The sequence below is a fragment of the Paenibacillus sp. NPDC058898 genome (genome assembly GCF_049316025.1).
Classification (GTDB): domain Bacteria; phylum Bacillota; class Bacilli; order Paenibacillales; family Paenibacillaceae; genus Paenibacillus_AQ.
Window position 1 is genome coordinate 115,343 of record NZ_JBMOSM010000001.1, and the last position, 461,373, is coordinate 576,715.

A 461,373-nucleotide genomic window follows, 5' to 3' on the forward strand; every position below is an offset into this window, starting at 1 on the left:
GCTCCGGGGTTACGTTTAGCGACGTGGGTCTGCATTTCATGCATGGACTGGGCGTGGTTGGACAGTTCAGCGCCAACCTGACCTTTGAACGCTTGGATCTGACGCCGCGTCCGGAGACCGGCCGCACGGTGGCGGGCTTTGCGGATTTCATCCACTTGTCGGGCTGCAGGGGAAAGGTCTCGATTCGGAATAGTCGGTTTGCAGGGGCCCATGATGATGGGATCAATGTCCACGGCACCTATCTTCGGATCGTCGGTAGACCAGCCTCCAATCAATTGCTTGTCAGGTTTATGCATCCGCAGACTTACGGATTTTCTGCTTATCTGCCGGAAGATGAGGTTGCGTTCGTAAACGCGGATACGCTGAACCCCTACGCTTTCGGGCGAGTCGCCGCTGTCGCCATGAAGTCGCCGCGCGAATGGCTGCTCACGTTGGAAAACGCGGTTCCCGCTGACATCGGAGAACGGGACGTCCTGGAAAATATGACCTGGACGCCAGAAGTCGAAATTGTCCGCAATGCATTCGCCCGGATTCCCACGCGCGGAATTCTGGCGACGACGCCGCGGCGGATCGTGATTCGGGATAACACCTTTTTGAACATGCAGATGAGCGCGATACTGGTCGCAGCGGATGCATCATCCTGGTACGAATCCGGCGCCGTAACGGATATGAGCATCGTGGATAACCGGTTTGTGAATTGCGGCGGTCCCGGACATGCCGTGATACGGATTGCGCCGGAGAATAAACATCATCTTGCAGCCGTTCACCGCAACATTCGGATCACGTGCAACCGCTTTGAAACGACCGGGGAAGCTTGGTTAATGGCTAGAAGCACGGAGGGACTGATATTCAAAAATAACGTGATACGGATGCAGGAAAAACACGGCCTTGCAGGGAATACCCGTACGGACGAACGCGTCCTTTTGGAAGACTGCATGGGAACGGATATTTCCTGTAATGACTTGGAGCATGACGAATTGAAATAAAGGAGGCAAGGCAAGTGAGAGCAAACATGAAATTGCAGTATGTGAAACCGGCGACGGTCTGGACGGAGGCGCTGCCGATCGGCAACGGACGTCTTGGAGGCATGGTCTACGGCGGCGTGGAGCGTGAAACGATCAGCTTGAACGAGGATACGCTCTGGTCCGGTTATCCTAGGGATTGGAACAACCCGTCTGCCCTGGAAGCGCTGCCGGAGATCCGGGAACTGGTAAGCCAGGGACGTTATATGGAGGCTGATGAGCTAGGGCGCAAGATGATGGGGCCCTATACGGAATCCTACCTGCCGTTAGGAGACCTATGCCTCAGGTTTGATCATGGAGGCGAGTTTCATTCTTACCGAAGAACGCTGGATATCGCCAATGCCGTTCAACGAACGGAATACCGCATCGGCGAGGTGACTTACACAAGGGAATGCTTCGCGTCCAACCCGGATCAGATGATTGCATTGCGGTTAACCTCGAGCGCTGCTTGCGCCCTGAACTTTCATGCCTATCTGGAAAGCCCGCTGCGGTATACCGTAAAGACCGAAGCAGATATGTACGCCATGTCGGGATTTGCGCCGGAACGCGTCGAGCCCAGCTACGTTTCCTCTGATCGTCCTATCCGTTACGGCGATCCTGAACATACCGCTGCAATGGCTTTCGACGGTCGGCTGGCGGTGGCCGAAACGGATGGCCGCGTTACCATGGACGCAGCTGGCATTCATGTACTGGAGGCGAGCGAAGCGGTCATTTACTTCACCGCGGCCACCAGCTTCAACGGATTTGACCAAATTCCCGGTCACCGCGATGGCGGAGATCACCCGGCGGCTGTCGCCGCGGCTATAGCTGAGGGGACCATGAAAGCCGCATGCAGCCAGTCCTGGACAGAGCTGCGCGATCGGCACATCAACGATTATCGCAGCCTGTTTGACCGCATCAGCCTCCGATTAGGCGAGACGCTGGCTGCAGGAGATATGGACACGGAGAAGAGAATCGAGCGATTCGGTGCCGGGGATCCAGGCTTGGTCGAGCTGCTGTTCCACTATGGCCGCTATCTCCTGATTTCAAGCTCCAGGCCCGGAACGCAAGCCGCCAATCTTCAGGGGATATGGAATGCCTCAACCCGGCCGCCGTGGAGCAGCAATTGGACCTTGAACATCAATGCGCAAATGAATTATTGGCCCGCGGAGGTATGCAATTTGGCGGAATGCCATCAGCCTCTGCTGGAGCTGATCAGAAGCCTGTCGGTAAACGGTGCGGAAACCGCCGCCGTCCATTACGGCACCCGGGGCTGGACCGTTCATCACAATACGGATATCTGGGCCCATACCGCACCGGTCGGCAATTACGGGGACGGCGATCCTTCCTGGGCGCTTTGGCAAATGGGAGGAATCTGGTTAACGCAGCACTTATGGGAGCATTACGCATACAGCGGCGATGAAGCTTATTTACGATCGTTCGCTTATCCCCTGATGAAGGAAGCCTCTTTGTTTGCTTTGGACTGGCTTATAGAAAACGACGCAGGACATCTCGTGACCTCGCCGTCGACCTCGCCTGAGCATAAATTCCGCACGTCTGAAGGGATGGCGGCCGTCAGCGAAGGGGCGACCATGGATATTTCCCTCATATGGGAGCTGTTCACCAATTGCATGGAAGCCGCCAGCATTCTCGGCGTGGATGAGGAATTCCGGGAGGAATGGAGCAGCAAACGGGAACGTTTGCTGCCTCTGCAGGTCGGCCGATACGGCCAGCTGCAGGAATGGTCCCATGACTCTGAGGATGAGGATGTATTTCATCGGCACACGTCCCACCTGGTCGGGGTTTATCCTGGACGGCAGCTATCCGCGGAAGAAAACCCGGATCTGTTTGCAGCTGCCCAAACCTCTTTGGAGCGTCGCGGAGAGGAAAGCACGGGCTGGAGTCTGGGCTGGCGGGTGGCGCTATGGAGCCGGTTCGGTGACGGCAACCGTGCGCTCCGGCTGTTAACCAATATGCTGAGATTGGTGCGGGACGGGGACTCGGAGCGTTACGATCACGGAGGTGTGTATGCGAGTTTATTAGGAGCACATCCTCCTTTTCAGATCGACGGCAACTTCGCAGCTACAGCGGGAATTGCGGAAATGCTGCTGCAGTCGCATCGCTCCTTACTCATGCTGCTGCCGGCTCTGCCGGATGAATGGCCGGAAGGCGAGGTACGTGGATTGCGGGCACGAGGCGGTTTTGAAGTCGGTATTCGCTGGAAGAATGGAAGACTGACGGAGGCAGAGATCATGTCTCGTTTGGGGAATGTATGTAGCGTAAGCATAAGTAATGGACTTGGAAATGGGATTGTGGTTTACCAAGGCGATACCAGCATTCCCGTACAGGACTCCGCCAAAGGCGTAGTTTCATTTGAAACAGAACAGGGCTTAACCTATCGACTGGTCACGGATCACGCAGGGGAGCCCGGAGCTTGATCGGCAGAGCACCTTTACGATGGTATCCATTCAATACTATGTTAAAAAAGACTCCTTCAAGGAGTCTTTTTTACGTGAAATCGGAAGAAAACCCCAATTCAATTGTTATTTTTGTAGTCGAAACGTCCTGGAAGTGGGTATTAATTGTTAAACGGTTGACAACCTGTATATACATGTATAGAATTTTCCTATATGCAACCTGTATATACAAGATGACGAGGAGGACCCAGTTACATGCAGAACCCAGGAACCCAATCTCAAGATTGGTGGAGAACTTCGACGGTTTATCAAGTATATCCGAAGAGCTTCAACGATACGACCGGCCGGGGAACCGGCGATATACGCGGGCTCATGGAGAAGCTTGATTATATAAAGGGACTTGGCATCGACATAGTGTGGCTCCAGCCGGTGTATGTTTCTCCGCAAAATGATAACGGTTACGACGTTGCGGATTATTGCAGCATCGATCCCGCTTACGGGACGATGGACGATTTCGATGAACTTGTTACCGAATTAAAAAAAAGAGGCATGCATCTGATGATCGACATTGTCGTGAATCATTCTTCGACCGAGCATCGATGGTTTAAAGAAGCGGTGTCTTCTCGCAATAACCCGTATCGAGACTATTACATCTGGCGGGATCCCGCGGAAGATGGCGGTCCGCCCAACAACTGGCAATCCAAGTTTGGAGGACCGGCATGGCAATATGACGAAGGGAGCGGGCAGTATTACTTGACCCTTTTTGACAAGACGCAGGCCGATCTGAATTGGGAGAACGAGAAGGTCCGGGCGGAGGTCGTGGACATTCTCACGTTCTGGGCGGAGAAGGGCGTCAGCGGATTCCGGATGGATGTCATCAATCTCATATCGAAGGATCCCGCTTATCCCGATGATGACGGTTCCGTAGCGCCGGGCGACGGGCGCAGGTTTTATACGGACGGTCCCCGCGTGCATGAATACATTAAGGAATTGAACGAAAAAGTGTTCAAGCCTTACAATCTCGTCACGGTAGGAGAAATGTCCTCCACAACCTTGGAGCATTGCATTCGTTACTCGAACCCGAAGGAGAACGAATTCTCCATGACGTTCAACTTCCACCACTTGAAGGTGGATTACCCGAACGGGCAAAAGTGGGAGCTCAAGCCTTACGATTTCGAAGAATTGAAGCGGGTGCTTTCCGATTGGCAAATCGGCATGCAGAAGGGCGGAGGCTGGAATGCCCTTTTCTGGAACAACCATGATCAACCGCGGGCGCTGACCCGGTTCACCAATGATGGCGAATACCGCTCGGAAAGCGCAAAAATGCTGGCTACGACGCTGCACGGATTGCAGGGCACGCCATATGTGTATCAGGGGGAAGAGATCGGCATGCCCGATCCGAAATGGAATGACATATCCGAGTTTAGGGATGTTGAATCTCTAAACATGTATACCATCCTCCAAGAGCAAGGAAAAACGCCGGAGGAGGCTGCCCATATCGTCAGGGTGCGCTCGCGCGACAACTCCAGATTGCCCATGCCTTGGCATGACGGCGATCAAGCGGGATTTACGACGGGGACGCCTTGGATCAAGCTCGATGAGCGGTATCCGCTGATCAATGCGCAATCCGAAATGGATAATCCGCAATCGATCTATCATCATTACCGGAAACTGATTGAATTGCGTAAGAACCTTCCGGTGATGACGAACGGTGAATATGTTCGCCTGGATGAAGGGCATCCCGAAATTTATGCATATGCAAGAACAAATAAAGAGCAGACGCTTGTTGTCATTTCGAATTTCTACGACCGCGGCGTATCGTTCGAGCTTCCCGAGAAGATGCATGATCATCTAACCGAAAGTCGATCGGTTCAACTGTTAATCGGCAACACAACGGAAGAACCCAAGCTCACGCCAACAGTTGCCCTACGACCGTATGCTTCCTATATGTGGCTTATTCACAACAACTAAATTCATAATGTCAGGAGCGTAGAGCTATGGCCATTGATCGCAAAAACGTGGAACGCATTGTCGAAGCAGTCGGCGGAAAAGACAATATCGAAGCCGCTACGCATTGCGTTACCCGATTAAGATTCGCCCTCGTGGACGACAGCAAGGTGGATTCCCGGGCACTTGACGATAACGACCTGGTGAAGGGGCAGTTCTCTTCCCAGGGACAATTTCAGGTCGTGATCGGACCGGGTCTAGTAGACCAGGTTTACAACGAAATGATGGATATCACCGGCGGTTCGAGAGTATCCAAGGATGAAGTGAAGAACATTGCGAGCAAGAAGCAAAATCCGCTTCAGCGTGCAATTAAAACGCTTGCGGATATTTTCATACCGATTCTGCCGGCGATCGTCATGGCAGGTTTATTGTTAGGGATTAACAATCTGCTTACGGGACCGGGCATATTCTATGAAGGACAATCGTTGATTCAGGTCCATCCCGAATGGGCGGACGTAGCCTCGATCATCAATCTGATTGCAAGCACCGCCTTTACCTTCCTGCCTGTCCTGATCGGCTGGTCGGCGGTACGTCAGTTCGGAGGCAATCCGCTGCTTGGAATCGTGCTGGGCCTGATCCTGGTAAACCCGGATCTGCTCAGCGCCTACCAGTATGCGGATGCCAAACTTGAAGGCACGGTTCCGGTTTGGAACCTGTTCGGCTTTGAAGTGGAGAAAATCGGTTATCAAGGCCAGGTGCTGCCGGTCCTTGTCTCGGCTTATATTTTGGCCAAAATCGAGAAGTTCCTGAACAAACGGGTGCATGATTCCATTAAGCTGCTTGTCGTGGCGCCAGTAGCTCTGCTCGTGACCGGGTTCCTCGCGTTCGTTCTGGTGGGGCCGATCACGTTTGCCATCGGCAACGTCCTCACTTCAGGTCTTGTCAGCATTTTTGATTCCTTTGCAGCCTTGGGTGGCCTGATCTACGGCGGACTGTATGCACTCCTTGTCATTACGGGGATGCATCATACGTTCCTTGCGGTGGACATTCAGCTCATCGGCAGTGAAGGGGGAACGTTCTTGTGGCCGATGCTGGCGTTATCTAATATTGCGCAAGGGGCCGCAGCGCTAGCCATGATGTTTATCATGAAGGAACAGAAGGCCAAAGGACTTGCCGTTACATCTTCTATCTCTGCCTTCTTGGGGGTAACGGAGCCAGCCATCTTCGGGGTCAACATTCGTCATAAGTATCCGTTTATCTTCGGTATGATTGGATCCGGGATTGCCGGCGTGCTGCTGGCCGTGAACAACGTTCTGGCTTCGTCGATCGGCGTGGGGGGCATTCCGGGATTCCTGTCCATATTCCCTAACCAGTGGGGCGTCTTCTTCATTGGCATGGCGATTGTATTGGTCATTCCGTTCACGGGGACATTGTTGTTCGGGCGTTACCATTTGTCCAAGCAGCATCGACATACAGCGAAAGAGAACGCTGCCGGCAACGTCGCAAGTGATCAAGCAGTAATGACGGAATCGAACGACAGTCGTCAATCTGAGTCATTCGAGTCATCGGAAACAGAGAATAGTTCAATTACGGAAGCTGCCCAAAAAGCCGCAGTAGATATCATGGCACCAATCAAAGGGAAGGTGGTTTCCTTGTCTGAGGTACCCGACCCTGCTTTCGCCGAGAATCAGATGGGTCAAGGTGTTGCCATTATCCCGTCGGAAGGGAAAGTGTACGCTCCATTTGACGGTCAAGTCGCGCATCTGATCAAGAAGAGTAAACATGCGATTATTTTGACGGATACGAACGGGGTTCAGATCCTGATTCACGTCGGAATCAACACGGTTTCCTTAAAAGGAGAGGGGTTCACGGCTCACGTGGAAACAGGTGCCGACATAAGCAAAGGGCAGCTGCTGCTTGAATTCGATATGAATCGGATTCAGGAAGCCGGTTTACCCGTCATTACGCCGATCATTATTCCAGACGGCCAAGAACAGGTTCAGAAGGTTACGGAGTATGAAGGCGAAGCGTTGCCAGGTGAAACGCGAGTGCTTCAAGTGACTCTTGGTAATGGAATTTGACAGGTTCTTATGTAACATGTAATGGCTGCTGGAAAATGGTACAATAGCTGATGGTGATAAAGGGATGACGAACAACATTTATTGGACGCTATACAAAGATTATGCTGACCAAATTGAAACCGGCGCTCTTCAACCCGGCAGCAAGCTGCCCTCGGAAAACGAGCTTGCGGCCACCTATCAAATTACAAGGGAAACGGTACGTAAGGGACTCAATTTGCTGGCTCAAAACGGTTATATTCACAAGGTAAAAGGCAAAGGTTCATTTGTGCTGGATACAGGAAGAATGAACTTCCCGGTAACGGGGCTCGTCAGTTATAAAGAGCTTGCGGAACGGTTAGGCCGAAAGAGCCGAACGCTTGTATATGAGACGGAATGTGTTCCGGCCGGAGAGCGTATAGCGAAAGAGCTTCAAATTCGACCGGACCGACTTGTATGGAGGGTGATACGTGCCAGGGAAATCGAAGGGGAGCGCATCATTCTCGATATCGATTATTTGCTTGCCGACATCGTAACGGGTCTAACGAGAGATATTACCGGGGATTCGATCTATCAATACCTGGAGCAGGAGCTCCATCTGAAAATCAGCTACTCGAAAAAAATAATTTCCGTTGAACGAGCTACAACGATGGACCAGTCCTATATGGATCTTGGAAACGATACCCATGTTGTCGTAGTCCGGGGATACGTTCATTTGGAAGATACCACACTCTTCCAGTATACGGAATCGAGGCATCGATTGGATAAGTTTCAGTTCGTTGATTTTGCAAGAAGAGAATCCAATCATGATTTTGGAGACCAATAAAGAAGTGATCATTAAGCCGCGAATTTATCGCGGCTTTTTTGATGTCCTGACAGGAAAGAGGAAAACTCCTTCTCGATGTTGAAGCTATTTTAGTAGTAATTGTCTGATAAAGCATGGTAAAGGAGCCGATAGATCATGGATTTGGGACTGACAGGAAAGGTCGTGTTGATTACCGGAGGAAGCAGGGGCATCGGGCTTGAAACCGCGGTAACGTTTGCGCTTGAAGGTGCCAAGGTTGCTATTTGTGCACGGGACGAGGAGCAGTTAAAGACTGCGGCAGACCATATCCGGCAAGCAGCGGATTTCGAAGTGCTAACCATAGCAGCGGATGTCACGAAAGCTGAGGACTGCATGCGAGCGGTGAACGATACGGTTCAGCATTATGGACAGCTTAATATTCTGGTAAACAATGCCGGAACCGCCGCTGCGAAATCATTTGAGCTGATCGATGACGAACAATGGGCATCCGATCTGGATCTCAAGCTGTTTGGCGCGATTCGATTTGCACGTGCAGCCGTCCCTCACATGCGAGAGTCCGGGGGAGGTGCGATTATTAATGTCACGACATCCTGGGCCAAAACACCGCCTGCTGGGTCCATGCCCAGCAGTGTCAGCCGTGCGGCGGGACAGGCCATGACCAAGGCCATGAGTCGCGATCTGGCACCTGACCATATCAGAGTAAACACCGTGTGTATCGGAATGATCCGCAGCGCACAGCTTGAAGAGCGATGGAAACGGGAAGAACCCGAACTGACATGGGAACAGTACGCAAGGGACAAGCGGCACAATATTCCGCTAGGACGTATTGGAAATACAGAAGAAGCGGCAAAAGTTATCGTATTTATGGCATCCGATGCTGCCTCATATGTTACTGGAACTTCCATCAATATTGATGGAGGGTCAGCTCCGGCTTTATAAGCCGTTAGCAATGAAAAACCCAGGAGGTTTTGGATAATGAAGCATGAAGTTGTGATTGGAATTGATGGAGGCGGGTCGCAAACGCGCGTCATGGTCAGCGATTTGAATGGAAATGTTCTCTCCTATGCCGTTGGCGGAGCCTCCTCGATCCATAAAGACAGCCATGCGCACGAGAATGTTCAACAAACCATACGATCGTCACTTGCCCTGGCGAGCTGCGGCGTAGATCAAGTCAAGGGTCTATATGCGGGAATAGCGGGTTACGAGTCGGATCAAGACATGGAGTGGGTAACTCGTTTAACCGCTATTGAAGGACTCGATTGTCCGAAATGGTACGTGAACGATTCTCTTGTCGCGCATGCAGGTGCATTCATGGGCAATCCAGGAATCGTTGTTGTGTCGGGGACGGGGTCCATGATTCTGGGAATAACCGAACAAGAGGTTCCTATTAGAAATGTGGATTTCCATCATTATGCCGCCAGCGCTGCGAGATTTCTGTCTTATGATGCTGTGTATCAAATATTGGCCGGGAAAATCCATCCATCCGATGAATCGTTGGTCCGCGAAATACAATCCTTTTGGGGAGTCGAAAATAGGGATCAACTTCGAATGTTGGCGTCTTTGGGTTTTATAAAAGATCGACAAGAGCGAGACAAGAAGTTCGGGGAGATGGCTCCTCTTATCACGACTGCAGCTGAAGTCGGAAGCCGATTAGCTCGGAGCGTGTGCGATGAAGCCATGAAGCAAATCATGGTAGGTGTTGAGATTCTAGGTTCATTCTTTGAGTCGGATCATGTATCGGTAACCGGGATCGGCAGTGTCATAAACTGCGCTTATATGAAATCAAAACTAATGAGCAGCTTGCAATCGGGCATAAACAAACATTATGAATACCGGAACCCCCAATTATCGGCCGCTGCCGGCGCTGTGCTTATGGCACTTCGGAGTTTGGGGTTGCAGGTTGATTCCCATAGGGTTGAATCCATGCGCAGGCACCCCAATGCTACATGGTAGAGTATCTTTGAATGACTAAAAGTATTTGATCACTGATCAAATACTTTTTTTATTTCTCACTGGAATACAGGATATGATCTAAATTGATTAATTAAATCCATGTTCACCAAATGAATTCACTAGTATCATGACGCTTGGTTGTTAACTTTTAGTTCATTGGTTGTTATATATCATGGAATTAATCTAAATAAACCCTAAACATAACATAGTAAAAATAGAAAAATTTTCTTGTCTAACCCAAAAAAATGATGTAAAGTAACATATCAAACAAGCTATATTTGGTTTTGTGTCAGAAATTATGACATATTAATTGACCGCAGATCAATTAATATGTTGATTTCAGTCGAAAGGTTAGAGACTGTGGTTAGATAAGTCGAATCGACTGGAACAACTCACTCAAAGTTTCATAGGATTGTCTTCTGTATTAGGTGCTTCCGCGCATGTCTTATCTATCGGAGGGCTGCTAAATCTATCTTTTTACAGAAAAGAGGCTGTGATATGAGTCAACCCATTTTGCAGATTCAAGATTTGCACACACACTTTTTTACAGACCGAGGTGAAATTCCCGCTGTCGATGGTGTGAGCCTTTATGTTAGACCTGGAGAAGTGCTTGGCGTCGTTGGTGAATCTGGCTGTGGCAAAAGCGTGACATCGCTGTCGGTTTTGAAACTGATTCCACAGCCTCCAGGCAAAATTACCGGTGGTTCGATCTTATTCAAGGGACAGGATATCGTCCCGTTAAAAGAACGCGAGTTGCGTCAGATTCGGGGAAATGCGATCTCCATGATTTTTCAGGAGCCGATGACGTCGCTAAATCCGCTATTTACCGTGGGCCAGCAAATCGGGGAAACGGTCCGCCTGCACCGGGGGGTTAGTAAGAAAAACGCGAGGGTGCATACTGTGGAAATGCTGAGAAAGGTTGGCATCGCTAGGCCAGAGTCCATCATTGATGAGTACCCCCATCAGTTGTCGGGAGGAATGCGTCAGCGGGTCATGATCGCGATGGCGATTTCCTGTAATCCGGAACTGCTTATCGCCGATGAACCGACGACCGCATTGGATGTAACGATCCAGGCTCAGATCCTCGATCTGATCCGATGCTTGAATGAGGAGTATAAAACAGCGGTCATGTTGATCACGCATGATCTTGGCGTCGTCGCAGAAATGTGTCATCGCGTTACAGTCATGTACGCTGGGAAGGTTGTAGAGGAAGGCAGTGTGCACGATATATTCAAAAAACCGCTCCATCCCTATACCCGGGGTCTTATCCAGTCGGTTCCGCGAATGAAAGAGCAGCGCAGACGGCTGTTCTCCATACCAGGCAATGTGCCGATATTGAATACCCGGATGAAGGGCTGCCGCTTTGCCGAGCGATGCTCGGATGTCATGCCGCTGTGTCTCGAACAGCTTCCTGAACTGAAAGAATACGAAGCGGCACACAGCTGCCGATGCTGGCTGCATGAAACTCCGAAGGAGGAAGTCATATGAGTGAAACATTGCTGCAGGTGGAGCATCTGAAAAAGTACTATTCCTTGGGAAAGCGGTGGTTCGGAAAATCCGAGCAGCAAGTGATCAAAGCAGTCGATGACGTTTCCTTTTCCGTGTTGAAAGGAGAGACGTTTGGTTTGGTGGGGGAGAGCGGATGCGGTAAATCGACAGCAGGCCGTTCGATCCTGCGGCTGATCGAACCGACGGCCGGCAGAGTCCAGTTTAATGGACAGGATCTTACTTCATTATCTCCCAAAGAGCTTCGCTTACAGCGCAAAGATATGCAAATCGTCTTTCAGGACCCATTTTCTTCCCTGAACCCACGGCATACCGTCCAACGGATATTGGAGGAACCGCTCATCGTGCATGGAGTAGGGAACGCAAAAGAACGGCGTAACCTTATCAGTCGCTTGATCGAAGTCGTCGGTTTGTCGCACAGCCATCTCCAGCGTTACCCGCACCAATTCTCGGGCGGTCAGCGGCAGCGGATCGGCATCGCCAGGGCCTTGTCGCTGCAGCCGAAGCTGATCGTTGCGGATGAACCCGTGTCGGCACTCGATGTGTCCATTCAGTCGCAGGTTATCAATTTGCTGCAGGATCTGCAGGAGGAGTTTGGACTTACCTATATTTTTATCGCACATGATCTAAGCGTGGTGAAGCATATTTGCGATCGTATCGCCGTTATGTATCTTGGCCGAATCGTGGAGATTTCCGAGAAGAACAGGCTTTGCGAAACACCGCAGCACCCATATACGAAAGCGCTTTTTTCTGCAGTCCCTGAGCCTGACCCCGATATCAAAACCGAGAGGATTATTTTGCAGGGTGAAGTGCCGAGTCCGGCAAACGCGCCGGTCGGCTGCGCTTTTCACACCCGTTGTCCGATGGTGATGGATATTTGCCAAACGGTGCGCCCCGAGCTTACGGAAACGGAGCCTGGCCATCTGACGGCCTGCCATTTGTTCACAGGATCGGATGCTACCGGAAGAGCCGTATAATTCGACCGACTGGTACCCATTAACTAACAATTGTTGCAGCACTTTTCTTCTTTCTGGTTTATAGCCGGGACAAGTCGTCCGGGCCTTATATAAACAAAGATACTTTTGTAATAAGAAGGGAGCCACAATATGAGAGTGAAAAGTTGGAGCAGTGTCGTGTTGGCATTGATGTTGTGCGGAGTTGTTATCCTTGCCGGATGCAGCGGAAGTAAGGGCAGCAGCAATAACGGTGCAACAGGAACGGATACGGGGGGAAAAACAGAAACGGCAAACCCGCCACAGTCCACACAGGATACATTAATTGTCGGGCGGGGTGGCGATTCCGCATCCCTGGATCCCGCAATCGTTACAGACGGCGAATCTCTTAAAATCACGCATCAGGTATTTGACTCTTTGCTGGAATATAAGGAAGGAACGACCGAAGTTCAAGGCTCACTAGCTGAGAGCTGGACGGTTTCTGAAGACGGCCTGAAGTACACCTTCAAGCTTCGTCAAGGCGTGAAATTCCATGACGGAACCGATTTTAACGCCGATGCTGTCGTCTTTAACTTTACCCGCTGGTCGGATCCAAAAAGTGAGTATAAATTTGAGGGTGACTCTTTCGACTACTACGACTCCATGTTCGGCCCCGACGGAAAACGCATCATCAAAGAAGCGAAAGCAGTCGATACGAATACCGTTGAATTTACGCTGACTCAACCGCAAGCACCGTTTCTGCAAAATCTGGCGATGACCTCCTTCGGCATAGCCAGCCCTGCGGCCATTCAAGAGAAGAAGGAGAACTTCAAAAACGAACCGGTTGGCACCGGACCTTTTGTCTTTAAGGAATGGAAGCGCAACGATTCAATTACTCTGGAGAAAAATCCAAGCTATTGGAGAGAAGGGCTTCCAAAATTAAACAGAGTGATTGTACGCTCTATTCCCGACAACTCTGCACGCTTCAATGCGCTGCAAAGCGGGGAAATCGATCTGATGGAAGATTTGAGCCCGGATGACTTGGCTACGCTCGAAGGTAATCCGAATCTGCAAAAAATCGAACGCCCTTCTAATAATGTAGGTTATATCGGCTTCAATCTTAAGCAAAAACCCTTTGATGACGTGAAAGTAAGGCAGGCATTAAGCCATGCCGTCAACAAACAGGCGATTATTGAGGCCTTCTTCGCTGGTCAAGCCATCCCGGCTGTAAATCCATTGCCGCCTTCCCTGTGGGGGTATAACGACAGCATTCAGGATTATGAATACGATTTAGAAAAGGCGAAGCAGTTACTGGCCGAAGCGGGGTACCCGAACGGTTTACCCGATGAGTACACGTTCTATGCCATGCCAGTTCCCCGTCCGTACATGCCGGATGGCAAAAAGGTAGCCGAGGTTATTCAAGCCGATTTTGAGAAAATTGGGGTAAAGGTCAAGATCGAATCTCCAGAATGGGCTACTTATCTGGACGATGCAAAAGCCGGGGAGAAAGACGACATCTTTATGCTCGGCTGGACGGGCGATAACGGCGACCCGGATAACTTTCTGTACACGCTGCTTGATAAAGACGCCATTCCGTCTAACAACTACAGCTATTATGCCAATGATAAGCTGCACGAGATTTTGATTGCCGCTCAAAAAGAAACCGAACAGTCCAAACGAGAAGAGCTGTATAAACAAGCACAAGACATCATAAAAGTCGATGCTCCGTGGGTTCCGCTTGTGCATACGACACCTCTCCTGGCGGCCAAAGCAAATGTGAAGGGATACGTACCGGCACCAACCGGCACAGAGTATTACTATAACGTCCACTTTGAATAACGGGTTGTACCACATTGTCTTTGGCAGGTGAATTATTTTGAAATCCTATATTTTAAAGCGATTATTCATCATGGTTCCTGTTTTGATCGGTATGACGATGATTGTATTTTCCATTATTCATGCAATCCCTGGTGACCCGGCGGAAACCATTCTGGGACAGAAGGCGACGGAACAGTCCAAGGAAGCTCTCCGTGAACAATTGGGACTTCATAATCCGTGGTACCAGCAATATTTCACGTACATCGAAGATTTGCTCCATGGTGATCTTGGACAATCCATCCGTACCAAAGTGCCGATTGCCGAGGAAATCACCCCTTACTTGGCAGCGACTGCCGAGTTGACGTTTGCCGCTATGGCGTTTGCCATCATTTTCGGCGTTAATGCCGGAATTATAAGCGCCTGGAAACAAAACTCATGGTTTGATTACATTAGTATGCTGGTTGCGCTCATCGGAGTATCGATGCCCATCTTTTGGCTTGGGTTAATGGAACAGTGGATTTTCTCTCTCGAGCTGCAATGGTTGCCTTCGATCGGTCGGATGAATCAACGGGATCCGGTTGAAGCCGTTACGAATTTATATTTGCTTGATAGCATTCTCGCCGGACGATTCGATCAATTGTGGACGGTGATCAAACACCTGATCCTGCCAAGCGTGGCGTTGGGTACGATTCCAATGGCGGTCATCGCCAGAATGACGCGTTCGAGCATGCTGGAGGTCATGAACTCTGATTATGTCCGCACGGCAAAAGCCAAAGGGCTGTCCCAATTTTTTGTCGTCTACAAGCATGCACTTAAAAATGCGTTTATTCCGGTGCTTACCGTCATCGGTTTACAAACCGGGGCGCTGTTGGGAGGAGCTGTATTGACGGAGACGATTTTTGCCTGGCCAGGCGTAGGACGGTACATTTATGAAGCGATCAGCTCACGCGATTACCCGGTGATTCAATCCGGCATTCTGATCATCGCTTTTATATTCGTTTTCATTAATTTGATTGTGGATTTGCTGTATGCAGCAGTGGATCCGCGCATTCGCTACCGGTAAGGAGGGGTGACCATGCCACAGATTACGGCGCACACTAGCGACAGCCCTGCCGTCTCCATCGAGAAGGTTTCCGAACCTTGGAGGGATGCGTGGGGAGCTTTCCGCAAGAATAAAATGGCGATGCTCGGACTGTTCATGATTGTAGCCTTCATTGTTATTGCACTGGTTGCGCCGCTTATTGCACCCTATGATTATAAAGCCCAAGAGCTGACCGATCGGTTAAAGCCCCCATCTGTGGAGCATTGGTTCGGGACAGATGATCTGGGGCGTGACATACTCAGCAGGGTGCTGCACGGGGCTCGTATTTCATTGTGGGTCGGTACTTTTTCCGTGATTGGCTCCATCATCCTGGGAACGTTTTTTGGGTTGCTCGCGGGTTTCTACGGGAAATGGATGGATATGTTGATCTCGCGTATTTTCGATATTTTGTTGGCGTTTCCGAGTATCCTGCTGGCAATTGCGATTGTAGCCATACTGGGGCCCTCGCTGCAAAATGCGCTATACGCGATCGCGATAGTCAACATACCGACCTATGGCCGATTGGTTCGGGCCAAGGTGCTTAGCTTGAAGAACGAGGAATACATCACTGCTGCGCAGGCGATTGGGATGAAGAACCGCGGTATATTATGGCATCACATACTGCCAAACAGTCTGACGCCGATTATCGTGCAAGGCACGCTGGGCATTGCAACAGCCATCATCGAAGCCGCAGCACTCGGGTTTCTGGGGATGGGCGCCCAGCCCCCCGCTCCGGAATGGGGGAAGATGCTGTCCGATTCGCGGCAGTTTATAGCGACGGCCCCGTGGACGGTCGTATTTCCCGGTGTCTCAATCATGCTGACGGTACTCGCCTTTAACCTGATGGGAGACGGACTGCGCGATGCATTGGATCCCCGAATGAAAAGTTAATATACCCTAAGATAAGTAGGCTGCCGGGAGACCCCCGGCAGCTTACTATGTCAATACATCTATACGGGAACGTTAAACATTCCGGCTTGTCGCATAGACCAGTACAAGTTCGGGAAGTGCCGACTCGTTTCTCCAGCATGGGAATTCCAGCTGCGTGATACGTACTTCTTTATTAAACTGCAGAGTAAATTCTCTGCGGTTCTTTGCAATTCAGATTAATGTCGTAATTTTATATATGATTTGTCGCATAGTTGGACTAAAAAAATTAGTAAGATGTGATACCTTATATGTGGATGTCATGGCAGCTAAGTTCATATCCAGAGACCCAAGAGATGTTGTGGCAGAATTACATACATATAAGCCCGCCTGCTCTTTATGGCGTTATGGATAGGCAGGACTTTATATTTGAAGTTATAAAAAATTAATGAAAAGTGATGGTGATGATTTATGTCTAAAGTGTATCGTATTGGAATTATCGGCTGTGGCGGAATCGCAAACGGGAAGCATCTGCCGAGCTTAAGCAGATTAAACAACGTGGAGCTCGTGGCATTCTGCGATATCGTCCTAGAAAAGGCAGAAGCCGCGGCTAGCAAGTACGGTATTGAGGAAGCTAAAGTGTACGGCGACTATAAGGAGTTGCTGCAGGATCAAAGCATCGATATCATCCATGTTCTGACGCCTAATGACTCACATGCCGAGATTTCCATTGCTTCGCTTGAAGCAGGCAAACATGTTATGTGTGAAAAACCGATGGCAAAAACGGCTGCGGATGCCAAGCGGATGATGGAAACCGCGAAACGCACCGGCAAGAAATTGACAATCGGATACAATAACCGTTTCCGCCAAGACAGTCTTTACCTGAAACAAGTATGCGAAGCCGGTGAACTCGGAAATATTTATTTTGCCAAAGCTCATGCTGTACGAAGAAGAGCTGTTCCGACTTGGGGCGTATTTTTGGATGAGGAAAAACAAGGCGGTGGTCCGCTTATCGATATCGGTACGCATGCTCTCGATTTGACCCTCTGGATGATGGATAATTACAAACCGAAGATTGTTCTCGGTACCACATACCATGAGTTGTCCCGCAAGGAGAACGCGGCAAACGCTTGGGGACCATGGGATCCGGAAAAATTCACTGTCGAAGATTCCGCTTTCGGCATGATTGTGATGGAGAATGGCGCGACCATTATGCTGGAGTCCAGCTGGGCGCTCAATACGCTGGATATCGATGAAGCCAAATGTACGCTGAGTGGTTCAGAAGGTGGAGCCGATATGAAGAACGGTCTTCGCATCAACGGCGAGAAGTTCAGTCGTCTGTACACCAACGAAATCGAATTGAATTCCGGCGGAGTGGCGTTCTATGACGGGAAGCAGGAGCAGGCTCCGGATGTTGAGATGAGAAGATGGATCGAGGCGATTGATCAGGATAAGGATCCTGTCGTAACCCCAGAACAAGCTTATGTTGTGTCTCGGATTTTGGAAGCTCTATACGAATCCGCCAAACTCGGCAAAGCCGTTTACTTGGACTAAGTTTATATCCATATGATAATTCATAATGCAAAAAAGCCCTGATGATCAGGGCTTTTTTTTATTTTCGGTACATGCTTAATCTAGCAAAATATGCGATGGGGAGGAATGGATATAGATTAATGGGGAATAATAAGCTCATTACATAATGAAGGCGGGTTGATGAAATGATATTTATTTATAATGATTACGGTGGGACGCATACGACCTCACTGGCAGCAGCGTATCATCTCAATAAATTACCTACGAATCGGCAGCTTACAACCGAGGAAATTCTGGCCGTTGACTATTTCAATAAACTAAATAGGTCCGACATGGGCAAACTCGTTTTCCACGGACTGGATGAGAATGGAAATCCGGTGTACACCATTGGACGGGGCTCATCCAAGATAGTCATTCCAGCTTTAAAAAATTTAAGCCTCATTCTTCAAGACAAATATCAGAACACGGAGCCTATTGTGTTTTCCAACACTTCACCTACCGTTCCATTGGTCATGACAATCGGGGGATTTTTGTCCAGAGGATTAAAATTGGGTTTTCTCGGCGATCCGCTATTAGTCGCAGGTGCAAAGAAATGCTGCGGTATTATCCGTGAACTTGTTCTGCATACCAAACAAACCGCAGCCGCGAGGTCCGGTACGGAGTCCGTAATCGTGATTGAGAACAAAAATTATTCCTCATAGTTATTCGAAGTCTATAATCCATAGAGAAGATAATCCCGGATTTCACAGGTTTATCTTCTTTTTTGATGAGCCAAATAGGCCTCAGCGTTTTCTGGTATAAAGAGCTGAAGTGTCTGTTAGTTTACAGCTGGTTTTCTTCGGTAATAATGTGGGAATAGCATCTGTGAGAGGAAGGATATTCCCATGCGGTATCGAAGAAGAAGCGGCCATTCCATCAAAAATAGAACCAAAGATACCCTACCAGCTAATACTTCGACAACAGATCCCGATGCTTTAAGTCCGGATATAAAAAGTAGTCTAAACCATATCAGAGCAGCCCTCGGAAACAGTACTGATATCGTGATCAGGGAAATTCCGCTGGATGAAGAGGAGAAACACTATATCGCTATCCTCTATACGGACGGCTTGGCCGACCAAAAGATCATTTCGGAATCCATCATGATGGTCGTAGCTGACACTGCTAAATCCCTGGTGAGGGAAGATACGGAACATCCGAAGCCTTTCGATGGGCAAAAGATATTAGAAAATATTTCCTTTATTAATAATGAGATTCAGTCCATTTATGATTATAAAAAGTTGTTCCATTCCTTATTGTCGGGGGACACCATTTTTCTGGTAGATGGATTGGACCGAGGCATCGCAGCAGGTACACGTGGATGGAAGGACCGCGGGGTCATGGAAACGTCGGCGGAAAATGTCGTCCGCGGTCCGCGCGAATCCTTTACGGAGTCGCTTCGAACGAATACGGCTTTGATTCGTCGAAAGATCAAGGATCCTCATCTGTGGATGGAAACGAAGCAGATCGGCCGAATTACGCAAACGGACGTCGCCATGATGTACATCGATGGCATTGCCAACGAGAAGATCGTCGGGGAAGTCCGAACCCGGCTTGAACGAATCGATGTGGACAGCATTTTAGAGAGCGGATATATCGAGGAATTGGTGCAGGATAAGACCTTGACTCCATTTCCCACGATTTATAATACCGAACGTCCCGATGTGGTCGCGGCCGAGCTGCTTGAAGGCAAAATCGCTATTATCGTAGATGGCACCCCATTTGTTCTGATCGTTCCGGCCCTATTTGTGTCTTTCTTGCATGCTGCGGAAGATTACTATCAGCGCGCGGATATCAGTTCATTCCTGCGGATACTGCGCTACCTGAGCATATTCATTTCATTGCTTGGGCCTTCCCTCTATGTAGCCATAACCACCTTTCATCACGAAATGCTGCCGACCCGGCTCCTGTTCGGGCTGGCTGGACAACGTGAGCAAATCCCGTTTCCCGCTTTCGTCGAGGCCGTCCTCATGGAGGTCACCTTCGAAATTCTGCGGGAAGCAGGCGTGCGGCTGCCCAAAAATATCGGATCCGCTATTTCCATCGTAGGAACGTTAGTCATAGGGCAAGCCGCCGTCGAAGCGGGGATCATTTCTCCAGCCATGGTCATCGTGGTTGCCATTACGGCGATATCCAGCTTTGTCGTTCCATCCTTTAACATGTCCATTGCTTTTCGGATGCTCCGGTTTCCGTTAATGGCGCTTGCCGGATCATTCGGCCTGTTTGGCATTCTTGTCGGGATCATCGCTCTTATTCTGCATTTGTGCAGCCTCCGCTCGTTCGGAACCCCGTATATGTCGCCTTTCGCGCCGTTAATTCCGGAAGGGCAAAAAGATACGATATTGCGGCTGCCACATTGGATGCTGATGAACCGTCCCCGACTGATCAATCAGAACAACGAAAAGCGCAGAACAAGCACACCTCCCCAAAAATCGCGGGAATAGATGAATGCAGACCAGCAGGAAAGCGAGTGAACATTGGATGAAACGGATATTGGCGTTGATTCTCCTACATTTCGTCATCACTCTTCTTTTAAGCGGTTGCTGGAACCGCAGAGAATTGAACGAATTGGCCATAGCGGTAGCCGCAGGGGTTGATTGGGTGGACGGCCGCTACCGTTTATCGGTCCAAGTCGCTATTCCCGGGCAGATTACCGCCAAAAGAAGCGGAAGTCCCCAAGCGCCTGCTACACTTTTTACGGCTGAAGGCGATACCATATTTGAGGCGGCCCGGAGAATAACCCAGATTAGCCCGCGAAAAATTTATTTTTCCCATTTACGGATGTTTCTGATGGATGAGGCGATGGCAAGGGAAGGGATAGCCAAAGTTCTGGACCTTCTGTCCAGGGATCACGAATTCAGACCCGATTTCTATCTGGTTGTTACCAAAGGAGCAACGGCGGAGGAAACTTTGAAAATCATGACGCCCATGGAAACGATCCCTGCAAATAAACTTTACGATTCCTTGCAAATCTCAGAAAAGGTATGGTCACCCAGCATGGCTGTGACACTGGATCAATTGATAAGTGATATTACCAGCAGCGGAAAACACCCCGTGCTTTCAGGACTGGTGATAACAGGGAATCGGGATCTTGGAAAAACGAAGAAAAACGTAGAAAATATCGATACACCGAGCCAATTGAAATATTCGGGGCTTGCCGTTTTCAAATTTGACAAACTGATTGGCTGGTTAAACGAGAAGGATAGCAGGGGATATCGACTCATAACGGGGCACGTGAAAAGCTCTGTAGCGTTTATTCCCTGCCGGAACGATGGAAAGGTTATCGTGGAAACGCTAAGGACCGATGCCAAGTTGAAGGGAAGAATCCTTCAATCCCGACCAGAAATGGATATCAAGATTCGTATGGAGGGAAATATTGGTGCAGTGGAATGCAGCGGCTTGGATCTATCTCAACCTGCGACCGTGAGGGATCTCGAAGTCGAAATGGAAGAAAAAATAACCCAAGGTTTGGAGTCCGTTATCAATAAAGTGCAGACTGAGTTTAAAGTCGACATATTCGGATTCGGGGAGGCTTTTCACCGTTCGCATCCGAAGGCATGGAAAGAAATGAAGGACGCGTGGAACGACCGATATTTTCCGAACCTCGAGACCCGTATTCAAGTGGATTACAAAATTCGGCGAACCGGAACAACCAATGATTCTTTTCTAAATGATCTAAAGGAATGAGGCGAATTGATGCTGAATATCGCGATTATTGCAATATCAGCCACCATCTTAACCTGGCTGGAGCTGCCGAGGATGCTCCGAGAAAAAGAAATTAGGGAAATCTGGGGGTTTACGGCATTCATGATCGTTGGCATTGGAATTAGCGTGGCCCAAACGGTCATGAACGATATTCCAACTCCTCTGGTTATGTTAACGATCGTATTCAAGCCGTTCAGTGATTGGCTTTCTGTCATCGGTTTGACCCACTAAGAAAAGGAGCAGGAAAGATGCCCGTAGTCAAAATTTCATTGCGCCAGGTCAGCATATTAACCGCCATGTATACGACCGGAAGCGCTATTCTTATCGTTCCTTCGGGTACGGCTAACATTGCTAAGCAAGATGCTTGGATAGCCGCTTTGGTTGGGATCGGTCTCGGATTCATCATCTTGGCGGTGCAGCTGCAATTGTCTAAAAAGTATCCGGAAACCAATTTGATGCAATTGTCCGAGAAACTTTTAGGAAAATGGATAGGCAAAACGGTAAACTTTCTGTTTTTAATTACATTGCTCCTAAGTGGTCCAGCTTCGGTGTTACACGAAATTAGCGACTTCATGACCATCCAAATGCTGCCCGAAACCCCGGTTCAGGCGATCATTTTCCTCTACGGGGCCCTTGTTGTCCTGGGGGTGCGTTTAGGGCTGGAAGTGCTGGCCAGATCAGCGGAGATGCTGTTTCCATGGTTTCTTCTTCTGTTTCTGTCCATGAGCATTTTATTATTGTCGGAGATTAAATGGGAGAATGCACTTCCCGTTTTCGAATCGGGGGCCCACCCTATCCTCCAGGCCGCAATCTCTTTTGTTAGTACTGCGTTTCTGCCGCACATCGTGTTGATGATCATCTATCCGGGGGCTGTTAACCGACCGGCAGAGGCTTACAAGGCCGTATATATCGGAAGCCTATTCGGTGCGGGGGTGCTTTTTACGATTATTGGATTAGCGATATTGGTCTTGGGTCCGGACATTACGGCACGAAATCTGTATCCCAGTTATATGCTGGCCAAAAAAATCAATATCGGCAATTTTCTTCAGCGTATTGAAGCAGTCATGGCGGTGATGTGGTTTATCACTTTATTTTTCCGTATCTCCTTGTACTTTTACGCCATTGCGATCGGCGTCAGCCAGATATTTAATATCAAAAATTATCAGCCGCTGGTCGTGCCGCTGGGCTGGATACTTGCCGCGGTTTCCGTCTTCATATATCCCAATGTTCCATACAAGTTGGAATGGGACGCAAAGACTTGGATTCCGTATACGATCACCGTCGGAGTTATATTTCCATTGGTATTGCTCGGGATGCATGGACTCCGTAAATGGCGGTCCAAAAAAACAAAAAAGTCCTCGAAATCCGCCTGAACGATTGGAGGACAAAGTGAGTTGTTTGATAATCCAATGTAACGGCTATTGTCCTTTATGCCAATCTTCAGGCTTATCACCGATCAGGCCCAACAAAAACATTTGAGAATAAGCGTAACCAGTGTTCATACGAACAACAACGCATGCTTGACCGTATTCGGATTAATGATCGGAGGGACGGATGTGTCCAAGGTCATTTCCGAGACAGTTGCGATGGGGCTGGACAATGATTGCACGGCCGCTACAGCAGGCAGCATCGTCGGAGCGATCGTTGGCAAGGAGGGCGTGCCTGTCCATTGGCATGCGCCATTTCATGATACGGTAACGACTTATATGATCGGTGCGGAGAAGTTCAAGATCAGCGATCTGGTCGAGCGATTTACCGCCGTAGCGGAGCAAACATATATCGGTTCTAAGCTAGATATATAAACGGAGAGAATGGACCAACCTGAATTTGCAGAGTGGCTCAGATGTATGCCAAGCACTTCGATTCGAAGAAAAGAACATAGGGCGACCAGCGCTTGAACATGTACGCTGGCCGCCTTTATTTCAATGGGGGTAAGCCGTTTCGAATTCGATGCCGCACGGACCGCCATTCGGATTGATATCGAGATTGATCTCCGTACCGTCTTCCCGGAACAGCGGCCGATAGAATGCACCGATCTTGGCAGCCGACGCGTTCGCGTAGTGGCAGATGAAGGCCCTACGGAAACGGTTGGATTTGTTGCGGTAAGAACCGTGGATCAGGTTGCCGTTAAAGAACAGCACATCGCCTTTGTCCATGATGGCGGGAAGGACCTTTTTATCCTTGGGCGGCTTCACGAAGTGAGTGGTAAACGACTCGTTCGAATCGGCTTTCTCCGGGCACACCAGTTCATAATCGCTTGTTTTCGGAACAACGAGCAACCCGCCGTTCTGCTCATCAGCCGGATCGATTGCGGTCCATGCCGCGATACAGTTGCCCGGCTCGACCTGCAGGTAGAAGTTGTCCTGGTGCAGCGCCTGACCGCGGGAACCCGGGGGTTTGTAATAGAACATACTTTGAGCCGCGAGTGCCGGTTCGCCATACAAATCAGCTAGCACCTCCATAACGTGCTTATGCAGCATGTATTTTTTGGCGGTTGCATTAAAGCGGTGCGGATGCATCACACGAGGATAACGCTTCAGCGGTTCGACATCTTCATCATCTAACACCGGCTCAAAGTGGCCGGGAATAGTAGTGTGGCTGATCACCTCGAACGTCGCTTCGATTTCCGACAGCTCTTCCTGGCGGAAGAGCCCTTTTACAATTAAATACCCCTCCGTTTCGAACTTGTGCAGCTGCTCTTCCGTCAATACCTTTAACTTCTCTCGCATACGAATTCCTCCCGTAAGATTATTGTTTTTTCCTGTTGACAATAGAATAAGGTCTGCTTAACTTGAGAGGAAGTATGATATCTGCTTATAATTACCGGGATTCTGCTATTCGAGGTACAGAGGAGGAGAGGTTTGTGCGAACGCCTAACGGACGGGAAGGCATATCCTTAGAAAGTACCGGCACCATATTCGGCGACCATTTCGATCAAGGCGATGCTTATCGGCTGCGTCGTCCTCATGGGATGCAGGATTGGCTGCTTGTCTACACGCTGCATGGAGAGGGCTATGTCCGGACGCCTGCCGGGGAGAAACGCTGCGGGCCGGGGGAGCTCGGCCTGCTGCAAGCCAACATTGCTCACGAATACGGGACTGTGCAGGGGAAACGCTGGAACTTCCTGTGGATCCATTATCCCGGGCTTCCGGAAAACAGGCTGCTGCGAAACGAGGAGTTCCTGGTTGAAGCCCTGCCCGATGAACATGTCCGAAGACGTGTCGAGCTAGCATTTCGGAATGTGCTGCAAGATTCGCTGGACCGGTTAGAACTGTGGGAGGCACTGTGTCAGAACGCCCTGCGTGAGATTTTGCTTCTGCTTGCACAGCGCACGCACAAAAGACTCGATCCCAGAGTCGAGCAGACCCTCGGCCTGTTGTCCCGTTCGTTAAAAGAAGATATTCGAATTGACGCCATATCGCGAGAGATCGGAATATCGGGGTCAAGGCTGGCCCACTTGTTTAAGCAAGAAACGGGGTACACCATCGTGGAGCATCTGAATCAAATGAGGGTTCGCCATGCCGCCTTATTGATGATCCACTCCGGCCGTACGGCGAACGAAGCCGCGCAGGATGTCGGGTTTAACAGTTACAATCATTTTGCCGATCAGTTTCGCAAACAGTACGGGGTTTCACCGAGGCAGTATCGCCAGGCGTGTAAGCCTACATGAATGCTGCCAGGCTTTTTATGTATTATGCATGGAATCATGCTAAGAGAAGAAGCTGCCTGCAAGGGCGCCGTGTAGTATGGCTCTGTACAACTTCCCTGATGAGATGTTAAATTATAAGGATGTCCCTCATATAGAAAGAAGGTATTAAGTTGGCACGATCCTTATATATTGCACTCATCCTCCTAAGTCTCATATGGGGAGGTTCGTTCTTTTTCATTAAAAATCTGCTGCACGATTTCGGCCCTTGGGGGATCGCCTTCCTGCGGTCGACCTTTGGATTTCTCTTCATTACGATTGTCATGCTCATCATGCGGAAGCCGTTTGCCCTGCGTGAAATTCGTTGGCTGCCGACCGTCGTGATTGCGATGATCAATATGGCCCTGCCATGGACTTTGATCGGGTTTAGCGAAACCAGGCTGGCCAGCAGCATGGCTTCGGTATTGAATGCAACAACGCCGATATGGACCATGCTCGTTGGTTTAGTGTTCTTCGGCTCCGTGTTTAGGCGGATTCAATGGATGGGCATGGGCGTCGCGCTTGTCGGTCTGGTCATTCTGCTTGGCATTCGCCCCGGATCATTTATTACTGTCGATTTCATTGGCTTCGCAGCGATGATAGGTGCTACCTTGTGTTATGCCGTGGGTTCACAATTATCCAAGCGTTTACTGGGCGGGCTGACGATGTATCAGCTAACATTCGGAACGCTGCTTGGGGCGATGGTAGGGAGCGGTATCATTGCTTTTACTACGGAAAAGATTGATCTTTCGAAGATCGTAGAGCCAGCCAATATAGGTTCTCTTGTTGGCCTTGGCATCTTTGGTTCTGGCGTGGCGTATATTCTGTTCAATTATATGGTTTTAAAAGGGAGCCCGGAGTTTGCCACATCCGTCACCTATCTCGTTCCTGCGACGGCGATGATCTGGGGATATACGCTGCTGGATGAACCGATTGGATGGAGCCTGATTATCGGCTTGATTCTCATTTTATCGGGGGTATTTATCACAAATCGTGGCGGACGAACATCAAAAGAGAGTTTGGCTGCTGTACCTAAGTAGCATTCATTAGTAACAAGAAGGACTGCTGAGAGGCAGTCTTTTATTTTTTTATCCCCTTGCTGTACTTTATATGAAGCAATCAAGTTATTCAGGAATTTCGCTATGCACGCAAATTGAGGAAATTCATAAAGTGCTTCCAAAAGAGGGAATGATGCCGCGAGTGATACGAATCTTTATTTACGCCGGGCCGCTTAAATTGCGGCTTTTTTTGTCGTTAACCCGTTTTTTTTTGTTATTTTCCTATTGGTTTTAAAACTTGAAAATACAATGAAGACTTTGTGATTATTCTACTTCTTTTGCAAAATCCACTTTGGCATATAGCAGGACAAATGTAAGGAAGCGTGATAAATATCGATTGACACCATCTTGGTATTTGCCTAATATACGGGCCAGACGGCCCCCATCCATGTTATATATTCTACTTACAAGGGGCTTATCAATCCATCGGTAAAGGAGGTTCGTATACAAAGACAGTGACTAAACGCTCGCATGCGATGCGATCTGCCTGCATGTGGAACGATCCTTCGGGAGACAACGATTGAATCTAAGGAGGTTATTTATGAGAATTAGAAAGGGTGGCAAGTACCAAGTCTTGATGCTTGCAATTTGTTTTATATTCGCATGCTCGGGAGGCGGTAGTGTCGCAGCTGCTTCCGGGGAGAGCAGGCTGGCTCAAAAAACGTATGGGACACCGGAAGAAATTCTAGTCCCTAACAACTATACGGTGGCCGTGTTCAACGGTACCACCGGCAAGGAAGAAGGCCGCAACGTGCTTTACGCGACCAGTAAAGGGAAGCCGGGGCATCTTAACGTCATTGATCTGGAGGACTATAAACTGCTGCGGAGCATTCCGATCGGACCTTCCGAAAGCTCGTGGGCACATACCACGGCACCGGACGGAACATTGTTCCTTGCGGCTGACGGCGGCGGAGCAAGGTTGTGGAGTTACTCCCCGGTTACTCATGTCCCTGTGCAGGTGGCGCAGTTCGACGGACAGTCGGTCCCGAACAGCATCACCACGGATGAACACGGCCGCGTGTATGTCGGAACCTATCCCGGCGGCAAAGTGTACCAGTACGACCCGGTTACAAAGCAGACAAAAGATTATGGCCGCGTCATCGGCTTGCTTGATCAGGAATATGTGCGCTCCATTGCTTACCAGGGCGGCAATATATATGCCGGTACCGCACATAAGCAGATCGTACGCGTGAATTTAACGACAGGTGAGAAAACGAATATCGCGGCTTCCTTGCCGGTTAAAGAAGACACCGTGTATGACTTGAGCACGATTGATAACCGTTATTTGTTTGCCAGATATACGGACGGAAGCGGCATTCCTGGAGAGGCGTTTATCTACGATACGCAGACGGAAAGCTGGCTGGATGTCGTGCTGGAGAACGTAACGGGACTGCACGCAACGGACTCGCTTGACGGAAAACTGTATTATATGTCCGACAAGAAGCTGAAAACGTTTGATCTTGCCACGCATGAGGTCGGGTTGACCGGCATGGAGTACAACAGCGGATTTCGGGGAGTAGATTGGGTGGAATTTCCGAACAATCCGGAATACCCGGGCAAAAATCTGGTTACCGTTCGATATGACGGCGGTGTTACGATCATGAACATCGAAACCAAACAGGTACACCTAATGCCGCCGGTCATTCCGGGTCTGCCCGGCGTTGTCAACCGGTTGAAGAGCGTATCCGATACGGAGTTGATCACCACCGGCTCACAGGCCCGTTCTTCACTCGTTGATCTTACGGATAAAACGGCGACGCCGTTCAGCATCGGTCAGGCCGATAGCGTTCATGCCGTAGGAAATAAGGTCTATATGGGCGTGTATCCGGAGGGCGGACTCTACGAGTTCGATCTATCGACGGAGCCTGGCATGAACAATCCGAAGAGATTGGCCGTGCTGGGCAACGATCAGGAGAGGCTGGTGGATATCTCCAGTTCTAAAGGCAAATTGTACATTTCGACTATATCGGGTTACGGTACTTTGGGCGGCTCACTGACCGTTTATGATACCGCTACCGGGGAAATAAACGTTCATCGCAACGTCGTCCAGAATCAGAGCGTGCTTAGCACGACGGTTCATGACGGCAAGGTATTCGGCTCCACGACGATACGGGGCGGACTGGGCTCCGAGCCGACCGAGGCGGAAGCGAAGATTTTTGTATGGGATGAGGAAAAACAGCAAAAAATCACCGAGTTCCCGCTCAGAGTTCCGGGATTGGATAAACCGATATTCATCGGTGATCTTTCCGCCGGTCCGGACGGTTTGATCTGGGGGGCATCCTATGAATACATTTTCGCAATTGATCCTGATACCTATGAAGTCGTGAAAAGCAAAAAAGTGTATCCAAGCTTAAACTTCAGCCAATGGGCGCATCACCCGCTGCGCTGGTCGGAGGATGGGCTGCTCTATGTGCTGTTTAACAACAAACTGACGGTCATTGACCCAGAAACGCTGGAGCATCGGACATTGGCCGACACCTCCAGATTTGATTTACATGCGGATGGGAACCTGTATTTCACGGATATGCAGACCAATACGATCCTGTATCGGATGGAAGTTGACGGAGAGGTTGTTGAAGAACCGCCGCATACAGCAGTACCTGTTAACAATCCGGGCTTCGAAGAGGAATTAAAGGGATGGAGTCCGTTATTCGCTCCCGGTAACGGTTACCGCTATGATCTCAGCACAGAACGCAGTTTCACGGGAACGCACAGCCTGAAGATTACGGACACGCTGAGAACGGCATCCGTTGCCATTCAGAGTGATCCGATTCCCGTTGTCCCGGGAGAGGAATATACGGCGGGCATGAATCTTTATATTGAATCCGGCCAGCCGGGCTTTATGTTCCGATTCTTTGATAGCAATAACGCGACCATCTCCACCTTGGAAACCCATTTGGATGAATCGCGATTGGCCCAGTGGCAGAAAGTGACGCTCAGAGGCAAAGCTCCAGCCAATGCTGCATACGCTAAACTGATTGCGGTAACCTCCAGATACAATGTGGCAACTTCATATTATGATGACTTCTTTGTTACGGTAAAAGACAGTGCGCCACCAGTCTCAACGGTAAGTCAATCGCCTTCTCCCAACGAGAACGGCTGGGTGAATTCCGATGTGTCGTTGTCTATCTCTGCGGACCGTGCCTATTCTATCGAATATTTCGCGGAAGGGGCACAGCCGATAGAAAAGACCACAGTAAAAGGGAATACGGCTCAGCTTGAAATCACGAAGGAGGGCGTAACGACCGTCACCTATTCCGCTACCAACTTCTCAGGCGTACTTGAGGTTCCCGGGACACTGAAGGTGCAAATCGACAAGACAGCTCCGGACGTTGAATTCACCGGTGAGCGTACGTACACGGTAACCGACTCCGTATACGTATCGTGCAGCGCCGACGATAGCTTGTCCGGGTTAGCTGAGAATCCATGCCTTCGTCCACTGATTGAACGTCCTGCCTATTTCTTCGAGCCGGGATCCCATGATATTTCCGTAACGGCAATCGATCTGGCGGGAAATAAAACGGAAGCGGTCTTTAGTTTCGAGGTGTCCGTCACTTATGATAGCCTGTCCGCGCTTGCAGAGCATTTTGCCGCAAGTCATCCGGGACTCGCACAATCTCTGTCAAGTAAACTCCTCAATGCCAAAGAGGCCGAGAATAGAGGTAACACCTCTGCTAAGGCAGGCATGCTGAACGCCTTTTCCAATGAAGTCATCGCACAATCCGGCAAAATATTGACGGGTGAACAAGCAGAATTGCTTGTCAAACTGGCAGGTTATCTGTAAGCAGGCGAAAGCGTTAGTCAAAAACACGATACTTTGCTTTTATATCGTCGTCTATATTTTAGAAACAGCCGCGTGAATCTCGCGGCTGTTTTTGTTTTTCGCAAAGACAAGATTCTCATCGCGAGTGGAATGGACTATTTCATAAAGAAATGATGCACCGTCGAAATTTGTCATAACAAATGAACGGTTTATACATCTAAAGTAGCAATTTTTCGATGTCATATTGACTGGAAAATAAAACCTAACTAAAATGTGTTATAACAAATAAATGAATACATCAAAAATGTTAATACAATTAGTTGAGAAGGAGGTGGTGCGTTGCCAAAGCAAGCAGATATTAGTCGCCTAACATAGCTAATATTTGCTTACGCAATTTGATCGAGAAAAAGGAGGTCATGACAAAGCATGGACGCCCGATTAAACTCGGCACCCCCACAGCCCGCTCCAAAGTCCAACAAATGGACGCACATTAAAAGGCAGCTTAAGCGAAATATCGGGCTGTACATCATTATCTCGCCGGCGGTGCTTTATTTTTTGATCTGGCATTATTGGCCGATGTACGGCGTTCAGATCGCGTTCAAAGATTTTATGCCTGGCCTTGGCATTTGGAACAGTCCATGGGTCGGGTTCGAGCACTTCGAGCGGCTTTTTGACGCTTATTATTTTTGGACGATTCTGAAGAATACCATCGGGATCAGTTTATACGGACTGCTGGTTGGCATTCCCGCTCCAATCTTGCTTGCGCTTTTGTTCAACGAGATTCGAAATCGTAAATTCCGCTCATTCGCCCAAAGCATCTCCTACGCCCCGCACTTCATTTCGGTTGTGGTCGCGGTCGGTATTTTGTTCTTCTTCATCTCGCCAACGAATGGCGTTTTCAACTCCATCCTTGTTTCCCTGGGGAGAGAACCGGTCGATTATCTGGCAGAGCCATCGAAATTCTGGCACCTGTACGTCTGGTCGGGCGTATGGCAAGGAGTTGGCTGGTCTTCACTTATCTATAGCGCTGCCATCTCGGGCATCTCGCCTGACCTGTACGAGGCGGCTTATATGGACGGGGCCAGCAAATTTCGGCGAATTTGGCATATTACGATTCCCGGTATCGTTCCAACCATCGTGATCCTGTCCATTCTGAGCGCTGGCGGCATCATGAGTGTCGGCTTTGAGAAAATACTGTTGATGCAAAACCCGATGAACTTGGAAACATCCGAGGTGATCTCCACTTACATGTACAAGAGCGGGCTGCTTAACACCCAGTACAGCTTTTCCGCGGCCGTGGGCTTGTTCAACAATGTGATCAACTTTATCATCCTGATCATCGTCAATGCGGTTGCACGCAAGGCGGGGGAGACCAGCTTATGGTAAAGGCTCGTCCATGCAGGATTAAGGAGGGAACGTAAGAAGTGCTGCTGAACATCAAACGAACGCCTGGAGAAAAGCTGGCCGATATCATCCTTTTAGTGCTGTCCGTCCTCGTGATCATCGCCATTTTGTACCCGCTTCTCTTTGTCTTGTTTGCTTCATTTTCCGATCCGCGCCAAATATGGGACAAGCCTCTGCTGCTGTTCCCGGCTGGCTTCAACCTGGACAGTTATGCCAAAGTGTTCGAGAACAGCGAGATCTGGAGAGGGTATGCCAATACGCTCCTGTACGCATTCATCGGGACGGCGATCAATATTATGATGACGGTATTTGGCGCTTATCCGCTCTCCAGAAAGCGCTTTTACGGCAAGGGACTGTTTACGCTGCTGTTTGCTTTTACAATGTTTTTCGGCGGTGGGCTGATCCCTCTTTATTTGGTAAACAAGGAGCTTGGTTTGCTGAATACGATGTGGGCCTTGGTACTGCCTGGTGCGATCAGCGCCTACAACATGATTATTATGCGAACCTACTTCCAGACCCGGATTCCGGTGGAGCTCGAAGAGAGCGCCTACGTTGACGGCTGCAATGATTTTCATATGCTGTACCGAATTGTCCTGCCTTTGTCCATGCCGATCATTGCCGTCATGATCCTGTTTTACGGTGTCGGCCACTGGAACTCTTATTTTGACGCTATGATTTATTTGACGGATCGGCATAAATTTCCGCTGCAGCTGATTTTAAGGGAAATACTGGTTCAGAACGACTTCAAGGAAATGGCCGGAATTTCGGTCGGTGCCGAATATGCGGATCAGATGATGGTCAAGGAAGGCCTGAAATATGCGATCGTCGTATTATCCGCACTGCCGCTGCTCCTGTTGTATCCGCTGCTGTCGCGTTTCTTTGAGAAAGGCATCATGGTGGGAGCTATCAAAGGGTAAAGCCGATATGGGAGCGGACATTACCGCTTGGAACTCATAATCATGGAAAGAGGGGATATGGATATGAGAAAAGGAATGAATCTTCTGCTTGCCTTAACGATGACATTCTCGCTTACGCTTTCCGCCTGCAGCGGTTCGGGGGGAAAGGTGGAGCCGGAACCAGCAGGAACGGACGGAGATCCCGGCAGTATCAAGTTAAGGATCGTCAAGCGCGGGTATACCGATGTGCATCCTCCGGCGGATCAATTATGGATGTGGCGAAAATACGAAGAAATGTCCGGCATTCAAGTCGAATTTGAAGAGTTGGCGGGCTCCGCCGTGACCGAAAGGAAAAATGTCATGCTCGGCTCCAACGACCTGCCAGATGCATTCTATCGCATTGCTTTCGGCACCGACGAGCTGATGAAATACGGCAAACAGGGCTTGTTTGTTCCGCTCGAGGACCTGATTGAACAGCATGCGCCGAATTTGAACAAACTCTTAAAGGACAACCCGGATATTAAGGGAGCTATCACGATGTCGGACGGACATATTTATGCCCTGCCTTACGTCGATTTCTCTAAAGCGTTCAATTCCGTTCGTCTGTATATCCACAAGGGTTGGCTCGATGAAGCGGGGCTTGATGTTCCGAAGACGACCGAAGAGTTTCGCCAGGCGCTGAAAAAGGTGCGGGAGAAGGACAGCTCGCGTCTGGGCTGGGTGCTCGAGTCTTCCTATTGGACCTTCCTGGAGAGCTTCCTGGCTGGCAGCTTCGGTATGGGAGAAGGCGGTGCCAAGGCATTCGGTCAATATCTATATAAAGACGCGGACGGACAGGTCAAGACGACGTTTAATGATCCGAAGTACAGAGAGCTGCTCCGCTACATGAGCGATCTGTATAAGGACGGGTCGCTGGCCCAGCAAAATTTCACGACAGGCTACGATTATGCGAAGTGGTCTACGGACGGTTCCAACAATCTGATTGGTTCGTTTGTATGGGAAGGTCCAGGATATATCGGGAAGGATGCAGCTGAAAACTATGTGGGCATTCATGCCCTGGAAGGGCCGAACGGGGACAAGGTCGCAGGGGTGTTGGGGCCGCCGGCTAAAGGAATCTTCGGTTTCGTGATAACTAACAAAAACAAATACCCGGTTGAAACCATCAAGTGGATCGATTATTTCTATGGGGAGGAAGGGATTAACTTTGCCACCTTTGGACTTGAGGGCGAAACCTACGAATTGGTCGACGGCAAACCGAAATACAAGGACGAGATTTTAAACTACAAGGGCGGTGTACAGCTGGGCGCTTTCCAGTATGTCGATAACGTGTATGGTGCTTATTATCCATATGTTGAGCCTGACGACGATTTGCGGATGGCGGCGCGCGGGACGACGGTGGCTGACGAAATCAAAGCGGATCCTGCAGAGCTTGATAAGCTTGCGCCCAAAGAGCTTTGGCCGGATTTTGTTCCCACGGATGACGAAGCCAATCAAACCAGCGCGATCCTGACCGACATTAATAAGTATATCGAGGAGATGCGGGTGAAATTCGTTACGGGGAAAGCGAACCTGGACACCGACTGGGATAACTACGTAAAGACCCTGGACAAAATGGGTGCCCAGCGCTATCTGGAAATCAAAAAAGCGCAGTATGAACGTTATTCAAATGTAAAGTAATCGAAATGGTGCAAAGAACGGATGAAAGGAGCGGTTTACATGCCAATGATGCAAACGCTATAATTTTAGTACGACAAGATTAACACTGGAAAATAGATAAAGATGGGATGAGAACCAAGTTGACCAAAGACAATAAACCTCCGCTGTACCGCGTGATTATGGACGAGCTGAAATCGCAAATTTCTTCGGGCCACTATCCTCCGGAAGCCCAGCTTCCCACGGAGGCCGAGCTGAGCTCCACCTTCGGCGTGAGCCGTATTACAACACGAAGAGCACTCGAGGAGCTGGAGCGGGACGGGTTTATCTACCGCATCAAGGGAAGCGGCAGCTTTGTCAAACCCCGGCAACGTGGACAGGAGCAGCGGTCGGTTGGAACGGAAAAAATGATATCGCTTATCCTGCCTTCCGAAGACGACCGCGGTACGATGGGATATATTCGCGGAGCTTCGGACTGGCTCAACGCGAACGGCTACTATTTAAGCATTCACCAAAGTGATTATGATTCCCAGAAAGAACGGGATTTGCTGGAAATGCTGACCCGAAAGGGCATCGCGGCCATCATATTGTATCCGCGGAACGATCAGACGAACTACGACATTCTGCATCGACTATGCCTTGAAGATTATCCGATCGTAACCATCGATAAATATTTTGACAGTCTGCCGCTAGGGGCGGTGGTTTCCGACAATTTCAATGGGTCCTATCAAGCCGTATCAAGATTGATTGAGCTTGGTCATCGAAAGATTGCGTTTCTAACAGCGGTCAGCATTGAATCGACCTCTTCGGTGCGCAACCGTTATTTCGGATACTGCCAAGCGCTGAAGGACCATGGGCTTCCCGTCGATAGCCGTTATATCAGGCTGAATATGAAGGATTATCGAGAGAAGGTTGGCTTTGAGCGATTTTATAATGAACTGCTGGACTCTTACCGTGCGGAAGAGGTAACGGCTGTTCAGACGGAGAATGATCTGATCGCGGCCAACTTGCTGAACCGCTGTTTGGAACGAGGGATCCGCATTCCGGAGGATATTTCGATCATAGGCTTTGATAATAACCCTGTCACAGAGCATGTCATGATCCCGCTGACCACCGTTGAGCAGAATTTTTACGAGATTGGACGCCAAGCAGCCGAACATGTTGTAAACTGGTTGGAGAGAGGGAAACAGACACCGGACCGGACACTGATCCCCGTCAAGTTAGTAGAGCGTGATACGACCGCACCTGCTCCGAAAGGAAAAGTCACAGAGTAGATATGATATGAAAGCATCATATGAAGGCTGATTGCCATGCAGGACTTCTTACCTGCGGCAATCAGCCTTTTTATAGACATGTAAAAGTTGAGTATAAAAATTCTCTACTTACTCAAACACTCCGCAAGGATGGTACATTGTTTAGAGGAAGGTTTTCGATAAGTGATGTCCATTAGAAGGGTGAGTCGTTTATCCCTCCGAACACGTAAACATGACACCAAGCGAACCAAGACCTGAAGGGAGGTGAATTACATGTGTACGATTCATATGCTGGTCGGGATACCCGGCAGCGGAAAAAGCTATCATGCCAAACAATTATGCAAAAGCCAGCGGGCCGTCATCGTTGCGACGGACTCGATCCGTGAAAGATTGTTCGGCAGCGAATCCAAACAGAAAAATACGTATCTGGTATTTGACGAAGCTTTCGCCGAGATCGAACAGGCGCTTGCGTTCGGACGAAATGTCGTTTTTGATGCCACCAATGTCAGCCGGGAGCGGAGACAGAAGTTCCTGAAGCGATTTGGCGATAGATCAGTGGAGTGCCATATCTGCACAACCCCATATGAAGTGGCTCTGGAACGAGTCAAGGGACGAAAACGCCGGCTCGATGAGAAGGTCATGACGAAATTTGCCAAAAATCTTGAATTCCCTGTAAGGGGAGAAGGATTCAGTGAACTGCATCTCGTTCATGAGCAGGGCGAAACTCAGCTTACAAGAGAAGAACTGGAAGCGCTGCTAACACGCAAACCGGGTCATGATGAGTTATTTGGCTATTTGTCCCAATCCCCCTATTTCAACGTGATGCTGGGATATGATCAGGAGAATCCGTTTCATTCCAAAACGTTGTCGGAGCACACGTTTTCCGTGCTGGAATATATCAATGCTTTCTATGAAGGCGAGTATTTGCTTGCTATGCAATTAGCAGCGCTGTTCCATGACGCGGGTAAGCCGTTTTGCAAAGTATGGAAGCAAGCAAGAGGTTATTATTCCTATTATGGGCATGAGCATGTATCGGCAAGCATAACCTGCCATACATTGAAGGACCTCGGATATGATGATGCATTTATTCAGCACGTCGTTCAACTTGTAAGCTTTCATATGGAAATTTTGCATGGAGGGGATGGCGGGGCATCCAAGATCTATCATTTGTTAGGCGAAGATATGCTGGCCGAGCTATATTTCTTCGCAGAAGCCGACACTTTCGGCAAATAAGGAGGTGAACAACGATGAAAATGAAATATCCCAAAACGATGCATTTGCCCTGGTCCAGAGGTTATACGGATGACGATAAGATTTTACGGAGTACTGATCATTTTACGGGGCAGGAAGTTGTCATTACCGAGAAAATGGACGGGGAGAACACCACGATGTACCCCAATTTCATCCATGCCAGATCTCTGGACAGCAAGGATCATCCTTCGCGTCATTATGTGAAGACGCTGCATGGTGGCATCCAGTTTTTGATTCCGGAAGGATATCGTCTCTGCGGGGAAAACGTATACGCCAAGCATTCACTTTCGTATTCGGCGCTGCCTGCCTATTACATGCTGTTTTCGGTGTGGAATGAGTATAATGTTTGCCTGTCATGGGACGAGACGGAGGCTTGGGCGGAACGTCTGGGACTTCTAACGGTTCCTGTCTTGTACCGGGGGATCTGGGACGAGGCTGCTGCCAAAGCTTGTTATACGAAGCAGTCAAACTGCGGAGGGGAGCAGGAAGGTTATGTAGTTCGGCTGGCTTCCTCATTCGTTTATGGCGATTTTAAGCGCAGCGTTGCCAAGTTTGTGCGCAAGAATCACGTACAAACCGATGAGCATTGGCTAAGCAAACCGATCGAACCGAATCGCTTGGCTTCTGGGGAATAAACAGAAAGAATGAATAATTACCGATGATTTTTAGAAAACGAGGTGTTGATCATGTAATTCTAAGTTGCTATTTATATGAGATGATGTGAATACTTTAGACACGAGCTGCCGCTGAAATCGGGGCTTTTTTTATTGCTTTTGTACATACTGGTTACCACATTTTGTTAGTTCAAGTATAATGAACCTATACATAAGGATGAAAAACAGAACCATCTTGATTCCAAGATAGGAGATATAAGATGAATAAGAAAAGGATGTTTCAAGTTTCTGCTCCGTCAGGGGGCAGATTAATGATTTCGATGTTGATTTTAATCGCTATTCTTCTTGGCAACATAATAAGAGGCCATGAACAAAAAGGACATCTTTTATTATGTATGGATTGTATGGTTGGTTCTTTGCTCCGCCGTATTTGTCATCATCGTATATAGAACGTATGTGATGAAACCGGGCTTGATGGAAATGGATCAAGACGGAATTGTTATAAACGGTACAGTAATTAACGCTGAAGCTGTGAAATGTTTACTAATCAATCATGACAGGAAACCGGTGATAGGGATCAAGCCGAAAGGTCGTAAAATAGTTCCCTTGAAGTTTTGTTTTCAGTTAGCGGAGGACCAGGCGGAGGGAATTAGGCAGCTGGAGACCTGGGCACAAGAAAGACAGGTGAAGGTTTCAAAAGGATTTTTTATGAGATGGTTGTAGAAATAACTTACATTTTATTCTATTTAAAGGAGGGTGATAATGGAGGGGTTATACTCATTTATTATCCTTGTTATTTGTGTCGGTCAATGGGTCCTGAGCAAGATCATTGATATAGGCGAGGAAGAAATGCGTGACACGCCGGTGTATAAATGGTATCTTCTGGGCTCATGGGCTTTATTACTTCCGATACTCATCCTTGTATGGACTATGGATAGAAGCAGGCCCTATCCCATATGGCCATTCTTATTATCCGTCATCTTTTGCTTTCGCGGCTATATGGAGTGGAAATACATACGCGAAACCAGGCAACATCAAGTTTCAATTCTATTGGCTGCAGTTTCACTTTGCTTCACAGGTTTGATGATATTAATTCTCCTATTAAAATATTAAAACAAGAAAGCAATCAAGAAGAAATGTCCCGAAGATGGGTCGGCTATAATGTAATCAGGAGTTTAGACGTGGATTTTATTACAGGGAGAGGCAATCAATCATGAATAGTATGTTCAATCAATTGGATATGACCCAAATATTAAACCGAATCGACTCATTAAACTCTCAATCACAACCGTTATGGGGAAAAATGGATGTTGCCCAAATGCTGGCTCACTGCTCTGCATTCCAAGACATAGCCATGGGCATCACAAACCCGCCAAGAGGCTGGTTAGGTAGGTTGGTAGGGAATTTCGCGAAGCCCGTTTTTTATAATGACAAACCGTTACCCCGCAATATGTCTACCATTCCGGATATTATGATTGTGGATGCAAGAGAATTTGAAACGGAAAGAGCACGATTGAAAGAAAAAATCATAGCGTTCCAAAAGAACGGACCTGAGAGATGTACCACGAAACCCCATTCATTCTTCGGTAAACTGACCCCGGAGCAATGGGGAAAAGGGTTATACAAGCATCTGGACCATCATCTAAAACAGTTTGGCGCTTAAGTCTCAAGAAACCGCAGACTCGCGGTATCTTTAATTCCTTACGGTTCTATTCATATCCTACAGCTTTATATGAAGGCATGCGACTTAAGATGGTATATACTATCTAATTGAGGTGAGTGGAGTGTATTCATACAAAGAGATCAGCTTACAGAGAGATGGGAACCGTAATTCCGTAACACATAAAGACGAAACTTATTCGATCGGACAAGTTGCTGCATTGTTGGGGTCTACTGTAAAAACGGTCCGTTACTATGACAAGATCGGGTTGCTTAAGCCCTCAAATTACACCGAGGGAGGGCACCGGCTGTATGCGAAGGATGATATTTGGCGTTTACAACTCATTACAACGCTGCGCTTTCTAGATTTCGAAATTGATGATATACGCAGGCTCATAGCTGGCGAAATCGAAATTGCTTCAGCCTTGGATTGGCAGATTGAGTCCTTGGAGGCGCAAGTTAGCACTCTGACGAGTATGATCTCGATTTTGCGTCAAGCGAAGACACACGACGAGGATTCGTTAGATTATATTCAAGACTTGGTCAAGACACGGACAACCAATAGTGAGAAGCGGAATCAATTTATGATGGATAAATTGGAGGATTCCAAATTTCTGGATGGAGTCCCTCAGGAATGGAGAAGATCATTTCTCTATTTCTTTAATAAATGTATTGTTAATCAAGTCAAAATAACGGCTAAACAAGCGTTTGTCTGGGATGAATTACAGGCGTTAATTAACGATCCCCAGTTTATTCCGGACCTGGTCCAAGATGAATTTCTTTTTTTCAACATGGTCAACCAGCCAAGATGGGGTGCCTCCGTATGGCCCAAGAAGATTGAGGATATCCAAAACCGGCTGAATACAGCCTTGGAGCGCAACCTGCCAGCTGGTAGTCCTTTCGTGCAATCCATCGTCGAGAATGCGGCCATGCTGTATGCAAACGCCGAACAGTCGATGAACCAAGAGGATGTTTTCCGTTACTTTGCGGAATATGCGAAGAGCCCTAGAACTGAACGTATTAAACGGTTCAATACATTGTGCGCAATATTAAGCCCGGAATACCGCTTGTTCTCAAAAGGGAACAATTTACTGCTTCAAGGCATCGAATGGAGGCTCGGACATATGTGACCACGCATTACTGAAAAAATAACCGGGGCGATAACGCCCCGGCTAAGAAGTTAGATGCATCCTTGGAATTCAGTCTGCGCCTTTCTGCAGTGAAAACGAAGAATGCTCTCCAATATTTTGTTCCATTAATTTAAACGGCTGCTGCTTTAAATAATGGTTAAAGAAATCTAGACTGAATTCGTTTATCAGGCGATGTGCATTTCGCACATCAACACCTTCTATCCATGCTAGCACAGGTGAAAGCAAGTACGTATCAGAGAAGCCCATGTGCTTCATATTTTTTATCTTCATCCAATAGTTCTCACCTGATGCCACGGAATTGTATCGTGATAACACTTCATCAAAGAACTTGTCCAGCTCCTCTCTTGTTGTTCCTTGGGAAGCGATATTCTCATCGCTCATATTGGCAGTTCCTGCTAGTGTGTCGTCAGCGCTCATCATCAGGAACGGTCCATTCACTCCATCCTCTGGAAGCCGTTGTTCTCCGAATAATCCACCGTCCATGTTGATGGCAGCTTTCAGTCTGGGATCCTTCAACAGGGTTTGAACGGCAGTCGCCCCACCATAGGAGTGACCAAACATGCCCATGTTGTCCGTATCCATACGGCCTGTAAACCGATGATCCGGATCATTCTCCGCGATCTTCTCAACCTGATCGATTACAAACATCGTATCTTCCACCCAGACCTTATTTAATTGATCTAAGTATTCGTACCCGCTATCCTCCAGAGGAGAAAAATTTACAACACGACCATCAGGGAATACGGAAGTGGTGCTATAGTACGTGTGATCAATGCCGATTACGATATATCCATGACTGGCCAACTCTTCAATCTGAAAGGTGTTTTGGTTCTTAACTCCATTGAATCCATGCGAGAATAGGAGAACCGGGTAGGTAGTTTCCTTATTCGATAGTTCTGCACCTATGATCGCATGCGTTTTAATCAGTCCAAGGTTTTTAAACAACTGCTTAGGCATATTGAGCGCTTGGCTGTATCCATCTTCGAAAATATCGGGGTGTGCGACATATGGCGCTTGTTTGCCTTTCGTCGAAGGATTGGCCGGGTACCAGATTTGTACCATTAACTCACGTTTATCGTCAGGTGTCGGCGTATTTGCTTCCTCACGCAGCTCATCTTTCCAATCATAAGTCACCGTTCCTATTTTATAGGGCCCCGTCGGCTTTTCAAACTTAAATACTGGAAGCAGGAGAGGCAGTGTCACCGCAATAGTAGAATACAGCACGGCCAGTGCAGCAATCAACGTGGTTTTAAATGGGAAGGCCTTCTTTTTGACTTTCTTTGATTTGGGAATGTACCTTAAGGCCAACACCATGATCGGGATAAACGTCATTGCATAGGCGGGGATCATTTGCCAACGCATTCCTTCGATAAGAATGTGCGCTAGCAGGAGTACAGCAGATATACCGAAACCAAAGATCAGATGTCGCTGTGGCTTGTTCCGAGCAAAGGTCAACCAACCTAGCATAATCAGATTAAAGATGACAAACCACATTTCCAAAGTTCTCATAACAATGAAACCTCCTCAATTTCTGTTCTTGCTGTTTTTACAATGTAAGTATAAAACCTCCCCTAAGGGTACATTCAACAACAAAAAAATGAGCGTATGTATACGGTGCATTTAAGGAGTAAGAAGGAGGTAGGTTTTGTTAATACTTTGATATGATTGAACTAGAAAGCAGTGGGGGGTTCGTGTTTTCGGTTTTAGCTAACCGCTGATACCGAATGAGAAATGAGATATGCAGTAATGATGCGTAAAAAAACCGTAGAGCCAGCACACAACGAAGTGGTTGGCTCTACGGGGGTGGAAGGTGTTGCTGCAGATTATGTATTTTTCGTTATAACCAATCCTCGTATTTCTCCATCGTAAATTCGCCTTCCAGCTCCAACCGGGTATCCGGTTTACTGCCGTCATAATAGTCGACGTCCATCGTTGATCCGGTCCAATATATGTAAAATACGCCATTTCCTCTATACTCGATACGCCCTCGGTTATCATTCACCTCCTGGTGCTCAAAATAATACAGTCTTGCATCCAGGCTTCTGGAGTTCTCGTTATAACCATGGGCTATCGCAAATTCCAGCGGTGCAAACTCATCTAGTTTTAACGTATCTAGATAAATCGTAAGCTCCGCGTCCGGATTGTTCAGTAATTCATCCGAATCCGGTAAATACTGGAGCGGCTCGGGATCCGTCTCCGTCTCAAACCAGAGCATGATTTGCGGCCGTTCATTGACTTGGGTTCGGGTGGCATAGGCTTTGGATTCAGCCAAAGCGTGTTTTTCGGTTCCGTTATAACGGATTAAAGTTAAAGTCCCTGTCATGCGAATCTCCTTATCTATTTTTCCTTAAGCACATGGAACCCTTGCTCCTACCGGTTTCATGCCTTGTATCGTTACGGTCTAATTGGCCGTCCAGACATCTTTACTGAAGCGATAAATATTCCAGCAGGGCATCCATTTGCTCGCTTCCCAAAAGATCAGTCAGTGATGGCATCACATGGGCGAGAAAATCCGGTTTAGTCTCATAGGTTTCTTCGTCGCTGGTTTCACCCTGGAAAAGCCGAGCCCCTTCAATGAGAATGGACAGCGCGTGAAAGCAATCCGCAAGCGAATTCGCGACCAGTTTAGGCTCGCCACCTTCGAATGCGGCGTATACGGGTGAACCACTCGCTTGGACGTCAACGATTAGCGGATCATCGTTTACATTGGCAATGACGACGTGATGGGCCGGCCAAAGGCTCGATTCTGCCGTTTCACCGCCGACGTAAATCCAGCGATAGCCCATTTGCTGCCGGACCAGATGCTCAGGAGATACAAAGTAGATGACGGCCGATTCACCGATCTCAACCGCCGCGTTCTTCATTTTGTGGGTTCCTTCGGCCATAGCGTCAATCATCTCATAATGGCTGTATAGATAACTAAGCTCAGGAGACAGTGTTATGCGCTCATCTACAGTCGGCAGTTGAACTTCGGACCGCTGTCGTATTTCATGATCGGTGAAGAGCCCGAAATCTCGATTATATAAATCCTGTTGTTCTATGAATCTACTTAAAGTCGCTTCCAGTTCCAGCATTTATTTCATCCCTTCCAGCATATTAACCGAATTATAACATGCCAAGTCACCGGGGTTAAGCATGGGGAATTCAAACTCAGGAGGTACACCCGAAATCAAAGCGGTGATGGATTGGCTTGTCATAACGGTTCCCGTAGGAAATATCTATGAGCGGTAACATTGGTCCGAGAGATCATTCCTGATGATCCGCCTCTAAGGCCCATTTCGCTCGATAAGCGGCAGGGGGAATACCTTTGAACTTGGTGAACAGCCTTGTGAAGTAATGAACGGATGAGAACCCGGTTCGCTCTGCAATCACCTTGATGGGATTACGGGTATGCTGGAGCATTAACTCGGCTGCCCGGATGCGTTCGGTGCGAACCATGGAGGAAAAGGATTCATGAATGCTTTCCGCAAACAATCGGGATAAGTGCCGTTCGGACACATTCAGGTAAGCCGCCAGTTCGGGTAGTGACATAGGCCTGCTGAGGTTGTCTCTTATGTACAATTTGGCCTTTTGAATGAGTTGTAACGCGGATGAAAAGAGAGGCGCGCTTTCGAAGCTGCCGGAAGCCCCGAGCAGGACAGGTAAGGACTGGAGGAGTACATGTGCTAGCTTGGGCAAGAGCGATGCAGGCAGCGATGCCTCGGGTTCTGAGCGCATCAGCATGGATTTCCATATTTGGATGGCAGGCGAATCGCCAGCATGCTCGGTCCAAACGGCACATCGATGAAGAGCCTCTACGTATTTCACTGTTACTTCTTGGGCAAACGGTCTCTCCATCGCTTCAAACGCGACGAATAACAGATTCAGTCTGTCTACGTCTTTGATCTGATGTAACCGACCTGGGCGCGTACAGAAGGCGACCCCCTCATATAAGGGATAAGTCTGATCTCCGTCCATATATACACCGGTTCCACCGTCCACATAACAAATCTCATAGAATGAATGGCGGTGTAAGGAATTGGCCGTCAAATGCCGGACACTCCCCCAGTAATAGACGAGGAACGAGAGGCTTTCACTTTCAAGCCGTCCAGCATAACGATTAAGACGGTCCTCGCTTTTGCTCCATTGATACAAGGCATTAGCAGCTCCTTTGGCGTGATATTGCAAAACGTCGTCATTCCCGTGCAAATACGATTTCGCTCGCCCTTACTATAATGAACTTAGATAAACCATAACATATTGAGAGGGTGCATGGTGATGATGGACGAAAAGGATGTGCAATTTTACAAAGACAATGGGTACCTGCTGGTTCGAGGCGTTTATAATCAACAGGAAGTAGCGGATATGAGAGCGGCGGTTGATGGGATCATCCAAAGGGCGGCACGAGCCAAATCGGATCAAAACCATGCCTGGCAAGGCGACTTCCTGCCGCCTGAGCAGCTTAAGAAGCTGGTTCTGAAAGGCTTTCACGATGTGCACTACCATGATGCCGCGTTCATGAGAGCCGCAATCCATCCCCGAATGACAGAAGTGTTGAACGGAATCATCGGTCCGAACGTGCAACTGCATCACTCGAAAATGCTGGTGAAGCCTCCTGCTAACGGGGCCGCTTTTCCCATGCATCAAGATTATCCATATTTCCCTCATCGCGATCACACCATGTTAGCCGCCAGCGTTCATCTGGACGATGCCGATATGAAGAACGGCTGCCTATGCGTTGTGCCAGGATCCCATAAACAGGGCGTTTTGCCGCATATCGGCGCTTATTATTTGAACCACAAGGAGTATCCCTTATCCTCGGGAACCCCGTGCCCGGCCAAGGCGGGCGATGTGCTTTTCTTTAATTACCTGACCATTCATGGCTCGGACGTGAACAGGAGCGACCTTACGCGGAGAAACATCCTGTTCCAATATCGTGACGCTGCGGATGTGCCTACCGCGGATGTTCATTTCGATTGGGGAATGGGCTTAATGGTGAGCGGAACGAATCCGGATTTCAACAACGTGAAACCAAAATATGAAATTATCCGTTCGAAATGATCACGCAGTCGGATCCCTATGCTGAATTATAAGCCTGACTAAGCCCCTCAGCGGGGCTTTTTTCTATGCCTGGAACTTGTGCCTAGTCATGTTCACACCTAACAATGTAAAAATAATTCGTTGTAATGTCGGCTGGCCCCCCTATACTAAATGATAATAGATTGGTTGATAGCAATTGGGGGGAAAGCATGAAACTTCAAGCTCCGGGCAAAGCATCGAAATGGTTTGTGTATCAGAAAATCGTCATTGTTTTTATTCTATTATTACTTCCTCTCATCTCGATGAGTATTTGGTTGAATTATAAGGGGATGTCCGTTACGAAGCAGTCCCTCTTGAACTCCGCTACGGCTGGTGCATCCTTCTATTCCAAGCAGCTCGATAAGGAGATGTATTTTATTCGGAATTTGCAGCTGCAGCTGCTGAATGACAAGGATCTGCAGAAGCTGAGCTTTCGGGGCAGTATGCTTGAGGACTATGGCGAGGTGGAGCTGATTGATCAGGTCAGAGATCGGCTAGCAACCCTCATGGTTTCCAGCGAGTACATCGTGAACGCCGGGGTTTACGTGAAGGATATCGGGAAAACGATCTCGACCACAACGGGCGTGACCAATACGCCGAATAAGGAAATGGAACTGATCTCCTCCATGATGACGGTTATGCCCAAGCCTTCTTTTTATAGAAGCGGCGACCGGATTTTTCTGATTGAAACCGAAAACAACGGCGGCATCTGGTCCTACATCGAAATTTCCCGATCCAAGCTGCTGGGGGCTTTAAGCGAAATCGCCAAGCTGTATCCGGAATCCGAAGTATTACTCGGGAGTAAAGAAGGGGGGACCATATTAACGACAGCTCTGCGGGCCGATGAGTCATCCGAGATTTTGAGCCATATTCTGGACAATCCCAGCCCGGAGCAAAGTGTGCCGGGGACGGGGAAGCTGAATGGTGTAGACTATTTTATCATCGAGAATGAAGTTAGCGCGCTGGATCTGTCCTTGGTCATGTATGTGAACCAGAATGAAATCACGCGGCCTTTAAGCCAATTCATTACATGGTTTTATACGTTGTTTATTCTGGCGGTGATCGTCATGGTGCTTTATTCGTTCTCGGTCAATCTGATGATCCACAGGCCGCTGTCAAAGCTTGTTAAAGCCTTTCATATGATCGAAACCGATAATTTGAACATCATGATCGAGTCCAGAAGCAAAGATGAGTTTCATTACGTATTTAACGGGTTCAACAGGATGGCGTTTAAGCTCAAACATTCGATTGAGGAAAACTATGAGCAAAAAATAGCACTTCAGCACTCGCAGCTGAAGCAGCTGCAGTCTCAGATCAATCCGCATTTTCTATATAACAGCTTTTTTAATATTTATATGATGTGCAAGGTTGGAGACTCGGATAGCGCGGCGGAGCTCTCGCAAAAGCTGGGAAGCTACTATCAATACATCACGAGAAGCGGCTCCGACGAGGTGCCTTTCTATAAGGAATACAAGCATGCACTGGATTACTGCGACATTCAAGGTATCCGCTTCTCGAACCGGATTGCATATGAGCATAAGGAAATTTCGGACATTCCGCCGTCCATAACCGTTCCGAGACTCATCATACAGCCTATCGTGGAGAATGCGTTTGAGCACGCGTTCGAAGACGGTATGGAGGAGGGGAAATTATATATCAGCAGCGATTACCGGGAAGGCAAATTGCGTGTCACGGTGGAGGATAACGGGAAGCTGCTAACGAATGAGATGCTGCAGTGTTTGCAGGACAGGCTGGCTATGGATTCGAAGCATATTGAAAAAACAGGATTGATCAACGTGAACAACCGGCTTCAGCTTAAATATGGGCTTGGAAGCGGATTATTCATCTCACGCAGCGCCTATGGCGGATTAAAGGTGGATCTGATCATTATCATCGATGGGATAAAGGAGGCATCATCATGTACAGACTGTTGATCGTGGACGACGAACCTGTCATCGTTAACGGCTTGGTTCAGCTTTTTCAGGAGCAAACGCAATTGGAACTGGATGTATGCAAAGCTTATTCCGCCAAAGAAGCGCTAGAGATTGCCAGGAGAGTGAAGCTGGACATCCTGGTCAGCGATATACGAATGCCCCAAAAGAGCGGGCTGCAGCTGATTGATGAAATTACATACTATTGGCCGCATTGCCGAATCATTTTCCTGACCGGCTATAGTGAATTTGATTATGTGCATGAAGCACTGCGGAAAAACGTCGATAACTACATCCTGAAGACCGAAGGAATCGATCCGATTTTCCAAGCTGTCCAAGTGGCTTCTTCTAAACTTGATGAGGAAAACCGTCGCAGAATCCAGGCGGAAAAGGCAAAGGTGCATTTTCAAATCGCCGAACCTCTGCTGAAACGGGAGCTGATACGAAAGGTATTGAATGGAGAAGCCGCCCGTTCTCTGCTGTCCGAGTCCCGTTATGAAGAAGTGGAGTTCTGCATCGATGTAGACCAGCCGGCATTCTTTATCTTGGGAAGGATCGACGGTGCGTCGGAGACGAAAACAAAGGATGTGGCGCAAGCTGTTCAGATGACGTTTATCAACGATTTGCCCAATTCATTTGCATGTGAGCATGCTATTCTGGACGATGCCTTACAGGTATGGCTGCTGCAGCCGGACGTGGAGCTTCGGGATCGTTTTCGCAGTGATGCGCAGGAAAATGAGCTTCATTGGCATGGGGTTATGTCTTATATGAGAGGCATCCTGGAGCTGGTTCAGAATGAATGCGAAGAACTGCTCGGCGTTCATGTTTCTTTCGGGATCTCGGGCAATCTGCATGATAAGTGGTATACCTCGGGGCAGCAGCTTGATATTTTACGATCCATGCTGCAGAGCAGGGCTGCGCTTGGTCAAAATATGGTTATTGTGAACATCGAAAAGGCTAAAGAGTTTGAGGAAACGAACCAAGATTATGACCGCTTCAAGCAGGATGACATGAAATTCGACGTGATCGACCGGATCCATAAATATATCATGGAGCATTTATCCGGGGATGTCTCCTTGACCGCCATTGCGGAGGAGGTCCATTTTAACCCTTCCTATCTTTCGCGCTACTACAAGCAGCTGACAGGACACAACCTGCTGGAGTATATCCAGGCGAAGAAGCTGGAGGGGGCGCTCCATCTGATGTTGCATACGAATATGAAATTGCAGGAGATTGCCACTCGGCTCGGATTCGAATCTCCTTCGTATTTCACTACATTTTTCAAGAAAAAGATGGGGGTTTCCCCTCAGGAATACCGAAATACCCAATAAGTAAAAAAAGTGAAAGCGATGTAAAAAACTTAAAATTGATAGCGCTTTCGGGCGGAATCTATAATGAGACGTAAGCAGCACAGATATGAAGATTACGCCAGATAAAGGGGGACGCAATCATGAGATGGATCAAGCTAGCGAAGATGATGTTGATTAGCACGATGACGCTTTCGGTAATGGCTGCATGCTCGAATCAGGTAAAAGAATCTGAAGGGACGCCGGCCAAATCCTCTACCGAGGATGCAAAAACCAATACCGCACCACCCGAACCTCTCGGCAAATATCCTGAAACGGTGACGGTCACGCAAGTGCTCGGCTACAATCCGCCGGAGGACCCGCGGACGCCTCAAGGGATTACACCTGAACAGAATGCTTACTTTAAAGATCTCAAAGACATGCTGAACATTGAGGTTCAGTACAAATGGACGGTGCCTTCGAGCCAGTTCGAACAGAAGTTTTCGTTAGCCATGGCTTCGGCGGATCTGCCGGATATTATGGAACTGGACCAGAAGAACTTCGAGAAGTTGAAGAAACAGGGGATGCTAGCCGATCTTACCCAGGCTTACAACGACTATGCTTCACCGGCACTGAAAAAATACATGGAGTCTGACGGAGGCTTTGCGATGAAGACGTTTACGTCGGAAGGAAAACTGCTCGCGATTCCCGGATTTGAGGATCCTTTCCTGTCTACCCAGCTGCTCTGGATCCGCAAAGACTGGCTCGACAACCTGAATTTGCAGCCGCCGCAAACCATGGATGAGCTGGAACAGGTTGCAAGGGCCTTCGTGCAGCAGGATCCGGACCAAAACGGTAAAAATGACACATACGGTATCGCGATGCAGAAGAATCTGTTCTTCTGGGGATTTGACCTTAGAGGTTTCTTCAATGGATTTGGCGCATATCCGTCCATCGGGGACAACCAGTCGGCCTGGATTAAGGATGACAGCGGCAAGCTTGTACCTGGACTCATTCAGCCGGAAGTAAAGACCGCGCTGGGCAAGCTGCAGTCCTGGTACAAGGAGGGGATTCTGGATAAGGAATTTGCCTTGAAGGACGAGAACAAGTCCGTTGAAGATATTACCGCGGGCAAGGTCGGCATTTCCTACGGCGAATGGTGGTATCCGAACTGGCCATTGAATCTCAATGTCGATAAAGATCCAAAGGCAGAATGGATTGCCCTTCAAATTCCTGGGCTGGATGGACCCGGGAAATCCATGGTACCTAAGATTCGCAGTAACAAACTCGTGGTCGTGAATAAAAAAATGAAGAATCCGGAAGCCGCGATTAAGATGATCAACTTCTACATCGAGGTGGGCAACAAAAAGTACATGGATCAGAATAAAGCGGAAAAAGGATATGTATACAATTGGTTCAACCCACGGATTTATAATCCGGCCCAAATTGACACGATCTATACGGAAGTTAACAAGGCGCTTGACGCGAACCAACCGGAAATTACGCTGGATGACGAGAACTACAAAAATGTGGCGGATGTCTTCAAAGCAACGAAGGATTACCTTGCAGGCAATACCGCAGATGCCTCGAAAGGCGTAAATTGGGGCCAATATTTCAGCCGGGCTGCAAAAGACGGCGGCTGGGGAACGACGCGGCAAATCAAAGAGAGTCAGGCTTATGTGAATAATGAATACTATGGCCTTCCCACGGCAACTCAAGTGGAGAAGGGATCCCAGCTCGATAAACTGATGCAGGAAACCTTCACTAAGATCGTCATGGGGGCTTCGCTGGATGAATTCGATAAATTCGTTCAGAGCTGGAAGTCGCTTGGCGGCGATCAGATTACGCAAGAGGTCAACGATTGGTACGGCCAGCAGAGTGCCAAATAATCTTTGAATGATAGAACGGGAGGATGAGCCTTGATGAAGTCGGCAGAATCCTCCCGTTTTAAATGGACGGGGAGGTTCATCTGTGAGAACGCTAAAAAAAGAATATCTGCTGCATTTGATGTTGCTGCCTGGTGTTATCGTCACGTTGATTTATGCTTATGGGCCTATGGCCGGCCTAGTGATGGCTTTTCAACAGTTTGAGCCGCTGGCCGGGTTCTTCCACTCGGATTTCGTTGGCTTTGATAATTTTCGGTATGTATTTGAACTGCCTGATTTCAAGCAAGTACTGTGGAACACCATTGTCATTTCCGTATTTAAAATGATTTTGTTTTTACTTGTGCCTCTAATTCTGGCACTGCTACTCAACGAAGTCACCCGAAGATGGTTCTCGCGTTTTATCCAATCCGCTATCTTCCTGCCATTCTTTCTGTCCTGGACGGTGCTTGGCGGTGTCATCATCGAATTATTCTCTTTGAATGGTCCGGTGAACGGCTTGCTGGGCGCACTGGATATGGAACCGATCATGTTTATGCTGGATAACCACTGGTTCCGTGGGATCATCATCGGTTCAGATGTATGGAAAGGGATGGGCTATAACATGATTGTTATGCTCGCAGCCATAACAGGAATCCATGCAACGCTGTATGAAGCTGCAGAAGTAGACGGAGCGGGAAGATGGAAACAGATGATTCACATTACGCTCCCGGGCATGGCACCGATTCTCATCCTGCTGGGTGTATTAAGTCTTGGCGGCATTCTCAATGCCGGTTTCGAACAGATTCTGATTATGTACAACCCGACGGTTTATGAGGGGGCGGATATTATCGATACCTTCGTCTATAGGCTCGGAATGTTCAGTCAGCAATTCGGACCTGCCGCCGCGGTTGGCTTCTTTAAATCCGTCATCTCTCTGGCTCTCGTGGCTGTGACATACTATGCGGCTTATAAATATAACAATTATCGGATCTTTTAGGCTGGAGTGGAGGTAGGAAAATGCACAAACCAACGATCAGCAGAAGGCTGTTTGTAATCATGAATACGCTGGTTCTAACCGCAATCACCTTGCTCGGTATCATTCCGTTTATTCATTTGCTCTCGATTTCGTTAAGTTCGAATACAGCGGCGATGGCGGGGGAAGTGAGACTCTGGCCTGTAGGCTTTAACCTGGATGCTTACCGATACTTGGGCGAAAAGGTCGAGTTTTTTCGATCGTTCCGGGTTTCGCTAACGCGGGTCGTGCTAGGGACGGCAGTGAATATGTTTTTGGTATTTATCACCGCGTATCCCTTATCGAAATCAAATCATCAATTTAAGTTCCGAACACCGTATGTGTGGTTTTTTGCCATTACGATGTTTTTCGGCGGGGGCTTGATTCCCACTTACATGATCGTGAAGAATACCGGCTTGATTGACTCCGTATGGGCTCTGATTCTGCCTGGGGCACTCAATGTATGGAACATGGTCCTGATGTTGAACTTCTTCAGAACGATTCCGAAGGAGCTGGAGGAGGCGGCAACGATTGACGGCGCCGGACACTGGCGAATATTATGGCGTATCTACCTGCCGGTTTCGCTGCCGTCCATTGCAACGATCGGCCTGTTTACCATCGTGGGACACTGGAATGCTTGGTTCGACGGCATTCTATACTTGAATTCGCCGGATAAATATCCGCTGCAAACCTATTTGTCTACACTCATCATGTCAATCAACTCCCAAATGACTTCGATATCGATCGAGCAGATCAAGGCGATGGAGAATTTGAGTGAGAAAACGCTCCGGACTGCCCAAATATTCATGGGCGCGCTGCCGATCATGGTCGTGTATCCGTTCCTGCAGAAGTACTTTGTCAAAGGGATGACGGTCGGAAGCGTCAAAGAATAAGTGCTTACAAAAAAAGGAGAAGAGTTGGATGAATAAGGTTAAGGTTGCCCTTATCGGAGCAGGACTGCGAGGCATCAATTATATGGAATATGCCCTGATGCACCCTCATGAGCTTGAGGTGGTTGCCGTCACGGAACCGAATCAGCAGCGGAGGGAACAGTTTAAAGCTAGGCATGGCCTTGAAGATGCATCGTGCTTCGAGCATTGGAATGATTTCTTTGCAGGGCCCAAACTCGCGGACGCGGTACTGATATGCACCCAGGATAAGCAGCACTTTGAGCCGACGATGCGGGCGCTTGAAGCCGGTTACCATGTGCTGCTGGAGAAGCCGATGTCACCGGATCCCGAAGAGTGCATCAAGATGGGTGAGATGGCTTCGCAGGCCGGACTGGTGTTTTCGATCTGTCACGTGCTGCGGTATACGCCGTTTTTCACAACTTTAAAGGAACTGCTGGAGCGTGAGACCATTGGCCAATTGATGTCGATCCAGCATAACGAGAACGTGGGCTATTGGCATCAGGCGCACAGTTTTGTGCGGGGGAATTGGCGTCGTAAGGAAGATTCCAGTCCGATGATTCTCGCCAAGTCCTGTCATGATCTCGATATTTTGCTCTGGCTTGCCGATTCCGATTGCCTTCGGGTATCCTCTTTCGGCTCGCTGAGCCATTTTACGGCTGAACAAGCACCGGAAGGCGCACCTAAACGCTGTTTGGACGGATGCCCGGTCTCGGATCAGTGCCTCTATTATGCGCCTGATCTATATTTGACAGAGGATATGAATTGGCCAACGTCGGCGATCAGTGATGATATGAGTTATGAAGCCCGTTATAAGGCATTGCTGGAGGGGCCATATGGCCGCTGCGTATATCATTGCGATAATGATGTTGTGGACCATCAGGTCGTCAATTTGGAATTTGCCAATAACGTAACGGTTGCGTTTACGATGAGTGCGTTTACGCGAGATGTCAGCCGCACGATCAAGCTGATGGGAACCCGCGGGGAAATCCGCGGAGCCATGGAGAAGAATGAAATTGAGATCATTCACTTTGGCAGCGGCAAGATCGAGCGAATATCTTTTGCAGATAGGGGCGGGCATGTCGGGCACGGAGGCGGTGATATGGGCCTGATCAAGGATTTTCTGAGGCTGGTGCAGACAGGAGGAAACCATCAAGGACTTACTTCGGCTAGTCGTTCCGTTCAAAGTCATCTCATGGCGTTTGCCGCTGAGCAGTCGAGAGTGGATGGAAAGGTCATCTCGATAAAGGAATTTGAGCAGCAGTTCAGCGCGCAAGTAAAAACGATGCCCGGAAAATAATGTGTAGATCGCAAGCCTGATTGCTGTTGCAATCGGGCTTGTTTTGTATTCTAAGGCACAACACCAAGTGGCTGTCTATGGTAAAATAAACCTAGCGCTTGATAATGGAACAAATAGATCGGCAGGAATTTGAATCATGAAGGAGCACTCCGTAAAGGACACAACGCGAGCCGCTTCCGAAATGTAGGAGTTGACGATTATAAAATATCTAAAAGATGTTCAGGAGCCGGGGATGGGAACCTGGTACTTTGAAATTGATAACAATGGCACGGCTTATAGGCAGATCGTGGTTAATGAGAACGGCAGCTGCATTACATCCAATCGGAAGCACGATTCCTCTCATTTCATGCTTGCGGAGCACCCTCTTAATCCAGAGGAACCTTATTATACCGAAATCAGTCAAGCGGAATTCGAGGAGCTTTGGATGGAACAACTGGAGGCTGATATGGAGGTATGGCATCGGACTCAACTTTTATTTCCAGTCGGCGCTAAAGTGGAAGGATTCATCGAGGCCTTTTTTCCGCAAGGCACATTAATTAACTTGTTGGAACCGGGGGCCGTAGGCTTGACGGACACGACCGCTCTGAAATTGCGGGCCCCTGCTGAATGGATGTACCCTCGTTATCGGGTCATTGCCGAGGTATCCGGTTACGATGAAGTAAACCAATGGGTCCTTCTTGCCGATGCAGAAATTCCGGGAAGTCAGTTTAATGAAGGTGAACTTGGCGAGTAGGAAGGAGTATAGGATGATCGAAAGGAGTGTTTGAATGATGTGCAGCAGCAGTTGGACTGCAGGTGAGCTTGTTGTTAATGGAGAACGGGCCATCCACCCCGGTTTAACCGAAGATTCATTATGTGCATCCAAACTTTATACCCTGTATTTTCACTCTGCCCGCTCCATGGGGAATGGCTATGAGTGGTTTTATTTTAACGAGGTTCCGTTGATGGATGAATCGGTATTTGTGTCCATATGCTTTCATGCAGGTAAGCTATATGCGGTAGAATTGTCCGTTCAGGGGGAGCAATTTCCGACTTCGTGGGATAACTGGACCGTGGAAGGCGAGCGGAGAAGGTACGAGAAGCATAGGAACATGCTTGAGAGGGCTTTATGTTTAATGCCTAACTATGAGCAGGAACGTCCTTATCCATATGTGGAATACCAGATGGAATGGGGGAATATCACATCCTCTCAGGATCCGCGTTCAGGATCAACGGCCATCGCGTTTTCTTTTACGTGATGTGATAATAATAGTTAGCCCAGGAAACCACGTTCATCGTGGTTTTTTTGCGACTACGGACATGCGGATTAAGTCTTCGGTGTGAATTGGATATAATTTGCTAAGTTTGGGTTATCCTAATCTCAAAAGTAAGTCTTAGGACGAATTCAAAATACCCAGGAAAGGGTAATCATGTATAATTCCAAGACGATACAGGAGGTTAGCATGAAACATACAAACGGTATGTCCGATGTTGCGATTCTCGGGATGGGGACGGCATTGCCGGCACATTCGATGGCACAGTCGGATATCGCGGCATTAATTGCCTCTACGCTGCAGGATAAACCTGATCTGGCCCGTTTTGCTCGAAGAGTATTTAGATCCTGCGGTGTCGAAACTCGTTATACCTGCGAACCCAATTACGTTGGTCCATTGGAAGAGTGCCGCTATTTGCCTTCTCATGACGAGTCAGAGATCCCTACAACCAAGGAACGAATGGATACATACAAACGAGAGGGCCTCCCGCTTGGCATAGAAGCAGCCGAGCAGGCCTTGAAGGATGCAGGTATGTCGCCGGATCGAATCACGCATCTCATTACGGTCAGCTGCACAGGTCAATACCAGCCCGGTATGGATGTACTGTTGATCCGTCATTTGGGGCTTTCTCGACGGGTTAATCGCCTGCCATTGATATTCCAGGGATGTGCTGCCGGCCTTAAAGCGATTCAAATGGCGCGGGATGTTGTCATAGGGGCGCCGGGGTCGCAAGTATTGATTGTGTGCGTGGAGCTTTGCACTCTTCATTTTCAACCGGTCAAGGAGAGGGAGGCACTGTTTGCAGCCTCGTTTTTCGGTGATGGAGCCTCATCTTGTGTCATCGGTCATCCGGCAACGGATCATCGGCATTATTTGGAGCTTGGCTCGGGTTATTCGGTCCTGCTGCCGGATTCCACGGAGGATATGACATGGGAGGTAGGCAACACAGGCTTTGATCTTTTTTTATCACCGCGTATTCCCAAGCTTCTCGGTATTCACCTGGAGGAAGAACTGCGTGTTCTGCTGAAGGGCGATAAGCTGCCGGAATTGTGGGCCATCCATCCTGGCGGACGGGGCATCGTGGATTCGGTGCAGGAAGTTATGGGCCTGACCGATGAACAAACCAAATACAGCCGGGACATCTTAAGAACGGCAGGGAATCTCTCCTCCGTGACCATTTTGTTTGTGCTGAGTGCGATGCGCAAGAAGATGCAAGAGATGAATAAAGCTTCCACGGAAGGGGTCGCCATGGCCTTCGGGCCGGGCCTGACAGCGGAGCTTATGCGCTTTACCTATGTGAAGGCTCATGCGTCATCGGTTAAGGAGCAGGACCATGTCCTTCTTTAGAACCCTGTCCATCCGGGCGGAGGAAGATGAGCTTATGGATGACTTCTCCATGGGAGGAGAAGAGCTGAGCGAAGCGCTAAAGCATTTAAGGCGGCTGAATCGAATCTTTGCTGCACCGGGACCTACCCTGGACGGCGTGGAGAAGCTTTGGAAATCGATGGGCAGCCCGAGGACCCTTAGCATCATGGACGTAGGGGCCGGTTCAGGCGATGTAAACCAGAAGCTGCTGCAATGGTCGAATCAAAGAGGCATCCAGCTGAATATTACCTTGGTCGATATGACGGAAGAAGCATGCGATGAGGCTAGACGACTGTTTCGAAACGAGCCGAGGGTTCAAGTTCGACGTGCCGATGTTAAAGAGTTACCCGATGCATCGGCAGATATTGTGACTGGTTCCCAGTTCATCCATCATTTCCAGGGCGAGCAGCTGGTGGACATGGTGACGCATATGCTGCGGACCTCTATTTACGGGGTCGTGATCAATGATATTCATCGGCATCCGGTACCCTACACGGCAGTCTGGCTTACGACGCGCATCATTTCCCGCAATCGTTATATTCGCCATGATGGTCCGTTATCGGTTGCTAAGGGATTTAAAGGGAGAGATTGGAGAGAGCTGAAAAAGCAGCTCAATCACGACACCATGACCTATGAATGGAAGCCGCTGTTCCGCTATTCCGTTGTTATCCCGAACCATCGGGCTCCTTAGTCCTCTACTTGTTAACAAGCCAATGTTCTTCAGGCAAGCTATAAGGCAGGTGGTCATATATGTCAAAGCAAGCGGATGTTATTGTTATCGGAGCGGGTGTTGCCGGTACCAGCTGTGCACTACAGCTTGCAAAGCAAGGGTATCGTACGATATTGCTGGATCGGCAATCATTTCCACGCCACAAAACCTGCGGTGAATTCATGTCTCCGGAGACCAAAGAGATGCTGGATTATTTGGGGGTCCATCTATTGGGCGAAGAGATTGAGCCTAGTTCCATGGATCATGCCAAAATTGTGATGTCACACGGCGGTGAAATTACCGCTCCGTTACCGGGACAGGCCACAGGCATCAGCCGCTATGAGCTGGATCGCCTCCTACATGAGAATGCACTGGCCGCGGGAGCGGAAGTTGTCACGGGAACAACCGTGACCGATATTCAGAAGCTCGGTGATCATCGGTATGAAGTCGATGTAAGGCAAGGGAAAGAGCGCGTTCGATATGAGGCAAGGGCCGTCATTGGTGCATACGGTACGAAAAGGCCGCGCGGCGTTTCCCCTGCCGAGGAGTATCGGGATGATACCGTATATGTTGGTGTGAAATCGCATTTTAGCGGCATTACGATACCTTCCCGGGTTGAGCTGTATTTTTGCGAAGGGGGTTATGTCGGAATCTCGCCGATTGAAAATGGGACGGTTAATGTGGCTGCGTTGCTGACCTTGAATTCAGTGCAGGGCAGCGGCAAATCGGTGCCTGAAATTCTCCGAGCCGCTTCACGCACAAACAAAAGGTTGGCCGAACGGATGGCTGAAGGGGAGCCTGTTTCGGGAACGCAGGTATCGATTGCCCCTCTTCGTTTATCCCATACACCGCATCCATGGTCGGAATATCCTCACATCGGCGATGCCATGCTGATGCTCCCACCGCTGTGCGGGGACGGGATGTCGGTTGCTCTTCGGTCCTCGCTGATATGCGCTCGTTGGACCGACTCCTATTTAAAGGGAGAAATAAACTTCGAACATTGGCGAAATCAGTATACACTCGAAGCCAATCGTACGTTTACGGAGCTTCTCAGAAGAGCAAGGAGAATTCAGAACATGGCTTTCGCCAAAACCAATCGCTTCTATCCAGGTATCGCCCGGATGATTCCAGGATTGGCTTCCTATATCGTAAAAGCTACCCGGTTATCCGCATCGGGTATAGGTTCTAGATAAAAGCCGCAGGATTGCGGCTTTTTTGTATTGTTATTTTACTATCCACGGACAATACGTCGCTTAATGATATCCGGATGAGTGCCTTTCATAACGATGAAAAATGAAGGGCTGCTAAGTTGCTTGGTGCAACGTGGCAGCCCTTATATGTAGATTAATTAAGAATGAGCCACTTCGTTATCAATGACGATGCGATTTAGCTTCACATTTACTGGCGCCGCTATCGTATCGCCCACAGGGCATTTACTCTCCAGAAATTCAACAAACTGCTCAACCTTCTCGGGGGACGAAGGGGTCTTGATGTAGAACGTGTACCGAATATCGGAGTATCCAGGGCGTACGTCAGAGCGATTAAAGAATCCATCCAGGTCAAGGTCGCCTTCTACATCAACTCTGAAATCTTCAAGGATCACATCGAATTTTGGAGCATAAACACGGGCCACTATCGATTGGCATGCCCCCAGGGAGGCCAGCAGAGCTTCAACGGGGTTCATTCCGGTATCCGTACCTCCAAGGCTTTTTGGCTCATCAATAACTAACTCGAACTGCCTTACATTAGTAACAACTTTTACCCCTTCTTGCAAATGGGCCGTTGCTTTGAACGTTTGAACACTTGGCATATAGCACATCTCCCTTTTTCTGGACAGCCCATACGGCGTGGGTGCTCTGTCTCTATATTATAAACTATACTATTTTACTAGGTTTAGTGTGAATTATAATTCTATTTAGCATGATCTGTCAATAGAACATAAATAGAACGATATGACGGGCGTTTGTTATTCCCATGCAAGGACCAGGAGGAAGGCAAAAAAAGAGAGCGTGTTCTCGTTGCGAAAACACGCTCTCTGGATCAGTTCCATATTATTATTCGGAAGCCTTATTTTGTTGTTTCAGCAAATCGCGAATTTCAGTCAACAACAGTTCTTCCTTCGATGGAGCCGGTGGTTCTTCAGCTTTAGTATCTTCTTTGCGTTTAAAGCGGTTAAGCGTACGGATGAACATGAAGATCGAGAAGGAGACGATAAGGAAATCTACGACCGTCTGCAGAAAAACTCCATACGTCAGCGTTGCATCTCCGATTGTCGCATCGAGTCCTGATAAATTGACTCCGCCAAGGAGCAAGCCAATTACCGGCATAATGATATCGCTCACCAAGGAGGATACGATTTTGCCGAAAGCAGCACCAATGATAACCCCAATGGCTAAATCGAGCACATTACCCTTAAGCGCAAAGGTTTTAAACTCTTTTAATAAATTCATAATAAGTCACCTGCTTTTCAACCAAAATGTAGGCGGCATTTCATCTACCACTCGAAATATCCTATCAGCAACTAGTGAAATGCGCAAGATCGTTAAGTTGTATCTTTTTTACGGAAACGTAGGCGAGCCGCCGCTTGCCCTATACAGGTTGACCAATAGGTGGCATTCATGTTAAGTTTATAATATTCGCACAATAACGGGATTGAATGAAGGAGGGATAAAGCGATGACTGAATTAGATGTTGTAGATGTTCATGTGAACCTGTCGATACTAGGAAGCATTAGACAAGGTTCACACCATAATCAATCAGATACCGGAACTTTATCCTTCTATACTTATATGCAGGCAAGTTTAGCGATAGCTTGATCGTCGCTTGTTTCTTTATGGTATAGTTGGCAAAGATAAGCGTAGAAAGCACCGGGTTCTGGTGTTTTTGCGCTTTTTTTCGTTCTGAAATTTTACCGTAGAGGAATGAAGAAAATGTCATTAATCCAAGTTTCAAACCTTTCGTTTGCTTATGAGAGCAGTTTTGATCCGATATTCGAACAAGTGAGCTTTCAAATCGATACCGATTGGAAATTAGGATTTACCGGAAGAAACGGCAGGGGGAAAACCACGTTTCTCAATCTGCTGCTAGGCAAGTATGAATACAGCGGGAATATCTCGGCCTCCGTGAGCTTCGAATATTTCCCTTACCATGTCGAGAACAAGGAGTATCTCACTCTGGACATCATCGAGGAGATCTATCCGGAGTATGTTCATTGGCAAATCGTGCGCGAACTTAACTTGTTAAAGGTTTCGGAGGATGTCCTGTACAGGCCTTTTGACTCATTATCAAGCGGAGAACAGACCAAAGTGATGCTGGCTGCGTTGTTTATCAAGGAAAATCGCTTCCTCTTGATTGACGAACCGACCAATCACCTGGATATGCATGCGAGAAAATTAGTCAGCGACTACCTCAGCAAGAAAAGCGGATTTATTCTGGTGTCGCACGATCGATCATTCTTGGATCATTGCGTAGACCACATCCTGTCCATCAATAAAACCAATATCGAGATCCAAAAAGGCAATTTTTCCGCATGGTGGGAAAATAAAAAGAGACAGGATCAATTTGAGCTTGCGAGTGACGAGAAGCTGAGGAAAGATATTAAACGTTTAACCGATTCTGCAAGAAGGACGGGGAATTGGTCGGATCAGGTGGAGAAATCGAAGAACGGTACCAGAAATTCAGGCTCCAAAGTAGATAAAGGCTATATTGGCCACAAGGCAGCTAAGATGATGAAGCGCTCCAAAAACCTAGAGCAGCGACAGCAGTCCGCCATAGAGGAAAAATCGAAGCTCCTTAAAAATATCGAGAGCTCCGAGAATTTGCAGATGTTCCAACTGGATTATCACAAAAAACAACTGGTCCAGCTGGAGGATGTCTCCATTTCATACGGCTCCAAGACGGTGTGTGAAAACTTGAGTTTTACGATTGAAAAAGGGGACCGAGTTGCCCTCTCGGGCAAAAACGGTTCTGGAAAATCCAGTATCCTTAAGCTGATATGCGGAGAAGAGATGCAATACACAGGCCAGTTCAACAGGGATAACCAGCTTAAGATATCCTATGTATCTCAGGACACGTCCTACCTGCAAGGCAGCTTGACGGATTATGCCATAAGCAGCGGGATTGATGAAAGCCTGTTTAAATCCATATTGCGAAAGCTCGATTTCTCGAGGCTTCAATTCGAAAAGGATATTTCGACTTATAGCGGGGGACAGAAGAAGAAGGTCCTGATCGCCAAAAGTCTTAGTGAGGAGGCACATTTGCATATTTGGGATGAACCGCTTAATTTTATCGATGTGATCTCTCGCATGCAGATCGAAGAGTTATTGCTCGAGTATGCACCGACGCTTCTGTTCGTGGAGCATGATCGTGCATTTTGCGAGAATGTGGCAACGAAGTTCGTTGAGCTTGATGGCCATCAAGAAACATAAGAAACAATAAGATCGTTATCCCAAAGAAGGAATGGGAGTATCAATTAGCTAGAATATGTTCCTTAATAGGAAATTACAAAAAAAGCTGTCCGCTAATTAGTTAGCGGCAGCTTTTTTACATTTCGTTGTGATATCAACTAAGACGTTCATCCAGTAAACCTAACCCTTCCAGTAGCCGGTCAAAACGGCGTGGCGATTCCATCCTCCAAAAGAGCTGAAGTGCCTTCAACCTTTCGCATATGCCGCAGTTCCATAAATCCGCTGAAGCGGTTGCTCAATAATCGGGTTACATCCGAAATCGAGCTCGATATCATCCAATCAAGCGGAAAAGAAAAGCGTCTCAGCTGACGCTCCCGCAAATTGATCGATGGCCCGCACCAACTGCCCAAGCTAATGATAAGTGGCGTATAGTAAAAAAATAAACCGTAATTTAATATAAATTAGCAATTGATAAGAAATATAAGTGCATCTGGCATGTTAAGATCTGAAGAGAAAAGACAATCATAGAAACAAGCTGGTTTTAACAGTCAATTAGGCGAGGAGTGTAACAATCGATGATTAGTAAAGTTGGTCAAATTATGGTGTATGTGAATAATCAGGATCAAGCCGTGAAGTTTTGGACTGAATTGGTAGGATTTCAAGTCATAGCTGAAGAGAATAACGGTGAAATGAGATGGATTGAAATTGCTCCAACGAAGGAAGCCGAAACGAGCATCATTCTGCATGACAAGGAGCTCGTAGCCAAAATGTCGCCTGGAATGAATTTGGGCACACCTTCTGTAATGTTTTTCACGGAAAATTTCGATGCGTTGCACAGCCATTTAACCAGCCATAATATCACCGTCGGCGAAGTGGTGAATTTGCCTTCCGGCAGAGTTTTCAACTTTGCGGATTATGAAGAAAACTATTTTGCTGTCATGGAAAAATAATAACCGATCAGATCAACCATAGATCGGATAGATGTGAAGTCGCCTATTTGGCGGCTTTTTTGTGTATTCTTTGGTATAACGCTTAGATGGTGGGCGTTATACTTTTTTCCTGCATTCGCTATAATGGATACAGTGATTGAAGGAAAGGGATGTCATGCATGAAGAAAGTGATCGTCATTGGATCGGGAATACTGGGGGCATCGACTGCTTATCAGTTAGCAAAAATGGGAGCGGAAGTTCTTATTATAGACCGCAAAGATAAAGGACAGGCTACGGATGCCGCGGCAGGCATTATCTGCCCCTGGCTATCGCAAAGGCGGAATCAAGCGTGGTACCAATTAGCCAAGGCGGGCGCGCGTTTTTATCCTAAGTTAGTGAAAGAACTCATCAGCGAAGGCGAGACAGAAACAGGCTACGCCCAAGTCGGCGCTCTTAGCATTCATGAGGATTTGGATAAAATCCGCAAGATGGAGGAACGGGCTCATATTCGAAAAACAGATGCTCCGGAAATCGGTGAGATTACCCGGCTGAATGAGGAAGAAACCCATGAGCATTTTCCTTTGCTCGGTAAAGGCTATCATTCCGTTCATATTAGCGGTGCCGCACGTATTGACGGTCGTGCTCTGCGCGATGCGCTGATCCGGTCTGCGCAGAGGAACGGGGCCCAGCTTATAAACGGGGATGCCGCATTGGTATATCAAACAAATCGTGTAACCGGAGCAGCTGTCGGAGCTGATAGCTTCGAGGCTGATGAAGTCATTGTTTGTGCCGGTGCATGGGCTAATCAACTGCTTCAGCCATTAGGCATTCATTTTCAGGTTCGTTTTCAAAAAGCGCAAATCATGCATGTGCAGGCGGCTGACCAGCAAGATACAGGTGCCTGGCCGGTCGTCATGCCGCCTTCGGATCAATATTTGCTCTCTTTTGATAACCAGAAGATTGTGATCGGAGCGACTCACGAAAATGAAGTCAAGGGCTACGATACGAGAGTAACACCCGGCGGTATGCAGGAAATCCTGAATAAAGGATTGGCCTTAGCGCCTGGTTTGGCTGACAGCACATTTGAGGAAGTACGAGTCGGGTTTCGTCCGTTCACACCCGGATTTCTCCCGGTTATAGGTGCTGTCCCTGGCTGGGAAGGCCTTATTACGGCAAACGGGCTGGGCGCGTCGGGACTAACGATGGGGCCATTTATCGGAAGCCAACTTGCAAAGATGGCGCTTGGAATGCCGCTGGATATCGACATTTATCAATATGATGTTTGTACAGCGATCGAAGAGAGTTGAGGCAAGGCGGTTAATCTGATCGGAGCACGCATTTCGCGGGGTGTATCTCCTGTTAAGTGGATCATGTGAACATATGTGGACGGAGTGAAAAGCCCAATTGAATATTGGATATATTGAAAGCCGCGAAATTCGCGGCTTTTTCTCAATACATTGCTTTTGTCGGAGGGTGATATTTTATTTGGTTTTATAGTCCTAAAGGACCTACGGCTGATATGCTGGAGATACATATCGTGATAGGGTATAGGCTAGGATAAGACAGCCATGTTAAGTAGAAACTAACGATACAGCCGTCAATCCTCCTTTTTTATGTTGAAATGACCGTATTACGATATTGGTCATTGAGTACTGCATGGGGATTCACCCGTCCAACAAAGGGACGCATTCTAAAGAAAACAATGGATCATGGAGGGAGATCGAATGTCAGATACGAAGCAAGTACCTCAACCTAAAACTTACGGACCGCTGGGCAATCTGCCTCTGCTCGATTCCGCAGCTCCGGTCCAATCGCTTGTGAAGGTCGCCTCGGAACTCGGACCGATATTTCAATTTCAGTATCCGGGCGGACGCAGGGAGTTGTATGTCTCCGGCCATGAATATGTCAAGGACGCGTGTGACGAGAAGCGTTTTGACAAACGTATCTGGGCGCCGCTTCAGAATGTCCGTACTTTTGCAGGTGACGGATTGTTTACGAGCGCTACACATGAGCCCAACTGGAAAAAAGCACATAACATCCTGCTCTCCAGCTTTAGCCAGCGTGCGATGCAAGGCTACCATACGAAAATGGTCGATATCGCCATGCAGCTTATCCAGAAATGGGCTCGGCTCAACCCCGACGAAACCGTGGACGTTCCTGCCGACATGACGCGCCTGACGCTGGATACCATCGGCCTGTGCGGATTTAATTACCGGTTTAACAGCTTCTACCGGGAAGACAATCATCCGTTCATCGACAGCATGGTGCGGGCTCTCGATGAAGGCATGAACCAGCTGCACCGTCTGGGCATACAAGACATGTTTATGATTAAAAAGAAGCGGCAGTTTCAGGAAGATGTTCAGGACATGTTCTCGCTCGTTGATGAGCTTATTCAAGATCGCAAAAAGTATGGCGGGGAAGAAGGGGACTTGCTTGCGCATATGCTGGAAGGTGTTGATCCGGATACAGGCGAGCGCCTGGATTCGGAGAATATCCGATATCAGATGATTACGTTTCTTATCGCGGGGCATGAGACGACAAGCGGATTGCTATCCTTTGCCATTTATTTTTTGCTGAAAAATCCGGATACATTGCAAAAAGCGGTAAGCGAGGTAGACCGCGTTCTGAAAGATCCCGTGCCGACTTACAATCAAGTTCGGGAGCTCAAATACGTCCGCATGGTTCTCAGCGAGTCGCTGCGCTTATGGCCAACGGCACCTGCTTTTTCGTTATATGCCAAGGAAGATACGGAGATCGGAGGAACCTATCCGATCAAGAAGGGGGATAGCGTAACAGTCCTGATTCCGGGACTGCATCGAGACTCCCGCGTGTGGGGAGACGACGTGGAGACGTTCAGACCGGAGCGTTTCGAAGATCCCAGCAAGGTGCCGCATGACGCTTACAAACCGTTTGGCAACGGACAACGCGCATGTATCGGGCAGCAGTTTGCGCTGCAGGAGGCAACCTTGGTGCTTGGTTTGGTGCTCAAATATTTTAAATTGATCGAAAACCAGTCGTATGAGTTGAAGGTTAAGGAAACCCTAACTTTGAAGCCGGAAGGGTTTCATATTCAAGTTCGAAGCCGTCAAGAGGGGGCCGCACTCTTGGTTCCTGGAGCAGGTAAGGCGGTGTCACCCGAGTTGGAGAAGCGGGAATTCCCCAAGTCGCCAGATAAAACGGCGACCAATGCCCATCATACACCGCTGCTCGCTTTATACGGGTCTAACTTGGGCACGGCAGAGGGAATTGCCCGAGAGGTGGCGGATGCTGCGAAGCACCTAGGGTTCGACAGCCAGGTAGGTACGTTGGACGATTATGCCGGAAGGCTTCCGAAGGAAGGTGCCGTCATCATTGTAACCGCCTCGTACAACGGACAGCCGCCTTCCAATGCAAAAGCATTTACGGAATGGCTGGAGAATGCCGCTGAATCAGAAATCCAGGGTGTGCGATATGCCGTATTCGGCTGCGGGGATCACAACTGGGCAAGCACCTATCAGCGGATTCCTCGTTTGATAGACGAACAGCTTGCTGTCAAAGGGGCTCAGCGATTGCTCACGCGCGGCGAGAGTGATGCCAGCGGCGACTTTGAGCGCGAAGTCGATGAATGGACAGAACATTTATGGCCGGATCTGATGCAATCGCTAGGTCTACCTCTGATGTCCGTCAATGAGCTGAAGCGCAGTACCTTGTCTGTCCAGTTCGTGCAGGGAGCGGCCGCCGTGCCTCTGGCAGAAACCTACCAGGCTGTAACCGGGCGCGTTGCTCACACCCGCAATCTGCAGCATGCGGACAGCGGAAGGATCACGCAGCATATCGAAATCTCGCTGCCGGCCGGAACGGATTATCGTGAAGGAGATCATCTGGGAGTGCTTCCGGTCAATCCGAAGACGCTGGTTCAGCGAGTTCTCCGAAGATTCAAACTGGACGCGGGGGCACACCTTATCTTGTCTGCTGAAGGAAGAAGCGGTGCGCATTTGCCGACAGGCATTCCTGTCCGTCTGGACGACCTGCTGTCCCGCAGCGTGGAGCTGCAGGAGCCGGCCACAAGAGCGCAGATTCGGGAGATGGCCGCTAGTACGGTATGTCCGCCGCATGTGAAAGAGCTTCAAGAGCTGCTTTCGGAAGATACCTATCAGGCTGAAGTGCGGGCCAAACGGATCACCATGCTCGATCTGCTGGAGCGGTATGAAGCCTGCGAGCTGTCGTTTGAACGGTTTCTTGAGCTCTTGCCTCCATTGAAGCCGAGATATTATTCGATTTCCAGCTCTCCGAAGGTTAGCCGGAATACGGCAAGCATTACGGTCAGTGTCGTTCGGGGCAGTGCTTTGAGCGGCCAAGGGGAATACAGGGGCGTGGCTTCCAACTATCTGGAACAATTAGAGACGGGCTCGGAGGTTCTGATGTTCATTCGTTCTCCGGAGTCGGGCTTTGCGCTGCCGGAGGATCCGGCAACGCCAATCATCATGATCGGACCGGGCACGGGTGTGGCTCCGTTCAGGGGATTCATCCAGGCAAGACAAGCGCTTCGAGAGGCTGGGCAGAAGCTGGGTGCTGCGCATCTGTACTTCGGCTGTCGGAATCCGGAGCAAGACTATCTTTACCGCGAGGAGTTTGAGCAGGCAGAGAGAGAAGGTCTGGTCACCCTGCATACGGCTTTTTCGAGGGTAGACGGTGTGGAGAAATGCTATGTCCAGCATTTAATGACACAAGACGGAGCGTTCTTGCTGTCACTGCTAGAGGCAGGAGCGCAAATGTACATTTGCGGCGACGGCTCCCGGATGGCGCCGGAGGTGGAACAAACGCTGACCCGTTCCTATCAGGACCGACATGGCGTGAATGCAGAAGAAGCTGCCGCCTGGCTATCCGGGCTGGAAGCGTCGGGACAATACGTAAAAGACGTTTGGGCCGGATAATCACCATGACAGCGGGATTCGTCGTTCTATACATCTCCTTGCGATCCAGTACTGTTTTTATGTTAAGATGAACAGTACATGATAAATGGAACAGATTAGAAGGAGAGTGTGACTTATGCGCGAAACTGAAACCTGTGTTCCGACTGGCGTGAAACCCCAAGACACCGGCTTTGGTTATACGTTATCCTTGATCGGCGGTAAATATAAAATGATCATCTTGTATTGGCTGTCTGAAAATAAGGTTATGCGGCATAATGAGCTGAAGCGAAGCATTGGTTCCATATCCTTTAAGACGTTAAGCGTCATGTTAAAGGAGCTGGAGGCAGATGGGCTAATCGTTCGCACGGAATATCCCCAGGTCCCTCCCAAAGTCGAATACACCTTGTCGGAACGCGGAATCTCCCTCATTCCTGTGTTACATATGATGTGCGAGTGGGGAGAGCAAAACAGTCCGCCGGCGCTGGAAGCTGTGCAGCTGGAAGCGTGAGGCTTTGTTATATTCAAAGAAGTATTTCCTGAACAAGGAAATACTTCTTTTTTTAACGGCTTCATTTAGTTAACGCATCACAGGTTATCTATGAACTTTAAGTAATCCTGTGCACTTGTATCCAATGCGCCATAAGGAGGCGAAAGGTCCATGTCAGGCGCATTACCGCCAGGAGCAGCCTCTTGTCCGTAAAACGCAAAGAACGAACGATAATCTGCCTCGCAGTAGTGGAAGGTCGTTTCAAAAGGGGTTAATATCTGTGCAAGCGTGTAGCGATACCTTCCGTCTTCCCGATAATCTTCTTTTTTTATGCCAGCCGAAACCGCTAATCCAACTTTGCGCTTCTTTAACTTATCGCCTCCATTAGAACCGTAAGCCCACCCGTAAGCGAAAACCTCGTCAAGCCATTTTTTGAGGAGGGGCGGGCAATTAAACCAATAGATTGGAAATTGTAAAATAAGATTGCTATGCGATTCAATGAGCTGCTGTTCTTTTTGTACATCCATGTTTTCATCAGGGTAAACTTTATGCAATTCGTGAACCGTATACCGCTCCGGATATTTTTGGAGTTCTTCGACCCAGCGTTTATTTATGACCGAGGTTTCCAGACTTGGGTGTGTAACGATAACAAGAATTTTCAAAGATTTGTCCTCCTTAAGAGCATGATTTATGTTCTTGAGTATAGATTGATTACTGCGATGATGTAAGTATGCACTTTTAGTACAGGTACTTACCAAAAGGTGAGTGTTGCGGAGGAAATAGTAGATTGTAAATTGTAGAGTTGCAGAAAATAAATAACAACCATAATTGCACTTTATGATATATAATAATTTGCACTGACTGCATTAGAACGATCTCCCGCGGGTACATAAACTCTAGATCACTCTCTGGATAATCGCTAAATGTATGTAAGGTCTATATTAGGAGATATTATCTGTATCATATTATTTTCATAAAAGGAGTCCTTGTTTAATGGTAGATTTTTTTATGAATTTTAATCCCATTATCCAAGCATTACTAGCCACCTTGTTTACTTGGGGAATGACGGCGTTAGGGGCGGCTGTTGTTTTTTTTACAAAAACATTGAACCAGCGCCTGCTGGATAGTATGTTGGGTTTTGCTGGGGGTGTCATGATTGCGGCCAGTTACTGGTCCTTATTGGCTCCAGCCATCGAGATGTCAGAAGGCAATGCGATCGGGAACTGGTTTCCGGCTGCCTTCGGATTTTTATTAGGCGGAATCTTTATATGGGGAATCGATAAGGTATTACCCCATCTACATCCCAATTCTCCGATCGGAGGAGCGGAAGGATATAATCCAAAAGTCAGAAAACGGAGTACTCTACTGGTACTCGCCATTACCCTTCACAACATTCCGGAAGGGTTAGCGGTCGGGATCGCATTTGGCGCACTTGCTAATGGAGGGACTGAAGCATCACTGGTAGGCGCTCTGACGCTGGCTCTGGGAATCGGCATTCAAAACTTCCCGGAGGGCGTTGCAGTTTCCATGCCCCTACGAGGCGACGGAATGTCTCAGCGAAAGAGCTTTTTCTATGGACAGTTCTCGGGTATGGTGGAACCGGTTGCCGCGGTAATCGGCGCAGTAGCCGTCGCCTTTATAGAACCCATGCTGCCTTATGCATTGAGTTTTGCGGCCGGTGCTATGATTTTCGTTGTAGCCGAAGAGGTCATTCCAAGCTCGCAAGAAAAAGGTAACAAGGATTTAGCGTCTATGAGTTTAATGTTCGGTTTCGTATTGATGATGATTCTTGATGTGGCGTTGGGGTAGAGACGAGAACAGCCAGCCGGGTACGGATTGGCTGTTTTTGCGTTCCAATCCGCAGGTGAGCGATACTGGACTTAGGTCGAGGTTCCCATCTCATTCGCGGGACCAATCCTCAAGTCTCTAAATGGATGCTATACTGAATAAGACATCAGGATTCGGCGAAGAGAGAGACAAAAAGGGACGACGGAAGGAATGGGAACACATTATGCAAAAGAAAACAGGTATATTGATCGTAGTGGCCGGCGTACTGCTGTTGCTCTTTACGATGAACCCGATGAACATTTTTTCGGATGTTCAATTCGGATTTTCCTTTGACACCAAGAAAATTAATGAAGAGAAAATAGTGGCCGCTAATGATTTTCGGGATTTGACCCTACAGACTGGGAGCACTGACATTGAAGTCACTAAGGGAAATTCAGACGAGATTAAGGTTCGACTGAACGGAAAGGTAAGCTCGAAAAATGTAGACCAAGTGAAATTGAAGGTCGAGCCAAACGGCGATACGCTGGTGATCGGGGTCGATGTTCCTGACGGTATTCAGTTTGGCATACGTATACTGGATATCGATTTATCGGTGGAGCTTCCGGAAAAGCAATGGGCAACTGCAAACATTGAAAGTGGAAGCGGCAATCTCGAGATCGGTAGTATGCATGGAGATGAGGTCACGATCAAGGCAAGCAGCGGAAATGTTAATGTTCAGGATGTGAAGGCAGGCTCGCTGACGGTGCATACGAGCAGCGGTAATCTCAAGGCTAAAGAGATTGAAGCCGAGTCGTTAGCGTTAGAGTCAGGATCTGGCAATATATCGGCGGAACGCTATCATGCCACAACGCTGAATTTCAAAAATGGAAGCGGCTATGTTGAACTGAAGGACGGGGAGTCGGCTGTCCAAGGAAAGGCGGGCTCTGGAAACATACGCCTGGAGTCGGAGCGGTTAATCTATGATACCGACCTGCAAGCTGGAAGCGGGAACGTGACCATCGATCTGGTTCAAGAACCTTCCTCTCTGGAAGTTGATTATCAAGGAAAGTACGGTAATGGGAACATACAGTGGGACGGAATACGATATGAGGTAAAAGACGAAGGCAGGCTGAAGGGAACGTTTGGCAGCGGCGACGCAGTGCTGAAGGTTCGCACAGGCTCTGGAAACTTCAAGCTGGAATAAATCAGATCACAATAGATTTAATGAAATGACGAGAAGGGGCCGTCCCAAAAGATCTTAGATCTTGCGGGAGGCCCCCTTCTTGCTGTTAGAAGACGGTCCATGTACGAATCGTTCCTCCCGTCGCTGTTGTCCCCGCATTTCTTGGAATGGTTCTGGGCAAGAAACCGTTCTTTGGTAAATCATGTTCATGTGGATTGCCGGGAGACAACGTCCGGATTTCCGCACCATCAATCGCTTTCGTTCCGAGGGTATGAAAGACGTACTGGAGAAAAAGAAAGCGGCCAATGGTCAATACAGAAGCCATAGCGGTGTGGGAATAACATCCTGAGCACCGCCATGGCTTTATTTGACACATTTTTGTTTATGAGAGCTGTACGTCAAGCAACTAAATCTACTTTTGGGACGGCTCCTTCTTCATTAAAAACCAAAAGCTTGTTGAATCAGCCTCGCATAGATGGCGGCAGCTTCCTTGCGCAGAAGTTTGTCGGACGGCCGGTAATCCGCGGCCCCGTTTGCGTCTTTTGTCACCTCGGGTCCATGCATCCCGGATCCGACCATGAACTGTACGGCTTCATCTGCCCAGGCAGCCGGTTTTGAGCTGAGTTTAGCTGGAACCGCCTTGGCGCCAAGCGCGTTGTGTGCCACACGCCATATTATAGCAGCAGCCTCTTGGCGCGTGATTGGCTGATCGGGTTCAAAGTTCTGGGTCGGCGTGCCGGTGACGCCCCCCATGTCCGCGACATTCTGCACATAACCAGCGAGTGGGTGCCCTTGCATATCCTTAAATGAATTCGTGCCTTCGCTAGGCTTCATCCCGGCCAGTCGGCTGATCGCGCTGACAAACTCTGCCCGCGTGATCGGTTCATTCGGTCGGAAGCTGGATTGCTCATTCTCGTCAAAAGCCTTGAGGGACTGAACAAAGTAGATATCCTTGGCATAAGGACTCCCTTCCGGGACGTCGTTGTAAGCAGCAGGCTCCTCGAGCTTCTCGGACATACTGTCTATCGCCGTGTAATACATATACGCCACATTGCCGTTATCATCTTCCTTGAAGGCGGCCGGCGTACCGTTCTCATCCACGAAACGCAGCGGACCCACCGGCGTGAGTTTATGTTCGCCCAATGCATCCAAGACCAATAACTCACCTTGGCCAGCCTTCACCTGTGTGGCGATAATCGGTGTTCTTAAGCTCCTGAATATGCCCTCGAATTTCTTGAGCTGCTCCTGATTGAGCAGGAAGTCATTCTCCTGAACCTGTTTCTTCGGATAAAAATGATCCATGAATGCGGTGAAAAATTCGGCTCGGATCGATGTGCTCGCGTCACTGTTAACAACAATCATGGCTCCGACATTCTGGTCGGGAAGGAGCCAAAGCCAGGAATGATAGCCATCCAAATCGCCACCTTTGCCAATCAGGGTTTGGCCGTTGTGGCTGCTGTGCATAAACGACTCGAAACCGTATGACATCAACGGAAGGCCGGCTGCATCATAATGCGTCTGATGCATCAAGCGCATCGTTTCTTCCTTCAGGATGCGGGAAGATCCAAACTGGCCTTTGTTTAGGTGGGCGGTAATGAAATTGGCCATATCGGTACCGCTGGCAAACATGCCGCCTTCCGGCGCGATAGTAGGTATGTTCGGATATGGTTTATACGGATGACGTTCGGCATTGTAGCCTGTGGCAAGGTTCGCGATGATTTCATCATCCATCCGAAATGCAGCGTGTTCCATTTTTAGCGGGGTGAAAATATGCTTTTTTACATAATCCTCAAACGGTTCCCCTGATACCCGCTCGATAATGTAGCCCTGCATGGAGGAGGCCAGATTATCATACCGGTAAACCTCCCCGGGCGTGCGAACCACAGCTGGCGCATTGAACCGGATAAAGTCGGCGAGCGGAACCTCGCCCTTCTGAACGATATGCGGCGGAACCGAGGAGCTGTCCGTATAGTCAAAGCCTGTCGTATGGGTCAATAAATGCTCAACGGTGACAGGCTTCCCGGTGTTGTTGGTGATTTTAACATCTGGCATATAATCGGTTATGTCTTGCTTCAGGTCGATTTTTCCCTCCTCTACCAGTTGCATGATCGCCGTCGCGGTTATCGATTTGGATATCGAGGCCATGCGGAACAAGGTTCGATCAGGATCAATCTTTTTCTTGGATTCAAGGTCGGCATAGCCGTAGCCCGTATTCAGCAGCACCTTGCCGTCTTTTACAATCACAACAAGCGCACCAGCCAGCATGTCCGAAACATGAGGCTTGGCAAAATAGGCATCGGTGAACGCCTTGACTTCTTTGGAGCTCAGTATCGGTGTTCCCGCATGCTGTGTTGCGATTGTACCTGAGGCGGTTTTTGCCGTATCGGCAAAGATATCGGCAGGGAAAGCCAGCAGGCTAGCGGACAGCACGGAGGCTGTTAGTACACGAATGGTTCTAGATTTGCTTTGTTTATTTGGCTTCATGGGTTCCTCTCCTTGTCAATCATATTACATTTCCACTTAATGGTAGTCGATGGAGGTAGAAGGAAGAACGGTCCGCAGAATGAGTTTCAGCTGGCTCTTTGGAAGGAGCCTGGCCTCGACTTTGGTCTAGGGAGATTGAATATCTGAGAAGAAATCACATTATCTTATACTTTAGATTAAATTAAAGTATAATTATTGTAATTATATCAGACATAAATCTATCATTATATATACTTCTTATTTCATAATGGTATAAACATATATGTGACAGGGGATGAGGAGACTGAATCTATACATCAAGGAGAGCGGAAACAAAAAGGCAGCAAGAATGATCGTTTTTTTGCATGGCGGAGGTGTGAGCGGCTGGATGTGGAACAAGCAGCTTACCTATTTTGAAGACAGCTTCTGCCTGATTCCTGACTTGCCTGGACATGGGCGCAGCCCCGGCAATTCGCCTTTTTCCATAAGCCGCACCGCGGAGCATCTTAACGAGGTCATTTCGACTAAGGCTGACGGACGGGAGGTTGTTGTTTTCGGATTTTCACTAGGGGCGCAAATTCTCGTGGAGATGATATGTCAACGACCGAGCCTTATTGATTACGCAATCGTAAACAGCGCATTGCTGAGGCCGATGCCGGCAGCGCTTAAGCTGATTGAACCTTCTGTTCGATTAAGCTTCCCGTTAACAAGATACAGATGGTTTTCCAGATGGCAGGCAAGCGTGCTGTACGTGAATGAGGTTGATTTTGAACAGTATTACACGGAAACTCTATGTATGAAGCGGGAGATGCTGGTTTCGGTGCTGAAGGAGAATATGTCCTATTCCATCTCTCCAAGGATTCAAGAATCAACAACGAAGCTATTGGTTACGGTTGGGGAGAAGGAGAGAGGCAGTGTTAAGAAATCGGCTGAGGATCTCGTGCAGATGAGCGAAAGCGCTGACGGGATTATCTTTCTCGGAGTTGGGCATGGCATACCGCTTGCCGATCCGGCGCTGTTTAATCGGGTAGTGGAACATTGGCTTAACACCGGTACAATTCCGGAAGGTACTCCTCATTTATAGTGGGACTGGCAGACCCAACCCCTCCTCATAATTTGCTGTAGACTTTGCCCTTAGGGCAAGGTATATAGTGATCTTGAACCAAGATCCGAAACCAGAAAAGAGGTGCACCTTTGCTGTCGATCGGAGAATTCTCCAAAATATGCGAAGTATCTACAAAGACGCTTCGATATTACGATGAAATCGGGTTAATTCATCCGGATCAGATCAATCTGGAAAACGGTTATCGCTATTATTCCATCAGTCAATTAAAGACAATGCTCTATATCAACCGTTTGAAGTCCTATCATTTTTCGCTTGAAGAAATCAAAGAGATTCTAGAAGGTGAAGCGGATCAATCCGAAGAGAAGCTTCGCCTAGCCCTTAATCGCAAACGTCGGGAAATTCATGAGAAGTTAAACGCATATGAATATACCCTAAAGCAAATGAACCAGGATATCTTGAATCTGGAGCAGGGTATACACCTGATGTCATACCTGGATGATATTGAAGTACAGCTTGTTGAAACGGGGTCTATGAATATACTTTACATGCGTCAGATGATGAGCAGTGATGACTATGCTGTAGGATACGGCAGGTATTACAGCAGGTTATATGAAAAGATTGCTAGGGAGAAACTCACCTTGGTTGGAACGCCCATGACGATATATCACAGCCCGGAATTTAATCCTGCAGGCAATGACACAGAGTTTGCTCTCCCGATCAAGGAGGCTGTAAAGGGAACGAGAGATTTGTGCGGGGGCCTTTGTGCGAGATCTGTTTTAAAGGGGGCTTATTCTAATTTGACATCGGTATATGCCAAGCTGAGAGAATGGGTAGAGAATGAAGGATATGCATTGACTCAATCACCCTATGAAGTCTATGTAACCGACCCGTATCAGGCCTTGACTGCCGAGGAAATGGTTACCGAGGTGTATTTTCCCGTGGCGAAGAAATAAGGATGTACGTATACCATACGGCTTGAATAACGAATTCTGCGAGGTATTTATAATGAAAAGAAACTACTGGCCGACAACAGCGTGGCATACCCTAGCCCCGGCGACCATGGGAATGGACGCTGACAAGCTATCTGGGCTGGATTCATTGATCAAAACCGAATATCCCGAAATGAATGGTATTGTCATGGTTAGAAATGGAGCTATCGTGTATGAAAAATATGATCATGGATATGGTCCGGAGGATAGGCACCACGTTGCATCGGTTACGAAAAGTATCATTTCCGCACTTATAGGCATTGCTATAGATGCAGGTTATATTCAACATGTAGATCAGAAGGTGCTGGATTTTTTTCCTGAATATGAACAAGAGACTGCCCATCGACTAAAACAAGAAATTACGATACGCCATCTTCTCACGATGACCGCTCCTTATCCATTTGAGGACTGGCACGAACCCTTGGACAAACTGTGCATGCAATCAGATTGGGTACATTATACGCTGGATATGCTGGGCATCGGTGGAAGCCTGGGAGCATTTAAGTATTCTACTGCAGGGGTGCATCTCCTTTCAGCGATCATAACTCGGAGCACGGGAACAAGCGCCCGCGCGTTTGCTAACGAACACTTGTTTAAACCAATCGGCATGAACGAAATTCCAGATTATGACATGAGCTCATTCGGATTTGATGATTTATTCGGAAAAGACGTCAGGGGATGGGTCAAAGACCCGGCCGGTAACTCTACTGGAGGGTGGGGGCTTACGTTAAGTCCTCGAGATATGGCTCGTTTTGGCTTTCTTTATCTGAACTGCGGCACATGGGACAATCAACCGATTATATCGGGGGCATGGATTGACCAATCAACGGCAATGAATTCTAACCATTATGGATATCTGTGGTGGCTGCGGGACGAGGATGGGGTATCTGCATTCTCGGCAGTAGGCGATGGCGGCAATATCATTTGCTGCATTCCCCAAAAAGACTTGGTTGTCGCCATTGCATCGGCATTTACCGTCAATCCTCAGGATCGATGGACTCTAATTAAAGAACACATCATCCCGGCGATCTTCGACTAAATATAATCAAGAATATCTACGCGTATGAAGGGGCTGTTCTAAAAGATCTTAGATCTTACGGAAGGCCCCCTTCTTGCTGTTAGAAGACGCTCCATGTACGAATCGTTCCTCCCATCGCTGTCGCTTGTCCGGAATCGATTCGTCCTCTCCGCTACGGAGCTTTTATGATTACTGAAGGCAAAAACCGCGATAGATGGCTCTTCTTAACCATTCTGATGTTACGTGTATTTTCATACAATGTATGGACAAGCGAAAGCAGAAATAAGCAGAGAGTGGGGAGGAACCGTTGTGAAGCTGCATCAAATCCATGTGACGGGCATGACTTGCACAGCTTGTGCAGCCCGGATCGAAAAAGTTCTTCGGAAAGTGGAAGGCGTTCAATCTGCCCGTGTCAGCCTCGCCTTGTCTCAAGCCACGATTCATTATGAACCGGCGCAGATTGGATTAGACACGATCTTGGAGAAAATCGAAAAGCTTGGCTATGGAGCGATCGACAGGCTGTCGCATCCGCAGGCAGGGATCGAGGCGGAGACGGGGGCTTATCGCATTCGGTTCATCATCGCCGCTGGTTTATCAGTCCCACTCCTATGGGCGATGATGGCCCATGTTGCCGATTGGTCTGCACAATGGACGCCGGATTTGCTGATGGAGCCTGTATTTCAATGGGTGCTCGCTACGTTGCTTCAGTTTGGCGTCGGATTTCCTTTCTATTACGGAGCTTACCAGGCTATGATCCATCGTACAGCAAACATGGATACCCTTGTTGCGTTAAGCACTTCGGTGGCTTATTTCTACAGCCACTATGTCATGTTTGAATCCAGGCACAGTCTAGCGCATCCAACGCTTTATTTTGATACGATTGCGATGGTGATGACAGCGGTACTCCTGGGCAAGTGGCTTGAGACCATGGCCAAGGGTAGAGCGTTGAAACAACTTAGTGCATTATATGAGCTTCAGGTTAAACGGGTTCGAGTCGTCCGCAGTCATGGGGAAGAATGGATTTCTGCGGATCAAGTGCAGATCGGGGACCGGATCCGAGTGAACCATGGAGAATGGATTTCCATTGACGGCTTTGTTCAGTCGGGATCGGCGGATGCCGATGAATCTATGCTGACAGGTGAAAGCACAGCGGTGGCCAAAGGCATGAGGGATCGAGTTTACGCCGGAACGCGTTGTCTGGTCGGACGTTTGGACATCGTGGTTGATAAGAATCATGGAGAAACCCGTCTATCTCAAATGATTGGGCTTATCGAGTCTGCACAACAGGGGAAACCGGCCATTCAGTTAGCCGTTGACCGTATAGCGGGGATATTTGTTCCAGTGATGATCGGTTGTGCTGCACTTACTTATGCGGGATGGTTCTGGTTTTCCCAGGCTCCCGAGGCATCCGAAACGGCGATGCGCCACGCGCTGTCTGTTTTACTGATCGCCTGTCCCTGTGCGCTTGGTTTGGCTACGCCGGTATCCATCCTGATCGCAACCGGATCGTCTGCCCAAAGAGGCGTTCTATTCAAAGACGGCCGGTCTCTAGAGGGGTTGCGTAGAACCGATGTTGTATTGTTGGATAAGACAGGCACGTTGACGGAAGGAAGACCTCAACTCGAAGCGATTCACACTGCGAACGGCAGCAACGCTGCCTACGCGCTATCCATGTCGGCAGCGCTGGCTTCTCGGTCCACTCACCCGTTAGCACAAGCCATCGTACGAGCCGCCCAAGACAAACATTCCCCACTTTTGGAAGCACAAAAATTCCAAGAGCGGGTTGGGAAAGGGATGGAAGGCTATGTCAAAGGAGAGCACATATGCGTGGGAAATCGGAAATGGCTGCTTGAGCAGGGCATACAACTGGAAATTCCACCAGATCAACCTGGCTTTACAAGGCTTTATGTCGCCGTGAACGGGAAGTGCATCGGATCGCTTGTATTGATTGACAAGCTAAGAAAAGATGCCCGGAAGATTGTACAGGAGTTAAAGCGCAGAGCCGATGTGTGGATGGTAACCGGAGATGAGGAACAGGCCGCTGTGGCGGTGGCGGCCGCGGCAGGGATCGATCAGATGCGTGCAGGCATGCTTCCTGAAGACAAGCTGGCGTTCATTCGCGAGCTTCAACATCAAGGACGTTCCGTTGCCATGATTGGCGATGGCATAAACGATGCAGCTGCGCTGGCTGTGGCAGATGTCGGCATGGCGATGGGCGGGGGAGCGGATGCGGCTAAACAGGCCGGCGACATCGTGCTGATCGGAAACAAGCTTTTCAACATAATCGATGCGTATACATGGAGCCGCCAAACGATGCGGAATGTTCATCAGAATTTGCTATTTGCTCTACTGTATAACGCCATTACCGTGCCATTGGCTGCATGTGGTTATTTGGATCCACGCATCGCTTGCATCGGCATGGCGGCAAGCTCCGTGCTTGTTGTTGCGAATGCGCTTAGATTGCAGCTTAAGGTGCAGAGATTAGATAAGAACCGCATAACCGTGAATGGTTGAATGAATAAACCGTGACGCTATGGTCACATTCACGAGGATGAATTGTATTATTTCGATCCATGTAAAAGCAGAAGGAATGATATCGATCAACAAAGTCGCGTAATCGCGGCTTTTTTTCTTTTAACTTCATAAGCCAATTCAATAGGTTTATCCAGAATCGTAAAAAAAGAGCACATGCGAACCGAGCTCTAAATGATAAAATATGAAAATGCCGCAGTCCAAGGAATGCGGCTATTTCTCAATGCAGAGTTAGTTTGCCATCGCTCCGATGTAGCAAGCAGAATATCTACGCCAACTCCAGCACAACCATCTGGTGATTATCCAAATAAGGAACCGTATAGCTGATTTCGCCTTGGTTACGAATCTGATATGGAAGATCCTCCATCGAGGGGGCCAGGTAGACCCGCTTGATCGAAGCGGCAGATGGGAGACGCAAGCTGGCGGATATATTCTGCAGCGGAACGATGTCCTCGATGACCTCCACGCGGCCCTTCATTACGGGGGAAGCATACAGGAGATGATGAATATAGCGATTTTCCACAGTCTGATACTGCAGCGTCGCTATGCCCCGTGCAGGCAAATCGCAGTGCAGAGTAGGCTGCGGCAGGAGCCGGTCAATCGCGTGCAATACCATCTCTTTCAGAATGAGATGGCCGTTGTCCGCATAGTCGCCGAACACATTCCAAGCGATGTAGATACCGTTTGTGCTTTCAATCATGCCCGGGCCGTCGTCTTCTCCAGCGCTTGGCGTGTGCTGATGCGAGCAGAACGTGAATACGTCCCGGTTGAAATACGGATTTTCCCGACTGCCAAGCGCCTGGCCGCCATTCAATTCAACCTGCTGTCCCTCGCCGTACATGACAAACGAAGCGGGCAGAAGGGAGCCTGGAGTAAAGTTCGGACGGAAATATGATGGGTGGTAAGGGCTGGCGCCTTTCCAGTTCAGTCCAAGATCGAGCGCAAACACGTTGCCGGCTGGATCCAAACCCGAGCGGCCCGTGGCCAGAACCTTGCCGCCGCTTGCGGTAAATGCGCGGATGGCTTCTCCCAATGCCGGCCATACCGGCACCTCGTCCGGCAATATCAGCACCTTGTAACGACCGAAATCCGCATCGGCATCCACGATGTCGTACAAGTAATGCCCTTCGGTCAGGATGCGCACCGCTCCGGCATCCGCCAGATTGTTCCGGTCTTCTGATTTCCGCGCTTCCGGACAAGCCTCCCAAGCAGCCTCCAGCGACAAGACGGCAATGTCCGCCACGGATGTCGTCTCGCTGCACCATGGCTCCTTTGCTTCCACCTCCGCGTAGGCGGTGCCGATCAAGGCGTAGGTCGCTTCATCCATCAGACCTGATGGGTGAAGCTGGTCGCCGATCGAGCACTTGGCGCCGTGCGCGAGGCTGAGCGCCGTTTCGAATCGCAGCGCGTTCGGATGCTTATACCCGCCGAATTCACCCCAAGAGGTGTGGAATTTGCCCGTCATGCCGAGAAAATCCATGCCCAGCGTCTGCGCGTAGCGCGCTGAGAGCGGAAAATGATCGTAGCCCCAGCCCCCGGTTGGCAGGGATTCCAGCTCCAAATGGCTGTTGACATGGGCGAGGTCGCGGCGGCCGCGACGTTGATGCCCGCTGTTATGAAAGACCGGCAGACCGGGCTTGATCTCGTCCACCGTTTCCCGTACGCGGCGGGCATAGTTCAGGTAGGTCGCCTCGCCCAAGGCGGCAATGGCCGCTGCATCCCGAGGATCTTGGCCGGCTGATCGCAGCGCTGCCACGCAATGCTGGCAATGACATTTTCGGATTCCGACGATATCAAGGAAAATGCCGTCCGCATCATAGCGGGAAACAACCTCGCGGATTTGAGCCAGCAAGAGGTCCAGGTAAGGCGTGTTGAAGCAAAACTCATGGTACCCGGGCGTCATGAAATCTTTGGCCCATCGCGTACGATCTTCCGCATCTCGGATCAGCCATTCGGGATGGCGACGCGCCAGCTTTTCGTCAAGGCCGGCGGACAGGTACACAGGCGTTTTGACGCCGATTTCGTGGGCGGCTGCAATCATTTCACCTAGCAGATCGAACGAAAGATGCGGGTGCGTTTCATTGGCTTTGCTCGGGTGGTAAGCCCAGCCGTGATGACATTTAGAAAAAACGGTAATGGAATCGACATGCCCGGCTCGCAGCATGTTCTGAAACTGGTTTTTTGAAAACTGGCTTCCGATGCCCGGGATGGCCTCGGATGTATGAAAGTCGAGATGAACCTGACGAAATCGCATGTGTGAACAGCCTCCTTTGCCGCCTGATGAGAACGGTTTCTTTTGTTGAATGTACCTCTTTTATACGCGGGTAACCAGTGATATTATAGACTTTGATTAGCACAAAATGGACTTGCGAAAAGGAGAGAACCGCCGTGCTGTGCTTAGAATTCGCCATTCCGCCGCTGCCGCAATTCGTAACGGCCGGACATGCCGTCTGGAAGCCGGGAGACCGGCATTTCGCCCGCACCTTCGGCGTCTACGACCTGCTGCTGGTAACTAGGGGAACGCTTTATATGACGGAAGAACAGACCGAATATGAAGTCTGTGCCGGAAAGCTGCTCGTGCTGGAAGCGGGACTCCGGCATTTCGGGCATCGTGCATGCTTGGAGCATACGGAGATTTATTGGGTGCATTTCGTCCATGGGCATCCTGCAGTGCACATTCGGCGGGAGGATATTCCCTGGTCGAACCTGCTGTCCAAGGGCACGGTCGAAGACGTTGAGCCATCCTCGCAGCAGCGCATGTACTTGCCGAAGTTCGCATCCGTCGAGGTGCAAACCGTGGAGCCGATGCTGCGCGGATTGAACGATACCCACAACATACTGAACGGGGAGAATGCGCTCCAGCTTCATCTTTTGCTGACCGAGCTGTTTGCCGCGCTGCAGGCAGACTGCGCACGGATGATCGAACCGGAGCCTTCCATCCGACTGGCACAAGCCGCCGCTGCTTTTTTAAACGAACACTGGAGGGAGCCGTTTGAACGGGCGTCATTGGAGGAGAAGCTGCATTTCCAGGCGAGTTATATCGCGAGATGCATGAAGAAGCATATCGGCAAAACGCCGCTACAGTACGTACTTCATCTGCGCCTGGAGGAAGCAAAAAAACTCCTCGGCGGCACGGTGCTTGGCATTTCCGAGATCGCTGAAAGGGTGGGAATCCGCGATTCGAACTACATGACACGCTTGTTTACCGCCAAGCTTGGCATGACGCCCGGCGCGTATCGGCAGATGCTGCGGCAGATGAAGGAAGAAGCGGGGGAAGGGACGGTTATTTTTTCGAAAATGCCGATTGACAACGAAAAACCCGCAGGATTATAGTAAAGCCACCTAACTTTGCAGGAGAGTGGTCCCATGAAGTTGCTGCAAACCCTCCGCTCTCGCAAATATTTGCAGCGGATTATCCTGAGCTTTATGCTCGTCGTCGCCATGCTCGCCATCGCCTCCCTCTTCCTGAACGCCGCTGCCCGTGATAAAGTCCTGAGCCTCCAACACGAAGCCGATCGCAAGCTGCTCACCCAAATCAACTACAATATCGAGAACATGAACGGGATCGTGAAGGATTTGGCGGTGTCGTTGTACAATGACGAAGAGCTGATCGCGCTGAAGTCCGGGGCGGATTATAAGCAGAGCATTCTGAAAATCGAACGTTTGAACCGGACGGTAGCCGCTTCGCCGTACTTGCACGCCGCCGTTTTTTACAACGGCAAGCAGAACCGTTTTTTCTCGTCGCTGAGCCATGATATGGACACGCGCGCCCTGTACGGTGCGCTTGAAGATTATATGGCTTCCCGAGCCGATCTGCCGAAGCTGCAGCTCATTCCGCTCGATCTTGACGGGGAGAATGAGGGCATCGACGTATTCGCTTTTTTCATTTATGACGGGCCGACCCTCGGTTCCGTTAACCGGAACGCCCTCATTTTGACAGTGAAGCCAGGCTGGATGCTCGACAATGTGAAAGCGCTTAATCGAGTGGCCGAACGGGAAAACGACGTCCTGTTCGTCACCGACGGCGATGGACAGGTGCTAATGGCAGGCGAGCGCAAGCTGCCGCCCGGGCTTGACATCAAGAAGGATTTACTGGGACGAATGGGCTCGACGGACAATGCACCGGACTCTTTCATCCATAAACAAGGAGAGAAGGATTATAAGGTAACCTATTTGAACAAAGGCTTGAACAACTGGCAGATCATCAGCCTGCAGGATTACGATGACGTGCTGGGCAGCGTACGCCAGATGAGATGGACCGAAATGGCCGTGACGCTGTCCGTTGCCCTGCTGGCCTTGCTCTTGTCCGTATTAATCTCGCTGAGGCTGTATAAACCGGTAGGCCGTCTGCTTATGCTGGTTCCCCATGACGGGCGCGGTGATAGCAGGGCAAAAGATGAGTTGTCCCTCATCGCGGAGAATGTGACGGAGATGATAGGCAAACTCAAAGGCTTGGAGCAGGAACGGGCGACGCAATGGAATATCGCCAAGGTTTATCATTTGCGGAGCCTGATTAGCCTCAGCGATAGTATGGACGAAGATGCATTTCTACGGATTAAGGAGCAGTATGCGATTGATATAACGCATCCATCGCCGCTCCGGCTTGCGGTTGTACAGCTTGACGATCTGCAGAGCCTTCTCCTGCAGCCGGATTCCCAGACGGAGGCCCTGTATTACTTTGCTATCGCGAACATCGGCCAAGAGCTGCTGCAACGTGGCGGTTCGTGCGAAGCCGCGGACATGAAGAGCGGCCATCTTGTCTTTATCGCCAGCGGCAATCCCAGTTACCTCGAGATGCTGGATGAACGGTTCCGGGAGCTTCAGGAGACCATACTCCGCTTTTATCGAGTTACGTTCACCATAACGCTTAGCGATGCGTTCGAAGATTACCGCAGGCTAACGAAACATTACAATCTGGCGATGCGTCATTCCAACTATCGCATGATTTTCGGCAAGGGGGCCGTGATCCAGCCTGACATGATCCGCCGTAACGAGGGGAACGAGTCGCTTACCATTCCGAAAGAGCTGGAGCGCCGGCTGACGGAGGGGTTGAAAAGCGGAGACTCGGAGGAGACAGAGCAAGCGATTCGAAGCTGGAGAGGACTCCTGGGCGAGTTCAGCTTCGATAACATGTTCTCGGCGCTGCTGCATTTGACCATGACACTGAGCCATACGCTGGGCGAGATGAATAACAATAATCTGAATCCGGTATCGGTTAATCTGCAGGCTATCAATCGGCGCATTCTCGAAAAAGAGACGCTGGATGAGATCGAGGGCGTGCTCCTGGACGTCGTGCGCGATGTATTCCAGCAGCGCAGGAGCGGAAGGGAGGACAAAAACCGGCTGCTTGTGGACACGGTCAAAGAAATGATCGAGAAGCATTACGCCGACCCGGACCTGAACGTCCAGAAGATCGCCGAAATGCTGAAGAGGAGCGCCGTCTATTTGGGCCAAGTGTTCAAAGCACAGGAAGGGACAACGGTGGTCGACCAGATCAATGCGACTCGACTTGCCCGAGCCCAGCAGTATCTGGAGCAGCAGCATTTGACCGTGGCCGAAATCATGGAGAAGGTGGGCTTCGGCAATGAAAGCTATTTCTATCGGCTGTTCAAGCGCCGCTACGGAGCGACACCGAAAGAGTACCGTCTGAAATCAGCCATCGACCGCAGTACCTAAAATTAGAAATGTTTCATAAGACCCGCAGATGAAATTTACCGTTTGCGGGTCTTTGGCATGCCGTGGTTATGAAGTGGTGATTCGGTGGCTTTTTTGAGTTGCGCTGGTTCCGATTGACCCAGGTACAGTAATCCTGCTTCTATACAGCCGGCTGTACAGCATTCCGAAATCCTTACAGCCTGCCCGTACAGCAATCCTGAAATTGTACAGTAACGCAGAGCCCCGAGTTTGAGCTATCGTTAATCATGCAAAGCCTGGGATGCAGGCGAGGAGTGCATAAGAAAAGGAAGGGGCTTTCGCTATGTTGAAGAAGGTAACACTATCGGGTTCTCTTGATGCAGACCCGGCTAACCGTTCGGGACCCGAATTGGGACCGAATCCTGGACCTGCCGGCGCACGCCAAAAAAAATCGGCGCTTCGCAGAGAGCTTCGCCATTTTCGTAACAACCGGGAGCTGTTTCTGCTATCACTGCCCGGAATTCTGTACAAGCTGATTTTTGCCTATATCCCGTTAGTGGGATTGATCATTGCCTTCAAGCATTACCGCTACGATCTTGGTATATTCGGCAGCGAATGGGTTGGACTGGAAAACTTCCGTTACTTGTTCTCGACCGATACGGCTTGGCGGATCACGCGCAATACGGTGCTGTACAATGCCGCTTACATTGTAGCTACCACCGCTGCAGCGCTGCTACTGGCGATCCTAATGAACGAACTCAGGGCGAAATGGAGCAAATTTTATCAGACTGCGCTGTTCTTGCCCCATTTTTTATCATGGGTGTTGGTCGGATACGTCGCCTATGCCTTCCTGAACCATTCCGACGGGTTCATCAACCGCACCTTACAGATGTTCGGGATGGAGCCGGTCAGTTGGTACCAGACGGCCGAGGCATGGCCAGCCATTCTCATCCTTGTTCATTTATGGAAGGCGGTCGGATTTAATACGCTCATCTATTTTGCTGGCATACTCGGCATTAACAGCGAGTATTACGAGGCAGCGCGGATCGACGGAGCGACGAAATGGCAGATGGCGATGAAAATTACAGTTCCGCTGCTGGCTCCGCTGGTCATTATTCTGCTGATTTTGTCCATCGGCAACATGTTCCGCGGCGATTTCGGACTGCATTATTTCATTCCGAACAACTCCGGCTTTCTGTACGGCTCCACGGATATTATCGATACGTACGTATACCGTGCGCTCCGCGAAATCGGCAACGTCAGCATGTCGGCGGCTACGGGCTTTTACCAGTCGGTTGTCGGCTTCGTCTTGGTACTGGTGGCGAACGGGGTCGTGCGCAAAATCAATCCCGAGCATTCCCTGTGGTAAGAAGGAGGACATCCGATGCCTAAGAAGTTCGAACTACCAAAACTGTTGATCCATCTGCTGTTCATCCTGCTCTCGCTGGCGGTCGTCCTGCCGTTTCTGCTCGTCGTCGCCGTGTCGTTGACGGATGAAGCGTCGCTATCCGACAACGGGTATCAGTTTCTGCCCGAATCATTCAGTCTGGAGGCGTATCGCTACCTTCTGGATGCTCCTGACATTCTGCTGCGGGCTTACGGGGTTACGATTACGGTGACCGTCATCGGAGCGCTGGCAGGATTGCTGCTCACCGCGATGACCGCGTACGTCATCTCAAGGCCGGATTACCGCTACAACCGGGCAACAACATTCTACGTATTTTTCACGATGCTGTTCAGCGGAGGACTCGTTCCTTCCTATATCCTCATCACGCAGTACCTGCATTTGAAAGACAGCTTACTGGCACTCATCCTGCCGGTGCTGCTCTCGCCATTCAACATTATGGTCATGAAAGGATTCATGTCCAAAATTCCGCTCGAAATCGTGGAATCCGCCAAAATTGACGGGGCGAGGGAGCTGCGGATATTTTTCAGGATCATATTACCACTGTCTACACCGGCTTTGGCTACGCTTGGCTTGCTAATCTCGTTTACGTATTGGAACGAATGGTTCAATGCCATGCTGTACATCGACGATCCGAACAAGGTCCCCTTGCAGCTGCTGCTCGTGCGGACGCTTGGCAGCATTGAGTTCATTACTTCCAATTCGGAATTTGCGCAGCAACTGGGTGTTGATTTATCCAGTTTTCCAAACAATTCGGCAAGAATGGCAATCGCGGTGCTTGCGGGTGGGCCGATGCTGATCATCTTTCCATTCTTCCAGCGATTTTTCGTGAAAGGGCTTACGGTTGGCTCCCTCAAGGGTTAACATACAACAACCAATTAAACATTCAGGAGGTCATGGTATGAAAAAAAGACTGCTAGGACTTTTGGCGATCGTCTTGATCGCGATGTCCACTCTTGCCGGCTGCGGGGGCAGCGGCGGAAACGGCGAGACGAATAGCGGAACGCCGGACACGCAAGGGGCGTCACCGGATACAGGCGGATCGAGCAAGCTTGATCCCGTCGAGTTGACTTGGTATTATCCGCTGCTGCAGCTGCAGCCGGACCAGAAGAAGGTCGAAGAGGAGATCAACAAAATCGTGAAGGAGAAGCTGAACGCCACGGTCAAGCTGATGCCCGTCGCAATCGGGGATTACGTGCAGAAGATGAATACCGTACTGGCGGCAGGCGAGAAATTCGACATTCTCTGGACCGGTTACATGCTGAAACCGGAAGAGCTTGTACGGAAAGGAGCCATTCAGCCGCTGAACGGGCTCTTGGATGAGTACGCGCCGCAGCTAAAGACGGATGTCCCTCAGGTGATGTGGGATGGCCTCTCGGTGGACGGGGAAATTTACGGCATTCCGAACCAGCAGATCAATGGTTCGAGATACGGCTTCATCGTGCAGAAGCGGTTTGCCGACAAATACGGCTTGGACCCTACCACGATCAAAACGATAGCGGATATCGAGCCGTTCCTTGAGCAAATCAAGCAGAACGAGCCGGGCATCATCCCGATCGGACTGTTCGGCGGCTCGTTTGTCAACCCGCAGGCGCATGACGATCAATACTGGGTCGTTCCGGGGCTTGACGATCATTTCTACATCAAGACCGATGACCCGTCCTATACGCTTCATCGCTACCCCGAAGAGGAGCTGGACAATTTCAGACTGGCCAGCAAATGGTATAAAGCCGGGTACATCCACAAGGACGCGGCTACGGAAAAAATGACCGACTACCAATCCAAAGGCCAGATCGCGGTCGAGTTCGACGTCACGCTGAAGCCGGGGGTCGAGGCGGAGGTCAAGCCGAAGAACGGCGGCAACGATGTCATCATCATTCCGCTCAGCGATTGGTTCTCCAACGGCTATTCAGCAACAACCAACCAGTCGATCAGCCGAACTTCCCCGAATCCGGAACGGGCCCTGATGCTGCTCAATCTGATCAACACCGACAAGGAGCTCTACAATTTGTTGATCAACGGTTTAGAGGGAGTGCATTACGAGAAACTGAGCGGCGATTATATCAAAGCGATGCCGGATTCCAGGTATCGTCCGAACATGGATTGGGTGTTCGGCAGCGTATTCAATTCCTACCTGAAGGAAGGGCAACCCGAAAATATCTGGGAGGAAACGAAAAAAATCAACACGAGCTCCGAAATCAATCCGGTCGGCGCATTCAAGTTCAATTCCGAGCCAGTCAGCACGGAAATCGCCAACCTGAACGCCGTATGGGGCGAGTACAAACGCGGACTCGTGACCGGAACGCTTGATTTTGAGGAAACCTGGCCGGTTCTTTACGGCAAGCTGAAGGAGGCGGGCGAAGATAAATACGTCGAGGAGGTGACGCGTCAGTTCGAGCAATTTCTAAAAGAGAAGGGCTTAAAATAATCGGGCCGTAGGCTTGTAGACGGATGGAGACGAAACGGGAGAAACCTGCTGCCTGGGTGGGCTTTGACGACACTGCGCACTGCGTAGGCAAAGCTGACCGGATTCCACGCTGGAGGAAGGGGAGCGATTTATGAAGAAGCTTGTGCTTGCGGCGCTGGCGGCAAGCCTGTTGTTCGCGCTGTATCCATTTCTGCCGGCCGCCGAGACGGCGTCGGCTTATGGAAATCCGCACGGGACGGCTTATTACGTGGCCTTAGACGGAAATGACTCGAACAAAGGGACGATCAACAAACCGTTTCGAACGTTGGAAAAAGCGCGAGACGCCATTCGGGCGTTGAAAGCGAAGAAGGGACTGCCTCGGGGCGGCGTCACGGTCTATCTTCGGGAAGGCCGGTATGAGCGGGCAACCAGCTTCGAGCTGGGTTTGCAGGATTCGGGGGAAGCGGGTAAGCCGGTTACCTATACGGCCTATCCAGGTGAAACGGTTATCTTGTCCGGTTCTAAGAAGTTGGAGAAATCCGCATTCGTTCCGGTAACCGATTCTGCCGTACTGAACCGCATTATCAGCGAAGAGGCACGAAACGAAGTGCTGGTAGCCGATCTGGCTGCCCTCGGCATTACCGATTACGGCGAAATGAGCCGGCATGGTTATTATCTGGCCAACGATTTGAGCAAGGTACCGCCGATGGAGTTGTACGTGGGCGGGGAAGGCATGACGCTGGCCCGCTGGCCGAACGAGGGAACCGTTCAAATGGACGAAATCCTCGATCCGGGACCGACGCGGAAAGATCCGAACGGGGAGGTTCATACGAGAGGCGGGACCTTTACCTACACGTATGACAGACCGCAATACTGGACGCAGGCGGACGACATCTGGCTGGATGGCATTTTCGGCTACAGCTGGGAATGGTCCTACAACAAGATCGCTTCCATCGACACCCAGGCCAAGAGCATTACGCTCCGGTATGGAGAAATGAGCGGCATTTTCAAGAACTGGTACCCGGATTTCCATTTCGCTCAAAACCTGCTGGAGGAGATCGATATGCCCGGCGAGTATTACATCGACCGCCAGGCCGGAAAGCTCTATTTTCTGCCGAATGCCGAATTCATGACCGCGAATCCATCCATCGAAGTGACGATGCTGAAGACGCCGATGATCAATGCGCTGGACGCATCTTATAACGAATTCTCGGAGCTGATCCTGGAGAACGGGCGCGATTCAGCGGTCGTCTTTATGGGCGGCAGCCATATGCGTGTCCTAAATAGCGAAATCCGCAATTTCACTAATAGCGGCGTGCTGGTCAACACTCAGAGCCGCTTCCATTACAACGATTTTACCGGAGTTCCGGGAACGGACCATAAGATCGAATTTACCCACATCCACCATATCGGGGGTACCGCCGTCACGCTTACCGGAGGCGATAAGACGACGCTCGCGCCGGGCAACAATGCGGTGGAGAACTCGCACATTCATGATTTTGCTTATTATCATAAGGCCTACAATCCCGGTGTTCTCTTGTCCGGGGTGGGTAACCGCATGTCGCATAACGAGCTGCACGATGCTCCCCATCCCGGCGTGCTGATCTTCGGCAACGATCATCTCGTGGAGTACAACGATATTTACGACGTATGCAAGACCTTCTCGGATCTCGGCGCCATCTACATGAATGCGGGCGAAACTCCCCAGCAGCGCGGCACCATTATCCGTCGCAATTACTTCCACAACATCGGAGAAAGCAAACCCGGCGTTGAAGGGGTCTATCCTGATAATTTCACGATGGGGCTTCAGATCGATGAGAATATCTTCTATCGTATGGGGAATTCAGCAATCAAAAACAACGGGGGCGCGCATATTTTGGCCCGCAACAATATCTTTGTGGACAGCAAGGTTCCATATGACTACGCGGATTTGTTTCTAGGCGATGAGCCGGACGATCAAGTTCCGCTGAATTACATGCCGAAGTGGGAGGCGCTGTTCGAGGCCAACAACGACTTCGTCGGCACGCCGTACCTGGCCAAATATCCGGAGCTGGCGAACTTTTTCACGGAAAATCGTTATTATCCGGATACGAATACGTTTCACGGCAACGTTGTCTACAATCCGACGCTTCCACGCAGCACGACAACGAACGAGCAGGGGGCGTACGACAAATTCAATCTTGTCCAATACGCCGATAACTGGGTAACCGACGAGGATCCCGGGTTCGTCGATTTGGCAGGAGGCGATCTGTCGCTGCGTCCGGATGCTGAAGTATTTCAGGCCATCCCCGGCTTCCCTGATGTCCCATTTCACGAGATCGGCATTAACGGGAAAGCAGGTACCACGAGCAGCCCGGACAGCTACCCGGTGCAAAGCGTTGTGGTCTACGACAACGAAATCACGGTGGATCGGTGGAAAACGGTAAAGCTGCGCACGGCGGTCCTCCCATGGAACGCGGAGAATCCGAAGCTGGTCTTCACGTCGGCCGATCCCGGCATCGCCACGGTTGACAATAACGGTAACGTCACGGGTCAGGAGGTGGGCCAGACGGTCATCACGGTGGCATCGGCGGAGAATCCGCAGCTCACGGCAATGGTGGACGTCACAGTCGAAGCCGGAGACGGGGTCATGGATTTCACCGATTTCGAGTCAGGTGCAAACGGCTGGCCGCAGGACGCGAACCGCAGCATCGCAAAAGAAGGCGACAACCGCTGGTATAAAATACTGAACGGCGCTACCGCTCTCAGCGACAAAACCTTCACCGATTATGAGCTGACCTTCAAACTGAAGACGCCTGAGTCGATCGGAGAAAATGCAACGCTGTACGTGTTCGATCGCCAGGCGGGCAGCGGCTCGACCCGCGTCGGCTACAAAACACGTCCGGACGGCTCTTCCTCCTGGCTGCTGTATAACGCAGCCTGGACCGTGCTGCATGAAGAGAAACTCCCAGGACATGACCTGCAGCCGAATACGGAATACGAGATCAAGATGCGGGTCAAGGGCGGCGATATCAGCGTGTACGTGGACGGCCATTTCCGCCTGAAGGCCGCCGATCCCGGCCATAACGCGGCAGGCAAGGTCGGATTCTACGTCAACAACGTCAGCCACATGCTGTTTGACGACATCCGGTTCAAGGCACTGAGCACGGAGCTGGCCGGCATCATACCGTCCGAGCGCGAAATACGGCTTGCCGCCGGCGAGCAGCATCAGCTGCAGGTGACGTTCGATCCCGCGGATACCCCGGATACCGGCGTTACTTGGCATTCCGCCGATCCGACCGTGGCTGAGGTGAGCGCTACAGGCGTTGTTAACGCCGTTTATGAAGGCCAGACAGTTATCACAGCCGTGTCCGTGGTCAACCCGCTCATCAAAGCGGATATCGCCGTGAGCGTTTCGAACATCATGCACGAGACCGACTTCGAATCGGGCAGCAACGGCTGGCCGGTAGACCCGAACCGCAGCATCGCGGCCGATCCGGACGGTAATCGCCGCTACAAAATTTTGAACAGGGCAACAGGTCTGCTGGACCGTGTCTTCGAATCGTATGAGCTGGAGTTCACGCTGAAGACCCCGGCCGTCATGCCGGACGACGGTACAATGTACGTCTTTGATCGGCAGGATGCCAGCGGCTCTACCCGAATCGGCTATCGGACTCGCGTGGATGGGACATCCGCCTGGATTCTCTACGACACGGCCTGGCAGAAGATCGCCGAGTCCGTCTTGCCGAATCGAGACCTGCAGCCGGAAACGGAATATACAGTCAAGATTAGCGTAAAGGACGGGGACGTCTCCATTTATGTGGACGGCGAGCTGAGGCTTGCCGGTACCGATCCGAATCACCGGCCATCCGGCAAAGTCGGCTTCTACGTGAGCGGATTCGACTACATGCTGTTTGACAACATCCGTTTCACGGTGGTGCCTTAAGGAAATGAGGCGCTTCCTCCCGGTAAATGGAGGGAGCGTCTTTTACGATCGGCAAATAAAACGGATACGGATTTTGATCTCCAGGAGCATCAAAATTCACGATGGGAGGTTCATCATGCAGCGATGTCTATTTAGGGGCGAAGGAATCGAGGAAGATGCCCTTACACTGTTACGGGGCGAAAGTGTTTCACAAGAGATCCACACGGCGATGGAACGGGAACGCGTGGCCCGATTAAGCTTGTTTACAGACGGAAGCCGGTTGTTTCTTTATTATGAATGTCTCGGGGAGAAGGTGCTTCCGGAAAGTTTGCTGCCGCGAGCTGAGGCATGGCTGGCCGTTTGGCCGGGAGGAGATCCGGGACGCAGATGGGCGTCGATGGCCGACATTTTTCATTATCAAGCGCCCGTTTCGGAGCAGCATTGGGTACGGACGAATGATCACAGCGTGCCGTATGGAAGGATTGCCCGGCTAAAGCCCGAAGAGGTCTCAAGCTACGTGTACTATCATTACCAGTACCAGGAAGAACGGCCGGGCGATGGAGATAAATTCGGCATCATCGGCATGCATGAGAATCTGCTCTTTTTTTACTCAGAGCTCCCTGCCACACTTGAGTCAGCCCCCTATGAAGGAAAGTTGAAAACAACGCTCCGTCCGGACGATTGGGCAGCGGTGATGGAGCCGCATTTCATGAAGTGGGAGGGTGCGCCAGACTGTCAGGAGATTTGGCGAGAGCTGAAGCTTGTCCTTGAGGCACGTTCTTTCATCGAAAGGCAGGGAACAAACCATGCGTAACCGATTATGCCTGAACGGGGACTGGGATTTCATGCCGCTGTATGGTCAGCCTCAGTGCCGCCGGCTTCCGGATGAAATTGTCTACGAGCCCCAGCAAATCCAAGTCCCTTCCAGCTGGAGAGCGTCCTACGAACAGGCCAACGGCAAATCGTTCGGCGAAATTCGCGAGCATGGGTATGCCCCGATGGATCTCTACGGCTATCCGAAAGAATGGGACGGTGCAGAAGCGGGCGTATTGCATAGAAGTTTTCATATTCCCGAATCCATGTCGGGGGAGCGGATCGTGCTGCGGATGGACGGCATCATGCAAAAGGCCGTCATTTTTCTTGATGGAGAAGAAGTCGCCGTATGGGAAGATGGCTACCTACCGCTGCGTCTCGATATCACGCCTCGGGCCAAGCAGGGGCATGAGCATCATCTCCATGTCGTATGCGGCAGCTTCGACAAAGTAACGTTGGCAAACGGCGTGGAGAAGGTGACCGGGCTGATGGGCTCCTGGTTCGGAAATGTTGCCCGGGGAATATGGCAGGACGTTTACCTGGAAAGCTATCCGGTCCTGTCTATAGAGGATGTAACCATCCGCACCTCCGTTCGGAGAGGGCGGCTTGAACTGGACGTCACCGCTGGGGCGGCGGAAATAGGAGGGGATCACGGTCCCCTTCACGTCAGGTTGAGCGTGCGAGAGATTGGCGTGCTAAGGCAAGGGGAAGAAAAGTCAGATACGAGGGAAAATGCAGATTCGATAAGCAGTAGCAACAACCGGTATGCGGCTAATGAAAAGAAGTCATTGCGAAGCCAAAAGCTTGGAATCGAAACGGAGGGATTTTCTGCGGAGAAAGGGGAAGGCGGCGGGCTGCGATTCGGAGATGGAGGGCGGTCCGTGCCTGTCCTACAGGCAGAGCAGACGGCACAGCGCATCGATCCGGTGGATGTGATGAAGATTAGACTGTGCGAAAACATACCCGGCGAGACGGTCTACCGTGCTTCCTTTAATTTGGAGTGGAGCGATGCCATCCTATGGGATCCCGATACGCCGTATTTGTATATGGCGGAGCTTGAGCTTATAGAAGGTGAGCAGGTGCTAGACCGTCACGAGGAAGTGTTTGGTTTCCGTGAATTTTGGTGCGAAGGTCCGCAATTCATGTTGAATGGCATCCCGATCCGTTTGCGCGGCGATTCGTGGCATTTTCAAGGCGGACTGCAGCAGACGGAAGCGTACATCCGGAACTGGTACCGGATGTGCCGCTCCGTCGGAATCAACAGCATCCGGCTGCATGCTGAGCCTTATCCGGAGGATTATGTCCGAATCGCCAACGAAGAGGGCATGCTGATCATCGACGAAACAGCGATATACGGATCGGGCAAATCCATGCTCGCCGACCATCCCGATTACTTGGACAACTGCCGCAAGCATGTACAGCGGCTCGTTAAGCGTGACAAGAATCATCCTTCCGTCATCATGTGGAGCCTGCAGAACGAAATGCGCTGGGTGGACGGCCGGGACGGCTATAAGGTGCATATTCCCGGCCTTATGGAGGCGATCCGGGAACTGGACGCCACTCGTCCGATCGTCGCCGAAGGAGACAACCGACTGGTGTCCAAAGCCCATACGGAGGTGGAAAGCCGCCATTACAATATTGACGGCACCATCGCTCAATGGGACCGTTCGGTCCCATTGACCTTCGGTGAACACGGTGGCTGGTGGTACATATGCCCTCAAAACGCCAGCATGTATGCGGGGCTGCAGGCATATCGCAGTACGGACGAAAGCACGGCCGGGCTGGCGCAGAAGGAACGCTTATTCGTAGAGTATGCGCGGCGGCAAGGCGTCTCGGGCATAGCTACGTTCAATTTTGCTCATTATTTCATGAGGTCGATGCCGGAGAACGACGTCGCTGTCCCACCGTCCGAACCAGGCCTGCCCGGGGTGAAGCCCAAGGTGATACCAGCCTATTCGCTTACGATCAATAACGACCTGCTGCCTGATGATCCGATGTATGTTCCTAATCCGGCTTTTGCCACCATGGCGGAGGCGTTTAAGCCGGTCACGATGTTCGCGGCCGAATACAACCACTGTTTCTACGACGACGCAACCATCACCCGCAGCTTTGACGTCTTCAACGACACGTTGTCCGCACAGGATGTTCGGATCGAGTGCGTGATTAGGCAAGGGGAAACGATCGTTCATGAACGCAGTTTCATATTCCGACAGGAGCCGACCGAGCAGAAAACCATTGCGATGTCGTGGACTCCGATCCACGTTGAGACTGAAGGAATAATAGTGCTGACGGCAGTGCTGTTCCATGGCGATCGGATTATGCATGAGCTTCGGAAGGAATACCGGCTTGTGTCGGGAAGCCTCCTTCGCCATCCGGTTGAAGTTGGGCGCCCGACAGCTTACTGGGGATCTGAAACAGATTACTTCAAGATCCGAAATCTTGTTCCCGACTGCAAGCGGGTAGCCCGGGATAGGCTTGCTCTGCTGTCATGCGATCATTTGCTTATCATCGGCAGTAAGGCAGAGGACCCGGATGGCGGGTTGGAGGCGGAGTTAAAAGGCTTCGTCGCACGCGGCGGTCGCCTGCTGATGCTGGAGCAGTGCGGGTTGTCGCTAGGCGGCCGGCTCAGGCTGTCGCGGAGACCGTTTCTTCGGGCCCATGCCGGCGATTACCAACATCCGGTGCTTAAGGGTTTAAGCGACTCGGATCTAATGTTCTGGCACGAGGAGCTTCGCGAAGAGGGCCCGCTGCCTATCATTTACGCCGCATTCGAAAAGCCGCTCCAAGGCGATTTCACCCTGCTGCTGGAGTGCAGCGCTGGGGATTTCGGCGACGGTGGGGATTTATGGTCGCCGCTCTTGGAGTACCGGAGCGGAAGCGGCATGTTTGTGGCCAATCAGTTGGAGCTGATGGCTAATCTTGGGCGCGTTCCGCAAGCCTGCCTGCTGCTGCGCAACCTGCTGGCTTACACCGGTCGCAACGAAATCGCTGACGGTGCGACTGTGCGGCTGGTGGGGGCGCTGGTCCGTCCCGGCGGGGAAGCGGCTGCGTTCCTCGACCGGCTGTACCTGCGCTACACGGTGCTGGATGCAGCTGCGCTGATAAATGAGGGTGCGACCCATGACGAAAATGGACGGGGCGATCTTCCCGCATTCTTCGCGCAATCATTCGGCCTGCTCGTAGCAGAAGCAAGCCTGCTTGCGGCTCCTGGCTCAGCCGAGGCCGTCCGGCGCTATGCCGAAGCAGGCGGACATGTGCTTGTCCTGCCTGCGGAGCGTGAACAGCAGGACACGCTAGCCCGCTTGTTGGATCGGCCGGTGCGCGTGGAGCCTCACGAGGCGTACCATCTAGCGGTGGATTACACCAACAAGGCCGTAAGCGGCTTCAGTCCGGTCGACCTGTTCGGCTATGACAAAGTATTCCTGTCCCCTCGGGATACCTTGAACCGTTTGCATGCCGCCTACCGGCTTGAGGTGCAGGGTACGGACGCTTTGTGCGTTAGCGTCGAGGGAACGGCTTGGAAGGACTATTTTGTGAATGGTTACACATCCGAATACAGCCGTCTCGCCCTGGTCGAACTGAACCGCAGGAAAGCCCGTTCCTCCGGAGCGTTTCTAGTCCAAGAGAGGACGGGGGCAGGCTCCATCCTGTGCTCCCAGCTTCTGCTAGACCCCAACAATGAGAAGGTACTCAGACTCTATACCCGTTTGCTCGCCAATCAGGGTGCCGTCTTTGATGATGGCTTGCTGGTAAGCGAGAAAGACGACGGGACATGGGCCGTGGAAGCGGTTATGGTACTGCCTTGCCCGACTCATGTGGATTACGAGGCGATGAAGACATACTATACCGATCCTGAATTTTCGTTGAACAATTTGGGTGAAGGCCTATACGGCTGGATGCAGAAAAAAGAGCGGCAATCCGAGGATGGAATGATGCGGATTGCCTGCACCGGATATGATCCATGGTTTATGAGCTGTTTTGTGCAGGTACCTGGAGGAGGAGCTAAGCCAGTCCGCAAGGGACGTTTGCGAGTTCATGCTAATGTGCCGTATGCCATTTACCTGAACGGTGAGCATGTGCGTGAACCGGAGCGCGAGCTTGTCTTGAAGGGCGGACTCAACCGGCTGATCGCGATCGTCCGCGGAACCGGCGGGGATATTGCCTTCGGCATGACCTTTCTGCACGCGGACGGGACGTACATGAAGGATCTGGAATACCGTATGACCCTGGATGAAGTCGAACCGAAATAGTCGAACGTATAGACGGTAGCGATACCGGTATGGAGCCAGATCAGATGAAACAAAATGGATATGGGGAGGACATTATGGACTGGAACGCTGTCATCGAACGAACCTTACACACAACGAAAGCGAATATCGCCCGGTTTGAACATCGGTTTCCGCATGTCGGAAACGGGGACGGCAAGTATCAGCTGGTGAATCATACGGATTGGACGGAGGGATTTTGGCCTGGCATTCTGTGGCTGAGTTACGAGTACGGCAAGGATCCCTGCTTTCGTGAGGCAGCTATCCGATCTGTGCGTTCGTTTCAAGAGAGATTAGCGCAAAACCAAAAGCTGGAGCATCATGATATCGGCTTTTTGTATTCATTATCCGCTTTGGCGGAATGGTTCGTGGAACGAGACGAGACTGCCAAGAACACGGCGCTGCAAGCCGCAGATGCGCTCATGAGACGATGGAGGCCCTCGCTTCAGCTTATCCAGGCATGGGGTCCTGAACATGATCCCCAAAACGGCGGCAGGATCATCATCGACTGCCTGATGAATCTGCCCTTGTTATGCTGGGCCACCGAACAGACTGGAAATGCTGTATATGCCGATGTCGCACGCATTCACGCTGACAAAAGCTTAAAATTCCTGGTGCGTGGAGACGGCTCTTCCTACCATACTTTTTATTTTGATCTGGAATCTGGCGATTCCGTGCGAGGCGGGACGCACCAAGGATACAGGGATGGGTCTACGTGGTCGCGGGGGCAGGCTTGGGGCATTTACGGATTCGCGCTGGCTTACCGTTATTTCCAAGAGCCGCAATATTTGGACGCTGCCATTCGAATGGCGCGTTATTACATCGACCACCTTCCGGATGACCATGTCGTCTATTGGGATTTCGACGTCCCGGCATCGGCGCTAAAGCCGAGGGACAGCTCTGCCTCTGCCATTGCAGCATGCGGGATGCTGGAAATCGCGGATCAGCTGCCAGGCGATGATCCCCGCAGGGAACTTTTCATAAATGCCGTTCGGCGTTCGATGGTCTCGATGGTTAACGGTTATTTTACGGACGGTAATCCGGATGAAGAAGGTTTTCTGCGGCATGGTTCGTATTTTGTCAGGGGAGGGATCGCGCCGGATGATTTTGTTATATGGGGTGACTATTTTTTTCTGGAAGCGCTCATCCGATTAAACAACGGGCGTCCCGGTTATTGGTATGTAAGCGAAAGATAGCTGGACTTAAAAAAATGAGAACCCCTGTGCTTTCTAGGTAAAGCACAGGGGTTCTTGATACGGCTTGGGCCCTTGCGTGTGAAGGGCTTTTTTGCTTGAAGAATATGAACTTTAATAGGCTATTATGATCGATGAACGCGGATTGGAAGCTGCGTCAACATTTGTCCTGCTGCAGACGGACTCAGGTTATCCTCCAGTTTAAAATCGGCCATCGGCTCCATTCGCGGGAAGTAATCCATAAATCTGCTGATCGCAATGTTTGCTTCAAGTCGTGCTAGTGGGGCTCCCAGGCAGAAGTGTGCGCCGTTACCAAAAGTTAAATGCTTTTTGTTATTGGCTCGGTGGATGTTCAAAGTGAAGGGATCCTCGAATACCTCCTCATCCATATTGGCAGCGCTCATCCATGCGACGACGACGTCGCCCTGCTTCAAATCCACGCCGAGTATATTGTTATCCTGTTTTACGGTCCGGTCCATTTTGGCAATGTTAAACCGATAGCGGAGCATTTCCTCTATGGCATTGGGAAGAAGCTCGCGATCGTCCCGAATTTCGCCATAAATTTGGTTGTTATCATATTAAGAAGGAATAGAACGTATTGGCTAGCAGATGCGTCGTCGTTTCAATACCCGCACCGAGGATGAACATCGTCGTTCTGACAATCTCGTCATCCGATAATCGATCTCCATCCACCTCGGCTTGAATGAGGTCGGAGATGATATCGTCAGATAGATTTGCTCTTTTTTGCACGATATGGGGGTAGAGATAGTTGTAATATTCCTTGGCTGCATGACGTTTCAGTTCCTGTATATCTTCCGAATGGTCTTTGGGCAAGGGGAGGAATAAATGGTTGACCCATTCCTTAAACAACAAGCGGTCTTCCGAAGGGACGCCGAGCAGATCGGCTATGACGATGGTAGGCAGCGCACTCGCGTAATTTTGAACGATATCAATGACATCGGCATCTCCCATTTCGTTCAAAAGCTGGTCCGCAATCTCCTGAATGCGCGGTTCCCAGAGTTTTAAACTGCGAGGGGTAAAAGCGGCGGAAATCAATGCTCGACTTTTTTGGTGCTCCGGCGGGTCGGATTGAAGGTTGATTTTACTCATCTTCTGACCTTCGGCATTGTCGGCGCCAACGCTAATTGTCGTTCGAGTTCTTGCACTAGAGAAATATTCATGATCCTTGAGAACCCTCTTTACGTCATTGTAACGGAAGACGTTCCATGTATGGGTTGCCTGGTTATAAACGATGGGCTCATGCTGCAATTTGTGCTTGTACCAATCATAAGGATTGAATTCTTCAGTCGGTGAATGGAATTGTGTGATTTCCTCTAAAGAGATGATATCAATTACATTCCCTCCAATGCTAGTGTAATATACCATATGTTAATTTAACATAATATCACAGCTGGTCATAGTTTCCAATGACCCATGTCCAAAGTTCCGTTTATATTCTGCCTTGTCGGATTTTAGTAGAACATATACTCTAGAGGTGTGCTGCTTCGATGCAGCGATTTTGCCAAATCCGTTAACGAAAGGCCTGAGCCATCATGTATCTTGAACTTCTCATTCTGATCCAAATCGAAAAATCCCCGAAACACGGTTATGAAATAAAAAAAGAAATACAAAAGGATCTCGGTTATTTAATGGACGTCAATCACAATATGTTATACCCGACATTGCGAAAGTTTACGGATGAGGGGTTTGTACGCAAACATCGAAATGAGCAGGAAGGCAGACCGAATCAGTATATATATGAAATTACAGAAGCAGGCAGGGGGAAAATCGCAAACCTCATTAATGAATTCACCGAAAAAGATGCAAAACATCAAATCGAATTCATGGTAAGAGTGTCCCTGTTCGAGCGTATTTCTCAGGAGGACCGGATTCGAATATTACATAGGAGAAAGAAGGACTTGGAAGAGCTGCTGTCCGATATCGAGAGAAGACTGGATGAAGGTGGAGACGAGTTATTCCGGGACGAGGTTCTGCAGTATTCGATCTCCCAGGTTAATGGAGAATTGACGTGGATTGATAAATTGATGCATAGCGTAACCTGATGGTGAGTACAGCATCCACCAGTTCTTTGATGAACTTGGCATCAAGCATGACGATTGTTATAGGGCAAGTAAAGAAGCCGTGATCTTGCGGCTTCTTTACTTTTTTGTACCTTGCTTTTGCCGAGCGGCATGGCGTTAGTGCCGAAACGATGCCAACCTTAATCAAGTGTATGCTGCACAGCACAGATTCGATGAAGCTGAAGATTCAATCCGCATGGAAGAAGATAGCCGCCAAAGTTGAAGGGTAGCAGACGCAATGGCTCAACGCGTTGGCTGACGCAGCCCGTCGCGGTTGACCAGGAACTAACGAGTATCCGCCTTTTTAAGGCGTTTTTTTATTAGTTCTGGGGTTAGAAGTCATCACCAACTGCTTTCATCACATAAAAATCTCCAAATCGTCCGTATATTCTGGACAAAAGAACCCACAATATGAAGGGCGTATAATAACTTTAGGAGGTACATGAATGGAATTCGAACAATCACAAAATCATCAAAACATGGAAACAGGCATGATTCCACCGCAAATGAACCATGGCGGTCATGAAATGTTTGATGTCCACGAAGTATTGGCAGGGGCAATCAACACCATGAACACGTATACCATACTGAGCGGGCATGTACAGGATCCGGAGCTTCGAGATATCCTGCAGCGCCAGAAGCAATTTATGACAGATGAGTACAACATCACCTTAGAGTGCTTTAAATCAGGACAAGATCCATCAAAGCCAACGCAAAGCTATAAAATGAAGCAGGGCAATGACTTTATTTACGGCATGAAGCCAGGCCAACCGAAAAAACCGATGCAGTCCACAGCCGAGATCAACGATGAAACCATCGCACTCAGCATGTTAAACGCAGTGAAATCGGGTGCTACGATGAAAACCAATGCTGCCATGGAATCTACGAATCCGGTCGTGCGCCGCGTGCTTGCCGATTCCCTTCCCAACTGCATAGAAATGGCTTATGAGATTTCGCTATATCAAAATAAGCATGGCTATTACCAAGTACCACAGCTGCCTCAGCAAGATATGCAGTACATGCAGAATAGTTACGGCACTGCCCCGATGCAGTCGCAAATGCCTGGCAAAATGGCCCCTCACTAATTACCAAAGCGCTTTGTCCGTATGGACATGGCGCTTTTTTAATTCTTCCCAAGGGGAGAGTAATACATAAACCTCCATACATTGAATATCAATACATAAGAAGTCGCGATTCTTGCGGCTTTTTTTTGTGGAGGATCTTCTCACTATGTTAACAACTTTAAATAGTTTATAATGATTAGATAATAGTAGATATTTTAATCTATCAATATTTATAATAGACTATAATAATATGGTGATAAATGACACAGAAAAGGTGTGTTTTCAGGGGACGCCTTGCTTTTTAATGACCTTTTTAGCAGGGACGCCTACTTTTTTTTTCAAATATATGGGATAAGGAAGGTTTATAATGAGCAACATGGAGAAAAAAACAGATGTAATCTTAATTGGTGCCGGCGTCATGAGCGCAACATTGGGAGCCCTACTGAAAGAGTTAGTACCTGAATGGGAGATCAAAGTGTTTGAGAAACTTGCAAGCGCGGGGGAAGAAAGCTCCAATGAATGGAATAACGCGGGGACCGGCCACTCCGCATTGTGCGAGCTTAACTATACATCCGAAAAACCTGACGGATCTATCGACATCAGCAAAGCGATCAATATTAACGAACAGTTTCAGGTTTCACGACAGTTCTGGTCTTATCTGGTAAACAGCAATCTGATTCGCAATCCGCAGGACTTTATCATGCCTATTCCTCATATGAGTTTAGTGCAAGGTGAACAAGACGTGGCTTTTTTGAAAAAACGTTTTGAAGCGCTGTCAAACAACCCGCTTTTTCAAGGGATGGAATATTCCGAGGATCCGGATCAGCTGAAGGAATGGATTCCGCTTATTATGGAAGGGCGTACAACGAATGAGCCGTTTGCGGCAACCAAAATCGACTCCGGGACGGACATAAACTTTGGCGCTTTAACGCGCATGCTGTTTGACTACTTGAAGAGCAAAGGCACCGAGATTAACTACAAGCATAGCGTCAAAGGTATTAAACGTACGCAAGATGGTTCGTGGAAAGTGAAAGTGCATGATATCCAGCAGGGTAAAACCGAATATCATACGGCCAAGTTCGTCTTTATCGGCGGAGGAGGCGGAAGTCTGCATTTGTTGCAAAAAACCGGTATTCCTGAGTCAAAACATATCGGAGGATTCCCGGTAAGCGGACTATTCATGGTGTGTAAGAATCCGGAAGTGGTAGCGCAGCATCATGCCAAAGTATACGGAAAAGCCAAGGTTGGCGCCCCTCCGATGTCGGTTCCCCACCTGGATACAAGATATATTGACAACCAAAAAGCATTGCTCTTTGGTCCGTTTGCCGGCTTCTCGCCCAAGTTCTTAAAAACGGGATCGAATTTTGATTTGATAAGCTCCGTCAAACCGAATAATCTTGTTACCATGCTTGCCGCTGGAGTAAAAGAGATGGCATTGACCAAATACTTGATCCAGCAAGTTATGCTTTCGAATGAAAAACGCATGGAAGAATTACGCGAGTTTATTCCTAACGCCAAAAGCGAGGATTGGGAAATCGTCGTGGCGGGCCAACGCGTACAAGTGATTAAAGATACTCCTAAGGGGAAAGGAACGCTTCAATTTGGGACGGAAGTGGTTAGTGCCGCAGATGGCTCGGTCGCTGCCTTGCTCGGTGCTTCCCCTGGCGCTTCGACAGCCGTTTACGTTATGCTTGAAGTATTAGAGAAATGCTTCCCGCAGCAGATGAAAGAGTGGGAGCCGAAAATAAAAGAAATGATTCCTTCTTACGGCATATCCCTTGCGAACAACCCAGCCCTATTCGAGGAAATTCAAGAATCAACTGCGCAAGCGCTAGGTTTAAGCTTAAAAGAACTCGTGTATAGCTAATACTAGACAGGTAAAAGCGGCAATTAAAAGACACATCGCGCTGTTACTGGATAATGCACTAATAAGGATAATTCCATATACGTATTGGCCAAATGGCCAAAGATCCAAGCGGTTCATTCATTGAACCGCTTTTTTATGTTATTTAACTGCCAGGACATCACAGATAACAATATTTCGGATAATATTGAAAGTTTGCAGGATATTATGAATTGGCTAAGCCTCTTATAATAAAGTAAAGAAATTGATAACACTTACATAACGATCATAGGAGGCTTATCCATGAAAATTACCCGGCATCCGGAAAATCCGATCGTAGTGCCTGGACTCTACGACTGGAGAAAGGTGACGGTATTCAATCCGGCGGTCATTATCGATAACGGAAAATTCTATATGATTGAACGGACGGCAGGCTCCCTGACTCCCTGTAAAAACTACCTGGGTCTCCTGGAGAGCACGGACGGTGTGCATTTCACCCATGTGTTGGACGAGCCCGTCGTAACGCCGGACCAGCTGGGATTCCCCTACGGCAGCATTCAGGACCCGCGGATCGTCAAGATCGACGACACCTTTTATTTGAACTATGCTTTGCGCCCATGCGCCATGAACTATTACCCGACGGGAGCCGGCATCCCTGAACGCTCGATTCCCAAGTATCCGGACGGCTGGGGAGATGAGGAAGGCCACTGGCTGACGCGCTCCGGGATATTGATCTCCAAGGACCTCATTCATTGGGAATACCTATGCGATACGACGCCGCTTGATATCAAATTTCATTGAGAGAACGAATTGTCGAAGCGGCAAGCAAGGAAATTAGGAGAAGTGGATTGCGATTTACGATGGGTGAGCTGGCCAAACAGCTGGGGATGAGCACAAAGACGCTGTACGGATACTTCCCTTCGAAGGATGTACTTATTGCAATGATTCTTCATGAGGCCATTGTCGAACTTCAAGAAAAAGAAAAGGACATCATGGGTAATCCTGACCTGACTACACTCGATAAACTTAAGCAATGTCTCATCCTCATCCCGACTGATTTTCAGTTTATCGGATTGAACCTCATAACCGAGCTCCAGCGTTATTATCCTGATCAATGGAAGACGCTGGATCAATTTCTAAATAAACAATGGGACAGTATCACGGAACTATTTCATGAAGGAATCAATCAAGGATGGTTACGCCCTTTTAATACCAAAATATTTATTGATTTGTATGTAGGAGGTCTTTATCGATTAATTGAGGATTCGACTGAGAATAAGAGCAGCATTACGCTTCATGAGGGTCTGCAGGATATGGGTGAGATCCTTTTATCCGGTATTATCAAGAAGGAAGGCTGATCAATCATTAGTTCATTAAGGAGAAGAGAGGGTATTAATTGAGTAAAACATTAAAAGGTTTGTTTTTATTTACGGATATCGGATTTATCTTTTATTGGGTCGTCACCGCACTAGCGTTAATTCCCAAGGAATATTTATATCAGGATTATACCAATGAGCTGCTAGTGGCCTGGAATTGGTCGTTCTTCCCGCTGGATATACTCATTTCCATCACCGGGATGTACAGTATTTACTTACATAAACACACGAATATAAAATGGAGAAGCTTTGCCTTAATCTCGCTCATCCTGACGTTTTGTTCCGGGCTGCAAGCGATCGTTTTTTGGATCATGAAATCCGATTTCGATATCATGTGGTGGGCGCCTAACCTGTACCTCATGTTATATCCTTTGTTCTTCATCCCAAAACTGCTTGATACCAAGGAGCCGCGGTAATTCGTGGCTTTTTTTTGTTTTACTGAATCGGATGAACATTTGATAAAAGTCACTGCCGACATTTTCTGAGCTCCAACGAAAAAAAGGGCTAAAGGACCATACGGTTCGTCTAACTTTAAGTATTTTATACACGGGAAATTCTTGAGGTACATGGTAAACTCAATAGTGGATCCCCCATTTTCTGTAATAAAGCAGAAACTTGATTGGAATGAAACGATGTTTCTGTATAAAGAGAGGAGGAAGATATCCCATATCATGGCAAAAATGCCCGCATGAACCTTATTATTAGTACGTATTCGGAGGCAGTCCAATTTGATTCCTACTATTAGTGGAGGTGTATTGATGGTTGACGTTCAAGGGTTGAGGCATATGAAAAGGCACTTAAAAATTCTCACGTCCGCAATACTTGCAGCTCTCGTGTTTTGTATGTCCGGATTGCCCGCATTCGCGGCAACTCCTGAGAAAACGCTCAACGCTTCGGCAACGCTTGCCTACAATTTAAAGGGACTTAATCATAACGTGGCAGTTCAAAAGGCTTATATCGCGGATAAATATCTCTATGTCACGCAGCGGTCGAAGGGAAATTGCTATCTTTCAAGACTGCTCATTAACGGGAAAGACGCTGCTTATGTTGATGAAATGACCGTTACGAATACCGGCCACTGTCAAACGCTGGATATGTATACGTACAACGGCATCAATTACTTTTATTTCAGTTCGAAGGCAGATCCTTCAACGGACTATTACTGGTCGCTGCAGGTAGCAAGACTTCAATATTCGGCTGGCAAAACCGTAGATTATACGGATTTGCATCGTTTCACCTACATGAATTACGCCAATAAAACGGGAGCAAGGCTAGGCGAGACCTACCGTGTGGATGGCGGCGGCAACAGTACTCATACGGTGTTCCGCGTACAGACAAAAGAAGGGACTGTAACTTGGTCCATTTATGACACGGTCGCACTCAATAAGCTTCTGGACAGCAATGAACAGGTGCGGATGGACAGTGCAGCTGCAGTTAACGCCGCTGTTGGCAGCTTTACACAGTCGGGCAGTGCGATCGTAAGGCCGAACGGATCCTTCCAGGGGGCCGATATGCTCGGTCAGACGAAAATCTATACATCAGGCGGTGCGGAAGGCGACATCCCGCAGATTGCCATGATGACCAACGCAGGGACATACAAAACCCTCGTGAAAATCACCAATGTGGGGAACCATGAAATCGAGGGAGTGCAGACAAAGAACAGCAATGTTTATTTTACGATCGTTACGGACCCGGTAAACAAAAAAGATACGCAAAAAGTGTATTACGTTCCGGACAGCATATTTAATTAACTTCCACGCAGGTCAGGCGCTGAGAATGGTAGCAACAGTAAAAGTAGCTTAGTTCGGCATTCGACAATGAAAGGGAGATTCCGTCCATGAAAAAGAGCGTCATCTCATTTATCGCTTGCCTGTTGTTTGTTCCCATGTTTACAACGGGGGTGCTGGCGGCTGAAAAAGGACAAGGCAAAGAAGTAAGCATAACGGTGATGTCTTACAACATCCATCACGGGGTTGGATTGGATGAGCAGTTAAGCCTGCAAAGAATTGCCGATGTCATCCGTGATTCCGGCGCAGAGATTGTCGGCCTTCAAGAAGTGGACCGGTATTACGGGGAACGAAGCGACTTTCAAGACCAGGCGAAGGAACTGACGGGTTTGCTCGGATATCACTATGCTTATGGTGCCAATCTTGATTTGGAGCCGGAGGAAGGACAGACGAACAACCGTCAGTACGGAACTGCCATTGTTAGCAAGTATCCGATCCTTCGATCCGAGAATGTTTTGTTAAGCAGCTTCGGGAAGGAGCAGCGCGGTGTACTGCACGCTGTCGTAAATCTGAAGGGAATCCACGTGGATGTGTACAATACGCATCTTGGACTGGATGTCACCAGCAGAACGGCACAGGCGCAGGAAATCATTGACCTAGCTTCTGCCTCTGAGGGACCAGCGCTGCTGATGGGCGATTTCAACGCAGAACCAGACAGTTCAGAGTTTAAATTGCTGCTCGACAGCGGTTTATTCGTGAACAGCTTTCAGGGAATTGAAGATGCCTTTACATTTCCTGTAATCAATCCATCGGCAACGATCGATTACATTCTGACCTCTCCAACTGTTCAGCATTCGAATCAGCGCGTGATCCATACGGAAGCTTCGGATCATTTGCCCATCGCAGCCGATGTGTCATTCCAGCGTTAAGACCATAGGATAGGCATAAGATGAGGTCCAAACATGATTTAAGCAGGACATAACAATGATCAAGAGGCTACCGCCAGGCATTTGCTTGGGGTAGCCTTTTTCGTATGGGGAGATGAATCGATATTCTTCCCTTTACAGTTTTTTTACCGTTCTGTCTATATCCACAAAATAGGTTATGCTACGATACAAGCACAAGGAGGGAGCGTGCATGATCACTTGGAGATTACCGCTGGTTGCATTGATGTGCTTGAGCATAACCGTAGCAGGGTGCATGCAGGGTGGCAAAGGGCAGGGCTCTGATCGTCTATTTTCGCACTCAACGGCATCGGATATGTCTGGTGCCGAAGAAAAGACAAAGCTGAGATTCTGGTCAACGGGGCGCCATGACGCGAATTATATCAAAGAGGTCATTCATCGATATAACCAAGAGAATTCCGATCTTATTGAGGTTGAGATGACGGTTATGGCAGATGATTTTGCCCAATCGCTTGATTTGTCATTTGCCAGTGAGTTATCCCCTGATATCTTCACCCCGATCGATCTTGCTGAAATGACCCAAAAAGGCTATGTAGAGCCTTTGAATGAATATTTAACGCCCGAGATCAGAAACAGGTTCGGGAAGCAAGCCTTCATCGAAGGATATAATGTGTTTGATCCATACATATACAGTCTTCCTAACAGCGGATCAACCTTGCGGCTTATTTATAATGTGGAGCTGTTTGAGCGGGCCGGCATAACCTCACCTCCGAAATCGATTGACGAGTTGGTGGAAGCGGCGAGCCGGATTACCGAAATTGGAAAAGCGGATGGCGTTTACGGTTTTGCGCTACCCTATAAAATTCCTGCCAGCGCTCTCGGCCGCTCAGCCGTTCCGATTGCCGAAATAAGCGGAATCAGCGGCGATGGTTATGACTTTTCAACAGGCAACTATGATTTTACGGGCTTTATACCGATTATTAGCGCATTCCGGACCATGATGGAGAACGGCAGTACGCTGCCGGGATCGGAATCCCTGGACATCGATCCGCTTCGAGCACAGTTTGCCGACGGGAAGATCGGGATGTATTTGTCTTATTCATCGGAACCCAGCATTTATAAGTTTCAGTTTCCGGCTAAGATCAAGTGGGGAGCTGCGCTTCCCCCATCAATTGACGGAACCTATAAAGGAGTGATCAATCAGGGAGTTGGAGCGACAAGGTGGTTATCGATTAGCAGCCAGTCGAAGCACAAGGAGGAAGCTTGGAAATTTCTCCGTTATATGTACAGCGATGAAGTGCTGATCGGGTATCAGGAAGCCGGACTTGGCATTTTATCTGTGGATGCGGTAGCCGCTAAAGCCAGGAAACCCGATATCGACGGTATCACCGGCTTTTTTCCAGGTGATTATGACGGGATATGGCCTGCATCGCCGCAAGGATTCAAACCAAAAGGAAAGGAGTGGGAGGACGAATTCGTCAAGTACATCATGATCGGCGGAGATCTCGATCGGTTGGTTGAGGATCTGAACGCGCGTTACAACGCAGCATTAGATCAGGAACGGGCCGCCGACAGAGTGAATACGCAAGCTATACCGTCATTTGATCCGCTGCATCCTCAGGATGTCTCATGGCAAAGTGATTGATCTACTATTACGGACAACTGCAGCCACAGCCGAAACTTAGAGACGGAGGATGTTGATCTATGCTCTACCGATTATCGTTCAGACGCCGAATTTGGATCGCGTTTATGCTCATTGTCATCTTTGCGGTTACTACCGCAGGCGCGTTAAGCTACATGATCGCGGAGGAAGTTGTGAAGGACAATGCTTATCAGCTAAGTCAGGAAACGATTCATCAAACTTCGAAGGTGTTAGATGAGAAGCTGAATCATATCACACAAGCGGTTTACTCGATGATGGTCAATACCGCATACCGAAGAGCCTTAGGAATGGACAGCAGTTACTCGGAGGCGGAGAATTATTATACACATCTGTCCGGGCTGCAATCGACTTTTGTGCAGACCAAGCTGTATGAACCTGTTATCGATTCTATTCTTATCGCCACGCGTGAGGGTGACTATTACCAGACAAGTCAGCAGCGTAACTTCTCCCATTCGTTCTATGACTCGGAGCTGTATACGCTTATCAAAAGCGAGAAGCGCAAATTATGGGTGGCCGGTCATGAGGACAATTTCTTTTCCAGCAGGGAGAACGTTATTTCCTTTGTGATGGAGGGCATACCCTCCCATTACATCGAGGATATTTTCGTTGTAGCGAATATCAAAATCGACTCGATCCGATCCTTAATTGCCTCGGAGGATAAAAATCGCAAACAGTTCCATCTCTTGGCCTCATCCGATGGGAGTGATGTGCTGTTAAACGATTCTATCATTGCGGATACGCTAAAACATGAGCCTAAATATAGGGAGGCCTTAACAGCTGAGCAGGGAAGCTTTGAGTATTCGGATCAAGGTTATGAGTACCTGGTTAACTTTACCAAGCTAGGTGGAGTGAAGGAGTGGACGTTATTCAGCTTCCTGCCTAAATCGGAGTTGATGAAGCAGATGGACAGCATCAAGCTGACCATTCTCGGAGTTATTACGGGATGCTTGCTCGTGTCATTTGCTTTTGCCAATATGCTAACCCGTTTGCTTATAAGACCGTTAAGCCACTTGCAATCACTAATGAAACGGGTGGAGATGAACGATCTTAACGTACGTTATGAAAGCGAATACAATGATGAGATTACGCAGGTCGGTTATCGCTTTAACCGGATGCTGGAAGAGCTTAATGAAATGTTTGACGTTGTGAAGCAGGCAGAGAAGGATAAACGCCAGTCCGAGATGAAAGCCCTGCAAGCTCAAATTGATCCTCATTTTCTATATAACACACTTAACACGGTTTACTGGAAGTGCCAGTTGAATCAATTGGAGGATGTGCAGGAAATGGTGCTGTCCTTATCACAGCTGTTTCAGCTCGGCCTCAATCGCGGCAATGAGATGACGACGCTTGAACATGAGCTGCTCCACGTGGAGCAGTATTTAAACATTCAACAGAAATGCTATGAAACGCTGTTTACCTACAATATCGAGGTTGATCCCTTAGTGGATATGCAGCACCCGATCTTAAAAATCATGCTGCAGCCGCTGGTTGAAAATTCAATCCTGCACGGCTTTAACGATCGTAATGAGGGCGGGGTCATTCGAATTCAGGTGAAACAGGATAGCACCTATCTGTATTTCAACGTGGAAGATAACGGTATGGGGTTGAACGAAAAGAATCCAGCTGATCCACTTCTTCGACAACCGGCATCCTCTCCTACATCGGGTTATGCGTTAAATAATGTCCGATTGCGATTACAGCTTCAGTATGGAAGCATAGCTGATTTGCACATGGAAAGCGAACCTAATGTATGTACCCGAGTTTCGATTATCATCCCCCGTTACCCACGACTTGAAGGGAGTTGACTAAAAGCAGATGAGCGCAATAACGACAACGATTTGCTTTATAGATGACATTCAGAGTGTCGTCGATGGCGTATCCAAGCAAATCAACTGGGAACGTCATGGGATAACCGTAAGCGGAACGGCAATCAATGGAGAAGACGGACTCATGTTGATCACCTCGTGCAGACCGGATATCATCGTGACCGATATTCGAATGCCGAAGCTCGATGGTCTGGAATTGACCCGACGCGTCAAAGAGCTGCTGCCTCGCAGCAAAGTCATATTGATGACAGGTTTCAGCGATTTTGAATATGCCAGGCAAGCGGTTCAGCTTGGGGCGTTTGACTTCATAACAAAGCCCTTTTCGCTGGCTCATATCGAGGAAATTGTTGTAAAGGCCAAAAAAGAAATTGCAGCGATACGAAATCAAGAGGATCATATCGCTGAATTAGAGCAGCGGGTTCAGGAGAGTATGCCGTTCCTGCGTCAGGAATTGTTCACGTTATTGTTACATCATAAGGTGGACGAACAGGAGGCGGAGCAGCGGTGGGAATATGTAAAGCCGGATTTAGAGTCCAGGGATCTGCTCGTCATGATTCTTGAAATCGATGGATTTGATGACAAGCATCGAGATTCACCGATGAATGAACTGGAGCTTGCTCGGTTTGCATTGAAGAATATTACGGAGGAGACCATCGCTTTGTATATAAGGGGGATGGTATTCCGGGATTCGGCTAACCGCCTGGTCGCGGTGTTGAATACACCGTTATCAGCTTCAGCAGCAGCCATAGCAGAAGCGTGCTGTCAGCATGTTAGATTATATACTTCATTAACGATATCCATCGGAATTGGCAGACCCGTAACGTATATCCATGAGCTGTACTCATCGTATGATCAGGCTTTGCATGCCCTGTCATACCATTTCTATACCGGAGGCAACGCGGTGATTTCATATGAAGATATAGCTAATACAGAAATGTCCTTGCCGCGCAGTATACGGACCGCAGAGCAGGAAATGGTATATGCCTTACAATCCGGAAACGTCGACCAAGCCTTACTGACGCTCGATCATATCCTGAATGAGTTTACGGACAGGTCGCCGCTTCCCAAGCCGGAATACTTCATCAGCCTCTACTACGAGCTGGCGTACATGATGCTCAGGGCGATTCAAGATAAGGTACCGATGAATGAACTGTCCGATTTGAACATGATCGTTCGGGAAGGGCGGGTCAGCTCGGAGAGGTCCTTAACGGACATGAAGAAGATTCTGCATAGCATCGTGACGCTAGGCTGTGAACGCATCGAGAATCAGAATCGCTCCGCCGCCGCAAAAATCATCCAGGAAGCCATTCACTATGTGAAATCCAATCTGGATCAGGACCTCAGCTTAAGTGCTTGCGCGAAGGCAGTTCACTTGAGCCCGAGTTATTTTGCCGGCTTATTCAAGAAAGTGGCGGGAATGGCATTTAGCCAATTTGTTACTCAAGAACGGATGGAGCTGGCCAAGCGGCTGCTCTTGGAGGATCGGCAAATCCAGGAGATTGCGGATTCGCTAGGTTATGTAGAGCGGCGGTATTTTACCGACGTGTTCAAAAAATATACGCAGATGACACCATCGGAATTCAAGCAGGCACACATAAGAAACAATATTTCATTGTAATAGGAGGGATATCGTGATTACCCGCATTGAGAATGCTATTGACTGGCCAGTGTTTATGTCAAGACACGATATGTTGTGGACAACGCGTCCGATCAGCTGGGATGAAGGGGCTTTTCTTGGAAACGGCCTGCTCGGAGCGATGATCTACAGCGAAGAACATCGGGATAAACGGAATGTGCTGCGTTTTGTGCTTGGACGATCCGATATAACTGCATCACGTCCGGGTGAACAGGCTTTCCCGGTCCGCGTGCCAATTGGCGAGCTCGCATTGGAGCTGGAGGGTTGGATTTATCAGCCCTTTGAAATGCGGCTGGAATTATGGAACGCGGAATTGAGGGCGGTTATACCAACAACGAAGGGAGAAGTCAGAATTCGTGCGTTTGTGCATGCATTAGCTCCCGTACTTGTCGTGGAGTTGGATGCAGATGAAGGTGAACGCGATGCGAAGCTGAATTGGTACGCCTATTCGGAGGTTGATCCTATTTTGAAGAATGCGGACGGGATAAATCTCAACCAATACATTCCCGAAACCATCGTTCAGCTTATGGAATTCGGTGAGGTTTCAGTCGGCGTTCAGGAATATGGAAGCGGAGAAGGCTGCACTACAGCTTGGCTAACTCGTCGCTCTGACCAGACTGAACAGGAATCGGGAAGCTGGCATCGGCAAAGCGTTATCTTAACCGTGATGAATGGCACGGAAGATGCCGTTTGTGATCAAGCGGTACGGGAGCTTCGGTCTGTGCCGAGCTCAACCTCAGGATGGGAAGCCTGGATTCATGCCCATCGCAGGTGGTGGCATCATTACTATCCGGAAAGCTTCATTTCGATACCGGATACGCAGTTGGAAAGCTTTTACTGGATACAGATGTATAAGTTGGCTTCTGCGACCCGTGGGGACTCATACCCTATCGATAATCAAGGTCCGTGGCTCACATCTACGCCATGGCCTGGATTATGGTTCAATATGAACGTGCAGATGAGCTACTCTCCGATTTATACGGCGAACCGCCTCCATCTGGGCATGTCGCTGATTCGTTCCCTGCAGGAGCATCAGGACCAACTGATCCGTAATGTTCCCGAAGCTTACCGTGCGGACTCGGCAGGCCTCGGTCGAAGCTCAAGCTATGATCTGGACAGTCCGGTCACGGATGAGGTGGGGAATTTAACTTGGGTCATGCATAACGCTTGGCGTCATTACCGTTATGCCATGGATGATCATCTGCTGCGAAGCTTGGTATATCCTCTCCTCCGGCGCAGTGTAGGTTTATATTTGCACCTTCTTGAGGAAGGGCAGGACGGCCGCCTTCATTTACCTCCTACAATCTCACCCGAATACGGGTCCTTTAAGCAGGTGAAGACCGCAGATTCTCATTATGATTTAGCGCTGCTGCGCTGGGGATGTGAAACCTTAATCCGCATGGCGGATCAGCTTGGTGTTTATGATCCGCTGCACGATGGCTGGCGTGAAGTCCTTGAGCGATTGGTACCATTCCCTGTCGATTCATCCGGTTATATGATCGGCGAGGGTCAGCGTATGGAATTCGGACACCGCCATTTCAGCCATATGCTGGCCGCATTTCCACTGCATATCGTCGGCGATACCGAAGAGGAGAAGGAGTTGATTCTTCGCTCGCTCCGGCATTGGATCGGCCTCGAAGGAGATTTGCGCGGATTCAGCTTTACCGGAGCCGCTTCCATCGCAGCTAAGTTAGGTTTAGGAGATGAAGCTCTCGCATATTTGCGAAGTTTGATGCATCTTATTAAGCCGAACACCATGTATAAAGAAGCGGGACCGGTTATCGAAACGCCGCTGGCCGGAGCGGAATCGATCCATGATATGCTGCTTCAGAGCAGAGGCGGGCGGATCTATATTTTCCCTGCAGTCCCTAAAGAGTGGACGGAGTCGGTATTCCATCAGCTGCGGGCAGAAGGAGGCTTTCTTGTTAGCGCTGTTCGGAAGGAGGGGCGAACGGCTTGGATACATATTTGCAGTCTTGCCGGAGAGCCCTGTCGGATCGTAGCCGATATGGCCAAATCTGCGGACGATGGCCTGTTTATTGACATCGGGGGAATCTCCAGGAAGTGTCCAATCCAGGCAAATGGGACGATCGATCTGGCTCTGAAGCCTGGTGAGGAAGCTTACATTTACAGGGCCCGTTGGAGCGGATCCACTCGATTCCGCATCTCGCCTGTCCCTGCTGAGAAGGGCAAATGCAATCTGTTTGGCAGTCGTAAACCATGGAGATTGTATGGGATTCCCCAATAATTCGTAGTTATTCGTAAAACCTGCAACCGTTCTTGTTTTTAGAGCAGCCTTATCCCTATGAAGGCTGCTCTTGTTATCAAAAAAGGCTATAAGGAGGAAAATCACATGTTCAGCATCCTTCGTAAATATAACCGCAGCGTCATTGTGGCATGGCTGTTCTCTTATGTCACCGTATTAATGGTGCCGATTCTGATCAGCTTCGTACTGTATTCATTCTCATACCATCAAGTGAAGAGCGAGACCAATCGGGCAAACGAATTGCTTCTTCAGCAGATGGAAATATCCATTGACAGCAAGCTGAAGAGTCTGGAGCGTTTAAGCCTGGAAATTGCGTTAAATAAGGGGATATCGGCATTTTCCAGCGTGGAGTTACCGATTCGTGATCATCAGTATTACGATGTGTTCAGCATATCGGAAAGCCTGCGAACTTATAAAAATGCAAACGATTCGATTGAGGATATTTACGTGATGTATTTGAACAGTGATACGGTGATTTCGACGTATGGTCATACAAGCGGCAGGGGGCTCTATCAAAAGCTGCGGCAGAATGACGATACCTCCTATGAGAGGTGGATGGAACTGTTCGAGCAAAGATATGTAAACGGTTACAAATGGATGAAGTTTCAAGATGGTCTTCAAAGCTTCCCGGTAGTCGTATTTGCACATTCCCTCGTATTTAATTCCCCGGCCCAGCCCCCGGCTGTTGTCCTGTTCTTGATCAAGGATTCGAAACTAATCGAGAGCGCTCCTCGGCAAAAGGATGCCAGTATGTTCATTATAGATACGGATAGCCGGTATATCGCTGCATCACAACAGGATCCGGCCGTACCAGCTGGTCTAAGTTATGAGCAGCTGCAAGGCGATAGCGGAATGATCTATATAGGCTCGGACGCGGAGCAGTTCGCGGTTTCCTATATCACGTCGCAAGTAACCGGATGGAAATATGTATCCATACTGCCAGCGGCATTATTCAATGAGAAAATGAAAGACTTACGCCAACTGACATGGATCAGCATCGCCCTGAGCTTATTAATTGGAGGTATTGTTACGGTTTTGTTTTTACGCAGAAACTATATGCCGGTTCAAGTGATGCTGCAAAGTTTATCCAAAAAATTCGGACTGAGGTTTGACGGGGGAGCCAATGAATACACGTTCCTGCAGGGAACGATTCAGCAATATTTTCATGACAAGGCAGATATGCAAACGGCGCTTCACAAGCATCGCAATACAATACGGGCGCATTTGTTGCGGCGACTCTTAAAGGGATACGCCGATCATGATCAGTCTCTCCATACAACGTTGCCTGCACATGATATACAGTTTCAATCCGACCGATCTGTTGTCCTACTGATATCGATCGATCATTATGGCAAGTTTGAGCAGTTTGGCATTCGCGGGCTCCCGGATCAGAAGCAGCAAATGCTTTATTTCATACTAACGAATGTGCTTGAGGATACGGCTTCCGATGAAGCGCTTGTGTTTACAACAGAAATGAACGATGCGCTTGCTTGTGTCGTTAATTTCGAAGCAAGCCTGCCAGCGGAGCAGGAGCAAACCGTATTGAATCGAATACTGGCCCAGGTTCAAGATTTCATGCGAAAGCATATCGAAGCAGAGCTTACAGTAGCTGTGGGTCAGGTTCATTCGGATTTGCACGGCATCGCGCTTTCTTATCAAGAGGCGCAGGCCGCCCTTGAATATCGGATTGTGATGGGGAGCGGGCAGTTCATCCCGTATACGGACACTCTTATGGACAGGAGCAAGCAATTCCGTCAATTTTATTATCCTTTAAGTGTCGAGCAGCAGTTTATAGGCTTGGTGAAGAGCGGGAACTACGACAAAGCGGAAGCCATTTTGGATGATATATTCCAAGCCAACTTTTCCAAGCACCCGGTTTCGGTTCCACTCGCCAAATGCCTGATGTACAACCTGGCAAGCACGATGCTGAATACGCTTGAGGAAGTGAGAGCGGGCAGCAAGCGAACCTATGAAGATCATATCATCGATGCGGATCTATTGCTCGAATGTGATCATGTGCCGGAGATGAAGGAACGGATGAAACAGATGCTTGCGCAGGTCTGTGAATGGATCCTGGCCGAGAAACGGAATCACCACCGTTATTTAATCGAAGATGTCTCGCAGTATGTCCAAGAGCATCTGTATGACCCGAAATTGAATATTTCAATGATTGGCGACGCTTTTCAGATGACCCCCTCATACGTATCGAGACTGTACAAGGAGTTTACAGGAGAAGCCTTACTGGATACCATTAACCGCCTCCGTCTGTCCAAAGCGAAAGAACTGCTTGTTCTGCAAAAGCTTACTGTCAATGAAATCGCTAGCCGCGTCGGCTATGCGGATGTCAGTACGTTTTTGCGAATCTTTAAAAAATTCGAAGGTGTGACCCCCGGGAAATATCAGAAAGCCGCACTGTAAACCGGATTTTTCATGAAAAACCATCGATTTTTAAGGAATTGCCTGCGATTTTAGATTTTGTCTATGGTAAGGGATACGGGTTTTATTGAACAATGACAACGGATAGGGCAACATGCTGGCCTATCCGACACCTTATCTTACAATCGGGGGAATGATGATGGTTCAACGTTTGCTGGTCAAAGACAGCTTGTTGCGAAATTTGAAGTCAGGACTGACCGCCATATTGTTAACAAGTCTGATGCTTGCGGGATGTTCGTCAGGCAGTAAGGATAACACGCCTGGCGCTAAGCCGAACGAGGCCGGAAAGGGTACATCCACTGCAATCGGTTCATCGTATCCGCTAAACACAACCGAATCGATCACGTCGTGGGAAATCTTGAACATGAATGCGGTAACCTTCTATTCTAACCTTGCAGAAACGCCGTTCGGGAAAGCGCTTGCCGATAAAACAGGAGTTCAGGTGGAGTATATCCATCCGAATGATCAGCAGACGGCCGAGCAATTCAATCTGATGATTGCGTCCGATGAGCTACCAGATGTCATTGAATACGATTGGACCGGACGAAGTGCGGGCTCTTATCCGGGCGGACCGGAGAAAGCCATTCAGGACGGCGTCATTCTGGAGCTCAATGAGCTGATTGATCAGTACGCGCCGAACCTGAAGAAGAAACTCGAAGCGGATCCGACGCTTGACCAAATGGTCAAGACAGACAGCGGCAAATATTATGTATTTCCCATGATTCGCAATCCGTCCGGGCTCGTCTTCCGGGGTCCCATGATCCGTCAGGATTGGCTGGATGAGCTTGGTCTTCCAGTTCCAACGACTATAGAGGAGTGGGAGAAGACGTTAATCGCCTTTCGTGATAAGAAGGGTGCCAAAGCACCGCTCAGCGTGACTTACACCGGAGGGAATTTTGAGATCCGCGATGCCTTTATCGGAGCTTACCGCACCTCAAACTCCTTCTATGTGGACGATGAAGGCAAGGTGAAGTATGGACCCATAGATCCACAGTATAAAGATTTTCTGACTTTATTCCGCAAGTGGTTTGCGGAAGGATTGTTTGACAAGGATTTTGCGCTCACCGATACCAAGGCGTTGGATAACAAGATTTTGACGGGGCAGACCGGCGCTACAGTGCATCTTCTCAGCGGCGGCATGGGAAAATGGATGGATGCCATGAAGGAGCAGGATCCGAAATTCAAGCTGGTTGGCGCTCCATATCCAACTCTTCTTAAAGACGAAGTTCCTTTTATTGGACAACGGGATTTCAAGTACAATCCGGGACCAAGCAAAGCCATTACAACCGCCGCGAAAAATCCGGAACTGATCGTACGCTGGCTTGATTATGCCTACAGCGATGAGGGCGCGATGCTCTACAACTTCGGCATTGAAGGAGAGAGCTACGTGATGGAGAACGGTGCTCCGGTGTATACCGATTTGATTAAAAATAATGAAAAGTACAGTCTGCAGCAGATGGTATCGCAGTATTCCAAGCCGAATGGACCATACGAAGCGGATGAACGCCGGAACTGGAATACGTACACTGAGCAGGATGAGGCCGTGAAAGTATGGGCGAAAACGGATGCCGAGAAGCATGTACTGCCTGGCTTCCTGACGCCAACCGCTGAAGAAAGTAAGGAGCTTGGCAAGATTCTAACCGAAGTAAGTAACTATAAAGAGGAAATGTTTGTGAAGTTCATTGTCGGCAAGGAGCCGATGGAGAGTTATGACAAGTACGTGGAGCAAATTAAGAAGCTGGGGATTGAACGCGCAGTTGAAATCTATCAAAGCGCTCTGGATCGATACAACAGCCGATAATGAATTCTTAAAGCCGAGGGGAGCGGAGCGGGTTCATCCCCGCTCGATAACCTGAACCTTCAATAGACAGAACATAAGGAGTGAGCACGGTATGGCGAAACTTCCGCCTCCGACACGCACGTCAATTCCTTCGAACTCGGCAGGACTGAATCCTCGAAATTGGGGCTTGCTGAAGGACATTAGTAAAAATCGTTTCCTGTACATCATGTTAATTCCGGTACTTCTGTACTTTGCGGTTTTTCATTATTTCCCCATGTACGGGGCGTCCATCGCCTTTAAGGAGTTCTCTCCACGGCTTGGCATTATGGGAAGCCCATGGGCTGGCTGGGAGCACTTCGAATCGTTTTTTAACGGCATTTATTTCTGGCGGGTCGTCAAAAACACGCTGTTAATCAGCTTTTATGAACTGCTCTTTGGCTTTCCGGCACCCATTATATTGGCCCTCCTGCTGAACGAGGTGAGAAAAGCCGCATTCAAACGCACGGTTCAAACCATAACGTATATGCCGCATTTTATTTCGCTGGTCGTTGTTTGCGGCATCATTAAGGAATTTACGATGAGTGACGGGTTAATCAACGATATTTTGGCTTTTTTCGGATGGGAACGGGTCTCTCTTCTACTGGAGTCTGAATATTTCCGGACCCTCTTCGTAACCTCAGGAATTTGGCAGAACATCGGCTGGGGGACCATTATCTACCTTGCCGCCCTGGCCGGTATCGACCAGGAACAATACGAGGCCGCGAAGATCGATGGAGCCAACCGGTGGAGGCAGATGTTGAATGTGACTTTGCCGGGGATCATGCCTACGATTATCATCCTGTTCATTCTTGAGATCGGCAGGCTGATGAACGTCGGCAGCGAGAAAGTCATCTTGCTCTACAACCCCTCAATCTACGATACCGCAGACGTCATAAGCTCCTATGTGTACCGGGTCGGGCTGCAGGAATTCAATTACAGCTTCAGTTCGGCAGTAGGGCTGTTCAATTCCGTCATCAATTTCACGCTTGTCATCGGCTCAAACTGGCTGAGCCGCAGAATGAACAAAACCAGCTTGTGGTAGGAGGTGAAAGGAATGGAATGGAGAGCTGGCAATCGATCGGTCGGTGAAAAGCTGTTTGATGTTTTTAATTACATCTTGTTGACCGTAATCACGTTATGTACGTTATACCCATTGATTTACGTGCTGTTTGCTTCCTTGAGTGATCCTACTCGTTACATGCAGCATTCAGGGATTCTATGGAAGCCGCTGGATACAACATTTAACGCGTATCGGCTCGTGTTTGACAATCCGATGATTATACAGGGGTATCTGAATACGTTTTTAATCGTTTCGGGCGGTTTGGTGCTCAATATCACGTTGACCGCTTTCGGAGCGTATGCGCTGTCCCGTAAAGGTTTGCGATATCGCAAGCAGCTGATGCTGTTTATCGTATTCACCATGTTCTTCAGCGGCGGCTTGATTCCGCTGTATTTTACAGTAAAAGGCCTGGAGCTCACAAATACGCTGTGGTCCTTAATTATCCCACAGGCCATATCTGCTTTTAATCTGATTATCATGAGAACGTCTTTTGAAGCGGTGCCTGATAGTCTGGAGGAATCGGCCAAGATCGATGGGGCCAATGAATTCGTCATCCTATTTCGGATTATGATGCCGCTGTGTATGCCGGTCATTGCTGTCATGCTGCTGTATTACGGTGTCAGCCACTGGAACTCGTGGTTCCAGGCCATGATCTATTTGCAGGATCGTTCCTTGTATCCGCTTCAGCTTGTCCTGCGGGAGCTGCTGCTTCTGAATGATGCAAGCTCCATGGCAAGCGGAGCGAGCGGAGGAGAGGTGGCCGTTATTGGTGAAACGTTGAAGCATGCGACCATTATCGTTGCGACGGTACCGATTCTGCTGGTCTATCCGTTTTTGCAGAAGTATTTTGTGAAAGGTGCTTTAATTGGTGCCATTAAAGGATAACGACAGGAGGAATATGATGAGTAAATTAAAGATTCAACATGAACTCGATTTGGATATGTGGTGGAATGGTGCTCAGTTGAAGGTGGACCGGATGTTGGGTAGAAAGCCTGAGCTTGCTCCGCATGCGGCCAAGGACGGGGAATACGACGGCTTGACCCTGGACAACTGGATTTCAGGGTTTTGGCCGGGAATGTTGTGGATTTTTTACGATATGACTGGAGATGCGAAGTACAAGGAAGCGGCGTGGGAGTGGGATATACGGATGGAACGATTGACTCTGGAAGAGAGTCGCTTTCATCATGATGTCGGGTTTCAGTATTTGCCGACAGCCGTACTGAAATATAAGTTAACCGGCGATGCAGATGGTAGAAGACGAGGGCTTGCGGCAGCTAACTTTCTGGCCGGACGATTTAATTTGGCAGGCCAGTACATCAGGGCATGGAACAAGGATCTCCCGGGCTGGGCTATTATCGATTGCCTGATGAACCTGTCCCTCTTGTACTGGGCTGCCGAGGAAGGAGGAGACCCAAGATTTCGCCACGTTGCGAATGCCCATGCGAATATGGCTTTGCAGCATATGATCCGTGCTGATGGATCCACCTGTCATGTTGCTTCGTTTGATCCGGAAAGCGGCGAATTGCTGGAGTATATGGGCTGGCAGGGTCATGGCCCGGACTCCTGCTGGTCAAGAGGGAATGCGTGGGCGCTGTATGGAATGGCTAACGCTTACCGTTACACGAACAATAAGGATTATTTGTACGCCGCCGAGCGGGTAGCTCATCATTTTATAACTTCCTTACAAGGGCAGGGGGTACCCCTATGGGACTTCCGGGTACCGAATCCCGATACCGAGCCTCGTGACACCTCCGCTGCGGCCATTGCAGCTTCCGGTTTGTTGGAGCTCGCTGCCTTGACAACTCCGGAAGTTGGGGCTGTTTACCAGAAAGCCGCTGAGCGAATCGTCCTGGCATTGTCGACGGAGTATGCAGCATTCCAGGCTCCTGAGCATGAGGGAATCCTGCTTGGCGGAACCGGCCATAAGCCGGCGGATACGAATATCAATGTGTCGCTAATTTATGGGGATTATTATTACATCGAGGCTCTGGCGAAGCTTCGCGGTTGGGTCCATCGCGTATTCTGATTGGTTATGGGACGTTAATATTCGAAGAGAGGTGAACGGATATGAAAACGTTATTGAACGCTTTAAACCAACGGTATCACAGATCTATAAGTATGGGTCTCGTCTTGATCCTTTTGATCGGAACACTGATGATGTCGCCTTCAGAAGCCCAAGGGGCTTCGAGTGATGCAGGAGGGAGCAGCAGGATGAATCGAATCGAAAGCACGGTAACGGCAAGCAGCTACCAACCGGGCACGAATTACGTACCGGGGAATGTATTGGATGGGATATGGGGCGAGGACGCGGAGAGCCAGCAAAGCCGCTGGTCCGCATCGGGTCAAGGTCAATGGCTGCAATTTGATCTAGACACGGAACAAAACGTCACTTATGTGAACATCGCCTTTTTGAATGCCAGAGAGCGTCAGTCCAGCTTTGAAATATTAGCTTCGAATACTGAAGATTTCAAATCCGTCACCGTTGTTTTGGAACAACAGTTCAGCCGGCAGCTGAAACCGGAAGATAGTATCATGCAAACATATGTATTACAGAAACCGGTGAAGGCCAGGTATTTGCGGTTGATCGGATATGGCAATAACGCCAGCGGAAGCTCGGGAAACTGGAACAGTATCATGGAAGTAGAGCTTTACGCAGGGAAAGTGCCGGGTGAATCACCGGAAGAGCCACAACCACCAGTTCCTCCAAACGCTGGCGAAGAGAAGGAGGAAGATGTGAAGCTTCCGGAGATGAAGCGCGTCTCGGTCAGCACGGCGGAACAATTGCAGCAGGCACTGGATCAGGCTGTGGCCGGTACGCTGATTGAACTGAAGGATGGGAACTATGAGCAGAACGGTCCGTTTGTTGTGAAGGATAAACACGGCTCCGCGGCCTATCCGATTCGGATTACCGGGAAGCCCGGCAAGGCAATCATTAGTAAGAATAGTTATATACACATTGAAAATTCAAGTTATGTGGAAGTCAGCGGTCTCACGTTCCGGAACGGGATCGGCGATGAGAATGGAACGCAGACCTTGAATGACCGTGGATTGGCGCATCGGGCGCTTACCGGGGTTCATCCAGGGATTCAGCTGGAAAGCTCCAGCCGAATCTCTATTTTGGGCAACACCTTTGCTTTGGATGAAACAGGTCAGCCCTACCGATTTAAAGCTCAAAACCGATATGTATGGTGTCTCCTTAATGTGGAGAACAGCTGCCGGTACAGTGAGGATCGGTATGACCCTAACGGAGAAGTTTATAAGGGGTTAACGCCCTTTGAAGATCCGAAGCTCATTACGGATAATGGCACTCACAGACATTATATTCGAGTCGAAGGAACGAGCAGCCATAACCGGATCGCTTATAATGATATTGGTCCGAAGAAGGGCTTTGGCGCAGTCCTGATTTATGATGGTGAAGGGCATAGTGGACAGCATATATCGCAATACGACGTCATTGAGTATAACTATTTTCACGGGATTGGTCCCCGGGTAACCAACGGGTTGGAAGCCATCAGGCTTGGACTTTCCAGTACCTCGCTCTCTTCCGGTTATATTACGATTCAGTACAATTTGTTTGACGGGTTTAACGGTGAAGATGAAGTGATATCGGTGAAGAGCAGTGACAATATCATACGGTACAACACGATTCGTGATTCATACGGCGGTATTGTGTCGCGACATGGAAACCGCAACAGCTTCTACGGCAACCATCTGATTGGCGATGGAGTGACACCAGGCAGCAGCGGGTTCCGGATATACGGCAACGATCACAAAATCTATAACAATTACATGGAAGGTCTTACGGACAAAGTGATTCGTCTTGATGGCGGAACACATGATGGCGGACCGGAAGGCAGTACGAATCCAATCGTTCGTTGGGGTGGAAACCAAGAGCAAACGGCAAGGCTTGGCGATCTGCCTGCCGAACAAAGAACGGAACTTTTGCGCGGACATTGGCGGCAGTATAACGTTCAGATTTACAACAATACAATCGTGAATGTCGGCAACCAAACGACAACTTTCAATCTGGGCGGCAGAACCTATCAGCCGGTAGGGACTAAGATTTATAACAATCTGATATTTAGTCATGCAGGGACGATATTTCAGGAAACTGATGCGGTGATACAGGCACCCGAACAGGAACGGGCTGAGTACATGGGAAATATGCTCTCGGGGAATGCACCGATTTCTAACAACCCCATCGTGGACAGAGCGATGACCAAACAAGAGCTTCATTTGGTGCGCAGTAAGGACGGTCTCATTCGATTATCCGTCTATAGTCCAGCCGTAGACGCTGCCCTGACTCCATTCGTTGCAGCGGACGACATGGATGGCCAGATTCGCTATATACCTGACGTGGGTGCAGACGAATATGCGCCAGGCAAGCAGCGATCCAATCCTCCGCTTACCGTCCATGATGTCGGCCCGGAAGCCTGGATGAAATGAAGGTGAATACCATGACCGGCACCATCATTCTGCCTTCATCCCGATTCTTCGAACTTTGGACGTCACACGATAATCAAAGGTTACGCTTTTATAGATTTCACCCCATTGCTCTGCAGATTTAACATGGCTTTTCCAATACGATGATTCTTTGGCTCTTACCAATTCGCCGAATCCGAATATATCGGATTCTTTTTTTTGCGTCTTTTGGATTAATCCGATTAATAATTCTGTAATGGAACGTTCATTCTCGCGAGCAATTTCCTCCAGAATTTTCGAGTTATCTACCGGGATGGTATCAGAGTTTTTTTCTTCGATATTAATCTCCACGTCTCAATGTAGATAATCGCCTCGTCCAGCCCTTCAATGGCTACGACGGATTTCCCCCTTAGCAGGTTGTCGGTCAGAACGGAGATTTTCCTTTCCGAATACCCCTCGCTAGAAAGAAGAAGTCTAAAAAAGATGTTGCCTTGGCTCCCGTAGTTTTCCGATCCTGATCGTTCACATAGTGTTAGATTTTGGTATGACTGCAATCACATATACGAAGATAGGAGTTTCATATACTTGGGTTGTAAGAGTGAAAAAGTTCACAAAGACGCATTTAGTCTAAGGAGGTTTGAACATGAGTTCATTCACGCTTCAGAGTCAGGTATCCGATATCGTTACATCCATTCCGCAAACCGCGGATTTATTCCGATCACTTCGCATTGATTTTTGTTGTGGAGGGCAGGTGCCTTTAGAAGAGGCGGCTAAACAGCGCAATTTGGAACCCGCCGCCGTTTTGGAGCAGGTTCGGTCCGTGGAGAGCAAGTTTGCAGATTATCAAGAAAGCCGTCCGGCTTCACTGAAGGAATCCGAACTGATTGAATACATCCAGCAGAAACATCATGCCTTCTTGCGGGATGAATTACCTGCTTTAACGCCGTATGTGACGAAATTAGCCCGCGTTCATGGGGGGCATCATCCCGAACTTCTTCGGGTGCAGGAGCTTTTCTCCGATCTGAAAAAAGAACTGCTGGATCATACGAAGGATGAAGACGAGCATGTATTTCCGCTCATTTTGAAATTTGTTGCAGAGCCTAACCACCAGGCTGCAGCGGAGCTTAAGCCGCATGTGTCTGAACTGGAACATGAACATGCTCAAGCAGGCAAACTGCTTCAGGAGCTCCGGGAAGTAACCGCTGATTTCGAACTTCCGTCGGATGCCTGCGGTACGTATCGGTTGGTCTATCAACGGTTGGCGATGCTTGAAAAGGACACCTTCGAGCATATCCATCTGGAAAACAACATCTTGTTCGAACGGATTCGTCAAGCGGTATAACCTTGATGACCGTGTGAAAGTGAATTAACGTATGCTGGATGAATATTAAATACAAAATAACGTGGCGTCCCAAAAGTAGATTTAGTTGCTTGACGTACGGCTCTCATAAACAGAAAGTGTGTCAAATAAAGCCATGGCGGTGCTCAGGATGTTATTCCCACACCGCTATGGCTTCTGTTTTGATCATTGGCCGCCTTCTTGAGCAAATTATGGGCAAGCGAAAGCCGAGGGAGACCTCCAGGCTCACGGTCTCCCTCGGCTTTCGTACATGTTTTTTTGAGCGGACAACCTTCGCAGCTTTCGCTTCGATAGATCCGCTTCCGTAAGAAACCGTTCCTTTCGTAAATGGTTTGGGTAGCACCTCCATTTTACCAAAGAACGGTTTCTCTGCGTCTAAAAAAGTAAGCAATCTGCACGGCGTAGCGGAGAGGACGAAACGATTCCGGACAAGCGTCAGCGCTCGCCTTTGCTCCCACATTTCATCCTTGCTCAGAACCATTCCAAGAAATGTGGGGGCAACAGCGATGGTAGGAACGATTCGTACATGGAGCGTCTTCTAGCAGCAAGAAGGGGGGGCTCTCGCAAGATCTAAGATCTTTTGGGACACCCCCGTTATTATTCTGCACTTATTTAACGTATAGACTCCCTTGCCCTAGGAGAGAGAAGAGGTCAAAGAAAATTCACTTAACAATTACCTGTATTTAGTCGATAATTATATTGATCAGTTGGAATTATTCTACACAGGAGGGTTCATATGGATTACTCGAAATTAGGAAAACAATTCATAGCTGGGGAATGGCGAGACGGTAAGAGCGGTAAAACGCTGCCTGACATCAATCCATACAATGATGAGGTCATTACTGCTTTTCAAATCGCAAACGTTGCAGACATTGATGACGCATATCAGGCTGCCTATCAAGCTAAGCTGGAATGGGACAAGGTTAATGCTTACCAGAAACGAGACATTCTTGAAAATGCCGTTAAATATATTGAATCGCATGAGGAAGACATTTCCTCCATTATTGTTCAAGAGCTGGGCGGAACGCGTCTGAAGGCGGCGTTCGAGATCGGTCTTGTGAAGAATATGATTAAGGAAGCGGCTACGTTCCCCCTTAGAATGGAGGGAAAGATTTTACCTTCCACAGAGGATGGCAAGGAGAACCGCTTGTATCGGATCCCGGCTGGCGTGGTTGGGGTTATCAGTCCATTTAACTTTCCTTTCTTCTTGTCCATGAAGTCTGTCGCCCCAGCATTGGGTGCTGGCAATGGCGTCGTGCTGAAGCCACATGAGGATTCGCCGATTACGGGCGGAACCCTGATCGGGAAGATTTTCGAAGAAGCGGGCGTACCGAAGGGTTTGTTGAATGTTGTGGTGACAGATATTAAGGAAATTGGCGATGCGTTCGTTGAGCATCCGATTCCGAGAATCATTTCTTTCACAGGTTCGACTAAGGTCGGAAGCCATATTGGTCAACTGGCCGTCAAGCACTTCAAGAAGCCGCTGCTTGAGCTCGGCGGGAACAGCGCGTTCATTATCCTGGAAGACGCTGATATCGATTACGCGGTACAAGCGGCGACATTCAGCAGATTCACACATCAAGGCCAGATCTGTATGTCGGCCAACCGGATTCTTGTACAGAAGTCGATCTATCAGGAGTTTGTAGATAAATACAAAGAGAAGGTTTCTACCCTGACAACAGGTGATCCGAGCGATCCGCAGACCATTATCGGACCCGTCATCAACCATCGGCAGGCAGAGACACTGCAGAAGCTGATTGAGAAGGGCATTGAGCAAGGTGCAGTTCCATTGATGCGAGGGAATATCACCGGTAGAATGGTGGAGCCTACCGTCCTTGTCAATGTTAAACCGGATATGGAGGTAGCACAAGAGGAGTTGTTCGGCCCGGTTGTGTGCATCATCCCATTCGAAACGGAAGAGGAAGGCATTGCCATTGCCAACGATACACGTTTTGGCCTTAGCGGGGCTATTCACACCTCCAATCTTGAACGTGGTGTAGAAATGGCGAAGAAGGTCCACACAGGCATGATCCATGTGAATGATGTAACAATTAACGACGAACCCATTGTAGCATTTGGCGGAGAGAAGCAGTCGGGGTTGGGGCGTCTGAATGGGCAATGGAGCCTGGATGAATTTACGACCATGAAGTGGATATCGGTTCATTACGGGCAAAGGAAATTCCCGTATTAAGGGTTGGGGGAGACACGCATGAATAATGTGACTGAAGAGCAAACACAGCATGAGCTGATTAGTGCCTTTGTAAAGGTAGCTCCATTGCTGAAAAGTCTAACGAATGATGATATCACGATTGGCATTTATGATACGGAGAAACTTATCATTAATATTCCGGGCAAAACCTTCTCGCTGAATGTGAGCTCGGGGGACCCGCTTGTTGAGGGTGATATTGTCACCAATGCGATTCGGAATAATACAGCTTTATCGGCTGTCGTTCCGAAAGAGCTCTTTGGATTTCCGCTGGCTGCGCGCGCGATCCCACTGCACGACGAACAGGGCAGGGTTATCGGCGGTGTAGGCATGGGGACAAGTCTCGAAAAAGCGAATGCGCTGTTTGAGATGGCCGAGAGTTTTTCGGCAATTGTCGAACAGACCACCGCATCCATTGGAGATATCAGTCAATCGATTGCTCACCTTACCGAACGTGTGACCGACGTAACGAACCAAATGACGGACGTCAGCTCCAGTGCGCAGCAGATTGGGAAGATTTCCAGCGTTGTTAAGGAGATTTCGGATCAGAGCAACATGTTAGGCCTTAATGCTTCTATCGAAGCGGCGAGAGCGGGGGAAGTCGGAAGGGGCTTCTCGGTTGTTGCCGATGAGATTCGGAAGCTGGCGACAAGCTCCAAAGAGAATGTGGACCAGATTAATGGTATCACGAAGAATATTCAGGAATTTTTGCAGCGGTTGAATCATGCTTTTTCCGATATCCACACCCTAACCGATACCCAGTCAAGGGCGATTCAGGAATTCTCTACAACGATCCATGAGATTAGTATCAAAGCTGAGGAGCTAGCGCAGGTTGCTGAAGAAAGCCTACACGCAAAAGAAAATAAGCAATAGAAAATCACGATGCTTACGTACATATAGACATGGATGGCCGCATATCTTTTGCGGCTTTTTTTTTGACGGCAATTATTTTGTAGAAAAGTGACTTTAGACCAATTTTTCGATTCGTAGCGTATTTCATAGGCTCGATCGATAGAATCAAGCTCTAAAAACCTACCTAACCGGCAGGTTTTTTTCGTTGATCGGGGAAATGGCAATAGCTTGCATGGTGTAGGGTACCTTGAAAGCAAACATATGAAGCGAATTAATATATCACTGATATATAATTTTTGATTCAGGACCGCAGCGTTGAGATTTAACATAGAATTTACAAGACTTTTACAAATATATCATTGAATATGTCAGTGACATTAATTAAGTTTAAATTAGATCCCTTGCGGATTACGAGTCGACTCAACGATTAGAGGGATAATTTGATGAAAGATGTACGTTTGATTAAACAGAATCAATTATATCACCGGGTGGCTGATCAGGTAATCGAAATTATTCAGAGCCGTAGGCTGCGGCCACATGATCCTGTTCCATCCGAAGGAGAGCTTGCCAAGCTGTTCGGCGTGAGTCGAATGACGAGCAAGCTGGCGCTTCAAAAGCTGGCAGAGCAGGGACTGGTGTACCGCCTGCCCCGAAGAGGGACCTTTCTTGCCCAGCCGCTAGAAGGATTGATGGCCGAGGGAGGAACTTCTCCCCAGGTCATCGAGGCGGCGCCGAGTGTGGACAGGCCGTTCGGACTGATCGCACTCATTATGCCCCATCTATCTGATTACACTTCCAGAATCATCGCCGCCGCCGAGGCTGAAGTGCGAAAGCACGGGTGCGACCTCATTTTAAAAATGACGAAGGACTGCGACGATGAGGATCTTTGTCTGGAAAGGCTGGCCGAAGGAGGGATCACCGGTATCATTCTGTTTCCTCAGGGGCGGAAGACCTGCAGCGATCAGGTGCTGCGACTAAAGCTTTGCAAACTGCCGCTGGTGATCATCGATCGTATTTTCCATGAAGTGGAGATCGATTGCGTGTATCACGACCACTATATGGGCTCTTATCAAATGACGAAGTATTTGATCGAGAAGGGGCACCGGGAAGTCGGATACACTTCGAATCCGATCGACAATATCACAAGCCGGAAGGAACGGTATCAAGGCTATATCCAAGCGCTGCTCGACCATAAAATTCCGGTGAAGATCCAGAACATTCATTTTCGAAGCGTCGCTTGCGATACCAGCCGTATTAATGAGTGCGATCCGGAACAGGAGCGGTTTATTCAGGACAACCCCCGGATGACGGCCATCATGTGCGGGGATGACCATGTCGCCATCTCGACCATTCACACCGCACTGCAAATGGGTATTCCGGTTCCTGAAAAGCTGTCCATCGTCGGGTTCTCCGATATCCAGTTAGCGGCATATATTCCGACCCCGCTTACGACGGTTCGACAAGATACCGAGAAACTTGCCCGATCGGCCGTTGATTTGCTGATGAAGCGCGTTGGCAACTCCAACGAGAATCCAATCACCATTAAAATTCAAACATCGATTGTAGAACGACAATCCGTTCAGTCCAGGACGTAAAATGGATCACTACAGTGGCAAGGAGACATGACTTTGAAAATTCACTTTCTAGGAACTGCAGCCGCAGAGGGCTTTCCCAATGCCTTTTGCCGCTGCGAGCATTGTAACAAAGCGCGGGAGCTTGGGGGAAAAAATATCCGCACGCGAACTTCCGCCATCCTGGACGATGTCATCAAGTTTGACTATTCCCCGGATTCCTATATGCAGGCGCTACGGGACAATATCGATCTGGGAGCAATCGAGCACCTGTTGGTCACGCATTCGCATTCGGACCATTACAATGCCGTTGATCTAGAATGCCGCAGGGAAGGAATTGCGCACGGCCTTCAGCATCCGATGCACATTTATGGGAATGGTACGGTGATGCATCACACGCGTGCCGCCATCGGCCGCTTTGAAGGACAAAGGTATCAATTCCATCTGTTGCGCCCGTTTGAGACCTTCGCTATGGGCAATGCAAGGGTAACGCCATTGTTGGCGGATCATGACCGCATGGAAACCTGTCTGTTATACGTGATCGAAAAGGAAGGAAAAAAACTGCTGTACGGGCACGATTCGGGCTGGTTCCCGGATGCGACATGGGCATGGTTAAAGGGCAAAAATCTGGATTGCGCCATCCTCGACTGCACGCATGGATATACGGGGAACTCCCGCGACCGCAATCATATGTGCGTGGAAACGGTGCTGGAAGTCCAGCGCGAGTTCCAAAAAGAAAATATCCTTAAGCCTGAAGGCCAAATCGTCGTCACACATTTTAGCCATAATTCCAAGCTGCTTCATGAGGATTTTGTCCGCATCTTCAGCCCCGTCGGAATTTTGCCGGCATATGACGGGTTGATTATCAACATTTAAACCAAATAAAATGACACGATCAAAGGAGAGTTAAGGGATCATGAGAAAACTTTCAATGGCGCTACTTCTCATTATGTGTGTGATTGTATCGGCTTGCGGAGGCGGCAACAATGCCGGCAATGCAAACTCGGGCACTTCGGAGTCCGGGGCTCCGGCCGGAACACCGGCTGCGTCGGAATCGTCGTCTACCGAACCGGTCCAGAATGAAAAGCTGATCGTGTACACGAATGCAAACTCTGACGGCCGCGGCGAATGGCTGATTGAGAAAGCGAAAGGTGCGGGCTTTGACATCGAAATTGTCGGAGCGGGCGGCGCCGACTTGACGAACCGGTTGATTGCCGAGAAGAACAACCCGATCGCGGACGTCGTTTACGGCTTGAACAATATGCTTTATGAGAACTTGAAAAAGGAAGACGCTCTGGCTAAGTTTGTTCCAAGCTGGGCCGGAGATGTGGAGCAGGGCTTGAACGATCCGGAGGGCTACTATCATGGCCTTGTGAAGCAAGCGATTCTGCTGGGGTATAACCCGAACGAATTCACGGCCGAAACCGCGCCAAAGGACTGGACCGACCTTTATAAGAACGATGCGTACAAAGGGAAGTACGAAGCCCCTACCCTGCTTGGACAAAATACGCCTCGTCTTATTGTAGCGGGCATTCTGACCCGTTTCCAAGATCCGAATGGTGATCTCGGTATATCCGAGGAAGGCTGGAATGAAATTCAGCAATTGTATGACAACGGCGTCAGCGCAGTCGAGGGCGAAGACTTCTATGCCAATTTGGCCAGCGGCAAAACGCCGCTAGGGGCGCTCGTTTCCGGAACCCTGCAGCAGAAGGAAGAGCAATATAAAGTGAAAGCAGGCATTGTCAGTCCCGAAGTCGGCGTACCGATGGTCGTGGAACATGCAGCGCTCGTGAACGGAACGAAGAAACAGGCAACGGCGGAGCGGTTCGTGGAATGGCTCGGATCTAGCGAAATTCAAGGAGAATTTGCGGCTGAGTTCAATGCCATGCCGGCAAATACAAAAGCGGTCGAGCAAGCCAATGATTCCGTCAAGGAGCTGTTTACTTCGTTAAAACCACAAGATTTCGATTGGGCCTTTATTGCCGAAAACATGGATCTGTGGGCGGAGAAAATCGAGTTGGAGATTATGCAATAAATATGATTACATTCCAGAACGTTGACATTAAATTCGGAGAATTTCATGCGGTCAAAAACCTTAATTTGCATATTCGGGAAGGGGAATTCTTCACGTTCCTCGGTCCCTCGGGTTGCGGGAAGACGACGACCCTCCGCAGTCTGGTCGGGTTTATTATGCCTACGAGCGGACAGATCCTGCTGAAAGACACCGACATTACCCGTTTGCCGATCGAAAAAAGAGAGATCGGGATGGTATTTCAAAGCTATGCGCTGTTTCCGACGATGAATGTGTACGAGAATATCGCTTTTGGCTTGCGTGTCAAGAAGTTTTCCAAAGCGGAAGTGGACCAGAAGGTAAAGGACATTGCTCGGAAGGTTGATCTGAAAGATGATCAGCTGTTCAAGAAAGTATCGGAACTATCCGGCGGCCAGCAGCAGCGCGTTGCGATTGCCAGGGCGCTGGTTTTGAAGCCAAGCATCTTGGTACTGGACGAGCCTTTATCCAACTTGGACGCCAAGCTGCGGGTACAGCTGCGCAATGAGCTGAAACAATTGCAGAAGAAATTCGGGATCACAACGATTTATGTCACGCACGACCAGGAAGAAGCGTTAACGCTGTCCGATCGGATTGGCGTATTCAATCATGGGGTCCTGGAGCAAGTGGGCACGCCCATGGAAGTTTACAATCAATCTCAAACCGAGTTTGTATGCAATTTCATAGGAGATATTAATCGGATCGATCCGCGGATGGTAGAGAACAGCCGGTTGAAGGATATTGTTCAGCCAGGGAATATCGCCTATATCCGCAATGAGAAGGTAAGCCTGCTGCCCCTGCAGGGGATCGATACGGTCCAACTGAAAGGCAATATTGCAGACCGGGAATTTTACGGTTTATACAGCAAATACCTATTGGAGATTGCCGGCGGCGGACGGTTAAAAATCATCGAAATAGAAAGCCCGCTCGTCCATCATGAGGTCGGTGACGATGTAGACATCTACCTCCCGGCCCGCGATATTTTGCAGTATCCGATGAAGGAGGGGGAAGCATGAATGCCCGGAACCTGAGCACCCGGCTGGCTTCCATAAACCCTTTCTCGATCCTTTTATACGGGTTGATTGTCTGGTTTGTCATTGCCTTCCTGATTTATCCGAACTTGAATATTTACGGCGAAATATTCTTTAAAGACGGCAAATTTACGCTGGAAGCGGCAGAGAAGCTGCTGTCGTCCGAACGCGCGATGAGAAGTTTATACAACAGCTTTATTCTCGCTTTTTCGCTTGTCATTACGGTAAATGTGGTGGGCATTACGCTGGTTTTGATTTCGGAATATTTCGATATCAAAGGCGCGAAGATTTTGCGGTTGGGTTACTTTACGACCCTGATTTACAGCGGGGTCGTGCTGGTGTCCGGCTATAAATTCGTCTATGGCGAAGAGGGGTTTATGACCAAGCTCTTAGTTCAATTGTTCCCTTCTTTTGATACGACATGGTTTCATGGCTATTGGGCGGTTCTATTCGTCATGACGTTCGCCTGCACGTCCAATCACTTTCTGTTCCTGAGCAATGCGATTCGCAAAATCGACTTCCAAACGGTGGAAGCCGCGAGAAATATGGGAGCGTCTACTGGGTATATCCTATGGCGGGTCGTACTTCCCGTCCTGAAGCCTACGATCTACGCGCTAACGATCCTGACTTTTCTCACCGGCCTGGCTGCGACGTCCGCGCCGCTTATCCTCGGGGGCAAGGAATTCCAGACGATTACGCCGATGATTCTGACATTCTCGAGAAGCATGACGTCAAGAGACTTGGCTGCGCTGCTGGCTCTAATTCTCGGAGTGGCCACACTGGTGTTGTTGACCGTGATGATCCGGTTCGAACGTAAGGGCAACTTCATGTCGGTCTCCAAAGTCAAATCGGAGCTGGTCAAACAAAAAATCCGCAGCAAATCCGGTAACATAGCCGCTCATATTCTGGCTTACGGCCTGTTTGTTCTCTACATCGTTCCGGTTGTGCTGATCATCATCTTTTCGTTCACCGATGCGGCCAGTATCTCGACCGCCACGTTGAATTTGAACAGCTTCACCTTGGATAATTACATTCAAGTGTTTTCATCCATGTCGGCATTCAGGCCTTATCTCGTAAGTATTCTATATGCCGCGGCAGCCTCGGTCATTGTCGTCGCATTGGCGCTGGCCGCGTCAAGGATCTTACATAAATATAAGAACAAGTGGGCGCTTGCCCTCGAATACGCATTGCTGATTCCGTGGATTCTTCCCTCCACGCTGATTGCAATCGGACTGATCGTAACCTTTAACACGCCAAAGCTGATGATCGGGAATACGGTGCTGGTTGGCACGGTCTGGATGCTTCTGATTGCCTATGTCATCGTCCATATTCCTTTCACCCTGCGAATGGTCAAGGCCTCCTTCTTCAGCTTGGACAGCAATTTGGAAGACGCTGCAAGGAATTTGGGTGCCAAACCGTTCTATACGTTCAGAAAAGTATTGCTGCCGATCATTCTACCGTCGACGCTAGCTGTTCTTGCCTTGAATTTCAACGGAATTTTGGCCGATTATGACGTTACCGTGTTCCTCTATCATCCTTTGTACCAGCCGTTAGGAATCGTCATCAAGAACAGTACGGATGCGCAGGCGCTAGCAGATACCAAAGCGTTGACATTGGTTTATTCAGTGATATTAATGATCATGTCCTCCGTTACTTTATATTTCGTTTATGGAAGAAACAGCAGATCCTGAGGGCACCGGGTTTACTTGTCACACAGGGACATGCTCGGTACAACTAGATAACACCAGCGATCCGTAAAGAGGTTTTTCCACTATGAAAAAGACAACGGTTAGGGAAACAACCGATTCCACTCATAAAATATCGAAGATTGAAGCTTCAGTTAAGGCCCGCCGGAAGGTTCATAAAATCTCTGCTCGTGGGTTGAGCAGAGATTTTTTTGCGAACATATTTCTTACCAGGCTAAGCTATAGATCAATAAAGCCACCATCTATGATCCCTGTATGGGTGGGGAGTAATGTTGAAGATCATCCCAATGAGGTGTCGCTACGTTCGCTCGAATCTTCAAATGATCAAAAGCTTGCTGTAAAGCAGTCATCTCGTTTGCTGACACCGCCTTATCACTTAACAGGATTCTGCCAATCGGGGTTGATAGCATTATCTTCAACAGGATGTAGAACAGCTTCCTTTTTTTGCGGGCGAATTGCTTTTGAGCAGCAGGCGTAACCGTAAATCCGTTTTTCTCCAACACTTGATGCCCTTCATCTACAGCATGGATAACAAGCTTGAGAAGCTTTTTGTCTTTTGCGGCTCTGCGCAAATTACCGTGATATGTAGAAGCAATGGAATTCAATGCCAAGATCATGACAAAATGACTTTTCAGCCACTCATCCATATTTGTAAGGTAAGTCCATTTATATTTGGTGTTAACTAAAGCCTGATCGATTACCGAGCGCCATGAAAGATCCTCTCCTAAACCTCCGATCGTTATTTGGGTTCTTGGGCTGCGCACGCTAATGACACGGGCATCCTCTCTCCAGCCAGCGATCGTCTGAAAAGCGAAAGCAACCTTTTTCGCTACCGGGCTATGGGTTTGCAAATACTCCTCCATTTCCCCAGGACTCGCATTGTTGCCCATTATAACGATGTGGCTGCTATGATTCGCTGCAAGGGTAGGCAGCACAGCCTCGAAATCCGGATATTTCATCACAACAAAAATAAGGTCATAAACATCGTTTGGCTGAAGTTCTCGGATTACACTTACATGACTAACCGTGGTTTGGAGCTGAAAATAATGTCGAATGACATTGCCGTTCTTCTCTAACTCCTCTGCTCGTCGTCCTCTGGCCAGCATCGTGACGTTGTGACCTCCACGCACCAGCTCGTGGGCTAAATAACTGCCCAGAACCCCAGCGCCATAAACCAATATTTTCATAGTAACTCCTCCATTAGGGTTAAACGATTTGATCAAACCGTGTTTTCTCAAACACTTATTTTTGTTTTCAGTATAGTTTTTAAATAATTGATGCAATATTTAAAAATTACAGCTTGATTCTATATGGATATCGACCGGACTGTCAAGAAGTTTTTAAATATCGACCCCGAAATTTAAAAACCACTCTTTTTATGGTAAACTACTTGTAGCGACGAATACGGGAAGTGAGTGAAAACGGATGAATAAATTCGAGATAAGAACGCAGCAAAAGAAGGATGCGATCATTCATGCCGCATTAAAGCTTTTTAAAGAAAAAGGCTTCATCCATGTCAGCATCAAGGACATTGCCGAAGAATCCGGTGTATCGTCTGTATCGCTGTATAACTACTTCGGCAGCAAAGAAGGGGTGGTTACTGAATGTGCGAACGTTCTGATGCAAAATACCATCCATATGGCCAAGGAGCTGTTGAAGCAAAATATCGAGTTTAAAGACAAGCTATCCCAAGTACTGGAGATCTGTGCTGAGCATGACTATCAATTGCTTTCTACACCGGGTGCAGTTGAGGATCAGGTGCTGGCGAGCTTATATAGTGAAAACACCAATAAAATTAGAACTGAGCTTATTCAGGAATTTATTGAGCGGGGGAGGAAGGAAGGGGCGATTCATTCTTCTGTTTCTATGGAGACCCTTTTGGAATTATTAAGTGTTGTCGGGACGCTCCAAGCTTCCTGGGCAAGATCCGGGAATTATAAAAATAAGATGGCTGAACTTAACCAGCTTCTCTTGTATGGTTTCGTTGGACGCCACTAAAATCAATCATAAAATGACCTCCGACGATCCAGGTAGGAGGTTATTTGCGCTTAACGATGCTTACGGAAACAACGCAAAAAAAGGAAATTAGCCTCCCAAGGAGAACCATATACTACTTGAAGGAGGATGCTTTTTATGCCTAAAACCATACTTGTGGTCGATGATGATCCGGATATTATAGGTATGCTTAAACTTTATCTGGAGGCAGAAGGATATAGGACTTTGGAGGCTTTTGACGGGAAAGCAGCCCTAGAGCATCTGCGAAGCAAGCACGTGGATCTCGCACTCTTTGATATCATGATGCCGTTCATCGACGGATTCCAGCTGCTCCGCATGATGCGGCAGGATTATAAAATCCCGGTTATTCTCATTTCGGCCAAAAATCAGGAACTTGATAAAATAACCGGTCTCAAGCTGGGGGCAGACGATTATGTGTCCAAACCGTTCAGCCCGCTCGAAGTGATGGCGAGAATTCAGGCCCAGTTAAGACGTTCTTATGAGTTTAATGAGCCGTCGGAGTCGGAAGCTCCCACGTTATCCGAAACCTGCGTCGGAGACCTGAAACTGGATCACCGCGAATGCATGTTATATATCAAGGGAACACCGATTACACTCAGCGCAATTGAGTATAAATTGTTGAAATTGTTTATGGGGGAACCGGGGCGCGTATTTACGAAAAAGATAATTTTTGAACAAGCCTGGGACGAGCATTATCTGGCTGACGATAACGCCGTCATGGTCCAAATCAGCAGGCTGCGCGATAAAATCGAAGCTTGTCCGAGGAATCCTGTTTATATCAAAACCATTCGCGGGCTCGGATACCGATTTGCGAAGAAAGATGAGTTACAGCCATGAAATCTCCTAATCGTCTGCAGCGTTCGCTGATTCGCCAATATATTTTTTTCTTTGTTACGATTGCACTTATTGCCGTGTTTTCGCTATTTGTATTAAATGCGTTGATCATGGATTATTTTATGGAGGCTACCGGACCGGTCAAGACGGAGGCTGGAGTCATGGGCAGTCCAACAGCCGTGCCAGGCATGGACAGCGATCAGCATGAGAGAGTATTTTATAAAATGGCCTTCCAAGCCCTGCTGCTCTTTCTCGCATTGTTTGCAATTACCGTTTATGTCTTCGGAAGATGGACGGCTTCCCGGCTCACCACCCCGCTTAGCTCCATAGCGGACGGCATACGGAACATCGCCAGCGGACACTACCACAAAAGACTGAATTTTAAAGCGAGTTATGAGCTTGCGCAAATTCAGGACGATTTCAATGCTATGGCGGAGCGGCTTGAACGGATGGAGAGGGAAAAGCGAGAGCTTGCGGAGAGCAAGCAGCGAATGCTGATCGACATTTCCCATGACCTGAAGACACCGATGACGACCATTCAGGGTTATATCGAAGCGATGGAAGTAGGGCTCGTCGATTCGGAAGAGAAAAGGCAAAAAATCCTGCGTTTGATTTCCGACAAAGCCAGTCTGATGTCAGAGCTGATCGACGGTATCTTCGAGCTGTCCAAGCTGGATAGTCCCGACTATCCTCTTGCTGTTGAGGCATCCGACATTTCAGAATTCACAAGGGAAATTGCAGCCGAGTATTACGAGGTGTTCGAAGAACAGAAGTTTCATTTTCAGTACGATATTCCCGATTGTGAGATCATCGTCCCATTCGACGCGACCTGGTTATACAGGGCGGTTTCTAATATCTTGTCCAACGCAATCCAATACAACCCGCCCGGTACAACTGTTGAATTGAAATTGGCAGCGACGGGAAAAGGAGTCGAAATCCATGTTTCGGACGATGGCATCGGAATCCCGGATGTTATGAAGGAAACGATTTTTGATGCCTTTGTCCGCGGAGACCAAGCCCGAAAAAGCGATGGGGGTACGGGTCTGGGACTTGCCATTGCCAAACAAGTGGTAGAAAAACATGGGGGTAACATCACGCTGACCACGAACGGGCAAACGAAATTCGTTCTTTTTCTTCCTAACGAATTGTAAGATTACTGAAAGATTCGAGAAAGTGCAGAGAAAGAATGATCCGGTAACCTAAGGAGTAGAAACATCACTATATTGGTATGCAGGAGGACTGGAGAGATTGGAAATACAAAGAGAGAAAGAAAAAGAGAAGGGTGGCCCTTATTTTCGAAGAATAATTGTAAACCGGAAGCGCCGGGGGAGGTTATCCCCTGGATGGAAGGGTGCGTCGCTTGGGCTTGGCGCCATCGCCTTTATCCTGATTCTGATACAGGCCAATTATCTATTGACGGGGCATGGTTTCGGTAAATTCATCGTCGGCACATTCCTGTTTGTCTTAGCGGCAGCGCTTATAAGCGGCCTGGCTGCATTATTGCTGCACGGAGTCAAGAAACTGCCAAGCCGTTATATGTGGATATTGCTGTGCTCCCTTATCATGCTTTTATTCTCTTTCATAGGGCCGCTGGAAGTCTCGGTGGTTTTCATCGTGTTGTTTGCCGTAGTTTTTTCTTTGTTTGGTGCATTGGCTTATAAATTTGCAACGGGAAGCTACAAGCAAGCGTCCAACACTAGGAAGATCGGCGCCCTGGCCTGTTTATCCCTGATCACTGTCGTGATCGGAGCCGGCAGCTTCTGGTTGATTCGGGCTGGGGATGAAGCCCCTCCGAACGTAACTTTGAAACAGCTGAGAAGCTCAACCCGATATGATGACACGGCGATGAGCAACCCTGCCGAACAAGGTGCATTTCCCGTCAAAAGCCTGTTATACGGAAGTCCTGACAACTACAGGAAAGAGTTTAACCAAAGCGGTTCCCTAACCACTCAAACGGTGGATGCGTCCGAGTTTGTTGAGAAATGGTCACCCGGGCGCACAAAGTCGCTTGGGTTCGGACCCGAGGCCATGCCGTTAAACGGTAAAGTGTGGTATCCCGAAGGGGAAGGCACCTTTCAGCTTGTTTTGATCGTACATGGTAATCACTTAATGAATGATTATTCCGATCCGGGTTATGAATATCTCGGCAGGCTGCTGGCTAGTAAAGGGTATATTTTTGTCTCCGTGGATGAAAATTTTCTTAATGTCTCTCCATACGAGGATATGTTCCTGATCAGCCCGCTGCTGAGTGAAAATCCGGCAAGAGGCTTGCTGCTGTTGGAGCATTTGCAAACCTGGAAGGGATGGAACCGTGATCCGGACCACCCGTTTTATCAAAAGGTCGATATGGAACGAATCGCCCTCATCGGGCATTCCCGAGGCGGCGAAGCGGTCGCGATCGCGGCAGCCTATAACAAGCTCAGCCGTCATCCGGACCATGGCCACATCAAGTTTGATTATAACTTCTCGATCCGCTCGCTCATATCCATTGCGGGCACGGACGGGCAGTATAAACCTCAAGGCAAACCGCTGCCGCTGCAGGACGTGAATTATCTGGCTTTGCATGGAGCTCATGATATGGATGTCATCAGCCTGGACAGCGTGAAGCAATATCACCGGATTAGTTATACTAAGGGCACAAATTACATGAAATCGCTGGTCTATATTTATGGAGCTAACCACGGCCAGTTTAACGGAGGCTGGGGCAGAGGGGATGTGGCAGGTTTGGGGAACCAACTGTTTAACCTACGTCAAATTATGCCGCGGGATGAACAGGAAACCATCGCAAAAGTGTTCATATCTTCGTTTCTGGATGCCACGCTGAAGGACCAACGGCAATACCGGGAGGTTTTCAGAGATTTGGGTTATGCCAAGGAATGGCTCCCCGATACCCTGTACATCGGCAATTATTACGATTCGCAAACGATCTTACTGGCGGATTATGAGGAAGACGTTGATTTGCAGAGCACCACAATTCCCGGCGGCAGCCTGATGGGCGAGAACCTCCAGCAATGGAAGGAGGAAAAGGTGAAGGTCAAAATGGGTGAAGCGGCTTACAGCGCGGCTCGCTTAGGCTGGAATTCGAACGGATCTGTCAAACCGGCATCCTATACGGTTACTTTGCCGGATCACGGAGTCAAAACAGGAATGGAAAGCTCCATCGTATTTTCGCTAGCGGATGCCCGTGGGAAAGAGGAAATCAGCGACCCGAAAGAGCTAATCAATTTTACGATTACCGTCGAAGACAAGAAGGGCCATCAGGCAAGTCTTCCCCTTAGCCATATATCCAAATTGCCACCTGTCATTGAAGGTAAACTGCTGAAATGGCCATTTTCTAAAGCAGGGAATACCTCGGAACCCGTATTTCAAAGCTATGATTTCCGTCTAGATGATTTCAATAAAATGAATCCGGAATTCAATCCAGAGCAGCTAAACAAGATTCGTATGGAGTTCAACCGGACCGAGCGGGGAACCGTGCTGCTTAGTGATGTGGGCATCCGATTATAAACGATAAAAAGTCGCCTGAAATGGCGACTTTTCGTATTAGTACGCCAATCATGAACTTCTTGGAGCAGAACTGGTGGTACGAATCCTAATTTTCTACTTGTTATGTTTTTGCCACAATTATTCTCGAATATCAATAGAAAAAACAGTATAATAAAAACAAACAAAACTAAACAAACACATTCGGATAAGGCGGTGGTAAGAATGAATCTGGAATTTTTGCATCCGGCAGATCAGCTTCTTCAATTTATCAATCGTATTTACAATCATGGCATGACGACCACGTCCGGGGGCAATCTGTCGATCAAGGACCAGAACGGAGATATTTGGATCACACCGGCCGGGGTGGATAAAGGCTCATTAACCCGGATGGATATGGTATGCGTGAAGGAGAACGGCACGGTCCTGGGCATTCACAAGCCGTCCAGCGAGTTTCCGTTTCACAGGCTTATCTATCAAGCTCGTCCGGACTTGAAAGCGATCATTCACGCCCATCCGCCCGCACTGGTTTCGTTCAGCATTGTCCGGCGCATCCCGGATACCAGGCTGCTTCCGAACGAACGGCAGATTTGTGGCGAGATCGGGATCGCGCCTTACGCCCTGCCTGGAAGCGAGCAGCTCGGGGAGAATATTGCGGCTGTTTTCAAGCGCGGGATCGACACAGTTATGCTGGAGAACCATGGCGTTGTGGTCGGAGCTGGGGACCTTTCTCAAGCGTTTAACCGGTTTGAAACCCTGGACTTCTGTGCGCGGCTGGAGATCGAGGCGAGTCGACTCGGAAATCCCGTCCTGCTGACCGATGAGGATTACGATACCGTCCGTAATAAGAGCACGCAGCAGTTGGATACGTATATCTATGATACCTGCACGTCGGAGGAAAAAGAAATCCGCCGCGATATGTGCGCACTAATGCGGCGTGCGTATAAACAAGGTTTGTTCACCAGCACGCAGGGCACCTTTTCCCATCGATTGATTGGAAATGATTTTGTTATCACACCCTACGGTAAAGACCGCACCGATCTGGAACCGGGTGACCTTGTCCGTATAGAGAACGGCAAAGCTGAGGCTGGCAAACAGCCAAGCAAGTCTGTCTTTCTGCATGAAGCGATCTACAATATGCAGCCGCATGTCCATTCGGTCATTATCGCGCATCCTCCCAACATTATGGCATTTGCCGTAACCGATACCGTTTTCGATTCAAGAACGATTCCAGAGAGTTATATCTTGCTTCGCGGAATGCCAAAGCTTCCCTTTCATGCGGTTTACAACGAGCCTGAGCGTACCGCTTCGCTGTTTAAAGCGAATACGCCGATTGCCATCGTGAATAATAATTGTGTAATTGTTGCCGGTCAGAGTCTGCTTAACGCGTTTGACCGATTAGAAGTTGCTGAGTACAGCGCCAAGTCCATTCTGTCGGCAAGAACGCTCGGCAATGTCATCCACATCGATGACGACCGGATTCGCGAGCTTGAAGCAGCGTTTAATCTGGAGTAGGAAGTTCATTGGAATACCTCAGCTGTACAAAGGCTGTCGCGGTAATAGAGCGGCAGCCTTTCGTTTGTTCTGGCATCGACCAACGACGCAAAACCCTCCACGGATTTTTTGTGAATACAATCCTTTCCAGAGAGTAATTCAATTGAAGCATGGAAGTTGGTATTTACAATAATGGCGAATATGTCTATTATATATATAGACAAAACATAATTACGTTTATAAATATTTAGAAATGAGGAGGAACCATGAAAATACCTGCTTCAACAAATCATAAACCCGTGATTGTGTCGGATAACTATGGGAAAGTGGATGGACGATTTGCATCTAAGACAGACGTAGGAGCTCTATCTTTGGGATTGACCGAGCAGAACGAGGATGGTAGGGCGCATATTGCCGCCAAGATATGGAGAGATGAAGAGGAACAAGGGACCAGTTCATCTGATGAGATCCCCATCCATCGAATTCTGGATTTATCTATTCTCATTTGCAGTGCCCTGACCCATTTTAGCGAAGCCTATAGATTTGAACATTTATATGACCCACAACATCCTATGATCGACCGGATCGGATTGCAGGGGAACGCCATGACGGTGGCTGTTTGCACGGATAATGAACAGATTCAGGAGGATATCAAGCTGTTCAACGAGGCATTGAGCGATAACGGTGAGATGATTGGAGAACGTCTGCGCACTTTAACGAGAATGTTAGAAGAATTGGGATATGCGCGATGAGAAAGTCGCCGAACGTGGAGTTACGAAACTTTTCTTGCGTTTAGTGTTAACGAGAGTTTGGAGGTGAGCGGTCATGAAAGACCAGAATGACTTTGCATCTAACGTGCTGTCTCCTGAGAGAGTATTAACTGAGGAGGAACAGAGTCTTGTCTGGAAAAAACCATTAACGCATAAAGTAAGCGAGGAAGAACGGCGAATCACGAGTGAGATCAAGCGTAATTGGCATCGCGGCGAGATGAAGATCGCCAATATTCTATTGGAGGGAGATGCCGGCTCCGGAAAAACGCAGCTCGCCAAGGCGTTATCCGCAAACTTCAGGCTACCCTATACCAAAGTAACTTGTTTTGCCGATATGGATAAATCGGATATCCTTGGCGCCATTTTACCGGTTATTTCATCGGATCGAATGAAGCAGTTGGAAGCTGCGGACCAAGCGGCCTTGAGAGCATTATACGAAAGCGACGGCTTTCGAAGCTCAACGGAGATTTTAATGGAGGCGCTGGGGATTCCACAAGAGATGGCTTCCGCGAAGATGAAGCAATTATTGAAGCTGGCCGCGAATAACGCTCAGGATGGAGCTGTAGAGTATCGATTTTACGCTTCCGAGATCGTCAGATCTTTTCAAAAGGGCTATCTGCTGGAAATACAGGAACCGAACGTGATTCGGGATGCTGGCGTATTGATGGCATTGAATTCAGCATTGGAGCCGAGCGGCAGCCTTAATCTCCCAACGGAGATCGTGCACCGGCATCCGGATTTCATAGCGGTGATCACGGCAAACCGCAGTTATGCGGGATCGAGACCGCTTAACGAGGCATTGCGTGACCGGGTTCAGCATACGGAGAAGATGGACCTGCCGACCAAAGAGATCATGATGGAGCGGGCAATGGCCAAAACCGGTTATCGAAACGATGAAATGCTGGACGTACTGGCAAGAGTCATTATCCTATTGGATAAAACAGCACGAGCTAATGCCATAAAAGGCGTGGCCGGCATGCGTTCCTATTTCTATTGGGTGGATGCCGTTGCTCAAGGTGCTTCTGCGAGGGAATCCCTTTATCATAAAGTAATCTACAAGATAACAACCGATTCGGAAGAGATCAAACTGCTGGAAGAAGCGCTGGTAGGCGAAGGCTTATTGGATATGTTGGAGGAAGTTCCGCTTGAAATGAATAATAAACGAAATGCAGAGGCAGTGGAGATCACGACCTGGGACAGCGATATCGACCCGGATTCCACTTCTGATGGGCAAGCTGGGGAAGAAGGTATCCGGTTAAAAAAGTCCGCTGAAAGCGAAGGTAGCACATCCATTCCTTCGGATGAATCAACGGATATGGAGAGTGCGGATTCGGGTGAAGACGGATCACCGCAATATCACCAGGCCAATCCCGAACCCATGACGGAAGAGGAGAAACAGAAGGAGCGGAACTTCCGCAAAAAGCTGAATCAAGTTTCCAGATCCATCGTGTCCGATTCGATTCATCAGTCTGTTAAGCTGATCGTTCACCGTCCTGAATATGACCCGATCCAGCAGGAGGAATATTGGAGTCTGAGTAAGGGGCTTATGCCCATCGTGCGGGAAATCGCCAGACAGACGCTGCCGCTATTGGAGCATGAGATCACCGCGGAATATGCCAAAAACCATTACTATGGTTCTAAATTTCAGGCTGACAGCGTGGCCTATCGCGATTTCAAGTATTTTGCCAAGAAGCGTCCTCCGACGGAATCCCCTGGTCTTGTGGTCGGTTTGAGGGTGGATGAATCCGCATCGATGGCTGCTTTCGGTAGACTGGAGGCGGCCAAGCGGGCGGTCATTGCTGTCTATGAATTCTGTCAAATTTGCCATATTCCTGTTTTAATTTACGGGGATACTGCGGATGTTTCCCGTTTGGAACAAATGTCCATCTTCGCATATGCCGATTACAATCAACCGGATGTTCGCGATCGGTTCAGGTTGATGGGGATCCGTGCCAGAAGTAATAATCGGGATGGGTTGGCTTTAAGAATTATGGCGGAACGGTTAGCAGCTTCACCGAAGCAAACCAAGCTGTTGATCAGCATCAGCGACGGGCAGCCAAAAGCCATGGAAGACTATACCGGAAGTCTGGCCATTCAGGACATGCAGCAGACTCTATCTGAATACGAAAGAAAAGGAGTCAAATTTCTGGCGGCAGCCATCGGTCAAGACAAGGATGTCATTAGTCAGATCTATGGTGTCGAGAGGTTTTTGGATATTACTAACCTGAATGAGCTGCCAGCAAAATTGGTGCGCATTATTTCTCGGTACTTGTAATATATCAACACTGAACAGCTTCAGCCTGCGTGTCTTTATGACATGCGGGCTTGTTCTATTAATATTCGTGAATACCTGAACATATCTTCTAGTTCGTACTTGGTAAACTGGACATGTGCCCCGTTCAAACATTATAGTTAAAAGAATGAGGATGGCGTCATTTTGGCGGATTTTTTTCGGTGTCGTGAATCGATGCTCAGCTTTAAATCTTGAATATGTATACATAAGTAAGGGAGGACATGTATGGAGCAACCCCGTATTTGGCCGGATCGGTTCAAGCGCTTTTTCCTGAACAATAAGTTTGTGCTTTTTTTGCTTGTTCTGTTGCTGGTTGGACTCAACGTGTTGGTTATCAGCAAGATTTCGTTTGTGCTTCATCCGCTCGCCGTGTTAGTCAAGACAATCGTTTTGCCGATCATTTTATCAGGGATCCTCTATTATTTGCTGAACCCCCTGGTGGATTTCATGGAGAAAAGGAAAATCAAGCGCGGATGGTCCATCCTGATCCTATATCTGGTTATTGCCGGTATTCTAACGATTGTGGTGCTCGCGGTCATTCCGGTGCTGCGCAACCAGATTATGGGACTGATTGACAATTTCCCGACATATAGCGAGAAGGTTAGACAGCAGTTTGAAGATCTAACGGGCAGCGAGTTGTATAATCAGATCCAAGAAACAATGAACATTAATTCCCAAGAGTGGTGGACAACCGTCACGCAGAAAGCTACGGAAATTCTGAACCATACGTGGAGCAGAGTGGGCGGGTTCCTGGGTGCTTTTACGGAGATTGTGTTATCGATCGTGACCGTACCTTTTGTGCTGTTTTATATGCTGAAAGATGGCAAAAAGCTCCCTCAGAAAATATTGTCTTTTCTGCCGACGAAGAGTCGTTCCGGAATTTTGCATGTACTTCAGGATATCAATCATCAGATCAGTTCCTTTATCCGCGGGCAGATTATAGTGAGCTTCTGTATTGGGATTCTGCTCTATATCGGTTATATGATCATCGGTCTGGATTACGCGTTGATTCTGGCGATTATTGCATCGTTCACCAGCGTGGTGCCCTATCTGGGACCCGCAATTGCGATCACGCCAGCGCTGATTGTGGCTCTGGTCACTTCTCCGGTCATGCTGCTGAAGATGGTTGCGGTATGGACGATCGTGCAATTAATCGAAGGGAAATTCATCTCACCGCAAATCATGGGCAAAACGCTTAAGATTCACCCCATTACGATTATCTTCGTCATACTGACGGCCGGTAATCTGTTCGGTGTGGTTGGCATTCTGTTAGCTGTTCCTGGCTATGCGGTACTCAAGGTTTGCGTGTCCCATATTTTCGAATGGTTCAAGGACACATCGGGCATGTATGAGCCTCCGAATAGCAACACGCTGAAATAGTTTTTTGGACTGTCTCATCAATAGAATCAGGAGGTGTTCACTTGATATACAACATCCAAGATTTACAAAAGGCCTATTTGGCCGGGGGAAAGCGAAAGTTTCTGTTCTTCTGGGGTCATACGCCTCCAGCCGACGGCAGCGTTAGTAACAGCTGCTTCAGTCAGTGGTGGAAATGCACCTTCCTGATAGATGGCGTATCTTATAACTGTACTGAGCAATACATGATGGCGGAAAAAGCACGGTTGTTCGGCGATCATAAGATGCTGGAAGCGATTATGAAGGCTAAACATCCCAAAGAGATGAAAGCATTCGGTCGTGCTGTCCAATCCTTTGATAACGAGGTTTGGGAGCACCATTGCTATGACATTGTGAAGCGCGGGAATTTGGCCAAGTTCGAGCAGAATCAGGAATTAAGGTTGTATATAAGCACAACGAAAAATCGGATTTTGGTTGAAGCCAGTCCTGTAGATCGGATATGGGGAATCGGCTTGGCGAAGGACGATCCGAACGCTGACAATCCCATGAAATGGCGTGGAAAGAATCTGCTTGGTTTTGCACTGACAGAAGTTCGTGATCAATTACAAGAACAAGGAAGTCATACTGACTGATTCATGAAGGATGTAATCTTTGAAGGCTATAATATAATTTGTTTGCGAAGTCGCCATTTCGGCGGCTTTTTTTAAAAAATAAAAAAGGTAGGTTCTTCACAAAGCAATTGTAGGTAAATTCAACCATGCTTCATCCTGAAACGTGGATTCATTGCAAAAAAGAATCCGAATTAATATAATGGATATCACAGGTCCATGTGATTCGAATTAAAGGAGGAAACCGTCATACAGTTTTCCAAAAGCGTTGATTACGCTCTGCACGCCTTAATCCATTTGGCTCATTCGGAGCGTGACCAGAACATCGGAATCAAGGAGTTATCTGCGACGCTGGGCGTTTCGGAAAGCTATTTATCCAAAATCATGTCCAAGCTGAGACAGGATGGAATCGTGCGAGCAGTGCCGGGAGTGAACGGAGGCTACGAGCTGGCCAAGCAGGCCGAGCAGATTACATTCCTTGAAGTGATACAGGTAATTGAAGGAAGACAGCAGCTCTTTGAATGCTCAAATATGAATTCGCGGCAGCACCGCTTGCTGACCGAGGAGAAGGCTGCCGAGAAACAAGAGGACCATCCCCGTGAATGCGTATGCCTGGTCAAACAGGTGATGGACGGTGCCGAACGGCAATTGAATCGATACTTGGAGGAGCAAACGATCCAGTCGGTATTGGACGCGGCATCGAAGCGTGGCAGCTGTGATGAAAACAAGAAGTGATGAGCTGCTTGTTTTTTTTAATATGGATAAGCTGAAAGTTTGGGAGGGATCTTGGAAAACGGGAGGAATCTCGGGTAGTCGCATTTAATGATTGGTTTTCAGTCGGTCCCATCACGGAGTTGAGGGTTATCACATGTTTAAGAAGTCGCCATTGGCGGCTTTTTTTGTTTTGATGTTGTTTCATTATGATTTTCTATTGACCGGATGTTCAGTCTTAAATTATATTAGAATCATAATCTGGATAATCATTCATTGGAGAGAGGAGTTTTCAAATGGATTTAGCTTATCAAACTCAAGGCATTGGGACACCTGTTGTGTTGGTACACAGTCCAGGTGTAGACTCAAGAGAATGGAGGTATATTGCCCCGCATTTAGCTCGGAGCCATCAAGTCATCACGTATGATGGTCGGGGAACGGGAAAATCTCCAGCGCCGCAAAAACCAACCAGCTTGGTTGAAGACCTGCGAGCATTGCTTGATCATCTGGAAATTGACAGCGCTTCGCTTGTCGGTCATTCCATGGGAGGGCAGGCAGTTACGGATTTTGCCTTGACTTACCCTTCCAGGGTTGACCATTTAGTATTAATCGCACCATCGCTAACCGGATTCGAGCACTCTCAGCCATTCATCGATTGGATGGCCCAAGTAAATGCATGCGCACCAGATGTTAACCGTCTGGTTGAACAATCGTTGAGCGGTCCAAATTATCGTGTGACGATGTCCAGCGCTGAACGGGATTTTTTGCGCGAGATGCACACGCTGTATATGACCAGAGTGTTTAGTGAGTGGAAGAGCTTTGAGGTTGTATGGCCGATGCCGCCAGCCATCGAGCGGTTGGAGGAGCTTGTTGCAAGGACGCTGTTTATTCAGGGAACGGTCGAATGGGAGGATATGCAGCGAATTGCGGAACAGTTCAAGCGTGTTCAAGACATCCGTTTCGAAGTAATTGAGGGGGCTGACCATATGGTTACGCTGACACATGCAGAAGAACTTGCTGGTTTGATTCTTACATTTTTAGAAGGTACCTTATCTTCAAAAGAGTAAAGGTATTCAGCGTGGTAATGATAAGTATCAGCATGTGTTCGCGATAGGAACATGATGGATTTATGCAATATGGGGGAAATCACAATGAATGAGCAGTTGCTTGCGCGTAAGCTGGAACTTGTGAAAGCTGAAATAGGAGAAATGACTTATCAAACCATTGAAATAATCAACACTGGATGCGAGAAAGATGTTGTCATCTTAGACAAAACAAACGTGATCTCTTTCTATCGCGATGGTTGAAACTCTCCAGAATAATCATCGCAAGCCGGATTTTCAAAAAGAGTATAGTAGATTTTTTGATAGAGAATAACATACACGCAAAAAGCCGCATAATTGCGGCTTTTTTGATGAATTCATGCAATTTCTTTAAGCGAGTAAATGAAACGACATGTAATCATTGTGACTAGATATCTCTAATAAACGGCAGGTGGGGGCGACGAGGTTCCATGCTCCCCGATTGCCTCGATTCCTCACTTTTCAGCTTTCTTCCCCGGTACAGCCGGTTGTACTTTTTTAGACGTCTCCTGGCTCGTCTCAAAGCTAATCGGCGTGATGCCTTTTGCTTGCCACACCGTGCCTCTACGCTCGTATTCAAATAACTTTTCGATGGCATTCGCAATCTGTGGCCCGACTTCACGCTCAACCAAATACAAGGCCACATCAAGTCCGGAAGTAACACCTCCGCCAGTCACCAAGCGAGGACCATCTTCCACGATTCTTGCATCAACTGGAATTGCACCGAGAGCTCCTAATGCACCCATGCCTATCTGATTGGTGACAGCATATCTATCCTTCAATAAACCATCCATAGCCAGCAGTAATGAACCTCCACACACGGTAGCCACCGTAACTTCCTTATTATTCATAGCTTGTTTCACCATACTGGTTAAGCCCGTATCCTTAGCCTGCCTTAATATGTTGGGGATTGCATCTGCGGTATTCCCCGCTGGCTTTCCCGAAGCTCCAGGAACTACAATAATCCCGGGACGATTAGGGTCAAATACGGCTTGTGCTTCAAGCGTGGGTCCATACAGCCCGCTCGGAACCGAACGCTTACCTTCTGCAGATACCAATTCTACCGTAACTTTTCCTCCAGTGTACATTCCAGCTGCAGCAAATACTTCATAAGGCGCTAATGCGTCCAGCAGATCAAATCCATCGAATAATACGATTTGTACATGCACGCTTTTGTCTTTGGATGGATCCTGATTCTTTTTTGTTTCCGCGCTTGCTGCGGGGGCTAACAGACTTAGAACGAGCGTAAACGACATGAGTAAGCTAAGTATTCTTTTCATTCTTATACCAATTCCTTTCGATTCGTTCTGATGATAATTTCAGGAATAACTAGCAGCAGCGCAATTGAGCCGTAAACGCCGATGGTGTAGCTGGTAGCGTAAACATACCCGAATCCCTGATGAAAAAGGGAAGTAATGAGATGAATCAACATGTTTGTGAAGCAAAAGGCATAACTACGAATCATCCAATTTCGATGACAGATGATCCGTTTCCTCTTGATTTGGACGAGCGCCGTAATGGTGATAAACAGCCAGATCATATTCAGCAGATTGAATCCCATACTGCTTAATTTTCCGCCAGTGGCATAGGGGGCCATATATCCGGAAGTCAGCACAACTAGCAGTACGGATACGATATATACATAGCCGTTTATGCGATGGAGCCGGCGGCTTCTTTCAAATATTCGATTCGAAAAGTTAACCAGTCCCGATGCCATGGCCATACATGCGAATGCAACATGAACGTACATAACATTTAGCCAAACCGGGAGATTGAGCACGCGCTTCAGCCCGGTCTTATGACTTAAAAACCCCGAAGCAGCGGGATCGATCCAATAGTTTTTCACCAAGGCGTGTACTATAAATAGAATGCTGATACAGGCCAGCAATAGATATAACGATTTTCGTTTCTTCATCCGCTCGCAACTCCCGAAACTCTAGATTTGATACACACCATTCCTGGTAAAGAAAAACTCGATCGACATACATCCTTGGAAGCCATTATCGCGTGTATGCCGCGGTTTTTCTTTTTACGATCAGGAAACCCGATTTCCTGTTAATTTGGATGCAGGCAGAAGGCCAGCTTTGGCTATACCGACCATGTGATCTCCATCGACGACAACTTCAAATTTGAGATTCAAGCGCATGGGTTTCGTGATTCGTAGTGACCAGGCCAGCTTGTTATCCTGAAGCACAGGGTTCATAAACTCAATGGTTTCATCCCCCTGCGTTGCCGTGCCCTGGATCATATCGTTCCTTGTCAATATGGAGAGCTTGACCTCCATCTTCCCGACGGGCGTAGCGATAGTGGTCTCCCAATCCCCGTCGAAGACCGATGCCTGTATGCTTTTGCTATGCTGGGAGCTGGGCGTGGGTGTCATCGCTGTTATGTTCACCGCGACATTTGGTGCGTCACTCGTCACTGATTTATTAACGTTAGGCTTTATCCCTGTATCCTTCCAGACCGTGCCTCTTCGTTCATATTCGAATAACTGTTCGACCGCGTGAGCGATACGAGGCCCAAGTTCACGTTCGACCAGATATAGCGCTACATCGAGTCCTGAAGTTACACCGCCGCCAGTGACCAGATTACCGTCGTCCACGACGCGAGCCGAGACGGGAACTGCTCCAGTTGCACCAAGTAAGTCCATGCCCAGGTGGTTCGTTACCGCCGGCCGGCCTTCTAAGAGGCCTCCCATAGCAAGAATCAGGGAACCGCCACAGACCGTAGCGACTGTAATGTCTTTTTGCTGGAGAGCCTGCTTGATCAACCTGGTCAATTCGGTACTCATGGCCCGGCCCAGAATAGCCGGAATCGAATCTGGCCTATCACCTTCGACGTGGCCGGACGCGCCCGGAACGAGAATGATGCCCTCATGTTCCGGGTCCAGTCTGCCATTTGCTTCAATCTTCAACCCGTTGATGCCGCTAGGCACGGATCTTGGTCCTTCGGCCGTGACCAATTCTACGTTTAACTCGTTTTCAGCATTCATGGCTGCGGCGCAGAAGACCTCATAAGGAGCTAACGCATCCAGAAGATCGAAGCCATCAAACAACACGATTTGAACGTTTAGCATCAATAAATTCTCCTTGTCTCTATTTGGTTAGAAGATCTTTCAGCATGCGATATTCCTTCTCATCAATTTCACCTTTGGCCATTCGGTTCTTCAGAATCATAGCGATATCATCCTTTTGATCGTTTTTGTAACGATGACGAATCGTGTATACTCGAACCGCCAGGAAAGAGAAGAGCGTGAGACAAAACAAAGCGCCAAAAGGAAAGAACGAGAAAGCGTTATTTTCCAAACCCATATGTAAACCTCCTTTATCGATGAGTGCGCGGGAAGATCACCCGAAATATTGGCTGTCTGTGTGCGCAAATAGAAGCATAACAAACGAATATCTCAAACGAAGATGTAGAAAGGTCACAAAAGTATAAACAAATCATCACAATACATAAGCTCGCGTTAGTTCTAGCTAAAAAAATGATAAACTAGGAAAGCAAAGGTGGGATAAACATGAGTGTTTTCAAGACGATACTGGTTGTAGACGATGACCAAAGCATCGTTGAGTTATTAAGAGATTTTCTAGAGAATGACAACTTTCAAGTGAAAACTGCTTGCGATACCGCTCAAGCGTGGGACATATTTAAGCAGAACTCCATTCATTGTATTGTTCTGGACATTATGATGCCGGGACAAAACGGATTTGAGTTTTGCCGCCGGATTCGCGGGGAGAGCCATGTTCCGATCCTGTTCTTGAGTGCTCGCAGCGATGATGTGGATAAGATTCGAGGCCTGACTCTCGGAGGCGATGATTATATTGTTAAAACCGCTTCACCTGGTGAAATCGTTGCCAGAGTGAAAGCGGTATTGCGGCGTTCCGCTTCCCCGCAGCAACTGGATAGCAGGGTCTTGGATTACGGGCGAATCAAGTTAAATCTGTCCACAAGAGAAGTACTAGTGGATGGAAATAATGTCGTGCTCACACCCAGGGAATATGAGTTGCTGAGATTATTTGCCGAACACCCGAGACATGTTTTCTCCTATGAACAATTACTAGCGAAATTTTGGGATGGGGTGGGCGACAGGCACACGATTCGGGTCCATCTCAGCCGACTTCGTGAGAAAATCGAAGCTGATCCGAACCAACCGATATTCCTGGTCAACGTATGGGGAGTAGGGTATCGCTTTGAGGGAGGGTAACATGAGGTCACTCCGCATTCGTACGTTTACTATGCTCTGCTTCGTCTTTATTCTCACTTTGCCGTGGATCTTCTTTGTTGCTGCTCACTTTATGGAGACGAAGACGCTCAGCTTCGAAAAAGGTCGGCTGCAAAATGAGACGCTGCAACGAAATATATCGGAAATGACTCAGCGAATTGAATCGGGCACAGACCAATGGACGGATTCCGACTGGCAAAACCAATTGTATTCATCACTGCGCGAAGCGAAGATGGATGTTCTCATTCAATCCGCAGCAGATCAGGATATTTATCGTTCCAATCCAGATCGACGAGGCACTAAGTTATCAACCGAGCGATTCTCTGTCATCGAGGACGGCCAGCTGCTGGGAAGGGTTATTCTGTATCTGCCTCAGTCCAATCAATTTCAAGTGATGTCGGCTTTTGTCGGGCTGCTGCTTGCGATCTTTGTTGTTGGAATGGAAATGAGGCGATTCGTTCTTAAACCACTTGAGAAGATGGGAATCGCAGCTAGACAAATTGCAACAGGAGATTGGGATGTTCGGTTACCCATGTCGAGGATCATTGAAATCGCTGAAGTCCGCGACGGTTTCAATGTTATGGTCAAGGGGCTTGAGCAATCCTATCGAAAACAGGCCGAATTGGAGGAGGAACGCCGATTCGTCATTGCGGCAGTTGCGCATGATTTGCGGACACCTTTGTTCGCTTTGCGGGGCTATTTGGATGGTCTGGAGCAAGGGATCGCTCAATCTCCGGAAAAAATGGCCCAATATGTGGCGGTTTGCAAGGATAAATCGGCACAATTGGATCGGTTGGTAGAGGATCTGTTCACCTTTACAAAAATGGAGTATGTGGAGTCGGAACTGAACACTAAAACGGTTGATTTCAACCAGGTAATCCGGAATTCGATGGACAGTCTGAGTCCGCTGGCTCGGCAAAAAGGCATCTCGATCTCATTCCGTGTAACAGATGGCTGCATCATCAATGGAGATATGCATTTATTGGAGCGAGCCATGAACAATCTTCTGGATAATGCCGTCAGACACACACCTACAGATGGTAACATCGAAGTCCTGTGCAACAAAGATGGCAATAAGGTTATGTTTGCGATACGCGATACCGGGTCGGGCTTCTCTCTGGAAGAACTTGAGCGTGTATTTGAACCGCTGTATCGCGGGGAAGCCTCCAGAAGCCGCTCTACTGGAGGAAGCGGATTAGGCTTAACCATCTCACAAAGAATTGTTAGGCAGCACGGAGGCGAGCTTGCCGCAAGCAATCATCCGGAAGGGGGAGCGCTGCTGGAAGGATGGTTACCTGCAGCAGCTTCAGAGCAGATGGATTCGGAAAGCCACGAAAAATGATGGGAATCACTGACCGGTTTCACAACCGTGATTCCGGAACTGCTCCCAGGTCAGAGCGCCTCTTGGGGCAGGCCAGACGATTGTGCTGCAATATGTTGTTCATGAAACTGCCGAGGAAGGCATTGTCATCAGTCGGGTTATCGCATTTTCAGATAATGGTCAAAGCCTGGAAGTGGCGACACCATTAAGAATTACTGGTGAGGATGAAGAATAAGGACGTATCTCAATAAAAAGCGTAGAACCTCGGTTCTGCGCTTTTTTTAATTGATGTTGATTCATCTCCACTTGATCTTGATGTCACCCTTGTACACACGTTTAAAGAAGGGGGAGAAAACGGATGAAAAAGGGTGCAACGATCATACCGCTTATATTGTCAGCAATATTCATTATTTTGCTGTATAATAATCTTTCGAATGAAGGTTCAGCAAGCTATCGTATGGCGAATATAACCAGTTCGAATGATCGCTCGCATGGCAAACAAACAGAGCACGATCCAGTATCGACCTATAAGTAGTTATCGATCCTGCAGATTTATTTATATCCATTCACGGCAATACGTACGAGGATTCCAGCGTTTCAGGCATCGAAACTTATTATTACAACGAATCAAGGAATATCTAACATTACAATAAACAGTATATAAAGGAGCCCTATAAATGAAGCATTATGCATCTGGCCGTATTAAAATCCCGCCGGGATTTTGGGAAGGATTACATCAATTAGGGATTGCCGCTCATGACATAGCACGCAAAGCACAATTACCGCTCACCATCATAACGGAATCTATAGTCACCACCGCCCAATATTTCGCGATCTGGAAGGCTTATTCCGATCTCATTGGTGACACGGCCCAAGCCATCATCAAGCTTGCGACCGTTTTTGAAACGGCGCAGTACCCACCGACCGTCTTAGCGCCTTACCACGCTCGTGACTACCGCGATGCTCTAAACCGAATGGCTCGGTATAAACAACTATGTCCACCTGAAGGCTTGCTGATTACCGAGGAAGGCGAGTACTGTACCATCGAGCTGGAATGGCTGAATCCAGGCGAACAGCCCGGTCCTCCGCTGCTTGTGGGTATCACATTAGCATGTCTTTTGGAGCTTGGACGCCGGGGCACAGGTCAACCATTGACCGCACACTTGGTTGAATTTTCGCAGCCTATGGGCGATGTCCAAGCTCTTGAAGCTTATTTCGGCTGTCGTATCCGGATGGGTGCTACGCGTAACCGGTTGACGCTCTATCGAAGAGATCTGGACCGCACTTTTATCTCGTATAACGAAGAATTGCTAGAGATCCTGACTCCCGCTCTGGACCGTTCGCTTGATGAACTACAGAGCAACCAATCCATTACCGACCTGGTTAAGTGGATCATGAAACGCAGTCTTACAGGAGGGCGACCTGACATTCAGTCTGTGGCGAAGGAGTTCAATATGAGTGATCGTACGTTACAGCGCAGGTTAACGGAAGAAAATACGAGCTTCAAGCAATTGCTGATGCAAGCTAGACACGAGCAGGCCATTGAGTACTTGGCAGACCCCTCGCTCGATCTCAAAGAAGTTGCTTTTTTGATTGGATATGAAGATCAGAACTCGTTCTACCGTGCCTTCCGTCTTTGGGAAGGAGATACTCCATCAAATTGGCGTACTGAGCATCTCAGTACCTATTCGCCTTCAGAACAACGGCAGGGAATGCTGACCATGAATTCATAGCGTTCTCAACTAAACGGTTTCTATAGAGAGGTTGCAGGTTACTTCAGTGTGTTGCTTTAGTATTATCAATTGGCGTGTTATACAAGTACTTTGGCGCTATGTGCTAGTTACTCAACATTCCTGACAAAGTAATATAATCACTATCCGGATCACAAAGGAGAAATGATTATATTATGGATATGGGATTAAACAATAAAACGGCTCTAGTTACCGGTTCAACAAAAGGCATAGGTAAGGCCATTGCCATTGAACTTGCAAGAGAAGGTGTTCATGTACTCATTAATGGACGAAATCATGAAGAGGTCGAGCAAACCGTGAATGACATCAAGTCCCAATTCCCGGCGACGTCTCCTCAAAATGCTGCAGCCGATATCGTGGATGCAAAGCAAAGAGAAGCTTTGTTTGGAAAATATCCCCATGTGGATATTTTAGTTAACAACATGGGTATTTATGAAATTATGCAGTATGAGGATGTTGATGATGAGGTATGGGAGAAATATTTCCGTACGAATGTGCTTGCAGCTAATGGATTAACTAAATTTTACTTGCCACATATGTTAAAACGTGATGATGGGCGCATTATTTTTATAGCCAGCGAAGAAGCCGTAATGCCTTCAGGACAAATGCCTCAATACTGCATGACAAAATCAATGCTCTTATCCTTGTCTAAGAGCTTGTCCAAATTAACCAGGGGAACGGAAGTGACCGTTAATACGATTATGCCAGGACCAACCCTCTCAGAGAATGTGTACCAAATCATAGAAGGAATGTACCCTGATAAAAATATGACTTTTTCTGAAAAAGAGAAGGAATTTATGGTTACGAACCTACCTCAATCCGAAATACAGCGATTTATCAAGCCTATCGAAATAGGTAGACTGGCTGCATTCCTGTGCAGTCCTTACGCATCCGCGTTTAAAGGTTCTCCAATCCGTATGGATGGCGGAATGGTGCCTACGATTTTCTAAGGTTATTATAATATTCTTACTCATATTAAAAGCTTGGGATCTAAAAGAGATCTCCAAGCTTTTTTAGTATCTATTCGCAATGTCCCTGATTCGAACCGGGTTTTTATTCGCTTATCAATTCCAGCTTGGTCAGCCTTTTGTGGTATACAATGCGAGACAGTCCAACGCTAATTTCATATAGAAGCAACAGGGGTACAATGACGAGAATGTCCGACACGATATCCGGCGGTGTAATGGTAACAGCTGCTATCGTCAGCAGCAAGTAGGCAATTTTCCGCATTTTAGCTAAGCGGAGCGGATTCAGGATGCCAATCGAGGTCAAGAACATGATAACGACGGGCATTTCGAACAGCACACCGAACGGTACGGTCATATGCACCATAAAACGGAAGTATCTCTCAGCTGTATAAGCTGTTATGAAATGATGCGACAGCGAATCCAGAAAGGACAGGACCATGGGGTAAATGACAAAGTAACCAAAAGCCAACCCCAATAAAAAAAGGGCTCCGATCGCGGGGATATACGCCAGAGAAGCACGCCGCTCAATGGTGCTTAAGCCGGGTACGACGAAACGCCATACCTGAAATCCGGCAACAGGCATCGTCACCGCCAGAGCTATAACGCCTGCAATCATGAAGTATACCCAAATCACGTCCGTTGGTCCCAATACTTGAAGCTGACCCTCCACGTCTCGAGTCAACATTTCATATAGGGGTTCAACATACAGAAAAGCGGCACAAAGGGCTACCAAAAAGGTGCCCAATGTGATGAGAATCCGCTTGCGGAGCTCTGTTAAGTGCTCCAATATATGCTGCTCCTGTTCTTGTGCCTGCTCGTGCTCGGTCATTTCAATTTATCTCCATCATGGATATCTTCGCTCGAAACCAGTTCACGCGTTGAGTTTTTGAACTCGCTCAGTGTACGACCGAAGGCACGGCCCAGTTCAGGCAGCTTCGAAGGACCGAAAATAATTAAGGCGATCAACAGAATGAGGATCAGCCCTGTCACACCGATATTTCCTAGAGGCATATGATCAACTCCTTTACCTATTTTTTATCCGATGTCATTTGCAGCAGCTTTGTAATATCTCTGGCGATCGACTCGTCGCGCGGCGCACCATGCAGCTTCGAGGCAATTCGGTCGATCAGCTCAGGAGCTTGAGGATTCGTTACCGTTAGAATTTGCACTTCTTCGTTAAACATGCTTTTCACTTGCTCTTTGGCTTGCGACATATTATCGTTGTCCGCAGGCTTGGCCCCGATCACACCTTGGTTTGGTTCACCTTTACCCGACATTCCTTGCGTCTGACTTAAAACCTTTTGCTGCATGTTGTCATATTGGTTAGAAGAAACGCGTGATTCTGCACGTGCCAGAATAATCGTGTCATTCAGGACAAAGGCTTTGACTCCTTCAATGCCTGAACTTGCGAGTCTTGACTGGACATGGGAAGAGACACCGCCTTCATGCAGGCTGGAAGAGCCGATCATGCTGTACACGGACATGCCCATACCGCTTGTGGTTTTCCCGTGGACATTGGTCGTTTCGGTCTTGGGCCCATGATAGCTTGGGATCACATCGGTACTGTGCAAGTGTACGGCATCCGCATTACGCTGTTCCATGGATTGCGCATTTTGTTGATTGTCGTTTTGATTTAAGCAGGCTGTTAAAGAAAGAAGCAGTGCTGAGCCCAATATTGGACCTCTCCACTTGCTCCACAATTGATTCATGAGCATTCGCCTCCATATCATTAGTGTTTTTATCATGCCCGGATGGAGAATAATGTATGAATGAAATTTTGATGGGGACAATACCCATTATTCCAAATGATAAAGAGTAGGGGGGCTGAGAGTTTGAGCGAACAAGACGAACAACAAACCAAACCATCGAAGTCTGGCAGCTCACAGACGATGTCACGGCGAAAGTTTCTGAGAAACTCCGGGTATGCCGTGGGAGGTGTTGTGCTGGGCGGGGTACTCGGTTATCTGCTGCCGAAGCGGGCAACTCAGCCTGCAGTGCCAGCTCCTGAGACGAATGAAAACAACTACAATCAAGCATTAATGTTCTTCAACCAGGAACAATACCGGATCACGGAAGCAGCCGTAGAGCGTATATTTCCTGCGGATGACAATGGTCCTGGCGCCAAAGAACTTGGCGCTGCATTCTTCATCGACCACCAGTTGGCCGGTGATTGGGGTTTTAATGCAAGAGACTACATGCAGCCGCCTTTTTATGTTGGAGAGAAAACGCAAGGTTATCAGGGACGATTAAGAAGACGAGAGATTTTCTACATTGGGCTGCGCGAAATTCAGAACTACAGCCAAAAAAATTATCAGAAAGATTTCCCGAGCCTGTCGCCAGAGGAACAGGATGCCGTGTTAACAGCCTTTCAGAACGATGAGGTCAAATTGACAACGATCTCAGCCAGCGGGTTCTTCAACCTGCTCCGCAGCAGCACATTAGAAGGTGTTTACAGTGATCCGCTATATGGTGGCAATAAAAATATGCAGGGTTGGGCGATGCGGCAATATCCGGGTAACCAAATGGCTTACACGAATATTATTGAGAAGAATTTTACCGTCATCCCGCCTAAGAGTTTAAAAGATCACCTATAACGGCTCACGATTAGCGAGAGGAGTATAGATATGGCTAAAAAATTACCTAAAACGGATGTTGTCATCATTGGCGTCGGTTGGGCTGGCGGCATTATCGCTTCGGAACTGACCAAGAACGGTTTATCCGTTGTCGGATTGGAGCGCGGTAAAGAAAGAGTGACGGAAGACTATTACATGGCTCACGATGAACTCCGTTATGCGCTTCGGTACGATTTAATGCAGGACCTCTCCAAAGAAACGATTACATTTCGAAGCACTGAAAAAATACGTGCGCTTCCAATGAGGCAATATGGCTCGTTCTTGTTAGGCGAGGGATTGGGAGGAGCCGGGGTGCACTGGAACGGGCAAACATTCCGTTTCTTGCCTTACGATTTTAAAATTCGGAGCATGACGGAAGAACGATATGGGAAAGATAAAATACCGCCGGAAATGATGATCCAGGACTGGGGTATAACCTATGATCAGCTTGAGCCGTTCTTTGATAAGTTTGAGAAGACGACCGGCATCTCCGGCGAGGAAAATCCCTTGGCAGGGAAACGTTCGAATCCTTACCCAACACCGCCTATGCTTCACACGCCATCCATGAAGATGTTCACAGAAGCGGCGAAAAAACTGAAGCTCAATCCCTATACGGTGCCTTCAGCCAATCTGTCGGAAAGCTATACGAATCCGGATGGCATTGCCCGTGCAGGTTGTCAGTATTGTGGGTATTGCGAGCGGTTTGGGTGTGAATACGGGGCGAAAGCGGATCCGGTCGTTACCGTGATTCCTGTTGCCAAAAAAACCGGAAAGTTCGAAATCCGGACGCATTCCTATGTAAGACGAATCCTGCATACGGGAGGTAAGGCAACGGGTGTCATGTACACGGATCTAACGACGGGAGAGGAAATCGAACAGCCAGCGGATATCGTCGTTTCAACGGGGTATGTATTTAATAATACTCGTTTGATGCTTCTCTCTAAGATCGGTAAACCGTACGACTCGTCCAGCGGAACAGGTGTGATTGGCAAAAACTATGCTTATCAGGTCATCAAGGGGAACGCCGCCGGATTTTTTGAGGATCAATTCAATCTGTTTGCCGGAGCGGGAAGCTTAGGAATGGGCTTGGACGATTATAACGGCGACAATTTTGATCACTCGGATCTGAAGTTCATACATGGGGGGAACATCGCCCATACGGTAACAGGACAAAGACCCATTCAGAACAATCCTGTTCCGGAGGATACACCGCGTTGGGGAAAAGAGTTTAAGGCGAATTCCTTGAAGTATGCAAACAGCGTGCTGTCCGTGGGCTCCCAAGGATCTTCTATGCCTTATCGGCATCACTACCTAGACTTGGATCCCACTTACAAGGATGCATACGGAGATCCGTTGATTCGAATCACGTTCGATTTCGAAGAGCAGGACCGTCAGTTGGCGAGGTATCTCTCTGATCGCTGCGCGGAGATCCTGCAGGAGATGGGGGCCCAGAATATTATGAAGTTGAAGGAACTGGGACCTTACGAAATAACGACATACCAATCGACTCATAATACCGGTGGGGTTATTATGGGTGAGAATCCTGGCAATTCAGCCATCAACAACTACATGCAAATGTGGGATATGGAAAATTTGTTTGTCGTGGGTGCATCCGCTTTCCCGCATAATAGCGGCTATAATCCGACAGGTACGGTCGGCGCTCTTGCGTATCGCGCAGCGGACGGAATCCTCGAATACAGCAAAAAGGGCGGGTTGCTCGTATAACTTGCATTTTACAAAAGGAGGTAGTTTCAAACATGTTCAAAAAAGGGTTGCTGTTTGTCATGCTTTTGTCAGCTTTTGCTTTTGGTGTGGTGGCATGTGGAGGTAAAAACACATCAGAGCCTGCCCCAACAGAAAACGGCGGACAAGCTCCACAGGAAGGTACAACCGGCGGGGATGCGACGAATGCAGAAGCAACCTCGCTCTACAATGCAAACTGCATGGCTTGCCACGCGACGGACTTAAGCGGAGGTGGGAATTTTCCAAACCTGCAAAATGTAGGGGCCAAATACGATGCCAGCCAAATCTCAGCCATCATCACGAATGGCCGAAATGGAATGCCGGCATTCCAAGGCAAGCTCTCCGCTGACGAAATTAATGTGTTATCTGAATGGTTGTCCGCCAAAAAGTAAGGTGAATAGAATATGAAATAATGAGGACCCTCATGCTACAATGCAGATATCGCATTGTTATCATGGGGGTTCTTCATATGTACGGAAGATTGGGAACACTTTTTAAGAGGGGGACTGTGAAGCCATGACAGAGACGTTCGTATCCTCCTATAGCACTTGTTCGCTAAAGTGCCAAACGGTGGTTTTCTTTTTTGCCGGTGTCCTGACCTATCGAAATAATTTTGAAGACGCTGCAAGCGAGATTGCTCTTAGATATCCAAATGCCAAAATTGTAGTGATCTTTCCGTATGGGATGGCAAACGGCATAGCGGGTTCCTCGTTAATCCATCTGCTAGCCCGGCAGCTTACTCAAGTTGGCTATGACTTGGTTCGCGAGCAGTCTCGCCGGGTAGTGAACGCTGGGCAGATCATCCGCAAGCATGCAGCAGATACGGATCAGCTGATCCTGATCGGGTACAGCGCTGGAGGCGTGGTCGCCTACAAGGCAGGGCTTTATTTGGAGGAGAAGTACGACTTTCGGGGTATCCATGTATTTGCTGTGGGGTGTCCAAAGTTTTATTTGAAGGACATCCCTTACAATGAACGGTTTACATATATTACGGGCCAGAATCCGGACAGGATCACTAGAATTGGCGGTTGGCGCAAGCCGGGTTCCAGGGTGTACCGGGGAAGTCCGGGGCGCGAGATTCAACTGGATTTTAATCCGGACCATCAGGGATGGCGGTTTCATGCTTCTTATTTTCTGAAATCGGTATGGATGGATTCAAACGAAGCGTTCCATACCAATTCAGTAGATCTGGTTTCCAAAATCCACGAGTTGTACCCTGGAAACTAAATATTACATAAAAAATATTATGTAAACTATTAGAATTCTTGTGAAATATAAAACTAGTAGCTAACAGTATTGGCAACGTCATATAAGGTTATACTTGACTCTTTGGTTTATAATCTCTCAAACGGTTGATATTGGAATAGTTCGATGATACTATAGAACTATATTTCATAAGCCTTAAGGGGGAAAAATGTAACAGTGGAGAAAAAAAAGTCGAAGTTTAAAAAGATTTTGCTAATAATTGTGGGGGTTCTTGTCGTTCTTTTTGTCATTGGCAGATTATCCGACAATTCCTCATCCGATCCAGGTAACGGCACAACAGCGAAGAGTGCAAGTGCTGGCAAGACTGATGATCATGAAGCCAAATTTGACGAAGCACAGGATTTATTCAAAAATGGAAACTATGTTCAAGCCAATGTAGTAGTCGACGAAGCTATTAAAGCTGAAAAAAAGGATGAATATACGAAACTGAAAACCGACATAGAGTCTAAGATCAAGAATCGGAAAACGGAACTGGAGTCCAAATTTGAAATTAAAGAAGATAAAGTCGAAAATATTACCTTTATCTCACCATCCGCGGGTGTTACCAAAGGCTTGAGCTTCTATCCTTACATCGGCGTAAAGGATTCCAAAAAATACATGATCTTACGAGTTGGGTATCAGGAGGACGCAAAAAAAGCCTTATTTGTTTTTACCAAAGTGAAGGTCCGTGCAGGAGACAAATTGCAGGAGCTTGATTTCAACCCGATGGATAAAGTGAATGATGTGGATCTTTTTGGTTCCGGAATGACAGAAATAGTGGATATAAATGTAGATAAAAAAATGGAAGACCTACTTGGTAACGTGATTCCAGCAAATGATGAAATCATTGTACGATTTGAGGATATATCCAATAAATCGACAGACTACACTTTAACCAAGAATCAGAAGCAAACGATAGCGGATATTATCGAATATTACAATTACTTGGATTAGTTTGCACTACTAACTGTTGTCTGTGTACTCATAACATACGTTCCAAAGAGCCGAATTCCCTTAAAGGAATTCGGCTCTTTGTTGTTTACGGCCGTATATCCGCCTGATGATTTTTACGGAATTTCAGGGGAGAGAGACCGATTATGCTTTTAAACGTGCGGCCGAAATGGGTGGAGTTGTCGAAGCCGACGCTTTCGGCGATTTCGGAAACTTGTAAATGGGATTCTTTCAACAAATGACACGCTTGCTTGATCCGTACGTGATTCACATACTCGATCAGGGTAAACCCTGTTGATTCCTTGAAGGTTCGACTAAGATGGGAGGGACTTACATGGAATCGGCTGGTGAGTTCCTCTAATGTCAGGCGCTGATCGTAGTGGTGATTGATAAAGTGGGCAATATGGGAAATACGCTGATGAACTTGGTTGGTTGAGGCATTTATGTATTGACGGCCGCTGTTTAGAATGCGGTGGATGAACACCAAAAGCTCGGACAACAGGATTTTGAGATAGAAATTCGACTCCGGAAATCCGTTTGCCGATTCGGCGGCCATCTTCGCAAAAATCCCTTCGACATACCCCTGCTCCTGACCCTTTAACCGGATGGAGCCGGAACCTGTTTGGAAAGGGGAGAGAGGATGAAAAGACGAATCCTCGGTCAACAACCCACCTAAGAAATCTTCTTGGAAGAGCAGGGTCACCCTTTCAAATGGCGCACCGTTAGGATTGATCAGACGATGTCCGTCATTCTTACGAATGAGCAGCATGGAACCGCCCACAAGCTGAAACGGCTGACTTCCAATACAATAATGCAGCTCGCCAGAGACAATATACAGAATTTCATAAGCGTCGTGATAGTGGAATGAAGGAATACTCGATCGGGATTTGCTCTCTCGACTGATATAAAAGGGATCGGAGCAAAAAAAGTTGATGTCAAATCACCTCTCACGAAAATCCAGCTATGTCATGATGTCCTCATTGTACCCGAAGCCGATTGAATTGTTAATCAAAATAACAGCAATATATGTTGAAAAGGGCCATTTTTAAATAAGATTCCGCGAGAATCCTGAGAAAACATCGGATATATTCAAGAAGGCGGGATTCATATCGAATCCTCAAGCCAAACCGTTCATGTTGAACGGGAAAGGGGTGCAAAGCATGCGAATCAAGAAGAAAAGAGGAAGGAATCCGCAAAAAATGTTCTTATTGTTTTTAGCATTATTGTTGATCCCCTGGACATTGCCGGCAAATTCATATGCCGACTCCGTGACGGGTAAGCCCGAGCTAGCCTCCGGTGGGTCGGGGAAAGCGGCCGAGGCCTTAATCGCCGAATGGGTCTTCAAGAACAAGGGAGAAGGAGGCATCCATCCTGCAACCGGAGGGCTCAACAAGTCTTCCTCCAATCTGCAACAGGTCGGAGGATATTTTGAATACTACGACAGTAAAGCCCAAGATATTAGCTACCAGGGCTGGGATAACGGCCAGGGCAAGAAATATTGGTTGGCCATGGTTTCTACCTCAGCCTACAAGAATATCAAATTATCTTCGGAGCAAAGCTCTTCGGGTTCCGCTCCTAACGATTTCAAAGTACAGGTAAGTACCGACCGAACGGTATGGACAGACGTCCCGGGAGGCACGGTTCAGATGAATATCGTTTCAAGTTACAATTGTCCGAATCAATCCTGCATACTTAATAACGTCTCCCTGCCGAATGCAGACGATAAGCAAATGCTGTATATTCGCTGGGTGGTTAACTCTAATAAGCCAACCAACCCTAAAGATAATCCGAAAGGCATTGGATCGGGAGGTTCCAGTAAAATCCGGAACATTCGCGTAACCGGAGAACCGATTTCCGGAACAACGCCTGAACAGCCTACCATCGACGTATCCTATGTACCGGAGCAAGGTGCGGAAAAGGTTGCCGTGACCACGCCGATTGAGGTTAAGTTTAATAAACCGATCACGGTAACGGCCAAACAGGACATCACGGTTCGGGATGGCGAGAATCAGCCTGTTCCAAGCCTTGCCGTCGAAGTTATAAACCAAACGACCTTGCGCATGGGGCATGGCGGATTAGGTCAAGGGAAAAGCTACAGGGTTACCATTCCCCAAACCGCGGTCCAAGGAAAAGACGGCTCTCCCCTGATTCGAAATATCGAATGGAGCTTTACGACTGTAGGAGCAGTCTCTCAGCCGAAACTCATTAACATGACCTTGAACGGCGATCCTAAAACAAGCATGGCTTTCGCTTGGTACACGGATACCTCGGCCGGAACGAAAGTCCAGGTAGCCGAATCAACGGGAACCGGTAACGTGTTTCCGAAAGAGGGTGTTCTTGAATTCACCGGAACTTCCGAGGAGATTTCGACTTATATGACTAAGAGTGACAGAACGACGGGTAAGAAGAAAAAGTTTTTCAGCCATAAAGCAAGCGCGAATGGATTAAAGCCGGGAACCGATTATGTATTCAGAGTAGGCGACGGTTCGATTTGGAGCTCCGTGGGATCGTTTAAAACCGATACAGCGACACCGCAGCCATATCGCTTTATCGTGGGAGCCGATTCTCAGGCCTCGAGCAAATCAGGCTTTGAACCATGGGCAGATACCTTCAAGAAAGCTTACGAACATATTGGTAACCCCAAATTTCTGATCAATGCCGGCGATCTGGTTGATAATGGCGACCTGGAAGAGCAGTGGCAGTGGATGCTCGGGCTCGCGCAGGAGCATCTGATGAAAGTGCCATTTGTACCCGTACTGGGCGGACACGAAGTATCGGATTGGGACGGGGATGCCACAACGCCGAATAATAACTTTTACAACCATTTCAATCTGCCACGGAAAGTGGTGGATGCGACACATGATGGCTCGGTCTATTCTTTTGAATACGGCGACGCGCTTTACATGGTGTACAACTCGCAGTTTGACGGCAAGCTGAACGAAGACGGCTCCGTCGACTGGGATGATGATCAGCACGAACAGTTTTGGAACCAGATTGATTGGATGCGGAATACGGTGGCGAAGACCGACAAGAAGTGGAAATTCGTGACGCTTCACAAAGCGCCTTATGCAGCTGGCGATAATTCCGCGCAATGGGAAGGAGATCGCGTTAAATTTTACAGGAAAAATCTGATTCCTGTTTTTGACGAGCTCGGCATCGATATGGTGTTTGAGGCTCACGATCATATGTATATGCGTTCCTTCCAAATGTACGGGGACAAGGTCATCGATCCAAAAAAACTGGAAAAAGACGAAGCAGGCAACGTCGTCAATCCTCAAGGAACGGTGTATCTGATGTCCAATGCGTTTGGAAACAAATTTTATTACAAGAATGAACCGTATGACGACTATTTCGCAGCGATTAATAACCAGCCAAAGAAAAAAATGTTTACGGATGTGTCGGTTGCAGATCAAATTCTGAAATTCGATGCCTATACGGCCGCTGTTGAAGATGAAGGAAAGAGCGGATACGGGAAAAATGGGCTGAAGGTGTACGATCATTACGGTATTAAACGAACAGACACCAAACCGGATCCGGTGGAGGGAGCACAGGTTAAACTCCAAGGTACCAAAGCTACGTTGACCTGGAAGGCGCCGTCCTCAAGTAAAGAGCAGGTAAGAGGATTTCGTATTTACGAAAAGGATGACAAGATCAGCAAGCATTGGAGCCTCTATGTGCCAGTGAAGTCGGGAACGTCGCAGTACAGTGTTGTTATCGACAAATTGAATCCGGATATCCAATATAATCTGGTGATCAAGTCTGTTGGCAGAAGAGACAATTCCAGCCCAGTCACGGTAAGCACCTCGAATCAGACCGAGGGGAATGAGCCTCCATCCGCTTTGGATGGTTTGGCGGGCAAAGGCGTGTCTCCTTTCCAAATTGACCTGACCTGGAGAGCGCCATCCGGCAAGGCGCCGGATCGTTATCATGTTTACCGCAACGATAGTCACGTTGGAACAACCAAGGAAATAACATATACCGATACCGGGCTGACGCCTGACACGGAATATCGGTACAAGGTGACGGCCGTTACCGCGGAAGGAGTCGAATCGCTGCCGTCTGAAGAAATCCGCTTGAAAACGATGTCTTCTTCACAAGGCACCGGGCCTTACAAGCCGTTTCCGCAGCATACGGCCTACACCTCCGGCTCGATCAAGCCAAATCATATGCAACAAGCGCAACTGGATGCAACCGTTGCCCGGCTGTATGATGAGTGGAAGCAGAAATACTTGAAAAAGAAGCCGTATCTTCAATCTACGGAGCCGGATCAGTACTACGTCTGGTATGCCGACGGGGACTGGTTCCAAGAAGAGTTTGACAAGGAGCTTAATGTCAAGTATCAAGCGATGACCGTTTCGGAAGCGCACGGATACGGGATGCTGATCACCGCACATATGGCGGGCCATGATCCTAAAGCTAAGGCTTATTTTGACGGACTATATCGATATTTCAGAGCACATCCAAGTAAGATCAACCCGGACCTTATGGCTTGGAAGCAGGGCGATACAGGTCAGGCCGTCGTGGATGTCAGCGGCGTGGATTCGGCCACGGACGGTGATATGGATATCGCATATGCGTTGCTCCTTGCGGATCGCCAGTGGGGAAGCGATGGTGAGATCAATTACTTGGCCGAAGCCAAAAAAGTAATTGACGCGATCATGAAGAGTGATGTTAATCATGCTGAGTGGACATTGAAGCTTGCAGATTGGGTAAGCGACGACGATGCTAAATATGGCAGTGCTACGCGTCCTTCCGATTTTATGCTTCAGCATTTGAAAGACTTCAAAAACGCGAGCGGAGACGCCAATTGGGACCGCGTCATCGACAAAACCTATTCAATCAGTGAGGGATTATACAAAAAGTACAGTCCGAATGCGGGGCTGCTGCCTGACTTTGTGGTGAAGAAAAACGGCAGCTATGCTCCGGCAGATTCAACATTCCTGGAGTCTGAAACGGACGGGGACTATAGTTATAACTCTTCACGTATTCCTTGGCGGATCGGTACGGACGCTCTCATGACAGGGGAAACTCGTGCCAAGGAGCAGCTAAATAAAATGACGTCATGGATTCGCCAAGTGACCGGGGATGATCCAAGTAAAATATATGGTGGTTACAAGCTGGATGGATCAAAAGCGCTCGTGGATTATACGGATACTTCATTTTCTGCGCCGATGATGGTCAGCGCCATGATAAATCCGGCGAATCAGGAGTGGCTCAACCGATTATGGGACCACAATGCCTCCATCTCCACGAATGATGATGTGTACTTTGGGAATACGCTGCGTCTCCTAAGCATGATTGTCGTTTCGGGTAACTGGTGGTCACCGACCATCGCGGATACCGAAGCGCCGATGCAGCCAACCATCGAAGAAGCGGTAGCCGTATCCGATTCATCGGTGGAATTGAAGTGGACTCCTTCATTCGATAATGCGGGCATTGCAGAGTATAAGGTTTATCGGAATAATACCGTCATTGGAACGTCGAATACGACGGATTATAAGGATAGCGGCTTGACGCCAAATACAATGTATCAATATTTTATCGTTGCGTACGATACTTCCGGTAACATGTCCAAAATCAGCAATGTCAGAATCGTCTCAACTGGGAAGCAATAAATGTAATGCGATGATGATCAAACAATGAAGTACTGTCCGTCACTGAAGCAGTGATGGTATGAGCTAGCAATAATCATAACGAATGAATAAAGAGCCCGGGACCTCCCCGGGCTCTTTATGATCCGCTCCAGGAACAACCTATTTACCGTTTATTAAAGAATATGAGGCATTAGAGCTCTCGTACTTCCTCATTCACTTTGCGAATTTCTTAAGTTGTTTCCTTAGCAGAAAAGGTTATACTTATCAATAGGTTTATTTGAAAGTCATCAGGGGGATATGTGAATGGCAAAACAGGATGAAGTTTCATTACAGAAGAAATTGAGGCCAAGGCATATCAGCTTTATGGCGATGGGCGGTGTAATCGGCACCGGGATATTTAAAGGAAGTGCCGAGACGATCAGTCTCGCCGGTCCGGGCGTTATTTTCTCTTATATCTTTGCGGGACTGCTTCTTCTGGTCGTTATGGGAGCGATGACGGAAATGGCTACGGTGTATCCGGGCCGCAATATGAAGGATTTTGTTCGCGAAGCCTTTGGTAAGCGGGTTTCTTTTGTCATGGGCTGGATGTATTGTTTCATGTGGCTGTCGGTATGCGTGATTGAAGTGATTGCGGCAGGCAGCTTTCTGCAATACTGGTTTCCGGAGGTTCCGCTGTGGCTGCTGAGCCTAGCAAGTGCGGCACTCATTATTTTAATCAATATGATGAGTGTTGGAAGTTTTGGCGAAGTGGAATTCTGGCTTGCCGGAATAAAAATCGCCATGATTATTAGTTTTATTGTGCTGGGAAGTTTTCTGATGTTTGGCATTATTCCGAGTTCGGACACCCCGTACCTTCAAAATTTCACTGCTCACGGCGGGTTTTTGCCAAACGGATGGTTTGCCATATTCTCAGCTCTGCTTGTCGTCACCTTTTCGTATGGAGGCTCCGAGCTGATAGGTCTCACATTAACCGAGACCGAGAATGCGGAGAAAATCCTGCCTAAAGTTGTACGCAACTTTATTTTAAGGGTGATTTTGTTCTTTACGCTGCCGCTCCTGATTATTTGCGGATTGATTCCATGGAACCAGCTGGGGGGAGAGTCAAGTCCTTTCGTGCAAGTGTTGTCCGCTACGGGATTGCAGGGAGCCGCCCACATCATGAATTTCATATTGGTAACGGCCGTACTGTCTGCAGCTAACTCCGGCATTTATGGTGCGACGCGCATGATCTATTCCATGGCTGCTGCCGGGGAGGCTCCAAGGAGCCTGGCTAAGACCACGAGCAAAGGCATTCCGCTCAATACGTTGAAACTCTGCGCAATCATACTATTAGCGGGTTCCTTGCTTGGATTGATCGCGCAGGACCAACTGTTTCGGGTTCTGATGGCGGTTCCGGGCTTCGTTGTGGTGCTGGTATGGATCTGTATTTGTTTCTCCCAGCTGAAGCTTCGCAAAGCTTATCCGGTGCAGCCTAGCTTTAAGGTATGGGGCTTCCCCTATGTAACTGCGTTTACTGCGCTTTGTCTATCGGTGATCACGATCCTCTTCCTCATCGATGGACAGAATCGGGTCAGCATCAGCGTATGTCTGTCCGTTCTTCTGTTATTGGTTGTCTGGTCCATCATGAAATTCAAAAAAGAGGCAGAAACGCATAACTGAGTGGATGTCGGGCTTTAACTTAACGGAAATCGGACAAGCCGGAAAATGTGTCGTGATCCGGTTGTGAGCCGCAGTACCGCAATCAAGAAAAACTGAATGTACGAAAGACAAGGCGGCAGAGGAATCAATCCTCTGTCGCCTTTTATATTCGAAGTGGCAGACATTCTGTCAGGTGTCGACCAAGCAAAAACCGAAGTCATGTTGGATGGAAAAGCACTCACCGCTTTAACAGATATTCCTTTATGCAAACTTGAGCTGGGTACACATACGTTTACGGTAAAAGCTATTGATTTAGCAGGGAATACATCTACAAAATCTGTAGATTTTCAAGTGAAAACAAGTTATGCCGCTCTAGAGGAACTGGTTCAACGTTTCGCAGACGAGGGCACAATTAACAACAAAGGGATTGCTAACAGTCTGCTGAAAAAATTGCAAAATCAAAATCTACGCAGCTTCATTTCAGAAGTCCATGCACAAACAAGAAATCATATCTCCGCCGAAGTTGCTGAATATTTGTTGCGTGATGCGGCGATGCTCCTTAACCCAGGGCAGATTGTTAATTAACTGAAACGAAATGGAATCAGCGGCTGTTTCTACGGAATCAGCCGCTGATTTGTGCAGGGAAGAAAGCATTCGAGGTGCATTCCATGATAATTCCGGGTATGATGATTAGGTAGTATGGGAGTGATTCATTATACTTATAGTAAAATGGTTACTTCAATATGAGATGGGAAAGAGGGAACGGATGCCTACTATACTGGTTGCTGACGATGATGCGAACATTCGCGAACTCGTCTGTTTATTTCTAAGGAACGACGGATTCACAACGGCGGAGGCCGCGGACGGCAAGGAAGCAATGAACGTCTATGCCTCAACGCATGTTGATCTTGTCGTGCTCGATATTATGATGCCGAATATGGATGGCTGGACGTTGTGCAAAGAGCTCCGAAGAGTTAATCCTGATCTTCCGATACTTATGCTGACAGCGAGAGGCGAAACATGGGAGAAGGTAAAAGGATTCGAACTTGGAACAGACGATTACCTGACCAAACCTTTCGATCCATTGGAGTTAACGGTGCGTGTGAGAGCATTACTTAAACGATACCGGATCGGCTCTACACAGACGATTCAGTTAGGAAGCGTTACACTTGATCGGCAAACCTATAAGGTGATGAGAGGAACAGAGGCGCTCACGCTGCCGCTCAAGGAGTTCGAATTGCTGTATAAGCTTGCTGGTACACCCGGACAAGTCTATACGCGCGAACAATTGATCGATCAAATTTGGGGGATTGATTATGCTGGAGATGATCGAACCGTAGATGTACATATCAAACGCTTGCGCGAACGGTTTGCGGCTACATCTGATTTTCGGATCGAAACGGTTCGTGGACTTGGCTACCGGCTTGAGGTTTACGAATGATTAAGTCTTTATATATCCGTGTGGTCCTGACATTTCTAGTCTCCGTCATTGCGGGCACGATCATTTCTTTTTTTATGTCCACTTGGATATTCGAAGATAAATTGAACCAAAACGCTCAAATCAACTTGCGCAACTTTGGACAAGACATCGTGCAGATTTACAAGACCCTGCCGTTAAGTGAAGCGGACTCGTTCGTAAGTGGAATGAAGCAGCTCGATTCTTATCATATTCGGATTTACGAAGCAACGGGAGAGTTCCAGTCTTACGGTAAACTTAACGGACACAAACCTGCTACGGTGACGATGGAGCAGTTAAAGAAAGTCATCGATGGAGGCGTTGTTCAAGACACGCCGAATGGTATTGCTACGGTTCTCTTAGGGTTGCCTTTAAAAACGGAAACGGGAACGAAAGCGATGTTTTTGGAAACGCTCGCCCCCCCTTCTTCCTCTTTTGTCGCTAAGTGGGGATTGATCTTTGCAACCTGCTCGTTGATTGCAGGAAGCTTATTGATTCTCATTGCCTCTGTATTCCTGGTCAGACCGATCAAAAAGCTAACAAAAGCCACTAAGCGTATTGCAGCTGGAGATTTCAACGTCAAGCTGAATATTAAGCAAACGAGTGAGTTGGGTACGTTGGCTCGCAGTTTCGAAGACATGATGCATGATCTGCAGCAACTTGAGCAGATGCGCAGGGAGTTCGTAACGAACGTGTCGCACGAGGTACAGTCCCCGCTCACCTCGATATCCGGTTATGCTCAAGCGCTCAAGCAAGTGGACCTGTCCGATCAAGAACGAAGCCGGTATCTCGATATTATCATCGCTGAAGCGAAGCGGATGTCCACCATGAGTGATAGCCTACTCAAGCTGAGTATGCTTGAATCGCAGTCACAGCAGCTGCGGCTCGTCACAGTCAGTCTTGATGAACAGATTAGGCGAGTCATCGTCGCGCTCCAACCGCAATGGTCAGCTCGCAACATTCATTTTGAGCTTGATTTACAGAACGTTAAAGTAACGGCTGATCATGACCAGTTGAATCAGGTATGGACGAATATCCTCGGCAATAGCATCAAATTCTCCAAGAATGGCGGCTTGATTAACGTCAGCATCAACCAAGATATCAAAAACGTGACCGTCCGAATATCCGACACGGGCATCGGTATTCCCCTGGAAGATCAGAAGCGTATATTCGAGCGTTTTTTCAAGGCCGATCGTTCCCATAGTCGTAAGTATGGCGGCAGCGGTATGGGTCTTGCCATCGTGAAGAAGATCGTATCGCTGCATCAAGGTGACGTCCGAGTGGAAAGTGAACCCGGTCAAGGAACGACCTTTATTGTTACGTTACCAATCACTACACCAACCGATAGTTAGATTCACAGAAAGTCTATCCAATTATTGAAGATTAAAATTTTCGGAATTAACCTTCTCCATGCTGCGGCTCACGTACAAGCTCTCTTGTATGTGACCGTAGCATTTTTTTGCTTGTTCATACTCCGTTCATATTGACGTCACGGGGAGTACATTTTCATTGGTTAAGATTTCATTAGTAGCAAAGAAGAAAACTCAACAAACAGTTCAAGACAGGAGAAGATGAGAGTGACAAAACCAGAGGAAAAGAAAGCGAAGAATGGATCGAGGGCCAAAAAAGTACGAAACATGATACTTAAAATACTAGGAGCAATCGTAATTGCCATTGTTCTGTTTCTAGGTATTGTTTATATCACGAATGTGATCAGTAGTAATTCAGAGGCGAAAAAGATAGAGTCCTACGGCCAGCACGTATCTGTAGACGGGAAAAATATGAATGTGTTCATTCAAGGCGAAGGTAAGGAAACGGTCGTGCTTCTGCCAGGTTATGGAACAGCTGCACCAGCGCTTGATTTCAAGATGCTCATCGATGAGCTATCTCCATATTACAAAGTTGTGGCGGTCGAGCCTTTTGGTTATGGATTAAGTGATGGAACTGAAAAAGAACGAACCACAGAGAATATCGTAAGTGAAGTTCATGAAGCTCTACAGCAGCTTAACATTAATAAATACATCCTCATGGGCCACTCAATTACAGGGATTTACGGAATTGATTATGTGAACAAATTTCCGGATGAGGTAACTGCATTCGTCGGAATTGACAGCAGTGTTCCAACACAACCAGGCATGGATGTTAAATTCCCATTAAAGACGTTTGCATTTCTCAAAAAATCAGGTCTCCAAAGATTGGCTGTCAAATTTGGCAGTGACCCTTATACCGGACTCCCATTTGATGATCACACCGTTGAGCAGATGAAAATGCTGTCGAATAAAAACTCAAATAGTTCCACGATGTTGAATGAGATGGACCATATTTCTTCCAATTTCAAAGGGGCTCAAGGTTTAACCTTCCCTGAAGATCTTCCACTTCTACTCTTTGTACAAGCGGATAATCAAGATATAGAAGGATGGATACCTCTGCATGAAGGGCAGATCGAAGATTCGGTACATGGAAAAGTAATAACCATGGATGGATCCCATTATTTGCACCATACCAAATTCAAAGAAATCGCTGAGGACGTTAGAGCATTTATGAACGAAGAGAAGTAAATATCCTGTAAAAGTCTACTCGTGTGTATTAATGAATATGAAAAGCCGTCCTGGGGGACGGTTTTTCCATAGTATGTCCAATTCGGCCGATGTCCGTGATGAGAGAGAGGAATTCAAATGAGATTATTTGAAATACTTTTAGTTCTATCCTGTTTCGCTTTACTCGTAGATCTATTGTTTATGAAAAGAAGTGCAAAGAAAACAGGATGGGGTTTGTGTATAGGAAGTGGCGTTATATTCGTAGTTCAATTGTTTGTTGAGGGATACAGATGGCAGTTGCTTTTGGTATATATCATGACGGTACTATTCATACTCATCGTTTCATTAAGGCATTCAGGTAAGATGGTGAATCTAAAAATAGGAAAGCTGTTGAAATATAGTTTATCTTCCTTGATCGTCATTTTACTTGTTGTATCTACGGGCTTGTCTGTATACTTGCCAGTCTTTAATTTGCCGAAGCTTGATGGTCCAGAGAAAGTAGGTACTCAAACTCTTCACTTTACAGATCAGAACAGAGAGGAAGTCTTAACTGAAGATCAAAGTGATAAGAGGGAACTAATGGTTCAAGTTTGGTACCCTACTGAAAACAGCAATAACAACAAGCGTGACACGCTGTTTCCAAAAGATAAAGAGAGGTTCAAAAAGTATATTCAGAGCTTCTCTACTTCTTTAAAACTGCCTGAATTTGTGCTCGACTACTGGAAGTATAGTCAAACCAACTCTTATGAAAATGTAGAAATATTACCTTCTGCAAGTCCTTATCCCGTGGTACTACTATCTCATGGTATGGGAACCAGTAGAGTTCTACATGCATCACAGGCCGAGAATCTGGCCAGTCATGGTTTTATCGTGGTCACAATTGATCATACGTATAGCACCTTTGCTACCATTTTTCCGGATGGCCGTGTAACGGATTATAAAACAAAGATGACCACCGTAGAAGATCGCAGGGAAGTAGGAAATATATGGACGCAAGACGTAGAGTTTGTAATCAATCAAATTGAAAAGCTGAATTCAGGTGCAATTGAAAGTCAATTCAAAGGGAAAATCGATTTAAATAACATAGGCGTGATGGGGCATTCTTTTGGGGGTGCAACAGCGTTTAATACAACTTATTTGGATCATCGAATCAAGGCCGGGGTTAATATGGATGGGTCGTTATATGAAGTGGAAAATAGAGATGATATCAACAAGCCGTTTATGTTCATCAGATCGGGAAATTTTAAAGACTGGTTAGCCAATTTTGATAATGATAGAAATTCGGATGACGAAGTAACTAAATCTCTTTCAGATGAGCTGCACATTATGAAAAATGTTATCAATCAGGGGGGGGATGTGATTTATGTAGAAGGAACACAACACTTCAATTTCACGGACCTTCAATTCTATTCTCCGTTGATTAAACTGACTGGGATAACAGGAGATATAGATGGTAAAAGAGGTTCAAGCATAGTAAATCAATATGTACTCGATTTCTTTAACAAGCAATTGAAAGGAACGGGTGGAAATCTGATTCAGGGTCCGAGCGACAAGTATCCAGAGGTGAAATTTATAAAGCCGGAAGACCTCTAACCGAGGGCAGATCAAAGGCTCGGTACATGGAAAAGTAATAACCATGGATGGATCCCATTACTTACACCATACCCAATTCAAAGAAATTGCTGAAAACGTTCATTGGTTACACTTTCTTTCGCAGGCCTCTTTTAGGCTAACCCAATAAACAGATGTAAGAACAGGAGAAGATGCGAATGGTACACCAAGCGGAAATGAAAACGAGGAATCGAACGAGGACCAGTAAAGCACGAAACATGATTCTTAAAGTCATCGGAGCAATAATGATAGCTATCGTGCTTTTTCTAGGCATTGTTTATATCGTTAATATTTTATGCAATCAATCGGAATCAAAAAGATTAGAGCCCTACGGCCAGCACGTAGCAGTAGACGGAAAAAATATGAATGTTCTGATCCAAGGAACAGGCGAAGAAACCGTCGTACTCCTATCTGGTCTTGCAACAGCGGCACCCGCACTGGATTTTAAGCCGCTAATCGAAGAGCTATCACCTTTCTACAAAGTCGTCGTTGTTGAGCCTTTTGGTTATGGATTAAGTGATGTAACCGAAAAGGAACGGACCACAGAGAATATTGTCAGTGAAATTCATGATGCCTTACAAGGTCTTAACTTTGAACGTTATATTCTCATGGGGCACTCCATTTCAGGCGTTTACGGACTCGATTATGTAAATAAATACGAAAACGAGGTTATTGCATTTGTCGGGCTCGATAGCAGTGTTCCGACGCTTACGGAGAAGATTGAATCCTCCCAACTAAAAATGGTTAAATGGCTCAAAAAATCAGGTCTCTCCAGATTGGTTATGAAATTGGGTACGGACCCATTGGCTGCACTGCCCTATGATGATGGAACGAAAGAACAAATGAGAATTCTTATGCACAAAAACATGTTTAATCCTAACATAATAAATGAAGTTGAACGTATGCATTCTAACTTTAAAGCAGCTGAAAGCGTCTCATTCCCCACAAATCTTCCTATTATTTTCTTTATCCAAGCGAATCATCCTGTAACGGATCGATGGGTACCCGAGCATGAAGCGCAAGTTAAAAATTCGGTGCATGGGAAAGTGATGCTGTTCGAGGCAGATCATTACATCCATCGTACCAAAGCCAAAGAAATCGTAGAGAACTTTAGAGAATTTATGGAAGGAATAAAATAGGTAATGAGCCACTGGACATGACCCATACCAAAACTCCGCAGGATCTGGTGGATCCAGCGAAAATGGCCGGGATCTATTCGTCACTGTATGAGGGACAACTTCCAAAAGAAAATTATAACATCATTGCCACGAGAGGCATCTACTCCACAGCGGAAGATCTCGCCAAATTCTCGCAAATCTTCACGGGACAAGGCCATGGGATTCTGTCATAGAAATCGGTAGAAGCGATGACACAAGAAGAGTACAAAAGAGGCATCTGGCCAGAGGATAGCGATTCGTCTCTCTCTTACGGGTTAGGATGGGATAGTGTGAACTTATTTCCATTCAACGAATACGGCATCCAGGCCGTAACGAAAGGTGGAGACACCATACTGTATCATTCATCATTAGTCGTGCTCCCGGAATACAACATGGCTGCAGCAGTTACTTCTTCAGGCGGTTCAAGCGCAACAGATCAATTCATTGCGAGTGAACTGTTGCTTAGCGCCCTTGAGGAAAAGGATATCATTAAGGAACGGAAGCCGGAGAAATCGTTTGGTGTGCCTGTAAAAGCAACTATACCGAAGGAAATATCCCAGTATGCAGGTATTTACGGTGGTAATAATGTGGTCATGAAGGTAGAAATGAATCCTACCTGACAAATGTCTTTATCCACGCTCACAGCTCCAAATAGTCCTGCTCAACAATACACGTATACGGCTGATGGTACTTTTGTAAACGATGAAGGTACTGAAAAGGTGAAATTCGTTGTGGAGAAAAAACGGGCGTACCTACTTGTGGTCCCGATCCTATATATCGGATCCCTGGCATGGCTGGTCGTGACACGATGGAAATCCATTTATTCACAAAGGACGGAATCGAGTATCTTACAGCAGTGGGTAGTATATACGCTAGTGAAGAACTTGTAAAACCACTCTATGCCGGTAAAGGTTCTTCGGCTACGATCGAAGCGGACGGCTATGCCAAATGGTAATCCGTTCCCGCAGCTGCCAGTGGGAAGGTCATGACCGTTCAAATGCCTTCAAATGGCGCCTTTGCTGTCTACGACCAAGCGGGTATTGCATCAACCACACCGTGGTTAGCGGTAAGAATCAGGTCGTGTTACCAGAGAACGGCAGCATTGTATTTGCAGGTGAGGTCGGTTCCAAATTTGAAATTTCATTGAATAAGTAAAATTAATGGATTTCCGAACGGCTGCACAACATCCTTAACAGGAGAGATGAAATTATGAAAGAAGTAAAAGGAGTACGGCCAACCATTTAACGAAAATTTACGCTCAGGATGGATCCATAGTTAAAAAGCCGGATTTTCCTACTTTAAGGAATCCGGCTTTTGTTTGATAAATGAGTTACGATTTATGAATCTCTTTCGTAGTATTATTCAACGCTTTTGAAGCCCCATCAACTCGTTATTTCTTCGATGGTGTTACCGTTTTGTATTCAATAACTTGTAATACTTTTGGTTCAATAGCTTTTAACATTTGTTCATTTGAAAGGTTGTTGTTAGGAACTTCGCCATTAGCTTCAGCTTGGATTTGCAAATCAACCTGTGTTTTTGCAATGACATCCACAACTTGTTGCTTCGAGATATTTTTAGATGCTGCAATCTCCACCACAGATTTACCTTTTGCTAATTCTTGTTTTAATTCGGTTGGACTCATATTAAGTAAAGAAAAGAGTTTATCATCATTTAAATAGGCATCTGCAAAATAATCAGGCTTACCATTAGTAGAGAAGAAACCTTCTACTTTACTGTTTGAAGATGAGGTCACACCTCCAATCCGTGAAACACTGATTGAATTGCCCTGAACGAATACCTGGTAGAAGGGAGTTGTTGACCCCTTTTGGGAGTAGTTTAGCATCAACGTTTTCTGATCCGGGTTCTCCATTTGCTCCATAGCAAATTCATACTCTTCGATATTGCCATACATTTTATTTATGAGAAGATCAACCTTCGACTTGATGTCCTGGTCGGTTAAAGCAGTGAGTGGCTTCTCCTTAGGCTCCCAATTCTCTTGAATCACGTGTTCAACCTCACCTGTCGTACTGTTTGTATGAAGGGTAATTTTTTTGCCGATTCCCCCTTTTTCCTGGAGGATGATGCTGGTTTGAACACCTTGAACGTTGCTTGCCTCGATAATCTCAAACGATTTTGTTTCAGGGAATGCGCGATACAGCTTCTCAAGTGTTGCTTTGCCAACCTCATCCGTCTTGACTTGTTCAGCCGTCATCGGTGTTCTGGTCAGCATTTCAATCAGAGTAGGGGCAGCAAATGCTGCGGTTGGAATCAAAATGGCAGTTGTAACGATTCCAGCAATTAGTCGTTTTTTCATAGGTTTCTCGCTCCTTTTTTGTTGCAAATATTGTGAATAGGATCGTGCTATTCGGTTGGAAATTGCCGGTGGGCAATCCATCGTTTCTGCTTCTTTGTGCAGATGTTCACGGATATTGCGTTCAATAGTCATTGATCTCTTCCATCCTTTCTGGGGGGAGACTCCATATGTTTTTTCGAAGCGCCCGGATGCCTGCATGATATCTGGACTTGACTGTACCCACTGGAATTTCGAGCAATGTCGCGATTTCCTCCAGCGTATAGTCGTGAAAAAATCGGAGGATCATCACCGTTCGCTGTTTATCAGTCAATTTTTGCATTGCCTGCGATATCATTTGGTTCGTGCCGTCCATCAACACAGAAGGTTGATCCCAGTGCGACTCTTCCCGAGAGAAGGAACGGATGCGTTCAAATATTCGGAATCTCCGCCAGCGCTTGACCCGAAATCTCTGCACTTGACGGATGACCAAGCCGTGCAGCCAGAAATGGAAAGGTCGATTCGTATCATAATTGGCAAGTGACGTCCACATTTGCATATAAATCTCATTCATGACATCTTCCCGATCCTGCTGATGATCCACCAGAAAGGAGACGGTTCGGTAGACGTCCTGATAGGTGGCATCATACATCGTATGAAACGCTTGTTGATCACCGTCTTTCATTTGCTTGAGTAATTCGTACATATATTCACTTTGCATTCAGAGGGCCCTCCTGGGTAAGCAGCTTACACACTATATTGTCTCTATATCAAAAAAAAGTTCGGGTTTTTTATTTATTTTTTTCGAGAACGAGTAGGTGAATCCAGCTACCTAACTATTATACAGTCCGTTTACATTCGACTATTTAGCTAGGTGTCAATGTCACAAAAGTCTTGTTCGGTATTGTTATATACATTGAAAAAAGAAACCACAAGGAGAAATGACCTATGAACAAAAGTATGAAAATAACAGTTGCTGCGCTAAGCGGCGTATTGATGCTGGGCGCCATGAATATTGCCGCGGAGGGAGCACCAGGGAAACCTGCAAGCACGGCAGCCGCTGTGAGCAAAGTGGCACAATTGGAAAAGGAGGAAATAGCCAAAATTAGTAAATTGCTTAAGGAGAATCCGGATGACTCTTATATGGTATACGTAAGCAATGAACAGACCAATAGAAAAGGTCTGGAGACGTTCGCTATGGGGAACATTCATCCAGAGTACACTACCTATGATGATTATTGGAAGAAAGCCTCTACTTTAAAAGAACCGGTACTGAAAGAGCCGAATAAACTGCCAGAGAATTATCGCTTTGTATCGGGGGAAATACTCGGTCCATACAGCAGTGAATATCATAATGAATTGAAGGCAGAAGCTAAAAAGCTGAAAAAGCAGGTCCATTCCAAAAAAGTGAATTGGACGAAATCAAGCATGATTTCATTACAATATAAGAACGGAACCGATTATGTTACATTTCAAAGCACACGGCTTGATCCGAAAGAAAAGAAGCAGAAAGGGTATACCTATACAACCGCTGAGGAAGTGAAAAAGAAGCATCCCAAGCTTGGTAAGGAATTTATAACCAACACGCTTTCCTGGATCGAAAATGGCAAGTCATTCAGCATCTCAACCAATCCGGGTAATCCGTTGACAGAAGTAGACCTGATTAAAATGGCTAAAACGGCGGTCAAAAAGTGAAAAAATAACCATATTAAGTTTTAAATTGATATAGAAGACAAATATAAAAGGTTTTGAGTGAAATAGGGTGCAAGTAGGAAATAAAATCCTTCCTACTTGCACCTTTTTGTAATATTATAGAAATGTTCATATAAAGTAAGCGTTTACTTTGGAGGTTGCGCATTTGAAAAGGAGTGGTGAATTCAAAATTAATACGTGTATTTCAATACTGAATAATATGGAGGGAACTGATGAAGAAAACCATTTATATGAAGATCGTTTGTCTACTGTTGAGTTTGGTTGTAGGGATGACTTTTGCATTTGTGGCAGTTCAACCTGCAAGCGCACAGGCGAAGACGAAACAAGAGAGCGGGAATGTTGAAAGCAGCGATACTGGCGCAATAATAACCTTTCCTGACAACAAGAATGACACACCACCAAGCGTTACAGATGTCGTGTATGACAAGGACGGCAATATAATGCCCAATGGACAATCGGATGATGAAGCGGCTCGCCTCCTTGCAGAGGCAACATTCAGCGGGACGAATCTTGCCCTGAATGCTCCAGCTTTTTCATCGGGTAATGAAGTGGATTATTTGACGCCTGACTTGGCGGTTGACGGCAAGGGCAATACAAGATGGTCCTCGGCTATAGAAGACGATCAGTGGTTCTATGTTGATCTGGGCGAGAAGAAATCGTTCGACCGAGTGGTCATTCGCTGGCAAACTCCAGCCGATACATACAAGATTCTTGTGTCGGATGACGCTCAGACCTGGGTCAATGTCAAGGACAATGACGGAATTATCGAATGCAAGGGAGGCGTGGAAACCGTCGATTTCCCTTCGCTTGAGGCTCGTTACGTGAAATTCCAGGGCGTTAAGCGAGCGCCTGTCGAAGGAACGCTGTACGGCTATTCCTTTTATGAATTTGAAGTGTATCAGTTGAATGATTTGCAATCTGTGATCGATAGGGTTGCTGATGTTCTGAACGTGCAAGCCGGACAAACCAAGCTGGATTGGTCTGCAGCAGAGGTGCCGGATGGATACAGCGTGAGTGTATTTGGAAGCGACAGGCTCCCTGTCATTGACCTTGAAGGAAATATCCGTACCCCGCTTGTAGACGCCAAGGTGAATCTGATCATCCAAGTGGAGGATCTGAACCAACCGGATCGGAAACTGCTGTCGGACAATATGACTGTCATCGTTCCGGGCTTGCATGAGCAAACACCGGATCGCAATGCCGAGCCGGATGTCATCCCTTCGCTGCGTGAGTGGTATGGAGACTCAGGCAATTACACATTAACCGAATCCTCGCGCATAGTGGTGGACCCGAAGGATGAGTCGGTATTGCGCAAGGCAGCGGAGATCACGCGCGATGATCTGTTGGATCTCACAGGATATGAGCTGGAAGTGACAGCAGGGCAGCCGCAATCCGGCGATCTCTACTTAGCTATTGATCCGTCCTTGTCCTGGCTTGGGGATGAAGGGAACGTGTTCAAGGTGAGTGAGTACGTTTCAATTACCTCGTCTTCGGCGACAGGGGCCTTCTTCGGCACGAGAACGGCGCTCCAAATCATCAAGCAGAACGAGGATCGCACGATTCCGCGCGGGGAAGCGAGGGATTACCCGAAGTATGAGAAGCGGGGACTTATGATCGACGTTGCCCGCAAATATTTTACGATCGATTTCCTGCGGGACTATGTAAAGCAGTTGTCTTGGTACAAAATGAATATGTTTCAAATCCACTTGAACGATGATGTAGGGACTCCGTTCGCGGATGGAACGACGGCAGCATATCGCTTGGAGAGCACCATGTATCCCGGACTTGCAAGCGGGAACGGGCACTACACGAAGCAAGAATTCAAGGAGCTGCAATTGTTGGCTATGGATTATGGCATCAACGTGGTTCCAGAAATTGATACGCCTGGACATTCCCGCGCATTCACTTCCTATAATCCGGCACTCGGGGATGAGCGGGGATTGGATATTTCCAAGCCCGAAACGGTGGAATTTGTCAAAAGCTTGTTCAATGAATACTTGGATGGAAGCGATCCGACCTTTGTCGGGCCTGAAGTGCACATCGGCACGGATGAATACTGGGGACCGGATATCGAGCGATTCCGTTGGTACATGGACACCCTTGTGAAGCATATCAATAGCAAGGGCAAGCATCCGATCATGTGGGGAGGCTTGACCATGTACAACGGGACCACACCGATCAGTAATGATGCGACGATGGGAATCTGGTATGAACCGTATGGTGCACCGCAGCAGGCCGTGGATCTCGGTTATGACGTCATCAACTCCCAAAATGTCTTTTTGTATATCGTGCCTACGCTCTATGGGAATTACTTGAACTCGCAATTCCTATATAACGAGTGGGAGCCGAACAAATGGGAGAACACAACGCTGCCGCTTGGCCATCCGCGCGTGAAGGGCGGCATGTTCTCGATGTGGAACGACGTGTCCGATGCGAACAGCGTATCCATGGACGATGCGCATATCCGTTTAATGCCTGGAATCCAGGTGGTCGCAGAGAAGATGTGGACCGGGACGAGAGACGACAAGTCCTTCTCCCAATTTGAACAGCGGACGAAGATTCTTGGCGATGCGCCGAATGCTGACCGTTCTCACAAAATTACAGTGAACAATCAAGATCATCTGGTCATGAAATATTTGTTCGAGCAAGGCTTCAAAGATGATTCAGGCAACGGCTTTGACGGAAAAGGCGTCAATGTCGATATAACGGACGGCAAGTACCAGCAGGGTGTTCGCTTCAATGGAGGAAAGAGTTATATCGAAACGCCGGTGGATGCGATTGGGTTCGGGTGGACCGCTTCCATGTGGATTAAGCCCGACAAGAACAATCCCGATGATGCCGTATTGATGGAATCGCCTGCAGGAACTTTGAAGCTGAAGCAAGGCAAGACTGGAAAGCTCGGATTTACCAAGGAGCATTATGACAGTACCTTTAACTATGTTGTCCCGGAAGATAAGTGGACGCATATTTTGCTGAAGGGCGATGACAAAGGCGTATCGCTGTTCGTCAATCTTGACGAATATGTGGAACGGCTGGAAATGCAATATCCAAAAATGCACACGCTCGTCCTGCCTACGCTGCGAATCGGCAGCGAGACGAACGCGTTTAAGGGTGTACTGGATAATGTTGTCATCCACAACAAAGCGATCGAGCTGTTGAGCACGGAAAATCTTGCGCTTCACAAGTCGGCGGAGTCCTCGGAAACGGAATTTCCGTATTATTCTCCTGATATGGCCGTGGATGGCAATGAATCCACCCGCTGGTCCAGTGCGTACGTGGATGATGCCTGGTTCCTTGTGGATCTGGGAGAGAAAAAGGAAATAAATAAAGTCACTATAAAGTGGCAGGGCGCTTACGCGGAGAAGTATCAGATTCTGGTGTCGGATGACAAGACGAACTGGGAGAATATTTCCGGCGAAGGCGGCGTCATAGAGTCTAAGGGAACACTGGACATTCTGGAGTTCGACACGAAGCAAGCCCGATATGTGAAGTTCCAAGGCGTGAAGAGGGCAACCGTCTTCGGCAACTCGTTCTTTGAGTTTGAGGTGTATTCACCGGGGAACATCCCTGAATATAAGGAGCTGATTGCCAAGATGGAGTTCCTTCTCACGAAGGTGAACGAAAACGCAAAGCTGCATCAATTACTGCTTCAGGTATTAAATCGCTATCCATACGACGCGAATCGTCCGATTGATCCTATGAAGACATTAATCAAGCAGATTGGGGAGTAATAGCGAAATTAAAAAAACTCGTATCCTTCACGGATACGGTTTTTTTTAATCATGGAGGGATCTCTAAGAAGAGGTTGGATTGAACGTTAATGGTTAATATCGCACTTGTTCATAATGAAGGAGATTTGATTCTCCAATCGGTTGAGTTGTTCCTGTGTTTCTTGGTCTTTAGCACCCTGTTCCCGCAGAGCGGCAAGTTCTTGCTTTAGCTGGTGGAGATCGTCGCTGGCTTTCGCGCAGTTATAGTCGCTTTCCAAATTGTCGATCATCATGGTTCCTCCTTGATTGTATGATGTGGTTCTTCACTAGTATGGAGGATACTTCCAAAGTTATTCACGGCCTCGGTTAAACGAGCTTTTTTCGAATCGCCCCTGATATCAAATCAATCAAGGTAATCATGACGATAATCCCCAGCAAAATAATGCCGACGCGGTCCCAATTCCGTGAGCTCAGCGCGAATATAAGCGGTGTCCCGATTCCGCCTGCGCCGATAATGCCGAGGATGGTGGCGGATCGGAGGTTGATTTCAAAGCGGTAGAGGATATACGACAGAAACCCGGGCAGTACCTGAGGCACAACGGCGAACCGGACAATTTGCAGCCTAGTCGCACCAGCAGTGATCAGCGCTTCGGTCGGGCCCGTATCGATCTGCTCCACCTCTTCGGAGAACAGTTTGCCGAGCATGCCTACTGAATGCAGACCGAGTGCCAGCACGCCTGCAAAAGAGCCGGGGCCCACCGCCTTGATGAACAATAGCGCCATTACGATTTCAGGAAAGACGCGGATGAGGCTGAGCAGCACTTTGCCTGATCCGGAGGCGAATATGGACCCGGTCATGTTGGCAGCGGCCCAGAAAGCGAATGGGATGCAGATGCCAGCCGAGATGATCGTCCCTAGAATGGAAATCGCCAACGTATCCAGCAAACCGCGCAGCAAATCCTCTCCGTCTGGTAAATAGACAAAATCCCAATCGGGTGAAAACAGACCGGAGAATATAGCTTTTGTCACCTGACCTGCCGTTTCTTTAATGCCAGAGTACGGGATCCCCGAGAAAGCCCAGACATAAACGATCGCCAGCACGACGTAGATAAGCCAGCGGAGACGGCTTTTTTTCGGTTGGGGAACGATGTCGTTCCATGATTTGCTCATAACAATTTCTCCCGCAGTTTTGTACTAAGATAGTCGATCATCAGGACGACAATCAGGGTGAAAATGATGATCATGCATGTCTTGTCGTACTCAAAAAATCCGAGTGTCACTTCATAATAATGACCGATCCCGCCAGCTCCCACCAGACCGAGCACGGCAGCGGCACGAACATTGATTTCGAAGGTGTACAGCGTATAAGAAGCGAAATGTGCCCGAATCTGCGGGACTGCACCGTATACGATCAACTGCACGAGATTTGCCCCGGCAGCGGTCATCGCTTCCAGCGGGCCAGGGTCTATCGCTTCCAGTGCTTCATAGGTGAGCTTAGCAATCAGTCCCAGTGAAAAGACGGATAGGGCAAAAATCCCTGGTAACGGGCCTAGCCCCAATATCGCGACAAAAAAAGCGGCAAGCAAAAGGTCTGGAATGGTCCGGATCAAGTTCAGCAGGAAGCGAACAGGATAGGTGATCCACCGGCTTTTGACCAAATTGCCTGCACACAGCAGCGCAACCGGAACCGCCAGGATGGCGCCGAGCGTCGTCCCGATCAGCGCCATGCGTATCGTCTCCAGCATCGCCTCCCAAATGTTGTCGAGATAGCTCCATTTCGGCGGGAACATTTCCCGCAGCAGGTCAAGCATGTTCGGCAGTCCTTCCACAAGCTCCTTGAAGGTAGCGTCCGTCTGCAGCGCACTACCCCAGACGAGAAGCAGTAATAAAGCCGCTGTCATGTAATGCTTCAGTTTACCCGGCGGTTTCGGGCGAGGAGGGGGAGCCTGAGCTGATTGCTTGAATGGCGCCGTTTCCAGTTCCATCTTCATACAGCCGTTTCCTCCAATAGCTCATCCTTGCCGAATGGCCGCCCGTATATTTCCGTAAACTGTTCGTCCGTCGCTTCCGATACCGGTCCATCAAAGACAACCTCCCCGGCGCGTAATCCGATAATCCGTGTAGCATACTGCCGGGCCAGATCGATCGAATGCAGATTCACGATCGTCGTAATTTCGGATTCCGTGTTAATCCGTTTGAGATCATCCATGACCTGCTTCGTGGTCAAAGGATCGAGGGAAGCAACCGGCTCGTCCGCCAGTATGATCTTGGCCTCCTGCGCGAGCACTCGGGCAATCGCGACCCGCTGCTGCTGTCCGCCGGACAGCTCATCGGCACGGGCATACGCCTTCTGGACAATGCCTACCCGGTCCAGCGCCTGAAAGGCCAGATCCACATCGGCCTTCGGAAATCGGCCAAGCAGGGTGAGCAGGGTGGAGTGGTATCCGACGCGTCCGGCGAGCACATTGCGGAGTACGGAAGAGCGCTTCACAAGATTGAAGCTCTGAAAAATCATGCCGATATCCCTTCGGATGCGGCGCAGTTCTTTGCCCTTGGCCGCTGTAATCGATTTACCGTCGATCACGATTTCGCCTTCGGTAATGTCGTGAAGCCGGTTCATCGACCGCAGCAGGGTCGACTTCCCGGCGCCGGACAGCCCGACGATCGCCACGAATTCGCCGCGGCCGATCGTCAGATTGATATGGTTCAGTCCTTTGGTTCCATTAGCGTAATTTTTCGAAACATTGCGAATTTCAATCATGGCACCCAGTCCCTTATCCTTTACTCAGTCTTTACCTTTTCGCCGTATTCACGGACAATCTCAAATTGAGTGTCATCCGATTTTACATATCCTTCATGGGTGTAAATTTCGGAAATGATTTTGTGGCCTTCTTCGTCCTGGCCGATCTCGATAAATGCATTCTGCAGCTTCTGGGTCCATTCTGCGCTCATATCGGAGCGCACGCTGATTGTATCGTTTGGAATTTTCTCCGTATAGGTCAGTACGCGCGTATCTTCAAACACGGTTGGATAATCGGTCTTAACGACATTGCGGGCATCCTGGAAGATGGCTGCTGCATCGACATCGCCGTTCAACACAGCAAGGACAGCTTGGTCATGACCTTTAACCGTAATCGGCTCGACGTCCTTCAACGGGTCGATTCCGTTATCCATCAGAACTGCGGCCGGCCATACATAACCGGCAGAGGAAGACACGTTTTGGTAGGCGATTTTTTTGCCCTTCAGGTCGGCAACGGATTGGATGGCGGAATCCTTTTTCACGATCATCATCGCCTTGTAGAAATCCACAAGTGCATCCGTAGGCTCCCCAGTTTCATCCTTTACGCCAAAGCGCTGGGCCTGCAGAATAACCTCGGCAGCGCCTTTCTCCTTGGCAAGAACATACGCGGTTGGCGGCAGGAAGCCGACGTCTACTTTTTTGGAAGCCATCGCTTCTACAATCGTGTTATAGTCAGTTGATACGCTGACCTGAACGGGGATCCCGATTTTGTCGGACAGCAGCTTTTCAAGCGGCTTGGCTTTGGCTTCAAGCGTGTCGGCATTCTGGGAAGGAACAAATTGGACGGTCAGTTTTTCAGGGACATACCCGGTTGATTCTGTAGCCGTGCTGCTGCCTGTGCTTGTGCCTTGCGAGTTCTCCTGGCCTGCGTTCGCCGCGGCTTTGCCGCCGGTGTCGGTATTACCGCCGCATCCGCTGATGACAGCGAAGGACAATAACAGGGGCATCGTGAATTTCATCCATTTTTTCAAAGCAATGACCTCCATTTTATAAGTTAAATGATATGTCTTACCTGCTTCACTATACGGAGGGAGTGTTAATGGCCTGTCAATGAAATGATAACTTTTTGTAAAGACATGGAATTTTAATATAAAACTGCATTTCGGTTGATAGAATGGCTTGAAGACGATACGAACAGGAGAGATGGTATGAATTCGACGAATAAAATGACGATTGCCGTGCTGGCTACCAGCGACATACACGGGCATCTGTTCCCAACGGATTACCGGACTCAAGACGAACGGAATCTAGGGCTCGGCAAGCTGGCGTCCCTGATCCGTGAAGAGCGGCATATACATCCGGACCTGCTTCTGATCGATAACGGAGATTTGATTCAAGGCTCTCCGCTGGCTTCCTATGCAGTAAAAAGAGGAACCGATATCCACCCTATGATTAGTGCGCTGAATGAAATGGGTTATGATGCAGTCGTTCCGGGTAACCATGAGTTTAATTATGGTATGGAGACGCTCGGACAAGCAGTGCGGGATTCCCGGTTTCCTTGGCTCTCTGCTGGTATCCGGTTGCAGGATAGCAGGGAGCCCGCCCTCGGAAAGCCCTATCTAATCAAGCACATCGGTGGCATCCGGGTGGCGGTGTTGGGTGTGACGACGCACTACATTCCATGCTGGGAGAATCCGTCCCATATTCAGGCTCTCGAATTCCATGATGCCTTGGAAACCGTGAAGGAATGGGTGCCGCGCATCCGTGTGGAGGAGCAGCCTGATGTGATGATCGTGGCGTACCACGGCGGATTTGAGCGCGATATAGAAACCGGAGAACCAGCGGAAAACATCACCGGGGAAAACCAGGCTTACGCCATGTGTGCTGAGGTGGATGGCATTGATGTGCTCATCACCGGACATCAGCATCGGCTGCTGGCCGGGCAGGTGCATGGAGTAACGGTGGTCCAACCCGGCTTCAACGGACAGGCCATTGGCAAGCTCAGCTTGGATCTGATCAGGGAGCAGGATCGCTGGATTATCGCGGAGAAGCGGGCCGAGTTATTGCGACCGGAGACAGGGACGACGGCCGACACGGTGTTGCTCGCTTCCAGCCGGGATATAGAAGACCGGACCCAGGCATGGCTCGACGAGCCGATCGGACGGGTAGAGGGTGATATGAGCATGAACGATTCATTCGCCTGTCGGCTAGAGGAACATCCCTTTATTGAGTTCATCCATCGCGTGCAAATGGAATATGCGGGAGTCAATGTATCCTGCGCGGCATTGCTAAGTGAAGATTCCAAGGGCTTTGGAGAGATTATTACAAGGCGGGATATCCTTACGAATTTCATGTATCCGAATACGCTGGTCGTTCTGCGTCTGACCGGGCGCGACATTCGGGATGCGCTGGAACAGACAGCCTGTTATTTTACGGTCGGCCCAAAAGGGACCCCTGCCGTGAACCCGGCATATGTGAAGCCGAAAGCGCAGCACTATAATTACGACATGTGGGAAGGCATTGAATATACAATAAACCTTGCAGAGCCCCCAGGATCTAGGGTCAGCAGGCTGAAATATAACGGCGCCGACTTGCCGGGCGAGATGGAGCTGGATGTGGTCATGAACAGCTACCGGGCAAGGGGCGGAGGGGATTACAGCATGTTTCAGGGGAAAGAAGTGATTCGGGAGATTCTGATCGACAGCGCGGAGTTAGTGGAACGGTATATCTCGAAGCGCGGAAACATTGCGTCTGCATGTAATCACAATTGGGAAATCGTCATAGCGAGGAATTAGCTTGGTGGACAATTGTTATATGTAAAGAGAGGCTTTAAATCTATCAACATGTTTAACGGAACTGTCCTTACCATCACGGCTTGCGTACTAATTTATTGAGCCCTCTTGAGGGGGGATTGCGGATGCGAAGGGGTCCAAGTTCACGATCTACGCCGGACTGTCCATCCAAGCCGGAACATTACTGCTCCTAACTTGGTTCAACGGTTCGATCTATGGTGTTATTCCATTAATCATGATATGGATGGCCGCCACATGGGCGACATCCCCGGCACAGCAGTTGTATTTAGTTACCTTGGTGGCACAGTCGCCGGATATAGCCTTAAGTGTCAACACTTCGTTTATCCAATTTGGCTTTGCCCTCGGCTCAGGAATCGGGGGATTGGTGATCAGCAGCTCCTCCATTGGCAACCTGGGCTGGTCCGGGTTGGTCATGGTTTTGATAGCGCTCTTGCTAGCAGTCCGATTGTTTGCTTACGATAAAGTCGCTGAACATGCAATGAGGCTATAGGGGATGGAATCATTATGGAGGCGGATCAGATTTTGCAAAGCAGCTAGAAAGAGGATGAAAAAATATAACTATGACAATCCTTGTCACTATTAGCAGATATGATTGAGCTAAGGATGATCATCTTACATTCTTTTTCATAGTGGTGGGAAGAGAAGTAACGATTTTCATCAAATATTGAATGATAAGAAGGGATGAACCAATCATGTATATAACCGTTTCAGATTTTATTACAGAATGGAAGAGAGAAGCAGAATTAACGCAAAAGGTGTTAGACAGTTTGACGGATGAATCATTACGGCAGCAAGTCTATCCTGAAGGCAGGACTCTGGGGAGAATTGCATGGCATTTCGTAACGAATACCCCTGAATACTTGACTGAATTCGGGCTTGTTCTCGATCAGGTAGAAGATTCTGATGAAGTACCCTCCGCGAACGAAATCGCCGAGACCTTTAGAAAAATAAGTTCTGAAGTAGCAATAGCTCTTGAAGCACAATGGACGAATGATACTCTAAAACAAATTCAGAATGCCTTTGGACGTGAGGAATCAAATGCTACTATCTTTATGGGATTGATAAAGCACATTGCTCATCATAGAGGACAGGTTACTGTTCTTATGCGTCAGGCGGGGTTAAATATTCCTGCGGTATATGGACCTTCAAAAGAAGGGTGGATACAAATGGGAGTAGAAAATCCGCCACTTTAAACATGAATAAAGCTCGGGGAACAAAAACATACACGCATTCAAAGTCGCGAACAATCGCGGCTTTTTTGTTTTGACGATGTAAGTTCATGAACAAATTTCATCCCCGCATTGCAGTTTTTATAGTACAATGGAATTTGTGGGTTTTCTTATAGATTAGTATCGTGATTTTAGTGGAAGAGGAGTTTTTGAGCAAGTGAAAAAGTTATATTCAACATGGTTCGGAAGTTATTGGAGTCCTTATCTGGTTATGGCTCTGGCCGGCATTCTCAGCGCGGTCTACTTCGGAATCACCCATACGGTATGGGCTGTAACCGGTGAATTCACCCGTCTCGGAGGGCATATTCTGGAATTCATCGGGGTGGATATATCGGATTGGGCGTATTTCGACCTCGTCCATATGGACGGAACGACATGGACGCGGACCGACGGCTGGATCGTATGGGGCATGTTTATCGGAGCCCTGATTACGATTCTGCTGAGCAGCAATTTCAAGATCCGAATGCCGAGACAGAAACGGCGGTACGTTCAGGGATTTGTCGGCGGAATCATCGCGGGCTTCGGAGCCCGGCTGGCTCTGGGCTGCAATCTCGCAGCCTTTTTTACTGGCGTGCCTCAATTCTCCCTTCATTCCTGGATCTTCATCGTTGCTACTGGCGCAGGCACATTCTTGGGTGCTCGGCTGGTGAACACAAGGTGGTGGAAAGGGAAGCCCGTTCTGAAAATGGGCGGTACCGTGCCGTCCGTTAAATCGGGTAAGAACAGGCAACCTTTACTGGGGGCAGTGCTAGGTCTTGCGTACATCGCGCTGATCGTATACTTTTATGTAACTGGCCGCACGATGTTAGGGACAGCCGCCCTTTTCGGAGCGGCATTCGGCATCCTGATTGAGCGGGGGCAGATTTGCTTTACTTCGGCTTTCCGCGATCTGTGGATCAGCGGCCGAGCCACGATGACAAAAGCGATTGCTGTCGGCATGGCAGTCAGCTCCGTCGCTACGCTGATCGTGATTCTTGTATACGGTCTGGACCCGATTACAAAAATTGCCGCGCCCAGCACCTTTATCGGTGGATTGCTCTTCGGCCTGGGTATTGTTATGGCCGGTGGTTGCGAAACCGGCATGATGTACCGGCTGATGGAGGGACAAGTTGTCTTTTTACCCGTGTTTATCGGTAACATTATAGGTGCAACCGCTTTGGCATATGCATGGGATCATATGGGGGTATTTAACCTTCTCGTGAAGAGCGGCTCGCCTATCAATCTGATCACCGTCATGGGTCCGGCTGCTGCATTGATTGTTACGCTGCTCGTACTCGGTGGCGGATTTGCTATCGCCGCATACTGGCAAAAAAACTACCGCTTCGGCGTAGGATTCAAGAAAGGGGATGCAACCCATGTCCGTTGATTTCACACTGGACCTCCGGGGGGAATCTTGTCCATACCCGGTCATCTACACACTCGAAACGCTCCGTGATATGAAAAAAGGACAAACGCTTCAGGTCATTTCGGACTGTCCGTCCGCATTTCGCAACGTGCCGGAGGAAGTCGTAAAACACGGCTACACCATGGCACAGGAGCCAGTCAAAAACGGCCAGGAATTCAGCTTGTTTATCCAGGCGTAATGCTATTATCATAATTGCGTAAAAAGCCTCCCTTCCGACAGGGGGGCTTTTTATGTGAGCTGTTCTGCGGCAACTGAAAGCAACATGGAATGTTATCCTTGATTGGTGGTTTGCTCGGAAAGTGGCTTTATAATGGGAAAAAAGGATGTGATCCATATGATTCATATGAATTTGAAGAAATTGCGAAAAAAACACCGATTTACCCAAGAAGAAGTTGCCGAGAAGATCGGCGTGTCAAGACAAGCTGTTGCGAAGTGGGAAAATGGAGAGACTGTACCGGATATTCAGCATTGTACAGCTCTCGCGGATCTGTATGGCGTAGTACTGGATGATCTGGTCCATTACTCCGATAAGCATTCAGAAATCGGCCTGCGGCCCAAGGGAAAACATATTTTTGGAATGGTACGGGTTGGGGAACGAGGACAGATCGTGATTCCCAAAAAAGCCAGAGATATATTCGATATACGCCCCGGTGATCGTCTGGTGGTTCTAGGTGATGAGGAGCAGAAGGGAATTGCCATTATGAAAAGCGATGGCTTGCTGCAGTTTGCAGAGGATATATTAAATGCGCAGACATTCGAGGAGGAAGATGAGTGATTGCCATACAAACGATGAATTTAACTAAAAGTTACAAGACCAAAACCGCGGTTGATTCACTAAACCTTCAGATCGAGCATGGGGAACTGTTTGCTCTGCTTGGCGTGAATGGTGCAGGAAAAACAACGACGATTAAGATGCTAACCTGTCTCAGTAAGCCAAGTAGCGGCGACGCGGCACTGTTAGGAGACAGTATCGTTGCCAATCCATATGCAGTGAAAGAAAAAATTAATGTGTCTCCTCAGGAAACGGCTGTTGCTCGGAATTTGTCCGTGAAAGAGAATCTTGAGTTTATTGCTAAAGTTTATGGATTTGAGTGTCCATCTATTGCCGTTAAGGTGGAGGAAATGCTGGATACTTTTAGTCTTCGAGAGGTAGCTCAAGATAAAGCAAAAACGTTATCGGGAGGCATGCAAAGACGACTTAGTATTGCGATGGCCCTCATTTCGAACCCTGCGATCCTTTTCCTGGATGAACCCACACTGGGACTGGATGTCATCGCAAGAAGGCAGCTTTGGACAGCTATTAAAAAGCTCAAAGGAAAAATCACCATCATTCTGACAACTCACCATATGGAGGAGGCAGAAGCGCTTTCGGATCGAATCGGGATTATGGCGAAAGGGAGATTAAAGGCAGTTGGAACTGCTGCCGAATTAACAGAAAAGACAAACACTCCAACACTTGAGGATGCTTTTGTATCTTTAGCTGCATTAGAGGAGGCAACAGGATGAGAGCTACAGCATTTGCCACACGAAACCACAAAGAAATGGTTAGAGATCCTCTGAATTTGGCCTTTGGCATCGGCTTCCCATTGGTTATACTGTTGCTGCTATCTGCCCTGCAACAGAACATTGAAACTGAACTCTTTGTCATTGATCAGCTTGTTCCGGGCGTTGCCGTGTTCGGGTTCTCCTTCATTTCACTTTTCTCTGGGATGCTTATAGCCAAAGATCGGAGCTCCTCATTTTTAATGAGATTGTATACGGGTCCGCTAACTGCACCGGATTATATCGTGGGATATACATTACCTTTAGTTCCGATGGCGTTTCTCCAGGTTGCCATAACCTTTGTTGCGGCTTCCTTCTTGGGATTACAAGTAACTTTGAATGTTCTGCTCTCCGTTATTGTGCTCCTTCCAACAGCTGTTTTGTTCATAGGAATCGGGTTGCTGGCAGGCAGTATATTTAATGATAAGCAGGTAAGTGGTATATGTGGTGCGTTATTGACGAATCTTAGCGCATGGCTTAGCGGCACTTGGTTTGATCTGAATCTTGTCGGCGGTTGGTTTAAAGAGATTGCGTATGTTCTCCCCTTCGCCCATGCGGTTGACGCGGGAAGAGCGGCGATTTCAGGAGATTACGCTTCGATCTTACCTCACCTGTGGTGGGTGATTGGATATACCGTGGTTATCATGGTTGTCGCCATTTTCGCGTTTAGGAAGAAAATGAGTGGAGACAACGATTAGTGAATGGACTCATGAAGAGGGGACGATTATATGTTACAACCAGAACAATTATTGGATCTCTTGACAAGCTGCGAGCTGGAAAGTGTGAAAAGCTCTCCAAGTTAATTGAATGACTTGGAGAGCCACTTTATTGGAGAAGATTACATTGAATCAGAACTTGATTTTAAGCGTGTCACCATCAAGATAGACACCCTCGGAACGCATAATCGGCAGCTTCTGCTCCGCCGAAAAGCCAATGGTTTCCCCGTCTCTTAGTGTGACGTTCTGTTCAACGATATATAAAGAAATATCCATCAGGAATTCACGGAGCTCGGCAGGTGTCACCTGGCTGTCCAGCACTTCGATCTCGTCTTTACCAAAGGCTCTGAGCCCATATGTATATCCATTGACTCCGGTTTCCGTACGAACTAGCCCGAAGTATACCAGATTTAACAGTGGAAAAAGATCGTCGGATTTCATAGTTTCAGCCATTTCCACAAAGAGCTCAGGCTGAAATACCGTGCCGGATGAATAGAGGCCGACGGCATTAGGCAGCTTCAAACAGCTCGCCGCCAGCTTGGTGTACACCCTGCCGCTATCAAGCGGGGAGGCAGCACGCGAAAACACCGCCAGAATAAGCTGGCTGACATGGGTTTTGGTTACCTCCACAGCCTCTGGCCACAGGTAGTTGCCTTGCGCGTAATGCTCAGCCTCGCCATCCGGTACCGGAGCGTCAACGAAGCTGACCGCGATCATGCAGCCGTCTGCCTCAAAGACCAGAATTTCTTCTTTTTCCTCGCCGGAGCTGCCATCCTCCGGAGAAGAGGAAATATTCCAATCGCGCAGAAGATTTGCTTTGATCTGTTCCAGGTCGCATTCCGGGGAGTTCAATAGAACGAAGCCATTAAATATCCCGGATGATTCATTGGAACCCAGCGCGTTATCCTCTGAAGTTTCCCCTGCCTCATATAGTGCCGCCTGCTTCATCCAATACTCACGAATCATGTTAACCATGGCTACAGCTTCCTGTTCCGCGGTGGAAGGATGATAGGGCTGCATCTCACTAAATACATGTCCACAATGCTCGGTGTCTGACGGACTTTCATAACCGCCACAGACGCCGACCAGCCATTTGCCAAACAGGGTCTTCTTATATTTGAAAATATAATAATGCATGTCGTGGAAATCAAATTCTCCTGCTAATTCGATTTTGCTGGGTTTATGGCCGAGCTCTTGTTCATTGGCCAGCCATTCGATCATGGAATCCTTAGCTGCTTGTTGTTGAACTGTCATTGTGTTCCTCTCCTTATATATTTGCGATTGTGCAACTGTTATATTCTACCAACCTTTATTGTGTTGGGCAATACTAGAAAAACGTAAATGATTGGCCGATGTGGGAACGTTTTTTGACTGAGGTGTTCTCAAAAATAGGTAGGATTGATCCATAACCATATTGAATATTTTCACATACATACGGAGGAGGATTGGAGGTGGGTAGGTGGAACTTCTAAGGGTTTCATATGAGTAGAAATTAATACTAGAGGAATAATCCCCACTTGACAGGTGGTATTAATTGGTTTAATCTAGCCACAGGCATTACGCTTCAGTCATCATTAAATGATCATTCATTATCTTAGTATTGAACGATAAGGTCAGCCGATTGGTCCACCAAAGGCTCCTTTTTACTCGTTTTGTCGTTAATACGACAAAGGGTAGATGGGGGTCTTTCTGTATTTTCGAGAGTTAGCAGTGGCAGATAAGGACCGGCATACGGAGGTCATGACCCGAGAGAGGAGCGACATGGAAGAGAAGGATTGGGATTTATTGGAGGAGGCCGATTGGCATTTTCGCAAAGTGGTTCGCAGGTTTGTCAAAGAGCGTGACAAAATTTCGGTAGAAGGCATCTCACTGCCAGGTTTGTTGATACTCAACACGATATTCCGGGATGGTGAACAGAGGCTTGGTGAACTGGCGGAACAGCTCGATTTCACATCCGGAGCCGTAACGGCGATATGCGACAAGCTGGAGACTTCCGGGTTCGCGATCAGAAGGCGAAGCAAAACAGACCGGAGAGCGATTGCCTTAGACATTACGGAAGCAGGAAGAGAGATGCTGCGGCGTAACGAAAATGTTGGCGGGTACATGATTGAGCTTATCTTCGGCGCATTCTCGCATGATGAACTGAGAGAACAGATTCATTATTTTAAACGGCTGAATGAACATCTTGAAGGTTTCTCCGATTCCGTGCTTCGACAGTCTGCATTATCCGCCAAACCCAATGAAGAAAATGTTCAAGATAATCGCGGTTCCATGAAACGTTCAAGCTCATTTATTTCTTACTAAAATTCAAATGTGAAAGGAAGTTGTGTACGATGGGACATCCGACGATTTATCCAACAGGTACAACGGTATATAACCCTGAGAAGACTTGGAGCGGTTATACGATATATCAAGCAGCGGATACAGGAGCTCTCCTCATAGACATGAATGGAAGAGAGGTTCACTTGTGGAAAGGGCTTCGAGGATTTCCCAACAAGCTGTTTCCGGGTGGTTACGTGCTTGGCAGCACATCAGAGCGCGATCCGAAATACGGGTTTCAGGATGAGACCAATCTGGTGCAGGTTGACTGGGACGGCAATATCGTCTGGAAATTTGACCGTTATGAATACATAGAGGATCCGGGGCATCCGCCGCAGTGGATGGCACGCCAGCATCATGACTATCAGCGTGAGGGCAATCCCGTCGGTTATTATGTTCCGGGGCAAGATCCGAAGGTGGATTCGGGCAATACGCTCATTCTGGCCCACAAGAATGTGAAGCGTCCCGAGATATCCGACATCGAGCTGTTGGATGACACGATTATCGAAGTGGATTGGGAAGGAAATGTGGTGTGGGAATGGGCTGTTAGCGATCACTTTGATGAACTCGGATTTGATGAGGATGCGAAGCTCGCATTATCCCGTGATCCGAATACTCGCGGTTTTGGAGCTCATGCGGGGGATTGGATGCACATTAATTCGGCATCGGTGCTCGGGCCCAACAGATTTTATGATGCAGGGGACGATCGCTTCCACCCCGATAATATTATCTGGGATGCTAGGGAAACGAATATTATTGCCATCATTGATAAAAAAACCGGGGACATCGTCTGGAAGCTTGGGCCCGATTATTCCACGGAGGAAACGAAGCATATCGGCTGGATTATCGGCCAGCATCATGCTCATCTCATTCCGAAGGGCCTGCCGGGCGAAGGCAACATTCTGATCTTTGATAACGGTGGCTGGGGCGGTTACGGAAAGCCGAATCCGGAAGCGGGGGATGGTTTGAAAATAGCTCGGCGTGACCATTCCCGCATTTTGGAGATCAACCCCGTTACTTTAGAGATTGAATGGCAATATACGCCGACGGAAGCCGGATTCCAGGCGCCGCTTGACTCTTACCGTTTTTACAGCCCATATATCAGTTCGGCTCAGCGGCTTACCAATGGCAACACCTTGATCACCGAAGGGGCGGATGGGCGAATATTCGAAGTGACACGAGAATTCGAGCTGGTGTGGGAATATATCTCACCTTATAAAAACAGCCGCAACTCCAACATGGTCTATCGCGCATACCGGGTTCCTTATGAATGGGTGCCCCAGCTTGAATTGCCCATTGAGACAGAGATTGCACCGCTGGATGTTGCTGATTACCGTCTGCCGGGGGCTGCGCCGAGAGGTGCCGTTACGAGCGTGGAAGTTGAAGGTACAATCTCATATGGTGAGGGTGCGCTTTGCGTAGCTAGAACGGATGAAGTTGTGCACAAAGAGAGGGATCACGATGAGTAGAACCCCATCTCTGAAGCTATGGAGTTTTTGGTTTCTGTCGGTGATTCTTATCATGAGTATGCTAAGCGGGTGTGGCAATGGTTCGGGAGAGCAGCAGGGGAGTCAGCTCAAGCTGAAAATCGCGGACATATCTACCAATACCGTGTTTCGCGTGGCGAAAGACAAGGGTTTCTTCGACAAACACGGAATTGATGCCCAATTGGTAAACTTCGCTACGCCAGCTGAAGGCGTGAACTCCTTATTCATTAAACAGGCAGACGTTGCATTCGGAGCGGACTTTCCGCTCCTGAACGCTGTCAGTAAAGGCGATTACTCTATCTTCGCTTCATCTGGAACGGCAACGGATTTAAGCGCGAGCGAATGGAAGCTGTTCGTTCGTAAAGAGATCGGGGGTGCTGCCGATCTCAAGGGTAAAAAGTTAAGTTTCTCAAGAGGCACGTTCATCCCCTATCTATGGGATGTTTATTTGGCTGATAACGGAGTTGCGTTGTCGGATGTGGAGTTGATCGGACAGGGAGGTTTCGACGAGGCATATGTGGCGCTCAAAAAAGGCGACATCGACGCCGCCTGGGTATATGGGGCAGTGCTGAACGAGAAATTCGGCGCCCTTACCGAAGCCAAAGAATTGTCGGATATGTCTAAGACACCGGTAAGGCTTGGAACGGGATTAATCGCTTCGAATGAATTGATCAACAGCAACAAGAAAGGTTTCGTAGCGCTTCTGAAAGCGCTGGATGAAGCATCAGCTTATGCCCAGTCGCATCCGGAAGAAACCGCGGACCTGATGTATGAAGAAGTCAAGCAGCCGAGAGAAGCGACCCTAAAGGATCTGCCGAAGAATCCATGGAATATTGGTTTTACGGAGAAAGCCTATGAAGGACTGCAGGGACAGAAGGAATATATGGTGGATACCGGCATCATCGAGAAGGATTTCGAACTGAACGAGAAATTGAATCTGGAATTGGTGAGAGAAGCATTCCCGGATCGAGTCATTGAAACAAAGTGAGGAGATGAAGACGATGAGAGCAGCGTCAAGGCAGAATGAAATCCATATTGAACAGTTGAACAAAAGCTACATACAGCAACCCTCGGCAGGTGACTTGCACTATATTATCCAGGACGTCAATCTGGTGGTAAAAGGCGGCGAGTTCTTTGTTCTTCTGGGTCCGAGCGGTTGCGGTAAGTCGACGCTGCTTAGTCTGATTGCCGGTTTTGTATCCAAGACATCGGGCCAGGTGAGAGTGGGCGAGAAGGAGGTAGAGCGCCCGGGCCAGGATCGCGCCGTGGTATTCCAGCAAGCGGATTCCTCCTTGTTCCCATGGCTGACAGTAAGAGAAAATGTGGAATTTGGACTTCGCATGAAACGTATACCTGCCGCGAAGCGAAAGGACATATCTAACCAGTTTATTTCGCTAGTAGGTCTTGCGGGGCATGAGAGCAAATATCCACGCGAACTGTCAGGCGGTATGAAACAGCGGGTACAGCTGGCAAGGGTATTGTCCAATGATCCGGCGATTCTGCTCATGGATGAACCGTTCGGCGCATTGGATGCGATGACAAGGCGGACCATGCAGAGGGAACTGGTACGCATATGGCAGGACACCGACAAAACCGTCATCTTCGTGACGCACGATATTCAGGAAGCCCTCCTATTGGGAGGACGTATCGGCATCATGTCAGCGGGACCCTCCTCGAAAATAACGGATACCTACGAGGTGCCCCTGGCTTACCCGAGAGATTTATTAGATCCAGCTTTCCATGCGCTGTATAACCAAATTCAATCGCACTTTGACGAGTAGAGAGGAAGGAAGACCCATGAGCAAAAAACTTAACAAATGGTCGCTTCATATCCTGCTTTGGATCGCTGCCCTTGGCGTCTGGCAGTTGCTTTCCCTTGCGTATGGGCCTGAAATTCTACCGGGCCCTATCTATACCGCCAAGGGCGGATACGAATTGTTGACGGACGGCACCCTGATTCAGTATATCGGGATTAGTTCGTACCGGGTGCTTCTCGGCTGGTCCCTCGGTAGTCTGATTGCGATTCCCATCGGACTCATCATCGGAAAGGTCGGGCCAATCCGCGCTTTCGCCGAGCCTTTCCTTAATTTCATCCGGTTCATCCCGCCGATTGCCTTCATCACCTTGTTTCTGGTCTGGTTTGGCATCGGGGAAACATCGAAAGTTATGCTTATTCTGTATGCCACCTTCTTCATTGTAGTATTAAATACGTTGACGGGCGTCTTAGCCGTGGAAGAGGATAAGATTCGCTCCGCCCGCAGCATGGGGGCATCCGAATGGCAGATTGTGCAACATGTCATCATTCCTGCGACGGTCCCTTATATGTTCACCGGCATCCGGCTTGCCATGGGTACCTCGTTCATGGCGATTATCGGGGCAGAGATGATCGCGTCCAATGAAGGCGTGGGATATCTGATCTGGAATTCACGTTTGTTCTTCCGTACAGATTGGATTTTTGTCGGATTGATTTGTCTGGGTTTGATGGGGTTTATAACGGATCGTGCCGTGGGTCTGCTCGGGCGTAAGTTGTTGTCTCGTTACGGGGTAGTCAGTACAAATTCACTGCGTCGTTGAACGTGGTGCAATATATGAAGCAGCAGTTCCCTCTTATGGAGGGGGCTGCTGCTTTTTCAAATCTCCTGGTTATTTGGAATAATGGATCACCATGCTTAACCGGTTCATGGAGGTGCCGGAATTATGGTAAACATGAGGTTTATCGGCCTTAAACCGAATGGATTTACCTGGAGTCACCGTATATTCCTCGTTATTGACACGAATGGTAAGCTCTCCTTCGAAAACAGTAATAAACTCTTCCGTCCCCTCAATGTGAGCCTCTGCACTTAAATAACCGCCATGCTCCATTTCTAATGAATACATCTCGAAGCGTCGTCCGTCCTCATATGGAAAATATGGATAAATCCGAACTTTTCCGTTATCCTCTACCAGCGCTTGTACCTCTTCTTGAGATACCACGACCGTTTCGGAATGAGGCTCATTGATCAATGATGTAAAAGAAAGCTTTAATCCGTTCGCGATTTTCCATACGGTTGTTATGGAGGGGCTCGATTCTCCGCGTTCGATCTGACCCAGCATCGTCTTGCTGATTCCGGTCATCTCCGCGACTTTATCCAGGCTTAGCTTCCTTTGCTCCCTTAGCAGCTTCAAGTTATTCGCCAATATTAAATGAATGGGCTTCAACATCATACACCGCCTTTTTTATAGGTTGTGCGTTATAGCATACATAATGTATAATCATAACGTACGGACGCTATAACGCACAATTATAACTACTATAACATATGTGAAAGGAGGGAGCGCGTGTTCATCATTCCGCTGTTGACTTATGCCATTGTCGCGTCATTTACGCCCGGCCCCAACAATATCATTTCGATGACGAATGCACGGAGCCACGGATTTAAAAGAACAATACGCTTTATCGGAGGGGTAGCGGCTGGATGCTTGGTCATTATGTTGTTGTCCAGCTATTTCAATCTGGTATTATATCCATTCATCCCGAAGATTAGGTTTGTTATGAATATCATCGGATGCCTGTACCTGATCTATCTTGCTATTAAAATCATGCAGAGCAAGCCGCAAGATGCAGATGATAAGGCGCGTGGATTCAATACCTTTTACTTCGGATTCATCTTTCAGTTCATGAATCCGAAGGTTATTTTATACGGGATTACGGCCATATCGACTTTCGTCATGCCCATCTCCACATCCCATGCGCAGTTGTTATCATACTCGTTCTTGCTCACGATCGTCGGCATTTGTGCCAACATGACCTGGGCGTTGTTCGGTTCGCTGTTCCAGCATCTGTTAACCCGATATGAGCGCCCGTTTAATATATCGATGGGATTGCTTCTGCTTTACAGCGCATTTTCTATTTATGCCGCCAACTGATACGCTCGCTTCATCGTGTGTTATCGACGCTTTAACTAAAAAAACAAGGCTTCCCGGATTACTCATTCGGAAAGCCTTGCCTTGTTTTATTCGAAAATGTTGGAGATTTGCTCTTTCAGTTTGTTAGCGGATGCATGGAACTGGTTTAGTTCCTCGTCATTTAACTCAAGATTCAGAATTTCCCGAACCCCTGTCCGATCAACCACACATGGTACACCTAAGTATACATCGGATACACCGTGGTAGTCCGTGAGCAGCGTGGATACATTGAGAACGGAACCTTCGTTTTGCAAAATGGAGACGATGATCCGATCGAGCGCCAAGGCGATCGCATAGGAAGTGGAGCCCTTGGCGTTAATGATTTCATAAGCCGCATTCTTGGTGCGGTCGAAAATATCCTCTTTTTCCCCGTCTGTCAGATCGATCCCGATCCCCGCGATGTTGGCAATGCTCCAGAGCGGCAGCTCCGAATCACCGTGTTCCCCGACGATATGGGCGTGTATGCTGCGCGGATTAATGCCTTTGTTTTGTCCGATCAAATACCGGAAACGGGCGCTATCCAGCAAGGTACCGGAACCGATTACGCGATTGACCGGGAAGCCGCTCTTCTTCAACGTGACGTAAGACAGAATGTCAACCGGATTTGTAGCCACAAGAATGATGCCATGATCATTGTATTTCACGATATTTTGGATAATATCGTCAAATATCGCCGTATTGCGCTTCAATAAATCAATTCGCGTCTCGCCAGGTCTTTGGTTGGAACCTGCGGCAATGACAATGATGTCTGCATCCTTGCAATCGCTGTAATCTCCAGCCCAAAGCTTCACGCCTCCGGCAAAGGGGAGACCATGATTCATATCCAAGGCTTCGCCAAGAGCTTTGTCATGGTTCGCATCGATTAATACCAGTTCAGATACTCTCTCCCGCAAGAATAAGGTGTACGCAGTCGTTGCTCCTACAGCTCCTGTACCGATGATCACCACGCGGGACGGGCGCTGAGCTTCATTTTTTGTCATAAGTGTTTCTCTCCCTTGTACTGAGTTAATGAAATTTGGTGAATGGTTGTACTTCTAATGACTTACCCCATTTGGCTGGCGAACTGTGACTGCCTAAGGCATCGTCGATAGTAATGATAACATATTCAGGAAGATTTAAGCAGCGGGAATGTGATTTATTTCATCCTGCATGTTCATTATGTAACTTTGAACAATGTCAGAAACCACACTCTTTCATCACTCAGTGAATCAAGGGGAGGGGATCACGCTTTCGCCAAAGGTGGTCGTCAGTGCTTATCGGCAATCCTCTCACGTATAAACGAAGTGAATCGTTGCTTTATTTCCTGAATCATGACCTTCTGATATTCATTACCGTCATGGTAGAGCTCGCCGATCTTCTTGTACGTTTGGTCCAGTTGTTCTTGATAGGCTGAGGCTTGTTTATCGGGATAGTTCCTTTTGAACTCGTCCATGACGTTCTGGATGTATGCCGGTCGAGCGCCCCAAGTTCCGAATACCTCTCCGGTGCTTGCATGGAGAAAAACTGCAATCGGCTGGGCGCGTCCGCCATCCGTGAGAAACAGATCCATAGTCTCCATATAATGATCTTCCATGATGAGCACTTCAGACGGGATACGGCTATATTCCAATATTCTAAACCAGTACAGGAACATTCCATATGACATCCGGACACCAATCCGTACAGTGAATCAGGCAGTGCAGTTGGTTGAATGGGTTTCGCTCAGAAGTGAAGAATTGTTCACTCTCTTTATTCTCCCACTGGAAGCGATCATATACCTGTCTAAATAATTCCTTCGTATTAGGGATGCTGCTCAATTTCATTTCCCGAATCTTCATATTCTCCATAAATTGTAGAGGCGTTAAACCCTGGCCGATTTTGTGTTGGAGATGGATGGGATGAGTCATAGGATCATACGTCCTTTCATAACGTAATAGATTCATATTGATATACATCCAAGCTAGCATTAACTTAAAACAAAACTGACCACATAAAAATGGTCAGTTTTTATCTGTTTAAGAAAGTCAGATGTTAATGAATGTTGTATGATCGATTGAAGAGCTTCGTGACGGGGGACGAGCAACTTGGACTGGATTTAATGCTTATGGAGAATGAGCGAGTATAGAAGACGTCGAATGCTACTCCTTAATTCGGTTCTTGAGGTGTCTCTTGCGGCATAGAACACACTAAACCAATCTGTCACTTGAATACCCAGAAACACAGGTGGTAAGATGGTACATAAAATTCGGGTTGTGAAGCCTCATTCGCCTCATAACCCTAGCTGTAAGGAGATTTAATCATGGCAACCATCGATGATTTCACCAAACTGGATATTCGGATCGGGACGATCGTGGAAGCAGAGCCTTTCCCGGAAGCACGCGTTCCGGCCATCAAAATGAAGATTGATTTCGGCCCGCTCGGGATCAAACGCACAAGTGCCCAGATTACGAATCGATATGATGCGGACACCATCATAGGTAATCAAGTGGTAGCTATCGTCAATTTTCCGCCTAGACGCATAGCGGGCTATCAATCCGAAGTGCTCGTCCTCGGCGGGGTACCGGAACTGGGAGACGTCGTGCTTCTGAAGCCGGATGTCGATCTGCCGAATGGAACTCCCATCGTTTAAACCTATTTCATCTGTCGGTCCGGTCGCTTGCGGCTTGGTCCGACTAGATGAACCTCACCTCGCTGCGCCTTTTCAACAACTCCGCGGCTTCTTCTGCAATTTTCTGAACACCGATTTCGATTAGTTCCTCCTTCACCTGAGATACGCTCAGTCGTATCATGTATTCGTTCTTAAACTCAGGCAAGAACATGTTGCTGGCATCCTGAACATAAACGTTCTCATTCTCCAGATGGTTAACCAACTGATATGCTTTCAATGGCTCCGGCAGCCGGATCGTGGAATAAAATCCGGATGGCGAACCCGTAAAGGATAAGAAGGGCGGCAGATGAGTTTGGTAAGCCTGCTGGAGCAAAGCCCCTTTTTTACTATAGTTCTGCCTCATCTTCTGAATATGTGCACGGAACATCCCGTTCTTCAGATAAATTTCGAGTGCGCCTTGCATGAGCACGGGACTATGTATGTCCGCAGCGTGCTTCGCTCGCTGGAATATTTCACTCATCTCTTCGGGGATCACGACCAGGCCCAGCCTTAGTCCGGGGAGCATGACTTTGGAAAAGCTCTTCGTGTAGATCACCCTACCGGACGGATCGTAGGCAAACATCGGATCATGTTTAGAATCCGGATCCAAATCTCCCATATAGTCATCCTCAATGATATAGACATCATACTTCTGCGCCAGCTCAACAATCCGCTTCTTCTCCTCATTGGAATAGCTGTAGCCTGTAGGGTTATGGAACCTGGAGACCGTATAGAAAAACTTGATATCCCGAGTTTTAAAAATGTCCTCCAGCCGCCCAAGGTCAATTCCGTCCTTCGTAACCTCAATCCCGTATGTCACGGCTTGATGAATCTTGAGGGAGTCCATCATGCTAAAATGCGTGGGCTGTTCCACGCAGATATGGTTCTTTCCGTTAGGAAAAGGGAGGGAGACGAGCAGATGGAGCGCTTGCTGCGAACCAGACACCACATAGATCCTCTCAGGAACCGTGAAGACCTGTAAGTCGAGTAAATGCCGTGCTAACTCAACACGGAGCGACTGCAAACCCGCAATCTGGGAATAGGTGAACAACTCTTCTTTATATATTTCAATCGCTTGGTTCATGCAATGCTGAAAGTCTCGGTAGGGCATGATCGTTTTGTCAGGTCCCGCAGATCGGAAATCGATCACTTGATCCATGGAATTCGAGCGGTTTATGTTTACTCTGCCCTCAACGATATAGTAACCACTCTTGGGTACAGCATAGATGATATGTCTCTTTTCCAATTCAGCATAGGCCCGTATGGCTGTGTTTTTGCTGCATGAATAGGATTCTGTCAAAGCGCGGATGGATGGCAGCTTGCTGCCGGGTTTCAATAGTCCACCCTGTATTTGACGTTCAATTGACTTTATAATGTCGGTGTATTTCATATCTCGTAATTCCTCCAATCGTTCTGTACGGGTACAGAGCCGGAAAACATGCATTCTCACAACAATACACTATAAGTATACTGTACAATACAGCATGCTTTGGTTAGAGATTGTTGTTAATTGAGAAGGCAGGGATCAGAATGGACTCTTTTTTACGTTATGAATATGTATTGACACTTATGGGGATGGGATTGTTTCAACTGTGGGCATATCGCGCGAAGAAATCGACAAGGGTGAAATTGCTCCCTCCGATCATTGCCATCATTTTATGTTTATTATTGATGGTGAGCAACACTGCCATCATCTGGGTTATCCTCCTTATTCCGATTATGGAGGTCTCTCTGTGGGGCTTGCTTGCTGTTGCATTAATAGAAACCGGGATAACGTTTCATCGGAAACAGCATGCCAAGTTGTTGATGTTGATTGGGATGGATTGTGTCCTGATCATGATCATTTTTATCGTTTGGAGAACGATGTAATGACGATTAATTATGGGATCTGAGGAGTGGAAGCGATGTATTTTAAATGGATAGGGGTCTTCTTGTGCCTGAGTTTAGTGCTAATACATACGGGTTGTGATCGCAACAAGGAATCGGATCCAGAAGAGATTGCGAAACAGTATGTGGAATGGTGGGAAGAAGACAGCTATGAATCGATGTATGATCTGCTGTCACAGGAGTCCAGACAGGAGATGACAAAGGAAGAATTTGCAACACGATTACAGACCATCTATGAAGGGATTGGAGCAGAAGACCTCACCATAAAGCCTGACTTTACGCCTAAGGAAGGAAGCGAAACAACGGATGAGCGAGTGTTCTATCCCTACCAAATCCAATTGGAAACATCGGCAGGTCGGGTGCAGGCAGAAGGTTCGTTTGAGCTTTTAAAAGAGGACAATCAAACCAGGGCTAAGAACCTGTCTTGGCGAATAGTATGGCATCCTTCCTTGATTTTGCCGGCCATGGATGCTTTGGATAAAGTGAATGTGCAGACGTTACCATCCAGCAGGGGCGAGATCTTGGATCGTAATGGTCACGGTTTGGCCATAAATGGCACGATTGAGGTCATCGGTATTATTCCAGGGAAGCTGGGTGACGATGGAGAACAGACCTTGGATATGTTGGCTGAACGGTTGGGAATTTCGACCGAGATTATAAAGCAAAAGCTGGACGCGGCGTGGGTGAAAGACGATCTGTTCGTACCCATCTTGAACCTGAATGCGCAGCAGGGCAGAATGGATTATAGTGATTTGGAAGGCGTTATAAAAAAGAATGAGCGTGCTCGAGTCTACCCTTACGGTGCGGCGGCAGCACATCTAACAGGTTATATTCGCCAAGTGACAAAGGAGGAATTGACCAATGCACCTGAGGCACATTATGGACCGAATGAACTTATCGGTAAATCAGGATCCGAGCAAGTATATAATGAGGTTCTGCGCGGGCGGGATGGTAAGCGGATATCGATCGTGGATTCCTCGGGTCAGGTCAAAGAAATCTTAGCCGAGAAGAAAGCGGTAAATGGTCAGGATATCCATTTAACCATTGATGCTGAACTTCAACAATCCATATATGCTTCATTTCGTGAGGATGCAGGTACCGCAGCGGCCATTAACCCCAAGACCGGAGAAATTTTGGCGTTGGTCAACAGCCCGTCCTATGATCCCAATGCTTTCATTGTTGGATTATCGTCAGAGCAGTGGGATGAATGGAATCACAATCCGGATAAGCCGCTAATGAATCGTTTTACTAAGCTGTATGCCCCGGGCTCGGTATTTAAACCGATCACGGCTGCGGTTGGTCTGAAGCTTGGGGTCACTACACCTGGAAAGGTCAGGGAGATCCACGGCCTGCGTTGGTCTAAAGACCCGAGCTGGGGAAATTATTACGTGACTCGCGTGAAGGAAGTTCCCGTCCTGAACCTGAGAGATGCTCTTGTGTATTCAGATAACATCTATCTGGCGCAGGAAGCATTGGAGATCGGTGCGGATGCTTTTTTGAAGGAAGCTGTAAAGTTCGGCTTCGAAGAGGCATTGCCGCTTCAATTCCCTTTTCCGAAAGCAAGCTTGGCTAATAAGGGGATAAAAAACGAAATTCAGCTCGCCGATTCCGGATATGGTCAAGGGGAAGTGCTCATGAGTCCTTTACATTTGGCACTGGCTTATACTCCCTTCACTAATGGCGGGAAGCTAATTCAGCCTGTGCTGGATTCATCAGAGCAAGAGAAAGGGCCTAAGGAAACAAGAGAGGTGTTGGATTCGCACACTGCCCAGATCATCAAGAGTATGCTCGTCGATGTGGTTCAGGATCCAAAAGGTAGCGGACATAGTGCTGATATTTCGGGTATTGAAATTGCAGGCAAGACGGGAACCGCCGAACTCAAAATCAGTAAAGCCGAAAAAGGACAGGAGAACGGATGGTTCGTTGCGTTTGACACGACAGAGTCCAAGCTCCTGCTTGCGATGATGGTAGAGCATGTTGAAGGACGGGGAGGCAGCGGGTATGTCGTGAACAAAGTCGCGCCGATCTTGCGAAAATATTACGAAAAAAAATAGCTTGATAATAAGCTAACGAAAAGCTCTTGTTAAGCGAACTGGACGGTTGTAATATGGAATAAAAAATAGTCGGAGATGATCTTATGAGCAAGATTCAATTTGCAGTCCAAGTTCGATTGGTATCAGATCTTACCCGTTCCAAACAGTTCTATGAAGAAGTGCTGGGTTGCGAGGTGAATGACGTTTGGGCGGTCAGGGATGATTTTGCGCTCGGATTCAAGCTGATCCAGGCGAAATCGAGTACAGATGTCACACCCAATCCAACAGGCAAGGACCAAGAGACACCATGGGATACATACGCATACGTGGATACTCACCACGAATTGGATGAATTGTATGAGGAACTGACCTCCAGAGGTGCAGAAGTGGTACAGGAGCCTGTATTAATGGAAGCAGCCTGGGGTGTGTGGAAGGATTTTGCGATTCAAGATCCGGACGGCTATGTGATTGCATTTGGCTCCGGGAAGAGAGACTAGGTGATGGAATGAGGAAAATTGACATGAAGCAGGTCCTTATTAGCAGCGACCCTTCCTTGTTGGATTTGGACGTCATTGTACATTTCTTGCGGCAAAGCTATTGGGCTAACGAGCGCTCCGACGAGAAAATCAAGAAATCGCTAGAAGGTTCTACATGCTTTGGAGCATATTTCGGCAACCAACAGATCGGCTTTGCTCGCGTGGTGACGGATGGCGCAACCGTCTATTGGTTGTGTGATGTGTTTGTGGAAGAGGCATATCGGGGGCAGGGTGTGGGGAAGAAATTACTCGAAACGATTACGACCCACGAGGATTACCGAAATTTGTTCGGTATATTGTCTACGCGGGATGCCCATGGTCTGTACGAACAATATGGTTTTGTCCGCGATCATGGCAAAACGTTGACTCGAATGCCGGACTTTCGTAGGGAAGACTAGTTTAATTTATTCGTATTCAGTGTTTACCGAGGCAAAGGGATCGGTAAAATTCTATCAATCCTTCGGATATGAGGACGGTATCATTAAGGGTTTTACAAAAGTTCGTCCTGTTAAGAAGGGGGATTCATCTATGATTATATGGGTTAACGGTGCATTCGGTTCGGGCAAGACCCAGGCTGCGCATGAGCTTCAGCGAAGAATCCCGAACTCGTACGTGTACGATCCGGAGAATGCAGGTTATTTCATTCGCGATAATGTGCCGAAGGATGCCAAACGCGATGACTTTCAACATTATCCGATGTGGAGGGAGTTTAATTACTCCATGTTTAAGTATTTGGACCAGGAATCCGATCAATTGATCATAACTCCGATGACGATAACGAACGCGGAATATTTCGATGAAATCGTTGGTAATTTGAGACGTGATGGCGTGGTCGTACAGCATTTTACATTGTGCGCTTCCAAGGAAGTACTCCTTAGACGACTGCGCAGCAGAGGGGAAGGTTCGAATTCATGGGCCGCACAACAAATTGACCGGTGTGTCAGCGGATTCTCGAATGATGTGTTCCAGCAACATATCGACACAGATCATTTATCGATCGACCAGGTTGTAGAGACGATTGGTGCTTTGGCAAATGTGAAGTTATTGCCTGATCATCGCAGCTCAGCCAAGAAGAAACTCGATCGAATCAAAACCAAATTTGCGCATATCCGATTTTTTGGATAACGAGTGGATGGACAGGAGATGGACGGTATGAACACACCCATGGAAACAAATCCAATCTTATTGTCCTTTCCAGACAGATTTGAGACGGAACGGCTTATTATCCGTGCACCGGAGTGGGGTGACGGAGAGCGTATCAATGAAGCCATACTTGAAAGTGTAGAGGAGCTTAAACCCTGGCTTCCGTTTGCAAGAAACATTCCCGCTGTGTCTGAATCTGAGGCTTATGTGCGTAAGGCTCGTCTGCAGTTTATGGAGCGTAGCGATCTAGTCATGCATCTTCTGGACAAAGACTCGCTACAATTGGTTGGCAGCAGCGGATTACATCGAATGAATTGGGAGGCCAGAACCTTCGAAATCGGTTATTGGCTCAGAAGCTCCCGAACCGGGCAAGGTCTCATGAAGGAAGCAGTTGATGGAATCACGGACTTTGCTATTCAGCATCTGGGCGCTAATCGAATCGAGATACGCTGCGATACTTTGAATGAACGAAGCATTAAGGTTGCGGAACGCTGCGGGTTTACATTAGAAGGTACGCTGAGAAACGTGATGCCAAGGGATCGTGGCGGATTTTCACATTTGAAGGTATATTCAAAAGTGCGTGGTGTAGAGTTTTAGCGATACCCGGAATATAACAAAAAAAGACGATTTCTCTAATGGAGAAGTCGTCTTTTTGTATTATTAAGTTCACTCAAAATCAAATCACTAAAATATTTTATATATAACTAAATATTTTGCCTCGACGAAAAATAAACTCTGTATGTACGGAAAATTCAATAAAATCAAGAGGGGATGGACTGATCCAAACAGAATGAGATGTACGAATTTGTAAAATTGCATTGACAAAAACCTAAGGATGGATTATTTTTTGTACATAGGAATTAAAGTTGCATTAGGGAAAAATAATTGTATCGTTGCAGGACTAGGCTTGAGATGTCCAAGATCGTCTAAGGATTAAGCAAACTCATTATTGATGTGGAGTGGAGGAGAAGAAGATGAAGAACAAGAGGACTAGTAGAAGCAGGATATTTATAGGGGCGGCCGCCATTCTGAGTTTGCTGCTGGTGTTATCCGCGTGCGCTTCGGGAGAAGTGAAGCAGGACGGAGCAGCGGGTGAACAGGGAGATAAGAACATTCGCGTGGTTACAACCATTGGACAGATTGCGGAACCCATCTCCGTTATCGGGGGAGATCGGGTCGAGGTACTGAGCTTGATGGGGCCTGGCGTCGATCCGCATTTATATAATGCAACCCAAGGCGATATCAAGAAATTAGATAGCGGTGATGTTATTTTCTATAGCGGGCTTCATCTCGAAGGCAACATGACGGAAATATTCGAGCAGATTGGTAAGAACAAACCTGTACTGGCGATTGCGGATGCCATCCCGAAGGATCAATTGCTGCAGGATGATACGCAGGCCATCGATCCCCATGTGTGGTTTGACATCGATCTGTGGAAAGCGTCGCTCGATTCCGCGGTAGAGAAGCTGAAGTCGCTGTCCCCGGATGACGCCGATTATTTTGAAGAGAACAAGCAGAAGTATTTTGCCCAGTTGGATGAATTGAAAGCCGAGGCCAAGGATAAGTTGAGTCAGATTCCGGAAGAGCAGCGGGTCATGGTAACCGCTCATGATGCCTTTGGATATTTCGGCCGCTTGCATGGTCTGGAGGTAGTCGGACTACAAGGCTTGAGTACGGAGGATGAAATCGGCCTCTCGGATATTAACGGAACGATCGATATTCTGCTGCAGCACAAGGTGCCTGCCGTATTCGTCGAGAGCAGCGTCAATCCGGCTTCGATTAATGCCGTCATTGAAGGTGCTGCCAAGAAAGGGTTGGATTTAAAGCTTGGAGGAGAGCTCTTCTCCGATGCCATGGGCGAAGCGGGAACAACGGAAGGAACTTATATCGGAATGTATCGTCATAACGTTGAAACAATCTATCATGCATTAACAGGAAGTGGTGAATAAAATGTCTGTACTTCAAGTTCAAGACCTCAATGCATCCTATCGTAAAAACAAAGTGCTCCACCATGTCTCCTTTAAAGTGGAACAAGGCTCTTTAACCAGCATTGTCGGGCCAAACGGCGCCGGTAAATCAACGCTGTTAAAGGTCATGCTGGAGCTTCATCCCAAGCTGTCCGGTAAGGTCTCATTTTTTGGATCAAGCTTAAGCAAAACCAAGACTCGTGTCGGTTATGTGCCGCAGCGCGGATCCGTGGACTGGGATTTCCCGACCGATGCACTGGATGTTGTCATGATGGGTTTATACGGCCGGGTGGGCTGGCTGAAGCGACCGAATAAGAGCCATAAGGAAAAAGCGATGGCATCGCTGGATCAAATGGGCATGGCGGACTTTGCCGACCGGCAGATCAGCCAGCTCTCCGGTGGACAGCAGCAGCGCGTATTCCTCGCTAGGGCGCTTGTCCAGGATGCCGACCTCTATTTCATGGATGAGCCGTTAGCCGGAGTTGATGCTGCAACCGAGCGGGCTATTATGACCACGCTGAAGGATCTGAAAATGGCCGGTAAAACCGTAATGGTGGTCCATCATGATCTCCAGACGGTTGAGGATTATTTCGACCATGTGCTGCTCCTGAACCGTACGGTCATTGCGCATGGGAAGACGGAAGACGTATTCACGAAGGAACATGTATACCGCGCCTACGGCGGTTCGCTTCGCTGGATGAAGGAGGCGTAACGCATGCTAAATTCATTATTGTCTCCAAACACGCAGTGGGTGCTATTGAGCACGTTAATCCTGGGCATGGCAGCCGGCATGATTGGCTGTCTCGCCTATTGGAAGCGGCAAAGCTTGATGAGTGACGCGTTGTCTCATGCGGCTCTTCCCGGTGTGGTGGTAGCTTTTGCATTGACGGGAAGCAAGAATCTGCTGGTGATGATACTCGGGGCTGCTGCCAGCGCATTAATCGGGGCCTGGATGATCCAGTGGATCCGTACCTCCAGCCGCATTAAGGAAGATACGGCCATGGGCATGATTCTATCTGTATTTTTCGGATTGGGCATTATGCTGCTTACGATTGTGAACCGTACAGCGGGCGGAAATCAGAGCGGACTGGATAACTTTATTTTCGGCCAGGCTGCGTCCATGGTTCGTAAGGATGTTTTTACGATGCTCATCCTGGCAGCTTTAGTTATTCTGGTCGTCTCGATTGGCTTTAAGGAATGGAAGCTGTTTCTGTTTGATCCTGATTTTGCCCGGGGATTAGGGTTGAATAGCCGTCTGATGAATACCCTCTATATGGGTGTGCTCGTTCTTGTCATCGTCATTGGTATTCAGGCTGTCGGCGTCATTCTGATGGCGGCCATGCTAATCATACCTTCCGTCAGCGCAAGATATTGGACACAATCCTTCAAAATGATGGTCATTTTGTCGGCTATATTTGGAGGCGGCTCCGGGTTTGTCGGTACCCTGGTCAGCACAATGGGGAAAGGATGGCCTACAGGGCCGTTTATCGTTGTAGCCTCTTCCGTATTGTTCACGGTTTCCCTGATTTTCGGTGCTGAGAAGGGGTTGCTGATCCAAGCGCTGCAGCTCCGCTCTCAGAAAAAAGAGCATATGGACTCCCATAACCAACCTGTTTTAAGTCCCCGGCTGTCCGAAAGGGGGAGCAATCAATGACCTACACAGGATGGATATTGCTTACGGCCTCTCTCGTCGGATTGTCTTGCGGTATCGTTGGCGTGTTCCTGATATTGCGCAGAATGGCGATGATGGCTGATGCTATCAGCCATACGGTGCTGCTTGGGATCGTAACGGCGTTTATCGTCACAAGAGAACTAAGCGGGCCTCATATGCTGATCGGTGCGATTATTGCCGGATTGCTGACAGCGGTCCTCGTTCAATGGTTCCATTCCCGGGGCGTTCAGCAGGATGCATCCATCGGTGTTGTATTTACAACCTTGTTTGCGATTGGCGTTATCCTGATTGCAACTCAGGTTGGCAATGCGCATCTGGATACCAAGCATGCCCTCATGGGCGAGATTACGTTTGTGCCTTGGGAATTAATGCACGTTCCTCTGTTAGGGGAGGTGCCAAAGGCTACCTTTATGCTGGCAGCCGTGCTCCTCGTCGTACTTATTGTCATCCTGGCTTTCTACAAGGAATGGAAGATTACGTCCTTTGATCCGGCTTTGGCGGCCAGTATTGGCATTCCTGTCGTACTCTTGCACTATGTATTTATGTCGCTGGTCTCCATCACGACGGTTGCATCGTTTGATGCCGTGGGAGCGATCATGGTGGTGGCTATGCTTATAACACCTGCCGCCGCGGCCTATCTATGGACGGATAAACTCTCCATCATGCTGGTGTTAAGCGGAGCATTCGGCGTCATTTCTGCAATCATGGGTTACTATGTCGCGTTATGGCTGGATACCTCCATCTCAGGATCTATGGCGTTTGCCACCGGAATCGTATTTATTATCAGCTTCCTGTTCTCTCCGAGACATGGCGTGCTTTCCCGTTATCTTCATAAATTTAATACGCACGGAAGCGAAGAGAAACTGGATGGTGTATCCTAAAAAATGATGCTGTATGAAGCTTGGGCGATTAGATGCCCAGGCTTCTTTTTTTCTTCCAACACTCTTAGAGCATGGTATAATCAGGAAAAAACGCCGCGATTGTGATGAAGATTATTTCAAGGAGTGAGTACATATGCACATGGAGTCAACAAGACTGGTGATCCGGGATTTTCAGGAGGAGGATTTTGCAAGTATTCATGCCTACGCCTCTGACCCATTAGTGACCGAGTATACAATGTGGGGACCGAATACGGAAGAGGATACCTTAGAATATTTAACGGAAATCCGCCAAATGAAGGAGCAGAGCCCTCGTGAGAGCTATGAACTGGCAATCGTGCTGAAAGATAGCGGCCGTTTAATCGGGGGTGTGGGTCTTCACCGATCGAAGACGAACGCAGAGCTTGGATACTGCTTGAATTCCGCCTATTGGCGACAGGGTTATGCTACGGAAGCTGCTAGCGTTATGTGCCGTTTTGGTTTTAAGGAGCTGGGAGTTCATCGGATCTACGCCACCTGCAGGCCGGGAAACATCGGGTCAGCTGCGGTCATGCGCCATATCGGAATGAAGCAGGAAGGGCATCTTCGGCAGCACCTATGGTTTAAAGGTGCTTACCATGATTCCTATTTATTCTCCGTGCTCAAAGAGGAATTCGAAATCTAAAATCTATCATAATGCTAAGGAGTTTCTGCCTCCATGGATAACACTGAATTGTTAATCCGTAATAACGGAATTTCGATTTACGAGCAAGCGTCAGGTAAAGTGTATTATACGAAAGAGGATCATATGTCCGTTGTTATTCTGGCTAAGGATGGCGATCAGCTGCTGCTGATCCGTCAATATCGCGCCGCCGTGGATGACTACGTCATTCAGTTACCTGGCGGTGGCGTAGGTGAGGGGGAGGATCTGGAATCGGCAGCACGCCGTGAGATGCTGGAAGAAACGGGCTGCACATGCGGCAAACTTCATTATCTCGGAAAGCTGTATCCGGCGTCCTGGAGATGCAATGAAATCGCCCATGTTTATTATACCGATGAGGTGATAAGTCAAGCAGATCAACAGCTCGAGGGATACGAGCGCATTGACGTAGTAAGAATGAGCGTAACGGAATGCCTGCACCGGATTAAGGAGAACGAGCTGCAGGACTCCGAGCTGGTCTTTGCGATGATGCAGGGTTTGCTCAAGGGTTTCATTCAGCAATATAAGCATATCGTGGATAAAAGAGTATAGATTCAACACACGAAGAGTCGCGCCGATACAGAACTTATCTGTAAGGTGCGGCTCTTTTTATGCGTGAAATATGGACCAATTCATCATTTATCTCGCGGTGACAAACTTGGCGGCCCCGAAACGAATATAATCCATTATGAGCATAAAGGAGTGTTCGACTCATGGGAAGGCATCTGCTGATCTATGATGTGGAGTGGTGGATCTTAGGAAAGCATGCAAAGCTTATTCAGCAATATCATCCTTCGCTGGACCTCATGTCCGTCGGGGAATTGGGCCGGTATCTGGAGCGTCACAGCAGTGTGGATCTTAATCAGGCCTATGACCGAATAGGTGCAATGTGTTTGGGAATCGCAGCCTTATTGTATTTTCAAGCATATTCGTATCGATGCCTCGGCTGCGGTCTCTTATTATTATTTTAGTCAGAATTACGAAACCTTTCGTGAATGGAACCGTGATGAACTGATCCCCTATCCGGAGTTTCTCAGGCTGGTCATTCCCCGAATCGGCATATTTCGTGCGATGAACCAATAGCTGGGCCAAACGCTTAGACAGGTGGCTCCGGAGGCTAACGTAGAATACATCGGGCATTTTGTAGACCATCGGCTATTCCAGACATCCATGATAGTGCGCAGGGGCAGCACCCCTTTTGTAATAGGGTGGGCCGGTGATCCTGCGAAACGATCCAAAAATTACGTTACATTCATATTCGACTGGAAGGGGAAATGGTTCATTTATGGCATCCATTCGTAGGACCTGATGGGAATCCCAATTACGATTTCAATTATGCACTGTATCTATATCTACAGGCACGCGGCAATCAGAAAGAGATGCAGCTATTGATTCAGGAACCTCATCTTCTCAATAAGGAGGAGTGAATAGCTTATGAAGCTGTCAGTCATTGTACCGGTATTAAATTGCGTTAGGATCAACAGAATAATCAAGAAGCAGCCCCTTCATGATGACTGATTCTACAATCAGATCATGGAGGGGCTGCTTTATTTTAATTGGTTGTCATTTCTGTTACAGCTTGGACAGACGAGCATAAGTGGCTGACTACTTGAGATGCACTGATCAGGCCTAATACCTGCAGCCTGGATATTTGAGTTAGCAAGGAGTTGAGCTGCTGTTCATGGTAGCTTAGGGAATCGACACAATAATGATCGGAGTGGACCTGCGAGTGAACATCCGTAGAGCCGCAATAAACGACTTGATCAAACCTAACCTCCGAGAACAGATCAATCCGATTTGTAAAATACAGCCGAGGACCTATTTTTCGGGTTCCTACGATGAGATTGCCATGATATACATGAGTATACACAATCACAAGCAGATTCTCGTCCTCGCTTAAACCATTTACTATCTGCTGCCAGCGCCTGGAATTGGTTTCCCATACAGTAAGACTGAGCACCAGCACGACCTTCTTCCCGGATTGCTTGACTCTGGACGCGATTTCGTCCGGCTGATCTACCATATGAAAAAGGCTATCCGGTCCTTTTGGCGTTCTCCACGGTTTGTTCCATTTTTGTTCATAGTAAGCTTTGTTCTTGTTCCATAACGCATTATAGACATGATTCTTAAGCTTCTTGATCGTAACGCTCCCGTGATGATAGACAAAGGCGTCTTCCACGATGGCCAGGCGGTACCCTGCATTCCGGACACGTTCGCAATAATCATCGTCCTCAAACATGCCAAGGCCATAAGCGGGATCCAATGCCCCCACACGTTCCCACACACTTCGTCTAATGGCTACGCAGAAAAATCCAAGCAGATCGGTATACCGGTATCTTCGCCGGTAACGTTCGTAGAATTCACTAAGCCAATGGGGGTGAGCGCCTTGAACAGCATCCCCAATGAAATGATCCAGCGCTTGATCATTCCCCACGTGATTAGACATCGGACCCGTCATTGCCAGCATTTCGTCTTTCTGAAAAGGTCTCAGTAGACGGGAGATCCAGCTTCCATCCGGAACAAGCGTATCATTATTGAGCAGAATGATAAATTCTCCGCTTGATTGCGCGCATCCCAGCGTGTTGCCAGCGGCAAATCCGAGATTCGTAGGCGAGGTGATCACCTTGATCAGTGGATGATTCTGACTCTTAAGATTGGAGGATGTCTGATCTTTTGAGGCGTTATCTACGACGATAACCTCCAAATTCGGATAATGACCCGATTGAAGGAGCCGATGAAGACATTGCTGTGTATAAGACCAGTTATTATGAACGACCAGGATCACACTGACCTTGGGAAACAGGTGCTGGACAATATCTGCATGAAGTGATTCATATCGATGATCCCAATTGTTGAGCTTGGCGAACTGCCGCCGCTGTTCAATAACGTTTTGCTCGGACTGTAGAAGGGCAGCTTCAATCGCCTCTTCAAATTGCGCGGGAGTATCCGCAATCATGACCAGGTGATCTGCAACAGTCTTCACTTCAGGAAGTTCTGTAGAGATGACCGGCTTGCCGGCAGCCAAATATTCATACAGCTTCACTGGATTGGTGGCTTGTGTTAGCTCGTTCTTCTTGAACGGAATTAACGCGACATGGAAGCGATGCAGATAAGCAGGGAGTTCATGATACGGCTTCTCTCCTAGCAATAATACGTTACTCAGTTCCTCGATCCCCGAGATGTCACAGCCGAAAGTGTGTCCAATGAGAACAAACGTCCAATCTGGCCGACTTCTGGCGAGTGACTCCATGAGCTGAATGTCAAACCAGTCAGATATAGCTCCGTAGTAACCAATTATCGGCTGATGAATGGACTCAAGCTCCGGCAGTACCTCTTCAGGCTGCTTCGAGAAGTGAGCGGTATCTGCTGCATTGCGGATAAGTACAGTAGAAGGATTGTATGGGGCAGCCCAGTCGTATAGATGCTGAGAGGTTGTTACCACGAGCTCCGCTTCCCGCAGCAGCTGTTCTTCAAGCAGGAGCATCGTTTTGTCGTTTGTTGAGAAGCCGGCATGATGGTCCATGCAGTCGTAGACGATATGATGCTGATCCATAGCGATTACGAGTGGAGTCCAGAATGGAAGATCCACAATGGAGACCAGTTGGGATAGCCCGAATTTATCCCTTACATGCTCAACCGACCACTTTAAATATTGGATATCCCAATCATCCATTTGATCCTGGTACAAATTCAATGGCTGATTGGCGCATAAGGTGACCAGCCATATATTACGATCAATATTTTTAACCTTAACCTGACGGTTGATTTCTTCTCTTGTCGCTTCTTCTTCTCCTAATCCAATAATCCCCGGATTTACGTAGAACACTCGGTGCCCCTGCTGAGCAAATTGTTCTGACATCTGCTGGGGGCGCTGCCATCGGAACTGCCAATCAATGACGGGAAACCGAATGATATCGTATAACGGCATCGTTCCGGGCCCAGGCTCCTCGTCAGTGGGCATCCATACGTCAACAGACTGGACAGGAACCTGCTTCATTTGTTGTGTGGATCGCAAGGAGGTCAATGGCAATGTGACAACGGGAGTTGGAGGGGGAGCGGATCGCTTCCTCCGAATGTATTTCAGGGCTAGCTGGCGCTGTTTCCAATGATGCACGGCCGAGCGATGGGTTGAAGATTTGCGGCGGCGGTAAGACTTGATTTTATTCAAGGTTAGCCTCCTCTCTAGTGCAAGGGTCTATTTAACAAAATATGTATCATTCCAAATATCTGTATGGGTAAAACACCAGATGAGGCGGAAATACCCGAAATGATTGGAGGGCGTACCACTGATGACTGGCTTTCGGTGTTAAGGAAATTAGGCCATTTCCTTATCATTGACATTACGAGTTGCCACTGTCCCGGCATTCACATAAGGTACCAATGACTATACAAAGGGAGGGGCACTTGTGAGGAGATATTGGAACAGGAGTCTTGATGGGGGAAGCAAAGAAATTACAGTACGAAAAAAGAAAAAGCGTAAAAAAACCTCACATTCGGTGTGGAGTAAATTTTTATCTCTGCGTCGAAAGCTCATTCGCAGTATTGCAGTAATCCGATTGCAGATTGTTCGATTGAATGAACGGATCCATGCGCTTCAAGAGCAGGTGAACGGTTTACAAGGTGGAGCAAGTCCAGGAGCAAGTCCAGGGAGCAGTGTCTCTGCTTTTTTAAGAGGAAGACTGAACAGCCGAATTACAGTGGAAACAACGGCAGGTACCATATTCGGGACGCTGATCGCGATTGGAGAAGATAATGTACAAATTGCAGAGCCGAACGGCAGTATCGTCATAATCCCGCTCCGCAGCTTCTTATCTATCGCTTGATAAAAGATGGGAGGAATTAGATAGTATGGACTTTTCAGAAATTCTGGCTGCATTCGTGGGCAGAACGGTAGAAGTTGTACAGGTGAATCAATTTCTGCAAGGTCAGTTACGATCCTCAGTAGACGGGTTAATTACAGTGGAAGTGGTAAGCTCGAATTATATTCCTACCTCTCAAGTAGTCACTGTACTTAATGAGAGCATTTCATTCGTACGCATTCTGCCTCTCTGAATGATGGTCATGTTTCCATGTTTCAGACTCGCCTATAATGGAATTTTTCCATTCCAAGTATTGGTGGGGATGCCGATGCGTCAAGCTGGACGTTCTTAATCTTCGGTGGTACAGCGCCTCTGGTACATGATAAAGCTTGTGTGTATTGGATAGCTTCATTAATTGTCCGATATCCTCATACAGTCTCCCTTCAAAGAGAGTATGATGATCCCAGCCATCAACCTGCTTAAGTATAGAGACATTGAACATGCGCGGAGCGACGGCAGGGGCATTTTGCAGCAGCACATAGGGAGACAAGGAAGAGGGGGCAACTTTAACTCCTTGATACACCAGCTGTTTATTCGCACGTTCCAGCCATTCCATATGATTAGCATACACGACGGCAGTATTCTGTTGGCCACCAGCCTCCCTCATGAGGATCTCCAGCGCGTCGGGTGCCAGCCAATCATCGGCATCCAGCTCCAATAACCAGGGAGCTTTCGCTAGGTTCAATATTCTGTTCAGAGCTCGTGATTTACCTGTATTAACTTCTTGTCGAATCAGCTTAATGCGATTATCCTGAGGCACCCTCATCAGATAATGTGCAGTCTCTGCATCGGTTGATCCGTCATCAAGAATCACAAGCTCCCATCCCCCGAAGGTCTGCGCTAATACGGACCGCACAGCCCAGGGAAGATATGAGCCATCATTATAGGTGCACAAAGCAATGGTAACCAGAGGAGGACATGAGACCACTGGTGGCTGTGATTGTTCTTGGGATCCAGCTTGGAGAAGAGGTAATACGGCTTGCCATTCCTCTGTTTCTTTCATCCAAGCGGGAGCCGCGCGTTGATGGTATAAGATTCCGGCGGAATCAACTTCCATCCATTCATATCGCGTGGACAACTCGAATTTTTATCGTTCAATACGTATTTCTGAAATGGCAGCTGCTCTCTGGTTCTAAAGCCCGGTGTTTGTCCGCTCATGACAGTCTTCGTGCGCCATAACAGCGGTCCACGGGGAATGCGCAAGTATGGGACGTGTCTGTTCTTGGAGGGAGCCAACTGATCCGTAATCGAAACCGGATTTATGATATATCCGGCTGAATGGTCGCTGCAGGTCCTCAGCCATTGTTCAATCTCCACCTTGGCATGAGGCTGGACAGAATCTCCCGCATAAAGCGTCATGAACCACGGGCCAAACTCCCGGGCAAGTGTTTCATTTAGGATCGTTGCGGTCACTTCTTCGCTAGGGATTATCACTTGACGGGCATCGGAGAAAACGCTTTGAACCGATGCTGCAGTATTCTCGCTTAAATGGGGATTTAAACCTGGAAGAATAAACACCAGCATAACCGTTCAGTTCCTTTCTGTATCCTTATCTTAGCTGTTACCAAGCTGAATCTAAATGGAATTAACCCAATCCTGGTTATCTTATGCCCACATGCGCATGGGGGATACAACTGGCCAATAACATACTCTAAGTTGCGACACTCTGGTAAATCGGGAATAATAGAGCCTAGAAGCAAAGCCGAATCAGGGATGGGGGAAATTGAATCAGATGAAATCGACTTATAGTCAAATTATTCAGCAAGCTCAAGGATTTGCACGCTCCGTGCACGATCGGGATGCAAGCGGTCATGATTGGTGGCATGTGCAGCGTGTCACCCGCATCGCCCGACTCTTGGCGTATCTTGAAGGCGCGAATCCATACATATGTGAATTGTCAGCCTATCTCCATGACGTAGCTGATGAGAAGTTGAACGAATCGAAGGAAGCAGGTTATGAGCGGGTTCAGCATTGGTTGAAGCAAGCTGGTGTGGAAGCATCTGACCAGGAAACCGTGTTGGAGATTATCAGCACGATGTCATTCTCTGGTGGAACGGGGAGCGCCATGCGTACATTGGAAGGGCAAATTGTACAGGATGCAGATCGTCTGGATGCGATTGGCACGATCGGAATTGCCCGTACATTTGCTTATTCTGGTTGGAAGGGACAAAGCATGTACGATCCATACATTCCCCTTCGGGAGCACATGACACGAGAGGAGTATCGAAAAGGTAAGAGTACAGCCATTAACCATTTTTATGAAAAGCTGCTAAAACTAAAGGACAAGATGAATACGGAATCGGCAAGACTGCTGGCAGATGGCAAGCATCAGAGTCTCGAGCTTTTTCTCCAGTTCTTTGATAAAGAGTGGTCGATGGGGAATGAAGCCTACCTGAACGAATCCCCGATTCATCGCGGAAATGTATCGCGTGTCCATATCGCCTTCGATGATTCAACGGCAGGGTCGTTAAGGATGATGCTGCGCTCGAAACCGGGGGAAATCGTAGTTACATTGGGCGATGATCTTATGGTTGGGCCGCTCCCAAAGGACGATGATTACTCCCATTGGTTCTCTACCCGAAATGAGTGGTTTCAGGAACGATATAGCATTGCGCATATGGATGACAGGAAATTAACGATGTTGCAAGCCGCCTTCGATTGGCTGACCTGGACCCGGCAGCTGAGGGAAGTGCCGTGCATGATATGGGCAGGAGATTCTGCCTCGGAACAACTAGGCTTACGCAGGTTGTTGTCTTTGATACCAGATCATCCTGATGCCATATTGGTGAATGCGACAAGTGTGCTTCACAAGCAGAACCCGAACATTTGGTATCGTGGGACATTCGAGATGGCTATAGATAAACTTCAAACGGTGCTGGACACAGCCGAGCATGTTCCATTGTCGCCGCAAGCTCAGGCTGGCTATCGTGCGGATTGGCAGCGTCTCGTAAACGATGATGGGTTCCTGCGCGTGCTTCAAGGTGAGGAGCTACGCATCGTTCCTGAATCTTACTATGATGCAGATATACTGCAAGCCGCTTATCGTCTTGAGGCTAGACATGGGTTCTTCAAGAAATCAGCCCGCATTATTGGCGAGGTGATCGGAATGGGTGAATTAACCGTTTCCGACTCTTTTATCGAGTATCGGGTTCGTCATCTGATTCAGGAAGGGGCTCTAACCTATAACGGCGAGCTGACAGCGATGCGAAACTACAGCATCTCTCTTGTAGATGCATCGACTCCCGAGGAGCGGTGGACCCATGCACAGCGCCTGGCCAAGGTCGTGAAGCTGAAGTCGCTGATGAGTGAGATGATGGAAATTAATCATTCGGAGAGAGGTCTCATGGAAGAACTACGCCAGTTGGATGCAGAGGGACTGGGATCATCTGTTTCCACCAACCCGAAAGCTTTTAGGAGCAGCATACAAACTCAAATCGATAGCCTATTGAGCACGTATCAACAGCATCAAGAACAACGCGTGTCTTTCTTGGGTTCTCTGGAGAAGGTGTTAACTCAGATCGATGAAAGGGCACCGAAAGAATAAATTAAGCACATTCGTATAATGTTGGAAACTTAATATTATTAGACAGAGAAAAGATAGTGGAAAGCGGTGGAGTTATGTTATTTACGGATCAGCAGATTCAAACCATAAAAGAACAAGCGCTTGGGATGGACAAGCATCGACAAGTAACGCCCGAAGTGCTGGCAGCTATATACGATCATCGTTTATTTCATTTGTTTGTGCCCGATGAGCTTGAAGGAAGAATGACCTCACTGCCGGAGGCTGCACGCATTTTTCAGGAGAGTGCCAGGATCGACGGTAACCTGGGATGGCTGGTTACGATTGGAGCAGGTGGAGGATTCTTCGCGGCACTGATGAGCCAGGAGGTGAGTCGCCGCGTATTCGCACACCGAGAAGCGGTGATTGCGGGCAGCGGGATGCCGACAGCTACGGCAAGACAGGTGGACGGCGGATATATTGTGAACGGCAGCTGGAAGTATTGCAGCGGCTCTACCTATGCAACGACCTTTACAGCCAATGCGGTTATCGAACCAGATTCTACGATACCAGATGCAGCTGACGTACCGACTGCGGATCAGGACGAGCCTCATATTCGATCCTTTATCCTGTACCCTGATCAAATCGAGATTCTGGAGGATTGGAATGCCTTCGGACTGCGGGCAACGGCGAGTCATACGATATCCGCTGTGGATGCGTTCGTGCCGGTGGAGATGACGTTCTCCCTTACAGAAACCCAAGGGTATGAGAACGAAACAATCTATCAATATCCCTTCCTTCCGTTTGCCCAAGTATCTTTTGCTGGAGTCGCCGTTGGCATCGCCGAGCATTTCCTTGAAGCAGCAGAATCACTTGCGGCACAGAAAGGGAGCTCTCCTCATGTGATCGGCAAGCTGGAGGAGCGTAAAGCAATGTTGGAGCAATCCGTTTCGGATTTTTATGAGACGGTGGAGGGCTCATGGGAGGAGCTGCTGAGTAACGGTGGATTATCGAATGCAACAGAAGCAGAGGTAACCACCCGAAGCGTAGCAGCAGCCCAAACAGCATTATCCTGCGGCCAGCAGGTGTTCCCGCTGTTGGGTTTATCCGCTGCGATGGAAGACACCGAAATCAATCGCTGCTGGAGGGATCTTCAGACGGCATGCTCGCATGCGCTGCTAAGAAACTTCTGATGGAGAAGTAAACCATTGAGATGTATAACCGTTTAGAAGCAAAACCATGAGCCGCATACCAAGCAGCTCATGGTTTTTATGTTGATTTGCTGCTAATTCCATACCCCGAAAAGCACAATTATTCAGTATTCACGTAGGAGGCCCGGTCCTCACCCAACAAAGGTAGTGACACTGCCCATTCCCATATTATCGAAACTTGCCGTAATCTTTAATATGCACTTCAATCGAGCATTCCACCGGCAGCTTTTGAAGCTCTTGTCGCCAGTTCATCTTTTTCCACTGCTCATAGCCCACCCGATTACGGACAAACCTACCGATTCCAAGGTTGTCTACCTGATGTTGTTTCATGAGCTTGATGATGTTATCGCCCTTTTTTGAAATATATTGACTGATTCGCTGCTCTAGCTCATGCCGCTGCCGATCGTTGCTTAACCTAGCATCGCCGATGTATTCCAGAACAGTACCGGAAACTTTGACATAATACGTCACTTTGTCAATGCCTTGAGCCCCGCGGGTGACTTTGACTTTACGTGAGCTGATTAATGAACTGAACATGATGTTTTCCTTCTTGCCGTTAATCTCTGTCAGATCAATATTAATTTGGCCATCTCTGAATTTGTCCTTCAAAAAAGCGAAGACCAATGCGTCCTGAGGTTCGATCCTCGCAACATATCGATCATCTCTAAATAATGCGATTCCATTCGTTGTAATGAAATTATCTCCATGCTTCTTAAGAATCGGAGCAACCGGATCTACACCCTGATCGAAAAAGTCCCTGGCAAAGTTGAATAATGTTACCTTTGGAATGGCCTGGCCCAGCGATTCTTTTTCAAGCAGCATTTCGATATATCGACCTGTTCGCGGATGGTTCTTATAATCATCGATCAACAGTTCGCCCGCATTACCATCAACGACACTCACTTTTACCTGTGATGAAATGGAGGGATCCCTGAATAAGGTGTCCAGATGTCCGTGCAGTCCATTCTCCGCCAGTGAAAGACCGAACAGCACGTTGCGGATTTGCCCGCTTACCAGCAGCATACCCGTTCTCCGGGACATGATCATTTTCGCCTCTTTGCTGCTTGAGGCGTTCGCCGTTAATACCTCCCGTTTAGAGGTGGCTTCCGGGTCTGCCTGCGGGATGGAAACTGAGATGGCTAACTTGCCATCCGGCAGTAAATCATAACTGGTTGTCTGGATGAAACCCAGATCTTCCAGAATGCGTTGATCTCCACAGCCTGATATAAGGAATATACATAGCAGGAGGAGCAGGCATGTACATTTTTTTAACATGATCACATCACGCTGCCTTTTTTCGCCGCTGCCATAGCAGCAGAATGATTAAAACTAAGGGCATTATGTAGGCGAATCCGATCTGAATATACCCCAGAAACAAAATCCACTCCCGTATTCTATTTAAAACCGTTGGAATGTAGGAGATGAGCAAGGCGACCAAAATAATAAAAAAATAGTGGACGTTGAGTTTGATCTTCGGAAAGACTCTTTGGGTACTCTCACCGGCTGCCCAGAAATAGAGGACGAGCGTGATGAGGGTTGTGAACAAGAAAAAGCCATAGAAGAGATTCTCGACACGCTCAATAAACGGAAGTTTGATGTAAGCAAGCAAATCCAGTAACGGAAACAGCATGACCTTAAGCATATCGCTGCCAATGACTCCAAATGACACAAAGCCCAGAATAACGTAGGATATCGTACGTACAAGATGACCATAGATAACCGCTCTGAACAATTTGGTCTTCTTATCGGTATACGGAAACAATAATAAACACAGCTCATAACCCATAAATGCCAAATAAATATGGAAAAAACCTTGCGTCATGTTGTAGCTGTCTTTAAAAAGATAGGGGGTCAATCTTTCGAACCTGAATTCTCCCAGATAGTACAACAGAAGGAGATTCATCCAGATAGTGCACCAGAAGAATACGGTCGAAGCCTTGGAAATGTTATAGAGCCCTTTGGTCAGCAGAATAAAAGCTAGAACATCGATCGCAATCTTGAACACCATCGGATCGGTGGTCGGGAACGCGAACATCTGAAAGATCAGCACATATTGCTTGCCTACGAGACAGCCGATAAGCGCCCATACCAAGCTGATGGCCAGATAGAAGGGGCTCAAAATGAACTTGGGAATGCTTTTTTCTAATATTTCGAAGATGGACTGTCCATTGCTCAGCTGGTACACCCCATACATCATGTAAATATTCAGACAGATCAGAATGGCTATGGGGATCACGATAAGCCAGCCGTTTGTTCCGAAATACTGGGCCTCGATCTGCGTGATACTGAATACGTATACACCCGTTTGGATCATGTAGATGAGGATCGCGGTATGAAATTGGGATAGTTTTTCTTTCAATTGTCCTCACCTCTTCATTTTTAACTTCACTTTGTTTCTGGCTTTGACTTGGGTCGGCCGTTTGGCCAATGTGGAAAAAGGCAGTCTCAGAAACACGTCTTTCCAATCATAAGGCTCAAATGGAGCTATCGGCGATAAATAGGAGGCGCCGATACTTGTCAATCCGCTCAGGTGAATGACGATAAATGCGAGTCCAATGGCCAATCCCAGATTGCCCCAAAACCCTGCCAGGATAATAAGTCCGAAACGGAACAGGCGAAAGGATGCACTCATCACATAGTTGGGAATAACAAAGGAGGCAATCGCCGAAGAGGCGACCGCAATGATTAGAATGTTACTTGTTAATCCTGCTTGCACAGCAGCTTGTCCTATAACGATACCGCCTACGATACCAATGGTTTGCCCGATCTTGGTTGGCAGTCTAGCCCCGGCCTCCCGCAGCAGCTCAATGGTTGTCTCCATCAGCAGTGCTTCAAAAATCGGGGGAAAAGGCACTCTGCTTCTGGACTCCGTTAGTGTCAGCAGTAAATTCTGTGGAATCATTTCATAGTGAAAGGAGGTCACCGATACGTAAAGGGCTGTCAACGTCACCGTGATCAGGAGCGCTGCAAACCTCAAGAACAAGGATGCCGTGCCTATGCTCCACCGTTGGTAATAATCATCGGAGGATGAGAAGAATTCAAAAAAGTTGACCGGGGCGCTGAAGGCAGTGGGGCTCCCGTCCATAATTCCGACGATACGACCCGAAACCAGCTTCGATGCGATCGTATCCGGCCGCTCGGTGGTCAGAAATTGGGCAAAGATCGAATACGGATCATCATCAATGCACTGAATCAGCATATTCGCATCATGGATAGCATCGATTTCGATATCCTTAATTCGCTTTATCACTTCTTTTACGTAGTTCTCATTTGCGATGTCTTGGATGTAAAGAACATAGACATCAGATTTGGTCACTTCACCAACGGACAATTTAATGACTTTGAGATGAGAACTCTGAACTCGCTTCCGGATCAACGACAGATTTGTATAAGCTTGTTCGGTAAAAGCCTCGTGCGGCCCGATAATGATGGATTCCGTTTCGGACTCAGCAACCGTACGTGATATTGGGAAAATAACATCGATCAGGTATGCTTTGTCCTCATAAAAGAATAGAGCCATGCCGTCAAGAATGCTCTCCACGCATTTTTTAGTATCCGTCACATGCTCATACTGGGATTGCTGCGTCAACGGTTCTAGCGGTGTATCGGAATTCAAGAGTGGAGGGAGCAGGTCACGCGCCAGTCGATCCTCATTGACTAAATGACTGAAATACAGTACATGCAAACGTTCATTATGATAGGTTTTATGGACAAAATCGGCGGCATGATCAAATTGGTCGATGATATGCTGCAGCGTCAGCCTATCATCTTCCTGGGGGTTAGGATCTTGCTGATTTTCGTGAGTTTGGCCTTTTTCAGAATGCTCATGGCTAACCAGAAATATGGATTTTAACTTCTGTTTCATTCCCACGTCTTTACACCTCGGATTTCTGCATAGTCTGTCACAGTGTGTGTACTTTGCCCTGGTTTTATCCAACGAATCCCAAGTTGAATTAGGAAGAATATAAGCGGGAATCTTAGGCTTGAGTGACGAACGCTAGATCAACTAGAGGTGTAACGAGGAGGTTTAATATGCTGGGCAGCATCGTATTAGCCGGTGTTTTATCGTTTGGGTTAAGTCCTGGTTATGAACAAGGTATAAAAAAACTTTCGGATTCCTATGATCAGCAAGCCATATTTGAATCCGGCGGTGAGCTTGTAGAGGAAGCTTTAAGGTCCTGTGGGAAACATTTCGGTACAGCCATCTTCTTGCCACCGCAATTGCCGTCCGTAGCTTTCACGCATCAGTATGGCCGCTGTTATGACATGGAAGGCGGATTGGACGAGCATCTGGAGGTTCATTATTGGAACCGATATAAACCTGAACATGACTACAAGATCGCGTTATATCCGCTGGAGAATAAACAGCAGCTAAAGCATCTATCATTTCAAGAATCGGAGCTGGCAGATCATACGACTGCAAAGTTTTACAAGGGACCGATCAATACACTTCAACTGTTAGTATTCGAAAAGGGGAACTGGCAATACCTTTTAACTGCTGCAAATCGCGCTTCGTCGAAAATCAGTCAGCAGGAATTGACAGAAATTGCAGAGTCCCTGACCCAAGCCATGAACAGTAAGGACCCTGTTTACGCCATGTGGGGAACGCTCGCCGTGACGGAAACGAAGCGTAAATACAATATGGATGTCGTCGACTACCTCTATATGGGAAAAACCACGATATCCAATGAGATGGCGGAGGAGAAATTTAAGCTATGGCTTAAGAAAGGCGCTCGTGAATTCGGCGTATACGTAACCGTTGCGTTTCACCCGACAACCCATCAGTTCATATCGATTCGATACGAGGAATTCTAGCTGGTTAGCAGGCACAAACACGATTTTCAGAAAGAGATTCATGTTTGCTGTTTTTGAAAGTGGTGTTTTCCTGCTGTTCAGACGCTTATATATGGTGTACCATATTTGGTGAAACTTGCCTCCGTGATTTCTACATTTTGCGCCAGTAATAGTGATTTAGGAGTGATTCGCTTTGTCGTTTATAGTACTTAAGCTCCTATTTGTTCCCTTGATATCGGTTTTTATCATGGTGTCGTCGGTTTATCTTGGATATCAAACGTCAATCCCTTTGATGCTGCTCACGGCATCGTTACTGTATGCATCCGTCATATGGGATCGAAAGTTCGAATGGCTTCGCATTCTTCAATTTCTCTTTCTCGGGGCGTTTCATTATGTTAGCCAATTGAATTGGTGTATCTTGCTGTATTACATACTTATCATCAATCTCATTCATAAAAAGGAGCGTTTCATAGAAACGATGCCGCTATGCCTCCTTATGGTACTTCAATATTCTATTATTCGTCTGACTTACGTGCCTTTTACAAAGTACAATATTCTGGTTTCGGTGTTTGATTGCTTAGCATCCTTTGTCGTCGTGATGTCCTTTCATTTTGTTAACTTTCTCGAATCGGAAAAGAAGAAATTATATAAGCAAAACGATTACCTGACCTATCATGATCCCTTGACGGGACTTCTGAATTATGATGGATATTTGAATAAAGTTCAGCATCTCATTGAGGTGAATAAGCCCTTTCAGTTGGTGTTACTGGACATCAACAACTTCAAATCGTTAAATGCCAAGGACATCTCCACAGCCAATGAGATTCTGATCAGTTTCTCACGGGCAGTGCGCAAACTGTTCCGAAACGATATGCTGGCAGCCTCCCGATATGCGGGAGACCGCTTTGCCATACTGCTGCCCGAGCATGTCAACATCGACAGCAGCATGTTCAAATTTGAAAATATCGGCGTACAGGTGACCTATAGCATCACTTGTTACCCGCATGAAGCCTTAACTTATCAAGAGATGATCAGCACGGCAGAAGACCGGATATTTCAAATGCGGCGCAATTCCTGGATGAGAAGCCAGGAGGAGATGATCCGGACGGAAAAGATGAAGATGGTGGGGGAGTTGGCAGCCGGGATGGCCCATGAGATTCGAAATCCCCTTACCTCCATTAAAGGGTTTATTCAACTCTCCAAAAATCAAAGTTATAACATTAAGCCCTGGTATGAAGTCATAATGGGGGAGATTACGCGGGTAGGGGAGCTGACGGCAGAATTTCTACACTTCTCAAAACCCCATGCCAGCAATATGAGGGTAGAATCCCTTAGGGACTGTATGACTCGAGTCTACTCGTTGTGTGAATCCGAAGCCGCTTCGCATGGACATTTATTTATGCTGGATGTAAGCGATGAACCGATTCAGATCGTCATGGACCGTGATAAGATCATCCAGGTACTGATTAACCTGATCCGTAATTCCTTTCAAGCGATGGAGCACACCGGCTCCGTCCGAATCTCGCTCAGAGCGGAAGAACGAATGGCTGTCGTGGAAATTGAGGATACCGGAAAAGGCATTGCCGATGAAAATCTGGCCAAGATATTTGATCCGTTCTACACAACCAAAGAAGAAGGAACCGGACTTGGGCTGTCCTTGTGTCAAAAAATTGTAGAGGACCATGGGGGCAGAATAACGGTGCACAGTGAGCTAGGGATTGGTACGACATTTACCCTGCGGATTCCACTCGCTTAGAAAAAATGGATGGCAATCTACCGAAATATATCCTATGATAGGATAGTTATTTAGCAATCCAAGATGGTTTGCTTTATTACTCATGCATCAATGTGTTGCAGGAAAGGAAGTAACAGATCGTATGTCGATGTCCACAAATGAAGCCGGTTCAGCCATGGTTCTAACTCGCAGGAAGAGGCTTCAGTTTGCCTTGATTCTCGGATCTCTTTCGGCTTTCGGGCCACTTTCCGTTGATATGTATTTACCTGCACTGCCGAAGCTCTCCGAAAGTTTGGGATCACCAGCATCGTTGGCCCAATTAAGCCTGACGGCTTTTTTACTTGGTCTTGCTCTGGGACAGCTTGTAGCAGGCCCGCTCAGCGATATCCGGGGGAGAAAAGCACCGCTTATTATATCCTTGATTATTTATTCGATTACCTCCTTGCTGTGCGCGTTTGCTCCAACGATATGGGTTCTGGTTGCGCTTCGATTCGTGCAGGGAGCAAGTGGAGCAGCCGGTATCGTCATATCCAGGGCTGTCGTCCGGGATTTATATACCGGTTCGGAGCTGACCAAATTTTTTACTTTGCTGATGCTGATTAATGGATTGGCACCTATTATCGCTCCTGTATTCGGGGCGTTTATCCTTAATTTCGTCTCTTGGCGCGGAGTTTTTGTCGTCCTGTTCCTAATTGGATTGCTGATGCTGCTTGCTGTATGGTTTGGTCTTCCAGAAACGCTCACTCGGGAGAAAAGGGCAAGCGGAGGGATTAAACAAACATTCCGTACCTTCGGCACGCTGGTTCGGGACCGCGTATTTGTCGGCTATGCGCTTTCTCAAGCGTTCGTATCCGCCGCGATGTTTGCGTATATCTCGGGGTCACCTTTCGTGCTGCAGGATATCTTTGGCGTATCCCCTCAAATGTACAGTCTGTTCTTTGCCGTTAATGGGGTTGGCATTGTCCTGTTCTCTCAAATTACGGGCAGATTGGCCTCCCGCACAGGGGAAACCAAATTGTTGACAACGGGTCTTGTCATTGCGGCCTTTGGCGGCACTTCACTGTTCGCGATCACATGGCTTGGCGGCGGATTGCTGCTGATTGCACCGATGCTGTTCCTGATTGTTTCTGCCGTCGGCATGGTCAGTGCAACGACTACGTCACTGGCGATGCAGAAGCAAGCAGCCCACACTTCAGGCAGTGCGTCCGCACTTCTTGGATTACTGCCATTGTTATTAGGTGCAGCCGCAAGTCCACTTGTAGGCCTGGGAGACGGAACTACTGCTGTCCCAATGGGAACGGTCATCGGGATTGCAGAATTGCTGGCCGTAAGCTCGTTTTTGTTCCTTGTTATGCCCTTTAGTCATAGGAAAGAGACGCCAGTGTCCTTGTAAAATAAGTCATAACATACAAAAGAAACCCACACTTCATGGTGAGGGTTTCTTTTGTTTATAAAACAATTTGAATGAATTACCTGTAATGCAATCATAATACCAGAGAGTAAACGAAACCGGACATATCACGTAAACGCCACTAGAGAAAAACACAACGATAAAGCAGGTGAACCAGCTTGAGATGGATGTCAGCCCTTGGTCTATTGTTTATGCTCCTGCAAGGGGATGAACCGGATAACAGCGATTTAATGATAACGCAAGAAGGCAAAGTCATGGCAAGCGTGAGCCGAAGTGACCATGCGCTTGATGTTTTCCCACTGCTGGATATGGATAAATACAATCAATGGGTAGATGCGCTTGATCGGAAAACCTATATGGAAGCCCGGAACGCCCGGATTGGCAGCAATGGTCAAATCATTCCCGGGCAGAATGGTCATAGACTGGATCGACGCAAACTGCTGGAGCAATATTATTCCTATTGGTACGGCACTGGGGGCGCTACCGTCGAAGCCCCGAGGTATCCGATTTATCCGAAGGTGGATACGGAACTTTTGGCCTCCCTTCGGGTGAAGCCGATAGGTTACTATGTCACCTATTTTAATTCCAACAACAAAAATCGTTCCCATAATATCGCGTTAGCCGCTCAGGCGATTGACAGTGCAGTCGTGTTTCCCGGAGAAACCTTCTCTTTTAATCAGGTGGTTGGCATTAGAACGGTGGACAGAGGGTACAAACGTGCTGGCGTTATTGTCAGAGGCGAATTATCGGAGGGGGTGGGGGGAGGGATCTGTCAGGTCTCTTCCACACTGTATAATGCTATTGACCGTGCAGGCTTGCAGATTGTAAAGCGATACTCTCACAGCCGGAACGTACCTTATGTGCTGCCGGGGCGCGATGCTACGGTGAGCTGGGGAGGACCTGATTTTGTTTTTCAGAACGCATATAATCAGCCCATCCTCATCCGCGCATTCGGTAATGGGGGAAGAATGACCGTTGCCATCTACTCTTCTGAACTCATTGAATATAAGCCGCGTAATGTACCGAGCATATCCAACGTGCTGCCGCAGGAGACGAGTGACACCAATCATAATCCGGTTAACGGTGATTAATCCAAGGTTTGGAGCATGGATGCAGCAGGTCGCGGGCGTACTGACTTATACCATTGCATACACAGCCAATACACTAGAAAGAGATCAATCGCTTCGCCGCCGTAATACATCAGCATTCCGCCCAGCTCGGCCTGTTCCGAAGAGACGCCGTCTGGCGGATAGGCATATATGTATTTGGAGAGTATCCCATGCCCGGCCATGGCGATCATCAGGATGATCGCACGAGTCTCAAAGCTGAGACGATGCGGAGCCACATCCACATAGAGCAAAGAAACCGGTACCGCAGCCGATGATACCAATACGTCTCATAACATAAGTCCTCCTCGAAATGGGCTTTTAAATAGAATACAGTGATGCCGTTTGGATAAAAAGGGTGGAATTAACTATTATTCACTCCGGCATATGAACTAAGGGATTCATGTTAATATAATGAAGTTTAGTTTACATAATATTTAATATGTAACCAATAAGGCTGCAACATAGTCAAAAGGCGAATCCTGTTAGGGATTCGCCTTTTTCATGGAAGAAGTCATTCATGTTGTTGCACATTAGGCATGAAGTGAAATCGGAATTTCCTTCACACCGCGGACAATCATACCGGGTCTCCATTCAAGCTCATCGATGTCCCGCTGCAGCTCAAAGTTGGGGTAGCGGTGGAGCAGCGTGTTGATTGCGATTTCACCCTCCAGTCTGGCAAGGGGAGCTCCCAGGCAGAGATGAATCCCTTTGCCAAAGGCTAAATGCTGGCTCTTCTCCCGGGTAATATCAAAGATATCCGGGTCCTTAAATTGTGAGGCATCCCGATTAGCGGAGTTCAAAGCGATGACAACCAAGTCGCCTTTCTTCATATGAACACCATGAAAATCCATATCCTCCGCCGCGAAGCGGGAGGTGCTGAATTCAACGGGACCGTTGTAGCGAAGCATTTCCTCAATCGCACCATGAATGAGTTCGGGTTGTTCCTGCAGAAGCTTGCGTTGTTCGGGATGCTCCAATAAGGCAAGCACACCATTACCGATCAGGTTTACCGTCGTTTCATGACCAGCTATGATCATCAGGGTGACGACGCCATATAACTCCTGTTCGGATAAGCGATCACCCTGATTCTCGGCAATGACAAGCTGACTGATCATATCATCGCCCGGCTGCTCGCGAACCTTGGCAAACCAATCCTTCAAATAAGCGATAAATTCATTCATATGCTGGACGACTTGCTCGTTCATTTCCTGGTTGGAAGCGCCGATGATGGAGTTGGACCATATCCGAAACTTTTCTTGGTCCTCCGTAGGCACGCCAAGGATTTCACTTATCACGATAATAGGAAGTTTGAACGCATATTCATCAATGAGATTTATGGTTTCTTTGGAGGAGACAGCATCCAGCAGGTTGTCCGCGATCTCTTGAATATGGTCCCGCATATCCGCAATTCGCTGCGGAGTAAAGCCCTTTTGGACTAATCCGCGAAGCCGTTTGTGATCCGGCGGATCGGAGAACAGCATATTAGTGCTGAACACGCTGGTCTGTTCCTGCCCCATTGCTTTAGCGACGTCTTTACTAAATCGGACATCCTTGAGCGCTTCAATAGCTTCCTCGTAATTGCTGATCAGCCAGCCGAAACGTCCATCAGGAAATTGCAGATTCAGTATGGGATCGCTTTGCCTCAATTTCTCGTATACAGGATAAGGGTTATGGGTAAATTCCTTCGTAAACAATGCATTTTTCAGAGATTCGTTCACATTTGTCATATAGGGTCTCCTCTCGAAAATGATAGTTTCCTATCCAGTATAAGGGAAGGAGAAGGAGATAACCAATTTACGGATGAAATGCCGACAGTCTCCAAATGATTGTTTTTATCAAACTTGTGATGGAAATGGTGTTCAAGATTGACTCTAAAGAGTGCCTTTTGGTCTACTGACTATATGTCGTTTTCTTTGTTATATTGGATCATATCTGAAGGGATGAAAGGGGGATTAAAGCGGTGAAATCCGTTTCCGGGGAGAAGGCAGCGCTGCTGGTTCGATTTTTTATACCGTATGCTGTCATTTTGGTGGGCTCTCTATTGGTTGGATGGTTTGCTTATGGGAAGACTGCAGGTCTTATCGAAAGCGAGACGGTAAGAAGCACCTCCGCCGCTCTGCAGCAAATCCAGGAAGCGCTGGATCAGAGATTTGCTGAAATCGAGAACATGGCACGGCAGATGTCGAGCGAATCGAAGGTGCTGTCTTTTCAATTTGAGAAAGAACCGTTTGTCGGAACAGGTCCTTACCGTCTATGGGATTTGGAAAAGAGTTTGTTTAATTACAAATTGTTCAATCATTTCATATTGGATTATTACATTGCTTACAGGAACAGCAACATGATCGTCTCACCTCGTAAGGTGTATACGGCGGACCAGTATTATCGTTTGCAACTGCACTATGACGACCAGTCATTAAGCGAGTGGAAGCAAGCTCTGTTTGGGCAGTATCATTATAAAACGTATGCCCCGGGCCGTTCGGTCGTATATGAAGGCAAACCTTACTCGGTTGTCAGCTATATGCAATCCTTCGGGAATAAAATGAGCAGCGGGGTTGTTACTGTACTGATTAACAACATGCAGATTCAGGACATGCTTCGCAAAGTCGATCCGGAACAAGAGGGTTTTGCCTACATAGCGGATCAGAACGGCAACTTGATCAGTTCCATAGGTTTGAAAGAACCGGATATTGTGAAAGCGCTTCCCAAACGAGGGGGCTACTCCCATATCCAATTGGGCGGACAGGAAATGCTGGTGACGCAATCCACGTCCAAATACAATGGCTGGAGCTATGTATCCGCTCAACCGAAATCCGTGGTGCTGCAAAAGGTGAATTATATTAAACAGCTGACATTGACGATCTTTATGACAGCTCTTCTGCTGGGGTTTGGGATCGCCGGCTATTTTGCATATCGAAGCAGCAGACCACTCCTTAAGATCCTCCAGCTTCTGCCGTCATCCTCACGGGATGCAAAACATGTGGTTTCTCGTAACGCGGTTGATTATATCGGACATTCCGTGTCCGAGCTGATTGAAAGTCATGATACGCTGAAGGAACGGTTGGAAGAGCAGATTCCGATGCTGCGAAATGTCGTGGTTGACAGGCTTCTGAAGGGTAGCTTCACGTCGATGCAGGAGATAGAGGCTGCCATGGAACACGCACAAGTCCAGCTTCGGGGATCTCATCATGCGGTTGCGCTTCTTCATATTCGGGGATATCAGGAGCCGTTTATGGAAGAGATGCTGATGGAGCTCGATATTGTAAAAATCAACCTCCGCGACCGGCTTCAAGCATTATGCGGGGAGGAGGTGCTGCTGCATGATTTTGGTGAAAACCAATTGGTCCTGATCCTGTCGGGAACGGCAGTAGACAATGCGGATTTTATGACACAGATGCGAGCGAATATACGGGTAATTTACGAGCAATTGAGCGGAATCTCAGATACAGGCCTGTATATGGCTGTAGGCGAGTGCCAGTCCAGCATTGCTGAGTTATACCGTTCCTACGGGGAGGCCAGGTTTGTGCTTCATCATGCAGGATGGAGCGAGAAGGCTCCTATCTTATATCATGCTGAGATGGAAACGCCGGCCTTCTCCTATTATTACCCGGCCGATGAAGAGATGAGGTTGATCCAGCTTGTGAAGGCAGGCAATGTGGATCAGACGCAGCAGTTGCTGCTGCAGATCAAGGAGAAGAACAGGTCGGAGCGGCAATTGCCGATGGCCGTGGAGAAGCTCCTTGCCCAGGAACTTAGCGGTACCTTAATGAAATGCTGCGAACCCACAGAGAAAGATGGAAGCGGCAGAAAGGAGGAAATGGAAGCCGTCATCCGAGCATTAAATCCGGTTCTGCCCCCAGCCGAAGCCATGAACATACTCTATGCTGCTTTTATTCGGCTCTGTCGGAAAAACGAGGAGAGGAAGAAGAGCCATAATGACCATTTAACGAGCCGACTGCTTACCTATATCGAGAGGCACTATGGGGAAAGTGATTTGAGTTTAACCGCGCTCGCCCGGGAAACACGCACCTCTGAGGCTTATGTATCTTACTTCTTTAAGGAGCAAACAGGCTTGAATTTCTCGGACTATCTGGAGCAACTCCGAATGGATGAGGCGAAGCGGGAATTGGCGTCAAGCGACAGACCGGTAAGTGACATTGCTGCTTCTGTTGGCTATCTCTCACTCAACACCTTCAGCCGTGCGTTTAAACGGGTAAACGGCATTAGCGCGACCGAGTATAGACGTCTTCAACGCGCAGAAGAACATGCTTAATCTAAAGAAATGCACAGTGCATGATTGATGAATAACAGCCCATTCTAAAATTCTGAATAATCGACCGGAAACATGAAGATTTACGCTGATCCACGCAGCTGTATATACTCCAATCACGGACCGCACCCGGGACGAATCCATTGAAGATTGGAGTGGTAGCCGCTGAGTGGCTGGAAGAGCATCATCCGTAGCTGGCAGTTGTATGCGCTTTTTTTTCTTCCGCTGCTGTACATCATTATTTTCAAGTATGTGCCGATGTACGGCGCGCAAATTGCGTTTAAAGAGTTCAACGTCACGAAGGGGATCAACGGAAGTCCATGGGTAGGATTTGCCCAGTTCGAACGCTTCTTTGAATCGCATGAATTCTGGCGATTGCTGAAGAATACGTTCTCCATCAGCTTGTACACACTGATAGCCAGTTTCCCGTTTCCCATTATGCTTGCACTTGGACTGAATTATGTAAGGAACCGGCGCTTCAAGAACACCGTCCAAATGGTTACATACGCGCCTTATTTCATCTCTCTGGTCGTGCTGGTGGGCTTGATGCTGCAGTTTATGGATCCAAGAACGGGACTCATCAATACGATGCTCGGCTGGATCGGCCTGGGTCCGTTTCATTTCATGGCGGAGGCCTCCTGGTTTCAGTCGATCTATGTATGGTCCCATATTTGGCAGAATGTCGGGTTTTCCTGCATCATTTTTTTGGCAACGCTTTCAGGGATTGATCCGGCTCTCCATGAAGCAGCCGTCATGGATGGAGCCACGAAGATGCAGCGGATGCGCCACATTGATCTCCCGGGCATCATGCCCATCGCCATGATTTTACTCATTCTGAGTACGGGGCAAATGCTCGAGACCGGCTTCGAAAAAATTCTGTTAATGCAGAATGCACTGAATTTGCGTTCATCCGAAGTCATTGACACGTACGTGTACAAGGTGGGATTGGTATCCCAAGCAATGAATTTTTCATATGCCACGGCGATTGGGTTGTTTAAAGCGATCATCGGTTTCGTGCTGCTGTTGATCGTGAACCAAACGGCCAAAAAGCTGAAGCAGGAGAGTCTATGGTAAGGAAGGGGGGACTTGTATGCAATCACCTGCCATGAAGGAATCCGGCTCGGATCGCGTTTTTACGGTGGTCAACTACGCGATGTTATCCGTTTTCCTAATCATTGTGTTGTATCCGCTGATATATGTAGTCAGCGCCTCATTCAGTTCCAGCAGCGCGGTCTTGTCGGGAAAGGTATGGCTGTGGCCCGTCGAACCGACCCTCGAAGGCTACCGTGCGGTATTCAAAAATACGATGGTTGCCAAAGGCTTTATGAACACGCTGTTCTATACGCTGGCAGGCACGATGATCAATCTCATTCTGTCCGTCATGGCAGCATACCCGTTGTCACGCAAAGATTTTCGGGGTAGAAACATGTTCATGCTGCTGTTCGTGTTCACGATGCTATTTAATGGAGGGTTGATCCCGACCTACCTGCTGGTGAAGGATCTCGGCATGATTGACACGATATGGTCGATGCTGATTCCGGGGGCGCTGTCGGTGTGGAATGTCATCATCATGCGCACGTATTTCCAGACGACCATCCCGCAGGAACTGCTGGAGGCTTCACAGCTGGACGGCTGTACGGATTTTCGCTTCCTGTGGCGCATCGTGCTGCCTCTTTCGGGTCCGATCTTGGCTGTCATTGCCTTGTTCTATGCCGTTGGACACTGGAATCAATATTTCAACGCGATGATTTATTTGAAGAGCGCGGATTTGTACCCGCTCCAGCTCGTGCTTCGTGATATTCTGGTGCAGAACGAGGTGAATATCGAAATGCTCGGCGATGCCAAAACCGCTGCGGCCCGGCAAGGGCTGCGGGAGCTGCTGAAATATTCGCTGATCGTGGTGACCTCGGTACCGCTGTTGATCGTATATCCGTTTTTGCAGAAATTTTTTGTCAAAGGGGTCATGATCGGATCATTAAAGGGATAAAACATCCATATTTCAGGAGGGCGGGACGTTATGAGAAAAAGAACACGGGTGATCATGGGGGCATTCACCGCATTCAGTATCCTTCTTGCAGGTTGTACGGGTTCACAGAGCCCGAAGGGCTCGGATGAGACGCCAAATGTGGGTACCGAGCCTATCGCCTTATCCGCACCGTGGACCTATCCGCTGGTTCAAGAGAAAACCACGTTAAAGGTGATGGTGCGGGGAAATCCGCTGGTCGAGAATTTCGAAACGAATGAATTCACCAAATGGTATGAAGAAAAAACGAATGTGCACATCGAGTGGGAGGTCGTTCCGGAGCAGAGCATGCAGGAGAAGCTGAATCTCGTTCTTGCCAGCGAGGATTATCCAGACGTCATTATGGGTTTAAATATTTCGCCGGCGCAGCAGATGATATACGGCTCGCAAGGCGCCTTTCTTCCGTTGAATGATTTGATTGAGAAGCAGGGGCCGAATACGAAGAAAATATTCCAGGATAACCCGGAGATCCAATCCACAATAACGGCGCTGGACGGCAATATTTATGCGCTTCCGGAAGTGAATGAATGCTACCACTGTTCCATGAGCCAGAAAATGTGGATATACGAGCCTTGGCTGAAGAAACTCAATCTTGAGATGCCGGAAACCACGGATGAGTTGTACGAGGTGCTGAAAGCTTTTAAAGAACAAGACCCGAACGGGAATGGCGTCCAGGATGAAATTCCGTTGTCGATTTCACCGAAATCCTGGAGCTCTTCCATTGATGCGTTCCTGTTGAACTCCTTCATCTATAATCCGGTTTACGGCTCAAGTTACAAGCATATATTCATAAAAGACGATAAGCTTGACGTCGCCTTCAACAAACCGGAGTGGAGGGAAGGCTTGCGGTACATGAATAAGCTGTACGCTGAGGGGCTGCTCGCTCCGGAGTCATTCACGCAGGATGACAATCAGCTGATCCAGATCGGCGAGAACCCCGATAACGTACTTCTTGGCGCTTCAACCGGCGGGCACCAGGGTATATTTACCCAACTCCTCGGCGAAAGCGGAAGATGGTTGGAATATAAGACGGTACCGCCGCTCAAAGGACCGAACGGAGTTCGCTATGCTGCTCTGGATTCCACCGGATTGAATCCGGGTGCCTTTGTCATCACGAAGAAGGCCAAGCATCCTGAGCTTGCCCTGCGATGGGCGGATGGGTTGTACGAACGGGAGCATACGCTGCGAAGCGTGTATGGTCGCCCGGACGAGGAATGGCGGGAAGCAAAGGACGGAGAGATCGGCATCAACGGAGAGCCCGCGGTCTGGTCAGAGCTGAAGTCTTACGGCACGGTACAGAATATAGCCTGGATTCAAACCGGTCCGAGTCTGCGGACGAATGATTTCCGCCTGAGCGCCGTTGCCAAAGGAGACGACGATCTGGAAGTCATTCTGTACAATGAAACGAAAAATAAATACGAACCTTACAAACCAACGGATGTCAGCACCGTGCCGCCGTTATTTCTAACGAACGAGCAGGCGTCCGAGGTAGCGGATCTGTCCAAGACAATCAATGATTATGTTGACGAAATGATGGCCCGCTTCGTGATCGGCGATGCCGATCTGGATAAGGACTGGGATGGTTACGTTAAGCAATTGGAAGCAATGAACGTAGCCCGCTATCTGGAAATTTATCAGGAAGCGTATGATGGAAGAAGCAAATAAAGGAGGGATTGCAGGATGAGAGTTGGCGTAAGCACCTACAGTTTGCTGCCCGCTATCCGTGCAGGAGAGATGACGGTGCTGGATGTGGTGGATTGGATAGCGGAGAACGGCGGGCAGCACATGGAGATCGTGCCCTACGGATTTACGCTGGAGGACAATCCCGGGCTTGCCGATGAGGTCCGTGAGCGGGCGGCGAAAGTCGGCATCGCGTTATCCAACTATTCGATGCCCGCTAATTTTGTCCAGGAGAGCCGGGACGCCTTCGAGACGGAGGTCGAGCGGATCAAGCGCCATGTGGATACGGTGAATCGGTTAGGAATGAAGCATATGCGTCATGACGTGACGGCGTTCACGCTGCCGCCGGAGAAGATGGGCATTGATTATGTGGAAACCCATCTGGATATGATTGTGGAAGGATGTCGGCTCATAGCAGATTACGCAGACTTTTATGGTATTACGACAACAATCGAGAACCATGGCGTGAGCGTACAGGCGAGCGATCGTGTACAGCGTGTGCTTCAGGCGGTCGACCGCCCGAACTTCAAGACGACACTGGATATCGGGAACTTTCTATGCGTTGACGAGCAGCCGCTTGTTGGTGTGAAACGAAATTTACCGTTTGCCTCGCTCATCCATGTGAAAGACTTCTATTATCGTCCGTTTGATCAGGACCCGGGCGGGGGAAAGTGGTTCAGAACATCCCATGGCAATTACCTCCGAGGCTCGATCTTTGGCCAAGGAGATCTCGATGTGCGCAGGATTTTGCGTCTCATTAAGACTGAAGGTTATGACGGAGATATTACGCTGGAATTCGAAGGTATGGAAGAATGCCGGGAAGGAACCCGGCTGGGTCTGGACAATCTGAAGCGGTTGTGGGACGAAGCATAGGTGGTTGCGTTACGGAAATTATATGCTCATAGCGAAATATACATGGAATAACAGAACAGCCTGAAAGTCGCGCTAAGCGCGACTTTTTTGTTTTATGAGACCTTGAGTTAGAGGCGTTTATTTCATCATATGAACTAATGACTTGGCACTTGGATATAGATTGGTTGTTTTCCTCATTGCATCAGATTGGCAATGATTTTACATTCGGTTCGAATTCATATAAGATATAACGTGGATATTGATTATCCGCTTTAATCGTGAATGGATAGATGCGTATGTAGTTTAGATTACGAACGAACCGATATTTTCGTGAATTGAGGTGCTGTTAGATGCATATGAAAACCGGCGTGGAACAGTCGGTGTATGCCCTGGTTCTATTGAATATGTTGCCGGACAAGGCGGTACTGCCCGGGGAAGCGATTAGCCAGCAGTTGGGTACATCGGCAACCTATTTTCAGAAACTGTTAAGGAAGCTGGTAACAGCAGACATCATCACATCAGTACCCGGTATCAAGGGCGGTTTTAGATTAAAAAAGAAACCGGAGGATATCCGTGTATACGACGTATACCTCGCGGTGGAAGGACAGCAGTCCCTCTATTCATGCAACGGAATTCTGGTAGACATGCTGGATTTGGAAAAAGAAGAGAGTTGCTGTCTGTTATCCGATTTAATGGAGGAAGCGGAATCTTCCTGGAAGGCTGTATTAAAGCGGGAGACCATTGCTTCGCTGTCAGAGGAGATGTGCGGTGAACGCTTTAAGGATAAGGTTGCGGCTTTAGAGGAATGGATCAACAACAAAATGGTCATCTAACCGAGGAAGGGATGAAATTTCATGAGACTAAGCGTATTGGATCAGGCACCCGTAACAAGCGGCAACACAGCGGAAGGCGCCTTGAAAAAAGCGGAAGAACTGGCTATTCTGGCAGATGAATTGGGATACAGCCGAATGTGGATGGCCGAGCATCATGGGGGAAATACCTTTGCCAGCTCCGCACCCGAAGTGACGGCAGCCCGGCTTGCGGCAAAAACCGATCGGATTCGCATCGGTACCGGCGGCGTCATGATGATGCATTATTCTCCCCTAAAACTCGCGGAAGTGTTTAAGACGTTAAGCGCTTTTACTCCGGGCAGGATTGATTTCGGTGTAGGACGAGCGCCAGGCGGTGATACAAGTGCGATGTACGCTTTGTCTGAAGGGCGGCAGCTGATGCTTCATAACATGTATGATAAGCTGGCCGTAACCATGCAGCTCCTTCGTGATGAGGTCCCGGAAGATGAGCTGTATGCTAAAAACGCCGCTGCTCCAACCGAAGTTGCCCTGCCGGAAGTGTGGCTGCTCGGTTCCAGCGGCAACAGTGCCTTAAAAGCGGCTCAGATGGGGGTCGGGTACTCCTTCGCGCAATTCTTTAACGGAGCGATGAGCAACGAGATATTAGATCATTACCGCGATAACTACCAGCCATCCATATTCATGAAAAAGCCGGAGATTAACGTATCCTATATGGTGACAACGGCCGAAACGAAGGAAGAAGCCGAGTATGAAGCGCTGCCGCAGGATATTTTCCGATTGATGATGAGCAAGGGCCGGATTACGCAGGTGCTGACGCCCGAAGAAGCTCAGAATGTGTCCTTAACGGAAATCGACCGGATGGCTATTCAGGAAGGCCGCAAGATTCATCTTGTGGGAGCGGTAAAGGATATCGCGGCACGCTTACAGGAAGAGCAAGCGCACTACGGATTCCAGGAAGCGATGATATGCAGCATTCCGCATTCGCAGGAAAAGCGGCTGGAGGTTTATCGCCTGCTTGCACGCGAGCTGCTTTAATTCAATAAAGTAGGTGAAGGGATAGGCAAATGCCTGTCCCTTTTTATAAAGGTGAAATTATCTTCATCCCTTACGAGAGCGAATCTGTTAGAATAGTAAAAAACTAGCTATTGCCATCGTTCGCAGCAGTTAGGAGATCTTATGCCGTTTACATTCGCTCATCCCGTCATCACGATGCCTTGGTGGAAGAAGAAATCGCTGCTCAATCAGATTCCCTTCCTCACCCAATTGATACATATCGGCCCCGTACAAATTCCGGTGTATAAATTATGTCAGCATGGCAGTAGTCTGTTGGGGTTGATCCTGATCTTATGCAGGATTCATCGCCACTTGTATGTAGCATCAACGCAAAGAGATCATTCGTATCCGGTTCTACCTTTTTGGTGTGTATATATGGTGATCTACATTCTGGTTATGCTCATGGCCATGATGACGGTTGTTGATGGTGAAGGGATGACGTTTGTATTACAGCTTGTCGTTCCGGCCATCAGCAGATTCATGCTTGCAATACTTGTAACGTGTCTTGTCTTTTGGCAGGCTGCAAGGGGCAGATAGCAAATCTAGTAAATCGAATAGGAATCGACAGGAGGATCGTTATGTTAACCGTTGAGCAATTCACGCATAGGGGAATCCACTTTTTAAATGAAGATGCACTTGTCATAAATGAGCGGGCCTCATTGTATGGCGTGTTAGATGGGGTTTCATCTATCGTCCCATACCTCAGCGACAAGAAGGAAACCGGAGGATACATCGCTGCTCAAACCGTGAAGAACTACTTCGAATCACTGGACCGAGTTGAACAGCTTACGGAGCATATTGCGGCAGCAAACCAAAAGCTAAGAGAACTTATGCTGCAAGCGAATATTAATATGAAGAAAAAAGATGGCCTCTGGGGTACTGCCCTTGCTCTTGTTCAAATTCAAGAGGACCGAGTGGAATTTATTCAGACAGGCGACTGCATGATTCTTGCCGTATACCAAGATGGGGAGGTTCGCCCGTTAACCTGGAGGCAAGTCGCTCATTTAGAATCTCCGGCGATCGCAAAATGGGAGGAGGGCGTGAAAAAGGGATTGTCCAATCAAAAAGACCTCCACGGGACGGTGATTGATATCATCAGGGAGAATCGCTTTCAGAGTAACACGAATGGAGGCTATGGCGTATTAAACGGGGAAGCCCACGCCGCCCATTTTCTCGAATACGGAAAGATCAACAGGTCACGATTGAAGCACGTAATCATATTATCGGATGGTTTGTTTTGGCCTACCAAGGATGTGCCGAGTCATCGTTCTTACTGGGAACATGTCGCACAGCGTATACTCGAAACGGGCGTTGAGCAGTATGCGCGCGAATTAATAGAGATCGAAGAGGCTGACCCTGAGTGCTTAAAACATGCAAGATTCAAAAAATCCGATGACAAAACAGGCATGGTGCTTCACTTTAACAACCCATAGATGGTCAATCGATAAAAACATTAATTACCTACCAGAACCCGTGTATATCACGGGTTGTTTTTTTATTGCGGGATAATGGGGCACCCTCACCATATGAGAGATCTTTTTAGGAAACACTGACACATTGTCGTCAGTGTTTTGCTTTTATCATGAAATAAAACTCGAGAGCGAGGTAAATCTATGACTCATGATCAAGCTGATATCAAGTACCAGGGTTCTGAAACTTCCGTGCGTCCCTTCCACATTCACGTACCTCAAAAGGACATTGACGATTTGCAGACTCGTATTGCCCAAACTCGGTGGCCTTCCCAATTACCTGGAGGTGGTTGGAGTCGGGGCATTCCTGCCCTATACCTTAAAGAGCTGGTGGAATACTGGCAGAATGAATATGACTGGCGTGAGCATGAGCGAAAACTCAATGCATTTCCGCAGTTTATAACGGACATTGAGGGTCAGCAGATCCACTTTCTTCATGTACGATCTCCCGAGCCTCATGCCCTACCGTTGATCATGACGCATAGTTGGCCAAATTCCATTGTTGAATTCATGAATATCATTGGACCATTATCCAATCCAAGAGCATACGGTGGAGATCCAAGCATGGCGTTCCATATCGTGGCACCTTCACTTCCAGGGTTCGCCTTTTCCACTTTTCCGGAGCCGGCAGATGAGACACCGTGGAGCATCCAACGCGTTGCCCGAGTTTGGGCCGAATTGATGCGCAGGCTCGGTTATGATCGTTACGGTGCCCATGGCAATGATGCTGGTGCACTAGTTTCCCCCGAGTTGGCTATCCTTGACGCTGAGCATGTGATTGGTGTTCATATTACAGGAGGGCTAGGTATCCCAATGGGAGATCCGAGCGAATTGGACGGGCTCCGTGAGGAGGAAATGGCCGAAATCTCCCATCTAACCGAGCTGTTTGCGGGAGGGAGTGGTTATGCACCTTATCTGACCAACCGGCCGCAAACACTAAGTTATGGGCTTCTTGACTCACCGGTGGCAGGACTTGCTTACCTTGTTGAGCGGTTTAAAGAATTTGACGGATGGCCCAACAACACGGAAGAGATTCCTCAAGAACCGATCCATAAAGATCTGCTGCTCACTAACGCAGGCGTTTATTGGTTCACGCAGACAGCTGCTTCCTCGTCCTGGACCTATTATGAAGGAGCAGCTGGGATGCCAACAAATCAGATGAAAGTACCGACAGGGGTTTCCCATGGGGGAGGTTCTGTATTCCGGCGTATTGCTGAAACCAAGAACAACATTATCCACTGGTCGAATCGAGAGAGTGGCAGTCATATGGTTGCCATGGCAGACCCGAAATCACTTATAGAGGATATAAGAGCATTTTTCAGCAAACTTTGCTGATCTTCTGTGATCGACTAAAGATAGTAGTCGAACCACTGGGAGCAAACTTACCGTGACCACCGGTATCACGAAAACGATATAAGCATGCTTTGCCTAACAACATTTTCATGTCCATTTCATATTTTATGGTGATGGCATGGAAGCGGGAGGTATGTAGTATGGGCCAAGGAACGCAAAGAAAACGCAGACAAGGAAATTCCAAAAAAGCGACGGTTAAACAATTGGCGTTTATTGCAGCCATTTTAATATTAATTGCCTCGGCTATAGGCCTCTACGTTGCTTATGATGATTTGTTCGAGGATGAAGGCGTTGAAGTTGTCGTATAACCAAGTGGGTTTTGATAAACCAACCTCCATAAACGTTTAACATATATGACATATCGAAGTTCTGCTTCAATATGAAGGCAGCCGTTCTGATCATTAGAACAGGCTGCCTTTGTCATGGATTCTTTTATGGCAGAGAGTTAGGAGTCTACTTCGTTTTTGGTCGTAGGCGTAATCGGACCATAATGATGAGGGAGCAATTTCATGCCGGCGTGATCCAGATGGACTTCAACATGAACGGTTTCCAGTGCGCCTGCTTCAATCGGTTGGGCAGAGGACTGATTGATTTTTTTCCAAAGCTTGGAGTCCTTCCTGAACAATACGTGCTCCAAGCTGAATAGGTCCGTTTTTGAAGCAACCCCGTTTTTAAACGTAGTTAGAATTTCCTCCCGCACTTCCGCTGCTGCCTGTATTTCGATTTCAGTCTTGGTCATGTCATCGAGAGCTTCATCCACGCTTCCATTTAACTTCAGATGAACGCGGTATTTGGGCATTCCGTTAACAACAACTAATTCTTTGCGAACTTTGGGATTTGTTAATACCACGACCCCTGCATATTCGCCGCGCTTATTCGTGATCTGGATGTGAGATCGTTTCGTATCGGTTTCCAGCCAACGCAAGCCTGTGAGTTTATCATTGGTGAATAAGCCATTCGATACCCCTTTAGATATAGCAAATACTCCGTTAATCACCAATTTCGGATTATCTTTTTGGTTTAAGCTCCAGGTCTTTTTATCAACCGACAGATTAGGAAGCAACACCGTGCTGGCTGGTTCTGTAATCAGCGCCATGAAATCGAAATATCGAATCGGTACGATATAGGATCTTTGTTTAAACTCCTCAGTAGGTTCATGAGCTAACGTATTCAATTGGGAGAGGTTGAAGAACGCAGGGACAGTAAACAATTGGTCGATGGAGTCTTTTGTACCATATACCCAAGGTGTCATACGAACCTCCTGATACCGGCCGATGGTATCCAGTTTGGTTAGGACATTTGATTTCAGAATGTTCTCACTAAGTAGAATACAGGAAATATGGCTCCAACTGGTTCGTTCCTGTAAGGTATCGTACAGGGCGTTTATCGCCATGTCCAATGTTTTACCCCTTGTTTTGGAAGTCCACACCTGGGATGGCTTTTCCGCCTTTCCGGTTTCGGTTTTGGCTACGGATGTAAAATCCATCATTTGGGTATATACAACGAAGTCACCGTCCTCCTGATCGATGCCGATGGCTGTGATGTAATTCATGTCTTGTATTTCCTTGATGTCCCAGCAACCCGTTAACAGGTTTAGAATTACCATTAACAACATTAATTTTATGATTCTGACGCAAATTGTCATCTCATGTAGGTTCCCTTTCTTCAGATGTGTCATCTATCGTCTGAAGCATTTCCGGTCGGTTTTTGTTGAAAGCCCATGGTTTTTTTAAGAGGGAGCTCAACAGATCCTTGTAGGTTAATGGTGATAGAGGAGCTAGATACGGAAGACCGAAGGATTCCAATACAGAGAGGTAGGCAATGAGACTTAATATTCCGATGAAGAATCCGAGCATGCCTAGCAAGGAAGACCATACCAGCACATATAGACGAATAATGCTGACCGTCCCGCTTAGTGTTTGATTGACTAATGTAAAAGTCGCAACTGCGGTTGTTGCAGATACAACCAGCATGGTGGGTGACGTAAGTCCCGCGCGGATGGCAGCATCGCCGATAATCAGACCGCCCAGGACAGCAATGGTTTGACCGACTGCTTTGGGCAGCCTGATCCCAGCCTCCCTGAATAATTCGAACATGCCCAGCATTAATAAGATCTCCATTGGCGCGGAGAGCGGAAGCCCGAATCTGGAGACGGTGACGGTCGCAAGAAGGAGAAAGGGAAGCTGATCCATGTTGTAGCATGTCAAGGCAACCCAAAATCCCGGGAGCATAATGGCAAGAGATAGACCTAACAACCTGAGAAGTCGCTCAAAGATTACAAAGTGGTAAGGGAAATAAGAATCTTCTGGTGTTTTTAATAATTCCAGTAAGTTGCATGGTGCAATCAATGCCATTGGCGATCCATCCACAAGAATGGCAAAACGCCCTTTAAGCAAGCACTCCACGACAAAATCCGGCCTGCCAATGTAGTCCATAAGTGGAAACAGGGACAGGGTAGAATCGGAAAGCGCCTCCTCCAGCTGACCGCTGGTTACCAGAGCATCGACTTTGATCCCTTTTAAACGCTCTTTAGCCTCATTGACAATCTCCGGGCGTATAATATCGGAAACATACAGAAGCGCTACTCTGGTCTGACTGCGATCGCCGATGATCATTTGTTCATTGTGGAGTGTGGCCGTGCGAAGTCGTTTTCGGACAAGTGCCACGTTCATGTTTAAATCCTCCGTAAAAGCGTCTCGCGCCCCTTTGATAGCCACCTCCGTATTGGATTCCTCAGGTTGTCTATTCGGACGCGCGGCGAGATCGATGGAATAAAAGCATTTTTCTGTTAAAAAAAATAGTATCATTCGTCCTGCAAACAGAAACTTTACGACATCGGCAGGCTGTTTAATTTTGCTCCATTCCATCGATTTATCCAGTTCTCTGGCTAACGGCTCCCAATCATTGAAGTGTTTCAGTTTTTCTTCCAGATCTGGCAGCACATATTGGGTCATCACCTTGGAATCAACCATGCCTTCGCTGTACAGCAGCAATACGGGAATAGCATCTTCATGCTTTCCCGGGAAAGATTTGATGACGACATCCGCGGAATTGGCAAACATGGAACGCAGGGATTCCTCATCCAACGTGTCGGATGCGGGCTCACGGTCCACATTAAACCTGGTTTGTTTCGATTTTCGGCGGAACATACCGTTTCGAGGTCTGTGATTTGTCATCTTTTATCCTCCGTTTGTTTTAGGTTTAAATGCTACTGCAATCGCAATGAAAAGCGTCAGCACGGAAAGAAAGCCTAAGAATGCCAGCGAGTATTTGCCCAGAACGAATAACTCGATTTGTCTATCGATTACCGGAATTAAGGAGAAGACAGACAATGCGACACCCACTCCTAATAAATACCAAAAGCGCTGTTTTGGTTTTTTAAAGGAAATACCGTCCGCCATGATAAACAGGAACAGAGAAATACGAATTAATGTCCCCGATATCCATTGGTACAAAGCGAGAAAATCGACATGCGTTATATATTTGGTAATGGTGACCAGCATCCACTGTTCGTATGCGGGATAGCGGGATTCCATGGCGGGAACAGGTCCGAATGCGGCGATAGCTCCCATCAATGGTCCCAACGTGAGTCCGCCCAGAAGAATAGATAATATGACAATCGAGAGGTAGTTCATCTTTCGTTTCATGTGATGCTGAAGAAAGATCAGTACGATCATCTCCATAAACCCGCCGCCGGCTACGATCATGCTCTTGAGCATAGGGGTGTAACCTTCCACGAATAGCGGTGTCAGCAATGAATAGTCCTTGTATTGAAGATTCGACACGGCTACAAAGTGGCCCAATACCCACACAATGGGGAGTAAGATGCCGGATATGATCGCTATCGAGCGAATCCCGTTATTTGCCACATAGACGCATAGCAAAATAATGGTTAGCGAGACGACCGTTTTGGGTGTTTGCGGCAGGTAGCTGACCTGAATCCATGTCGTAGTTTCTCTTAATATGACCATGGACATCCAAAAGAAATAGAGTGTCATGATACTCAAAAATATCCAGCCGATGACCGGACCAAAGCCATCTTTGAACCAGGAGAATATGGATTGTTGCTTTGTTCGCTTCATGATAAAGAACAAAATGTAGACCCAGCCAATATGCAGGATCATGGTCAGCAGGGTGCCCATCCATGCGTCGCGGCCCGCGTGCTGCAGAAGAAGCGGGATCAGGATAACATGATTGGTGATACCCAAGGATAACAGCATGATGAAGTAGATCTCGATCAATGATATCTTTTTGCTAGTCCGCATTATACTAATCTCCATGTGAGGGAATACATGCTAATCGATATAGTGAGTATTCACCGATTGCCGCATTTTATGTATAAGGGGAAGAAGTACAGCCATCGAGTTGCCGGATTAGTGTAGGACGGAGGGGGCGATGCCGAGAAATGGATCACCACTTGGAATGGAACATGAGAGTATCCTTCACATTCATAACTTGTTGGAGTATCTGTCGAATGGATGTGGTTTTTGCGATTACCCAAGAAATAATCCGGGGAAATCATCGGGCTGCTAATTAGCGAAACATCGAAAATCGGGTTGCTCTAAGAAATAAGGATTTCTAACCAGTAATCATACCGTTGACCTCAATTATTTAATGTGATTAATTAAAATGATTAATGACATTAAATAATTGCGATGAATGGTGAATGTGCAATCGATTAATGACATTAACAAATTGGATTTAATGTGATTAATTATCGCCTCTAAAGATTGTAACCAAGGGGCGGGGCAGGTTTTCTATTGCATAACAAAAGCATCGCAGATCCAATTATAATCGGACCTGCGATGCCCTTAAATATCTGTCACTTGTTTAACGGGAATGATCATTTCTTGATTGGCAAGTTGTAGCTTTCCCGAATAAAAGAGAAATAATGATCGGCGCGAACGACTTTGAAATCTGCCCCAAGCTGTTCGGTCAGCGCCAGCGCATCGGATGGAGTCATACTCCATGCTAACATACCGAGCGAGACGAACAACGGTGACTTACCATCCCAATTCGCTTTGGCTTCATTGAGCACCTGCAATCCGTCTTGAACGGTGCTGATCCCGCGGATCGTAGACACGGGCAGGCTGTCGCCGATAATTTCAACTCCATATTTGTCTTCATAACTAATAAATAACCCAGGTACGTTATATTCCTCCTCATAAGCTTCTGCTTTATCCGGTGACAACGGCACATTCTCGCTATCAACTCGGTTCAGTACATAAGGGATTGTCATTCCTGTCTTTCTCATATACTTTTCGGTTTGCTGCAAAAACGCCCGGAAGCTTGCATCAGGCCATGGACTCGGATAGAAGTAACCGGCACCGGAAGGCCCGGCAATAAGCAAATCATTCTCCGTTGCCGTGTTTTGATAGTAATTCAATATGGCAGGGGCACCTTCATAGAGCAGTGGGCTTGAAGTCCAGTTTATCGGAACCTTGCCTCTTGCCGGGTCATCCCACATGACGCGCATGCGATGCTGGTTATATTGAAAGTTGTCGCCTTCCGTAAAGGTGTATGTTACGTAAATTTTGTTCTCAAGCGCCGGCCGAGGAGGCGTTTTCGCCAGCTTGAAATCCGGCTTGGTTCCCGAGAAGACCGTCAGATTGCTGAACCAATCGGCTGCCAGCACATAGACGCCGTAACGGGAGGCAATCTCGACCGAGCTGAACTCGCCTTCCACATCATTGCTGAACCAGCCGAGGTAAGGGGTGCCCGGCTTCACATCGGACATAATTTTCTCGAAGAGCGCCTTTTGCTCAGGTACATTGGAATCGAGCCAGAATACCATCGCTTTATTGGCGACGGCGTAATCTCTTAAATAGCCATAGGGTTCCTGCTGCTCGGCAGAGGGAGGACGGATATTCCCTGCCGAAACCTTGTACTGGTTCCACATGTCGACTTCAGCGGTCAGTTCCTGAGTTCCCGAGGGCGGAGTGAATTCATACACAAAATAACTGCCGTTATCGGCAAAGCGGTGACCGCCTTGGCCTTCACTGAACTTCGAGTTTTGCCGATCATAGAGATAAGACTCTTCTTCAGGGGTTCCTGCAATGAATCTCGCTATCTCTTTGTCGTCAGCCTTGACCGTAACTTCATGTACTGCGGGTCCCCAACCATCCTGGGTGAAAGCATCATCAAAGCGCAGATAAACCGCTGATTCTCCCAAGAGCGAGGAGAGGTCGAGGTTATAAGTATCACGGTTGCTTGCATCCCGGACCTGCTGCTTCTCTTCGGCAATCGTGACGAACGATTCAGGCATTCCGGAAGGAATACGAATCGCTGTATCCGGATCCAGCCCGATCAGCATCTGATGAGTCGTCTGTTTCCACAGATGCTCATATTGCCAGGTGTAAGCATCAAGCCGGTTATTGAATTTGCCGCGAAGATCGTCTAGGATTTTCAAATTATGCGGGGCTTTGGACAATTGGGCGGCCAGTTCCGGACTGGCAACGACCGCATTCTTCAAACCTGCGAGCGTGGTGGCGACATTAATCGTATCAGGAACTTCTGGATCATATACAATCATGCCTTTAACCTCGCTGCGATAAGCGGAGAACACGTCCCAATAATCTTCATGAAGCGTGTAAGGCACCTTTATATCCGTAAGCCAGGTTAATTTCCCTTCTTCCTGGGATTCAATCAAATAGATTCGGGGCTCTTCCCTGTTAACGATTCCCTGCAAGGTCCCTAAAAACAATTTAATGTCACCTGGTTCATCATAAATATCTGCGACATCCAGATGCTTAGGCTTCTTGAAGCTTGGCAGTTCGCGGTTCTTGGAGCCGTTAGGTTGCGCTGACTGTGCATCCGTTCCCGAAGCGTAAGCTGCACCGGTCGTTAATGAAAAAGCACATAGGATAGCTAAACAGAGAATCGTGAATCTACGAGCCATGGCGAATTCACTCCTTGTTATGGTCTATGGTCAGAAATGGAAGCGTGTGTTCATCCGTAAACATCGTTCCTCCTTTTGCGGCCCAATAGCCGTCAACACTACGCTTATCAACACATATTTAATATATTCAAGTATGGTTTTACAAGTAGTTCGACAAAACTTCCTATAATTCTTGAAAATCAGGCAATTTAAACGCAGATATATCAAGGGTTTGTCGTAATGGGCTGTTGATCGACTCATGCTTGTTTATTGCGCTTGTATGTGTAAGGATATATTATATATTTCAAATATCATGAATGAATTGGTGATGTGATTAGAATGAGTACAAACGATCGAATTCCGTTGTATCAGCAAATCCAGGACTATATCCGACACGTCATAGCAGCAGAAAATATGAAGCCAGGTGACCGCATTCCGACAGAGAAGGAGCTGATGGATCAGTTTCATGTCAGTAAAATAACGGTTGCCAATGCCCTAACCGGATTAGCGAATGAGAAATTGATTGCCCGTGTGCCGGGTAAAGGCAGTTTTGTAGCAGAGGAGGCCGACTTCTCATCTGCGGGCCAGTCATCGACAATGCCGCTTAAGAGAAGAGACGGGATGCTGGCCACGGGCATGATTGGCGTGATTATGCCCACCATCCATGATTATTTCGCCATCAGACTCATTGAGGGAATCCAAGAGGCACTGAATCATGAAGGTTATCGCAGCATGATCATGTTGACCGATGGCAAGCTGGAAAAAGAAAAGGACGCCATCAAAGAGCTGAAGGCTCTTGGAGCCGAAGGTTTATTGATTTTCCCGGTCGACGAGGAGAACTACAACGAGGAAATACTGGGTATGAAGCTATCCGGTTTTCCTTTTGTGCTGATCGATCGGTATTTACCTGGGGTCGAGACCCACTATATTGCCGCCGATGGAAGGCGGGGCACGAGACTTGCCGTTGAACATCTTTGGGAGCTTGGACACCGGGACATCGCCATATGCTCGGATTCTCCCCTTCAAACCGTCACGGTTCAGGAGCGGATCGAAGGTTACATTGATGCTTTAAAAGACAAGGGCGCGTTAATCAATCCGGCGCATATGATTACGGATTTCAAACCGCTCAGCGTGCTCAAGGATGCCGAAGCTCATCCACTGTACCGGTATATCCGAAATCGCATGGTTACCGCCTATATTTCGCTGAACGGGAGATTGGGTGTGCAAATCTATCAAATGGCCAAGCAAGCGGGGCTTAACGTGCCGGAAGACGTTTCGATCGTCAGCTTCGACGATCCGACTTCCATCGTGGAGGAATTCAGCATATTTACCCATGTGAAGCAGTTTGAATCGGATATGGGGTATCAGGCAGCCGGAAAATTGCTCGAAGTATTGCGCGGTCATGGAGAAGTGAAGAGCTATAGCAAATTGCTGATTGAGCCTGAGCTTGTGATCCGCCAAACGTCGAGTCGTGTTCCACAAACGTAATATTTACGCTAAAAGCCTTTTCCGTTAACTAACGGAGAAGGCTTTTTTTAATTCTCTCTAAAAAACATATTGAATATATTGATATTATATATTATATTCTAGAAAATGATGGCTAACCAAGAAGCAAAAGTACATCTAACCTGAGCAGGGAGGTTTAGAACGTGCCAAAAGACCGCAGAGAAGAGCGAACCGGGTTTCAGGAATCGGCTCCATATCATCCCGACTATGATCTTCAGACTGACTTTGTGATGGTCTACGGAATTGATGAAACGATGCCGGAGCGCATTCAGAAATGGAAGGAAAAAGGATATATCGTCCATTTGATGACAGGAGTCGCATGGGGGACATACAACAACTACCTGGACGGAGAGGTTGACGGCTTATCACATTGGGATGAAGCGCAGACCGATCGTCATGGTGAGATGATCCTGCATGGGAAACGACCGGTTATTCCATACATGGTGCCAACGATTTCCTTTGGCCGATATCTAGCGGATCGAATACGCATTGCGGTTGATGCGGGTGTAGAGGCCATCCATCTGGAGGAGCCCGAATTCTGGGTGAATGGCGGATATTCGGAAGCGTTTAAGCGGGAATGGCTTCTATATTACAAAGAGCCATGGACTCCGCCACACGCTTCACCTGACGCACAATACCGAGCTTCTAAATTGAAAGCGCATTTATACACACGCGTGCTGGACCGGTTATGTGCAGAGATGAAGGAATACGCGCTAACTCGTTACGGCCGAGTCCTTCGCTTTTACGTTCCGACCCATAGTTTGATCAATTATACGCAGTGGCGAATTGTCAGCCCGCAATCCGGCCTCGTTGAGCTTCCATCCATTGACGGGTACATTGCACAGATCTGGACGGGGACATCAAGGACGCCGAACGTGTATGAAGGGCAACGCAAGGAACGGACGTTTGAAACCGCTTACCTCGAATATGGCGTGATGCAGGAGCTGGTTCGCGGAACCGACAGACGCATGTGGTTTTTGCATGATCCGATCGAGGATAACCCGAACCACACTTGGGCGGATTACAAACAGAACTACTTAAAGACCGTTGTCGCCTCACTGCTGCATCCCGGAGTTGCCCATTACGAAGTTTCACCCTGGCCGCGAAGAGTCTTTCAAGGAACTTATCCATCCGAAGATGGCTCCGGTAAGGAGTCCATCCCGTCTGACTATGCAACGACGCTGCTCCAGGTCATGCACACGCTGGGAAACATGGACCAGGAAGTGATCGAATCGGCAGAAGATGACTTGCAAGTTGGCGTTCTGATTGCCGACTCCGCGATGTTTCAGCGGATGAAGCCGGAACCACAAGCGCCCGATGCCGGTAAATACGACGGTACGGACCCTGAAGGATTTCAGGCGGAAGGGGATACAGAGCTTCTTGATTTCTCCCCTTTTTACGGTCTGTCGCTCCCGCTGCTGAAGCATGGATTACCGGTTCGTCCGCTTCAGCTGGATAATGTAAGGCGGTATCCGGGTTATTTGGATCCTTACCGCGTGCTGGTTCTAAGCTATGAATTCATCAAACCGGAGTATCCGGACATTCATAATGCTCTTGCCCAGTGGGTGCAGGATGGCGGGGCGTTGATTTATGTTGGCGATGATAGCGACCCGTATCATGGCATTCGTTCATGGTGGAACAATGACCACAAGGATAACCTGTTTGGCCCGAAGTATAACTCGCCGCGGGAGCATCTGTTTGAGCAGCTTGGTCTGATGGAGAAAGCGGACGGTATCCATCAGGCAGGAAAAGGCGTCGTGTGCTGGTTAGATCAACATCCAACTGACCTCACTCTATCCAAAGCAGGGGCAGACCAGCTGCGGCACGCCGTTCAAGCCACGCTGGAAGCACTTCACGGCGCAGAACGACTGTTGAATTCCAAACATTATTTCAAGCTCAAGCGGGGCCCTTATCTGATCGCTTCGGTTCTGGAGGAATCGATTACCGATGAGCCGTTGAACATCTCAGGCCCGATCGTGAACTTGTTCGATTCGAAGCTATCCGTTCTGGATCAGGTTACGTTAAGTCCAGGGCAACAAGCGCTGCTCTATGATGTTGAGGCTGGACGTCCTTCGGACGGCAAGGTATCTGTCATTGCTGCTTCCTCCCGAATCGAGGAGCTTGCCCAGACGGAATCAGGCTTCCGATTCATTGCTAGAGGGCCGTCCAATCTGCAGGCAAGCGCGAGATTGTATTGCCCAATAGAACCGATATCTGTCCAGTACGTTATTCAGGATCAAGTCGTAACTGCTGGGTGGGTATGGGATCCGCAGTCGCTAACCGTGCTGCTGCAGTATGAACATGGGGGCGCGAACCATGCAGAGATCCAGGTGGATTGGAAGCCAGCGAAATTCATACCTGAACCTGCAGCCGATTGATGCAATTGAGAGGAGCAAATCATCATGCCATACGAACCGATAAGGCCGGAACGATTAAAACAAATGTTAAACCATCTTCGGGGAGCGATATATGAGCCGGTTGCCGAGTTGGAAGTGACGGCATGGGTTACGCCCGAGCCCGTATCGTTCATGGATCGAATGAAGGGCACGCAAATGACGCTTGTCCATGGCAAGCGATGGGGGAGCCTGTGGGACTGTGCCTGGTTTCGATTTACCGGCAGCCTTCCGGAAAATAGACGTAAGGAAGACCTCGTTCTCTTACTCGACATCAACGGCGAGTTGTGTCTGGTAGATCCGGAAGGGTCTCCGGTCCAGGGATTGACTACCGTGAACTCGGAATTCGATTTCTCATTAGGACTCCCTGGCAAACGTGTTGTCCGGCTTCATGACATGTACCTGAGCGGATCTGATATTGAAGTATGGGCAGATGCAGGCAATAACGATCTCTTCGGCAAATATCGGGGCGGAACCTTGAAAGAGGCTGTCATCGCGAACTGCCGGGAAGATATTCGAGGCCTTTATTACGATGTCGAAGTGCTCTTGGAAGCTGCCGAGCAGCTCCATGCTGGAACCGCGCGCAAAGAAAGAATCTATCAGGCGCTCTATGACGTTTCATTGCAGCTTACGGATTTCTCGCCGGAACTGGTGAATCAAGTGAAGAAGCAATTGGATAAACAATTAAGCTTGCAGGGGGGCGATCCGGTCTTAACGATCAGCGCGGTGGGTCATGCGCATATCGATTTGGCTTGGTTGTGGCCGATCCGCGAAACGATCCGGAAAGGCGCCAGAACGTTCTCTACCGCGCTTCGCATGATGGAACGCTATCCGGAGTATGTATTCGGCGCAAGCCAGCCCCAGCTATACGACTGGATGAAGTTGCATTATCCCGCGTTATATGAACAGATCAAGGAGCGGGTACGTGAGGGCAGATGGGAACCGCAAGGTGCCATGTGGGTGGAGTCGGATACCAATGTGCCGGGCGGTGAATCCCTGGTACGCCAGATCCTGTACGGTAAGCGATATTTTCAGCAGGAATTCGGCTTGGAGATGAAATCGCTCTGGATGCCGGACGTATTCGGTTACTCCGCAAGCCTGCCACAGCTGCTCAAGAAGTCGGGCGTGGATTATATGATGACCCAGAAGCTTTCCTGGAGCGAGTATAACCGGCACCCTCACCATTCCTTTCTGTGGGAAGGGATTGATGGCTCCGCTGTATTAACGCATATGCCGCCTGAAGATACATACAACAGCCCGGCAGCCCCTCGTTCCATCGCCAAAGCGGAGCGGGAATATTTAGATAAAAATGTATCCAGCCATGCCCTGATGCTCTTCGGCATTGGAGACGGCGGTGGGGGTCCTGGTGAAGAGCATTTGGAGCGGCTTGCACGCGCGAAGAACCTGCTCGGTCTGTCCCCTGTCATACAGGAGCCCTCGTGGAAGTTCTTTGAGCGATTGAATGAGGAACGCGAGTCATTCCAGACATGGCGCGGTGAGCTTTATCTGGAAAAGCATCAAGGCACCTTGACCAGCCAGGCGCGAAGCAAGCGGTACAACCGGAAGATGGAGAAAGCGTTGCGTGAGTTGGAGTTTGCTTCCGTGCTGGCTGCCCAGTTAGGCAGGACATACCCGTCCGAGACGCTGGAGACGATCTGGAAAGAAGTCCTGCTGTATCAGTTCCACGACATTCTTCCGGGATCTTCAATAAAGCGGGTATACGATGAGTCGTTAGTGCGGTATGAAGAGCTGCTATCACAAACGGAAGCGATGATTGCCGATACCTATCGCTATTTGGCAGGACACATTTCACACGATGCCGAAGCTTCTCCCGGGACGGTCGTTTTCAATTCGCTGCCTTGGGAACGCCGGGAGTGGCTGCACGCGAATGGACAATGGCATAACGTGTTGGTTCCATCGATGGGCTACGTCATCATATCAGATGTCGCCGATCCTGGAACCAAAGATGAAGTGGCATCTGGCATTGAAATGCTTCTAGAAAAACCGGAAGCGGAATTAGACATTACAGTTTCGGAACGAACCCTGGAGAACGATAAATTGATCGTGAAATTTGATCAAAACGGAGGCATTCTATCGATCTTGGATAAGGCGGTAGCTCGTGAAGTCATTCAGCAAGGCCAATCGGGTAACGATCTTCGTGTGTATCATGACGAAGGAGATGCATGGGATTTCCGTCATGACTATTCAGCGAATCCGGGCAAGCCGTTAAATCTCCTTCATATTCAGGAGCTGCGGGACGGACCGCGAAACGGGCTGGTTTTCGAATACGCTTACGGTGAATCTACGCTGACGCAGACCGTTGTACTGACGGAGGGAAGCCGGCGCATCGATTTCGAGACGGCCGTCGATTGGAGAGAGAATGGCAAGATGCTAAGAACCTCGTTCCCGGTCAATATACGCACGGATCAGGTTCAATGCGAGATTCAGTTCGGCAGCTTGAGCAGGCCGACTCACCGCAATACGATGTGGGATTTTGCGAAGGACGAGATTTGTGCTCATCAATGGGTTGACTTATCGGAGCCGGATTATGGTGTCGCGCTGCTCAATGATTGCAAATATGGCCATCGGGCGATCCATAACGTGCTGGATCTGCATTTGCTCCGCAGCAGCTCTTATCCGGATCCGGATGCGGACCGAGCGGCGCACCGATTCACATATTCGTTATATCCGCATCAAGGGAACCATGTGCAAGCCGAAATCTATCGACGAGGCAATGAGCTGAATATCCCGCTTCGTACGGTGTCCTTTCCTTCCATGCCTAATCAAGAGACAGGAGAGCTACCGTCATCTCAAGCATTTCTGAGACCGGATCATGCGAACATTATGGTGGAATCCGTCAAGAAAGCCGAGGATGGCGACGACATCATGGTTCGTCTGTACGAAACTTCGGGAACACATGCGGGCACGACACTCCATTTCGGATTTGAGGTGGTCGAAGCCTGGACTACGGATCTGATGGAAAACATCCTTACCGCACTGCCGATTGACATAACATCCAACACAATTGCGCTTTCCTTCACGCCGTTTGAAATCATCACACTGCGTTTGAGATTCCGTTAATGTAACCGGGGCGGTCAATCCGCCCCACTGAAAGGAGAGGTGGGAATGTGAGCAAGTCACGATTAACAAACAACCGATTCATGAAACGAATCTGGCAGCACAAGCTCTTTTACTTGTTCATGCTGCCAGGCATCGTCTGGTTTTTTCTGTTCTCTTACGTGCCCTTATACGGAATTCAAGTTGCTTTCAGGGACTATACCTTCGTTGGCGGATTTACCGGGAGTCCGTGGGCAGGATTTAAGTATTTTGAACAATTCTTCAATTACTATCAGTCTGGTGACATCATTCGCAACACAGTCATCATCAGTCTCATGAAGCTGCTGATCGGATTTCCGATGCCGATCGTTCTTGCGCTCCTGTTAAATGAAGTGCGGAAGATGAAATTCAAGAAGACGATTCAGACTCTTTCTTATTTACCCTATTTCGTATCCTGGATTGTGGTTGTCACGCTCATGCAGCGTTTACTGACTCCATATGGCGGTCCGGTCAATGACTTGCTGGGGTCATTTGGGGCTGAATCGATTCAGTTCCTGAACAATCCTACCTGGTTCTATCAGATGATTGTCGGGTCTGACATCTGGAAGAATATCGGCTGGAATTCGATTATCTTCATGGCCGCCATTGCGGGTATCGATCAGCAGCTTTACGAAGCTGCCAAGATAGATGGCGCAGGACGTTTCAAGCAGATGTGGCATGTGACACTTCCAGGTATCCGCAATGTCGCCATCATCTTATTTATTCTCGCCGTAGGGAATCTGATGAGCGCCGGGTATGAACAGCTGCTTCTCCTGAATGGACCTGCAACTGCCAGCATGGGCAGCGTACTGGACGTGCATGCCATCAATTCAGGTATCCGGGAAGGTCGTCTCAGTTACGCCGCTGCGGTCGGGCTATTCCAAAGCATCATCGGGCTCATCCTGGTTCTGACCGTTAATCGCATCGCCCGCAAAGTCAGTGATGTATCCCTGTTCTAAGGAGGTGACGTTATGAAACGTAAATGGTCTTTATTCTCGGTGTTCAATTATACCGTTCTCGCTATCATCGGATTTTCCATGATCTATCCGTTTATTTACATTTTGGCGTATTCCCTTAACGACGGAAAGGATTCGATGATGGGGGCGATTTATTTTTTGCCCCGTAAATTCACGCTGGAGAACTACGCGCAGGTATTCGATAATGCCCGCATCTGGAAGGCGTACCAAATTACGCTCATGCGCACCGTGCTGGGGACATTCCTTCATGTTGTGCTGAGTACGCTCATGGCCTATGCACTTTCCAAAAAGACATTGCCGGGCCGCTCTTTTTTCACCTTTTACATCTTTTTGCCGACGATTTTCAGTGCCGGGTTCATTCCGTTCTTCATCACGCTGCAAAAACTGCATCTGATCAACAGCTTTTGGGTGTATGTTCTGCCGATGCTTTTCAATTTCATGCACATCGTCATTATCCGAACCTTTCTGCAAGGCATACCCGAAGAACTGGAAGAGTCTGCTCGCATTGACGGGTATGGCGATTTTCAAATCTTCGTGCGGATTATACTGCCGCTTTCGGGACCGGTGCTTGCCACCATCTCCCTGTTCATCGGGGTGGCCCATTGGAATGATTGGTTCTCAGGTGCTTACTACGTATCCAACAAAGACTTGATCCCGGTGCAGACCCTCTTGCAAGAAATGCTGACGGAAGCTGAGGCACTGTCCAATTCGATGCAGCGAGCCGCGCAGCAGGGCGGGCAGACGATTGGCGGAACCAGCGGCGCCGGCGCAACTCCGGAATCACTCCGGATGGCCTTGCTTGTCATTACGGTCTTTCCGATCTTGTGCATTTATCCGTTCTTACAACGATATTTCGTAAAGGGGGTTATGATCGGTTCGGTTAAAGGTTAGGTCATCCTGACCCGGAATTTGTCTAAAGCTTTACCAAGATCATTGATATCCATATTCCAGGAGGCGATAGGTTTGAAGAGGATTTGGTCGAAAGGCGTATCCGCATTGCTCGTGTCCATCATGGTTGGAGGTTTGCTGATCAGCTGCACGAATTCATCAGGGAACGGAGATAACGGAGAAGGGGCAGAAGGAGAGAATTCATACAAACTCAAAATACTACACAATTGGAATGGTTCAAACGGTTCCGATGCCATAACGCCCGTAGAGGAAGTCATCAAGGAGAAAACCGGCGTTACTCTCGAATGGGAATATACGAAAGGCAGTGAGACGGAGAAGGTAAACCAGATCTTCGCCACGCAGGATTTGCCGGATATTTATACAGGGCCAGCCTGGGGCGGAGAATTGGATGGCATCATTAAGGCTGCCAAAGAGGGACAATTGGTGGATATATCGGACAAGCTGAAGGATTACCCGAACTTGTCCAAATCCATCGCGGAAGAAAATGTGCCGCCAGCATTATATGAGAAAGCGATTGATGCTTACGACGGCAATAAATATTTGCTGCTGCAAAATCAGCCGGCCACAAACGAAGACGGCATGGATTGGCTTTATGGCTTCTACGTGCGCAAAGACATCGCCGAGAAAGTTGGCGTTGATCCGCAATCCGTTGTGACGAAGGACGATTTCTACAACTTCCTCAAAAAAATCAAGGATGCCAACCTACAGGAGAACGGCCAGCCGGTCTTTCCGCTAGGCGGTTTCAGTAACGGCTGGGCCGTTGGCATCGGCAACACCATGTTCTACTCGGGAGCAAGCTATGTAGACAAGGGCGATGGCACGGTTGAGCGTGACTTTTTTACTAAAGGCTATGAAGAATACACCCTGTTCTATCGGAAGCTGGTTGAAGAAGGGCTGCTGGACCCGGAAGCCTTTACCCAGACAGACCCGATCGCCAAGGAAAAAATCAACCAAGGCCGCATCGCCATCCTCGCCGCACACTATCCGGCCATTCTGGATGCCTCCAAGGAGTATGCCACTTCGCATCCTGGAAGCGAGTACATTCCTCTAGGCCCATTGGAGCGCGCTGACGTCGAGCCGGACAGGCCGGTTGATCTCGGAATCCAAGGCAACAACGTGACGGCGATCACGAAGAACTGTAAAGGCGCTTGCGTTGACGCAGCGCTGAAGTTTCTTGATTTCATGGCCTCGGACGAAGGCTTCATGCTGGCTAGATATGGAGTTCAGGGCGTTCACTGGGACATGAAAGATGGCAAGCCGGTTGCCAACCAGGAATGGTTTGACAAATTCAGCACAGACACCAACATGAAGCTGCGCAAGAACGAAGGCATCAGCATCGGTCTGGAATCACTAACGGGTCTTGATCGCATCAATTCGGTAGCTGGGGGAGACATTTGGGCCGAACAGGAACGGCTTGACGCCATGGAGAATGCCCGCAAAATCCTCCGACCGAACGGCATTCACGTGATTACCGCCTATAACCCGGGCGATGTTATCACGAAGGCGCCGGAATGGGAAATGCTGAAGCCATCGATGGATCGAATGGGGGATGCCTGGAAGGAAGCGGTATTCGCCAAATCGGATGAAGCGGCGATGAGCATCATTAACGAACTACGAGAACAGCTCCGCAAGACCGGATATGAGAAAGCGATGCAGTTCACGAACGAAAATCTGAAGGGGAAAGACGTGGTAACCGTTCAGATGCCGAACTGATGACTTCCATCATCAAGGGAGCCCTGTAATACGAAAGGTTTCGCAGCCCCTTGGCAACCAAGGGGGCGGAGCCTTTTGTGCTCTCCTTGCCTTAGTTTCTAAAGTTTCCAAACCGCAAGGAGATGGAAGGGATTATCAAGAATTAACAAAACATGAAGGAGTTGAAGTTAAATGACAACAAAATTCAGACCTCCATCCGTTCCGCTGGTGACCGTAGATCCTTATTTCAGCGTATGGTCGGCTGCGGATCATCTCTACGATGATCATACCCGTCATTGGACGAACAAGATCCAAGGCATGGTCGGCCTTGCGATCATCGATGGCATGCCTAGACGATTTATGGGGAAGGCAGCAACAGCGGATTCAACAGACCGTCCCGAGCTCGAAATTCTTCAACAAACCGATCTGACAGTTGAACCGGTAACCACCCGTTATACGTTTCAAGGGGAAGGCATTGAGCTTCAGGTTAAGTTCACCACGCCTTTATTACTGGATGATCTTGATCTGTTATCCCGGCCTGTAACCTATGTGACTGTTCAGGTTCGTTCGATGGATGGACGTGAACATGATGTAAAGATCTACTTCGATGTCACAGGCGAGTGGTGCGTGCATACACCGGATCAGCAAGTGACCTGGGAGCATCGCGTAATCGATGGACAATTGAATATGATGTCGATGGGTACTGTCGAACAGCCCATCCTGCAGCGTGCCGGAGATGATACTCGAATCGATTGGGGGTATATGGTTCTGGCGGTTCCCCGTACGGAACGGATTCAGACGGTGATTCATTCTGTAACGAGCCGGGAGTCGTATGTCGGATCCGGTCTGTTACCGTCCGAAGACGATCCGCAGAAGCCGAGGGCCGTATCCGATCATACTCCTGTTATGGCAGTCGAAATCGATCTAGGCCAGGTACGAGAAGAATGGGTATCCGAGTATCTGATGCTTTCGTATGACGATATTCATGCCATCGAATATTTTAACCAGCCGCTGGATGCTTACTGGAAGCGAAACGGATTGACGTTCCACGACATGCTGTTACAGTCCGCCGCCCAATATGAAGACATCATGCAGTTATGCGAGAGCTTCAATCGCGAGCTGATGGCGGAGAGCCTTGCCGCAGGCGGCGAACAATACCGGGATATCTTGGCATTGACGTATCGACAGGCGATAGCCGCGCATAAATTAGTTGCAGATGAAGCGGGGCATGTGTTGTTTTTTTCCAAGGAGAATTTCAGTAACGGATGCATCGCTACGGTCGATGTCAGTTACCCGTCGATTCCGCTGTTCTTAAGATACAATCCTGAACTGGTCAAGGGTATGATGCGCCCGATTTATAAGTATGCCAAGAGTCCTGATTGGCCGTTCGATTTTGCGCCTCATGACGTGGGAACGTACCCTAAAGCTAACGGTCAGGTGTATGGCGAGAATAAGCTGGAATACCAGATGCCGATTGAGGAATGCGGGAATATGCTCTTGATGGCTGCCGCGGTGTGCAAGTATGAAGGGAATACGGATTTTGCCCGGGAACACTGGGAGCCTCTTACCGCATGGGCGGGGTATTTACTGCAGCATGGACTCGATCCGGAAAATCAGTTGTGCACGGATGATTTCGCCGGACATTTGGCGCATAATGCGAATTTGTCTATTAAAGCGATCCTGGGCATTGCCGCGTATTCGTACATGTGTGACCAGCTGGGCTTGCAGGAAGGAGCCTCTTATCTTGCAGCCGCACGAAATATGGCGAATGAGTGGATGTCCATGGCCGATGCAGGAGACCATTATAAACTTACGTTTGACAGTGCCAACAATTCCTGGAGCATGAAATACAATCTGGTATGGGATCGTCTGCTGGAATTAAACCTGTTTCCAAAAGAAGTTGCAGCTCAAGAGCTGGAATATTATAAGCGGAAACAAAATCGTTACGGTCTTCCGCTGGATAGCCGTGATACGTATACAAAAGCGGATTGGCTCGTATGGTGTGCCTCCATGAGTGCTACCCAATCCCAGTTTGAAGCCATGATTGCGCCCTTATGGGATTTCATGAATGAAACCGCTGCTCGCGTTCCGGTGACCGATTGGTATGACACGATGAGCGGCAAGCAGATGAATTTCCAGAATCGCTCCGTTGTCGGTGGGTTTTTCATCCAATTGCTGATGTCCCGGTCTGGATTAAATTCGTGATAAGACAGGTGATGCCTTGTGAATAATATTAATGTTCAGGAAGAAGTCGTCCATAAAGAATTAACACAGCTGAAGCAACAATTCGAGAATCCAGATGCCACGTATCGCCCGCAGCCGTTCTGGTTCCTGAATCATGAGCTCACGAAGCCGGAGCTGGAAAGCCAGATACAATCGATGTATGAAGCGGGTGTCGGCGGTGTTGTTTTGCATGCGCGTCATGGGATGCAGACCACTTATCTGTCGCCGGCATTTATGGAAGCGTTGGAGTTCTGTACCCTGGAGTGCGAGAAGCGCAACATGGTCGTCTGGCTGTACGATGAGGACAATTGGCCAAGCGGAACGTTGGGCGGCAAGCTGACCCGTCAGCATCCGGAATATCGCATGCGATACTTAAGGGTCGAAGAGAAAAGATATACGCACGACGGACAGCAGGAAGGCTTGAAGCTGGACTTTGCACGCTATGATCATAATGAGCTTATAGCCATTCTGGCTTATCGCGCTGTGGAGCAGGACGGGGAATGGCTGCTCTGTGATGATCCCGAGGATCTGACGCATGCATGGGGAGGAGATTGGACGCCGACAACGGAGGATTCTTATATCGTGCTGGCCTGCTGGTCCTGTGAGATCGCGGAAGGCATCACGTTTGCCCAAGGGTACTACTTGGATACGTTGAATCCGGAAGCCGTTGAGGCTTTCATCCGAATGTCCTATGATCCGTTTCAGTCCTTGCAGAAATACTTTGGCGCAACGATTCAAGGTGTTTTCACCGACGAACCCGGGCTAATGATCCACGATGGTTTCTTCGGGGTGGAAGCGATCCGCACGACCGTTCACGATGTGGACGCTACCCTGCCGGGCATGGTCTTCGCTTGGACAGAAGGGATGGCGGAGCGATATCAGCAAGAGAATGGGTATGATCTCATCCCGCGGTTAGGCGCCTTGTTATATAACATGGTTGATGGCAGCCGGTCAACGAAACAGCAATATTATGATACGATTACGCGCTGGTATGTTGAGGGCTATCATCATGCGATTCGTACATGGTGTGAGCGGCATGGACTGCTGTACATCGGTCATACGCTCGAAGAGCCGGTCTGGGGACAGGCGAGATCGCAAGGCAATCAGACCCGGGTACTGCAGCAGTTTCACTACGCAGGCGTGGATTATTTAACGCCTGGCATCGGTACGAAGGAGAATCCGCATCGGATTGTGTCCGTGAAGACGGCAGCTTCTGTCGCGCAGTTGAACAGCAAGGCACGGGTGATCTGCGAATCGTTTGGCGCAAGCGGTCACGGCTACTCCATGCGTCAACGGCGACTCGATGCGAATTTCATGGCATTTCTGGGCGTTAATCTGTTCATCCCGCATGCGTTTTATTACTCGTTTACCGGGTATCGGAAGACCGATTTCCCGCCGACGGAATTCAAACACGCGCCTCATTGGCCGCATTATCGTGCTTTTGCTGATTATCTCGGACGACTGAGTCTGCTCGGCGCGAGCGGTAAACGTACACCGGAGGTTCTTCTGCTGTCGCCCATCCATACGGTATACGAAAATATGTTCGTATCCGGTCAATCGAATAAACATCCGGCTTCCGATGTTCTGTTCTCGCTCCTGTCGGATCATATGCTTCGGAGATCCATTGATTACGACTATGTAGACGAATGTCAGCTTCGCGAAGCCACCCTTATTGATGGGGAAGGGGTGCGATTTAACCAGGGCGGGAACATATATTCGGTTTTGGTTATGCCTGAGATTGAGGTCATGTCGAAGGACATTGCCGCACTTCTTGTTGCCTATGTTAAGCAAGGGGGTACTCTCGTTGCTGTAGGAGCGATACCGCGACATAGCGAGTGCTTGCATCATGATCCGGAATTGGCGAAGCATGTGCATGCGCTGTTTGGTTCGACTCCGCAGCACGGGGCATTACGCCCCGTTGGCAAAGGGTATAGTCTGTTTTATTCCCTAGAGAATACGCCTCTTGATGATCCATTGGACTCGTTGTGTGAACGTATAAGCGGGTTATTAAGGAACCCCCCTGTTTTACGATGGAAGTTGATCGAAGGACAACATGAGGATTTGATCAGTGTAGAACGTGTGTCCGGAGATCGGGTATATGTGTGGCTGATGAACTGGTCAGAGAAGCCCGTTTCCATGAAGCTTGATGCAAGTGGGGCGAAGTACCGAATCGAAGAATGGGACTTGGAATGCGGGAACATACGCCGGTTAGCCAGCAATTCCGTTCTTATCTATGCACCAGGAGAGCTGCGAGTTCTCTCGGTTGTACCCGAGGAGTGCCCAATCGGCACAACGGAACAAGTGTTCGATATGACACGGGATTCCACGGATGTCATCGTTCTTGAAGAGCTGTGGCGTTTCCGGACACTTGAACCCAACGTTTGTTTACTGGACCAATGGCAGGTCACGCTGAATGACCGAAAGTCTAGGATGAATGCAACGATGCCTGGGCAAGTGAATACGTATCGTACAACGTTTACCTTGACCCAGGAATTGATGGAACGATTGCAATCTCCGAGTTATCGAGTTCATTCAGATCCATCGCATGACGACGAATCCCGTAAGATGTTGTTAATTCTGGACGATGTGGAGCAGAAAATTCCATCCCATATCGGCTTCCTGCAGCGCAGGCGCAATCTTGAAATCTTCGTGAATGGCGTAAGGCTGAATGCGCTGCAGCCCTCTAACTGGCAGGATCAACACTATAGTAGCGTGGATATCACACCTCATTTGTTAGCAGGCGAGAACGAACTTGAGATTTTGACGGTTTCATTGCTGGAGCCGATGCCGGCGATTTCATTCCCTGCATTTTTGATTGGACCCTTTGTTATAGAAGATCGAGAAGATCGGATGAAGCTAAACGTGAGTTCGGAACATATGTTTGGTTATTGGTCTTCTGCCGGCTATCCTTATTATGCGGGAGCGGGAGAATACTCGCAGCAAGTGGATCTGACCCAAGTTACCTTGGCTCCAGATGAGGAATTATGGCTGGAAGCAGAAGATATCAGGGAGACGGCTTGTTTATTCATGAATGATATGCAGGCAGGAATCCGATTGTGGCCGCCTTATCACTGGAACATCACGCCATATGTTGAGCAGGGGAATAATCACATTACCATCCGTGCCGCCAATACGCTGGAGAATTTATATGGTAAGTCTGCTTTACCTTCAGGGGTGAATGGAAGGGTAAAGTTGGTTCATCGAACTTTATCAAAAAGAATGTAATATTATACGATACCTACGAAAATGACTACAGCCGAGTTCAGGTCGTAGTCATTCTTTTAATATAGTTTACATAATATATAATATGTAATCTATATTTGCGGAATTTGTGTATTCCGAGTTTCAAAGGTGGAATTTTTTCATAGGGACATACAGGATCAGAAGCTCCATTCTTACAAACTCATCGATTTACGATAACATTCTCTTAATCCTGAAGACTTACACTTAAGAAGTTTTACGAACGATAACAACTCGGAGGTGCCATGAAATGCAGCTAAAGAAGAAAACCATCATGGTTTTGGCGCTCAGCTTGTCCATTCTTTCGCAAGGCATGATCGTTCATGCCAAGGAAGATGGCGCTAGGTTTAAGCCGGAAGGAAACGGCAAATGGATGACAGGAGAGTATCACGCGCATACGTATCAATCCGATGATGCCAGTCAATCCTTACAGGAATTGCTGGATAACGGTTTCCAAAAGTATGGTCTGGATTGGATCGCGGTCTCCGACCATCTTAGAGTTTCTAAACGGGACGATGAGGGAAATCCCCTTACCGGCGGATCTATTCCGTTCTCCAAAGGAATGGCTCAGTATCAGATTCCCAAAATCCAGCAGCTTCAGAAAGCAGGGAAATACAAGAACAACATTATCTTCTCAGGTTTTGAGTGGGACATGCCTACATATGAACATGTGGGAATTGGCATTATAGCAGGCAAATTCGGTTCAGAATCGAGCCTGAAGGCAGCTCGTCAGTTCGAGTATCTGTTCACCGATCGCGATGAAGCGATGTTCGATCCCAAAGATGTCGCGGATTGGAACAAACAAGACAGCCGGGCCTATACTACACCCGAAGATGCCAGAACAGCGCTGGCTTGGCTCCAGGATAAGTACGGAAACAGCAGTTATGCATTGCTTAATCATCCTTCTAGAAAAACGGTGTACACAATAGCGGATATACGGGATTTCAATAATATTGCGCCGAATGTTGTATTTGGAATGGAAGGCATGCCCGGGAATCAGATGGAACCGGATCGCGGTGGACTTAACTTAACCACACCGGAGAACAGAACCTACGGCGGTGCTGATTTCATGATTGCCAAGGTTGGCGGCGTATGGGATGCGCTGCTTGGCGAAGGACGCGAATTTTGGAACTTTGCGAACTCGGATTCTCATTTTGAGATTAGTGAAAACCGTTTATACTCCAGCGGGTATTGGCCGGGACAATATGCCAAAAACTACACTTGGGTGAATGGAAAAGATATGCAAAGCGTATTGGACGGGATGCGTTCGGGTAAATCGTTCTCCGTCTACGGCGATTTGATTAACGCGCTGGATTATCGCGTTCGTCACGGGAACAAGCAGGCCGAGATGGGGAGTAACTTGCAAGTGAAAAAAGGGAGCCCGATCGAAATTACGATCCGATTCAAAAGCCCAAATAAAAACAACAACGGTGATTCTGTAACCGTAGATCATGTCGATTTGATCTCAGGTGACGTAACGGATAAAGCGCAACCAGGTACGGTGGCTTACAGCAAAAGCACCAACGATTCGACCAAAGTGGTGAAACGGTTTACGAGCAAGGATTGGAAAACCGATCGGGATGGTTACAGCGTCATTACTTATCGAACGAAAGCGACGAAGGATCAATATTTCCGATTAAGAGGGACTAATCTTGGCGTAAATGTTGCCGGAGAAACCAGTAATGGCGATCCGCTCATTGATCCAAAAACGGACATCGAAGACAACGAAAAGCGTTTTGAGGAAATAAACAAGCGGAATTATAGTGACCTGTGGTTTTATTCTAATCCGATCTTTGTCAGCGTTGACGACAAGCCAGTTAAAGACTCTAACAAACAGGGGAAGCATCAGTAGGATGCGGCTCGCGCTCTATTCAAAAGACTGCCGATTATTCGGCAGTCTTTTTGTTTTTTTCACACGTAGTATAATGATGCATGCATGTCATATAGCTGATCACATGGATTGTATTTTGCTGCATATCCTATCATTTTATTGTACAAATTGAACGAAGGGTATAGTCTGTTAAGGAGAGGAGAGATGATATGTTTACGATCGGTGAAATATCCAAGCTGTTTCAGATCGATATCCGCACCCTCCGGTATTACGATGATATTGATTTATTTAAACCGGCATCCGTCGATCATCTGACAAATTACCGTTATTATTCGGTCGATCAATTCGAGCAGTTGAACACCATTCTGTACCTCAAGGCGCTTGGCATCCCTTTAAAAGACATTAAGCTTTTTCTGGATGATCGGGAGATTGAACATATACTAACCCTGCTCAAGGAGCAGCAGCGCAGAACGGAGGAGAAAATTGAGGAATATCAAAGAATCCAGGCGAAGATCAAAAGTCGAATTGATCAGATCGAAGATGCCTCAAATAAGGAAGAACTCTATAAAATTCGGGAAGTGGAGCTTCCCGAGAGAGTGATGGTTTTGCTGAAACAGAAAATACATAAAAGCGACAATCTGGATATGCCGATCCGTTTATTGGAGAATAGCACGAAGATGAAGTCCACCATTTTTCTGGGTAAAGTAGGATTATCGATCTCGATCGATCGTTTAATACAACGCAAATTTGATGAATACGACTCCATTTTTGTTATTGTGGAGCAGGAGAGTGAGCATAGCAGCTCCGAAGTCGAAGAGAAGATCTGGCGGAAAGGTACCTATACTTCGATTCGGTTTGCCGGGACACACGAAGATGCAGCGCCTTATTACAGAAAGCTCCTGGATTATATCGAGGAAAAAGGTTACACCCTGATCGAAGATGCGTTAGAGATTACGTACATTGACTATGGGCTTACCGGTGATCCTTCTCAATTCGTAACCGAAATTCAAATGCTTGCTAAATAAACGATTGACCCTCCAGCTGCTGGAGGGTTTATTCTTTGTATCAAAACATATTAGTAGGAGAGAACGACTGTGATAGGAACCATTGTAAACGTAACAACCATTGTTGTAGGCAGCACGATTGGAAATGTATTTAAAAAGGGGATGAGCGAAACCTATCAGGACATCCTGATGCAGGCGATGGGTTTGGCCGTCATGGCACTTGGTGTGCATTCGATCATGAAGTATATGCCGGAGAGCCATTATCCCGTCTTATTCATCGTAAGTCTTGCCATAGGCGGGCTGATCGGGGAGAAGCTGAATCTGGAGCAGGGATTTAAAAAGGCGGTGTCGAGGTTTACCAAGGGAAATTTGGCTGAAGGACTAACTACGGCAATTCTGTTGTTCTGTATTGGAACACTTTCTATTATCGGACCGATCGAGAGTGCTTTGAACAATAATCATACCTATCTGTTCACCAATGCCATCCTGGATGGCGTGACGTCGATCGTACTGGCTTCAACCTTTGGCATTGGGATCGTTCTATCAGCCGTGGCCACATTTTGTTGGCAAGGGTTATTGTACGTTATGGCCGGTGCAGCCTCTAGCTTTATCACGACGGAGCTGTTAACTGAAATATCCATTATTGGCGCCATTTTAATTTTTGCTTCAGGCTTAAACATTTTGGGCATTCGGAACTTCAAAACCATGAATCTTACGCCAGCGCTGTTGGTCCCAGTTGTATTCATTACGGTTAAAAATCTGCTCGGTTTTTAACATGAAGCAGGGATTCATACTTATCTCGATTTCAAGGATAACCCGCCTACGGAAGGCGGGTTTTTTGCTGTTATTCTATACCTTGCACGTTGAATAATCCATTGTTTACCTTGGTGCATAAGTTTTGTGACAATTTCAATAATATAGGAGACCGACAGCATCAAGGAATTGGACTAGGTGGATAGAGAGAAGGAGGCTTCATCATTATGAATATAGCTGAACATAAACTGCTAGTCGCAGCGCTAGGCGGCGTTAATGAAATTGGAAAAAACATGTACTTCATTCAGTACGATCAAGATATCGTGGTCATTGATTGCGGCTCCAAATTTCCTGACGAAAACCTGCCCGGCATCGATTTGATTGTTCCTGACTTCACCTATTTGCTGGACCATGCGGATAAAGTCAGAGCTCTTATCGTCACCCATGGACATGAGGACCATATCGGAGGGATACCTTATTTACTGAAGCAGCTCCCGATCCCTGTGTATGGGACGAAGCTCACGATTGAGCTCATTAAAATCAAGCTGAAAGAGCATCGCATTCTGCGTGAATCCGAGCTTCACACGATCGATGCGAATTCTACCATTCAAGCGGGTGCCATCCACGCCTCTTTTTTTTCGACCAGCCACAGCATCCCGGACTGCGTGGGCATCGTTTTTCAGACCCCGGAAGGCAATGTTGTCCACACGGGGGACTTTAAATTTGACATGTCTCCTGTGAAGGGGCCTTATCCGGATCTGCATCGAATGGCTGATATCGGCAAGCAGGGGGTTAAGGTGTTATTGTCCGAAAGCACAAACGCCGAGAGACCGGGATTTACGCCTTCGGAACGTCTGGTTGGCGGACATATCCTGGAAGCATTCGCGCAGGCCAAACAGCAGGTATTCATCTCTACGTTTGCTTCCAACGTGAACCGCGTTCAGCAGATCATCGATGCCGCCGCGGAAACAGGGCGAAAACTGATTCTGCTCGGCCGCAGCATGGTCAATGTCGTTACCGTTTCCAAGGAGCATGGCTATTTAAACATCCCCGATGACTTACTGATTGATGCAGGCGACAGCGAGCGGTATCCACCGGACAAAATCGCCGTGTTATGCACGGGGAGTCAAGGCGAGCCTATGGCAGCATTATCACGATTAGCTAACTCCAAGCATTCCCATATCGAGATTTTGCCTGGCGATACCGTCATCATTGCTGCAGGAGCCATACCGGGAAATGAACGGAACCTTGCTCATGTGATCGATAATTTGTATGTGTTGGGTGCCCAGGTTATCTATGGGTCCGGTTCAGCTTCAGGGATGCACGTATCCGGACATGGCAGCCAAGAAGAATTGAAATTAATGCTCACCTTGATGAAACCGGACTATTTGATTCCGGTTCATGGTGAATTCCGAATGCTGTATCAGCATCGGCAGCTGGCGGATTCCGTGGGGATCCCCAATGAAAATGTATTCATTATTCAGAATGGTGATACGATACAAATCCAGCAGGGTATGGCATCCTTGGGGCCAAAAATCCCTTCAGGCAACAGCCTGGTGGACGGATTGATGATCGGAAACGTAGGCAATATCGTTTTGCGGGACCGCAGGCAGCTGTCCTCCGACGGGATGCTCATTATCGTAACCACGCTCAGCAAAACGGAGAAGCAGATGGTGGCCAAACCCGAGCTCATATCCAGAGGTTTCATCTTCGTGAAAGATTCGGAGGAATTCATGAATCAAATCCACGATATCGTTACGTCTTCCATGAAGGATTTAACGGAAACCGGGTCCACCCAATGGAATCTGATCAAGCAGACCTTGAAAGATCATGTCGGCAAATTCATATACAGCGAGACAAAGAGAAGGCCGATGATTCTGCCCATCATTATCGAAGTATAAGCCTTTCAAAATACAAAAAAAGCACAGCCTAAAATAGGTTGTGCTTTTTTCGGTACAGTTTCAAAACGGTCCTGGATCTTCGAAGCAAGGTTCGATCTAGGCATACACCCGGATGCGGGCAGCTGCATACACTGCCGATAAGCAATCGCAGAAGATGTTGTTCTTCCATTCACGTCTGTGAAAAAAAGAATAACACATAATCCGGATTCGTCCACATAACCATTTACAGAATGGACATGAACGTCTTGTCCGATTACCGGAATGGGTCCGGTTATTAACGAAAGGAGGAGGATCGGTTTGTCATCCACCCCAGAAGGGAAATGGACTGCGGAGCATGGGAAATGGGCCAAACGAAAGTTCAGATTTACGCGTAATGACTGGATGGGTTATCTATTCAGCGCCCCTCTGATTATCGGTGTCATCGTATTCGCCATCTATCCCATGTTCGCCGCACTGTTTATGAGTTTTCATCAGACATCCGGGCTCAATTTATCCGGCGCTTGGGTGGGCCTGAGCAACTACCGTTACGCATTAGAAGATTCCTTATTTTGGCAAGCGCTTACAAATACGTTTGTCATGGGGATTTGGTCTGTACTGCTTGGAATTGCACTGTCGTTTATTCTGGCGAGCCTGATTAATAATCTGAAATGGCATCTGGGACGCAATTTTTTCAAAGCGGTATATTTTCTGCCCAATGTCGTGTCCGGCGTTGCTACAAGCCTGTTGTTCTCCTTCTTGTTTTTTCCGTCCAAGGAAGGGCTGATCAACTTTGTAATTGGTTTGTTTGGTATCGATCCTGTCGGCTGGTTCACGAACCCTGAAGTCGCGCGTTACAGTATTGTGCTCATGAGCTTGTGGGGTGCGCTTGGGTACAACACGATTATTTTTCTGGCTGGTTTGCAAAGCGTCCCTCGGGATCTCTATGAAGCTGCAGAGGTGGATGGGGCTGGCACCTACCGGAAATGGTGGTACATTACAATCCCATACTTGCGTCCGATCTTTGTGTTCATGCTCATCATGGGTACCATCGGCGGAATGAAACGGTTTACGGATGTATGGTTAATCGGCGGAACCGCAGGTAATCCTGGGGGAAGCTTGATGACCGTAGTGCTGTATATTTACCGAAATGCGTTTCTCTCTTCGCAGATGGGGCTGGCTACGGCTGTATCCTATCTGTTATTCGTCATCATACTCATCCTAACCGTGTTCCTCATGCTGCTCAACCGCCGCAAAGACAGTTTGGACTAATGCCATTATCCATTTTTCGGGTCCGTAGGGGAACCTTATTCCAGAAGACAGGAGGGTAACTATGAGCAGTTCAGCCTTGCCCAAGGAGCCTGTGCGCCGTAAACGAATCACACTTCAACAGCTGATACTAACGCTGGTTCTGTTGGTAGGTTCATTCATCATGATTGTGCCATTCTTATGGATGCTGGTAACGAGCTTCGATTGGGCTGCACGATTAAATATTTCATTCCCGCCGAAAATATGGCCGGAAGAGCCTTCGATCCGAACATATGAAGCCGCTTTCACCAACATTAATATGTTTCGATACATCGGCAACTCCACGCTTGTAAGTGCAGGGGTCATTATCATCAGCTCATTGTCCGCACTATTATCCGGTTATGCCTTATCCAAGCTCCGCTTCAAAGGAGCAAACTTCGTCTTGCTGCTAGCGCTAAGCACGATGATGATTCCGTTCGAAATGACGATGATTCCGCAGTATCTTTTGTTCAGTAAACTCGGACTGGTCGACAACTATTTGGCTTTTTATTTGCCGGCCATGAACTATGCGTTCGGTACTTTTTTAGCCAAAGCCTTCTTTGATCAATTACCCAGCAGTTTAAGGGAAGCTGCCGTTCTGGATGGCGCCAAGGAAATCACCGTATTCAGCCGGGTATATCTGCCGCTGTGTACGCCCATTATCGCCACCATGGTCATTCTGCTGTTCTTAGGCGTATGGAATGATATGCTGTGGCCGCTGCTGATCTTAAAATCGGCTGCCAAGTACACGATCCAGATTGGATTGGCCATGTTTACGTATAACAACGGAATCAATCAGCAGCCATCGATCATTATGGCAGCAACGACTACGAGCCTCATTCCGGTTATCGTCGTTTATATGTTCCTGCAGCGTTATATCATCGAGAGCATTGCGCTATCCGGTATCAAGCAGTAATTCAGAATGGAAGCTAAATTTATGTGGGGGTGTTCGCGTATGAAAAAAGCTGTGCTGCTTATTCTGTCATTCGTGCTTGTGTTTACATTGGCCGCTTGTTCAGGCAGTTCGGGAAAAGATGTGACAGGCGGCGTGAAGATTGAAAAAGTATCGGACATGGAAGGTACGGTTCGCGTTGCACTGGCAGGCTGGCAGCTGGATAACGGGATCGATGCACTGACAGGCAACCCGACCATCGGACTCAACGAGTATTTAGATAAAACGTTCAAAAAAATGTATCCGAACATCAAACTGGAGGTTTATCAAATCCCCTGGGAGAACGTAAAAGCCAAACAAACGGCCATGCTGCTCTCTGGCGATGCGGATATCTTGTATACCGGTGGAGCCTTTGCATCACAATGGTACCAGGAAGGGCTGCTGCGTGACCTGGACGACTTGATCGAAAAGGACACTACGTTTGACAAGGGCATCTACCTGGAAGGCATTATGAATAACTCCTATAGCACCAAGTCGCCCGACGGAAGCAAGCAGTTTGGGATTCCTGCCGTTCTTGGCCGCCGGATGACGATTTATGATAAGAAGCTGTTTGAAGACTGGGGCGTTGAAACCCTCTCGGCACAGCCGGGACCGGATGAAATTCTGGAGAAAGCCAAGCAAATGACCGGCAAAAACCCGAAAACCGGTGAAGACAATTTCGGTCTGTATTGGAGCGGCAACTCATTAAACGGATCTACCTTTGTTGCGTTAACCCTTGCTTATGGCGCCAAAGGAGCGGAAGGATCGTTGAAGGATATCAAAAGCATTAAATGGCACCTGAATTCACCGGAGATGGTCAAAGTGCTGGAATGGCTGAAAGAAGCCGCACAGCTGCCGCCAGCTGGTTTCGTGAATGCCCAGGGAGCCGAGAATTTCGGACTGGAGAAGAACAATATCGCCATTGCCCTCGATTCTACCGGCGGCTCAACGATGAGTGAATACCGGTCGAAGCAAAACAAAGAGCTGCTGGACCGTTATGAGCCTGTGCTGAACATGGGGCCTAAAGGCGAAGGCTGGGTTGCGGTTGACCCGTTCATCATGGCGAAGAATGCTAAAGATGTGGATGCATCATGGGAAGTATTAAAATTCTTGACCAGCTACATGACGCAAAAATATATGTATGAGAACTTCTCCAGTACCCCGACACTTAAAAACGCTGATTTTGTAACACCGGAAGATAAGTTTGTGAAAAAAGCACTCGAAATCGCAGATGTTGGCCACTCGGAGCTCATGGATGAAGCCAATCCGTTTTATATGAGCGATATCGCTCCAGCTATTAACGGATTCATTAGCCAGGCTGCATCCGGAAATGCTCCGGATATTCAGAAGTTTCTGGATGATCTGCAGGCACGTGCTGAGAAATGGTCGGCAAATCTGAAGTAAATCAGGAGGGGACTACACTAGAGACGGGCTTAATCATGATGATTATATGAGTCAAACAACTCAATATATTCCAATATTATGTAAAATGTGCATTGTCCCGATGATACCTGGATAAAAAGCAGCTTTTATGGTGGCATTATCCCCTCAAAGTAGACACTCGAAAAAACTCATGTTTTCATGAGAAGCGAGTGAACTTGGAGGGGATATTTTTATGGCTAAAAAAGGGACAGTTTTTTCAATCGTATAAAAATCTCATTATCATTAGATAATAGCAAGGATATTGAAATCCATTGGAGCGTGATATTTTGGGAAAATACGTGAAATCAATTACATCGCCAAAGAGATTTATCGTGGGGCACTATTTACTGAAGGAATTAGCTACCTATACGAGTACTTATGGTGACCATGCGTATGTTATTTGCGATGAATTTATTTTGGATCGTGCGCGTAGGGAAGCCGGTAAATCTTTTGAAGAGGCCGGACATCAAAGTGAATTTGTAAAATTCAACTATCAAATCACTCAAGATGAAATCGACAGACACCGCCAAGCGGTACAAAAATCAGGTGCCAATATCATAGTCGGTATTGGCGGCGGGAAAACATTGGATACAGCTAAGGCTACCGCATATTACACACATCTGCCTGTTGCGATTTTCCCGACAATTGCTTCAACAGATGCGCCGTGTACTGCACTTTCCGTCATTTACAATGCAGACGGTTCATTTGACCGTTACCTGTTTCTGCCGACAAATCCTGACATCGTACTGGCAGATCCCAATATTCTGGTAAGCGCACCGACACGGTTTTTTGTGGCGGGGATAGGGGATGCTCTTGCGACTTATTTTGAAGCGCGGGCATGTTATCAGAAAAATGGAGATAATTTAGTGAATTTAAAGCCATCCCTAGCCGGCTTAGGGATTGCAAAAATGTGCTATGACACCATTCTAGAATATGGCCTGCAGGCTAAAATCGCCGTGGATCAGAACGTCTCGACCCCGGCCGTTGAAAAAACAATTGAAGCCACGATTTATTTAAGCGGTGTTGGCGCTGAATCCGGCGGCTTGGCCGCTGCCCACGCAATCCATAATGGAATGACGGCCGTTCCATCGCTGCATCATGCGCAGCATGGCGAAAAAGTGGTCTTTGGTTTATTAACGCAGCTTGTTCTCGAAAGTGCTCCACGAGAGGAAATCGAAACGGTTATCCGTTTTATCAAGGAAGTAGGGCTGCCGCTAACCTTAAAAGACCTGGGTCTGGATGAATTCATAGAGGAGGAATGGCGAAAAGTAGCAGAAGATGCGTGTGCCGAAGGAGACACGATGGGCAATATGCCGCACCCGGTAACGCCTGAAGATGTGTACCAGGCCATCATTGCTGCAAATGCATTGGCAGAACATTATTATAACTAACAAGGCAGGAAATCAGAGACAGTAAGCTAAAATCATAACAGCCAGACAGCCGGAAAGAATCGGATGACTGGCTGTTTTATATTTACAATGTAAACTATGAATATTAAGGTGGAGAGCCAAGTAGAGTCTACAGAATTGGATGGAGTTGATGTCGGGTGACTAAAACATAGTAACATTAGAAGCCGCTGATTACGCGGCTTTTTATATTTATGTTATCAAGTTCTGTATAGTGGGGATTGTCGCAGGCATTAGACCCGGTTCGTTTTCCGGTAAGCGGAAGGACTGACTTTCATCAGCTTCGTTAACACGCGGCTGAGGTAGAACCCATTGTTGAAGCCGCAAGCTAATGCGATCTGCTCTAAATTCAGATGGGTATCGACGAGCAAGGACTTTGCTTGCTCCAGCCTAATATGGCTTAAATAGCGCGAAGGAGTCATCCCCACGCTTCGGGTGAATCTGCGGGTGAGCTGAACGGGACTGATGCCCAGCTCGTCCGCAAGCACCAGCATGCTCATGTCCTTATAGGCGTTCTGCTGGATATAGAGCCGTGCCTGTTCCATCAGAGGATCGGCAGGTTCTTTGTCTTCGCCAACCACGCCGGCCGCTATCGACTGCAAACAAAAGAGCCAAATATCGTTCAGCGCATGGTTTTGCCAATAGCTTCGCTGATCGATCTCCGCGGCAGCTTCGTCCTGCCTCTTGAAATATCTCAAATTATCGGCAAACCTCTCCTTATGCGTGACGGCGGGCTTGTAGGCAGAAGCCGCCAAACGAAGGTGGACGTTTTGCTCTGCCTCTTGCCCTGCAACATCCTCTCCCGAAATAGAGCCTAACGAAAATCCGATGAAATGAAAGGACGGCGCATGGATAACGTCGCGATGAAAATCGACGCCCGGCGGGCAAACGATGACGTCGCCCATCTGCGCCATTCCCTCGCTATCGCCGATCCCATAACGGAAGCTGCCGCCCTCCACCGCAAATAGAACCCAATGTCCGTAGGTGTCCACGCTGTATTGAAATTGTTTCTTATGATTCCAAAAGACATGATGCATTAGGCTAGGATATAGGATGGGGCTTCGATTCAACATCATCACCGCAATCAGCCTCCCAAATGAAATAAAGTATATGCCAATATGATAGCGCAGTGCATGTTAAATAACGACCCCCTCGATTAAGATGATAGTAATTCTAGGCATGGGGGGGATTCGATTGAAGTTTGAATTAGTAAAATCCGACATTACCGTTATTGGCGGAGGCCTGGCCGGCGTATGCGCTGCCGTTGCAGCGGCACGTCTTGGCCAAACCGTGTCGCTCGTGAACAACAGACCTGTACTCGGAGGCAATTCTAGCAGCGAGGTACGGGTGTGGGTATGCGGTGCTACGGCGCATGGTACGCAGCGTTACGCGAGAGAAAGCGGCATCATGGGAGAAATGTTCGTCGAGAATCAATTCCGGAACCCGGATGGAAATCCGTATTTATGGGATCTCGTCGTACTCGAGACGGTTCGAGCAGAGCCGAACATTGCCTTGTTTCTCAATACGGATGTGCACGAGGTCGAAGCGGAGGGCGCAGAGGAGGAGCGCATCATTAAGTCGGTCACAGGCTGGATGATGGGCTCCGAGCGGAAAATCCGGTTTGAAAGCGATATGTACATAGATTGTACAGGAGATGGCCTTGCGGGTTTTCTGGCAGGCGCTAAATACCGGATCGGCCGCGAGGCCGCAGAGGAATACAACGAGGACTGGGCACCGGAGACGGCGGACGATATTACGCTTGGCAGCACGCTCCTGTTCTATACGAAGGAAGCCGATCGGGCGGTCAAGTACATTCCGCCGAGCTTTGCGAAGGACATTACGCAAACGGCGATCCCAATGAAGCGGGTCATTCGCAGCGGCGACTCAGGCTGCCACTATTGGTGGATCGAATGGGGCGGCGAGCTGGATACGGTGCATGATAATGAACGAATACGCGATGAGCTCTGGTCGGTCATTTACGGGGTATGGGATTATATCAAAAACTCCGGCAATTTCGATGCCGATCGCATGACGCTGGAATGGGTCGGATCGATCCCTGGCAAACGGGAGTATCGCCGATTCACAGGAGATTATATGTTGAACCAAAACGATATTATCGCGCAGGTGCCCTTCACCGATCGCATCGCCTTCGGAGGCTGGTCGATAGATCTTCATCCGCCGCAAGGCATGTATTCGACAGAGAGCGGTTCAAAGCATTTATTTTCGGACGGCATCTATCATATTCCATTTCGGTGTCTGTACTCCAGCAACGTCACCAATCTGATGTTTGCAGGCCGCGATATCAGCGCAACTCACGTCGCATTCGGTACGACGAGGGTAATGGCAACCTGTGCCGTCATCGGCGAAGCAGCCGGAAGCGGTGCCGCACTGTGCGTGCAGAAAGGGATATCGCCGCGTGTGTTGCACCGTGACCATATGAACGACCTGCAGCAGACGATGCTCAGGCAGGATGCGTCGATTATCGGGATCGCGGCAGACGACCCTTACGATCTCGCCAAATCGGCCCGAATTACGGCATCCAGCACAATGACCAAAGTGTCGCTGACGGACTCAACCTATACACACCCGTTGGACAAAGAACTGGGCATCCTGTTTCCCGTGAATCCCTCGCTTGAATCAGTGGCGCTGCTGATCGATGCGGCAAAGGCTGCTACTCTTGAAGTGGAGCTGTGGCATACGGAAAAAGGTGAAAACTACGTGCCAAAGCAGATGGTGGCTGAAGCATCGGTGTCAGTAGCCGAAGGTACCAGGCAGTGGGCTAAGCTGGATTTAGTTTGGCAGCCCAATGCAGCCTGCAATGCATTCCTTATTATTAAAGCAAACGAAGCGATTCAACTTCACGGATCGGATCGTCCGATGACCGGCGTGCTGTGCTTTGAGAAAGGGCCAAAGCCGATCATCTCGACTCTTTTAGAGGATCGTCAGCCGGATCAGCCGGTCGTACAGTGGAGCATGCGCCGTTGGAACCGCAAGCCGCTATGTCTGCAGGTTACGCCAAATACGGAAGCGTACGCTGCCGCAGCGGTGACGGACGGGTATATTCGGCCGTTCGCCGGTCCGCATTTATGGATGTCCGAGCCGATGTCTCCAGGCAAACCGGAATGGCTGCAGTTGGAGTGGGCTGAAGTGCAATCGATCGCCGAGATCCACGTCACCTTTAACGACGATGTTAATGAAGACTTAATAAATTTGCACCATCACCGCACCGCTTTCGAAGCGATTCCCGAGCTCATCCGAGCTTATCGGATAGAAGCGCTCATCGGTGAGGAATGGGTCACACTGGCTGAAGAGAAGCACAACCATAAGCGCAAAAAAGTGCATAAGCTCAGCCGTTCCATCTCGTCGCATACGATTAGACTATGGATCGACGAAACGAACGGAGGACCACGCGCGGAGGTTGCCGAAATAAGAGTCTATGCTCTATAATGGAATAAATAAAATGACAGCGCTTTCATTTTGTGCTAAAGGAGAGGATATCATGATCATAAAGCCGCTTGGCGTATTGATCGTCGAAGATGAAATTCCTCTGCGCCAAGAGCTTCGGATCTTTCCATGGGAGGCGTGTGGAGCCGAATGGATAGGGGAAGCGAGCAACGGGTCGGAAGCGATGCAGCTATGTGCTGAACGCACGCCAGATGTCGTGATAACGGATATTACGATGCCGGTTATGGACGGCATTGCTCTCATACGGGAACTCCGGAAGCGCCACCCGAGCGTTCAGATCATATTGTTAACCTGTCACAGCGATTTTCATTACGTACAAGAAGCGCTCCGTCTTGGAGCGCTTGAGTATATCTTGAAGGTGTCATTGGAGGAAGAAGAGCTTAAACAGGCGATGGACAAAGCGAGAGCTGCGGTCGTCAAGGAGCGCATGGTGCACGAGCATGCGAGAAGGGAACAGAGGCAGCTGCAAGCCGCCTTATTCGGCAAGCTGCTTCACGGGCAAGAGCCAGCCGGCTCCGATTGGCAATCGATGACGCTAAGTGTAGATCGTCCGATTCGACTGGTACGGCTTATGCTAGACATTCCTCCATTAGCCTATCTAGCTGTGAAGGAAACGGTTCAGCAGAGGCTGACCGAGCAGGAAAAAAGGGATTCAAACTGGCTGACTTGGTTGACGGTAAGGGAGCGGGAATATTTTGTTCTGCTTGAAGGCAGAACTCCTCCCAATGCTGTTATTGAGTCACTCCGCACGGTTGTTCAACATTTGACGGAGCTGTTGAATCGGGAAGAGACCAAGCAGGAGCGGTGGGCGACAGCATATGCCCTTTTTAGCAAACCGGTCACATCGAAGGAAGAAGTTGCATCAGCGCTCGCCTATTCGAACGAGTGGAAAGATGCGCTGTTTTACGACCGATGTCCCGAGGAAAGCGCTGTGTACGCTCAGCATTCGTTGCCTCTATCGGATCTGACGGAAAAGAAAACGAAGGAATTAAACGAGCTGCTGAGAAAAGCATCATTGTCTCCTGCGAGCTTGAAGGAATGCTTGCTTGGCGAGTTCAGAGACTGGTGCATCGCAGAGCGAGTGAAGCCAAGTCAACTAAAGGAGCGGATACTCAATTGGCAGGTTAATTGGCACAGGCAGCAAGAGGGCGATGAGCTGAGCGCAGCCCGTATGGGGCTATTAATGGACGCAGGAACGTTAGCTGAGATGATCGTCAATATTGTTCAGGATATGGAAGCTGCCGAGCTTGGGAAGTCGCGTTCGCGCTTTGAGATCCGCTTGGCCGTGCAATGGATCAAAGACCATCTCAAGGAGCCGATCTCGCTGCCCGTTATTGCGGAGCAGGTAGGGCTGAGCCCACATTATATCAGCAAATTGTTTCGCGAGGAAACGGGGAGTACGGTCAATCAGTATATTACCCGTCTTCGTATGGAGAAGGCGATTGAGCTTCTTAGGCATTCGAATAAGAAGGTATATGAGATCGCGGAAGAGGTCGGCATTCCGAGCTACCGCTATTTTACCGTTACGTTTCGAAATTGGACCGGGGTATCGCCGACGGACTATAAACGGAATGGCTGAAAGCACAGGTGAGAGAGAACGAGCGCGAAGGAAGGGTGGAAATGAGGAAACTGTTTCATTGGTATGCCAGCCTTGGTCTCGCTTCCAAGCAGTTTATTTATTTGTTCATCGTGACGCTGCTGCTCGTTCAAGTGCTTGCATGGCGCAACCTCCACGAGGCGGAGAATCTGCTTCAGAATCAAGTCATTCGCGATGCCATGCTGCTCGTCAGCCGGACGAATCAATATATCGATGCAAGTTTGGACAATGTGGAAAATATGCTGCTGCTACTCTCGACCCGCGCCGATTTGCTGGAGGAAGGGGATGAGGAGGCAGCCGTCGAGACGCTTCGCAAGTTCGCGGGGATTAACAATTCCATTACCAGAACTTTGTACATGATTCGAGCTGACGGCCAAGTATTTGCAAGCTCGCAGGTCGTTTATGACATCATCGGTAATCCAAAACTGAAACAGCTCTATGAGCTAGCGCTTATTAACTATGGGGCTATTAACGTGAGCGAACCTTATGATTCGCCGATGTCGGGGCGAACGCTTGCTTACGTATTGCCTATTGCGGATGCAGACAATAAGGTGAAGGGTGTCGTTGTCGCTGAACTTAATCTCGATTTGCTCACAGAGCGTATTGCGCCGATGATCTATCAATCTTACATACTGTTCACGAAGGAAGGCAGCGTCATTAATCGGCTGGATTCCCGCGATAAGCTGCTCCCCTTCCAAGCGGCCTCGTATCCGCCGAAGCTGGAGGAGAGCTTTCGCGGGCAGCTCGCCTTGCTCAAAGTCGGCGTCAGCGGCATAGAAGGGGATTCCTTGAATCCGCTCGTTGCCGTGAAGTCGACCAAAAACCGTCTAGGCTGGTCGCTTGCGGCGTTCATCGAAGAGGATTATTTCTATCAGGACCTGCAGAAGCTGAACAGCAACTACCGGACCGCGAGTATCGTATGGATCATTATGCTATTGATCAGCGCATATCTGCTTAGCCGATCGTTCACGCATCCGATTCGCCGATTTGTCGAGAAGATGGACCGTCTTAACAACTTTCAGGTCGTGGCGAAGCTGCCTGTCACGAGAATGGACGAAATCGGCAGGCTAACGCAGAGCTATAACGCTATGCTCGAGAGGATTCAGAGCCTGCTCCAGAAGACGAAACATGCGGAGGAGCAGAAGAAGGAATACGAGCTGAAGATGCTGCGAAGCCAAATTGCGCCCCATTTTCTGTATAATACCCTTGCCTGCATAAGCAGCTTGGCAAAGCAGCAGCGTATCGACGAGCTGCGCGATACGATTCGTTCGCTGGTCAAGCTGTTAAGCTTCAGCTTCGACAAGCAATCGGAATACGTATCGCTTGAGGAGGAGCTGGAAGGGCTGCGAATGTACATGCATATTCAGCAGGTGCGCTTTGGGGAACAATATCAGTTTATGATTGATATCAATCCTAATCTTTTGCAGTATCGCATACTTAAGCTTACGCTGCAGCCACTTGTAGAAAATGCACTCTTCCATGGACTAACGCCGAATCACGGCGGGCTTATCGTCGTGAAAGGCGGGCTGAGGAAGGGTGTTCTGAGACTCTATGTGCGCGATAACGGAATAGGCATCAGGCGGGAGAAGCGAAGCAGGCTGCTGTTGGAAAATCAGGACGGTGGGCAGGGCTCCATGTACCGGTTTACGGGCATCGGGCTGCGGAACGTGCATGAGCGAATTCGGATCCATCACGGCGAGACGTACGGCTTGCGGATCGGAAGCGCGGAGGGGGCAGGAACTGTTGTCCGCGTCGATATGCCCATCCTGACGGAAAGCGACGAACGATTAGGTGTTTGGCGTTAACCAAAAACGATACCAAGGCTGTCACGTGGTTTCTTCAGACCATTCGTGACAGCCTTTACTCATTAATCGTTGATATTGATGTAGATGGATCCATATTCGATGTTAATGATTATGAAGGAAATGCGTACATTTTTTACGTTTTTGTGTATATCGAGAAGATGTCAGGACCTTTATACTTGCCTTATTGGAAGCGCATTCAAACTATGGAGGGATACGATGGAAGCCAATCAAAGCCTAATGCCAGCCCCTCGGATACGGCCTTCTCCGCGGACAAAGCTGCTCATGATTTTAAAATTGGCATGGCGGTTTAAAGCCTTTTACGTCATGCTGCTGCCCGGCATTATTTATTTTGTCATATTTCGGTACTTCCCGATGTACGGAGTCATTATCGCCTTCAAAGATTTTGCAATCCTGGACGGCATAACGGGCAGCTCGTGGGTTGATCCGTGGTATAAGCATTTTCAGAGCTTTTACGAGTCGCCTTACTTCAGTCAACTGCTGACCAATACGCTTTTGATCAGCCTCTACAAGCTGTTATGGGGGACGCTGCCGCCGATCATGCTGGCCGTACTGCTGAACGAATGCCGCATTCGCTGGCTGAAGTCGATTGTACAAACGCTGACCTACATGCCGCACTTCTTGTCTTGGGTCATTATTTTCGGTATTCTTTTGACGCTCTTCTCCCAGAACGGCGGTCTCATAAACCGCTGGATTGTAGAAGCGGGGGGAAGCTCGATCCCGTTTCTGACCTCGACGGAATATTTCCGCAGCATACTGGTCGGATCGGAGGTATGGCAAAATCTCGGCTGGGGAGCGATTATCTATTTAGCCGCGATGGCAGGCATCGATCCGACCCTCTACGAAGCGGCGAAGGTGGACGGTGCGAGCCGAATGCGAATGATCTGGCATATTACGCTTCCTGGCATTAGAAGCATTATCGTCCTGCTGTTCGTTCTGAAGCTTGGCCATCTGCTTGACGCAGGCTTTGATCAAATTTACATTCTGTACAATATTCAGGTGTACCCGGTTGCGGACATCATCGACACATGGGTTTATCGAACCGGTCTGCAGCAGCTTAATTTCAGCTTGGCGTCGGCAGTCGGATTGTTCAAATCGGTCATCGGACTCATCCTTGTGCTTGGTGCTAACCGCGTGGCGAAGAAATGGGGTGAGGGCATATGGTAAGAGGCCTCGATGATAAAATTTTTAACACAATCATATACGTTATTCTCGGACTATGCGGACTTATCGCCATTCTGCCGATCCTTTATGTTGTATCCGTATCCATCACTCCGTTCGGAGAAGTGCTGCGTAACGGCGGATTCATATTGTTTCCGAAGGAAATTACGTTTTCCGCTTACCGCACGCTGCTGACGGAGTCCAATATTCCGAAGGCGTTCCAAATAACCGTTCTCATTACGGTGATCGGAACAGCGGTCAATCTCGTCTTGACGGGACTGATGGCGTACCCGCTCAGCCGTCGGAATTTGCCGGGAAGAAACTTTTTTCTGCTCATGATCGTGTTCACCTTGTTGTTCAGCGGAGGGCTTATTCCGACCTATCTGGTCGTTAAGTCGATGGGGCTGCTCGATTCTATCTGGGCGATGATTCTGCCAAATGCAGTCTGGAGCTTTAACGTTCTTATTATGAAAAGCTTTTTTGAAGGACTGCCGGAGGAGCTGTTCGAGTCGGCCCGAATGGATGGAGCCAAAGAGTTCCGCATCCTGCTGCAAATCGTTACGCCGCTTTCCCTTCCTGTATTGCTGACGGTTGGATTGTTTTACCTGGTCGGCCATTGGAACGAGTTTTTTCAAGCGATTTTTTATGTGACCGATCGCACACTCTATCCGCTTCAGGTCGTCGTCCGGGAAATTCTGATGCAAAGCCAACAGCCGCTTGAGAACGCGGAAAATATGATGCCGACGCAGACGATGCAGATGGCATCCGTCATGATTGCGAGCTTGCCGGTCATCGTGATCTATCCGTTTCTTCAAAAGCATTTTACAAAAGGGATGCTGCTTGGTTCGATTAAAGGTTAACCGATGAAACCATTCAGAGAGGGGTTAAGATCATGAAGAAATTAGGGACTTTGCTAGTAGCCGTTTCATTAGCGGGGGCTTTGCTTACGGCATGTTCGGGGGGAAATGGCAATGATAACCCGGAAAATAATTCGGGCGCTACCGCCAAGCCCGGAGCGGAAACGACGGAGCAGCCTAGCGGCAAACCGGTTAAGCTCGACATTATCGAGACGGGGAACAATCTTCCATCGCCCGATAAAGACATGATTAAGCAGGAATTGGATAAGGCGCTGAATATCGACCTGAACTTGACAGTGTATCCAGCAGCGGACGATTACAACAATCAACTAAACGTTCGGATGTCCTCGGGGAACTTTCCCGACCTGTTCATGGTCGACCGGCAGCAGCTAATTCAATTTTCCAAGCAAGGGCTGCTGCTTGATCTGACGCCGTATATGGATAAGCTGGAGCAAACGGTAGCGTTCATCGGCGAGGACAGCGTCAAGAAGGGGATGGTCGACGGGAAAGTATATGGCATCTCCAAATCTCCGCAAATCCCTTACAACACCTTATGGATCCGCAAGGATTGGCTCGACAAGCTGAAGCTGGAAGTGCCGACGACCGTGGAGCAGTTGGCTTCCGTAGCGGAAGCGTTCACTAAGAACGATCCGGATGGAAATGGCAAGCCGGACACCTTTGGTCTAACGGGCGGCAAGCTAAGCGCATTCTCGACCGTTTTCGGAGCCTTCGGCGTCGGAATGCCAGGCAACTTCTACGAGAAGGACGGCAAAGTCGTCAATGCGCTGCATGAACCGGCAATGAAGGATGCTTTGGTCTTTATTAAGGACATGATTGGATCAGGATCGGTTGATCCGGAGCTGCTCGCCAATAGCGGATTGCAGCATCAAGAGAAGGCGATCAAAGGGCAGGCCGGCATCGTCTATATTGATTGGCCGAACATGACGAAGGAGCAGTTCGTGGAACAAATCAAAACCGTTAATCCGAATGCGGAATGGCTGCAAATCGCCGCTCCTTCGGGTACAGGAGGACAATTCGACGGTTCATGGGATATCGGCGCGGCGCCTGGGAGATATGCCATTCCGAAAGCGCTTGAGAAAGACCCGGAGAAACTGCAGCGGGTGTTCGATCTGCTCAACTATATTTCGAATCCGGACGGAGGCTCGCTGCTCGTGCAGTTTGGGGTGAAGGATACGCACTTCACACTTGAGGACGGCAAGCCGAAGATGACGGACAAAGCGGGCGAGGTCGGCCATTCCTGGCTGTATCAATTCACCGGCAGACCGGAAATGGAGTATTTGCAAGCGAAGTTCGCCGGACAATCGGCTGCAATCGAATTCGCGAACGATCAACCCCGTATTGAAGCATTGAACGGATTTATCGATAATCCAGAGGGATATAACCCAGCCGATGCGAACCGATACATGGAAGAGGAGATCGCGAAGTTTATTTACGATAAACGTCCATTGACCGAATATGATGACTTTATCAAGACGCTGGAAACGTCTATGAACTACAAATCGTTAGTGGACAGCGCCATGGAACAGCTTAAGACGCTCGGTTACGGGAACTAAATAACGGGAACGAAAGGCCGACCTCATTCGATGCAGGTCGGCTTGTTCTATCATACGTTATGTGTTTTTCGGTACGACGAAGGATTGACGCCGCACAGTTTTTTGAAGCTTTTGCTTAAATGATGTTCGTCGGTAAATCCGCAATGCTCGGCGATTTGGGCAAGGGTAAGCGAAGAATATACAAGGAGTTGCTTCACCTTGTCCATTCTAAGATTAGTCGCGTAGGCGCTTGGCGTTATGCGGAGCTCGCGTGTAAACAGTCTTGTCAGTTGCACCTGGGTTAGACCAAGCTCCACAGCGATCGACTTCAACGATAGGCCGAATTCTGCTTGCTGCTGAAGCAGATGCAGGGCTCGCCCAAGGGTCGGATCCTCACTGAACAAGGTCATTGTATGCTGCTCGGATTGCTCGATCTGAAGCAAATAGAGCAGATCCCTGAGAAGATGTTTCTTGTACATATGACCAATCCCTGCATGCAAGTATTGGGCGTCGCGAAATTGAGAGAGGGTGGATTGGAAGCGTTTGTTGTTCAATAGCCGAAGCTTGCCGAAAGTCGGGAAATTCGCCGCATGCGGCGGCTCCTCTAGGGAATTGATCCATTGAAACCCCATGAGATGGAACGATAAACCGTCCGTTTGCCGGTAGAAGGTTAGATCGGGCGGGCATAATACGATGTCATCCTTGACCGCTCTTCCGCTTTGGCTGCCCATTCTGTAATTAAAAGCGCCTTCTTCGACGATGAACAACGCCCAATGATCATACGTATCATGCGTTTTCTGAAATTGAGGGGTATCCTTCACGTAGACATGGTATTGCAGATCGGGATCCAGAAATCGGCTGAACTCCATTGCATGACAACACCTTTTCATAGAATGAAATTATTTACAAGGGAAATCGATTTTTCTTACATTATAACATGATGGTTCGCCAAATATAATTAAATTAAATACAAGTAGGAGGTATAAAGGATGAAGACAGCCAATTTGGAAATACCGAAATTAATGGAGCAATTTCATGAACAGGGGTATTTGGTTATACCAGATATTTTGTCGCAGAAACAGGTGAGCCGGCTGAATGCCGCGATCGACGAAATTGTTTTGACGGAACCAGAAGCGCTTTCGCATAATATTTATAACAGCGTAGAACGCCATGCCGAGATCGCTGCATTAATCGATCAGCCTGCCATTCTTCCGTTAATCGTTAATTTGCTTGGTCACAACATTCAGCTTCACATCTCCCACCTCACGATCAGACAACCGAATCTAAGCGAAGCCCAAACGGCCACGCACAGCTTTATCGATTGGCATCAAGACGGTCCGCATCCGCAGTTTCCTGTCATTAACGGCTTGACGGCAACCTATTATATTAAAGTTTGCTATATTTTGAGCGATATGTCGGAGCCGGATCGCGGCAATACGAAAGTGATTCCGGGCAGTCACAAGCAGCCGTACAATCCGAATCACAAGGATGTGCGCCAGCAGCTTGATGGAGAGGTACAAGTGTGTGGAAAGCCAGGTGACGTCTTCGTGTTCGCCCAAAACTTGTGGCATGCTGGCTCGCCGAATCGCTCCGCATTCACAAGAAGGCAGCTGTTCCTCGGCTACAGCCCGATCTGGATGCGTCCTATCGACTACCATTCGGCGTCTGTGAGCCTGCTGAAGGACGCCGATCCGATACGCCGCCAGTTGCTTGGGCAGATCAGCGACAACAAATTCAATTATTACGTTCCGGAGGATTCGATGGTGCCTCTCAAATCCATGCTGATCCATCCATCCTCGCAGTAGCTATCACTATCCATTCGAATGGGAAGGATGAACGAGGAGGCATTGGCGGAGGAGGAGATAATGTCACCGTTGTTATCAAGTTCTTGTCAAAACACAATGACAAGAACTTGATAACATTCCCGACTGATGACAAGAACATGGTTACATTCCCGATATGATTTCATCGACGGCGGCAGACGCCCTTTTATTAAACTAACGGGCAGGATAGTTCAATAAATTCACGAATACTCTACATATCGAAGTTCGTAGATAAGACGTTAGCCGAAAGAAGTTCTTAGTTTAGGAGGAGTCTATATGATATTAGAAAAAGTTATAAATAGAATTGTAATACAAAGTGAATATAAGGATTTTGTTGATAAGTATATAGATAATATACTTACCGAATTTAAAGGTAAGATTCATAGCATTTATATGTGTGGCTCGATTCCAAAAGGAACTGCTAAACCTTTTAAGTCAGATGCAGACTTTACTATTGTATGTGTAAATCCGAAAGATATTGATTACGAAAGATTGTCAAATATTAAAGACAGGCTTTTGGAAGAATATCCAGTAGTAACTAAGATTGATACGATAATTTGCTCGATTGACAATGTATTAAGTAAACCAAATGAGTGGGGTTTTTGGGTTAAGATAATTTGTGTTTGCATATATGGTCATGACGTTGGTGAAAAAGTACCACCGATAATTATTTCTCCAGAGTTCATTATAGACTTAAATACAGAGACCAAGGAGGAAGTAGATCGTATACATAGTTTACTTTCTAATGTTAGTGATAGCACAATGAAAACTAGATATATTAAAGGTTACTCTAAGAGATTAATTCGTGCATTATACTCTTTGGTTTTAGAAGATACAGGTGTATGGCAAGATGACATTATTAAGATGAAGAATGCCATATTAAACTATTGTGAGATTGACTCCGCTTTAGTTGATTATCTGTATGCTTGTTACTTGGATAGTAATGTACTTGTTGAAGAGTTTCTGGAAATTGCAGATGAAGTATATAGCTATTTTGAGAACGCCTTAAATGCAATGGCTGCTTCCAGAACTTCCCTCGGCTAACACCATATTGACGCTCCGGGTCACTCTGAGAAGCGAGTGGCCACATCCAGCCCCCTAAGCCCGTCGAGACGTCACTGCATTAGGTGTTCGGCAAGCCTCACAACTATAAGCAGCGACTCTAAGGGGCCAGGACGTCGTCAATACAAAACGTTATCTGAAATCGCCAAGAGAATTTAGAGGGACAAGTATGACAGAAGAATATTGTCTATTTAAACCGACGTCAGATTTTATCATGAACATAACGAAAGAAAAGTACCTTCGAATAATTGAGGTAAAGCAATATCTGCCGTTCAACTAAAGGGCAGTAGAACTCAATAATCGTACTTATTGTCGGCTCTTTGATTCAGTGTAAAACGAGCTACAATGGGATTTAAAGGCATGGAGGTGCGATCATGGCGATAATATTCGTTACAGGCTTGTCAGGAACAGGCAAGTCAACCGTGTTAGAGGAATTGAAAATACTGGGATACAATGTAGTCGATACAGACTATGGCTACATAAAGGAAGCAGAGAACGGAGAAGTCGTTTTGGATGAAGAAAAAATAATGCAATTGTTGGAAGAGCATAGAAATTCCCATTTGTTTATTTCGGGAATTTATTCGAATCAAGGGAAATTCTACGAACATTTCGATCATGTGGTTCTGCTGAAGGTCGATCTGAACGTGATGCTCGAAAGAATAAACATAAGGACCTCGATTAATTATGGCAAGAGTCCAGATGAAATGGCAAAGGTAATAGATAGTTACAAAAACGTGCTGCCTTTTTTGGAAGAAGGCTCGGATATCGTGATTGACACCGCGACAAACGGGATCGATTCGGTTTGCAAAAGGCTTGTAGGGTTACTGTAATCTATTGAACAAACGGGAGACTTTAGTTCAACGATTCGGGAGCAGTTTGCCACACGCGGCAGCTGCTTCTTTTCGTTTACTAGGAGTTGTTTATAGTGGGGAAAATAATTTAGCAAGCCTACAGGGCTAAAACGTAGCTGGAGGACGAACGAACTTATAAACTGCAGGTTTGAGAAATTCATATATAATGTATGACATTATTGTCGAGGGACAAGATCATGGTCCCATTGATAGTCGCTATTTTAGCGTCTTTTTTGTTTTATCGGTACAAGTTCTTGTCCCGAGTCAAGGACAAGAACTTGTACCGATTGCCGAATATGGACAAGAACTAGAACATGGTACTATTGCCGATTTGATAAATATCTACCTGGGAAAGGTGGGGCTCTTTTGAGTGATAAACTAGACTGGATTAGGATCAATAAAACTTCAGTCCTCGGAAGTATTTCAACTGGCTGTAAACCCGTTTGAAAATGTAAATATTAATTTAATTTCAAAACTTTTATGCAGGTATCACACTTCAAATTTAATACGTTTACCATAGCTGCAGCCTTGCTTCCAAAATTCTAGCCATCTGTTCAACCATCTCTTCTGGCGTATATGGCATAGATTGGACGACCCACCACTCAATCAACCCCGTAATGGAAACGGATAAGAATTGCGCCAATACATCCTTGTGGATACCGGTTTCTAGCTTCATTTGGTTCACCACCAAGGTGATATTCGCTTCAATCATCTGTGTCATACGGTGTCTGAATGTCGGAATACCTTTATTGGTAATCAAAACGCCATAGATTTCTGCATGCTCTTTCAGATACGTGAACGCACGAATCAGCAGGTCCCGGGACAGTTCATTGGTTGGCCCATCCTCCGGAACACAACTCTCAGCAAGCATCATCAGATACGTTTCCACGCTCTGTTCCAGCAGGTCATATTTGTCTGTAAAATGCAAATAGATCGTTCCGCGGTTGACATTGGCCCGATCCGCAATCCCTTGAATGGTGACCCTCTCAAATTCCTGCTCTCCCAACAGCCCAATAAACGCTTGCATAATCATTTGTCTTGATCGCACGATGCGCCGATCCATGGTTTTCCCCTCTTTCCTGAACACATCCAGCATTCGTTGTTCATTTCTCAACAGAAATGAAAGCAATTAGCCATTGCTCCTGCATCCGTTCCAATGATATCTTGATTGTAATACACAGATGTTATATATTCAACAACTGTTAATTATAAAAGGAGGGACAATATTGAATATACTTGTGTACGGTGCAGGTGTGCAGGGAAGCTATCTGGCACATGTCCTAGTAAAGGGCGGTCATGACGTGACTGTGTTGGCAAGAGGAAAGCGAGCGGAGGAACTGGAAAAGGAGGGACTGGTCATTCGGCATTACCTTCAGCGCAAGACAACAGTTGATCGGGTTCGTGTAATTCGCAGACTAGATTCAGGTGACGCGTATGACTTGATCTTCGTCATGATGAAATATTCGGATTTCGAGGCTGTGCTACCAATCCTCGCAGAAAACGTTAGCCGTCATATCGTATTGGTCGGCAACAATATGAATACCTACGCCATGCAGGACCATTTGAGTAAACATGGAAAGTCGCCTAAACAGGTTGCTTTTGGCTTCCAAGCTACCGCAGGTACACGTACCGACGGGCGAGTCATTTGCATACGTGGCGGCCATGGGGAGATGGTCATCGGGGGTCTGAACGGTCCCGTTCCGTTTCGCTCCTTGCTGGAGCAGGCATTCATGCCAACTAAGTACAAGCTCAGTTACCATGATCAGATCGATGCCTGGCTGAAAAACCACATGGTGCTGGTCGTGCCCATGAACATGGTCATTCTGTTCCATAGCTTCCAGATGAAACAGGTTGTCCGTGACGACAGGCGAATGCGTCAATTAGTGGCGGCGATGGGAGAGGGCTTCCGTGTACTTGAATCATTGGGGTACCCGTTAACCCCTGTGAAGCAAGCGTCTTGGATTACCGGCTATCCAAATTTAATCCGCTGGGCGTTGAGGATTTTCTTCATGCTTCCGGTTAGCGGGTTGATTGATGGGACAGCTGTTGAGCTCAGAGCCTTGAATGAGGACTTTGCCGAATGGAGGGCAAGGTCGGATGTGCCTACGCCAAACTGGAATGCGTTAGAAACAGATTGGCTTATTCAATCATAGTCACTGCTGCAAGCCGTGTGATATATCGTGAAGAGTGATTTCGGGAAGTGTTGAAGCACTTACAGGGCCGTCCTTACGGCCTGTCTTTCCGGTAGAAGTTCTTGTCCTTTGCTTCATGTCTAATGACACAATTGTGACCCCATTACGAAAAGTACAAAAGCCTGATTCTCGGGGCTTTTTTTTGTGTTTTTTTTGTGTCATTATTATAATTGTCGGGTTACAAAAACATAGTAACATTAGAAGCCGCAAATTACGCGGCTTTTTGTATTTATGTTATCAAGTTCTTGTCATAACCCATTGACAAGAACTTGATAACATTCCCGACAGATGACAAGAATATTGTTACATTCCGGTTATGATATCATTGACGGCGTCAAATAAAGATGATTAGACGCCTTTTTATTAAACTAACGGGCAGGATAGTTTAAGATCAAGCGCAGGAAACCGTATCATAAATAAGGGCAAGTTTTTTTGCGGAATTCCTTGAAAAGGTACATAGGGTTATCATTTTTTGAGTGAAACATCCCCGTCACATCCCACGGAAGGAAGAGGGCTTCGTGGACGCAGGAGGGTCCCCGAGGCTGGGAAAGAAAAGTGTCAGAAGTGTCGATGCTGGCACTGAACGAAGTCGGCCGTCTGTTGCTGCTCGTCGACCGAGAGGAAGAAGTCGGAGCCGTCAACGTAAGGATTCGTACCTGTTTGGGCGTCAATGGTTCGCAGGACAACTCGGACGCGGTGAGTGGGCTTTCGGCCAGACAGTGGGTACGGAAGGTGCTCTTCAAGTTGGTCGGAGAACGGCTTCAGCGCGGCAAGCATGACCCAGATGTTCGTTTCGTCGCTGTCGGCAGTGACGTTTCCGTTCCGATCGAACGTCTCTTTCAGCTTCCGGAGAACCAATTCGTTTGCCGTCAGTTTCTTTCCGCTTGGTCTTTCAGCCATTGTTCCACCTCCTCGTCGTGCGCTCCGTCCTGCGTGAAGAACGTCATCATGTAGTCGTTGTCGTACAGCACCGCGATTTTGTACACCTGGAGTACTTCGCCTACGTCGAGCAGTTCGACGTACTCGGAGCAACTTCCCAGGAGTCCGCCTTCTTCGTGGTTCAGCCCGACGCTGCCGAGGTCGCGGACGTTGTCTCCCGCTTCGAGAAAGACAATGTAGCCGTGCCTGCCCAAACGGAATTCGCTCCCCGCGTCGTTCTCCAGTTCGAGCCTGAGTTTGTTGAAGTAGTCCTCGACCTGATCGAGGAGTGCCGCCGGAAGTGCTCCGGCGCGGCGGAGCACGTTTAAATCCTGATGTGTAGTGATGATACGCAAAACAAATGCCTCCTTAAGAAATGAAATTGGCTCCTTATTACAGGCGGTCATGGAAATAATATATGGTTGAAATTCTGCCACTTTCGGAGTTGCGTTTTACTCCCACACAGTATAGAATTAATTGATGAAAAATTACTGGAAGGGGTGGGAATATGAGGTGGAAACGGAAGGCTTACAATAAGTCGATTGTTACAATTTCATATTCTCGTTCCATTAAGACACTAAAGCATTCGTTGCTTTAGTGTTTTTTATTTGCGCGGAGGTGTTAATTTGACAAGGTACAAAAGAGTTCTTATTAAACTAAGTGGTGGAGCAGTCGCCGGAAGCACGGAATTTGGTTTTGAGCCTGAAAGATTGGACCATATTGCTAATGAAATTATGTCAGTTGTGAATCTAGGTGTTGAGGTATCATTAGTCATTGGTGGAGGGAATATCTTCCGCGGCAATATGGCGGAAGGCTGGGGAATAGAAAGAGCAGAGGCTGACAATATCGGGACACTCGCAACTGTTATTAACAGCTTAATGCTTCGTGGAGTTCTTAAAGCCAAAACAAACAAAGAAGTTCGTGTAATGACAGCAATACCTATTACATCAGTTGCTGAACCATACATCAGACTAAGGGCAGTTCACCATCTGGAAAAGGGCTACATTGTCATCTTTTCAGGAGGAAATGGGCAACCCTACGTTACAACAGATTATCCTTCCGTTCAAAGGGCAATCGAAGTTAATTGTGAAGCTCTGTTAGTTGCAAAACAAGGTGTTGATGGTGTCCTCAATGCAGACCCTAAGCACGACAAAGAGGCAAGAAAGTACAGGTCTCTTCACTACAATGATGTCTTAAAACATAACTTGAAGGTAATGGATCAATCAGCTTTCATTTTAGCTAGAGACTACCATCTGCCAATGCATGTGTTTAATTTTGACAAGCCAGGCACAATGAAAGAGATTTGTGAAGGAAAAAATAATGGTACTATTATTAGCGGTGAATCAATTTTGGAATTGGAATAACAGAACTTCTGTCCGAGGGAGCACTTTTGTGCTCCCTCGATTTCGTAAAAAACTTGCCGTTACAGACAGTGCGGAGAACCGTATCATAAATAAGGGCAAGAAGAGAAGACATTAAAACAGGGGTTGACAAAAAAATTACTTATAAATTTAAATCAGATACCGTTACTGCTTATCGTGACCCTAAACCGGGCTATGGTGGGCGAAGGATACAACGGGACATGCAGATTCTGCCTATAAAGTATTTAAAGAAGCGAAAAGCTGTAAGGAGCTTCATTGGGTTGCTGATTCAGACAAATATGGTAATTTTATTGAGGGCAAACATAAGAGTTCTACTGGTACAGTAATAAAAATCAAGTAGATTAGAGGTATGAGATATGTCTATATCAAAAACAGAGGCAATAAAGCTGTTCGAATTAGGATTTCGGAGACCATTATATGCAGACAAGGTATATCCACAGGACATTTTTGAATATCAAGATTCCGTTTGGGTTGTAGGAGGAAGGGTTTTACCATCAACGGGATTTCTCTGCGATGAAGAGGTTTATAAAAAGGGAGTATGGATACCGAGTATTCTCGATTTAATGTCCTGGCTAGAGGATAATGATTGCAAATTCAATCTATCTTATATTGGAACAGGTTATAAACTAATCGTTAGTGATAACCATGAAATAGAGTACTCCTCTAAAGGAGCAACTCCGGAATTTGCCTTTTATAACGTTATCGTTAAGATTCTCAAAAAGTATGGAGGGAATCCTGTAAATAAAGAATATGAAGTAATTAAAGCCGAATTTATTGATAGAAAGGATTTATAAACAGTACACAAGTAAGACCTTGAAGGTTATTTACCCTTCAAGGTCTTACTTGTATCTCACGTACGTAGCTAATCTTCTAGCCTGGAGAGTCTGGTCACGGAAAGAGCCAAGCTTCAAATAAAGATACTGTTAGCATTTCCAAAAACACTGCTAACAAAGATCTTTGACAGAACGAAATGGTTGGGTGAGACAAGATACTGCTGGTGGTGACTTCACAGGTACTTGTTGTCTAGATTCTAGTTAGGATCCTGAATACCACACGCAATAATTACGTAAAATAATAATTTGACGAATAATTATAAATAAGTTACTCTGGAAACAAGGGAGGTTGGCAATAAGTGGATAAAATTGCGAAGCTGCATTATATGAAACGCGTGGAAGCCAAGAGTGCTGAGCTCCCGTGGTACGTGACCGAATACATCGATGGCCGAAAACGCAAACTGTCGCATACGACGCTGCTGAACTACTGTCACGATTACCTCATCTTTTTTGATTGGCTTGTATCAGTTAAATCGAACATCCATGATCGCAAAAACATTGAAATGTCCATACTCGAATCGCTGACCGTGCGTGAAGTCGAAAATTTTCTGTATTATTTGGAATATCAATTGGATAACAACAAATATACGATCAACCGGAAGTTGTCTGCATTAAAATCGCTGTTTGATTATCTTCAAAACAAGGCCGAAACTCCGGATCTTAAGCCATATATTCAGCGTAATGTCATGGCCAAAATCGACTTTAATCCAATTAAGGAAAGCCAGGAAACGATCGCTTACCGAATTGAAGGCAAAATTTTGCGGGAAGACGATCTCGAGAAATTCCGTCAGTTTGTGGCTCATGATTTTGGGGAACTCCATAAAACCAATAAACGTTTACAGCGCTTTCATGAATTTAACCGGGAACGGGATACGGCGATCGTTTCGCTAATTCTCGGCTCCGGACTGCGTTTATCCGAAGTAGCGGGAATTAACATCGAGGATTTGGATATGAACAAAGGCCAAGTGCGTGTTCTGCGTAAAGGCAATAAAGAGCAATATGTATACTTTAGCCAGCAAGCATTGTTGGACCTGGAGAGCTATTTGAAGATCCGTGAAGCTAGGTATAAACCGGAAAAATCGGAAAATCACCTGTTTATAGCAGCGCCGATCGGACGCAAAGGCCAAAGCCGGCGGTTGACACCAAGGTCGATCGAAAAGCTGATTGAAAAATACGCTGCAGCGTTTGGTAAGCCGGCATTGACGGTGCATTCCTTGAGACACTCATTTGCAACACGTTATCATCGTGAGAACAACGACGTGCCGAAGCTGAAGAATCAGCTGGGACATTCGTCGATTCAGACAACGATGATTTACACGCATTTAACAGATGAAGAGATGAGAAAAGCCGTCAATAATATGGATAAGATGAAATTATACGATTGATGCAAAAATGGCCGTTGCACCGGTCGTTTCTTTAACACTTTTACACAAAACTCGTATTTTGTACATATGTTGAACCATTGATGGAATATACGATTTCATTTTTCTTGGTCCCATTGTTCCTCTAAAATATTTTAACCAACAAGAATGTGATAATTGCAGCGATAATGCTAGTCATTACTGCTACAAATAAGAGAATGACTACGATAGTAATAATGTGTACTAGTTTATCCGATTTCTCCAACGATGACTCTCCTATCCGATGATTTCTTTTTTTCAGAATAATACAATCTTGAGACGACAAGCAGCCGATTAACGTTGATCGGCTGTCTTCTTGTTCTTATTGAGCTATCGTCTCCCGTTAGCTTAATAAACACGCCAAATTCTTTGAATAATTGGATTGGCCTCATTAGATCTACACCTGTATTTTATGTCAATTATTTTATATCTCTTTCCACTCTTCTTTTAGAATAGCGTAAAAGTATTCATCCCACCATGCTGTACCTTTCTTAAAGTTGGCAGGCATACACTTCTTAAAATGAGCTTCTCTTCTCATACCAATCTTCTCCATAATACGATTAGAAGGAATATTCTGTGGCTGACAAGTAGCGATTATTCGATGGACGTTCACTTCTTCAAAAGCGTACTTAACAATTGCTCGTGCTGCTTCCGTTGCAAACCCTTTATTAAAATGGATACAATACGAGTACCGGCAAGTTACGCTTATATTTATTTCCGAACGAAAAACTCTCCTGTCAGTGGAGCGTCGTCCGAGTTAGGTCCGACCATCACCTCAAATTTACCCGGTTCCACAACCCATTCATAGTTTCTAGTAAGTGTTCGGAGTTGTCTGTATCCCAGTGTCAACGTGATGCGCTTTGTTTCGCCTTTTTCAAGATGAATTCGCTTAAATCCCGCGAGCTCCTTACATGGTCTAACCGTACTGCTGAATTCATCTCGGATATAGAGCTGGGCAACTTCCTCCCCTGCGACAGCTCCCGTATTGGTTACGTTAAACGATACGTTTACTTCCCCATCCGGAGCTATCTCCTTAGCTGAAATATCAAGATCCGAATAAGCAAATGTTGTGTAACTCAGACCAAACCCAAATGGGTACAACGGGAGCCAGTCCATTTCAACATATTTATGTCCATAGAACGGTCGGCGATTATAGAATACAGGCAGCTGACCTACCGATCTTGGGAAAGACATAGGAATGCGACCTGCAGGATTGACATCTCCGAAAATAACCTCTGCCATGGCATTTCCGCCCTGCTCACCAACAAACCATGCCTCTATAATCGCGTCCAGATGTTCTGCCTCCCATGTGATCGACAGCGGACGTCCGTTTTGGAGGACAAGAACAACAGGCGTTCCTGTTTCATAAATTTTCTTGACGAGTTCAAGTTGTCTTCCCGGAAGATTAAGGTCCGCTCTGTCCAGGTTTTCTCCACTGGTCTGCTCGTTGTCACCCACCGCAACAATTGCAACATCCGCCGCTTCGGCCGCTTTAACCGCTGCGTCCATATCGTTGTTGCCAAGGCTGTAACCGAGGATGACCCTTACCCCCCGTGAATCATTGAGATACTCGACCTTAACGTCGTACTCCTCGCCTTTGACAAATTGGAACGCAACCATCTGATTGGCGTCATGGTCTCCCCAACCGTCAACAAGCATCTTGCCGTCGACCCACAGGCGCATGCTGTCCATGCTGCTGAGTCCAATATAACCATCCACTGTAACGTCCGGTTTAATTTTGCCTGTCCAGCGAACGGTGAAGTTATCTGCGTTTACGCCGTCAGCAGGCTTTGTGTAAATCCAGTTGAAGTTGATCTGTCTGTCATTTCGTACGCAAGCAGGTTCTCCCTCAAAAGAAAGAGAATTGTAGTACTCACCCAAAAGCCCGTCGTTGCCGGCATGGTCCTTGAGCCATTTGTCTGGTAAAGGCATAAGGTCGGACTCCAGAATCTCGCATCCTTTGGCATAGATCAATTCGGTCTTATCCGAAACGATGTTTTTGATGCCCTGGAGAAGCGTAACCGCATGCTCCGGCACCACAGGGCTGCTGTAATCCCCGTAACGCGGAACATCGGCGCTTGGTCCGATCACTGCAATCTTGCCGATGTCTTTTTTGAGGGGAAGCGTATTTTTGCTGTTTTTCAACAGGGTGATCGACTTTCTTGCAATTTCGAGAGCCGTCTGCACGTGCTCCTCACAGTGGACAACTTTCGAAGAAAGTTCGGTATCCGTATATGGATTTTCAAAAAGCCCTACTGCAAATTTAACGGTAAGAACACGTCCTGCGGCTGTGTCTACAACCTTCTCGTCCACCTCGCCTGATTTGACAAGGTCAATAATGCTGTCCTGGTATATATCATGCGGAAAGTCGTAAAGCTGCATATCAACACCGGCTTCAAGGCCCATTTTGATAGCTTCCCGTTTGCTTTCAGCAACATAATGACAGGTATGCAGCATGGAGACAGCCGTCATGTCCGATCTTACGAAGCCCTTCATGCCCCACTTATCGCGAAGTACACCGGTAAGCAGCGAATGGTCGCCTGCCACAGGAACGCCGTCAATGGAATTATAGGAACACATGGTATTCATGGCACCCGCTTGGAAAGCAGCCTCAAATACAGGCAGACAGAAAAATGCATTGTCAAATTGCCCCATCATAGCCGGAGCACAATTGTGTCCTCCCCTTGGCGCACCGTATCCTGTAAAGTGTTTTGGTTCCGACACCACGGCATCGGGTCTAGTGAGGTCATCCGTTTGAAGCCCTTTTACCATGCTCTCCGCAAACAGAGACCCCAGATAAGGATCCTCTCCGTATCCTTCTTCCACTCGTCCCCACCGGATTTCCCTGGCGAGGTCGAGAACAGGTGCCCACACCTCATGTATACCAAAGCTGCGCGCCTCGGAAGCTATTATTCTTGCTTGTTTATATCCGAGTTCAGGCTCAAATGTTGAAGCAAGTGCAACCTGCTGAGGGAGTACGGTACAGCCTCTCCATCCAAAACCGTGAAGTCCCTCTTCGCTGAAGAGTACCGGAATTCCCAATCTTGAATTTTGGATGATATACTCTTGAATTTTATTGGCTGTCTCTGCTTTGGAATTTCGGTTTTGGATGCAACCGATTCCAATTCCGGCAGATACCTTCTCCATTTTTTCGTAGTTCAGCGCATCTGCATTTAAACCTTCTACTGAGTCGGAAATTTCATTGCCCGAATAAATATCAAGCTGTCTTACCTTTTCTTCCAGCGACATTCTCGATAAAAGGTCCGCAACTCTTTCTTCAACCGGCAAGCTTGCATTCATATAAGGGTAATGTTGTAAGTCTTTTCTTGTGCTCATTGTTTTCTCCTTTTTGCTCTCTAAATGCCTGACACGATTATTCGTGAATCATGATTTCGGTAACATTAACTTTCATGAGAACCACTTTGTCTATCGAATAAACAAAGTTAATAAAGCATTCGCCTGTCAGCCGGTGCCACGCTTCTTTCAGCTCACGTTCGATGACATGAACCGGAATCGCCAAAGATGGATCCGAACTGCGGATAATGCAGGAATACCTGAAACTTCACACCTAATCATCAAATCATCTATGTCTACTCGAGCACTATTTTTACTGTACCTATTTGATAAGGCTGGATGACCAACTTGAGTGTTGTATCCTCTACCCTTAGCTCTTCCTTATATGCTACCTTTTGTTCATTGATATCTGTCCAATAGGCATGATTGATTCGTTCTGGACAAATCAATGTGATGGTGTCTGTTTTCCCTTCCATCTCATAAAAACGCACGATGAAACTTCTATCCCCATCCTCTGATCCTTTGATACAAGAAACTACAGAGGTCTGAGACTCAAATGCTATAAAGGAATGTCTTGGATTAAGCTTCCCTTGTTGTCTTAGCCCTGTTACTATAGTCATCTCGTGATTATATTTTTGGACATAGTCATGCAGCACTTTGGGATTGCTGGAATGCATAGCACCTAATCCAAATTCGAGATGATTGATTCCATACTCTGGACATGGATCTGGATCATAGGATCCTCTTAGTAAAGTAAGGGTAAGACTGTTATCTACGCCTCTAAATCCATAACCTACTTTGGACATGAGCATCACACCCGCTGATCCGTCCTGATCTTCTCCAAAGATATAGTTATTCCCTGGAAGATCTATGTCTAGTGCTTGCCTTGTAACCCTGCCGAAAGGAACATCATAATGATACATGGCACATGAATCATGAAGCGGCATATAGAATTGCAGTTGCGGTACGCCTTTTCCAAGACGTCCCACCTCTTGCCAATCACATTCTACTTTATAGTCCAGATGACTGCTTCCTTTATCTAATGAAATCATCACTTTTAACTTTGAATTTCTAAAACCTAACTCATAAGCAATATGGCTTCTTAATGTGCCTGTTGCGCTTGTGATTTCAAGATTTTGATGAATCCATTGGATATTTTTGTACCGTCCAACAAACCAAGAAGACATGCCTGTACCCTCATCAGTAATCTCCTTATGGTCTGCCTCATCTACTAATCGAAATATCCCTGATTTTCTCGCAGCATCGATCATTTCTTTCCCAGTTACTTTATCAATCATGGAGTCAATCGATCCGTCTAAGCTATTAAACACAACTTTAATCTTCTCATTTTCTAACGTATAGCATGGTTCATTTTGGGTACGTTTTTCATGCCAATAACTTACTTTAACCTGTTCAATAGACTGTTCCGTTAACATGTATGTTGCATAACCGCATGCGGGAACATCCACTTCTAATGCCACATTTAGATAATTGTGTCCCCAATAGTGATTAAAGTCTTTCTCCAAAACCTGGTGTGATACGACTTCACCTTTTTCATTGGTAAACAACATACGCTCGTGGTCATATGGCCATTCCCAAATCATCAATTCAACCACTTCTTGGCGGGCCTGCATCGTTGGATTAAACACATGATACATTCGGTTTTTGCCTGTACCATTCTCATACTGTGAGGATCCTGCACCGGCACCATAAGCCAAGCCTGGTTCAGTCTCACCTTCACTTACGATAAAATCAGCCGTATGAATCTGCTGAGCGATCTTTTGCAGGGCTATTTTCTTAGTGCTGTTTGTTGATGCTGCAACGTCTTGATAAAGGCCTAAAGCATAATCTCTTGTAGCATCTACCCCTGAACCGGTTAAAATATCATGGAACTGATTAAATAATACGGATTTCCAGGCTTTTTCAAAACGTTGCTTTGGATATTGGACCCCTTGTGTTACAGCCGCCCACGTACTAAAGAGCTCTGCTTCATATAACCCATTTTCAGAAGCTTTGTTACCCTTTTTAATCCGGCTCTGAGAGCTGTAGCATCCATCACAGATAAAATTCTGTTCTTGAACTTCAATAGGCAGCCGGTCACTTTGCTTTTCAACGATTTCAAAATACTCTCTATACGTCGAAAATTTCACTTTAGGATAGATTGGCCACGTGGCCACATCCTTGATTCTTTCGATATCTCTTCTTGTGGGTCCACCGCCATGGTCACCTACCCCATAAACTTTTAGAACAGAAGGGATATGAGTTCGATCCGCTAGATCGGGTACACAAAGACACATGTCAGAATGAATAAACGCATTATAAAATTGGGGTTCCCAATTTACGATGATTTCAGCGCCCGAACGGCTCCGCCATCGATAAAGTGTTGGTCCCTCTTTTCGCCCTCTGCAGTGATAGTAATACTTCACGCCAGCTTTGGTGAGAATCTCCGGTGTGCTGATACTATGTCCAAATGTATCGGGTTCAAAATCAATGTTGAAGGAATCTAATGGCAGATTAAACAGTTGAGACAAGTATTTTTTCGTATATAACAATTGTCTCGTTTGGCTCTCTCCACTTGGCATATTTTTATCTGCCTCAACCCATGTAGACGCGGTAATCTCCCATCTGCCTTCGGCCACTCTTTGTTTAATCTCTTCTAACATTTCTGGGTCATAGGTCTCTACAATCTTATACAACGAACCTTGAGATTGTGAAAAAGTAAAATCCTCATCCTCTCTCATGATGTGTAACATCGTTCGAAATGTATCTAAAGTGATACCTACGGTTTCATCGAAGCCCCATTGCCAATTCATATCAATATGCGCATGGGCCACACATAACATTTCAAACTGCTTGGCTTCTTCTTGAAGTGGCATGAGTCTATTCTCCATCTTACTTACCAGCTCATTGGTGATAGCCCCATGCGCGTCATATCCCTCGACTAAATCCTTCTCCACTTCTTGAATAAGATCATCAAATGCCCCTTCGTTTCTTGCTGACAAAAGGGTTGCATACTTCATTTGTGTCAATGCACGGTCTTCTTGATAGGTTCGTTTTTTATTTCGTAATCTATTGGTTAATTTCTCAAGCATCGCTGGTTCCTCCTTATGTTGGAATGAGAGATCTCATCAAATTTTGGGGATATCGTAGAATTTAGTGTACAATATCTATGTATAGGAATCTTTAAGCCTGCTGGACATTAGATTGAGAAATGACGACATGGGAGGGTCTATTATGGCTGACATCATTAGTTATCTGACTGCTAAAAATTTCACCATTAGCCTTAGTGGACTTCAGATCAAAGTACTAGATGCCGCCGTATTAGATGCTGGACCGCATTGGGAAAAAGAAGATCACTTTCACACTTACTTTGAATTTCATATGATTAAATCCGGGAAAGGTACTGTGTCGATCGAGGGCCAGGCACTCCCTTTTCAAGAAGGAGACTTCTATATCACGGCACCTTATGTGACACACCAACAAGTATCCGATCCTGAAAATCCTATGGTAGAATACTGTTTGCAATGTGAAATTAGCCGATCTGTTACACCAGATTCCGCCTACTTTAATTCATCAGTGGATACAGAATTTTTCATCAATGTTCTTTCGACTACCTACCCCCGCACCTTCCAAGACAACTATGGCGCCATGGGGTTATTTGATTCTATTATCCAAGAAACATCCCTTAAACTCCCAGGATTTTCTTTGCAAATTCAACCACTATTATTCCTTTTAGTTGTAAGCTTATTTCGCTCTGTGATTACCACACTGGATCATACCCATATACCTGATCCGCAAAGCGATGTCCGTGTATCCCGGATTATGAATTTTATCGAAAACAACTATCACCTTTCCCCTACGATCGATGATCTGTCTAAGCTGATTTTCCTTAGCCCGAAACAGATTAATCGGATTATGAAAAAACATGTGGGCTATACCTTTAACGAACAACTTTTACTTAACAAAGTCTCTCAAGCTAAACATTTGTTGAATCATTCTACCCTAAGCACGCAAGCGATAGCTGATGCTTGTGGTTTTTCTAGCCACTACTATATGTATCAAGTTTTTAAACGGCTCGAGCTTCCTCCTCCGGCGAGTTTTAGAAAAACTCGAAGTAACAATTCATACTAAGTTCAGAAGAGTGCCACCATGCTAATATTCACATTTTATAAAACTCATGATGCAGCTTCATGAGCGCCCGCTTCTCGATCCGAGACACATAGCTCCGCGAGATGCAGAGCTCCTTGGCGATCTCCCTCTGCGTCCGCTCCTCGCCGCCGAACTCCAGACCGAAGCGCCCTTTGATCACTTCCTGCTCACGTTCATCCAATGTGTCCAGGTTGCGGTATATTTTCCTCTTCTCGATCTTGAGTTGTACCATATCCGCCACGTCATCCCCCTCGCTGCTGAGGATACCTATCAAGGTAATTTCATTACCTTCCTTGTCAGTTCCGATCGGATTATGGTGAGAGACGTCTTTGCGCGTCTTTTTCAAAGATCGTAAATGCATAAGTATTTCGTTCTCGATACAACGAGCTGCAAATGTAGCCAACTTTGTACCTTTATTACTTCTTGCTCAACTCTGGAACGTAATTGAACAAACTCCAATTGATTATGCAATCGCTTCTCTTTTGCAATTTCATTCATTAAATCTTCCGCTTTCGGGTATAGTCCAATTTCATCTATAAAAGCATGATCTATACCATTGTACTGAATATGTTATGTAAGAACGCCACATCTTGAAAGCTTCTTGCATATGTTCCAAGGTGATTTGAGCAGGCTTATCGTTCAGCCTTTATTTTCGCCATAATCACGGTCTTTATCGCTTCTAAATCCCCTTTATGTTTCCAATCCTATTTGATAGGTTTTGGAAAGTAAATGCTCATCTTGTGGTCTAGAATAAACCCAGTAAGCCAATTTTACCAGTAAAGATGAGGTGTCGATAATGGGAGTTATACCTTATAACATTACAACAGCGGATAAAGAGAAGTTTAATCAAGACGGTTATTGGATCAGTCCGAAATTGCTGGATGACAAGACGATCGAGCGTCTTCGTGGCGCGCATGAGCGCATTTGGAAGAAAGATTACGATGGGGCTGGCCTGCCTCTTCATGACTTCAATCTTTCTGATAATCCATATGCTCTTCGTAAATTCGATAATGGCTGGTGGGTTAACGATGAAGTTCGTAGTGTCGTCACCGATCCGAATTTAGGCCAAATGGCTGCGAATCTGCTGAATGAGGATGAAATTCGTCTATGGCATGATCAAGTCATCTACAAACCGGGTACTTCAGGGCAAGAAACAAATCTAGGAAATGTAGGCTGGCATCAGGATTACGGCTTTTGGCGTGCAAGCAGTACATCTAATATGATAACGGTTTGGATTGCATTGCAGGACACGGACCTAAATAACGGCGGTATGATGACAATCCTTGGATCACATAAGTGGGGTGCTATCGAGGGAAGTGATACTTTCTTCGAACAGGATATGGAAAAGCTGAAACAGCGTTTTGCAACGCGAGATTGGATAGAGGAGCCTTGTATTCTAAAAGCTGGCCACGCGAGCTTCCACCATGCCCTTACATTCCATGGCTCGTCAACGAATTTCACAGATCAGCCTCGGTTATCTGTTGTCGCTCATTTAATGCCTGGAGATACATCCTACAAAGAGGGTAAAGCTCGGCATGATAATGTTCGATTGCTCGGCCCGCGTCCACAATTCGGACAGAAGTTCGATAATGAGTTCTTTCCGTTGCTGTATTCGAATACGCAGTGAGAGACTTAACAAAGGAATAGAGGGATTATTATGACAATAAGCAAACCTCAACAATTAGGAAATACCGCACGCAGCTATGATCTTGTTCCAGGCTGGGCAAAGCTTCCTCCTCACTTAGAGTTTGGCTATACACATGGAATCGTCGTAGATCAACAGGATAACGTCTATGTTTTTCATACAGGCAAGCCCTCCATTTTAAAATTTGATGAGTCTGGGGAATTTAAAGCGGCTTGGGGCGAGGAGTTCGAGGGTGGCGCACACGGATTCTATCTTCATAAGGAACAAAATAATGAATACCTGTTTATTACCGACACCGCTCGCGGTAAAGTTGTGAAAATGGATTTAAACGGGAAGCACTTGTTAACATTGGGAACACCGGATCGTCCTGATATATACAACGAAGAGTTTAAATATATCCCCACAGATGTAGCCGTTTCGGCAAATGGTGATATTTATGTAGCTGATGGCTATGGACAAAGCTGGATCCATCACTATACGGCAGCAGGGGAATATATCCGTTCCTGGGGTGGAAAAGGTACAGAAATGGGACGATTAAACTGTCCACATGGCATTTCCATAGATATACGTAGTGGTATAGAAGAGGTTTATGTAGCCGATCGCGGAAATCATCGAATTCAAGTCTTTACCTTACAGGGCAATTTCAAAAGAGTCATCGTTGATGATATGGATCAGCCCTGTAGCTTTTATTACTATGGAGAGGATCTCTTCTTCCCAGACCTAAACAGCAGGGTTACGATTTTCGATAAAAATGATCGATTGATCTGTCATTTAGGTGAAGATCAACAGGCTTATAAGCAAACCGGCTGGCCGAATTTAGCTAAGTCCTACTACAGAGATAATAAATTCAGCTCGCCTCATGGAGTTTGTGTCGATTCCAAGGGTTCTGTTTATGTTGCTGAATGGATTATCGATGGACGTGTAACAAAGCTTACATTGGCTTAATTGTATAGAAGATCGCCCTATCCGGCTAACTTGGCCAGATGGTTGGCGGTCTTTTGCGTTCTGGCCAATAACAGCCGTCACTAGCAATCATTAAATTTATGGTCAATTGACCGATGAAACAGCTCCTATCACATAGAGAAGGACCTGCGGTGAAACACCGAGGTCCTTTCCGGATGTGTATTTATTAGCGAATGAATTATCAAATTGAAGCAACCGCCGTTCCCCTGGACTAACCACTGGATTGTCCAGCTTTCGTATAACCACACTTCCGTCTGCTCCTTCATAATACAATCCTGATCCGACCGCATGCATGTTGCGATTGCCGTCCTTTACAACCGATAAAGGCGATACGAGCGTCCCTAACTTCTCCATCCGCCACATGTTCGGATTATCTACGAGTGGAACGAGGGAGAAAAGGGATAATGAGAGGTAATGATTTACTTCGGACCCACCAGGAGGAATGCGGGAGGAATACTGATAAACGAACTCGAGTTATTACATCGGAACAAGGGTTAAGCAACCTTCAGTTCAGCCGCCGGTCCCGCTGGATCGACGGATGAGGTCATTAACCGACCGTTCCCCGGTGGAGTACCGAGAAACGGTCGCAGCATAAAGGAGTCTTATTATAATTGTCTACTTAACGGGGTTATGACCAACCAGGAATCCGATAACGGATATTTTAGCGTCAATTAATACAAGACCATACCACCATCTGCAAATATTGTGGTCCCTGTCACATAGCTGGCTTCTTCGGATAATAGCCATGCTACCGGTGCAGCAACTTGTTCAGGTGTCCCTACTTGCCTAGAAGGAATTTTGTTGATAATTGCTTGTGTGATCGCCGGATCGCTGAATAACTTTTCATTCATTAACGTATCAATTGCACCAGGAGCAACCGAATTGATTCGAATTCCTTTATCCGCATATTCACGTGCTAATGTTTCTGTTAACAGCTTCAACCCACCTTTGGATGAGGCATAATGTACATAGTGGGGTTTAGGAATTTGTTGATGAACACTCGAGACATTCACAATGCTCCCTTTGATATCGTGTTTTAGCAAGTAATTGATTGTTTCTTGACATCCTAGAAAGGTCCCACGTAAATTAATATCCATGATGCGATTCCACTCATCTACCGGCAAGCTCTCGGAAGGATATTCAGATTGAACACCAGCATTATTCACGATGCCGTGCAAGGTTCCAAAGTGAGCAATAGCCGTATCCACCAGCTTCTTCGCGGTGTCTACCTTCCCAACGTCTCCTTGACAAGCAACAGCTTGCCCTCCCGCTGCTTTAATAAGTGCAATTGCTTCTTCTGCTAACCGTTTACTACGATCACTTGCAAAATTTATCACTACTTTGCATTTTTCTTTCCCTAGACGAAGCGCGATCCCTCTGCCAATTCCTTGTGCTGCGCCGGTCACGATAAACACTTTTCCCTGCAAATCATAGAACATGAGATAACCTCCTTTTGCTACGTGGTTTATCTGCTATTCTTTAATCTCGTCCATGATAACTTCAATTCAAATGACCTTGTCTGCTGAGCCTTTATTTCAATCGCTTCGCCGCGTTGCATGGATTCATGTAAGCCCCCTTCATGCGACGCAGAATTCGGCTCAACCCCCATGACATAGCATGCACCATAGAATGGATAGTCTTGAAGACCATTGAACTCTTGCCATAACCAGAGATTCGGCATGATTTCAGTATCCCATTCCACAATAACGCGCAAATCCAGTCTTTCATTATTTATGGCATACCATCCAGCAGATAGATCCTTTATTATCGCAAAATCCGTTGCCTTTTCTGCAGGTACGATACTTATATCACGGGGCGCATCCTCTATAGGCCATGAATACGTCCCTTTCTTCAGACGAGATCGTACCGGATCACGCTCAGCAGATTCAATCGTATGCGCAGGCACTTCAAGGGTTACGCCCGATCCGATCAGCGGGGCACCAAAAGCGATGTGCTGTCCCCATTCAACCCATAAGTCTTGTTGCCCATGGTTCGTGATTCGTTATTGGATAGCTATTGATTGATCTGCTTCATCGATCATGACAATACGTTCAATAGCATATGGCGTTTTATATAGTCGTGTTGAGAATGTAATTGTGGACCTGGATTTATAATTTTTTTAATATCCATAGCCTTTACCTCCCTACAGAATGCCGAATTTCTCGAATGCCTCGGATACCTTCATTCCCTTGAGAATGTGGTCTCTAACCATATTTTCACCGTTTACCTTTTCGAATGCTTTGGCTATGACCTCATCCTCGACTTCTTTCGGAACAACGACAATCCCATCCATATCGCCAAAAATCAGATCGCCAGGATGAATCAACACATCGCCAATTTTAATTGTTACATTATAATCAATGACTTCATTACGAGCATAAGAGTCGGTTGGACGCGTTCCTTTCACAAAGACCGGGAAGCCTAGCTCTTTAATTTTTTTTACATCTCGGCATAACCCATCGATGACAGCGCCTCTGCCTCCAGCTACTTTCGTAGCTGCCGACATTAATTCACCGAAAAATGCCGAACGCTCGGAACCTCCTACATCGCCGACGAATACTTCTCCAGGCTGGATGCTGTCCAATACTTCAATTTGTTTCTTGTAGGCTTGTACGGGTTCTCGGGAGACATCTGCGACTTGTACCGTTTTGGCATAACCACACACAACCATGTCGGGATCCAATGGACGAATATGCGGCGGAAGCGCCTGATTTCGCAACCCAAGGCTATCCAAAATGTCGGATATGACCGCCGAATATAGCTTTTCTTGCAGTTGGTCCAAGTAATCTTGATTTTTCATATCTTTTATCCCTCTTCTATTTTAGTTTTTTATTTCTCTTTATCGATTTGTTGCATGGTTGCACGCATATAGCCTAATGCATAAGCCATACCTGCATGCCAAGGTGCATCACACGTCATTAATGGCGTATGATCCGGTATAAGCACACCTTTAAATTGATGTTTCTTGAATAAACGCAGCGCTTTAATCATATCGATATCGCCTTCATCAACGAAGACCTCTCTATAATTAGGAACCTTTCCCTTTACGTTACGAAAATGAACATAAGATATTTTATCCTGTGAAGCATATTGTTCAATGGCTTCATAGACATCGCCAGTGACCATTTCTTGAATCGAACCCATACAAAACTCGATTGCGTTACTGCTGCTGTGCACGAGATCAATCATTCTCTGATATTTGTCAGGTTCATTGACTAAACGTGCATGCTGACGAATTTCCGGCATCGGTGGATCGTCTGGATGCAGTGATAACTTCACGCCTGCTTCCTCGGCAACCGGCAAGACACGCTCTAGAAAATAGGCTAAACGTTCCCAAATTTCTTCATGCGAGGTAGGCGGCAGATACCCTTGATCCAACAGACTCGCATCATAGGTCATATTCCACACCTGACCAAGCGGTAGCCGTTTGTTTAACTCCTCCATCGTTGGGTGGAATGTCGATGTCAACGCCCCGCCACGTGCGGATGGCTTCTGAAAATGTCCCCAGACACCCGCAATACTAAAGTTATATCCAATTACAGGTATGCCTGCCCGGCCTACATTCCGAATGATTTGCTTGAGGTGTTCAATTTGTTGATCTCGCTTTGGTCCTGCTAGCAGAACATCATACCAATCCGATGGATTAAAGTTCTCAATCGCTGCGAATTCAAGCCCCTCCCGATTTAATTCTTCTTTCAACTTCACAAGATTCTCGTACTCCCAGATCGGGTCATTGACTCGGGCGATACCATAATTATGTTCCCCATCCGTGGATGGCAGCCCCTGATCATCAATCTCTCCGTAATAATTCACCAAATGCACGACAACAGCCTCACAACCAGCCTGCTTTGCGAATTGATAGTATTCTTTCTTTAACATATGACGATATAAGCCAATGCCCAGCTTCATATCAACTGCTCCTTTTTGTATGAATTGATTATAGATCAAATTCTGAAATCTGAAATATCAGATGATCCGAGAAAAAACATACCTACATTACCTGTGAAAACACAAGCATAAGTATGTCGCAGCTACCAGCTTGTTATATGGCGCCACCGTTCTCTTCTATTAAATAAATCATATATTGCTTACTCTTCTCCAGGTGCGCCACCAATAAATCGGAAGCATGCTGGAGACGATTCTGCTTCATTACTTCGATAAGCTGCGCATGCTCTTGAATACCTTCTTTGGAGCGATCAAAGTTCTGAAAATGAAAGATGCGTGAAATATACAGGAAGCTATTCAAGAGTTCATATTGATTCGAGATCAATTGATTGTGGCTCATCGTCACAATTGCCTTATGGAACAGAACATCAGCTTCAAGAAATTGCTGGTAATCGAAATGATCACTTTCCAAATTTACCTTGGCCCGATGAACATGCTCTGTTAATTGAACGACCAGCTGCTCGCAATCATCCTTCGATAAGTGCTCGATACTCCATTTCTCAATCATAATCCTTGCATCCATCACTTCTGCAATGCGCTTACCCGTCAATTGGGTCACATAGGTACCTGATCGTGAGACCACTTCGACAAGCCCATCATTCGCCAATCGATGAATAGCCAGCTTAACAGGCGTTTTACTAACTCCCATCTTGTTACTTAAGTCACCCAGATCAAGACGTGCACCGCCTTTATACTCCCGCGTTAATATTTGGTTTTTTAAAATATGATAGACTTGTTCATTCAAGTCCTGTCGTTCAATCTTTAAATCCATAAGACCTCCGTTTAATTCCATATAAATTCCATTAAATATCTAAAATTGAAATCTGAAATATCAGATTTCAATTGATTATATGACGGATGTATTCTAATTACAACTCCCTATTGAACACTAACCATTCTGATTTCTCCATGCCCTTGGTGTCACACCTATCAATTTTTTGAACACTGTTGCAAAATGCTGGCTCGTCTTAAAACCAAGCTCCATGGCGATATCCGTTATGGACATCTTCGATTCCTTCAGTACCTGACATGCGTAGTCCATTCGAACTCGCTCCATATACGCCGTAGGTGATTGTCCATTCGTCTCACGGAACACGCGATAGAAATGCGACTCACTTAACCCAATCTCCTCCGCAAGCTGCCCAATAGCGTATCGTGCAGATGGATTCTGCTGGATTCTTTCCTTCAGCTGTTGCGTGTAGGCATGCATGTTTTGTGATTGAACAACTAGTTGTGGATGATGCAGCATGTGCAGCAAAATTTCCATGACATAATGGCGAAGCTGGAATTCCAGAAGCTCCGTATTCTGCTGCATTATAAGTTGCTTCAATCGTTCGAAGTAGACGACAACATCATTACTGACCCATTGAATGCGAGGGCAGTTTTGCATCCATTTGACAAATGTATGACGCTCCTCTTCATGGAGGCCGAACCATTCCTTATGCTGAGCTGGATCGCGAACAATGATCCACCAAATCGTTGATGGTCCAATATAATCAAAGCTGGCACGGTGTCGCTCGCCCGGTCTAGTAAGAATGATATGCTGCGCACTCGTATGGTGAAATTCTCCTCCTACCTCCCAATCGACAGCCCCCTGATCAACATAGACGAATTCATATGCATCTTCGTGCACATGATCGGTTAAGAGTTCTGCTTTACTGAAATGGTCGTATCCCAAAAGCACTAAATCTTTGACACGAGCCGCAGGGCCATGCTCCTCATCTACAATATAAACCCAACGTTCATTTTTGGTACGATCCACCACAATGAATACACGCCTCTCTTCGCATTATGTTTCAGATCCTATTAGATATAATTCGAAAAGTCAAATGAGATAAATTGCTATACACTGAGAGCGTAATCACTAGGAAGGAGCGATAAGCTTGAACCAAAACGCAACACATATCCACGTCATCTTCAAAACACACTTGGATATTGGCTACACAGATCTCGCGAAAAATGTGACGGACCGATATATGAAGCTGTTCATCCCCACTGCCATTCAAACAGCGAAATATTTTGCCGAACACCCGGAGAGAGGCTCCTTTATCTGGACAACGGGCTCGTGGTTAATCCACCATCTATTAAAGCATGGTACAGACGAGGAAAGACAACAAGTCGAAGAAGCCATTGCAAAAGACTATTTAAGATGGCATGGCCTTCCTTTCACCACTTATACCGAGTTATGTGATAGCGAATTGCTTGATTATGGCATTCAAATGGCCATGCGCCTTGATGAGCGATTTGGCAAGCGTACGATCGCAGCCAAAATGACAGACGTTCCTGGTCATACACGCTCATTAATCACGCATATGGCGAAGGCTGGATTGAAGTATTTGCATTTAGGCGTAAATCCTTCTAGCCATGTTCCTCACGTCCCTGAATTGTTCTTATGGCGAAATACGGACGGATCTGAAATTGTTGTTCAATACAGTAGAGATTACGGCACAACCTCTGAAATTGAAGGATTGAACGATGTTCTTTACTTCGCACATACGCATGATAACCATGGACCTTCCACGGCCCTGCAGATTGAAGCAGAGTTTGCCCAGCTGCGAGAAGCTTACCCACATGCAGAAATTAGAGCTTCCACATTAGACCAGTATGCAGAAAAAGTATGGGCAATCCGTGATACCTTGCCTGTCGTGGAAGAAGAAATTGGAGACAGCTGGATTCATGGCACTTCCACAGACCCGTTTAAATTAGCATGCTACCGTGAATTGCTCCGCCTAAAGAGTAAGTGGCTGCAAGAAGGGGCGCTTACAGACAGCGATGAAGAGTATCACAATTTCTGCGATGCGTTATTAATGATCCCTGAACATACCTGGGGACTAGATATCAAACGATATCTTGCGGATTATATCCACTATGATAAAGATGATTTCCATCAGGCACGTAAGCGTGACAAGGTCGATATTAACTTGAATCCGCAGGAATATCGTTTCTACGAAATGAATTCACGTGCAGAAATGATTGAAATGTTCGGTGATGAAGCCGAAGAAAAATTGAATGCACGTTCCTTTAGTCTCATGGAACTCTCTTGGCAGGAGCAGCGGGAATACCTGGATCAAGCGATACAAGCACTTCGCCCTGAACTACAAGCTGAAGCACGCGCTGCCCTACTCGCACTAAAGCCGTCTCGCTGCGCTCTAACGGATGCAATCGTCCTATCTAGTGACCAGCCTTATACATTAGGAGAATTTGAGGTTGTGTTTGAGGATACGGGCGCGATTATCGGATTGAAAGATGATCGTGGTCGAGAGTGGGCCGGCCCTAACAATCCGATCGGTTTATTCTCTTACGAAACTTATTCACAAGCCGACTATGATCGTTGGTATCGTGAATACCACGTCAGATGGAGATATACGCATGTGTGGGCAACCGGAGATTTCGGGAAGCCAGGAATGGACTTAACCAAAGAGTGGATTGCACAAGAAGTTATGATACCGAAGCTTCAATCCTTGCAAGCCATTTTTGGGGAAGATCAGGATGTTGTGATCGCAAGCCTGCGTATGTCAAGAGCTGCATGCGAGCGCATGGGAGCTCCAAGAGAATTAACACTTGAATATGTGTTTAAGAAAAATACTCAAACGGTAGAATGTAAGCTACAGTGGTTTGACAAGGATGCATATCGCCTTCCTGAGGCTGCATGGATGAGCTTTAATCCGATCGTTAACAATCCGAATCAATGGAAGCTGGACAAAATCGGACAGTTCATATCTCCTTTAGACGTTGTTCAAGGCGGGAATCGCAATATGCATGCGGTACAGCAAGGGATGGATTATGCCGCCACAGATGGAAAAGTTCATATTGATACCTTGGATGCAGCACTTGTATGTCCCGGGGAACCTCGCTTGCTCCAGTTTGATCATACATTTGCTCCGCTCACTGGAGGTATGCATGTGAATTTGCATAACAATGTGTGGGGCACAAACTTCCAAGCGTGGTACGAAGAGGATGTTTCTTTCCGCTTCAAGCTGCATTTTCAATCCAATCTGTAATGCTTTCCCATTTTGCATCTATCGATTCTAGTCCAATCATTTCATTCCAAAATTATTGTAATCCTGAAAGGAGATTTACGATGAGTCAGAGCAAACCTTGGAAAATATATGTCATTCAACATTCACATACGGATGTTGGTTATACGGAGCGTCAAGAAAAAATTCGCCAATATCATGTCAATTATATTCGGCAGGCTTTGCAGATTGTTCGTGATATTGAGAGCGGCGCTAGATCTGACTGGAAAGGCTATAAGTGGGTATGTGAAACGTATTGGCCAGTTGAATCATTCCTGTTAAAAGCTACAACCGAAGAAAAAGAAGATTTCGCTCAAGCGGTGAAGAAAGGCTATATCGGTCTCTCCGGAACCTATCTCAATTTCGGTGAACAGTTAAATCAAGAGATGCTCTCCGTGATGATTAGGCGGATTACCGATTATGGACAATCGATTCAGTTCCCGGTGCGCTCTGCGATGACGGCAGATATTACAGGTTTTGGCTGGGGATACAGTCAAGTCCTAGCGGATTCGGGCATCGAGAATTTAATTACATGTATTCATACACATCACTCCATGTTCCCACTTTGGAAGAAGCAAATTCCATTCTGGTGGGAAACGCCTAAAGGAGATCGTATTCTCACATGGAGCGGTGAGCATTACATGTTTGGCAATGATCTTGGATTGATCCCTGGCATTGGCGGATCTTATACAATTCGCGATGATCATGATGTCCGAAACGGCGTATCCTTTGAAGTGGCTGAATCACGATTTAATCGTTATTTAGAGCAATTGGTTGCTGATGGTTACACGTTCCCGTTTGTACCTGTTATGGTGTCCGGACTTCCTACCGACAACGGTTCACCCAATGCAGCGTTGATGGATTTTGTGAATCCTTGGAATGAGAAGCATGGAGACCGCATCTTTATTCAACCGGCGACATTGGACGATTTCTTTGCAGATGTAAGAGCTTATGCTGAGGAGCATCCGGCAGAAATTGAAACTTTCCGTGGGGACTGGCCAGATTGGTGGACGGATGGCTCGGCGACCACACCGATGCATGTACAGATCTTCCGTGAAGCACAGCGTGTGTATACGAAGGTGAAGCAATTAGATCCCGCCTGCGAGATTGTCTCCAAAGAACGTTTAGAGGCGATTGAATATGAGCTTGCTCTATTCGCCGAGCATACATGGGGCTATCATTCCTCTGTCACAGAGCCTTGGAACCCGTTCGTTCAGGAGCTTGGCTGCAGGAAAGAAGCCTATGCGGCCAATGCAAGTTCGCTTGCTCATACCGCTTTATACGACATCCTTGAGGCACGTGGCGATGCACTGCTAGGTCCTGATCGTCCAATGAAGTTTGAGTTATATAATCCAAATGACTTTGTGCAAACCGATTATGCTGAGCTCATTATGGAAGGCTGGCATTTGGCGGAATTAAAGAACGGCTTCGAAGTCATGGATGAAGCGACGGGCACCGAATACGAGGCTCAGATGGTTACAGGACACCGCGGGGTCGTCATTACCATCCCGGTAACGCTCCAGCCTAAACAGCAGGTACATTTGACGATCAAAGCCCTTACAGATCACAAGCCTGTAACTGCGTATCGGACAGATTATGTTGGATCGGATCGTATGATGGATATTATTCCACCAGTCGCGCCGAAGCTTCACATTACGCCGAAATTTATTGAATCGCCTTTCGTTCGCATCGAATGGGAGATGGGTGCTGGCATTACGAAATGGATCGACAAAACCTCGAATCAGGACCTGCTTCGTGCTGACCGTAATCATCATGCATTTGTTCCTGTCTATAATGTAACGCAGGCACCGAATGAATTTGGAATGTATGATGTACGCCGCAAGATGGGGCGCAATCGCCGAGGACCTGACGCGATTATTTCTGTGGGAACACTTATTCATGTTGATATTATTGAAAAAGGAGGACTGTACGGTAAAGTTCGTTTGACGTACAGCGTAAATGGATGCAGCCATTATTCCTTACTCGTTACCGCATACAGTGATTGTGCCCGTGTCGATATTGCAGTACGCATGCATAAGGAAAGCGTATGGGACCCGGAAAATCTATACATTTCTCTTCCTTTCGGAAGTGCGCCTGTTTCAGAGCAGCAAGAACTTTGGGTTGAAAAAACAGGTGCAGCTTTGCGTCCGCGAATCGATCAACTCCCAGGTTCCCTTGCCGATTTCTACTGTGTTGATGAGGGTACGGCGTATGTCAGTGAAGGACTAGGTATTGCGATTGCAATGCCGGATACACCGCTTGTTCAAATCGGTTCATTAGACTATGAGGATCGTCTTCTGAGCGGACATCCCGGGCTAGCTAATGATCCAGCTCACCTATACTCATGGCCCATGAATAATTATTGGGAGACAAACTTTAAGGCAACATTGGGAGGATTCTATGAATTCCGTTACTATGTTGCATGGGGTGAGGAACTAAATACACCAGAAGCTGCTTTGGAAGCATGTACAATCATGAATGCAGGCATACTGGCTTGGAGAACAAGCAAATAAGCATATGATAAACCACCAGGCCTCTCAGCTTTATTATATATAGCCACTTTTGTGTCATTAGACGATTATCGGAGGACAAGAACATACGGTACTTGCCAGCTTCTATTGTGGTTATATGTACCCCGTTTGCGGTTATAGTTGTCTTACTGCTGTTGATGATCGATCAAAATTTTCTAAACATATGCAGAAAATAGCCCGGTTTATTACCGGGCTTAAAACACTATCGTAGAAGTATTACTTCTTTATATAATCAACCATATTCTTACGCAGTTCCAGCTCAGAACATTGAAAGATCCCATTAAAATCATGAGGATTACGGATCACTTTGTTTTATGCATCAATTCCGTATTGTTCAAAAACAAATTCCACGAACATATAGGAGAACTGGAATCCTTTCATCGTTTCGAAATCCCAAGTATCATTATTTAACTCATCAAATGATGGGATCGCCAGATTGCGGATGGTCTCTTCCGTCGAGTCATTTATAAAGTCTTGAGACATCTGTTTGGCTTCGTATCCACCTATCCCCTGCCTTATCCATTTTGGAGCCGTTGGATTAATTTCATTGATTAACCACATGGTGAACAAATGGACCGTGCTTTTCAGGATGGATTGATACGTATGCTCGGGTCCTGGATTCAACGGAGATACGATATTTAGAATATGTCCTTCATATGTGCCCATAAACCAATTGGGTGCATCTGCTTCTCCTACAGCTTGATGGAACGTTGGCAGATCAGGGTATATTTCAATAACTACTTTTTGTGATGGATGCTGAGTATTCCACATTCTTCTCGCACTTTCCTGCCCGTTAGTTTAATTAACAGTCGTCTATTCATCTTTGTGAGCCTCCGTCAATGAAATCATATCGGGAATGTAACCATGTTCTTGTCATCAGTCGAAACAAAGGAATTGGAATCTTTGGCTTTTTGAGTTGCGTTCTCCGCTGTTTGTTTTCCGATTTCCTCTAATTGTTTGATATCCAAAGGTCTCATCTGGTCACTTCCATTCGCTTAGTGTTGCTTTAGACTTTTTAACATAATGATGAATTATAACAGCCCTTCTGTATCAACATAGAAGGGAAATGAGGCTGGTATGCTGCGTGATTCAAAGTAAAAATCTACGTTTTTTGTCCCTTCCGTAATACCTATCTTTATATTGCCAGTGACTTCACTTTTGCTATCAATTTGATTATCTAAAAATCCTTTTGAAGTTAGGCTCCAGTTATCATTTATTGGTGTGAAGGAAGATAACTCACTTGTAGTGTACATCTTTCTACCCTTAACATTATCATCGGCTCTAATTTGAGAAAGATCTATTTTGACACTCTGATCACGATTATTTTTTATTGTAACGTTTAGTTGGACGCTTTTATCAATTTTAGTAAGAGAGTTTAATGTAATTGATACATTGTCACGTGTGAAAGTAATTGGAAGTTTTTCGAATCTATTTAAATAAATTGTACTTCCAGATGAAACGGAAAAACCAGCTTCCTGGCCTAACTCCTTTAAAGGACCATATAAGCGACCATTAATAGTTACGATAGGATTTTCCAATTTTGTTTCAGAACCATTAATCTGTAATTTGTTATATTTTACAGGAGTAGCTTTTAAATAATTCTCAGCTGCATAAGAAATTCCTGAGAAAAATATAGCACCACATAGAAATGAGATTATAATTTTTGATTTTTGTCCTTTCAAAATAACTCCCCCAACCTATTATTTTCCATAATTATATCAGTGATAATAAAATAGGTCTATATATTTATATTTAGATGCTCATATAGTCAATAAGATCTATTTACAGATGATGACATTGCATTCAATAATTTTAAACCCAAATGCCTACCACTCGTGATCATTCAGTCATTGAAGAATAAATGAATGGAAGAAAATCAGATGCATCATAAACTAATTTCAATCATCATCTTTATGTTCGTGGTAGTAATAATAATATAATCGGACTATATGTTCTTTTCCTTTAGATTTACGTGTTATTCTCCCCCAAATTATGTGCCTGATAATCATCAAGTAACCATAAAAATAAAAAAAAGCCACTACAATAATAGCGACTTACAACGCATATCATAGTGTTCCATGGGAGCTGTTTGAAACGACGAGCTTGGAAACCATTCCTTGAAAATATGGTCATACGTTCGTCCTATCGACTCCCCAACGGGTCCAATCGCTGTGAACCTGTCATATTTCGTTTTAGGGATAAGACGTGCTATGGTCCCTGACGGTACATGGTCTACGCTTGTCACTTCGATCCCGATAAAATAGGTGTACCCGCTTTCGTCTCGATCTACAGTCAGTGCATAATCAATTTCTTTTTCTGGCTCAACCCGCAAATGTGCGATCAAGATATGTAATCCGTTCGATCGGTTCGCGAAAGAGTTGCTGGAGTTTAGGCTCGATAGCCATGGATGGAACTCTCCTCGTTAAAATATTTTTGTACCTTCATTCTCTGTACCCATTTAAATTCCGTAGTAATTAATGTATTCTACATATTTCCATTTTAACCTGCCCTTTAGTTAAACAAAAGCAGCCGATCCACGTGGATCGGCTACCATCTTGTTCTAATTGAGCTATCGTGTCCCGTTAGCGAAATAGTTAAGCTTTATCAAAGCTCCAGCCTTTATAGGCTCCATACTTTTTACCGAACATACTCATGAGGTGCGTCTGATAATCAATAAGAGCTAAGGCTTGTGTTTTGGTAGCTATAATCGTAACCTGATCATCCGTAATAGATAAGCGCCGAATCGCGAATGACGTTAATGAGATTTCTCTTTCAAACTTATCAGCGTTTTCGGACGGAATCTCAAAATGATGCAATATATGACAGGTATTAACTCGCCTTAGATTTATTCCAGAATCAGAAACTTTTTTGTTATCAAATATCCACCGAAGTTTTTTTTCTTCGTCCGTTTCTACGATACCGGCGAGTCCCTCATCGAAAATGCTGTCAATTTCGTAGCGGTTATAATCCAGGATCCATTTTCGGTGTAGATGGTAGAGTGGCAGAAGAGCGCTTTTGTCGGAACTGAAAACATCACAGCCCCGATCGTCATACATGTGAAACAAAATGTCATTTGATTTGTTGTATAGATAAATCCGCCCACCGGATGTCGGTTTACGCATGAAGTCGACATTTTCAATGGATTCAAGTACATAAGGCATACGTAATTCTTTAGCTTTAACTTCAACAATCCATTCTCTTGTGTAAAGCTCGTCATCCGATTCATCGAACTCATATGGCAAAGTGCGCGATTGCATTAACCTTAATCGCGTTGTGAAAAAGCGCTTTAAGTGGATCTTTTGAACTCGTTTTTCACTCTTACTATGGCTAGTGCGATGAATAAAAATCACATCGTCTTCAGAACCAAAAATTGAACGATAAATGGCTAGTGCACGACGAAGACTCTCCCTTCGATATGCTTCATCCATCAAGCTGTCGAGTCCTAGTTCAAAACGAATGTAAGGACCATGCGCTTTCATTTCTTTTATAATATTCACCACGTATATCCCTTCGTTTTAAAGTCTTACTAAGTAGCTGCCTACATGTCTTCATTGAGCTATCGTCTCCCGTTATTCAGCACTATCCATTTATTTGAATATTATAGAAAATCGTCGATCAACGAAAATCCATTGATGATCCGCATCCGACTATCTTTCAGAAAATCGCGAGTCCAATTATCCGGCTGACGTAAATCCCAGCTCCGGTTCATACCAACGAATACAATTATTTCGCGAAGCTGAAGGAAGAGTGACAACTGATCCTTCCATCCTTCTGGCAGCCGTCGGCCATTTTCTGTATAGCCTAGTGCGAAATGATCAATGAAGAGTTCGTACTGCACTTTCCGTTCGGTCTTCGAATCTTCCCCGAATACATAAAGCAAATAATAGAGTTGAATGGCAATGTCCTCTGCATACCAACTGTATTGGCATTCGTCAAAATCGAAGAGTGTGATTTCACCTGTTTCGTCGACCATAAAATTGCCTACATTGATATCCCCGTGAATTAGACCGAAATTATCCGGAGTAACAGGCAGACTAGTCAAACGCTCTTTAAGTTCAACAAGGACACGAAGGATTGGTGCATGCTCGGGCGGTAAATACTCCCGGGCGAGTAAAAGGTAATCGTTGCGCTCCCACGAGTGTCTTCTGGTAAAAGGTTCATAACGTTTGGCCAGATCATGAAGATGGCCGGTCATGCGTCCGCATTGCTCATAGAGCATGGGATTATTTAGACATTCCGGGTATCCAATTTTACGACCGGGAGCATGTCTGAAGGAGGTCGCGTAGAAATCGATTATCTTTCCAGAGACACGTTCGACGTCTATCCCTTGCACTGAAGGGATCGGCTCTGAGACTGACATTCCATTCTCCGCCAGATAAGGGATCCATTCTAATTCTGCTTCAAGTCCTTTCTGAGCACGCAGAGTACTAGGTGTGAAACGGAGAATATATTTGCATCCTTCGCGAGTATAGGAATAGACAAAATTTTGAAAGCCCCCAATGAAGGACAGCTCTTTCAGGCTCAAACCGAATCGCGCGGCACCTTCTGTGGCGTGTTCATCCAGAAACAGTAGTTTAATATGTGGGTCCATGGGTTCTCCTTGGGTAAATCGAGTCGTGATTGAACTATTCATCTCTCGATAGAGCTTATTTTCTGCTGGCCTTCTGTTACCTCAATTTAATAAAATGTATACCTGGTGACATACGTAAGCCTCACTTCCAAGAAGCATTTTTTACACTGTAATCATAACCATCCAAGTTTTTACAGTCAATGGAAAGATTACTTATAATAAATGGTTTAACCAGCCCGTTAGTTAAAGGGCGTCTGCCGCCGTCGATGAAATCATATCGGGAATGTTATCAAGTTCTTGCCATTGTGTTTTGACAAGAACTTGATAACATAAAAAATAAAAAGCCGCTTAATAAGCGAATTCTAATGTTACTATGTTTTTGTCACCCGACAAGTCTGGTAAAAAACTCTTGGAACGTTATTAAAGAAACCAGTTTTACAATCATTCTCATCCCAATTCCGAGATTGATGCCACGATTGTGCGCGTTCACCGATGTCTTCGGTTTCGGCGAAGGATGATTAGTTTTTATTCTGTCTTGCTTTAGCCACTCTCGGTAATTGTTTCTCAAAAATGGATAATACATTTGAAATCAAATGTTCGCTCGGACATTTGTTGTCTTTTAAAAGTGCATATATAAGGTTCAAGAAAGTCTTAGAATCTTTCTCTGTTAAACTTTTGATTGATTCCATGGTACTATTATTTGGAAGATTTTCTTCCTTCGTCTCCATAATTATTCCTCCATCTTTAAATATCATTTATTCTTCCGTTACAAAATATTAATGCGTTGTTTCCAAGCTAGCTCCCTTGATTAAAACGTTTCCAGTGGTTGGAAAGTTGATTTATTGTTTCCCGTTAGTTTAATCACCTATTGTTAGCTGCTCTTCGCAGCCCTTCTTCATAGAAAGCTTTATTTGCTTCGACCCAAGCAAGTTTTAATGCCTCTTCTGGTTTGAACAGCCCTCTTCCGTTTGTTTCATAAGTATTTTGAAAATCATCAAGCCTTATGATTCTTGCAGAATAAAAGACCATATAGCTCTCTGGATATGGATACTTATAATTCTCTGGCTTGTTATATAGTCTTATCAATTCATATCCGAGAACGTGAGGAGATTCAATCAAAGCACCTGTTTCTTCATAAAGTTCCCTTTTCATTGCCTCCATAGGCGTTTCCCCAGGTTCAATATGCCCTCCAGGTATATCCCATCCTCTTTCATTCAAATTAGTTAATAACAATGCGTCTTCTTGGAATGCAAGTACAAACGAGCACGTTATTAATTCTTGACGAGGAATAACTTCAGACAATACTAATTGTGTTTCGTTAGGCAACGGGAGCCCTCTAACGTTTTTTTCTTCTCTGATAATTTTCATTTCAAAATTTCACCTCTTCAATACATTGGAATTTAAAGCAATACTTTAGAGTCACAAAATTTCCAAAAAACTGCCCGTTAGATTAATCAAGGCAGCTGATCAATCTGACCGACTGCCTTCGTGTCTTTGTTAAACTAACATTTCGCAATAAGCTAATTGATTAGAGTCTTTTGGCGTTATTGAATCTATGTATCCCATATCCTGTGAAGTCGGAAGCTAATATTGCTTCCTTAAGCGGAAATAAATTTGATGTGATTCTTAATTCAATTCCTTTTTGGAGTAATCTCTCCAACAAATTCTCATATTTTTCAACTGATTTGGGTTTCACTACTTGGCGAGAAATGTAGTAGCCAGCTGTTTTATCAAAAAGCTCAAAACCCTCTTCGTCAAAACGATATCGAAATATGATTTGCTTTGATATCCTCGTATACCAGTCACTTTCTACTGTAACTATGGTATTGGCAATTGAATTATTAAAGAAGAGTTGTAAATGTTCGTCCGTTGTCGCCTCATCTTTCCTACACACAATTCGGGGACAATCCCTAGGGAAATAGTACGTATACTCGTGCTCTTCATCAAGTGCCCAAACTACCGCAGGAAAATCCGGACGATTTTGCTTCTCTTTTGGTACAAATATATTGATACTATCGTCTTCACTGAAGTGAAAAAGCATGTGCGCCCCCCTCATACCATTTATTGTTATATTCCATAAAAATATTGAATTATCCTGCCCGTTAGCTTAATGATATTGCTTTGAACATAGTTAGATACTTATCTAATCGGTAATCGGTTCATGTTCTTGTCCTTTACGGCAATCGGTACAAGTTCTTGTCCTCGACTCGGGACAAGAACTTGTACCGATAAAACAAAAAAGCCGCTACAATAGCGACTTTCAATGGGACCATGTTCTTGTCCCCCGACAGGAATTAATCATCAACGGGTTTGGTTTTAAAAATTCAATTTTTTAACTTATAGTTCAAACGATGAATTTCTTGTCTATGTAGGAGGAAATAGTTTAATAACCATTTTTAATTATTTCAACAGCTTTCTCAACATACTCGTCCCTACCTTCCATAATTCCTTCAATGGTTGGATCAAGACGAATATCAGGCTGAACTCCTATTCTTTGCGTTGGTTTTTTATCTGGATAAAATATACCGATTCCACTTATGCTAGTTTTTATATTTCCTGGGAGAGTAATTCTAAATAAATTGCCATCCGCTCCAGCAGTTGGCCTCCCAAGAACTATTGAATTTTCTGCTTTTCTCAGCAACATCGTTGTAAACTCACCGTTACTCATAGTATGTTCATTGATTAAAATCACAACTTTCCCTTTATAAACCTCGTCATCTGTCCGTTGAGGCTTCCCTGAGGTAAGAGGTTCAAAATAATATTCACCTGGTACTGCACGATTAGGAAGTGACGCTTTGGCAAACTCTTCCTCAGAAGGGATCAGATATCGGGCCAATTTATAGTCAACTGAGCTAGAAGGGTAGTTTCTAAGATCAACAATCAGACCTTTAGTGTCCCACCATTTTTTCATGATGCTATCAATCTCGCCATCTACCAACAGACCGGCATTAATATAGTAGATCTCTCCGTTCTCCATTGCTTGTGATTTCGTATAAACGAAGTAATTAATGTCTTGTAGGCTGCTCGTCGCACTTATGTTCATCGTTTTTCCCTGTCGAATTACAGTAACGTCCATATTCTTTTGATGAGTTCGGAATAATGCATTAAAGAAATGAGCTGACGTGTCTTCTCGTGATTGTGAGATGTATTTTCTTCTATCTTCTAATAAATCATCAATATTATTGTCACCTACTTTTAATACTATGTCTCCGACCTCAAGTCCACATTTGTTATAGACTGTACTTATAACAATCTGATTGTTAATTTCGACAAAGTTTACTGGAAGCCGATACGTTCCAAAATACTCAGTAATGGATTCTCTATTTTTGCCACCCAAATAAACATGAGAATCGTGTACTCTAGTTGTTAGTTCTGCTAAGGTCATGAAATAGGAATCATAATCAGACCCATCTATCATTTTAGGAATAAACTCTAGAAGCACTTGATCCCAATCCTCTCCTATGACATCTTATAAGGAAAATAGTATTCGATAATATTCCAATAGCGGAATAAACCAAGCAACCTGTAGCCGGTGTCGTCAAATTTCATACTAGTATAAGCGTTTTCATTATGCATAATCCCTAAGGGTGATTGATCATTAAAGCTAACGTATGCATTTTTCCGTTCTGAAATGTTAGAATCTAAAATCTTTGATAATTCAAGACTCAGATCTGTTCCAAGATATTCCTCATCCTTGGACCAATCTGTGGTTGGACTGAGTTGTATGGAATCTTCGGAAAACTAGTATTGCTGTTCAAGATCCCCGGAAATGCTCTCATTACCTAGCGTATGAACCCAATCATAGAGAATTGAATTCACATCCGAATTTTCTTCTAAAATAGAAGGCATCACCCGAAATAGCTCATAGTCCCAATTTATATCCCCAGATACAACCTTAGGATGGTAATATTTCACCACTCCCCATACCTTACTGAGCTTAGCAAAATCCTCGATCTTCTGTTCAGAAAGGCTGGAAAATTTCATTCCACTTCCTTGGTCATACTCCTGCTTCTGCTCCTGCTCTTTCACTTGCTCAAGCTGATGAGTCTCCTGTGATGCAAAACATCCTGCAGTAATGAGGATAAACAATACACTGATAAATACAAAGAACATCCGGTTTCTTCTTTTTTTTAGTCTCACCGTTTTCCACTTTCAGCTCAATAATTTATCTTTTTTCTTGTAAATCTTTTAGAGTACATTCTCACTCTTTACTCCGTAACCGTTCGTCCGGTCCTTTTCATTCATATAATACACCAAATAATGGAAAGTGTACAATTCTGCTCGTTACTTCAACAAAAGCAGCTGATCACATTGATCAGCTGCTTTCTTATTTTGATCGTGCTATCGTGTCCCGTTAGCTTAACCTTGGGATGTTCTACTTATTGATAATTATTCGTAGTATCCTTCGGTTGATTTGCGAAATTGTTTGAATTGATTGTCATCATGTCCGAACCACACTTGGGAGTTTGTTCGGGTAGCCAGCGTACGGATTCTTTCAACTGTGTTCCGGTAACCGATTGAATCATAGATAATGCCCGGTGGCTTAACTGGAGGACCGTAACTCTCAGCCGTATAAATGGTATCCGAAGCGAGGATGATCCCGCCTGTTTCGGGCATTTCAATGTGCAAGCCTAACATACCCCAAGCATGTCCGCTTCCAAAATTCAAAATTTGGATTCCTTCAGCCAGATCGAGATAATCTTCATTGCGTTTGACCGTTTTCCATTGTAAATGGTTTGTGATCCAAGCATCGATGTCTGCCCAAACATAGGCCCCTTCTTTTTCATTACGGGCGTAGCTCTGCAGTGTGCCATTCAGTTCATCTTCGTGGACGATTATCGTAGCATTCGTGAACATCTCTAGGCAACCCGCATGATCCAGATGCAAATGAGAGGCAATGACGTATCGGATGTCCTCAGGTCTTACGCGGAGCTGCTCTAGTCTGTTATGCAGATAACATTCCTCACACGCCACCCAAGGGGACGCTTGTTGGGTGGATTCCGCCCAGCGTCCTTCAACGCCCATGGAATTCGGATTGCAAGCCGTATCAAATAGAATCTTCCCCTCCGGATGGTCAATCAACACCGTATAAATCGGAAATTCCACAAACTGCGTCGCCGCGTTAGGATTGCTAACCGTGGCTGGGTTATGCATGTTAATCAACCAGTTTTTATCCATGCTCATACGGCCGTTATCCATCACATACAGTTTAGGGCGGGGCTTTATAATATTCGACATGTTCATTTCCTCCCACTAGATTAATTTAGTTATCATCCTGTTCAAAATGTCAGCCTTCGTAATGAATCAGGCGCTTTTGGCGTAAAGCTCAATGCTTGCTTTGCCCTTGATATAGTCATACAATAATGCATAAACTAAACCTACGTAAGTAGGCACTTTAAAGTGTCCTGGGAACTTCAAGGTGCAGAGGAGGGAAATCATTTGACATCTTTGGTCAAACCAAAACACCCCAACATCGCGCTTGCGGTGTGTGGCTACAGTAAAGTGCTTGATATTATCTCTAATAAATGGACCGCGCTCATCATTTACGCAATGGAAGACGGAAGCATCCGTTACGGGGAAATGGCGAGAAGAATCGAGGGTATTTCCAAAAAAATGCTGACTCAAACCCTACGTAAGCTTGAACGCGATGGACTGGTCCAACGTCATATCACACCATCGGTTCCTCCAATGGTTGAATATTCACTCACTCCTCTAGGGGAATCTTTACTCCAGCCGATGAGAGAGCTACGGCAATGGGGAAGAGAAAATTATGTACGTGTCGAAGCAGCAAGAGTCAACTTCGATCTAACTTACAGTGATGATTAACTATCTCAATAAGTTAAGGTCCATATAAGCCGGGGCTTTTACTTAAACGATCCTAATGAATATAGTTATGATGTCGTCCACAGCCAACGATTTCGCATCGGCTCCGACAACGATCTTAGGCCATCCTTTGCAGGATGGCCTTTTCTTTGATCTAACTTTATTCAACTAATCTGCCCGTTAGCTTAATGAAATTGCATGGAATCATAGTTAGATATTTATCTAATCGGTAATCGGCTCATGTTCTTGTCCTTTTCGGCAATCGGTACAAGTTCTTGTCCTCGACTCGGGACAAGAACTTGTACCGATAAAACAAAAAAGCCGCTATTATAGCGACTTTCAATGGGACCATGTTCTTGTCCCCCGACATTACCAGCTGCCTTCTCTTCTTTATTCAACTATCGTTACCCGTTAGTTTAATCCAATGCCCTTTGATCGATCGTTTGTTGCACAGATTGATCAATTAGTACCTGAAGTTGCCCGTTAGCTTAACGCGGCTACCGATCTATGCCGACAGCCGCGTTTTAGTTTATTAAGCTATAGAGTTCCGTTAGTTGAGTGGCTTTACAATTCTAAAATCATGTTTGAAAAGGCTTCAGTTTTTCTTGAGTTAGGTGAACTAAGGTTGCTCCTAACGTTTCGTTAACGTGGAGTTTTACATGTTCTTGTTCCTCGACAGATCAAGCTTTCGGCTTAACTGTTATGCCCAACTTCTTATAAAAAGGTTGTATCTGCTGCAACAATTGCTCTATATTCATTTGATCTTCCTTTGACAGCCGTTCAATATGAACACTACCATCCGGATCATCTTTTTTCTCGTCATAAGCCCTCAATTCATTTAATAATTTTTGAAACTCATCAAATTCTTCTTTGCTGAATATTTGCCCTGCTTCATCTAGCACTCCATTCCAAAAAGTAGTGCTATCAATAAGTTTAGCTTCTCCCTTCGTTGATTGAACTTCATTTAATTTGCGAAAGAGTGGCTCTAGCTCTGCGGTTAACCTTCTATAGTTTTTTTGCTCTCCTACGCTCAATCTCTCAATATGAAAATCCCCTTTTGTATCGGCAATTTTCAAAATAAGGAGGCCCCATTCTTTTAGTAAGGACATCCATTTTGTAAACTCCTCTTCACTGAGGTTTTGTTTGGCGGTCTGCAGCTTTGCCTCCAGCTCATCATATTGCTTTTGAGTTACTCCGATATTGTCCCGCGAACCATAGATGGAATCAGCTATGTAGCTATAACCGGCAAAAGCACCTGTTGGGATTAACAATGTAGCGGCCAAAATACATGCAACGACCCACTTTTTCATTCGTCTTCCTTCTTGAATGTGTACGACTTTGTTAAGTATTTTTTCCTTGAGCTCCGTTGGTGCGTTCCATTCTTTGGTCTCTTCCTTAAAAGCGGTTTTCAATCTTTCATCGAAACTCATTTTACCCCTCCACCTTTCCCATAGCCAGAATGCTAATTTTCTGTTTTTTGCGCATCTTTTGCAGAGCAGCATGAATCCGTGATTTTACCGTCCCAAGAGGGATTTCTAATGTGGCTGCAATCTCTTCTTGCGTGTAATCATTCATATAATGCAGAATAACTACTAGCTTTAGCTTATAAGGAAGTCGATCTACGCTTTCAAGTAGCGATTGATTCGATAGTTTGTTGACCACCTCACTTGAGATATCATAGACCACGGCTTGATCAATCTGTTCAGCTTTTTTGATGATCCGCATATGTGTCCAACTCTTTCTGCGGTGAGCCTGAATTTGCCGCATGACCACTCCCATTAACCAAGGTCGAAACGGCTTGCTTACGTCAAACTTTTCAAGAGACCGGTATAATTGAATATAAATCTCCTGAATGACATCCTCTGCATCTGATGGTTCCCGAATAAGGAAATAAACAGTATTGTAAACGTCCTTAATGGTTGCCTCATATAACTCGCCAAACGCATCACGGTTCCCGGCCAACGTAAGCGAAATAAGCCTTGCATATTCAGATGGATGATTCATCTGCTACCTCCTCCCCTTCGGTCTTACAGTATATATTGGTAATAATTATAGATATCGTTCGAATTATTTCAAAATATAGGACAAGAATTCAGCTGTGTCCGGAAAATGGTTTGTTTCTGTCCTATCGGAATATATCCGCTGGCGTTATTGTGAAACCCCAAGCTACTATATAAGAAAATCTACCGCGGTTAAGGATAAAATTTCTTATCACAGCCGTTGGACAAGAGCTTATATTCATAAATCAAAAAGTCCGCTATTTATGTGGAATTTTATGTGTATATGTTCTTGTCCCTTGACAGTTGTGTTGTCAATATAGCAAACAGATTTATTGATAAAAGACAAGATTGAATTAATCCAGCAAATGATTAAATCATATCCATCTATTTTGAAAAAGCGAGAACAGGAACTAATCGCCACTCACTACTTCTAAATATCGGAAAAGCAAAAGAAGATAATATTATTCACACAATCGGCTATGGTTACAAGTTCATGTCTATTTCGGCTAACGATATAAGTTTTTGTCCTCAGCTCGGGACAAGAACTTATATCGTTAAAACAAAAAAGCCGCGATTTTGAACTTAACCCTGTCAAAGACAGCCCTAAAAAAGCAGCCTTAAGCAACCTTAGTTCGGTACTCAATTGGACTAAGGTTGTTTAGTTTTTGTTGAAAACGTTCGTGGTTGTAAAAATGGATATATTGTTCAATCGCCATAATAAGCTCTTCCTCGGTCGAGAACGTGTCGAGTCGAAAACATTCCGACTTAAGGTGTCCAAAGAAGCTCAAGGTCTTGGCTACAAGACGGTAGCCAAGACCTTCCTCCAGGAACATCGCAACAGCCTTACGCTTGAATTCGATGTCATATGTCTTTCGTATTTCGCCCATGAAAAAATCCCCTCCAAGTAGACTTTAATGCGCTTTTTACACACTGTCTACTTAAAGGGGATAATATCAAATTAGCGACTTTCTATGGGACCATGTTCTTGTCCCCCGACAACACCATATAGCTTGATTTTCGTTCTGTTTTTTTATAAGTTCCCCTTTCTTGCTTTTTCTTTACTCCGGTACCGCCAACGGAAAGGCCAAGCGATGTCAAACCCTCTTCGATTGCCGGATTTATCATTCATCCTGGATTCCCGGCAACTCATAACGTTGTTACAAATGGCAATCCTAAAACATCAGCTATTGTTCCGCGTTCTAGAAATATTTATTAATTACTCCTTTAATCCTTCTAACTCCAGCAGAAGAAGATTGTTCTTTTTTAATACTGAACTTTCCTAAGTTTGTTGTATCTTCTACATGAGGTCCTCCACATACTTCTCGACTCCAAACTTTCCCTTCGTTATCTTTGATTGTATACACTTTAACGATATCCGGATATTTATCCCAAAAATTCCCTTCAACATTACTTTCTTTCGCTTCAATTTTAAGCATCTCTGAAATATAGGTAACTGCTTTTGATGAAATCGCATCATTCACATACTTTTCCACCTCAGCTATTTGCTCTGGCGTAAGTTTTTCATCATGGTTGAAGTCAAACCGTAATCGTTCTGAAGTAATATTACTTCCTTGTTGATGAACATGATCACCTAAAACTTCCCTTAAACCAGCAAGTAATAAATGAGATACCGTGTGCAGCGCTGTTGTTTCTGTTGAATGTTCAGCTAATCCACCTTTAAATTTACCCGCAGAAGCAGTTCTGCTCTTTTCAGCATGTTTCTTTGCCGCCTCTATATAAGAGGCCTTGTCCTCCATGCTATATCCACTTTCAGTTAGAAACTCTTCCGTCAACTCCAAGGGAAACCCATATGTTTCGTAAAAATAAAAGGCATCTGCACCTGTAACTTTACCCTTATTCTTAAGATGTTTTTGTATTTCAAATTCTCCTTGCTGTAAAGTTCTATAGAAAAGATTTTCTTCCTTATTTACTATTTCGATAACTTTCTTTTTATTACCGATCAAATCTTCATAAGCTGTTGCTTCATCTATATAAACTTCAGACAGCTCACCCACAAAACTTCCTTGTATACCTATTTTTTTACCTGCACGAATCGCCCTTCTTAATAACCTTCTTGTTATATACCCTGCATCACTATTAGCTGGCTCCGCACCATCATTAATTAGAAAAGTAGCCGCTCTCACATGATCAAGTATGATTCTAAACGACTTTAAATCGTCAGTATATTGTTTACCACTTAACTCCATCAATTTTTTCTTGGGATTAAGGAAGAAAGCCGTATTATAAATATCCTTATCACCATTAAGGGCTGTTGCAACCCTTTCTAATCCGCCTCCATAATCAATATTGGGATTTTGCATTTTTACAAATCCTGTGTCTTCTTTTTTGTAACACATAAATACGTTGTTCCCAATTTCTAAAAACCTCTCGCTTACAGAAGCAGGATGATCCAGTGAATCACCGCCTGGTTCAAGATCATAGAACATTTCACTATCAGGCCCACCCGGTTCACCAACAGGCATATCTAATAGACTTCCGGCTCGACTCCACCAATTTTCTTTTTCATCGTATAAGAATATTTTCCCACCTCTAGATGTCCCATATTTATATGGATCATCCTCAATATAAGGTTCTATACCAACTGATTTGAATTTTTCTGACCAGATTTGAATGGCTTCCGTATCTTTCTGTATATTCAAATCATCACTTCCTATAAAAGCACTGATATACAGCCTGCCAGGATCAATTCCTAATTCGATAATATGCCAATTCCAAATGGCATCGATTTGCTTTTTCTTATAGTTATTTTCATTTGCTTTAAACTCCCATCGACCTATCATTTCAAAAAATGTTAGATGCGACGTATCTCCTACTTCATCAATATCCACTGTCCTTAAACACTTCTGAATATTAGTTATCTCATTACCTATCGGATGCTTTTCCCCCAATAAATAGGGAACCATAGGTTGCATTCCACTTCCCGTAAACAACGTTGAGGGATCATTTTCTGGTAACAAGCTAGAAGAGGGCACTTGGCTAGCCCCTATTCCTTTCATAAAATCAATATATGATTTTCTTAACTCATCTGGTGTCATTTTCAGCATGCTCAATACCTCCATTTTAATTATTATTTATTCTTGGAAAATCCAAAAGTCTTTATTCTGCGAATATTCAAACGAAAAGAAATAAAACAAAAAAAGCCCTGAGCTGACATATTTCTTGTCAACTTAGGGCGAACTATTATGTCCGTGTTACCACCTAATTTCAGATTTCTCTGCACTCTATCAATACGGGATATCTCCGATATTGTTTCCTGAATAACGGTGGAACTCCGTTGAAGCCTACTAAGATTCCTCTGTTCGGTTCACAGCTCCGAGACTGCTTCACTATTAGATCAATGAAGATTCGCACCAACCATCTTCTCTCTGCGAGATCCCTAATACCTACTATTTCTCATCATAGCCTTTTCATTTTAAATTAAAGCGATTCTAACACACTCAACTTGCTCTGTCAATTTATTCCACTATTTTTTATAAGGTATAAGGTCGGACAAACATATAAGCGCTAATGCAAAATGGTTTGCCCACGGATGACCTGCACATTGCAGAACAAAATATTTGATATTTTTCTCCTCAACTTTATCCCAGTAGTAATCTCCGTTTGGATCAGACAAAAGTAACAGTTCCTCCGATACTTTACCGCTAAGAAGGGCTCCCCAGGTTTTGTCTTGGATTTCCTCTTGTAATTGCACTGCTGTAGACACTACGGTTCCATACCTTCAAAAAATTGATTTAACCAGTCTTGTTTCTCCTCGGAGCTCTTAAGCTCAAAAGCCGTAAGTATTTCAGGTGATTTGATCACTGAGCGCTTCTTAGCTGATTTGAAGTACTCTTTCTCGCGTTGCATGTAGTTTTCCTGAAGCTTCTCATGCAAATCTCGGAATTTCTGTTCATCGTAATAATGCTCATACACGCTTAATGTCTCTGGGTCTCGCATTTCATTATATTCAATAAGCTGCTTCTTCTTGTCTTCGATTTGGGCAGCTGTTTCAGATTGCTCATAAATGCCGCGCAACATGGAGGTCACAAACCAGTGCCTTGCTTTATGTGGATTTAGTTTTATCCCGGCATTTTTGGTGATAGTAGACCATTTGAATAAAAAGCTGAGTATGTGTATGGAGTACCCCTAGTTGATAAAAATAATGGTTCGACACCAGGCAAGTCGTTGAATTTTACTTGTGTACTTGCGAAATGTCGACGTTCTGAGTTCACGTATTTGATTAATAATTTCAATGTTTCAGGGGATATTCGAATGAACTTAATTCGTCGCTTAAAGCTGCCTTTATTCGTAGCGGCTAGTTCATGGATATCCGATCGTTTTCTGTAATCTCCAACGGTAAGTTCTAATATCTCAGATATTCTCACCCCTGTTTCAAACATAAACCGGATTATTACTTCATCCCTTAACCGCCATCCCTGAGTGTCCCCAGCCTGATAAATGCGGTATGGCAGATCCCAATCCCAATGATCTCAGGTACCCATTCTTCATTGATGATCTTAAAATAAGAATCAGTTTGCTTTCTGAAAGATAGCGGTTCCTCGGTACCTGCCTCTTTTGGCATCCTTGGTCTGTTCCCCCTTTCCCCAGGTTGCTCACCCCAGGCAAGAGCGCTATCAAGAAATCAATGCAGTAAAAAGACACTAATATTCTATTCATCAGTGTCTTTTTTGTTGATACTTTTCCACCAACATCATGTTTCATCGTTGAACTCAGACTAATTCACATTAGCCCTATTCGCTGTAACTGACTTCACTTTCTTGTAATCATTTCAATCAGAGAGTTGTAAATTAAAGCAACTTAATTAGCTCTTCTAGCTCATCAACCAATACTTTTGCAAATTCAAAATTAGTATCTTTTAAAGCCATTTCTATTTTCATTTCAACTGCTTTTTTGTTTTGTTCCGCTTCTAAATAGTCTTTATCAAAGTGACTAGCATAAATCATCTGTTTGAATTTTTTCATAGTCATTCTTCTAATCGTCTTATTGTCAATGATTAATACATAATCCATACCATTTACAACAGAATAGAAATCATGAGATATCATGAGAATTGCACCTTTATAGTCTTCAATGGCTTGTTCCAGTGCAATTTGTGTATATGTGTCTAAATGGCTTGTCGGTTCATCAAGAAGCAATACGTTTGCATTACTAGCAGAAACTTTAGCCAATTGAAGTATGTTTTTTTCTCCACCAGATAGTGATTCAATCTTTTGATTAACGATTTCGCCTTCAAAGCCATAGTTTGAAATATACGATCTAACTTCATCATAAGTTTTAAAACCAGCATCGATGAATTCTTCTAGTATTGTATTGGAATCTTTTAGTATTTCGCCTTGATTCTGAGATAAATAAGCCACTCTAACATCATCATTTATTTCGATGGAATCATGATTATTGTTAAAGATATCTCGGAGTAAAGTCGTTTTCCCTGTACCGTTTGGACCAATAATGGCTACTTTATCCGTAGATTTTATCTCAAAGCTCACATTCTCTAAAAGCAGTTCATCAAAGGCAACACTATAATTATTGACTTTTACAACAATGCTGTCTTCAATTTCATTCTCAATACCGAAACTGATATTCGGTTGCTTAATATCAACAAATGGTGCCTTAATTCTACGCGCTTCCAATCTCTCTTGAAATCTAACTCTAGCTTTTAACGCTCTACCTCTAGATGCATCTGAATTAATAGTTGCGATAGCTCTAAGATTATCAATAATGTTATCGTATCTCTCAATTTCTTCAGCTTCAGCGACTGCGATTTCTTGCAACTCCATTTTTGTCTGAAGTAATGAGAAATTATACTCAATATATCGCCCATCAAACTCTTGGATCTCCGTGTTTTCAAGGTGAATAATTTTGTTGAAACAATGATTCAATAGATATCGATTGTGCGTAACAACTAGCAGTATGCCTTTGTGAGTATTAATAAGTTTTTTAAGCGCATTTAGGTTCTCAAAATCTAAAAATACATCCGGCTCGTCCATGATCATTAAGTCTGGACTATTAAGCATTTCCTTCATTACTTGAATAAGTTTGAATTCCCCGCCGCTCAGGTCGGATACCCTAACATCTTTTAGCTTCAAGAGGTTTGCTAGATTTAATTTCTTATTAATGTTACTCTCAAAATTATCTCCGCCCATTGCATCAAATGCGTCTAAAGCGAATTGATACTTTTCGAGTAACGGCTCAATATCCGATGATGTTTCCATTTCATTACAAATAGATGTTATTTCATTTTGTAGCTTAATAAATTCTTCTCCGATATATTCAAAAACAGTTGTTTCTTTAGTTCTGTCTAGTTGGGAGAACTGACTTACATACCCAATTTTGCAGGTTGGATCTATCTCTAACGTGCCTTCGAACAAATATCTTTCTGGATCCATCAGTATATCGATCAGTGTACTTTTACCACTGCCACTAGTTCCAATAAAAGCGCAATGCTGTGCCTCTTCTAACGTAAATGAAATGTCTTTATATAGTTCTTTTTGTGGAAATGAGAAGGATAAGTTTTCAACTTTTATCATAGTAGTGCCTTTCTTTATAACTAAAATGGTGACTATTATTAAATGTATTGTCGAATACAGACTTTTAGAGTAACACTCTTTACTACCAAGTTCAATCCATTTAGCCCTTACCCTCACCTTCGAAATTCTAATACTTACTTTAGAATGGTGGCTTGTTGGACGATTTTCAGAATCAACCATTGCTTACTATAATGAAGATCCATCAAAAACGACGTTTACAGAGGATGACTGGACCAATGAAGACAGGGAAGGCTTGTTCGACCACAATATGGTTTCAAAATCGATGGATGAAGAAGCAGCCTGGACGTTTATCCAATCCCATGAAAATACATCAAACAAAATCATGACAATGATCCACCCTACGCATATTATGGGACCAAGCTTTGTGCCTTGGCACAATGATATGATTTATGCCATGCTTCGCGACGATAGAGCTATGGCAGATTCGCAACTATATTGGGTTGATGTGCGCGACGCAGCGGCAATGAACATTGCGTTGATGAAATCTATGGGTCGCGGACATAGAATCGACGAACTCCCCAAGTTACTATGTTTTTGTCACCCGACAAATAGGACCATCCCATAAATTGAATAAAATAGAGCTAAAAAAGAAGACATTCTTCCTAAAAATGGGGTTGAATGTCTACTTTTTTGAAGTTTATACATACTCCTTAAGAAAAACGTAAGTTCTTCAATGCCCTCTCCTATAGATTGAAGCTTTTTGCAATGGTATGGAGCCGAGCTTAACCAGTTGAGAACCCTGCAGCTCCCTTCGGATCGTCAGTTGATTTCTATGGTCAGGGAGCTTGTGAAATTCGCCCCCGGCTCCAGGGTGATTATTCCCTCTTTAGCTTGAAGTTCACCTTCAAAGACGTCCATATCCGCTACTCCTTGCCAAGGCTCGATGCATATGAAGGGAGCGTTCAAAGGCTGCCAGATGCCGAGGTCGGGAAAACCCTTATAGGTGACAACTACGCTTTTGGCGGAGTGCTTGCTTCTAAGCGAAATCTGCCGAGAGCTCACATTTCGGAAAATCAATGCGCCTTCGGCGAACATTTCATGGGATAACGGCAGGATGGTCTCTTGTTTCAGAACGGGCTCCGATTTGCCGCTGATCAGCAGGCCGTCCGAATTCAAGAACAACCTTTCAAGGTTTTCCGATTCAGCGAACTCCAGATAGTAATCGCTCAGGCTACCGTTGTCATCAAGCGGACAATTGAACGCCGGGTGGGTCCCGAGCTGGAAGAAGATATCCTGAACATCGCTATTTTCCACCCGGTAACTAAGTTCCAGTGTGCTTACATTCAGTTTATATGTAATATATAGGTTGAATTTATAAGGATAACTGGCCAGGGTTTTCTCATCATAAGAGAGGCGGTAAACCGCGTGGGTGTCGCTTTCTTGGACCAGCGTAAATTCGCTGCGTCTGGCGAATCCGTGATTGCCGATCTTATAGGCTTTACCGTCCACCTTAATCTCTCCGTTCCGGGCCGCACCAATAATGGGAAACAGCACCGGAGAACGGCCTGTCCAATACGTGGCGTCACCGCTCCAGATGTATTCAGCTTCCGGATCCAGCTTTCTGAAGCTGATCAGTTCCGCCCCAAGGGTATTAATCTCAGCTTCCGCCGAACTGCTACGCAAAATTTTATTCATTGTTGTACTCCCCTTTCATACTTATAGTCCAGATACCCATATTATATCAAAATTCTTGTGGGAGTTGAGAAAACGACAGCCAATTCATCAGCTGCCGTTTCTTCGTGCTTATTGAGCTATAGTTCTCCGTTAGTTGAATCCATCTAAACAACTTTTAGGACGAAATAATAAAAAGCATCACCGTGAGACAGGTTCTCTACATGTTCATCCATCCACCATACCCCGTATGAATAGAAATATGTCCCTTTTTGTGTAGGTGCATGAAAGCTATTTTCTTTCACTTCAACTTTTTCAGATATGTCTTCATAGATTTGGTTGACATGGTGTTTGTTCGGTTGCGGCTCATAATTCATCACAAATGTAATAACTTCACCAGGCTGTACAGTAACTGGATTTTCACCTTTTAAAAGCTCACTGGACCAATTGTATCCACACATCTGCTTTGGTTTTTTGAGTCCCAACAATATGTGCCGAGTTTTGTCTCATACATTTGTTCACCAATCTGAATTTCAGACGTTTACTGTTCAAACGAAAGAACAGATAGTTATGTTGCGATGAGGAAGTAGTAGGCAATCTTTATGGCGCACCTTAGAACATAATCCCTTATAAGACCTACATTTTGCTCATATTCCCATCAGATATAATTCCTCATTGCCTTGTATTTGACAACGAATCGATTGTTGCTGAGCAGCTTCTTCTCTTACGCATTGATGTTCTCCACTAGATGAACTGCGTGTCGAAGATTGGGAAGGGACCATTGATGTTAATACGAAGGGTGTTTTGTACGGAATCGCCGCAGCGCTGCCTGTTTTTCGCAAACAGAGCCTGGGGCATTTTGTAAACATCGCCTCTACCGCTGGACTGAAGACCGTTGCAAACCAGGCCGTTTATTCCGGTTCTAAGTTTGCCGTACGCGCAATTTCTGAGGGTCTCAGGCAGGAAGCCGGCAATAACATACGCGTTACGACCATTTCGCCGGGTGTTGTGCAGACGAACTTTATCGATGGGATACCCAATCAGGAAGTAAAAGATCAGTTAACATCGGTTAGAGACGGACTGGTATTACGACCGGAAGCCGTTGTCCGTCCGATTGTTTACGCGATTGAGCAGCCGTCGGATGTGGATATTAATGAAATCGTGATCCGTCCCACTGCACAGATGTAAAGATAAGAGTCTCGATTGACTTCGCCTCAAATCAGTAATCGGTACAAGTTCGTGTCCTTAGCTCGGGACACGAACTTGTACCGATAAAACAAAAAAAAGCCGCTAAAATAGCGACTTAAAAAGCACTACAAGGGGTGCCTGTAACTATGATGAGAATCCAACGAGCGCTGCAATTCACTAATAATGATTTGTTACAATATCTGACGACTATCTTTAAGTATAACATCGTGTGCACTACCCTCAACAATACTTGTAGAAGAAACTAAGGTTATCATAAAGAGAAATATTCCACAACACAAAAGCTTGTTTTAATGAAAGATCCTTATATCTTCTATCGCCTAAAAGTTGCAAACGGTTAGACAATGTGAAAATTGATCCATAAACATATGCTTTAGGTGTGATTTTTTTTCGATTGGAAATTCCATTTTTTCACCTCCACAAAAGGTAACTAAGAGGATACAAATGAAAGATTTAATAAGGAAAGTGATTTTTGCGGGGTGCCTACGTCACTACAGCCAGCCAGTAAAAATGATGCTCTCCGATAATACTTACTCCTTTAACATTTTTTGTAGGCTAGCGTGCTTTTTGCAGGTCGTAAGGCCACAACTGTAGACATTTCGAACACCAGTAATTGTAGGACAATATAACTAATAATAAGCCGACCATCAGGCGTGATGGTCGGCTTTTATAAATTGCAGTTTAGAACGGCTTTCTTATTACTTTGATGATACGTGCGCCGCCTCGGATAAGTTTATTTGCTTGTTCCCGATTAATCCGCACTAAAACAGATACGTCTGTCGAATTTTCCACGTCGAAAACAGAAAAAATACGACCATTAGCGAACAGTACACCTTTCAGTTCAACTTTCTTGCCAGGACTCGGGGTTGGAGGCTTGGGTTGAAAGATCGTACGCATGACACCTGCACGAATGAGACTTCTTGCTTGTTGGGCAGTCGTCCGAACGGCGAACACCGGGTCGATTTCTACACCAGGTGATTTCGCTTCAACTTCGACAATCAGGAAAAATTGTTCTCCAATCTTCGCAATACTATTCGCCCCAATGGTTACGGGCTGCGTTGTTTTTGCCAAGTACATCACCTCCCTCAGCTCTATAGTATGAGGAGCGAATGGATCTCGACATAAACAAATGTTTAATTACGTCAACATTTAAGAGCCCAGAATCTATAAATCACTTGATTCCAATAGTTACACATAGCCGATTTTCACGCAAACTCCGTCATAAATGTAACCCGATGGAAATCACTACCTCGCGGCGGACATTTTACCGCTATGGAAGAACCCTTGCTTCTGGCCAACGAGATTCGTACCTTCCACAAGCCTTTTAGAGTGAATAATCCTATTCAACTTTTATGTTATTAGACATCGTGTCTTCAATATTGTCCGTTGAACTTAGACTGCCATTGCGGTTTCAGCCTGTTATTCAAACTGCCCGTTTGATTAATTCATACGAATAATATGATTCTCCCACAACACAGTCTTGTCGATACTGTTTTTCTCTTACATCAGACCATTCTGCTTTTTCAGACGAAAATCTTTTCTTCAACTTTTTCCACAGCCCTTCACTTTCATATCAAACAAAAACATTCTCAACTTTAATTTCGTCTAGCTGGAGTTATGCGTAATTAAGATAAATATGTGATTGATCTCCGTACCATTTTCTTATCGATTAAAAACCTCCTGCAGCGCAGCAGCAGAACTCTCTTCTTTCTCATTTCAGAAACCAGTTTATTTTCTTCGGACTGTATTTTCGTAAGATTTGTGCACTGATCATTTTTAACATCCCTTGCAATTTTAAATATGGAGCATCCTCACGCTAGCAAAAAACTGCGCCAAATCAGTCGTTTAAGTGAACATCGGCAGTCAAGAAATTAAAAGAGCCTTAGTCCGGCCAGAATGCCGGAATAAGGCTTTGCACACTTCATATCATCCAAGATAGGTCAACTTTTCACCTGTGCAACTTCAATATGAACAGCCTGCCTCGATGCTCTGTTAAACCAAATAAACATCCCGATTCCAAGTAAAATCACACTGCCCCCCACGATCTGACGAATCGAGATATGGTCATGCAAAATATAATAAGCGAGAATCGCGGTTCCCACCGGCTCTCCTAGAATACTCATGGAGATCGTGGTGGTGCTGAACCATTTTACAAGACCATTGAACACGGTCTGCCCAAATAATGTAGGAATCAACGCCAGAGCGAAGAACCATCCCCACTCTTTCGAGGAGTATCCCGTTAATGCATCACCAGTCACAAGGCAATAAATCAGCAAATAAAAGGCGCTTGCGCCATAAACGATAAATGTGTAAGGAAATAGCGAAAGATCTTTGCGGACGCTCTGACCAATCAGAAAATAAATCGTTACCGCTCCTGCCGCCAAAAGAGCCAACTGATCCCCGAACAGAGCCGATCCGCTAATCTGCATGTCACCCCATCCGATGATAAAGCTTCCCGTTATGGCGAGTAGTCCGCCACTAATAGCCGGAAACCTTAACCTCTCTCCGAATATCAAGGAGCCCCCGACAAAAGCGAACAACGGTTGAAGAGTCACCAGCACGGTCGAACTAGTTACGGACGTATAATTCAGCGATTCAAACCATAGCACAAAATGAATAGCGAGAAAAAATCCCGCCAGTAAGCACATGCCCCATTGTGTTCCGGTAATGTTCCTGATTTGCCTCAAGATGTTTTTCCTGTTGACCGTTACAAGCAACGGCAGAATAAACAAGCTCGAAAAAAACATACGGTAAAAAGCAGTTACGGAAGCCGGGGCATCCGCCAGTTTGACGAAGATCGCCGAAGTGGACAGGGCTGCCACAGCCAGCAGCATGTAAAGGTAACCGCGAGCTTCTGTCACGGGAAGCACTTCACTTGGATCGTATCTCCATCCTGCAGCCATACATTAATGAAGCTATGGATATTTCCATTCCAGTCCTGTTCATAGGACGGTATAGTCTCCTTGCCGTTAATGTACAGCTTATTATGCTTTCCTGGAAATGTTGCCGTCCATTGGATAGCCTGATGGGACCAATTAGAAAGCTCCGTCACATGACTCCCCGTATGTTTCAAGTCCACTTCTCCCTGAAATAAAGGGATATTCCCGGCCTGAACATAATCTAGAGCGTCAGGTAGCCCTGGTAAGGTCGTGATTGAGTTCTCCCGAGTATTTAAACGGATGCCCAACAAACCGGTAAATACCGCGCCCATCACCGCAAAGGACACTTCCGGATACTCTCTCCGATGAAGCTTCTCATCCGTTAACTGCAATAGCTGCCGATAGCCTTCTTCCCGGTATCCATATGCAAAGCATATTTCCGGCAAATGAGACTTCTCCTCCACATTATATCTCTCATACCGGTTGGCATCTTCGAGCGCCAACTGAAGCTTGCGCGAATCCTTAATCATACCGAAATAAAGTGGCATATAATTGGCGGATTGATAAAACTCCGCGTAAAAAGAACGATCTTGCAGCTGGCATCCATAGAAGCGATTGGCTTCTTTATTCCACCACGCAAGTTCATATTCATGCTGAATCCAGTCAGCCTTATCCTTCCAATGATTCGCTTCGCCATCCCGTCCACTCCAGCGCATCATTTCGGCATAAGCAACGAAAGCTGCATACTGAGCGGCAAGCAGATCTCCCGCAATGAGTGGATGATGGCCATCCTCTACGTAAGAAGCAATTCCGCGTCTTCCATACTTCGCGTAGTGCTCTGGCATACCGTCTCCGTCTTTATCCCATACTTTGATATAATCATTTATCGTTTTCTCATAGAAATGAACAAAGTCGGGATGGCTGACATAATCCTCATCACCTGTGCGCAAATATTCTCTGAAACAGCAGTACAGAAAATCAAAGTTGGCGGGAAGGTTGTACCAGAAGTCGGAATCGTCCGTATAATCGACAGGAGTAGGCTGATTATATCGGTTCATCTCCCAAGTACACCAATCCCGAGCTTCGGATATATGCTGCGCAAATTTATGAAGCATATTTTTCGTATGGTCCTTAAGGCCAAGCATATATGCACCACTGCTCTGATGAGCCAGATCCCGAACACAGAAGCTTTCTCTTCCCGGCAAGGCGGCTTCATACCACTTCCCCACAGGGTCACCGTCAAATACATAATGAAGGGCTTGCTCTTTGGCCCAGGCTATGCCTTGGTCAAGACGAGGATCAGAGCTTTGAATGAGTACTTTGCCGATAACGGAATGTGGGCTGTCTCCTTGTCGTCTATGCACTTTACACCTCTCCTCTTCTCAAGAATATGTCCACCGTACCTGATGCCGGAACTTCGAATCTTCGCAGTCCTTGTGCCAAGTTTACGCCATTAAAAGTATCCACGATTTCACCCACACAATTTCGAATCGTAATGTCTGCATCTCCCAACTCATCTTGCAGGTCTGCAATAATACTGTTCTTGGATGTGCCGTTAATCAAAATTAATCTGTTCGGAAGGCTCGTTCCCAAATGGACAACCATATCGGCGTATACGCATGCAATTCGTTTGCTGCCATTGCATGCTGTCACCAATGGATAGTTCAATTCTGGAAATTGCGGCATCAATTTTCCTTCCAACAATACATCACGTTGCTCTCGCCAGAAACCAAGCCAGTATTCCAGCATTCTTTGATGAGGCTTTGGAAGCCGATCCACAAGCATCGAAATTTGTGGAACGGAGAACAAAACATTAATCAAATGGAGAGCGGCAGTTTCTACCGTCTCTTCTGTATTCCACATCAGCATATCCGAATGGACTGCAGTATTGCCCGAGATCAGGCGAAGGTCCACTATCCGTATCCGGTTTTCCAAGGGATCGTTTGGACAATCATATGCCCGGAACATGTTTCCGTACTTTCGCATCAAGGGACCGATATAAGCTTGGCGAAACTCGATCATAATATCCGGCTTCACTTCCTGCAGCCGGACAATCACATCACTCATCAAGCGATCCACCGCTTGCGGAACCGAACGATAATCCATCTCCGGATCAAACTTGTGAATGGTTTTTTCGTCAGCTTGGAAACGGTCAATAAAATCCAGCTTGAAACCGTCCAGATTCCATTCGCGGACCGCGTTTACGTAACAATCAATAATGTAGTTTCGAACCTCAGGATATCTCGGATCCAGAACACCTGCTCCTGCTGGTTCAATATATTTTAACAGCTTATGCTCAAAACGATTCCATATCTTGCTGTGTATGCCGATATACGGAACCGAATACCAAAGCATATATTTCATATCATGCTGATGAACCCGTTCCACATGTTTCTGCATATCACCCATTTTGTCAGCATATACTTCCCAGTCACCGCAATACGCATAGCCTCGTGCATTGTCTGCCGTCTGCCAGCCGTCATCGACGATGACAGTGTCGCAGCCAAGCGGCTTGGACAATTGGCACTGCTCTTCGATTACCTCATGCGATAATTGTTGGTGGAAGCTATACCAAGTGGAATACATCGGCAGTTTAGCGGGTTCCGGTACAAACGCCGGCTTATATTCGGGCATCATCTCCCACCACTTACTCACTTCATTCAACGCATCGTAAAAAAGAACACTCCGCGTATCGATATAAAGCGTTCCTTCATAACGGGTAATCGGAGAGCTCGGCTCGAAGAATAATCGAACACTGCAGATCAATGAAGAAGTTTCCTCGTTAACCCCCGCTTTCAGTTCAACGGTATTCATCGCATCGGAAAACGCGAACGTCAAGCGGTTATCCCCCTTACCATTATATAGACTGCATACCGGAGCATGAGACGAAGACTTCGATGTAAACCCTCTTTCCCAATCGACATAAAATCGTTTGCTACGATACGTTCCTGGATGCCAGAATGAGTAAATGTCCACAATGGGATGATACCACCGTATTTCAATTTCAGGAGGGGAAGAAGACTCCTGTGCTTCGAGCGTTATTTTGACCCGCTCTAGGCCGTTCCCGATGACGTTTGTTTCAAGGTCAGTCCGAAAGGCTGCCGCATCTCCGCTTATGATCAATTGATACTTTTCGTAAATTGTAGTAGTCATTGTTCAATCTCTCCTCCTATGGTGTAAACATATTAATTAAGAGCAAATTTACCCCTTAACCGCACCAAGCGTAATGCCTCCAACAAAATAACGCTGAAAGAACGGATATACGAATAGAATAGGCAGTGTAACGATCATCGTGACCGCTGCACGCAGCGTCTCGGCAGATATATTCCGGAATTTGGAGTAGGCCAACTGCTGGTTGGAGACCTGATTCAGCGCTTCGACTTCAAGAAGCAGCTTTCTCAAGTAGACCTGTAATGTATCGTATTCCCCGCTGGAATTGTACAAGATGACATCGAACCAGGAATTCCAATGCCCTACAGAACTGAAGATGGCAATCGATGCAAACACGGGAAGCGATGTCGGAATGACGATCTGTGCATATATGCGAAGTTCACTGGCCCCATCGATTCGAGCGGACTCAAATAGCGAATCCGGCAAGTTCTGCATATATGAAGACATTAACAGCATGTAATAAGCGCTCAGCATACTAGGCATCCAGTAGATGTGAAAGGAATTAACTAACCCCAGTTTGACCATGAGCAAGTAGGTTGGGATCAGGCCGCCGCCAAAATAAATGGTGATCAGAAATAAGATCCGCATAAATTTTTTTCCGGAAAAATGTTTGATCGTCACGATATATGAAAGAAGACCGGTGGCGAGCACCGTAATGACCGTTCCAACCGTTACCCGCATAATGGACATCAGCAAGCCTTCATAAATTTTGGAATTCTGCAGGATAAACGAATAGTTTTCCAACGTGAATACCCGCGGCCAAAAATAAATCCCCCCTCTAGCCGCATCCGTTCCTTCATTCAGCGACAACGCAAACAGATTGATAAATGGGTACAGCATAAGGAAAGAAAAAACAATCATAAAGAAAACATTGAATATATCGAAAATACGACTACCAAGCGATGCTTTATAGAATCCCTTTTGCATTCCGGCTCCCTCCTAAACAATCGAAGTATCCAAAAATTTCTTGCTTAATCGGTTGGCTCCGAACACAAGCGTCACGCCAATGAGCGCTTTCATCAAGCTGATTGCAGCTCCATAGGAATAATTACCGAGCTGAATGCCATATTTATACGCATACGTATCTATCACTTCATGAAACTCTCTAGTCTGAGCGTTACCGATCAGAAGCTGCTGTTCAAAGCCAGCGTTCAAGATGCCACCGATTCCTAAGATCCAGAGAACAACGATCGTTGAGCGGATACTCGGTAAAATGATATGCCAGTTGATACCAAATCTCCCTAAACCATCAACCTTACCTGCATCAAACTGTTCCGAATCGACTCCCGCTATCGCAGACAAATAGATAATGGTGGACCAGCCGACATCTTTCCAGACGTTCGAAGAGGTGATGATCGACCAGAAGTATTTTCCTTCTCCCAAATACGCGATCGGCTTATCAATAATCCCCAATCCTATAAGCAATTCATTAATAATCCCTTCGTTGCCAAGCAAGGTGAAGAGCAGACTCGCGACAACAACCCAAGAAATAAAGTGAGGAAGATAAGAGATCGTCTGTACGACCTTTTTAAAAGTTTTTAAACGAAGCTCATTCAGTAGAAGAGCCAGGATGATGGGGGCCGGAAATCCGAATAAAATATTTAAACCGCTGATGGCCAGCGTATTGCGGATCACGGTCCAAAAGTCCGGCGAATTAAAGAAATTGATAATATGATCAAAACCAACCCACTCACTGCTCAGTATAGGATTGCCGGGTATATAGTTCATGAAGGAAATAATAATCCCATACATTGGAACATAATGAAAAATCACAACCCAAATGATCATAGGAATACTGATATACCAGAACTGTCTTTCCTGAATAGCCTTGCGCATCAGTCGTTTAATTCCAGACGAGGCATGGTTACCTGTTTCTAGCGGTTCTAGTCTCATCGCGGTTACCTCCATCTTTTGAAATTTTATGAGGAAGGTGGCATCGCACCTTCCTCATCAGAGACTATTTCCAATCATTCAATCGTTGTTTGTACACGTCCGATTTGAACTTTTCAATATCCTGGAGGCCGGATTTATTCAGTTTATCTCGCATATCCATGAAATTGTAAATCGCATCTTCTTCCGTTTCGCTCATCACCGCTTTAGCCCAAAGCGTTTCCAATTGATCATCGACCTGCTGCTGCGTAATCGCGAGAGGAGTGCTCGGATCAATTGGGATAATGCCAAGCGTAAAGTCATAAATGGTGTCTTTCAGATTATCGTTCATGACTTTCTTCCATTTGGCTTCCTCATTAAAGTTTTGGTCGAACCAAATCGTACTCTTTCCATCATCCTTCAAGATGCTTTGACCTTCGACTAGCGTATACATCAGCTGTCCAATCTTGTCACTCACCTCATAATCCCAAGTCGCATCAATGACTTGCTGCTTAGCTGAGTCTACCCATTCAAATTTACCGTCCTTGTAAGTCCATACGGACTCCTCCTGATTCGGTGCTCCCCACCCAATAATTCTTGTGCCCATATCGGTAATCGAGAAGTTGAACCATTTGATAATATCCTCGGGATTTTTAGCCTTGTCGGTAATGATGGTATAGTTACCGCTTCGTCCATTCTTCGGTGACAGATAGGCTTGTTCGGCTGAATCCGCTTTCAATGGGACCTGTACGTAACGTTGTTCTTCCCTCCAATCCGGATTGGTCTTCTGCCATACTTCATGTCCCGCGTGCCAGGAGTGCCACCATGCACCGATATATCCCATGACTCTTTCGCTGGAGAATTTCGCTTTCCAGTTCTCAAACTTGTTCACGAACATATCTGGATCCAGAAGACCTTCACGGTAATAAAGATTTATATATTTTGTCATTTCCAGTCCTTCATCCGTATTAACCCAATGCTTGAAATCTCCTTCGTTCGAAACCTTGAAACCATCTTTCAGACCGTACATGCCAGCCAGCGTAGGCACCATATTTTTGGTAACCGGTGCATAGCTCGACAGAGCGTAAGTAACCTCTCCATTAGCATTCTTCGGATGCTCCTGCTGCATCTTTTTCAAAAGCTCAAAATAGTCATTCGGCGTTTTAAAGGCCGGTGATCCCATTTCCGTCCACCAGTCATTTCGAATATGGGCCGAGTAGTCAGGAATCGGGAGAATGCCCCAGTATCGCGGCAAGCCGTACAGTTTTCCGTTCTTGTCCTTGTACGATGTGTACCAGTCTCCCAATGCCTCTTTGATATTCGGCGCATTTTTTTCAATGTATTCCGACAATTCGATCGCTTTTCCTTGCGCGGCCCATTTAGCAACATCCTCGGCGCTCATGTTGGTTATGACTTCCGGATAATCCCTGGATGCCAGCATAAGATTCAATTTTTCTTTTTGATCTACGTCATATACGATTTTGTTGAACTTGACATTAAAATTATCGAGAATCCATGATTGCAGAAGTTGTTGATCTGTTTTGACGTCATCCGGATTTTCCTGCCCGGCGTAAAAATTGATTTCGATGGTATTCTCCGGCATACTCCAGCCAAATTCATTGTCCACAGCTTCCTGATTGGACTTATTTTCTGTGGTCGGCGGAGTCTTTTCGTCTTCTTTATTACCTGAGCAACCCGACATGAAAACCGTAAAGATCAAGCTGATAACCGTCATTAAAGCGACTGATTTTCTCACTAGTTCCCCTTCTTTCTCATCATCATAAGAACGCTTACATAAATGCACATCGCCAAATCAAATGGACCCCTTCCGTCTGCCTCCTTCCTTCAAGGAATGCCAATTTTTTAGTAAATATTAACTAAATCAATTGCAATAGTATCATCTTTGTTTGACAATCGCAAGCATAAATAGTTATCCCTTTCCCCCAATAAAAGATAAAATCATGTTCCAAAGCAGGCGCAAGCCTGGTTAAACTACAAAAACAGCGAACGTTCCTGAAATATTCCAAGGAACGTTCGCTGTTTTTGTTTCTTCCTGAAGATAGAAATATCTTAATCTTAACGAAAAAATAACTAAAACCCTTTATGCTTTAGCTCCGCAGCTTTTTCTAATGATCAGTTTGGTCGGAACTTTAACATGCAGCGGAATTTCCCTTCCCTCTTCCCGGTCCAGCAGCAGTTTAACGGCCGTTCTTCCCATCACTTCCGTGTATACTTTCACTGTAGTTAACGGAGGATTAATAAACTGCGCTATCGGTATATCGTCAAAACTCACTATGGCGATATCATCCGGTGCTTTCAATCCGTATTCGTCTATAGCTCTGATCGCGCCAACCGCCATAGGATCACTGCCGATGAGAAAAGCGGTAGGCGTTCCCTTTTTATCCAATGCTTCACTCATCAATTTATAGCCGGCTTCCATTGTCCAAGTGCCTACATATACATCTTCCGGGCGATACATCCCCAGATCCTTCATCGTTTTTTTGTGCTTTTCTTGCCTTAAATCCGCAATCAGCTTATATCCCTTGCTGCTAAATTCAATCGTTGCTCCGCCAATATAACCGATTCTCTGGTGCCCTAGCTGCAACAAATGCTCTATCGCTTTGCTCGTAGCATCTTCAAAATCAGTAATTACAGCATCGATGTTGTTGTCCATCACATAATCTACGGAGACAATATTATTTATGTGAGGGTATTTCTCGATATAATCCGGATGAACTTTACCGATAACAATCAGGGCGTTTAATTGACTTGCGTCAATATTTAATTCTTGATCTTCATATCGTCTGAAGGTGCTTGTAATTGGAATGCCTAATTCATCACATTCCCTTTCGATCGCTTGCCGAATCGATAAAAAATAAGGGTCAGAATCCTCCCTTTCTTCCGAACACCATATAATCAAACCTAAGTTTAATGTTTTCTTACGTTTATAAGTCAACGATTTCACTTTTTTATAATTGAGCTTATGCGCTGCTTCAAATATTTTTTTTCTCGTTTCGTCCGTAACGCTGATACTGTAATCGTTATTCAGTACTCTAGATACCGTTGCACTTGATAATTCTGTCATCTGGGCAATATCCTTTATAGTTGCCATTTTGTCACCTTTCTCATCGATAAAGTTTTACTAAATATTTTATCAGAGATGAATGTATTATTCAATGTACAGCATCTCACAACCACAAGCAATGGGAACGAAATAAACCCCGAAACGATGCGGCTGAAGCATCTGGCCTAAAAGCTGCTGGACATTTCCATTGTCGGTCGCAAGCCTCTAGAGCTGCATCGCCCATCCGGTAAATTACTCTTTCCTCAACGTTGCTGAAGCCTTTACCGTAGTAACCCTCAACGAACTCCCTTCCGCCTTCAAAGGGCTCCCGATTTTTTTAGTCAACTCTACAATATCCTTCGCCAGTTGTTCAAGCCGTTCTGCCGCCGTCGATGAAATCATATCGGCGTGCCGTCAATCTGTTCACCCATCCATCCAGTTTGCAGATACCATAGCTCAAAATGACGAAAAAGAACAGCATTTCTTCTGTCCTTATCTTTACATTTAAATAAGAAGTCCGATCTCTTTGATATATTGTGTCACAACTCATTGAATTCAGCATCAACACTAGTATCTTCGATCCAATTAGTAAGTGTATATTACATAGTATTTTGTACATATGCCTTTGTCACCGGACAGCAGCTTCTTATTAGTTTAATAAAAGAGCGTCTGCCGCCGTCGATGAAATTATATCGGGAATGTAACCATATTCTTGTCATCAGTCGGGAATGTTATCAAGTTCTTGTCATTGTGTTTTGACAAGAACTTGATAACATAAATATAAGAAGCCGCTTAATTGAACTTAACCCTGTCAAGTAGACAGCCTAAAAAAGCAGCCTTAAGCAACCCTAGTTCGGTACTCAACCGGACTAAGGTTGTTTAGTTTTTGTTGAAAACGTTCGTGGTTGTAAAAATGGATATATCGTTCAATCGCCTTAACGAGCTCTTTCTCGGTCGAGAAGGTGTCGAGTCGAAGACATTCTGACTTCAGGTGTCCAAAGAAGCTCTCGATACAAGCGTTATCCCAGCAGTTTCCCTTACGCGACATACTCGCTTTCATTTTCTTGCGCTTCAAAAAGGCATGGTACTCCTTGTGAGTATACTGGAAGCCTTGGTCGCTGTGGAGCAGCAGGTTGGTTACTTTGCGTTTATATACAGCTGCTTGTACGGTCTCCAGCACAAGCTTTAAATTGTTGTGGCGTCCAATCCGAAAGGCAACCACCTCGTTGTTATACAGGTCAAAAATAACCGACAGGTACAGAAAGCGAGAGCCGATTGGCAATATAGGTCACATCGGTGACCCATTTCGTATTGGGTGTTGTGGCGTTAAAATCCCGATTCAGTACATTGGTTGAGGTAATCCCGGCCTCCCGACGGCCAAAGTATTGCTTCCTTCGCCTAATACGCGCACGAATCCCCAGTTCTTTCATCAGCCGGTACACACGCTTATGGTTGACGTTCAAGCCAAAGGTTTTCTTTAGCCAGACGCGAACCCGTGGGTATCCGTAAATGCCCTTTAGCTGGTATGGCACTCTAGAATCTTCTCTTTCAGAGCCTGCTCTGCGATCTGTTTGGACGTTGGATTATTCTTTCTGGCTGCCCATTTGTAGTAACTACTTCGAGCAAATACCTGCCAGTTCACACAGCAAGGTCACGGGGTAGTTGCTAGTTAGCGCTTCGATGGCTTGATAGGTTTGACGTCGCTTTGCTCTTGCCCCTTTACAGTTCCCATAGCTTTTTTAGCAAGGCATTCTCCGCTCGCAGCCGCAGGACTTCTTCCTCCAAGGTTTTGGCCTTCTTCGGTCTCCCGTTCTTCGAACCCGTCGAGGTGCCTCTTTTTTCCTTGAGACCCTCAATTCCTCCTCGCTCGTAGTGAGCTACCCATCTTCGAACCATCCTATCATCGATGCCCAAGGTCTTGGCTACCGTCTTGTAGCCAAGACCTTCCTCCAGGAACATCGCAACAGCCTTGCGCTTAAATTCGATGTCATATGTCTTTCGTATTTCGCCCATGAAAAAAATCCCCTCCAAAGTAGACTTTAATGCGCTTTTTACACACTGTCTACTTAAAGGGGATAATATCAAATCAGCGGCTTCTAATTTTACTATGTTTTTGTCACCCGACACCCACAAAAAAAGGCCAGCCAGCAGATTCTGGCTAGCCTAATATCTGTCTCGAGTTTGGCTCGTTTTATACGTAAAACCTTCAAACAATCTGTTTTTTTCAAGATAAAATAATAAAATATTCAACTACCATTTATCGCTTCTTTTGCACCTGCAATATCCCTGCTTGTTGGTAAAGATGAGGTTCTATCAGAATACCCATACATTAATTTACCTTTATTGTTATCACTATACAAGTCATTTAAACCAATAGCATGACCTAATTCATGTGCTAAAGCTTCCGAATTTTTAGCCGGATCACGGCCTTTCATAACTGAGGTGTTCATTCCAATAGTCCAAGCATACAAGTGGCCATTCGAATCAGAATAATAATTAGCGAAGTAGGCAACAGTGCTAGTATTAGGATCTGCATATTTTATAATTCTTCCATTATTGGATTGTGTTTCAGTTTTTGATATTTTGACAACCCCAGTGTTAGTCCATCTTGATGCTCCATTATATACATAGCCAGCATATTCGGAATCTACACCTTGAAGATTATAAGTAAAACTTGAAGAGCCTTGATGATTATTACAATCAACAGAGAACCCAGAGGATTCACCGTTCGGGTGACAAGTGTTTGGAGATACATGCGCTTCTGTATAGGACAACGGAACAAAAGCTGACAATAATCCTACTACTAATACTGATTTAAGTATCATTTTCCCCATAAAAGTGGTCCCTCCAATTTAGTGTTTTGAATTTTAGTAATTGTTTGTTATTGATTTTATTTTTTCAATAAACTCTTCTTCAATGAGTATTTGAGTTGAAGTATTTTCTTCTAGTGTCGATATTTGATTGCTTTCAACATCTTTGAGTTCTTCATCAACATGACCTTGTTTTTCTACTAGATTGTTACTGATACTTTTATACATATTAGATTCCTCACCTAGTATCCAATAGAGATTAGGATATTCCTCAGCTACAGGACCTACAGCTTTTTTCAAAAAGAGTATATATTCTTCGTTTTCTTTAAATAACTCATTGCCATTAAACAAAACCTCACTATTCCCTTGTTGCATGATACTAATGGATTCTGAGTCCAGAGTTGGATCATCTTTTTGAGCACTTAGAATTTGGGTATTGAAAACACTTTTGGGAACAGGTTCAATAACTTCACCAATATTCCCAATTATTTTGACTTTGACAATTAAATCCGCCTTGTTAACTCCTTCTTCAAATGGATAAACCTCTAATTCTCCTCTGATAGTTTTTGGGTTAGAGGTTGTAGTGCTATCTAAATTGTCTGAATTAAAGGAAACATCATTTACTCGTACTTCAGTAGACTGAGCAAGCGTAGCTTCTACACTGCTATTACTTTCAAGCGAAGAATAGTAAATTACACCTCCAGCCAATAAAGGAATTGCAACAACAGATAACAACAACTTTTTATTCACAAGTCATCCTCCATTCAATTTTTTATTCATCATTATAGACGTTGATTACGCTGCAAAAGCTACAATATATAACAAAAAAATATATTAATTCTAGCTAAATTTATTTATTTTATGTTTTTCCTCACCATTGAGGCTTTTCTACGTACACTCAATATCGTCTTGAGTGTCAGCTCATTATGCTGCCGCGTAAAAATCTCATCACAGCCATATGATGCTTTTCATTGCTAATTCTGTAAACTGAGTAGCGCAGTGAATTTCAACAGCCTAATCCGCAAGGAGTTAAATGATGTTCTCGAAATGTTGATTAGGAACAACAAGTACATGTTCTTTATTGTTTGGCCAACATTTGCTCGCTATAAATGCCGTAATCTTATCATTCTGATAGATGATTTCCCATTGTTTTGATCCCAGATTAGGTTGATCGATGATCGATACCCCAAACATGACTAAATGGACATTCGTATCCCTCGGGCTCATGTGAAAATAAATGCTGTCATATTTCACATTTCTCCAACCAACTATGAGACGCAGGAACTTCTGTTCGTTGGGTTATTCTGCCCGTTAGTTAAACATTGATTTTGCCAAATAAGTCATTTCCTCTTTAGTAAAAACTTTGCTGTCATTTTCAATAAAAGTACCTTCCTGGACCAGCGTATCAATCCTCCTGCTTTATGGTTAGGCAATCGGTACAAGTTCTTGTCCTTGACTCGGGACAAGAACTTGTACCGATAAAACAAAAAAGCCGCTAAATTAGTGACTTTCAATGGGAGTATGTTTATGTCCCCCGACATACCATGACCAGCTTTAGCATATGTCGGAGAACAAGAACTTGTACCGTTCCTGACTACTTACAATTACGCGACTGTGACTGAGTGCGGAGAGATTATCACGATAGTTTAACGTAATAGGCTGTATCTCAGATTTTACTTTTATGCAGCCTTTCTTCCGTTCGAACTCAATCTGCTTTCTAAATACTCTATACGTCATCTGACACACCTTCCCTGAAATAACCGAATAACATTGAATCAGTCCTGCATTGCTTTCCTGACAGCAAACTCATTCACTTTGTGTTGGCATTCAAAGACCGAATCGATCAACCCCTGAAGCTCTTCAACGGAATAGTTAAAGTCTGTATTAGGGTTATCGAAATTTTGAAAGACCTTCCTTATGGCAATTTCATACTGAGCTGCCGCTCTTTCCAAATCCTCAATATCGTCTCGAACAAGGGGGTAAACCTTTTTGTATTGACCGAATCTGTTGTAGACACTTGCTTTAACCCGCTCAACGTCTCCATTAGAGTTGATTCCACCAAAGATTCTATGATCGTTGAAAAAGTGCTGATCCGAATATTTACGCAGTTTTCGATCATAACGGTACTTCTCAATTATCGCTCTGACTTCAGAAGTCATTTTCCCCAAAAGACTCATCCTCCCTCATTAAATCCATTTCCCACAACATACTATTAAGTGGAAATATAGACAAGCAAAATGGACTGCTTAGCTCTTCTCAGCAAGACTCGCCAAGAGTAGGAGCTGCAGGTCGAGCTTGTCCGTTTCCAAGCTCACAAAGGGCGGCAATACCCCCTCACTGGAGAGCCGCTTAAGGTGATAGTCTATCATCGATAACGAATAGGACGATTGTGCAGGTACTCGAATACCTTCTGCAAATCGTAGGATACCTCCTGCTATTCTCAACCACGCTTTAAAGTAATTGTCGCTAAACTTAGTCACTATTTTTTTAAGTACCCAGAATAAACTGTTTGGATGGATACCTCCCGATACACTCATTTGATGTCTGACAATTTGGTCTGCAAAGTACTCCAAAAGATCCCTTATAATTAATGGTGATCTATAAAAAGAGTTATGTGTATCGGCTACCGCCATGTAGATAAGCCAATCAATCAGTTGGCTGCCAACTTGTATCCATTCTATGAACCTGTGGCAATGGTTATCTAACGTAAAAAACCTAACAGTAGATATCCATGCTGTGCTCCACCGCTGCGCTAACTAAACCCCGGTGGAGCCTAGCAGCTCCGACTTCGCATAGATTGCCGCCGAGCAGCTTTGCGCGGATTTCGTCGGGACGACGTTGTCCGGCTATACACCGCATAGCCCTCGGTCCGAAGGCCCCGACCTGGAGCTCGTCCGGCGGCTGAGATAAGCGCAGCGCGTACCGTTCGTCGCGAAAAGGCATCGGGACGCCCAAGGAAGCGGCGTCGGCCATGCGCGACGGGGTGGCTTACCGGTTCATCCGTCCATTTACGAAGTTTTATTCTGTATCGTCGAAAAAGCACACCCCGGGCGCGTTGCCGCGCTAATCGGAATGTGCTTAAATCAATTGTTCCCGCGTCTACTACTGCTACTGCCCCTCGATTAATTGAAGAACGCGATACAAGAACGTCGCCGTTTCAGCCCTGCTGGTCGTACTCTTCGGCTTCATATAGCCGTTAGAGCCCGTAACCAGCCCATACTCGAACATCGTTGCCACGCTGTCCGCAGCATATGGTGCAATCTGGCTCGCATCACGGAAGCCCTCAACCGTTGAACCGGATGCGGACGGCTTTATTGCCCCCGTCGTTTGCAGCGCTCGGGTCAGCATAACCATAGATAGCATCCTGGCGGCTGGTTGAATCACGAGGAGCGAAGTTAACTTCGTTCACTCCCGAAGCGATTCCCAATTGCTTGGCGATGGACACCGCATCGTAGTAATAATCATTCGGCTTCACATCGGCGAACGTCGAGGCGATTTCGGCACGCAGGTCAAGCATGTTCACCAGCATCAAGATAAAATCAGCTCGCGTTACCTGATTTGCGGGGCTGAAAGTGCCCTTTTCGATCGAGGTGCTGTTGACGATGCCTCTTTCGGCCAGCTTCTCGATCGCCTCGCGCGCCCATTCATGCTTGCCAAGGTCGGTAAATGCAGCCGGATTCTTGCTGTCGATAGCATAGACGCCGACATGGTCGATGTAGAATCGCAGCATATCCTTGTCTTTGTCATAAGACGCGCCATTAATTGCCGCCGCGCTGTCGCCCATCAGCTCGAAAGCTTGCAGATCAACAGCTTGCTCCGCGTTCGACGACTTCAATTGTCTAAGTTTTTTTAAGAGAAAACCTGTCAGCTCGATACCATTCTATAAACGAGTCTATAACGAGAAAATACCTACCCCTCTCCCCGGGCAGGTATTAAAGGTGAATCGTATGAATGGCTTACCAACATCGATCATTAAATATTAGTCCAGAAGGCTGTAGATCTGAATGCTCTCCACCTTGGCATCCTTGATATGAAACGACATCACATCCACATAATTGGATGGCTCGTAACGGAAGTCATCCTCCTCATTAGGGGCTCCATCACCAAGCAGTTTCCCCTCAGGGTAGGCGTTTTTGAGTGTATCCAGGCTATCTCCTGCTTTAATGTTTCGCACTGTCACGTACTTAGGATCTGTAATTTCGATATGAAAGATGGAGTCTTGTTTCCCCTCCGGTATACTGATTGTTTTAATCTCCAGACCAGGATACGTATACACCTTTTCTGTAAAACCGATTAACGTATCCATGTTTGTTCCATCGCCGGCACTGTACGTATGAGATTTCAGGTTATCCGGTTTGCCCAGCATCTGTTCCATCTGATCTTCATTCGCTGTATCCGAAATCGCAATGGTGTGCTCATTATAGACAAAAGCAAGCTCCTTCAGCACCACATTGCCTTCCTTCTCCATCGAACCTTCCTTAATAGCTTCAGCACTCTGTCCTTCCGAATTTTCTGAAGCAGGCGCAGTAGAATTTGATGCTCCTTCGCCTTTGGCCTGTTCGTCGGGCGTGTTTTTTTCAGCCGAGTTCTGCGCTGCTTCTGGCGACTTGGCACCATTGGACAGACAGCCCGTCAGTGCCATCGTTAGTAAAATACTCAGCAGGATAACAGCTGTAGCTTTGTTTATCAATTTCATCATGATCCCTCCATAAATGTGTGATTTCTTCTTATGAAGTGATTATAAAAAAAGCATTTGTTAGTCTAATAACAGAATTGTATCAATCTTGTAACGTTAACTATTTACACGCGTGATTACGCACGGGGTAACACAATCGTAACGGTCGTTCCTTCCCCGATTTGACTTTCCATGTCGATATATCCATTAAACCGCTCTACAATCTCTTTGCAAATAGAAAGTCCAAGACCTGAACCGTTCGCTGTGCTTGCATTTTTCGCCCGGTAAAAGCGTTCCTGCACTCTCTCCAGCTCATCACCCGCGATACCGATACCTTGATCACGTATCCGTATAACGACCTCGCTTGGCGTATGTTCCAACTTCAATTCGATTAGCGATGGACTGCCTGAATATTTGATGGCATTGTCCACAAGGTTGGCGATCGCATGCGACATCAGCATTGGATTCACGTTGGCGTGGACTCTCGTCAGAAGCTTATCCTCCGGTTCCGCTTCCGCCTCCCTGAACAGAATCTCGATTCCTTTATCTTTGGCCTTGGCACCCATACTCGTTGCGACTTGCTGAATCAGTTCGTTCATTTCTATCTTCTCGACTTCCAGTTCGTTAGAACCAGCCTTGTCGAATCGGGATAGCAACAACAGTTCATTAATCAAGCGCGTCAGCCGATCCGATTCCTGCAGCAGATGAGCATAGATTTTTTGCAGCTCCTTGTTCTCGTTCTCCCCTTCATACAAGTATTGAGAGAAACCACGAATTGCTGCCAATGGTGTTTTTAACTCGTGAGATACGTTGGAGACAAATTGTTTCTGGTACTGAATGTAATCATGAAGCTGCCGCCACATGGAATCCAGCCCATCTGCCAGCATGCCCAGCTCATCCTTCCGGTTTAGATGAACTCTCCGAAACTCCTGTCTAGAGAAACTTTGCGCAGCGCCAAGCAACAGCTTAATCGGCTTGGTTGTGCTCTTGGCAATCCACAGACTGGATAACGTAATCAGTACAATAAATCCGCCTGCACCCGCAAACAGGATATAACGGATTTGATCCATAATCGCATAAAAGTAGGAAATGTCCTCCACGAACTCATACACATAAGCGTTTTGGTAGTATTGATCCTGAATGGGAGTCGCAAAATAAAGCAAATGATCTTCCGTGACGGTGTAGGCATAACTGCCGCTCAGGGCTTTCTCAATATTCTTTTCAAAAATAAGAGGTTTGCCATCATTAATGATGATGCCATCCACAGCCAAGCCCAGCAACTGCTTGGAGCTGTCATAGATACGTACTTCCTTGCCGGAAGCTTTCAGCTTCTCCAGAGCAAGTCTGACAATTTCCTTGGTCTGGGGCTCTCCTGACGATGACCTATGCTGTGCCAACACCTCACGGAAGGACAACTCGGATAGATCTGCCTTCTCCATCATCTGTTTTTCAATGGTAATGAAGCTGTAGTAATCGATGGCTTTATTCACTGCAAAAATGATGATGCCAAAGGACAGCACGGAGAAAAATAAATAATTCAGCAGTAAACGGGTTGCATACTTCAGGCCTCGCCACCTCCAAGTTGATAGCCAAATCCGTAGATCGTCCTGACATACTTCGGTTCGTCCGCGTTATCCTCCAGCTTCTTCCGTAATCGCATGATGGTCATATCCACACTGCGACTGTCTCCCATAAAGTCATATCCCCATCCGATCTGCAGCAGCTCATCCCGGGTAAAGATTTTGTCTGGCCTTTTGAGTAACGTTTCCAGAATTTTAAACTCTTTGGCCGTTAAAGACACGGGTACACCGTTTTTCAGCACCCTTCGGCTTTCCAGATCAAATGTCAGCTCTTCATGAATGATGCGTGTAGATTTCACTTCTGTTCCTTCACTTGATTCCTCCTTGCTCTCGTTTCTTCTCAGAATCGCCTTGATCCGAGCGAGCAATTCACGATTGTCAAAGGGTTTGGTCATGTAATCTTCCGCCCCTAGCTCTAGTCCCAACACCTTGTCGATTACCTCATTTTTGGCAGAGAGCATGATCACAGGAACGGCACGTTTCCCGGTGATTTCCTTGCACAGGTCATATCCGGAGCAGTCAGGCAGCATCAAGTCAAGCACCACCAGGTCCGGCCCAAAAGCATCCAGCAGCTGCAGGGCTGTTTTACCGTTTTCAGCCGTTTGAACGACGTAGTTTTCTCTTCTCAGTACGAGCTCAATTAAATCTCTGATTGCGACTTCATCGTCAATGACAAGTATTTTCTTCAATGTGCACCCCTTCTAGCCTTGTTCCCCAGCTTGAATCATAATTTACCCTCATCTTAGCACAGACACTTTAGATTCCTCCACCAACTGATTCCACTGAGCCCAACATAACTTGTAATAAACCCGAAGAAAGGAGAACAATCCATGGATCTGCTCCGGGTACTCATTGTTGGTGGACTTATTGGCTGGTTAAGCGGCAACTTGTCTTGGTGAAGAGATCGTAAGGTACCTTAAACGAAAAAAAGCACCTCTCTCGAGATGCAAACGAATCTACAATATATTCAATCTGTTGGAACGTAACCATATCAACCATTCACCGTTACTTGTGGTATCGGCTCATGTTCCTGTCCTTTACAGCAATCGGTACAAGTTCTTGTCCTCGACTCGGGACAAGAACTTGTACCGATAAAACAAAAAAGCCGCTAAATTAGCGACTTTGAATGGTACCATTTTCTTGTCCCTCGACAAATGTATTCCGAGAATAGCTCCCGGCTCCTACATCCTGTTTTATTACTCTCCGGTTTCAGCGAACTTTTGAATACGCTCGCCGATTTGATCGCGAACGCGCTGAAATACAGCCCATTTTTCTTCGTCGGTACCCTGAGCCTTGGCAGGATCGTCAAATCCCCAGTGCTCACGGCGAACATGAGGAGGTGTCATTGGACAACGATCGGCAGCATCACCGCACAGGGTGACCACCAGGTCGGATTGATTCAACAACACCGGATCAATGATATCCGAAGTTTGGTTCGAAATATCGATCCCCACCTCGTTCATTGCTTTGACCGCATTCGGGTTTAGGCCATGAGCTTCGATGCCGGCGCTGTAGACATTCCAATCATCACCCAGATGTTTTTTGGCCCACCCTTCAGCCATTTGGCTGCGGCAAGAGTTGCCTGTGCACAAGAAGTACAATGTCTTTTTTTCCATCATCGTTTCTCTCCCTTATCACTTGAATTAAAGTATGGTTAGCCAGATATATAATCCTAAAAGGGTTATAAATAACGTTGGGATGGTCAATATAATCCCTGTCTTAAAGTAAGTCCCCCAGCTTATCTTCACGCCTTTGGTCGAAAGGACATGCAGCCAAAGCAAGGTTGCCAGTGAACCAATCGGTGTAATTTTGGGACCTAAATCGGAACCAATCACATTCGCATAAATTAAGGCCTCTTTAATGGCAGCCGACGTGTTTGTCGCATCGATTGCGAGTGCATCTATCATGACGGTCGGCATATTGTTCATGATGGATGAAATAATCGCTGCAATGAAGCCCATCCCCATGGTCGCAGCAAAAAGTCCTTGATCCGCTACGCTCTGTATGACGCTGGCCAGAAGATCTGTAAGACCGGCGTTACGTAAGCCATAAACCACAACATACATACCGATCGAGAAAAATACGATCGCCCACGGAGCCCCTTTGAGTACTTCTTTGGTTTGCACAGCCGGACTTTTTCTCGCCATCAACAGGAAGAATATCGCGATAACACCAGCTACGATCGATACGGGGATACCCACAAATTCACACACAAAGTAACCGATCAGCAGCACGCTCAATACGATCCATGATAAACGGAACATCTTAGGATCTTGAATTGCCGTTGAGGGCTCTTTAAGCTGCGTCCCATCGAACTTTCGCGGGATGCTCTTGCGGAAAAACAAATAAAGCACAAGGATACTAGCTACTAATGAGAACAGATTGGGAACCAACATACGACTGGCGTATTCGATAAACGTAATTCCGAAGAAATCAGCCGATACGATATTCACCAGGTTGCTGACTACAAGTGGTAGCGAAGTTGTATCCGCAATAAAACCACTTGCGATGATAAAAGGAAATACCTTCTTCTCGTCAAAATTCAGCGCTCGTACCATGGCAAGCACAATCGGAGTTAAGATTAGAGCCGCACCATCGTTTGCGAAAAAGGCAGCGACAACAGCTCCAAGAACGGATACATAGACAAACATCCGGATACCGTTTCCTCGAGCAGCATTCGCCATATGTAAGGCGGCCCACTCGAACAAACCGATTTTATCCAAGATCAATGAAATGATAATGATCGCGACAAAGGCGAGCGTTGCATTCCATACGATCTGGGTGACATCCCATACATCCTGAAAGTCAACGACTCCCACAAGCAGCGCCAAGACAGCACCACCACAGGCAGACCATCCAATGGATAGATTTTTAGGCTGCCAAATGACAAAAACTAAGGTAACAAGAAAAATGATGCTAGCCAGGACAACAGAAACCAATGTTCAAACCTCCAATTATGCGATAACTTAAATACAGTAATAATCAATATATAACTATATCCTTATATAATGAACAGAGATCATATTTGCATCACTCAACCATATGCTAAATATTCCTGTTAATCACAGGCACAGTTAACTTCCTTATTCATGGATGACAGGACTTCTTGAGCACTTGGCATCTCATTTAACACGGCTTGGATATATGGCTTGTCATCAACATTCAAGGAATAATAAACCCATTGACCACGACGGGCTTCATTTACAATCCCCTGAGACTTAAGCTTTCTTAAGTGCTGGCTAATCGCTGGCTGAGACATGTCGAAAATATCTACAAATTCGCAAACACACCATTCTCTTTGCTTAAGAAGCGTTAACATAGTAAGCCTTGTTTTATCTCCAAGTAGTTTTAGCTTCTCGGCAATTTCGCTCATTTGCTCCAATAAGATTCACCCCATTCTTGTAAGATACCATCATAACCATATAATTTAATGCTTATATATTAATCGAAAAAGTGCTTGATTTCAAGTGTGTAGACGCTACTCCCAAAATTTCTCCTTAATCAACACCAGCATCCATCCTACCTGCAGTTTGTGATGGCTTGAACGATACTTTGGTTCTAACCGCAAGTAGGTTTTCCACAAATGCGGTAATAAAATCTAAGTCAGCATATTCGAATTTCCTCCCGTAATCGAACTAACCGAACAATAAATCCAGAATCTTTTCATTTGCCTTTCTGTTCTTTCCGATATAAGGGTAGCAGTGGATATGAATCGCTGGATTGAAGTTGATTTCTATGATGCTGTAATTGGTATCGGTTGCTTCTTCCTCTAAAGAATCAATCATCATATCCACACCACATATGGTCGCTCCTGCAGCTTTAGCTGATTGAATGGCAAGTTCCTTATAGCTGTTTGGCATTTCATCCGTAAAATCGATACTGTCTCCTCCCGTACTAATATTTGAATTTTCTCTCAGATAGATAACTTCCCCTAATTGGGGTATATCGTTCCAACCCATAGCATGGTTCTTTAAAAACATCTCTTCTGCTTCCCCTAACTGAATTTTCTCAAGGGGAGTCTTATACCCTTTACCTCTAAGTGGGTCTTTATTCTTCTCATGAACAAGCTGTTCGATCGTGTGGATACCGTCACCAACGACATTTGCAGGGACACGATGCAGTACCCCTACAACCTGATCCCCCATGACCAGAAAGCGATATTCCTTGCCTGTCATAAATTCCTCAAGTAGCACCGTTTGATCGTGAGTAAAGGCTATTTCAAACGCTTTTTTCATATCCTCTCTCGAATAATCTTGATTGAAGATCGTAATGCCCAACCCAAAATTGGTTGATTTGGGTTTTATCACAATGGGAGTACCGCGATATGTTTCATAGGTGGACATTGCTTCATCCAAGCTCTGAAACGCTTCCCCTGACGGTACACGAATTCCATGTTGTTTGAGAACTTCTTTCGTAACCACCTTATTTTCCATAATTAACACCGTACTATAGGAATCCAAGGAAGTTTTCGTTGCTTGCTTCACATACTCTTTATGAGTACCTTTTGATAGTAATACAAAATTCTCATCCCGATCCATCCACTTAAAGCGTATGCCTCGTTTCACCGCTGCCTTTAAGAGAAGTTGGGTTGATAATTCGAGATCCTCATACCCTGCAAAACGGTATCCATTTTGAATACTGTTCTGAGCGTATGTTTTCGCTTTTTCCAAATGGTATGTCAGATAGGATGATTTTTGAATCTCGGACTTCACCCTAGATGCAACATTCAACTCGGTATGAAGAATCTTTTGCTTTTCACTGTCCAGAATGTGCTGGTAATCCTCATTCTTAGGAAACAAAAGCTGCACCATATCCTTCATCTCATCGATAACAGCGAGTGCCATTTCCTCCATCGTGAACTGACTATATTCAGGCTCGTTTAAATAGCCTTTTATACCCTCCATAATCACCTGATCTTGGTTTACATCAGCTATCCTTTGGTCTTCCTCATGGAAGGATTCATCTACTTTAAGCAGCATAAAGAGAATAAACAAATGTATAAAGTGCATCATTTCTTTACTTATTCCAATCTTATGAAGTGGATTAATATCCATAAATCGAAGCTCTAAGTATGCTACTCCATCTTCCACAAGCTCTTGGCACGGATTGATCCCCTTAGCGGTTTTTAAGCGAACGGGGCTGTAAAATTCCTTTACGCTCAGTAACTCATTCTGTTGAATCAGCCTGTTTAAGTCATGAACATACTCTTTGGCCGAATGAAAAGAAACATAATACGATTTTTCGTTCCGATAGCCACACATACTGTTCCGAAGTGAATTCATAATCGGAAAATAATAACTTTTATTATCATGGGAATCCGCCAAGTTAACACATTGCTCCATATAGGTATTATCAAAAACAGGACTTGCTCCTGTTAGATAGATGAGCAGCCATCGATACCTCATCAAGTTACGGGCTACTTTAAAATAAATCACATCTTTGAACTCCTTAAAGTCTTTGTGCCGCGCCTGAGTATCATATAGTTTTGTAAGAAATTTCTCATCAAACGAGAAATTATAGTGAATTCCGCTTAACAATTGTCTTTTACGACCATACTTATCCGCCAATTCACTTCGATAGTCGTCTGCGATGGGATCACTCATTTTGGCAATAGGAATTTCGTTCTCTGCGGGTAGCATGGGAGGATTACTGCTTGGCCACAAATACTCCCCTTCCAATTCGACAGAAACAATGTCTTGCAAAGCTTCCATGAAATCATAAGTTTCTTCAATCGACTCAAAGGCGGGAGTTATCATCTCGATTTGACTCTCTGAGAAATCTGTTTGAATGTAGGGGTTATCCGTCTTGCTTCCAAAAGCCTTCGGGTGGGGTGTCAGTGCAAGTTTTCCATCCTGATCGACCCGTACATTTTCTTTTTCTAAACCGAAATGACCTCGAAGTAGATCATTTTGAAGTGCATGGTCTATTACAACCTGTATAAGTTCACGATTCAACAAATTCATGTTTATGACCGTCCTTTGTCCTTGTTCATTATAAAATTGCAAGTGATTTATGAATACTTCGCAAAGACTTTCTAAACCAGATGACCAAAATGATGCCCTTAAAAACACTACTTAGCGTAATCGACATCCATACTCCATTTAAACCAAACGGTTCAGATAAGAGCAAAGCCAAGGGTATTCTTAGCGCCGTAAATAAAATACTGAAGATCGGCGGAATGTGTGTTTTACCAATACCGTTAAACGCACCTACGGTCATCAGTTCCATACACATGAACAATTGGGAGAAGCCGATAATTCGCATATAGTCCGTTCCGAGCTTTATACTCGTATCATCAGAAAGAAACAGCGAAAAGAGCTGCTGAGGAAATAAAATGAATACGAGCGAAATGAAAATGCCAAATATGGAGGTCAACAGCAACGCTTTTCGATAACCCTGCCGAATTCGATCCAATCGACGTGCTCCGTAATTTTGTCCGAAAAAGGCCGCGATAGCCCCTTGTAGACCACCGATCGTCATATAGGAGATCGATTCAATTTGAATGCCAACTTTTTGAACCGCAATGGCATCAGCCCCCCACCTTACAATAATTTTAGCAATAATGATCGAAATGATCGTAAAGGTAACTCGTTGAATCGTGATCGGAACTCCCAATCGGATAACTTCTTTCATAAGACGGCTGTTCCATACCGATTGCTTAGAGATAATTTTTAAGTTTTTCGTTTTAATGATAAACAACAAAGTCACTAATAAATTGGCCGTTAGTGTAGCAATAGCGGCCCCTGCAACTCCTAAACCTTCAAAACTGCCAACTCCATATATTAAAAATGGATCAAGAATAATATTCAAAATGAGACCCATTGAAAAAATATAAAATGGTTGTTTACTGTTTCCCATTGCATTCAAAACGGTTGCATATAAGGTGTTCAGAATTGAAAATAGGGTACCTACTATCGAAATCAATAGAAATTGCTTCGCCATCTGCTCAACTGTTTCACTTCCCAGATCGAAGAAACCGATAAGCTGGTCCTGTGTCAATATGATAAAAACCATGTAGAGCAGCCCTAATACAATAGACATGATAAATCCGTTTTTTACATAAGACTTAGCTTGTTCTCCCTGACCGGCTCCCATACTGTGTGAAACCTTGATGCCAGTACCAATCGTTATCATGGTCGATAACGCAATCGCTAAATTAATGAAGAAGCTTGCTGTGCCAATTGCAGCAACCGGACCGCTTCCTAGCCCTCCAACCCAAATCATATCCACAAGACCGTAGGTTGTAGATATAAAATTGGTTGCAATGATGGGAATCGTCAATTTCATTAAAGTAGACATAATAGGACCTTGGGTCAAATCATTGGTGCCCTGCATGATCTAATTGCTCCTTCTTGCTCTCATGTTAATGTAAAAACCGACCACAAAGGTCGGGGCAGAAAACGCTTGTGACTGAGTCAAGTTGTGCCTTATCGTTTTCTGTTCGAATTATCTTTTTTAGTGAAATTCAATTCATACATAAGCATACACTTATACATTAGCCAGATCTGTGACTGATTTTATAAATGCGGATTCTGCTTCTAAAAATCGTTCGCTATCTAGCGCCGCCATACATCCTGTACCTGCTGCTGTAATCGCCTGACGGTACTTCGGATCCTGTACGTCACCGCAAGCAAAAACCCCAGGAATGTTCGCTTCAGTTGTTCCAGGTTTCACGCGAATATATCCAACTGGATCGGTATCAATCTGTCCCTTCAAAAATGCAGTATTGGGCGTATGACCCGTCGCAATGAAAATTCCGTTGGTCTCGATGATTTCTTCATTTCCTGTTTTTATATCCTTGACGCGCAGTCCGGTAACTCCGCGATCATCTGCGATAATTTCAGTGGATTCTTTGCTTTATTTTAGGATTTTGTCTTGCACGTTCCTGCATAATCTTCGAAGCACGCAGTTCATCACGACGATGAACAATCGTTACCTTGGAAGCGAACTTCGTAAGGAAATTGGCTTCTTCCATGGCAGAATCTCCTCCACCCACGACAAGCACTTCTTTATTTCGGAAAAAGAAACCACGATTCCATCAACAAATCCAGGGAAATTCTCAACTTCTGTAGTTAATGTCAATTGGCCTCCCGGTTGTGGTCCTTCAATAACAAGCGGATTTAGATTAGCTCTAGCTAAATAAATAGCTGCTGTTAAACCTGCTGGACCCGTTCCTATAATGATTGATTTGTACATAACTCTTCACTCCTTTGTTTGGCTGAGCAGGGAGAATCTTGTCTTCCGGTTCTCCCCTTCTCTAATTTTTAATTGCAGCTCGTTTTAGCAGATGAAACCGGCATGCAACAATCATTGGCATTCGGCGCACTGCTAATACTACATACGCCGGTCTCTGGCAGCTCTAATTCAACCTTCGATGCAGCTTCCAGATCGCCATCCAGGTATGCTGCAATGGATCTGACCTGTTCGTAGCCCGTTGCCATAAGAAAGGTTGGAGCCCGGCCATAACTCTTCATGCCAACGAGATAAAAGTTCTTTTCTACATGGCGCAGCTCTTTTTCACCATGAGGTCTTACGGTTCCGCAGCTGTGTACATTGGGATCGATAAGGGGCGCGAGTGCTTCAACACTCTCCGTTGCAGGATCAATGCTAAGTCTAATCTCACTCAAGAATGAGAGATCCGGACGGCTTCCTGTATTTACGATAATCTCATCGATTTCTTGTATCTCCTTACTTTCACCATTTGCAGTCCCTTGGATGTGAATCCTTCCATCGTGTTTGGAAACCTTCTCGATCATAAATGGAGTAAACACTTGGACTTGGCCGACATCAATCAACTGATGAACGTGGCTTCCAAGTGCTCCTCGAGCCTCTAACTGGTCATTCTCTTCTCCACCGTAAGCTTCTTCCACCGATTTCTTTCTCATCACCCAAATAATTTCCGTATTCGGATCCGTTTCTTTGAGCTTGGCTAGATCCAGTAATGTGTTGATCGCAGAGTGCCCACCTCCTACGACTGCAACGCGTTTCCCTCTGTACTTCAGCTTTTGTTCGGCTGATAAATCTGGAATGCCATAATAAATGTGATCTTTCAGATCACGCTCTTCACGTGTCCATATCCCATCGGCATGCAGCGGATTCGACTGTCCCCATGTCCCGGAAGCATCAATGACTGCCCTAGCTTCAAAGCGTTCCGTGGAGTCGTTTGTTTCAACATAAAGTACGAATGGCACAGCTTCACGATTAGCCGATTTCATTTTGTCTGTATTCTTTTTCGATATGGAGATGACTTTGGAATTCAACATAATATAAGGTTCCAGTTCAGGTACCTTCGCCAAAGGTCCCAAATACTGATCGACAATCTCTTGACCGAATGGTAATTCTGTTAATACAGGGGGCTTCCATCCTTGCTTACGTAAAAGACGCTCAGCAGCTTTATCGATGTTATACTGCCATGGTGAAAAAAGGCGTACATGTCCCCATTGTAGAATGTTCTGACCAATGCTAGATCCGGCTTCAAAAAGGATGAATTTTTGTCCTCTCTCCACCAAGTGTGCTGCTGCTGCCAAACCAGTCGGGCCGGCGCCGATTATCGCTACCGGCAAGTTATGGTTATAGGACGCATGCTCCTCCTTCACCGTTTCTATCGTATTTAACGGTACTTGGGGTGCACAGCAAGAAGATGAGGCTACCTTAAATTTGATGTTTTTCATTAATAAGTCCTCCTAGTTTGTTATGCATCAATTTTTTTTGATTTATTAACTAAAAATTTTTTAACTAAAAATGAGCCACCTTACGTCCGGCGGTCTGCCAAAGTCAATCCTAGAATTCAGTTCATGCTATAAGTAAATTCTAATCTTATTATTTGCAAATTACAAGTATAAGTTTGATAAGAAAAAAATAATGAAGTTAAACCTTTGGACTTTATGAGCAGCATCCACTCTGTTTATCTTCCATCGTACGAAAAATGCAACATAATTCAGATGAAAGCAACCGGTTAACTACAGCATGATTTAACTCATAATAGCTCCAAGTCCCCCTCGTCTCGAGAGTGATCATCTGGGCATCGAGTAGGATTCTTAGGTGATACGAAAGCTTAGACTGAGACATTTCCATGATTTCCATCAGGTCACAAAATCTTATATGGATCCCGTGTTATATTTGCATGTTACAAATATGTGTTGTATAACTATGACAAGAGGTGATTCGAAAATGGAAAATGCTCGTGAGTTGTTTCAGATCATGACCCGAAGATTTGGTCTTCTAAATAAAACCTGCTGCAGTGTCGGAGGAAATGATGTCTCGTTAGTGCAAAGCCACATCTTATATGAGATTGACCGGCAGCACAACCCTTCAATGCAACAGATTGCAGAGACTCTAGGAACTGATATTACAACGTTTAGCAGACAAGTCCAATCCTTAATCAAAATGAATTTAGTGAAAAAAACTCAAGATCCACAGGACCGAAGGGTTTATACACTGGCTCTTACGACGGAAGGAAAGTTTATAGCGACTACCATTGATCAACAAATGAATGACTATCTGAACGAAGTGTTTTCGTACATGACCGAGTTTGAAAAAGAAACCGTGCTACACTCCGTCAAAATTTTTAACGATGCGATGGCTAAATCAAGTAAATGTTGTGCTCCCCTAACTAATGGATGAGTTGGTCGCTCATAGTTGAATATCAAGATATTTGTTTTGATACAAGTTAATATAGGGGGAACATTGATCTTATGAATAATGTCTCAATCAGAACAGCAGTCACTAAAGATGTACAGCGAATATTGCATATATATAATCAAGGTATTGAAGATCGCATTGCTACGTTAGAAGTAGACCTTAAAGATATTACATATATGCAGAGTTGGTACCTACAACACCAGGAACGTTACACAGTCATAGTTGCTGAATGTGGAGATGAAGTTATAGGCTGGGCTTCACTCAATCCTTACTCCCAGCGTTGTGCTTATGATGGTGTTGCTGACCTTTCAATTTATATCGACCGGTTATATCGAGGCAAAGGAATAGGTAGCAAACTGCTCACGCGTCTCGAAACGATTGCGAAGGAACATGATTTTTATAAGATCGTATTGTTCACCTTCCCGTTCAATCAAAATGGGCAAGGATTATATCGTAAGCATGACTACCGTGATGTAGGTGTTTTTGAAAACCAGGGCATTCTGGATGGAGAATTTGTGAATGTTAAGATCATGGAGAAGCTTCTGTAATTGAATTTTATTATAACGAGACCCTGAAGCCAAAAGCTACAGGGTCTCGTTACTGATTTTTTTCGCAAATACTGTGCTGCTTAATCTATTATGGGGAAAAATGTTGTTCCAACATGTAGTGGTCATGAACATTCCCTGGAATTTTTTGTACTGAGTGAGCAAGCTGTAATCCTAATGCGGCCATAACTCTAAGTTCCAAGTTCCGCATAACAAAAAATAAACCGGTCTAAGTTTGACTATGAAGATTAGAAATTATCTATACTCCAAAACCTTTGAGTACATTCCGACTTTATGCTTGAACGAGTCTGAGCCCCCTTCTAGATAATTGATAATATGTCTGGTTATAGTATCGTCATCCTTTGCCCCCGGTACGGTGGCTGCAAACAGGCTTTTTGATTCCGCTTATATCGTGATATGTCTTCGTTCAATGCCAACCACTGCACCGCCAACCCGAACCTGGTTGATTTCACCACTCTCGCTCAGGAGCAATCCCACCTTAATTTCAGAAGGACAATCCATCGAATACCCTTGCCTGAACTTGACGTGCTCCACTTCCCGCAAAGATCGTTGACCATGTTGGTACAAATAGCTGAGCAGGGCACCGTTGGATGTTCCTGTCGCGCTCTCCTCGGGAATATCGTACAGCGGCGCAAAATTCCGGCATTCCGCAGCAGCATCGTCTGGAGTATCCATCGTGAACAGATGATATCCAACCACATCATATTTTTCGCTGATGGCGGTTATGGTGTCAAAATTTGGCTGAACCTCATTCAAGAGCTTCCTGCTGCGGATCGGGATCAAAATGTCCCGCAGCCCCGTCGAAACAATCTGGATGGGCAACCCGGTTTCCAGATCCTCGGCATCCATCCCCAAAGATGGGGCGATTTCCTCACAGGATATCCTTTCAAGAAATTGTGGTAAAGCCTGTGACAAATAAACAAGACCCTTGGAGCTAATATCGACATCCAAAATCCCTGACTTGGTTTCTATCGTATAGGAGGTCCCTTCCTTTGCCAAACCCAGCGAATGCATTAGTCCAAATGCAGCAATCGTGGCGTGTCCGCACAGATCAACCTCGCTGGCGGGGGTGAAATAGCGGATTTTGTAATCCGCAAGCAAGGATTTTTCCATAAAAGCCGTCTCCGAAAAGCCCAATTCCTTCGCTATGAGCTGCATTTCGGCAGCATCCAGCGAAAGGCCATCCTCTAAGACAACGCCTGCTGGATTACCGCCACGCTCCCCTTTCGCAAACGCATTTAACGTATACACTTCCACATTCATGTTCCGTTCGTCCTCTCCTTATCTTCAAAAAACCGATGTGCGCAACAGCTCGTCCCACTCGCTGCCATGAAACGGATGTCAGGGCTCCCCCGCAATTTGGATTCAATAGTTGTCTTATCTCTTTCGTTTGAATCATCTGAAGTAATGGACTTTTCCCTATATTCTTAAAGATTCGATGATAGAGGAAAATTTTTTCCCTGTTCAGTTAGGGAATATTCTACATTTGGTGGCACAGTGTCATCCACCACCCTTTTCACGATTCCACCCGCTTCGAGTCAAAGTTAGGATTCGTTGTGAAATCCCAGGTATTAATCGTTGAAGTTCATTAAATCACAATTATGCCAAATACAAAGTCGCTAATTTAGCAACTTTGTATTTGGCATAATCAAATTTTGATGTTAGTTCGTTCAATCTGAGATTCTATTACATCATATAGAGCAAGTTTATAGTTTATTTTATCCAAGTTAAAATATAGTTCCCTTATGCTTTTCTCAATTTCTTTTTTATGATGGAGCATCATCATTTTTCGTTCCGAAATCGTCGAGTCCCCTTCTTTATACAAGTATACATACTTCTGAATTTGAGCAATCGGCATTCCTGTTGCTCTAAGCGCAGTAACGAAGCGTATCCAGCTTAAATCATCTTCGTCATATAACCGCTTCCCATTTTCATTTCTCTTCACATGTGGAAGCAGCCCCTCCTTTTCGTAATATCGTAGTGTGGGAGCCGCCATTCCTGTCAATTCAGTAACTTCCCTTATAGTCAACATAAATAAAATTCATCGCCTCCTATTAAAGTTAACTTTAATTAAGTTTTTGGCAGTTCTAATTAAAACATCCATATTCACGCTATAAAAGATGAGGAAGATATGATAAAACCAAAGATTTTACTGTTTAATTATACACTTATTTTTTCAGCGAAAAAGTCTTGACTTAAAGTGAACTTTATATTCTATGATAACAATGCAATTAAAAATGAGTTCTGAAAGGATGAAGTTACAATGAAAAATATCTCAATCGTCACTGGTGGTAGCCGTGGACTTGGTCGCAATACTGCCATCAGTATTGCCCGTCATGGCGGTGATGTCATCTTGACCTATCGTAGCCAAGCAGAAGAAGCAAAGTCTGTTGTTGCTGAGATCGAATCTCTGGGTCGTAAAGCAGTGGCATTACAACTTGATGTTGGAAACCTTGCCGGCTTTACGGCCTTTGTTGAGGCAGTTCGTTCGACCCTGCGGTCTACTTGGAATAGTGCCACTTTCCATCATCTGGTGAATAATGCTGGCCACGGAGAAATGATAGACTATGCCGAAACTACAGAAGCTCAGTTCGACGGCCTGTTCAATGTGCATGTCAAAGGCGTATTTTTCTTGACTCAGGCCCTTCTGCCGCTTCTTGCAGATGGTGGACGTATTGTGAACTTCTCATCGGGACTCACTCGCGTTTCTTTTCCTGGATTCTCCGCCTATTCTGCCGCAAAGGGCGCGGTCGAGATTCTAACCATCTATTTGGCCAAAGAACTTGGTCACCGAGGTATTACCGCTAATACCATTGCACCTGGAGCAATCGAAACCGATTTTCTAGGAGGTTCCGTACGCGACATACCTTCTTACAATGACACGTTTGCCGCGATGACTGCCCTTGGTCGAGTCGGCGTACCCGAGGACATTGGTCCTGCAGTCGCCAACCTACTTGGATCCGACAATCGCTGGGTTAATGCGCAGAGAATCGAAGTCTCGGGTGGTCAGAACATCTGATCGCAATTATTTCTGAAAATAACGTTTGGTTTGGAACTTCACATAAAATAAAAGGCTTGTCTCAATTATTTTGAGACGGTGAAATTCAATTGGATGTTTATCTAATTGCAGATACACTAACCTGTCCCTTAGCTTAATGAAATTGCATGGAAACCCAGTTAGATACTTATCTAATCGGTAATCGGACTATGGTCTTGTCCATTATGGCAATCGGTACAAGTTCTTGTCCTCGACTCGGGACAAGAACTTGTACCGATAAAACAAAAAAGCCGCTAATATAGTGACTTTTAATGGGAATATGTTCTTGTCCTCCGACAGCTATCTTTATCGTTCTGATCAGCTGACGTCTCTTTTTTATTCAACTATCGTTTCCCGTTAGGTCAATTGTCAATTCCATAAATAACTATGTCATTTCGCATAACTGAACAAATTTTAAAGAATAAGGGATCCTCTGACTGCCGCTACAGCCGGAGAATCCCTATTAAAGTAACGTGCCCTTTAGGCCGCTGGGTCAACCGCACAACTAAGCTGGAACGTAGGTCAACCTTATCACCTTCTCGCCAATTCGATCGCTTGCCACGAGGCGCAGCGGCGGCCGCGGACCGGCGAAGAACGGCTTGCCGTGACCCAGCACGACTGGATGGAGATAGAGTCGATACTCATCAACTAGACCGAGCTCCGTTAGACTGTGGGCCAACTCCGGCCCGGCAACTTCAATCTCCCCTTCATGCTGAGCCTTTAGCCCACGTATGGCCGCTGCGAGGTCACCCTCGATCAGAGAAGCGTTCGGACCGACGGACTTTAACGTCCTCGACACCACCCACTTCGGTTTGCTTTGCCACGCCGCTGCGTATTCCCGTTCCGGCGCATCCCATTCAAAATGGTCTCCGTCCCAATACCGCATGGTCTCGTACATGCGGCGCCCGTACAGGATGCCCGCCAGGCCGCGCACGTCGTCGATGAAATGACGGAATAGCACGGGGTCGGGCTGAAATGCCGTGTGGTCGTGGTCGACGAATCCGTCCAGAGACTGGTTCAATGCGAAAACGATCTTTGCCATGCGACTGACTCTCCTCCCTGGTTTTCTTGCACATTCATCATCAAGATTACACGTTCCATATGCAGCCTCCTTTATGTCTACATTTTATCATCCAACAGCATGTCCGGTTTCTCATGGATTGCTAATGTGCACAGTCCTGGCCTGACCGAATACAAATTTAATTTAACGAAGGATGGTAAATTAAACAATTCTGCCCGTTAGCTCAACAAAGGCAGCCAATCTCGTTAACGGCTGCCTTCTTGTCTTCTATTGAACTAACGTGTCCCGTTAGCTTAGTCGCTCATTCATTTGTTTAAGGTGATGGATATCGTGTTCAATGAATATCTTCAAGTATTTATCAACTGTAAATTGACGTTTCCCAGAACCAATTGTGAACTTCGCATTACTGTCGATTCCAGATATCGCTTCAATTAATAGTCTTCTATTCAGGACAAACTCATCTATTAAAGAACCTGTTGTTTTAAAAACACTTATGTATTCGATGGCTTCTCTATTATGTAAGTCATGATCAGGGAAAGCGTTCAAGTTTGCACTTATGATGTGGCAAGGAACAAAAAATTATATCAATCTCCGTTTGAAAGGACGCAGGAAAGCCATAGAGTCATTCATAACGAATCGTTTCTGGGAGTGCTTCTTCCCTTCCCAAAGGAAAGAAGCAGCTCGAACGAAGGTGATCCATAATATTAAGAACTCGAACAACTTCTGCAGATTTACTCCGAGCCTCTCAGTTGCTGTTAAACCAGTTGCTTATATTAGATTACACGAGATCATTATACCGACTCTTATTATAATTTCTGATCAAGACCATCCATTTAACAAACAGGCTGCGGAAACTTTACATATAAGAATAGAACGATCATCTAAAGTAACCATGCAAGACTGTGGCCACCTCCCATTTGTCGAGGCACCTCAAGAATTCAATCAAGTAGTTCTTGATTTCCTGTCGCAAAGGATTGAATCATTTTGATTCTACTGGAACTTCCAAAAAAACAAGTCTAGATCATGATTATCCCAGAACGTTCTGTTATTCAACTCCCCTGCCCGTTAGTTTAACAAAGGCAGCCGATCACAATGATCAGCTGCCTTCTTATTTTGAATAAGCTATCGTTTCCCGTTAGCGTAATGGTTCAACTAAACAAAAATCATTTCTTAATGATTAGAGTAATGCTTTTTTGTTCAAGTTGACTTTGCTTGTTTGATTTTTTGTTCCACCAACCATCATTCCATCGATGTTCCTCTAACAGAATTGTTGAATCACAGTAATAGTTATGTAACGTTATGTTTCGCAAAACATTAAACATTTATGTGCTGTCATAAAAGATATTCAATAGTTATTTAGAAGGCTGTCGATTTCTCGACAGCCTGGACAGAAGAATTACTTCTGCTGTTCATTGTATTTCAAATGTAAAATGGGGTAAGGGCGGCCTGCTCCATCCGTCAAATCTTCACCGGTTATTCCGAAACCACTTTTCAAGTAAAACCTTGTCGCAACCTCATTTTGTTTATTCACATCAACGGACATGATCCCAAAACCATTGATGCATATTTGCATAATTTGTTTCCCATACCCTTTGCCAATTTTATCGGGATCGAGAAATAGTGCTTCCAAGTGATTTTCATTGATGGCGGTAAAACCAATGATAGAGTCTTCGGTATACCAGAGACGTACATCAAGATGAGGAAAATACATGGGTAATTCTTTTTTGATTTCCTCTTTATCCTTGAAACTCAAAAAATGATGAGTGGCCATTACCGATCTTTCCCAAAGATTTATTATCATATCATAGTCATTAACAGTTGCTTTTCTGTTTTGTATCATTTCGTTCTGCTCCTTTTTCTTTTTAATTTATCACGCTCCTTTCATCACTTTTTTGTAGATGGTGATCGTATATCTCCAATTGATATATGACTTCATGCTTACCACTCTTTTCGGAATTATATTAATCGATTTGCAATCAAACACATTACACTTTAGTTATCTACTCTATCATATTTAGTTGATGCCATTCAATAGCCGTTCCTCTCTTTTACGGTAGAACCATGTTATCCCTAGCTCTATCATTAAATGAAAATACAGACTGCCGACCATATTCCAGATCGTATCCTTTCGTTTGTAGTGGGTCAGTTCATGCGCGATCACATGTTTAAGCAGTTGTTCATTAACTTTCTGAATGTATTTTCGAATATTTTCATTATGACGAAAATACTCCACCATTGTTACTCTTTTTTCTGCTGATCTGTCTCAACAATTTCATTTATCACTTTATCTTAATATACATGGTTACTTTGATTAATAGAATAAGCAGGCATCAGCGCCTGCTTATTAATGTGTGTTATTTCAACTATCCTGCCCGTTAGCATAATGAAATTGCATGGAAAACCCAGTTAGACACTTATCTAATCGGTAATCGGTACAAGTTCTTGACCTCGACTCGGGACAAGAACTTATACCGATAAAACAAAAGAGCCGCTAAATTAGCGACTTTCTAAGGGACCATGTTCATGTCCCTCGACAATTTACAAATTTACCTCTCCACATTTCTGCCAGAAAAAAGACTAGCTAAATCGAGGATTAATTTAGCTAGTCTCTCATTAAACGATATAAAAAGTCTCATAGATTGAGACTTTCTGTAATTACCATATTTACGAATGAGATTAACCTTTATCTAGCCGAAGCTAAGCAAAGGCAGGCGGTAAAAAGCCGGCTTCATTCATAAGGCTATATTGACCTATCGTCTCCCGTTAGTTCAATGAGGGTTCCTTGATTTGATTTATTACATAGTATCTAAATTTGACTTCACATCATTGCTCAAAAATCTTTCCCGCCCTTCTTTCCTCTTAAGACACCATTGGTACATGCTGAGCCGGTCTTTGTATCACGTCCATTTCTAGTATCAAAATGTATCCTACCCCACAAAAATGTTCCGTTCACACAAAAAAGTGCGTACTTTTCACCAATTAGTAAGGGTGATAACCTTACATACAGAACGATCGATCCACAATTAATTGAGCGACACACGGTCGTTAAAAAAACCATAGGTGAGGTGCTAAGAAATGAAGGAATATCAACTTATTTTGAAAGAGAAGAAGATCGTTTGGGGAGAAACCATAGATATTGAGCGGCTCGTTGACAACAAGCCAGTCAACTCCATCAGACAGGGCGCAAACTCGAACATGGATTGGAATTTGCCTGCAGGCGTATATCGAGCAAAAGAGATTGTTATCGAACTCGATAAAATGCTTGAGGCCATGCTGGTTCAGCTGGGCGAACCAGTGAACAGCGATCCGACAGTACTCTTAGATAGCCTGTTAGCCAATTTGGCGATTTCCGGACGCTTGTCTTCTTTGCCCTTAAAATCATTGGAACTTGAAGATCATGCTGGTATAGAGATTAGAGCTCAAGCGGTACGTATCGGAGAACAATTGGTAAGCTGGGCCAGAGAGATCAATGCTGAGAAAAAGACATTGGCTGAGTATGGGTCAGAAACGCTTAGTGAACTGGAATTTCGAAGCCACTGTTATGGTCATCCGCTGACCCCTGAAGCCACTGCTCAGGTTTGGGGACCATTCGGCGGACCAAGGATTATGCAGATTTATAATGAATACTTGCACCAATTCGTTTTACTTCGGGATGCCTTGTTGCCATTTTCCAATTGGGAAGAGGTTCCGTTTGAAGTCAAGGAATATAGGGAATTCAAAGGATTGCGTTTTCTGGAGCCATCCCGAGAAGTATTCTTAACGCAACTGTTCAAGAAAAAATTGACACATAAATCGATCATCCAGTATGCACAAAGTGTGGTTAGTTCAGGGTTGGAAAAAGTCGGTTACGGCTTCCAATATCGTCTAGGCACCGTTTTGCCGGCTGGTTTGGGTGAATCTGCCCGTACGGCATCCCGTTATCTCCTGAGATGGCATCCCGTACAAACGATACAGGTAGAAGATGCAGAAGGTTTGGCCGCGGTCTCCTTCGATTATGAATATGATGATTATTATTCCGCGCCCCGTAAAGAGGCAGGAAAAGGAACACCGGCAGACGACGAATTGCTTCCTGAATATGGGGAGGATTACTATGAACCATCTATTGCCCGGTTGCTTCCAAATACCAGTACAGATCGAACGACCCTACAGTTCAGTTTGGAGATGAAAGGCAACGAGTTTGCAGTAGATCTTGGTCAACTTTTTAGGGGGCAGCGCTTTTTATATCGGCCACAAAAAAGCAGCTATGCCGGGAGCGAATTTATAAAACGAGAATACATCAACTGGCACCTTGCTGAAGACATTCTCTCGCATTCCGGATTGGTCACCAATGCAGATGGCATCCATTTCATTCCGACTGGCAAAAACGAACTTGTCCTATGGGCTTTACTAGGCAAACTCTATCCCGAAAATGTAGTTTTATTGGATAAAGGAGATCAGGAGGAACTGGAAGCGGCTTATGTTTCCGGCAAAGGCTTCGGTACGCAATTTCTAGTACTGTAAGTCGTGAAATGAAATCCACCGTCCATTTTGGATAGAAAGGGAGAATCTATATTGACCAGACAACAAAAGTTTTTGACAATGAATTTATTTTTATTGACCTTTATTCTGGGGACCAGTGAGTTTTTGATGGTCGGATTATTATCTGAAGTTGCCGCAGATATGAAAATCGCCATATCGACTGCAGGCTTTCTGGTGACCGCTTTTGCGCTTACCTTTGCTATTGGTACCCCGGTCTTCACAGCATTATTCAGCCGATTTTCCAAATTCCCGCTCATCCTTGTCTTGCTCAGCATATTTATTGTTGGGAATATCGTCACAGCTTTATCAGGATCATATGGCCTGCTTCTGGTGTCCAGAATAATCACGGCCGTAGTTACCGGCGTCTTGATTGCACTCGCGATGTCAGTGACAAGTGAAGTCATGCCTCCGGAAAAAAGAGGGCCGGTGATCTCCATCATCTTTACTGGTTTCACTGTGGCGAGCGTCCTTGGCGTACCCCTTGGCACTTTTATCGGACAATGGGGCGGGTGGCATTTGGCCTACTGGTTTACCACATTGTTGGGAATCATTTCTTTGATAGCAAGCATCGCAACCATTCCTAGAGGACTAAAAGGAAAACACAGTTCACTCACAAAACAACTCAGATTGCTCGCTTACCCCAGAATTGTGCTTGCTTTCGCCACTATGATGTTAAGTATAGCAGCCACTTATAGCATCTATACGTATTTAGCTCCTTTGCTTCAGGATGTGCTTTTTGTTCCGGCTCGTTATATTAGTCTCATCTTTTTACTGTATGGTGTTGTGTCTATTTTCAGCACGCTAATCGGAGGAAAGCTGGCTATCGGAGACGGGATGAGAAAAATTCGCTATGTGCTTCTGGCTCAAGCTGTCATCTTGGTGTCACTTTATTTTACTTCCGGCTCTCTTGTTGGGGGACTTGTCAGCATCTCATTCATGGCTCTTGTTGTTTATCTTATGAACTCGACGATGCAGTTGTACTTCATTGATTTTGCCGATGAGCATGTTCCGGAGGCAAGAGATTTGGCTTCATCCTTAACCTCCGTTGCCAACAATGTTGGCATTGCGATCGGATCCGCTTTGGGTGGATTTGTCACTACGAATATGAAGCTTATTGATCTATCCTGGTCTGGTGGGATTGTGGCCGTACTCGCGGCAGTGTTGGCATGGGTCAACTATCGTTTGAAGCAAGGAACTGTCAGTACGACTAAAGAGAATAATGCACTGCGTGAGCAATACGAAGGAAATATATAATTAAGACATATAAAGCAGGAGGTAATTTGGAAAAGTACCTCCTGCTTTTCGAGTATCAAAAGAGCCCGATCAAAGGCAAGGTTAATGGTAAATGGGCAGATTGTAGCTTTTTATGCATTCTTGTGATTTGTGTACAATACTTCATCGGGAAAGTTTTCGATATAGTTGGTTCCAAAATCGCATAACATCATGAGCATAGGGGCAAGTTGCTCACCTAGCTGAGATAAGCAATATTCCACTTTTGGCGGTGAAACAGGATAAACCTTGCGAATAATAAGTCCGTCGCTTTCTAGCATTCTTAGCTGCATCGTAAGCATACGTTGGGTTGCTTCAGGAAGTTCCCGTCGCAGCTCATTATACCGTACAGGACCTTTTGCCAAGCGGTTTAAAATGGATATCTTCCATTTCCCACTGATTAAGCCGAGTACAATTTCCGAGGTACACCGATATTCTTTGTCTCTAAAGTTTATCATCTGTCGACACATCCTTTTTAGAAAAGATTGTGTAAAAGTAAGTTGTCTCTCTTCAGCCAATTCGAATTACATACCATTCATTCCATATATTATGTTCAAGCACTTAATTCTTGTCAAGGACTTCTGGACCGATTAGTATGAAATTAATAAAGGAGGTCTAGCCTGAGATAGCCTCTGAGATAAGATTCGAGAAGAAATCCTCATTCCCCTTCCCTTCCCCTTATTCCCTAAAACAAAAAAAGTCGAGCAAATGTCAGATTATAATCCTGGATCTGCTCAACTGTAATACGACCTTATTTGCTTGGATACAAATTTGGTTTAGATCGATGTGAGTATATTTTTCGACTCACAGTCAGGTGAAAATTGCTTTCATCTCCCTTGGCAAGCAGGTTAACGGCCGTTCCAACCCAACCGGCGCTTTGCGCTTCTGGAACTCAGCCATTAACTTGAACATTCCCTCCAAGAAATTCATGACTATATATATCGGAGATTTTGTCCAGCACACGCTGCGCATGTTCTGTAAATTTCAAGTCCGCAATCCGATCTTTGAACAGAAACACGCCAGTCTCATTGCTGTTTTTGCCCAGAGCTCCCTCATATAATAGTTTGGCTCCATGAGTAGGCGGAGAGGAAAAAAACTTCATAAACAGTTCAAACCCTGCGGTCAGTCCGGAATCTTTTCCTTTTCTTAGCGTGTTGTTAATGCCCGGGTCAACGCTGCGGATCTTGATGCCTTCCTTGGCAAGCTGCGGTGCGACGGATTGGGTCCACAACGAAAGAGCCAGCTTTGAAGTCGCATATGGTCCATACATTTTGCGGAAGGTTTTGGGATGCTCCAATTTTTCGATCGTAAACTCCTTCGTAAATCTAAACACCTGCGACGAAGTGTTAATCACCGTTTTTAAGCTGCCGTTCTTCAACAGCTCCTTCAATTCCATCAGAATAATATAAGGAACGACCGTCAACAATTCATAATGCAATTCGCGGCCTTGTTTCGAATAGCGCAGCTCACTTAAGCCTCCTCCGGCGTTGTTAAACAAAATATCGATCCACTGTTCCTTGCTTTTTATTTCTTCCAAAGAGTGTCTCAAGCTGTCATAATCGGTGAGATCCTTCACTTTATAGGCTCGGAGCCGTCCGTCCTTTAGATGATTTTGGAGGAATCTATCATCCTCTGGAAAATCCGACCGGTTTAAAGCAACCACCTGCCAGTTCTCCGACAGCATTTTCCGGGTCAATGCCAACCCTATCCCGTTACTTGCGCCTGTAATCAGTGCAATATGTTCTCGTTGGTTCTTACTCAATTCATGTCCTCCTTCATTCAGAATTTCATCGGTTATATGTGCTCATCAGTCGGAGTCGGGCAGGAGGATCAGTTTACCGCGGGCACCCCCGCTCTGGCTGATTTGAACAGCTGAACGCCATTCTTTGAGTTCGAAAGTCTTCGCGACCGGAATAGTGAACTTGCCGTCCGCTGCGAATTGGGCAAAGTCACCGACAACGTCATAACGTGCGGTATGTAGTTCTCCATAGCTGGTGCGAACGCCAAGTTCAGCGGCTGTGGCGAAATCGCTGACGGTAAGGACATGCTGGGGATGCCCGTTGACGATTTGGACCAGATCTTTCAATGAACCGCTGATTGGCGCCGTATCCAGGGCGAGATCAACCGGCTGCTTTGCCAGTTCGGTCACTCGTTCGACCATTCCATCACCGTACGAGGTCACCAACGCCCCCATTGAGCGGAGCTTGTCGGCGTAGGTGGGACCAGCGGTTGCGATCACGCGGGCACCGCGCATGAGGGCAATTTGAACGGCGGCGAACCCTACCGTGGTGCCGGCTCCGTGCACGAGTACGGTCTGACCCGATTTCACCCCAAGAGTATCAATGCCACGGTAAGCGGTTTCGACTGCCATTGGCAACGCTGCAGCTTGAACAAAGTCGAGTCCGGCCGGCATACGGAACCAGTAGTACATAATCGCTTGATCCGACGCACCGGCGCTCGATCCATTCATGAAATCTGCGGCACCCAGAACGGAATCGCCGATGGCAACATCGGTTACGCCCTCTCCGATTGCATCTACAATACCTGCCACGTCCAGCCCGATTCCGCGAGGCAAGGGCAGTTGACCGGCAAAGTGGCCTTGGCACGTCAACCAGTCAACCGGATTTAAGCCGCAAGCGCGTACTCTCACGAGAATGCGTCCCGGCCCTAGCTCTGGGATCGCCACCTCATCCAAGCACAAGACATCAGTTGGTTCTCCGTATTCGTGAAACCGGATTGTCCGCATGGTATTCTCCATTGTGATGTTCCCTCCATTTTGCTCTGATAAAATCGTGTTCTCTGTGATTTCGAACGGTCTTCCAAGGAAAACAACGAAATCCTTAACTATAAAGTTCACTAGAAGGCAGAGTGTCATGAGGGGAAGCTATGTCCCCTGCCCTCGCTTTAATAGTCAGGTGTGCGAACTGAGGAGCTTAGATCTGGGAGCCGCCTCCATCGACAGGGAACTCAGCCCCGGTGGTATAGGTGGCCTCAAATGCTAGGAATGCAACAGCCTTGGCTACCTCAACTGGATCGCCTAAACGCAGCATTGGGATCTGTTGTCTCATCTGTGCCTTTGTCTGCTTGGCAGCTTCTTCCGGCATTGACTTTTCCATGATGCCTGTGTCAATAACGCCGGGACTGACTGCGTTGACGCGAATATTTCGAGGTAATAACTCGCGCGCCAGACCTCGAGTCATGGAGCGCAGCGCCGCCTTACTAGCTGCGTAAGCACTGAGCATTGGGAGACCCACTACGTTCACGATTGAGGTGGTAAGGACTACCCCGCTACCTGAGCATAGCAACGGAGCGAGTTTCTGCACGGTAAAGTACGGTCCTTTGGCATTGATTGTAAAAATCTCGTCGTACTTTTCTTCTGACATTGTCTCGAAAGGGACAAACCCCGTGACACCAGCGTTAACAAACAGGGCATCTATTGTTCCAAATTCAGCCTCCACTTGATCGGCTAATGCGACGATATCCTTCATTGAGGCGGCATCGCTTAAGACCGCGATCGCGTTGTTTCCGAGTTGTTCGCGAGCCGCATCCAGCGTCGCCTGAGTACGTCCAGTAATCAGAACGTGTGCGCCTTCATCCACTAGCAACTTCGCCGTCGCAAGGCCGATTCCGCTGCTACCTCCTGTGATCACGACCTTTTTGTCAGAGAATTTGCCCTTACTGAATAGTTCCATTTACATCGTCCTCCCTTTGTATAATCCGTAATCGGATGATTAGGTACAGGAGCGATTATACTGCAATAAATTTAATAAGTAAACTAAATTAATTAAATTAGTTCATTTAATTAATTTCATACATAAAGGGCCGCACATTTGTTATAATATGTTTTATAGGCATCAAAAGGAGGTACTTATCCGTGAGAAAAGCTGTGAGTGTAGATACATATGTGGAAAAAATAAAACCCATTATAAGAAAAACAAAATTCAGTCAACTGAAAGTCGACGATCTCGCTAAATATATGGATATCAGCAAAGTGACACTCTATAAGCATTTTTCCTCCAAAGACGACATCATCGAACAAGTCGTGGATTATTACATCGATTATTCGAAGAAGGCTGACACCGTTGTCAAAGACGATTCCGTCTCTTTTTTGGATCGTTTTCAATTAACATTTTTACAATCTTTGATGTGTGCCGCGTATATCTCTGATTTGTTCTTGCAGGACCTTAAGGAATTTTATCCACACCATTTTGAGAATCTGTCCGTTGCCCTACAAAATCGGAATAAAAGCTTACAAACTTTTTTTGAATCTGGTATGGAGCAACAGATTTTCAACAGATTGAATGCCGTGTTGTTTATGGTTCAAGATGACGCTGTTCTGCGACGCTTTATCGATCCGTCATTTTCGATTCAGTATGATATCACTTTGAAACAAGCGATTATGGATTTCTACTACATGAAGCAGTATCAATTGCTAAAACCTGAATATCTGAAGATCATAGACAATTCCAATATTGAAATGAAGATCGTTAATATTTTGCAAGCCATTTCATAAGTGAAGCGTCAGTTGGTACTCGGACAACTCGCCGTCGAGGAGAAGAGCAACGAACAAAAGCCCACTAGTTTTACAACGATGAAAAAAGAGGGGATCCGCCCCTCTTTGCTATTTCCGCCAATACATCTCCGATTTAATTGTCTTTCCGAACTAACAGTGAACAGCACTCCACATGTCAAGTGTGAGTAGCAATTGTCTGAATTGATGCAGCAGCATTTCTAGAATAGTGGCTTGCTTGTCTAAGGCTGTGCTATCAAATTAGCGATGCTGTTACTCTCGGGCGTGGTCGACCATACGATATCCTCTCCAGATAATTGTTCAATCATTATGCGAGTCCATTTCTTGTTCGCTTTGTATTTCCTTAAGAGGTCTATTACTATAGTTGAACTGTCCAAACTCTTTCACGCCCCCAGGTTTTCCCTCAAGTTCACCAAACGTATTGCTACTTCGCTCTCCTCCCCGTTACTTCAACGGAAACGGCAGCCGATCACCTTGCCGGCTGCCGTATGTTTCCGAGCTATCATCCCCGTTAACTTATCCCCACCGCGTTCAATGCCTGAGCACCACAGGAGCGATCCGGAGACTTAAACGACGCTCTTCGGCGCAATTATTCGTCGTCCCCTAGAATCATTTTGTCCAGCGTCTTGCCGGCAAGCACCATTGGGTACACGTTCTCATTGGTCGGGATGACGAACTCGACGAGCACAGGTCCTGTTGTCTGCAGCGCCTCAAGCCAGACCTTGGAGGCCTCGGCCTTTGTCGTTGCCCTTAATCCCTTGATTCCGTATGCTTCCGCAAGCTTGACGAAGTCCGGACTGCCGGACAGATCAATCTGGCTGTAGCGTCGTTCGTACATCAATTCCTGCTGCTGCTTAACCATACCGAGCACCTGGTTGTTCAAGACCACGATCTTGACCGGAATCTGATGAATCGCGCAGATCGCCATCTCCTGCGCGCACATCTGCATGCCCCCGTCGCCGTTGATCGAGACGACGAGGCGATCTGGATTTCCGACTTTAGCGCCGATCGCAGCCGGGAAGCCAAAGCCCATCGTGCCAAGACCGCCCGATGTGATGAGTGAGCGAGGATGCTTAAAGCGGTAAAACTGCGCGGTCCACATTTGGTGCTGGCCTACATCAGTGGTGATGATCGCATCTCCTTGCGTCGTCTCGCTAATCATCTCGAGCACATATTGCGGTTTAATGACAGTATCCGAATCGGTATACCGAAGCGGATGCTGCACCTTATACTCTTGAAGCTGCTCGAGCCAGGTATCCGTCTGAACTGCTTGCGCTTTCGTGTTCGCATAAGCCAGCACGTTTTTACTATCGCCGATGCACGCGATCTCTGTCTTGACGTTCTTGCCGATTTCCGCAGGATCGATATCGATATGGGCGATACGTTTGGCCTGAGGCGCAAACCCGTCCAGCTTCATCGTGACCCGGTCATCGAAACGCGAGCCGATCGAAATAATGAGATCCGCATTCTGCACCGCCATGTTCGCCGCATATACGCCATGATGTCCGAGCATGCCCAACCACATCTCGTCATCGCTTGGAAACCCGCCGAGGCCGAGCAGAGTCGTCGCGACCGGAATCCGCGTAGTGTGGACGAATTTGATCAGCTCCTGGGAGGAGTTCGCATAGACAACGCCGCCGCCTGCGATAATAACCGGCTTGCGCGCTTCTGCAATCGCCTGAAGCAGCGCATCTATTTCTGCCGGATTTGGTTCCGGGGCTCCATGGTATCCGCGCAACTGAACCGTGTCCGCTGGACAATATGCCATCCGCTGGTTGGTCACGTCTTTTGGAATATCGATCAAGACAGGACCTTTGCGGCCCGTATTCGCGATGTAGAACGCTTCATGAATGATGCGAGGAAGGTCGTGTACATTGCGAACCATGTAGTTGTGCTTCGTAATCGGCATCGTGATGCTAATAATGTCCGCTTCCTGAAAAGCATCCGTGCCCATGACAGTCGTAGATACGTTCCCCGTTATGACTACCAGCGGCACCGAATCCATATAGGCGGTTGCGATGCCGGTCACCAGATTTGTTGCTCCTGGACCGGATGTCGCGATGCATACCCCAATCTTCCCCGTCGACCTAGCGTAGCCGTCCGCCGCGTGAATCGCGCCTTGTTCGTGCCGGGTCAAGATATGCTTGAATTCAGGCTGATGTACCATCGCGTCGTAAATATAGAGCACATTACCTCCCGGATAGCCGAATACGCACTCTACGCCTTCCTGCAGCAAGCCGCGCAAAAGCACCTCCGAACCGGTGATATATTCCTCTGATGGCGTCGTTGTTTCATTCGTCATTCCTAATTGCTGTTCCACTTGGGCAGCCTCCTTTGCAAAATAAAATCCCCTCTCCTCCTGAGCAAACTGACATTCGATCAAGTCAGCTCATACAGGGACGAAAGGGGATTTTTTCGCGGTACCACCCAAGTTCGCTGCCACCCTCGCGAGTGCAGCCTCATGAGGTAAGGCTGATGCCTTACCTGCGGCGCGTTAACGAGCACCATTTCGGTTAAGTCTACTTGCGGGCATGGAATGAGACCAGCCGCTTTCGGTTAACAGCTCCGAGACGACACCATACAAAGGGTTAAGGCAAAGGTTTCAGCGTTTCCTCTGCTCTCTGGGCATAAGCGCCTTTGCCGGCTTTCTCTTCATCGCCTGCTGGTAATAAACAAATAACCCCTTCCTTCCCAAGGCTCATAGCAGCTGCTAGAAGCCTTGGGACGAAAGGGGAATCGCGGTACCACCCAAGTTTACTGCAACCTCGCAATTGCAGTCTCATGAGGTAAAGCCGTTGCTTTACCTGCAGCATGTTAACGGATGCCAAGCCGGTTGATCCTACTTGCGGGCGTGCAATCACGCCTTCCGCGTTCGGTCAACAGCTCCGAGACGACACTATACATACGTTACGACGGAGGTTTCAGCAATCCCTCTGCTCTCTGGACATAAACGCTATTGCATAGCCTTCTCTTCTTCGCTATATTTGGATTTTTCTGATAATAGCACAGACTCGACTTTTTTTCAAACCGAATGGATACTAAGCTGCTTCATGTCTCACCTCAAAATGAGGCAACAGCAACTAGATCAAGTTATCCTGCCCATAAGCAGAGCGAGGCCGCCGATCGATCCACTGTAACCTCTCGTGTTGTATTTATTGAGTTCTTGTACCCGTTAAGTTTAACCCATTTATGAGTGCCTTCTTATACTAAACTGTTGGAGAAGATTCAAGCTGCTCTGCATGCTGGCTCTGATAATCAATTAACAGTTGCTGCATCTTATCCACCGTGCCATCTGGATGAGGAACATGAATGGAAACGGTCAAATTAGAATCGTTCAAGTAATGAAACGAAACAAGATCAAAATTCAAGATCCCGAGATTCGGACAATGCAGCGTCTTAGGAGCATCAATAGCATCGAGAACCTCGTGGGAATCCCAAAATTCTCGAAACTCCCTGCTAGCCTGTGAAAGCGCCTCGAAATGCTCGGACCACCAAGGATCGTCGACGTGACGCGCATACCCGGCATGGAAATTAGCAACGATTCGCCGAGCATGCTGTTCCCATTGGTCGCCCTTTACATAGCGGAAACGGGGAGAAGTAAACGTCATCCAGACCAAATTCCGCTCCCGATCCGACATAACCGCGAGATTCCCATTCAATGCGCAGTAGGCTTCATTCCAGGCAATGATGTTCATGCGCGCATCCATGACATTCGTTGGGGAAAGGTTCTGGCTATCCAAAAAACGTTGAAGTTCCGGCGTTACCTTAGAGCGTTGCTTTGTACCGGTCAAGGGAAATTGCTTACGGGCCAGATGGTACAGATGCCTGCGTTCCGATTCATCTAACCGAAGCACTTTTGCTATTCGATCAAGGACCTCAGTGGATACGTTGATATGACGCCCTTGTTCCAAATAGGTGTACCAATCCAATCCCACGTCTGCCAGCAGAGCTACCTCGCTGCGGCGAAGTCCGGGTGTTCGTCTGCGTCCGGAATCCGGCAACCCTGCTTGCTCTGGGGTTATTCGTTCACGGCGCGAACGCAAAAAACGGGACAATTCCTCATAACGGTCCAATCTGTTTGCCATGTTCTCCATGCCTCCTACCCATTCATGAACGTAGGATTCCCAATCCTACGATAACTAGATCTCTTCCTAGCCTCTTCGGGTCCATTTAGACTAGTTTATGTCCTCCTTAGGAGGAATAGCAAGAATGGATAGACAGTGATGATCGGCCCCACCTGTTCAACTCCATTCAGATCCTATCATTGAGGTGATGAAAATGAAAGTAGCCGCCATAGTCGGAAGCATTCGCAAAGATTCATACAACCTGAAGTTAGCCCGTTATATTCAAAACCGTTATCAGCATCTTTTTCAGTTGGATGTGCTGAACATTCGGGATCTCCCCTTTTACGATCAGGATATCGAGTCCGTTCCACCGCAGCCGGTTATCGATTTTAAGGCGAAAGTCGCTGCTGCCGACGCGGTGTTATGGATCACTCCGGAATATAATTCGACCATTCCCGGCGTCATGGTGAACGCGATTGACTGGTTATCCCGCGTGGATCGAGTCATGATCGGGAAGCCCTCATGGATCGTCGGATCTTCCATGGGATTGTTGGGATCGGTCAAAGCGCAGGGCCATCTGCGTGACATTCTGTTCGCATCCGGTATTTCCTCACCGCTGTTGCCTGGAAATGAAATGTACATTGGTCTTGTTCATGAGAAGCTTGATGAGAAGGGTGAGCTGACCGATGAACCTACCATTCAGTACCTTGATCTTGTAACCGACAATTTCGTGAAATGGATGAAGGAGCTCTCCCAATTGAAGCAGCTCCAAAGTCAAAAATAAACAGAAACCTTGGAGGGAGTAAGATGTTTGAGCATATCGTGTTATTGAAATTCAAGCCCGATGTTTCTATTGAAGTAAAAGAAAGTGCAATAAAGCGCGCACATGACTTTAAAGGGAACATTCCGGGGATCGTGGAACTTAGCGCCGGGATTAACGTTACAGAGGAAATAGAGCTTATGCAGGGATTTACGCTGGGGATACGTGTCACTTTTGAGGATCGACAGGCTTGCCGAGATTATATTCAGCATCCCCTGCATCAAAGTTTATTGCAATCCATTGGCACGTCTGTTGAAGGAATCGTCGTTATGGATTACCCGTTTGCTTAATGTTCCCGATACTTGTCATGCTGAAGCATGGCATCTCCGGGAGCACCATAGGTATCCAGGACATCATCCGCCACCTCGAAAAGTCGCATACCGCTCGAATGTCGGGAACGCTCTTCCGATTTGTTTAAAGTTCGTCAAGGCAGACACATGCAGACCGCGTTTCTTACACTCCAATGTAACTTCAATCGGAACCGCATTTATTCCGCTATTAGTGACGATGATGATGGTTTCTCCTGGACGTAAATCGTATCCGGATACAATAATGTTCAAATTTTCATGTTGCACCTGCAACTAAAATTTTCATCATTTTACCTCCAATATTTGATTTGTTGTAACCGCTACAGTTGTAACTGCATTGATTACAACTCGTGTATAAAAAAGCCCGCATCGAGCTTTAATTATTGGGGCCTACCTTCTTTCAGCTTTATGTCAATAAAATCAACGATCTGCTGAAGCGAGGAAATTTGAATCATAATATGTTCACGTTGACTTCTTAATTGATCCACCAGTTCAGGATAATTAACGGAATCGGAGTCGACTGAGGCAGCCAAAAATGGCCGCATAGCCTCGAGCGACATTCCCGTTTTTTTGAGGCAGGTTATTTGCTTGATCCTATAAATGTCCTCTTTTCGATAAAAGCGATGCCTGTTTTCCTTCCGTTCTGCCTGAGGCAGCAGCATGATCTTTTCGTAATAGCGGATTGTATCCTCGGAAATACCGGTTTGCTCGGCGACTTGCTTGATCGTAAAAGTTTGTTCTTCCATTATGTCTCCTCCCTAAATTGCCGTTTTGAGCATTATACATCTTGGAGCATACTCCAAGTCAAACTTATTTCCATCATTTATCCTTAATCAACTTTTTTGTTTTCGCCCCTTGACTTGGATTCGACTCCAACTTTTATTATGGGATCTGACAGGGAGAAAACTCCCGGCAAAAATCTATCTTAAGAAGGGCAGGAACATTAATTATGGAACTAAAGATTACCGCACCCTCTCCAGTCGTCTCGGTGAAGCCGATAGTGCTTTCAGCCCCAGGCCGTGGCGAGAATCTGCAAGTGAGAGTCTCCGCGCCGACGACCGGTCGTAACTTACCTATTATTGTTTTCTCACACGGTTCTGGCTCATCGTTGGAGGGTTACGGCCCCTTGGTTGACTTCTGGGCTGCACACGGCTTCGTAGTCATTCAACCTACCCATCTCGACTCAAGGACATTGGGTCTCCCTCAGGACGATCCCCGCACACCACGGATATGGCGTTTCCGAGTGGAAGACATGAAGCGCATCCTTGATCAGCTTGATTTCCTGGAATCTGCCGTTCCCGGCCTCAGCGGGCGCCTTGACAGAAGCCGCATCGCCACAGCCGGACACTCCTTCGGCGGCCAGACGGCGGGCAACCTGTTAGGATTGCGAGTCCTCAACCCCGAGACTAAGAAGGAAGAGGAACTGTCCGACTCGCGCATCAAAGCAGGCGTGCTATTCGCCACCGCTGGGCAAGGTGGGGACAGCCTGACACCGTTCGCGGCCGAGAAGATGCCGCATCTGAACGTGAGCTTCGAGCACATGACCAAGCCCACCCTCGTGGTCGTCGGGGATCAGGACGACACTCCTAACAAATATCAGCTGACCGTTCGCGGGCCGGATTGGATGACCGACCCTTACTTCCTCAGCCCGGGAGCCGAGAGCCTGCTCACCCTTTTTGATGCAGAACACTCACTTGGAGGGATCGCTGGTTACGAGGTTAAAGAAACAACAGACGAAAACCCAGAACGAGTTGCCCTGATCCAGAAGGTTACATGGGCTTACCTTCGACATGTACTCGATATTGAGCAGACCAACTGGTCGGCAGTGAAACAGACTTTGTCCGAGACGACCCATTCAATTGGTCGAATTGAATCCAAATAAAGCTCTAGAGAAAGACAGCGAGCTCCCCCGCCGGCCCAATGCCTGTGAGGGAGCTCACTCTCTTTTTCTTCTATTCGGATCGGGGATCCTTTGAAGGCGGAGGCTCCATCTCCCGCCTCGTTTGGCCGGATCGCTTCTTGCCTTCTAAAAGGCGGCGTATTCATGTACGGTTTGTTGAGGTACGTTTAGCGATAGAAGTCAACCATATCTCCAAACAGCCGTTTAATAAATTCGAGCTCACTTTCATTATATCTTTCCAAAAATTCGTACATTCTTTGCTTTTCCTTCGCATGAAGCTCATCATGAGCAGCAAATAGCTTTTTGCCGACAGGCGTTAGCCGAAAATACACTTCCTTTTTGTTGTCGTTGAGCTGGGCTTTTCGCACCCAACCTGCCTTTAGTAATTTATTTGCGATCTTGGAGGTATTTCCTTTACTTAAATTCATTCTCTCCGCGATGGAAGTGAGATTGATCGGCTCCTGCTCTCCAATGCACGCAATGGTGTGCAGTTCCGTCATATTCAAGCTGAATTCCGATTCAATATGCTTCCGGATATCCTCCAGGTATGTGGCAGTTATTCGGGTTTCATATTGCTCTTTTTGCTCAAGAAACTGAACGAAAAATTCATGAATGGAGCTTTTGTTCTTACTGGCAGTATCCATGATTATGCTGGCTCCTCGACTTATTTGTTTTATTATATCATAGATTGTTCTCTGAGAAACAAACGGGCATACTCATATTGAGCTTGGGGTTGACAGAATAAAGAGTGACCAAGTACAATAATATTGTTTCATATGAAACTAAAATTATATATAACTTTTGTCACTCTCCTTTTAACAAACAATAAAAAAAGATTCTAACGAAACAATATTTAATGAAGGAGGAGCATACCTGCCTATGGAAATCGTGAATCCGAAGACATTGACGGATAAGGTTACATCTGTAATTTCTCATGTCGTGGTAACTACTGCCTCCAAACTGGCTTTCATTTCAGGTCAGGTTTCTGTAGATGAAACGGGAGCGTTGGTCGGTTCAGGGGACTATTACGCGCAAGCAATTCAAGTGTTTACCAATCTTAAGTATGCATTGGAAGCCGCGCGGGCGGATCCATTGTACATTGCAAAAATGAATATTTTTGTGGTAAACCACAACCCGAAACTGATTTCGATTATTTTTGACGCCGGATTTCATGTGTTTGGCCCTAACTGGCCGAAGACAGCAAGTACCTATATAGGCGTTCAAGCACTAGCCGATCCTGAATGGCTTATCGAAATAGACGCTATCGTGATCTTCCCATAATATTTAAGAAAAGAGGTTATTTATATGAAATATGAAGTCATCCTTATCGGTGGCGGACCTGTCGGCATGATGTTGGCTGGAGAATTGGCATTAGCCGGTGTAAAGGTCTGCGTTATTGAGCGATTAAAAGAGACAACTCCATATTCACGTGCGCTTACCGTACATCCACGAACCCTTGAAATATTAGATATGCGTGGAGTGAAATCAAAATTAATCAGTAAAGGCCGCTTACTTTCAAGAGGGCATTTTGCCGGATTAGAAACTCCTTTGGATTTTTCGATGTTGGATTCTTCTTCCAATCACACCCTCTTTTTACCGCAAAGTGAGACGGAGCAGGTGTTGGAGGAATGGGCTCTTAGCCTTGGCGCAGAGGTCTGGAGAGAGGTTGAGGCTCTATCTGTGCATCAGGATGAGGATGGGGTCGACGTGAAGATCGCCGGACCTTATGGAGAAACAACGTTAAAATCTGCTTATGTGGTAGGTACGGACGGAGCCAGAAGTTTGGTTCGCAAACATGCAAATATATCATTCGAAGGTACAGATGCGACCTTCACGGCTATTCTGGGCGATGCCGTTCTATCTGATTTAGCTCCTATGAGTGTCATATCCCGGATTACAGAAAAAGGATTGGTCAGCATCATGCCAATCAATGATCATATCTATCGAGTCTTGATGATCGATATGGAGAGACGTAACATCTCTAAGGATGAGACCGTTACATTGGAAGAGTTTCGTTCATCGCTCATCCGTACGACCGGAAGCGACTTGGGATTGAACGATGTGAAATGGATGTCCCGTTTCGGAAATGCTACGCGGCAAGCGGGACGCTATCGGAATGTTCGATTGTTCTTGGCGGGAGATTCGGCGCACATTCATTTTCCCGCTGGTGGACAGGGAATGAACGTCGGCTTACAAGAAGCGATGAACTTAGGCTGGAAGCTTGCAGGAGCAATCAAAGGCTGGGCCCCGGACTGGCTATTGGACAGTTATCATGCCGAACGTTTTCCATGGAATACGGCCTTGCTCCGGAATACCGAGGTCCAAACCCTGCTTCTGGACGCGACTCCTCCCATCACGGAACTGCGAAGCATGCTGGCTGATCTGATTCAAATACCGGAGGCTAATTATCAAATCGCTGCACAAATTTCCGCAATGGATGTACATTATGCATCCGACGCCGAAGCGCCTCCCCATCCTTTAAACGGGAAACGGTTCAAGGATCTCAGCTTAAAGCTGAAAGACGGGCAATTGGTGAACTCCTATCCGCTCCTGCAGAAAGGTACTTTTCTTCTGTTGCATTTCCATTCTAATGAACAGAATAGCGGCCAATGGGAAACGTATAGCCATCTTCAAGTTGTACATGCCTCTTTGGCTGAGGCTGACGCGGATTGGAACGACGTCCACACGGCGCTTATTCGGCCGGATGGACATATTGCCTGGGCGATTCCTCTATCCGATCCGAATCCAATGCAAACCATAAATGAAGGAATCACTCGCTGGTGCGGAAACATTACGGATTAGTAATTCGTTTGAGGTGTGTAACTGCCTCCCCCTTACCCAGCTAAGGCAAGGTCTGTAGATGATTGAACAAGCACCGTCCTTTATGTCAATGGAATCAAGTTCTTATCCTCATGTTGGGATAAAACTTGATTCCTTAAATCCCTCTACGTTATGGCTATCTTAGTTTTGATGGTATGTCATTAAAATAGACCTCTTCAATATAAATCGGCGTTGCAATGGCCTTATCGGCAGGATCAAAAACCTCCAACTTAGAAAGTTACCATGGTTCTAAAAAAGACGTCCCAGCGCTGAATCATGCTCCTTCTACCCTCGCTAATTTTATTCCTCGACGGCGATGCCGGCAGCTCTTAAATGCCCGTAGGCAACGATTCTACTAAACTGAGATGAAACTTCATCTGTAGGAAGGGGCTTATCGTTTTTAATCCACCAAATTACAATCCCCATGAAAGACGATCCGAGGTATTCGAGCAGCAATTCCTTGGATATCGCTAATGGGGAGTTTCCCTGAGCAGGTTTCCACCCCTCCATTAATTTCTCTTTAATGATATTCTCCATTTTCGCTTGAAACTGATAGATTCTATTCTCTTCAATTAACATGGAATGATAAAAGGTCATATTTAGGGAAATATGTTTCAGTACCGTTTGCATGACTGTTTCGAGTAGAGAAATACTGAAAGGATTCATGCTGATGGGACAAAGAACGACCGCATCCTTTAATTCGCTCAACAATTCATTCATACATGTATCTAATAAATCAGGTTTATTTTGGTAGTGGAGATAAAAAGTGTTTCGATTGATCATAGCCCGATCGGCAATATCCTGGATCGTTATCGCTTCATATCCCTTTTCCCGAATAAGCTCATAAAACGCTTTTCGAATCGATTGTTTCGTGCGCAGTATTCTTAGGTCGGTTTTCTTGTTCATTGTTTTCGTTCCCCCTAAATTATTTTTAGGTCGTTAAGCGACAAAGTTTTATGAGTTGTCTGTTATACTTCAAAACTAAAAATATTGAATATTGAGCGTTATATTAACCTCTATTATAATAAGCATTAGATAAATAAACAACATATTGTTCATTATTTATCTAATGACTAAAAAAATCCAAGGAGGATATTTCAATGACATCCAACCATCAAAATGAGCTTGTTCGTAAGGCAGTCGCCGTACTGGAAAGTTTTGAGAGCGGCAACCCCGAAGCGATTACGGCTTATGTTCATCCAGATCAATATATTCAGCACAATCAGGCCTTACTCGATGGTCGTGAAGCCATGCTTGGCGCACTTGATCATTTAAAGGAGATTGGTACTAAGGTAAGCATTAAGCGGATTTTAGTCGACGGAAATTATGTTGCTCTTCATTCTGTATATGATTTTCACGGCCCTAAAATCGTATATGATATCTTCCGTTTTGAGAATGGACTAATCGTTGAACATTGGGACAATTTGCAAGAGATGGTGGAGAAGACACCAAGCAAACATACGATGATTGACGGACCGATTACGATTAAGGATCTCGACAAGACGGATGCCAACAAAGCATTTGTCAAAAGCTATGTTGAGAACATCTTGCTCGGGAAGAACCCTGACCTGCTTGCCTCTTACTTTGATGGAGATAACTACATTCAGCATAGTCCGCATATTGCAGACGGTCTTTCCGGTCTTCACGCTGCTTTGCAGGCTCTGAAGGAGAAAAATATTGAGTTTGAATATACTTATGTCCATCAAGTAATCGGACAAGGCAATTTTGTTCTTACAGTAAGTGAAGGTCTATTTGATGGTCAACATACTGCTTTCTACGATTTGTTCCGCGTAGAGGATGGAAAGATCGCTGAGCATTGGGACGTAATCGAGGCCATACTGCCGGCAGAAAAACGAAAAAATTCAAACAGTAGATTTTGAAGTTTGTGTAGCTGAATCGGAAGAAAGACATCGCCGAATTTAAGTACGGTGATGTCTTTCGCTTCACGAATGTACTTGAGTGATAAATCGTGTAATCAAATGGATACAGAAGCGTTGCTGCAACGCTATTTTTATTCATTGCAATGAAGTGACCGTGTGGTGCAGCCATATTTATGGTGAACCTTTCACAAATGAACATTGCGGTTGATAATCAACAATCTGTTCATTATAAAGAAATGAGGAGTAAAGGATCATGAAAATGCTGACACAAAAAATGATGTGGCTGGGAATGGTGCTTGTCCTGATCGTGTTGACCGTATTCGGGTTAGCGATGATGGGATCGGTGCTAGGATCGAAGCCAAAGGAGCTCCCGGTGGCCCTCGTTATCCTGGACCAGCCGACGGAGCTGTCGACTGGAGGAACGTTTGCGGTAGGGGAAATGATCCAGGATAAGTTGTTGTCGAACCCGGCAATGCCCTTCGTCTGGCATGTCGTGGATTCCGAGCAAAAGGCTCGGGAAGGACTGGATAAACGCGAATATTACGGAGCGATGGTGATTCCGGCGGATCTGAGCAGCGGTTTACTCTCGTTAGCAACTCACTCGCCGATTCACCCTAATGTGAAAATCATCTCCAACGAGGGTATGAACACCCAAGCCTCGATGGTCGTAAGACAGGCAATGGGGCAAGCGTTGAAAATGATCAACGGGGAACTGTTGCAGCAGCTGCTTGGGCAGATCGGACAGCAAACGGAGCAGATTCCGGTTCAATCGGCTAAAGCTTTAATGACACCGGTGAACGTTCAGGAGGAAGTCGTGCATCCACCGGGAGCGAATAATGCGTCGGGGAATGCGCCGGGTTTGTTTACCCAGATTATTTGGATCGGCAGCATGGTGACCGGAGTCGTCTTGTTCCTGGCTAGCCAGAAGGCGGTCGCCGCGGGTTCAAGGAGATGGACCGTCAGCGCGCTGCAAGCTATCGGGGGGCTTGCGATCGTCGGCATGGCCTCGTGCTTCACCATATGGATGGCTTCGTCGTGGTACGGCATGGAACTGGCGAACGCGGGGGAGACGTGGTTGTTCTTATGGTTGGCTGGATCGGCGTTCTTCTTGTTGCAATCCTCCTTGCTAAATTGGATCGGATTCCGGGCAATACCGCTGCTCGTACTTCTAATGTTCTTCTCCATGCCGCTGTTGAACATGGCTCCGGAGTTCTTGTCGCAGACGACGCGAGATTGGATCTATTCGTGGACGCCACTGCGGTTCGCGGCAGGAGGGTTACGGGAAGTAATGTACTTCGGGGGACTGGGCGCAGTTGGCTCAAACGCCTTGATTTTGTGGGGCGTCGCCGTGGGATTTTTGGTCCTGCTGCTCGCTTCCGGATTTAAGGCCGGGCGAGCAACAGATGCGCCCCCTTCTTCTGTTACAGGTGATTAATATAAAGATAAGAACAATCCACGTTTCCGAAATGCCTATTAAGCGAGTATGTTCTTGTCGTCTTGCAATTTATGCAGCACTTACTACGCTGTTTTATTGAACTTTCGTCCCTTTAGGTCGCTGGGTCAACCGCAAAACTAAGCTGGAACGTAGGTCAACCTGATCACCTGCTCGCCAATTCGATCGCTTGCCACGAGGTGCAGCGGCGGCCGCGGACCGCCGAAGAATGGCTTGCCGTGACCCAGCACGACTGGATGGATATAGAGTCGATACTCATCAACTAGACCGAGCTCCGTTAGACTGTGGGCCAACTCCGGCCCGGCAACTTCAATCTTCCCTTCATGCTGAGCCTTTAGCCCACGTATGGCCGCTGCGAGGTCGCCCTCGATCAGAGAAGCGTTCGGACCGACGGACTTTAACGTCCTCGACACCACCCACTTCGGTTTGCTTTGCCACGCCGCTGCGTATTCCCTTTCCGGCGCATCCCATTCAAAATGGTCTCCGTCCCAATATCGCATGGTCTCGTACATGCGGCGCCCGTACAGGATACCCGTCAGACCGCGCACGTCTTCGATGAAATGACGGAATAGCACGGGGGCGGGCTGAAATGCCATATGGTCGACGAACCCGTCCAGAGACTGGTTCAACGCAAAAACAATCTTTGCCATGCGACTGACTCTCCTCCCTGGTTTTCTCGCACATTCATCATCAGGATTACACGTTCCATATGCATCCTCCTCTATGTATATTGTATCATCCAACAGCATGCCCGGTTTCTCATGAATTGCTATAACTATCCTGACCGTTAACTTAATGAAATTGCATGGAAATATAGTTAGATACTTGTCTAATCGGTAATTGGCTCATGTTCTTGTCCATTACGGCAATCGGTACAAGTTCTCGTCATAGTCTCCGACTTCAATCTCTTCGATTCGTCCCAAGGATAAATATGGCTATAAAGGATCCTTTGATTTCTCTATTGGTCTTTTGTTTTTAAGTGAAAAGTTTCTTCTTTGTCATCCCATTTAATTTCTACTTTAATAGGCATAGTTTCGTTCGTTACTGCACAGCCTGAACAACTAGAAGGCATTTCAATTATTGCTCCTTTGTAGTTCCCCTCTTTAAGTACTTGTTTCCCATCATTAATGGTAATTTCTAAATTATTTAGTTCTTTACCCGTCGCATTTTTATAACCAAAAATGAACTTTCCACTTTACTTATCTCCAGTAATGTTTGCTGTGTATTCGCCACTCCAACTTGCACTCTCCCCAGTAAGCGAAATTGATTTAATATTGCATCCGACCAAAGTTAAAATCATAATCAATATCAACACATATTGTTTTTTCATTAAGTCCTCCTCTATAATATTGTTCTAAATAATATGACGCTGGGGACAAGTTATAAGTTCCAGTTAAAACGGTTTCACTTATATGCTGTACCACTAAACTGCCCGTTAGTTTAATAAAAGGGCGTCTACCGCCGTCGATGAAATCATATCGGGAATGTTATCAAGTTCTTGTCATTGTGTTTTGACAAGAACTTGATAACATAAATATATAAAGCCGCATAATCAGCGGCTTCTAATGTTACTATGTGTTTGTCACCCGAAAAGAGCTGCCGTCGAGCAAGTTTCCGTTAGTGTAACAACTTCATTTCCTTACCATTAAAGAATGACCTAGAAACCAGCTATATAATTCCGGATTATCGTATGTTTCTGTCCAGGAGTTGTGATTCGACTTAGGATAAATTGTGAAAGAGACATTTCCACCGTTTTCGCGAAGTGCGTCTACCATTTTTTTTGATTCAGCAATAGGAACTATATCATCCTTCGCGCCATGGAATGCCCAGGTGGGTGTTCCTATTAGTTCATGTACACGGTTGGGGTTACCTCCACCACATATTGGAGCGATAGCTGCGAACCTTCCTGGATATTCTGCTGCTAAGTGCCACGTCCCATAACCACCCATGCTTAGCCCCGTCAAGTATATCCGATCTGGATCTACGTTATAGTTTGCAATGATCTCATCTACTAATGCCATCAATCCGTCTTGTTCAGCATTCCAAAAAGAATCCTCCGGGCATTGAGGGGAAATCGTAATGAATGGAAAAGAAGGATCGCGTTCTGCTATCATAGGAATTCCATGTGCTTTTACCAACTCCAGATCATCTCCACGTTCACCTGCCCCGTGAAGAAATAAGATTAAAGGCCACTTATTTGAGGATTCTTTTTCATAATGATCTGGCAAATGTAAGAGATATTTCATCCGCACTCTTTTTGTTATTTCTTTTTCAAATTTATTTACGGTTTGACTCATTGTATCTCCCTCACTTTACTGATATCTCCCATAGGGGGTAAAAATAGAATTCCCCATATTTCCCGGAATTCCTTCAGTTGCATTAAACTGCCCGTTAGTTGAACAAAAGCAGCCGATCTCGTTAACAGCTCCCTTCTTGTCTTCTATTGAACTAACGTTTGATGGCCATTCCATGTTCTTAGCTCCCTTCTAAAAATACAATCGATCCGCACAATGTACTTAAATTATTTGGCTCTTTTGTTGTGTGTCCTCATGTTAGTTCTTGAGAAAAATTCTTGTCATTGAGTTATGACAAGAATTTGTAAACTTCAAACAAAAAAAGCCGCATAGAATACGACTTTCAAAGTCATCATGTTCTTGTCTTCCGCTATTTTTTAGCACATATCCTGCAGTGCCATCCACAACTAAAGCTATGATCCAAAAAAGGCCAACCGAATGGATTGATTGACCTTATTCTTCTTCATGTAATTGCGTGAATCATCCCTTCTTCGGTGCGGCAATCTGACGTGCTACCCTATCGGCTAATGTTGCATCTGCCTGGAATAAATAGCCTAACACAACCCTCTGAATCTCATGAGAAGCCGCCGATAAGTCATCAGCGAGGTTCTGAACAAGATGATCCTGCTGAACTTGTGTGAGCGATTGGTAGAATTGTCCCGCTTGCGTGAAATTATCGGCCTTCGGAATATCGGATCGAACGAGACGGCCAGCTACATAGCGACCTGCCCCGCTCGTTACCTGTTCAGTCGGTGACCAGTTTGCTTGATGGTTAATCGGAATTTTGCGGAAATCCGATCCGAGGCGATGCCGCTGTGAATCCCAATAAATATTGCTGCGACCTTGCAGCATTTTATCATCGGACAGCTCGGCACCATCCAGAAGATTTGACGGGGAGAATGCCAGCTTTTCGATCTGCTCCTGATAATTAGTAGGGTTCGTATCCAATACTAGTCGACCAACTGGCAGCGGAGGGAAATGATTCACATCCCACACTTTCGTGTCATCCAGCGGATCGAACGACAGCATCGCCTCATCCTGTGGGTTCATCAACTGCACATACAGCCCGTATTGGACTGGTGTGCCTTTGGCAATCGTGTCATACAGATCTTTACCCGAATAATCCGGGTTCTCGCAGGCCAAACGAGCTGCTTCTTGCGCATCGATATATTGCTCTCCAGCCAACGGAATCCAGCGATATTTGACGTAGAAGCGGACGTTCTGTGCATTTTTCCAAACATAGGTGTTAACACTGTGTCCTGGTGTATGGCGGAAACTCTTGACCGTCCCTTCGTCCGAGTACAGACGTACAACGAAATGGGTTGCCTCTGGCGCTGTAGCAACGAAACCCCAGAATCGATTCGGATCAATGAGATTGTTAACTGGTGATGGCAGGAAAGCATGAATTGACTCAGGGAACCGGATCGGGTCTCGTACGAGGAACACAGGGATATGATTACAGAGCAGGTCGAAAACACCAAGCTCGGTATAAAATTTCGTCGAGAATCCACGCACGTTGCGGGATGTATCTGGTGTCCCTTTGTTGCTGACCGCAAGTGAGAAACGAACTGTAACGGGTACCCGTTGTCCCGGCTGCTGCAAGAAGCACAGGTTCGTATAAGCGGCCATCGAGTGAAGGGTTTCAAAATAACCCAAGGCACCAAACCCCTTCACGTGGACCGGACGCTCTAATATTTTTTCGTGGACAAAGGTTTCAAGTGTTTCATGCAGCATGCTGTCCTGTTCCAGGATCGGTCCCCGTTCCCCTACCGTCTGCGAATGGTGTTCCGACGACTGCATAGCACTCCATTGTGATTGAGCATTGCCTCCCTGCCAGCTTCGACCGTTTGCCTGATTGTTAGCTTTGTTACCGTCCATTCATCCGCCTCCCATACCTACATTCTCGGGGATATATATGCATGGCTATGTACAGGTATGACAGCATGTCAATTTGTATATTGAATCGAAATGAGTAAATGTGCATTCCATCACATAGGAGAGAAATCAGATCATCGTCAAAGCAATATCTATAAATGGTCTGTGTTGAAATCTTCGTATACCAATCACTTTCCACCGTAACTATGGTATCAGTAATTGAATTTTTGAAGAAAAGTTGCAAATGTTGGTCCGTTGTCTCCTCGTCTTTCCTACACACAATGCGAGGACAATCCCTCGGGAAATAGTATGTAAACTCATGTTCTTCATCAATTGCCCGAACTACCGCAGGAAAATCAGGACGATTTTGTTTCTCTTTAGGAATAAATACTTTGATACTAGCGTCTTCGCTAAAATGAAAAAGCACGCAACCCCTCCTCAAATCGATTACCTTGTATTCCATATGAACATTGAATTATCATGCCTGTTAGCTTAATGAAATTGCATTGGGTTTACTTAGATATTCATCTAACCGGTAATCGGACTATGTTCTTGTCCCTCGACACTCAAAGTGTCACAATTGACATGTCTTCTACTTTTTTTAATGCGTTATTACGCTTGGCAATCAAACTTTAATTACATGGATATACAAAATCAATCTGTAGAACCATTGCTTGCTAAAAGAAAAGCAGGATCAAAACGTAATAAAACACCGCCAGTAATACTGACGGTGTTTTGGTATCTAAAACTTAAAAACGGCTTTCCAGTATCCCAACTTCTTAACATTACAATAATTCGATATACCCTTCTGTTCCATGCACGCGAATTCGTTGCCCATCTTTTATCAATTTGGTCGCGTTCTCCACACCTACAACCGCTGGCAAGCCATATTCACGTGCTATAACGGCTCCATGGGTCATCAGTCCGCCGACTTCCGTAACTAAGCCTTTTATAGATAAAAACAATGGAGTCCAGCTGGGATCGGTAAAGGCAGTCACAAGTATATCGCCATCTTCCAGATCAGCCTCTTCCATATTCAGGATCACCCGTGCCCTCCCTTCGATAACACCCGAAGAAACGGCAAGACCTGCAATAGCTCCGGCGGGGATATTTTCCCTTTTGTACTGACCCGTAATGATTTCGCCATCAGACGTAATCACACGTGGCGGAGTTAGTTTTTCATATAATTTATCCTCGTCCTTCCGCTTGCTGATAATCTGGTAATCTAATTTATTTGTGCGAACAACTTCTTGAAGTTCTTCAAAAGCGAGATAGTAAATATCTTCTTTTTCATAAAGAACTCCCGCTTGTACGAGTCGTTCCGCTTCCTTAAGTAAAGCCTGTTTATAAATGAAGTAGCGACTAACAATGTCGTATTTCGGATATTCACGATAACCGCTGAAATTCCGGATCAGGTCGATCATTTGTTTTGTCTCTTCGGCTTTTTGTTCACCATCCGGTAGTTGTTTCAATCGGGCCAATAAATCCTCTTCTTTCTCCAAAGCTTCCTGTCGCCCCTGCTCAAATTTTCGTTTGCTGGCGCCAGGCTCAAGGTTTTTGATGTTACTGAGGATCATAGGCACCAGTATACTTGGTTTTTCACTCCAGCGTGTTCTTGTAATATCGATCTCCCCGGCACATCGCATTCCATATTTGTCGAGAAAAGCAGTAATAGCATCACGTACCTGCTGCCCACCTTCGAATTGAACCAATTCATCTAAAAAGCTATCATCCTTTACCTGTTCTAGAAACTCAATTATTTCCGGATAGGGACGAATCACATCTGCAACATCCAGTAGCTCCATTCCCATTTCAGAAGTGACGTTGTTAGGTACAGATAGGGAAAGTGTGTCTGCTACGTTTTTTTCACCTAACCAGTCATCCATTTTTTCATTGATCCATGCAGAAGCATGCATAGCGGCCATAATCACATTCAAATTTTTCAGATCTGACGCACGCTGCCTCCGTTGCTGCATATCTTCCAGGATACAATCAAATACATCCAATCCTGATTTCGTTTGGAGATTCTGTTTTAACGCTAATAACGATGTCTCACTGCTCTTAATCAAATTAGCAACAATTGCCGGATCGCTTCCTGCTTCTGCCAGAATATCCGTAGCTGACATACCTATATGGCTTTTTACGGGACCCGGTTCGCTCTGGTCATTCGGGTCCAGCTTTATAAAATCTGCCCGCTCTATGATGGTAATAAGCGCGTCTTTTATGAGCGGATCGGAGTGTCCTAAAACACCCAATAAATTTTGCCTGCCAGTTGTCGAAGCCAAGCCCTTCGTGATATCCACAAACAGCCTTCCGCCAGCCGTTTTAAACATGGGGCTGGCACCTGTTAACACCCAAACGGATATCCCAAGCGGTTTAAAGGGATCCGTCATCATTTGCTGATGGCCGACAGACACATACACGTGATTCTCCTGGTCATTTGCTTCAGGAATGGGATATAAAGTGGTGATCGGCCGGCTCTGGACAATATAAAGGGTATCATCAGCCAAACACCATTCGATGTCTTGGGGCTGGCTGAAATGAGCTTCGATCTGTCTTCCTGTGCGTGCCAGTTGTAAAATTTGGTCATCCGTAAGCGTTTGACTCTTTTGCTGATCAGGATTGAGCTGCCGGGTCTCTGTCCCGCCTTCTTTCCGTCCGTAGATCGCGATTTTTTTGGTTGTAATCCTCTTGTCGACGATTTGCTCATCCCGCACTTTATAAACATCGGCAGAAACCAAGCCGGAGACCAGCGCTTCTCCGAGTCCAAAACTGGCATCGATCGAAAGCAACTTTCGGTTTCCGGTAATTGGATCAGCGGTAAATAAAATCCCAGAAGCCTGTGGGAAGACCATCCTTTGAACGATAACGGATAAATATACTTGACTGTGGTCAAATCCATTTTGCATGCGGTAGATGACCGCACGATCCGTAAATAGGGAAGCCCAGCATTTGCTGATATGCTGCAAGATGGCATCGATGCCGATGATGTTTAAATAGGTGTCTTGTTGACCGGCAAAAGAGGCATGCGGCAAATCCTCAGCAGTCGCGCTGGAACGCACAGCATACGCATGTTCCTCGCCAAACCGGGAGAGATAGCGAGTAACAGCTTCTACTACATCGGAAGGAATTTCTACTTCCAAAATGATCTGCCGGATCTTCCTGCTGATTTCCCCAATTTGGTCTCGATCATCTACTTTTAACATGGTTAGGCGATCCAATAAAGCATGATACGCTTCGTTTTGTCCGATGGCTTTTTGATACCCCGCGGTTGTAACACAAAATCCCTCGGGTACTTGTATTCCTTCAATTTTTGATAATTTCCCCAAATTCAACCCTTTTCCGCCAACGAGTAAAAGCTGCGTTTTTTCCATTTCCTGAAAGCCGAGAACGAAAGTACTCATTCAATATCTCTCCTAACCATTAAATTGATATAAAAACATTTGACAAGAGTTTACCAGTGCGGTAATTGGCCAGTTGATGCTGTAACGTTGGAGGGATTATCACGACGATTGTATGGGATGATGCAGCAGTTGAAAGTGTCGTTATGAGCGATGGTTTTTTAGATCAACTGGGACCGGCGGATAAGGCCGGCGGGATAGACGGTGACGGACCATTTATCATCTTCAGATCGGTGTCGAAGTATTATGAGTTTCGGAATGGCATTATTGACAACGGTGCTGTCCAGAATAACCATGATCATGGCGCCCAAAATTTGCAGAATCATGAGAGCAGCTTATCGCGGCCGACGTCATCCCCGATCCGTTAATAGGGTGCTTTCTCGTACAAATTCGCAGGCAATGCCTGCACGAACGGCGACCAATCGCCCGTCGTGTAAAGATGAAGCCGGTGCATGGCCCGCGTACAAGCCGTATAAAGAAGCTTGCGTTCGTTGTCCCGGCCGTAAGCTTCGGGCGAAGCATCATAGACCAAGACTGCATCAAACTCGACACCCTTGGCGAGATAAACGGGAATGATCATCACTCCTTTTTCAAAGCCCGGCGTCTCCTTCGTAATGAGCTGCAGAGCTTCACCTCCATGAATCCGTAACGATTCATGGGCCTCCCGGCTTTCGGCTGCGGTCTTCGTAATGACGGCAATGGAATCGAAGCCCTCGGCCGTTAGCGCGGCGATGTCTGCCAGAATTTGCGCATCACGCTTCTCACCGCCGTCCAGTCTCGTCAGAAGGGGCTTTGGGCCACCCCTTTCAAACGGTGCAATGTCTTCCCCGCCCGGAAGCATCGATTTCGTAAATTCAACAATCTCCTTGGTTGAACGATAACTACGTACAAGGCGGACAAGGCGTGTTTCGGTTTCACCGAAAAGGCGGACCAGTGGCGAATCAGCTGCGTCCAAACTTGTAGACTGCATATAAATCGCTTGCCCGAAATCGCCGAGCACCGTCATCCGGGCACGGGGAAACAGCTTTTTTAGATATTCATATTGAAACGCCGAATAATCCTGTCCCTCGTCAACGAAGACATGCCGGATTTCCGTGTTCGTCCGGACGCCTTCGATCAGTTCTCTTAAATACAAATACGGAGTCGCATCCTCGTGGAGCAACTCGCTTCGGAGCAGCGCTTCCTTGGTTTGCCCGCATATTTCAGCCCACAGCGGAGGGACGTCGGCCCCATTCGTTTTCTCCCGATAAGGGGCTTCGCTCTCAAATAGTTGCCCATATAAACTCTTGATATCGACGAACGAGAATTTCTTCACGTTTTTCCTAAGCGCTTTAAAGCCTTCTTTCACGATCCTTCGGCGAAGCAGCTCTTCCTCCTTAAGGCCGAAGTCAAAGTCGCCTTCATCTCCCCGGCGTTCGTTCTCACGAGTGGCGTATTTTTCTGCAATTTCGAATACTTCCTTCTCTTTATGCAGCATTTCGAAGGCCTCCACGTACTGCTCGGTGTCAAGATAATTCAACTCTTCCTGTACCCAAGGAGCTTCTCGTTCCGCGCGTTCCAGCGAAGCAAGTTCATTCAGCAGCCATTCCTGCAAAAGTAGGACACGATTGAACAACGGCAGGGAGTGGTCATGGCCGTAAAACTCCGCCTTCATTCGCTCCGCGGTAATCAAATCGCGGTCCCGAAACCGAATACTGTTGAACCGCATGCCTTCCTGTCCCAACCACATTGCATAGTTTTGCAGGGCTTGCAGGAAAGCCTCGGATGCTTTATACCCGATCCCCTGAAGGCGAGCCTCGTACCCCGGCGCTCCTTGCGAGGTCAGCACATATTCGATCTGGTCAAAAGGATCCTCCGGCCGCAGCGAGGAGCCGAGCCAATAATCGAGATATTCCTGAAATGTCGTCTGCTGCATATTCTCTTCGCCGAGCTCCGGAAGGACGGTGGAGATATAACCGGCAAACATCGGATTCGGCGAGAAAAGAACGATCTGATCAGCCTTGATCGTCTGGCGGTGTTTGTACAGCAAGTACGCCACTCGCTGCAACGCCGCGGAAGTCTTGCCGCTACCGGCTGCCCCCTGCACGATAAGCATCCGGCTGCTGTCGTCGCGGATGATGGCGTTTTGTTCCTTCTGGATGGTTGCCACGATGCTCTTCATTTGCGAATCTGCGCCTTTGCCGAGCACCTGCTGCAGCATTTCGTCTCCGATCGTTTCGCTCGTGTCAAACATGTTGCGGATTTGCCCGTTTTGAATCTGAAACTGCCGCTTGAGCTCCATCACCCCTTCGAATCGTCCGGACAGCGTGACATAAGACGCCGGGCCGGGGGGGTAGTCGTAGTACAGGCTCGCGATTGGCGTGCGCCAGTCATAAATCAGAAAGCTCAATCCGTCTTCGTCGACGAAGGAAGAGACGCCGATATAAATCTGCTCGCTGAAGTCCAGACCATCCTCCTTAAAGTCGAAGCGTCCGAAATAAGGAGACGGGAGCAGACGGTTCATGCGTTTCCATTGCTCCGTCAGCAGCTTGTGTCGGCGCTCCCGTTCGGCCAATAACGCGGACTGCTGGTTAATCGTGTAGTAAGTCTCTTCGAAATCTCCGCCCGTGCTTGTGTTAATCGTAAGATCTTCCCAAAACCGCTTGCGGATGTCTGAAGCCTGATCACGCAGCCCCTCAACATCCGGCTCCAGTTCGGCGATTCTCGCCTGCAGCTTGTTCCGGACCTGTTCCAGCCGCTCCTGTTCCTCCTGCCAATCCTTCGCCTCCATTTCCCCTCAACACACTCCTTTTTCCGTTTTTTTTGGGGGTGAAAAAGATTATTGACAAATCAAAATTCCAGATGTACAATTAAAGTAGGGATAAAATATACCGTTGTACATATTTTGATTGTCAATGACGCTAATGATTGTATCATAGCGTTAATTTGCATTCAATTGTTTTTTTGTTGTTACTGTTCGGCAGCGTTGAACACTGGCCCGGATTGTAAACAGTTTCAACAAAACACCGCTGAGTTAAGCTGCCAGGAGATGCCCCTTTAATTCATCAGGGTCATCTTTTTTTATGTCCACTGGCTCTAAATTGTAATGGGTTATGTGGGAGCGGCATTTCAGGCAGACGGACATCCGCTTGTCATCCATGTCCAACGTGTACGAATACACAATACGCCTGTCGGGAACGATTTCCTCTTGGCTAAAAATTTCTCATGATTCATTCTCATCATTCGCATGATATTCGTGAAATACTCTACGGTAACCAGATCGTTCCTTTGCATCCGGCTCGATACATTCTCAAGCTCGTGCAAGAGTTTCTGCTGCGTGTGGATATTTTCTTTAAGGCGATCCATCTGAAGGGAAACGATTCTTCGGGACAGCTCGCCCCTGCCTACCGCGTGATGTAGGACCTCTCGCAGGGGGACGGCGTGTCCACGCTGAATCCGACCGTGGATTTCCGCGACGAATCTGGTTCCCCCTCTCGGCTAACTTGCCAGCTGTTGAACGAGAACACCAAAGAGGGCTACAACAAGTTACCAATTGGCAACCTGCCATAGCCCTCCGCCCCGCATAACCCCTCCATTCCTCTAAAAAACAATGTTCCGAATATGTATTTGTAAAAGGAATATCGGGAATTATGAGACTCGTATTGTCTAAAATATGCTGCTTCGATTTACTGATTTCAATCGTTTATTATTGTAATATAACCGTTCTGTATTTTTTTGTTCCTTAGTTTAAATTATCCTGCCCGTTAGCACAACAACAACAGCAGCCATTAACTTGCTGGCTGCTGTTGTGCTGTTTTGAACTATTGTTTCCCGTTAGTTTAATGAAAGAATGAATAATACTACATAATAATAGAGACCATCGTTGGATCTTGCGAGTCAAAGGTAGCCCTAGGCACAACGTCTTCAATATAAATCATTTAGGACCGACTGTGCCGTGATTTGAGTAGAATCACCCTGGTTACATATTATTCGTAACTTGTGCCTCAAGCGTCTGATAATCAACGATGCTTAACGAAGTCGAACTGGTTTCATCGTATACCTCTGCTGTAACTTCCTCTGGGGATTTCCCAAGTAATACACCAGGATGATATATCATTGTCTCGTCACTGGAGAACCAGTTACTTAACGCAGTCACATCCTCAACACGGCCATCTTCATAAGAACGTACTGCCTTCAGTTGCCTCTCCTCCCCCACCAAAATGTAATCCGATGTTCCATATTCAATGACCAAATTGGCGACAGTCGCTTCTTCTCCAAATGCAATTAGGGTAAAAGAGATACCTACAGACTGAAATACTAACATGAGAACAGTACCGAGTATCATAACTCTAGTGTAATGTTTCATCAGATTCTCTCCTTTTCCATCCAAAAAAGCACCTCTTAATAAAGGGCTTATGCCTTATTAAGAGGTGCTTCCTCTGAAAAGTGTTTATGAATGATATAAATTGAACTCAACTTTAACGAGTATATCGATTATATTTCATGATTTTTTACTCTTTTGCCCTACCCCACTTGGCAATCTCTAGCTGCCTAACCCGGTCAATTAGACTGGTCGAGTCTCGATGATAGTTTAATTTTCGTATTTTGTTATTTAAGTCTTTGATCCACTTTTCATAGTATTCATAGTCTCGTCTTAGTTTATCTCCGACAAGCTTGGCGATCTGCCTTCCAACGGAAGTGTATCTTTCAGCGTCCATAATTCATCATAACTGGAAATCTGAAGATCTGCTTTGGATAAGTCCTGGTCACCTGATCCCGGATTAAAGTATCCAATGCAGCGCATGCCTGCACTTTTGGCGGCCTGAACGCCATTGCGCGAATCTTCAATGACAAGACAGTTTGAAGGGGACACTCCAATCATTTCAGCTGTAGTCAGGAAAATATCCGGAGCCGGCTTGCCGCTCTCGACTTCCTCACCTGTCATTCGGACCTCGAAGTATTTTCCAAGTCCGGTCTTGTCCATGATCAGATCGATCAGTGCACGTGGTGAGGAAGAAGCAACGGCTATTGGAATGTGCTGCTCATGCAGCCAGCTTAACCAGCGTTCCACGGAAGGCATGGCCGTCAGCTCCGGGTGAGCCAGCATCGTCTGCATCACATTATGTTGATGGTAGGCGAGGGCTTCTTCTACGGTAGCCGTCAACTGGTGCTTGTCCAACACTTTCCGCCACATCGACTCCAACGTAACTCCGACATAGGTGTGATGTTCCACCTCCGTCATTTTTGCGCCAAAATGGGCAAAAGAGCTGCGCTCAATCTCGAAATAAATCGGTTCGCTGTCAATCAGTACGCCGTCCATGTCAAAAATGACCGCCTGAATGCTGCCATCCTTCGACTCTCCCAGCCCGTCAAACTCCTTGTTTGCTACCATGTTGTATTCCTCCTCCAGGATTCTGTAAGCAATTATCTCTAATTTATCTCAATCATGGTTAACTTGCTGCTTTAGATACTGGAGCCGCCGGATTGCAGCACTACTTTGATGGCATGTGAAGAAGCTTGAAGTGTGCGCCCCTGAATATCGCAGCCGAGCGTGCGGAACGCCTCTTCGTAATCCTCCAACGGGAAAGAGTGGGTGATAATTTTTTTCGCCGGGATAATCTGTTGCTCAATCATATAATGGGCTGTTGCGAATGTGCCCAGGGAGTCGATGGAGCCAATAATTTTCAGGCTGCGGTCCACGACTTCCTTGGGATTGAACGATGTGTTTCCATCTCTCAGACCGACCAGCATGAGATAACCGCCGCTGGCGAGTTGCGAAAGCACTTGTGTGCCCACGACGCCTGTCGTATCCACAATCATATCAACCTGATTGGTTGTGGGTGCCAGCGACTCTATTGCATTTTCAAAGGATGAATGAACCTCCCAGCGCTCTGGTGCAATCGAACCAGCAATAGCCAGACGTTCTTCGGAGATGTCGACGAGACAGCCAGTGACGCCTTTGGAAGCGAGGGCGTAGCTGTATAGAATGCCAATGGGGCCTGCGCCGAGGATAATCGTTCTAAAATTCGGCAGCAGGCGGATCTGATTAATGCCCGTAAGCATACAGCTCAGCGGTTCAGTCAGGGTCGCTTCTTCATAGCTCACATGGTCCTTCAATTTATACAAAAAGCGATCCTCGGTTACATAATAATCCGTAAATGTACCGTCAGCACTCACACCTGTCTCCGTAACCGACTTATGTGTGCAGTGATTTTGTCTCCCTGTTCTGCACATGTCGCATTGCCCGCAATAATAGGTAGGATCGATGACAACCCGGTCGCCCGGTTGCAGTGTCGTTACAGCAGGGCCCACGGCAATAACTTCCCCAGCAGACTCATGACCGAGAATGACGGAAGGAACTGCATGATATTTACCGCTGACAATACCGAGGTCGGTACCGCATACGCCCGTTGCCCGGATCCGAACCAACACCTGATTGTCTCTTGCGATTTCAGGAACAGGCCGTTCCTCAAGCGCTACATCCCATGCCGATTTGTATACCAATGCTAACATGATAAAACCTCCTTATAAAAATATGAATTTATATTCAGATCACACAATAACGAAGAAAATAGAACAAACATGGAGCAGCGAAGCGTTCGCCTTTATCACCGAACTTTCCCCTGTAAAAAGGAATCAAAAAAATCTGGGGATAACAGCGATCGAAAGATTGTTTTGTAAGCTTAGTGTCCGAATGTAATTTGGATTACGTACTAATGAACGCTGGCAAGCACCGAATCCAGTCGCTCTACAATTTCAACCAACTCGTCTTCTGTTGTGGTAAGCGATGGTCTGACTTTAACTACGTTCCCGAAGCCGTAACGTGATCCTCTTAAAATCAGATGCTCATCCGTGAAGGCTCGGTCGATAATGGCATTGGTTTTATCCGTATCCGGTTCATTACGGTCACCTACCATTTCTAATCCCCACATCAGCCCGACTCCGCGAGTTTCACCGATGCTTGGATATTTCATGGTCAAATCTTGCAGTAATCCACCTAAAATTTCACCTTTGCGTTTCACATCATCCAGGAATCCTGGTGCGGCTACAACCTCCAGGGTAGATTTGGCAGCGGTTACAGAAATCAGATTGCTTCCTGAGGTGAAGGAATGCTCATGCTTTTCCAGTACATTCAATCTGGATTGCATCAATACCGCAGCAACAGGTACACCAATTCCGCCGAGACCTTTGGCAAGGGTAATCATGTCAGGTTGGATATCGAACAATTCGCTGGCGAACATGTACCCGGTACGTCCGATCCCCGTCTGCACTTCGTCGGCTATGAGAATGATGTTGTACTCATCACACAGTTTACGCAGGCGTTTGAAATAACCTGCAGGAGGAACGATATTGCCGCCATTCCCGAGGATCGGTTCAATGATCATGCAGGCGACTGAGCCGGAACTCGCATATTCTATGGCATCAGAGATAGCTTCAACACATTGATATCCGCAGTCTCCGCTTGAAGATTTGAAAGGGCAACGATAGCAGTATGGTGCCGGTACATGAACGGAGTTGGCAACAGCCGAATTTGGAAACCGTTTCCGCCGGAAGGCATTTCCCGAAATCCCGGTTGCAAATTGGGTCTGTCCATGATGGGACAGATACAAGCTGATTATGTCTGTGGATTCCGTATATTTCTGTGCAATTTTGGTAGCACATTCATTTGCGGTTGAACCTGTAATATCCCGCATCCATCCGGCATTAATATCGTTTGGGGCATATTCAATCAGATGATCGAGCACTTCATCCACATACGGTTCTGTGAAGGAGGAAGACATATGTGTCAGATTGCCGACTTGTTCCTGAATTTTACTCACGACATACGGGTGATTGTAGCCCAGTGACAGATTGAACGTCCCGGATACGCCATCCAGATATTCAACGCCTGCATCGTCAATCAACTTAATCCCTTTTCCGGTTCTGAAACGGTTTTTGGTTAAAGTTTGCATACGATTCCCTCCATAAATGTAATGGTCTAGACCAAACGAAGATCGAAAATTCCGGATTACGCAGGCATCACCCCTCTCAAGAAGCAACGTTTAAATCTCTTTACTCTGATATGCGAGAGTTCGACTTACGGTGCTGTTCCTTACGTTCCAGAGATGAGAGAGCACGAGAGTGAGGAGCAGAATCAGACAAAATGCGGCCAATATCCAGATCGTGTTCACTACAGGCCAAGCACTCATGCTCCATCCGGTTGCATACTGCAGGATGGCGCCACCGATACCGCCTGATGCAATCAGGATGCTGGTTGTGCGCTCAGTCATGCCCGGGATCAGTATGTTGGCATAGACCAGTGCGATACAGAACAGTCCCGACATGAACAATCCGGTTCCAAAGATTAGCAGGTATGTTGCCCATTGGCCTGTTACGAACACCATGGCAACGACGAACAGAAGTGTACCTACCGTACTCCAGATCAGGAAAGGCATGTAGTTGACCGCCTCGGCAATTTTTCCGGAAAAAAGACGGCCGATGATCATTGCAATCCATAGGATGGATACGCTGAGTGAAGCGACAGATTCCTGTAACCACAATCGTTCGACCAGAATAGAAGGCAGGAAGTTCATCAGGCCTAATTCCAGACCCATGTATACGAAGAAAAAGATGACGAAGATCGTGAGCAGCCCCAGATGTTTTCTAGAGTACCTGTCCGTTGCATGTCCAACTGTATTATCACCAGCTTTTTTCAGATAACAAGCGGCGGAGAAAGGCATGGTCACCCACAACAACATGAGAACCAGGGACAATGCGGAAACGGTATAAAACGTAAGATGCCAAAGATCCAGCCATATGTATAAGGCAGCGACTGCCGGAATGAGAAGTGCTCCAAGGGCAAAAAACACATCAAGCTTGGACATTGCGACTGCTTTCTGATTTTCCGTAAATTCTATCGTAAACGCACCAACGGAGGGCTCAATGATGCCAGACCCGAACCCGACAATAATGGTTAGAAGAAGAACAACTGTCCAGGATGGCAAAAATCCGAGAATGGTATAGGCGGCCACAATACAGATCAGTGCGATGGTTAACATGGATTTTCTGCCGATGCGAGCAGTCATGGAAGGAGCAACGAGCACCCCGACAAGAAAACCGAGGAACTGCAAAAACAACAAAAACCCGCCATCACTATAACCACGCTCATAATGTGTCAATAAAACAGGTAAAAGAGCACCGAGTACAACGCTGGTTATGCCGATTAATAGATAGAATCCGCAGCTTAAAGCGAAAATTCTTCTCATGAGTTGCCCTCCTAATATGGGTATAAATATTATATTATGTAAAAAATGTTTCTTTGATATTTAACTTATACCATAATTATGCAATTGTACATGCTTTTTATTGTGAGATAATGTTAGTTTTTGGCGAATGAATGATCTTTCTCATATTATCTGTATTGTATTTCTAAATTCGTTAGGTTTGGTTTATCTTGTACGAACATAAAAGTACCACTCCCTTTCCCTATATTTTTTGTGATTGTTGCTATACTCTTTGATTTTGTTCTCAAAATTATAAATGCCTGTCAGTTTATCGAGTAATCAGAAAGTAGCCAGACCAGTAAAAAAAAATAAAAAAATAAAGCCGCTACCTAGCGACTTTATTACTTGGTCTTTAGTTTGTGTTCAAAAGTAGCTTCCATTTCGTAATGATTATCAAAGCCACTTCCTTACCTTTGTTAGCAAAACCACCATTTTTACTATATTGAAGAATAGCTGCCCGCGACACCTAACACCAATCTGAATTCATTATTAGTTATCGGAACATGTTCTTGTCCCTCGACATTGGTGTCATATGAAATAAAAAAGCCGTATAAGTTGCGGCTTTGAATGTCTAAATCTTCTTGTCGTCTGACAATTCCCTGTAGTTTATTTCCATGAGTATTTGTTTTGCATAAGAATCCCAGTCTTCTTTGTCTGTGTTTATCTCTACTGTAGGAATTAATGATTGTTTCGCACATTTGCGAAGTTTTTCCTGATCCTCCAAGTACTTTTCACATGCTTCCGTTACCGTAGAGTGGTTTTTCATCACATATGATTTCCAAGCTTCGCTTCGACTTTCAATAAATCTGGACTCTACTGTATCTTTGGACAAGGTTAAGAGTACACAATGTGCGTTCAGCCTTGATAGACGTTCTTCCATCGACTCAATTTCTGCAGAATTAATAAATGCTGCTCTATGATTTATGTGGAACCTCTCTAAAAGATAAAATACGCCGTTTGACGGTTTAGTATGACCAAGTGAATTAATCCAATTGTATTGTTCCTCAATATAATCAACTTGACGATTTAAAAGCCGAATATGTTCTTCCTTTTCCATCGCTCTTAATATGCCTTGGTATGAATGCAAGACTTGCGTATAGTGTTCACTTATTGCAATTATCGTTTTTTCAGCATTGTGTATTTGACTATGTAATCTCTTTATTGCAGAAAATACCATTGTTTTTCCTGCAGTAGACAACCCTTCGATAATTACTCCTCGAATCATAATTCACCTCTTTTGCAAGCTTCAGTATCCTTCCCGATTGCTCGTCAGCTCAACAAAGGGAGCCGATATCGTTAACGGCTGCCTTCTTGTCTTCTTGAACTAACGTTTCCCGTTAGCGTAATACTTCCAGCCTTTTTGCTCGCTCAAACGCTTTATGTAAAAACTCTTTAGCCGATCCTCATAATCCCAATTCATGGTCAATTATTGCAGTCTCGCCTGAATAACCCGTTTCCGCAGTTTTTTTCACGGTTGTAGACCAACCAATGGTACCACAGGGTAACCCGTGTTGAGCATAACTTCAGTTATTATCAAAATGTAGCGCCATCAACCGGGAATCGTACATGGATAATAAATCATCGCCTGGATAATAGCGATAGTGATGTATGCCCTCCTAACATCAAATCCGATATTAGTTATTCTATGATTGCATTGAGCAATCCTGCACGTTAGCTTAATGAAATAGTGGAAGCTTAGTTAGATACTAATCTAATCGATAAACGGCTCATGTTCTTGTCCTTTACGGCATTCGGTACAAGTTCTTGTCCTCGACTCGGGACAAGAACTTGTACCGATAAAACAAAAAAGCCGCTTTAATAGCGACTTTCAATGAGGCAATGTTTTTACCTCCGACAGGGCAAGAACTTGTACCCTTTGCCGTAACTGCCCTTTTTCCTCTTAGTTTTCTTCCATCATCGTTTTATTAAAAAATAAAAACCCGTTGGATTATAGATCAACCGATTTTTGGAGTTGTTTATTCTCATCATCTGGTTTGCTCTTGACTAACATTGCAATTTTCTGAGGTGTAAATGAAAACATAGATTGGATTGCTTCCTTGCTTTGTTCATCCTGATACGGACAATTATATTGGTTAACTGATATTGGTTTTATTAAGCTATCGTTACCCGTTAACGTAATGAATTCTATTCCAATGATTAGTACCTCATGTTGCTACAACCAGGTCTTAACGATTTCGGCAAGCGTTATTTTAGTCGAGCCCTCGTCCGAAGGGTGAATTCCATCCGGAATAAGACGGTTGAATTCGGCGGGGTTTTCGTCTAAAATTTTCCGCCAAACCGGGTAATGATCTATGAGTAAAAGTCCGCGCTTGCGAGCCGTATCTCTATACACCTGATAATATTGCTCAATCAGAGGACGAATTTCTAGGTGTTCCTGAACCGGTGGATTCATGGTCATCAACAGAATTTCGCAATTCTTGTTGGCAGCATGAATTCGATCGATAAGAGCATTCAGGTTTTCACCGCATTTCGCAACACTCATCTGATAAGGCAAATACGAGTCATTTATAGCGAATTCCAGAAAAACGGCGTCGGGAGCGAAAGCGATTACACGTTCCTCCAAGTTTTCAAGTGCCCAGCCTGACCATTGTGCAGCTTTGGCGCTGTTGGTCAACTTAACTTGCCCCGGAAACCGGCGATCCAGAATCTCCTTTAATCCACTGACCCAAGCGCCGCCTTCAGTTAGACTGGTTCCATAAACGACGATGTGCTGATGTTTGCCGTTTTCCAAATTGCTGATTGTTGCCGATAGGCTCATACTGCTCAGCTCATCCTTCCACTTCTGATTTAGATAAAAGCAGTTTTTTGCTTATTCTATTCGCCCTTGAGCCACGCAATCCTGCCCGTTAGCTTAGCACCAATCTACTTCGAAATACATGTTTGATGTTTGATTGTAAACTCGGGCTTATTTACGTAGTCCGCATAGTTTACGGCTCCGTTAAACTCCAAATAAGCCTGATAGCGAAAGCGAACACTTGGCTGTGTAATCAAATCGAGAACTCTATCCTTCGCTACCCAACGGCTGTCGGTTGTTTCTTCAGAGAAAGATAATAATTCCCCACCAATAGGCTGACATACGAAATCAAATCCAACTTGTGTAGGAACATCAGTCACGCCGTCATACCATTTCTGTATCCCTGTATTCGAATAGACACCAACTAAACTGCCAACAGATACATCAATTCCGCTTTCCTCTTTGATTTCACGGATCAAACCATCTATCAGATTTTCTCCAACTTCCACTTGTCCACCAGGGTAAACCCAACCACCGTCACGAGTTTTTACTAAAAGTATATTTCCTTGCCCATCTTCTACAAATCCACCAGTGGCTACTATATGCGTTGGAAATGGCATATTACGACCTCCTTATGAAAATAACAATTGTATATTTATTCCTCTGCCATCTTGAACTTTCCTGCCCGTTAGCTCAACAAAGTCAGCCAATCACGACAAACGCCGCCTTCCTCTTTTACATTAAGCTATTGAGTGACATTCGAGTATTGATTTAAAGCGGAACAAGCAAGGTTACCGAACCTTTGGATATCTGAAATATAATCAAATCCATTTTTCCCTCCAAATGTCCAAAGACTATTTGTCATTCTCACCACCACGGCTTTATGTCTAGGTATAACAGTACATGAACATCCTGAAGCTCCAAGAATTTGATAACTCCCTTTAGGAAGGTCCGAGCCAATTTCAGAGTTTTTTACATTCTTGTCTTGTATCCACCAGAATGATCCTAGCCGTGGTAAATGGGATGGTAACGAATGAGGAGTTAAGACAGAAGTAAGGTTATCAATCAACTCTTTGGGAAGGATCGATAGCAGCTGCTAGACCTACATATGTAACCCTTGTTGAATAAACATTAAATTGAGAGAACACATCCACCTTTCTGGCACCCTTATGGAAATGATGATATCCAGAATACCACTCATGAAGGATTTTGTTGTTAGCTCAACAAAGGCAGCCAATCTCGTTAATGGCTGCCTTCTTGTCTTCTATTGAACTAACGTTTCCCGTTAGTTCAATAAACAAAAGAGAAGTCGCCATACGAACCAATACAGCTTATAGCCATTAGCCATTCCAAGTAGAATTGTAATGCAAATTAAGCTTGGATAATGACTTTGAAAATCTACAATCGTTGAAAAGATAAATCCAAGTAGAACAAATTCAAAACCAATGAACATGATTTTTCTATCTGTTAAGCTTCTTCTAGCATCACGCCATGTTGCCGAAAGACGGTTTTCCCTCAAGCTCGTAGTTGACTGATCAATCTTATCTCGCCGGAAGATAAGTCAGAACAACGACACCTGAACCGAATGTCTTTGTTTCCGCCAGTTTCAGCACCTTCTTATCGATCCCTTCTCCAAAGAGACGTTTTCCGTTTCCAAGCATAACTGGGAAAACCATGAGCCGATATTCGTCGATGAGGTCAAGCTGCATCAGCGTTTGAACGAGCGCGCAGCTGCCAAATACCAAAATATCCTTACCAGGCTGCTGCTTCAGCTTGGATATTTCCTCCGTTATATTGCCCTTGATCAGCGATGAATTGTTCCATTCCACTTTTTCCAGGGTTGTTGAAATCACGTGCTTGGGGTAACTGTTCATCATCCGGCCATATTCCCCTTCCTGCTCGATCAAATTAGGCCAAGCCGCTGCAAAATTAACATACGTTTCGCGTCCAAGCAGAAGAGCGTCGCTTGCTTTCAGTTCATCGAACTTGAATTGCTTTGTTTCCTCACTACGGAATTGGATCGTCCACTGCGGATTCTCCATGACACCATCCAGCGATACAAACTCAGATACAACTACTTTTCTCATTTTCATTCTCCTTTAGTTTTTTCAATACTATCCGTCTGTCTGATTGTACGACGTTAGCGCGAGAAATGCTGAATGTACCAGGTATTGTAGACGGACGCAATAAACAAGCCCAGCATCAGTCCCGCGAAGATAAGTCTCAAATTATTTTTCTTTATTTCCACTACTTGGTTATCCTTCCGCAGTTGCATTTCTCGTTGTTCACGAACTATATTTTAGCTTGAGACATGTGAACAGATTTCTCATGGATTGCTTTTCCCGAAAAAGTTCGGATACGATACTTAAACATCTTTCTCTTTTTGAATATCAAGTTAGCACCGCTACTAAACCTTTGCGGTCTAGAAGTTGCAATATGTTACGCTTTCCTGCCCGTTAGCTTAATGAAATTGCATGGGAACATAGTTAGATGATTATCTAATCGGTAATCGGCTCATGTTCTTGTCCTCGACTCGGGACAAGAACTTGTACCGATAAAACAAAAAAGCCGCTAAATTAGCGACATTCTTTGGGACCATGTTTTTGCCCCGACACATCACCAAGCAGTTTGTGAGGAAGACAAGACTTTGATATTATAAATGAATTTTAATTGTATCTAAACACAAAGTACAGTTTGACCATAAAATATACATCAGTATATAAAGACAAAGCCACTCCTGAGAATGGAGAGGTTTTCTTTGGATAGAACTTCTCTTTTATTGGTGTTTAATCTTGCTATACTTACTTTCTATTTCATCAAATTCTTCTCTTGTTATCCCCAACAAAATATTATCATAAAATTTCCCACCCATATAAATAATTCGTCTTCTTCGTCCTTCTTCAATGAATCCGAGATTTTTATGGAATTTAAGTGATGCTTCGTTTATTTCAACACAGCTGGAATTGCATTTTTGCATCCGTAATTCATAGAAGCCATATCGCATAATAATTCTTGTTGCTTCTGATGCGTATCCATTGTTCCTATAACCTCTGTGCACTCCCAAGCCAAAACTAAACACTCCATTTTTGTGGTCTAATGAATTTAAGTTAATGAGTCCAACTAACTGATTATTTGATAGCGTTTCGATAGCAAACATCTTTCTATAATTGTCTTTGAAATTATCATACTTATCCGACACTTCGGCAACGTCTATATCATTCTTAGGAAGTTCGATACCCCATTCCATTAACCGAATTGCTTCACTATCGGTGCTTTCCAATTTCCATTGTTCCCAATCACTTCTTTGAGTTGCCCTTAGTCTAATTTTAGTACCTTGCCAAAAATAACTTGCTTCAATGATTGTCATAATTCATTCCCCATATTTGATATAAATGCAAATTACATCCTTTTCTATTGTACCATATGTTGGACTTGTCAATTCACCTCTATCAGGCAAGATCATGATTATCCCATAATGTCCTGTTATTCAACTATCCTGACCGTTAGTTGAACAAAAGCAGCCGATCTCGTAAACGGCTGCCTTCTCTTGTCTTCTATTGAGCTAACGTTTCCCGTTAGCTTAATAACTAAAGAGTCGGCCATTAACTAATCTCAGCAGTTAATTTTACAGCATCGATTCGATTTCCAGCTGGATCGAAATGTATGAATCGCAAATATCCATCGGGGTCTGTGTGAAATTCAAGTTGTTCGTCAATGTGCGCGGTAACACATTTTAGTGTATTCGTTTGTTGAGAAACCGGAATTAGCTCGTATTTAAACCATGCCCCTTCATTTTTTTGCATGAACAGATAGAGTCTGTTATCCTCAAAGGTCACAACTACGGTGGATCTGGGGTCAATGCCGAAACGGTAGAATGTGTCGTAAAACAACCCGACTGCAAACCGTGGCGTATTGATAATAGTCAGTTGATCTAAAGCCTCGGTCAATTGATCTGCTTGCAATGAATCTATATTTCCTTCCGCGGTACTGTATATTCCCGCATACTTTTCAAGTGTATTTGGGGCTATATCTAACGGCTGTATAGCTCCGGGCTGGGCAACGTCTTCTCCCATCACGATCTTGGCTAAACATTGACTTATAATGTCTATGGGCGTGAGGTTGATATTGCTCAGCACGATAATAGCGATTTCCTCATCGATATAACGATTAAACTCCACATAAAACCCATTCATCGTTCCGTTATGCCAGACACGCTTTCTTGGCTTATTATTAATGGATTGCTCCGTTACAACCCAGCCATAGCTCCCGACAGGTGAGGTCATATTCCCAAATAATTGATCACGCACATGTTTTCCAATCAAATCATCCCTATATAACGCCCGATCCCAAAGATAAAGATCATCGATCGTTGAGTACATCACACCTGCTCCCACATGTAGGCACATGTCGACATACTCGGTTGGAATGATTCCTTTGCATATGGAGTACCCTGACGCAAATTGTTTCAGGAGTGTTCTTCCGTCTTCACATCCTGTATTCACTAAATTTAATGGCTTGCAGATGTGTTCAGATATATATCGTTCGTAAGATATCCCCGATGTCTTCTCGATAATGAAACCAAGCAAAATATAAGACGAACTGGTGTAACTGAATCCTTCTCCTGGGGGAAACTGAAGTGGTTTATCCTTAAACGAACCAATGGTTTGTTCTATAGTAGCATACAGCCTCATCGTTTCTTTCCAATAATTTGGGAAACTTGGATAATCAGGTATTCCTGAAGTGTTCGTCAATAAATGGTGGATCGTAATGATGTCGCCATTCGGATAATCTGGTATGTAAATTTGGATAGGATCATCAATGCGAAGCTTTCCCTGCTCTTGCAACTGCAACACCGCCATAGCGGTAAACCCTTTTGTAAGAGAACCGATACGAAACTTGGTTTGTGGGGTGTTGGGTACGTCGTGCTCAAAATTCGCCATGCCATATCCCTTTCGCAGCAATATCTTATTCCCTTCGGCTACCAAGACTGCCCCGTTGAAATACCCCCGATTCGCTAGTGCATCCATGTAATCGTTTAATTTTGCCACTGTGCGTGAAGCATTACTGGTTCTCATTTACTCTCCCCTTTGCTCTTGTGTATAATCTGCAAGCTTAGTTTCACAATATCACAGGTATAGAAGTGCATATAGCGAGAAAATAATTATAATCAGATTTACCCCTTCCATTAAAGAAATCTGCCCGTTAGCTTAATAAGCTAGAGCAGTTAAATGTAATTAAATGCTTATCTAATCGGCAATCGGGACAAGAACTTGTACCGATAAAACAAAAAAAGCCGCTAATAGCGACTTTCAAAGGGACCATGTTCTTGTCCACCGACAGTTCTGTTATCATTTCTTCACACTCATTCTTAACTTCTTTGAAAATTTCTCCATATCCCCCCTTACATCAATACGGTTCAAATTACAGATTCTTCTTACTAACTTATAGAACAGATACTCAATACGTCGCTTTTGGAGAAAACTGACCTTGATTCTTTAGAGCATAGTCAAAGAAACGAAGGATAAGTTCATTTTGTGTTTCAATCGCATAATATTTATCGATATCTGCTTCTTGGCCTTCTTGCAACAGGTTTGCCAATATAGGCGAGAATAAAGGCAGATCGGTTAAACTTAAATGTTTTGCGCCTTTAAAATGAACATTGTATGCACCTTTGAAATTTTTATTTGAAATTCTATTCGCGATATACGAAGAACTGCTGTCGAGCTGTATCCACACATCATCCGAATAAACGTTAAGAAGCGGGATGGTATAAGCTTCGGATTTTGCTTTTAATTCGTTTGTAACTTTATCATACACAAGCTCGCTAAAGAACGGAGCATCTATATTTACTACGGCGTCAATGTCATCGCGTTCTCTGCTCAGTGCTATGCTTGCGGCACCCCCCATAGAATGACCGAACACGCCTATTTTCTGTGTATCGATGTGTTCATATACAGAATCTTTTTTTTGCTCGGCTTGTTCCAGAATCGTATCCATGACAAAATCCATATCATCCGTTCGCAATTTCATCCATTTTTGAGTAAGCTCGAAAAACTCACCAACCGAATAAACCCCTTTATTTGCATTGTTGAATTCTTGCATGTACTCGGAGTTAATCGTCACGACCTTTCCATCCTCGGAAACGGTATAAAAAGAATGATAGGGATGGTCAATCGAAACGACGACATAACCGTGGCTCGCAAGTTCTGTAAAGGTTGAAGTATTGCTTGTTTTAATACCGAATGCTCCATGGGAGAACACAAGCAAAGGATAGGTTCCGTCTGCCTGTTCAGGATACCAAAATTCCACGTTAACAAACCGATTGTCTTTCTGATCCGTAAACTCTTCGATACGATTCTTGTCCTTGTAGCTGTAAGTGGCGGTCCCCACTGCATACGGACCTGTCACTTGCGGCAGCCTATGCTGTGGAAAAAGTAAAACAGGAACAAGGGTAATGACTACGGTCAGTGCTAACAAAAGGAATTTCCATACCGTAGAGAAAGCTTTGTAACGCGGGGGGTGTGTTTGTTTGCGCAGGAGCGCAACCATTTCCTTGAACGCTAATATAAAGAGCAAGCCTGCAAACAGTCCCCAAGTGTACTCCCATACGACAACTTTACCCAAGCTCAGCATCATGAATACTATAAACATTGCGATTCTCGTCCAACTCTTTATCTTGCTGGGGCTTTGCTTGGTTACAATGGAATGAACGGCAATTGCCAGCTCGAAGACCAACGTAACAACAAGTATTAAAATCTCCATAAGACTTCTCTGCTCCTCCTCCAACTTTTTATGAGTTCATCATAATAAATGGAAGAGCAGGTGTATACGCATAAACGATAAGCTGTAGCTGAGAGCCAATAGGTTGTAAAAAACAACGCAAAGTATTGTACTTACGCTGCGAATAAGACTTTATTTAGGAACGGTTTGTGTATATCTTTTAAACCTCGTTTTTAAATGTTTTTAGTCTTTCATTGATCTTTTGAGCTTCCTTTTTGTCATTCTTATACGTCAGCAGGCGAACGATAGCGTAAACTACGGCAATTTCCAAAGCCAATAATAGTATGTCGAAAGTGCCGTATACGAGATTCAATAGGACAGCCAGAGAAATTAATAGAGTTTCCAGAAAAAAGAAATGTAAAATCACTCGAAGGCGCATTTTATTCTCGCTAATCGCATGCGGCGTATATAAAATGATTCCGGTCAAAGCACCCAGAAAAGAGAAAGCCATAATTGTAAAAATCGTATTTAATTCGAAACTTGCATCAGGAGCATAGATTTGCCGCAAAATAGTGATGATTATAATGATGGAGGCGAATATAATTAAGAAATCTCTAATCATTTCTTTAATGAGCTCGGAATACTTCATATAGGTCCCCCTTTTATAATCCAAGTATGTGTTTAAGCATTGGCACATACTGCCGTGATATGACTACCTTCTCCCCGTTATCCAATAATGCTTGAAAACGGCCGCTGATCGACGGATGAATACTGGAAATTTTGGCTATATTTAGAATGGTGGATTTGGAAGCGCGAAAACAATGATTCTCTTTGCAAAGTTCCTCCAGTTCATAAAGCTTTTGTTTGACTTCATGAACGTTGTTCTTACAATACGCAAACACTTTTCCGTCAACAGCTTCAAAATAATAAATATCACTAATTTTAATGCGGCTGATCTTATCCTCATGATAACCAAGTATAATGAGTGTTTCGGTTTTTATTTTATTAACGAGCTTATGTATTTCTTCGTCTACTTGGTGACACCTGATGCGGATCTCCTCTTCTTCTGTATTGTCTATTACTTCGATGAAAATTTTGATAAAAATCACCCTCGAAAATTCGAATTAAAACTTGTTAATGTATATAAGGTTCGGTCTTTGGTTAGTTGTTAAAAGAAATTCACTCTTGATTATTCCCCATTTTTTCCCCATCTCTTCGCTGAAATAACCTATGCCAAAATAGTGGCAAAATCCCTCTTTCAATCGCATTACGCAGCGATTGATATTCGAACTATCCTGCCGGTTTGTTGAACAAAGGTATGTGATCACGTTGATCGACTGCTTTCTTGTTTGATAACGCTAGCAACGAATCAATCCGATAGTTTTGATCGAATCCTTGATTCTCTATTACAAGAAAACATGACTCTGTGATGTGTAAGTGCGTATCCAAAATGGTTTGCATGAAACTCCTCCTCTCCTATTGCCTGATGTAAGTATTGGAAAAACAGCTGAGTTTCATTTGATGGAATTAAGTTTCAATTATGGTCTAATATATTCTAATTGAAAGGCAATAAAATAAAAAGTACCCAATAAATAATTAGAATTATGTGAGTTTGCCCCACGCCATTGAGCAAATCTGCCCGTTAGCTTAATGAAACATATTTAGATACTTATCTAATCGTTAATTCGATCATGTTCTTGTCCTTTTCGGCAATCGGCACAAGTTCTTTTCCCTCGACAAACGTATCTATCATGTACTTTCGAACTGGAAAATACTTCTTAAACAGCAATCCATTCCTTATCTTCCGTTTCATGATAAATAGCTTCTAATGGAGTCGGAAAAGTTAAATAGGATTTGCAAAAATTTTGTATTACGTCTTATCTACCAACTTCGTAAATAACTCCAATGGTGAGTGATCATTATAGCAACTTAAACGATATGAAACCATTGTTACTATTAAAAGTAAGAAGCTGCCGAAGTTTTAGACAAAATGTGCACTAACTCATATACCTATTAAAAAAACACAGGAGTTCAGATTGAAAACTTTTTGCAGTAAAACTAAGCTCACGATTTTTATGAACAATTAGACCATGCGAAAAGCTCATTTTGGAATTAAACGGAAGAATCTTTAGTTTGCCAATCTTTAGTTCGTTGTTGATAGCTATTTCAGGGACTAAGGCAAAACCTTTTCCACAGCTTACATATTGTTTTATCATCTCAAGACTTGATAGCTCTAACGCATCTTTAATCATAACCCCGGCATCTTTTAAAACATCTACAGCAGTCGTATGATATAAACAAGATGTGCCATTACTGATAAAAAGTTCATCATTTAGAATCTGAACTCCCGCATGTTCCACTTTCCGAGCTATATCCTCAGATGCAGCAAAAACGATCGTCTCTTCCATAATTGGATAAAAAAGAATATCTTGGCGATTCGGATTTTGAGGAACAATCCCAAAATCCAACTCATAATTCAGTACACCTTTTAAGATGTCTTGATGCGATCCTTGTTCAATACGCAAATTTACACTTGGATAATTTCTCGTATATTCCTGAACAAAGGGAAGCATACGTGTAAGAAAAAATGATTCCTGTGTTCTAATGCGTATCGTTCCGCTTGGTTGATCCAGTTCGTTCATACTTTCTTTAAGGGATTGACTTAAGTGAACATACTGATATGCATATTTGGAAAATATCTTTCCCGCTTCCGTAAGTTCTATCCCTCGTGGATATCGGTGAAACAATTTTTGTCCGCTAATTTTCTCCAAGTGTTGGATATGAGTTGTTACTGTAGATTGAACATAACCTAAGCGATCCGCAGCTCGACTGAAACTTTTTTCTTCAAGTAAGGCAATAAACGCCAGAATAAAACGCCCTTCTAATGAATCTATCACATCGATCACCTTTCAATATTTCAATTTGAAATAGTAGATATTCGATTTATTCGTTAGTCAAATATGTATTTTTATTATACGATAACCGTAGTTCAAAACCAATTACCATAACACCATCAAATCAAGGAAACATAAAAATATTCAGAAGGAGATGTAAAAATGAAGATTAGTTATCATCAGCAAAAGGTTGGAGAAGTCGAAGTTTTTTATCGTGAAGCTGGCCCTAAAGACGGTCAAGTTATTTTATTACTACACGGTTTTCCGTCTTCAAGTCATATGTTTCGCGACCTAATTCCCAAACTGGCAGAACAATACCGTGTCATTGCCCCTGATCTCGCTGGATTCGGTCATACAACAACTCCACCGCGCAGTCAATTTAAATTTACGTTTGACAGCTTGTTCCAAGTTATTGAAGGCTTTACTGAAGCATTAGCTCTCAAACAGTACGTACTTTATGTATTTGATTACGGTGCACCTGTTGGGTATCGTTTGGCAGTTGCTCATCCGGAAAGAGTTCAAGCAATTATTAGTCAGAATGGAAACGCCTATATTGAGGGATTTAGTGACGCATGGGGATCCTGGGAGACGTATTGGCACTCTCCGACACCTGAAAATCGTGAAGCATGCCGCGATTCCTTGGCCCCCGAAACCATTCGCAACTTTCAGTATCTACATGGAGCTGACGCCACCCTTGTTTCACCAGACGGGTATTCCTTGGATATTGCCTACATGTCGCGCCCGGAAGCTGAAGAAATCCAACTGGACTTGATTCTTGATTATCGAACAAATGTGGATCGTTATCCTGATTTTCAGGCTTATTTCCGTAAGTATCAACCTAAACTTTTAGCCGTATGGGGTAAAAATGATCCTGCCTTCCTCCCTGCTGGAGCTGAAGCTTATAAGCGTGATATTCCATCTGCGGAAGTCCATTTACTTGATACTGGGCATTTCGCTCTCGAAACACATGCTAAAGAGATCAGCGAGCTTATTCAACAATTCTTAAAAACAAACTAAAATTTCAATGAAACGATTGATCCAATGTTCTGTTCCTTATACCAGATCCCACTTAGTATCCATTGTTTCTTGCAATCCTATTAATGATTTTCTAATAAAAATGTTAGTTGAACAGGCTTCCGATTTTTCGGAAGCCTGTTGCCCGTTTATGCTAATGTTCTCCGTTAGCCACTCATGCAGCGCTGCTGCACCAAAGATGATGAAAATGGTTTGATTCCATCCATACTGCTACTACGGCTGGAGAGGAATCAAGCCCGATCTGATGGAGTCGCTAGGATACTTGCCAATAAGAGACTCAATATCCTTCCCCCATACAATTCGCTCATCTTTCAAAGTAAGTTGATATTCCTGCATACCTACGCACCTCATCTATGATTTTATTAACGACCGTACCACTCAGCGAAATCTAGATCGATCGTTCTGTATGTAGGTTATCAGATGGGGAGTCACCAAAGATCATCGGGAAAAAAAGAAGAAGGCTCATGACGTTTAACGCCATGAACCTTTGTCATACCAATTATTATTTATACTGTCCGAATACTCCCTCTCTCGACGACTGCTTTTCGATGTTATTTTCTCAAGGATGGATTTTTTCTTCTCTTCTTACTGTTGTTGCAGTAACCAAGCTTCACACTCATGTTTCGCTTTGCGAGCACGTTTTTTAGGAGGTACCAGAATGTTTTTTTTCTTGGAGCTTGATCTCGTAATGGCAATCGTATCGTCCGTAATAAAGTGCTTTTCCCATGATGCAATTACGACTTGTTGGAATATCTCTTCCATAATAAATGACGTTGATATAAAGTTTATGAAACTGATTCAACTTATTTACTATTACTGGGACACTTACCCATGTTTTCACATCACTATACCTCTTTGCTAACTGGAGTATTCTTTGCTTGCATCTTTTGATAATCACTCCCCCAATCATACATCGCAAGAATAATAGCCTTCATTGAATGCCCCAAATCAGTTAGTTGATACTCTACTTTAGGTGGAATTACAGGATATATCGTTCTAGAGACTAAACCGTCTTTTTCTAACTCACGAAGCTGAAGGGTTAATGCTCGATGTGTGATTCCTGATAAGCGTGATTGCAATTCATTAAACCGAAGTTTCCCATCTAATAAATAATATAGAATGACAGGTTTCCATTTCCCACTAATTAATTTAACCGTAACTGCTACTGAACAGGTACGACCTTCACATTCATCAATATTCATAATTGCACCTCTAATAAAGTATACTTTTTATACTAACGGTAGTTTTTATATATTATATATAAAAATTTTGCGTACTTCAACCACTTTAAATCATGTGTTAGTATGACACATATCAACTTGAGGGGGAATTAAAATGAAAAAAAAAACGAACAAATTCTAGAAGCACACCGCTATCGTTATGCTACAAAAAAATTCGACAGCACGAAAAAAGTTAGTGATGAAGATTTTAACACAATTATGGAAGCAGCAAGATTATCCCCAAGCTCTTTTGGATTTGAACCTTGGAAGTTTTTACTTATAAATAGCGAGAAAATCCGTGAAGATTTAAAACCATTTAGCTGGGGCGCAGTTAACTCTTTAAATGGTGCAAGTCACTTCGTAATTGGATTGATTAAGAAAAATATTACTGTCGATAGTCCACTTGTGAAACATATTATAGAAGATGTATGGGGTAGCACTTTAGAGGAAAAGAAAAGACACCTTCACTTTTTCCAAGAATTCCAAGAAAATGATTTTAAGTTGTTAAATAATCCACGTGCTTTATTTGATTGGTCATCAAAACAAAGTTATCTAGCTCTTGCTAATATGATGACAACTGCTGCTTTTCTTGGCATTGATAGCTGTCCAATTGAAGGCTTTAACCACGAAAAAGCAGAACAATATTTCTCAGAAATTGGTGTACTCGACACGTCTGAATATGGTATTTCTTTTATGGTTTCTTTTGGATACCGAGATGAGGTTCAACCTCCTAAGACAAGACAAAGCATGTCTGAGATTCTTGAAGTAATTTCATAATCAAAACCATTTAAAATGTTCCTATTCCAATTAAAACCCTTTTAAAAACTCCCTTTCATATAAGTAATGCAGAAAAACCAAGTAATTTAATCTGGATACTACTTCAAGAAGGCGTCGGACTGTCGCAGTCAACGGTGTCTGATTATCTTGCAACTCTGCAACGAGTGGCTTGGTCGAAGTCAGGCGCATCGGTCAGTGGACCTACTACAAGAGGAACGAAGAAACTATCAGTGCTCTTGCCGAGATCATAGGGAATTAGTTGTAATTTTTCTACCACGTAATATCAAAAATTCACGCCGAAACGAGGATTTGCAATGAAAGCGATAATACTTAAAAAATTTGGCGGCCCAGAATCGTTCGAACTTTGCGACGTTTCCAAGCCTGTGCCGCACACGGGACAAGTCCTGGTCCGGGTACATGCAACCTCCATCAATCCGTTGGATTACCAGGTCCGACGTGGCGATTATCCCGATTTGGTGCAACTACCGGCCATTACCGGACACGACGTATCTGGCGTTATCGAAGAAGTCGGGCCGGGTGTGACGAACTTTTCTCCAGGAGACGAAGTCTGGTACACCCCGCAAATATTTGACGGACCAGGAAGTTATGCCGAGTACCACGTTGCTGCCGAAAGCATTATTGGGAAGAAGCCTACCTCGCTGAGCCATCTTGAGGCGGCAAGCCTGTCCTTGGTTGGCGGGACGGTGTGGGAAGCACTGATCGAGCGTGCGGCGCTAAGAGTGGGGGAAAGCATTCTAGTACACGGCGGCGCGGGAGGAGTCGGTCATGTGGCGATCCAGCTCGCAAAAGCCATGGGAGCAAGGGTGTTCACGACTGTACGCGAAGCAAACTTTGAGTTCGCACGAAGTTTGGGTGCAGATGTGGTCATCGACTACAAAAAGGAGGATTATGTCGACACCATCATGCGGGAAACGGGTGGCCGCGGAGTCGATGTCGTGTTCGACACCATCGGCGGCAACACATTGTCGCGCAGCCCCGACGTGCTCGCACAACTTGGCCGCGTTGTCACGATCGTGGACATTGCACAGCCACAAAACGTCATTGAGGCCTGGGGCAAGAACGCGAGTTATCATTTCGTTTTCACAAGACAAAACCGCGGCAAACTTGATGAGTTGAGCACATTAATAGAGCGCGGTCAACTGCGGCCACACGTTGGCGCCGTCTATTCGCTTGCCGACATTCCGCTCGCCCATGCCCGGCTGGAGAGTCCCAACAACGGTGTTCAAGGAAAAATCGCGATTGCAGTCGGACCGTCAGCTCATTTTAAAGGAACGCCATGATTTACGAGATCGCTCTACTCCCCGTTCACAATGAACACATTGAAACGTTCAGACGTGCATTTGCCGAGGTCGCTCCGCCGCGCAAAGGGTTACGGCGGTCACTTCCTCGCCCAAGGGATCGAAACACCCCAGCTATTCCATCTAATCGTGCGATGGCAATCACTCGAGGATCATACGCCGGGCTTCGAAGCGAGTGAAGACCATCGGATGTTCATGATGGTCTTACAGGAATATTTTTCGGAAGAACCGAGGGTCTATCATATTGAAGGGGCAGCATTTGCTACAGGCGAACATGATGATCCGAACAGCGCCGTTGGCATGGGAATGCTAGCACCTTAAGGAGTTTGTTGCTTTAAAGCAATTGGGCCGTTGTTGGGTTGTTCTTCGTGCCTAACGGAATCTGTGCCGACATCGGTCATTGTCAAGCTAGTTGCATTTAACGACATTGTCATGCGCCGCGGCAGTGGCTGTCCGCAGCGGTTGTTGACAGTCAGAAGGCACTCGATCGTACGACCCGGCTCTATCGCGCTGGCCTGAGCTCCTATCTCCTGGTACTCATCTCCCAGCGCACGGCCAATCAGGCCCGTGATACGTTAGCGCTGAGTCAACGGGGCGAAGTACGCGGCGCTATCTCACTCTACAAAGCGTTGGGCGCAGGTTGGCAGGAAGTGTCCCTTGCGCAGCAAACAGAAAGTCTAGATCTGTCTGAAAAGGCTGTTGGCTTGTGAAACCCCTCTTTTCTAAAAGGAGCCATCACTATGTTCGGAACTCTAAGGTTTCCACCGTTCCCGACAATGGCGGGATTTTGTTTTGTACGCTGAGCTCTGATTGACAGAAAAAATGCCGGTATCCTGTATGCGAAGGATTACCGGCATTTCTCAGTTGTATAGATTTTCATCGTCATTTAAAGTGGTTTTAACCATTCATTGTCTGGTTTAGCAAGTACCCTAGCGTTTTGGTAAGCCATTTCAAGAGATAAACATGTTTTGCGACGTATTCAGAATTATTATCTTTCCGTACAGCTAGTACAAAATCTCGTTTGGGCTTCGCTGTACAGTTATGTACTCTACGGTATCCTGGTTGGTCATTGTTCGATGTGATAGATATTCCTGAGACTGTCTTACGTTACATAGCCAAGCAAATTGATGTTGATCCAGAAGTCTATTCTCTGTATGCCCAACTGGACCCAACCAGATGCGAACATTTCGAAGAGATCCGCCAGGAATATGGATATCGTAATTTCTCTGCGCGTGAATACCGTAGTTCATCCCAATTTTTATTACATCATACCATGGACAACGGAAATCCATAACTTCTTCCAAGCTCTTATGTTGAATGTCGACATTATTCATAGTTGGTGATTCATCGATGTAAGCATCAACACCATCCATTATTGTAAAGTTGATTACCCCTATGGCCCAAATCAAAATAATACATCTCCACCACATGAGAAATATCCTCCATTAATTTTGGCTATTTTGCCTATACAGTTATCAAACTATACTGCCCGTTAGTTTAATAAAAAGGCGTCTGCCACCGTCGATGAAATCATATCGGGAATGTAACCATGTTCTTGTCATCAGTCGGGAATGTTATCAAGTTCTTGTCATTGTGTTTTGACAGGACTTGATAATAAATATAAAAAGCCGCATAATCAGCGGCTTCTATTGTTACTATTTTTTTGTCACCTGACACTAACACTTTATTTGTAAGTACATTCAAATTCATTTCATCAAATTTTCGCGCTAAACTGCCTGTTAGCTTAATAAGGTGCGATCGCACCTGACCTTAGATAATCATCTATTCGGTAAAGTATATAAGTTCTTGTCATTGAGCTAGAACAAGAACTTATATACTTAAAACAAAAAGACCGCAACTTATGCGGCTTTCAATGTCTATATGTTCTTGTCGTTCGACATTAACAAAGGCAGCCAATCTCGTAAACGGCTCCTTCTCTTGTCTTCTATTGAGCTATCGTTTCCCGTTAGCTTAAAAGAGAATCTTATTTTTCCCCAATCCTTTAGAAAGGCCCACGTAATCTCAGGTTTATCTCCTACTGTGGTTATCATTCGCTCCTCTTAGACCTTAAATGTTTTCCTTTATCCAAGAACGCAACTTATCAGCATAGTAAGCGCGTTCATCTGGATCGGTCTGAGAACCCTTTGTCAGATAAAGTTGATCATTCACATATCTAGGATAAACATGGAGATGATAATGCCACACGTCTTGATTGCCGGCAGGCTCATTATGTTGCCGCGTAGAAATCCCATCACATCTATATGTACTTTTCATTGCAAAAGCGGTAAGCTGAGCCGCACGGTGAATTTCAACAGCATAAACCGCAGGGAGTTCAAAAATGTTCTCGAAATGTTGATTAGGAACAACAAGAACATGTCCTTTATTGTTTGGCCACCATTTGCTCGCTATAAATGCCGTTACATATTCATTCTGGTAAATGATATCTCTCTGTTTAGTTCCCATATTAACACAGCAAAATGGGCATTCGTATCCTTCAGGCTTATGAGAATATGTTTTCATTTTTTCTTTGTTCAATCCCTTCATATTTTTCCAATTGAGAATATAGACGCAGGCAACCTCTGTTCGTTGCGTTATTCTGCCCGTTAGCTTAATGAAATTGCATGGAAACATAATTAGATACTTGTCTAATCGGTAATCGGACCATGTTCTTGTTCTTTACGGCAATCGGTATAAGTTCTTGTCCCGATAAAACAAAAAAGCCGCTAAAATAGCGACTTTCAATGGGACTATGTTTTTGTCCCCCGACAGCAAGTTTACCACTTATATTAGGGCTGCTAATTACAATGTATACTTCAATATAAATACTACCAAATATTGGAGTTACTTTCGAACTGGCAAATACTTCTTTAACAGAAATCCATTCCTTATCTTCCGTTTCATGATAAATAGCTTCTAATGGAGTCGGAAAAGATCTTTGATTATCTCCATATAAATAATATTTCGATTTTCATATGAACTACCATAATATTTTAACAAAAAAATTACTGAACATGTATTTCCGATTTGATATTATTTTGACTTAAAAATTTCATTAAATCATTACTCAGCTGCACAATCTCATTGTTAGCATTATTCGCATAATCCGGCAACATCATATCGCTAACCATTTTAGTTCCTAGCCATGTCATAAAGAAAAGATCCAAAAATAAGTTTGGAAATTTAAGCACCATTTTAAGCATGGGTGGATCAATTGAAACGCCAGCTTTTTGTATTGCCTTTAGATACGCTTTTAAAGTGACTGTTATTTTGCGTGCCGTCTTTCTGGTTCTGGCTGTTTTTTTGTCAATTATCTTATTTTCAGAATGCAAAACGCTCAACATAGCAATGTCTGATACGGAATGTGTGATTAGATACGCTTGCATATCCTTTTTAATAACGTAGGGAAGCTTTGCTGTTTTAAATAATTTTGCGAGGTTTTCTATGCGTTCTGCCACTACACCATTAATTTCTCCAAATGCCGTTGCCGCTATAATCTTTGGTAGAAATCGAGGATGCAATACTCCATCTTTAATCTGTCCGCCGAAGCCGGGAAAAGCCGGTAAAAGTCTATCCCCTACGATATCCAGCCACGAAGAAAATCCAATTGAATTACTAGTCATCGTAACTATATTTTTGCTTTGATTATCTTTTAGTGCTAACAACGCTGATTCGGACCGATCATAACGAACGGTAACGAAAATAAAATCGTATACATCGTCATTTTCAAGCGTATCAATGACATTCACTTGTATCGATCTAACTGTACCTTTTTCTTTATATTGCAGGCCATTTTCTCTTAATGATTTAAATCTATTAGAATGTGCAAACAGGGTAACGTCAAACCCTGCTTCAATAAGTTTAATTGCGTACATGCTCCCGATGACACCTGCACCAAAAATTAAAATTCTATCTTGTTTTGCTGACATTAAAACCACCCCTACTTATTAACTTTTCCTTTTGATTATCAGACAACATGTTGTATGATGTGATCATAAATCTTTATTATTCCTTGATCAACCATCAGTTTTTTATTATTTGTCGGATGATATTCTTATTCGCTAGTAGGAGGGAAACATGAAAAAGCAACCCCAAATAACGGAGAAAACAAGACAAAAGTTTGTAAAAGTTTTTTGTGAGTTATACAGCCAAAAGCCGATTGAGCAAATTTCGGTTCAGGAAATTGCGAATAAGTCAGGATATAACCGCAGCACCTTTTATCAATACTTTACTGACATTTACGAATTGTTAGACTCTGTTGAAAATGACTTATTGAATGACATAAAAAAAGAATTGGCGAATAAAGAGCTATCGATGCATATGGTTCAAGATACGCTCTATTGTCTGGACAAAAGAGAACATCTCCTGGTTCTTAGTGCCCTTTTGGGCGATTATGGAAGTGCCCGTTTTTTAAAACGCTTAAAAAAAGAAATCACTTTGGATCAATTAGAATTAAACGTTCCGCAAAACCATTCCTTAACGCCATACTTAATTGAGTTTTACCTGACAACTTCCCTTTCTTTATTCCGTCTTTGGCTCCAGCGTCAAAAGGATTTATCGTCAGAAGAATTTTTCAAGTTAGTGGAGAACCTATATACAAGAGGGATTACGCCCTATTTTAAAGAATGAGTCTGTCATTCAAACCAAATCCATATGTTGTATAACAATACGATAGCATTGAAGACGCATATGTTCGTGAACCTGTTGATAAAACAAAATAGCATAACCAGGAAGAAGTGTTGCTGATAGCTTGACAATTCGTCAATATGAAAAAACTCCCCACACAGTAACAGGATTTATTATTTCTCCTGTCTACCGTATGGGGAGAATACAACTTTTAGGAATAAGGTCTTAATGTTGTAATAACATTTGGCTCACTGTGACAGAAGAAGTTATCACTATTGTTAAGCTAGATATACTATTGGTTTAGGCTTTACTGTGAAGGGTAACTAGGTAACCGTCTGGGTCGGCAAATGTAAAAGTTCGTCCGAATGGTCCATCTATTGGTGAGGATGTAATCTTTACGCCTGCTGCAATAAGCTTGTCGTGGATTTCTTGCGTATTGGGGGCATGAAGCCACAGAGCGACACCAAGTCCAGGCTGATTACCTGAACCGAGTTCTGTTTCAGGCAACAGGTCACGAAGAGCAAATGCAATAGGCTTTGTTTCAAAGACTACAGCATGAGGTGGCCCTGCCTGTGAGCGAACCAGTCCAAGATAGTTTTGATAGAATTCTGCAGAGCTTTCAAGATTACTCACTTGAAGTGAAATGAAGTCGGGTCCAATTGCTGACATAATGTTAATGTCCTCCTTTGTTATATGGGGTTGTTATGTTGTAATACTGACTTGAGTAAAAAACAATCACAGATAGATTTGGATACTTCTCCAGGGATCCTTTCAAGGAAACCGCCAATACAATGCACATGTCAATGGAAGCTCTTTGTAACTATACGGCATGACTATAACGCACGATTCGTGTCTAGAGCTTTTGTCTCAAAAGCCAGAGCTCTCTACTCATAACTCGCTCGTAGGTTATCCGCCATCGCCTCGAGATAAGCATCGGCGATCCATTCGTTTCATTATAGAGTCATGTAAATAACCTCACTCTCACTTTGGATGTCTTGATTATACAAGCCCCCTACTGCCAACAGTATGTCAGTAGTCCCATAGATGAGTTAGAAGATAAAATTAAGTTTCTGGTGATGGATGTGTTATTTTGTTTACGAGTCCCTCCATTTAATTCTGCCTATTAGCTTAATGAATTAACGGCCGTTAATTTATTAAATATATATCTAATCGGTAACCTCGGCTTATGTTCTTGTCCATTCCGGCAATCGGTACAAGAACTTGTACCGATAAAACAAAAAAGCCGCTAAAAATTGCGGCTCTCAATGGGACCATGTTCTTGTCCCTCGACAGGCCATCCTTTTCAGGATGGCCCCTTCTGTCTTGAAACCTAATCTCTGCCGGTCAACAGTCGTCTTCCTAACTGCAGTCGGGCTTCAAGTTCGATCCTGTTTTTGCAATCTTCGCAGTAATGCATTCCTTTGAAATTTCGTTTCACACGGTCGTAAGCTTGAGTCCCCTCAATGACATAAAACTCTCTTCTGCAACTATTACAGGTGGAACGAAAACGAAAAACTCCATCGATTTCTTCTTGCATTGAATCCCCTCCCGTCAATCAAGTCAAAGCCCAGTACTATTGACGTTATAACTGCGATGCGATATAACTGAATAAATTCTAAATAACACACTGTATTAATTATTTTAATGCAGTGTGCTAAATAAGACAAGGGGGCGTTTACCGTTGCCGAAAGTCGTGGACCACGCTCAAAAGAGAAAACTAATCGCCGAATCAGCATGGAATATCATTGAGGAAAAAGGGGTTGAACATGCGTCAATCCGTGCCGTTGCAGCTGCAGCAGGGTTGTCACCCGGCGCATTGCGGCATTATTTTTCAACACAGGACGAACTGTTGCTATTTATCGTAGACTATTATTTGACAAGAGGAGTTGCCAGAGCGGAAGAGCGCCTGGAAATAAGCCCTATTCCGATGAAGGCTGCGAGGGAAATTCTGTTACAACTGCTTCCTTTGGATGAGGAAAAACGAACTGCCGTCGGCGTTTGGTGGATCTTCGCCATCCGATCCCTCACGAGTTTGGCATTACAAGCTAAAAAAGACGAGCTCACGGACGGACTCCACTACCTGACTAAAGCTGTCCTTGAAATTCTAGCTAAGGCGAAGCTTCTCCCCTCTTCAGTGGACATTCAACTCGAAACATTAAGATTGGCCTCGATTGTCGAAGGCTTGACGATACTCGCATTGCTCCGCCCGGAGCTATACACACCGGAGACCGTTGAGCAGATCATCACCCGCCATCTTCAGGAGCTATGCTCGTAAGCTACGGATGGATGAACACATAGACGATTCCCGAAAAAAACGTGCCGTTACTTATGGTACGATACTCCGTGTTTTGATCTTCAATTAATCTGCCCGTTAGCTTAATGAAATTGCATGGAAACATAGTTAGATATTTATCTAATCGGTAATCGGCGGACTATGTTCTTGTCCTTTACGGCAATCGGACCAAGTTCTTGTCCTTGGCTTGGGATAAGAACTTGGTCCGATAAAATAAAAAAGCCGCTAAAATAGCGACTTTCTATGGGATTATGTTTTAGTCCCCCAACAGATTCAGTTCAATAGCAAGTTGTGATTGGCAATAGATATCGAAAAAGTTAGCCGGCTTTGGAGTCGGCTAACTTCAACGTCTTCATTGAGATATCGTATCCCGTTAGCGTAATCTACTTTTGGAGACAAGGTCATCTAACCGTCTGGTAAACGAGGCCTAAGGCTCCAGAATCAAATGTCTTGTTTTCGATAAGTTTAAGATCGATCTTCTCCTTGAGACCTTGGAATAACGGCAACCCGCTGCCGATCAGGACGGGAGAAACCGTAATTTTATACTCATCTATTAAATCAAGCTGCATAAGGTAGTGTGCGAACCTAGGACTGCCGAGGATGACCATATCCTTGCCTGGCTGCTGTTTGAGGTTCTTGATCTCTTCCTCGACATCTTCTTTCACCAGTCTGGAATTGTTCCATTCGACTTTCTCCAGCGTCGTGGAAAAAACGATTTTGGCTGTCTTTTCGATCCACTCGGCATGATTCCTTTCATGCTGCGAGGCTGATGGGTTCGAAGGCACAGATGGCCAGTAACTGTGCATCATCTGATAAGTCCCACGTCCCCAAATTACAGTGTCGGCAGTACTTAGAATTTCTTTCGCGTGCTTCTCCAAATCAGCATCGTAAGAAACCCAGCCAATGTCCATTTCACCGTTCGGCCCTTCTACAAAACCGTCAAGCGATGCGTGCAAAAATAGAACAAGTTTTCTCATTTTCAGTTCTCCTTTGTTCATAGAGATATCTACATTAACTATATTATAGGACATTTCAGCTTGGTTGTTTCTTATGGATTGCTAATCACAAATGGAGTATTTTAGTCTGGATTGCGTTCCCGTTAGCTAAATGAAATTGCATGGAAACATAGTTAGATGCTTATCTAATCGGTAATCGGCTCATGTTCTTGTCCATTACGGCAATCGGTACAAGTTCTTGTCCTTGGCTCGGGACAAAAACTTGTACCGTAAAAACAAAAAAAGCCGCTAATAGCGACTTTCAAAGGGAACATCTACTTTTCCCCTGGCACATGTACGTACCGGTTCCGGTCATTTGTAACACTCCCTTCACTCTTTCTTTTTTTTGAAGAAATCGAACTTGATCACATAATCAAAGAGAGAGGTGATTGCAACAGATCCAAGTGGAATCATTGCGTATGCCCAAGGCGGATTATTTGGAGCTTCACCAGGCGGTGCATCTATTAAAATCTCAAAAAGAACGACACAGTAAATTACGGCCAATACAATACCTGTTACGTTCCTATCTTTTTTACGCATAGCTATTTTTCACCTCCCTTAAACATGAACAACCACTGAAAATAAATCCTCTTATGAAAATTAAAAATAATTATATTGCTTTAATCTGTATTTAAACCATTTTCAAGCAACAATATGAGTTGGCCATGCCACGAGCATTCCTCCAAATCCATATGGGTAACTATTCCACAATTTATTTTAACACGAAATTGAATTCTACTGCCCGTTGCTCCGCCCCCTCCCACGCGATGCGGCAGTCGCCGGATTATCGCCGTTTAAGACGGCAAAGTCGTCAGAAATCTGAATCCAACAGGCGGCGCTTGGCGGAGGTATATTCATCCATGTCAGGACAAGAACTTGTACCGATAAAACAAAAAAAGCCGCTAATAGCGACTCTCAATGGGACTATGTTCTTGTCCCCCGACAGTAAGGAAGTTAGATTTGTTCTGTGAGCTCTTAAACCAGTTTTCTATAAAACTGCGACTGTTACAACCTAAAGGTGCATATTTTTACAACAGCAGCCGCAAGTAGTTGGCTGCTGTTATTGTAAGGTGCGTTGTATTCAAGTCAATTAAATCAACTTGATGATTTTGTTGAACGTAGGATACAAGAGAAAATGCCGACCAACACGGACGCCTCAGATTAAACACCCTCATTTTGAGTTTACTTTAATTAAATTCCTTTTTCACAAAGTCAATGAGCTTGGACTTTAATGCATCACCGCGCTCTCCCTTATGGTACATATCTGTTCCGTGATAACCACTCTCATCCACAATTAGCTCTTTATCAGTTGCTCCGGATGCTTGAAATAATTTGCGCACTTCTTTTTCAATTGAGCCTCCATAATCACCAGGTGAAAAAACAAACAAGGATGGTGCTTTAATCTTTTCGACACTTGGTGTTGCATCATGGGGCCCACATTGTGCAGGAGAAGAAAGAATAATGAGCCCCTCAATAGGCAGCTCTTGACGAACGCCTGCAATGATTGCTGTACTACCGCCACATGATGCTCCTGCCAAAAACACTTTTTGTGCACCCAATCGTTTGAGTTCGCTTAAGGCTGCATCTGCATCACGATCTATATTCTGATTATCCTCTGGAGAATTCTGTGAGGCACCGTGATTACGATATTCAGGAATAACAACCAGATATCCACTATCAGCCAGTTCAGTTCCCATGTCAAGAAAAGAGCAAATGCTATAGCCTTGCTCGTGTGCAAGCAGCACTCCTTTATTTCCGCTACCAAGCACAAGTGCTGACAGATACACCCCATCACTGGTTGTCAATGTAGTTGCTTTATCACGTAACTCATCTGGAACACAACTATTCACAAGATGCCCGTTAGAAGAACTCGCCGTTCGATCCGGCCAGGCAGGATCATACTCAACTGGTGGGTTTGTTGGTATGTTCGTCACTTCGGCAAGTGGTGTTTCATTCCCGGTCTCAGTTGTGGGGGATGTATTTTGAGGTGGATTAGTTGAAAAATGGTCTTCATTTGACGATACAGGCATTTTTTCGGAGCATCCTGTAATTGTTACTAACAAAATGAGCAAGACGAGTACCATTTTTGTTTCTTTAAAAGATACGATCATAGATTTTCCATACCTCCAACTTTCACTGAATTTACAACAGAGTGTTCTATTATTAGCTTTTTTTCTTCATTTTTTGTACCTCCGTGTACTTCGATTTTTCTTCTCCAAAACAATACGAAAATCAATTTTTAATTTCATATATTTATTAATATAGTCCAGAGATATCATCATTTATTGAACAAATTGTCAACAAATTGTCTCCGAGTTTCAATCAGTTAGATACTTATCTAATATGTATTTTCGATCATCAAATAATAAGTTCTAAAACCTCCCCGGATTATTCAATGAAACAAAACAACCCCCAAACAAATGATTTGATTGGGGGTTGTTTTGAATATGGTGTTATCTGATGGATACGCCATCTAGGAAACACTAACATTTCTTTTATGTAAGTTCTTAAATACCGAGTATTCCTTATTGGACTTAATATAACTTAATATCTTATCGGCACATTCTGTTGGGTTCATCTCTTCGGTATTTACTTCGAGGTCATATTCATCAAAGCAATATACTTTGCTAAACTGTGAAGCTGCTAGTCCAATCTGTCTATCTCCTCTTGTTTGCTCTCTTCTTATGAGTTCTTCTTTCGAGCATTTTACACCTATAAATAACGTAGGCTGATCGAAAAATTGATCAAGAAACTCATTAAACCTCTTGTCATTGTCGATTACGGTATCTACTATTACATTAAAACCCATTTCTGATAACAATTTAATTGTCGAATGGTACACTGAGAATATGGAATCATCAAGTATTTGTGAGACAACCTGATGATCTATTTCTCTTGCAGGTTCATCTGGAAATTTATTATTAATAAAATCATTGTAATTATTAAAAAAATCATCAATTGATAAATGATAAAAAAGAATCTCTTTCTGATTTATCAGTTCAGTCGATATAGAGGTCTTTCCGGAACTTGAAGTTCCATTTAGATAAACTAATATCCCTTTCTTCAATTTAATCATCCCTTCAAAAAATAATCATTTCGTATCTTTCAGATAACGTTATATTCACAAATTTCATATAATTACCCAACTCAGAAAATATTCGAGAAACGATTGAAATATCCTGCCAGTTAGTTCATCGAGCTGCCGAAGAAGCACGGCTACCTCTCTTTTTCTCCCGTTGTACCGTTTCTTGTACCGTTACTTCAGTTATTGGAACTTTTCAAACTCGTTTTTAACCAGTGCTGATTTTGGATGACAAGAACATTTATACTTTGCCGTCTTCGTTGCAACTTCGCTTAATTACCGATCTGTCTTTGGTTCGGGACAAGAACTGTTCCGATAAAACAAAAAAGCCGCTAAAATAGCGACTTTCTTTGGGAGCATTCTTGTCCCTCGACAGGATCCCATAACTGCTTGTTTAATCGTTAAAACACAAAAGTCCGCAGTTGCGCGGCTTTTAAGCGTGTATGTTTTTGTCGTCTTAAACCAGTTTTCTATAAAACTGCGACTGTTACAACCTAAATGGTGCATATTTCTACAACAGAAGCCGCAAGTAATTGGCTGCTGTTGTTGTAAGGTGCGTTGTATTCAGGTCGATTAAATCAACTTGATGATTTTGTTGAACGTCAATTATTCTGTGGGATGGTGTTCGGTTATGTCCCCAAGAGTCACCTCCTACCGCTGAACCGTTGGATCGCTTCCTCGGTCACCGGCTGGAAAAGGTTAATGAGGTTGCCGTCGGGATCACGGAACAACACAGCACGGTTTCCCCACGGCATCGTGGTCGGTTCCTTTACCCACTCGTCGACAAACGGTTTCAAGCGCTCGTATTCGGCATCGACATCGTGGACGCGGAACTCGAGGATGACAGTGCGATTGTCGGCCGCCACAGCGGAACCAACGCCGAACAGCGGCACCGTCTGGGAGTGACCGATCGCCAGGGTACACGATGGCACAACGAATTCCGCAAAGGCAGCCGCGGGACGTTCCGCCGAAACACCCATGACTTTCTCATAGAACTCAACAAGACGATCCACATCGTCGGTAATGATACGTACAGAAGCAAAATTCATAATACCATCCTTCCTATAATAAATGATACAGTACTATATCCTTTTTTGGGCAAGAACAAGCTCTCCACCCCAATATGTTTACTTAATCGATAATAAAATAACGCTACTGACAACGGTATGTCAGTAGCGTTTTAACATTTTCGGGCATTCTCTATGCTAATGTTGATTCCCCCCGTTGTCGCATGCACCTGTTTTCGATATGGGCCCCAATTCATACCTGCAGACCGTTCTCTTTCAGACGTTAGGTCATTGATTGCCATTCCGCTTGTCGCTGCCATCTCTGACTCTCTAGTATGAATATTTTTACTCATAAATGAATAGATCCAGGATTACATTTGAACTGCAATCATATGCATATCCTGCGTGGTATGCTCATGAGGTGATCATAGAAGAAAAACCGCCTTTGATTATACGGCTGGATTGTGTGTATTCCTCTATTGTCTCCCGTTAGAACTCCTAAAAATATGGTAATTGAACAAAAACGAGCGCCTCGGTACGATGGGGTTACGCACGAGGTCATAGCCTCAAAAAGCCCATCAGGAGGTCGCTCTACTATAAAGCAAGGCACAAGACAAGCAAGATCAACTGTTTGAAAACATTACCGTTCATCATCTCGTCGTTGGCTTAGATATCGCTTAGGAGGTTCATGTGGTCGTGCAGTCAGCTTTAGAGGTATTGCTGGGACGAGGAGCTCAACTTAAGTTGACAAAATTGACGTCCGCTCTATTGTTTCTATTCTGGCGTCATAAGGTCTTGAGGCGTTCCCATTGGTCGTAGCAAATATAGTAGAAATTCATCCCTGCACGTTTCTTTGCACTGCCCGTAACGTAATTTCATGAAGATCACGGAAACGCCAGCCTAGCAGCTCATACCCCTCGGCACCAGGGTGCAGGCCATCCGTCAGAAAGGCTTCATCCTCCGGGCCAAGCCAGTTCAAGCCATCTTGATAGAACAACTGGCGATCGCCCCGAGCCCTTAGCAGCTCCACGGTCTCACGGATGAGCTCACGCATCATAGGCAGGGTGAAGCCCAGCGAATTGAGCTGCGTTTCGCGGAGAGTGCCATAAATCGGAGAAATGACAAGCAGCGGGGTGTCCCTATGTTTGTCGCGTATCGTCTCCAGCAGACCAATCAGCAGCGGCTTGAACATACGTGGGCTTAAGGTGCCCCCTCCATAGATGTTCACCCCCGCACAAATGGAGATGAAATCGGCCGGCAAGTCGCGAATCAGCCGTCCGATCATCGGTTCCATATGGCAGTTGCCCGAGAAGCCAAGATTGGTCAAGCTGAAGCCTGCGGCTTCAGCGGCAATGGCAGGCCAAGCACGGGAGGGGCTGGAAGCCCCGACGCACTGGGTAATGGAACTGCCATACGTAATCCAGCGGGGCCGGGTGTCCGGCAGCGGGACTCCGATAGCTTGAGCCCCAATCCTCAGGCCGGTTACGGTCATTCCTATATTTTGCGGAAGCCAAATCTCCATATCCTTGGTTCCGTCCCCAAGTCCGCTGAACAAGGCTTCTGTCGCTCCGGCGGGTAGGCTGATCGTCTCGCATAATTCTCCTCCTGCCACGCAATCCATGGCGGCATTATCCGCAAGCGGTGCAAAAGATACTGCCACCTCGGTGGAGTCCGTGCGCAGCCGCAGGCGAATACCGGCACATATCTCGGCTTTGCCATCGATTCCCGCAGGTGGATACAGTTCGTAATCCATGTAAGGAATACGCCAGGGCTTGAATCCATTATCCCTGCGCTCGAGCGACACGGCACCGTGAAACCACTCATCCGTTAAGGGAAGCTGCTTCACGGCGATTTCCCTCCCTTCTGCTTCTCAGCCGGAATGAAATCTTCTCCCAGCCATACATCCTGCTCCAGCAGCCGCTGCTGAAGCTCGACTATGGAAATGCCGCGCGAGACGGTGCCGTCCCGCAGCGCCAATGCAGCCGCCGTTCCCGAGGCCTGGCCCATGGAGAAGCAGTTCGGCATGACCCGCAGGGAGCCTTGCACTGCTCGATCCGAAGATACACATCGACCGGCAACCCAAAGGTTGTCGATGCCAATCGGCAACATGATCCGGTATGGGACGCCGTGTGAAACCCCTGGCGGAAGGTGGTTAAAAGTCATTTCGCTTTTGCTGTTGGCGAGATGAATATCGATGTAATATGCGTTGCGGGCAATGTCATCCGGGAAGGAGCGCGCAGCAATGAAATCATCGACCGTCAGGATATAGTCCCCTTCGATACGCCTAGTCTCACGGATGCCGAGCTGCTCCCCGCTCGTCACCATATGAGCGTGCTCAAAACCCGGCACGTAGCGGCGGAAGAACTGCAGCTGGCGTTCCGCCGTGCGGCGCCCTTCAATCGCCCCCCGCGTCAAATCCTCGGCAAGGGTGCCATCAACGCCGAATACATGGCCGAAGTTGACGCCAACCAAATAGTCGCTGACCCAAGCAAGGCCGGAGATCGACTTGCGGCCCTCCGGCAGCGCGCCGTCCACGATCGCCAGCTCCACCGTCTTGTGCAGTTGGCCCGTATCCCCGCTCTCCTCCAGGTACTGTTTGAACCTTTGACGGTCTACATTCGCAAGCAAATAGCACATGCTGCCAGGCTGAAGTTCGCCCGCTTCCCCGCCCTTCTGAAAAGGAACTCCCGCCAGTGCGGCAATATCCCCATCTCCCGAGCAATCGATAATATACCGGCAGGGAATGAAAGATCGTCCTGTCTTGTTTACGACAACGACACCCTCAACCTTCCGGCGGTCCTCAGACCGGACAACTTCGTAAACAAAGGTGTGATACAGCGGCGTCACACCGCTTTCCAGAATGGCATCATCATAAACCCGCTTCAGCACTTCGGGATCGATCGGCACCCAATCCAGCATCTCTTGATATTCCTCGCGGTACTGGGGATCGCATGCCTGCTTCATTCGTTCCATCAGCTCAAGGCCGAGACCGCGGATAATCGGCTTCCGCTTATCCGTAAAGGGACAGAAAGCCGGAACGAGCGCAACCGTACCCATACCGCCAAGGAAGCCTCTCTGCTCCACCAGCATCGTTTGCGCTCCCCCTTTCGCAGCGGCAATGGCCGCGGCGATTCCTGAAGCTCCTCCGCCGATCACCAGCACATCCACTTCGCGGGCAACCGGAATGCTGACGGATGGCAACGTAATATGTCCTTTCATAGAAACCTCTCCATTCTGTATAGCTTTAACTTGTCATAGTTGCTTATTGACTGTGCCTTCCAGACAAAGATGCAGCAAATCATCTACATGCGCAGATGCCAGGCATTCTACGGTATCGGCGGCGCCGTAGTAGATTTTGACTTCCCCAGTATCCTCCAGAATCATGCCCCCCGGAAAAATAACATGATTGCGAAAGCCTCCACCGGTCTCATAATCAGCTTCCGGGGCAAGCAGCGGCGTCTCCGCCCTGCCGATGATCCGGCTGGGATCGGCAAGATCCAGCAGCAAAATGCCGGACGTATAACGCTTCTTCCAGCTGTCCTCCCAGCCGTTCTTGCCCCGCCTGCGATCGATGTCCACGGCATGGAATAGGGTCAGCCAGCCTTTGTCCGTTTTGACGGGCGGAGCGCCCGGGCCTACCTTGTCATTGGCATAGGCTACATCTTCAACCGCCAGCAGCAGCTTGGAATTGCCCCAGTATTTTAGATCAGGCGAGTCGCTCATCCACATGTCAAAGCGGTCAATCCCGCCCCGACTGTATACAGGCATCGGTCGCTCCAGCCGGACATACTTGCCCCCGATCCGCTCCGGGAACAATACCATGTTGCGGTTGTCCGGCAGCGACAGACTCAACACCTCGAAGGAGCGGAAATCCTCGGTGACGGCGATGCCGCCGCGCAGCCCATGCTTGGTATCGACCGCAAAGCACATATAGCATTGCTCGCCGATTACCGTTAGACGCGGATCATACACGCGGATGACCTCTTCATCATGCCAGGACCAGCACGGTTCCGGCTGCACATCCCATTTTATGCCGTCATCGCTGAAGGCCAGCCCAAGATTCGTCGTGTGATGAGGAGCAACAATCCCTTGATGTTCATCGCCGTAGTCATTGCGGAAAACCATCACATATTTGCCTTTAAATTTGGTAACCCCGGCATTAAAGACCAACGCCGGGCCGTAGGGTACATCACCCGGAGTCAGAATCGGATTTCCGGCATACCGCGTAATGATCGGGCTGGAAAACAAAGGTCCCACTATAGAATCTCTCATTTGCATCACGCTCCTTGTAGAGGTTGTTCAAAAAGTTCACTTTTGATCACGAAGTGAATCAGGAAGTGACTCGGGATCGAATCTTGCATTCAAACGTGCCTTCCGGTGCTCACGTACCCAAAACGTACGCTCCGCTCCTCAGCCCCTGGCTTCATCCAACCTTCTCGGTGCTGAAAACCGGACTTTTTGAACACGCACTTGTATATGGAATTGAGTTTAACCTTTAACTGAACCGGCCGTTACTTGAATAAAGGACTTATTCGCCACAATATAAGCGAGAAGCATCGGCAGGATCGACAGGCATGCTCCCGCCATCATCAAATGAATCTGCATAGCCGCGGAAGAACCGTAACGAAGATTCGCCAGCCCGACGGTGAGCGTCTGCAGCTGCGGATTCGTCATTGTGAACACCAGCGGCAGAATATATTCGTTCCAGGCATGGCGGAAGGCAAACAGTCCTGCCACGCCAAGCCCCGGTGTTAGGAGCGGGAGAATGATCCGGAAAAAGGTTCGGACGAACCCGGAGCCGTCCACCATGGCCGCTTCATCAAGCTCGCGGGGAATCGCTTTGAAGAATCCCAGCAGCATAAAAAATGTGCTGGAATGGGCGCTGATCAGAATTAGGATCACTCCCCACAGCGTGGTATTCAAGTTCAGCGCGACCATCAAATCGAATTGCGGGCGCAGCACAATGGCACCAACGGATATAAACATCATCGACGCCTGCGTCGTCACATACAGGGATTTGCCGGGAAAATGGCGGCGATCCACCACATAAGCCGCCATGGCAGCGACCAGCAAGGTGCCGACGGTAACCATAATGCTGACAAATGCGCTGTTCCAGGTATAGCGGGCAAAATTGGCCTGCTTCCAGGCTTCGGCATAATTGACGAACTGCAGCTTGGCCGGCAGCAAGCTTCCTCCGGTCATCATTTCGGCGCCGGTCTTGAGTGAACCGGACAATGTCATCAACAGAGGAAATAATGTCAGTATCGCCGTTATCAATAAAAACAGCCACATCACCGCACGGCCCACTATTTTGCCAGTGTGACCGGAAGGCGGTCGGGCGGCGATTTTACCTCGCGCGTCCGGCTGTTGGGGTAACACCTGTTCGTTCATTTGCTGTTCCTCCTGCACGCCTGCAGCCGTTTATGATCAACCGATCTGCGGCTTGTTGTGAAATCGTAATGGCCCTATGCAAAGTTGCAATGTAGACTTTTTGAACAACCTTCTAATACAACTTGTTCATTTTACGGCTTAATAAGAAATACAAGCCTGTGATCGCTCCCACAATAACAGCGGTTGCGAAGCCTACGGAGCTGCCGTATCCTAGCTGCTGCTCGACAGGAGAACCCGTGGATACCGGGAACAACAGTTTGTACAGATAGAGATACATGACCTCGGTTTTGCCGATCGGTCCGCCTTCCGTGATGAGCATAATGCTCTCATAGCCTTTCAGGGATGCGATAATTGCGAGCATGATGACCAACTGGGCTACCGGAGCCAGCATCGGAAGCGTAATGCTCCAAAACCGTCTTCCGGCGTTTGCGCCGTCCATGGCCGCGCTCTCGGATAAATCCTGCGGAATGCTCTGCAGTCCGGCCAGAAACAGCAGCATATAATTGCCGACCGCGCCCCATACCGCCACAATAATGACCGTAAGCATCGCATGCTTCGGCCCGAGCCAGTCGATCGGCTGTGAGACCAGGTGCAGCTTCATCAATACGGTGTTAACCATCCCGTTATAGGAATTGAAGATCGTATAGAACACCACGGAGATAACCGCAGTGCTGATGATTGTCGGCATAAAATAGATTCCTCGCAGCAGATTTCCGCCCCGCAGCTTGCCGTTCAGGACGACCGCGAGCAGCAGGGACAACGGCAGCGTTAGCAGAAGCTTGCCTCCGGCGTAGATAAAGGTATTGCCAACCGATTCCCAGAACAGCGCATCGCGCATCAGCCGACGGAAATTGTCCAAACCAATGAACAGCGCATCGCCGTATCCGGCATAGTCATAAAACATATAGCGCAGCATCCATAACAAAGGATAGATGCCAAGAGCCGCTGTCAAAATGATGCTCGGGGACAGAAACAGAGCATTCTCCCCCACGCGTTTCCATTTAAAACTCACGATTCGTTCCTCCTTCGGGGAAAGAAAAGGGGCATCCGCCAAAAAGTGCGCGGCAGCCCCATCCTTGCCTGTTATTCTCCCTGCGGTTTAGTTGGATCAAAGGCAGGGTTCAGCGTTACAGTGACCTCGCCTTTCTCCAGCGCCTTGGACAATGCGGCGTTGTATCTTGTGTTTAAATCTTCCGTAATCGCTTTCAGATCTTCGTCGGTAAGGATGTATTTGAAGAATGCATCAGCGTAGGTGGAACCCTCTGGAGTAACGTTTGGCGAAGCAGGCCAGAGCGAGTCGTGTTCCCCGACCAGGAAGCCTTCCATGCCACCCATCTCCGGATCTTTAGCTTGTTCTACAATGCTTGGCACAATGGCTATCCCGAAGCCTTTTTCATGATAGGTCTTCAGAACCTCGTCGCCGTGCATATACTGCATGAATTTCCAAGCTGCTTCCTTATTGGCCGATTGAGCGCTGATGCCGAGCCACGTTCCGGCGGACACGATTTCGGAAGTTCCCCTGATCTGACCGTCCAGCGTTGGAGCCAACGCGCCCCCCCAGTTGATTTCAGTCGGGAATTGATCCATGTACACGCCCGGTTCCGTCGAGAAAGAAAGATACATACCGATTTTGCCTGCGGCGAATTGGGCTCGCAGCGGATCGATGTCCAGCGCTTCCGCGCCAGGCAGAATACTTCCGTCTTTATACATTTGCTTGAAATATTCGATGACCTGCGAGTAAGGCTCGAAATCGAATTGACCTGTCTTCAGATCAAAGCCAAGTCCCTGATAACCGCTCAAAGAAAGAATTTCCCGGACGGAACGGTCAAATGCTTGCTTCGGATTTTTGAAGTTCAGTGCAAAACCATAAATGCCTTCGGCTTTCCCAACTTCAGTAATTTTCTTGGCATCGTCCACCATTTCCTGCAGCGATTTCGGAGGATTCTCGATGCCGGCTTTGGCAAAGAGATCCTTGTTGTAGACCAGACGCATGGTGAGGCCGGTGTTGGCGAGCGAGTACACCTTGCCGTCAAATCGGTTGACATCGTCGATCAGCAAGCTGCCGAACTTCGCTCTCAAGTCATCGGTAAGATACTCGTCAATCGGTTCAAGATACCCTTTTTTGACAAATCCGGACGTATTGGCGCTCTTTAGGCGAAGCACATCCGGCGCCTGGTTGCTGGAAAAGGCAATATCGACGCTTTGCGCGTAATTCTCGGACATGACCGTCAATTCCACCTGGATGTTATCGTCGTTTGTTTCATTGAATTTGTTAATTAATTCCTTAATATACTCCTGATCATGACGGTCGTCAGTCCAGTATTTAAGCTGTACGGGTTGGCCTGTCTCGGTTGATGGAGCTGCTGTTCCGCCGTCAGACTTGCCATTCGTCGTACCACCATTGCCATTGTTGTTGTCGTTCCCGCCGCAGCCTGCGATTCCTGCGGCTAGAACAAGACTCAAGCCGAGACCTAACCATTTTTTTCGCATACATTCTACCCCTTTGATTAACGTTTGTATTGTGAGCTCGTTTTTTATTATAGAATCCCGTACTCGGAAAAGGAGTGAGGCAAATTCACTCTCAAGGGATAGAATTCTATGGTCTCCTGCAGCAAGAGCCTCACGCCTCAGGCCGATCCATGTGATAGCCGGCCCTGAATTCCGTCGGGGTCTGGCCAGTGATCTTCTTGAACATCTCGCTGAAATATCTGCGCTCCTCATACCCTACTGCCGCAGCCACTTCCTGCACCTGCGCCCCCTCTACCAGCAGCAGCCTCGCTTTCTGAATGCGTTCCGAGGTGATATACTGTGTGACCGTCATTCCGGTCACCTGCTTGAACAAGCTGGAAAAGTAGCTGGCGCTGAGATGCACATGGGCGGCGCATTCGCCGACGGTAATATCCTCGGACAAGCGGCCCTTGATATAGCCAATGGCCTTATAAATCACCTTCTGCCCTTCGGATAAGCTGTTTCGGCGAACCAGCTCGGCTCCCTCCGTGCACAAGACAAGCAGCTGACGCTGCAAAGAGGCCAGCGGCAGTCCCGCCGTCCCTTGCACCGTTCTGAATCTCTGAATGAGCGGCTGTATCTCCGAATAGGAAACCATTTCGTAAAGCGTGCGGATCGCTGAAGCAGCCAGCTCATCGTACAGGCTGAGGAGATAATCCGGATTTTGCCTTGAGATCCGTTTCTGCAGCGCTTCCGAAATCGCGGACAGCATCGCGTCCGTCCGGACGGCATTCCCAGAACGCAGGGCCAGCAGCAGCTCGTCCTTGTACTCCAGCGCCAGCGGCTCCTGACTGCCGCTCTGGAGGAAATCGTCATACATAATGGCCGCATTGCCTTCGGTGAACAGGTGATGGGAGAGCGCACGATGAGCCTGCCGGTAGGAATCCGGCAGCCCGCTGATCTCCTCCACTCTGCCGCCGACCCCGACCGAGACCGTGAACTTGGTATATCGTTCCATATTCCGGCAGCACTGCTCGGCAATTTCGATCGGACTGGACGGTCCTGTATCGTTCAGTACGGCCAGGTACTGGTCATGACGGGCTCGGAAAAGAACGCTGCGTGCATAATGGGCAAGCGTCTCCTGCATAATGTTCAACAGCGAAAACCGGATCAGCTCCATCTCCTGGATGGACTGCTCGGCAACCTGCTCCCGGAAGCGGTCAATTTCTATCAGCATCACCACGAAGCCGCGCGGCTCCAGCTCAATATTCAGAAACTCCCACCGTTCCGAGGCCTCTTCCCATGAAGTGCGGTGGCTTATGAGCAGCGCAAAGTATTCCTGTCGCAGCGCCGGCATGCTCTCGCGAAGCTTGTTCTCCATTTCCCTCAAACTTATCCGTTTGGACCTCTCTTCCATAACCTCTGCTTTGGCTCGCAGCACAGCCGACATCATATCTTCTTCTGTGAAGGGCTTCACCACAAAATCAAACGCCCCCAGCTGCACCGCCTGCTGCGCATATTCAAAGTCGGCATAGCCGCTGATCAGAATGACCTTGCAGCTGGGGTTCTCTTCCAGCACCAAACGCAGCATGCTCAACCCGTCCATGATCGGCATCCGGATATCGGTAATAACCAGATCCGGACGCAGCCCGTTGATCAGGGTAAGCCCCTCTTCCCCATTGCTCGATACACCTGCGACCCGAATCCCCTGCTCTTCCCAGTTCATCGCGGTCAGTCCGTCCACCACGCTTTTAATATCGTCGATAATGCAGAGACTGATCGCCTCAGGATTGCTCATCCAAATCCTCCCCTTTCTTGGGCAATGAAATCCGTATTTCGGTTCCGAGCTCCGGCACACTGTCTACGTGAAATTCCGCACCGTCCCCATAATAGAGCCGGAGCCGCCGGATCAGATTGGACACCGCATATCCCTTCTTCGACTCCTGCAAAAAGAGTTCGCGCACTTGGGTCTTGTCCATTCCCTTTCCGTTATCACGTACGGAAATCGTCCAGCGTTTCTCATCCCCGCTAATCTCGATTTCGATTAGGCCGCCGTTCTTCAGGTCGCGAAAACCGTGCAAAATGCTGTTCTCCACCAACGGCTGCAAAATGATGCGCGGAATCGAAAGCGATGACAGCTCCGGTTCGCGTACATGGATCTCATAAGAGAATAAGCCTTCATAGCAGCTTAACTGCAGTTCCAGATACTGGCGCACATGCTCCAGTTCTTTCGACAGTGTCGTAATTTCCTGGCCATTGTTCAATCCAAGTTGGAACAGGCGTGAGAGCGACATGACCATTTGCTGCGACGGTTCGATCTGCTTCAATTTCAATTTCCAGTAGATGGTGTTGAGCGTGTTGTACAGAAAATGCGGGTCCATCTGCGCCGACAGCGCCTTGATCTCTGCAGTTCGCTTATGCGTCTGGGCTTCCGTTACCTCATCTATCAACACCACAATCTGTTCCAGCATCCGGTTAAACCGAAATCCCACCTGAGCCAGCTCATCTCCGCTGCCGCTCTCAAAACGGGCGGTCAGATCGTTGTTCTCGACCCGCTTCATCACCTTC

Annotated in this window: 401 protein-coding genes, 11 pseudogenes and 1 other annotated feature (2 of these 413 only partly in view); of the genes and pseudogenes, 234 read left to right on the forward strand and 178 right to left on the reverse strand. The window is 46.5% G+C overall.

Annotated features, from left to right (window positions below; all coding sequences use genetic code 11):
- From ACOZB4_RS00435 to ACOZB4_RS00525, 19 genes are all read left to right on the forward strand, one after another.
- Positions 1 to 986, forward strand: the 3' portion of a protein-coding gene (locus ACOZB4_RS00435; protein WP_379409229.1) for a right-handed parallel beta-helix repeat-containing protein. 727 nt of this gene lie to the left of the window's left edge; only the last 986 of its 1,713 coding nucleotides appear in the window; its start codon lies off the left edge, out of view; its stop codon occupies positions 984 to 986.
- A 26-nt stretch (positions 987 to 1,012) separates the two neighbouring features.
- Positions 1,013 to 3,439, forward strand: a complete 2,427-nt coding sequence (locus ACOZB4_RS00440) for a glycoside hydrolase family 95 protein (protein ID WP_379409419.1) — start codon at positions 1,013 to 1,015, stop codon at positions 3,437 to 3,439.
- A 234-nt stretch (positions 3,440 to 3,673) separates the two neighbouring features.
- Positions 3,674 to 5,389, forward strand: coding sequence for an alpha,alpha-phosphotrehalase (treC, locus tag ACOZB4_RS00445; protein ID WP_379409225.1), 1,716 nt, complete (start codon positions 3,674 to 3,676; stop codon positions 5,387 to 5,389).
- 26 nt (positions 5,390 to 5,415) lie between these two features.
- Positions 5,416 to 7,446, forward strand: a complete 2,031-nt coding sequence (gene treP / locus ACOZB4_RS00450) for a PTS system trehalose-specific EIIBC component (RefSeq protein WP_379409222.1) — start codon at positions 5,416 to 5,418, stop codon at positions 7,444 to 7,446.
- A 64-nt stretch (positions 7,447 to 7,510) separates the two neighbouring features.
- The gene (treR, locus tag ACOZB4_RS00455; RefSeq protein WP_379409215.1) at positions 7,511 to 8,248 is read left to right on the forward strand and encodes a trehalose operon repressor; all 738 of its coding nucleotides are present in this window, start codon (positions 7,511 to 7,513) and stop codon (positions 8,246 to 8,248) included.
- Between the two features lie 135 nt (positions 8,249 to 8,383).
- Positions 8,384 to 9,166 (forward strand): SDR family NAD(P)-dependent oxidoreductase, encoded by a 783-nt coding sequence (locus ACOZB4_RS00460; protein ID WP_379409212.1) that lies wholly within the window; start codon positions 8,384 to 8,386, stop codon positions 9,164 to 9,166.
- Positions 9,167 to 9,202: 36 nt separating this feature from the next.
- Positions 9,203 to 10,180: an N-acetylglucosamine kinase gene (locus tag ACOZB4_RS00465; RefSeq protein WP_379409205.1), complete on the forward strand. Its 978-nt coding sequence runs from the start codon at positions 9,203 to 9,205 to the stop codon at positions 10,178 to 10,180.
- 498 nt (positions 10,181 to 10,678) lie between these two features.
- The gene (locus ACOZB4_RS00470) at positions 10,679 to 11,668 is read left to right on the forward strand and encodes an ABC transporter ATP-binding protein (protein ID WP_379409202.1); all 990 of its coding nucleotides are present in this window, start codon (positions 10,679 to 10,681) and stop codon (positions 11,666 to 11,668) included.
- On the forward strand, positions 11,665 to 12,663 hold the full coding sequence (locus ACOZB4_RS00475) for an ABC transporter ATP-binding protein (RefSeq protein WP_379409197.1): 999 nt from the start codon (positions 11,665 to 11,667) through the stop codon (positions 12,661 to 12,663). Before ACOZB4_RS00470 ends, ACOZB4_RS00475 begins: the two co-directional genes overlap by 4 nt.
- 129 nt (positions 12,664 to 12,792) lie before the next feature.
- Entirely contained in the window at positions 12,793 to 14,457 is a 1,665-nt protein-coding gene (locus ACOZB4_RS00480; RefSeq protein ID WP_379409193.1) for an ABC transporter substrate-binding protein, read from the forward strand.
- A gap of 37 nt (positions 14,458 to 14,494) precedes the next feature.
- Entirely contained in the window at positions 14,495 to 15,499 is a 1,005-nt protein-coding gene (locus tag ACOZB4_RS00485; RefSeq protein ID WP_379409188.1) for an ABC transporter permease, read from the forward strand.
- A 12-nt stretch (positions 15,500 to 15,511) separates the two neighbouring features.
- Positions 15,512 to 16,408: a nickel transporter permease gene (gene nikC / locus ACOZB4_RS00490; protein ID WP_379409186.1), complete on the forward strand. Its 897-nt coding sequence runs from the start codon at positions 15,512 to 15,514 to the stop codon at positions 16,406 to 16,408.
- 447 nt (positions 16,409 to 16,855) lie between these two features.
- Positions 16,856 to 17,938 carry a Gfo/Idh/MocA family oxidoreductase gene (locus ACOZB4_RS00495; RefSeq protein ID WP_339272951.1) on the forward strand — a complete coding sequence of 361 codons (1,083 nt, stop codon included), beginning with the start codon at positions 16,856 to 16,858 and terminating at the stop codon, positions 17,936 to 17,938.
- A gap of 164 nt (positions 17,939 to 18,102) precedes the next feature.
- Positions 18,103 to 18,618, forward strand: a complete 516-nt coding sequence (locus ACOZB4_RS00500; RefSeq protein WP_379409177.1) for a DUF3189 family protein — start codon at positions 18,103 to 18,105, stop codon at positions 18,616 to 18,618.
- Positions 18,619 to 18,801: 183 nt separating this feature from the next.
- Complete coding sequence (locus ACOZB4_RS00505) at positions 18,802 to 20,397, forward strand: spore germination protein (protein WP_379409175.1); 1,596 nt, start codon at positions 18,802 to 18,804, stop codon at positions 20,395 to 20,397.
- A 37-nt stretch (positions 20,398 to 20,434) separates the two neighbouring features.
- The gene (locus tag ACOZB4_RS00510; RefSeq protein ID WP_379409170.1) at positions 20,435 to 21,640 is read left to right on the forward strand and encodes a Ger(x)C family spore germination protein; all 1,206 of its coding nucleotides are present in this window, start codon (positions 20,435 to 20,437) and stop codon (positions 21,638 to 21,640) included.
- 9 nt (positions 21,641 to 21,649) lie between these two features.
- Entirely contained in the window at positions 21,650 to 21,889 is a 240-nt protein-coding gene (locus tag ACOZB4_RS00515) for a hypothetical protein (protein ID WP_379409168.1), read from the forward strand.
- 17 nt (positions 21,890 to 21,906) lie between these two features.
- Positions 21,907 to 23,031, forward strand: coding sequence for a GerAB/ArcD/ProY family transporter (locus ACOZB4_RS00520; protein ID WP_379409164.1), 1,125 nt, complete (start codon positions 21,907 to 21,909; stop codon positions 23,029 to 23,031).
- A gap of 102 nt (positions 23,032 to 23,133) precedes the next feature.
- Entirely contained in the window at positions 23,134 to 23,460 is a 327-nt protein-coding gene (locus ACOZB4_RS00525) for an ADP-ribosylglycohydrolase family protein (protein ID WP_379409162.1), read from the forward strand.
- 120 nt (positions 23,461 to 23,580) lie between these two features.
- Here ACOZB4_RS00525 and ACOZB4_RS00530 read toward each other — a convergent pair whose 3' ends face one another.
- Positions 23,581 to 24,387 (reverse strand): phytanoyl-CoA dioxygenase family protein, encoded by an 807-nt coding sequence (locus ACOZB4_RS00530; protein ID WP_379409158.1) that lies wholly within the window; start codon positions 24,385 to 24,387, stop codon positions 23,581 to 23,583.
- 134 nt (positions 24,388 to 24,521) lie between these two features.
- Between ACOZB4_RS00530 and ACOZB4_RS00535 the strand changes: the two genes are divergently transcribed.
- The 13 genes from ACOZB4_RS00535 (at position 24,522) to ACOZB4_RS00595 (ending at position 40,024) form a co-directional block, all read left to right on the forward strand.
- The gene (locus ACOZB4_RS00535; protein ID WP_379409156.1) at positions 24,522 to 25,328 is read left to right on the forward strand and encodes a helix-turn-helix domain-containing protein; all 807 of its coding nucleotides are present in this window, start codon (positions 24,522 to 24,524) and stop codon (positions 25,326 to 25,328) included.
- 149 nt (positions 25,329 to 25,477) lie between these two features.
- A complete protein-coding gene (locus ACOZB4_RS00540) occupies positions 25,478 to 26,383 on the forward strand; it encodes a DMT family transporter (protein WP_379409153.1) in 906 nt (301 codons plus the stop codon).
- A 559-nt stretch (positions 26,384 to 26,942) separates the two neighbouring features.
- Positions 26,943 to 30,185: a hypothetical protein gene (locus tag ACOZB4_RS00545; RefSeq protein ID WP_379409150.1), complete on the forward strand. Its 3,243-nt coding sequence runs from the start codon at positions 26,943 to 26,945 to the stop codon at positions 30,183 to 30,185.
- Positions 30,186 to 30,590: 405 nt separating this feature from the next.
- Positions 30,591 to 31,550, forward strand: coding sequence for an ABC transporter permease (locus ACOZB4_RS00550; protein ID WP_379409146.1), 960 nt, complete (start codon positions 30,591 to 30,593; stop codon positions 31,548 to 31,550).
- Between the two features lie 38 nt (positions 31,551 to 31,588).
- Positions 31,589 to 32,485 carry a carbohydrate ABC transporter permease gene (locus ACOZB4_RS00555; protein WP_339272975.1) on the forward strand — a complete coding sequence of 299 codons (897 nt, stop codon included), beginning with the start codon at positions 31,589 to 31,591 and terminating at the stop codon, positions 32,483 to 32,485.
- Between the two features lie 63 nt (positions 32,486 to 32,548).
- Positions 32,549 to 34,141, forward strand: coding sequence for an ABC transporter substrate-binding protein (locus tag ACOZB4_RS00560; RefSeq protein ID WP_379409141.1), 1,593 nt, complete (start codon positions 32,549 to 32,551; stop codon positions 34,139 to 34,141).
- Between the two features lie 107 nt (positions 34,142 to 34,248).
- On the forward strand, positions 34,249 to 35,391 hold the full coding sequence (locus tag ACOZB4_RS00565; RefSeq protein WP_422759445.1) for a GntR family transcriptional regulator: 1,143 nt from the start codon (positions 34,249 to 34,251) through the stop codon (positions 35,389 to 35,391).
- A gap of 252 nt (positions 35,392 to 35,643) precedes the next feature.
- Positions 35,644 to 36,603, forward strand: coding sequence for an AAA family ATPase (locus tag ACOZB4_RS00570; RefSeq protein ID WP_379409137.1), 960 nt, complete (start codon positions 35,644 to 35,646; stop codon positions 36,601 to 36,603).
- Between the two features lie 14 nt (positions 36,604 to 36,617).
- Complete coding sequence (locus tag ACOZB4_RS00575) at positions 36,618 to 37,256, forward strand: RNA ligase family protein (protein ID WP_379409134.1); 639 nt, start codon at positions 36,618 to 36,620, stop codon at positions 37,254 to 37,256.
- Between the two features lie 345 nt (positions 37,257 to 37,601).
- Complete coding sequence (locus ACOZB4_RS00580; protein WP_379409132.1) at positions 37,602 to 37,958, forward strand: hypothetical protein; 357 nt, start codon at positions 37,602 to 37,604, stop codon at positions 37,956 to 37,958.
- A gap of 126 nt (positions 37,959 to 38,084) precedes the next feature.
- A complete protein-coding gene (locus ACOZB4_RS00585) occupies positions 38,085 to 38,348 on the forward strand; it encodes a DUF4181 domain-containing protein (RefSeq protein ID WP_422759472.1) in 264 nt (87 codons plus the stop codon).
- 100 nt (positions 38,349 to 38,448) lie between these two features.
- Entirely contained in the window at positions 38,449 to 38,898 is a 450-nt protein-coding gene (locus tag ACOZB4_RS00590; RefSeq protein WP_379409126.1) for a DUF1569 domain-containing protein, read from the forward strand.
- 121 nt (positions 38,899 to 39,019) lie between these two features.
- Positions 39,020 to 40,024 (forward strand): MerR family transcriptional regulator, encoded by a 1,005-nt coding sequence (locus tag ACOZB4_RS00595; RefSeq protein WP_339272988.1) that lies wholly within the window; start codon positions 39,020 to 39,022, stop codon positions 40,022 to 40,024.
- Positions 40,025 to 40,093: 69 nt separating this feature from the next.
- On the opposite strand, the gene ACOZB4_RS00600 is transcribed toward ACOZB4_RS00595, so the two are convergent.
- The 4 genes from ACOZB4_RS00600 to ACOZB4_RS00615 all read right to left on the reverse strand — a co-directional run bounded on the left by ACOZB4_RS00600 (position 40,094) and on the right by ACOZB4_RS00615 (position 44,179).
- A complete protein-coding gene (locus ACOZB4_RS00600; RefSeq protein ID WP_379409122.1) occupies positions 40,094 to 41,554 on the reverse strand; it encodes an alpha/beta hydrolase family protein in 1,461 nt (486 codons plus the stop codon).
- 328 nt (positions 41,555 to 41,882) lie between these two features.
- Positions 41,883 to 42,368 (reverse strand): hypothetical protein, encoded by a 486-nt coding sequence (locus ACOZB4_RS00605; RefSeq protein WP_379409118.1) that lies wholly within the window; start codon positions 42,366 to 42,368, stop codon positions 41,883 to 41,885.
- 100 nt (positions 42,369 to 42,468) lie between these two features.
- A complete protein-coding gene (locus tag ACOZB4_RS00610; RefSeq protein WP_379409115.1) occupies positions 42,469 to 43,119 on the reverse strand; it encodes a hypothetical protein in 651 nt (216 codons plus the stop codon).
- A 172-nt stretch (positions 43,120 to 43,291) separates the two neighbouring features.
- A complete protein-coding gene (locus ACOZB4_RS00615) occupies positions 43,292 to 44,179 on the reverse strand; it encodes an AraC family transcriptional regulator (RefSeq protein ID WP_379409113.1) in 888 nt (295 codons plus the stop codon).
- A 123-nt stretch (positions 44,180 to 44,302) separates the two neighbouring features.
- Between ACOZB4_RS00615 and ACOZB4_RS00620 the strand changes: the two genes are divergently transcribed.
- The 12 genes from ACOZB4_RS00620 (at position 44,303) to ACOZB4_RS00675 (ending at position 57,925) form a co-directional block, all read left to right on the forward strand.
- Positions 44,303 to 45,085 (forward strand): phytanoyl-CoA dioxygenase family protein, encoded by a 783-nt coding sequence (locus tag ACOZB4_RS00620; protein WP_379409110.1) that lies wholly within the window; start codon positions 44,303 to 44,305, stop codon positions 45,083 to 45,085.
- A gap of 188 nt (positions 45,086 to 45,273) precedes the next feature.
- Positions 45,274 to 47,037 carry a histidine kinase gene (locus tag ACOZB4_RS00625; protein WP_379409107.1) on the forward strand — a complete coding sequence of 588 codons (1,764 nt, stop codon included), beginning with the start codon at positions 45,274 to 45,276 and terminating at the stop codon, positions 47,035 to 47,037.
- Positions 47,022 to 48,365, forward strand: a complete 1,344-nt coding sequence (locus ACOZB4_RS00630) for a response regulator (protein WP_379409103.1) — start codon at positions 47,022 to 47,024, stop codon at positions 48,363 to 48,365. The genes ACOZB4_RS00625 and ACOZB4_RS00630 overlap by 16 nt, the downstream gene beginning before the upstream one ends.
- Positions 48,366 to 48,484: 119 nt before the next feature.
- The gene (locus ACOZB4_RS00635; RefSeq protein ID WP_379409099.1) at positions 48,485 to 50,209 is read left to right on the forward strand and encodes an extracellular solute-binding protein; all 1,725 of its coding nucleotides are present in this window, start codon (positions 48,485 to 48,487) and stop codon (positions 50,207 to 50,209) included.
- 82 nt (positions 50,210 to 50,291) lie between these two features.
- Positions 50,292 to 51,182: an ABC transporter permease gene (locus ACOZB4_RS00640; protein ID WP_071221825.1), complete on the forward strand. Its 891-nt coding sequence runs from the start codon at positions 50,292 to 50,294 to the stop codon at positions 51,180 to 51,182.
- Positions 51,183 to 51,202: 20 nt separating this feature from the next.
- Positions 51,203 to 52,090, forward strand: coding sequence for a carbohydrate ABC transporter permease (locus ACOZB4_RS00645; protein WP_379409095.1), 888 nt, complete (start codon positions 51,203 to 51,205; stop codon positions 52,088 to 52,090).
- Between the two features lie 28 nt (positions 52,091 to 52,118).
- Positions 52,119 to 53,405, forward strand: a complete 1,287-nt coding sequence (locus ACOZB4_RS00650) for a Gfo/Idh/MocA family protein (protein ID WP_379409091.1) — start codon at positions 52,119 to 52,121, stop codon at positions 53,403 to 53,405.
- Positions 53,406 to 53,595: 190 nt separating this feature from the next.
- Positions 53,596 to 54,138 carry a hypothetical protein gene (locus ACOZB4_RS00655; RefSeq protein ID WP_379409088.1) on the forward strand — a complete coding sequence of 181 codons (543 nt, stop codon included), beginning with the start codon at positions 53,596 to 53,598 and terminating at the stop codon, positions 54,136 to 54,138.
- A gap of 34 nt (positions 54,139 to 54,172) precedes the next feature.
- On the forward strand, positions 54,173 to 54,643 hold the full coding sequence (locus ACOZB4_RS00660) for a hypothetical protein (protein ID WP_379409086.1): 471 nt from the start codon (positions 54,173 to 54,175) through the stop codon (positions 54,641 to 54,643).
- 204 nt (positions 54,644 to 54,847) lie between these two features.
- Complete coding sequence (locus ACOZB4_RS00665; protein ID WP_379409084.1) at positions 54,848 to 56,005, forward strand: type III polyketide synthase; 1,158 nt, start codon at positions 54,848 to 54,850, stop codon at positions 56,003 to 56,005.
- Positions 55,992 to 56,714: a methyltransferase domain-containing protein gene (locus tag ACOZB4_RS00670; RefSeq protein ID WP_379409081.1), complete on the forward strand. Its 723-nt coding sequence runs from the start codon at positions 55,992 to 55,994 to the stop codon at positions 56,712 to 56,714. The genes ACOZB4_RS00665 and ACOZB4_RS00670 overlap by 14 nt, the downstream gene beginning before the upstream one ends.
- Positions 56,715 to 56,773: 59 nt before the next feature.
- Positions 56,774 to 57,925 carry an NAD(P)/FAD-dependent oxidoreductase gene (locus ACOZB4_RS00675; protein WP_379409078.1) on the forward strand — a complete coding sequence of 384 codons (1,152 nt, stop codon included), beginning with the start codon at positions 56,774 to 56,776 and terminating at the stop codon, positions 57,923 to 57,925.
- Positions 57,926 to 58,080: 155 nt separating this feature from the next.
- On the opposite strand, the gene ACOZB4_RS00680 is transcribed toward ACOZB4_RS00675, so the two are convergent.
- Both ACOZB4_RS00680 and mscL read right to left on the reverse strand, forming a co-directional pair.
- A complete protein-coding gene (locus ACOZB4_RS00680; RefSeq protein WP_379409075.1) occupies positions 58,081 to 58,542 on the reverse strand; it encodes an OsmC family protein in 462 nt (153 codons plus the stop codon).
- A 244-nt stretch (positions 58,543 to 58,786) separates the two neighbouring features.
- Positions 58,787 to 59,182, reverse strand: a complete 396-nt coding sequence (gene mscL / locus ACOZB4_RS00685) for a large conductance mechanosensitive channel protein MscL (protein ID WP_098744118.1) — start codon at positions 59,180 to 59,182, stop codon at positions 58,787 to 58,789.
- Positions 59,183 to 59,407: 225 nt separating this feature from the next.
- Here mscL and ACOZB4_RS00690 point away from each other — a divergent pair, with 225 nt between their 5' ends.
- On the forward strand, positions 59,408 to 59,548 hold the full coding sequence (locus ACOZB4_RS00690; RefSeq protein ID WP_179090642.1) for a hypothetical protein: 141 nt from the start codon (positions 59,408 to 59,410) through the stop codon (positions 59,546 to 59,548).
- A gap of 114 nt (positions 59,549 to 59,662) precedes the next feature.
- Positions 59,663 to 61,159 (forward strand): Lsa family ABC-F type ribosomal protection protein, encoded by a 1,497-nt coding sequence (locus ACOZB4_RS00695; protein ID WP_379409066.1) that lies wholly within the window; start codon positions 59,663 to 59,665, stop codon positions 61,157 to 61,159.
- A 179-nt stretch (positions 61,160 to 61,338) separates the two neighbouring features.
- On the opposite strand, the gene ACOZB4_RS00700 is transcribed toward ACOZB4_RS00695, so the two are convergent.
- Positions 61,339 to 61,548: a DUF1796 family putative cysteine peptidase gene (locus ACOZB4_RS00700; protein ID WP_379409062.1), complete on the reverse strand. Its 210-nt coding sequence runs from the start codon at positions 61,546 to 61,548 to the stop codon at positions 61,339 to 61,341.
- A 165-nt stretch (positions 61,549 to 61,713) separates the two neighbouring features.
- On the opposite strand from ACOZB4_RS00700, the gene ACOZB4_RS00705 reads away from it, so the two are divergent.
- From ACOZB4_RS00705 to ACOZB4_RS00720, 4 genes are all read left to right on the forward strand, one after another.
- On the forward strand, positions 61,714 to 62,088 hold the full coding sequence (locus tag ACOZB4_RS00705; RefSeq protein WP_379409059.1) for a VOC family protein: 375 nt from the start codon (positions 61,714 to 61,716) through the stop codon (positions 62,086 to 62,088).
- Between the two features lie 158 nt (positions 62,089 to 62,246).
- Positions 62,247 to 63,374, forward strand: coding sequence for an NAD(P)/FAD-dependent oxidoreductase (locus tag ACOZB4_RS00710; RefSeq protein ID WP_379409057.1), 1,128 nt, complete (start codon positions 62,247 to 62,249; stop codon positions 63,372 to 63,374).
- Positions 63,375 to 63,791: 417 nt separating this feature from the next.
- A complete protein-coding gene (locus ACOZB4_RS00715) occupies positions 63,792 to 66,980 on the forward strand; it encodes a bifunctional cytochrome P450/NADPH--P450 reductase (RefSeq protein WP_379409054.1) in 3,189 nt (1,062 codons plus the stop codon).
- A 115-nt stretch (positions 66,981 to 67,095) separates the two neighbouring features.
- Positions 67,096 to 67,467: a winged helix-turn-helix transcriptional regulator gene (locus ACOZB4_RS00720; RefSeq protein WP_379409050.1), complete on the forward strand. Its 372-nt coding sequence runs from the start codon at positions 67,096 to 67,098 to the stop codon at positions 67,465 to 67,467.
- 77 nt (positions 67,468 to 67,544) lie between these two features.
- Here ACOZB4_RS00720 and ACOZB4_RS00725 read toward each other — a convergent pair whose 3' ends face one another.
- Positions 67,545 to 68,108: an NAD(P)H-dependent oxidoreductase gene (locus tag ACOZB4_RS00725; protein ID WP_379409046.1), complete on the reverse strand. Its 564-nt coding sequence runs from the start codon at positions 68,106 to 68,108 to the stop codon at positions 67,545 to 67,547.
- A gap of 331 nt (positions 68,109 to 68,439) precedes the next feature.
- Between ACOZB4_RS00725 and ACOZB4_RS00730 the strand changes: the two genes are divergently transcribed.
- Together ACOZB4_RS00730 and ACOZB4_RS00735 are read left to right on the forward strand one after the other, a co-directional pair.
- Positions 68,440 to 69,255, forward strand: a complete 816-nt coding sequence (locus ACOZB4_RS00730) for a ZIP family metal transporter (protein WP_339273047.1) — start codon at positions 68,440 to 68,442, stop codon at positions 69,253 to 69,255.
- Positions 69,256 to 69,457: 202 nt separating this feature from the next.
- A complete protein-coding gene (locus tag ACOZB4_RS00735; RefSeq protein ID WP_379409038.1) occupies positions 69,458 to 70,417 on the forward strand; it encodes a DUF4097 family beta strand repeat-containing protein in 960 nt (319 codons plus the stop codon).
- An 85-nt stretch (positions 70,418 to 70,502) separates the two neighbouring features.
- Here ACOZB4_RS00735 and ACOZB4_RS00740 read toward each other — a convergent pair whose 3' ends face one another.
- Entirely contained in the window at positions 70,503 to 70,721 is a 219-nt protein-coding gene (locus ACOZB4_RS00740; RefSeq protein ID WP_422759446.1) for a hypothetical protein, read from the reverse strand.
- 113 nt (positions 70,722 to 70,834) lie between these two features.
- A complete protein-coding gene (locus tag ACOZB4_RS00745) occupies positions 70,835 to 72,880 on the reverse strand; it encodes a serine hydrolase (protein WP_379409033.1) in 2,046 nt (681 codons plus the stop codon).
- 328 nt (positions 72,881 to 73,208) lie between these two features.
- Here ACOZB4_RS00745 and ACOZB4_RS00750 point away from each other — a divergent pair, with 328 nt between their 5' ends.
- The 4 genes from ACOZB4_RS00750 (at position 73,209) to ACOZB4_RS00765 (ending at position 78,446) form a co-directional block, all read left to right on the forward strand.
- A complete protein-coding gene (locus tag ACOZB4_RS00750; protein WP_379409031.1) occupies positions 73,209 to 73,943 on the forward strand; it encodes an alpha/beta fold hydrolase in 735 nt (244 codons plus the stop codon).
- A 110-nt stretch (positions 73,944 to 74,053) separates the two neighbouring features.
- Positions 74,054 to 74,878, forward strand: coding sequence for a MerR family transcriptional regulator (locus ACOZB4_RS00755; RefSeq protein ID WP_379409027.1), 825 nt, complete (start codon positions 74,054 to 74,056; stop codon positions 74,876 to 74,878).
- A gap of 52 nt (positions 74,879 to 74,930) precedes the next feature.
- Complete coding sequence (locus ACOZB4_RS00760) at positions 74,931 to 75,953, forward strand: serine hydrolase domain-containing protein (RefSeq protein ID WP_379409024.1); 1,023 nt, start codon at positions 74,931 to 74,933, stop codon at positions 75,951 to 75,953.
- Positions 75,954 to 76,241: 288 nt separating this feature from the next.
- Positions 76,242 to 78,446, forward strand: coding sequence for a heavy metal translocating P-type ATPase (locus tag ACOZB4_RS00765; RefSeq protein WP_379409021.1), 2,205 nt, complete (start codon positions 76,242 to 76,244; stop codon positions 78,444 to 78,446).
- 286 nt (positions 78,447 to 78,732) lie between these two features.
- Here the strand turns inward: ACOZB4_RS00765 and ACOZB4_RS00770 are convergent, their stop codons facing one another.
- Entirely contained in the window at positions 78,733 to 80,718 is a 1,986-nt protein-coding gene (locus ACOZB4_RS00770) for a beta-galactosidase trimerization domain-containing protein (protein ID WP_422759447.1), read from the reverse strand.
- Positions 80,719 to 80,852: 134 nt separating this feature from the next.
- On the opposite strand from ACOZB4_RS00770, the gene ACOZB4_RS00775 reads away from it, so the two are divergent.
- The 9 genes from ACOZB4_RS00775 to ACOZB4_RS00815 all read left to right on the forward strand — a co-directional run bounded on the left by ACOZB4_RS00775 (position 80,853) and on the right by ACOZB4_RS00815 (position 98,088).
- On the forward strand, positions 80,853 to 81,797 hold the full coding sequence (locus ACOZB4_RS00775; RefSeq protein WP_379409015.1) for a helix-turn-helix transcriptional regulator: 945 nt from the start codon (positions 80,853 to 80,855) through the stop codon (positions 81,795 to 81,797).
- Positions 81,798 to 81,830: 33 nt separating this feature from the next.
- Positions 81,831 to 84,140: a helix-turn-helix transcriptional regulator gene (locus ACOZB4_RS00780; RefSeq protein WP_379409010.1), complete on the forward strand. Its 2,310-nt coding sequence runs from the start codon at positions 81,831 to 81,833 to the stop codon at positions 84,138 to 84,140.
- Between the two features lie 301 nt (positions 84,141 to 84,441).
- Positions 84,442 to 85,467, forward strand: a complete 1,026-nt coding sequence (locus ACOZB4_RS00785; protein WP_379409007.1) for an ABC transporter permease — start codon at positions 84,442 to 84,444, stop codon at positions 85,465 to 85,467.
- 15 nt (positions 85,468 to 85,482) lie between these two features.
- Positions 85,483 to 86,367, forward strand: coding sequence for a carbohydrate ABC transporter permease (locus ACOZB4_RS00790; protein ID WP_379409003.1), 885 nt, complete (start codon positions 85,483 to 85,485; stop codon positions 86,365 to 86,367).
- Between the two features lie 37 nt (positions 86,368 to 86,404).
- Entirely contained in the window at positions 86,405 to 87,931 is a 1,527-nt protein-coding gene (locus ACOZB4_RS00795; protein ID WP_379408998.1) for an ABC transporter substrate-binding protein, read from the forward strand.
- A 130-nt stretch (positions 87,932 to 88,061) separates the two neighbouring features.
- The gene (locus ACOZB4_RS00800; protein ID WP_379408995.1) at positions 88,062 to 91,835 is read left to right on the forward strand and encodes an Ig-like domain-containing protein; all 3,774 of its coding nucleotides are present in this window, start codon (positions 88,062 to 88,064) and stop codon (positions 91,833 to 91,835) included.
- A 115-nt stretch (positions 91,836 to 91,950) separates the two neighbouring features.
- Complete coding sequence (locus ACOZB4_RS00805) at positions 91,951 to 92,628, forward strand: hypothetical protein (protein ID WP_379408991.1); 678 nt, start codon at positions 91,951 to 91,953, stop codon at positions 92,626 to 92,628.
- Positions 92,621 to 96,877 (forward strand): glycoside hydrolase family 2 protein, encoded by a 4,257-nt coding sequence (locus ACOZB4_RS00810; protein ID WP_379408989.1) that lies wholly within the window; start codon positions 92,621 to 92,623, stop codon positions 96,875 to 96,877. The genes ACOZB4_RS00805 and ACOZB4_RS00810 overlap by 8 nt, the downstream gene beginning before the upstream one ends.
- Positions 96,878 to 96,921: 44 nt before the next feature.
- Positions 96,922 to 98,088 (forward strand): glycoside hydrolase family 88 protein, encoded by a 1,167-nt coding sequence (locus tag ACOZB4_RS00815; protein ID WP_379408986.1) that lies wholly within the window; start codon positions 96,922 to 96,924, stop codon positions 98,086 to 98,088.
- A 122-nt stretch (positions 98,089 to 98,210) separates the two neighbouring features.
- On the opposite strand, the pseudogene ACOZB4_RS00820 reads toward ACOZB4_RS00815, so the two are convergent.
- Positions 98,211 to 99,471, reverse strand: a pseudogene (locus ACOZB4_RS00820) (cytochrome P450).
- A gap of 167 nt (positions 99,472 to 99,638) precedes the next feature.
- Here ACOZB4_RS00820 and ACOZB4_RS00825 point away from each other — a divergent pair.
- The 19 genes and pseudogenes from ACOZB4_RS00825 (at position 99,639) to ACOZB4_RS00915 (ending at position 124,233) form a co-directional block, all read left to right on the forward strand.
- Positions 99,639 to 100,148, forward strand: a complete 510-nt coding sequence (locus ACOZB4_RS00825) for a PadR family transcriptional regulator (RefSeq protein ID WP_339273071.1) — start codon at positions 99,639 to 99,641, stop codon at positions 100,146 to 100,148.
- Between the two features lie 104 nt (positions 100,149 to 100,252).
- The gene (locus ACOZB4_RS00830; RefSeq protein WP_379408980.1) at positions 100,253 to 100,396 is read left to right on the forward strand and encodes a DUF6138 family protein; all 144 of its coding nucleotides are present in this window, start codon (positions 100,253 to 100,255) and stop codon (positions 100,394 to 100,396) included.
- A gap of 216 nt (positions 100,397 to 100,612) precedes the next feature.
- Positions 100,613 to 101,251 (forward strand): spore coat protein, encoded by a 639-nt coding sequence (locus tag ACOZB4_RS00835; RefSeq protein ID WP_339273072.1) that lies wholly within the window; start codon positions 100,613 to 100,615, stop codon positions 101,249 to 101,251.
- A gap of 346 nt (positions 101,252 to 101,597) precedes the next feature.
- Positions 101,598 to 103,097, forward strand: coding sequence for a malate:quinone oxidoreductase (locus tag ACOZB4_RS00840; RefSeq protein WP_379408974.1), 1,500 nt, complete (start codon positions 101,598 to 101,600; stop codon positions 103,095 to 103,097).
- 279 nt (positions 103,098 to 103,376) lie between these two features.
- Positions 103,377 to 103,862: pseudogene (locus ACOZB4_RS00845) on the forward strand (glycosidase); the annotation flags it as partial.
- Between the two features lie 8 nt (positions 103,863 to 103,870).
- Entirely contained in the window at positions 103,871 to 104,431 is a 561-nt protein-coding gene (locus tag ACOZB4_RS00850) for a TetR/AcrR family transcriptional regulator (RefSeq protein WP_379408970.1), read from the forward strand.
- A 38-nt stretch (positions 104,432 to 104,469) separates the two neighbouring features.
- Positions 104,470 to 104,865 (forward strand): YvaD family protein, encoded by a 396-nt coding sequence (locus ACOZB4_RS00855; protein WP_379408967.1) that lies wholly within the window; start codon positions 104,470 to 104,472, stop codon positions 104,863 to 104,865.
- A 342-nt stretch (positions 104,866 to 105,207) separates the two neighbouring features.
- Positions 105,208 to 106,200, forward strand: a complete 993-nt coding sequence (locus tag ACOZB4_RS00860; protein WP_379408964.1) for a hypothetical protein — start codon at positions 105,208 to 105,210, stop codon at positions 106,198 to 106,200.
- Positions 106,201 to 106,286: 86 nt separating this feature from the next.
- Positions 106,287 to 107,105: an endonuclease/exonuclease/phosphatase family protein gene (locus ACOZB4_RS00865; protein WP_379408962.1), complete on the forward strand. Its 819-nt coding sequence runs from the start codon at positions 106,287 to 106,289 to the stop codon at positions 107,103 to 107,105.
- A 208-nt stretch (positions 107,106 to 107,313) separates the two neighbouring features.
- Positions 107,314 to 108,726, forward strand: a complete 1,413-nt coding sequence (locus ACOZB4_RS00870) for an ABC transporter substrate-binding protein (protein ID WP_379408959.1) — start codon at positions 107,314 to 107,316, stop codon at positions 108,724 to 108,726.
- Positions 108,727 to 108,785: 59 nt separating this feature from the next.
- The gene (locus ACOZB4_RS00875; RefSeq protein WP_379408955.1) at positions 108,786 to 110,549 is read left to right on the forward strand and encodes a sensor histidine kinase; all 1,764 of its coding nucleotides are present in this window, start codon (positions 108,786 to 108,788) and stop codon (positions 110,547 to 110,549) included.
- A 10-nt stretch (positions 110,550 to 110,559) separates the two neighbouring features.
- Entirely contained in the window at positions 110,560 to 112,188 is a 1,629-nt protein-coding gene (locus ACOZB4_RS00880) for a response regulator (protein WP_379408951.1), read from the forward strand.
- Positions 112,189 to 112,201: 13 nt separating this feature from the next.
- The gene (locus tag ACOZB4_RS00885; RefSeq protein ID WP_379408948.1) at positions 112,202 to 114,454 is read left to right on the forward strand and encodes a glycosyl hydrolase family 95 catalytic domain-containing protein; all 2,253 of its coding nucleotides are present in this window, start codon (positions 112,202 to 112,204) and stop codon (positions 114,452 to 114,454) included.
- Between the two features lie 105 nt (positions 114,455 to 114,559).
- Positions 114,560 to 116,890, forward strand: a complete 2,331-nt coding sequence (locus ACOZB4_RS00890; protein WP_379408944.1) for a helix-turn-helix domain-containing protein — start codon at positions 114,560 to 114,562, stop codon at positions 116,888 to 116,890.
- Between the two features lie 157 nt (positions 116,891 to 117,047).
- Entirely contained in the window at positions 117,048 to 118,709 is a 1,662-nt protein-coding gene (locus ACOZB4_RS00895; RefSeq protein WP_422759448.1) for an extracellular solute-binding protein, read from the forward strand.
- A 91-nt stretch (positions 118,710 to 118,800) separates the two neighbouring features.
- On the forward strand, positions 118,801 to 119,769 hold the full coding sequence (locus tag ACOZB4_RS00900) for an ABC transporter permease (protein WP_379408936.1): 969 nt from the start codon (positions 118,801 to 118,803) through the stop codon (positions 119,767 to 119,769).
- 12 nt (positions 119,770 to 119,781) lie between these two features.
- Positions 119,782 to 120,672: a carbohydrate ABC transporter permease gene (locus ACOZB4_RS00905; RefSeq protein ID WP_379408933.1), complete on the forward strand. Its 891-nt coding sequence runs from the start codon at positions 119,782 to 119,784 to the stop codon at positions 120,670 to 120,672.
- 16 nt (positions 120,673 to 120,688) lie between these two features.
- On the forward strand, positions 120,689 to 121,813 hold the full coding sequence (locus tag ACOZB4_RS00910; RefSeq protein WP_379408929.1) for a glycoside hydrolase family 88 protein: 1,125 nt from the start codon (positions 120,689 to 120,691) through the stop codon (positions 121,811 to 121,813).
- 185 nt (positions 121,814 to 121,998) lie between these two features.
- On the forward strand, positions 121,999 to 124,233 hold the full coding sequence (locus tag ACOZB4_RS00915) for a chondroitinase-B domain-containing protein (RefSeq protein WP_379408926.1): 2,235 nt from the start codon (positions 121,999 to 122,001) through the stop codon (positions 124,231 to 124,233).
- Between the two features lie 24 nt (positions 124,234 to 124,257).
- Here ACOZB4_RS00915 and ACOZB4_RS00920 read toward each other — a convergent pair whose 3' ends face one another.
- The gene (locus ACOZB4_RS00920; RefSeq protein ID WP_379408923.1) at positions 124,258 to 124,560 is read right to left on the reverse strand and encodes a Ger(x)C family spore germination C-terminal domain-containing protein; all 303 of its coding nucleotides are present in this window, start codon (positions 124,558 to 124,560) and stop codon (positions 124,258 to 124,260) included.
- Between the two features lie 292 nt (positions 124,561 to 124,852).
- Between ACOZB4_RS00920 and ric the strand changes: the two genes are divergently transcribed.
- Complete coding sequence (gene ric / locus ACOZB4_RS00925) at positions 124,853 to 125,551, forward strand: iron-sulfur cluster repair di-iron protein (RefSeq protein ID WP_379408919.1); 699 nt, start codon at positions 124,853 to 124,855, stop codon at positions 125,549 to 125,551.
- Between the two features lie 241 nt (positions 125,552 to 125,792).
- Here the strand turns inward: ric and ACOZB4_RS00930 are convergent.
- A pseudogene (locus tag ACOZB4_RS00930) lies at positions 125,793 to 125,877 on the reverse strand (transposase); the annotation flags it as partial.
- 428 nt (positions 125,878 to 126,305) lie between these two features.
- Here ACOZB4_RS00930 and ACOZB4_RS00935 point away from each other — a divergent pair.
- From ACOZB4_RS00935 to ACOZB4_RS00965, 7 genes are all read left to right on the forward strand, one after another.
- A complete protein-coding gene (locus tag ACOZB4_RS00935; protein WP_379405150.1) occupies positions 126,306 to 127,760 on the forward strand; it encodes an aldehyde dehydrogenase family protein in 1,455 nt (484 codons plus the stop codon).
- Between the two features lie 18 nt (positions 127,761 to 127,778).
- The gene (locus ACOZB4_RS00940) at positions 127,779 to 128,648 is read left to right on the forward strand and encodes a methyl-accepting chemotaxis protein (protein WP_076323354.1); all 870 of its coding nucleotides are present in this window, start codon (positions 127,779 to 127,781) and stop codon (positions 128,646 to 128,648) included.
- Between the two features lie 422 nt (positions 128,649 to 129,070).
- Positions 129,071 to 130,222, forward strand: coding sequence for a GntR family transcriptional regulator (locus tag ACOZB4_RS00945; protein WP_379405152.1), 1,152 nt, complete (start codon positions 129,071 to 129,073; stop codon positions 130,220 to 130,222).
- Between the two features lie 33 nt (positions 130,223 to 130,255).
- On the forward strand, positions 130,256 to 131,074 hold the full coding sequence (locus ACOZB4_RS00950; RefSeq protein WP_076323356.1) for an MBL fold metallo-hydrolase: 819 nt from the start codon (positions 130,256 to 130,258) through the stop codon (positions 131,072 to 131,074).
- 40 nt (positions 131,075 to 131,114) lie between these two features.
- Positions 131,115 to 132,233: an extracellular solute-binding protein gene (locus ACOZB4_RS00955; RefSeq protein WP_379405155.1), complete on the forward strand. Its 1,119-nt coding sequence runs from the start codon at positions 131,115 to 131,117 to the stop codon at positions 132,231 to 132,233.
- Positions 132,234 to 132,235: 2 nt separating this feature from the next.
- Entirely contained in the window at positions 132,236 to 133,264 is a 1,029-nt protein-coding gene (locus tag ACOZB4_RS00960; RefSeq protein WP_379405157.1) for an ABC transporter ATP-binding protein, read from the forward strand.
- The gene (locus tag ACOZB4_RS00965; protein WP_379405159.1) at positions 133,261 to 134,970 is read left to right on the forward strand and encodes an ABC transporter permease; all 1,710 of its coding nucleotides are present in this window, start codon (positions 133,261 to 133,263) and stop codon (positions 134,968 to 134,970) included. The genes ACOZB4_RS00960 and ACOZB4_RS00965 overlap by 4 nt, the downstream gene beginning before the upstream one ends.
- A 257-nt stretch (positions 134,971 to 135,227) precedes the next feature.
- Here ACOZB4_RS00965 and ACOZB4_RS00970 read toward each other — a convergent pair whose 3' ends face one another.
- Entirely contained in the window at positions 135,228 to 136,172 is a 945-nt protein-coding gene (locus ACOZB4_RS00970; protein ID WP_379405161.1) for a ketopantoate reductase family protein, read from the reverse strand.
- 238 nt (positions 136,173 to 136,410) lie between these two features.
- Here ACOZB4_RS00970 and ACOZB4_RS00975 point away from each other — a divergent pair, with 238 nt between their 5' ends.
- From ACOZB4_RS00975 to ACOZB4_RS01035, 13 genes and pseudogenes are all read left to right on the forward strand, one after another.
- On the forward strand, positions 136,411 to 136,983 hold the full coding sequence (locus tag ACOZB4_RS00975; RefSeq protein WP_379405163.1) for a TetR/AcrR family transcriptional regulator: 573 nt from the start codon (positions 136,411 to 136,413) through the stop codon (positions 136,981 to 136,983).
- A 135-nt stretch (positions 136,984 to 137,118) separates the two neighbouring features.
- Positions 137,119 to 137,838, forward strand: a complete 720-nt coding sequence (locus ACOZB4_RS00980) for a response regulator transcription factor (protein ID WP_379405165.1) — start codon at positions 137,119 to 137,121, stop codon at positions 137,836 to 137,838.
- Positions 137,835 to 138,986 carry a HAMP domain-containing sensor histidine kinase gene (locus tag ACOZB4_RS00985; protein ID WP_379405167.1) on the forward strand — a complete coding sequence of 384 codons (1,152 nt, stop codon included), beginning with the start codon at positions 137,835 to 137,837 and terminating at the stop codon, positions 138,984 to 138,986. Before ACOZB4_RS00980 ends, ACOZB4_RS00985 begins: the two co-directional genes overlap by 4 nt.
- Positions 138,987 to 139,083: 97 nt before the next feature.
- Positions 139,084 to 141,342: a bacitracin amidohydrolase BahA gene (gene bahA / locus ACOZB4_RS00990; RefSeq protein ID WP_379405169.1), complete on the forward strand. Its 2,259-nt coding sequence runs from the start codon at positions 139,084 to 139,086 to the stop codon at positions 141,340 to 141,342.
- Between the two features lie 201 nt (positions 141,343 to 141,543).
- Entirely contained in the window at positions 141,544 to 142,833 is a 1,290-nt protein-coding gene (locus ACOZB4_RS00995; protein ID WP_379405171.1) for a class II aldolase/adducin family protein, read from the forward strand.
- A gap of 245 nt (positions 142,834 to 143,078) precedes the next feature.
- Positions 143,079 to 143,564 (forward strand): DUF6530 family protein, encoded by a 486-nt coding sequence (locus ACOZB4_RS01000; RefSeq protein WP_379405173.1) that lies wholly within the window; start codon positions 143,079 to 143,081, stop codon positions 143,562 to 143,564.
- 73 nt (positions 143,565 to 143,637) lie between these two features.
- On the forward strand, positions 143,638 to 145,857 hold the full coding sequence (locus ACOZB4_RS01005) for an AAA family ATPase (RefSeq protein WP_379405175.1): 2,220 nt from the start codon (positions 143,638 to 143,640) through the stop codon (positions 145,855 to 145,857).
- 243 nt (positions 145,858 to 146,100) lie between these two features.
- A complete protein-coding gene (locus ACOZB4_RS01010) occupies positions 146,101 to 147,255 on the forward strand; it encodes an AI-2E family transporter (protein ID WP_379405177.1) in 1,155 nt (384 codons plus the stop codon).
- A gap of 41 nt (positions 147,256 to 147,296) precedes the next feature.
- Positions 147,297 to 147,863: an NADAR family protein gene (locus tag ACOZB4_RS01015; RefSeq protein WP_339293357.1), complete on the forward strand. Its 567-nt coding sequence runs from the start codon at positions 147,297 to 147,299 to the stop codon at positions 147,861 to 147,863.
- 225 nt (positions 147,864 to 148,088) lie between these two features.
- Positions 148,089 to 148,574, forward strand: coding sequence for an RrF2 family transcriptional regulator (locus tag ACOZB4_RS01020; protein ID WP_339273507.1), 486 nt, complete (start codon positions 148,089 to 148,091; stop codon positions 148,572 to 148,574).
- A 68-nt stretch (positions 148,575 to 148,642) separates the two neighbouring features.
- Positions 148,643 to 148,747, forward strand: a pseudogene (locus ACOZB4_RS01025) (hypothetical protein); the annotation flags it as partial.
- A 99-nt stretch (positions 148,748 to 148,846) separates the two neighbouring features.
- A complete protein-coding gene (locus ACOZB4_RS01030) occupies positions 148,847 to 149,617 on the forward strand; it encodes an alpha/beta fold hydrolase (protein ID WP_379405180.1) in 771 nt (256 codons plus the stop codon).
- An 84-nt stretch (positions 149,618 to 149,701) separates the two neighbouring features.
- Entirely contained in the window at positions 149,702 to 149,857 is a 156-nt protein-coding gene (locus tag ACOZB4_RS01035) for a hypothetical protein (protein WP_379405182.1), read from the forward strand.
- A gap of 230 nt (positions 149,858 to 150,087) precedes the next feature.
- Here ACOZB4_RS01035 and ACOZB4_RS01040 read toward each other — a convergent pair whose 3' ends face one another.
- The 4 genes from ACOZB4_RS01040 to ACOZB4_RS01055 all read right to left on the reverse strand — a co-directional run bounded on the left by ACOZB4_RS01040 (position 150,088) and on the right by ACOZB4_RS01055 (position 152,943).
- A complete protein-coding gene (locus ACOZB4_RS01040; protein WP_379405184.1) occupies positions 150,088 to 150,912 on the reverse strand; it encodes a DJ-1/PfpI family protein in 825 nt (274 codons plus the stop codon).
- 2 nt (positions 150,913 to 150,914) lie between these two features.
- On the reverse strand, positions 150,915 to 151,547 hold the full coding sequence (locus tag ACOZB4_RS01045) for a DUF2306 domain-containing protein (protein ID WP_379405186.1): 633 nt from the start codon (positions 151,545 to 151,547) through the stop codon (positions 150,915 to 150,917).
- A 120-nt stretch (positions 151,548 to 151,667) separates the two neighbouring features.
- Positions 151,668 to 152,708: a DJ-1/PfpI family protein gene (locus tag ACOZB4_RS01050; protein WP_379405188.1), complete on the reverse strand. Its 1,041-nt coding sequence runs from the start codon at positions 152,706 to 152,708 to the stop codon at positions 151,668 to 151,670.
- Positions 152,709 to 152,727: 19 nt separating this feature from the next.
- Positions 152,728 to 152,943 (reverse strand): hypothetical protein, encoded by a 216-nt coding sequence (locus ACOZB4_RS01055; protein WP_379405190.1) that lies wholly within the window; start codon positions 152,941 to 152,943, stop codon positions 152,728 to 152,730.
- A gap of 206 nt (positions 152,944 to 153,149) precedes the next feature.
- Here ACOZB4_RS01055 and ACOZB4_RS01060 point away from each other — a divergent pair, with 206 nt between their 5' ends.
- The 6 genes from ACOZB4_RS01060 to ACOZB4_RS01085 all read left to right on the forward strand — a co-directional run bounded on the left by ACOZB4_RS01060 (position 153,150) and on the right by ACOZB4_RS01085 (position 157,876).
- The gene (locus ACOZB4_RS01060) at positions 153,150 to 153,836 is read left to right on the forward strand and encodes a response regulator transcription factor (protein WP_379405192.1); all 687 of its coding nucleotides are present in this window, start codon (positions 153,150 to 153,152) and stop codon (positions 153,834 to 153,836) included.
- Between the two features lies 1 nt (position 153,837).
- Entirely contained in the window at positions 153,838 to 155,196 is a 1,359-nt protein-coding gene (locus ACOZB4_RS01065) for a sensor histidine kinase (RefSeq protein WP_379405194.1), read from the forward strand.
- A gap of 82 nt (positions 155,197 to 155,278) precedes the next feature.
- The gene (locus ACOZB4_RS01070; RefSeq protein ID WP_379405196.1) at positions 155,279 to 155,410 is read left to right on the forward strand and encodes a hypothetical protein; all 132 of its coding nucleotides are present in this window, start codon (positions 155,279 to 155,281) and stop codon (positions 155,408 to 155,410) included.
- A 302-nt stretch (positions 155,411 to 155,712) separates the two neighbouring features.
- Entirely contained in the window at positions 155,713 to 155,817 is a 105-nt protein-coding gene (locus ACOZB4_RS01075) for an N-acetylmuramoyl-L-alanine amidase (RefSeq protein ID WP_379405616.1), read from the forward strand.
- 35 nt (positions 155,818 to 155,852) lie between these two features.
- On the forward strand, positions 155,853 to 156,908 hold the full coding sequence (locus ACOZB4_RS01080) for a helix-turn-helix transcriptional regulator (RefSeq protein ID WP_379405198.1): 1,056 nt from the start codon (positions 155,853 to 155,855) through the stop codon (positions 156,906 to 156,908).
- A gap of 173 nt (positions 156,909 to 157,081) precedes the next feature.
- Complete coding sequence (locus ACOZB4_RS01085) at positions 157,082 to 157,876, forward strand: SDR family NAD(P)-dependent oxidoreductase (protein WP_379405200.1); 795 nt, start codon at positions 157,082 to 157,084, stop codon at positions 157,874 to 157,876.
- 103 nt (positions 157,877 to 157,979) lie between these two features.
- Here ACOZB4_RS01085 and tatC read toward each other — a convergent pair whose 3' ends face one another.
- Genes tatC through ACOZB4_RS01100 form a run of 3 tightly spaced genes read right to left on the reverse strand, consistent with a single transcriptional unit; the run spans position 157,980 to position 159,603 of the window.
- Entirely contained in the window at positions 157,980 to 158,723 is a 744-nt protein-coding gene (gene tatC / locus ACOZB4_RS01090; RefSeq protein WP_098744314.1) for a twin-arginine translocase subunit TatC, read from the reverse strand.
- Positions 158,720 to 158,905 (reverse strand): twin-arginine translocase TatA/TatE family subunit, encoded by a 186-nt coding sequence (tatA, locus tag ACOZB4_RS01095; protein ID WP_071221680.1) that lies wholly within the window; start codon positions 158,903 to 158,905, stop codon positions 158,720 to 158,722. Before tatA ends, tatC begins: the two co-directional genes overlap by 4 nt.
- Before the next feature lie 17 nt (positions 158,906 to 158,922).
- Positions 158,923 to 159,603: a hypothetical protein gene (locus ACOZB4_RS01100; RefSeq protein ID WP_379405203.1), complete on the reverse strand. Its 681-nt coding sequence runs from the start codon at positions 159,601 to 159,603 to the stop codon at positions 158,923 to 158,925.
- Positions 159,604 to 159,726: 123 nt separating this feature from the next.
- On the opposite strand from ACOZB4_RS01100, the gene ACOZB4_RS01105 reads away from it, so the two are divergent.
- The 5 genes from ACOZB4_RS01105 to ACOZB4_RS01125 all read left to right on the forward strand — a co-directional run bounded on the left by ACOZB4_RS01105 (position 159,727) and on the right by ACOZB4_RS01125 (position 164,448).
- Positions 159,727 to 160,488, forward strand: a complete 762-nt coding sequence (locus ACOZB4_RS01105) for a gluconate 2-dehydrogenase subunit 3 family protein (RefSeq protein WP_076323384.1) — start codon at positions 159,727 to 159,729, stop codon at positions 160,486 to 160,488.
- 30 nt (positions 160,489 to 160,518) lie between these two features.
- Positions 160,519 to 162,231, forward strand: a complete 1,713-nt coding sequence (locus ACOZB4_RS01110; protein ID WP_379405206.1) for a GMC family oxidoreductase — start codon at positions 160,519 to 160,521, stop codon at positions 162,229 to 162,231.
- Positions 162,232 to 162,263: 32 nt separating this feature from the next.
- Positions 162,264 to 162,641, forward strand: a complete 378-nt coding sequence (locus ACOZB4_RS01115; RefSeq protein ID WP_379405208.1) for a c-type cytochrome — start codon at positions 162,264 to 162,266, stop codon at positions 162,639 to 162,641.
- Between the two features lie 124 nt (positions 162,642 to 162,765).
- Entirely contained in the window at positions 162,766 to 163,476 is a 711-nt protein-coding gene (locus tag ACOZB4_RS01120; protein WP_379405210.1) for an alpha/beta hydrolase, read from the forward strand.
- A 195-nt stretch (positions 163,477 to 163,671) separates the two neighbouring features.
- The gene (locus ACOZB4_RS01125) at positions 163,672 to 164,448 is read left to right on the forward strand and encodes a hypothetical protein (protein ID WP_379405212.1); all 777 of its coding nucleotides are present in this window, start codon (positions 163,672 to 163,674) and stop codon (positions 164,446 to 164,448) included.
- 85 nt (positions 164,449 to 164,533) lie between these two features.
- Here ACOZB4_RS01125 and ACOZB4_RS01130 read toward each other — a convergent pair whose 3' ends face one another.
- Positions 164,534 to 165,379, reverse strand: a complete 846-nt coding sequence (locus tag ACOZB4_RS01130; RefSeq protein ID WP_379405618.1) for a helix-turn-helix domain-containing protein — start codon at positions 165,377 to 165,379, stop codon at positions 164,534 to 164,536.
- Between the two features lie 199 nt (positions 165,380 to 165,578).
- On the opposite strand from ACOZB4_RS01130, the gene ACOZB4_RS01135 reads away from it, so the two are divergent.
- From ACOZB4_RS01135 to ACOZB4_RS01175, 9 genes and pseudogenes are all read left to right on the forward strand, one after another.
- Positions 165,579 to 170,060, forward strand: a complete 4,482-nt coding sequence (locus ACOZB4_RS01135) for a glycosyl hydrolase family 8 (protein ID WP_422759449.1) — start codon at positions 165,579 to 165,581, stop codon at positions 170,058 to 170,060.
- A 282-nt stretch (positions 170,061 to 170,342) separates the two neighbouring features.
- Complete coding sequence (locus ACOZB4_RS01140; RefSeq protein ID WP_379405216.1) at positions 170,343 to 171,698, forward strand: amino acid permease; 1,356 nt, start codon at positions 170,343 to 170,345, stop codon at positions 171,696 to 171,698.
- 96 nt (positions 171,699 to 171,794) lie between these two features.
- Positions 171,795 to 172,262, forward strand: coding sequence for a hypothetical protein (locus ACOZB4_RS01145; RefSeq protein ID WP_379405218.1), 468 nt, complete (start codon positions 171,795 to 171,797; stop codon positions 172,260 to 172,262).
- 181 nt (positions 172,263 to 172,443) lie between these two features.
- Positions 172,444 to 173,118 (forward strand): response regulator transcription factor, encoded by a 675-nt coding sequence (locus tag ACOZB4_RS01150; RefSeq protein ID WP_339273179.1) that lies wholly within the window; start codon positions 172,444 to 172,446, stop codon positions 173,116 to 173,118.
- Positions 173,115 to 174,485: a sensor histidine kinase gene (locus ACOZB4_RS01155; RefSeq protein WP_379405219.1), complete on the forward strand. Its 1,371-nt coding sequence runs from the start codon at positions 173,115 to 173,117 to the stop codon at positions 174,483 to 174,485. Before ACOZB4_RS01150 ends, ACOZB4_RS01155 begins: the two co-directional genes overlap by 4 nt.
- 225 nt (positions 174,486 to 174,710) lie before the next feature.
- Positions 174,711 to 175,691 (forward strand): alpha/beta hydrolase, encoded by a 981-nt coding sequence (locus ACOZB4_RS01160; RefSeq protein ID WP_379405220.1) that lies wholly within the window; start codon positions 174,711 to 174,713, stop codon positions 175,689 to 175,691.
- 117 nt (positions 175,692 to 175,808) lie between these two features.
- On the forward strand, positions 175,809 to 177,263 hold the full coding sequence (locus tag ACOZB4_RS01165; RefSeq protein ID WP_379405222.1) for an alpha/beta hydrolase family protein: 1,455 nt from the start codon (positions 175,809 to 175,811) through the stop codon (positions 177,261 to 177,263).
- Positions 177,264 to 177,439: 176 nt separating this feature from the next.
- Positions 177,440 to 178,420 (forward strand): alpha/beta fold hydrolase, encoded by a 981-nt coding sequence (locus ACOZB4_RS01170; RefSeq protein ID WP_379405224.1) that lies wholly within the window; start codon positions 177,440 to 177,442, stop codon positions 178,418 to 178,420.
- A pseudogene (locus ACOZB4_RS01175) lies at positions 178,411 to 179,593 on the forward strand (serine hydrolase); the annotation flags it as partial. The gene ACOZB4_RS01170 and the pseudogene ACOZB4_RS01175, both read left to right, overlap by 10 nt.
- 235 nt (positions 179,594 to 179,828) lie before the next feature.
- On the opposite strand, the gene ACOZB4_RS01180 reads toward ACOZB4_RS01175, so the two are convergent.
- On the reverse strand, positions 179,829 to 180,884 hold the full coding sequence (locus tag ACOZB4_RS01180; protein ID WP_379405226.1) for a hypothetical protein: 1,056 nt from the start codon (positions 180,882 to 180,884) through the stop codon (positions 179,829 to 179,831).
- Positions 180,874 to 181,449 carry a sigma-70 family RNA polymerase sigma factor gene (locus ACOZB4_RS01185; RefSeq protein WP_379405228.1) on the reverse strand — a complete coding sequence of 192 codons (576 nt, stop codon included), beginning with the start codon at positions 181,447 to 181,449 and terminating at the stop codon, positions 180,874 to 180,876. Before ACOZB4_RS01185 ends, ACOZB4_RS01180 begins: the two co-directional genes overlap by 11 nt.
- Before the next feature lie 227 nt (positions 181,450 to 181,676).
- Between ACOZB4_RS01185 and ACOZB4_RS01190 the strand changes: the two genes are divergently transcribed.
- Positions 181,677 to 182,423, forward strand: coding sequence for a hypothetical protein (locus tag ACOZB4_RS01190; RefSeq protein WP_379405230.1), 747 nt, complete (start codon positions 181,677 to 181,679; stop codon positions 182,421 to 182,423).
- A 230-nt stretch (positions 182,424 to 182,653) separates the two neighbouring features.
- Positions 182,654 to 186,172 carry a discoidin domain-containing protein gene (locus ACOZB4_RS01195; RefSeq protein ID WP_379405232.1) on the forward strand — a complete coding sequence of 1,173 codons (3,519 nt, stop codon included), beginning with the start codon at positions 182,654 to 182,656 and terminating at the stop codon, positions 186,170 to 186,172.
- A gap of 86 nt (positions 186,173 to 186,258) precedes the next feature.
- Here the strand turns inward: ACOZB4_RS01195 and ACOZB4_RS01200 are convergent, their stop codons facing one another.
- The 5 genes from ACOZB4_RS01200 to ACOZB4_RS01220 form a co-directional block, all read right to left on the reverse strand.
- On the reverse strand, positions 186,259 to 186,441 hold the full coding sequence (locus ACOZB4_RS01200; protein WP_379405620.1) for a DUF2524 domain-containing protein: 183 nt from the start codon (positions 186,439 to 186,441) through the stop codon (positions 186,259 to 186,261).
- A 76-nt stretch (positions 186,442 to 186,517) separates the two neighbouring features.
- Positions 186,518 to 187,321 carry a phosphonate ABC transporter, permease protein PhnE gene (phnE, locus tag ACOZB4_RS01205; RefSeq protein ID WP_379405234.1) on the reverse strand — a complete coding sequence of 268 codons (804 nt, stop codon included), beginning with the start codon at positions 187,319 to 187,321 and terminating at the stop codon, positions 186,518 to 186,520.
- Complete coding sequence (gene phnE / locus ACOZB4_RS01210) at positions 187,318 to 188,142, reverse strand: phosphonate ABC transporter, permease protein PhnE (protein ID WP_379405236.1); 825 nt, start codon at positions 188,140 to 188,142, stop codon at positions 187,318 to 187,320. Before phnE (ACOZB4_RS01210) ends, phnE (ACOZB4_RS01205) begins: the two co-directional genes overlap by 4 nt.
- Entirely contained in the window at positions 188,139 to 188,912 is a 774-nt protein-coding gene (gene phnC / locus ACOZB4_RS01215; protein WP_379405239.1) for a phosphonate ABC transporter ATP-binding protein, read from the reverse strand. Before phnC ends, phnE (ACOZB4_RS01210) begins: the two co-directional genes overlap by 4 nt.
- A gap of 20 nt (positions 188,913 to 188,932) precedes the next feature.
- Positions 188,933 to 189,922, reverse strand: coding sequence for a phosphate/phosphite/phosphonate ABC transporter substrate-binding protein (locus tag ACOZB4_RS01220; protein ID WP_339273197.1), 990 nt, complete (start codon positions 189,920 to 189,922; stop codon positions 188,933 to 188,935).
- Positions 189,923 to 190,099: 177 nt separating this feature from the next.
- On the opposite strand from ACOZB4_RS01220, the gene ACOZB4_RS01225 reads away from it, so the two are divergent.
- The 8 genes from ACOZB4_RS01225 to ACOZB4_RS01260 all read left to right on the forward strand — a co-directional run bounded on the left by ACOZB4_RS01225 (position 190,100) and on the right by ACOZB4_RS01260 (position 196,578).
- Positions 190,100 to 191,686, forward strand: coding sequence for a bifunctional metallophosphatase/5'-nucleotidase (locus tag ACOZB4_RS01225; RefSeq protein WP_379405241.1), 1,587 nt, complete (start codon positions 190,100 to 190,102; stop codon positions 191,684 to 191,686).
- A gap of 232 nt (positions 191,687 to 191,918) precedes the next feature.
- Positions 191,919 to 192,194 carry a hypothetical protein gene (locus tag ACOZB4_RS01230; protein ID WP_379405243.1) on the forward strand — a complete coding sequence of 92 codons (276 nt, stop codon included), beginning with the start codon at positions 191,919 to 191,921 and terminating at the stop codon, positions 192,192 to 192,194.
- Positions 192,195 to 192,396: 202 nt separating this feature from the next.
- The gene (locus ACOZB4_RS01235; RefSeq protein ID WP_379405245.1) at positions 192,397 to 192,897 is read left to right on the forward strand and encodes a DinB family protein; all 501 of its coding nucleotides are present in this window, start codon (positions 192,397 to 192,399) and stop codon (positions 192,895 to 192,897) included.
- A gap of 247 nt (positions 192,898 to 193,144) precedes the next feature.
- Positions 193,145 to 194,299: a selenium metabolism membrane protein YedE/FdhT gene (yedE, locus tag ACOZB4_RS01240; RefSeq protein ID WP_379405622.1), complete on the forward strand. Its 1,155-nt coding sequence runs from the start codon at positions 193,145 to 193,147 to the stop codon at positions 194,297 to 194,299.
- On the forward strand, positions 194,289 to 194,516 hold the full coding sequence (gene yedF / locus ACOZB4_RS01245) for a sulfurtransferase-like selenium metabolism protein YedF (RefSeq protein ID WP_015735163.1): 228 nt from the start codon (positions 194,289 to 194,291) through the stop codon (positions 194,514 to 194,516). Before yedE ends, yedF begins: the two co-directional genes overlap by 11 nt.
- Positions 194,517 to 194,672: 156 nt before the next feature.
- Complete coding sequence (locus ACOZB4_RS01250; protein WP_422759450.1) at positions 194,673 to 195,113, forward strand: helix-turn-helix domain-containing protein; 441 nt, start codon at positions 194,673 to 194,675, stop codon at positions 195,111 to 195,113.
- Positions 195,113 to 195,844 (forward strand): ABC transporter ATP-binding protein, encoded by a 732-nt coding sequence (locus tag ACOZB4_RS01255; RefSeq protein ID WP_379405624.1) that lies wholly within the window; start codon positions 195,113 to 195,115, stop codon positions 195,842 to 195,844. Before ACOZB4_RS01250 ends, ACOZB4_RS01255 begins: the two co-directional genes overlap by 1 nt.
- A complete protein-coding gene (locus tag ACOZB4_RS01260; protein WP_379405249.1) occupies positions 195,841 to 196,578 on the forward strand; it encodes an ABC transporter permease in 738 nt (245 codons plus the stop codon). The genes ACOZB4_RS01255 and ACOZB4_RS01260 overlap by 4 nt, the downstream gene beginning before the upstream one ends.
- A gap of 150 nt (positions 196,579 to 196,728) precedes the next feature.
- On the opposite strand, the gene ACOZB4_RS01265 is transcribed toward ACOZB4_RS01260, so the two are convergent.
- On the reverse strand, positions 196,729 to 197,850 hold the full coding sequence (locus tag ACOZB4_RS01265) for a DUF4261 domain-containing protein (RefSeq protein WP_379405251.1): 1,122 nt from the start codon (positions 197,848 to 197,850) through the stop codon (positions 196,729 to 196,731).
- Between the two features lie 507 nt (positions 197,851 to 198,357).
- Here ACOZB4_RS01265 and ACOZB4_RS01270 point away from each other — a divergent pair.
- The 5 genes from ACOZB4_RS01270 to ACOZB4_RS01290 are packed head-to-tail and all read left to right on the forward strand — an operon-like array spanning position 198,358 to position 202,976.
- Positions 198,358 to 198,900 carry a MarR family winged helix-turn-helix transcriptional regulator gene (locus ACOZB4_RS01270; protein ID WP_379405626.1) on the forward strand — a complete coding sequence of 181 codons (543 nt, stop codon included), beginning with the start codon at positions 198,358 to 198,360 and terminating at the stop codon, positions 198,898 to 198,900.
- 29 nt (positions 198,901 to 198,929) lie between these two features.
- Positions 198,930 to 200,384, forward strand: a complete 1,455-nt coding sequence (locus ACOZB4_RS01275) for an aryl-sulfate sulfotransferase (protein ID WP_379405253.1) — start codon at positions 198,930 to 198,932, stop codon at positions 200,382 to 200,384.
- A 52-nt stretch (positions 200,385 to 200,436) separates the two neighbouring features.
- Positions 200,437 to 201,390 carry an ABC transporter substrate-binding protein gene (locus tag ACOZB4_RS01280; protein ID WP_379405628.1) on the forward strand — a complete coding sequence of 318 codons (954 nt, stop codon included), beginning with the start codon at positions 200,437 to 200,439 and terminating at the stop codon, positions 201,388 to 201,390.
- A gap of 13 nt (positions 201,391 to 201,403) precedes the next feature.
- A complete protein-coding gene (locus tag ACOZB4_RS01285) occupies positions 201,404 to 202,183 on the forward strand; it encodes an ABC transporter ATP-binding protein (RefSeq protein WP_379405255.1) in 780 nt (259 codons plus the stop codon).
- 16 nt (positions 202,184 to 202,199) lie between these two features.
- Complete coding sequence (locus ACOZB4_RS01290; protein ID WP_083659704.1) at positions 202,200 to 202,976, forward strand: ABC transporter permease; 777 nt, start codon at positions 202,200 to 202,202, stop codon at positions 202,974 to 202,976.
- 69 nt (positions 202,977 to 203,045) lie between these two features.
- On the opposite strand, the gene ACOZB4_RS01295 is transcribed toward ACOZB4_RS01290, so the two are convergent.
- On the reverse strand, positions 203,046 to 203,600 hold the full coding sequence (locus ACOZB4_RS01295; protein WP_379405630.1) for a helix-turn-helix domain-containing protein: 555 nt from the start codon (positions 203,598 to 203,600) through the stop codon (positions 203,046 to 203,048).
- A gap of 120 nt (positions 203,601 to 203,720) precedes the next feature.
- On the opposite strand from ACOZB4_RS01295, the gene ACOZB4_RS01300 reads away from it, so the two are divergent.
- Positions 203,721 to 204,308: a LysE family transporter gene (locus ACOZB4_RS01300; protein WP_379405258.1), complete on the forward strand. Its 588-nt coding sequence runs from the start codon at positions 203,721 to 203,723 to the stop codon at positions 204,306 to 204,308.
- 86 nt (positions 204,309 to 204,394) lie between these two features.
- On the opposite strand, the gene ACOZB4_RS01305 is transcribed toward ACOZB4_RS01300, so the two are convergent.
- The 3 genes from ACOZB4_RS01305 to ACOZB4_RS01315 all read right to left on the reverse strand — a co-directional run bounded on the left by ACOZB4_RS01305 (position 204,395) and on the right by ACOZB4_RS01315 (position 206,233).
- On the reverse strand, positions 204,395 to 205,327 hold the full coding sequence (locus tag ACOZB4_RS01305; RefSeq protein WP_076323417.1) for an L-lactate dehydrogenase: 933 nt from the start codon (positions 205,325 to 205,327) through the stop codon (positions 204,395 to 204,397).
- A 266-nt stretch (positions 205,328 to 205,593) separates the two neighbouring features.
- Positions 205,594 to 205,956 (reverse strand): thioredoxin family protein, encoded by a 363-nt coding sequence (locus tag ACOZB4_RS01310; protein WP_379405260.1) that lies wholly within the window; start codon positions 205,954 to 205,956, stop codon positions 205,594 to 205,596.
- A 4-nt stretch (positions 205,957 to 205,960) separates the two neighbouring features.
- Positions 205,961 to 206,233, reverse strand: coding sequence for a thioredoxin family protein (locus ACOZB4_RS01315; protein ID WP_379405262.1), 273 nt, complete (start codon positions 206,231 to 206,233; stop codon positions 205,961 to 205,963).
- Positions 206,234 to 206,625: 392 nt separating this feature from the next.
- Here ACOZB4_RS01315 and csaA point away from each other — a divergent pair, with 392 nt between their 5' ends.
- Positions 206,626 to 206,955 (forward strand): chaperone CsaA, encoded by a 330-nt coding sequence (gene csaA / locus ACOZB4_RS01320; RefSeq protein ID WP_379405264.1) that lies wholly within the window; start codon positions 206,626 to 206,628, stop codon positions 206,953 to 206,955.
- Between the two features lie 43 nt (positions 206,956 to 206,998).
- On the opposite strand, the gene ACOZB4_RS01325 is transcribed toward csaA, so the two are convergent.
- Entirely contained in the window at positions 206,999 to 208,363 is a 1,365-nt protein-coding gene (locus tag ACOZB4_RS01325; protein WP_379405266.1) for a PLP-dependent aminotransferase family protein, read from the reverse strand.
- Between the two features lie 140 nt (positions 208,364 to 208,503).
- On the opposite strand from ACOZB4_RS01325, the gene ACOZB4_RS01330 reads away from it, so the two are divergent.
- The 13 genes from ACOZB4_RS01330 to ACOZB4_RS01390 all read left to right on the forward strand — a co-directional run bounded on the left by ACOZB4_RS01330 (position 208,504) and on the right by ACOZB4_RS01390 (position 218,739).
- On the forward strand, positions 208,504 to 208,842 hold the full coding sequence (locus ACOZB4_RS01330; RefSeq protein ID WP_379405268.1) for a hypothetical protein: 339 nt from the start codon (positions 208,504 to 208,506) through the stop codon (positions 208,840 to 208,842).
- 35 nt (positions 208,843 to 208,877) lie between these two features.
- A complete protein-coding gene (locus ACOZB4_RS01335; protein ID WP_379405270.1) occupies positions 208,878 to 210,914 on the forward strand; it encodes a penicillin-binding transpeptidase domain-containing protein in 2,037 nt (678 codons plus the stop codon).
- 83 nt (positions 210,915 to 210,997) lie between these two features.
- Positions 210,998 to 211,390 (forward strand): VOC family protein, encoded by a 393-nt coding sequence (locus ACOZB4_RS01340; RefSeq protein ID WP_339273225.1) that lies wholly within the window; start codon positions 210,998 to 211,000, stop codon positions 211,388 to 211,390.
- Positions 211,391 to 211,413: 23 nt separating this feature from the next.
- Entirely contained in the window at positions 211,414 to 211,827 is a 414-nt protein-coding gene (locus ACOZB4_RS01345; RefSeq protein WP_379405272.1) for a GNAT family N-acetyltransferase, read from the forward strand.
- A gap of 130 nt (positions 211,828 to 211,957) precedes the next feature.
- On the forward strand, positions 211,958 to 212,554 hold the full coding sequence (locus tag ACOZB4_RS01350; RefSeq protein ID WP_379405274.1) for an AAA family ATPase: 597 nt from the start codon (positions 211,958 to 211,960) through the stop codon (positions 212,552 to 212,554).
- 27 nt (positions 212,555 to 212,581) lie between these two features.
- Entirely contained in the window at positions 212,582 to 213,169 is a 588-nt protein-coding gene (locus ACOZB4_RS01355; RefSeq protein ID WP_379405276.1) for a GNAT family N-acetyltransferase, read from the forward strand.
- Between the two features lie 377 nt (positions 213,170 to 213,546).
- Positions 213,547 to 214,521 carry a metal ABC transporter solute-binding protein, Zn/Mn family gene (locus ACOZB4_RS01360; RefSeq protein ID WP_379405278.1) on the forward strand — a complete coding sequence of 325 codons (975 nt, stop codon included), beginning with the start codon at positions 213,547 to 213,549 and terminating at the stop codon, positions 214,519 to 214,521.
- Position 214,522: 1 nt separating this feature from the next.
- Entirely contained in the window at positions 214,523 to 215,251 is a 729-nt protein-coding gene (locus tag ACOZB4_RS01365; protein WP_379405280.1) for a metal ABC transporter ATP-binding protein, read from the forward strand.
- Between the two features lie 3 nt (positions 215,252 to 215,254).
- Positions 215,255 to 216,193, forward strand: a complete 939-nt coding sequence (locus ACOZB4_RS01370) for a metal ABC transporter permease (protein ID WP_379405283.1) — start codon at positions 215,255 to 215,257, stop codon at positions 216,191 to 216,193.
- Positions 216,190 to 217,092: a metal ABC transporter permease gene (locus ACOZB4_RS01375; RefSeq protein WP_379405285.1), complete on the forward strand. Its 903-nt coding sequence runs from the start codon at positions 216,190 to 216,192 to the stop codon at positions 217,090 to 217,092. Before ACOZB4_RS01370 ends, ACOZB4_RS01375 begins: the two co-directional genes overlap by 4 nt.
- A 133-nt stretch (positions 217,093 to 217,225) precedes the next feature.
- Positions 217,226 to 217,753 (forward strand): GNAT family N-acetyltransferase, encoded by a 528-nt coding sequence (locus ACOZB4_RS01380; protein WP_379405287.1) that lies wholly within the window; start codon positions 217,226 to 217,228, stop codon positions 217,751 to 217,753.
- 33 nt (positions 217,754 to 217,786) lie between these two features.
- Entirely contained in the window at positions 217,787 to 218,320 is a 534-nt protein-coding gene (locus ACOZB4_RS01385; protein ID WP_379405289.1) for an NUDIX hydrolase, read from the forward strand.
- A gap of 161 nt (positions 218,321 to 218,481) precedes the next feature.
- Complete coding sequence (locus ACOZB4_RS01390; protein WP_379405291.1) at positions 218,482 to 218,739, forward strand: hypothetical protein; 258 nt, start codon at positions 218,482 to 218,484, stop codon at positions 218,737 to 218,739.
- A gap of 581 nt (positions 218,740 to 219,320) precedes the next feature.
- Here ACOZB4_RS01390 and ACOZB4_RS01395 read toward each other — a convergent pair.
- Positions 219,321 to 221,936, reverse strand: coding sequence for a glycosyltransferase (locus ACOZB4_RS01395; RefSeq protein WP_379405293.1), 2,616 nt, complete (start codon positions 221,934 to 221,936; stop codon positions 219,321 to 219,323).
- Positions 221,937 to 222,174: 238 nt separating this feature from the next.
- On the opposite strand from ACOZB4_RS01395, the gene ACOZB4_RS01400 reads away from it, so the two are divergent.
- Together ACOZB4_RS01400 and ACOZB4_RS01405 are read left to right on the forward strand one after the other, a co-directional pair.
- Positions 222,175 to 222,591, forward strand: coding sequence for a hypothetical protein (locus ACOZB4_RS01400; protein WP_379405295.1), 417 nt, complete (start codon positions 222,175 to 222,177; stop codon positions 222,589 to 222,591).
- A 25-nt stretch (positions 222,592 to 222,616) separates the two neighbouring features.
- Positions 222,617 to 222,820: a hypothetical protein gene (locus ACOZB4_RS01405; RefSeq protein ID WP_076323429.1), complete on the forward strand. Its 204-nt coding sequence runs from the start codon at positions 222,617 to 222,619 to the stop codon at positions 222,818 to 222,820.
- On the opposite strand, the gene ACOZB4_RS01410 is transcribed toward ACOZB4_RS01405, so the two are convergent.
- Positions 222,794 to 223,483: a glycosyltransferase family 2 protein gene (locus tag ACOZB4_RS01410; protein ID WP_379405297.1), complete on the reverse strand. Its 690-nt coding sequence runs from the start codon at positions 223,481 to 223,483 to the stop codon at positions 222,794 to 222,796. The two genes, ACOZB4_RS01405 and ACOZB4_RS01410, sit on opposite strands and share 27 nt — an antisense overlap.
- Positions 223,484 to 223,626: 143 nt before the next feature.
- A complete protein-coding gene (locus tag ACOZB4_RS01415; protein ID WP_379405299.1) occupies positions 223,627 to 224,151 on the reverse strand; it encodes a hypothetical protein in 525 nt (174 codons plus the stop codon).
- Between the two features lie 208 nt (positions 224,152 to 224,359).
- Between ACOZB4_RS01415 and ACOZB4_RS01420 the strand changes: the two genes are divergently transcribed.
- The gene (locus tag ACOZB4_RS01420) at positions 224,360 to 226,171 is read left to right on the forward strand and encodes a DUF3658 domain-containing protein (protein ID WP_379405301.1); all 1,812 of its coding nucleotides are present in this window, start codon (positions 224,360 to 224,362) and stop codon (positions 226,169 to 226,171) included.
- Between the two features lie 74 nt (positions 226,172 to 226,245).
- Complete coding sequence (locus ACOZB4_RS01425) at positions 226,246 to 227,319, forward strand: acyl-CoA dehydrogenase (RefSeq protein ID WP_379405303.1); 1,074 nt, start codon at positions 226,246 to 226,248, stop codon at positions 227,317 to 227,319.
- 186 nt (positions 227,320 to 227,505) lie between these two features.
- On the opposite strand, the gene ACOZB4_RS01430 is transcribed toward ACOZB4_RS01425, so the two are convergent.
- Genes ACOZB4_RS01430 through ACOZB4_RS01440 form a run of 3 tightly spaced genes read right to left on the reverse strand, consistent with a single transcriptional unit; the run spans position 227,506 to position 231,202 of the window.
- Complete coding sequence (locus tag ACOZB4_RS01430; RefSeq protein WP_379405305.1) at positions 227,506 to 228,612, reverse strand: Ger(x)C family spore germination protein; 1,107 nt, start codon at positions 228,610 to 228,612, stop codon at positions 227,506 to 227,508.
- A gap of 7 nt (positions 228,613 to 228,619) precedes the next feature.
- A complete protein-coding gene (locus ACOZB4_RS01435; protein WP_379405307.1) occupies positions 228,620 to 229,696 on the reverse strand; it encodes a GerAB/ArcD/ProY family transporter in 1,077 nt (358 codons plus the stop codon).
- Positions 229,697 to 229,702: 6 nt separating this feature from the next.
- A complete protein-coding gene (locus tag ACOZB4_RS01440; protein ID WP_379405309.1) occupies positions 229,703 to 231,202 on the reverse strand; it encodes a spore germination protein in 1,500 nt (499 codons plus the stop codon).
- A 167-nt stretch (positions 231,203 to 231,369) separates the two neighbouring features.
- On the opposite strand from ACOZB4_RS01440, the gene ACOZB4_RS01445 reads away from it, so the two are divergent.
- The 4 genes from ACOZB4_RS01445 to ACOZB4_RS01460 all read left to right on the forward strand — a co-directional run bounded on the left by ACOZB4_RS01445 (position 231,370) and on the right by ACOZB4_RS01460 (position 236,368).
- Positions 231,370 to 232,152, forward strand: coding sequence for a DUF3889 domain-containing protein (locus ACOZB4_RS01445; RefSeq protein WP_379405311.1), 783 nt, complete (start codon positions 231,370 to 231,372; stop codon positions 232,150 to 232,152).
- Positions 232,153 to 232,324: 172 nt separating this feature from the next.
- On the forward strand, positions 232,325 to 233,887 hold the full coding sequence (locus ACOZB4_RS01450) for an ATP-binding protein (RefSeq protein WP_379405313.1): 1,563 nt from the start codon (positions 232,325 to 232,327) through the stop codon (positions 233,885 to 233,887).
- 121 nt (positions 233,888 to 234,008) lie between these two features.
- The gene (locus tag ACOZB4_RS01455; protein ID WP_339273259.1) at positions 234,009 to 235,259 is read left to right on the forward strand and encodes a multidrug effflux MFS transporter; all 1,251 of its coding nucleotides are present in this window, start codon (positions 234,009 to 234,011) and stop codon (positions 235,257 to 235,259) included.
- A 176-nt stretch (positions 235,260 to 235,435) separates the two neighbouring features.
- On the forward strand, positions 235,436 to 236,368 hold the full coding sequence (locus ACOZB4_RS01460) for a VanW family protein (RefSeq protein WP_379405316.1): 933 nt from the start codon (positions 235,436 to 235,438) through the stop codon (positions 236,366 to 236,368).
- On the opposite strand, the gene ACOZB4_RS01465 is transcribed toward ACOZB4_RS01460, so the two are convergent.
- Both ACOZB4_RS01465 and ACOZB4_RS01470 read right to left on the reverse strand, forming a co-directional pair.
- The gene (locus ACOZB4_RS01465) at positions 236,365 to 236,667 is read right to left on the reverse strand and encodes a cytochrome c oxidase assembly protein (protein ID WP_379405318.1); all 303 of its coding nucleotides are present in this window, start codon (positions 236,665 to 236,667) and stop codon (positions 236,365 to 236,367) included. The genes ACOZB4_RS01460 and ACOZB4_RS01465 overlap by 4 nt on opposite strands.
- A gap of 249 nt (positions 236,668 to 236,916) precedes the next feature.
- A complete protein-coding gene (locus ACOZB4_RS01470; RefSeq protein WP_379405320.1) occupies positions 236,917 to 238,113 on the reverse strand; it encodes a cytochrome P450 family protein in 1,197 nt (398 codons plus the stop codon).
- A 233-nt stretch (positions 238,114 to 238,346) separates the two neighbouring features.
- Between ACOZB4_RS01470 and ACOZB4_RS01475 the strand changes: the two genes are divergently transcribed.
- From ACOZB4_RS01475 to ACOZB4_RS01525, 11 genes are all read left to right on the forward strand, one after another.
- Entirely contained in the window at positions 238,347 to 240,656 is a 2,310-nt protein-coding gene (locus ACOZB4_RS01475) for a helix-turn-helix domain-containing protein (RefSeq protein ID WP_379405322.1), read from the forward strand.
- Positions 240,657 to 240,854: 198 nt separating this feature from the next.
- Complete coding sequence (locus ACOZB4_RS01480) at positions 240,855 to 241,727, forward strand: ABC transporter permease (RefSeq protein WP_379405324.1); 873 nt, start codon at positions 240,855 to 240,857, stop codon at positions 241,725 to 241,727.
- A 16-nt stretch (positions 241,728 to 241,743) separates the two neighbouring features.
- Positions 241,744 to 242,640, forward strand: coding sequence for a carbohydrate ABC transporter permease (locus ACOZB4_RS01485; protein WP_076323443.1), 897 nt, complete (start codon positions 241,744 to 241,746; stop codon positions 242,638 to 242,640).
- A 30-nt stretch (positions 242,641 to 242,670) separates the two neighbouring features.
- Positions 242,671 to 244,341, forward strand: a complete 1,671-nt coding sequence (locus ACOZB4_RS01490) for an ABC transporter substrate-binding protein (RefSeq protein ID WP_379405326.1) — start codon at positions 242,671 to 242,673, stop codon at positions 244,339 to 244,341.
- 15 nt (positions 244,342 to 244,356) lie between these two features.
- Positions 244,357 to 245,229: a sugar phosphate isomerase/epimerase family protein gene (locus tag ACOZB4_RS01495; protein ID WP_379405328.1), complete on the forward strand. Its 873-nt coding sequence runs from the start codon at positions 244,357 to 244,359 to the stop codon at positions 245,227 to 245,229.
- 329 nt (positions 245,230 to 245,558) lie between these two features.
- Complete coding sequence (locus ACOZB4_RS01500; RefSeq protein WP_215161020.1) at positions 245,559 to 246,041, forward strand: Rrf2 family transcriptional regulator; 483 nt, start codon at positions 245,559 to 245,561, stop codon at positions 246,039 to 246,041.
- Between the two features lie 21 nt (positions 246,042 to 246,062).
- On the forward strand, positions 246,063 to 247,055 hold the full coding sequence (locus tag ACOZB4_RS01505; RefSeq protein WP_379405330.1) for an LLM class flavin-dependent oxidoreductase: 993 nt from the start codon (positions 246,063 to 246,065) through the stop codon (positions 247,053 to 247,055).
- Between the two features lie 141 nt (positions 247,056 to 247,196).
- Entirely contained in the window at positions 247,197 to 247,610 is a 414-nt protein-coding gene (locus ACOZB4_RS01510) for a DUF4184 family protein (protein WP_379405332.1), read from the forward strand.
- 41 nt (positions 247,611 to 247,651) lie between these two features.
- The gene (locus ACOZB4_RS01515) at positions 247,652 to 248,506 is read left to right on the forward strand and encodes a protein phosphatase 2C domain-containing protein (protein ID WP_379405334.1); all 855 of its coding nucleotides are present in this window, start codon (positions 247,652 to 247,654) and stop codon (positions 248,504 to 248,506) included.
- A 180-nt stretch (positions 248,507 to 248,686) separates the two neighbouring features.
- Positions 248,687 to 249,877, forward strand: coding sequence for an epoxide hydrolase family protein (locus ACOZB4_RS01520; RefSeq protein ID WP_379405336.1), 1,191 nt, complete (start codon positions 248,687 to 248,689; stop codon positions 249,875 to 249,877).
- A gap of 158 nt (positions 249,878 to 250,035) precedes the next feature.
- Positions 250,036 to 250,203: a hypothetical protein gene (locus ACOZB4_RS01525; protein WP_379405338.1), complete on the forward strand. Its 168-nt coding sequence runs from the start codon at positions 250,036 to 250,038 to the stop codon at positions 250,201 to 250,203.
- A gap of 137 nt (positions 250,204 to 250,340) precedes the next feature.
- Here ACOZB4_RS01525 and ACOZB4_RS01530 read toward each other — a convergent pair whose 3' ends face one another.
- From ACOZB4_RS01530 to ACOZB4_RS01545, 4 genes are all read right to left on the reverse strand, one after another.
- Entirely contained in the window at positions 250,341 to 251,573 is a 1,233-nt protein-coding gene (locus ACOZB4_RS01530; RefSeq protein ID WP_379405340.1) for a Ger(x)C family spore germination protein, read from the reverse strand.
- Positions 251,542 to 253,071: a spore germination protein gene (locus ACOZB4_RS01535; RefSeq protein ID WP_379405342.1), complete on the reverse strand. Its 1,530-nt coding sequence runs from the start codon at positions 253,069 to 253,071 to the stop codon at positions 251,542 to 251,544. Before ACOZB4_RS01535 ends, ACOZB4_RS01530 begins: the two co-directional genes overlap by 32 nt.
- Positions 253,072 to 253,074: 3 nt before the next feature.
- On the reverse strand, positions 253,075 to 254,160 hold the full coding sequence (locus ACOZB4_RS01540) for a GerAB/ArcD/ProY family transporter (RefSeq protein WP_379405344.1): 1,086 nt from the start codon (positions 254,158 to 254,160) through the stop codon (positions 253,075 to 253,077).
- Positions 254,161 to 254,738: 578 nt separating this feature from the next.
- Positions 254,739 to 256,793, reverse strand: a complete 2,055-nt coding sequence (locus ACOZB4_RS01545; protein ID WP_379405346.1) for a GxGYxYP domain-containing protein — start codon at positions 256,791 to 256,793, stop codon at positions 254,739 to 254,741.
- A gap of 318 nt (positions 256,794 to 257,111) precedes the next feature.
- Between ACOZB4_RS01545 and ACOZB4_RS01550 the strand changes: the two genes are divergently transcribed.
- The 16 genes from ACOZB4_RS01550 (at position 257,112) to ACOZB4_RS01625 (ending at position 283,304) form a co-directional block, all read left to right on the forward strand.
- A complete protein-coding gene (locus ACOZB4_RS01550; RefSeq protein ID WP_379405348.1) occupies positions 257,112 to 258,260 on the forward strand; it encodes a GntR family transcriptional regulator in 1,149 nt (382 codons plus the stop codon).
- Between the two features lie 161 nt (positions 258,261 to 258,421).
- Positions 258,422 to 260,656: a hypothetical protein gene (locus ACOZB4_RS01555; RefSeq protein ID WP_379405350.1), complete on the forward strand. Its 2,235-nt coding sequence runs from the start codon at positions 258,422 to 258,424 to the stop codon at positions 260,654 to 260,656.
- 24 nt (positions 260,657 to 260,680) lie between these two features.
- A complete protein-coding gene (locus ACOZB4_RS01560; protein WP_379405352.1) occupies positions 260,681 to 263,752 on the forward strand; it encodes an alpha-mannosidase in 3,072 nt (1,023 codons plus the stop codon).
- A 47-nt stretch (positions 263,753 to 263,799) separates the two neighbouring features.
- The gene (locus ACOZB4_RS01565; RefSeq protein WP_098744568.1) at positions 263,800 to 264,726 is read left to right on the forward strand and encodes an ABC transporter permease; all 927 of its coding nucleotides are present in this window, start codon (positions 263,800 to 263,802) and stop codon (positions 264,724 to 264,726) included.
- Between the two features lie 12 nt (positions 264,727 to 264,738).
- On the forward strand, positions 264,739 to 265,635 hold the full coding sequence (locus ACOZB4_RS01570; RefSeq protein ID WP_098744571.1) for a carbohydrate ABC transporter permease: 897 nt from the start codon (positions 264,739 to 264,741) through the stop codon (positions 265,633 to 265,635).
- Between the two features lie 72 nt (positions 265,636 to 265,707).
- Positions 265,708 to 267,366, forward strand: a complete 1,659-nt coding sequence (locus ACOZB4_RS01575) for an extracellular solute-binding protein (protein ID WP_379405355.1) — start codon at positions 265,708 to 265,710, stop codon at positions 267,364 to 267,366.
- A 171-nt stretch (positions 267,367 to 267,537) separates the two neighbouring features.
- Positions 267,538 to 269,550: a glutaminase family protein gene (locus ACOZB4_RS01580; RefSeq protein WP_379405357.1), complete on the forward strand. Its 2,013-nt coding sequence runs from the start codon at positions 267,538 to 267,540 to the stop codon at positions 269,548 to 269,550.
- Between the two features lie 18 nt (positions 269,551 to 269,568).
- Positions 269,569 to 272,793, forward strand: a complete 3,225-nt coding sequence (locus tag ACOZB4_RS01585; RefSeq protein ID WP_379405359.1) for a glycosyl hydrolase — start codon at positions 269,569 to 269,571, stop codon at positions 272,791 to 272,793.
- 265 nt (positions 272,794 to 273,058) lie between these two features.
- Positions 273,059 to 274,660: an S-layer protein gene (locus ACOZB4_RS01590; protein WP_379405361.1), complete on the forward strand. Its 1,602-nt coding sequence runs from the start codon at positions 273,059 to 273,061 to the stop codon at positions 274,658 to 274,660.
- 188 nt (positions 274,661 to 274,848) lie between these two features.
- A complete protein-coding gene (locus ACOZB4_RS01595; RefSeq protein ID WP_339273290.1) occupies positions 274,849 to 275,664 on the forward strand; it encodes a MerR family transcriptional regulator in 816 nt (271 codons plus the stop codon).
- A gap of 69 nt (positions 275,665 to 275,733) precedes the next feature.
- Positions 275,734 to 276,417, forward strand: a complete 684-nt coding sequence (locus tag ACOZB4_RS01600; protein ID WP_379405364.1) for a DUF554 domain-containing protein — start codon at positions 275,734 to 275,736, stop codon at positions 276,415 to 276,417.
- Positions 276,418 to 276,623: 206 nt separating this feature from the next.
- On the forward strand, positions 276,624 to 278,297 hold the full coding sequence (locus ACOZB4_RS01605; RefSeq protein ID WP_379405366.1) for a ribonuclease J: 1,674 nt from the start codon (positions 276,624 to 276,626) through the stop codon (positions 278,295 to 278,297).
- Between the two features lie 297 nt (positions 278,298 to 278,594).
- Positions 278,595 to 279,545 (forward strand): carbohydrate ABC transporter permease, encoded by a 951-nt coding sequence (locus ACOZB4_RS01610; protein WP_379405368.1) that lies wholly within the window; start codon positions 278,595 to 278,597, stop codon positions 279,543 to 279,545.
- Positions 279,546 to 279,606: 61 nt separating this feature from the next.
- Positions 279,607 to 280,476, forward strand: a complete 870-nt coding sequence (locus tag ACOZB4_RS01615) for a carbohydrate ABC transporter permease (protein WP_071220686.1) — start codon at positions 279,607 to 279,609, stop codon at positions 280,474 to 280,476.
- Positions 280,477 to 280,515: 39 nt separating this feature from the next.
- Entirely contained in the window at positions 280,516 to 281,895 is a 1,380-nt protein-coding gene (locus ACOZB4_RS01620) for an extracellular solute-binding protein (protein ID WP_213647387.1), read from the forward strand.
- Between the two features lie 305 nt (positions 281,896 to 282,200).
- Positions 282,201 to 283,304: a glycerol dehydrogenase gene (locus ACOZB4_RS01625; protein ID WP_379405632.1), complete on the forward strand. Its 1,104-nt coding sequence runs from the start codon at positions 282,201 to 282,203 to the stop codon at positions 283,302 to 283,304.
- A gap of 248 nt (positions 283,305 to 283,552) precedes the next feature.
- On the opposite strand, the gene ACOZB4_RS01630 is transcribed toward ACOZB4_RS01625, so the two are convergent.
- A complete protein-coding gene (locus ACOZB4_RS01630) occupies positions 283,553 to 284,356 on the reverse strand; it encodes an AraC family transcriptional regulator (RefSeq protein WP_379405371.1) in 804 nt (267 codons plus the stop codon).
- Positions 284,357 to 284,513: 157 nt separating this feature from the next.
- Here ACOZB4_RS01630 and ACOZB4_RS01635 point away from each other — a divergent pair, with 157 nt between their 5' ends.
- Genes ACOZB4_RS01635 through ACOZB4_RS01665 form a run of 7 tightly spaced genes read left to right on the forward strand, consistent with a single transcriptional unit; the run spans position 284,514 to position 293,796 of the window.
- Entirely contained in the window at positions 284,514 to 286,766 is a 2,253-nt protein-coding gene (locus ACOZB4_RS01635; protein ID WP_379405373.1) for an FAD-dependent oxidoreductase, read from the forward strand.
- A 52-nt stretch (positions 286,767 to 286,818) separates the two neighbouring features.
- Positions 286,819 to 288,363 carry a response regulator gene (locus ACOZB4_RS01640; protein ID WP_379405375.1) on the forward strand — a complete coding sequence of 515 codons (1,545 nt, stop codon included), beginning with the start codon at positions 286,819 to 286,821 and terminating at the stop codon, positions 288,361 to 288,363.
- A gap of 41 nt (positions 288,364 to 288,404) precedes the next feature.
- A complete protein-coding gene (locus tag ACOZB4_RS01645; protein WP_379405377.1) occupies positions 288,405 to 290,186 on the forward strand; it encodes a cache domain-containing sensor histidine kinase in 1,782 nt (593 codons plus the stop codon).
- Entirely contained in the window at positions 290,177 to 290,497 is a 321-nt protein-coding gene (locus ACOZB4_RS01650) for a hypothetical protein (protein ID WP_379405379.1), read from the forward strand. The genes ACOZB4_RS01645 and ACOZB4_RS01650 overlap by 10 nt, the downstream gene beginning before the upstream one ends.
- Complete coding sequence (locus tag ACOZB4_RS01655; RefSeq protein ID WP_379405381.1) at positions 290,469 to 291,371, forward strand: ABC transporter permease; 903 nt, start codon at positions 290,469 to 290,471, stop codon at positions 291,369 to 291,371. The genes ACOZB4_RS01650 and ACOZB4_RS01655 overlap by 29 nt, the downstream gene beginning before the upstream one ends.
- Positions 291,365 to 292,225, forward strand: coding sequence for a carbohydrate ABC transporter permease (locus ACOZB4_RS01660; protein ID WP_076323468.1), 861 nt, complete (start codon positions 291,365 to 291,367; stop codon positions 292,223 to 292,225). The genes ACOZB4_RS01655 and ACOZB4_RS01660 overlap by 7 nt, the downstream gene beginning before the upstream one ends.
- 32 nt (positions 292,226 to 292,257) lie before the next feature.
- Complete coding sequence (locus ACOZB4_RS01665) at positions 292,258 to 293,796, forward strand: extracellular solute-binding protein (protein ID WP_379405384.1); 1,539 nt, start codon at positions 292,258 to 292,260, stop codon at positions 293,794 to 293,796.
- Positions 293,797 to 293,846: 50 nt separating this feature from the next.
- Here the strand turns inward: ACOZB4_RS01665 and ACOZB4_RS01670 are convergent, their stop codons facing one another.
- Positions 293,847 to 294,644 (reverse strand): AraC family transcriptional regulator, encoded by a 798-nt coding sequence (locus ACOZB4_RS01670; protein WP_379405386.1) that lies wholly within the window; start codon positions 294,642 to 294,644, stop codon positions 293,847 to 293,849.
- Positions 294,645 to 294,764: 120 nt separating this feature from the next.
- Here ACOZB4_RS01670 and ACOZB4_RS01675 point away from each other — a divergent pair, with 120 nt between their 5' ends.
- The 3 genes from ACOZB4_RS01675 to ACOZB4_RS01685 all read left to right on the forward strand — a co-directional run bounded on the left by ACOZB4_RS01675 (position 294,765) and on the right by ACOZB4_RS01685 (position 297,490).
- Positions 294,765 to 295,580, forward strand: a complete 816-nt coding sequence (locus ACOZB4_RS01675) for a phytanoyl-CoA dioxygenase family protein (protein ID WP_379405388.1) — start codon at positions 294,765 to 294,767, stop codon at positions 295,578 to 295,580.
- 294 nt (positions 295,581 to 295,874) lie between these two features.
- Positions 295,875 to 296,642, forward strand: coding sequence for a nucleotidyltransferase domain-containing protein (locus tag ACOZB4_RS01680; protein ID WP_379405390.1), 768 nt, complete (start codon positions 295,875 to 295,877; stop codon positions 296,640 to 296,642).
- A 392-nt stretch (positions 296,643 to 297,034) separates the two neighbouring features.
- Entirely contained in the window at positions 297,035 to 297,490 is a 456-nt protein-coding gene (locus tag ACOZB4_RS01685) for an AAA family ATPase (RefSeq protein WP_379405392.1), read from the forward strand.
- A 532-nt stretch (positions 297,491 to 298,022) separates the two neighbouring features.
- On the opposite strand, the gene ACOZB4_RS01690 is transcribed toward ACOZB4_RS01685, so the two are convergent.
- Positions 298,023 to 298,574 (reverse strand): TetR/AcrR family transcriptional regulator, encoded by a 552-nt coding sequence (locus ACOZB4_RS01690; protein ID WP_339264679.1) that lies wholly within the window; start codon positions 298,572 to 298,574, stop codon positions 298,023 to 298,025.
- Between the two features lie 163 nt (positions 298,575 to 298,737).
- Between ACOZB4_RS01690 and ACOZB4_RS01695 the strand changes: the two genes are divergently transcribed.
- On the forward strand, positions 298,738 to 299,664 hold the full coding sequence (locus ACOZB4_RS01695; protein ID WP_379405394.1) for a ketopantoate reductase family protein: 927 nt from the start codon (positions 298,738 to 298,740) through the stop codon (positions 299,662 to 299,664).
- A 597-nt stretch (positions 299,665 to 300,261) separates the two neighbouring features.
- On the opposite strand, the gene ACOZB4_RS01700 is transcribed toward ACOZB4_RS01695, so the two are convergent.
- Both ACOZB4_RS01700 and ACOZB4_RS01705 read right to left on the reverse strand, forming a co-directional pair.
- Positions 300,262 to 300,603 carry a hypothetical protein gene (locus ACOZB4_RS01700; RefSeq protein ID WP_379405396.1) on the reverse strand — a complete coding sequence of 114 codons (342 nt, stop codon included), beginning with the start codon at positions 300,601 to 300,603 and terminating at the stop codon, positions 300,262 to 300,264.
- Positions 300,573 to 300,977 carry a hypothetical protein gene (locus tag ACOZB4_RS01705; RefSeq protein ID WP_379405398.1) on the reverse strand — a complete coding sequence of 135 codons (405 nt, stop codon included), beginning with the start codon at positions 300,975 to 300,977 and terminating at the stop codon, positions 300,573 to 300,575. Before ACOZB4_RS01705 ends, ACOZB4_RS01700 begins: the two co-directional genes overlap by 31 nt.
- Positions 300,978 to 301,247: 270 nt before the next feature.
- Here ACOZB4_RS01705 and pyrH point away from each other — a divergent pair, with 270 nt between their 5' ends.
- From pyrH to xerS, 3 genes are all read left to right on the forward strand, one after another.
- On the forward strand, positions 301,248 to 301,985 hold the full coding sequence (gene pyrH, locus ACOZB4_RS01710; protein ID WP_379405400.1) for a UMP kinase: 738 nt from the start codon (positions 301,248 to 301,250) through the stop codon (positions 301,983 to 301,985).
- A 374-nt stretch (positions 301,986 to 302,359) separates the two neighbouring features.
- Entirely contained in the window at positions 302,360 to 302,797 is a 438-nt protein-coding gene (locus ACOZB4_RS01715) for a hypothetical protein (protein ID WP_379405402.1), read from the forward strand.
- Between the two features lie 338 nt (positions 302,798 to 303,135).
- A complete protein-coding gene (gene xerS / locus ACOZB4_RS01720) occupies positions 303,136 to 304,221 on the forward strand; it encodes a tyrosine recombinase XerS (protein WP_379405404.1) in 1,086 nt (361 codons plus the stop codon).
- A gap of 439 nt (positions 304,222 to 304,660) precedes the next feature.
- Here xerS and ACOZB4_RS01725 read toward each other — a convergent pair.
- The 3 genes and pseudogenes from ACOZB4_RS01725 to ACOZB4_RS01735 form a co-directional block, all read right to left on the reverse strand.
- Positions 304,661 to 304,906 (reverse strand): annotated as a pseudogene (locus ACOZB4_RS01725) (GNAT family N-acetyltransferase); the annotation flags it as partial.
- Between the two features lie 41 nt (positions 304,907 to 304,947).
- The gene (locus ACOZB4_RS01730) at positions 304,948 to 307,572 is read right to left on the reverse strand and encodes a glycoside hydrolase family 3 C-terminal domain-containing protein (protein ID WP_379405406.1); all 2,625 of its coding nucleotides are present in this window, start codon (positions 307,570 to 307,572) and stop codon (positions 304,948 to 304,950) included.
- A 254-nt stretch (positions 307,573 to 307,826) separates the two neighbouring features.
- Positions 307,827 to 310,622: a glycoside hydrolase family 38 C-terminal domain-containing protein gene (locus ACOZB4_RS01735; RefSeq protein ID WP_379405408.1), complete on the reverse strand. Its 2,796-nt coding sequence runs from the start codon at positions 310,620 to 310,622 to the stop codon at positions 307,827 to 307,829.
- 142 nt (positions 310,623 to 310,764) lie between these two features.
- Between ACOZB4_RS01735 and ACOZB4_RS01740 the strand changes: the two genes are divergently transcribed.
- Positions 310,765 to 311,661 carry a helix-turn-helix domain-containing protein gene (locus tag ACOZB4_RS01740; protein WP_379405410.1) on the forward strand — a complete coding sequence of 299 codons (897 nt, stop codon included), beginning with the start codon at positions 310,765 to 310,767 and terminating at the stop codon, positions 311,659 to 311,661.
- Between the two features lie 28 nt (positions 311,662 to 311,689).
- Here the strand turns inward: ACOZB4_RS01740 and ACOZB4_RS01745 are convergent.
- Positions 311,690 to 312,103, reverse strand: a pseudogene (locus ACOZB4_RS01745) (sigma-70 family RNA polymerase sigma factor); the annotation flags it as partial.
- A 372-nt stretch (positions 312,104 to 312,475) separates the two neighbouring features.
- Here ACOZB4_RS01745 and ACOZB4_RS01750 point away from each other — a divergent pair.
- Positions 312,476 to 313,306, forward strand: coding sequence for a phytanoyl-CoA dioxygenase family protein (locus tag ACOZB4_RS01750; RefSeq protein ID WP_379405412.1), 831 nt, complete (start codon positions 312,476 to 312,478; stop codon positions 313,304 to 313,306).
- 30 nt (positions 313,307 to 313,336) lie between these two features.
- A complete protein-coding gene (locus tag ACOZB4_RS01755) occupies positions 313,337 to 314,269 on the forward strand; it encodes a hypothetical protein (protein WP_379405414.1) in 933 nt (310 codons plus the stop codon).
- A gap of 102 nt (positions 314,270 to 314,371) precedes the next feature.
- On the opposite strand, the gene ACOZB4_RS01760 is transcribed toward ACOZB4_RS01755, so the two are convergent.
- From ACOZB4_RS01760 to ACOZB4_RS01790, 7 genes are all read right to left on the reverse strand, one after another.
- Positions 314,372 to 314,641: a hypothetical protein gene (locus ACOZB4_RS01760; protein WP_379405416.1), complete on the reverse strand. Its 270-nt coding sequence runs from the start codon at positions 314,639 to 314,641 to the stop codon at positions 314,372 to 314,374.
- 317 nt (positions 314,642 to 314,958) lie between these two features.
- Positions 314,959 to 315,726, reverse strand: coding sequence for a glucose 1-dehydrogenase (locus ACOZB4_RS01765; protein WP_379405418.1), 768 nt, complete (start codon positions 315,724 to 315,726; stop codon positions 314,959 to 314,961).
- Between the two features lie 26 nt (positions 315,727 to 315,752).
- Positions 315,753 to 316,286, reverse strand: a complete 534-nt coding sequence (locus ACOZB4_RS01770; protein ID WP_379405635.1) for a DUF4432 family protein — start codon at positions 316,284 to 316,286, stop codon at positions 315,753 to 315,755.
- Between the two features lie 144 nt (positions 316,287 to 316,430).
- Entirely contained in the window at positions 316,431 to 317,087 is a 657-nt protein-coding gene (locus ACOZB4_RS01775) for an RraA family protein (RefSeq protein ID WP_379405420.1), read from the reverse strand.
- A 29-nt stretch (positions 317,088 to 317,116) separates the two neighbouring features.
- The gene (locus ACOZB4_RS01780; RefSeq protein ID WP_379405422.1) at positions 317,117 to 318,196 is read right to left on the reverse strand and encodes a mannonate dehydratase; all 1,080 of its coding nucleotides are present in this window, start codon (positions 318,194 to 318,196) and stop codon (positions 317,117 to 317,119) included.
- Between the two features lie 133 nt (positions 318,197 to 318,329).
- A complete protein-coding gene (locus ACOZB4_RS01785; RefSeq protein WP_379405424.1) occupies positions 318,330 to 319,004 on the reverse strand; it encodes a GntR family transcriptional regulator in 675 nt (224 codons plus the stop codon).
- A 117-nt stretch (positions 319,005 to 319,121) separates the two neighbouring features.
- A complete protein-coding gene (locus ACOZB4_RS01790; protein ID WP_379405426.1) occupies positions 319,122 to 319,994 on the reverse strand; it encodes an AraC family transcriptional regulator in 873 nt (290 codons plus the stop codon).
- Between the two features lie 121 nt (positions 319,995 to 320,115).
- Here ACOZB4_RS01790 and ACOZB4_RS01795 point away from each other — a divergent pair, with 121 nt between their 5' ends.
- The gene (locus ACOZB4_RS01795) at positions 320,116 to 322,233 is read left to right on the forward strand and encodes a DUF5054 domain-containing protein (protein ID WP_379405428.1); all 2,118 of its coding nucleotides are present in this window, start codon (positions 320,116 to 320,118) and stop codon (positions 322,231 to 322,233) included.
- Between the two features lie 80 nt (positions 322,234 to 322,313).
- Complete coding sequence (locus tag ACOZB4_RS01800) at positions 322,314 to 324,761, forward strand: glycoside hydrolase (RefSeq protein ID WP_379405430.1); 2,448 nt, start codon at positions 322,314 to 322,316, stop codon at positions 324,759 to 324,761.
- A gap of 330 nt (positions 324,762 to 325,091) precedes the next feature.
- Here ACOZB4_RS01800 and ACOZB4_RS01805 read toward each other — a convergent pair whose 3' ends face one another.
- The 11 genes from ACOZB4_RS01805 to ahlS all read right to left on the reverse strand — a co-directional run bounded on the left by ACOZB4_RS01805 (position 325,092) and on the right by ahlS (position 334,587).
- Entirely contained in the window at positions 325,092 to 325,550 is a 459-nt protein-coding gene (locus ACOZB4_RS01805) for a hypothetical protein (protein WP_422759451.1), read from the reverse strand.
- 260 nt (positions 325,551 to 325,810) lie between these two features.
- Complete coding sequence (locus ACOZB4_RS01810) at positions 325,811 to 326,461, reverse strand: hypothetical protein (protein ID WP_379405434.1); 651 nt, start codon at positions 326,459 to 326,461, stop codon at positions 325,811 to 325,813.
- A 356-nt stretch (positions 326,462 to 326,817) separates the two neighbouring features.
- Positions 326,818 to 327,123 (reverse strand): GyrI-like domain-containing protein, encoded by a 306-nt coding sequence (locus ACOZB4_RS01815; RefSeq protein WP_379405436.1) that lies wholly within the window; start codon positions 327,121 to 327,123, stop codon positions 326,818 to 326,820.
- Positions 327,124 to 327,373: 250 nt separating this feature from the next.
- The gene (locus ACOZB4_RS01820; RefSeq protein WP_379405438.1) at positions 327,374 to 328,276 is read right to left on the reverse strand and encodes a DUF3885 domain-containing protein; all 903 of its coding nucleotides are present in this window, start codon (positions 328,274 to 328,276) and stop codon (positions 327,374 to 327,376) included.
- Between the two features lie 101 nt (positions 328,277 to 328,377).
- Positions 328,378 to 329,370, reverse strand: coding sequence for a phosphotransferase enzyme family protein (locus tag ACOZB4_RS01825; RefSeq protein WP_422759452.1), 993 nt, complete (start codon positions 329,368 to 329,370; stop codon positions 328,378 to 328,380).
- Positions 329,371 to 329,867: 497 nt separating this feature from the next.
- Positions 329,868 to 330,077 (reverse strand): hypothetical protein, encoded by a 210-nt coding sequence (locus ACOZB4_RS01830; protein WP_379405442.1) that lies wholly within the window; start codon positions 330,075 to 330,077, stop codon positions 329,868 to 329,870.
- Positions 330,078 to 330,210: 133 nt separating this feature from the next.
- Positions 330,211 to 330,717 carry an NUDIX domain-containing protein gene (locus tag ACOZB4_RS01835; protein WP_379405444.1) on the reverse strand — a complete coding sequence of 169 codons (507 nt, stop codon included), beginning with the start codon at positions 330,715 to 330,717 and terminating at the stop codon, positions 330,211 to 330,213.
- A 160-nt stretch (positions 330,718 to 330,877) separates the two neighbouring features.
- Positions 330,878 to 331,390, reverse strand: a complete 513-nt coding sequence (locus tag ACOZB4_RS01840) for a DUF6886 family protein (RefSeq protein WP_379405446.1) — start codon at positions 331,388 to 331,390, stop codon at positions 330,878 to 330,880.
- Between the two features lie 342 nt (positions 331,391 to 331,732).
- The gene (locus ACOZB4_RS01845) at positions 331,733 to 332,734 is read right to left on the reverse strand and encodes a S41 family peptidase (protein WP_422759453.1); all 1,002 of its coding nucleotides are present in this window, start codon (positions 332,732 to 332,734) and stop codon (positions 331,733 to 331,735) included.
- Between the two features lie 356 nt (positions 332,735 to 333,090).
- Entirely contained in the window at positions 333,091 to 333,489 is a 399-nt protein-coding gene (locus ACOZB4_RS01850; RefSeq protein WP_379405450.1) for a hypothetical protein, read from the reverse strand.
- A gap of 249 nt (positions 333,490 to 333,738) precedes the next feature.
- Positions 333,739 to 334,587 (reverse strand): AhlS family quorum-quenching N-acyl homoserine lactonase, encoded by an 849-nt coding sequence (ahlS, locus tag ACOZB4_RS01855; protein WP_379405452.1) that lies wholly within the window; start codon positions 334,585 to 334,587, stop codon positions 333,739 to 333,741.
- Positions 334,588 to 334,788: 201 nt separating this feature from the next.
- Between ahlS and ACOZB4_RS01860 the strand changes: the two genes are divergently transcribed.
- Complete coding sequence (locus ACOZB4_RS01860) at positions 334,789 to 335,175, forward strand: winged helix-turn-helix transcriptional regulator (protein WP_076323507.1); 387 nt, start codon at positions 334,789 to 334,791, stop codon at positions 335,173 to 335,175.
- Positions 335,176 to 335,390: 215 nt separating this feature from the next.
- On the opposite strand, the gene ACOZB4_RS01865 is transcribed toward ACOZB4_RS01860, so the two are convergent.
- The 10 genes and pseudogenes from ACOZB4_RS01865 to ACOZB4_RS01910 all read right to left on the reverse strand — a co-directional run bounded on the left by ACOZB4_RS01865 (position 335,391) and on the right by ACOZB4_RS01910 (position 343,720).
- Positions 335,391 to 335,570, reverse strand: coding sequence for a hypothetical protein (locus ACOZB4_RS01865; protein WP_422759454.1), 180 nt, complete (start codon positions 335,568 to 335,570; stop codon positions 335,391 to 335,393).
- 282 nt (positions 335,571 to 335,852) lie between these two features.
- Positions 335,853 to 336,602 (reverse strand): DUF3600 domain-containing protein, encoded by a 750-nt coding sequence (locus ACOZB4_RS01870; protein ID WP_379405454.1) that lies wholly within the window; start codon positions 336,600 to 336,602, stop codon positions 335,853 to 335,855.
- Position 336,603: 1 nt separating this feature from the next.
- Positions 336,604 to 337,176: a sigma-70 family RNA polymerase sigma factor gene (locus tag ACOZB4_RS01875; RefSeq protein WP_379405456.1), complete on the reverse strand. Its 573-nt coding sequence runs from the start codon at positions 337,174 to 337,176 to the stop codon at positions 336,604 to 336,606.
- Positions 337,177 to 337,789: 613 nt separating this feature from the next.
- Positions 337,790 to 337,957, reverse strand: a pseudogene (locus ACOZB4_RS01880) (IS3 family transposase); the annotation flags it as partial.
- A gap of 414 nt (positions 337,958 to 338,371) precedes the next feature.
- Positions 338,372 to 340,237 (reverse strand): alanine--tRNA ligase, encoded by a 1,866-nt coding sequence (locus ACOZB4_RS01885; RefSeq protein WP_379405458.1) that lies wholly within the window; start codon positions 340,235 to 340,237, stop codon positions 338,372 to 338,374.
- A 121-nt stretch (positions 340,238 to 340,358) separates the two neighbouring features.
- Positions 340,359 to 340,602, reverse strand: a binding site (T-box leader).
- 54 nt (positions 340,603 to 340,656) lie between these two features.
- Complete coding sequence (locus tag ACOZB4_RS01890; RefSeq protein WP_379405460.1) at positions 340,657 to 340,884, reverse strand: hypothetical protein; 228 nt, start codon at positions 340,882 to 340,884, stop codon at positions 340,657 to 340,659.
- Positions 340,885 to 340,895: 11 nt separating this feature from the next.
- Positions 340,896 to 341,210 (reverse strand): hypothetical protein, encoded by a 315-nt coding sequence (locus tag ACOZB4_RS01895; protein WP_379405462.1) that lies wholly within the window; start codon positions 341,208 to 341,210, stop codon positions 340,896 to 340,898.
- 41 nt (positions 341,211 to 341,251) lie between these two features.
- On the reverse strand, positions 341,252 to 341,644 hold the full coding sequence (locus ACOZB4_RS01900; RefSeq protein ID WP_379405637.1) for a tyrosine-type recombinase/integrase: 393 nt from the start codon (positions 341,642 to 341,644) through the stop codon (positions 341,252 to 341,254).
- On the reverse strand, positions 341,596 to 341,754 hold the full coding sequence (locus ACOZB4_RS01905; protein WP_379405464.1) for a hypothetical protein: 159 nt from the start codon (positions 341,752 to 341,754) through the stop codon (positions 341,596 to 341,598). The genes ACOZB4_RS01900 and ACOZB4_RS01905 overlap by 49 nt, the downstream gene beginning before the upstream one ends.
- A 226-nt stretch (positions 341,755 to 341,980) precedes the next feature.
- The gene (locus ACOZB4_RS01910) at positions 341,981 to 343,720 is read right to left on the reverse strand and encodes an ABC-F family ATP-binding cassette domain-containing protein (RefSeq protein WP_379405466.1); all 1,740 of its coding nucleotides are present in this window, start codon (positions 343,718 to 343,720) and stop codon (positions 341,981 to 341,983) included.
- A 283-nt stretch (positions 343,721 to 344,003) separates the two neighbouring features.
- Here ACOZB4_RS01910 and ACOZB4_RS01915 point away from each other — a divergent pair, with 283 nt between their 5' ends.
- On the forward strand, positions 344,004 to 344,306 hold the full coding sequence (locus tag ACOZB4_RS01915; protein WP_379405468.1) for a hypothetical protein: 303 nt from the start codon (positions 344,004 to 344,006) through the stop codon (positions 344,304 to 344,306).
- Between the two features lie 194 nt (positions 344,307 to 344,500).
- Here ACOZB4_RS01915 and ACOZB4_RS01920 read toward each other — a convergent pair whose 3' ends face one another.
- Together ACOZB4_RS01920 and ACOZB4_RS01925 are read right to left on the reverse strand one after the other, a co-directional pair.
- Positions 344,501 to 345,376 carry an aldose 1-epimerase family protein gene (locus tag ACOZB4_RS01920; RefSeq protein ID WP_379405470.1) on the reverse strand — a complete coding sequence of 292 codons (876 nt, stop codon included), beginning with the start codon at positions 345,374 to 345,376 and terminating at the stop codon, positions 344,501 to 344,503.
- Between the two features lie 143 nt (positions 345,377 to 345,519).
- Positions 345,520 to 345,840: a hypothetical protein gene (locus tag ACOZB4_RS01925; protein WP_379405472.1), complete on the reverse strand. Its 321-nt coding sequence runs from the start codon at positions 345,838 to 345,840 to the stop codon at positions 345,520 to 345,522.
- Positions 345,841 to 346,105: 265 nt separating this feature from the next.
- Here ACOZB4_RS01925 and ACOZB4_RS01930 point away from each other — a divergent pair, with 265 nt between their 5' ends.
- A complete protein-coding gene (locus ACOZB4_RS01930; protein WP_422759473.1) occupies positions 346,106 to 346,540 on the forward strand; it encodes an SDR family oxidoreductase in 435 nt (144 codons plus the stop codon).
- Between the two features lie 699 nt (positions 346,541 to 347,239).
- Here the strand turns inward: ACOZB4_RS01930 and ACOZB4_RS01935 are convergent.
- The 30 genes and pseudogenes from ACOZB4_RS01935 to ACOZB4_RS02080 all read right to left on the reverse strand — a co-directional run.
- Positions 347,240 to 347,629 (reverse strand): hypothetical protein, encoded by a 390-nt coding sequence (locus tag ACOZB4_RS01935; RefSeq protein ID WP_379405474.1) that lies wholly within the window; start codon positions 347,627 to 347,629, stop codon positions 347,240 to 347,242.
- An 869-nt stretch (positions 347,630 to 348,498) separates the two neighbouring features.
- Positions 348,499 to 349,461 (reverse strand): DMT family transporter, encoded by a 963-nt coding sequence (locus ACOZB4_RS01940; RefSeq protein WP_379405476.1) that lies wholly within the window; start codon positions 349,459 to 349,461, stop codon positions 348,499 to 348,501.
- Positions 349,416 to 350,801 (reverse strand): hypothetical protein, encoded by a 1,386-nt coding sequence (locus tag ACOZB4_RS01945; RefSeq protein ID WP_379405478.1) that lies wholly within the window; start codon positions 350,799 to 350,801, stop codon positions 349,416 to 349,418. Before ACOZB4_RS01945 ends, ACOZB4_RS01940 begins: the two co-directional genes overlap by 46 nt.
- Position 350,802: 1 nt before the next feature.
- Positions 350,803 to 352,590 (reverse strand): glycoside hydrolase family 36 protein, encoded by a 1,788-nt coding sequence (locus ACOZB4_RS01950; protein WP_379405480.1) that lies wholly within the window; start codon positions 352,588 to 352,590, stop codon positions 350,803 to 350,805.
- Between the two features lie 48 nt (positions 352,591 to 352,638).
- Positions 352,639 to 353,535, reverse strand: a complete 897-nt coding sequence (locus ACOZB4_RS01955; protein ID WP_379405482.1) for a carbohydrate ABC transporter permease — start codon at positions 353,533 to 353,535, stop codon at positions 352,639 to 352,641.
- Between the two features lie 12 nt (positions 353,536 to 353,547).
- A complete protein-coding gene (locus tag ACOZB4_RS01960) occupies positions 353,548 to 354,501 on the reverse strand; it encodes an ABC transporter permease (protein WP_379405484.1) in 954 nt (317 codons plus the stop codon).
- A gap of 64 nt (positions 354,502 to 354,565) precedes the next feature.
- Positions 354,566 to 356,233 carry a sugar ABC transporter substrate-binding protein gene (locus tag ACOZB4_RS01965; protein WP_379405486.1) on the reverse strand — a complete coding sequence of 556 codons (1,668 nt, stop codon included), beginning with the start codon at positions 356,231 to 356,233 and terminating at the stop codon, positions 354,566 to 354,568.
- Positions 356,234 to 356,578: 345 nt separating this feature from the next.
- Complete coding sequence (locus tag ACOZB4_RS01970) at positions 356,579 to 357,589, reverse strand: LacI family DNA-binding transcriptional regulator (RefSeq protein ID WP_379405488.1); 1,011 nt, start codon at positions 357,587 to 357,589, stop codon at positions 356,579 to 356,581.
- 790 nt (positions 357,590 to 358,379) lie between these two features.
- Positions 358,380 to 358,823 carry an IS3 family transposase gene (locus tag ACOZB4_RS01975; RefSeq protein ID WP_379405492.1) on the reverse strand — a complete coding sequence of 148 codons (444 nt, stop codon included), beginning with the start codon at positions 358,821 to 358,823 and terminating at the stop codon, positions 358,380 to 358,382.
- Complete coding sequence (locus ACOZB4_RS01980; protein WP_379405494.1) at positions 358,780 to 359,073, reverse strand: IS3 family transposase; 294 nt, start codon at positions 359,071 to 359,073, stop codon at positions 358,780 to 358,782. The genes ACOZB4_RS01975 and ACOZB4_RS01980 overlap by 44 nt, the downstream gene beginning before the upstream one ends.
- A gap of 187 nt (positions 359,074 to 359,260) precedes the next feature.
- Positions 359,261 to 359,554, reverse strand: a complete 294-nt coding sequence (locus ACOZB4_RS01985) for a transposase (RefSeq protein ID WP_379405496.1) — start codon at positions 359,552 to 359,554, stop codon at positions 359,261 to 359,263.
- Between the two features lie 233 nt (positions 359,555 to 359,787).
- Positions 359,788 to 360,375, reverse strand: a complete 588-nt coding sequence (locus ACOZB4_RS01990; RefSeq protein WP_379405498.1) for a hypothetical protein — start codon at positions 360,373 to 360,375, stop codon at positions 359,788 to 359,790.
- A 33-nt stretch (positions 360,376 to 360,408) separates the two neighbouring features.
- On the reverse strand, positions 360,409 to 361,101 hold the full coding sequence (locus tag ACOZB4_RS01995; protein WP_379405500.1) for a hypothetical protein: 693 nt from the start codon (positions 361,099 to 361,101) through the stop codon (positions 360,409 to 360,411).
- 1,025 nt (positions 361,102 to 362,126) lie between these two features.
- Positions 362,127 to 362,519 (reverse strand): hypothetical protein, encoded by a 393-nt coding sequence (locus tag ACOZB4_RS02000; RefSeq protein WP_379405502.1) that lies wholly within the window; start codon positions 362,517 to 362,519, stop codon positions 362,127 to 362,129.
- A gap of 547 nt (positions 362,520 to 363,066) precedes the next feature.
- The gene (locus tag ACOZB4_RS02005) at positions 363,067 to 363,294 is read right to left on the reverse strand and encodes a hypothetical protein (protein WP_422759455.1); all 228 of its coding nucleotides are present in this window, start codon (positions 363,292 to 363,294) and stop codon (positions 363,067 to 363,069) included.
- Between the two features lie 165 nt (positions 363,295 to 363,459).
- Positions 363,460 to 363,699, reverse strand: a complete 240-nt coding sequence (locus ACOZB4_RS02010; protein WP_379405504.1) for an S-layer homology domain-containing protein — start codon at positions 363,697 to 363,699, stop codon at positions 363,460 to 363,462.
- A complete protein-coding gene (locus ACOZB4_RS02015) occupies positions 363,635 to 364,186 on the reverse strand; it encodes an S-layer homology domain-containing protein (protein ID WP_379405506.1) in 552 nt (183 codons plus the stop codon). The genes ACOZB4_RS02010 and ACOZB4_RS02015 overlap by 65 nt, the downstream gene beginning before the upstream one ends.
- A gap of 144 nt (positions 364,187 to 364,330) precedes the next feature.
- Entirely contained in the window at positions 364,331 to 365,047 is a 717-nt protein-coding gene (locus ACOZB4_RS02020) for a hypothetical protein (protein ID WP_422759456.1), read from the reverse strand.
- 116 nt (positions 365,048 to 365,163) lie between these two features.
- Positions 365,164 to 366,546, reverse strand: a complete 1,383-nt coding sequence (locus ACOZB4_RS02025) for a sensor histidine kinase (protein ID WP_379405510.1) — start codon at positions 366,544 to 366,546, stop codon at positions 365,164 to 365,166.
- A 41-nt stretch (positions 366,547 to 366,587) separates the two neighbouring features.
- Entirely contained in the window at positions 366,588 to 367,295 is a 708-nt protein-coding gene (locus tag ACOZB4_RS02030; protein WP_379405512.1) for a response regulator transcription factor, read from the reverse strand.
- Between the two features lie 507 nt (positions 367,296 to 367,802).
- On the reverse strand, positions 367,803 to 368,222 hold the full coding sequence (gene arsC / locus ACOZB4_RS02035; protein WP_028407113.1) for an arsenate reductase (thioredoxin): 420 nt from the start codon (positions 368,220 to 368,222) through the stop codon (positions 367,803 to 367,805).
- Positions 368,223 to 368,249: 27 nt separating this feature from the next.
- Complete coding sequence (locus ACOZB4_RS02040) at positions 368,250 to 369,545, reverse strand: arsenic transporter (protein WP_332296697.1); 1,296 nt, start codon at positions 369,543 to 369,545, stop codon at positions 368,250 to 368,252.
- A 119-nt stretch (positions 369,546 to 369,664) separates the two neighbouring features.
- Positions 369,665 to 369,988, reverse strand: coding sequence for a metalloregulator ArsR/SmtB family transcription factor (locus ACOZB4_RS02045; protein ID WP_339264728.1), 324 nt, complete (start codon positions 369,986 to 369,988; stop codon positions 369,665 to 369,667).
- Between the two features lie 253 nt (positions 369,989 to 370,241).
- On the reverse strand, positions 370,242 to 372,569 hold the full coding sequence (gene gshAB / locus ACOZB4_RS02050; protein WP_379405515.1) for a bifunctional glutamate--cysteine ligase GshA/glutathione synthetase GshB: 2,328 nt from the start codon (positions 372,567 to 372,569) through the stop codon (positions 370,242 to 370,244).
- A gap of 28 nt (positions 372,570 to 372,597) precedes the next feature.
- On the reverse strand, positions 372,598 to 373,941 hold the full coding sequence (locus ACOZB4_RS02055) for an MATE family efflux transporter (RefSeq protein ID WP_379405517.1): 1,344 nt from the start codon (positions 373,939 to 373,941) through the stop codon (positions 372,598 to 372,600).
- Positions 373,942 to 374,094: 153 nt separating this feature from the next.
- Positions 374,095 to 374,445 (reverse strand): NAD(P)/FAD-dependent oxidoreductase, encoded by a 351-nt coding sequence (locus ACOZB4_RS02060; protein ID WP_379405641.1) that lies wholly within the window; start codon positions 374,443 to 374,445, stop codon positions 374,095 to 374,097.
- Position 374,446: 1 nt separating this feature from the next.
- Positions 374,447 to 374,581 (reverse strand): NAD-binding protein, encoded by a 135-nt coding sequence (locus ACOZB4_RS02065; RefSeq protein ID WP_379405519.1) that lies wholly within the window; start codon positions 374,579 to 374,581, stop codon positions 374,447 to 374,449.
- Positions 374,539 to 374,802: an NAD(P)/FAD-dependent oxidoreductase gene (locus tag ACOZB4_RS02070; RefSeq protein WP_379405521.1), complete on the reverse strand. Its 264-nt coding sequence runs from the start codon at positions 374,800 to 374,802 to the stop codon at positions 374,539 to 374,541. Before ACOZB4_RS02070 ends, ACOZB4_RS02065 begins: the two co-directional genes overlap by 43 nt.
- A gap of 68 nt (positions 374,803 to 374,870) precedes the next feature.
- Positions 374,871 to 376,277 carry an NAD(P)-binding domain-containing protein gene (locus ACOZB4_RS02075; RefSeq protein WP_379405523.1) on the reverse strand — a complete coding sequence of 469 codons (1,407 nt, stop codon included), beginning with the start codon at positions 376,275 to 376,277 and terminating at the stop codon, positions 374,871 to 374,873.
- 211 nt (positions 376,278 to 376,488) lie between these two features.
- Positions 376,489 to 376,698, reverse strand: a pseudogene (locus ACOZB4_RS02080) (ArsR family transcriptional regulator); the annotation flags it as partial.
- Between the two features lie 78 nt (positions 376,699 to 376,776).
- Here ACOZB4_RS02080 and ACOZB4_RS02085 point away from each other — a divergent pair.
- Positions 376,777 to 377,229, forward strand: coding sequence for a MarR family winged helix-turn-helix transcriptional regulator (locus ACOZB4_RS02085; protein ID WP_422759457.1), 453 nt, complete (start codon positions 376,777 to 376,779; stop codon positions 377,227 to 377,229).
- 71 nt (positions 377,230 to 377,300) lie between these two features.
- Positions 377,301 to 377,795 (forward strand): arsinothricin resistance N-acetyltransferase ArsN1 family A, encoded by a 495-nt coding sequence (locus tag ACOZB4_RS02090; RefSeq protein ID WP_379405528.1) that lies wholly within the window; start codon positions 377,301 to 377,303, stop codon positions 377,793 to 377,795.
- A 402-nt stretch (positions 377,796 to 378,197) separates the two neighbouring features.
- Here the strand turns inward: ACOZB4_RS02090 and ACOZB4_RS02095 are convergent, their stop codons facing one another.
- The 3 genes from ACOZB4_RS02095 to ACOZB4_RS02105 all read right to left on the reverse strand — a co-directional run bounded on the left by ACOZB4_RS02095 (position 378,198) and on the right by ACOZB4_RS02105 (position 379,809).
- On the reverse strand, positions 378,198 to 379,076 hold the full coding sequence (locus tag ACOZB4_RS02095; RefSeq protein WP_379405530.1) for a PhzF family phenazine biosynthesis protein: 879 nt from the start codon (positions 379,074 to 379,076) through the stop codon (positions 378,198 to 378,200).
- Positions 379,077 to 379,240: 164 nt separating this feature from the next.
- The gene (locus tag ACOZB4_RS02100) at positions 379,241 to 379,333 is read right to left on the reverse strand and encodes a winged helix-turn-helix transcriptional regulator (RefSeq protein WP_379405532.1); all 93 of its coding nucleotides are present in this window, start codon (positions 379,331 to 379,333) and stop codon (positions 379,241 to 379,243) included.
- Positions 379,334 to 379,461: 128 nt separating this feature from the next.
- Positions 379,462 to 379,809 carry a MerR family transcriptional regulator gene (locus ACOZB4_RS02105; RefSeq protein WP_422759474.1) on the reverse strand — a complete coding sequence of 116 codons (348 nt, stop codon included), beginning with the start codon at positions 379,807 to 379,809 and terminating at the stop codon, positions 379,462 to 379,464.
- 267 nt (positions 379,810 to 380,076) lie between these two features.
- Between ACOZB4_RS02105 and ACOZB4_RS02110 the strand changes: the two genes are divergently transcribed.
- On the forward strand, positions 380,077 to 380,832 hold the full coding sequence (locus tag ACOZB4_RS02110) for an SDR family NAD(P)-dependent oxidoreductase (protein WP_379405536.1): 756 nt from the start codon (positions 380,077 to 380,079) through the stop codon (positions 380,830 to 380,832).
- 523 nt (positions 380,833 to 381,355) lie between these two features.
- Here the strand turns inward: ACOZB4_RS02110 and ACOZB4_RS02115 are convergent.
- The 3 genes from ACOZB4_RS02115 to ACOZB4_RS02125 form a co-directional block, all read right to left on the reverse strand.
- Entirely contained in the window at positions 381,356 to 381,892 is a 537-nt protein-coding gene (locus ACOZB4_RS02115; protein ID WP_076323574.1) for a dihydrofolate reductase family protein, read from the reverse strand.
- Positions 381,893 to 383,267: 1,375 nt separating this feature from the next.
- Positions 383,268 to 383,711, reverse strand: coding sequence for a GNAT family N-acetyltransferase (locus ACOZB4_RS02120; RefSeq protein ID WP_379405538.1), 444 nt, complete (start codon positions 383,709 to 383,711; stop codon positions 383,268 to 383,270).
- A gap of 174 nt (positions 383,712 to 383,885) precedes the next feature.
- A complete protein-coding gene (locus ACOZB4_RS02125) occupies positions 383,886 to 384,104 on the reverse strand; it encodes a M48 family metalloprotease (protein WP_422759458.1) in 219 nt (72 codons plus the stop codon).
- An 842-nt stretch (positions 384,105 to 384,946) separates the two neighbouring features.
- Between ACOZB4_RS02125 and ACOZB4_RS02130 the strand changes: the two genes are divergently transcribed.
- Both ACOZB4_RS02130 and ACOZB4_RS02135 read left to right on the forward strand, forming a co-directional pair.
- Positions 384,947 to 386,371 carry a hypothetical protein gene (locus ACOZB4_RS02130; RefSeq protein ID WP_379405542.1) on the forward strand — a complete coding sequence of 475 codons (1,425 nt, stop codon included), beginning with the start codon at positions 384,947 to 384,949 and terminating at the stop codon, positions 386,369 to 386,371.
- 51 nt (positions 386,372 to 386,422) lie between these two features.
- Positions 386,423 to 387,643, forward strand: coding sequence for an MFS transporter (locus ACOZB4_RS02135; RefSeq protein ID WP_379405544.1), 1,221 nt, complete (start codon positions 386,423 to 386,425; stop codon positions 387,641 to 387,643).
- 110 nt (positions 387,644 to 387,753) lie between these two features.
- Here ACOZB4_RS02135 and ACOZB4_RS02140 read toward each other — a convergent pair whose 3' ends face one another.
- The 4 genes from ACOZB4_RS02140 to ACOZB4_RS02155 form a co-directional block, all read right to left on the reverse strand.
- The gene (locus tag ACOZB4_RS02140) at positions 387,754 to 388,116 is read right to left on the reverse strand and encodes a winged helix-turn-helix transcriptional regulator (RefSeq protein WP_379405546.1); all 363 of its coding nucleotides are present in this window, start codon (positions 388,114 to 388,116) and stop codon (positions 387,754 to 387,756) included.
- Between the two features lie 434 nt (positions 388,117 to 388,550).
- Positions 388,551 to 389,420, reverse strand: coding sequence for an SDR family NAD(P)-dependent oxidoreductase (locus ACOZB4_RS02145; RefSeq protein WP_379405548.1), 870 nt, complete (start codon positions 389,418 to 389,420; stop codon positions 388,551 to 388,553).
- Positions 389,421 to 389,465: 45 nt separating this feature from the next.
- Positions 389,466 to 390,515: an NADP-dependent oxidoreductase gene (locus ACOZB4_RS02150; RefSeq protein ID WP_379405550.1), complete on the reverse strand. Its 1,050-nt coding sequence runs from the start codon at positions 390,513 to 390,515 to the stop codon at positions 389,466 to 389,468.
- A 76-nt stretch (positions 390,516 to 390,591) separates the two neighbouring features.
- Positions 390,592 to 391,350 carry an SDR family oxidoreductase gene (locus ACOZB4_RS02155; RefSeq protein ID WP_379405552.1) on the reverse strand — a complete coding sequence of 253 codons (759 nt, stop codon included), beginning with the start codon at positions 391,348 to 391,350 and terminating at the stop codon, positions 390,592 to 390,594.
- Between the two features lie 182 nt (positions 391,351 to 391,532).
- On the opposite strand from ACOZB4_RS02155, the gene ACOZB4_RS02160 reads away from it, so the two are divergent.
- Positions 391,533 to 392,171 (forward strand): TetR/AcrR family transcriptional regulator, encoded by a 639-nt coding sequence (locus tag ACOZB4_RS02160; RefSeq protein ID WP_339264747.1) that lies wholly within the window; start codon positions 391,533 to 391,535, stop codon positions 392,169 to 392,171.
- 607 nt (positions 392,172 to 392,778) lie between these two features.
- On the opposite strand, the gene ilvB is transcribed toward ACOZB4_RS02160, so the two are convergent.
- From ilvB to ACOZB4_RS02175, 3 genes are all read right to left on the reverse strand, one after another.
- Complete coding sequence (gene ilvB, locus ACOZB4_RS02165; RefSeq protein WP_379405643.1) at positions 392,779 to 394,491, reverse strand: biosynthetic-type acetolactate synthase large subunit; 1,713 nt, start codon at positions 394,489 to 394,491, stop codon at positions 392,779 to 392,781.
- Between the two features lie 286 nt (positions 394,492 to 394,777).
- Positions 394,778 to 395,017, reverse strand: a complete 240-nt coding sequence (locus ACOZB4_RS02170) for a hypothetical protein (RefSeq protein WP_422759459.1) — start codon at positions 395,015 to 395,017, stop codon at positions 394,778 to 394,780.
- A 378-nt stretch (positions 395,018 to 395,395) separates the two neighbouring features.
- Positions 395,396 to 396,274: a helix-turn-helix transcriptional regulator gene (locus ACOZB4_RS02175; protein WP_379405556.1), complete on the reverse strand. Its 879-nt coding sequence runs from the start codon at positions 396,272 to 396,274 to the stop codon at positions 395,396 to 395,398.
- Positions 396,275 to 396,467: 193 nt separating this feature from the next.
- On the opposite strand from ACOZB4_RS02175, the gene ACOZB4_RS02180 reads away from it, so the two are divergent.
- Together ACOZB4_RS02180 and ACOZB4_RS02185 are read left to right on the forward strand one after the other, a co-directional pair.
- Positions 396,468 to 397,037 (forward strand): NADPH-dependent FMN reductase, encoded by a 570-nt coding sequence (locus ACOZB4_RS02180; RefSeq protein ID WP_379405645.1) that lies wholly within the window; start codon positions 396,468 to 396,470, stop codon positions 397,035 to 397,037.
- Between the two features lie 23 nt (positions 397,038 to 397,060).
- Positions 397,061 to 397,363, forward strand: a complete 303-nt coding sequence (locus ACOZB4_RS02185) for a Dabb family protein (RefSeq protein ID WP_379405558.1) — start codon at positions 397,061 to 397,063, stop codon at positions 397,361 to 397,363.
- A 63-nt stretch (positions 397,364 to 397,426) separates the two neighbouring features.
- Here ACOZB4_RS02185 and ACOZB4_RS02190 read toward each other — a convergent pair whose 3' ends face one another.
- Positions 397,427 to 397,633, reverse strand: a complete 207-nt coding sequence (locus ACOZB4_RS02190) for an SIS domain-containing protein (protein ID WP_379405560.1) — start codon at positions 397,631 to 397,633, stop codon at positions 397,427 to 397,429.
- A 137-nt stretch (positions 397,634 to 397,770) separates the two neighbouring features.
- A pseudogene (locus ACOZB4_RS02195) lies at positions 397,771 to 398,130 on the reverse strand (MerR family transcriptional regulator); the annotation flags it as partial.
- A gap of 200 nt (positions 398,131 to 398,330) precedes the next feature.
- Here ACOZB4_RS02195 and ACOZB4_RS02200 point away from each other — a divergent pair.
- The gene (locus ACOZB4_RS02200) at positions 398,331 to 399,263 is read left to right on the forward strand and encodes an alpha/beta hydrolase family protein (RefSeq protein ID WP_379405562.1); all 933 of its coding nucleotides are present in this window, start codon (positions 398,331 to 398,333) and stop codon (positions 399,261 to 399,263) included.
- A gap of 185 nt (positions 399,264 to 399,448) precedes the next feature.
- Here ACOZB4_RS02200 and ACOZB4_RS02205 read toward each other — a convergent pair whose 3' ends face one another.
- The gene (locus ACOZB4_RS02205; protein WP_379405564.1) at positions 399,449 to 399,925 is read right to left on the reverse strand and encodes a MarR family transcriptional regulator; all 477 of its coding nucleotides are present in this window, start codon (positions 399,923 to 399,925) and stop codon (positions 399,449 to 399,451) included.
- A 235-nt stretch (positions 399,926 to 400,160) separates the two neighbouring features.
- Here ACOZB4_RS02205 and ACOZB4_RS02210 point away from each other — a divergent pair, with 235 nt between their 5' ends.
- Both ACOZB4_RS02210 and ACOZB4_RS02215 read left to right on the forward strand, forming a co-directional pair.
- The gene (locus ACOZB4_RS02210) at positions 400,161 to 400,562 is read left to right on the forward strand and encodes a RidA family protein (RefSeq protein ID WP_379405566.1); all 402 of its coding nucleotides are present in this window, start codon (positions 400,161 to 400,163) and stop codon (positions 400,560 to 400,562) included.
- A 24-nt stretch (positions 400,563 to 400,586) separates the two neighbouring features.
- Positions 400,587 to 402,083 carry a monooxygenase gene (locus ACOZB4_RS02215; RefSeq protein ID WP_379405568.1) on the forward strand — a complete coding sequence of 499 codons (1,497 nt, stop codon included), beginning with the start codon at positions 400,587 to 400,589 and terminating at the stop codon, positions 402,081 to 402,083.
- A 318-nt stretch (positions 402,084 to 402,401) separates the two neighbouring features.
- Here the strand turns inward: ACOZB4_RS02215 and ACOZB4_RS02220 are convergent, their stop codons facing one another.
- A complete protein-coding gene (locus ACOZB4_RS02220) occupies positions 402,402 to 403,007 on the reverse strand; it encodes a TetR/AcrR family transcriptional regulator (RefSeq protein WP_379405570.1) in 606 nt (201 codons plus the stop codon).
- Positions 403,008 to 403,201: 194 nt separating this feature from the next.
- Between ACOZB4_RS02220 and ACOZB4_RS02225 the strand changes: the two genes are divergently transcribed.
- Positions 403,202 to 403,981, forward strand: a complete 780-nt coding sequence (locus ACOZB4_RS02225) for a nuclear transport factor 2 family protein (RefSeq protein ID WP_379405572.1) — start codon at positions 403,202 to 403,204, stop codon at positions 403,979 to 403,981.
- Between the two features lie 253 nt (positions 403,982 to 404,234).
- Positions 404,235 to 405,416, forward strand: a complete 1,182-nt coding sequence (locus tag ACOZB4_RS02230; RefSeq protein WP_379405574.1) for a YhgE/Pip domain-containing protein — start codon at positions 404,235 to 404,237, stop codon at positions 405,414 to 405,416.
- Positions 405,417 to 405,553: 137 nt separating this feature from the next.
- On the opposite strand, the gene ACOZB4_RS02235 is transcribed toward ACOZB4_RS02230, so the two are convergent.
- The 7 genes from ACOZB4_RS02235 to ppsA all read right to left on the reverse strand — a co-directional run bounded on the left by ACOZB4_RS02235 (position 405,554) and on the right by ppsA (position 413,007).
- Positions 405,554 to 406,084, reverse strand: a complete 531-nt coding sequence (locus ACOZB4_RS02235) for a dihydrofolate reductase family protein (RefSeq protein WP_379405647.1) — start codon at positions 406,082 to 406,084, stop codon at positions 405,554 to 405,556.
- 545 nt (positions 406,085 to 406,629) lie between these two features.
- Complete coding sequence (locus tag ACOZB4_RS02240; RefSeq protein ID WP_379405576.1) at positions 406,630 to 406,764, reverse strand: hypothetical protein; 135 nt, start codon at positions 406,762 to 406,764, stop codon at positions 406,630 to 406,632.
- Positions 406,765 to 407,065: 301 nt separating this feature from the next.
- Positions 407,066 to 407,731 carry a prolyl oligopeptidase family serine peptidase gene (locus ACOZB4_RS02245; protein ID WP_379405578.1) on the reverse strand — a complete coding sequence of 222 codons (666 nt, stop codon included), beginning with the start codon at positions 407,729 to 407,731 and terminating at the stop codon, positions 407,066 to 407,068.
- 477 nt (positions 407,732 to 408,208) lie between these two features.
- Positions 408,209 to 409,606: a catalase gene (locus ACOZB4_RS02250; protein WP_379405580.1), complete on the reverse strand. Its 1,398-nt coding sequence runs from the start codon at positions 409,604 to 409,606 to the stop codon at positions 408,209 to 408,211.
- Complete coding sequence (locus ACOZB4_RS02255) at positions 409,596 to 410,066, reverse strand: DUF6886 family protein (protein ID WP_379405582.1); 471 nt, start codon at positions 410,064 to 410,066, stop codon at positions 409,596 to 409,598. Before ACOZB4_RS02255 ends, ACOZB4_RS02250 begins: the two co-directional genes overlap by 11 nt.
- A 191-nt stretch (positions 410,067 to 410,257) precedes the next feature.
- Positions 410,258 to 410,389 (reverse strand): hypothetical protein, encoded by a 132-nt coding sequence (locus ACOZB4_RS02260; RefSeq protein WP_379405584.1) that lies wholly within the window; start codon positions 410,387 to 410,389, stop codon positions 410,258 to 410,260.
- Positions 410,389 to 413,007, reverse strand: a complete 2,619-nt coding sequence (gene ppsA / locus ACOZB4_RS02265) for a phosphoenolpyruvate synthase (protein WP_379405587.1) — start codon at positions 413,005 to 413,007, stop codon at positions 410,389 to 410,391. The genes ACOZB4_RS02260 and ppsA overlap by 1 nt, the downstream gene beginning before the upstream one ends.
- Positions 413,008 to 413,150: 143 nt before the next feature.
- On the opposite strand from ppsA, the gene ACOZB4_RS02270 reads away from it, so the two are divergent.
- Positions 413,151 to 413,372: a hypothetical protein gene (locus ACOZB4_RS02270; protein ID WP_076323587.1), complete on the forward strand. Its 222-nt coding sequence runs from the start codon at positions 413,151 to 413,153 to the stop codon at positions 413,370 to 413,372.
- On the opposite strand, the gene helD is transcribed toward ACOZB4_RS02270, so the two are convergent.
- Complete coding sequence (gene helD, locus ACOZB4_RS02275; RefSeq protein WP_379405589.1) at positions 413,369 to 415,774, reverse strand: RNA polymerase recycling motor HelD; 2,406 nt, start codon at positions 415,772 to 415,774, stop codon at positions 413,369 to 413,371. The two genes, ACOZB4_RS02270 and helD, sit on opposite strands and share 4 nt — an antisense overlap.
- 434 nt (positions 415,775 to 416,208) lie before the next feature.
- Between helD and ACOZB4_RS02280 the strand changes: the two genes are divergently transcribed.
- Positions 416,209 to 416,403, forward strand: a complete 195-nt coding sequence (locus tag ACOZB4_RS02280) for a hypothetical protein (RefSeq protein WP_379405591.1) — start codon at positions 416,209 to 416,211, stop codon at positions 416,401 to 416,403.
- Positions 416,404 to 416,962: 559 nt separating this feature from the next.
- Here ACOZB4_RS02280 and ACOZB4_RS02285 read toward each other — a convergent pair.
- From ACOZB4_RS02285 to ACOZB4_RS02360, 16 genes are all read right to left on the reverse strand, one after another.
- On the reverse strand, positions 416,963 to 417,349 hold the full coding sequence (locus ACOZB4_RS02285; protein WP_379405593.1) for a hypothetical protein: 387 nt from the start codon (positions 417,347 to 417,349) through the stop codon (positions 416,963 to 416,965).
- 288 nt (positions 417,350 to 417,637) lie between these two features.
- The gene (locus ACOZB4_RS02290; RefSeq protein ID WP_379405595.1) at positions 417,638 to 418,375 is read right to left on the reverse strand and encodes an HAD family hydrolase; all 738 of its coding nucleotides are present in this window, start codon (positions 418,373 to 418,375) and stop codon (positions 417,638 to 417,640) included.
- Positions 418,376 to 418,446: 71 nt separating this feature from the next.
- Positions 418,447 to 419,496, reverse strand: a complete 1,050-nt coding sequence (locus tag ACOZB4_RS02295) for a zinc-dependent alcohol dehydrogenase (RefSeq protein WP_379405597.1) — start codon at positions 419,494 to 419,496, stop codon at positions 418,447 to 418,449.
- Positions 419,497 to 419,696: 200 nt separating this feature from the next.
- On the reverse strand, positions 419,697 to 420,935 hold the full coding sequence (locus tag ACOZB4_RS02300; RefSeq protein WP_379405599.1) for an aspartate aminotransferase family protein: 1,239 nt from the start codon (positions 420,933 to 420,935) through the stop codon (positions 419,697 to 419,699).
- 90 nt (positions 420,936 to 421,025) lie between these two features.
- Entirely contained in the window at positions 421,026 to 422,228 is a 1,203-nt protein-coding gene (locus ACOZB4_RS02305; RefSeq protein ID WP_379405601.1) for an MFS transporter, read from the reverse strand.
- A 589-nt stretch (positions 422,229 to 422,817) separates the two neighbouring features.
- On the reverse strand, positions 422,818 to 423,471 hold the full coding sequence (locus tag ACOZB4_RS02310) for a hypothetical protein (protein ID WP_379405603.1): 654 nt from the start codon (positions 423,469 to 423,471) through the stop codon (positions 422,818 to 422,820).
- Between the two features lie 948 nt (positions 423,472 to 424,419).
- Positions 424,420 to 425,025 carry an SGNH/GDSL hydrolase family protein gene (locus ACOZB4_RS02315; RefSeq protein ID WP_379416548.1) on the reverse strand — a complete coding sequence of 202 codons (606 nt, stop codon included), beginning with the start codon at positions 425,023 to 425,025 and terminating at the stop codon, positions 424,420 to 424,422.
- A gap of 104 nt (positions 425,026 to 425,129) precedes the next feature.
- Entirely contained in the window at positions 425,130 to 425,621 is a 492-nt protein-coding gene (locus ACOZB4_RS02320; RefSeq protein ID WP_379416550.1) for an NUDIX hydrolase, read from the reverse strand.
- 921 nt (positions 425,622 to 426,542) lie between these two features.
- Positions 426,543 to 427,088: a dihydrofolate reductase family protein gene (locus tag ACOZB4_RS02325; protein ID WP_379416552.1), complete on the reverse strand. Its 546-nt coding sequence runs from the start codon at positions 427,086 to 427,088 to the stop codon at positions 426,543 to 426,545.
- A gap of 689 nt (positions 427,089 to 427,777) precedes the next feature.
- On the reverse strand, positions 427,778 to 428,368 hold the full coding sequence (locus ACOZB4_RS02330) for a GNAT family N-acetyltransferase (RefSeq protein WP_379416554.1): 591 nt from the start codon (positions 428,366 to 428,368) through the stop codon (positions 427,778 to 427,780).
- Positions 428,369 to 428,603: 235 nt separating this feature from the next.
- On the reverse strand, positions 428,604 to 430,076 hold the full coding sequence (locus ACOZB4_RS02335) for a serine hydrolase domain-containing protein (protein ID WP_379416556.1): 1,473 nt from the start codon (positions 430,074 to 430,076) through the stop codon (positions 428,604 to 428,606).
- 382 nt (positions 430,077 to 430,458) lie between these two features.
- The gene (locus tag ACOZB4_RS02340) at positions 430,459 to 431,763 is read right to left on the reverse strand and encodes an alpha/beta hydrolase family protein (RefSeq protein WP_379416558.1); all 1,305 of its coding nucleotides are present in this window, start codon (positions 431,761 to 431,763) and stop codon (positions 430,459 to 430,461) included.
- A gap of 178 nt (positions 431,764 to 431,941) precedes the next feature.
- Positions 431,942 to 432,370: a DUF3021 family protein gene (locus ACOZB4_RS02345; RefSeq protein WP_379416560.1), complete on the reverse strand. Its 429-nt coding sequence runs from the start codon at positions 432,368 to 432,370 to the stop codon at positions 431,942 to 431,944.
- A 13-nt stretch (positions 432,371 to 432,383) separates the two neighbouring features.
- Entirely contained in the window at positions 432,384 to 432,830 is a 447-nt protein-coding gene (locus ACOZB4_RS02350) for a LytTR family DNA-binding domain-containing protein (RefSeq protein ID WP_379416562.1), read from the reverse strand.
- Between the two features lie 560 nt (positions 432,831 to 433,390).
- A complete protein-coding gene (locus ACOZB4_RS02355) occupies positions 433,391 to 433,534 on the reverse strand; it encodes a hypothetical protein (RefSeq protein ID WP_379416564.1) in 144 nt (47 codons plus the stop codon).
- Positions 433,535 to 433,718: 184 nt separating this feature from the next.
- Positions 433,719 to 434,618, reverse strand: a complete 900-nt coding sequence (locus tag ACOZB4_RS02360) for a LysR family transcriptional regulator (RefSeq protein WP_379416566.1) — start codon at positions 434,616 to 434,618, stop codon at positions 433,719 to 433,721.
- Between the two features lie 159 nt (positions 434,619 to 434,777).
- Here ACOZB4_RS02360 and ACOZB4_RS02365 point away from each other — a divergent pair, with 159 nt between their 5' ends.
- Complete coding sequence (locus tag ACOZB4_RS02365; protein WP_379416568.1) at positions 434,778 to 435,632, forward strand: alpha/beta fold hydrolase; 855 nt, start codon at positions 434,778 to 434,780, stop codon at positions 435,630 to 435,632.
- 863 nt (positions 435,633 to 436,495) lie between these two features.
- On the opposite strand, the gene ACOZB4_RS02370 is transcribed toward ACOZB4_RS02365, so the two are convergent.
- The gene (locus tag ACOZB4_RS02370) at positions 436,496 to 436,852 is read right to left on the reverse strand and encodes a winged helix-turn-helix transcriptional regulator (RefSeq protein WP_379416570.1); all 357 of its coding nucleotides are present in this window, start codon (positions 436,850 to 436,852) and stop codon (positions 436,496 to 436,498) included.
- Positions 436,853 to 437,005: 153 nt separating this feature from the next.
- Here ACOZB4_RS02370 and ACOZB4_RS02375 point away from each other — a divergent pair, with 153 nt between their 5' ends.
- The 3 genes from ACOZB4_RS02375 to ACOZB4_RS02385 all read left to right on the forward strand — a co-directional run bounded on the left by ACOZB4_RS02375 (position 437,006) and on the right by ACOZB4_RS02385 (position 439,287).
- Positions 437,006 to 437,647, forward strand: coding sequence for an NAD(P)H-dependent oxidoreductase (locus tag ACOZB4_RS02375; RefSeq protein WP_379416585.1), 642 nt, complete (start codon positions 437,006 to 437,008; stop codon positions 437,645 to 437,647).
- Positions 437,648 to 437,961: 314 nt separating this feature from the next.
- The gene (locus tag ACOZB4_RS02380; protein WP_379416572.1) at positions 437,962 to 438,948 is read left to right on the forward strand and encodes a zinc-dependent alcohol dehydrogenase family protein; all 987 of its coding nucleotides are present in this window, start codon (positions 437,962 to 437,964) and stop codon (positions 438,946 to 438,948) included.
- Between the two features lie 30 nt (positions 438,949 to 438,978).
- A complete protein-coding gene (locus ACOZB4_RS02385; RefSeq protein WP_379416574.1) occupies positions 438,979 to 439,287 on the forward strand; it encodes an antibiotic biosynthesis monooxygenase family protein in 309 nt (102 codons plus the stop codon).
- A gap of 565 nt (positions 439,288 to 439,852) precedes the next feature.
- Here ACOZB4_RS02385 and ACOZB4_RS02390 read toward each other — a convergent pair.
- The gene (locus tag ACOZB4_RS02390) at positions 439,853 to 439,945 is read right to left on the reverse strand and encodes a DUF3825 domain-containing protein (protein WP_379416588.1); all 93 of its coding nucleotides are present in this window, start codon (positions 439,943 to 439,945) and stop codon (positions 439,853 to 439,855) included.
- A 36-nt stretch (positions 439,946 to 439,981) separates the two neighbouring features.
- On the opposite strand from ACOZB4_RS02390, the pseudogene ACOZB4_RS02395 reads away from it, so the two are divergent.
- Positions 439,982 to 440,254: pseudogene (locus ACOZB4_RS02395) on the forward strand (DUF4158 domain-containing protein); the annotation flags it as partial.
- 779 nt (positions 440,255 to 441,033) lie between these two features.
- On the opposite strand, the gene ACOZB4_RS02400 reads toward ACOZB4_RS02395, so the two are convergent.
- Entirely contained in the window at positions 441,034 to 441,510 is a 477-nt protein-coding gene (locus ACOZB4_RS02400) for an HIT family protein (RefSeq protein WP_379416576.1), read from the reverse strand.
- Between the two features lie 458 nt (positions 441,511 to 441,968).
- Positions 441,969 to 442,892 carry a ketopantoate reductase family protein gene (locus ACOZB4_RS02405; RefSeq protein WP_379416578.1) on the reverse strand — a complete coding sequence of 308 codons (924 nt, stop codon included), beginning with the start codon at positions 442,890 to 442,892 and terminating at the stop codon, positions 441,969 to 441,971.
- Between the two features lie 148 nt (positions 442,893 to 443,040).
- On the opposite strand from ACOZB4_RS02405, the gene ACOZB4_RS02410 reads away from it, so the two are divergent.
- On the forward strand, positions 443,041 to 443,592 hold the full coding sequence (locus ACOZB4_RS02410) for a TetR/AcrR family transcriptional regulator (RefSeq protein WP_379416580.1): 552 nt from the start codon (positions 443,041 to 443,043) through the stop codon (positions 443,590 to 443,592).
- A gap of 297 nt (positions 443,593 to 443,889) precedes the next feature.
- Here the strand turns inward: ACOZB4_RS02410 and ACOZB4_RS02415 are convergent, their stop codons facing one another.
- Positions 443,890 to 444,258, reverse strand: a complete 369-nt coding sequence (locus ACOZB4_RS02415; RefSeq protein WP_339264818.1) for a VOC family protein — start codon at positions 444,256 to 444,258, stop codon at positions 443,890 to 443,892.
- Between the two features lie 661 nt (positions 444,259 to 444,919).
- The gene (locus tag ACOZB4_RS02420; RefSeq protein WP_379416583.1) at positions 444,920 to 445,126 is read right to left on the reverse strand and encodes a hypothetical protein; all 207 of its coding nucleotides are present in this window, start codon (positions 445,124 to 445,126) and stop codon (positions 444,920 to 444,922) included.
- A gap of 144 nt (positions 445,127 to 445,270) precedes the next feature.
- Here ACOZB4_RS02420 and ACOZB4_RS02425 point away from each other — a divergent pair, with 144 nt between their 5' ends.
- A complete protein-coding gene (locus tag ACOZB4_RS02425; RefSeq protein WP_339289958.1) occupies positions 445,271 to 445,864 on the forward strand; it encodes a TetR/AcrR family transcriptional regulator in 594 nt (197 codons plus the stop codon).
- 419 nt (positions 445,865 to 446,283) lie between these two features.
- Here ACOZB4_RS02425 and ACOZB4_RS02430 read toward each other — a convergent pair whose 3' ends face one another.
- The 13 genes from ACOZB4_RS02430 to ACOZB4_RS02490 form a co-directional block, all read right to left on the reverse strand.
- On the reverse strand, positions 446,284 to 446,859 hold the full coding sequence (locus ACOZB4_RS02430; protein ID WP_339289960.1) for a dihydrofolate reductase family protein: 576 nt from the start codon (positions 446,857 to 446,859) through the stop codon (positions 446,284 to 446,286).
- Between the two features lie 348 nt (positions 446,860 to 447,207).
- The gene (locus tag ACOZB4_RS02435; protein ID WP_339264826.1) at positions 447,208 to 447,417 is read right to left on the reverse strand and encodes a hypothetical protein; all 210 of its coding nucleotides are present in this window, start codon (positions 447,415 to 447,417) and stop codon (positions 447,208 to 447,210) included.
- Between the two features lie 647 nt (positions 447,418 to 448,064).
- Positions 448,065 to 448,988, reverse strand: coding sequence for an alpha/beta hydrolase (locus ACOZB4_RS02440; protein ID WP_379415249.1), 924 nt, complete (start codon positions 448,986 to 448,988; stop codon positions 448,065 to 448,067).
- A 362-nt stretch (positions 448,989 to 449,350) separates the two neighbouring features.
- Entirely contained in the window at positions 449,351 to 449,944 is a 594-nt protein-coding gene (locus tag ACOZB4_RS02445) for a chloramphenicol phosphotransferase CPT family protein (RefSeq protein ID WP_379415259.1), read from the reverse strand.
- A 659-nt stretch (positions 449,945 to 450,603) separates the two neighbouring features.
- A complete protein-coding gene (locus tag ACOZB4_RS02450) occupies positions 450,604 to 451,008 on the reverse strand; it encodes a VOC family protein (protein ID WP_379415246.1) in 405 nt (134 codons plus the stop codon).
- A gap of 793 nt (positions 451,009 to 451,801) precedes the next feature.
- Entirely contained in the window at positions 451,802 to 452,812 is a 1,011-nt protein-coding gene (locus tag ACOZB4_RS02455; RefSeq protein ID WP_379415244.1) for an SGNH/GDSL hydrolase family protein, read from the reverse strand.
- Complete coding sequence (locus ACOZB4_RS02460) at positions 452,809 to 454,185, reverse strand: FAD-dependent oxidoreductase (RefSeq protein WP_379415242.1); 1,377 nt, start codon at positions 454,183 to 454,185, stop codon at positions 452,809 to 452,811. The genes ACOZB4_RS02455 and ACOZB4_RS02460 overlap by 4 nt, the downstream gene beginning before the upstream one ends.
- A 33-nt stretch (positions 454,186 to 454,218) precedes the next feature.
- Positions 454,219 to 455,238, reverse strand: coding sequence for a glycoside hydrolase family 130 protein (locus tag ACOZB4_RS02465; RefSeq protein WP_379415239.1), 1,020 nt, complete (start codon positions 455,236 to 455,238; stop codon positions 454,219 to 454,221).
- 216 nt (positions 455,239 to 455,454) lie between these two features.
- On the reverse strand, positions 455,455 to 456,357 hold the full coding sequence (locus tag ACOZB4_RS02470) for a carbohydrate ABC transporter permease (protein WP_339264840.1): 903 nt from the start codon (positions 456,355 to 456,357) through the stop codon (positions 455,455 to 455,457).
- Positions 456,358 to 456,469: 112 nt separating this feature from the next.
- Complete coding sequence (locus tag ACOZB4_RS02475) at positions 456,470 to 457,369, reverse strand: carbohydrate ABC transporter permease (RefSeq protein WP_379415236.1); 900 nt, start codon at positions 457,367 to 457,369, stop codon at positions 456,470 to 456,472.
- A gap of 71 nt (positions 457,370 to 457,440) precedes the next feature.
- Positions 457,441 to 458,847 (reverse strand): ABC transporter substrate-binding protein, encoded by a 1,407-nt coding sequence (locus ACOZB4_RS02480; protein ID WP_379415232.1) that lies wholly within the window; start codon positions 458,845 to 458,847, stop codon positions 457,441 to 457,443.
- Positions 458,848 to 458,977: 130 nt separating this feature from the next.
- A complete protein-coding gene (locus tag ACOZB4_RS02485) occupies positions 458,978 to 460,603 on the reverse strand; it encodes a response regulator (protein ID WP_379415230.1) in 1,626 nt (541 codons plus the stop codon).
- Positions 460,590 to 461,373, reverse strand: the 3' portion of a protein-coding gene (locus ACOZB4_RS02490) for a cache domain-containing sensor histidine kinase (RefSeq protein WP_379415227.1). Its footprint extends 980 nt past the window's final position; the window shows 784 of its 1,764 coding nt (coding positions 981-1,764); its start codon lies off the right edge, out of view; the stop codon is at positions 460,590 to 460,592. Before ACOZB4_RS02490 ends, ACOZB4_RS02485 begins: the two co-directional genes overlap by 14 nt.

Coding starts and splice junctions, on each gene's coding strand:
- ACOZB4_RS00440 (WP_379409419.1), top strand. CDS start 1,013: ATGAAATTGCAGTATGTGAAACCGGCGACGGTCTGGACGGAGGCGCTG.
- treC (WP_379409225.1), top strand. CDS start 3,674: ATGCAGAACCCAGGAACCCAATCTCAAGATTGGTGGAGAACTTCGACG.
- treP (WP_379409222.1), top strand. CDS start 5,416: ATGGCCATTGATCGCAAAAACGTGGAACGCATTGTCGAAGCAGTCGGC.
- treR (WP_379409215.1), top strand. CDS start 7,511: ATGACGAACAACATTTATTGGACGCTATACAAAGATTATGCTGACCAA.
- ACOZB4_RS00460 (WP_379409212.1), top strand. CDS start 8,384: ATGGATTTGGGACTGACAGGAAAGGTCGTGTTGATTACCGGAGGAAGC.
- ACOZB4_RS00465 (WP_379409205.1), top strand. CDS start 9,203: ATGAAGCATGAAGTTGTGATTGGAATTGATGGAGGCGGGTCGCAAACG.
- ACOZB4_RS00470 (WP_379409202.1), top strand. CDS start 10,679: ATGAGTCAACCCATTTTGCAGATTCAAGATTTGCACACACACTTTTTT.
- ACOZB4_RS00475 (WP_379409197.1), top strand. CDS start 11,665: ATGAGTGAAACATTGCTGCAGGTGGAGCATCTGAAAAAGTACTATTCC.
- ACOZB4_RS00480 (WP_379409193.1), top strand. CDS start 12,793: ATGAGAGTGAAAAGTTGGAGCAGTGTCGTGTTGGCATTGATGTTGTGC.
- nikC (WP_379409186.1), top strand. CDS start 15,512: ATGCCACAGATTACGGCGCACACTAGCGACAGCCCTGCCGTCTCCATC.
- ACOZB4_RS00495 (WP_339272951.1), top strand. CDS start 16,856: ATGTCTAAAGTGTATCGTATTGGAATTATCGGCTGTGGCGGAATCGCA.
- ACOZB4_RS00500 (WP_379409177.1), top strand. CDS start 18,103: ATGATATTTATTTATAATGATTACGGTGGGACGCATACGACCTCACTG.
- ACOZB4_RS00505 (WP_379409175.1), top strand. CDS start 18,802: ATGCGGTATCGAAGAAGAAGCGGCCATTCCATCAAAAATAGAACCAAA.
- ACOZB4_RS00510 (WP_379409170.1), top strand. CDS start 20,435: ATGAAACGGATATTGGCGTTGATTCTCCTACATTTCGTCATCACTCTT.
- ACOZB4_RS00515 (WP_379409168.1), top strand. CDS start 21,650: ATGCTGAATATCGCGATTATTGCAATATCAGCCACCATCTTAACCTGG.
- ACOZB4_RS00520 (WP_379409164.1), top strand. CDS start 21,907: ATGCCCGTAGTCAAAATTTCATTGCGCCAGGTCAGCATATTAACCGCC.
- ACOZB4_RS00530 (WP_379409158.1), bottom strand. CDS start 24,387: ATGCGAGAGAAGTTAAAGGTATTGACGGAAGAGCAGCTGCACAAGTTC.
- ACOZB4_RS00545 (WP_379409150.1), top strand. CDS start 26,943: ATGAGAATTAGAAAGGGTGGCAAGTACCAAGTCTTGATGCTTGCAATT.
- ACOZB4_RS00550 (WP_379409146.1), top strand. CDS start 30,591: ATGGACGCCCGATTAAACTCGGCACCCCCACAGCCCGCTCCAAAGTCC.
- ACOZB4_RS00560 (WP_379409141.1), top strand. CDS start 32,549: ATGAGAAAAGGAATGAATCTTCTGCTTGCCTTAACGATGACATTCTCG.
- ACOZB4_RS00565 (WP_422759445.1), top strand. CDS start 34,249: ATGAGAACCAAGTTGACCAAAGACAATAAACCTCCGCTGTACCGCGTG.
- ACOZB4_RS00570 (WP_379409137.1), top strand. CDS start 35,644: ATGTGTACGATTCATATGCTGGTCGGGATACCCGGCAGCGGAAAAAGC.
- ACOZB4_RS00575 (WP_379409134.1), top strand. CDS start 36,618: ATGAAAATGAAATATCCCAAAACGATGCATTTGCCCTGGTCCAGAGGT.
- ACOZB4_RS00580 (WP_379409132.1), top strand. CDS start 37,602: ATGAACAAAAAGGACATCTTTTATTATGTATGGATTGTATGGTTGGTT.
- ACOZB4_RS00585 (WP_422759472.1), top strand. CDS start 38,085: ATGCGTGACACGCCGGTGTATAAATGGTATCTTCTGGGCTCATGGGCT.
- ACOZB4_RS00590 (WP_379409126.1), top strand. CDS start 38,449: ATGAATAGTATGTTCAATCAATTGGATATGACCCAAATATTAAACCGA.
- ACOZB4_RS00600 (WP_379409122.1), bottom strand. CDS start 41,554: ATGAGAACTTTGGAAATGTGGTTTGTCATCTTTAATCTGATTATGCTA.
- ACOZB4_RS00605 (WP_379409118.1), bottom strand. CDS start 42,368: ATGACAGGGACTTTAACTTTAATCCGTTATAACGGAACCGAAAAACAC.
- ACOZB4_RS00610 (WP_379409115.1), bottom strand. CDS start 43,119: ATGCTGGAACTGGAAGCGACTTTAAGTAGATTCATAGAACAACAGGAT.
- ACOZB4_RS00620 (WP_379409110.1), top strand. CDS start 44,303: ATGATGGACGAAAAGGATGTGCAATTTTACAAAGACAATGGGTACCTG.
- ACOZB4_RS00625 (WP_379409107.1), top strand. CDS start 45,274: ATGAAACTTCAAGCTCCGGGCAAAGCATCGAAATGGTTTGTGTATCAG.
- ACOZB4_RS00630 (WP_379409103.1), top strand. CDS start 47,022: ATGTACAGACTGTTGATCGTGGACGACGAACCTGTCATCGTTAACGGC.
- ACOZB4_RS00635 (WP_379409099.1), top strand. CDS start 48,485: ATGAGATGGATCAAGCTAGCGAAGATGATGTTGATTAGCACGATGACG.
- ACOZB4_RS00645 (WP_379409095.1), top strand. CDS start 51,203: ATGCACAAACCAACGATCAGCAGAAGGCTGTTTGTAATCATGAATACG.
- ACOZB4_RS00650 (WP_379409091.1), top strand. CDS start 52,119: ATGAATAAGGTTAAGGTTGCCCTTATCGGAGCAGGACTGCGAGGCATC.
- ACOZB4_RS00660 (WP_379409086.1), top strand. CDS start 54,173: ATGATGTGCAGCAGCAGTTGGACTGCAGGTGAGCTTGTTGTTAATGGA.
- ACOZB4_RS00665 (WP_379409084.1), top strand. CDS start 54,848: ATGAAACATACAAACGGTATGTCCGATGTTGCGATTCTCGGGATGGGG.
- ACOZB4_RS00670 (WP_379409081.1), top strand. CDS start 55,992: ATGTCCTTCTTTAGAACCCTGTCCATCCGGGCGGAGGAAGATGAGCTT.
- ACOZB4_RS00675 (WP_379409078.1), top strand. CDS start 56,774: ATGTCAAAGCAAGCGGATGTTATTGTTATCGGAGCGGGTGTTGCCGGT.
- ACOZB4_RS00680 (WP_379409075.1), bottom strand. CDS start 58,542: ATGCCAAGTGTTCAAACGTTCAAAGCAACGGCCCATTTGCAAGAAGGG.
- mscL (WP_098744118.1), bottom strand. CDS start 59,182: ATGAATTTATTAAAAGAGTTTAAAACCTTTGCGCTTAAGGGTAATGTG.
- ACOZB4_RS00690 (WP_179090642.1), top strand. CDS start 59,408: ATGACTGAATTAGATGTTGTAGATGTTCATGTGAACCTGTCGATACTA.
- ACOZB4_RS00695 (WP_379409066.1), top strand. CDS start 59,663: ATGTCATTAATCCAAGTTTCAAACCTTTCGTTTGCTTATGAGAGCAGT.
- ACOZB4_RS00705 (WP_379409059.1), top strand. CDS start 61,714: ATGATTAGTAAAGTTGGTCAAATTATGGTGTATGTGAATAATCAGGAT.
- ACOZB4_RS00710 (WP_379409057.1), top strand. CDS start 62,247: ATGAAGAAAGTGATCGTCATTGGATCGGGAATACTGGGGGCATCGACT.
- ACOZB4_RS00715 (WP_379409054.1), top strand. CDS start 63,792: ATGTCAGATACGAAGCAAGTACCTCAACCTAAAACTTACGGACCGCTG.
- ACOZB4_RS00720 (WP_379409050.1), top strand. CDS start 67,096: ATGCGCGAAACTGAAACCTGTGTTCCGACTGGCGTGAAACCCCAAGAC.
- ACOZB4_RS00730 (WP_339273047.1), top strand. CDS start 68,440: ATGGTAGATTTTTTTATGAATTTTAATCCCATTATCCAAGCATTACTA.
- ACOZB4_RS00735 (WP_379409038.1), top strand. CDS start 69,458: ATGCAAAAGAAAACAGGTATATTGATCGTAGTGGCCGGCGTACTGCTG.
- ACOZB4_RS00740 (WP_422759446.1), bottom strand. CDS start 70,721: ATGGCTTCTGTATTGACCATTGGCCGCTTTCTTTTTCTCCAGTACGTC.
- ACOZB4_RS00745 (WP_379409033.1), bottom strand. CDS start 72,880: ATGAAGCCAAATAAACAAAGCAAATCTAGAACCATTCGTGTACTAACA.
- ACOZB4_RS00750 (WP_379409031.1), top strand. CDS start 73,209: ATGATCGTTTTTTTGCATGGCGGAGGTGTGAGCGGCTGGATGTGGAAC.
- ACOZB4_RS00760 (WP_379409024.1), top strand. CDS start 74,931: ATGAAAAGAAACTACTGGCCGACAACAGCGTGGCATACCCTAGCCCCG.
- ACOZB4_RS00770 (WP_422759447.1), bottom strand. CDS start 80,718: ATGCGATTTCGTCAGGTTCATCTCGACTTTCATACATCCGAGGCCATC.
- ACOZB4_RS00780 (WP_379409010.1), top strand. CDS start 81,831: ATGAAGTTGCTGCAAACCCTCCGCTCTCGCAAATATTTGCAGCGGATT.
- ACOZB4_RS00785 (WP_379409007.1), top strand. CDS start 84,442: ATGTTGAAGAAGGTAACACTATCGGGTTCTCTTGATGCAGACCCGGCT.
- ACOZB4_RS00790 (WP_379409003.1), top strand. CDS start 85,483: ATGCCTAAGAAGTTCGAACTACCAAAACTGTTGATCCATCTGCTGTTC.
- ACOZB4_RS00795 (WP_379408998.1), top strand. CDS start 86,405: ATGAAAAAAAGACTGCTAGGACTTTTGGCGATCGTCTTGATCGCGATG.
- ACOZB4_RS00800 (WP_379408995.1), top strand. CDS start 88,062: ATGAAGAAGCTTGTGCTTGCGGCGCTGGCGGCAAGCCTGTTGTTCGCG.
- ACOZB4_RS00805 (WP_379408991.1), top strand. CDS start 91,951: ATGCAGCGATGTCTATTTAGGGGCGAAGGAATCGAGGAAGATGCCCTT.
- ACOZB4_RS00810 (WP_379408989.1), top strand. CDS start 92,621: ATGCGTAACCGATTATGCCTGAACGGGGACTGGGATTTCATGCCGCTG.
- ACOZB4_RS00815 (WP_379408986.1), top strand. CDS start 96,922: ATGAAACAAAATGGATATGGGGAGGACATTATGGACTGGAACGCTGTC.
- ACOZB4_RS00825 (WP_339273071.1), top strand. CDS start 99,639: ATGTATCTTGAACTTCTCATTCTGATCCAAATCGAAAAATCCCCGAAA.
- ACOZB4_RS00835 (WP_339273072.1), top strand. CDS start 100,613: ATGGAATTCGAACAATCACAAAATCATCAAAACATGGAAACAGGCATG.
- ACOZB4_RS00840 (WP_379408974.1), top strand. CDS start 101,598: ATGAGCAACATGGAGAAAAAAACAGATGTAATCTTAATTGGTGCCGGC.
- ACOZB4_RS00860 (WP_379408964.1), top strand. CDS start 105,208: ATGGTTGACGTTCAAGGGTTGAGGCATATGAAAAGGCACTTAAAAATT.
- ACOZB4_RS00865 (WP_379408962.1), top strand. CDS start 106,287: ATGAAAAAGAGCGTCATCTCATTTATCGCTTGCCTGTTGTTTGTTCCC.
- ACOZB4_RS00870 (WP_379408959.1), top strand. CDS start 107,314: ATGATCACTTGGAGATTACCGCTGGTTGCATTGATGTGCTTGAGCATA.
- ACOZB4_RS00875 (WP_379408955.1), top strand. CDS start 108,786: ATGCTCTACCGATTATCGTTCAGACGCCGAATTTGGATCGCGTTTATG.
- ACOZB4_RS00880 (WP_379408951.1), top strand. CDS start 110,560: ATGAGCGCAATAACGACAACGATTTGCTTTATAGATGACATTCAGAGT.
- ACOZB4_RS00890 (WP_379408944.1), top strand. CDS start 114,560: ATGTTCAGCATCCTTCGTAAATATAACCGCAGCGTCATTGTGGCATGG.
- ACOZB4_RS00895 (WP_422759448.1), top strand. CDS start 117,048: ATGGTTCAACGTTTGCTGGTCAAAGACAGCTTGTTGCGAAATTTGAAG.
- ACOZB4_RS00900 (WP_379408936.1), top strand. CDS start 118,801: ATGGCGAAACTTCCGCCTCCGACACGCACGTCAATTCCTTCGAACTCG.
- ACOZB4_RS00905 (WP_379408933.1), top strand. CDS start 119,782: ATGGAATGGAGAGCTGGCAATCGATCGGTCGGTGAAAAGCTGTTTGAT.
- ACOZB4_RS00910 (WP_379408929.1), top strand. CDS start 120,689: ATGAGTAAATTAAAGATTCAACATGAACTCGATTTGGATATGTGGTGG.
- ACOZB4_RS00915 (WP_379408926.1), top strand. CDS start 121,999: ATGAATCGAATCGAAAGCACGGTAACGGCAAGCAGCTACCAACCGGGC.
- ric (WP_379408919.1), top strand. CDS start 124,853: ATGAGTTCATTCACGCTTCAGAGTCAGGTATCCGATATCGTTACATCC.
- ACOZB4_RS00935 (WP_379405150.1), top strand. CDS start 126,306: ATGGATTACTCGAAATTAGGAAAACAATTCATAGCTGGGGAATGGCGA.
- ACOZB4_RS00940 (WP_076323354.1), top strand. CDS start 127,779: ATGAATAATGTGACTGAAGAGCAAACACAGCATGAGCTGATTAGTGCC.
- ACOZB4_RS00945 (WP_379405152.1), top strand. CDS start 129,071: ATGAAAGATGTACGTTTGATTAAACAGAATCAATTATATCACCGGGTG.
- ACOZB4_RS00955 (WP_379405155.1), top strand. CDS start 131,115: ATGAGAAAACTTTCAATGGCGCTACTTCTCATTATGTGTGTGATTGTA.
- ACOZB4_RS00960 (WP_379405157.1), top strand. CDS start 132,236: ATGATTACATTCCAGAACGTTGACATTAAATTCGGAGAATTTCATGCG.
- ACOZB4_RS00965 (WP_379405159.1), top strand. CDS start 133,261: ATGAATGCCCGGAACCTGAGCACCCGGCTGGCTTCCATAAACCCTTTC.
- ACOZB4_RS00970 (WP_379405161.1), bottom strand. CDS start 136,172: ATGAAAATATTGGTTTATGGCGCTGGGGTTCTGGGCAGTTATTTAGCC.
- ACOZB4_RS00975 (WP_379405163.1), top strand. CDS start 136,411: ATGAATAAATTCGAGATAAGAACGCAGCAAAAGAAGGATGCGATCATT.
- ACOZB4_RS00980 (WP_379405165.1), top strand. CDS start 137,119: ATGCCTAAAACCATACTTGTGGTCGATGATGATCCGGATATTATAGGT.
- ACOZB4_RS00985 (WP_379405167.1), top strand. CDS start 137,835: ATGAAATCTCCTAATCGTCTGCAGCGTTCGCTGATTCGCCAATATATT.
- ACOZB4_RS00995 (WP_379405171.1), top strand. CDS start 141,544: ATGAATCTGGAATTTTTGCATCCGGCAGATCAGCTTCTTCAATTTATC.
- ACOZB4_RS01000 (WP_379405173.1), top strand. CDS start 143,079: ATGAAAATACCTGCTTCAACAAATCATAAACCCGTGATTGTGTCGGAT.
- ACOZB4_RS01005 (WP_379405175.1), top strand. CDS start 143,638: ATGAAAGACCAGAATGACTTTGCATCTAACGTGCTGTCTCCTGAGAGA.
- ACOZB4_RS01010 (WP_379405177.1), top strand. CDS start 146,101: ATGGAGCAACCCCGTATTTGGCCGGATCGGTTCAAGCGCTTTTTCCTG.
- ACOZB4_RS01030 (WP_379405180.1), top strand. CDS start 148,847: ATGGATTTAGCTTATCAAACTCAAGGCATTGGGACACCTGTTGTGTTG.
- ACOZB4_RS01035 (WP_379405182.1), top strand. CDS start 149,702: ATGAATGAGCAGTTGCTTGCGCGTAAGCTGGAACTTGTGAAAGCTGAA.
- ACOZB4_RS01040 (WP_379405184.1), bottom strand. CDS start 150,912: ATGAAAAGAATACTTAGCTTACTCATGTCGTTTACGCTCGTTCTAAGT.
- ACOZB4_RS01045 (WP_379405186.1), bottom strand. CDS start 151,547: ATGAAGAAACGAAAATCGTTATATCTATTGCTGGCCTGTATCAGCATT.
- ACOZB4_RS01050 (WP_379405188.1), bottom strand. CDS start 152,708: ATGCTAAACGTTCAAATCGTGTTGTTTGATGGCTTCGATCTTCTGGAT.
- ACOZB4_RS01055 (WP_379405190.1), bottom strand. CDS start 152,943: ATGGGTTTGGAAAATAACGCTTTCTCGTTCTTTCCTTTTGGCGCTTTG.
- ACOZB4_RS01060 (WP_379405192.1), top strand. CDS start 153,150: ATGAGTGTTTTCAAGACGATACTGGTTGTAGACGATGACCAAAGCATC.
- ACOZB4_RS01065 (WP_379405194.1), top strand. CDS start 153,838: ATGAGGTCACTCCGCATTCGTACGTTTACTATGCTCTGCTTCGTCTTT.
- ACOZB4_RS01080 (WP_379405198.1), top strand. CDS start 155,853: ATGAAGCATTATGCATCTGGCCGTATTAAAATCCCGCCGGGATTTTGG.
- ACOZB4_RS01085 (WP_379405200.1), top strand. CDS start 157,082: ATGGATATGGGATTAAACAATAAAACGGCTCTAGTTACCGGTTCAACA.
- tatC (WP_098744314.1), bottom strand. CDS start 158,723: ATGACCGAGCACGAGCAGGCACAAGAACAGGAGCAGCATATATTGGAG.
- tatA (WP_071221680.1), bottom strand. CDS start 158,905: ATGCCTCTAGGAAATATCGGTGTGACAGGGCTGATCCTCATTCTGTTG.
- ACOZB4_RS01100 (WP_379405203.1), bottom strand. CDS start 159,603: ATGAATCAATTGTGGAGCAAGTGGAGAGGTCCAATATTGGGCTCAGCA.
- ACOZB4_RS01110 (WP_379405206.1), top strand. CDS start 160,519: ATGGCTAAAAAATTACCTAAAACGGATGTTGTCATCATTGGCGTCGGT.
- ACOZB4_RS01115 (WP_379405208.1), top strand. CDS start 162,264: ATGTTCAAAAAAGGGTTGCTGTTTGTCATGCTTTTGTCAGCTTTTGCT.
- ACOZB4_RS01120 (WP_379405210.1), top strand. CDS start 162,766: ATGACAGAGACGTTCGTATCCTCCTATAGCACTTGTTCGCTAAAGTGC.
- ACOZB4_RS01135 (WP_422759449.1), top strand. CDS start 165,579: ATGTTGAACGGGAAAGGGGTGCAAAGCATGCGAATCAAGAAGAAAAGA.
- ACOZB4_RS01140 (WP_379405216.1), top strand. CDS start 170,343: ATGGCAAAACAGGATGAAGTTTCATTACAGAAGAAATTGAGGCCAAGG.
- ACOZB4_RS01145 (WP_379405218.1), top strand. CDS start 171,795: ATGTACGAAAGACAAGGCGGCAGAGGAATCAATCCTCTGTCGCCTTTT.
- ACOZB4_RS01150 (WP_339273179.1), top strand. CDS start 172,444: ATGCCTACTATACTGGTTGCTGACGATGATGCGAACATTCGCGAACTC.
- ACOZB4_RS01155 (WP_379405219.1), top strand. CDS start 173,115: ATGATTAAGTCTTTATATATCCGTGTGGTCCTGACATTTCTAGTCTCC.
- ACOZB4_RS01165 (WP_379405222.1), top strand. CDS start 175,809: ATGAGATTATTTGAAATACTTTTAGTTCTATCCTGTTTCGCTTTACTC.
- ACOZB4_RS01170 (WP_379405224.1), top strand. CDS start 177,440: ATGGTACACCAAGCGGAAATGAAAACGAGGAATCGAACGAGGACCAGT.
- ACOZB4_RS01180 (WP_379405226.1), bottom strand. CDS start 180,884: ATGACTATTGAACGCAATATCCGTGAACATCTGCACAAAGAAGCAGAA.
- ACOZB4_RS01185 (WP_379405228.1), bottom strand. CDS start 181,449: ATGCAAAGTGAATATATGTACGAATTACTCAAGCAAATGAAAGACGGT.
- ACOZB4_RS01190 (WP_379405230.1), top strand. CDS start 181,677: ATGAACAAAAGTATGAAAATAACAGTTGCTGCGCTAAGCGGCGTATTG.
- ACOZB4_RS01195 (WP_379405232.1), top strand. CDS start 182,654: ATGAAGAAAACCATTTATATGAAGATCGTTTGTCTACTGTTGAGTTTG.
- ACOZB4_RS01200 (WP_379405620.1), bottom strand. CDS start 186,441: ATGATCGACAATTTGGAAAGCGACTATAACTGCGCGAAAGCCAGCGAC.
- phnE (WP_379405234.1), bottom strand. CDS start 187,321: ATGAGCAAATCATGGAACGACATCGTTCCCCAACCGAAAAAAAGCCGT.
- phnE (WP_379405236.1), bottom strand. CDS start 188,142: ATGAAGATGGAACTGGAAACGGCGCCATTCAAGCAATCAGCTCAGGCT.
- phnC (WP_379405239.1), bottom strand. CDS start 188,912: ATGATTGAAATTCGCAATGTTTCGAAAAATTACGCTAATGGAACCAAA.
- ACOZB4_RS01225 (WP_379405241.1), top strand. CDS start 190,100: ATGAATTCGACGAATAAAATGACGATTGCCGTGCTGGCTACCAGCGAC.
- ACOZB4_RS01230 (WP_379405243.1), top strand. CDS start 191,919: ATGATATGGATGGCCGCCACATGGGCGACATCCCCGGCACAGCAGTTG.
- ACOZB4_RS01235 (WP_379405245.1), top strand. CDS start 192,397: ATGTATATAACCGTTTCAGATTTTATTACAGAATGGAAGAGAGAAGCA.
- yedE (WP_379405622.1), top strand. CDS start 193,145: ATGGCTCTGGCCGGCATTCTCAGCGCGGTCTACTTCGGAATCACCCAT.
- yedF (WP_015735163.1), top strand. CDS start 194,289: ATGTCCGTTGATTTCACACTGGACCTCCGGGGGGAATCTTGTCCATAC.
- ACOZB4_RS01250 (WP_422759450.1), top strand. CDS start 194,673: ATGATTCATATGAATTTGAAGAAATTGCGAAAAAAACACCGATTTACC.
- ACOZB4_RS01260 (WP_379405249.1), top strand. CDS start 195,841: ATGAGAGCTACAGCATTTGCCACACGAAACCACAAAGAAATGGTTAGA.
- ACOZB4_RS01265 (WP_379405251.1), bottom strand. CDS start 197,850: ATGACAGTTCAACAACAAGCAGCTAAGGATTCCATGATCGAATGGCTG.
- ACOZB4_RS01270 (WP_379405626.1), top strand. CDS start 198,358: ATGGAAGAGAAGGATTGGGATTTATTGGAGGAGGCCGATTGGCATTTT.
- ACOZB4_RS01275 (WP_379405253.1), top strand. CDS start 198,930: ATGGGACATCCGACGATTTATCCAACAGGTACAACGGTATATAACCCT.
- ACOZB4_RS01280 (WP_379405628.1), top strand. CDS start 200,437: ATGAGTATGCTAAGCGGGTGTGGCAATGGTTCGGGAGAGCAGCAGGGG.
- ACOZB4_RS01285 (WP_379405255.1), top strand. CDS start 201,404: ATGAGAGCAGCGTCAAGGCAGAATGAAATCCATATTGAACAGTTGAAC.
- ACOZB4_RS01290 (WP_083659704.1), top strand. CDS start 202,200: ATGAGCAAAAAACTTAACAAATGGTCGCTTCATATCCTGCTTTGGATC.
- ACOZB4_RS01305 (WP_076323417.1), bottom strand. CDS start 205,327: ATGACAAAAAATGAAGCTCAGCGCCCGTCCCGCGTGGTGATCATCGGT.
- ACOZB4_RS01315 (WP_379405262.1), bottom strand. CDS start 206,233: ATGACTCATCCCATCCATCTCCAACACAAAATCGGCCAGGGTTTAACG.
- csaA (WP_379405264.1), top strand. CDS start 206,626: ATGGCAACCATCGATGATTTCACCAAACTGGATATTCGGATCGGGACG.
- ACOZB4_RS01325 (WP_379405266.1), bottom strand. CDS start 208,363: ATGAAATACACCGACATTATAAAGTCAATTGAACGTCAAATACAGGGT.
- ACOZB4_RS01330 (WP_379405268.1), top strand. CDS start 208,504: ATGGACTCTTTTTTACGTTATGAATATGTATTGACACTTATGGGGATG.
- ACOZB4_RS01335 (WP_379405270.1), top strand. CDS start 208,878: ATGTATTTTAAATGGATAGGGGTCTTCTTGTGCCTGAGTTTAGTGCTA.
- ACOZB4_RS01340 (WP_339273225.1), top strand. CDS start 210,998: ATGAGCAAGATTCAATTTGCAGTCCAAGTTCGATTGGTATCAGATCTT.
- ACOZB4_RS01345 (WP_379405272.1), top strand. CDS start 211,414: ATGAAGCAGGTCCTTATTAGCAGCGACCCTTCCTTGTTGGATTTGGAC.
- ACOZB4_RS01350 (WP_379405274.1), top strand. CDS start 211,958: ATGATTATATGGGTTAACGGTGCATTCGGTTCGGGCAAGACCCAGGCT.
- ACOZB4_RS01355 (WP_379405276.1), top strand. CDS start 212,582: ATGAACACACCCATGGAAACAAATCCAATCTTATTGTCCTTTCCAGAC.
- ACOZB4_RS01360 (WP_379405278.1), top strand. CDS start 213,547: ATGAAGAACAAGAGGACTAGTAGAAGCAGGATATTTATAGGGGCGGCC.
- ACOZB4_RS01365 (WP_379405280.1), top strand. CDS start 214,523: ATGTCTGTACTTCAAGTTCAAGACCTCAATGCATCCTATCGTAAAAAC.
- ACOZB4_RS01370 (WP_379405283.1), top strand. CDS start 215,255: ATGCTAAATTCATTATTGTCTCCAAACACGCAGTGGGTGCTATTGAGC.
- ACOZB4_RS01375 (WP_379405285.1), top strand. CDS start 216,190: ATGACCTACACAGGATGGATATTGCTTACGGCCTCTCTCGTCGGATTG.
- ACOZB4_RS01380 (WP_379405287.1), top strand. CDS start 217,226: ATGCACATGGAGTCAACAAGACTGGTGATCCGGGATTTTCAGGAGGAG.
- ACOZB4_RS01385 (WP_379405289.1), top strand. CDS start 217,787: ATGGATAACACTGAATTGTTAATCCGTAATAACGGAATTTCGATTTAC.
- ACOZB4_RS01390 (WP_379405291.1), top strand. CDS start 218,482: ATGGGAAGGCATCTGCTGATCTATGATGTGGAGTGGTGGATCTTAGGA.
- ACOZB4_RS01405 (WP_076323429.1), top strand. CDS start 222,617: ATGGACTTTTCAGAAATTCTGGCTGCATTCGTGGGCAGAACGGTAGAA.
- ACOZB4_RS01415 (WP_379405299.1), bottom strand. CDS start 224,151: ATGCTGGTGTTTATTCTTCCAGGTTTAAATCCCCATTTAAGCGAGAAT.
- ACOZB4_RS01420 (WP_379405301.1), top strand. CDS start 224,360: ATGAAATCGACTTATAGTCAAATTATTCAGCAAGCTCAAGGATTTGCA.
- ACOZB4_RS01425 (WP_379405303.1), top strand. CDS start 226,246: ATGTTATTTACGGATCAGCAGATTCAAACCATAAAAGAACAAGCGCTT.
- ACOZB4_RS01430 (WP_379405305.1), bottom strand. CDS start 228,612: ATGTTAAAAAAATGTACATGCCTGCTCCTCCTGCTATGTATATTCCTT.
- ACOZB4_RS01440 (WP_379405309.1), bottom strand. CDS start 231,202: ATGAAACAGAAGTTAAAATCCATATTTCTGGTTAGCCATGAGCATTCT.
- ACOZB4_RS01445 (WP_379405311.1), top strand. CDS start 231,370: ATGCTGGGCAGCATCGTATTAGCCGGTGTTTTATCGTTTGGGTTAAGT.
- ACOZB4_RS01455 (WP_339273259.1), top strand. CDS start 234,009: ATGTCGATGTCCACAAATGAAGCCGGTTCAGCCATGGTTCTAACTCGC.
- ACOZB4_RS01470 (WP_379405320.1), bottom strand. CDS start 238,113: ATGACAAATGTGAACGAATCTCTGAAAAATGCATTGTTTACGAAGGAA.
- ACOZB4_RS01485 (WP_076323443.1), top strand. CDS start 241,744: ATGCAATCACCTGCCATGAAGGAATCCGGCTCGGATCGCGTTTTTACG.
- ACOZB4_RS01490 (WP_379405326.1), top strand. CDS start 242,671: ATGAGAAAAAGAACACGGGTGATCATGGGGGCATTCACCGCATTCAGT.
- ACOZB4_RS01495 (WP_379405328.1), top strand. CDS start 244,357: ATGAGAGTTGGCGTAAGCACCTACAGTTTGCTGCCCGCTATCCGTGCA.
- ACOZB4_RS01500 (WP_215161020.1), top strand. CDS start 245,559: ATGCATATGAAAACCGGCGTGGAACAGTCGGTGTATGCCCTGGTTCTA.
- ACOZB4_RS01505 (WP_379405330.1), top strand. CDS start 246,063: ATGAGACTAAGCGTATTGGATCAGGCACCCGTAACAAGCGGCAACACA.
- ACOZB4_RS01510 (WP_379405332.1), top strand. CDS start 247,197: ATGCCGTTTACATTCGCTCATCCCGTCATCACGATGCCTTGGTGGAAG.
- ACOZB4_RS01515 (WP_379405334.1), top strand. CDS start 247,652: ATGTTAACCGTTGAGCAATTCACGCATAGGGGAATCCACTTTTTAAAT.
- ACOZB4_RS01520 (WP_379405336.1), top strand. CDS start 248,687: ATGACTCATGATCAAGCTGATATCAAGTACCAGGGTTCTGAAACTTCC.
- ACOZB4_RS01525 (WP_379405338.1), top strand. CDS start 250,036: ATGGGCCAAGGAACGCAAAGAAAACGCAGACAAGGAAATTCCAAAAAA.
- ACOZB4_RS01530 (WP_379405340.1), bottom strand. CDS start 251,573: ATGACACATCTGAAGAAAGGGAACCTACATGAGATGACAATTTGCGTC.
- ACOZB4_RS01535 (WP_379405342.1), bottom strand. CDS start 253,071: ATGACAAATCACAGACCTCGAAACGGTATGTTCCGCCGAAAATCGAAA.
- ACOZB4_RS01540 (WP_379405344.1), bottom strand. CDS start 254,160: ATGCGGACTAGCAAAAAGATATCATTGATCGAGATCTACTTCATCATG.
- ACOZB4_RS01545 (WP_379405346.1), bottom strand. CDS start 256,793: ATGGCTCGTAGATTCACGATTCTCTGTTTAGCTATCCTATGTGCTTTT.
- ACOZB4_RS01550 (WP_379405348.1), top strand. CDS start 257,112: ATGAGTACAAACGATCGAATTCCGTTGTATCAGCAAATCCAGGACTAT.
- ACOZB4_RS01560 (WP_379405352.1), top strand. CDS start 260,681: ATGCCATACGAACCGATAAGGCCGGAACGATTAAAACAAATGTTAAAC.
- ACOZB4_RS01570 (WP_098744571.1), top strand. CDS start 264,739: ATGAAACGTAAATGGTCTTTATTCTCGGTGTTCAATTATACCGTTCTC.
- ACOZB4_RS01580 (WP_379405357.1), top strand. CDS start 267,538: ATGACAACAAAATTCAGACCTCCATCCGTTCCGCTGGTGACCGTAGAT.
- ACOZB4_RS01590 (WP_379405361.1), top strand. CDS start 273,059: ATGCAGCTAAAGAAGAAAACCATCATGGTTTTGGCGCTCAGCTTGTCC.
- ACOZB4_RS01595 (WP_339273290.1), top strand. CDS start 274,849: ATGTTTACGATCGGTGAAATATCCAAGCTGTTTCAGATCGATATCCGC.
- ACOZB4_RS01605 (WP_379405366.1), top strand. CDS start 276,624: ATGAATATAGCTGAACATAAACTGCTAGTCGCAGCGCTAGGCGGCGTT.
- ACOZB4_RS01615 (WP_071220686.1), top strand. CDS start 279,607: ATGAGCAGTTCAGCCTTGCCCAAGGAGCCTGTGCGCCGTAAACGAATC.
- ACOZB4_RS01620 (WP_213647387.1), top strand. CDS start 280,516: ATGAAAAAAGCTGTGCTGCTTATTCTGTCATTCGTGCTTGTGTTTACA.
- ACOZB4_RS01630 (WP_379405371.1), bottom strand. CDS start 284,356: ATGCATCATGTCTTTTGGAATCATAAGAAACAATTTCAATACAGCGTG.
- ACOZB4_RS01640 (WP_379405375.1), top strand. CDS start 286,819: ATGATCATAAAGCCGCTTGGCGTATTGATCGTCGAAGATGAAATTCCT.
- ACOZB4_RS01645 (WP_379405377.1), top strand. CDS start 288,405: ATGAGGAAACTGTTTCATTGGTATGCCAGCCTTGGTCTCGCTTCCAAG.
- ACOZB4_RS01655 (WP_379405381.1), top strand. CDS start 290,469: ATGATTTTAAAATTGGCATGGCGGTTTAAAGCCTTTTACGTCATGCTG.
- ACOZB4_RS01660 (WP_076323468.1), top strand. CDS start 291,365: ATGGTAAGAGGCCTCGATGATAAAATTTTTAACACAATCATATACGTT.
- ACOZB4_RS01665 (WP_379405384.1), top strand. CDS start 292,258: ATGAAGAAATTAGGGACTTTGCTAGTAGCCGTTTCATTAGCGGGGGCT.
- ACOZB4_RS01670 (WP_379405386.1), bottom strand. CDS start 294,644: ATGGAGTTCAGCCGATTTCTGGATCCCGATCTGCAATACCATGTCTAC.
- ACOZB4_RS01675 (WP_379405388.1), top strand. CDS start 294,765: ATGAAGACAGCCAATTTGGAAATACCGAAATTAATGGAGCAATTTCAT.
- ACOZB4_RS01680 (WP_379405390.1), top strand. CDS start 295,875: ATGATATTAGAAAAAGTTATAAATAGAATTGTAATACAAAGTGAATAT.
- ACOZB4_RS01685 (WP_379405392.1), top strand. CDS start 297,035: ATGGCGATAATATTCGTTACAGGCTTGTCAGGAACAGGCAAGTCAACC.
- ACOZB4_RS01690 (WP_339264679.1), bottom strand. CDS start 298,574: ATGGATCGGCGCATCGTGCGATCAAGACAAATGATTATGCAAGCGTTT.
- ACOZB4_RS01700 (WP_379405396.1), bottom strand. CDS start 300,603: ATGGCTGAAAGACCAAGCGGAAAGAAACTGACGGCAAACGAATTGGTT.
- ACOZB4_RS01715 (WP_379405402.1), top strand. CDS start 302,360: ATGTCTATATCAAAAACAGAGGCAATAAAGCTGTTCGAATTAGGATTT.
- ACOZB4_RS01730 (WP_379405406.1), bottom strand. CDS start 307,572: ATGAGCACAAGAAAAGACTTACAACATTACCCTTATATGAATGCAAGC.
- ACOZB4_RS01735 (WP_379405408.1), bottom strand. CDS start 310,622: ATGCTTGAGAAATTAACCAATAGATTACGAAATAAAAAACGAACCTAT.
- ACOZB4_RS01740 (WP_379405410.1), top strand. CDS start 310,765: ATGGCTGACATCATTAGTTATCTGACTGCTAAAAATTTCACCATTAGC.
- ACOZB4_RS01750 (WP_379405412.1), top strand. CDS start 312,476: ATGGGAGTTATACCTTATAACATTACAACAGCGGATAAAGAGAAGTTT.
- ACOZB4_RS01755 (WP_379405414.1), top strand. CDS start 313,337: ATGACAATAAGCAAACCTCAACAATTAGGAAATACCGCACGCAGCTAT.
- ACOZB4_RS01760 (WP_379405416.1), bottom strand. CDS start 314,641: ATGGAGAAGTTAGGGACGCTCGTATCGCCTTTATCGGTTGTAAAGGAC.
- ACOZB4_RS01765 (WP_379405418.1), bottom strand. CDS start 315,726: ATGTTCTATGATTTGCAGGGAAAAGTGTTTATCGTGACCGGCGCAGCA.
- ACOZB4_RS01775 (WP_379405420.1), bottom strand. CDS start 317,087: ATGAAAAATCAAGATTACTTGGACCAACTGCAAGAAAAGCTATATTCG.
- ACOZB4_RS01780 (WP_379405422.1), bottom strand. CDS start 318,196: ATGAAGCTGGGCATTGGCTTATATCGTCATATGTTAAAGAAAGAATAC.
- ACOZB4_RS01785 (WP_379405424.1), bottom strand. CDS start 319,004: ATGGATTTAAAGATTGAACGACAGGACTTGAATGAACAAGTCTATCAT.
- ACOZB4_RS01800 (WP_379405430.1), top strand. CDS start 322,314: ATGAGTCAGAGCAAACCTTGGAAAATATATGTCATTCAACATTCACAT.
- ACOZB4_RS01805 (WP_422759451.1), bottom strand. CDS start 325,550: ATGTGGAATACTCAGCATCCATCACAAAAAGTAGTTATTGAAATATAC.
- ACOZB4_RS01825 (WP_422759452.1), bottom strand. CDS start 329,370: ATGGACCCACATATTAAACTACTGTTTCTGGATGAACACGCCACAGAA.
- ACOZB4_RS01830 (WP_379405442.1), bottom strand. CDS start 330,077: ATGGAGACGAAGGAAGAAAATCTTCCAAATAATAGTACCATGGAATCA.
- ACOZB4_RS01835 (WP_379405444.1), bottom strand. CDS start 330,717: ATGAAAATTATCAGAGAAGAAAAAAACGTTAGAGGGCTCCCGTTGCCT.
- ACOZB4_RS01840 (WP_379405446.1), bottom strand. CDS start 331,390: ATGCTTTTTCACTTCAGTGAAGACGATAGTATCAATATATTTGTACCA.
- ACOZB4_RS01845 (WP_422759453.1), bottom strand. CDS start 332,734: ATGACCTTAGCAGAACTAACAACTAGAGTACACGATTCTCATGTTTAT.
- ahlS (WP_379405452.1), bottom strand. CDS start 334,587: ATGTCGAATATTATAAAGCCCCGCCCTAAACTGTATGTGATGGATAAC.
- ACOZB4_RS01870 (WP_379405454.1), bottom strand. CDS start 336,602: ATGAGTTTCGATGAAAGATTGAAAACCGCTTTTAAGGAAGAGACCAAA.
- ACOZB4_RS01875 (WP_379405456.1), bottom strand. CDS start 337,176: ATGAATCATCCATCTGAATATGCAAGGCTTATTTCGCTTACGTTGGCC.
- ACOZB4_RS01885 (WP_379405458.1), bottom strand. CDS start 340,237: ATGCTGAAAATGACACCAGATGAGTTAAGAAAATCATATATTGATTTT.
- ACOZB4_RS01895 (WP_379405462.1), bottom strand. CDS start 341,210: ATGTTGCGCGGCATTTATGAGCAATCTGAAACAGCTGCCCAAATCGAA.
- ACOZB4_RS01905 (WP_379405464.1), bottom strand. CDS start 341,754: ATGCCAAAAGAGGCAGGTACCGAGGAACCGCTATCTTTCAGAAAGCAA.
- ACOZB4_RS01910 (WP_379405466.1), bottom strand. CDS start 343,720: ATGATAAAAGTTGAAAACTTATCCTTCTCATTTCCACAAAAAGAACTA.
- ACOZB4_RS01915 (WP_379405468.1), top strand. CDS start 344,004: ATGGATGAAGAAGCAGCCTGGACGTTTATCCAATCCCATGAAAATACA.
- ACOZB4_RS01920 (WP_379405470.1), bottom strand. CDS start 345,376: ATGAATAAAATTTTGCGTAGCAGTTCGGCGGAAGCTGAGATTAATACC.
- ACOZB4_RS01940 (WP_379405476.1), bottom strand. CDS start 349,461: ATGGCTGCAGGATGGAGATACGATCCAAGTGAAGTGCTTCCCGTGACA.
- ACOZB4_RS01950 (WP_379405480.1), bottom strand. CDS start 352,590: ATGACTACTACAATTTACGAAAAGTATCAATTGATCATAAGCGGAGAT.
- ACOZB4_RS01955 (WP_379405482.1), bottom strand. CDS start 353,535: ATGCAAAAGGGATTCTATAAAGCATCGCTTGGTAGTCGTATTTTCGAT.
- ACOZB4_RS01960 (WP_379405484.1), bottom strand. CDS start 354,501: ATGAGACTAGAACCGCTAGAAACAGGTAACCATGCCTCGTCTGGAATT.
- ACOZB4_RS01970 (WP_379405488.1), bottom strand. CDS start 357,589: ATGGCAACTATAAAGGATATTGCCCAGATGACAGAATTATCAAGTGCA.
- ACOZB4_RS01985 (WP_379405496.1), bottom strand. CDS start 359,554: ATGGGCGAAATACGAAAGACATATGACATCGAATTTAAGCGCAAGGCT.
- ACOZB4_RS01990 (WP_379405498.1), bottom strand. CDS start 360,375: ATGGGGAAAATGATACTTAAATCAGTATTAGTAGTAGGATTATTGTCA.
- ACOZB4_RS02005 (WP_422759455.1), bottom strand. CDS start 363,294: ATGCCTTTTCGCGACGAACGGTACGCGCTGCGCTTATCTCAGCCGCCG.
- ACOZB4_RS02010 (WP_379405504.1), bottom strand. CDS start 363,699: ATGCTGACCCGAGCGCTGCAAACGACGGGGGCAATAAAGCCGTCCGCA.
- ACOZB4_RS02020 (WP_422759456.1), bottom strand. CDS start 365,047: ATGAAATTGATAAACAAAGCTACAGCTGTTATCCTGCTGAGTATTTTA.
- arsC (WP_028407113.1), bottom strand. CDS start 368,222: ATGGAAAAAAAGACATTGTACTTCTTGTGCACAGGCAACTCTTGCCGC.
- gshAB (WP_379405515.1), bottom strand. CDS start 372,569: ATGAATTTGTTGAATCGTGAACTTATACAGGTTGTAATAGACCATGCA.
- ACOZB4_RS02055 (WP_379405517.1), bottom strand. CDS start 373,941: ATGCAGGGCACCAATGATTTGACCCAAGGTCCTATTATGTCTACTTTA.
- ACOZB4_RS02065 (WP_379405519.1), bottom strand. CDS start 374,581: ATGGAAGAAGCCAATTTCCTTACGAAGTTCGCTTCCAAGGTAACGATT.
- ACOZB4_RS02070 (WP_379405521.1), bottom strand. CDS start 374,802: ATGTACAAATCAATCATTATAGGAACGGGTCCAGCAGGTTTAACAGCA.
- ACOZB4_RS02075 (WP_379405523.1), bottom strand. CDS start 376,277: ATGAAAAACATCAAATTTAAGGTAGCCTCATCTTCTTGCTGTGCACCC.
- ACOZB4_RS02085 (WP_422759457.1), top strand. CDS start 376,777: ATGGAAAATGCTCGTGAGTTGTTTCAGATCATGACCCGAAGATTTGGT.
- ACOZB4_RS02090 (WP_379405528.1), top strand. CDS start 377,301: ATGAATAATGTCTCAATCAGAACAGCAGTCACTAAAGATGTACAGCGA.
- ACOZB4_RS02095 (WP_379405530.1), bottom strand. CDS start 379,076: ATGAATGTGGAAGTGTATACGTTAAATGCGTTTGCGAAAGGGGAGCGT.
- ACOZB4_RS02105 (WP_422759474.1), bottom strand. CDS start 379,809: ATGGCGGCTCCCACACTACGATATTACGAAAAGGAGGGGCTGCTTCCA.
- ACOZB4_RS02110 (WP_379405536.1), top strand. CDS start 380,077: ATGAAAAATATCTCAATCGTCACTGGTGGTAGCCGTGGACTTGGTCGC.
- ACOZB4_RS02115 (WP_076323574.1), bottom strand. CDS start 381,892: ATGGCAAAGATCGTTTTCGCATTGAACCAGTCTCTGGACGGATTCGTC.
- ACOZB4_RS02120 (WP_379405538.1), bottom strand. CDS start 383,711: ATGATACAAAACAGAAAAGCAACTGTTAATGACTATGATATGATAATA.
- ACOZB4_RS02130 (WP_379405542.1), top strand. CDS start 384,947: ATGAAGGAATATCAACTTATTTTGAAAGAGAAGAAGATCGTTTGGGGA.
- ACOZB4_RS02140 (WP_379405546.1), bottom strand. CDS start 388,116: ATGATAAACTTTAGAGACAAAGAATATCGGTGTACCTCGGAAATTGTA.
- ACOZB4_RS02155 (WP_379405552.1), bottom strand. CDS start 391,350: ATGGAACTATTCAGTAAGGGCAAATTCTCTGACAAAAAGGTCGTGATC.
- ilvB (WP_379405643.1), bottom strand. CDS start 394,491: ATGACGAATGAAACAACGACGCCATCAGAGGAATATATCACCGGTTCG.
- ACOZB4_RS02175 (WP_379405556.1), bottom strand. CDS start 396,274: ATGGCAAACAGATTGGACCGTTATGAGGAATTGTCCCGTTTTTTGCGT.
- ACOZB4_RS02180 (WP_379405645.1), top strand. CDS start 396,468: ATGAAAGTAGCCGCCATAGTCGGAAGCATTCGCAAAGATTCATACAAC.
- ACOZB4_RS02185 (WP_379405558.1), top strand. CDS start 397,061: ATGTTTGAGCATATCGTGTTATTGAAATTCAAGCCCGATGTTTCTATT.
- ACOZB4_RS02200 (WP_379405562.1), top strand. CDS start 398,331: ATGGAACTAAAGATTACCGCACCCTCTCCAGTCGTCTCGGTGAAGCCG.
- ACOZB4_RS02205 (WP_379405564.1), bottom strand. CDS start 399,925: ATGGATACTGCCAGTAAGAACAAAAGCTCCATTCATGAATTTTTCGTT.
- ACOZB4_RS02210 (WP_379405566.1), top strand. CDS start 400,161: ATGGAAATCGTGAATCCGAAGACATTGACGGATAAGGTTACATCTGTA.
- ACOZB4_RS02215 (WP_379405568.1), top strand. CDS start 400,587: ATGAAATATGAAGTCATCCTTATCGGTGGCGGACCTGTCGGCATGATG.
- ACOZB4_RS02220 (WP_379405570.1), bottom strand. CDS start 403,007: ATGAACAAGAAAACCGACCTAAGAATACTGCGCACGAAACAATCGATT.
- ACOZB4_RS02225 (WP_379405572.1), top strand. CDS start 403,202: ATGACATCCAACCATCAAAATGAGCTTGTTCGTAAGGCAGTCGCCGTA.
- ACOZB4_RS02230 (WP_379405574.1), top strand. CDS start 404,235: ATGAAAATGCTGACACAAAAAATGATGTGGCTGGGAATGGTGCTTGTC.
- ACOZB4_RS02235 (WP_379405647.1), bottom strand. CDS start 406,084: ATGGCAAAGATTGTTTTTGCGTTGAACCAGTCTCTGGACGGGTTCGTC.
- ACOZB4_RS02240 (WP_379405576.1), bottom strand. CDS start 406,764: ATGAAAAAACAATATGTGTTGATATTGATTATGATTTTAACTTTGGTC.
- ACOZB4_RS02245 (WP_379405578.1), bottom strand. CDS start 407,731: ATGAGTCAAACCGTAAATAAATTTGAAAAAGAAATAACAAAAAGAGTG.
- ACOZB4_RS02250 (WP_379405580.1), bottom strand. CDS start 409,606: ATGGACGGTAACAAAGCTAACAATCAGGCAAACGGTCGAAGCTGGCAG.
- ACOZB4_RS02255 (WP_379405582.1), bottom strand. CDS start 410,066: ATGGAATACAAGGTAATCGATTTGAGGAGGGGTTGCGTGCTTTTTCAT.
- ACOZB4_RS02260 (WP_379405584.1), bottom strand. CDS start 410,389: ATGTTAAGAAGTTGGGATACTGGAAAGCCGTTTTTAAGTTTTAGATAC.
- ppsA (WP_379405587.1), bottom strand. CDS start 413,007: ATGAGTACTTTCGTTCTCGGCTTTCAGGAAATGGAAAAAACGCAGCTT.
- ACOZB4_RS02270 (WP_076323587.1), top strand. CDS start 413,151: ATGAGCGATGGTTTTTTAGATCAACTGGGACCGGCGGATAAGGCCGGC.
- helD (WP_379405589.1), bottom strand. CDS start 415,774: ATGGAGGCGAAGGATTGGCAGGAGGAACAGGAGCGGCTGGAACAGGTC.
- ACOZB4_RS02280 (WP_379405591.1), top strand. CDS start 416,209: ATGATTCATTCTCATCATTCGCATGATATTCGTGAAATACTCTACGGT.
- ACOZB4_RS02285 (WP_379405593.1), bottom strand. CDS start 417,349: ATGAAACATTACACTAGAGTTATGATACTCGGTACTGTTCTCATGTTA.
- ACOZB4_RS02290 (WP_379405595.1), bottom strand. CDS start 418,375: ATGGTAGCAAACAAGGAGTTTGACGGGCTGGGAGAGTCGAAGGATGGC.
- ACOZB4_RS02295 (WP_379405597.1), bottom strand. CDS start 419,496: ATGTTAGCATTGGTATACAAATCGGCATGGGATGTAGCGCTTGAGGAA.
- ACOZB4_RS02300 (WP_379405599.1), bottom strand. CDS start 420,935: ATGCAAACTTTAACCAAAAACCGTTTCAGAACCGGAAAAGGGATTAAG.
- ACOZB4_RS02305 (WP_379405601.1), bottom strand. CDS start 422,228: ATGAGAAGAATTTTCGCTTTAAGCTGCGGATTCTATCTATTAATCGGC.
- ACOZB4_RS02310 (WP_379405603.1), bottom strand. CDS start 423,471: ATGATTCGAGGAGTAATTATCGAAGGGTTGTCTACTGCAGGAAAAACA.
- ACOZB4_RS02315 (WP_379416548.1), bottom strand. CDS start 425,025: ATGAGCCTATCGGCAACAATCAGCAATTTGGAAAACGGCAAACATCAG.
- ACOZB4_RS02320 (WP_379416550.1), bottom strand. CDS start 425,621: ATGCCATTTCCAACGCATATAGTAGCCACTGGTGGATTTGTAGAAGAT.
- ACOZB4_RS02325 (WP_379416552.1), bottom strand. CDS start 427,088: ATGAGAAAAGTAGTTGTATCTGAGTTTGTATCGCTGGATGGTGTCATG.
- ACOZB4_RS02330 (WP_379416554.1), bottom strand. CDS start 428,368: ATGACAATCATTGAAGCAAGTTATTTTTGGCAAGGTACTAAAATTAGA.
- ACOZB4_RS02335 (WP_379416556.1), bottom strand. CDS start 430,076: ATGAGAACCAGTAATGCTTCACGCACAGTGGCAAAATTAAACGATTAC.
- ACOZB4_RS02340 (WP_379416558.1), bottom strand. CDS start 431,763: ATGGAGATTTTAATACTTGTTGTTACGTTGGTCTTCGAGCTGGCAATT.
- ACOZB4_RS02345 (WP_379416560.1), bottom strand. CDS start 432,370: ATGAAGTATTCCGAGCTCATTAAAGAAATGATTAGAGATTTCTTAATT.
- ACOZB4_RS02355 (WP_379416564.1), bottom strand. CDS start 433,534: ATGAAACGGAAGATAAGGAATGGATTGCTGTTTAAGAAGTATTTTCCA.
- ACOZB4_RS02365 (WP_379416568.1), top strand. CDS start 434,778: ATGAAGATTAGTTATCATCAGCAAAAGGTTGGAGAAGTCGAAGTTTTT.
- ACOZB4_RS02370 (WP_379416570.1), bottom strand. CDS start 436,852: ATGAATATTGATGAATGTGAAGGTCGTACCTGTTCAGTAGCAGTTACG.
- ACOZB4_RS02380 (WP_379416572.1), top strand. CDS start 437,962: ATGAAAGCGATAATACTTAAAAAATTTGGCGGCCCAGAATCGTTCGAA.
- ACOZB4_RS02385 (WP_379416574.1), top strand. CDS start 438,979: ATGAACACATTGAAACGTTCAGACGTGCATTTGCCGAGGTCGCTCCGC.
- ACOZB4_RS02400 (WP_379416576.1), bottom strand. CDS start 441,510: ATGAAGGGATTGAACAAAGAAAAAATGAAAACATATTCTCATAAGCCT.
- ACOZB4_RS02405 (WP_379416578.1), bottom strand. CDS start 442,892: ATGTCAGCAAAACAAGATAGAATTTTAATTTTTGGTGCAGGTGTCATC.
- ACOZB4_RS02410 (WP_379416580.1), top strand. CDS start 443,041: ATGAAAAAGCAACCCCAAATAACGGAGAAAACAAGACAAAAGTTTGTA.
- ACOZB4_RS02415 (WP_339264818.1), bottom strand. CDS start 444,258: ATGTCAGCAATTGGACCCGACTTCATTTCACTTCAAGTGAGTAATCTT.
- ACOZB4_RS02420 (WP_379416583.1), bottom strand. CDS start 445,126: ATGCAAGAAGAAATCGATGGAGTTTTTCGTTTTCGTTCCACCTGTAAT.
- ACOZB4_RS02430 (WP_339289960.1), bottom strand. CDS start 446,859: ATGAGAAAACTTGTTCTATTTTTGCACGCATCGCTTGACGGTTTTGTA.
- ACOZB4_RS02435 (WP_339264826.1), bottom strand. CDS start 447,417: ATGCGTAAAAAAGATAGGAACGTAACAGGTATTGTATTGGCCGTAATT.
- ACOZB4_RS02440 (WP_379415249.1), bottom strand. CDS start 448,988: ATGATCGTATCTTTTAAAGAAACAAAAATGGTACTCGTCTTGCTCATT.
- ACOZB4_RS02450 (WP_379415246.1), bottom strand. CDS start 451,008: ATGAATTTTGCTTCTGTACGTATCATTACCGACGATGTGGATCGTCTT.
- ACOZB4_RS02460 (WP_379415242.1), bottom strand. CDS start 454,185: ATGAAAGGACATATTACGTTGCCATCCGTCAGCATTCCGGTTGCCCGC.
- ACOZB4_RS02465 (WP_379415239.1), bottom strand. CDS start 455,238: ATGAGAGATTCTATAGTGGGACCTTTGTTTTCCAGCCCGATCATTACG.
- ACOZB4_RS02470 (WP_339264840.1), bottom strand. CDS start 456,357: ATGAACGAACAGGTGTTACCCCAACAGCCGGACGCGCGAGGTAAAATC.
- ACOZB4_RS02480 (WP_379415232.1), bottom strand. CDS start 458,847: ATGCGAAAAAAATGGTTAGGTCTCGGCTTGAGTCTTGTTCTAGCCGCA.
- ACOZB4_RS02485 (WP_379415230.1), bottom strand. CDS start 460,603: ATGAGCAATCCTGAGGCGATCAGTCTCTGCATTATCGACGATATTAAA.